This window comes from Bradyrhizobium sp. BWC-3-1, from assembly GCF_032917965.1.
Classification (GTDB): domain Bacteria; phylum Pseudomonadota; class Alphaproteobacteria; order Rhizobiales; family Xanthobacteraceae; genus Bradyrhizobium; species Bradyrhizobium canariense_D.
Map to the genome: position 1 here is coordinate 4,648,863 of NZ_CP136625.1, position 454,663 is coordinate 5,103,525.

Below are 454,663 nucleotides of genomic sequence, written 5' to 3' on the forward strand. Positions count from 1 at the left end.
GCACGGGGCCATGTCGATGGGTTAAATGGAGTCCAGAGCTGGCGGAGGCCGGTCGCGACGAGACAAAGGGACTTTGCTCGATGAGTTTCCACTCGATCTATGCCCACGGATTTGCGCGCGTGGCGGCCTGCGTCACCACCTCTCATGTGGCTGATCCGACGGCCAACGCAGCTGCGGTTCTGGCGGCGGCGAAGGACTGCCACGCGCAGTCGGTGGCAGTTGCCGTGTTTCCCGAACTCTGCCTGTCCGGCTATGCAATCGAAGATCTCGTGAAGCAGGATCCGCTGCTCGATGCGGTCGAGCGCGGGCTTGTGGCCGTCGTCGAGGCATCCTCGTCCCTGATGACCGTCCTGATCGTTGGCGCGCCGCTGCGCTTTGGCAATCGGATCTACAATTGCGCGGTCCTCATCCATCGCGGCAAGATCCTCGGCGTGGTGCCCAAGAGCTACCTGCCGACCTATCGCGAATTCTACGAGGGGCGGCATTTCGCCTCCGGCGCCGGCATCGTCGGAGAGATGGTCGCCTTTGGCGGGCTGCATGCCCCGTTCGGCGTCGACCTCCTGTTCGCAGCCGAGGACGTTCCGGGCCTGACCATCGGTGTCGAGATCTGCGAGGACATGTGGATCCCGGTGACGCCGGCCTCCGAGCTCGCGCTCGCGGGTGCGAGCGTGCTGATCAATCTCTCGGGCAGCCCGATCACGATCGGCCGCGCCCGCTCGCGCGCGCTCTTGTGCCAATCGACTTCAGCCCGCTGCCTCGCGGCTTACGTCTATTCCGCCGCAGGGGCAGGGGAATCGACCACGGATTTGGCCTGGGACGGCCAGACCTCGATCTACGAGAACGGCGTGCTGCTGGCCGAGGGCGAGCGGTTCCGGCAGGACGGCCAGATCACGCTGGCCGACGTCGATCTCGACCTGCTCAGGCAGGAACGCGCGCTGATGGGTACGTTCGATGACAATCGCCGGCAGCGCGAAGCCTTCTTCCGAAAAGTCGGCTTCGCCTTGAAGCCCCCGGCCGCCGATATCGGCTTCCTGCGCAAGGTCGAGCGCTTTCCGTTCGTGCCGAGCGACGAGAGCCTGCTCGAGCAGGACTGCTATGAGGCCTACAACATTCAGGTCGCGGGCCTTGTCCAGCGCATGCGTGCGACCGGTACCAAGCGCGTCGTTATCGGCGTCTCTGGCGGACTCGATTCTACCCACGCCTTGATCGTCGCCGCCAAGGCCGTCGACCTTCTTGGCCTGCCGCGAGAGAACATTCTCGCCTACACCATGCCGGGCTTTGCCACCGGCAGCGACAGCAAGACCAATGCGCTGGGGCTAATGACGGCGCTGCAGACGAGTTGGCAGGAACTCGACATTCGCACCACGGCGACGCAGATGCTGAAGGACATCGGCCATCCCTTCGGCAAGGGCGAGAAGGTCTACGACGTCACATTCGAGAACGTGCAGGCGGGCCTGCGCACGGACTATCTGTTCCGGCTCGCCAACCATCATGGTGGCCTCGTGATCGGCACCGGCGATCTTTCCGAGCTCGCACTGGGCTGGTGCACCTACGGCGTCGGCGATCAGATGGCGCACTATAACGTCAATGCCGGAGTGCCGAAGACGCTGATCCAGCATCTGATCCGCTGGGTGATTGCTTCCAAGCAGTTCAGCGACGACGTCAACCAAACGCTTGGATCGATCCTGTCGGCCGAAATCTCGCCGGAGCTGGTTCCGGCTGAGCCGGGCGAGAAGCCGCAGAGCACGGAAGCTTCGGTCGGCCCCTACGAGCTCCAGGATTTCAACCTGTTCTACACGCTGCGGTTCGGCATGCGGCCGTCCAAGATCGCCTTTATGGCGCTGCAGGCCTGGAAAGACGTTGCCCAGGGCGAGTGGCCGCCGGCATTTCCGACCGACAAGCGCAAGGCCTACGATCTCAAGGAAATACGCCGCTGGCTGGAGGTGTTCTTGCGCCGCTTCTTCGCTTTCAGCCAGTTCAAGCGCTCGGCGATGCCGAACGGACCCAAGGTTTCGGCCGGCGGCTCGTTGTCGCCGCGCGGCGACTGGCGTGCGCCGTCGGATTCGAGCGCTGCGGCGTGGCTTGAAGATCTCGAGCGGAATGTGCCGGTTTGAACGGGAGATGAGCGATGTCGGCCGGCGATGGGCCCGAGCAGGGCGGCAACCCACAGAAGGTCCTCAACGGCCTCTACATCTTTGAGATCGAGATGCGCGACGGCAAGCGCGGCCAGGCCAAAGGCGTCGTCGTGCTCTGCGATGGCCGCATCATGGGCGGCGACAGCTATTTCTACTACACCGGCAGCTACACCTTCCGGAACGGGAAATGGCGCGGCGACATGACCGTCAATCAGCACACCGAGGCCGTCGGCAAGCCGCTCGCGTTCGGCGGCAGGGAAGTGACCTGCGGCTTTTCCGGCGACTATTCCGCCGAAGGCGCCGAAGTCGAAGGCATGGCGCTGGTTGGCAAGACCAGCGTGACATTCACGGCGCGGCTCACGCTGAAGGACCCGATGTGAGACCCGCGTGATCAGCCCTCGTTCCTGATCAGGAACCTTCGCACCCACAGAACGTTCGCGTCTGTCGTTGCGAATTTTCCAGGAGAGGGACCATGCGCAAGCACTTGATGTTATCGACCGCGGCTATCGGACTGATGCTTGCTTCCGGCTTCGCCTACGCCCAGGCGCCCGGTGAGCGAAGGGACGAGCCGAGACGGACCGAGGAGCCGGCGAAAGGTGCCGGGCCGCAACGCGGCGGCGCCCAAGAACGGGTTCAAGAGCGCGCGCAGGGCGCCCAGGAGCGATTGCAGGGTGCGGGCCGCGAGGAGAAGGGCGGCGCTGCCAAGCAGGACGCGAGTGACGACAAGCGCCAGCCGGCCAGTTCTGCCGAGCGCAGCCAGCCGAAGTCGAAGGATCAGGCCCAGGAATCTCGTGAGCCTTCGCGCGATCGCAACCGTGAGGCGGAGAGCCCGAAACCGGGACGCGACGGCAAGAACAGCGCCGAGACGAAGCAGGACAAGTCCGCGCCGCAGAAATCAACGGCCGAGTCCGAGAAGTCCAAGTCCGGCACGTCTGGCCAGCAGAACGAGCGCACGGGAGCTGCGGCCAACCAGAACGAGCGCAACCAGACCCAGCCGCCGCGCAACGCGGCCGAGCAGCAGCAGCCGGCGCAACAGAACAACCGACCGGCCACAGCGACCGACACGAACCGGACGGCCCCGACCAACAATGCGCAGACCGCGCCTGCCACTTCAGGCACGCAGACCAATCAAGCCAATCAGACGCCCCAGACCAACACGCAGGCCAATCAGCAGACCCAGGTGACGTCCGAGAAGCAGGTGCGGATCTCCGAAACGGTGAGCCGCGCACGCCTGGCGGAGCCGGAGCGTAATCTGAACATCTCGATCCGGGTCGGTGAAACCATTCCCTCGCGCGTGCGCCTCCACAGGCTTCCGCCCGAGATCGTCGCGATCGAGCCCGAGTATCGGGACTACGAATATTTTTCGACGGGCGACGACGTCGTCATTGTGGAGCCGCGGACGCATCGCATCGTCAGCCAGGTGCCCCGCGATCCCTCACGAGCCCGCGCCCAGATGAGCGGCGGCACCTCATCGAGCATGGCGGCCGCCGGGGGCAGCAATGTGAACTGCCAGATCATGCGGCGTGACGCCTCGGGTAATGTGGCCCAGGCAGAACCCTCGACCGTGGGCTCGACCGCGCGAACGGACTCCCTGAGCGTGACTGTCCAGATGCCCGGCGGCGGCTCATCCGCGCCGATCGCCCTCGGCGCTCCCGCGGGCAACATCGTGGTCGCGACGCAAGGGCAGGGCGACTGCACGGTGACGATCGAGCCGCAGACACGCTAGCGCCGTGTCGGCATAACGACGCCAAAACGACTTCGCGCCGCACGGCTGATCAAACCGGCGGCGCGAAATCACGTTCAAACTAGAAAGTCCCGAGGTCCGGAGTGCCTAGGAGTCCGGACCTCGTAACCTTGCCCCAGCCTTTGATCCCCCCGCCCCATGTGGTCCCCCAACCCCGTGGTGCGCGATCAGAGGGTGATGCCCTTGGAAGGCCGCCGATCGATGTACCGCGATGTACGCGACATCGGAATAGGATTCCATTCCGGATCACTACGGATTTCATCGCGCTTGAATTTTCGCGGCGCATGCGCCTGCACGCGCGGTTGCCTGAAACCAATGCAAGCGCGCGAGCGCATGTGGCCCTCATCATGCCGGCACCGGCGACCACCATCGTCGTGACCACGCTGCCGGTCTCCGTGATCGCCGACCGGCTCGATCCCGAACTGCAATAATTCCGTCATGGCCGGGCTTGTCCCGGCCATCCACGACCTTTCCGCATCAAGAACGTGGATGCCCGGGACAAGCCCGGGCATGACGGCGCAGATCCGCCGGTGCCCACGCGCCGGGAGCAGGGGAGCCCTGTCCGGCCCAAGTTCCCGTTGCGCGCGTTCCCCCCGTGCGCTATCCGGCCGGAAAGGCCTGAGGCGGCTTCGAAATTTTGCCGCGCCCGGCCAGCCAAACCCGAGGACGGAAACCGCCATGCCAGCCTATCGCTCCCGCACCACCACCCACGGCCGCAACATGGCGGGCGCCCGCGGCCTCTGGCGCGCGACCGGCATGAAGGACGGCGATTTCGGCAAGCCGATCATCGCGGTCGTCAACTCCTTCACCCAGTTCGTGCCCGGCCACGTCCATCTCAAGGACCTCGGCCAGCTCGTCGCCCGCGAGATCGAGCAGGCCGGCGGCGTGGCGAAAGAGTTCAACACCATCGCGGTCGACGACGGCATCGCCATGGGCCATGACGGCATGCTCTACAGCCTGCCGTCGCGCGAGCTGATCGCCGACAGCGTCGAGTACATGGTCAATGCCCATTGCGCCGACGGCATGGTCTGCATCTCCAACTGCGACAAGATCACCCCCGGCATGCTGATGGCGGCGCTGCGGCTCAACATCCCTGCCGTGTTCGTCTCGGGCGGACCGATGGAGGCAGGCAAGGTCACCCTGCAGGGCAAGACCAAGGCGGTCGACCTGATCGATGCCATGGTCGCAGCCGCCGATTCCAAGGTCAGCGACGAGGACGTCAAGGTGATCGAGCGCTCGGCGTGCCCGACCTGCGGCTCGTGCTCGGGCATGTTCACGGCCAATTCGATGAACTGCCTCACGGAAGCCCTTGGCCTTGCGCTCCCCGGCAACGGCACGGTGGTCGCAACCCACGCCGATCGCAAACGCCTGTTCGTCGAGGCCGGCCACACCATCGTCGATATCGTGCGCCGCCACTACGAGCAGGACGACGCTAGCGTGCTGCCGCGCAATGTCGCGAACTTCAAGGCGTTCGAGAACGCGATGACGCTGGACATCGCGATGGGCGGCTCGACCAACACGGTGCTGCATCTGCTCGCGGCCGCCCACGAAGGCGAGGTCGAGTTCACCATGCGCGACATCGACCGGCTATCGCGCCGCGTGCCTGTCCTTTGCAAGGTCGCGCCGTCGGTCGCCGACGTGCATGTCGAGGACGTGCATCGCGCCGGCGGCATCATGGGCATCCTGGGCGAGCTCGACCGCGCCGGCCTGATTGACACGTCGGTCTCGACCGTGCACGCGCCGAACATGGGCGACGCGCTGGAGCGCTGGGACATCAAGCGCTCCAGGAGCGAGTCTGTCCGCACCTTCTTCCGGGCGTCGCCCGGCGGCATCCCGACCCAGGTCGCCTTCAGCCAGGAGCGCCGCTACGACGAGCTCGATACCGACCGCGAGAAGGGCGTGGTCCGCAACCTCGAGCACGCCTTCAGCAAGGACGGCGGCCTCGCCGTGCTCTACGGCAATCTCGCGCAGGACGGCTGCATTGTGAAGACCGCCGGCGTCGACGCCTCGATCCTGATATTCTCCGGCCCCGCCCGCGTATTCGAAAGCCAGGACGCCGCCGTGGAAGGCATTCTGGGCGGCAAGGTCGTTGCCGGCGAGGTCGTGGTGATCATCTATGAAGGCCCGCGCGGCGGTCCCGGCATGCAGGAGATGCTGTATCCGACCAGCTATCTGAAATCGATGGGCCTCGGCAAAGCCTGCGCGCTCGTCACCGACGGACGCTTCTCGGGCGGCTCGTCGGGCCTGTCGATCGGCCATCTGTCGCCGGAAGCGGCCGAAGGCGGCAACATCGGTCTGGTCAGGACCGGCGATCGCATCGCCATCGACATCCCGAACCGCAGCATCACGCTGGAGGTCTCCGACGAGGAGCTCGCCAGGCGCCGCGCCGCGGAAGAGGCGAAGGGCGATGCCGCATGGCAGGCGATCGGCCGCAAGCGCAACGTCTCGACCGCGCTTCAGGCCTACGCCGCGCTCACCACCAGCGCCGCGCGCGGCGCGGTGCGCGAGGTGAAGCGGCGCCCGAAGTAAGTGCGTCACGTGCGGGTGTGATCGCAAGCATCACGCATCGCGCATGGTCAACAAGTTCTGAACGGCGGGCGCGAGCCGGCCGTTTGCATTAAGGATGCCCCGATGAACTTCGGCAGCTCAGAATTTTGCGGCGTATACTGCCATCGATCTTCGCAAATCCGTTTCGGGCAATTGGGGCACCACAATAATGTCTCGCACTCTCGCTGTCGTTTTCTCAACAGTCGTCGCTGCGATTTCAATGACCGGCGCGGCTTCCGCCGGCTGCTACAATTGCTACACGCCGCCGCCGTGCACGACCTGCTACCAGCAGCAATACGTGCAGCCGCAATACCGCACCGTCGACGAGACCGTGATGGTGTCGCCCGGCTCCGTCGTGGCGCACCGCGCACCGGCGCAGTACCGCACCGTGATGGTGCCGCAGACCGTGATGGTGGCGCCGCCGAGCGTCCAGTACGAGCGCATCCCGCCGCAATACGCCACGCGCCAGCGCGTCGAGATGGTCCAGCCGGGCTATTCCTATTACGCCCCGGTGCAGATGAACTGTGCCTCCTGCGGGTACTGAGCCAAGCTAGCTTACGAGGAATTCAAGCGGCGCTCCCAACGGGGGCGCCGCTTTTCTTTGCAGCCAGCAAACGAGGCCCGGAAACGGAGGCGACTCCAAACCGGGCCTCGCAACCGGCGACGCCCTGGGAGATGTCGCCAGTGTCCGGGATCGCCGAGAGGGCATAGGGTAAGGGAACAGGCTGACGCTCGCCTGACAGATCCGATGTCGGGGAAGGGGCGGGCGCCAACTTCGCGTTGCCATGCGCCGTCGACTGCGTTAAGCGACAGCAATTCCGAACTTGGAAGGGTGGCCGAGTGGTTTAAGGCACCGGTCTTGAAATGTTGTTTCGGACGTATCAGGCGGTAACGGATCGTACTAAAGCGTCTCATTTCATTGGCGTTTGCCGGCCGCAGGCTGCATCTACATGCCGCCCAATACTGACCTGTACCACGGTGTTGGGTGCCAAGTTCGGTGCCAACCTGCTTCGATTGCTGTGTCACCGAAAAATCTCAGGTGACCATCTCCGGCCCCGCTTCTCAACCGGTTTCAGATCGCCTGTGCTGTCGACCCGCGCGGTCTCTTCATGGCCACATCTTGCGCAGCGAAACTGAATTTGGGGCGACTGGCTTGGCCAGCTCGTGCGGATGAAGTTGGCGGGCATCGGCCAAGCATGGCAGTTCGGGCAATCACGCAGGACATGATCTGGAGCGAGCACAGTCGTCTCCAACAGGCTGGAACACCTCCGGTGATTGCCAACGGTGTAATTTTCGTATCGTTCCGATAAAAACGGCCCCTGCGTCGGGGAGGCGCAGGGGCGCCCACCGAGGGCGGCCTTTTACTTTACAATGACATTTTCAATTCTCCCGCAACGTATGCACCTGTAGACGTAGACAGCGGGCAGCTTTGAAATCTCCGGCAGCATCGCGAGATAATCTAAGGGCCGCCGACATCTTATGCAGATGAGGGTTGGTGCACCCTCCGTGTCATCGCCGCGCGCCATAGTCTGCCAAAAGTGAGGACCGTAGTCCCATCGGCTGGCGCTTACATCTCCGGGTGACTACCGGCGCACATCGGACGCAAAAGAAAACCCACGGAGCCGGCAGGAGTTTTGACGATGATATTGGCGGTCGGCGGGCACCGATCGCAAGAATCGCTTTTAGCAACGTCTTGCCCGCCAGCGTGAACCGGCCGCCTGATGCGAGTGCCACGGGCACGACAGGCAGTAGCTCGCGCCGCTGCGCTGAGCTTCAGGAACGTAGCGCGTCAATCGCGTGGGCAATCAGGATTGCAACGCTGACCGCGATTACGATTACTAGCAGCCAAGTGATCACGTTCGTCTCCAGCCATGGAGTTGAACGCGATCAACCGCGCACAGTCAAAAACAACCCGCCCGAAAAGTTAATTCGGCGACTGGGGTGAGGTTTCAAGGCAACTGTTGCGTCCGCTGTCGGTCCTATCGGCGGAATGCGAGTAGGAGGAGAACACCAACAACGCACGCCGCGAGCAAAAGTAGCAAAGTACCCACGGCACCCCCGAATCATTAGGGATTTGCACGGGAACTTACATCATGGCGCGCGAGCCCAGCCTCCGAAGGGGCTTGTCGCGGGTTTTTTCCACGAAAGAATGGCCCGGTGAACCGGCGATCACCGGAAAAAGCGGCCTCAGGAAGAACCCGAGGCCTAAAAGGCGATTGCTCAGTCGATGGCACGAAGCTGTGCCCAAGACCGGCAGGCTCTCAAGTGCTCGCTGGATTAGTAGGCTTCTACGCGGTCACGCGGCGATCCATCCGGCTGTGCCCAACCGCGCGACTTCGAAGGCCACACCGGCCGACAGGATGTTGTGGCGGCTCCCACGTTTTCCCTGAAAACGCAAGCAAGGCAGGACTGGCAGCATCGCTGCGGCTCCTATGCCGGCTGCCGCAGCTCGTGAGAGGAAGCTGCGCCGCGACGAAATGCCAGACAAAGTTATGCTATTCTCAGAATCAACCTGAGCCATGAATCACCTCGTGGTTTGGGCCAGGCCCGTCGCGCGTGTCTTCAGCACCGCGGCGGGCCGCTTGTCTTTCAAGCTTGGAAACGGTATTACAGGAACATGAAAGAGGCAACACCTAAAAAAAAACACGGCGGGCCGCGGCCCGGATCGGGGCGCCCGGCAACGGGCAAAGATCCTGTTCTGACGGCCCGCGTGCCACGGGGCCTAATCGATGAGCTGGAGAAATGGGCCGAGGAAAGCGGCATGACCCGATCCGAAGCCCTTCGCATATTCATCGAGAATGGGGTGCTAAAGAAGCCGCGCCGGCCGACCGAGATCGTGAAGGCGAAGAGTGTGAAGTGATTGGTTGAGGCCTAAAACACATCGGGGGGCTTGGAATGATCCTCGATATCCTTACGGTTCTGTTTTTAGTTTCAGGGTTCCTTCTTGTTTTGAGAATGTTCGTCGAATGGCGTCGAGACGTACTTCACGGTCCTTACGTAACTAAAGAACGGGACGCGGATTTTGAAAGGCTCGCCGGTGAGGAACAGGCGAAGGCACTCGCGCAAGCTGAGCAGGACAAAGCTCCATAGCGCCGATAGAAGCCCACGCGAGCATCAGTCGGGCTCAGAAAATGACAAGTCGTTTAACTTAGGTTATCGCCCGGGCGTGAAGTTTGCCACATTTTCCCGAGACAAAACCTTTGCGTACTCGAGGTTTTGCCCATGTCGGAAACTGTTCCTGTAGCGTCCCACGTCCCCCGCGAAGTGAGCCCCGGCCCCGATCGCTTGCTCGAGTCCGTCCTTCTATCTGGTTTGTTTCTCGTGACGGGAACGTGGATTTGGTTCTTGGGTCGTGTCTGCTGGCTTTTTGCAAATTGGATTCTGGAGTGACCGGCAGCGGAGACGTCCTCATCGAAAAGCAGCTTGCTTAAAAATATTTTGGGGAACATTGCGATGGCGAAACCAGCCGTATCCCGTGATGCCTTCCGGAGCTTGTTTGCTTTCTACGCAGCAAAGGCCCATCACGACAAAAAGCACGATGGCGAACATGGTCTCTTGAAGCTGTTCGGATCAACCGAAGATATTCCGGACAGTTTACTTGAGCAGTGGTCGGATTGCGCCGAGCTACTCGGTCCCGAAACCATTGGGGGCGCAATAGCCCCACGAACCCGCCAGATCACCGATGGCAACGCACGTTATGACCATGCCAGCGACTTCCTCCATGTGCTCCTCAGAGACCTGGAGCGAAAGCACTGACGAGATCGCCTCGCGCGCGGACTGGCACTCCTCTTGCTCTGCAATGCCCAATCCGTCAGACCCAAGGTGGGCCTGTTTCATATTGAGGCGAGCCGATGCAACCGATGCCCCGTTTCGACGCGACCGCACCAACCAAGCTCCATGCGCTGATCTCCGACCTGCGATGGCGCGTTCAACTCCTCGATGCTGATATTGAGGAGGAGGAGCGCAAGTCGCGTGTTTTCAACCCCGCCAGCCACTCATACCCGATGCTGGCTCTGACCTTGCGAGAACGTCGCGACAACCTGCAGACGACCGTCGCCACCCTGCAAAAGCAACTGGAGACTATCCTCCCAGCGGCATCGGAGCGCGCCGCCTGATGCCAGGGTCGCGTCGAGGCACCGACCTGCTCGGCGTGGCATTCCTTGCTACGGCTGGCGTTGTCACGACCGCCTGGATCGGTGGCCTGATCTGGGGCGGAGCAGCATTGGTGATCTGGCTGATAGCCTAGAAATAGTGGGCGAGTTGCGCGGCTTTAATGACGCCGCAGACGATCATTCCCCAAAGCGCGAAGTTGATCTGCAGAGCTGCTGCCATGACCATCTGCCTCCCCATCCGCGCTGGGCCGCTCAGAAGGCGCGCTCAGCCAGCCAAAATTTGATGCTGCATCGCATTCTTGTCACGGCCCAAACGTAGACTGATTCGACCGTTGCGGCGGCTCCGGGAAAATACCGACAACAGCGCTTACTCAGGGGCCTTCCGCGGTCAGCCCACAGTTTGTCCCAAAACTTTCATTGGACGTCTCTCGTGACGCCTGCAGCGGTCTTAGTAGCAGGAACTTGGCCGGTATCGCCTCTGTAGCCGATTTGTTACCGTCCCAACGCACGCGATGCCAGTCGCCCCTAGAATTGCTTTCGATGATGCCGCGGCGATGTCTCCAGCGCGCGTGAAGCTTTGGATTAGCCGCCATCCAGCGCACGCCGTCCTCTGTCAGCATCACCAGATCGCCGCGGCTCAAGCAGGAAGATCCCGACACGCTTAGGAGAAACTGGCGACTGAGCGAGAGTCGTCCTTTGGTTTATCTTCCCGGAGGTGCAATCCGGTTCTCGCGGCGGCCAGAATCGAATCTCGATCCATTCTGTCGTGCATTGGTCGGGCGATCGTCGCACTGGCATACAGCGCAACGGCAAGGGCCATGGCCAATAACAAGCACGGGAATAGCAAGAGATATATCATCAGAAGTCCCCCACGTCGTGCGCGGCAGCAGCGCTGAAGCAACTGCCGGGTGGGGTGATCTGAGATTCGAGCCGCTTCGAGGCGGGCCAGTGACGACAACAAGAAAATTACCAGCAACCCGCTACATCGGCTCTCTGGTTACTGGGATCAATTGATCTGCGCGCATTAGGAAGGTGTCGAGGTTAGAGCGAAGCCACTCTTTCCGGTCGCGGCCGTTTATATTCCTGCCAACGTGCACTCATTGTCGCGTCAGCGCCACACTCCCGCATGTTCCGTGGCGGAACACTATCTTGGGAGTCAACGTGCCCGCCAAATTCTGGAAGTCTTCCTGTCAGCCGGGGCTGGAAGTGATCATTCCGTAGCAGTCAATTTTCCCGGAAAATAAAGGCCGCAGGAGACTCAGAAAGATCCTGCGGCCCCTTTTCATCTCAGCGGCGCATCTAGCAAGGAGCGGAGAAAGCGGAGTGACGACAGCTATAACGAACTTGCTTGCTCGAAAGGAAAAGCTCCTCAAGCAACTTGAAGAGGCCGAAGATGCCGATCAGCGAAGCTATATCCAACGTCAACTTGAACAGGTGGATACTGCGCTGGAGTTCCTGGGCGTGCCGGAACAGACGAGCGAATAAGGACGGTCTCTCGTGCCGCTATACGCCGCCAGCGCACACTGCAAAATGGCGATGTCGCATAACGACGAACCGGCCGACGCGTTCGTTGGCTTATTGCTTTAGATCAGATGACGGGTTTTGGTAATTTTCTCGATGTCCGTCAGAGCTTTGGAGATCTTCGCTCGAAGCCGCTCCTGGTGCTCTTTGTTTCTTGGCTCGTTCAGATAAGCTATTTCGACAATAATATTGTTCAGCTTCGTGGAAACCTGGCGATCATCCGAATACTGATTGCGCAGTGCCGTCAATTGCTGGCGCACCTGAAGCAAGTCGAGCGGCTGGGATTTCTTCGCACTCACCTCGAGCGTCTCGGATCAGGAACAAAGCCGCCGCGCCGAATATATTGGCCCGACGGCTTTGCCATGGTGGGTCCGGACCTGGGGAAATGTCCGGCGCGATCACCCTAGCTCCTGGCGCGCACCTCGCAACCGAACTCGCGGGTTAAGCTTGATGCGCGCGCTGCGGGTTAATTCTGGAACTGAGATGACCACGCTATCGCGGCTTTGACGTTCCGGTACTCGATCATTCAAGTGGATGGTGCAGACTTAAAAGTCGCGTGCAAGAGCGGAGCTCCATGCGCAACCGAGTCATAAAGCCGGGCCGCACGGCCATATTGGACCACACTCCGAAGGGATGCCCTCTTTCGGGCCGTCATCATTTTCGGCGGTCGAGTGTAGGATGGAGCGGCCTCCGGGCTTCAAAGCCCCCATCCCCTGCTAGTCCGGAAGCGCAGCGGCGGCCGTGAACATGGTTTCGCCTCGCTAGCTGGCTAAAGACCCGGGGACAGTTCAGGGGTGAGTTCATAAAAAAGACGATGTGACGTGCAGCTACATGCTCATCAACGCAGCTGCGCGGATCGCTTTCAGGCGGGTGACATTGCGTTTGATACAGAGCATACGGAGCACCTAAATGGATTTCACGCTGGACGACAAACTCGCGGAAGGCCAGTTCGCGAGCTTGGAGGAGCAGCTTTCGAACCTGGCGCGCGAAGTGGAAGTCAATCCTTCGGACCCGCCGGCCAGCATGAAGACGTTGGGCGCTCCGCCGACAACAATTCATGGATTGGCGGATTGGCGCTACTTGGCCTGCGTCGGTTCTCTGTTGGCGGCATCCATTGGTGTCGCTGCCTGGTGGTGGTCGTCCTCTGGTCATACGGAGACGATGGCCCCCTCAGACCCAGCACCTCTGACAAAGGCCGCGCCGAAAGACGCCGCACCGGCTAATCTCGCGCCGACTGCGGTCGCCCTGTCGTCCGACTTCGTGCAGCAGCTCCAACCGATGGCGCGCGATCTTGCTGCCTTGAGGCAAGCGGTCGAACAGCTCGAGGTGAGGCAAGAACAATTGGTCCGCGACAATGAAAATGTTGCGAGCCAACTCAAGGCGAGCCAGGCAGAAATGGCACGCAACAACAATATCATCGACCAGATCAAGGCGACCCAGATACAGATGGCGCGCGAAAGCGAGACGGTCACCGAGCGGCTCAACGCAAGCCAGGACCAACTGGCCCGCGTCACCGCCAACGCTTCAGAGCCAAAGGTGATGCCTGAAGAGCCAAAGGCGAGCCCCGAAGAGCCACAAGTGATGCCCGAAATACCAGTGCCGCGTCCGCGGCGGTCGACCAATGTCGCCCAGACGCACAAGCCCACGCCAACTCCAGGCGCGGCCGCAAGCCAAAAACCGCAATCGTCATCGGCATGGCCATGGTCAGTGCGCTAATAGCCGCCAAGCCGCTGTCCGGACGGCTGGCGGCCCCGCCAACTCTGTGACAAATGGCGAGGCCGCCTGCGCTCCAGACCTGACAAGGGGCGAATGGGCGAACTTCTGAAGCAGTTTGATGGCCGCCCGACAAACGCTTCAAAACAAAATGACGCTACCGTCAATTTGACCCCCAGGAATTTCCCCGGGTCTCTTTTGAACAGGCGAGGTCGACATGGAAAAATATCACATCGCCCTAACCGAGGACGAAGCGGCACTCTTGGCGCAAATTGACCTTCGCGATCAACTGCCGCCCGGGACAGACGGCCACGCCGTTTATCAAAGCAACCGCAAGCCGATCGTAGCGCTGCTGCGCTCGCTCACCGAGCGCGGCGCAATTCCGGAGCACAGAATTCGATACTTCACTGATCCGGACTACAAGACGGGCCAAACCAAGGGATCACGCCAAGAACTTTTCGAGCGGCACAATGAGGGAGATGAAGTATACGAGCATCCAAACTTTAAACAGTACCTGCGTTATTTCTTATTTGGACCCGAGTTGTCGGACAGCGCCATTCTCGAATTCGAGAAAGAGATCAGCAAGCCGGAATGGATCAGCGGCAGCGACGGAATCGATCTTGGTAAGAAGGCAATCAAGATTGCTCGCGCCCATCACATCCAAAAGCACAAGGCGGCGGATAATTTCTTCAAGCTCGCGCTAGATATGGGTATCAGCTTTTCGCAGGCCGACACGATTCAGGGGATAGTCCGCCGCTCGTCTTTGAAATGACGGCGTCCATTTGATCCATCTTCAATAAGTCGATCATTGTCAGGCAGTGTCGTGCGTAATCGGGATCGACAAACTGACATCGCGCATACGTTTGCTGATATGCCTTGATCGCCTCTTCGAAATCAAATTCCTTCTCCACCCGTCACTCCTACGTAAAAAATAGCTGATACTTTTTAGGTTTCTTCTCTCCGCCGCTACATGTCGCGATGCCAATCGACATAGCCAGACTGACGGCGCCGTCGATGCGGTTGGTCGCCTTGTCCTTCGCGAACATGCGGTGCCCTGTTCGATTTGATTCATAAATGACTCCGGCCAGACACATTGTTTGTGCCGGGTTCTTCTCGATAACGATCCGCTCCTCGATCACCGCGGCTTCGAGCTTGTTGATGGAGTCCGGCATCCATAGATAGATGTCTTCGGCGCCCGTTTCGCTCTTCCCCTTGGTCTCTGAGATGATCCGCTTCTGAAATCCCTGCGGATGAACGACACACGGCAGCGACAATCCGCGCTCAGCCATTTGTTCGCGAAGGTTCTCGAGGCCGTACTGATCGCAGCCAATCGAGACAGGCTGATATTTCGCGCAAATCGTGCCGAGCGCGTCCGCGACCCAGCCGTAGCCGATACGCCGGCCGGGCACCGCTTCCATGTATTTGTTGTCAACCCAGAGCGGATACGGCGCGCGATCGGCCTTGGCGCGTTCGTGAAGGGTATCCTTCGGGGTCCAAAACCAGGTTCGCGACGCGAACCGCCACTTGTCGACCGTCTTATCGAGCAGCCAAGTCAGCGTGAACGCTGTTAAGTCGTTTGCCCGGGAAAGATCGAGGCCACCAAAACAGGGGTAGCCTCGCTCGGTCAGTGCATCCGCGTCGACCTCGCCGAACACTATCTCCAGCGCGCCGCGCGAAAAGGCCGCTGTCACGCTGTCTGTCCATTCGCAGAAATGAAGGCGCCGGACCATCGCCTCCTTTGATGGCATGCCCTTCGCCTCATTGACTTGCTCGCGGATGAATTGGGGTTGGATGGTGACACCGAGAGTCGGGTTTGCCTTGGGCCAGCACGCCTCATCCTCGAAGGGGTCGTCGCCTTCGTCCAACGCACAGACATAAGCGAACCACGCGTCGTTCTCCGCCTCTCCGTGGGCCACACGTATTGAGTATTCATGCTCGCTAAAGCAGACCGATTTCCGGTCAAAGCCCGAGTTGGTGATCTCGAAGATTAGCGCGTCCTGGTTACCTTTGGTGCCGGCGCGCAGCATCTCAATGACTTCGTTATCGGGATGCTCGTGGATCTCATCCACCAAGGCACAGTAAGGACGGATACCCGATTTGCCACGCTTGTCAGAGCTGATCGGCTTGTAAAATGAGGATCGGGCGGTATCGGTCAATTGCCACACAGGATTCACACCGGACGGTAGCAGCCGCTTATTGAGCTGCGGCGAGCGCTGCCACATCGCGACAGCATCACGGAAGAGGATAGCGGCCTGGTCCTTGTCGGTGGCAGCCGAGTACACCTCCGCGCGCAGCTTGCCCAACGCCGTCAGCATGTAGTGACCGATACCGGCGGCCAGTGGCGACTTGCCGGATCCCTTGCCCGCCTCGATGTAGGCGCGCCGGAATCGCCTGAGGCCGTCCGAACGCTTCCAACCGAAGAGGGAGCCGACGATGAACGCCTGCCAAGGTTGGAGGACGAACGGCACGGCGCGACTGGTCACGGCGCCGTCGTCCCCGGTGTCCTCGATCTCGACCGTAAGGATATCCTTGAAATACGCCACCACGCGCTTGACGGCGGCAGGATCCCACACCAGACCGCGCGCTTCACCCGTCTCCAGATCTTGCAGATGACGTTTACAAGCCGCGCGGACGTGCGGCCCGGCAACGATCTTGCCGGCGCCAACAGCCACCGCATACGCCGTTGCTGGATCAGGACGCGAAGTAGTTTTCCGCGGGGTCGTCGTCTTCAGTGCCATCTGCTTTCACTCGCGCCCGTGCGCTTGGGGTCATTCCGAATTCGGCCAACCAGGCGCGTATGCGCCGATCAGCATCATTCCTCTGGGCCACCGCAGGGTGGACCCGATGCATTTGGTCGCCGGCTGCGGTCGACGTGGCGTAGTATTCAGATCCGAAGGCTTTGAGCTCAGCTCGAGCGGCCAAAAAGTCCGCATAGGCTTCGCAGAGCATCTCAAGCGCTACGCCGTCGATCTCGGTGAGGACGCCCATTCGGTCGAGGAGGCCGGTAACGTACCCCCAGGTTTCCCGCGCTCGGTCAGACATATGTGCAGGCGCGGATGGACGTGAACGCGCCACCTTCGGCTCGCGTTTATTGACCGGTCGCCGACCGGGATTCCCTTTTACAAGCTTTAGGTGTGTCGGCGTCGGCCTTCTCCCTTTCACTAACAAAAATCCTTTCAGTTTCGCGACTCTGTGTCCAAAGCCCCCCGAGCGGTGGCGGGGGCAGTCGTTCCGGAGTTGCCGCCCACCCCCCCAGGGATGGGCACGCGTCCGCTATTCGCTGGGTGTAATGGGTCGATCGGAAAGCCGTCGTCACCGACCGCGCCGCTGTAGCCTTGACGCTCGGCACGTTGCTTGCTGCTGTCGTGATGGGGCTTGCAGAGGCTCTGGAAGGGGCCCGACCAGAACTTGTCGACATCGCCGCGGTGCGGCTCGACGTGGTCGCAGACGGTCGCATCCACCTGCTGTCCCGCGTCGAGGCAATGGCAGCAAAGTGGGTGACGCTGGAGTTGTGCCGCCCGGATGGCGCGCCAACGCGGGGTCCAATATCGCTTGCGCCAGTGCCGCCGGGCTTGGCCTGCAGTTTCACTTACTGTGCTCATGAGCTCACTTCGATCTTTTTCCGCGCTTGTCGGCGCCTGCGATCTATCGCTCATTACGCCGGCCAGCCGGACGTAAAGCCGCTCGGCACCGCACCACTGAAACCAGACGCACCGAAATTTGCGGTGAGGACGTTATTTGCAACACCGCCGGTGCCACCAAAAGTCACGAACGGGACCATTGTGCCGGCTGGGATGGCGATTCCGCCGGTGTTGGTTGCCGGATTGGCGGTGCCACTATTATTCCAGTTCCCGCTCGGCGCGTTTCGAACCCAGAACGATCGATTGTCTAGATCAATCGCCAACCCCCGCCGTTCGCCCAAACCGTCCCCGTTTTGTACGCGACAACACCGGTCGTCGCGGAATTTCCCATATTTGAATAATTCGAAGCCGTGGTACCTACCATGATCTGAGATGTGGCCCAGACCGAAAACACGACGCCCGAGGCGCACACCGACGCCTACATTATTTCCGCCGGCGAGCGTGGTGAACGTAGTTTTTCGAAATAATATTTGCCCGAAGTCTTGCCTGAAGCTCCCAGAACCGGTCGCGCCTTGGTTGGTCGATGTGGTCCCGGAATTGGTGGCGACGTGACCTGCCCCTGCCGATTTCCTCCGGTTGAAGTTAGAGTCCGGCCCTCTGAAGGACGGACAGATGAAGCGAGCCAAGTTTACGGAAGAGCAGATTATTGGCGTGCTGCTTGAGCATGAGGCAGGTGCGAAGACTGCCGATTTGGCGCGGAAGCATGGCGTCTCTGAAGCGACGCTGTACAATTGGAAGGCGAAGTTCGGCGGAATGGACGTCTCCGAGGCCAAGCGGTTGCGGCAACTCGAGGACGAGAACGCCAAGCTGAAGAAGCTGCTGGCCGAGCAGATGCTGGATGCTGCGGCGCTACGCGAGCTTTTGTCAAAAAAATGGTAGGGCCCGTCGCCAAGCGCGAAGCCGTCGCGCACCTGCAGGCCGCCATGGGTCTGTCGGAGCGGCGGGCCTGCAGCATCGTCGGCGCTGACCGCAAGATGGTTCGCTACCGATCGTGCCGACCGCCGGACACCGAACTACGCGGCCACTTGCGCGAGCTTGCCAATGCCCGTCGGCGGTTCGGCTACCGCCGGCTGTTCGTGCTGCTTCGCCAGCAGGGCGAGCCGTCCGGGCGGAACCGGATCTACCGTCTGTATCGAGAGGAAGGCCTCAGCGTGCGCAAGCGCCGGGCCCGCCGCCGCGCCGTCGGCACCCGAGCGCCGATACTGGTCGAGGCTCGGCCGAACGCCCGGTGGTCGCTGGATTTTGTCCACGACCAGTTCGCCAGCGGCCGTCGCTTCCGGGTCCTGAATATCGTCGATGACGTGACCCGGGAATGTCTGGCGGCCATCCCCGACACCTCGATCCCGGGGCGGCGGGTGGCACGCGAACTGACGGCGCTGATCAATCAGCGCGGCAAGCCGGGCATGATCGTCTCCGACAACGGCACCGAGTTCACCTGCAATGCCATGCTGGCCTGGTCGGCGGAGAACAAGATCGACTGGCATTTCATTGCGCCGGGCAAGCCGACGCAGAACGGTTTCTGTGAAAGCTTCAACGGCCGGATGCGGGACGAGCTTCTCAACGAAACCTTGTTCTTCGGCCTCGATCACGCCCGCGCCAAGATTGCGGATTGGGTCGGCGACTACAACGGCCAACGCCCGCATTCCTCGCTCGGCTATCTGACCCCTGCGGCCTATGCCGCCTACCTCACCGCAACGTGCGATCGGCTCCGCAACCCCGACCAGCTCCGCCAATCGCACGTTGCTCACACCGCGCCAAACGGCGTAACATCCGCCGAGACTCTAACCGCTACTGGGTGAAACTTCAGGGGCAGGTCAGACGAGATCACCGCCGGACAACGTGACGCTCGCGACCGTTGTGGGATCCCATGTGACAAAACTCACACCACCGCCACCGCCCGATGCGCGCGCACCAGGCCCCGCACCCAAAAGCGAAAGTGTCATTACATTCCCCGCTCCACTAAGGCAGCCCACGACTGCGACCGCGCTTTATTGCGCCAACGTTAAGTTTCGGAAGTGTGAGGCCGAGCGGAATCGGTTCGCCGCTCGGCCTCCGTAGGCGCCGGTGCGTCCGCGGTCGCCAATGTCATTGCATCTTTGCTCAAGCGAACACACTCCGACGATATTCGAAGGCCTCTTCGCTTGTCACTTCATCCAGCTCGTATGACGCTGTCACCCCGTCGGGTGCTTCCAGCATCACCGTGCGGCCGTCTTCGCAAAGCGTGGCTTCCACGGTCGGCGGGTACGGGCCGCCGCGGTCGAGTGCGCAAAGGTTCAATCGCATGAAGGCGCCAGCGAATGCAAAGTCTTGCGGTTTCATCGCGTCGTCGCATCCTTTCCGTCGCGTCCGGCCTTTACGACGAGCCGCCAAACCCCTTCACCCGACCCAGGGCGAACGCCTTTGGAATCGGCAACCGCGTACCACATCGCGCCCTTGTCGCTGCAAAACTGATGACGGGTGAATTGCTTCCCCCCGTCCCAGGTGCCGGCCCAAGGGACGAGTGGCCGCTCCTGCAGTTCGAGCGTCTTCGTCTTTTGCTCAACCCGACAGAGGCGATCAATTAGAGGGGTCACCGCATCGACAACGTAGTCCCGGATCACGGGAGCGATCCCGGCCATCATCGTCTCGATCTCCCGCAGCTTTTGATCTGAGATACCGCTCTGCTGGATGAACTGCCGTTTCTGGGACTCGGTCGGATTCTTAATCTCACCGACCTGTTCCGCAGTCAGGAGCGCGCCGTCGATCAGATATTTTCGAGTCATCACGTTAATTCCCAAGTTTCCGGACATCGGGCGCGTGACCGTATCGACGCTCATAATCTAGCTCGATCCTGGCCAGATGGCGCGCTCTGGCGTCCATCGGACGAAATTCGCCGACAGGCGCAAGGTCCAGATCGCGCGCTAATTCTCGCCGCAAGTTGCGGATGCGAAATAGATCTTGAATCTCGGGCAAGATTCGAGCGACGCGGCTTTTCTGTTTCGACAGTCTGACTACCGGCAGCATCAACGTTTCTCCAGTTCCGGCGAAGCCGCCGAGATGATCGATTTTGCAATGGTGCTCATGCCGGCAAGCAGCGGCGTCGGCAGCCGCACCGCGTCGACGCCGGCCTCCTTGAGGCAAATTCCGGTTGCGTTGATGGCGGCGATGGCCGCGGTTAGTTGCGTAATGCTCGAAACAACCTGCTCGGCGGCTGCCTTGCGAACTGGAACCAACGCAGCGCGCACAGCTTCCGCATTGGAAGCAGTGCATGTCTTGATCCGTCCGCGCACTTCCGCCGCCGCGCGATCGAGCCTTGCGGCCTCGGCATTGAGAGAATCGAGTCGAGCCTGTGCTGCTCGCCGATCCTCCAGCGAATTAAGTTTCCGCCCCCAGGACTGATGAGTGCCGCTTGCGATGCCCTGGTCGGCCGCGATTTTCGAGCAGAGATCGGCCTGCGCCGTTTCGATGTCGCGCAGCTCACTCTCTGCCGCCGCCATGTCGGGAGGCATAACTGCCCGCGCCGTTGCTTTGATCTGGTCTGGTGTCATGCGGATCAATCTACTCCATAGCGCTCTTTAGGCGCGTGTGCTGTCACGCATCTTCACCAAACAACCGGTTGGCCAGGATGAATCTCGAGGCCGCAGCGCTAACGGCCTCGCGGTCCTCCGTATCCCATTCCGGGAGGTACCCGCGATCCTGCAGAAAATCCGCCGTTGTCCGCGGGACGGTGACCCAGATCCGGATCAAGCCCAATTTTTTGCGGTCCCGTGATTCCTTCGCCTGCCTGGCGTGCTTGCGCTTTTTCTCGTCTACCGGATCGAGTGAAGGGTTGTCGCTTTCACTCATCCACGGCCTCGACGCGTGTCCGCCTTGCTCTTAGGCGGGCGAAGCGCCAGCGGCCCCCAAGGCCGCGGCGGGCGCTTCGATCGCCATAGGGGTGTGGGGGGATTGTGGATAGCCGATCGAATAGGCGTTCGAACCCGATCGAAGGGGCGATAACAGGGGCGATCGAATAGGCGTTCGTACCGATTGAAGACCGATCGAAGGGGCGATCGAAGGTCATGGAGCTGCCCTTTCGATGTGCCGGGTGCGTCGGCTGGGCGGGCCGCTCTCGACGATCTTGATCTTGCCGGCGTTTAACAGGCGCCCCATGGAGGCACGGAACGCCTCGGCCTTGACGCCGCCAGCGTCGGGGTCGTCCGCCATCTCGGCCGGTGCGCTGCCGCGGCCGGTGTTAGGCCTCACGGTGCGGCCCTGAGCGGTGAAGCGGTCGAGCAACCGGAGAAACGTGTCGTCGACCTCACGGTCAGCCGCAGCGCGGTGGGGCGAGGCCTCGCCGGCCATGGCAGTGGTGAACGTCAATCCAGACCAGCGGAGTTTAACCTTCTCCCCGGATCGGCCGTAGTTACTCTTTTTGACCTCCATCGTCCGGGCGTCCGGGTCGTCCTTGTCCGCCTCCGACAGGTGCAGCATTGAGCGAACCGAATTGCGCCAATCCACGGAATTAGCGGTCCCGCTGCCGTCCGCCATGCCGCGAACACTGGGGTGATCGAGCAGCACGATCGCCACGTCGTGATCCCTTGCGAGCTTTCGCAACATCGCCAAAAAGGCGCGAACCTGCCTGCGGGCTACTGCTTCGCCATCGAACACCGCCGCTATAGAATCGATGACGACCAGCCTAGGCTTGCTCGTGGCAATCCAGCTCTCTAGCGCCAAAAACAGTGCGGTCTTGATCACACGTCCGAACCGGTCAACGGTGACCAGCCACGTCTCTTCTAGGTCTGGAAAGTGCAGGTGAAGATCAGGTATTGCATGCGGATCAATGCCGCGATCCTTGCAAATGCGCTCGATGCGCTCCCTGATATTTGCCTCCGGCTCCTCGCAAGACAGAAACAGTGCTGGGCCGCTCTCAATGACGCAGCCAAGCCAGTCACCGAGACCAGCTGCGAGATAGACGAGAAACTGAACGATCGTCTCCGTTTTTCCGGCGCCGCCGTTGCCAGAATACAGAGTTAAATCGCCGCACGGGATGCGGGCGCTAGCTAGCCAGCGCTGTGTTGGCGGCTCCGTACCTTTCCATGCCACCGGAGTGACAGTGATCAGGCAAGGCGGAGCGATTTCGGTATCTGCTGCGGGTGCCGGCATTGGCGCGGTCGCGCAGCGGGCAATATCCATAATCTCGGTTTCCCGCTCGCCGCCAGACGGCCCGGAAAGCCCGTGCATCTCGGCTACTTCATAGATTTTATCGACCGCCACCGCGGGATTGAGCCATCCGTCGCCAACAAATGGACGCAGATTGTCTGCGGCTTTGCGGAGCGCGGATAAGCGACCGTCCTTAGGGGCGATCGCCACATCTCTAGCGACGTTCCTCAGTGCTCGCTGGGCTTCACTAACGGGGCCTGGCGCATTCATTTGCGTACCTGCGATCCGGTGAACTCCGCGAGCACAGCAGCCGCCCGGAAGGCTTGGTCCTCATCGGCAATGGGCCGCGATTCGAAGGCAACGTCACCGCCGCGGGAAACGTGCCGAACGGTGAAATAGATCGAGCCCTCGACCCGATCCCGACCTGCCGAAATGGTGACGCTGCCGCCAAGCCGGCGGACGTCGCTTGCAAAGATGCGAGGCGCGCGGCGGGCGGTCATTGCTGCATCTCGCGGATCACAGCTAAGACCTCATCGGCTTTCGTGTACTTCAGCCAATTCGCTATCTTCGCGATGTCCCCCGGCTTTGATCGAGCTATAATCCAAGCTGCGAATTTGCGCGTTTCAGAGTCTCGCGCTGCCCGCGCGAACTTCCTCTCTGAGAGCCTTGACCCTTTTGCGATGGCGGAAATCTTGGCGACCTGCTTTTCCGGCTCGGTCTCGCGCGCAGCTTCAAGCAATGCAGAGCGGTTATTGTCGAGACCCGACTCCCGCGCAGCTTCCTTTGCATCGTCACTAAGGGACGCAACCTTGACCGCTCGCTCAGCTTCCTTCTCATGAACCCCGAGCTCTCGCGCCGCCGCGGCGACACCGCCTTCTGGGCGATGGCCGCGACCGTCTTCGCGCTTACTTTCATTCGCGACATCTTGTCGGGATTGAGTTCGCTCTGTGATCTTGATCCATTCCGCGACCTGTTCATCACGCTCGAGCTTGGACAGATCGGCGCGGTGCAGGTTCTCGGCGATCTCCCGAAGCCGATGATCTAGCTCATTGCCATTGACCACGATGGCTTCGATCTCCTTCCACCGGAGACGTTTTGCTGCAGCGAGGCGATGTAGCCCGGCAACAAGAGTAAAGCTTGAATTGGTGCCCTCGTAGCAGACCGAGATCGGTTGCAGTTGACCAAGCCGGCTCATACTCTCTGCAAGCGTCGTCACCGCCGCCGGGCCAACATTGCGCAACCGCGGGGCGATCTGGATGGAATCGATGGCGACAAGCACTATCCTGTTCGTCATCTCGCCACCGCATATGCAAGGCGCGCAATGGTCGCCGCCGTGGCAACCGATACTGCGTAAAGGCGCCGCACCCTTTGCTGTTGCAGGGTGAGCGGGGCTTCGATAAATTCGTAGATGTTCAAACTGGTTTGCGAAACATCCCCGTGGCCCTGGCCGGTCGCGGGGGTTCGCATTTCTGGATCAGGCGGAGGCTGCAACGGACACCTCACGCTTGATCATGAAGCGCCTCCGGAATGCCGGCTTTGGCTCCGGCGCCCTGCCTTCAGCTATCGCCTCTGCAAACAGATAGCTCGGGAACGGCCCGGCGGCGCCGTCACCGCTGATCACCTCGTAAAGGCCGTCATCGCGCTGATGGATCTCATGGAGCATTATGCCGGCTCCTTCTTTCGGCGCCTTCTCCATGAATGCGTCATTCATTTAAGCGGCCTCGGCGAGCAGGCGCTCGAATGCGGCGATCGGCACCAAGAAGCGCTTGCCGATCCGGATTACGGGGATGTCACCGCGGCGGGCGGCTTCGTATGCCGTGTTCCGGGAAACGCCGAGCCGCTCGGCTGCTTCCGAAATAGTAATCGTAAGTCGCTGCGTGGACATTTTCCACTCCCTGGTCATAGGTACCAAATTAAGTACCTATTGTTAGAGCCTGTGGCGCCATGCCGTCAAGGGTACCACTTGTGTTACCCCACAGAATTGTGTTAGTTCTGGTCCCAACTGGTGCCGGGATGAACCAAATGGCGCGAAAGCCCACAGATTACGTGCAATTCAAACTACGAATTCGCGAGTCATTGCGACGCAAGATCGAGAAAGCGGCTGAAAAGAAGGCCACCTCTGCGAACGCTGAGGCCGTCGAGCGTATCGAGCATTCCTTCCAGCAAGAGGAGGCGCACGAGGCATGGCGTCGCGACATGGAAAGGCGCGCCGACCAAATAGACGAAGAAATTCGCCGGAAGGCTGAAGAGCAGGCCGAGCGCGAGGCGGACTACAAGGCCGCGGTTCGAGATAGTCGGCTTCTCACATTGATGGTCGGCGACGACGTGAATGCCGATTTGCTGAGGGCTTTCGTCCGCCAAATCCCCCGACAGCACGGATGGGCTGCCACGAGCGCGGCCAGAAAGGCTTTTGCCGAGAAAATCTTTCGTTCCATCATAGATCTCGAAATTCAGAATGAGGATGGGAGCCACCCAATATTGCTGGGCTACTACGATGAGGAGACTGTTGAGCAATTAGCCAAGGATGATGAGAAATGAAGGGCCACATTCAGCAACGCGGGAAGAGCTCTTGGCGTCTTAAGTTCGATGCTGGCCACGATGAGAAAACGGGCAAGCGGAAGACGCAGTTCCACACGTTCCGAGGCACGAAGCGGCAGGCGCAGGTTAAGCTCGCCGAGCTGATCACGTCGGTAGCGCAGGCGAAGTACGTCGAGCCGCACAAGATCACAGTCGCCGAATGGGTGCGCGGTCGCGTCGACCATTGGGAAGCCGCGGGCGACATCAGCGCCAGGACGGCCGAGCGCTACCGCGAACTGGCCGAAAATCAGATCGTGCCGCACATTGGCGCGAAGCCCCTGCAAAAGCTTCGAACGATCGACATTGAGGAATGGCACACAACGTTGCGGAACAGCGGTCGCGCTGACGGGAAGGGGGGTCTTGCACCGAGAACCATTGGCCACGCCCACCGCGTGCTCGGCAAAGCACTACGTGACGCAGCTAAAAATGAGCTGGTCATTAAGAACGTCGTCGCTGGCGAATCGGCACCAAAGGTGGATGATGAGGAAATGGTGATCGTCAGGGACGTCCCGGCTTTCATCGAAACGATGCGCGGCCATCGGCTCTTCGTCCCTGCGATGATTTCGCTGTTTACCGGAATGCGGATCGGCGAGGTGCTGGCACTGCGATGGGGCAGGGTGGATCTCGACCGCAAGGTAATAGAGGTGCGCGAGGCGCTCGAGGAGACCAAGGCGCACGGCGTTCGGTTCAAAGCTCCAAAAACAAGGGCGGGGCGCCGGGATATCACATTGCCCGACGTGCTCACCGAGACGCTGCGCGACTTTCGGAAACAGCAATTGGAGCTGCGGCTTAAGCTGGGCGCAGGCAAGCTTCCTGAGAACGCGCTGTTGTTCGCAGGCGTAGACGGAGCGATGCCCTCCCAGAAGCGCTGCAGCAAGGCTTGGAGCGACTTCAGTCCCGAATGGGGTTCCACAATCTGCGCCACACCCACGCATCCCAACTAATCGACGCCGGCGTGGATATTGTCACGATCTCAAACCGGCTCGGACACGCCAAGCCAGACATCACCTTGCGTGTCTACGCGCACTTGTTTAGGAACGACGACGGCAAGGCGGCGGCGGCAATCAATGCGGCGCTGGCGCGTTAGGTGCCAATCGGGTGCCAATTTCGCGGTTTGTTCTATCCGAGGGTAACGCTAAGCAATTGAAATCATTGATCCGGAAGGGTGGCCGAGTGGTTTAAGGCACCGGTCTTGAAAACCGGCGTGCCCGCAAGGGTACCGTGGGTTCGAATCCCACCCCTTCCGCCAGTATATTGTTCTCCTCTGTTCGCAGTTGTTCGAACTCCACAGCAAAATCAGGGGCTTGCGCCGAAGGTCTGTACTTTGCAGTTCGCCGGTGTTCCTCCTAATCGGGTCGCTAACCGTGGTTTTTGCCCGTGGGTTCGGAGGACGGTTTTTCCCGGAGGAACAATGGCTGGAAGGCTCAAACCGCTCGACGTACAGCGCCAAACCAAGCCCGGCAAATACGCCGATGGCGATGGGCTCTACTTGATCATTACCGGACCAACATCGAAGAGCTGGTCATACAGATATTGGAAAGACGGCAAGGAGCGCTGGCACGGCCTTGGCTCCTTCAAGGAAGTATCGCTAAAGGATGCGCGGCTGGCACGGGATGCGGCGCGGCTGCGGGTGAAAGGCGATCGCAGCAACGTCGGCGTGGACATAGTGCAGGAGAGGCGAAAGGCACGTGAAGAGGCGAAAACCGTCGAGGCCAAGGCTGTGTTGCCGACGTTCGAGGAATGCGCGGAAGCCTACATCCGGATGAATTGGTCGACCTGGAGCGGGAAGCATCGCGATCAGTGGCCGTCCTCCCTCAAGCGTTACGCCTATCCCACCATCGGCAAGCTCACCATCCCGGAGATCAAGCCGAGCCACATCCACGATCTGCTCAAGCCGATCTGGGTGGAGAAGCGCGAGACTGCGAACCGGGTCCGCGGCCGGATTGAAACGATTGTTGCGAAGAACGTTGATATCGACGATCCAGACTTCCGCAATCCGCTGATGATGACCGGCCAATGACGACAGGCTAGGCCGCGATGGTTAACGAATTCCTAAGGGCCGAGCAGCGATCTACCGCTTGAGCGTGACCGTGGGATCGCGTGCCACCATCTGACCTCATCGCGAAAGTGCGCCGGCCTCGCGTCTGAGGGCAGGCGGGCAAGCCTCGAATGGGCCACTTCCAGACTCATTCAAGTCTTCGCACCTGCTTTAGAAGGTCAGAAGGCTTGCCCTATGGGGCGCATTTTTCAAAAACCGGGAGTCGCATTTCGGGCACGGATTCTCAGGGCCTGATGGTCCTATCGTTCAAGGTGGAATTGAACTCAGGCGTTGCTGCCGGAACGAGCTCATAAACGGTCGCTCGTGCATTTATCCTTTCAGTCAAATCAGAAGCGATGGAGATGGAGAAATACCATGAAGACAATTCTGGTGTGTACGGCTGGTCGTGGCTTCTCCCGCGTCGGCCACTGACCTGGCTGCACGTTCCTACACCAACGCGCCACCCCCGATGGTGGCTGCGATCTACGACTGGAGCGGCTTCTACATCGGCGCAAACGGCGGTTGGGGATCGAGCCACAAGTGCTGGGATATCACGAACTTCCCCGGTGCGATTGTCGTGCCTACCTTCCGTGAAGGTTGTCACGATGCGACCGGCCGGGGCTTTTTATTTATGTTTGCCTTGGCGGAACTATAGATCGTGCGGATGTCGCAGTTCGGTCAAAGGCTGCCTTGGCCGTCTTGCATACAAAAGGCGCCATCTCCAATGCAGCTTGTTCCTCATCGGCTAGGACGAGCGCGTCGGGGATCGTATCGCGTCGCATCATCCTGATGCTAGATTTCACAACGGCAGGGAGCGCCTGCTTCCTGCTTCATACCGAACAGGAGGACGACATGCCTGATAGCGTCTACAAGGTCATTGAACTGATTGGTACCAGCAGCGACTCATGGGAGAAGGCGGCCGCCAATGCGGTCGAGTTAGCTGCGAAATCTCTCCGAGATCTTCGCATTGCAGAGGTAGTCAAGCTCGATATGCAATTGGATGCGAAGGGAAAAGTAGAGGCTTATCGCGCCAAGCTCAACGTATCGTTCAAGTTCGAGGATTCCTGAGCCTCAGCACCTCGCCCCGCTTGCGGGGCGAGGTTGGCTCACTGGAGGAAGGCGCGTCGCGCGCCCGCCGATCGGCGTTTGTGATCCATCCTGGAAGCAGGGCCCTAGTCCAACTCGAACCGCTATGCTTTGATGCGCCGGGCGGGAACCGTAACGCGTGGTGACCTCATTTACATAGTCATTCGCAAGTACACCAAGGTTCGTTCGGTTGCAGACGCTGCTCGCCGCGCCAAGAGCGGCATCGGTCAGATCCTACGGCAATCGCTAGGATTCAGATCTTACTACCTGCTGGATGGGGGCGACGGCGTTGGGGTCGCCGTGATGATATTCGAGGACCGCGAAAGCGCAAAAGCAGCAAACGCTAAGATATTGGAGTTTGTTCAGGCAAGTCTGCATGACCTCGATCTTGGAGATCCCGAAATCACGACCGGCGAAGTTTTGGTGAATATCGAACCTGATGCGTCCTTGGGCATAAAGTATTCGTAAACCCCGCCAGTTGCGTGGGGTGCCACCCCTTGCCGCTGCAGTCGATCCGATCGCCGTCGCGTTGGGGCGATCGCGCCCTGGAAACGGATGTCGCCCGTCAGGAATATTCGTTGCGCGTGCTTTTCGAGGAGTAACAACAACATGAAGCAACACACCTTCGAAACATTTCTCACTACAGCGATCGCCGTGATGCCGCCCCGAGATCCTGATGAAGACGAAGAGGACGAGGAGGACGACGAAGAGGAGGATGACGAACCCGCAGTCGTACGCGAGCCGGACGAAAACTAGACTAGCCGGTGTCTGGCAGTCAGCGCTTTAATATCTCCGATGGACCGGGGTGCGAAAGAGGTGTCGCTACTAAAAAGGCTCTGCGCTGCAGGACCTGGTTGCGACGTGGTGAGCTTGAAGGACGATGACGTGGCACCAAGCGGCTATGCGGCCGATAGAGCAAGCGTTGCGTCTTTCAGACGCCGGCCCCTGCGCGCCGCCGACATCCGAAACCCCTCAAGCAGTCATTCGAGCTGCGGGCCAGCCGTAGTCCCGTTGTGCCGCGGCAAGGTAATAACGAACTCCGTAAAGATGCCGGGCTCCGTGTCGACATCGATCCGGCCGCCATGCTGCTTGACTATGATGTCATGTGTCATCGAGAGACCAAGGCCTGTCCCTTCTCCCGCCGGTTTCGTTGTGAAAAAGGGATCGAACATTTTTTCCTTTACGTCGGGCGGGATACCCGTTCCGTTGTCGCGAATGCGGATCTCGATGGCCTCGCCGAGATGTCTGGTGAGGGCGCTGAGGACTGGCTCAAAGGCTACGTCGCCGGTCTCTGCCTTGCGTTTTGTCGCTGCATAGAAGCCGTTGGAGATCAGATTTAGCAGCGCCCTGGTCATCTCCTGCGGGTAAAGATCCAAAGCACCCGCCTCGGGATCAAGGTCACGCTTAATGGTTATGCTGAAGCCGGCCTTTTCCGCTCGGGCGCCGTGATAGGCAAGGCTAAGGCTCTCCTCAACTAGCCTGTTGATCTCGGCGGACCGGCGCTCGCCGGAGCCCTCACGAGAGTGTAGCAGCATGTTCTTGACGATCGAGTCGGCACGGTTGCCATGGTGGACCACCTTGCTGAGATTATCTTTAAGCAACCCGGTCAACTCGTTCGTTTCCTCACGGCCTTTGTCAGTCAGCCTCTCCTGCGTCAAAATCTCTTTTAGCTCGTTAGTCAATTCTACGCAGAGCGCCGAAAAATTGTTGACGAAGTTTAGCGGGTTCTTGATCTCGTGGGCAATGCCCGCGGTGAGCTGACCGAGAGAAGCCAGCTTCTCGGTCTGCACTAAGCGATCCTGTGCAGCGCGGAGGTCTTCAAGGGACCGCGATAGCTGTCCCGTGCGCATGCGCAACTCATTAAGTAGACGAGCACTCTCAATGGCGATCACTGCCTGATCTGCGAAGTTCGTGACAAGCTCAATCTGCTTTTCGCTGAAGGGACGCATGTCTTGGCGATAGATGACGATGACGCCAACTAGATCGGCTTCTTTGAGCATCGGTACGGCAAGCAAGGTCCGAGCCCGCATGTTCGTCACAGTGACAATGCGAAGCGCGGTTTGCTGAACAGCAGGGCCCTCTGCCAACAGGTCGGGAACATGGACGGCTTTCTTGGTGGCAAGAACCCGGCCGAGCGCTGTTGCAGGTGGGGGTGTAAGCGGACCGTTCTTGAATAGGTCAGCAAATGCTGGCGGCGAGTTATACAGTTCCGCCAGCTCGAGTCCGCCGTTGGTGGCGAGCATCATGTTGCCGTACGACGCTTCGCAAATTTGTAAGGCCTTGTCGAGCATGACCCTGAATACCGACCCAAGATCGCCGGATGAGCCGCTGATGACGCGCAAGACGTCCGACATCGCTGTCTGTTGCCTCAGCGCTTCCGACAGGTCGCGCGTGCGCAGCTGAACTTCGTTGAACAGCCGCGCGTTCTGGATCGCGATTACGGCCTGATCGGCGAATGTCTGAATGAAATCCAGCTGCCGTTCCGAGTATCTGAATCCGGCTTCCGGGTGAGTAAAAATGATGGTGCCGATGCCCTTCTTCCGATCGATGAGTGGCACGAAGGTGATGGATCGAAAGCCACCGGTCGCGGCGGCCCTTTGCGTCATGGCCGGCGTGTCGGACCGATCAGTATCCGGAATCTCAATGATCCGCCGCTCTAGAACCGCTCGCGCGGATGGTGAGAGGTTTACATCAAATGGAATCGGATAAATCGTTCGAACACGATCCACATCGAAGCCGGAGATTGAAGCTGCCGACGCGCCCCAGTACAGCTTATTGTCCTGCAGAATTGTAATGGTCGCGGAGCAAGGCTCGAACAGCTTCGCCGCGCTGGTGACTATTGCTTCGAACACCGGCTGCACGCTATCGGGCGAACTGGCGATTACCTTCAATATCTCGGCCGTCGCTGCCTGCTGTTCGCGGGCTTCTTTCAGATCTTCGCTTGTGTCGGAGACCGAATGACGCTTGCCGCGGATGGCTGCTGATGCAATGCGGTTCTTGGTCTTGCTAACCTTACGGCCCGTCGATGGGCTCGCCGTGCGCGTTTTCCCAATGCCGCTCTTGCCGCGCCTTTTCGCCGACCGCGCCATATCTGCCCCCAGGGTAGAAAGGCATACTATCAGAAGACTTCGTTCTGGAAGAGGCCTTTGAGTGAGGATCTTGCTCGCTGTGGCAGGGGGGCGGGTGAGCTAAGGAGATGGCCGGCAGGTTCGCTTCGGGCACAAGCGGCCGTTCGGCATTCCGGCTGCGTACTTCCGGTTGAGCAGCGGGAGCGGACATCACCGGCGCGGTTCGGGAGGTCGGAGATGGGCAACAATGGAAGTGATGGCAGTTCCGAAGCGGTCTTTAAACGGAACGGTGCTCAGAAGATTAACGCTCTGCGAGGAGGTGAACGGCTTGGAACGGGTGCGGGCGTGTCTTATCTGTTCGACCAAGCGACACAATTATGCGCGGATCCAGTATGAAACTTACAACGATCGGAATAGCAATACTCCTCGCTGTCCCAAGTGAAGGTGCCCTTGCAGAAGGCACATTGAACTACAACCTTCCCACTGTTCGCCCTGTCGTTCGAGGCGTCACGATCCTGGGCCCTCGGCGATCAGGCCTTAGAACATTCCCTCGGGGAACTCGCTCACCAGCTTATGTCACTCCAGGTGGTGTGCGGATCTATCGTGACGACTCCGTTCCGGGTGGTCTGCGGACCGACCACGACGATCCTCCTTCCTACAATGATCCATCCAAGTTTGGCGGCGGCTGATCTGTGACAACAGCAGCGTGATCGGCTCGCCGTACAAAGCGCATAGTGACCGACGCTCGACTACATGCCGCAAACGCGAGCAAATCAGGTCCGCCATGCCTAGGTAAGCGGACCTCCTGAATGAGTGATCGAGGGCTGCAACGAAGGCGCCGATCAAGCGAACCGCATTGTCATCTACAACCCGGTCGTCTTGAGCTGCTGCGGGTTTGATGGACACCGGGTTAAGCTAATCCCACCTTGCGCTCGAACTCAACAGGGCTGAGGTAACCGATCGTCGAGTGACGTCGGGTCGTGTTGTAGAACCGCTCGATGTAATCGAACACATCTGCTCTGGCCTCGTTCCTGGTGCGATAGGTTTTGCGCTCGGTGCGTTCGGTTTTCAGCGACGAGAAGAAGCTCTCCATCGCCGCGTTGTCCCAGACGTTGCCGGACCGACTCATGCTGCAGACGATGCCGCTATCAGCCATCAAGCGCTGGAACTGCTCGCTGACGTACTGGCTGCCGCGATCGGAATGATGCATCAGGGCATCCGGCTTGCCGCGCCGCCAGACCGCCATCAACAGGGCGTCCGCAACCAACTGGGCGGTCATGCTGGCGCTCATCGACCAGCCGACCACCCGGCGCGAGAACAGGTCGATCACCGCCGACACATAGAGCCAGCCCTCAGCCGTCCAGATGTAGGTGAAGTCGGCGATCCACTTCTGGTTCGGGCGCTCGGCCTCGAACTGCCGATCCAGAAGATTCGACGCCACGTTCGCAATCTGGCGATGGCCTGCGTCCTTCGGCAGACGCCGGCGTCGTGGCCGCGCCCGCAGGGCCTGCAGGCGCATCAGCCGTTCGACCCGGTGCAGGCCGCATTCGACGCCGTCCGCCAGAAGGTCTCGCCAGACGCGCCGCGCGCCGTAAGTCCGGTCACTGGCAAGGAAGCTGACCTTGACCTGCTGGCCTACGGTCTCGTCGCTTCGGGATCTGGCGCTGGGCGATCGGTTCAGCCAGGCATGAAAGCCCGACCGCGACACGCCCATCGCTTCGCATAGCCATGCCACCGGCCAGATGCCCCGGTGCTTCGCGATGAAGCCGAACTTCATGTCGCTTCCTTCGCGAAGTAGGCAGCGGCCTTTTTTAGGATATCCCGCTCCGCCTTCAGCTTGTTGACCTCGCGCCGCAGCCGCTCGATCTCCAATTGCTCAGGCTTCATTTGCCCGTGGCCGGGGAAGGACTGCGCAGCGTCGAAGCCGAACTCCTTCACCCATTTGCGCAGCACGTTCTCATGAACGCCCAGGTCTCGGCCAGCTTGCGCCACAGATACCCCGCGCTCCCTGACGAGCTTGACCGCCTCGATCTTGAACTCTCGACTGAACTTCCGTCTCTGCATGACCCACCTCTGGCTCGATAAAACACCCAATCTTGGTGTCCATCAAACCGGCAGCAGCTCATCTAGGCATTCCGGCAGAAGATTGCCCGCGATGACGAGTCATGCCAGTCCCCCACGGATTCAGCGAGCTAGTGAGTGGTGTCGCCACTTTGCAGAATGGCCAATAGCTGCCAAAACAGCTTCTCAATTCATCCGCCTTAGCCATCCTCGATCTGCGCGTTTTCGTGTGTCGCGCGAATTTTTTGAACCGTCCATTCTCGCATTGATAGAAGAATTAGAGTCAACTCTAATTAGTCAGTACAACTGCTTGTCTGGCGGAGGGCGCGAAGTACCTTGTTTGACGAGGTCCGGCGGGACCGGCAACCGAAGCAAAGAAGCTTCTGCGGGATTCTCGTCATGATTGAAAGGTCATTGGAACGTCGCGCTCTGCCGCGCGAGATCGTTAATATGCCGGCCTTGATTTCATTCTATGGAAATGTGGGGGTGCATCCGTGCGTGGTGCGCGACATCAATGCCTTTGGCGCTTGCCTTTCCGCACCCTATTACATATTCGCCAGCGAGTTTGATCTGTTGTTCAGCGGTCTTCAGAAGACGGTTGCCTGTCGAGTGGTATGGAGGCGAGCCACCATTTCGGGCGTGGTGTTTGTTGTGCGCCGCCGCGCACCGAAGCCGGTGAGTGCAAGCATCATTCAGCTTAATCCGCCCGATGCACTCCCGCCGGTGAGGCCCGTTGACGACGTGTGCTTCCTCCCGTTTGATATGCAGTGACCTAATGGTCTGGTATCGACTGGGTAAGAGTGTGTTTCGGCATGGAATAAGGACCCCGTTTTCGGGGTGATCGGCATCCAATCGGGACCCCGGGATAAGGGTCCACAGTGGCTTCCATCGAGTCATGGAAGCCGAGGTTGGGATGCTGGTGGTGGAGACGATTGGTAAGATCCGTCGCGCCTACTTTGTTGATGGTCGTCCGATCAAGGCGATCTGCCGAGAACTTGGCGTATCGCGGAAGGTGGTTCGCAAGGTCATTCGTTCTCAAGCGACGGAGTTCCGGTATGAGCGCGAGACGCAGCCGCTCCCGAAGATGGGTCCCTGGAGTGCCGAGCTTGACCGTAAGCGTAGCGCCGCGGCCCTTTAGATTGTCTGTGCGCGATCTTGGGAGCACCGTTAGAAGAGTCATCTTCTGCAAGGGTGCTCACAATGGACGACCATTCGGACGACATAAGACGACCATTGACACAGCGTATCGAAGTGTACGCCGGCGCAGGCCGTAAGCAGTGGCCGGATGATTTGAAGGCCCGGATTGTCGCGGAAAGCCTTGAGCCGGGCGCGGTTGTAACAGATATCGCACGCCGGCATGGCTGCCGGCCACAGCAGGTGCATGACTGGCGGCGCCGGGCGCGTTTAGGTCAACTGGTGCTGCCAGCTGCGGCGGGTGCACTGTCGTTTGTGCCGTTGGTGTCGGAATCGTCGCGTGCCGCGCCCTCCGGATCGCCGGAAGCAGCCGTTGTGACGGTTGAGCTCCAGGGGGCACGAGTTGAGGTGCGAGGGACGCCTGGACTTGCCGTGCTGAGTGATGTGTTTGTTGCGTTGCGCCGGACACGTTCATGCTGACGGCTCCCGCTGGCCTCATGATTTACGTTGCGACCCGACCTGTAGACTTCAGGAAGGGCGCGGATGGTCTGGCGCTGTTGGCGAAGGAGACGCTGGGCCACGATCCGATGAAGGGGGTGGCGGTGGTCTTCCGTGCGAAGCGCGCTGATCGGGTGAAGATCGTGGTCTGGGATGGTAGTGGCCTCGTGCTGTATTGGAAGCGGCTTGAGGGCAGCGCCTTCCAGTGGCCGCCGGTCGTTGACGGCGTCATGCGAATGAACGCGGCGCAGTTGTCCGCGCTTCTGGCCGGCATGGATTGGACACGCATGCATGCGCCTCGAATCCCGCAGCCGAAAGCGCTTGCGTAGGACATAAAATCTTCGCTGCATCGGGGCGCGAAGCATGGCAGACTCGGGCCAATGAGTGATTTGCCTGATGAACTGCCGAGCGATCCAGCCGAGTTGCGCGTCTTTGCCGCGGCTCTGCTGGATCGCTGCGCCAGGCTCGAGCGGTTGCTCAAGCTTGCAAAAGACGCGCAGTTCGGTCGATCGTCGGAAAAGCTTGACGGTGATCAGCTCCAGCTTGTTCTGGAGGATATCGATCAGGCTGTCGCGGCTCTCGAAGCAGCCGAGGACCGCGCCAATCCCAAAACACGCGAGAAGAGAGCTGCCGAGCGCAGGGCCAATCGTGGCAAGCTGCCGGAGCATTTGCCGCGCATCATCGAGACCCTGATGCCCGCTGCAACCTGCTGCCCGTGCTGCGCAGGCGACCTTTTTGAGATCGGTCACGATGAGAGCCAGAGGCTGGACGTCGTACCGGCGCAGTATCGCGTTATCGTCACCCGCCGCCCCAAACTGGCCTGCCGCGCCTGTCACGGCGTCGTCCTCCAGCATGCTGCTCCCGAGCGATTGATCAGGGGAGGACTGCCGACCGAGCGGCTCGTCGCGCATGTGATCGATGCCAAGTATCATTGGCATTTGCCGCTTTACTGCCAGACGCAGATGCTGGCGACGCACGGTATCGCCATCGACCGTTCCACGCTCGCCTTCTGGGTCGGCTACGCCGCCCAGGAATTGAAGCCCTTGTGGCATCGCCTGCGCGAGCTTCTACTCGCCTCTCCGAAGCTCTGTGTCGATGAGACCCCGGCGCCGGTGCTGGATCCCGGGCGCGGCAGGACCAAAACCGGCTACTTCTGGGCGCTGTCGCGCGATGACAGGCCTTGGGCCGGGCCTGATCCGCCCGGCGTGGTCTATGCCTATGCACCAGGCCGCGGCGCCGTTCATGGCTTGCGACTGCTCGAAGGCTATCGCGGCATCATCCACTGCGACGGCTATCAGGCTTACAAGACCATGATGCGAGAGACGCGTGCGGACGCCTTGTCCGGGACGCTCGCATTCTGCTGGTCGCATCTCCGGCGCCAGTTTGTGAAGATCGAGCGCGAGGCTTCGCCGGCGCCGGCGCCGGTTGCCCGCGAGGCCCTCGAGCGCATCGCCCAGCTCTACGCGGTCGAGAAAGCCCGCCGTGGCCGATCTGACGCCGAGCGCCGCGCGGGCCGGCAGGCGCATGCCCGGCCGTTGGCTGCAGCCTTGAAGCAGTGGTTTGAGGCGAAGCTTGGTCACCTCGCGCAGAAGAGTGAGACGGCGAAAGCTTTACGCTATGCACTGCGTCATTGGGACGGCTTGACGCTCTACCTTGATGACGGGCGCATCGAAATGGACACCAACGCAGTGGAGCGTGCGATGCGGCCGATCAAGCTCAATGCCAAGAACGCCCTGTTCGCCGGGTGTGACGAGGGTGCTGAGAATTGGGCATTGCTGGCGTCGCTCATTGAGACCTGTAAGCTCAACGGCGTCAGCGCCGAGTATTGGCTTGCCGACGTTCTCGCAAAGCTCGTCAATGGCTGGCCGGCGGCACGGCTGGACGAACTGCTTCCCTGGGCATCCACCTATACGATGCATGCACAAGATCCGAGGCTTGCGGCATGAGCCTCAGCACGACCGCGGTCCGGATCAAGGTGACTCTCAAGGACGTGAAACCGGAGGTGATGCGATGCCTTGTCGTGCCGCTCACGCTGCGCCTTGATCGGCTGCATCTGACGCTTCAGGCGGCGTTTGGCTGGACGAATAGCCATCTCTTCGAGTTTTTGGCTGGCGAAGGACGTTGGGGTATCCCTGATCCCGATGGAGATTTTGGCCCTCAGCCCATCGATGCTCGCAAGACGCGGCTCTCCAATATCGTTCACGAGACCGGCGCGAAGACGATCCATTATCTCTACGACTTCGGCGACAGCTGGGATCACGTGATCAAGCTCGAAAAGTGGTTCGACAACACGACAACGGAGGGACTTCCCCTCTTGCTCGAGGCCGCCGGCCGTTGTCCTCCGGAAGATGTCGGCGGTGCGTCAGGCTATACCGAATACCTCGACGCCATCCGCGACCCCACCCATCCGGAGCACGAACAAATGCGCCTCTGGGGCCCTGAGCAGTTTGATCCCAACGTCGTCGACCGGAAGGCGCTCGAGGCCGCCGTCAACGCATTGTCGGAAATATGGAAGCCGCGCCGGCGCACCACGCGTTCAAAATAGACGTCAAGCACCAATCAAATGGGCCTCAGAGCGACGCTTACGCTTGACCGGTTGCTGGCAGGGAATGAGAGCAAGGCGGCGCGGGAACGGCTGACGCTGATCCGGCTATTCGAGGAGCTTCGCGGCCTCGGTTATGCCGGCGGCTATGATGCGGTTCGTCGATACGCACGACGGTGGAGCAAGGAACGCGGCACCTCGACAGCGTCGGCTTATGTGCCGCTGAGCTTTGCACCAGGCGAAGCCTACCAGTTCGACTGGAGCCATGAGGTCGTCCTGCTGAGCGGCACCACGGTGATGGTGAAGGCCGCTCATGTCCGGCTCTGTCACAGTCGCATGCTGTTCGTGCGGGCCTATCCGCGCGAGACGCAGGAGATGGTGTTCGACGCCCACGATCGGGCGTTCGCCCTGTTCAAAGGCGCCTGCAGCCGCGGCATCTACGACAACATGAAGACCGCGGTGGAGACGATCTTCGTCGGTAAAGGCCGTCTCTACAATCGCCGCTTCCTGCAGATGTGCAGCCACTATCTGGTCGACCCGGTCGCCTGTACGCCAGCGTCGGGCTGGGAGAAGGGGCAGGTCGAGAACCAGGTCGGGCTGGTCCGGGAACGCTTCTTCACGCCGCGGCTGCGGTTCAAAAACCTCGACGAGTTGAACGCCTGGCTGCTCGACAAATGCATCGCCTACGCCAAGGCTCATCGCCATCCGGAGCTGGCCGATCAGATGATCTGGGAAGTGTTCGAAGCCGAACGCCCCAAACTCGTTCCCTATGCCGGCCGCTTCGACGGCTTCCACGCAGTGACGGCATCGGTCTCGAAGACCTGCCTGGTGCGCTTCGACAACAACAAGTACTCGGTCGCAGCCAGCGCAGTCGGACGACCGGTCGAGGTTCAAGCCTATGCGGATCGCATCGTGATCCGTCAGGATGGACGCATCGTTGCCGAGCACCCGCGATCCTTTGGCCGCGGCGATACTGTCTACGACCCCTGGCATTATGTGCCGGTGCTCGCCCGCAAACCCGGCGCCTTGCGCAACGGTGCTCCCTTCAAAGACTGGGTGCTGCCGGCCGCGATCGAGCGGATCCGGCGCAAGCTTGCCAGCACCGACGATGGCAATCGGCAGATGGTCGACATCCTCAACGCGGTGCTGACTGACGGTCTGCCCGCGGTGGAAGCGGCCTGTGCCGAAGCGCTCGGTCATGGCGTCCATTCCGCAGATGTCGTTCTCAACATCCTGGCCCGTCAACGTGAACCTGCCCCACCGGCCAACATCATGACGCCGGCCGCACTGACGCTCCGTCATGCGCCGATCGCCGATTCTGCCCGCTACGACAACCTCCGGAGGACCATCTGATGGAACGAACCCAAATCTTCGACCTCATGGGCGAACTCAAGCTCTACGGCATGAAGGCTGCCTTCGACGAGATCATGGCAACTGCCGTCAAGCGCCAGCACGAACCTCAGCGCATTGTCGGCGACCTGCTCAACGCCGAGATCAACGAGAAGCAAGCCAGGTCGATCAAATACCAGCTCACCATTGCCAAGCTGCCGCTTGCCAAGGACATCGCCGACTTCCAGTTCGACGGCACGCCGATCAATCAGACTCTCGTCAATGATCTCGCCGGCGGCGGCTTCATCGCTCAACAACGCAACGTCGTGCTGGTTGGCGGCACCGGTACAGGCAAAACACACCTGGCCATTGCCATCGCCAGAAGTTGCATCCGATCCGGTGCCCGCGGCCGCTTCTTCAACGTAGTCGACCTCGTCAATCGCCTCGAGACCGAGACCCGCAACGGACGACAAGGACGGCTCGCCGAGCATCTGACCCGGATGGACTTCATCGTGCTGGATGAACTCGGCTATTTGCCCTTCGCCCAGTCCGGTGGCCAGCTTCTCTTCCACCTCGTCAGCCGGCTCTACGAGCGCACCTCCATCATTGTCACCACCAATCTTGCGTTCGGCGAATGGCCGAGCGTGTTCGGCGATGCCAAAATGACCACCGCGCTACTCGACCGATTGACCCATCACTGCGACATCGTCGAGACCGGCAACGACAGCTGGCGATTCAAAAGCCGCGACGATGTTCAAACAACCCGCGCTCGCGCCGTCTCCGCAACCCCGACCAGCTCCGACGACCCGAGCGCTACCAGCAGAGCACGCCGATCAAAGGGGTCCCTTTTGGATGCCGATAGGGGGTCCCAGTTGAACGCCGATTGACAGATGTGAGAGGGATTGTCGGGCCCGTCGGTGAAACCGGTGTCGATCACATACAGCTTCTTCTCATCGGGCGCGAACGCAATCCCGTTCGGCTCAACGAAATCATCGGCGATCACCTTGATGTCCCCTGATTTAGGATCGACGCGGTAAACGTTGTGCTTTTCCTGCTCGGGCTCGGCCTTGATGCCCTCATAGAAGCCGCCGATGCCGTAGGCCGGATCGGTGAACCAGATCGCACCATCGGACGTGACAACCGCGTCGTTTGGCGAGTTCAACCTTTTGCCATTGTACTTGTCAGCGATGATGGTGATCGAACCATCCAATTCAGTCCTGGTAACGCGTCGGCCAGAATGCTCGCAGGTGATCAAACGGCCCTCGCGATCGATGGTGTTACCGTTCGAGTTCATGGATGGCTGGCGGAACACGCTGACGTGACCGTCGTCTTCCGAGAAGCGCATGATGCGGTTGTTTGGAATATCGCTGAACAGGACATAGCGGCCAGCCGGGAAGTAGACCGGCCCCTCGGCCCATCGAAATCCCGTTGCGACGCGTTCTACCGCCATCGTTCCGGCGAACGCCGGAAAGTCAGCCGGCCCGAACGTGGCCTTGCCCTTCTTCATGGATTCCAGGTGAGCATCCGGGTAGCGGCTTCCCGATAGCGGCCCCAATGGCAACGGCTCGGTCGACCTGGTTGGAGCGCCCGTTTGACCGAATGGCGCTACGCTCGTAGCCGAAGCCATTTTCACGGTTGCTGCCATTGTCGCGGCTGCTGTTGTGGTGAGAAACGCGCGTCTGTTCATCATCACCTCCCTAGTTGCATTGACTATTTTTGCGAGACGCTGATCGGCGATCCGAACTGCTTGCCAAGCAGTGCTGTCGTTCGGACATCGTAAATTGTAGCACGAGAAAGATGGGCCAAGAAGTCGAGCAGTGCGCTGAGCGTGAAGAAGGCAATCCTAGGGGAATGGGGCGCATCTCGCTGTGCGCACCCGCCCCGAGGTCGATCGCGTAGGGATGAGTGAGCCAAACGGGTTCAAAAAAAGCCCCAGCTCCGGGTCGGGGAAACTGGGGTCTAGCCTCTCGCTTGGGCCGGCAAGGGGACCGCCGGCACCGACATGCTAGTTCCTCCAGGGGTTCCAGGGGAGTCACGATCAGGTGTGGTTGATCACAAGCATTACGGTGTGCGTGGCCGAATGAACCCGCGCGAAAGATATGGCTGGTTCCGAAGAAATGCGATGCTTGTCTCTATGCTCCGCAGCGGATCAGTTGAAACATCCTGTTCGACGAGAACATGTCTCACGCCGCTCTGGCGCGCAGCTTCGAGTATGCTGGCAAAGTCGATCGTGCCGCGACCTAGTTCGGTGGTCGAACCATCTTTTGCCATGTCCTTGAGATGAACCAGTGGAAACCGCGATGGATTTGCCCTCAAGACGCGCGCAGAATCGAGATTTCCTTTGGTTGCCCAATAAACATCGAGCTCGAACTTGACCAAGCGCTCGTCCGTGCGCCTCAGCAAAACATCATACGGCTGGATGCCACCGGGCAGGGCAGCAAACTCGAAGTCATGATTATGATAGGCGAGGGTCAAGTTCGACCGCGACGCTAATTGACCAATCGTGTTCAGATTATCGCAGATCCGCTTCCAATCATCGGTGGTCTTCCGTACCGACGGATCCAACCATGGACAAATGACAAACCGGCTGCCGAGCAAATGAGCGATCTCGAACGATGGTTGGGCATTGTCCCGCAGACTGGGGTAGTCGATATGCAGTGATGGGGCAGTGAGACCCAGGCCTAGCAGGAGCTTACGGGTGTGGCTGACGTCTGAGCCGAGAATGCCTGCAAACTCCACCTCGCTGTATCCGAGAATGGCAACTCTCCTCAGGGTCCCCTCAAAATCGACCTTCAGCAGGTCACGAACCGTGTAGAGCTGCAGGCCAATTTTCCGCACCTCTCCACCGAATGTCGAATCGATTGTCATCATCGCCCCAGCCGCGCTGAATCCTAAAACAGTTCGCCTGCTGAGTTCCGCCGGCATACTGGGCTATCTTGGCGCTTGTAGGACGACACCGTAGCGCTCGTATATCCGATTGATCGTACCGTCGGTTCGCAACCGGTCCAGGGCTCCGTCGATAGCTTCACGCAACTGGTCATCCGGGCGCACCATGCCAACAGCAACATTCCAGTTAAGGTTCGCCTCGTTCTCGTCGAGTTCGAGAATGCGTACCGCCTTGTCCGGATGCGTCAAATTGAAATAGCTGGCCGTCGTCGGGGTGACCGCTGCCGCATCAATCTCATGATTGGCAAGAGCCTCTAGGCTGTCGACCTCGAAACCAAACGTCGAGGTGGGCACGTGGCGCCGACCGAGGGTCATGGCCGCCATAGATCCGACCAGGACACCAACTTTCGAGTGCTCATCGAGACTCTTGAAGGAGGTGAGTTTGCTTCCATGAGGAACTGCCAGCGCAACGCCCGTGCGGTAATACGCCTTCGATATCCTCAGATTGGTCTCGCCCTGCGCCTCGCGGTCGGCGATAATGTCGAGCACGATGTCGCAGCCCGCGCTCCGCATCTGGTATTGAGTGATGATCCAGTCTGACCTCAGTGAGACCCCAAGCTCGCGCGCGAACGCGTTGCCCAACTCGATCTGAAATCCGGGAGGGTCACCGGCCTTGTTGGCGAAAGGAAGCGAGTTGGGGTGAGCGCATAGTCCAAGCACACCGGAGCTGCGGATTGCATCGAGAGAACGGGCCTGTGCCACATTGGCTAGTCCCAGCAGGGCGCCGACCAAGAGGGCAAGATAGGTCTTCATGAAACCCCTGTGTGGATCAATGTCGCCTAGCCTTCATGGGGCTTCAGGGCGCGGATGTATTTGGTGATTTCGTCGATTTCCGCATCGCTGAACGTCGCGCCGAAAGCCGGCATCGCGCCTTCCTTGCCGTTCTTGATGCGGTTCCGGATGAAGTCGTCATCTCGCTTGCTATCCATGAGCTGCGGCCCCTTACCGGCAGCGCGACCGCCGTCGGAGTGACACCAGCCACAGGTGGTCGCGAACAACTGCCCGACATCGAGCTGTTGGTTATCCGGAGCGCCCGGAGTAGGTTGCTGCGCGCGAGAGGGCAAGCTGGAAATGGTACTGAGCGCGGCCAGTGTTAAGGTCGACAACGTCAAGATCTTCCAAGCCAATCGCATACCGGCCCGTCCTAACTCTCAGGGTACAAGTTGCGCCGACCTTCGCTTTGACAGAGGGAGCGGTGTCAAGCCGCTCCCTCCCGGCGTCACGAACATCATTTCAGACTGTAGACGATGAGCGCGCCGTCGTCGCGAGGCATGCTCTTGTAGACGCCACCGAAAGTCGGCGCGTAGTCATCCGACGCCATGCCACCGAAGCCGGCGACGACCGCGATGTACTGCTTGCCATTAACGGCATAGCTGATGATGCCGCCCTGATGGCCGGTGCCGTCGCCATGGCTCCACAATTCGGCACCGGAGTCAGCATCGTAGGCATGGACCGTGCCGCGCGAGTCCGGCACGAACACCAGATTGCCTCCAGTCGACAATACGCTTCCGAGCGGCGGCTCGGGGAAGCGCACTTCCCACTTCTTGGCGCCCGTGATGGGATCGCGCGCGTCCAGATGGCCGTAGATCTCACCGCCGGGCGGCGGAGCGATCTTGAAGTCGGCTCCGATGTTGAGTTGGGCCTGAGGAGCAACGATCGGAGTCGTCTTCTGAACTTCGAGCGTCATGCACCATTCCTGGCCGAGCTTGTAATACAGGCCGGTCTTCGGGTTATACGATCCGGAATTCCAGCTCACCCCACCAGATATGTGAGGGCACAATGGTTCGGAAGCCTTCCCGGCGGTGAAGTCGCGGCGGCCGATTAGCTCACCCGTCTTGGGATCAATATCCTTGACGAAATTGCTGTTCTGCGTGATCCGCCATACGTTTTTGACGCTGAGGTTGCGGTCGTAAACAAAGATGTATCCGCTTTTGTTCGGATGAACGATGTACTTCTGGCCATCGCGATCGAGCATCACGAACTCGCCGACCGCGCTATCAAAGTCCCAGGCGTCGTGAGGTAGCTCCTGATGATAGGATTTCAGCTTGCCGGTGTCGATGTCGAGCGCAATGACTGAGGAGGTATAGAGATTGTCTCCGGGACGCGCCCCTTGCGTCTTGTAATCGGCTCCCGACCAGTCGTAGAGCGGAGCCGGGTTTGCAGTGCCCCACAGAATTGTATTTGTCTCGCCGTCGTAGGTGCCAGGCATCCAGCCGCCGCCGCCGCCGGTCCGCCACGAGTCATTGCCCCAGGTCTTTATGGCGTCGTCGGTGCCGGCAACCGTCAGGAATTCCCATTTCTTCTTGCCGGTTGCTGCATCAACACCGAAGATCGGGCCCCGGCCAGGCCATTCGCCGCCTTGCGCGCCGATCACCACCGTGCCCTTGGCGTAAAGTGGCGCTCCGGTGAAACCAACGGTCAGCTTCTGGGAATCGACCAGCTTGGTGTCCCACATGACCTTTCCGGTCTTCATGTCCAGCGCGATGAGGCGGCCGTCCATTGTTCCGACGTAGACCTTTCCGTCGCCGATGGCGGCACCGCGATTATAGGGGGAGTGGGTCTGCCGCGCGATCAAGGCCTCGTCCAACTCGGGGAAGTAAGACCAGATCACCTCACCGGTAGCGCCGTTCAGTGCAAACGTGCGGCTATAGGACCCAGTGTAGTAGAGTACGCCGTCGGCCGCGAGAGGCATCGATTGCAGCCCTCGCGTGGAACGTCCTGGAATATGGATCCAGGCAACGCCCAGGTTGCTTACGTTACTGGGATTGATCTGTGCTAGCGGGCTGTAGTGATACGACTTGTATGAGCCATGATAGGTCAGCCAATCGTTCTGACCGGCGGATTCAATCCGGGCCGTGTCCACGGATTGCGCAAACGCCCCCGACGCCATGGGCGTCACACCAATAACAACAACAACAGGGAAAAAAGAATAACGCCACTGCTTCTTCATGTAGAGTTCCTCCCGCTTTTTTATGTTTGTGGACTGAGTCGGCCGCCTCCGAGGAGTTTCGCCGTTCAATGCGGCGCTTCTTCGCTACCACCTATCAGGTGCGCGCCAACTTCTCTCGCTCTTCTCACAAGAAGCTACGCTGACCGGACTGGCTGTGGTGCACCAACCCATTCGTAGAGTACGCGGGATCACGTCTTGTGCAACGACGGAATACTTACCGGGCACGGCAGTGAATGTCAGCGCCTCTTACCGAAGTCTACCCTGTCTTGCGGCTGGGGAGCCGTCTCGGCGACAAAAAAACCCCCGTTGAACGGGGGAGTACCAGGATCAGCACTTTTACGGGCGCGATCGGATCGCTTAGCAGTCGGGCATTCCTGCTGGGCGCGAGGAAGCATTGGCGTTGGCACTCGTGCCGGAAGAAGCAGCGGAAGAAGAAGTGCCAGAGCTTGACCCGGGTGATGTTGTTGCGCCGACAGTGGTATTTCCGGATGGTCCAGTTGCGGTGGCGCCGCTAACGTCCCGAACCACCCTATTAGCCACGTCCCAGCATTGTTTGAGATCGTGACCACTCGACCCACCCGTCGAAGTTCCTTGTGCGTTTGCGAATGCACCGATAGCCAACAATGCGGCGCTGATCGGTACTCCTAGATAAATCTTCCTCATTGATGAGTCTCCTCTTGTGTGCCGGCAAGTGTGCCGACGCCTCTTAATGCGGGTGCAACATCCAACGTTCCATCCGGATGCAAGCATCAAGCGAGCAAGGAAACTCGGCTGACGAAACTGGATGAGCGACTTCGACGAGCTCGCGGCACGGAGCACATCTAACCTGGACCTGGCGGGCGCTTTGTTGCGACCAGGAGGAGGCTCGCGGAACGTTTTCGGTCCGAGTGCTTCTGTCGATAATCCCCAAACTTCCAAACTTCGGAAGTTAGAGGATATCCACTCCTCCTCACCATCAGTCGCAAGATGCTGCGAGGGCAACGCTTCTTGGCGCTTCAGTGAAGCTGCGTGTAAATTGCTACGGTGATTAGCTACGAAGCTGCCCTAGCGGCCGTCGCTCAGCTACAGAGTGTCGGGATTGAACCCATCCATTTTCTTGGCGGGTGCCGCTCGTCGCGCGCCCTTGTTGCTCCACCGTCGCCTCGTAGCACCGCCCCAGCGTAGTTCACGGCGTCCAGATGTACGACTGGCCCGAGGGCCAGACGCGCCGCGCAGATGTCGGGAAAGCCGTGCCACTCGGCTGAGAGCGGAAGCGAGGGGCCGCCTCAGAGGGCGGCCTTCTCGTTAGCTGGTAGGCGTCAGCATGTCATCGGTGAACGAGCTAAGGACCGCATACCTCCAGCATCGAGAAAAGCAAGGCACCGCCGGGGCAATGGCTGCTCGAGCGCTGATCGAACTACGCCAACTCTGTTGCTCCCTTCACAGATGCGTGCTTCATAAGCCCCGCTGTCGGCGGCGGCGCCGACGCGCTCGGCTCCCGTGCTTTGGATCGAAGGTGCGGACCTCCAGGTACGGGGCCGGATTAGCGCTGCTAGAATGGTTTCCGACTGCGATCGGCTTACAGCATGGACTGTAGACTAGCCGTCTTGGCAGGAAATACCGAGGTTGTCACACGCGAGAGCGAATGACTCTTTTGCCTTTGCATCCTCGAACCAGAAACGAGCTCCGACCTCCGCGCGATCAATCCACCAATCGACATTATTGCCTCTCGCTATGCGAGACGCTTCGCCGCGTAAAAGGTCCAGTTGTCTTCCGGCAGCACGAACGATCAGGCAATTTGCTTTGGGCACAATCCGTTCTCCAAGGGCAATCAGCACTCGTATGAAATGGCGCCAGCCGGGTTGATCCTAGAGCTAAGCACCGTAAACGAAGGCCGCAGCAGGGGGGCCCGCTGCGGCCTCATTGTCAAAAAATGCCGGGTGAAAAGATCTAAGTGAGGTATGGAGCCAGCCCCGGTGGGGCAGCATACCGGGCCATTGGGCAAGGGAAATATGATCTAAATCACAATTCAAATTAGTAATGAAATCCGAACCATCTATGCTGAGGGAGAGCGCCGCCGGGGCTGGCTAGCTGGCGGGCTCTCACCCCGAGCACAAGGCCGCGTATGTCCCCCACGGCCCCGTCCCAAGCAACACGCTACGCAGCCACCGCTAACAAAGTGTAAACCTTGTTCCGTTCATATTCGTCGGTCGCAATGGTGAACTCGCTGCGACTTCCGGCTGGACGCCCGCTAGCTAACGCACCTGGCGGGCTTTCTTCCTTTCTGAAACCAGTCCGATGATCCATCAAGCATTGCGTCGATGAAGAGAAACGACAAACCCAAAAAGCGTTGCGGCTGCAGTCAAAGACGCGAAGATGGGAAGGGCGGGGGAGGACTCTCGGTTAACCGATCCATTGGGCAAAGGCGCGTCCGTTGGTGCGGCTTACTCGGCCTCGCTGCTTGCGGAAACGTTGTAACCGACCGTAGACGGCCTGGCGACTGCGACCCAAGCGCTCGCCGAGCTCGGTCGCAGTCATGCCCTCGTCGTGTAGCGCAAGCAGTCGCGCTTCTTCTTCGCGCGACCACGGGCGGATCTCTTGTCGATTGTTGGACATCGTTCATGCCAGCAAAAGCGCTGCGGAGCGTCATCGTAAGTCAAGATCGTAAACGATAAGTTCAGGAGCGTGGACGTCGCCCGACTCGCGCTCGCAAACCCAGGGACACGTGTAACCTCGACCCAAGATAAGGCAGTCTCGGGTACCCGCGTAACGATCTGTAAGTATTGGGCATGCAAAATAGCGCCTTTCTGCGCGTGATCAGTCTGACCAAGGAGATCGCCGTGCCATCAGATAATGATGACGAGTTGGCTGTGTGACGCGAGAGATCGCTGACAAGGTGATCTATGTTCAGAGCCAAATAATCCTGATCGAGGTCCTTAAGCGAGACGGACACGACGTATCCGACTGTGAGAGAGAGCTGGCTAAAGAGCGGTCGGGCTTGGCAACGCGGATCGCGAGGCAGTTTAGATTGCTTGAAATAGTCTCGACCAATGAAGGACCCGAGACAGCCGCGTCAACACAAGGATAATCATGTCCGATCGCCGGAAGAACGATCGTTCGGAGGTCGACTTAGCAGCCTACATTTTTGGAGATGGCGGCAGCCGACGTTGCCGCGTGTTCAATATCTCGGAGGACGGTGCTGGGATCGAGTTATCGACGAAGCTGCACATGCCTGCCACATTCAAGATGATGTTGGAAAGAGACCGTATTATCAGAGATTGTCGTCTCGTTTGGTCCAGTGATACTCGCATCGGCGTGGTGTTCAAAGCCGATTGAGGCGGCTCTGGTAGGTTGTCGGTGCCAGCCAAGTGCCCCGCGGGACAAGGTCGGGGAGTGTTACCAGGCTGTCTAGCGGGCCGAGCGTTGTTGCTGCGGGTCACCGACGCCACACGCGACGGGGGGCTGTGGAGGAGGGCGCCCGGTGATCCGCTTCCCAGGACCTGCCGTTTTTGACAGATGCGCGCTGTCCCGACGTGTGGGCATGATCGCGGCTCAAGGACGAGGGCCGCGGCTATGCGACGATACTACTTCCCGATTTTACACGACGGCGAGACACTGGCGGACGATGTGGGGGAGCTATTTCGCTCCGCTGAGCTAGCCGTTCAGTACGGCGCCCGCGTCGCTCGGGACATCGCCAGCGATCCCGCATATGACCGTGATGCGGGCACGCTCGTAATCGTGGTTGATGCCACCGGCGCCGAGATGGCGCGGCATAGGGTTGCTAGTTTTGCAACAGCTGTCTAGCGCGTTCGCCACCGCGTCGAAGCCTTGAAAGACAATAGAATTTTCCAATTTTGCGATCAGATCGTCACCGACGTACAGGGCGATCCTGGCTCCCTTCACAGATCGCTAGAAGCGGGAGGCGTCGAGCGTTGCGGTCAGTGACGGCGATACGAGGAGGGCGCGGGATGACCGAAACGATGACCAACACGGTGCCGTCGCGAATTTTGCTCACCTCTTTTGGGCGCCTTCGCACGCCTGGCCCCTCGTCCGCCGCCTTACCCTTGAGCATCATCAGGCTGCCGGTTCGGCCAGATCGCGTCGATAGTCCGGCTTAGCATTTTCGATCGCGCACGGCTTGTGCAACACGGGCCTGCTCTTGAATTGCTCCGGCACCCCACCCGAACCGCTCAGAAAAAAGAATGGGCGTCCCCGAACCGTGATTGGGCCTATCGCGGGATAGCCATCCGGGGTGTCAGAAACGAGAAAGGTGCAGTTGGGCCGTTGCGGCCGGTCCGTTCACGGCCGGGTTAGCTGTTTCAATTCGTTACTATTGGTGTATTGCCGTCCTGGTGCCTGCGCGAGAATACTGGCGCCTATGATGGCAGGGCTGTTGATTACCGGCGGCGTAGGCGTTTTGGCTCTAGGCCTCACGTTCGTAGCGGCGAAATATCTCGACGCTCGGGCGGAGCGTAGGCGGTAGTATCACCGAGCGGAAGCACGAGAGCATCCTGTGCGGCGCAGGTTCTCTACCAGTCGATTGAAGACCTCGCCGGCCCCCAGCTCCATTTGCCGGGCAAGTAATCAGAAGGACCGTCCGCAGAGTTTGCCGCCTCGGCCACATTGGAAGTGGGCGGATGAGGACGGACCGTGCGGACCTGATCTGGGGCCACCTTCGCGGGGTCTTCGTTCCATTTGCGGCTCTGAGCGAAATCGGCTGACATGCTGGGACCTCCGCTGACCGCGCACAGCTAGCAACTCCAATGGGCAAATGCTGTAACCGAGGTGCGACATCCGTGAGGAATTGCGCCGTTTATGCCTATTTGTTTCAGGCTTGTACCACAACGTGAATTGCCGCCCCGAGACCCGCAGAAATACCGGTCGCGCTATGGTGGCAGGCTTTTTGGTTACTGGCGGAATTGCCGTTTTGGCTTTAGCCGTCACATTCGCGTCGGTGTTGTATATCGACGCTCGGGCTGAGCGGCGGAGAGATTAAGGGCAACCACCGCCGTCGCTGCGAAACGCGCGCGAGCTACTGCGCGTCGCGTGTGTGGAAAAACAGGTGTCCGCCAGTCCGCGATTGCGGGCCGCGTGGCGCGCTGGCTCTGCGTCGATTGAAACCCGCAAAGACCGAGCACGCAGCGGCGTCCGATCACCAAGGGACACAGTACCATACAAAAAGAAACAGGCCCGAAACAGAAAGCCCAACCTGTTGGCGACAGTTGCGCCAGCTTCGCGCTGCGATCGATGTTGTTGAGCATCGATTTCTCCCATCGAGCCGCTTACCACCAACGCTATGGTTGAATAAGGTTGACGCTACAATCAAAATGGAACCATGAAAGGCACGGTTCGGAGCCGCTCCTGCCAGGTCCAGGCGACAATGTGGATCACTTACTCACCTTCAGCCTGAGTATTTACGCGAAAGTAGGAAGGAGTACGGTTCACGCTGGCGGGCCCCCTGCACGCGGGTGTGATGCGCATCGTGTGAAGTAGTTCACAAGTGGCAGATATCGCCAAGCATAGTGTGCGCGCTTCAGGTGGAGGGAAGCGCCATGAATGCTAATTGGACGACCTCTCGAATGTTCGCACTGACAGCCGTTGTTCTGGTGGCAGCCGGTGCCACTATGGCGATTGGCACTCCTCTCAAAGTGATTGAGCCGACTTTGGGAAAAGATTGGCAACGCAGCCAAACGTTGCTGCTTGTGACGGCTTGTTAGACTCGGGCGTTCGACCGGAATAAGAACCACTTTCAACGACCGTCATTTGAAGGTTCCCACGCAAAAGAATGCAACCTTTCGTCGGCCGCCTTCGGGGATTGCGCGCTTGTGTAGGGAGCTAAGCGCCATTCAGCGATGCAGAGAATCCCTCGATCGCATTCATCTGCGAGCTTAAGAAGCAGGTCAACGTTAGCCTTGTCGCCAGAAGCGAGGGCTAATCTGCGATATCGGTTGGCACGGGCGTTGCTCATGAATCCCGATCTCAACGCTCCAAAACAAGGACATTGGTCCTATTCCGTCCGCCGCTCGCGCGATTACCACCGGCAAGGCCGCCGGTTCATTCACGCAGAACCTTATTTCGGCGGAGGCAAATCGCCTTGAAGGCACCGGCCCACTTTGGAATGCATAGGATCTTCGCACGCGGCAAGGGTCGTAAGTACGTGGTGCAGACAGCGCACTGAAACGTATGCAAGTCCACGCTTGGGCGTTCTAGCTCGATACTGACCAGCATCATCGAAGATTTGCACCTCGGACAGGCGGGGCGCTGCAATGCGATGGGTGCAAAGGCGGGCGGCAGGTGTTCAGATTGGGTCATGGGTGCTTCCCTCAAGGCGGGAGCCCAACACTCTCAGTCACCGGTAATGCCTCGGTGCGGATGCCGATGATGGAACGAGTATGCGCCGAATGGAGTCTCAATCGCGAGTCAATTCCCGGTGGCCCCTTTGGCGCTGATGAAGCCCTCAAGGGCGGCCCGCTTCATCGTCGCTGTCGACCGCGCGCTGGGCCAGCGCGTCGGCGAGCCAGCCAGGCTTCCGGAGCGCTCGTTCGCTATCGGCCAACGTCCGGTAGCTCCGTTCCATGCTTTCGAGGTGCTGGCGTGCGAATGCATCCTTTACCGTCTCCAGCGCGATCCGACATCGATACGCCAGTTTGAGATATTCTTCTGGGGTCATCATTTGGAACGAGTGTGCACTATGGTACTTTGTGTCGCTCAACGGCGTGGTGATAGTAGTGGAACGTGACTTCAAGAACGAAGTTTTTTCGAGCTTTGATCCTAACCCGGCAAAGCCCTGCGCGAGTGCGGCAGGAAGCCAAGATCGGTGTTGAGGATGCTAAACCCGCAGAACGGTAAAATAGTGCGCATGTTCAAGTGCGAATGCGGTGCACAGACTTGGACTGAGACGAAGGAGTAAGGCCGCGCGGTATCGCCGTCACGCTCGCGGGGCTTGCCTGAATTTCCGGTGTGGCTAACGGCCATTCGATCTCGCAAACTGAGGCGGCTTGCCGCTGCTGAAATCCGGTCTGACCTGAGCCCCTTTGGTTGCCGCATGCGGCGCACACAAACCGCGTCTCGATATCAGACAAGCGAACATCGTCCGGCCAGCGATCGGCGCTGAGAGCAACGCTGTGACCGCAGCGGCGGTAGACCAGGACGCCGCGTAATCCCATCTCGCGCATATCGCCAAAGGCAATCTTCATCTGCCGGCCATCGGCGTGCGTAGGGCGGGCGCCTTGTTCAAGGCCCTGCCTCCACGTCCTCATGTGGCTGTTCTTCCCAGACCACCTCGCCGCATTCGCATTCGAAGATCCGGAGGAAGCCGGGTGGCTTTGAGTTCCAAATGCGCTCTATAACCCGTGTCGGTCGGTCGCACTTGGGACATCGGACGGAATCTTGTCTTGTTGTCATAGGCACGTCTCGCCGCTACCTGGGCAGACTCTGGACGCAGCTTTATGTTCCCAAGGAAGCCCCGCCAAGTAAGGCAAGGTCGCGCGGCACGACCCCGGCTGGATTGCCTGGGGGTCAAAGGCCGGGGCCGCTCCGCCAGCTCGAAGAAAAGAGCCAGCGAGACAGCAAGCCGGGTAGTGATGCTAGGTTCCTACGGCTGTCAGCGGCAGCCGCATTGAACTTCCCCAGTCTCCAAGGCGCGCATCTAGTCGCGGGAGGCATGGGATATCTTTCGCGGACGACCAAGTTTCGGACGAGGAGCCCTGGCCTTGGGCTGCATGCCCTCGATCACGAATCTCACCTGTAAAGCGGTGAAGAGGTTAAAAACCCGGCTTAGCTGCGGGTCAACTTTCCCGCCAAATGTCTTGTAGACATTCGTTCGCAACATCCCGAGTTTGTGCGCAAGCGCCGTCACGTTCTGCGCTTTCACGACGCTGCTGAGTCCTCGAATGGCATCCGCCGGATTCTCGCAAGCGAAAGCCTCACTCAGGCGAGCCGCGGCCCCGTCTGGGCTGTCACTGCCAGACACAGGCACAACGCAGGCCCTTACGTTCATTGCGCTAAACAGCCTGACGATTCGGCTTAGCCGCGGGTCGATTCGGCCTCCAAACGTCCTGTAGAGAGCGTCTCTCCGCAAACCAGCGTCTCGCGCCAATATCTGGACGTTCTGGGCTTTCATGACCACGCTAAGCGCGTTCTTTGCCTTTAATAGGTCATTTTCTGCAAATTGTTCAGTTAGATAGGCCGATATTGCCGCCGGATTATCGCGGACCAAATCGGCTATATTTGCCTCATCCCCTGTCAGCATCACTAGGAGTTTGTCCGTCACTGTGGCCGCCGAGCTACAGCATTTCTAACGGATGCGTCTAGGTTACCGCCATCAGATATTGACCGCTTCCACTTGGGGACATGAAGATGAAAAAGACTTTGCTCGCGCTGGCCGCCATTGCGGCGATGACCGGCTCGGCCTCAGCCGCTGACCTTGGCGCCCGTCCCTACGTGAAGGCGCCGATGCCGGCTCCGGTCGCTAACTGGACTGGCTTCTACATCTTCGGCGGCGGCGGCGGCGGTCTCTCGAATGCCGACCAGAGCGTTGTGGATACGGCCACCGGCACACCGTTGACCATCACCCAGCGCCAGGGTGGTTCGGGCTGGTTCGGCACCGTTGGCCTTGGCTACGACTGGCAGTTCAGCGGCACCTGGGTCGCCGGTGTATTCGCGGACGGTCAGTTCGGCAGCATCCGCGCCACCATCCAGGATCCGATCTTCGGCATCACTGGCAGCCAGAAGCTGGAAGACTCCTGGGCCGCTGGTATCCGCCTCGGCTGGCTGGCCGCTCCGAACGTTCTCACCTACGTCAACGGCGGTTACTCGGGCGCCCACTTCGGCCAGACCAACTTCACTGACCTCGCTGGCGTCCCGGTCGGTGCCCACCTCAACAGCTACAACCGCAACGGCTGGTTCATCGGCGGCGGCGTCGAGAATAGCTTAAACTTCTTCGGCATCTCTTCGCCCGGCTGGTTCATGAAGACCGAGTACCGCTCGGCGTTCTACAATGCTAAGACCCAGGACGAATTGTTCGACGTAAGCAACGCTCCGGTCGGCAACAGCATCCGCGCCAACAGCTGGAACCAGACGGTCTCCACCTCGCTGGTCTACCGCTTTAACTGGACCGGTGCGGGCGTCAGGTACTGATCCGGTCTGACGATCAAACAACAAAGCCCCGGCATCGTCCGGGGCTTTTTCATTATGGCTGTTACTTTCCCTTTGAGGAGCAGGAGATAAGTCGCTGCCACTGCCTAAACGCCCAGTGGTGGGGGCGGACATGCCGCCATCAGAGCGGCATCTTAGGCACCGGGCAAACTATCGATATCTGGTAGGCCCAAACACGCCCGAACTACTGCGCCTCGTGGGGGATCTCTAGGGATGTTGTCGCTCAACAGCGCTGGCAGAGATTCATCTTCCGTTTTAGCTGATTTTCATCCGCTTGCTGTCGGGCGTTTTCTTCTTCCCAAGTCATCGGCTTAGACACCGACGACGGTTTTGGCCCCATCGCGTTGGCACGCTTGCGGGTCCGTTGGTTGGGCGGGGAAGTCTCGGGCAGGGGTTGATATAGCCCGTCTGGCCCCACCGACCCCTCTTGGGCAATGCAAGCATTTCCGAATGCGCAGCAAATCGCGGCCAGCAATAGACCAGAACGGATGTTCATGGGTACTCCAAGCGCCAACTCGCGCGCCGCAAATTACGCCGCCGGGCAAAAAATACCTTGTCCCGGCGGCGTTTGTCCAATCCAGCCCCGAGATTGGGATTAGCAAAAAATCCCGGATACTCATCAGTATGGGCGTGGAGTGTGAAGGTTCAGTTCGTTTGATGAAATTACAAAGCCCGCCGGATCACCCCGGCGGGCCTCTGCCCGAGGAAAGACTCGCTGGCAAGGTTGGTCTGGGATAGGTTGCTCGAACTACGTACATCTCGACGTGACGGCTTTTTCAAAATGCATATTGGAGCAGCAAATGTCGATTATGAGAGCTTTTGCCCTGTTCGTAATTCTTGCATTCGGGGGCGCCATGATCGCCTCCGGCTTCATGACATCGCCAGCATCGGCTAACAAAATGGATGGCAAGGCTGGGGGCTATGGCTCTCGTGGCTCAGCGAATTATGGTCCCCCGAAGAGCGGCACAGTGAAGCCGCCAACCGCGACGAAGAAGCCTCCACAGTGATCTGATCAAAGGCCCGCCGGTTCACGCTGGCGGGCCCTAGCACTCCGGCCAGGAACTCGGTTCAACTCCTGGCGTTAGCCGACATGCCCAAAGATATCAGAATAACGCTCTGGTCATTGGCCGCCGCCTGTGTGGTGGCCTTTAGCGTGGCGGCTCTCGTGTCTCCTCACTAGATGCCCAACAAACCAAAAGAGACGACCCCGGCTGGGGTGCCTGGGGATTAATGCCGGGGCCGCTCCGCCAGCTCGAAGGAGACAGCTAGCAAACCCTCCAATTTTTCCTCTGCGCGTTCGTTCCTCTAACGGGCGTTCGAGATCGCAAATTTGGCCGGCTTGCCGCTGCTGAAATCCGGCCTGACCTCAGCCCCTCGGTTGCCGCATCCAGCGCACAAAGCGCGGCTCGACATCAGACAAGCGAACCTCTCCGGCCAAGGAGTTGCGAGCCCAATGGCAGAAGATCAGGAGCCGCTTCGGCCATCTCGCGCATCTCACCAAAGGTGATCTTCTGAAGCCGTATGCCGGTATTCACGGCCATGTCGCCGAGAGTCAATGGCCGGCCCTTAGCGGCTCAGCAGGCGCGCAAGGTGGGTAAACGAACGCGCTGGTTCACTTGGTTGGCCTGTTCGGGATAGCAAGGACCGGTCTAGCCCCCCAAAAAAAACATGTGCTCGAGCCTTGTTCGCCTATCAGCCTGGCGCGGAGGGAAGGTAATTCGGCTTCAGGTTTCCCGTCCTGGGGCCGCTTCTTGGCAAGCCTGACTGAAAGATGAGTCACACAATGAAATGCGCACCCCTGGAAGAGGGTGCCATCGCCGCGGGATGTCGCGGCTTCGACGCTCGCAGTCTAACGGAAAGCCCCTTTCTCACGAAGGGGCGGTTGAAGTCGCGGCGCCCAAGGGGAGGGCTCCGGGGCGGGCTGGCAGACGCGGCACGGATGCTTCTTACGCGGCCGCCCTTCTGGTCATTGGCGCACAAGCTTGGACCGCATACCGGCCAGCATGGTGTAGGCAAGGCGCCGCCAGATCAGGTTCATCAGGACTAGCATGTCGCATCCCCGTGTTCGATTCCGCCACTTTCGACCCCCTCTGTTTCAGCAAGATTTCGCGGAGCCGGGAAATGGCTTCGTGCGAGGTCGGGGTCGTGTCCCCGGTGCAGCTGGCATGGCGGCGAGTGAATTGACGCCGCCAGGGGAGGTCTGAGCGATCGGTGTCATAATGGCGCCCTGTCGCGGCCGCCCTGCGGGTGCGCGGGAACTCTCATTCTCCAATGGCAATCGGAACGCCGCGGCTGATCGTACAGAAATGGAAAAGCTGCGGGGGCCAGTCACGCTGGCGGGGCTTTCGGTTTTTGATTAGCTGCGCCAGGAGCGGCGCCTTTCAAGGCAGCTCGATGGTCTTGAGCCGCGTACTTCGGCGGGATCCTCCGCCTTGCTGCTTAGGCGCGGATGGTCGGGACACTCTCGTAACTAGCCACAGATCGCTGCCGCAAATAGCGCATTCATAACGCTTGAGTTCGTAGCCTTTGGGGGAAAACAGCTTTGAGCAGTCGAGCTTGGCTACAAACGGTGCATCCGGCTTCGCCGTTCACGATCGCCTCCCGCAAGCAATTTGGCCGCAATGATGGAAATCAAAACTGAGTCTCGGTTCAGCAGCAATAGCGGCTCACGCTGGCGGGGCCTATTTTCGATACGGCCCTCCCGGTAGTCGTCCGGAGGTGTAAACGCCGGCCATTGGAATTACCGTTCTCACCTTTTGGCGGACCAGCAATGGCGCAAGGCGGTGGCACGGACAAGGCACCAACCCTCATCTGCAACAGATGTCAGCGTCCAATGGAGTTTCTCGCGTCGCTGCCGGCAATTGCAAACCTGCCCGCAGCCTATGCCTACAGGTGCATGCCCTGCCTGAGAGTTGAAACTATCATTCTAGGCTGAAGGAAGGGCGCCGCCGGAGGACTACTTGAGCTCGAAAGTCCGAGGCGAGCGTTTCATCTGCCAGGAGACGAACTCGTCTCCGGCATCAAGGCCTTCCCCGCACACCAGCAATGGCTGGTTGTCGCACGTGGCGCTGAGTAGAGCGCGAACCTCGCTTCTTCTCTGAACGTGGTGGGCTCAGCGCGTCGGTAGCCGGTCCACCATGCTGGACAAGACCTTTGGCGGCAACGTGATGCCGGACAGCTTCCAGGTCGTCGTTTCATAATGCAGGCTAACGCTCCCGGCGTCCTGACTTTCTCCGAGCCTCACCGCAAACTCGACCGGCTTCACCAGTGTTATCCGTCCTGCGAGAACAAAGATGTTCGAGACGTCGAGCTCGGCCAACGACGACATCGTCCCAAACGTGATGTTTTCCGCTGCGTTCCGGACGTTGCCGCTGCTCAACAGAACGGACAAGTTTTCTGGTGTCATGAGCTTGACCGCGAGATCGTCGGCAATTGTCGCACCGAATGCGTTGATTGCCATCCGTTCGAACGGGCGCACCGGCCGGCTTTGCCCAATTCGATCAAGGTAAGCTGACACAATCTGATCAACGATTGAATGGCGGACCCGCGGCAGATTCGTCCGGACGATCACCTGAGCGGCGTCTGCGCTTCGCACGGCCGAAACCAGGCCCAAGACCGAAACGAAGGCTGACCCGGCGTAGATGAAGAGGCAGATCAGGAACGCCGCCAGGATGCCAATGAGCCACCTCATCGAGCGGCAATCATGGTGGAAGGGCATTGTTCCAAGATGCGATCGGCAAGGACCTCTAACGCCTCTGCGCGGAGAAGTTTAATCTTCTTGATCGTTGGAGGTTGGCAATGCACAAACTGATCGCCGCAATGAGCGCTGCGTTCGCAGCAGCGTGTGGGAGAGGATCGTAGACAGACATGCTGCTCGGGTCGTCACGTTGGCGTATGGTCGCCGCTGTTGAAACCCCGGGCGGCAAGTTCCAGCTCGAGTTCGGTAATCCGCTCGAAAATGCGAGCAGCGATCGCCTCGGACTCTTCGGCGGTTAATGATCGAATGCCCCTTGAAGATAGCTCGTCCCTGAGAACCTTCGCCACGAGCAAGTGGATCGCCATTGGATTAAATCCTAAAATGACGATCCAATCGCAACCGAAGGGCGAACGCAAGGTGGGTAGCCCACCGGCATTGGATCGATCTCTTTCTTCGTCGAGTGAGCGCTTCAAATGGCTTTAGGAGGAAGCCCACCACCCGTCGGGGAATGGCTCCAACAAAGTCCAATCGACTTGGTTGTCGTTGTCAGGGAGGCTGATAGCTCCTGCATTCCGGCTTAGTGGCGCGTGGCCACGGAGGCGAACAGATAAAGCGCCCCGTTCACGACGTCGAACGCGGCGTGACGGAGGATGTGCCAAGCGTAACGGAGGCACACCGCCGGCGCTTCGTTCAGCTTCTTCGACCAGATCTCGAAGATCTTCCAACTCTGAGAGCTGAGAAGTGAGGTCGCTAAGTCGTTCGGCGTAAAGGATTGCGCGAGAGCCTCGCATAAATGTCCTCCCCAACACAAAAAAGCACTATCAGGATGGCGTCAGAGCAAATAGCGCGAGTAGTAAAAGTAGAAGACTAACATCGGTAAATAGCGGATTTCAACACGTCAGGCTTAATGGCCCTAGGACTGCGTCCACCCTTGCCAACGCGTCAATGATCTTGACCTATTTTGCCGAAAGCATCGCGGCAATAGAGGCGGGCCTGGAGACTTGTCGGGGCCGGTCAGCGGCTAAGCTAAGAAGCCAATCCAATGGCGGCGAGTGAAGGAGGAAAAGTGCTGCGATCTTTCGTCAGGCTGCCCTCGCACTGGTTTGGGGATCGCTGACGTCGGAGGAGATCATCGCTAAGCTTCGCGCCGCCGGCTATTCGCACATCCAGGAACTACCAGCCGGAAAGATAAAGACCTACAAGGCCGTCAAGGAACGCACCGCGCGCTCGCTAATCGTCGACAGCACCGGCCAAATTGCAGAGGTGGCGAGGTAGCTAGACAAGCAGACGAAGCCAGACGTCTTTACTGGACAGCGTGCCGGTTGGCGTCGCAATCTCCATGTCGACGACGCGAAACGAGCCATGACTTTCGTAAACGTAGCGAAGGTGCCAGACCGTGCCGAGTTCGGGCGAAATGGCGAAGTCGTCCAACGCGCGTGTGATGTTGTGAACGGCATCGCGTCGCCCGATCGGTGCGGAGAACATCGTTTCTATCAGCACGGCCAGGCTCATGCCGCCGACCAGCATGGCTCGTGCAGCTTCGTCGCCGTGAGATAGCCGGAGGGCGGTCACGATGACGGCAATAGCGTCGGGGTTCTTCAGAGCCACAGCAGGTTCGCTTCGCCAGCAAAAACATAATGCCGGATGCCGCCCTTTTCATGCAAGCGACATCGAGCCGACGCCAACATATCTCAAGCGACAAACATGCCTACCGCGAGCCGCGCTTGCGGAATGTGGGCGCCGCCTTCAGGGTCTACTCGTGTGGGTCGTTTCCCTTCGGCTCCTGCAAGAATTTTGGCAGGTGTCCCCGCGCTTCACGATCACGCGGGGCAGGGCGTTCGGACGGGTCGCGACCGAGCTTGGACTGCAGCTCGACGAGGTCGGTGAAGACGTCGGCCTGGCGGCGCAGCTCGTCGGCGATCATCGGCGGCTGGCTCGCGATGGTGGAAATCACGGTGACCCGCACGCCGCGGCGCTGAACGGCCTCGACCAGAGAGCGGAAGTCGCCGTCGCCCGAGAACAGCACCATCTGGTCGATGTGCTCGGCGAGCTCCATGGCGTTCACAGCGAGCTCGATGTCCATGTTGCCCTTGACCTTGCGGCGGCCGGAGGCGTCGATGAACTCCTTGGTCGCCTTGGTGACGACGGTATAGCCGTTGTAGTCGAGCCAGTCGATCAGCGGCCGGATCGAGGAGTACTCCTGATCCTCGATGATCGCGGTGTAGTAGAACGCCCTAAGTAGCGTCCCGCGGCTCTGAAACTCCTTCAGCAGGCGCTTGTAATCGATGTCGAAGCCCAGAGTTTTTGCCGTCGCGTAGAGATTGGCTCCATCGATGAAGAGCGCGATCTTGTCGGTAGAGCAAGGTGACATTCAGTTCACGCTTTCCGTGAAGCAGCGCAGATTGAGGCGGAGACTTTGCGGAATCGCGACACGAATATGTCGGTCGCATTCTACATGGATCGCTAGCGAAGGCCTTAGCGTACAGATTGATGCTTTAAGCTCCAACTATTTTCGACCGCGGCTCGAGCTCTGACGATAGCCGAAAGTTGGTCGTCCCATTGTAACGTATGCCGCCTAATTCCAAGTACTTATCTCCACGGTGCTCGCGCCATGCCTGTCGGCGATTTTGCCCTGTTTGAACTTTTCATCCACCGGCGCGGCCGCGGCGAGCGATGGTCTGTTCCAGGTCCATGCGGAAGTTCTGTTAGCCGGGAGCAGGAGAAGCCGGCCCGCAGCGCATGAGCATGACCAATGAAGCGGCGGCGCCGGATCCACCGAAAGCGCGACCGTCAGCGCCTGATGACGCATCGCCGGCTCAGGCGGTAACCTGACGTCAATAGATACCGCCTTACGATCTCGCATCGCGGATTGGTGGCGAGTACCGCGGTACGCATGGGCATTGAGAACCCGTCGGCTACCGGAGCCGGCGGGTTTTTCATGTGCTGGAGCTTGGGAGAGATGGCCCGCCTGTGCTAGCACCGCGGGTGCCGTGTCGATCGTGCGGAACGTCGCGGCGTCGGTCGCAGGAGCAGCCTTATAGCCGTTCCTGCGACCTTCAGTTTTGAGGCTCCGGCGCTCTGATGCGCAATTGGATCAGCCTTCGTTTCCAAACTCGCTGAGGTTGTGACTGGAAATGCACCGACTCTGAGTGCATGATAGGCGGATGCAGGTGCATTGCCCAAAATGCAAAGTGATCGTCGCCATTGGCAGAGACAAGTGGTTCTTCGACGGCGGCGAATGTAGGGAGCTTCGCGGTACCGTCGCGGGCGATGCTAAGGAATATGAAAAGTGCCCGGTCCTCATCGAAGCTGTGTCGACCGTCAGGAAGAATGCCGCCAGCTAGGCCAGCGCTTTAGCGTCCCAGCCTGCCCGTGAGCGCGAGCGAACCTCCCAAAAAACCAGCCAGAAAACCAGCCAGAGCGGATGCTCCCAGCTGCGTGGTCGCCAGCCGAGAGACGGCCCCGTCTTGGGGAGACTCGGGGTAAGGCCGGGGCCGCTCCGCCAGCTCAGGGCACCGAGCCAGCGCGGATTAAGTAGAATGAGCCCGGCCAGTTCCTAACGGGGTGCCAGGAGGTCCTGCCCGGGCGTAAGCAACCGCACATAAGTGCCGCTCTCATGCAGCTCCAGCCATCCCTTCTCGACAGCGCACCTGATGCCAGCGCCGAACTCCGCGCCGGTTGCCTTGAGCGTGTAGAGGAAGGGGTAGTTGATCTTCTCAATGTGGATGCGGCCATCCTGGACCGGCTCGATGCCGGCGGCGAGCTCGAGCAGCTTGCGGGCTGCGGCTTCTGGCTCGGCAAAAGGCCGTTCGGTGACGTGCTTCATCGCTGGAGTCAAAACCTCAAGCCCATGCTTGGCCTGAGTTGCCCGCGACTGTCATGCCAGTTCGGGACGATATGCACAGATCCTGCGGCGCCGCATGCTGAGCAGACCAGGCGCAAGCCGACCTGCGACCACGGCTGATCCTGCGGGAGTGTGTCGAGCCGCACGTCGACCCTGCGATCGCAACGGCCGTTAAGGCACTGGATGCTGCAGGTCACATGGCCGTCAGCCAACCATTCCGCGGGGCTGCGGGGCGGGTAGTGACCGGTCCATTTCGTGTATCGACGGCGAGCGTGCATGCCGCCATCAAAGCGGCATCGTAAGTACCTCGCAAATTATCGATTCCTAGTAGGTCGAGGCGCGCGCGAGCTACTGCGTGTCGTGGGTGTGGGAGAGCCGCTTGTTATTTCTTTAGGAGCAAGCCCATCTCTCGCGCCATCCGCTTCACCGATCCGATATGCCGCCCGAGGACTGCCGCAATTTCCGACGCGGCGCGCCGACGTGCCATCGCGGCAAGCCTCTTTCGTTCGCTCTCGGTCCACTGCTTTGGCTTCGATGATTTCACTTCGCGATCATCCAGCCGGCTCGACGAAAGCGGTATTGGGAAATTTCCGGGTGGCGACTCTTGACGGCTTAGTGCACGGCGGGAGTCTGAGCGGCCACATGGGGCAGCATCAGCACGACATCGACGAGCTCGCGCGCATGGAGCGGCCGTGCCGCGACTGGGCGGAGGAGAGCAGGGTGCCGGGCGAGGCCGGCGCGCTGCTCGAGATGGCGGAAAACTACGGCCGCGAAGCTGCCAAAAGAACCGTGGTCGGGACCGTAGATCGCGTGCGGCTCAGACGGAAAACCCCAGCAGCTTCAAGAAGGTTGACAGGACACCCCTTCCGCCACCTCCAGGTGTCCGGCCCGAAGACATGGGTAACGGAACGTACCTAAGACATGGGTGACAGCCTCGTGCCGAACGGGCTGTCGAGAGGTTGCAGGGTTTTCTGCTCCAGGTCGAAATATCCCAGATCATAGTGCATGAAGCTGACGAGCCAAATGCCCTCGTCGACCTCCTTGATGCCGAGCTTCTGGCCCGCCAGCAGGTTGAGATGTTGATCCGCTTGCGGTGCAGGCAAAGGCGGCCGCACGCGGTTACAAGGACCTCGCGATCGTGGAACGGATAGGTCAGCTCCGGCAGGCCGGCATAGGCGACGTAGAGCTCAGCAGGACATTTCATGTCGAGGGCCTCGTGCGGGCGTTCGGAGTTGAACTCGCGGACAAGGCATCGAAGCGTTCCTGCTGCTGCAAGCTATTGCCGTCGGGCGGCCGGGTGGTTTCCTTTTTTGAGGGTGAGGTGCATGCGCTCATGACGTCCATTCTGTTGCACGTGACCCGGCCTGATGCGTTCGATCGCGCCTCCCGTTCAACTTAGGGACGTTTGCAATGACTCGTATTTTGCTTGTTGCTCTGGCGCTTTCATTTGTCGTGCCAATCGCCAGCGCCGACGCAGGTCCACGCGATACTTGGTCGGATCGGGCGGCGGATGGTTCGCGTTGCAGCGGACCGTGCTGCAGATCGCAAGCCCGGCGGACGCTGATCGACATCGGGCCCGCCGGTTCACCCCGGCGGGCTTTGCACAAGCGGCACGATCGGGTCCATGCATCTCATGGGCGACAAGCCCACCGCTTGCCAAGGTTGTAGAAAAGCATAGTGTATTTGGCCGGGGGGCCATTCATTGTCGTCTTCAGCGCTACGAATGGCGGGCAGATGGCCGCAGTCGCGTTTTTGGCTTATCTGCGTTGATTGGTACCCGGCGCTCGCGGCCCTGGCACTGCCATGGTCGACAACGGCTGTTGAGATCTTCTTGGCTCTCTGGCTGGTTGTCCTGATTCCGACGATCGACCCGGAAGAGCTGAAGAAATCCTTCCTAAGACCCGCAAGTTTCTTGCCGGCGGTCCTCTTCGCTCTCGCGGTGCTTGGACTGTTGTGGACCGATGTCGACCGAACCGGGATGCTGCAGGGGCTGGGGCCCGTCGCTAAGTTCGCGGTTCTCCCTTTGCTGATCTATCATTTCCAACGCTCGCAGCGCGCAGAGTGGACTTTCATTGCATTTCTCGTCTCGTGCTCGGCGCTCATGGTTTTCTCTTGGTTTGTCTACTTTGCGCCCGGCTTGAAGATCGGGACGGCAGAGGCGCCAGGCGTTCCGGTCAGAAATTACATCGACCAAACGCAAGAATTTGCGCTTTGCGTTTTCGCGCTGTTACCAGTCCTCGCAAACTCACTGAGGAAACGCCAAGTGATGGCTGCACTCGGATGCACCGTTTTGTTGGCGGGATTTGCTTCGAATTTGGCAATCGTCGCTGTAGCGCGCACGGCGCTCCTTTATTTTCCACCCCTGCTGCTACTCTTCGCCTGGAAATACCTTGGTCGGAAGACTGCCATTTTGTTTTTATGTGGGGTAGTCGGCTTGGTGGTACTTGGTTTCTCAACGTCGACAAACTTACGTCAGCGCGTTGAGCTGTCGATCAGAGATTACGAAGTCGAGCGCCACACCGATCTTGCGACTTCACAGGGATTGCGGTTCTTTTATTGGCGCACATCCTTCCAAGCGATAGTTCAAGCGCCGGTTTTTGGTCACGGTACGGGATCGACGAAGACGGTCTTTGCAGATGCGGCGAAGGGCAAAGAGGGTGAATGGGCCAACGCGGTTCGCAACCCCCACAACCAGATCTGTCCAATGGGGGCTTGTGGGCGCCATTTTGCTTTTCGCAATGTGGTACGCTCATTTGCTGCCTCTTTGGCCGATCCTTCACGCACTGGATTGGCCTAATGGTTGTAACTCAAAATATCCTAAGCAGTCTGGTCAACTCGCATCTTTTCGATTTTCACGAGGGGTGGCTGTACGTCCTCGGCGTGGGCGTGGCTGGAGGGGCCATCACCGGCTTGTCAACTCGCCATGTACCGATAATTCATCCGCGGCGGTTTAGCCGGCCCCCTCCAACTGCAGGTTATGCTGGTTCTTATTTTACGGATTGGCTTGAGGGAGCCAATCGGCCCATCCAGACCGCGCTTGCGGTGTCAGTCATATTCGTGATCTCGACCTCGAATATCTACTGGCGCTGGGCCAATGACTGGATTGCTGTCGCGTTGGCGCTTGGCGCGGGCTGGTGCGTGATGGCAGCGGTGACGAAGCTATTCGAGAGGCGCGCGTACCGAGCGATGAGAAAGGAATTCGGTCGAGATTGGTCCTGAAACGTAATCGCCGACGAGGCGATCGCTTGCGATTTCTCTTTGAAAGCCTCTTCGAAGTTCGCGCGACGGAGGTTTACGGAAGATGTCCGTGCGCGCTACGGCTTGCGCCCGGTTGGAACGTTTGACGGCGTCATTCGACGGTCGAACGACGGTTAGGCTGACCTCTATAGCGATCATCAGCTTGCACGTTGTGGATAGGTGGGCGACGCGCGACTCTTGACGAGAGGGCACAGGCGGGAGTCTGATCGCCCGCATGGGGCGAGATCAGCACAACACCGACGAACTCCCGGCAATGGAGCGACTGTGCCGCGACCTGGTGGAGGAGAGCAGGGTGCGAGGCGAGGCCGGCGCGCTGCTTAAGATGGCCGAAAACTTCGGCCGTGAGGTTGCGAGACTAACCGTGGATAGGACCGTAGATTGTTCTCGGCGCAGGTGGAAAAGACGAGCGATTCAGCGAGGTTGACCGGGCCCCCTTCCGCCACCTCCTAGTCCAATAGTGCCCTAATCCGTCTTTCTGTGTCGAAGAAGCGCTTGATCTAAAACGGTTGGGTTCGTTGCTTGGGCTTGGTGGCAGCGCGGGCTCCAGCAGCGTGCCCACGTGGTCTGGTGCCGCTCTCGGCGCCGGAGCGGGCGGCCTCTCCATTCCCATGTTCGCAAGCGGCACCAGTTCGGCCCCGAGTGGACTCGCCATGGTGGGCGAGAAAGGTCCCGAGCTGGTCAACCTTCCGCGCGGCGCGCAGGTTTTCAAGCCGGTCAAGCGCGGAGAATGCTGGAGGATCAGAGCGGCCCTGCTGTGGTCATGCAGGACGGTGTGCTGGGAGTAGCTGCCGAACTTGTGGACTGGCCGCTCCGCCGCTACGATTTGCGGCATGGGACAGACCAAAAAGCTGATCGATTGCCACGACTGTGACCACCCGGTTTCACCGAGTGCGTCGGCCTGTCCAAATTGCGGCTCGAAGGTGCCGTTCGGTCCTCCCGTTCTTCACCGCAAAAGGCCCCCGATCTATAACATCGAGGGGCGCAACGACCGCAACATGGTCGTCTTTGCCGTGACGCTGGGAGGCTTAGGCGCAGCTTACGGATTTGCGAAAAGCGCAGGGCCGCTTAGCGCTGCGCTGCTGGTCACATCGTACGGCATGCTGGGTGTGTTGGTGGGCGTCCCGCTTGCGGCGTTGTTCAACGTCACGCGCCGGCTGTGGCGGTAGCGACCTCCGGAATCTGGGAAGTCTACGTACCAGCCCAGCGTCGCTCCCGGCGCTCTGATCCGCAATGAGCATGGGGGCTGGTAAGGAAGCGGTGCCATTTCCACACCCGAGTGAACCATCCGGCCACCTCGAATTCCGGTAGTCTTACGGAATCCTTTTTCGGAACACGGTGTTCTACTGTGAGAACACCGGCGAGATTTAAGTACCAGTTTGTAATTTGACCGGGATGGCCGCAGTGGGGGCTGGAACCACCCTGCGGCCTTTCGCTTTGGCGAAACCCATTTCTAAGTTGAGCCGTACCGTCTCTGGGGCGAAGTCGGCGGAGAATTCGTGAGCATTCAAATCATTATAGCCGCCATGTTGGAGCGCGAGCTAGCGGCGCGCGGCGTGCAATCGTTGGGACCTTCCGATTGCATAGAGATCGTCGAGAACCTGCTTGAGCGCTTGAAAGATCTGGATCGGGAGTTAGCTGCGCGAGGCGCAACGCGGCGGTAGGCTGATGGAGAGACGGCCCCGGGTTGGAGAGGCCGGGGACTGGTTAGACCGAGGCCGCTACGCGGGAGCTTTGGCATTCTCTTGTTCACGATGCAGGTCCGCAGGAGTCGCAGTCGATCGCGGATCGACATTTGCGATTGCGGTCTGGCAGGTGAGCAATCCGGTCATCGGGACGCGTCGCGCCGTGAGCACGATGAGCTTTAGATCGTCTTCCGGTGTCCAATGGTCAGTGCGTATTTGTCCGCTCCAGGCTCAAGATGCTGAGGCCAGTCAATTGCCGTGCAGAACAAGCCGCGTCGCTCGATTTCCCGTGCAAGAGCTTCCGCGCGCAGCCTCGCTGGCAATCCGACAAAACGCGCGCCGGCTAGCCTATCTGCTTGCACCTCTTGGCGAATGAACTCGTGCATCCGCGGAATGAAGTGGTCAGAGAGGCCTTCGAATTCGCTCATGCCAGCCAATCGCGTCAGTCAAAGATACAGGTAACCAGAAAGGTGGCTGGCTGCCAAGCGATGAACCCAATCGCCTCCAGCGAAACAGCTGTGGCCAGGAGGGCTACAGCGCTGAAGGTGAGGGGAATGACGAGATCAAAAAAGTTGTGGGGCTCGTCTGCATCTGCAGTTTGAAATGCGGTTCTATTGGACATTCGGATATTCCTCTATTCGAGGTCATATCGAGTTCGACGCTCTCAGCCAAACGTTCGCTGGGGTTAACCTGACCGCTAAACCTTAACAGCGGGTCCAGTCCCTATGTGTCGCGGCACAAAACCGATCGATGGCCTTGATCAGTGCGTCCTTCAATCCACCACTCTGCTGCGGCTAACCTCAACAAGCGCAGGGATCAAAGCCGGCTGGCTGCAAGCTCGAAATACTGTGAACACGACGCCGCCGCCAAAGCCAAGGCGCTCACGCAACCCCGTTCGGCTTGTGGTGGTCTGCTCCCGACAGTGATTTGTCAGTTGCGGTGGAAATCGAGCGAGAGCGCGATTGTAGTGAAGCCTCGTCTCTGCATTCTATGGTCAGTGCCGCGAGGTCGTGCACCGCACGTAGGAGGAGTGAGGTCCGTTCGAAAAAAGTCGAAGATCAATACAGTTGACAAGAGACCCCTTCCGCCGGTCTATCCGACCGGGTTCTATCCGTCGGGTTTACCCGGACAGGTGATCGGTGAATCAGACATCCAATCCAGCTGCACTCGACAAGCTGAAGCTCCGCATTCAGGCGTTGCGTTCGAAGACCATCGCCAATGGCTGCACCGAGGACGAGGCGCTGTCTGCGGCCGCCAAGGTCGCCGAACTGCTGGATCGCCACGATTTGTCGCTGTCCGACGTCGAACTGCGGGCGTCGCCGTGCGAGCGGAAGGTCTACGAGACTTTTCGCAAGAAGCGAATTCCCCTGGACGACTGCATCGGGGCGATCGCTCGTTTCTGCGATTGTCGGGTCTGGCGCGAGAAGAACACGGCCGGCGAGAGCAGCTATGTGTTCTTCGGCCTCGGCGCGGACATCGAGGTCGCGCATTATCTGGCCGAATTGATCGACGGCGCCGTCCGCGCCGAGCTCGGCCGCTTCAAGACCTCGGTCGACTACAGCAGGTTCCGGCACCAGGAGCGGCATCTGGCCAATGCCTCCTTCGCGCTCGGGATGGTGGCGTCCGTCGCGGACAGGCTGGTGGCGATCAAGGCCAGTCGCGATCAGATCAACGAAAGCACCGGCCGCGGGCTGGTGGTTCTCAAGACGTCGGTGGTCGATGCGGAGTTCGACAAGCTCGACCTGAAGATGCGGACCCAGCGCAGCAGCAGCCGGATGGTGTCGATGACGGCCTATGAAGCCGGCGGCGCCGCCGGCGCGTCGCTGGCCATCAATCCCGGGCTTGCAGGGTCGCAGTCAAGGACCGCTCCCAAAGGGAGCTGAGCGCGTCGGGGGAGGGCGTGCAGCGTCACCGTCATTGCAGTTCAGTCGATGGACTTCTCGAGCTTCTGGGCTGCCCGGAAGTCGTCCATGTGCTGCAGGTTCGGCCCGTACGCGGCCTCCTTGGTCAGCAGGTGGTAGATCCGGGCCACGACGGTTTGCAGATGTTTCATTCGTCCGCGCGGCATCGCCCGGGCCTTGCAAAGGGCTCGGACCGCGTGCGCTCGGAAATAATCAAAAGCGTCTGACATCGCGGACTCAACGTCCCGCGAAACGATTGGTTCTTGGATTGGTCCTCGTTCGCGCGCCCCAAAGCGCCTCCAGGAACGCTGTCGAATGGGAGAACTTAGCTCGTCACGAAGCTATGGGATGGGCGAGGTATGTTCTTCTTTTTTTCGAACCGGCTGGGATGTCTCGGCTCGCTGCTGGTCTCCGGGTTGATCACTCTCGCGCTGCTTGTTCTGTTCGGGATCGTTCGGTTCTAACCGCCCGCGGGTTCAGGAACCTGGCCCTCGCTGACCCGTTGTTGGCACTCTCGTCCAGCCATGGAGGGCGCCCTTGGAAAGTACGATCATCGGAGAATTCGACACGCGCCGCGGCGCCGAGCTTGCGGTTGAGCATGTCGTGCAGGAATGCGGCGTGCCGCGAAGCGACGTCTTCGTCCAGCCCGTCGGTGGCGCTAACACGTCGGGGACACGCCCGGCCGGTCCTGACGCCAAGGCCGCGCCTGCGCCGGAGGGACACCAGAAGCTGGAAGGCCGGATCGAGGTCTCCGTGGATTTTCACGGCGATGCGCCTGAGAAGATCGCGGACGCCTTGAAAGGCGCAGGTGCGAAGACTGTCCGAACCAAGTAGCGGCAATGGGCGACTGTGGCGCCGGAATCCGCGCACGCTGAACGGCCACTCTGGTTCTGAGTCGGGGAACCCCTTGCGCGGTCAGTGCGTTTCAACGCGAACGCAGATTGCGAGGTCTCCCTGCTTCAGAGCTCATCGACCCTGATCCCCGGCGACACCGTCTGGCGGCGGTGCGAGGCGCGGCGTGTGGCGGTTCTGAACGATGCTGCCGCTTATTTCGCGGCCCTGCGGCAGACCCTGCTGCAGGCGCAGGACCTCGTCTATATCGTCGGGTGGGATATCCATAGTGAGACCAGGCTGGTCGGCGAGTCCGGGCGAGCGGATGATGGCTTGCCGGAGCAACTCGGCCCATTCTTGCGCGCGCTGGTCCACCGCCGTCCCACCTTGCACATCAACATTCTCGTCTGGGACTTCGTCTCGTTCTACGCCTCCGAGAGGGAATGGAATTCCGCGGCCAAATTTACCGCCGACACAGATGGCCGCGTCCGGTTTCACCTGGATGCCACGCTTCCCTTTGGGTCGGCCCAACACCAGAAGATCGTCTGTGTCGATGGTTCACTGGCGTTCGTCGGCGGGCTCGATCTGACGATCAGGCGTTGGGACACCAGTGATCATCGCGCCGATCACGCATCGCGCTGTGATCCCCAGGGCAAGCCATACCTGCCGTTTCATGATGTTCAATGCGTGGTCGATGGGGATGCGGCGGCGCAGTTGTTCGACCTCGTGGAGCAACGCTGGCGCGCGGCGGGCCAACAGATTGATGATCGGCGCCCGCTGAAAAGCTTGCGCTGGCCGGCGATTGTGCCGGTCGAGGCTGAACATATTCCGGTGGGTATCGCCAGGACCGAGGTGGTTTGTCCGGCAGGTTCGACGCTCCGGGAGGTCGAACGCTCGCTGATTGCAGCGATGCGGTCCGCGACGAAATTCGTGTACATCGAGAACCAGTTCACCAGCGCCACCAAGATCGCGCGCGAATTGGCGGAGCAGATGCTGCGCGTGCCTTCGCTTCGGGTTCTGATCGTCACCCCAAAACTGCACTCCTCATGGCTGGAATCCCAAGCGATGCAGAACGGCCGGGGCGCTTTCATCGATTGCTTCAGTTCGGCCGGCGTCGCCGATCGCATCCGCTTCGTCTATCCGGTCTCGGGGAACGGGGATACGGAAGCGGCCGTGATGGTGCACAGCAAGCTCATGATCGTCGACGATCGGATCTTGAGGATCGGTTCGGCCAATTTGAACAATCGGTCGATGGGTGCCGATAGCGAATGTGACCTGATCTTCGAAGCCGCATCAGACGAGCATCGGGAGTTCATCGCCTCGGTCCGCCGTTGCCTGATCGCCCATTTCTGCGGTCTCGATGAACAGACCGTCGCGCAAAACGAAGATCGTCTTTTTGCGCTCCTGGACGACGTCGCAAGCGGGACGAAGGCGCTGCGGGACGTTGAATCCTCGGTCCTGACCAGCGCTCTGGCCACGATGGTTCAGCCGGTGGCGGACCCTGAGGCGCCTCTTCATCTGGAGCGGGCGGCATCGCGGATGTGGAGCACGAAGACGATCATCGGGATGGTCTCGATCGCCGTGGCGCTTTTTGGACTGACGATGGCCTGGTCCTACACGTCGTTGAGCGATTTCGCCGACGCGGGCCGGATGTCGACGCTTCTGTCTGCCTATTCGCAGTCCGTCTGGGGTCCGCCATTCGCGATTGCAGCTTTCGTCGTCGGCGGGTTGGTCGTGTTTCCGGTTCTCGTGCTCATTGCGGCGACTGCTGCCGCACTGGGACCATGGCTAGGCTTCGTCACCGCCATGACGGGGGTCGTGCTCAGCGCCTTTATCCTGTTTGCGATCGGACGGGCACTCGGGCGCGAACGCCTCCAGCGTTTGCTCGGACGACGTACCGCGCGCATCCAGGAACGTGTTGTCGGCAAGGGCATTCTGGCTGTCGTCGTCATCCGGATGATCCCGATCGCGCCGTTCTCAGTGGTGAATGTCGTGGCTGGCGCGAGCACGCTGCCTCTGCGTGACTTCCTGGTCGGAACGCTGCTCGGCATGACGCCCGGCATTCTCGCCATGGCAGTTTTGGGGGCTCAGATCGCTGATCTCGCCAGGAACGCGTCCTGGGTCAACATGTTGCTGCTCGCACTGGCGTTCCTGGGCTGGCTCGCGATCTGCGCCGGCGCGCAATTCGTCGCGACGTGGCTCGCCGGGAGGCGCTGATGCGCTTCATGACGTGGAATGTGCATGGCACCTTCAATCTCAATCCGAAGTTCGATCTGGAAGGGATCTGTTCCATCATTCGCAAATGGGCTCCCGATGTCGTCGCGCTTCAGGAGGTGGATTCGCGATCGCGATCGGACGATCCGTTTGCGAAGCTGGCGAGCGTCGTCGGCGATCACGGTGTTCACGCCAAGTCGATCGTCACGGCCGATGGCGACTACGGCCAGACGCTCCTGAGCCGCTTTCCATTCTCCGGCCCGCCCGAGATCGTCGACGTGTCGTATCGTGAGCGGGAGCCGCGCCGAGCGATCGCCGCGGGACTGCTGACACCGGTTGGCGATGTTCGCGTGGTGGCCACGCATCTCGGCCTGAGCATCCACGAGCGCCACGCGCAGGCTCAGGCGCTGGTGAGCCTGGTGAAACCTGGAAGGACCGTCGTCCTCGGGGATTTCAACGACTGGTTCTGGATCAAATCGGTGCGGCGCGTGCTCGCGCAGGTCTGCCCAAACCGTACGCGGCTGCGAACTTTCCCGTCGCATTTGCCCCTGCTGCGGCTTGACCGGATCTATGCGACGTCCGACAGCCCGATCGGGAAGGTTTGGACCGACGAAGGCGCGAGGGCCTATTCAGACCATTTGCCTGTTATTGCAGACATCGGGATCCCTGCGGGGTCAAACGCATCGAAAGTGCGATAAAAAAAGTGCTGTCTGCAGAAGGACTTGGCTACTGTGCATGGGGTTGTTTTCGCACATTATGCAGTCGGCCCGCAGTGCCGCTCAGCGGGACCACGAGGAACTCTTTCCTCACCTCAGCATTATCTGGCCATGACGGAAGACATTTCCTACCGGCGCAAGCCCTTGACTCCCGAGCAGCGGCAGGCGCGCGATGCGACGCGCCGTGTCGAAGCCGAAAAAGCCATGCGCGATCATGAAGCTGCGCAGAAGGCGTTTTATGCCAACAAGGAACGGCTGAGGGCCGAACGGTTGGCGCGTGAACAGACGGAGGCGAAGGGCTGACCGTACGCGGTCGCCCCGTCAAGGATGTTCTTGCCCGCGAGCGCCGGTCTCAGTGCCGGTCAGGGATGCGGGTCACGCTCAACGCCTGCTTCAGCGCCTGAACGGCACTTGCGAAAGGTCTGCGAGGCGATTGCGCCTCGATCGCTTCCGCTGCGACGCGACAATCGTCAGCGACCTTGAGCAACCCGCTTCGCGCGAGGTCCATGGTGGAGAGGGCTGCCTGCTCCAGGCAGACCCGTTCAAGCCGTCGAAACTCCCGCAGTTCTTTGTTCATGCGTCAGCTCTCGATGTCCCCGGCCATGCGGCGCTGAGTCTGCTTAATGAACAGTAAACTCTCTGCCTAGCCGGGTTTGGCTGGCGTAGAGCTGGTGGGTGCCTTGGGTACGCCCAGCGGGCTTGACGGCGTTTGGCTTCCGCCGGAAGCTTCCAACGACCCTGAATTGAACCACGGAGACGTTCGCTTCCAGCCAGTCCGATCCCGATCAGCGCAAACGACAATGGAGCTGACCATGACCACGTTCGACAAGCGCGAGCAGGGCTTTGAGGCCAAATTCGTCCACGACGAGGAGCTCATGTTCAAGGCCACGGCCCGGTCCAACAAGCTGCTCGGGCTCTGGGCCGCAACCCAGCTCGGCCTCAGCGGCGATGCCGCGGCCGGCTACGCGACCGCGTTGGTGACGGACCATCTGGAGAACCACTCGATGGATGAGATCCTCGACAAGGTGGCAGGCGATCTTGCCGCCAAAGGCGTCGCACGCGAACAGGTCGCAGCCAGGCTTCAGGAATGCATGCACCAGGCGTTGTTGCAACTCGAAGCGGACAAGTGAAAGCAAGCCGGCCCTCGACGGCTGGGATCGGGAGGCGGGCGGTGACTTGCGGAATATCTTGCGGAGTATCTTGCAGCAGCCTCGGCAAATGGGCCGGCGCGATCGCACTCGCTGCTGCGATCCTGGTCGGCTGCAGCGGCGCTGAGGTATCGGCCACGCCGCTGACGCCATTTCGCTACGAGGCGCAGGCGCAGCGTCATTGCCCGCACGACCGGGTTGTCTGGCTCGATTTCAGCAAAGGTGTCTATTACGGCAAAGGCCAGAAGCGGTACGGCCAGGGTTTTGACGGCAGCTTCGTCTGCCTGAGCGAAGCCCGTGACAGTCTTTATCGGCGTTCGCTGCTTGGACTGCGGTAAGCGTATTGTTCGGGAAGTGCTGGGTGCTCAGGCGAAGGCCAATGCCACGAGGCTGGAGCACAGCAGGACCAGACCACCGGCGGTCAATGCCAGGAAGCCATCGGATACGAGGTCATGGTTGCGCATGGGACACCTGCCGCTCTCGTCTGCGATGCTCGATCGGATCGATTAAAAATGTCCGAACGCGCCGTCTTGAAAGGGTGATGCTTGCCGTCCGCGCGAGTGCCTCAGGCCCTCGTGCGATAACCTTCAAACGCATGGGCCAGGAAGATCCCCGCGCTTACCAAACCCATCAGTGCCGAAACCGTCTCGATCATCGTCTCATTCCATTCCGCCCTGCACGCGAGAAAACGCGGGCGGCCTTGCACAGTCAAAAGAATTCCAGTGAGCGGCGCGACAATGGGGGTGGAGTGAGGATTTGGCGCAACAGAATGTCCAGGCGTGGCACAGAGCAGGGCACCGGCGCCCCGTAGTTCAACGGGGCGAGCGCATACGCCCTGTTTACCATCCCGGCGTGAACGCCGTGCGCTCCCCATTTCCGCCGTGTTCGGGTTGCGTTATCGTTACCACTTCCGACGCGGTGGTGGGCCGCCTCGGAGCAAAGGACCGGACAGCGCTACCCGTAGCCAAAGCGGGTTAGGTACGCCTCCGGCAAAGTGGTATTTGGGGCGAATGGGGATCCGACGGTCAGATTCGGTTTTGCGGGCCGCGCGCGCTGCTGCGATGGCCGCGACCTGCCTTGCGCTCGCCAATTGCGCCTCCTCCAACAAATTCGCCAGCCGGGTCGATCCGAAATACGGCGTGTCCTCGAGCCCCCGGGTCGTGGCTTTGGGCGATCCGGTCCCGAAGGGCGGCGGCGCCTATCGCGTCGGCAAGCCCTATGTGGTGGGTGGCCGGACCTATGTGCCCGAAGAGGACGTCAACTACCGCGCCGAGGGCATGGCGTCCTGGTACGGCGACGATTTCCATGGCCGCCTGACCGCCAATGGCGAAGTGTTCGACATGGGCTCGCTGACCGCGGCGCATCCGACCCTGCCGATGCCGTCCTATGCGCGGGTGACCAACGTCTCGAACGGCAAGTCGCTGATCGTCCGCGTCAATGACCGCGGGCCCTATCACGGCAACCGGCTCATCGACGTCTCGAACAAGGCCGCCGAACTGCTTGAATTCAAAGGCAATGGGATCGCCAAGGTCCGTGTCGAGTATGTCGGCCGGGCGCCGCTGGAAGGCTCCGACGACCGCCAGCTGATGGCCACCTTGCGCACCGGGACCCCGGCGCCGTCACCGTCGATGGTCCGGGTCGCCTCGGCGAGACCCTTCGTGCCGGAGCTGCCATCGTCGAACCGCGGCGCCATGCGCGGCGAAGTTCCGACGCCGGAGGGACGGCCCTACAATCTCGGCAACACCTCCGCCGACATGGCTTCACTCAGTGCGACCTCGGAAATGTCGGCCTCGAGCCGCAACCGGGGCCGGGCGCTCCAGAACGCGCGCGCCGTGTCCTATGACGGGGACGGCCGCTATGCGACCGAGAGCACTCCGTCCGGCGCCTACGCCTCGGATGGCGCTGCCGAGGCCCGCGGCATCCTGAGCGGCCGCGGCCTCTACTGAGCCGCGCTTTCCTTCAGGAAACTCATCAACGCCGCATTCACCTCGTCGGGCCGCTCCTGCTGGACCCAATGGCCGGCGCCCTCGATGATCAGCTTTCGCTTCAGATTGGGCAGCACGCGCTCGAGTTCGTTGACGCGCTTGGCTCCGATCAGGCCGGTGATGACGGCGTCTTTCGAACCGGCAATGAAGAGCGACGGCTGATGGATTTGCGCGTCCTGCCAGGGCGCCGTCAGCTCCCAATTGCGATCGAGGTTGCGATACCAGTTCAGCCCGCCGCGGAAGCCGGACTTGCGGAAGGTTTCGGTGAAATAGGCAAGGTCAGTCTCGGTGAGCCAGGCCGGCACAGGCTCCTCCGGGTTGCCGTGGCCGAGGAATCCCTTGCCCTCCAGCACGAACATGGCCGCGGAGGGATCGGCAAGGCCGCGCCCGCCGAGCACGATGCGCATGGTGCGCGCGACGTCACGCTGGAATTCGGCTTCGGCAACGCCCGGCGCCTGGAAGTACTGCCAATAGAAATTGGTGATGCCGCCCTGGCGCAGGAGTTCGAGCGGCTTGCCGCGGCCGCGGAACGGCGGTGGCACGCTCAGGCCGGCGACCGCCGTGAAGATGTCGGGCCGGAACAGCGCCGCGTGCCAAGCCACCGGTGCACCCCAGTCGTGGCCGACCACCATGGCCTTGGTCTCGCCAAGCGCCTGCACGAGGCCGACGATATCGCCGACCGTGTCGAAGATCGAATAGGCCGTCGCCTCGGGCGGCGCTGAGCTCTGGCCATAGCCGCGCATGTCGGGGGCGACGACGCGAAACCCGGCCTGCGCCAGCGCCGGGATCTGGTGGCGCCAGGAGTAGGAGAGTTCCGGCCAGCCGTGGCACAGCACCACCAGCGGCCCCTGACCGGCTTCACGGATGAACAGGTCGATCCCGTTGGCCTTGATCACGCGGGTGGATGACATCGCTTTTCCGCCTTGTTTCAGGGGTTTGGTCAGAAAATCTGAGGTGCCACGATAGGGGCGGGACGAGAATCGTGCAATCTCGGGACAAGCGGCCACCCCGTGTTGTTTGCACCGGCTCCAACTGTTAGAACGCCGCTCTCAGGGCTTGGCCATGGAATTTCATCTTTCCTCGTTTAGGCGCACCCGGTTTACCGCCGGAGCGCTGGCGCGCGGGCTGATCGCGACGGCTCTGGTGGCGGCCATTGGCTGGAGCGCGGCGCTCTACGCCGCCAACCAGAGCGTCCAGGGCGCCAAGAAAACAGATGATTCCGGCTTCGACGGCGACGCCCCGACCGCGATCCTGATCGAGGCCTCCAGCGGCAGTGTGCTGTTCGAGAAGAACGCCGACGAGCTCCGCGCGCCCTCGAGCATGATGAAGCTGATGACCGCCGAGGTCGTCTTCAACGCCATCAAGAAGGGCGACATCAAGCTGACCGACGAATACCGGATCAGCGAGAACGCCTGGCGCAAGGGCGGCGCACCCTCCGGCGGCTCGACCATGTTCGCCGCCATCAACAGCAAGGTCACGGTCGACGATCTCCTGCACGGGGCGATCATCCAGAGCGGCAACGACGCCTGCATTGCGCTGGCCGAGGCCATGGCGGGCAGCGAGCGGATTTTCGCCGCCGACTTCATGACCAAGCGAGCTCGCGAGCTTGGCCTCACGAAATCGACCTTCGGCAATTCCAACGGCCTGCCGGACCCCGCCAACAAGATGACGGTGCGCGAGCTCGGCATTCTCGCCCGGCACATCATTCTCGACTTCCCCGAATTCTACAAACTGTTCGGCGAGAAGGAATACACCTGGAACAAGATCCGCCAGCCCAACCGCAATCCGCTGCTCAATTCGATGGAAGGCGCCGACGGTCTGAAGACCGGCTACACCAAGGAAGGCGGCTACGGCATGGTCGGCTCGGCGGTGCAGAACGGCACGCGGCTGATCGTTGTCATTAACGGGCTGGAAGACCCCGACGATCGCGCGACCGAAGCCAAGAAGATGCTTGAATGGGGTTTTCGCAATTTCGAGACCCGCACCCTGATCGCGGCCGATCAGCCGGTCGGCTACGCCAAGGTGTTCGGCGGCGAGAGCCGCTCGGTCAAACTGGTCGCCAAGACGCCCGTGAAGGTGATGGTGCACAAGAACGGCAGCGACAAGCTGATCGCGCGCGTCGTCTATAACGGCCCGGTGCGCGCGCCGGTCGAGGCCGGGCAGAAGGTCGGGCTGGTCAGGGTCTGGCGCAGCGGCAACATCGCAGTGGAGACGCCGGTCTATGCCGCTGACGCGATCGGCACCGGCTCGACCGTGCGCCGCGCGATCGACGGCGCCAGCGAGCTGGTGATCGGCATGTTCCGTGCGGGCGCCGAGAAGCTCTGATCATGAGTGAAAGCGCGGTAAAGTGGCCGTCCGGACGCGGGCGTTTCGTCACCTTTGAAGGCGGCGAGGGGACGGGCAAGTCGACCCAGATCAAGAAGCTCGCCGACCGTCTCAAGGCCGCCAGGATGCGTATCCTCGTCACGCGCGAGCCGGGCGGCTCGCCGGGCGCCGAGATCATGCGCCATCTGGTGCTGTCAGGCATGGGCAAGCTGCTCGGACCCGAAGCCGAGACGCTGCTGTTCGCGGCCGCCCGCGACGATCATGTCCACACCGTGATCCAGCCAGCGCTCAACCAGGGCACGTGGGTGCTGTGCGACCGCTTCGCCGACTCGACGCGGGCCTATCAGGGCAGCCTCGGCCGCGTGCCGGCCGCGCTGATCAACGCGATGGAGCGGGTCACGATCGGCGATCTCAAGCCGGACCTCACCATCATCCTCGACCTGCCGGTCGAGATCGGCCTGCAGCGCGCGGCCGCGCGCCGCGGCAGCGGCACGCCGGACAGATTCGAGGCCGAGAAGCTCGGTTTCCATCAGGGCCTGCGCGAAGCCTATCGCAAGATCGCGGCGGACGATCCCGCGCGCTGCGTGCTGATCGACGCCAATTCCGATCCCGACACGGTTGCCGGACGCATCTGGATCGCGATGCGTGATCGCCTGCTCCCGACGCCGGCAACGGTGGTGTCCATATGAGCCCGCGTCAGACCGAGCGCGAAACTGCCATGTCTCATCCGCGCGAGACGAGCGTTCTGTTCGGCCATCGCGAGGCCGAGACCGCGCTGCTCGCCGCCTATCGCAGCGGGCGCATCCCGCACGCCTGGTTGATTGGCGGGCCGCAAGGCATCGGCAAGGCGACGCTGGCGTATCGGATGGCGCGCTTCGTGCTCGCTCACGGCCAGCCGCTGGCGCCTTCCGTGCAGCGCGCCGAAGACCTCGCCATCAATCCCGATCACGCCGTGGCACGGCAGGTTGCTGCGAGTTCGCACGGTGGCCTGCTGACGCTGGAGCGCACCGCCAACGACCGCGGCGTAATGCGCACCGTGATTACCGTGGACGAAACGCGCGAGACGATCGGTTTCTTCGGCTCGACCGCGACAGCCGAAGGCTGGCGCGTCTGCATCGTCGACACCGTCGACGAGCTCAATCCGAATGCCGCCAACGCGCTGCTGAAAATTCTCGAGGAGCCGCCGCAGCAATCGCTGTTCCTGCTGGTGAGCCACGCGCCGGCGCGCGTGCTCGCCACGATCCAATCGCGCTGCCGCAAGCTGCGTCTCCGCGCGCTCGCAACCGACGACGTGATTGCTGCAACCGCTGCCGATCTCGACCCGAACGATCCGGCGTTGCGCGAGGCGGCGGAGGCGTCCGAGGGCAGCGTCGCGCGGGCGCTGACGCTGCTCGGCGGTGACGCCCTGAAGCTTCAGCAGCGCACGGCCGCGCTGCTGGCGCGACTGCCGCAGGTCGATCCGCGCGAATTGCATACGGTCGGCGAATCGCTCGGCACCAGCGACCGCGTTGCGCTTGCCGCCTTCATCGACGGCATCGATCGCTGGATCGCGGAACGCCTGCACGCCGACGAGGCCAATGCCAACCAGAACCTGCCGCGCCTTGCGCGCCTAGCTGAGGTATGGGAAAAGATCGTCCGCGCCGCGCGCGACACCGAAACCTATAATCTGGAGCGAAAGCCCTTAGTCTTCTCGGTGTTCGGCTGGCTGGCGGACGCAACGCGCTAGAGCATGATCCGGAAAAGTGTGCAGCGGTTTTTCCGATAGGATCGTGCTCAAGACAATAAACTAACGCAGGTTCGTTTCCCAATTTCGAGAAGCCGGTAAAGGAATTCGTCGTGGCAGCGCGAGCTAAGAAAATCGCTAAAGGCAAGAGCAGCAAGAAGAAGGCTGCCACCAAGGCCGTCAAGAAAGGCGCGAAGAAGGCCGTGAACGCGCGCGCGCGCAAAGCTGCCAAGAACGTCAAGAAAGCCACGAAGACCAAAAAGACGGCCGCCAAAAACACCGGGAAGAAGAGCGCCGCGAAGACGGCAAAGAAGGCAGCGAAGAAGCAGATCGTCGCCAAGAAGACGGTGAAGACAGGAACCAAAAAGCCAGCCAAGGCTTCGGCAAAAAACAAAGCCTCGGCGAAAAACAAGGCCCCGGCGAAGAAGATAGCCAAGACGGCGAGGGTGGCTGCGCCCGCAGTGACCGCCGCACCAGCTCCTGTCGCGACGCCGCCGAAGACTGCGAAGCCCGATGTATCGAAACCCAAGGCCCCGCGCGCGCCGAAGTCCATCGCAGCGCCGCACGCCAACACGCCCGTGGCCGTCCCCGCGCGCGACAACGTCTTCTACATCACGACTGCGATCGCCTATCCCAATGGCAGCCCGCATATCGGCCACGCCTATGAGGCGATCGCGACCGATACGTTGGCGCGCTTCGCCCGGCTCGACGGCAAGGATGTGTTCTTCCTGACCGGCACCGACGAGCACGGCCAGAAGATGGTTCAGACCGCGGCCGGCGAAAAAATGTCCGTCTCGGAGCTCGCCGCCCGCAATGCCGGCCGTTTCAAGCAAATGGACGAGCGCCTGAACGTGTCGTTCGACCGGTTCATCCGCACCACCGAGGAGCAGCATCACCGCTCCAGCCAGGAGATCTGGCGGCGCATGGAAGCGAACGGGGATATCTATGCCGATATCTATGCCGGCTGGTATTCCGTGCGCGACGAAGCCTATTACGCGGAGGACGAGACGCGCCTGAACGAGGACGGCGTGAGGCTCGGGCCGCAGGGCACGCCGGTCGAATGGGTCGAGGAGAAGAGCTACTTCTTCCGCCTGTCGGCCTATCAGGACAAGCTGCTCAAGCTGTACGAGACGCAGCCCAATTTCATTGGGCCCGACTCCCGCAAGAACGAGGTGGTGAGCTTCGTCAAGGGTGGCCTGCGCGACCTCTCGATCTCGCGCACGACGTTCGACTGGGGTGTCAAGGTGCCCGGCGACGAAGATCACGTGATGTATGTCTGGGTCGACGCGCTCACCAACTACATCACCGGCGTCGGCTTCCCCGACGAGAGCGACAACAACTGGCGTTATTGGCCTGCCGACGTGCACATCATCGGCAAGGACATCATCCGCTTCCATGCGGTGTACTGGCCGGCTTTCCTGCTGTCGGCCGGGATCCCCCTCCCGAAGCGGGTCTATGCCCATGGCTTCCTGTTCAGCAGGGGCGAGAAGATGTCGAAGTCGGTCGGCAACGTGGTCGATCCCTTTAACCTCGCCGACCAGTACGGCGTCGACCAGATGCGCTATTTCTTTCTGCGCGAGGTGCCGTTCGGCCAGGACGGCAACTACAATCACGAGGCCATCGTCGCGCGCATCAATGCCGATCTCGCCAACGATCTCGGCAATCTCGCGCAGCGCTCGCTGTCGATGATCGCGAAGCAGCTCGGCGGCGTGCTCCCGGAGCCCGGCGAATTCAGCGATAACGACAAGGCGATCCTGTCACACGCTGACGACATGCTCGCGGCGTCCCGCGAAGCGATGGCGACGCAGCAAATCCATCACTGGCTCAATGCCGTGTGGGCCGTGGTCGCGGAAGCCAACCGCTATTTCGCGGGCGAAGCGCCGTGGGCGCTCGCCAAGACCGATCCTGTCAGGCAGAGGACGGTGCTCTACGTCACCGCCGAAGTCGTGCGCCAGATCGCAATCCTGGCCCAGCCGGCGATGCCGACGGCCTCGGGATTGCTGCTGAACAGCCTCGGTATCCCCGAAGCGGAGCGCAACTTCGCCGCGCTTGGTGGCGCAACGCGCATCGCGCCCGGTACGACGCTGCCCGCGCCGACGCCGGCCTTCCCCCGCTATATCGAGCCGGCAGCCTAAAGGCGTTCGCACCATGCTGGTCGACAGCCACTGCCATTTGGATTTTCCGGATTTTGCGGAGGATCTCGACGGGATCGTGTCGCGGGCGCGAGCGGCCGGCATCGGCCGCATGGTCACGATCTCGACGCGGGTGAGGAAACGGAACCAGCTTTTGGCCATCTCCGAGCGCTATGACGACGTCTATTGCTCGGTCGGCACCCATCCGCATAACGCTGATGAAGAAGACGGCATCGCGCCGGACGAGCTGATCGCTTTGACGCAGCATCCCAAGGTCGTCGCGCTCGGCGAAGCCGGGCTCGACTATTTCTACGACAACGGCTCGCCGGAGGCGCAGGCGAGGGGCTTTCGTGCCCACATCGCCGCCGCCCGCGCCACCGGCCTGCCGCTGGTGATCCACACCCGCGAGGCTGACCAGGATTGCGGCCGTATCCTTGAAGAGGAGACGGCAAAGGGATCGTTTCGCGCGGTGTTGCATTGTTACACCGGCGGGCGCGAGCTGGCGCTGAAGGCGGTCTCGCTCGGGCTCTATATCGGCTTCACGGGCATCCTGACCTTCAAGAAGTCCGAGGCCTTGCGCGCGCTTGCGGCCGAACTGCCGTCCGACCGTATTCTGGTTGAAACAGACTCGCCCTACCTTGCGCCGGGCAAGTTCCGGGGCAAGCGCAACGAACCGGCCTATGTGGTCGAGGTCGCAAAAGTGCTCGCCGAAACACGCGGCGTGTCGTTTGACGAGATCTCGCGCCAGACAAGCGAAAACTTCTTTCGCCTGTTCTCCAGGGTGAAACCTTAGAACTGGGAGCCGCATGACGCTGACGCTGACGATCCTGGGCTGCGGCTCCTCCGCCGGCGTGCCGCGTCCGGCACTCGGCTGGGGTGCCTGCGATCCCAACAATCCCAAGAACCGCCGTCGCCGCTGTTCGCTGCTGGTCGAGCAGACATCGGGCGAGGGCACCACGCGTATCGTGATCGACACCTCGCCTGACCTGCGCGAGCAATTGCTCTCGACCAATGTCGACCACATCGATGCCGTGTTCCTGACCCACGAGCACGCCGATCAGACCCACGGCATGGACGACCTGCGTTCGGTCGTGATGCACATGCGCCGGCGGATTCCGACCTATCTCAATCAGACGACTGCGAACGACATCATGTCGCGGTTCTCCTATTGCTTCGTCTCACCGGCGGGCAGCGACTATCCGCCGATCCTGACGGCGCAGTCGATCGAGGCCGGTGACAGCCAGACCATCCAGGGGAAGGGCGGCCCGGTGACGATGACGGCCTTCCTGGTGCAGCACGGCAACATTCCCGCGCTGGGCTATCGCATCGGCGATGCCGCCTACACGCCCGATCTCAACGACATCCCACGCGAGAGCTGGAGCGCGCTGGAAAATCTGGATCTCTGGATCGTCGATGGCCTGCGCTACACCAGCCATGTCAGCCATTTCAGCATCAACGACGCGTTGTCCTGGATCGAGCGCTTCAAGCCGAAGCGCGCCGTCATCACCAACATGACGGCCGACGTCGATTATGAGGTGATCCGGCAGTCGCTTCCGGCGGGAGTGGTGCCCGCGTATGACGGGCTGCGGCTGGATACCCGCTGAACCCGCGGGGGAAATTCCGGCGAGAGCCGGCATACTCCTTGCTTGCGCTAGCCCCATCATGTTGATCTAACGTCTGAAAGACAGGCGCTGGGCAGGGGCGATATTCATGCAGGACCGGCGCGCGACGTGCGATCGCCGGGACCTTCTGAATCGCTTCGTATGAGGATGGGGATCGCGTTGGCAGGGGACGATGTCACGAGCCGGGGGCCGGTGCGACGCGCGCTAGATCTCCTTTATCTCGGTGCGGGCTACGCCGCCGGAGCCTTCATGGTTGCGATCTTTGCAATCATGATGATCATGTCGATCGGGCGCCAGTTTGCGGTCAACATTCCCGCCGGCGATGATTTCGCCTCATGGTGCATGGCCGCGATGGCATTCCTCGGCCTCGCTCACACCTTCAAGCGCGGAGAGATGATCCGGGTCGGCCTGTTGCTGGAGCGTCTGCATGGGCGCTCCAAACAGGTGGCGGAGGTCGTGGCCCTCGGTATTGCCGCCGCTTTCATCCTCTATTTCACCCGGCATGCCGTGCAGATGACCTACGATTCCTGGCGCTTCAACGACGTGGCGCAGGGCGTCGTCGCGCTTCCGCTCTGGATTCCGCAGCTCGGGTTTTCCGGCGGACTCGTGATCCTCTCGATCGCGCTCATTGATGAAATGGTCAGTGTCATCAGCGGCAACCGGCCGAGCTACGAGAAGGGCTCGCCGGACGAGACTCCGGACGAATTCATCGAGCGGATATCGCAGGGCGGCGGAGGTTGACGATGGCCAATCTCGGCATGATCGAACTATCGTTCATTCTGCTCGGCGTCATGATCGTGCTGCTGGGAAGTGGCATCTGGATCGCGGTTTCGCTGGGGCTTGTCGGCTTCGTGGCGATGGCGCTGACCACGAGCCTGCCGCTCGGCTCCGTGCTTGCGACCACGACATGGAGCGCAAGCTCGTCATGGACGCTGGCTGCGCTGCCGTTGTTCATCTGGATGGGCGAGATCCTCTTCCGCACCAAATTATCCGAGGAAATGTTCCGGGGCCTGTCGCCCTGGGTGCAGTGGCTGCCGGGGCGTCTGACCCATGTCAACGTGATCGGCTGCGGCATCTTCGCGGCAGTGTCGGGTTCGTCGGCGGCGACCTGTGCGACCATCGGCAAGATCGCGCTGCCCGAACTGGACAAGCGTGGTTACGATAAGGGCTTGAGTCTAGGCTCGCTCGCGGGCTCCGGCACGCTCGGCCTGCTGATCCCGCCGTCGATCCCGATGGTGGTCTATGCGGTCACGGCGAATGTCTCCGTGCTTCAGGTGTTCCTCGGCGGCTTCCTGCCGGGCGTGCTCGTGATGGTGCTCTATTCGGGCTACATCATCATCTGGTCGCTGCTGAACCCGAAGAAGATTCCGCCGCGCGATCCCCCGATGCCGTTCCGCCAGAAGCTGCGCGAGTCGGCCAGGCTTGCGCCCTGCCTGTTGCTGATCCTGGCAGTCTTCCTCTCCCTCGTGCTCGGCTTCGCGACGGCGACGGAATGCGCCGCCTGGGGCGTTTCGGGCGCGCTGCTGCTGGCGTGGTGGAGCCGCACGCTCACGCGCAAGAACTTCCTCGAGAGCATCATGAGCGCGACGCGCCTGACCTGCATGATCATGCTGATCCTGGCAGGCGCTGCCTATACGACCGCAGCGATGGCCTATACGGGCATTCCGGCGGCGCTCGCCACCTGGGTCCAGGGCCAGCAGCTGACGCCGGGCATGCTCGCGCTGTATCTGAGCATCATGTACATCATCCTGGGATGCCTGATCGACGGCATCTCGATGATCGTTCTGACCGCCGTGATCGTGCTGCCGATGGTCAAGCAGGCCGGTCTCGACCTGGTCTGGTTCGGCGTCTATCTCATCATCCACGTGGAGATGGCGCAGATCACGCCGCCGGTCGGTTTCAATCTGTTCGTGCTCCAGAACATGAGCGGGCGTGATACCTTGACCGTCGCGCGGGCGGCGTTCCCGTTCTTCGTCCTGTTGCTCGCCGCCGTGTTCATCATCACGGAATATCCGCAGATCGTGATGTTCCTGCCCAAGCTTGCTTTCCCAGACTGAGCGTACCGGTTTTGAAATTGACTGTGAGGAGAAGCCCGATGATGTCTCGTTTATTCCGCGCATCCTTGATCGCCAGCGCCGTGCTGGCTGCGACACCCGCTTTGGCTCAGACCAAATGGAATCTGCCGGCGGCATATCCGGCCGACAATCCGCACTCCGAGAATCTCGTCGCGTTCGCCAAGGACGTCGAAGCCGGCACGTCCGGCAAGCTCCAGATCACGGTTCATCCGGGCGCCTCACTGTTCAAGGCGCCCGACATCAAGCGCGCGGTGATGACCGGGCAGGCGCAGATGGGCGAAGTCTTGCTGTCGATCCACGAGAACGAGGATCCGGTATTCGGCGTCGACGTCGTGCCGTTTCTGGCGACCAGCTTCCCGGATGCCATGAAGCTGTACCAGGCGTCGAAGCCGCTGATTACGAAGAAGCTGGAGGCGCAGGGGCTCAAGCTGCTGTTCGTCGTGCCGTGGGCGCCGCAGGGCGTCTATGTCAGCAAGCCGCTTGCGACCATCGAAGACATGAAGGGCCTTAAATGGCGGGCCTACAACGTTGGGACCGCGCGCATCGGCGAACTGGTTGGCGCGCAGTCGGTCACCATTCAAGCCGCCGAGCTGCCGCAGGCACTTGCGACCGGCGTCGTGAACTCCTTCATGTCGTCAGGCGGCACGGGCTACGATGCGAAGGCATGGGAGTCGCTGAAGTACTTCTATGACGTGCAAGCCTGGATCCCGAAGGACTACACCTTCGTCAACAAGGCTGCGTTCGAGGCGCTCGACAAGCCGACCCAGGAGGCCATCCTCAAGGCCGCCGCGACCGCGGAAACCCGCGGCTGGAAGGCCTGGCAGGACAAGAGCACCTGGTACATCGATCAGCTCAAGGCCAAGGGCATGACGGTCGAGCCGCCGAGCCCGGCCCTGAAGGCTGGCTTCCAGAGGATCGGCGAACAGCTCACCGCCGACTGGCTCAAGAAGGCGGGAGCCGACGGCCAGGCCCTGGTTGACGCCTATAAGAAGATGTGAGGTCGAGGGGGCCCGGCGAATCTGACTAGTCGAAACTGCGCAACGACTTCGCGGCGACACCCAACCGCCGCGGAGGTCGAGACAAGCGGCTCTCAGCTCGAGATTGCCTTCGCCGATCCCGCTTCGTTGCGCAGCAGGAATTTCTGGATCTTTCCCGTCGACGTTTTCGGGATGGGCCCGAACACCACGGCCTTCGGCGTCTTGAAGCCGCTCATATGCGAGCGGCAGAAGGCGATGATATCGGCTTCGCTCGCGCTTGCGCCGTCCTTCAGCTCGACGAAGGCGCAGGGCACTTCGCCCCATTTCGGATCGGGCTTTGCGACCACGGCGGCAAACAGCACGGCGGGGTGCTTGTAGAGGATGTCCTCGACCTCGACGGAGGAAATGTTCTCGCCGCCGGAGATGATGATGTCCTTGGAGCGATCCTTGATGATGACGTAACCGTGCGCGTCGAGCACGCCGAGATCGCCGGTGTGAAACCAGCCGCCCTCGAAGGCTTCCTGCGTCGCCTTGTCGTTCTTGAGGTAGCCCTTCATCACGATGTTGCCGCGGAACATGACCTCGCCGATGGTCTCGCCGTCGCGCGGTACTTGCCTCATGGTCTGCGGATCGATGACGGTGACGGCTTCCTCGAGCGGGTAGGGCACGCCCTGCCGCCGCTTCAGGCTGGCGCGCTCGGCTGCGGGCAAATCATCCCAGCCAGGCTGCTGGGCGCAGACGGAAGCGGGGCCGTAGACCTCGGTCAGGCCATAGACGTGCGTCAGCTTGATGCCGATGCTCTCGGCGTCCTCGAGCACCGCGACCGGCGGCGCGGCACCGGCGATCAGGCCGACGACGCGGCGCGCGGCATCGCCCTTCGGTGCATCGGGCGCGTTGATCAGCGTGTTGTAGACGATCGGCGCGCCGCACATATGGGTGACGCCGTGCTGCTTGATCAGCTCGAAGATTTTCGTCGGCTCGACCTTGCGCAGGCAGACGTTGATGCCGGCGGCGGCTGCGATGGTCCAGGGGAAGCACCAGCCGTTGCAGTGGAACATCGGCAGGGTCCAGAGGTACACCGGATGCTGGCCGAGTTGGCCCGCGAGAATATTGCTGACGGCGTTCAGATAGGCGCCGCGATGATGGGTGACGACGCCCTTGGGATTTCCCGTGGTGCCCGAGGTGTAGCTCAGCGCGATTGCGTCCCATTCATCGCCCGGCAGGATCGCCGCGAAGTCAGGATCGCCTTGCGCGAGCGCGGCCTCGTACTCGATCTCGCCGATGCGCCCGCCGCCCTTGAAGGCGGTGTCGTCGACGTCGATCACGAACGGTTTTGGGCCACTCATCTGTGACAGCGCATCGGTGATCACGCCGGCAAATTCGGGGTCGACCAGAATGATCCTGGCGCCGCCATGGTCGAGCTGAAATGCGATCGAAGGTGCATCGAGCCGGATGTTCAGCGCATTGAGCACCGCACCCGTCATGGGGACGGCGAAATGCACCTCGTTCATCGCCGGAATGTTCGGCAGCATCGCCGCGACGGTGTCGCCGACGCCGATGCCCTTGCCGGCAAGATACGAAGCAAAGCGCTTGCAACGCTCATGCGTCTCGCGCCAGGTGAAGCTGCGCCCCTCGTAGACCGTGCTGACGTGATCGGGATAGACCGCGGCGCTGCGTGTGAGAAAGCTCAACGGGCTCAGCGGCACGTAGTTGGCGGGCGTCTTGTCGAGGCCGATATTGTACTGGTTCTGCCGCTCGCTCATCGACACCTCCCTTACGCGCCGGCCTACAGGAATCCGATGGAGATCCACGGAAAGACGGCGACCACGATCAATCCTACCAGCAGCGCCAGCAGATAGCCCCAGATCGGCCTGATGCCTTCGGCCGGATCGACGCGTCCGATGGCGCAGGCGGCATAATAACCGACCCCGAAGGGCGGGGCGAATAGCCCGATACCCATGGCGAGAATGATGACCATGGCATAGTGCACCTCGTGGACGCCGACGGCGCGCGCAATCGGAAACAACAGCGGCCCGAACAGCACGATCGCCGGGATGCCCTCGAGCACGCTGCCGAGGATGGTGAAGGCCAGGATCGAGACGGCGATGAAGGTCGCCGCGCCGCCCGGCAATCCGGTCATGGCGGATGCCAGCGCCCGCGAGAAGCCTGATTGCGTCAGGCCCCAGGCCATGCCGGTCGCCGTGCCGATGATCAGCAGGATCGCGCCCGACAGCGCCGCGGTTTCGACCAGCATCGGAAACAGCCGCCGCCAGTCGAAGCGGCGGTAGACGAGGAGGCCGACCAGGGCGCCATAGACGATGCCGATCGTGGACACTTCGGTGGCGGTGGCGATGCCTTCGACCACGGCGTAGCGGATCACGAAGGGCAGCGCGAGCGCGGGCAGGGCGATGACGAAGGTCTTGCCGATCTCGCCGCCTGTGGCGCGGCGGACATGGCTCATGTCCTCGTGGCGATAGCGCCACCACACCAACATGCACAGCGTTATGGCCAGCACCACGCCGGGCAACAGGCCGCCGGTGAACAGCGCGGCGATCGAGACGCCGGTGACCGATCCGATCGTGATCAGCACGAGACTCGGCGGAATGGTTTCGGTCTGCGCGCCGGTGGCCGCAAGAAGCGCGACGAGATCGCCGGGCTTGGCGCCGCGCTGTTTCATCTCCGGGAACAGCACGGGCGCGACCGCGGCCATGTCCGCGGCCTTGGCACCTGAGATGCCGGAGACCAGGTACATCGCGCCGACAAGCACGTAATGCAGCCCACCGCGGACATGGCCGAGCAGGCTGGCCAGGAACGCCACCATGGCCCGTGCCATGCCGGTCATTTCAATCAGGAGCCCCAAAAATACGAACAGCGGCACCGAGAGCAAAATGAGGTGGCTCATGCCCTCGTCCATCCGCCCGACCAGTACCATGACCGGCGTGCGCGTGGTCAGTGCCAGATAGCCGAAGATCGCGAGCCCGAAGCCGAACGCGATGGGAACGCCGGCAAAGACGCAGAAGCCGGCGACGCCGACGAAGAAGATGACGAGGTTGAGATTGCCGAGCGGCCGCAGATATGGCTGCGCCAGCCAGAACAAGCCGACGACGACGGCAACGGCGACCGCGGCCGTCAGCACCATGCGGTAATCGACTGCGCGCAGCAGCCGCAACAGCGCGAACGCCGCCATCAGGCAGATGCCGGCCGGCAATGCCGCGGCGCGCCACATATTGGAGATCTGCAGCGCCGGCGTGGTGATGAAGCTTTCCTCGTAGGCGTAGTCCCAGGACGGCCAGACGATCAGCGCCAGGAAGGCCAGCGCCGCGCAGGTCGCGACCAGATCGAGCCAGGCCCGCGTGGCCGGCCTGGTGCTGGCGACGACCGCGGTCATGCGCATGTGCTCGGAACGGCGGAACGCCACCGCCGCGCCCAGCATGGCGAGCCACAGGAACAGGATCGAGGCCAGCTCGTCCGACCAGATCAGCGGCCGGTGCAGGCCGTAGCGCGCGACCACGCCGGCAAACAGGATCGCAATCTCGGCGACCACCAAAATGGCCGCCGGAATTTCGACGAGGAGACCGAGTGCGCGCTCCGTCGAGGCCAGCAAGGAAGGCCGGCGAGGGGACCGAACAGCCGCCTCGCCCGCCACTCCGCTCACTTCGACCTCAAGATGAGCCATGACGGCTCCAACGCGTTACGACAGCTTGCCGACGGCTTTTTCCAGCAGGTCCCAGGCCTGGTCGCCATATTTGCCTTTCCACTCGGCATAGAAGCCGGCGGAGCGCAGCTTGTCGCGGAACGGCGCGACCGCGGGCTGATTGAAGGTCAGGCCCTTGCCCGCGAGCTCCTGCTGCAGATTGGCATTGAGCTTGGCGGTATCCTCACGCTCCTTGAGCGCTGCGGCATTGATGTTCTTGGCGACGATGGTGCGCACATCCTCGGGCAGGCTGCTCCACGCCTTGCGATTGGCCAGGAACCAGAAGCCGTCCCACATGTGGTTGGTCAGCGAGCAGTATTTCTGCACCTCGTAGAGCTTGGCGGTCGAGATGATCGCCAGCGGGTTCTCCTGGCCCTCGACGATCCTGGTCTGCAGCGCGGAATAGACCTCGGCGAAATTGATCGAGGCGGGCGCCGCATCGAATGCCTTGAACATTGAGGTCCATAGCGGCGACACCGGCACGCGGATCTTGAAGCCCTTGAGATCGTCCGGATGGGTGATCGGCTTGCTCGACGACGTGGTCTGGCGGAAGCCGTTGTCCCAAATCTTGTCCATGACTTCGAGCCCGGCCTTCTTGATCTCGCCGCGGACAAAGGCGCCGAGATCGCCGTCCATCGCCTTCCAGACCGTGCCGTAGTCCGGGAACGCGAAGCCGATGCCGTTGATGGACGCCGCCGGTACCAGGGTCGACAGGATCAGCCCCGACAGCGTGAAGAACTCGACGCCGCCGGACCGGATCTGGCTCAGCATGTCGGTGTCAGACCCGAGCTGGTTGTTCGGGAAGATCTGGAGGTCGAACTTGCCGCCTGTCTCGGCCTTGATCGCCGCGGCCATCTCCTTGGCGCGCACGTTCAGCGGATGCGTGTCCGGCAGGTTATTGGCGTATTTGTAGGTGAACTCGGCGCTCTGGGCGCGGGCCACATGGGGCGCACTGAGGCCGCCCAGGACCGCGGTCGCGGCGGAGGCCTTGAGAAGCGTGCGGCGGGAAAAGCTCATGGGTCTGCTTCCTCGGAAAGTTTGTTGTTGTTCTGAGATGCAAACCTATACGGACGGAAGGTCAGAAGGTCATCTGCGATCTCGCGAAGCCTCGCTTATTGCAGCCGGACATCCTCACGGCAATATCGGCTTTCGGCGGCATCGGCCCGATTCAAAAACCGAAAAACAACCCCATGCACAGTAGCCGTCGAAAGTCGGGACCACGTCCGACGGCCAGCCTGGAAAAGGACCGGGAACGAAGGTGCGATGAGAGGAATTCTAGCTAAATAACTGATCTGATTTGATATAATGATATTCCATAATATACCTTATGCGAATCGTGGATATGGCTGTGCAGGTCAGGCCAGATCATTCCGCAGCTACCCAGAACCCCTCTTTCGGATCAAACTTGTGCCAACAAATCCCGGGCAAACCGACGCAGCGGTTGTCGCCACGGCAGCATTGGGAGGTTCGTCATGCAGGAGAACGTCGCCCGCGCAGACCGCTCGCGCGCCATTCCATTCGACGCCGCCAAGCTCGACCGCCTGATGGAGGCTGCCGGCCTCGACGTCCTGGTCGCGACCTCCAAGCACAATGTGCAGTACCTGCTGGGTGCCGAGCGCGCGATCTTCTTCGACTACATGGATGCGCTCGGCGTCAGCCGCTATCTGCCGGTGCTGGTCTATCCCAAGGGCGCACCCGACAAGGCGGTTTATGTCGGCCACCGTCTGGAAACCCATCAGCGCGCCGTGGCGCCGCCATGGGTGGCGCAGGTGCGGACCGAGTCCAACGGCTCGGTCGATGCGATTACGCGGGCCGTAAGCCTGATCCGCGATGCCGGCGTGCCCCTGAAGCGGGTCGGGGTCGAGATGGCGTTCCTGCCGATGGATGCGGGCCGGGCGCTCAGTGACGCCCTGCCCGGCGCCGAGCTCAAGGACGCGCTGCTGGTGCTGGAGCGGCTGCGGGCGGTGAAGTCGGCGGACGAGCTTGCGAAGCTCAAGACGGCGTCCGAACTGGTGATCGCCTCGATGCTGGCGGTGATCGCCGGGCACGGGCCGGGCACGACCAAGCAGCAATTGTCGGACGCCTTGCGGCTCGCCGAAGCCAATCGCGGGCTGACCTTCGAATACTGCTTGCTCGCCTGCGGCAACAGCCACAACCGGGCGCCCTCGGCGCAGCGCTGGGAGCAAGGTGACGTGCTGTCGCTCGATTCCGGCGGCAATTATCACGGCTATATCGGCGACCTCGCGCGCATGGCCGTGCTCGGCGATCCCGATGCCGAGCTGAAGGACTGTCTGGCCGAGATCGAGGCGGTCCAGCGCGCCGCCTTCGCGGCGGTCAGGCCGGGCGCCATGGGCGGCGACATCTACGTCGCGGCCGAGCGGCAGCTCGCGAAGATCACCCAGCGCGACTGCACGGAGTTTTTGGCCCACGGCATGGGCCTCGTCAGCCACGAGGCCCCTCGCCTGACGGCCAAAGGTCCGATCCCCTACGACGACACGGATGCGCGGCTGCCGCTCGAAACTGGCATGGTGGTGTCGATCGAGACCACGATGAAGCATCCGAAGCGCGGGTTCATCAAGCTCGAGGACACGGTTGCGGTGACGGCGACGGGTTACGAGATCTTTGGCGAGGGTGGTCGCGGCTGGAATTTGGGTGGCAGTTCGCTGTAGGCTGGGACCGCGCGCACAGCAGACATCTCGCTCTCGGCCCAAGCCCAGCCGGGTCGTCAACCCCTGTCCTACACCGCCATCACCTAGACTTCCGCGGAAGCGGTAGCTCGCGGCATGCGCATGACCTGCTCGAGGGCGTGTGGGTGCTTCAGCACGGCAAGCGTCTCGCGTGCGCTGAGGCTGCTGACGACTTCCTCGAAATCGTCGCTCTGCTCAATCTTGGCCCGGCCGATCGCGAGATCTATGTCGATTTGGCCCGATTTGCGCGGCGGCGTTTCGAGGGACTGCATGTGCGGTCCCAGCAACGCGGGATTCTGTCTAAGTTCGATCAGGGCCCCGTGTGGCTCGATTCGATCCAGGCTGGCAAGCTCTCTCGCCCTCTGCAGCAGCGCCGGCACGCGATTGTCCTCCGGGGTTGCAAACAGGCGCGCCATTCGCGGTGCCGTCGAGGTGACGAGACCGATCGGAATGGCGCAAACCAGGCCGATGATCACCGGTGACATCCAGAGCAGCAGCGGAAGCGACACGGCGTAGGCGCTTGCCGCCATGGCCAGACCGCATAGGGTCGGCACCGTGAACTTGCGATAGACTTCGTCGCGCGTGATCCTGCCATCGCTTCGCCGTTGCACTTGCCAGCCCGCGTCACGGCCCAGCAGGATCTCCGCCACGGCGGTGGATTGAAAGATCATCATGGAGGGGGCGATCAAGGCGGCAAGCAGGCTCTCGGCGACCACCGCCAGCAGCACGCGAAATCCGCCGCCGAATGCCTGTCGTTCCGCACGCTTGGTGAGCAAAACGAGGTAGGCCAGCAATTTGGGCACGATGAGCAGCCCCATTGTCGCGGCAAAGACCCAGGCGGCGAGCACGGGATCCTGTGCGGGCCACGTTGGAAACAACGAGAAGCCCTTGGGAAAGTACTCCGGCTTGACGAAATAGGCCTGCAAGGAGGTCAGGATTCCGAGCAATAGAAACAGCAGCCACAGCGGCGCGGTGAGGTAGGATCCGATCCCGGTCAACAGGTGAAGCCTGGAGACCCAGTGCAGGCCTCGAGCCGGTAGAACGGCAAGATGCTGGAGATTGCCCTGACACCAGCGGCGGTCGCGCGCCGCGAAATCCAGAAGCGACGGGGGCACCTCCTCGAAACTCCCGCCGAGACCTGGAGCCATGAAAATTCCCCATCCCGCTCGTCGCATTAGTGCGGCTTCGACAAAATCGTGGCTGAGGATATGGCCGCCGAAAGGCTTCCTCCCGCGCAATTCGGGCAGGCCCGCCTCTTGCGCAAAAGCCTGCACCCGGATGATGGCGTTATGTCCCCAGTAGTTGCCCTCTGAGGCGTGCCACCAGGTGTTCCCGGCCGCGATCAGCGGGCCGTACAAACGACCCGAGAACTGCTGAAGCCGGCTAATCAGGGTTCGCGCATTGACGACGATCGGAAGCGTTTGAATCAGCGCGGCTTGCGGGTTCGATTCCATCGCGCCCGCCAGCCGCACGATGGTCTCTCCGCTCATCAGACTGTCCGCGTCGAGAATGATCATGTAGTCGTAGGCGCCACCGAACCGCCTCACCCATTCGGCGATGTTGCCGGACTTTCGGGCGGTGTTGTCGGATCGGTGACGATAGTAGAGATGGCCCGAACCGCAGTTGCGCTGCAGTTCCAGAAACGCAAGCTCCTCGGCAATCCAGATGTCCGGATCTGTCGTGTCACTGAGCAGAAACCAGTCGAACAACGGGTCCTGTCCGGTTTCGCCGACCGACTCGTACATGGCGCGGAGTCGCGCCATGAGATGGTGCTGATCCTCGTTATAGGTCGGCAACAGCATCGCCGTTCGGCCGGTGATCGTGGGCAGCGGACCCTGGCTGTCAATTGGCAGCATATCCGGCCGCCCCCGCAGGAGCACAAAAAAACCGGCGACTGAAGACACGAACGAAAACGCGATCCAGGCAAGCAGCACGAGAAACAACCCGAACACCATGCCTTCCAGGACCGTGACGCCACCAACCTTGAGAACATCGTACATCTCAACAGCGCCCGCAGCGGTAATCGCGACCGTTCCGCCAAGAATGAACAGGCGCCGCGCTGCAACGGCAGGGGCGGTCCGCAGTCGCCCCGGATCGGCACGGTTAGTCCGGTCCAATCGGCAAGGCTGCATGGGGAGAGGCGTTTCGTCGGGAAGATACCGAATGCCAAGCTCAAGCGAGAGCGCGGGCGAGGTCGTCAGGGCGCCCATCGGTAAACCCAGACTTCAGAGATCGGCTGTTCGCCCTGCATCAAGATCGCCCTCAACTCGACCGGCGCGTCCTTCACGGCGCACTGGAAACTCAGGCGCCAGCCGCCGGTTTCCGGGTTTGGCTGTGTGACGACGTTCTTGATCTCGGATTTGTCGGCGCTGACGGCACCCCTTACCTTGTTGGGATCGACCGCCTTCAGTCCGTCGCCGACGAGTTCGAGCACGAACAATTTGCTGTCGTCGCCCCGCGCGCCAACGCCTGTGCGGGTGAACCGGGCCAGGGAATTGGGCTTCGGCGCGTCCGGACCCCAGTGCAGACGGTAGGTGTAGTTGTTTTCGCTCTTGGCCTGGAGAGCTGTTTTCGGGCGCCAGAAGGCGGCGATGTTGTCGTGAACTTCCTCCTTGGTCGGGATCTCAAAGAGGACCACACTGCCCTCTCCCCAATCTCCGATCGGTTCGACCCAGAGGCTTGGGCGACGCTCAAAGCGCGATTCGATGTCCTCGTAGGCAAAGAAGTTTCGTTCCCGCTGCATCAGGCCGAAGCCGCGAGGATTGAGATCATTGAATGTGCTGGCTTGCAGATCGCGCGGATTGTTGAGAGGACGCCAGAGTTGCTCGCCCTTTCCGTTGAACACGGCGAGCCCATCGGAGTCGTGCACGGCAGGGCGGAAATCGTCGACATCGTGTCGGTCGTTCGGACCGAAAAAGAACATGCTTGTCATGGGCGCCAGGCCGGCATGCTGCAGCTCGATCCGCGGATAGAGCGACATCTCCACGTCGAAGACCGTCGGAGCGCCCGGCCTGATCGTGAAGCGATAGCTTGCCGTAGCGCTCTTGCTGTCAAGCAGCGCATGGACCACGACAGATGTGGCACCCGGCGCGGGCTTCTCCAGCCAGAACGCCTTGAAGAAGGGAAATTCCTCCCCCTTGCTCTCGCCGGTATCGATCGACAGACCGCGCGCGGACAGGCCATACGTCTCGCCTTTGGCAACGGCACGGAAGTAGCTGGCGCCGAGAAACGCGCAAACCTCGTCGTAATAGTCGGGGCGATTGATCGGGGCGTGAATGCGAAACCCGGCAAACCCGAGATCGGCGTCCGGTACCTGGCCGATATTGTCGCCGAATGCAAAATCGTCGCGCCGGTACCTGATCGGTACGGCTCGTCCGCCGGCGACCTCGTAAATGTCGACCCTGTTCTTATAGAAAAAGCCGCGGTGGAAAAACTGAACCTCGAAGGGCAGCTTCTCGCTGCGCCAAGCCGCGCGCTCCGGCAGAAAGCGGATTGACCGGTACTGGTCGTAGGTGAGATCTTTGAGCGCGTCCGGGACCTTTTCCTCTGGTGGCGCAAAGGGCTTACTCGCCAAATTGCGGGCAAGGTCGCGGACATAAGAGGGACCAAACGGCAAGTCCGCCGCCGATGCCGCAGAGACTGCGCCAGGTAGTAATGTCGCCAATGGCGTCAATGCCGAGGCTTCCAGGAATTGCCGGCGATTCAACTGTGCTACCCGTTCGGTTCCAACCGCAGTGCAACCCCCTCGTCGCGAACGAGTTCCACGAGCGCCGCCGAATCCGGGCGGAGTGTGGCCGACGACCTCGTCGAGCGGGCTTGGGGCGATTTCGCGCTGCTTGGCCTTGGTTGCGCCTGCAGGACAATCTGCAATTTCCGATTGCGCATTCTTGAGCCAGGGCGGCGCGCAACGTTGTAGCCCCGAAGGTAACTGGATGATCGCTCTAGCGCACGAGCAGCAACTCCAGCTGGCTCTGCGCTTTCTTGACCGCCGTCGCATACCAGCTCTGGCTTGGTGCCTCCTTGGCGAAGCACGCCGTGTACGCGGTCATCGCGTTGTCTTCGCGGGTGATGTCGCCGCGCGGGTCTTTCTTGTCGATGGGTTTGGCCATCATCTGCTTCCAGACCTTTTCGCAGGCCGGGATCTCAGCCGTCTTCACCGCGTCGCTTGCGGCGAGAAAGAAGACCTTGTCGCCCTGGATCGCGACGACGTCGATTTCATGCGGCGGTCCCTTCAAATCGCCATTGCCGCGCACGCCCAGTACGGCGACCGCAGCGCTCGCTCCCGCGGGCTTCGTGATCGGCAGCTCGGCATATTTGGCGAAGGCGGAGTCCTGGATCGCCTGATAGTAGAAGCGGTCCGATTTGAACGCCGCGCCGATCTCCTGCGGCATGCCGTCCTCGCGGTGCTCGCGAAGCCAGTGCCTGAGCAAGCCGGTCGTGGTCGCCACCGCTTGCATCTTGTCGCCTTCGGAGGCGAAGCCGAGCCCGTCGAGATGGCCAAAGCCGGAGTCGCCCTTGAAGAGCGTGTCCGCATTCGTCTTGCCGTCGGCCGGCAGTCCCTTGATTGCGACGGGACCCACCAGGCTGCGCAGGACGCCCGTCAACTCGTTGAGCGCCGCATCGTGCTGCTTATAGGTCTCGTCGTTTTCCGCAGCTTTCGAGAACTTTGCGATGTAGCGATCGCGCAGGTCGAGATAATGCTGCTCGGGCGTGGCCGCATCGGCGGGCGTAGCGAAGACGAGCAGGCAGAGCAAGGCAAGCGATCTCATGCGATTTCCGGCAAGACGGGGGGATCTCCAGTCTTTGTGCCGGTGCCGGGCGGGAAGGTTCATCCGCGCCGGACGAACGCCCTACTCCGCCGGCGTCAGCTGCTGCCGGCTCGGGCGCATCGCCGCCGTCGCCCGCACGCGCACGCGGGCGCGGCGCTTGCGCCACCAGATCACGATTCCGGTGACCGAGAGTGCCGCCACCACCAGCCCCATGACCGAGATCAGAATGCGGCCGAACAGCCCGACGATGCGGCCCGAATGCAGCGGGAATTGCGCCTGTACGAAGATGTCGGCGGCGGTGCCGACCCAAGGCAGCCGTTCGCCGATCGGACGACCGTCCTCGCTGTCGTAATAGAGCTGCGCCGGGCCGACGCCGCCGGCGCCGTGATCGTCGCCGGGGTGGAAGAAGGCCGCGGCATAGACGCCGTGGGCCGGGCCGTAATTGACCGAGCCGACCGGGACGGTCCACCCTCGCCCCTTGGCGTCGGCCGCCGCGCGCGCGGCGATGTCGGCGAAGCTCACCTTGGGTTCGATGGGATCATCGAGATCGCGATACGGCCGCTGCTCATAGGGCGTCGGCGTGTAGTTCGACACCATCTTCATCAGCGGCGAGAACACCTCGAAATAGAGGTTCAGCGAGAACGCCGTGAAGGCGATGATGAAGAGCACGCCCCAGGTCCACAGGCTGAAAGCGCGGTGGATGTCGAAATTGATCCGGTAGGCGCTGCCTGACGTCTTGATGGTCCACGCCGCCGCCCAACGCGCCCAGAAGCCGCGTTCGAGCTGGCGCGTGACCTGGGGCGCCCGTGCCGCCCTGGCGCGTCGGCGCGCGGGCAGCGTCAAATACAAGCCGACGAAGCAGTCGATGGTCCAGATGATGGCGATCACGCCGAGCAGGCGCATGCCCCAGCGGTCGCTGCCCCAGAATTCCGGGATGTGCATGGTGTAGTGCAGCTTGTACAGGAACGAGACGAAGTTTTCGCGCGTCACCGGCCACACCGCGCCCCAATAGCGCCGGCCGAGCTCCGCGCCGGTGTTGGGATCGAGGAAGATCTGATTGTAGTCGAGCGCGTAGCGCTTGCCGGTCGCGGGATCGATCCTGGGCATGACGAAGAACCACAGCGAGTGGCCCTCCTCCGGCGTCATGAACAGGTAGACCACGCGCGCGCGGGGATCGCGCTGCTCGATCATCTTGGCGAGATCGATCGAGGGAATGGCCGGGCCTTTGCTGCTGACATCGAACAGATGGCTGTTCAGGACCTCGTCGATCTCGTGATCCCAGGAGATGATCGCCCCGGTGACGCCGGAGAAGAACAGGAAGCCGGCCGTCAGCAGTCCCGCCCAGCGATGCAGCTTGCCGAATATCGCTCTCATCGTCTTCTCTCATCAAGCGGGCCCGGCCGCCATCACGGCCTGTCCTCATTCGAACTCACCACCGATATGTCAGCTTGCCGATGGCCTTGCGTCCCTCCGCGTAGAAGCAGCCCGACAGGCTGTAGCAGGCGGCGACATAGCGGGTGTCGGCGAGGTTGGTGATGTTCAGCGACAGGCGCCAATTGTCCCTTGTGTAGGCGAGCAGCGCGTCCAGCACGGTCGCGGATCCGACCTTGAATGTATTGGCGTCATCGCCCCAGGTCGCGCCGACATAGCGGACGCCGCCGCCGAACTGCAGGCCCGCGAGCGGCCCGGTCTGAAGCGTATAGTCGTTCCACAGCGAGGCGCGGTTGAGCGGCACGGTGACCGGCGCCTTGCCGACATTCACCGGATCCTGCGTGACGATTGCATCGACATAGGCATAGGCCGCGCGCAGGTTCCAGCCGTCGGCGAGCGACATCGTGCCTTCGAGCTCGAGGCCGCGCGATTTCACTTGACCGGTCTGCTCGGCAATGTTGAGCGGAGGCGCAAAGGTGACGACGTTGTCGCGCGTCAGGTCGAAGGCGGCGAAGGTGAACAGCGCGTTCCATCCGAGCGGCTGGTACTTGACGCCCACCTCGTACTGCACGCCGGTCTCGGGATTGAGCAGCTGTCCGCTCGGGCCGGTCGCGAGCACCGGCAGGAACGATTCCGAGTAGCTGAAATAGGGCGCGATGCCGTTGTCGAAATTGTACATCATTGCGGCGCGGCCGGTGAAGGCCGACGCATCCTTCGCGACCGACGTATTGAAGATGCCGCTGTCGACCTGCGTCGTTACAAAATCCTGGCGGCCACCGAGCTGGAACGAGAGCCGGCCGAGCTTGATCTGGTCCTGCGCGTAGAGGCCGACCTGCGACTGCTTGACCCCGGTGTCGTCGCTCATGGCGCCCATGGTCCAGTCGTAGCTGTAGACCGGGCTGAAGACGTTGATCTCGGGCGCGGACGTCGCGACGCCAAAGGCGGTGTCGCGGAATCTGGTGTTGCGATAGTCGATTCCGACCAGCGTGGTGTGGCTGAGGAAGCCGGTGGTGAACTTGCCCTGGAGCTGGTTGTCCACCGCGAAGGAGTTGATGTAGGAGTTGCTGTAGCTACCGAAACGCGCGAGCTGTCCCGCGGCCTCGTCGGTATAGCCGGCGCCGTAGAACACCTTCTCCTCGTTGTGCTGGTAGGCGTAGCGCAAATTCTGCCGGAACGTGATGTTGTCGGTGAAATTGTGCGAGAGCTGGTAGCCGGCGGTCGCGATCTCGGTGTTGAACGCGTTGAAGCTCGGCACGCCCGCGAAGAACGAGACCGGGATGGTGCGGCCGTTGTTTGGCCACACCGTGCCCGAGGCCGGCAAGAACTGGAGGCCCCACCCTGCCCGGTCGCGCTGGTAGTTGGCGAGGATCGTGATGGTGGTGTCATCGTTCGGCTTGAACGTGACGGCGGGCGCGATGAAGACGCGGTTGTCCTTGGTGAAGTCGACCTGGGTTTCGCCGTCGCGCACCACGCCGGTCAGGCGCCACAGCACGGTGCCGTCCTTGTTGGCGGGACCGCCCATGTCGAACTGGCCCTGATAGCGGTTGAAGCTGCCGCCCGAGATCGAGACCTCGCCGAACTGCTGGGCCGTCGGCAGCTTGGTCACGTAGTTGAGGATGCCGCCGGTGCCGCTGCCGCCATACATCGCCGAGGATGGGCCCTTGAGAACCTCGAGACGCTCGGCGCCATAGGGATCGAGGCCGTTGAAGTGCACGTAATTGCTGGAGGGAATCCGCAAACCGTCGACATAGAGGCCCGACATGGTGGTGTCGAAGCCGCGGATCTGGAGGGCGCCGAAGCGCGTGTCCGAGCCGCCGTTGACGTCGCCGCTGACGCCGGCGGTGTAGCGCAACGCCTCGCCGATCGAGACCGCGCCCTGGTTCCTGACCTGGTCGGTCGTGACGACGGAGACGGACTGCGGGGTTTCGATCAGCGGCGTATCCGTCTTGGTCGCGGTGCCGCTGCGCGTCGCAACGAAACCGCGCACCGGACCATTGGAGCGTTCACCGGTGGCATCGTTCGAGGATGCCGACTGGGTTGGCGCAGCTTGCTGCGACGGAGAGCGACGATTGGCGCGCGCGGTGCGTGTCGCCGCTGACTGTCGCGTTGAGGCGACCGCTGCAGGCCGGGCGCGCTGAGCCGGGGCTTCGACGGTGACGGCGGGGATCTGCGTTTGCGCCTCCACGGCACCGAAGGGAACGACGAGAGCAAATGTGCTGGCCGCTCCGAGGAAGAGAGTCTGTATCTGTCGACGACGCGTGTCGGCACGCGAAGCAAGTTGGAAATCGGTCACGTTTGTCGAGGCCCCACGCACTGCCGGCTTCGCCGGTATCGTTTTTGATGCCTCGCCCTAACGCAGGCGATTTCGGAGTGCGATAGGAACTGCGTTAGAATTTCTCCAGACGCGTGCGCAACGCGTGCGACGAATGCACTCAGTCGTGTCTCGAAGTTTGGAATGCTTCCAGACCGACAAGAACCTGCTTGTTCGAAATGTCTTAAACGGCGTCAGCGATGTCGCAGCCGGCGATTGACCCGGCGCGCGAGATAATCTCCGGCGCTCTGCACGAGCTGCACCAGCGCGATCAGCACCACGACGACGGCCAGCATCATCTCCGGCATGAAGCGCTGATAGCCGTAGCGGATGCCGAGATCGCCCAGGCCTCCGCCTCCGACGGCGCCGACCATGGCGGAATAGCCGAGCAGGCTGACAACCGCGAGCGTCAGCGCCAGCAGAAGACCCGGCAGCGCTTCGGGGATCAGCACCTTGAGCACGATCTGCATCGGCGAGGCCCCGAACGAGGACGCCGTCTCGATCAGGCCGCCATCGACCTCGCGGATCGCGGCCTCGACCAGGCGCGCGATGAACGGCGCCGATGCGATCGTCAACGGTACGATCGCGGCCGTCGATCCGATCGAGGTGCCGGCCACCAACCGCGTGAACGGGATAATGGCGACGACCAGGATGATGAAAGGCGTGGATCGCGTCGCGTTGACGACGGCACCGAGCACGCGATTGACGATGGGCGCCGCGAACAGCTCGCCTTTCCGGCTGGTCGCGAGAAAGACGCCGAGCGGCAGGCCGAAGGCGGTGCCGATCAGCGCGGCGAGCCCGACCATGTACAGGCTCTCGCCGGTCGCCTGGATGATCAGGTTGATGAGTTCAGGCGACATAGCCGAGACGCTCCGCGGGGAATTGATATTGTGAAAGCCAGGCCAGCGTGCGCGTCGTCGCGTCCTCGCCGCCGGACATGCCGAGAGGGATACCAAGCGTCAGCGAGCCCACATGCTGGCCGCCGATCTCGTCGATGCGGGCCGACAGCAGCGACACGTCGAGGCCGAGCTCGCGCGCCAGCCGCGCCACCATCGTGTCGCCGGCCCCTGCCCCGCGCACCTGGACGCGGATCACGGCCTGTCCGGCCGGAGGCTGCTCCGAAACGATCCGGCTCGCCAGCGACACCGGCAGGCTGTCTCCGATTACTTCGGCCAGGAAGGATTGCGTGATCGGATGCTTGGGGTAGGTGAAGATGTCGGCGACATGGCCGCTCTCGACGACGCGGCCGGCATCGAGCACCACGACATCCCCCGCAAGTTGGCGCACCACGGACATCTCATGGGTGATCAGTACGATGGTCACGCCTAGCTCGCGGTTGATGTTCGCGAGCAGATCGAGGATCGCCCGCGTGGTCTGCGGATCGAGCGCCGAGGTCGCCTCATCCGACAGCAGCACGCTCGGCCGCGTCGCGAGCGCACGGGCAATGCCGACGCGCTGCTTCTGGCCGCCGGAGAGTTCTGACGGGTAGCGATCGTGCTTGTCTGCGATGCCCACCAGCGCAAGCAGCTCGGCCACGCGCGCGCGGATATCGGCCTTGGCCCAGCCGGCGATCTCCAGCGGCAGCGCGATGTTGGCGGCAGCGGTGCGGGAGGACAGCAGATTGAAGTGCTGGAAGATCATGCCGATCGAGCGCTGCGCCAGCCGCAAGTCGCGGCCCGAGAGCGCCGAGATATCTCTGTTATCGACGACGACGCGGCCCGTGGTCGGCCTCTCCAGGCCGTTGATGAGCCGGACCAGGCTCGATTTGCCGGCGCCGGAGCGGCCGATGATTCCGGTGATCGAACCGCGCGGGATGGCGAAGTCGATGTTTTGCAGGGCATTGACGCCGGGCTTGCCGCGATAGGCCGGATAGGTTTTCGAGATGCCTTCGAAGCGGACCATCGCGTCGGACGCAGTCGCGGCAGGTGAGATCGCGTGAGCTGAGATCGCGTCAAACTTTTCGATCGGCTGTCCGATCGCGAGCGACGGGTGGACGTTCATGGAGGCGGCCTTCATGCACAATAGTTCCCTTGCCCCTGGGCATCCGGGAACGGTCGCATCAAGCGACGGAGAGTGAAACCGCGATGAGGACTCGGCTGGAGCGCGCTGCACCGCAGCACGCACAATCGCCCTTTCGGGTCGCTCTGGCAATATCAGATATTTGCGGGGAGTTGGACGAAGTTTTCCAAATGTCTTCCCGCTGAAGAAAATTCATCTGCCGCCGTATTGCCCTCCCGCCCGACTCAGTGGACCTGCAACCAGGGCCATACGATCAGCAGCAGCCCCGCGAAATAGAGCACCCCGAAGATCAGCCCAAAACCCCAGAACTGACCCTTGCCGATATAGCCGCTCCCGAAATACATCGGCGCCGGCCCGGTCGCGTAAGGCGAGATCACCCCCATCAGGCCGAGCGAATACATGCAGAGCATGGCGAGCGTCGTGACTGGTAGGTCGGGGATGCCGGATCCGACCGCGAGCACCACGGGCAGCACGGCGGCGGCATGCGAGGTGATGCTCGAGAAGAAATAGTGGATCCAGAAGAACAGCGCGACCAGCAGGAGCATTGCGGTCGACGGCGACAGCCCGGCGAGCGGCTTTGCGTATTCGGTCGCGAACCATTTGATGAAGCCGATCTCGTTGAGGCCCGAGGCCAGCGTCAGCAGCGAGGTGAAATAGAAGAACACCTCCCAGGCGCCCTTCTCGGCGACGATGTCGGCAAACTCGATCACGCCCGTCACCAGCATCAGCGAGATCACGATGAACACGACGGTGGTGGCGTTGACGAAATTCGAGCCCAGAAGCGGCACGCGGATGTCCGGGCTCGAGCCCGCGATCCACAGGAACATCGCGAGCAAGATCAGCGCCAGCATGATCCATTCATTGCGCGACATCGGGCCCATCTCCGCGAGCTCCTTCGATGCCCATTCGGAAATTTCCGGGCTGCTCTTCACCTCGGGGCGGCAGACCGCGTAGCTGAGCAGCGGGACCAGCACCATCAGGAGCAGGCCGAGCGGCGCAAAGCCGATGAACCACTGCGCCCAGCTGACGTCGATTCCGGCGGTCTTCTTGGCGATGGCGAGCGCCGCTGCATTGGGCGCCAGCGCGGTGAAGAACAATGAGCTGGTGACGGCGGTCGACGCGAACGCGGTCCACATCACGTAGGTGCCGATCTTGCCGGCGGTCGGTCCTGGCTCGGAGCCGTAGATGCGCGGGATGTTGCTGATGATGGGATAGACGATGCCGCCGCTGCGCGCGGTGTTGGACGGTGTCGCCGGCGCCAGCAAGAAGTCCGACATCGCCACCGCATAGCCGAGACCGAGCGTGTTGGTGCCGAGCTTTTGCACCAGCACGAGCGCAATACGCCGGCCCAGCTGGCTCTTGCGGTACCCGATCGAGAACACGAAGGCGCCGACGATCAGCCACACCGTGCTCTCGGCAAAGCCCGCCAGCATCCAGCGCAGCGATTTGGTCGGATCGGGATCGATATAACCGCCGACGCCGGCAACCGTCAGCCCGATCAGGCCGACCGCGCCGACCGGCATCGATTCCAGGATGAGCCCGGTGATGACGGCCGCGAAGATCGCAAAATAGTGCCACTGATTGGCGTTGAGCCCTGCGGGCACCGGCCACAGATAGATCAGCAGCCATACCGCGAGCGGCGCGATCAGCTTCCAGCGAAACCCTTTCGTCTCGGGTGCCTGCGTGCCAGTGGTCATGGGCCCTCCCCCTCGATCGTCATTGTCGTCTGCCGGCCCGTTGATCGGGCCTATTTTGTCCCAGCGCCGCGTATACGGATAGTCCGCGGCGCAATCAATGCCTGGCCGGCTTCTACCGCCCTCTGAACTTCGGTTTGCGTCGCGTCAGGAACGCCTCGACGCCCTCCTTATGGTCCTCGCTAAGGCTTGCCAGGGCGAACTGGTCGACGTCCATGTGGCTGGCGAGATTATCCAGCGCATGCGCCAGCCGGTTGACCGTGAGTTTCGTCATGGCAACGGAGAGCGGCGGCTGCGCTGCCACCTTGCGCGCAAGCTCCATCGCGGCATCGAACGCATGGCCGGGATCGACCACCTGCTCGACCAGGCCCCACTCATAGGCCTCATCCGCGCTGATGCGCTGATCGGCCAGGACCACCGCCTGCTTGGTGCGCGCCGGGCCGATCAGATGCAGCATGCGCGGAATGCTCTGCCAGCTCATGTTCATGCCGAGGCCGATCTCGGGCACGCGCAGATGGGCATCGCGTCCCATGACGCGGAAGTCGAGCGCGACGGCCAGCGCCACGCCGCCGCCGACGCAAAACCCCTCGATGGCGGCGATCGTGATCTGCTCCATCTCCTGCCAGGCGTGGGTCAGGCGCGGTCCGAGCTTGAGATGCCGCCGCAGCGTGCCGAGGTCCATGTCCTTGCGCGCGCGGCCTTCGGCATCCTTGAGGTCGAAGCCGGCGCTGAACGCAGCCGCGCTGCCTGTCAGCACCACGGCAGAGGTTGCGGCGTCATCCTCAAAACTGCGCGCGGCCGCGGTGAGCTGGCGTAAAGCCTCTGGCGATAGCGCATTGATGCCGTCGCCGCGGTCGAACCGCACCACCGCAATCCGTCCCTCCGGCCCGAGGCCCTTCTCGATCTTGACATAGTCAGGCAACGCAAACTCCCCTGGTCTTGGTCTTCCTGGCGCTCACAGATGCCCGGTGCGCCGATGTTCGGGTTCGCTTCCATGGACCGGAAACCGGATCGTGGTCCCGATGGTGATCCAGTTGGCATTTTCGCCGGTGATGTTGCGGCCGTAGATCAGATCGACGGAGAATATCTCGTTCGGTCGGTAGCGGACACCGGTCTGGAAACGCGGCTGCACGATGCTTGCGACCTCGGCGGCGCCGGCCTGCCCGTACGCCTCGATCGTCCATTGCAGCGTGTCGGTGAATTTCCAATCGAAGCCGATGCCGTAGGTCAGGTAATGGCGATCCACCGTCCGATCCCAGAGCCAGCCGCCGTTGACGTTGATGCGCATGGTCTCCGACAGGCGGAAGGTCGCGGGGATGACGGCAAAGGGGGATAGCGCCTCGCCGGTCGCCGCGTCGAACGATCCTCCGCCATAGGCCGACAATCCCCACCGGCCGATTCCGGTCGGGACGAAATTCGTCTTGGCTTTTGGCGCGATTGTCGTGCTCCAGTCGCCGCCGCTCCGGGCCCGGATGGTCTGCAGGCTCAGCTCGATCGGCCTGAAGGGATCGACGACACAGGAGGGATTGGCGACCGCCGAAAAATCCGTGTTGGAAGCCGCCGACAGCCAACTTTCCACCTTGCAGGAGCCGACATCGGAAATGTCGGCGGCATCGACCGCATAGGCGCCATTCGCGGCGCGCGCATCCTGCGCCGCGAATGCGCCAAGAGCCGCGATTGCGACGGTTATTCCGGTTCTTGCAGCCCAGCCCATGGTGCGATGTTAGCAGAGTCTTCGGCTCGACAACGCCCGGATTCTGGGACTATCTTCGCCCCATGAGCGACCATCATCACCACGATCACGACCATTCCGAGCTGTCGGAGACCGAGCTGCGCGTGCGCGCGCTCGAGACGATCCTGACCGAAAAAGGCTATGTCGAGCCGGCCGCGCTCGACGCCATCATCCAGGCCTATGAGACCCGGATCGGCCCCCATAACGGCGCGCGCGTTGTCGCCAAGGCCTGGAGCGATCCGGCGTTCAAGAAGGCACTGCTGGAGGACGGCTCGAAGGCGATCGGCACGCTCGGCCATGTCAGCCGCGTCGGCGACCACCTCGTCGTGGTCGAGAACACGCCGCAACGTCACAACATGGTCGTGTGCACGCTGTGCTCCTGCTACCCCTGGGAAATGCTGGGGCTGCCGCCGGTCTGGTACAAGGCCGCGCCCTATCGCTCCCGCGCGGTGAAGGACCCGCGCGGCGTGCTCGCCGATTTCGGCGTGCAAGTCGCCAAGGACGTTGAAATCCGGGTATGGGATTCGACCGCCGAAACGCGCTTTCTGGTGCTGCCGATGCGCCCCGCAGGGACCGAAGGCTGGAGCGAGGAGCAGCTCGCCGAGCTGGTCACGCGCGATTCCATGATCGGCACCGGCTTTCCCAAGGCGCCGGGGGCGCCGTCATGAACGGCGTGCACGACATGGGCGGCATGGACGGGTTCGGCAAGGTCGAGCCCGAACCGAACGAGCCGGTGTTCCACGAGGAATGGGAGTCGCGTGTTCTCGCCATGGTGCGCGCGATGGGCGCGGCCGGCGCCTTCAACATCGACACCTCGCGCTTCTATCGCGAGACGATCCCGCCGCATATCTATCTCTCGAGCTCCTATTACAAGAAATGGTTTCTCGGGCTCGAGGAGATGCTGATCGAGAAGGGCTACCTCACTCGGGAGGAAGTCGCCGCCGGCCACGCGATGCAGCCGGCCAAGGCGCTCAAGCACGGCAAGTTCGATCTCGGCCAGGTCGAGCGCATCATGGTGCGCGGCAAGTTCGCCCGCCCTGCCCCGGCGCCGGCGAAATTCAAGATCGGTGACAAGGTCCGCGCGAAGAACATTCACCCGGCGACCCACACCCGCCTGCCGCGCTACGTGCGTGGTCATGTCGGAATCGTCGAGCTGAACCATGGCTGCCACGTGTTTCCGGACTCGGCGGCGATGGAGCTCGGCGAGAATCCGCAATGGCTCTACACTGTCGTGTTCGAGGGCCGCGATCTCTGGGGCGCGGACGGCGATCCGACCTCGAAAGTCTCGATCGATGCGTTCGAGCCGTATCTGGACCCGGCGTGATGAGCAGCACGGCTGCTGCTGCCGCGACGGCAGCGATCCCGAGCATTCCGCGCGACGATGACGGCCCGGTGTTCCGCGCGCCCTGGGAGGCGCACGCCTTCGCGATGGCGCTGACGCTGCACGAGCGCGGCGTGTTCACCTGGCCCGAATGGGCGGCAGCCCTGGCCTCCGAGATCAAGCGCGCGCAGGCGGCCGGCGATCCCGATACGGGCGAGACCTACTATCTCCATTGGCTCGCCACGCTGGAGGGGCTGGTCGCGCGCAAGGGCGTTGCGTCTGCGGAGACGTTGCATCGCTACCGCGACGCCTGGGACCACGCGGCCGATCGCACCCCGCACGGCAAGCCGATCGAGCTGAAGGCGGAGGATTTTGCGCCGTAGTCCCTTTGCGCGTTGCTTGGGTACACTCTAACCCCAACCAACACTGTCATTCCCCGCGAAGGCGGGGAATCCAGTACGCCGCGGCCTGTCGATTATCGCTACCTTCTCGGAGTACTGGATCACCCGCTTTCGCGGGTGATGACACCGAGTCTATGGTATCACCGTCCCGCCACGTACTCCCGCCACCCCTTCGCCCGCAGGCTGCACGCCGGGCATTCTCCGCAGCCGTATCCCCAATCATGCTGCGCGCCGCGTTCGCCGAGGTAGCAGGTGTGCGACTGCTCGCGGATGAGGTCGACCAGCCCGTCGCCGCCGAGGTCATGGGCGAGCTTCCACGTCGCGGCCTTGTCGATCCACATCAGCGGGGTATGCAGCTCGAACTTGCGGGCCATGCCGAGCGACAGCGCGGCCTGCATCGCGCGGATGGCGTCGTCGCGGCAATCGGGATAACCGGAATAGTCGGTCTCGCACATGCCGCCGACGATGTAACTGATGCCGCGCCGATAGGCCAGCGCCGCGGCGAAAGTCAAAAACACCAGATTGCGGCCGGGCACGAACGTGTTCGGCAGGCCGTCGGCGCCCATCGCAATCGCGACGTCGCGCGTCAGCGCCGTCTCGGACACGGCCGCCAGCGTCGGGATCGCTAGCGTGTGGCTCTCCCCGAGCCTGGAAGCCCAATCCGTGCGCAGGCCCTTGATGCCGTCGAACAGCCGGTCGCGGCAGGCAAGCTCGATGGCGTGGCGCTGCCCGTAATCGAACCCAAGCGTCTCCACGTGCGCAAAACGATTCAGCGCCCAGGCAAGGCAGGTGGTGGAATCCTGGCCGCCGGAAAACAGCACCAGCGCGGTTTCGGATGAAGATGCGTCAGTCATGGCCCGCGCTTTAGCACTGCGCACGCGGCTCGCCAATCTGGCGCGCCAACCGGTGGAAATCACCCTGTTCCGCCGCGCTACGCTGGGAACGGGGGCGCTTTTGGCATAAGGCTTGAGAGCCAGGAGAATGCCCGCAATGACCCCTTCCCGCGACATTTCCCGCCTGATCGAGATCATGGCGGCGCTGCGCACGCCGGTGACTGGCTGCCCCTGGGACCTCGAGCAGAATTTTGCGACCATCGCCCCCTATACGATCGAGGAAGCCTATGAGGTGGTCGAGGCCATCAGCCGCGGCGATCTCGACGATCTCTGCGAGGAGCTCGGCGACCTCCTGCTGCAGGTGGTGTTCCATGCTCAGATGGCCGAGGAGCAGAACGCCTTTGCCTTCGGCGATGTCGTCGAGGCCATCACCCGCAAGATGATCCGGCGCCATCCGCACGTCTTCGCCGACAAGGAGGGCGATCTCGCCTCCTCCCACGTCAAGGAAGTCTGGGACCGCATCAAGGCCGAGGAGAAAGCCGAGCGTGCCGCGCGCCGGCCACCCCAGGAAGCGCCGTCCCACAAGTCGCTGCTGTCAGGCGTGAAGGCCGGCCAGCCCGCCCTGACGCGCGCCATGGAGCTGCAGCGCAAGGCCTCCACTGTCGGCTTCGACTGGAACGATCCGCGCGCGGTGCTGGCAAAAATCCGCGAGGAAGCCGACGAGATCGAGGCCGCACTCGATCGCAACGACAGCGAGGGGTTGGCGGAAGAGACCGGCGACCTGATGTTCGCGCTGGTCAACCTCGCCCGCCATGTCGATGCCGATCCGGAAGCCGCGCTGCGGGCGACCAACACGAAGTTCGAGCGGCGGTTTGCCTATATCGAACGGGCGCTGGAGGCGCAGGGGCGGACCCTCGAGCAGGCGTCGCTGGCGGAGATGGACGCGTTGTGGAATGAGGCGAAGAGTGCGAAGCAGTCGTCACCAGAGGAGCGCAAGCAAGCCGGCCGCTAACTCGGCCGGGACGACACTAACTACACGGACAGTCGCGGCACGGCATCGAACCGGTTCACCACGATATCCCGCTTGGTCTCGTCCACCCGCACCGTCATGTCGAAGCGGCCGTCGTGCAGCTCTTTCGCCAGCACTTCGGAATTCCGATGCAGCCAGCTGATGCCGGCGCCGTCGGAGGCATCGATGGAGAGGTCGAGCGTGATGCGCTTGGCGGCCAAGCGCTCCTCGATCGCGGCGAGCAGCGCGTCGACCCCTTCGCCCGACACGGCCGACACCAGCATCGCGGGATGGTCCTCCGGCCTGCGCGCGGCGATATTCAAGAGTTCTTCGCGCTGTTCGGGACCATAACGGTCGATCTTGTTCCAGACCTCAATGATGCGGCCTGAATCATCGGGATTGATGCCGAGCTGGCGCAGCACCGCGTCGACGTCGCTCTGCTGCGCCTCGGCATCGTCGTGCGAGATGTCGCGCACATGCAGGATGACGTCGGCCTCCAGCACCTCCTCCAGCGTGGCGCGGAAGGCGGCGACGAGCTGCGTCGGCAGATTGGAGATGAAACCGACGGTGTCCGACAGCATCGCCTTGCCGCCATGCGGCAGGGTGAGCGCGCGCAGGGTCGGATCCAGCGTGGCGAACAGCATGTCGGCGGCCTGCACGTCGGCGCGGGTCAGGCGGTTGAACAGCGTCGATTTGCCGGCATTGGTGTAGCCGACCAGCGCCACGACGCGGTACGGCACCCGCTGGCGGCCTGCGCGATGCAGGCGGCGTGTGGCCTGCACCTTCTTCAGTTCGCCCTCGAGCTTGGAGATGCGCTCCTGGATCAGGCGGCGGTCGGCTTCGATCTGCGTCTCGCCGGGACCGCCCATGAATCCAAAGCCGCCGCGCTGGCGCTCGAGATGGGTCCATGAGCGCACCAGGCGCGAACGTTGATAGTTGAGATGCGCGAGCTCGACCTGGAGCGAGCCTTCCTTGGTCTTGGCGCGGCGGCCGAAGATTTCCAGGATGAGACCGGTGCGGTCGAGCACCTTTGCCTGCAACTCCTTCTCGAGGTTGCGCTGCTGGATCGGCGCAAGCGCGCAATCCATCACCACGAGTTCGACGTCGAGGCTCTTGGCGAGCGCGGCGATCTCCTCGACCTTACCCTTGCCGATATAGGTCGCAGGGCGGATCTGGCTGATCGGCGCGATGATGGCGTCGGCAACGACGAGATCGATCGCGCGCGCGAGGCCGGCGGCTTCGTCGAGCCGGGCTTCCGCGTCACGCACGACATGAGCTTCCGATTGCGCGTCGGCACTGCCTGCGCGCACCCGCAAATAGGGACCGATGACAAGCACCCGCCCCGTCTGCGTACCCCCTGCCGACCGCGGACGGTCGGCATCCCCGTCGAAATTCCGGGGTTCCAATCAGATCACTCTCAAGCCGGCTGATCCTCGCCGCCTTCGAACAGCTGGATCGGAGCGCCCGGCATGATGGTCGAGATCGCATGCTTGTAGACGAGCTGCGAGTGACCGTCGCGCCGAAGCAGCAAACAGAAATTGTCGAACCAGGTCACGATGCCCTGGAGCTTCACTCCGTTGACCAGAAAGATCGTCAGTGGCGTTTTGGTTTTGCGAACGTGATTAAGGAAGGTGTCCTGCAGGTTTTGTGCGCGGTCTGCCGCCATTGTTTTTTTCTCGCTTTGAGTTTCTTTTTATTGCGCCGGTTGCGGCCCTCTTTTGAAACTCGGGGTCCTCGTCCGGTTGCCGTCCCTCATGAGATCCCCCTCGGGGGGACAGCGGTTCAATTAGAGGACAGGTAGGCTTATTAGGCAAGCCGCTTCACGCGGCAGCCCATGCCGTATTGCCCCGAAAAACTACGGAAATCGATGATTTTCCTCGCCTATTCCAACGACGTCGCAGCGTTAGCCGACGCCGAGCGCCTTCAACTTCCGGTGCAGCGCCGAGCGTTCCATGCCAACAAACTCGGCCGTGCGAGAAATATTTCCTGAAAAACGGCTGATCTGTGCAATCAAATAGTCGCGCTCGAACACTTCGCGCGCTTCGCGCAGCGGCAGGCCCATGATGTGCTCGCCATTGTTGCTGGTCGGCATCGCGGGCACCATGGAGCCGACATCCTGCGGCAGCATGTCGGCAGTGATGATGACTTCCGGCCCGCCAGCGGCGAGAATCATGACTCTCTCAACGTTGTTGCGGAGCTGGCGCACATTGCCCGGCCAGACATGCGACTGCAGTACCGCCATCGCGTCCTGGCCGATCTGCCGCTTGGGCAGGCCGCTGCCCGCGGAGATCTGCTCCATGAAATAGTCGATCAATTCCGGAATGTCTTCACGCCGCTCCGACAATGCGGGCACGCGGATCGGCACCACCGAGAGCCGGTGATAGAGGTCCTCGCGGAAATGACCGGCCGCGATTTCCTCTTCGAGGTTGCGCGCGGTGGAGGAGATGATGCGGACGTCGACCTGCACCTTGCCGTTGCCGCCGACGCGCTGGAACGACTGCTCGACCAGCACGCGCAAGATCTTGTTCTGGGTCTCGCGCGGCATGTCCGCGATCTCGTCGATGAACAGCGTGCCGCCATGAGCCTCTTCGAGTGCGCCGGGCTTGCGCGCGTGCTCGCCGTTGGACTGCTCGATGCCGAACAGCTCGTGCTCCATCCGCTCGGGCGTGATCGCAGCGGCGTTGATGACGACGAAGGGGCCGTCGGCGCGGCCCGAGGCCGTGTGCAACGTGCGGGCGGTCAGTTCCTTGCCGGCGCCCGCGGGGCCGACGATCAGGATGCGGCTGTTGGCCTTGGCCGCACGCTCGATGGTCTGGCGCAGCTGGTTCATGCTGGGCGAGCGGCCGACCAGCGAGCTTGCGCTCGGCGCGAGTTGCTTCAGCTCCTTGACCTCGCGCTTGAGCCGCGAGTTCTCCAGTGCACGGTTCGCGACCAGGATCAGCCGGTCGGTCTTGAACGGCTTCTCGATGAAGTCGTAGGCGCCACGCTTGATCGCGGCGACCGCGGTCTCGATGTTGCCGTGGCCGGAGATCATCACGACCGGCAGATCGGGGTTGTCCTTCTTGACCTGCTCCAAGAGCTGCAAGCCGTCGAGCTTGGAGCCCTGCAGCCAGATGTCGAGGAACACCAGATGCGGCCTGCGGTTGGCGATCTCGGCGAGCGCCGTATCGCTGTCGCGCGCGGTCCGGGTCACGAAGCCCTCGTCTTCGAGGATGCCCGCAACGAGATCCCGAATATCGGCCTCATCATCGACAATCAGAATTTCACTTGCCATGGATCGCCTGTTTTCTCAGCTGCCTGTTGAGGCTTTGATCTTCGTTGAATCATTGGTCTTTTCAGCCGGCTCTTTGGTTTCGACGGCCGCCTCTTTTGTTTCCGGATCCTTGAGGGATTGCGTAGCCGTTTCGCCGCTTTCCGGCTTGGTCGTTGCCGCGGCTGCCGGTTCGGCCCCCTCGCTTTTCGCGGGAGCGCCGGCGATCGCAAAACGCATCCGCATCCAGGCGCCGCGCTGGCCCTCGCGGAAGTCCGAGGCATCCTTCAGCTCGATGCGCCCGCCATGGTCTTCCAGCACGCGACCGACGATCGCGAGCCCAAGGCCGGTGCCTTTGGCGCGTGTCGTCACATAGGGCTCGAGCAGGCGGGAGCGCGCCACCTTGGGCAGGCCGATGCCGTTGTCGACGACGTCGATCAGCACGTCCTCGCCCTCGCGCGAGACCACGACGTCGATCCGGCCTTTGCCGAGCTCCTCCAGGGGGACCTGCTCGATCGCCTCGGTGGCGTTCTTGACGATGTTGGTGACGGCCTGCGAGATCAGCCGCCGGTCGAACTGGGCGCGCAGCGGGTCTTCCTTGAACTCGGCCTCGATATCGATCTCGGGGTGGGCGACCTTCATCAGGAACACCGCCTGCCGCACTGTGTCGGCGACGTCCTCACCCTCCATGACCGGCTTAGGCATCCGCGCAAAGCGCGAGAACTCGTCGACCATGCGGCGGATGTCGTCGACCTGACGCACGATGGTGTCGGTGCACTGTTCGAAGATCTGCTTGTCCTTGCCCTCGGTGATGTCCTTGCCGAATTTGCGGCGAATGCGTTCGGCGGAGAGCTGGATCGGGGTCAGCGGATTCTTGATCTCATGCGCGATGCGGCGCGCGACGTCGCCCCAGGCCGAGGTGCGTTGCGCCGAGACCAGTTCGGTGATGTCGTCGAGCGTGATGATGTAGCTGTCGTGCGGCTGGCTGGTCTTCTCGGCGCTGACGCGGACCGACAGATTGCGTTCCTGCCCGTCGCGCGTGATCGTGATCTGCCCCTGCACCAGGCGCTGGGTCCCTTCCCGCGCCGTCTTCATCATCTCTTCGAGCTCGGGCAGCACGTCGGAGAGCGGATGGCCGAGCGTCTCGGCTTCGGAGTGACCGATCAGCTTTTCGGCGGAACGGTTGAGAATGCCGACGCTGCCTGAGGTATCCACGCCGATGATGCCGGCGCTGGCGGACGACAGCACCGCCTCGATGAAGCGGCGGCGGCTGTCGATGAGCTCGCTGGCGTTGACGAGCTCGTCGCGCTGGCTACGCAACTCCTCCGTCATCTTGTTGAAGGTCTCACCCAGCTGGGCGAGGTCGCCTTCCGACTGGTGCACCGGCACTTTCACATGGAGATCGCCCGTCGAGACCGTCTGGGCCGCGTTCATCAGCCGCCGGATCGGCGAGACCAGCGAGTTGGCGAAGTTGAGGCCGATCAGCACCGAGGCCATCAGGATGGTCAGCGCGATCACAGCGAACATCAGCGCGAACGCGACCTGGATGCCGAGCCGGCGCGACTCGATCTGGGCGTATTCGGCGACGCTGACCTCGGTCTGCTTGAGCTGGTTGACGACATTCGGATCGAGCGGCCGTGCGACGTAGAGGAATGTGTCACTGAAGGCGCGCAAGCGGACCACCGCGGCGACGAAGCTCGCATCGGGCAGCACCGCGATCTCGGGTTCGGATTCGTTGACGTTGCTGAGGAAGTCCGGTGCCGGCGGCGAATAGGCCAGCCGCATGCCGGTGTCGGCGGATTCGAGAATGTTGGTGTTCTTGTCGATGATCATCGCGCCCGGCAAATTGCGCGAGGCGGCGCTGGACGTCAGCAATTCGCGAAACGAGCGGCGATCCTGGTCGTAGAGCGGCCGCGCGTGGGCGATGTCGTTGGCCATGCCGAGAATGTCGCCCCGGATCAGCTGCGCATGGTCCTGCATGTAAGCCCGCGCGATCGTCAGTGAATTCTGGATCACCTCCTTGGTCGGGCCGGAGAACAGGCGGTCGAGGCCGCGCTCGATGGTGACGTTGGCGACGACGGCGACCAGCACCGCCGGCAGCACCGCCACGATCGAGAACAGGCTGACGATCTGGACATGGAGGCGCGCCGCCGCCCTGCCCCGCCGTCGCGCCAGGATCAGCTGCCAGAGCTCGCGGATGATGATGCCGACCAGCAGCAGGATGGTGGCTGCGTTGCTCAGATAGAACGAACGGACAACTTGCGGCGTCAGTTCGATGCTGGTGAGGCCGGTCAGGACCAGGAAGGTGAGCAAGGCCGACAGCAGCGCCAGCGCCACGGCGAACGGCGCCAGCCAGCGTCGCGCCGACCAACGCCGGGGCTCTTCTGCTGGGGCCGTGTCAAAGGATGCGGCCGAGGTGTCTGCGCTGGTCATTCCGGCAATGGGTGCTGAAAACGGGGGGCCGCGGCGGGCGGCTACTGATGTATTCGTACCACATTGTTGCCGAATTGCGACAATTCCGCGGCGTCACCGCCGCGACCGACCCGCGCATCCACAGCGACATGCCGGAGGGCGGGAACGGATTCCAGCCCCGGCGGCTTGACCAGCATGCACAGGTTCTTTCTCGCAGTGATGGTATCGGCCGTGCTGCTGCTGATCGTGGCGGCGGACCTGCTGGTCAATGGTCTCGGGGTGCAGGAGCCCAATGCGAACGTCGCCAGCGCAATACAGGTCTCAGGCCGGTTTGTCAGATAGGTGTGAGGCCGCGTCCCGCGGCTGAAATCACCCTTTGAATGTTCCTGCGGAACATTTCAGTCCGATCGGGACTTCTGCTCACCGCGTCAGCCACGACGGCCAGCGCGATCGGACAGGCTCAGCTCCGCTTGGTAGGGGGAGCTGAGCCACCGGCCGTTGCGTGGGGCTAGCCGCCGCTCCGATACACCTGGATATCGAGATCCCGGATCTTCTTCCGCAGCGTGTTGCGGTTGAGGCCGAGTAGATCGGCGGCGCGGATCTGGTTGCCGCGGGTGGCCGCGAGCGCGGCCGTGAGCAGTGGCACCTCGATCTCCTTCAAGATGCGGTGATAGAGGCCCGGCGGCGGCACGCCGTTCGGGAAGCCCTGGAAGTGCGAGGAGAGATACGCCTCCACGGCGCCACCGAGATTGTCGACGCCATGCTGGACGGCGGCACCCGGGCTGACCGTGGGTGGCGCCAGCTCGCCGTCGATGACGGAGCCCGTGATCACATCCTGGGGATACAGCGCCGCGAGGCGACGGGCGAGGTTCTCGAGCTCGCGCACGTTGCCCGGCCAGCGGTGCTGCTTCATGCGCTCCAGCGCCAGCGTATCGAGCTTTTTCGGCGGCAGGCCGTCCTTCTCCGCCAGCGCGAAGAAATGACGGATGAGATCGGGCAGATCCTCGATGCGCTCGCGCAACGGCGGCAGCCGTAGCGGCACGACGTTGAGGCGGAAGAACAGATCTTCGCGGAACAGGCCTTGCTGGATCAGGACGCGCAGATCCTTGTTGGAGGCCGCCACGATGCGAACGTCGGTCTTGATCGGGGTGCGACCGCCGACCGTGGTGTATTCGCCCTGCTGAAGCACGCGCAGCAGACGGGTTTGCGCCTCCATCGGCATGTCGCCGATCTCGTCCAGGAACAGCGTGCCGCCCTCGGCCTGCTCGAACCGGCCGGAGGCGCGGGTGTTGGCGCCGGTGAAGGCGCCGCGCTCATGGCCGAACAGTTCCGACTCGATCAGGTCGCGCGGGATCGCCGCCATATTGACCGCGACGAACGGGCCATTGCGGCGCTTGCCGTAATCGTGCAACGCGCGCGCCACCAGCTCCTTGCCGGTACCGGACTCGCCCGTGATCATCACGGTGAGGTCGGTCTGCATCAGGCGCGCCAGCACGCGATAGATTTCCTGCATCGCCGGCGAGCGGCCGACCAGCGGGATCGCCTCCATCTCGGCGTCCTCGTTCGGCGTCGAGACCCGCTCCTTCGGCTCGGCCAGCGCGCGGCCGACGATGGCGATCAGCTCCTTCAGATCGAAGGGCTTCGGCAGATATTCATAGGCGCCGCGCTCGGAGGCCCGGATCGCCGTCATGAAGGTGTTTTGCGCGCTCATGACGATAACAGGCAAATTCGGCCGCATCTTCTTGATCCGCGGCAACAGGTCGAACGCGTTCTCGTCGGGCATCACCACGTCGGTGATGACGAGATCGCCCTCCCCCTGGCTGACCCAGCGCCACAGCGTTGCGGCATTGCCGGTCAGCCGCACTTCGTAGCCGGCGCGCGATAGTGCCTGATTGAGAACCGTGCGGATGGCGGTGTCGTCATCAGCAACGAGAATGCTACCTGCGGGCATCGTTAATCCTCATTTCGCCCCCTGTGACGCAGACGACGACTTCCCGGCAGAGCCGTCGTGACTGCTTTGATCGGCATGTTTCACCGATGTGGAATACATCGGCATCAGCACGCGGAAGGTTGTCTTGCGCGGCTGAGATTCGCATTCGATGATGCCCCCGTGATCCCCGATGATCTTTGCGACCAGCGCGAGGCCCAGACCCGAGCCGGTCTGTTTGGTTGTGACGAAGGGATCGAACAGGTTTGGCAGAAGATCGTCCGGCACGCCTGGTCCGTTGTCCTTCACGCAGAATTCGAGCGGCAGGGATACACGGGATTTTTGACCGGGGACTGACAGGCGGACGCCGGGGCGAAACGCGGTGGTGAGCTGGATTTCACCGTCGGGAACGTCGATCAGCGCTTCGGCGGCGTTCTTCACCAGGTTGAGGAACACCTGGATGAGCTGGTCCTGGTTCGCCAGCACCGGGGGCAGCGAGGGATCGTAATCCTCGACGAAGCGGATGTTGCGGGCAAAGCCGGACTGCGCCAGCCGTTTGACGTGATCGAGCACCGAATGGATGTTGACGGGGCCGCGCACCACGGGGCGCTCGTCGCCGAACACCTCCATGCGGTCGACCAGCGTCACGATGCGGTCGGCCTCGTCGCAGATCAGCCGCGTCAGCATGCGGTCTTCCGAGGAGGCCTGCTGCTCCAGGAGCTGCGCCGCGCCGCGGATGCCCGAGAGCGGGTTCTTGATCTCGTGCGCCAGCATCGCGGCGAGCGCGATCACCGAGCGCGCGGCGCTGCGATGGGTGAGCTGGCGGTCCATCTTGTCGGCGATGGAGCGCTCCTGGAGCATCACCACGATATGGCCGGGCCGTTCCGTGACGGGGGCAACGTGCAGATCGACCTGGCGGTCCCCGCCCATGCGCGGCGTGCCCAGATCGACCTTGTACTCGTTGACAGGTGCATTCGACGAACGCACCTGGTCGATCAGCGCCAGCAAGGGGCTGCCAAACGGCACCAGCTCTTTCAGCGACTGCCGCTTCAAGAACTGCGTCGAGATATCGAAGAAGGCTTCGGTTGCGATGTTGGCGGCGACGATTTTGCCGTCCGGCCCGATCATCAGCACGGGATTGGGAAGTGCGTCCAGGATGGCATCGCTGTCGGACGGAAACGGCCGACGATGTTCAGCAACTGAGCTCATGCAGCGGCGCTCCATGCGAAGTCGTCGAAGGCATCTTGCAGTGACCGGTGAACGAGGTGCGGATCCTCCGAGGTGAGGATTTTCTGGCGCCAGGATTTCAGCTTCTCGGCCGGCGCACGGCTCACATCGGCCGCGACGTCGAGCGCCCAGCCCAGATGTTTTCGCGCGTGCCGCAGCCCGATGCGCAGGCCGTAGAGCGCGCAGACGCCTTCATAAAGCGTGCGCACATAATGCAGCTGCGTCTCGAGCGGCGGCGTGGCTTCCACCGCCCCACCCTTGAGGCGGCGGCCGATCTGGCCGGGCAGCCAGGGCTGGCCCTGCGCGCCGCGGCCGATCATCACGGCATCGGCGCCGGAGGCCTTTAACGCCGCGAGGGCCTTCTCGTAAGTGGTGATGTCGCCATTGACGACGAGCGGAATGGAGATGGCCTCGCGTACGGCGCGGATCGCATCCCAATCGGCCTCGCCCTTGTAGAACTGGCAGCGGGTGCGGCCGTGCACGGTGACGAGCTTGATGCCTGATGCCTGTGCGCGCCGCGCCAGTTCCGGTGCGTTGCGGGTGCGGTCGTCCCAGCCGAGCCGCATCTTCAACGTCACTGGCACCTTCACCGCCGCGATCGTCGCTTCGATCAGGCTGACGGCGTGGTCGAGGTCGCGCATCAAGGCGGAACCGGACTGGCCGCCGGTGACGTGACGAGCCGGACAGCCCATGTTGATGTCGATGATATCGGCGCCTTCGGCTTCAGCGATCCGGGCGCCCTCCGCCATCCAATGCGTCTCGCACCCGGCGAGCTGGACCACGTGGGGACCGATCCTCGTGGCTTCGCAGCGCAACCGGGACATATGATGGCCATTGGCGAGTTCGTCGCTGGCCGTCATTTCGGACACCACCAGACCGGCCCCCAACTCCGCGGCAAGCCGGCGGACGGGCGAGTCAGTCACCCCCGACATCGGTGCCAGGAAGACCGGGGTGGCGACATCAATATCGCCTATCTTCAATGGCTTAGAGCCTGATACTACCGAGCCGGTCACAGGGGTCTCGTTGCGTTGGCAGCGCCTCATCGCGCCTGCCATGACCTATCTTGCGCACAATTCTTGTGCAGTCAAGCGTCATGCCTACAGTTTAGACAGTTCTGCAAATCTTTCAAGTGCAGTGCAGCAAAATGCTGTTTCCCACAATCCGGGGAAACCCCCTTTTATTGCGGGCCTGCCGTGCTAGAGGCATGCGGCGATCACCCCACCCCCGACTCTCTTCATCACCAAATGAGTATTTGAGTCCTATGGCGAAATCACAGCGCACCGCAGTCGTCCTCGTCGCTGCCGGACGCGGCCTGCGCGCAGGCGCCGGTGGCCCCAAGCAATATCGCGAGATCGGCGGCGTGCCGGTGATCTATCGCGCCATGGAGGCCTTCAGCCGTCATGCGGACGTGTTCGCAGTTCAGCCAGTCGTGAACCCGGACGACAGCGCCATGTTCACGGCGGCGGTCGCAGGGCTCGGCCACGAGGCGCCGGTCAATGGCGGCGCGACCCGGCAGGCCTCGGTGCTCGCCGGTCTCGAAGCGCTCGCCAGGCACAAGCCCGACATCGTCCTGATCCACGACGCCGCGCGACCCTTCGTTTCGGAAGGCGTGATCACCCGCGCGATCGATGCGGCCAGCCGCACCGGCGCGGCGATCCCCGTCGTTCCCGTCACCGACACCATCAAGATCACCGGCGAGAATGACAATGTCGAGGACACGCCGGACCGGGCGCGGTTGCGAATTGCGCAGACGCCGCAATCCTTTCGTTTCGACGTCATCCTCGAAGCGCATCGTCGCGCGGCCAAGGACAGGCGCAGCGATTTCACCGACGATGCCGCGATTGCCGAATGGGCGGGATTGACGGTTGCAACCTTTGAAGGCGATGTTGCCAATATGAAGCTCACCACTCCCGAGGATTTCGTGCGCGAGGAAGCGCGGCTGGCAAGCCTGCTCGGCGACATCAGGACCGGCACGGGCTACGACGTCCACGCCTTCGGCGAGGGCGACCATCTCATGATATGCGGCGTGCGCGTGCCGCACACCAAAGGCTTCCTGGCCCATTCCGACGGCGATGTCGGCCTGCATGCGCTGGTCGACGCCATCCTGGGCGCGCTCGCTGACGGCGACATCGGATCGCACTTTCCGCCCAGCGACGCGAAGTGGAAAGGCGCCTCCTCCGACCAGTTTTTGCAATACGCCATCGAGCGCGTCACCCAGCGCGGCGGCCGCATCGCCAATCTCGAGGTGACCATGATCTGCGAGCGGCCGAAGATCGGCCCTTTGCGCGAGACCATGCGCGCGCGCATCGCCGAGATTTCCGGCGTCGACATCTCCCGCGTCGCGGTCAAGGCGACCACCAGCGAGCGGCTCGGCTTCACCGGCCGCGAGGAAGGCATCGCGGCCACCGCGAGCGCCACCATCCGTCTGCCCTGGAGTGTCTAGGCCATGGCCGGCAGCGACGCACGCGCCCTCTCCCGCTCGCTGCTCGATTTGTGCCGGATGCGCAAGCTGACGATCGCGACCGCGGAATCCTGCACCGGCGGCCTGGTTGCCGGTGCGCTGACCGACATCCCCGGCTCTTCCGACGTCATCGATCGCGGCTTCGTCACCTATTCCAACGACGCCAAGCGCGCGATGCTCGGCGTCGAGGTAAGCACGCTCACCAATTTCGGCGCCGTCAGCAGGGAGACGGCAACAGCCATGGCGGTCGGCGCGCTGGAGCGTGCCGGCGTCGATCTTGCAGTCGCTATCACCGGCATTGCCGGCCCCGGCGGCGCCACGCCCGGCAAGCCGGTTGGCCTCGTGCATTTCGCCGCCGCCGCGCGCGACGGACGCATCGTCCATCGCGAGCATCGCTTTGGCGCCATCGGCCGCACCGCCGTGCGTCAGCGCTCCGTGGTCGAGGCGCTGCGCATGCTGATGGATCTCGCCCGCGGCCCGCAAGTTACGGCCAAGCCGAAACGTGCCGCCGCAGTAACCCGCCTGCGCCCGCGCGTGACACGATCACCGCGCCGGCACGCGGTGAAGCGCAGGCCGCCGCGCTGACCGCGGGGGTGAGATCCCTCACGCAGCCGCGAGTTAAGCACTCACGTGATCGAGCACGCACTGCTTGATCGCGCTGTGATTGACGATGGCTGCGCCCCACACCAGCCCGTAGAGACTTGACCTTTCCCGCCATGCAGGTGACCTCGACGTCATTGCCGATGTGGAAGGGTCGAAACAGCAGCAGCATGACGCCGGCGGCGATGTTGGAGAGTGGGCCCTGTAATGCCAGACCAACGGCGAGAGATGCGCAACATTGCCCGTGCGATGACGCCGCTGGAGATCGAGCAGGCCGCTGCGTATTATGCCTCGCAGCCGCCGGATGTCGTGAAGGCGGTGGATTGAAATTTTGGCACGCCTGCCTTCCCCATCGTCATTGCGAGCGCAGCGAAGCAATCCAGAGTCTCTCCGCAGAGGGATTCTGGATTGCTTCGTCGCAAGGGCTCTTCGCAATGAAGGAGGAGAGAGCGTGCCCGTCCGCAACCACTACGACGACACCAGCTTCCGCCGTCCGTAGATCGCATCCGCCCGCTTCTCGAAGGCGATGGAAAATCGCGCGAACGCGGCGTCGAACATCGAGCCCATCAGGAGCGCCAGCATGCGGCTCTTGAACTCGTAGGCAAGGAAGAAGCCGACATCGCAAACGCTCTCGCCTTTGGGCTCGAACGTCCAACGGTTTTCCAGATTGCTGAAGGGACCTTGCAGATATTCGACCAGGATCTTCAAATTGGCGCGGTCGAGCGTCACGCGGCTGGTGAAGGATTCCCTGACCAGCTTGAACGACACCGTCATGTCCGCGACCAGCACCTCGGTGCCGTCGGGTTTCGCCATGCGCTGACGGACCTTCAGCGCACTGCACAGCGGCACGAATTCCGGGTAGCGCTCGACATCAGCGACCAGATCAAACATCTCGGACGCGCTGTGATCGACACGACGCTTGCTCGAAAAATTGGGCATGGCGATTCAGCGGGCGCTTGCTGCCCGCGCGGCCTTCAGTTTCGCAAAATCCTCGCCGGCATGATGCGACGAACGGGTGAGCGGGCTCGCAGACACCATCAGGAAACCCTTGGTGTAGGCGACCTTCTCGTAGGACGAAAACTCGTCCGGCGGCACGTAGCGCATCACGGCGTGATGCTTGCGGGTCGGCTGGAGATATTGCCCGATGGTCAGGAAATCGACGTCAGCGGAACGCAGATCGTCCATCACCTGCTGCACCTCGTGGCGCTCCTCGCCGAGGCCGACCATGATGCCGGACTTGGTGAAGATGGTGGGATCGAGCTCCTTGACCCGCTGCAACAGCCGGATCGAATGGAAATAGCGCGCGCCCGGCCGCACCGTGAGATAGCACGACGGCACGGTCTCGAGATTGTGGTTGAACACGTCGGGCTTCGCCGCGACGACGACCTCCAGCGCCCCCTCCTTGCGCAGGAAGTCGGGCGTCAGGATCTCGATCGTGGTCGAGGGGCACGCGGCGCGAATCGCGCGGATGGTCTGGGCGAAATGCTCGGCGCCGCCGTCAGTGAGATCGTCGCGGTCCACGGAGGTGATGACGACATGGGCAAGGCCGAGCTTGGCCACAGCCTCGCCGACGTTCTGCGGCTCGGCCGCGTCAAGTGCATTCGGCATGCCCGTCTTGACGTTGCAGAAGGCACAGGCGCGGGTGCAGGTGTCGCCCATGATCATGAAGGTCGCGTGCTTCTTGTCCCAGCACTCGCCGATATTCGGGCAGCCCGCCTCCTCGCACACCGTATGCAGGCCGTTGGCGCGCACGATGTTGCGCGTGTCGGCATAGCCGCGGGTGTTGGGCGCGCGTACGCGGATCCAGTCCGGCTTCGGCGGCGAAGCGGAATCGGGCCGGTTCACCTTTTCGGGGTGACGTGGGCGCAGCGGGTTCGAGATGGTATCGACGATAACGACCATGGGGTGTCCGGTCTGACCAAGTCCTACCTAGTCGGTCTGGCCGGGCATCGCAACCCGGCTCGCACCGCTTCAGGGAACATGGCAGATATGGGCAATATCCTGCTCTGTTCTCTGGCGATTCTCACCTCGAATGGCTCCAGTCTCGAAGACCTCTACTCCTCGGCTCGGCAAAGCCCTGAAGCGTACCTTTTTCGCGCGCAGCGTCCACGAGGTCGCGCCCGATCTGATCGGTGCGACCATGCTGGTCAACGGCGTTGGCGGGATCATCGTCGAGGTCGAGGCCTATCATCATACCGAGCCGGCGGCGCACTCCTACAATGGCCCGACGCCGCGGAACCAGGTGATGTTCGGCCCGCCCGGCTTTGCCTATGTCTACCGCTCCTACGGCATCCACTGGTGTGTGAACTTCGTCTGCGAGGAAGAAGGCTCGGCCAGCGCCGTGCTGATCCGCGCGCTGGAGCCGACCCACGGAATCGCCGCGATGCGGCGGCGCCGCCATCTCCAGGATTTGCACACGTTGTGCTCGGGCCCGGGCAAGCTGACCGAAGCGCTCGGCATCACCATCGCGCACAATGCCTTGCCGCTCGACCGTCCGCCGATCGCGCTGCATGCGCGGACGGAGGACGTCGAGGTGGCGGCCGGCATCCGGATCGGCATCACCAAGGCGGTCGAGCTGCCCTGGCGCTATGGTGTCAGGGGCTCGAAATTCCTCAGCAAGCCGTTTCCGAAATAAGCTTACGACGCCTGCTTGAGCCGCTCCAGCGCCTCGAGCAGCTTGGCCTTGCGGGCGAGCGCGGCCTCGCGCTTCTCGCGCTCCTCCTCGACGACCTCCTCGGCCGCGTTGGCCACGAATTTCTCGTTGGCCAGTTTGGACTCGGCACGCTTGATGTCGGCGTCGGCCTTCCCGATCTCCTTGTCCAGACGCGTGCGCTCGGCGACGACGTCAATCACGCCCTTCAGCGGCAGCGCGGCCACCTCGCCGCGCACCAGGAGCTGGACCGCGCCGTCGGGCGCACGGTCGGCGAAGGAGATGTCCGACAGCCGCGCCATGCGCTTGATGACGTCGCTCCAGCGCGGCGCGCGCTCCTTCGTCTCGGCCGAGGCGCCTGCGAGCACCAGCGCCGTGAGGGTCGCCGGCGGGATGTTCATCTCGGCGCGCACCGAACGGATCTGCGTGACAAGGTCAATGACCCAGCCGATCTCGGCCTCGGCCGCGGGATCGGTGAAGTCGGCATGGTCGAAGATCGGCAGCACCCAAACCGGCGAGACGAGCGCGTCGGTCGGCCCCGTCGTCGCCGCGAGCATCGCAAGCTGCTCCGGCGTCGGCCCGGCCGGCTTCAGCGGCCACGGTGCCAGCGCGAGCAGACCGTCGCGCTTGGCCGTCACCTCCCACAGCTCCTCGGTGATGAAGGGCATGAAGGGGTGCAGCAGTTTCAGGATCTCGTCGCGCGCCCATGCCACCATGGCGCGGGTCTCGGCCTTGGCAGGGCTGTCGGGGCCGAGTAGCACGGGTTTTGCGAGCTCGAGATACCAGTCGCAATAGACGTTCCACACGAAGCGGTAGATGCTGCCGGCGGCGTCATTGAAGCGATAGGCCTCGATCGCCTCGGTCACCTCGCGCGTGGTGTGCGCACTCTCATGTGCGATCCAGCGGTTCAGCGTCTCTTTGACCTTCGCCGGCTCGAAGCCTTCGGGCACGGCGCAATGGTTCATCTCCGCAAAGCGCGACGCATTCCAGAGCTTGGTCGCGAAATTGCGATAGCCCTCGACACGGCTGGTGGCGAGCTTGATGTCGCGCCCCTGCGCGGCCATCGCGGCCAGCGTGAAGCGCAGCGCGTCCGCACCATATTGGTCGATCAGGCTGAGCGGATCGATGACGTTGCCCTTCGACTTCGACATCTTGGCGCCCTTCTCGTCGCGGACGAGGGCGTGGATGTAGATCGTCGAGAACGGCACCTCCTTCATGAAGTGCAGCCCCATCATCATCATGCGGGCGACCCAGAAGAAGATGATGTCGAAGCCCGTCACCAGTGCGTTGGTCGGGTAGTAGCGCTGCACTTCCGGCGCGTCTGCGGGCCAGCCGAGGATCGAGAATGGCCACAGCGCCGAGGAGAACCAGGTGTCGAGCACGTCCTCGTCGCGCGTGATGAAGCCGTCACGCTTGTTGCGGTCGAGCGCCATCTCGCGGCCCTGCTCGACCGTGATGACTTCCTGCTCGACGTAATAGCCGAGGGCGTGGCTGACGGCCTCCTCCTCGGTCTCGGCGACGAACACCTTGCCATCAGGACCGTACCAGGCCGGGATCTGGTGGCCCCACCAGAGTTGGCGCGAGATGCACCAGGGCTGGATGTTCTCCATCCACTCGAAATAGGTTTTTTCCCAGTTCTTTGGCACGAAGGTGGTTTCGCCCGAACGCACGGCGGCCATCGCGGGCTTCGCCAGCGTCTTGGCGTCGACATACCATTGGTCGGTCAGATAGGGCTCGATCACCGTGCCGGAGCGGTCGCCATGCGGCACCATGTGGGTGTGAGGTTCGATCCGCTCGACGAAACCGAACGATTCCAGTCGCTCGACGATGCGCTTGCGCGCTGCAAAGCGATCGAGCTTGTTGAACTCCTCGGCGAACTGCGAGGCACCTTCCGGCAGGTCGCGCAGATAATCCTCGTTGTCGAGGAGATCGAGGCAACCTTCCTTGTCGATGACGCTGATTCGGGCGAGGCCGTGGCGATTGCCGACCTCGAAATCGTTGAAGTCGTGCGCCGGCGTCACCTTGACCGCGCCCGAGCCCTTCTCCGGATCGGAATAATCGTCGGCGACGATCTGGATCTTGCGGCCGACCAGCGGCAGGATCACGTTCTTGCCGACCAGCTTCTGATAGCGCTCGTCGTCGGGATGCACGGCCACCCCGGTATCGCCGAGCATGGTCTCCGGGCGCGTGGTGGCAACGACGATGAAGCTCGAGGGATCCTCGGGGCTGAAGATCTTGCCCTCGATCGGATAGCGCAGGTACCAGAGGCTACCCTTGACCTCGGTCTGCTGCACTTCGAGATCGGAGATCGCGGTGAGCAGCTTGGTGTCCCAGTTCACCAGCCGCTTGTCCTTGTAGATCAGGCCGTCGCGGTGCAGCTCGACGAACACCTTGACCACGGCCTTGGACAGGCCCTCGTCCATGGTGAAGCGTTCGCGCGACCAGTCGCAGGAGGCGCCGAGCCGCTTGAGTTGGTTGATGATGGTGTCGCCGCTCTCGGCCTTCCACTGCCAGACCCGCTCCAGAAACTTCTCGCGGCCCATCTCGCGACGGCTGGGCTGCTGGCGCTCCATCAGCTGCCGCTCCACCACCATCTGGGTGGCGATGCCGGCATGGTCGGTGCCGGGCTGCCACAGCACGTCGCGACCGCGCATGCGCTCGAACCGGCACAGGATGTCCTGGAGCGTGTTGTTGAGGGCGTGGCCCATGTGCAGCGAGCCCGTCACGTTCGGCGGCGGGATCACGATGGTAAAGGGCACAGCGTCGCGGCGGTCTGGGCGGCCGGCCTTGAAGGCAAGGCTGTCCTCCCACACGACGGACATGCGGGCTTCGATATCGGCGGGCTGGTAATTTTTCTCGATCATGGCGCTGTTAGAAAGCCGCGCACGGGGTCCAAGTCAACGGACAAGTCAACGGAAAGCCAGGCGGCAACAGGGCTTTCCGGTCCGGTCGGGAAACAGAATATGACCCACAAGCAGGGCTTTATGAGGGCTCTGCGGCCCGATCTACCTGCCGCCGCGCGATACCCGCTCGATTTCGGCCTTCACGATGCGTTCGACCAGGCCCGGCAAATTGTCGTCCAGCCAGGATTTCAGCATCGGACGCAGCATCTCCTTGACCAGATCCTCCAGAGTTCGCGCATTGCTGCTGAGCACCGTGTGGGCCAGGGAATTGAAGGCGGATTCGACCGCGGAGACCGTCGATTGCGCCAGCATCGGCTGTTGGGGCGGCAGCGGCGGCGCATCGAAGTCCACGGGCGCATAGGATGCCGGCGTCGGACGCGGCGCCGGCGATTCGGCGAATTCGAGATCGTCGCGCGGCTCGACCTTGCGGAAGCTCGGCGGCGGCGGAGGCGGCGTCGGCTCCATCGCCAGCGCCATATCGTCGGTCAATTCCAGCACGTCGGGCTCAGGTTCGGGCTCCGGCTCGGGAGCACGGATTTCCGGCGCGGGCGTGGCTGCGTCGAGCCCCGCCAGCAGCGCGTCGATATCGTCCTGATTGTTGGATGCATCCACCTCGGGTGCGGCGGCCGGCGGCGCTGCCGGCTTTGCGGCCGGAGCCGGTGCCGGCTTTTCGGCGGCCGGTTTGGGCGGCGCGACCTTGGATGGCGGAATATCGTTGATCGCCTGCGGCTTCGGTGACGCGGCGGGGGCGGCAGCTTTCTCGGGCTTAGCGGCATCCGCCGGCGGCGGCTTGGCCTCATCGTCGGCAATGATGCGCCGGATCGAGGCCAGAATCTCCTCCATCGAGGGTTCTGTGACCTTTGCAGGCTGCGTCATCTCCGACTCCACATCATCAACGCCCTCGCATGCGTTGTTTTACACCAAGCACGACAGGATTGGCCGGTTCCGGATGGGTGGCCCGACATTTTCGTCACGGCAGCCCGACTTGTCCCCAGATGACAGCTCAACGTGCAGCGGTGCGCCCCTGCCCTCGGCACTCATGCTTTACGCACACGGCATCGGATGCAGAGCGAATCGACCCGCATCTTCTTGGCAAGGCTATGTCAGGGATTTTGCTGATTGCAAGCAAAGCACCGGTCGGCTTCGGCTATTTGCGAGGCCGACCGGATGATTACGGGACTCTAGCGTCCGTCTGGCGTGCGTACGCCGGCCCAGCTGTCGCGGACCTGATGGTAGTGCACGCTGGGATCGTAGACAGTGGTGTTGAGGCCGAGGACTTGCGGCGCGAGACGACCGACCGCGTTGAGCACCGAATAGGACGCCACCACGCGGTCATGCTGGGCAGTGACGAGCGCCACGCGCGCGTTGACCAGCGCCTGCTGCGCGTTGAGCACGTCCAGCGTGGTGCGCTGGCCGGCCTTGGCTTCCTCGCGCACACCGTTCAGCGCGATCTCGGAGGCCGTAACCTGCGCCTGCGCAGACTGCACCTGCGCCTTGCCGGCTTCCAACTGGCCCCAGGCCTGCACGACGTTGGCGCGGGTCTGATCGCGTGTGGTTTCAAGATTCAGGCGCTGCTGCGCCAAGTTCTCTTTCGATTGGCGGATCAGCGCATATTCAGCGCCGCCCTGATAGATCGGCACCGAGGCGGTCGCGATGGCGGAAGCGGTCGTCGTTCGGAAGACCGTCAGGGTCTGCTGGTACGACTGGGTGATGCCAGCCTGAACCGTGAGGGTCGGCAGCAGCGCGCCTTCGTTGATCTTGACCTGGAGATAATTGACGTCGATGCCGAACATCGATGCCGTGACGTTGGGGTTCTCCACCAGGCTGAGACCGACGGCGGAGGCGAGCGTCCCGGGCAGGAAACGATCGACCGGCGAGCCCGGCGCAAGGTTCGTCGGCTCGTTGCCGATGATCCGGCGGAAATTGGCACGCGTCGTCGTGAGATTCGATTCGGCCGTCAGGGCCTGGGTCCTGCCTGCCGCGAGCTGCGCTTCGGATTGCGCCACGTCCGTGCGCGTCACCTCGCCGACATTGAACCGATCGCGCGTTTGCTTGAGCGTCTGTTCGAGGACGCGCACATTGCTGCGCTGAACTTCGAGTGTGGCGGAGTCACGAAGATAATCCATGTAGCTGGTCGCAGCCTGCAGCAGGACCGTCTGCTCGAGCACACGCAACGCCTCGCGGGATCCCGAGACCTGGCTTTCCGCCACGCGCGTCCTGTTGGCGGTCTGATTGCCGTTATAGAGCGTCTGGTTGATGGTCAGGCTGGCGCTATTGGGCTGAAGGGGCGGGTCGCTATGGATCGGCACAGCCTTCTGCGTCTGCTGAATATCCTGATATTGATAGCCGGTGCTGAGGTTGATCCCGACCTTGGGGCGATAGCCCGACAGAGCTTGCGGCACGTTCTCGTCAGTCGAGCGCACCTGGGCGCGCTGCGCGTTGAGCTGCGGATTGTTCTGATAAGCGCGCACCAGCGCAGCCTCGATCGTATCCGCCAAGGCAGGCGTCGGCGCGGCAAGCGCCAGCAGCAGGACCGAAACCGCTGCTCCGGTGAAGAGCTTCACCCCATGCATCCAAAAATTCCGTTCATTCTAACGCCCGGCTCGTGCCCGCGAGCTGGGTTACCGTCTACGAGTGGAGTCGTTGCCCCGCCGCAACATAGGACGCGGTCAAGCGCGACGGAACTACCTGAGGGGTGTTCTCGGTGGAAACTCTTCACGTGCAGCATCCCGGCCACACTTCTGATTCAGAACGGGATTTTAACGGGCCAAAGCCGTCAGAAGACGAAGGCGGCGGCCCGTTCCAGCCCCGGAAGGACCGGGGCTGCGGCATCGAACAGCGCCCGATGGCCGAATTCGCCGTGGGTATGGGTCACGATCATGGCTCGCGGCGGCCTGGATTCGGCCGAGACCCCCACCAGGCGCCCCCCCTCCTTGAGCTGCCCGAGCAGCCCTGCCGGGGTTACCTCGGTGGCGCCGTTGAGGACGATCACATCATAGGGACCTGCGGCGGCATCACCCTCGGTGCAGGCCGCGGCCTTGCAGGCCACGTTGGCCAACCCGAGGGCGGCGAAGGCGTCGTTGGCCTTTGCCGCCAGGCCCGAATCGCATTCCGTCGCGATGACTTTGCGCGCGAGCTTGGCGGTCAGCGCAGCGAGATAGCCCGTGGCGCAGCCGACGACCAGCACGTCGTCATCCTCGCCGATCTCGGCGGCCTGGAGCAGCTTGCCGGTCAGCTGCGGCTTGATCAGGAACCGCTTGGCGCCTCCCTCGCTGACGTCGAGATCGAGGTCGAGATACGCCAATGCCTGCCGGCTGGCGGGCACGAAAGCCTCGCGCGGAACCGTGAGCATGGCGTCGAGAACACGACGGTCGGTGACGTCACTGGTGCGCACCTGGCCATCGACCATTTTTAGGCGCGCCGTCGAGAAAACGGACATTTGCGGACCCTGCAAGGCGGACGATGCCGCGGACGAAAGTTGGCGGCATCTTTGGAACAGGCCCTGCGAAAACGCAACATGGCTTTGGCCCGCAAACCGGGCCCTTCCGCAACTCGCAACGTCGAGGGTGAGCCGCCTATTCGATCGTGACCGCGAGGCGGCCGATCAATGCGGCGACTTCGTCCAGCCGTGCCGAATCGTGGGTCTCGACCGCCCGCGCCAGACAGGCGAGGCATTCGTCGTCGCTGAGTTCGGGGATGTCCGCCGGCAGAATGGAGGGGGCCAGCGGGAAACGGTCGACCTGGATGTCTCGCATGGGAATCAGCTCCGTAAAGGACCGGCCTCTGGAAGCTCGATTTCAATTGAGTCGTTTTGGCGTCACCAGGGAGGATGCCGGCTCGCGACGGTACACATCTAATTGAGGATCTGCCGCAACGAGATCGCACGCCAGATCAGAGTCTGGGCCCAAGTTGCTGAAAATGAAGCGGAATTTGGCTCCCCGGGCTGGATTCGAACCAGCGACCATCCGATTAACAGTCGGATGCTCTACCGCTGAGCTACCGAGGAAAAGGGCGAACCTGTCGTTCGCGCGCGGCTGCGTATAACAAAGCCGCTTGCGCTTGCAAAGGACGAATTCGCTATGTGGCACATTGCGGCGAGGAAGGGCACGCGGCCCCTCCTCCGCCTGGCCTCAGGTCAAGTTACTCGGCGACGAACGAAGTGGTCTTGGTGCCGGAATCGTAGCGCAGCCGGAGTGCCGTGAACTTGCAGAGGTTGACGTTCTTCCAGAGCACGGTCTCGTCATAGTTCTGCCAGTCGACGCGGACGTTCCAGACGCATCCTTCGTCGTCATCGTCGAACTCGACATAGGTGCTCGCCTGGTTCTGCAAAACCTTGTCCAGCTCGTTGTCCCATTCGTCCATGCCATCGTCCGGAGCGTTGAAGCCCAGGAATTTGATGGCATAGCCGGTCTCGTTGACGACAGTGACGTTGCGGGCGTCAGCCGCGTACGAAGGCGCGGCGGCAATCGATAGACCGACCGCGATCAGTGCAGACAGAAAATACTTCATATGAAATTCCCCCGATCGAAACGGGCTTTCGGTGCCTGACGTCGATCGGCGCAGGCGCCGCGGCAACCAATGGCGTTGCCTCGAAGGATTCGTCGGAGGCGCAATCGAAAGGTGCAAGACGCGATCGATCCGCCTCCGGCTCTCTGCACGACGCGAGACGCGCAGCGAGCCAATTCTTATCGATTCGAATTCTCCGCAGCAATGAACCGGCATTCATAGATCGCGGGGTTTGTTGTCTCCGGGGCGGGCGCCCGGCACCGCGCGAATATGATTCTTGTCGCAGACACAGCTTCGCGCCCTCGCGGCTTGGCTCGCCCGAGCTTTGCTTTGTTTCGTACACCCTCCTCGTCAGAGGGCGCAGGGAAGACCGGGTGCCGGCTGGCACCCACGGTCCACTGTGCGAAGGTTGCGCTACAAGAGGCTGCACAGCGGCATACAGGTGAAGCCCAACACACGGCCTTCCCTGCGCAGTGGTTTGACGGCTTATGCCGAGCTCTCCCCGGGGAGCGATGCACTATTGCCCCCGTCGCCTTGCGGATGGCTGATGCTGCGTGCCCGGTCGGGCAGCGACATCACCACAAGACTTGACGCACAGACCCCGGGCGTCAGGACGACACGGTTTTGCCGTACGCTAATAGCACCGGTCGTGTGCGCGACGCCTTCGCTCACGGTTGCCCGCCCTGCAAAGCCCTTCGCGCCGATGTGACTAGCGTCCACCGCAGCTCACCCCGCGTTCGTGACGATCGCGATACGCCCCGCTGACAGGGATGAGGTGGCGACTGAATACGCCAAAGTCGAATTTCGGTAAAGTAGAATCTTTTCGCGCGAGCGGATTGACCCGTCGTTTGGGTGTTTTGCCCGTCGGGCAACGCAAGGGCTTGTAGCCCGGATGGAGCGAAGCGTAATCCGGGACCCTGTATCCGTTAAACGAATCCCGGATTGCGCTTCGCTCCATCCGGGCTACGGATCATCTCCTCACGGCCGGCGGCAGACCAGGTCGATCTCGATCAGCGCGTCGTAGGCAAGCCCGGTGACACCGACGCAGGTGCGGGCCGGCAGGCGGTCGGGCGGAAAGAACGCGCGATAAGTCTCGTTCATCGCGGTGTAGTCTTCCTTGAAACGCGTGAGATAGATGCGTGTCATCACGACGTGCTCGAAACCGAGATCGAGGCCCGCCAACACCACCTTCAAATTCTCCATCACCGCCCTCGTCTGCGCCACGATGCCCTCCGGCAGCACGCCCGGGATTTGCGGCGTGTCCGGCATCTGGCCGGTGACAAAGACAAAACCGTCGGTCTCCACCGCGTGGCTGAAGGGCGCGACCGGCTTGGGTCCGCCGCTGATCATGTGGAATTTCACTGGAGTATCCTTCGGTTTAAGGCGCGTCCAGAAACAGGCGCTTGCTGATGATCGCGTGCACGCCCCAATTGCCGTCGACCACCTGCGTGACGCCGAAGTCGACGGCGGCCGACATCAGCGCGATCGCCTCGTCCTCGCTCAACCCCTTCACGTTCATCAGGAAGCGTCGCATCTTGCGAAACGCATCTTTCATGGCGAGATCGAGCGAGGACTTTGCGTAAACCTCGCTCTGGCCCTGAGCGCCGAACTCGGCGAGGTAGTTGGGATGGCTGAATCCGGTCAGGACCCAATCAGATTCGGTTTCGATCAGGGGATAAGAGAGATCGGCGAAGGGTTGGCCGGAGAGGTCGGCCTTCTTGTGCAGGATCACCTCGAAGGTTCCGGTCATCGAGCATTCAATCGCGGTGCCGCTCAATTCGCCGTCGCCTTGCGTGGCATGGGGATCGCCGACCGATAACAATGCGCCGGGAACGGAGACCGGAAGATAGACGGTCGCCCCCTTCCCCAAGCGCCAATTGTCGAGATTGCCGCCGAAATAGGACGGCGGCACGGAGTCGATGAAATCGACCTCGCGCGGCGCCACCGCGATCACGCCGAAATGCGGGCGCAAGGGAATGCGGATGCCGTCGAGCACGGCGTGGCGGCGCTTCACGGTGCCGGGCAAGACCGGAACGCCGGGATAGTCGTAGGTGGCGTGCACCACGCCAAACGGGTCGGTCTGCGGCTCCCAGCGGTAGGAATACAGCGCGCGGGCATGCGGCGCATCGGTATCGTCCAGGATTTCGTAGATCGTCACGACCTCGCGCGGCTTCGGTCCTGAAAGAAATTCGTCGTAATGATAGCCCCACCAGGCCGCGACCGAGGAGCCGAACACGCGCCCTGAATGTTTCGGATGACGACTTGTGCGCGGTACGATGTCGAGGATCCGGACTTCCAGCACGTCGCCGGGCTGGGCGTCCTTCACCGACACGGGCCCCGTGCAGATGTGCACGCCAAAGCCTTCGCCGGCGCCGCGCCCGAATATGCTGGCATCCATCGGACCCGCGCCGCGGCGATCCACGTTCTTCCTCGCCTTGGTCCAACCGAATACACTTTCGGCGGCGGTATCGCCCGCGATCATCAGCTCAGGATCATCGGAGGCATGCTGCGTTAGCGTTTCGATCGTGATCGTATCACCCGAATTGATCTCGAGCTGCGGCTGTAACGCGCGACTGAAATATCCCCAATGAACACGGTGGGCTTCGATCGGAAGATGATGATGCTTGCGTTCGGCCGTTCTCGGCTCGTCGATGTCGGTTCGGGCGAGATTGCCGCGCGCCTCGGCGCTCGCCGGGTGCACGCGAAGCTGCGCCAGCGCATCCTGCGGCCAGCCGCGCTGACCGGCTATCCCCTGCTGGGTCGTCGCCCGCTCCGCTTCCTGCTGGCGAAACTCGCGCGGCGGCAGCCCGAAGCGATGGCGGAAGGCGCGGCTGAAATGCGCGGAATCGCCAAACCCATAGGCGTAGGCGATCTCCGAGATTGAGCGATGCGCCTCGGACGGATTGGACAGATCGGCCCAGGCGCGCTGCAGCCGCCGCTCGCGAACGTAATGAGTAAAGTTGTCGCCGACCGTCTCGAACAGCTTTTGCAGATAGCGCTCGGAAATCCCTTCGGCCTGCGCGACGCGCGCCGGCACCAGTCCGGGATCGTCGAGGCGGCGTTCGATGGTCTGGCAGATCCGGTGCAGGAGTGCCGACTGCGTCGCGCTCGATCCGGCGTCGGACGTCGAAGCCGCCAATTGATGGGCGAGTGTCAGCAGCAGATCGACGAGCGACTGCGTGACCGCATTCCATTCGGCATCGCTCAGCGTGTCGAGCGTGCGCGCGGTCGCGTCCATCAAGCGCGCGAAGACATCGGCAAAGCCGCTGGGCGGAACGACCCTGGGTTCGCCGAGCCGCGGCCTGCCCGAGAGGCGGCCGTGCAGCGCCTCCGAGGTCACCGACAGCACGACGGCGCGCATGTCGCGCTGGAATACGATGCTCCAGTCCCCGCTCCGCGGCAGCAGCACGAGATGGCCCACCGGAACGATGCGATGGCCGGCGGCGCTCTTGAGCACCATGCCGTCCTCGACCGGCATCAGCGCAATCGGCAGGTCTTCGTTGGCCTGCGGACGCGGACCGATGGTCTGGGCGCCGGCCGCCATGCGCGTCAGCGCAACGCCTGCGGCGTGGCGATGTGACGCCGTTGCGTGCCCATCCAGGAAGCAATGGCCTGCCGCCGGCTGCAGGCCGACCGCGGCGAGGACGTCCCGCCAGGCTTCGGGGCGGTCGTCTTGAGCGTAGGACTCGCTCGTGAAAGGACGGAAGCTCATCGGATCGACCCAGATTGCAGTGGATCGAAGCAACCTCTGTGCCAGACGAACGTGGTCATCCGTCGCAGCGAGGGGCCGCAAATGACGGTCTTTTGTCACGTCCTCATCCTGGAAATGAGCTGTTCTTCAAAGTGTTGGAGCGCGATGTCAACGTCGAGCACGATGTGTAGCCTGGATGGAGCGAAGCGTAATCCGGGGGCCTTTTGAGTCCGGCGTGACAAACCCGGATTGCGTTGCGCTCCATCCGGGCTACGGCCCATCAGTCGCACCGAAAGATGTTTTTGCGGATCGTGCCGTGAACTCCCCAATTGGCATCGACCACCTGGGTGACGCCGAAATCGGCGCCGACCGATAGCAGCGAAATCGCCTCGTCCTCGCTCAAACCGTGCACGGTCATCAGGAACCTCCTGAGCTTGCGGAACGCATCGCGCATCGCACGGTCGAGACTCGAGTGGTTGGCAATCTCGGTCTGTGCGTCGGCGCCGAGCGCGGCGAGGTAGTTCGGATAGGTGAAGCCGTAGAACGACCACGCCTGATCGGTCTCCAGCATCGGATGATCGAGACCTTCGAGGCTGGTGCCGGCGAGATCGGCCTTCTTGTGCAGGACGAACTCGAAATCGCCGGTCAGCGAGGTTTCGATCGCGGTGCCGCCAAGCTCGCTGTCGCCTTGCGCGGCGTGGGGATCGCCGACCGAGAAATAGGCGCCGGGGATCGCGACCGGATAGAACATCCGCGCCCCCTTGCCGATGCGCCAGTCGTCGATGTTGCCGCCGGTATAGCTCGGCGGGATCGAGCTGACGAAATCGGCCTCCGACGGCGCGAGCCCCATGGTGCCAAAATGCAGCCGTGCCGGCACCCTGACGCTTGTGAGGATGTTCTCGCGCTTCTTGATGGTGGCGTGATCGACGCGCACGCCGGGATAATCGATGGTCGGATGCACGATGCCGTCGGGGTCGGTCTGGGGCGTCCAGACGTAGTTGTAGACCGCTTTGGCGCAGGGCTCGCCTGACGTGTCGAGCTCGAAGATGGTGACGACCTCGCGCGGCTTCGGCTCCTCGATCAGATCGTGATAGTGAAAGCCCCAATTGGCGGCGATGTTGGAGCCGAAGCAGCGCCCGGCATGACAGGCGCTGCAGCTCGGCCGCGGCCGGATATCGAGGATGCGCACTTCGAGGATGTCGCCGGGTTCGGCGCCTTCGATCGCGACCGGACCGGTGAGGAGATGCACGCCGATCCCCTCGCCTGCTCCGCGGATGAACGGGCCTTCGGTCGGGCCCGAACCGCGCCGCCCGACGGCCTTGTGCTCGCGCGTCCATTGGAACACGCTCTCGGCGCCGGGATCACCCTGGATCATGCGCTCGTAGTCATCATTGGCGTGATGGGTCAGCGTCTCGATGGTGGCGCGATCCCCCGAGCGCAGGGTCAGGGCCGGCGCGACCTTCTTGGAGAAATAGCCCCAGTGGACGGTCTTCGGCGAAACCGGCAGCGTGACATGCTTCATGAGGTGGCCTCTTCTGGAAACGCGGTCTTGAACGGTGTGGGTGCGGCTCTCATCGCACCACCTCCGGAGTTTTGTCGGCTTCCATCACGCTGAGGAAACGCGCGGTCAGCGGATTGCGGGGGTTGGAGAGCACCTCGTGCGCGGGCCCCTCCTCGATGATCGTGCCGCCGCTCAGGAACGCGACGCGGTCGGCGACCTCGTCGGCGAAGCGGATCTGGTGCGTCGAGATGATCATGGTGAGGCCGTCATCGACGGCGAGCCGCCGGATCACCTCCAGCACCTCGCTGACGAGCTCGGGATCGAGCGCCGAGGTCGGCTCGTCCAGGAGCAGCACGCTGGGGTTCGGGGCGAGCGCTCGGGCGATCGCGACGCGCTGCTGCTGGCCGCCGGAGAGATGCCGCGGCAGCGCGTCGGCGCGGTGCGACAGCCCGACCCGCTCGAGCAGCTCGGCGGCGCGGCGATCGGCATCAATGCGGGTCATGCCGTGCACCCAGCGCAAGGGCCCGGCGATGTTCTCCTTGGCCGAGAGATGGGCAAACAAATTGAACTGCTGGAACACCATGCCGACGCCCACGCTTGCCCGCTCATTGGCGATCGCGCGGGGCGGCAGCAGCTTGCCGTCGTCGCCAAAACCGAGGCGGCGGCCGCCGACACGCACCGTGCCTCCGTCCCAGCTTTCGAGATGATTGATGCAGCGGAGCAGCGTGCTCTTGCCGGAGCCGCTGGGCCCGAGCAGCGCGACGACCTCGCCGACGCGTACGGTGAGATCGAGGCCGGCAAGCACCTTTTGCCCGCCGTAGCTCTTGGTGAGGTCCTTGGTCTCGACCGCGATGTTGTTGCGTGAAATCGTCGCCGCGCGCCGGGTGCGTTCCTCGCGGGTCAAGGCCAGCGGTGGCGTGTCGGTGAGCTCAGCCTGTGCAGGCACTTGGACGTCGACGATCGCTGCGGCAAGTTCGAGCTTGGTGGCGAGGTCGACGCGACGCCAGGGCAGGTAATCGGCGAGCCTGCGCTGGCGGCCCTTGGTACGATCGAGATCGAGCAACCATTCGACGAAAAGCTGGATGATGCTGATGGCAAAGGTCAGCACCAGGTATAGCAGGCCCGAGGCGAAGAAGATCGAGAAGAAGTCGAAGGTCGAGGACGCAAGCTGGGTCGAGCGCAGGGTCAGCTCCTGGACCGCGACCACGGAGGCGAGCGACGAATTCTTCAGCGCACTCACGGCCTCGTTGCCGAAGGCCGGGATCATGGTGCGGATCGCCTGGGGCGCGATCACCCGCCACATCAGGATCCGCGGCGTCATGCCGAGCGCCTGGCCGGCCGTCACCTGCCCGCGGTCGACACCGAGCACGCCGGCGCGCAGCATCTCGGCGATGAACGGCGCCTCGTTGCAGGCCAGCGCAAGGCCGGCGGCCAGCACCGCCGGCAGCTTGATCCCGATATGCGGCAACGCGTCGTAGGCGAACACCATTTGCAGGATCAGCGGCGTGCCGCGGAAGATCACGGTGTAGGCCCTGGCGATCGCCGCCAGCAGCCAGAAGCGGGAGAGCTGCATGCCGGCGAGGATCAATCCAAGGATCAATCCGCCGCCGAGCCCGAGGGCAGTCACCTCGAGGGTGAGCTCGATGCCCTCGAGCAGATACGGCATGCTCAGGTAATGGAGGAATAGCGACATCAGTCGGCCGTCAGAATGTCAGGCTCCTTGAAGTTGTTCACGTCGAGCCCATGCTTCTTCAGAAGCTCCATATGCGTGCCGGCCTTCTGCACCTCGATCAGGGCTGCGAGCACGGCGTCGCGGAATTTAGGCTTGTCCTTCGGGACGGCGATGCCGACCGAATACGGGATCGTCACCGCGGTCGCCTTCTCCAGCTTGTCCGGATAGGCCTTCACCGCGCTGTCGACGGTGTTGACGTCGTTGACATAGGTGTCGGCACGACCGGCGAGGATCGCCTGGATGCAGTTGGCGTTGTTGTCGTAGAGCTGGACGGTCGGCTCGGCCTTGCCGGCCTTCTTGCACTCAGGCATCAGCGTCTGGATCAGCGGCACCTCGACATAGCCGGTGTTTTCAGCGGCAGCGGCGCCGCACATCGACATGTTGATGCCGTTGATGCCCTTCGGATTGCCCTTGGCGACCAGCACGCCGTCGAACACTTTCGAATAGGTGATGAAGTCGGCGGCCTTGGCGCGCTCCTTGGTGGCGTAGATGTCGGAAATCACGATGTCGGCTTGTCCCGCGGCCAGCGTCGTCAGGAGCGCCGCGAACGTCACCGGCTTGTAGGTCAACTTGAAGCCGAGGCATTCGCCGATGGCTTCGCCGAGATCGATGTCGAAGCCGATATACTTGCTCGGATCCTTCGGATCGATGGTCTCATAGCCCGGCGTGTGCGGGTTGATGGCGTTGACGAGGGTCTTGCCCTTCCAGTCCGGATATTTGTCCTGGAGCGCGGCGCAGGCCGCAGGCGCCGCAGCCTGCGCGCTCAGGGGCGCGGCTGCCAGCGCGCCGAAAGTGACCGCGGCGCCGAGCGCGGCCTTGTGCCAAGACAGCGATGCACGTGCGTTCCCCCGCGCCTGGGGCAATACGGGTCTCTCCATCTCCAGCTCCTTCGAATTGTCATGGCAATGGCCATGTTCCAGATCGCGGAAGCGAGCCTAGGAGGAGAGCGGACCGGAAAGCTTGTCCGCGGGCGTACAAAAAATTGGATGGAGGGAGCCCGCCATTTGGGCAGGCAGCTGCTCAAAAAGTGTTCGTGAATGCGGGACTCTGTAGCGCGCAATTGCGAATTCGGGGAAACCACATGATCTTGCGTGACGCCGCGATCTGCACGATCAGCGAATCATGCGGTGAGGTCATTTGACAGAGATATGACAATCAAAGGACGCATCTGCGGCCGACATCCGAAGCACATCCCCCGCCGTCCCCAGCCTGTCCGCAGCATACCCACAGGTGTATCCACAGGACGACTATGCCGGATTCGCCTGCCCGCGCGAGCCACTTGCTGCGCACAAACCCACAGGGCCGGTATGTCAGCCGCCGGCCTGATCGAACACGATGCGGCAAGCCTCACTCAAGCTTGGCCTGTTACGGCGCAGGCAGGCCGTGATGGCGCGGACGTTGGGGATTTCGCCGGCGCAGAGCCGGTAGACGTCGGGGGTACAGGCCCGGCGCTGCTCGGGTGTTCCCTGCTGCGCATGGGCGGCGGAGGCAAACAGCGTCAGGAACAGCCCGACCGTCGAGGCCCGGCGCGCCCGGCTTTTCACGCCCGCAAATCGCAAGAACCGCGCCTTCATGACCAGTCTCCCGTCTGCTTTGCCCGACCGGCCTGTATTGGCCGGTGTGCAAAGGGGTAGGAGAAATAAACAGCGAAAGATGTGACATCCTTCACAGTGCGGGCACCCCGGCAGGAACCTAAGTTTCCCAACGCGATTTCATCAATCGCTAACCAATCGGGACCCGATTGGCGGATCGTTAAAATGCGATCGATCGGCTCAACCGGGAAACAAACCGGCTTTGCGATATTGCGCCATCCGCGGTCCGGAGGGTGTGATGAGCGAAGCCGAATTCAACTTGCTGCTGGATGCCGTCCAGGACGCCATGGTCCATGAAGATCTGGCGTTCGTGCCGGGGGAGGATCTCGTGCCGCGCTCGTGGACGTATTACGCGAAGCCCAACGCCTCCGCGAAGCCCAAAGCCGCCAATGACAATGAGGGCGCCTGGCCCTTGGTGCCTTTCCCGGACGGCTGGTACGCGGCCTGCTGAAGCCAATTTCACCGTGAGCCGACGCGCCCGCGCTCCGCGGGCGTTTTGCTATGGCAGCTACGCGGTGAAAATCCAGCGTGATCGCGATCAGGTCTTGACCCGCTCTCCGCCGTCCTGCGGCGCCTGGTCGGGTGCGGCCGGCGGAAAGATGCTGTCATAGATCGCACGGGCCTCGCGGATGAGGCGGGCCCGCTCCAGCTCGGATTTCGGGACAAATCGGACGGTTTCGCTCACGTGCTCTCCAGCGCTCGATCGTTGGGATGCATCACTTCGCAGATGCGAAGACTATGCCAGCGGGCTGAATGGCGGGTTTCCGCCGGGCCCCGGGCAAACCCGGTGTGCGCGGCCAGCACGCATCGCCCGCGCGGGCCGATGGCAGCCGCGATACGATCGAATATTGCTGAAATATCAGGAGGTTGAGATGGAGGCCACGTCGGGACTCGAACCCGAGTAAACGGTTTTGCAGACCGGCGCGTAACCACTCCGCCACGTGGCCCCAACGAGGGCGGAGCAATATAGGGGATCACAGGTTTAGGCAACCCCGACCGGACCAGCTACGCCTTCGCGCCGCCGAGATATTGGCCGAGAATTTCATCGGTCGCGCCGGCGGCCACAATCCACCCCTCCTCCAGCAGGATCGCGCGGTTGCAGGTGCTCTTGATCAACTCGATGTCGTGCGAGGCGAGCACCAGAATGCCGGCGCGTACAACGATCTCGTCGAGCCGCTGCCGCGCCTTCTTGCGGAACTGCTGGTCGCCGACGCCGATCCATTCGTCGAGCAGCACGATCTCGCCCTCGACGGCGGTTGCGACTGCAAAGATCAGGCGCAGCATCATGCCGCTGGAATAGGTGCGCAGCGGCAGGTCGAGCCGGTCGCCCAGTTCGGTGAATGCGGCGATCTCCCCCCGCTTGGCGTCGATCTCGGAGCGCCGTGCGCCGATCACGAGGCCACGCCGCATGATGTTCTCGTAGCCGGTCGCTTCCTCGTCGAATCCGGCCGAGAGATCGAACAGCGGCAGACAGCGGCCCAGCACGTCCACGCTGCCCGACGTCGGATGGTAGATGCCGGCGAGCACCCGCAGCAGCGTGGTCTTGCCGGCGCCATTGGCGCCGATGATGGCGACGCGATCGCCGGCACGGATGTCGAGGTTGACGTCATTCAACGCGGAGACGATGTGCGGGGTCGCCGTGGTCCGCCGCAGTGTCATCGCGTTGACGAACCGGCTGCGCAGCGAGCGGTCGCGGAACGACAGCACCGGAAACCTTACCGAGACGTTGCGAAGCGCGATATGAGCTGCGGGGGTCATATCTCGTGCCTCACAGCCAATACGCCACACGATGGCGGTATTTCGCGTAGCAGCCGAGGCCGATGACGGCCACGACGGTCGCATAGATGACCCCGAGGAGCCATTGCTCCGCATCGGTCGACTGCGACAGTAGCGGCCTGCGCACCAGATCGAGCAGCGTCGCGAACGGATTGGCGCGGATCAGCCAATAAAACGCGGTGCCGCGCGCGCTGTCTTCGGTCCAGATGATCGGCGTCAGGAAGAAGACGAATTGCAGGCCGCTGACGATCGCCGAGCCGATGTCACGAAACCGCGCGCAGAGCATACCGAGCGCGACCGAGCCACCCAGCAGCACAGTGAGCAGGATCGCGAAGCCCGGTACCGCGAGCAGCATGCTCCCATGCAGCGGCCACGGCATCAGGAGATAGAGCAGGACGACGATCACCAGATGATGCGCGAAGATGAGGACGTTGCGCGCCATCATCTGGAGCACGTGCACGATCAGCGGCGCCGGCACCGCCTTGATCAAATGGCCTGATGCCACGAAGATGTGGGAACCTTCCTGGAGCGTCGTCGCGATCAGCGTCCAGACGATCAGGCCGACGGCAAAGTGCGGCAGAAAGCTCGTGATGTCCTGTCTGAACAGTGCCGCATAGACCGTGCCGACGCTGGCAATGGTCGCCGCGAGCGTCAGTGTGATCCAGAGCGGGCCGATCACGGTACGCCGATAGCGCAGCGAAACGTCCATCAGGGCAAGCGTGCCCCAACGATCGAACCGCGCCGCCTGGGCAAGGATCTCCTTGGCTGCAAGCTGAATGCGACGGCCCCTTCGTTTCCGGCGTTCCGATCGTGCGAGAGCATAGCAGATAGCGGCCTATTGGCCGACGGTCTCTATCCGCCCGCCTCTCGCGGGACAATCGGCCGTACGGATGATCCGGACCGGAGTCAGGCTCGCTTGACCCGCCGTACACCGCGCCGGCGGTCCTTCACCGGCGGCTTTGGCGCCAATTCGGGCATCTCGGTCTGGACCTCGCGGTAGCGGGTTAACATCCGTTCAAAGCTGGCATTCAGCGTCTCGGCGATGTCCGGGCGCTTCTCCAGAGCGGAGAGGATCGTCGCCGCAGCCTCGATGGTCGACAGTCCGTCCTTCCGAGGCTCCTTGCGCAGGCGCCCGTACCGCGATGGGGTGGTCGGGTTCAGGATGACGCGCTGGCATTTCAGCATCCACGGGTTGCGCCACCACAGGGCCTTGGCTTGGCTCCAGGTGCCGTCGAGCAGCACCACACCTTCGAGCTTGCCGAGGCGCGCGCGCTGGTTGTCCGCGACCTCGCTCTTGCGGTTGAGAGCCAGGATTTCGCCCTCGGCCTCGAGATCGGTGGCGTGCGCCGAGCCGAGATAGAGCACCGCCCAGTGCGAGGCGTTCTCGATGGGTTGCCCCAGCGCTTTCGACAGGCTCGGCCAGGACAGGCCGACCCGCAGCGTGGCACCGGCGAAATGCTTCGCAAGCAGCCGCGCAGTGCCGAGCGCCCTGTCCTGCTCCTGCGGATGCTGAAGGATCAGGAGCGAGAGCCGGTTCTTGATGGGCGTGACGCTGTCGCAGATGCACAACGGCATCGGCTTCTGGCAGTGCGGGCATTCGGGGATCGGATCGGCCGGCGCGGCGGCGGTGGGGTTCGACATAGTCGCCGCTATACGCTCTGCACGGCGGTTCAACAACCCGCCTATTCCGCCGGCGCGGCCAGCGGGCGCGGTTCGGAGCGGCGGCGCAGGCGGTCGACCAGCAGGTAGATCACGGGCGTGGTGTAGAGCGTCAGGATCTGCGAGACGAACAGCCCGCCGATGATGGTGATGCCGAGCGGACGGCGGAGTTCCGTGCCGGGCCCGGTCGCGACCACCAGCGGAATGCCGGCGAACAGCGCCGCCATCGTCGTCATCAGGATCGGCCGGAAGCGCGCCTGGCAGGCCTCGAAGATCGCCTCCGCCGACGACAGGCCGCGCTGGCGCTCGGCATCGAGCGCGAAATCCACCATCATGATGCCATTCTTCTTGACGATGCCGATCAACAGGATGATGCCAACGAAGGCGATCACGGTCAGTGGCGTGTTGGTGAGCTGCAAGGCCAGCAGCGCGCCAAGTCCCGCCGAGGGTAGCGTCGAGATGATCGTGAGCGGATGGGCGAGGCTCTCGTAGAGCACGCCGAGCACGATATACATCGCCACCAGCGCGCCGAGGATCAGGAGCGGCTGGCGGCCGCTGGTCTTGGCGAAATCGCCAGCATTGCCATCAAAACTGCCGCGAATGCCTTCCGGCATGTGCAGCTCCTCGACCGCGCGCTGGATGTTCTGCGTTGCGGCCTGGATCTGCACATCCGGCAACAGGTTGAACGACACCGTGGTCGATGGGAACGACTGCGAATGATAGACCGCGAGCGCGGCGAGCCCGCGCGTCGCATGCACCACGGCCGACAGCGGCACCTGCGCGTCGCCCGCGCCGGCGACATAGATGCGATCGAGGTTGGAGGGGTCGACCTGGAATTTCGGGTCGATCTCCAGCACGGTCATGTACTGGTTGCGCTGGGTGTAGATGATCCCGATCTGCCGCTGCGAGAACGCGTTGTTGAGCGCGTTGTCGATATCCTGGACGCGGACGCCGAGTGCGGAGGCCTTCTGGCGGTCGATCGACAAGGTCAATTGAAGCCCGCCGGGATCGCGGTCGCTGGAGATGTCGGTGATGCCTTCGACGCTCTCCATGCGCTTGGCCACGATCGGCGCCCACTTTTGCAACAGGCCGAGGTCGGTGCTGGTCAGCGTGTATTGGTAGTCGGAATCGCTCTGCCGTCCGCCGGCGCGCACGTCCTGGGCGGCGAACATGAACAGGCGGATGCCGGGCACCGGGTATAACGCCCGCCTGAGACGGTCGATCACCACCTGGGTCGAGACGTGGTCGCGCTCCTCCGGCGGCTTCAGGCTGATGAACATGGTGCCGCGATTGGAGGTCGCGCCGCCCGGTCCGCCGCCGCTGCCGACGGTGGAGCCGATGCCGGCCACTGCCGGATCCTGCATCACGATGTCGGCGAGCCGCTGCTGCAGGCTCAGCATCGACTGGAACGAGATGTCGGCCGAGGCGCGCGTCGCCCCGATGACGAAGCCGGAATCGTCGGTCGGGAAATAGCCCTTAGGGATCTTGATGTAGAGCGTAATTGTTAGGCCGATGGTGGCGAAGAACACCAGCAGCGTCAGCAGCGGATATTCCAGCACGGTGCGCAAGGTGCGGGTGTAGAACGCGACGATGCGCGACAGCGAGCCCTCGATGATCCGGTCGAACAGGGTCGCCGTGCCAGACGTGGTCTGGCGGATGTAATGGGCGCAGATTATCGGCGTCACCGTCAGCGACACCAGGGTCGAGACCAGGATGGCGAAGGTCAATGTCAGGGAGAACTCGCGCAGCAGCCGGCCGACGACGCCATCCATGAAGATCAGCGGCGTGAAGGCCGCGATCAGCGACAGGCTGATCGACACGACGGTGAAGCCGATCTGCCGGGCGCCGTCCAATGCCGCCTGGAGCGGGCGCATGCCGTGCTCGAGATTGCGGTACATGTTCTCGATCATGACGATGGCGTCGTCGACCACGAAGCCAACGGAGATCGCCAGCGCCATGAGCGAAAGATTGTCGATCGAGAAGCCCGCGACCCACATGCCGGCGCAGGTTCCGGCCAGCGCCAGCGGCACCGAGATTCCGGCTGCGATCGTCGGCGTGAGCCGTCGCAGGAATACGAACACGACGACCATCACGAGAATGGCAGTCGCGAGCAAGGTCCACTGCATGTCGAGCACGCTGGCGCGGATCGTACTGGTGCGGTCGACCAAGGTGGAGATATCGACCCCGGCCGGGATCCACTGCTTCAGCGCGGGGATCAGCGCCTTCACCCGGTCGACGGTATCGATGACGTTGGCATCGCCCTGCTTGGTGATCTGGATCAGCACAGCCGGCTGCTTGTTGAACCAGGCGATGGAACGGGCGTTACGGACGGAGTCCTCGATGTCGGCAACATCGGAGAGCCGGACGAAATTGCCCTTCGCGCTCTTGATGACGATGTCGCGGAACTCTTTCGCCGTCCGCATCTGCTTGTTGAGCGACAGCGTCTCGCTCTGGCGCTCGCCGTTGAAGATGCCGACCGGACCGAGCGGGTTGGCGTTGATAATCGCAGTTCGCACGTCGTCGGTGGCGATGCCGGCATTGGACAGCGCGACAGGATTGAGCTGAATCCTGACCGCCGGCTGGTCGGCACCCGAGATCGTCACATTGCCCACCCCCGGCACCTGCGAGATGCGCTGCGCCAGCACGGTGTCGGCGACGTCGTAGACCGCGCTGGCGGACAGCGTCTTCGAGGTCAGCGCCAGCACGAAGACCGGCGCGCCTGCGGTGTTCGCCTTGCGGAAGCGCGGCAGCGTCGGCAAATCGCTCGGCAGGTCGACCAGCGACGCATTGATTGCCGCCTGCACGTCGCGGGCGGCTTTGTCGACGTTGCGGCCGATGTCGAACTGGAGCTGGATGCTGGTCGTGCCGAGTGACGAAGTCGAGGTGATCTGGCTGATGCCCGCGATCTCGCCGAGCCGCCGCTCCAGCGGCGAGGCAACCGTCGCGGCCATGACGGACGGGTCGGCGCCAGGACGGCTGGCCGAGACGAAGATGGCGGGAAAATCGATGTTCGGAACCGAGGCAACGGGGAGGAACTCGTAAGCCACGATACCCAGCAGGAACAACCCGATCGACAGCAGCGTGGTCGCGACCGGGCGGCGGATGAAGGGCTCCGAGATCGATGCCATCACTGCATCCCCTCGGTCGCGCCCGCGACGGGCGGACCGCCGGATTCGGCCGGCGGCAGCGCCTGCTCGAGGCGGCGGTTGATGCGGTCGAGGGCGAGATAGATCACCGGCGTGGTGTAGAGCGTGAGCAATTGGCTGAGCAGCAGGCCGCCGATAATGGAGATGCCGAGTGGGAAGCGCAGCTCGGCGCCGGTGCCGCTCTCGATCGCCAGCGGCAGCGCACCGAACAGGGCGGCCAGCGTCGTCATCATGATCGGACGGAAGCGCAGCAGACAAGCCTGTACGATCGCCTCGTTCGGCGACATCCCCTGCCCGCGCTCGGCCTCGAGCGCGAAGTCGATCATCATGATCGCGTTCTTCTTGACGATGCCCATCAACAGGATGATGCCGATCAGCCCGATCACCGAGAGATCCTGCCCGCACAGCATCAGCGCCAGGATCGCGCCGACGCCGGCGGACGGCAGCGTCGAGAGGATCGTGATCGGATGGATGTAGCTCTCGTAGAGCACGCCGAGCACGATATAGATCGTGATCACCGCGGCCAGCAGCAGCCAGGGCTGGCCGGCGAGTGCCTTGGCGAATTCGGCGGCGTCGCCGGCATAGACGCCGACGATGCTGTTGGGCATCTCGATCCGGGTCTCGATGGTCTTCACGGCCTCGACGGCATCGCCAAGCGCCGCGCCCGGCGCGAGGTTGAAGCTGAGCGAGATCGACGGGAATTGCGCCTGGTGCGAAATCGCGAGCGGCGCGGTGGTGCGCGTCAGCGTCGCCACGGCGGAGAGCGGCACCTGCGCGTTGGGCGCACCGGCGGTCGCGCTCGCCGCGCCCGGCAGATAAAGCTTCGACAGGATCGAGGGATCGCGCTGGTACATCGGCAGCGCTTCCAGCACCACGCGGTACTGGTTGGCCTGGCCGTAGATGGTCGAGATCTGGCGCTGCGCGAAGGCGTCGTTGAGCGTGTCGGTGATGCCCTGAAGGCTGACGCCGAGCTGGCCGGCGCGGGTGCGGTCGACCGTGAGCTGCGCCCGCAGACCGCCTTCCTGCGCTTCCGAGGAGACGTCGCGGAACAGCGGATCGCGCCGCATTTCGGCAACCAGCTTGCGCGCCCATTCCGACACCAAAGCGGCGTCGGTGCCGGTCAGCGTGTACTGGTATTGCGAACGGCTCGACTGGGTCGAGATCTGCACGTCCTGCACCGGCTGGAAATAGACGGTCATGCCGGGGATGGCGGCCACCCGCCCCTTCAGGCGGGTGATGACGACGCTGACATCGTCGCGCCGCTCGCCGCGAGGTTTCAGCGTCATGACAAGACGGCCGACATTGGTGGTCGGATTGACCGAGCCTGCACCGATCACCGAGACCACGCCGGTCACATCGGGATCGGCCTTGATGGCGTCGGCCGCCTCGGCCTGCCGCTTCTGCATCTCCGCAAACGAGACGTCGGGACCGGCTTCGGTCACCGCCGTGATCGAGGCGGTGTCCTGCAGCGGCAGGAAGCCCTTTGGCGCGACGACATAGAGCGCCAGGGTCGCGATCAGCGTGGCGAAAGTCACGACCAGTGTCGCGCGCTGGCGCTCCAGCACCCAGAGCAGCGTGCGGTGATAGAACCCGACGGTGCGGTCGATGAAGCGGCTGACCGCGGCAAGACCCGGCACTGCCAGCTCTTCATGGGCATGCTTCAGCAGGCGCGAGCACATCATCGGCGTCAGCGTCAGCGACACCACGGCGGAGGTCACGACCGCGATCGTCAGGGTCAGCGCGAATTCGCGGAACATGCGGCCCACAAGGCCCGACATGAACAACAGCGGGATGAACACCGCAATCAGCGATACCGTCAGCGAAATCACGGTGAAGCCGATCTCGCTGGCGCCCTTCAGCGAAGCCTCCATCGCGCTGTCGCCGTTTTCCATGTGGCGGACGATGTTCTCGATCATCACGATGGCGTCGTCCACGACGAAGCCGGTGCCGATGGTGAGCGCCATCAGCGACAGATTGTCGAGGCTGAAGCCGGCAAAATACATGATGCCGAAGCTCGTGATCAGCGACAGCGGCAGCGCCACGCCGGCGATCAGCGTGGCGCGTAGCGAACGCAGGAACAGCAGCACCACCAGCGTCACCAGCACGACGCTGAGGATCAGCGTGAACTGCACGTCGCGCACCGAGGCACGGATGGTGACGGTGCGGTCGGAGACGATGGTGAGGTTCACGCCGGCCGGAATAGCGCGCTGGACCTTTGGGATTTCCGCCCGGATCTGGCTGACGACGTCGATCACATTGGCGCCGGGCTGACGCTGGATGTCGATGATGACGGCGGGCGAGCCCTGGTACCAGCCGCCGGTGCGGTCGTTCTCGAGCCCATCGACGATCTGGGCGACGTCGGCGATCGTGACCGGCGAGCCGTTGCGGTAGGCGATGATGACAGGCTTGTAGGCGTCGGCGGCGGCGATCTGGTCGTTGGCGGCGATGATGTAGGATTGCTGCGCGCCGTCGAGCGAGCCTTTCGGCCCGGAGACGTTGGCACTGGCGATCGCGGTGCGCAGGTCTTCCATGGCTATGCCATAGGCGGCGAGCCGCGCGAGATCCGCCTGGATGCGGACGGCTGGCTTCAGTCCGCCGAGCACAGAGACGCGCCCGACGCCGGAAATCTGGCTCAGCCGCTGCGCCAGAAGCGTATCGGCGATGTCGCTCATCGCCCGCAACGAGATTGTGTCGGAGCGCAGCGCCAACGTCATCACCGGCGCATCGGCCGGGTTCACCTTGGCGTAGGTCGGCGGATAAGGCAGCGTCTTGGGCAGCACGCCGGCCGCCGCGTTGATCGCAGCCTGGACGTCCTGGGTGGCACCGTCGATGTCGCGGTTGAGATCGAACTGCAGCGAGATCTGGCTGACGCCGAACGAGCTCGTCGAGTTCATCGCCGACAGCGACGGGATCTGGCCGAGCTGCCGCTCCAAGGGCGCGGTGATCAGCGAGGCGATCACGTCGGGGCTCGCGCCGGGCAATTGCGTCGTCACCTGCACGGTCGGGAAATCGACCTGCGGCAGCGCGGACACCGGCAGCGCGAAATAGCCGAGCAGCCCGCCAATCAGAAGCGCGATGCCGAGCAATGAGGTCGCGATCGGACGGCGGATGAAGGGTTCGGAGACGCCCATGGGATGCGCCTGCCGCTCAGGCGGCTGTTGTCGGGATCATGGCTGCTTAGCTCCACTTCCCGATGCACCCGGACTTGACGGAGGCCCTGGTGCCGGTCCGGTCTGGCCCTTCTGGTCGCCTTCGCTGCTCTTGCGCTTGGCGCGGAACTCGCCGTCCTTGTCTTGTCCGTCCTTCTGGCCGTCTTTTGCGCCGTCCTTCTTTTGACCATCCGGCCCGCGCGAGCGCTTGCGCGGCGCGAGATCGGCCGACGGGGTCTGATCGTCGCGCCCGATGACCACCTTGGAGCCGTCGGACAGATTGGCAAAGCCCGTCGTGACGACCTTGTCGGTCGCCGACAGGCCACTGGCGATGACGGCGTCATGCTCGTTCTGCTGCGTCACCGTCACCGGCTTGGCCGAGACGATGTTATCCTCGCCGATGACATAGCTGAAGGTGCCGATCGGTCCGCGCTGCACGGCCGAGGTCGGCACCACCAGTGCCTGGGTCAGGGTCTCGACCTTGAGGCGGACATTGACGAACTGGCCCGGCCAGAGCTGGTAATTGGCGTTGGGGAATTCGGCCTTGAGCCTGAGCGTGCCGGTGGTCTGGTCGACCTGGTTGTCGATGCCGGTGAGCTTTCCGGTGTCGATCACTGTGAGGCCATCATTGCCGAACACGTCGACCGCGAGCGCGCCCTTCGACGCGGCGGCATTGACCCGCATGATCTGCTGCTGGGGCAAGCTGAACCACACCGCGATCGGCTGCAATTGCGTGATCACCACGAGGCCGGTGGTGTCGGAGGCGTGGATGATGTTGCCTTGATCGACCTGGCGCAGGCCGGCGCGGCCCGAGATCGGCGCCACGATCTTGGTGTAGCTCAGCGTCGCCGCCGCATTGTCGATCGCGGCCTGATCGGCCTTGACCAGCGCCTCGGTCTGCGCGACCAGCGCGCGCTGGGTGTCGGCCTGCTGCTTGGATCCGGCGTTGGACGCGGCGAGCTGCTCGTAGCGCGTGAGGTCGATACGCTGGTTGGCGAGCTGGGCCTGGTCCTGCGCCTTCTTGGCGACCGCCTGATCGTACGTCGCCTGATAGAGCGCCGGGTCGATCTCGCCGACCACGTCGCCTTTCTTGACGTCCTGTCCCTCGGTGAAATTGACCGCGATCAGCTTGCCGTCGACCTGCGAGCGGACGGTCACGGTGTTGAGCGCGCGGATCGCACCGACGCCGTCGAGATAGACGGGAACGTCCTGGATGCGGGGCGTCGCCGCCAGCACCGGCACCGGCAGATCCGGCCGTTGATTGCGGCCGTTCGCCTGCTGCGGCTGCTGGTGCCAGGTGGTCCAGCCGTAGTAGCCGAGCCCGCCGAGGATCGCCAGCGTGATCAGGGTCATGACGAAGCCGCGCCCGCGCGACTTCTTCGCCGTTCCCTCCTTCACGCCTTGCTTGGTATCCGGCTTAAAGAGCATTGACCGGTTTCTCCATCCTCGGCTCCCAGCCGCCGCCGAGCGCCTGATACAGGCTGACGATAGCAAGAAGGCGGGCAAGTTGCGCCTGCGACAGCGCGTCTTCCGCCTGGAACAGGGTCAGTTGCGTATTGAGCACGGTGACGATGTCGGCCGTGCCCGCGCGCAACTGCTGCTCGGAGAGATCGAATGCGCGGCGGGAGGCGTTGAGGACGTCACGCTGCAATTGCAGCCTGATCGTGGTCTGCTTGATCGAGAACAGCGCGTTGTCGACATCGGCAAAGGACTGGATGATGGTCTTGCGGTAAGTCTGGAGCAATTCGTCCTGCCGCGCCTTGGCAAATTCGAAATTGCCGAGGATCTTGCCACCGTCGAAGATCGGCTGCGTCGCGCTGCCGACGAGCTGGAAGAACGCCGCATGCGGCTGGAACAGCGAGACCAGGGCCGAGCTTTGATAGCCGCCATTGCCGGTGAGCTGGATGGTCGGAAAGAACTGCGCGCGGGCATTGCCGACGTTCGCTGTCGCGGAGGCGAGCTGGGCCTCCTGCCTGCGGATGTCGGGCCGTTGCGTCAGGAGCTCCGACGGCAGTCCCGGCGTCACGCGCGGAATCGCGATCCGGTTCAGCGAGCCGCCGAGCACGCGCACGCTCTCCGGCGGCCGCGACACCAGGACTGCAAGCGCATTGACGTTCTGGTCGAGCGTCTGGCGCAGCGGCGGCACCAGTGCCTTCTGGTTTGCGAGCACGCTCTCCTGCTGGGCGACGTCGAGGTCGGTGCCGGTGCCGGCCTTGCGCCGTTCCCTGACGGCATCGAGGATGCGTTGCGCGCTCGCGATGTTGCGCTGTGAGGTCCTGATGCGATCCTGCGAGGCCAGCACCTGGAAATAGGCGTTAGCGACGCCTGCAAGCGTGGTCAGCGCAACGACGTCGCGATCGAAGCGGTTGGCATTTGCCGTCTCTTCCGCCGTTTGCAGGGCGTCGCGATTTTGGCCCCAGAAATCGAGCTGGTAGCTCGCGCTCAGCGAAGCCTGGTAGTTGACGACCTCACGGCCGCCATTGGTTAGCCCCGAGGCGGAGGAACCGGAGGTGCGCGAATAGGCCTCCTGCCCGGTGCCGGACAGGCTCGGCAGCAGCGCCGCACCCGCCTGCCGCGCCTGAGCGTCGGCCTCGACGATGCGCGAAACGGCGGCGGCGATGTCGAGGTTGACGGTGTGCGCCTCTTCCATCAGCTGTGTCAGCTCCGCGGAGCGGAAGCTGCGCCACCAATCCAGCGACGGCGGCGCATCGGCCTTCCCGGCATATTTGTATTGCGTGGGAACGTCGAGCGCGGGATCAGGAAGATCCTGCGTCAGCACGCAGGCGCCCGAACCGGCGGCGAGGCAAGCGACCGCAAGCCAGCGCGCCGCACGTCGCGTCCGGGACGTCGCGCCTGGTGACCGCCGCACGGCGATCGCCGGAACACGTTGTGTCACATCCACCCCCCGCCGGGCAGATCGAACCGCCGCCGCGCGGCCGGATTAGCCGATTCGCAGCGCGGTCGTCGGGGGGCTTTGGACAACTCGTTCACAAGTGATGCTTTCGGCGAAATTGTGCGCCTCATACTAGCCGGACGCGGAACCGCGGGACAGTCCCGCAGTTGCGATGTGCCCCCCAAAGCGCGACGATCTTAGAGCTGAGAAAATACAAAAGGGTGCTGTCCTGCAGGTGTTTCTTGAATTTCAGGGCCGTTCCTGAGTGCGTTCGAGCTTACCAAGATTTCATGTGATACTGCCGCCACACCGACGCCAACCCCCTCCAATCCGCCTGCACCGCTCGCGATGCGGCTTCAGTCCGGCCGCGAAACCGGGCCTGGCCACTTTCGCGAGGTTGTCCATTATCGGAAAACGAATAAGCGTTCGTCGTGCCGATATCTTGACCGCCTCCCGCGTACTATCCGCACTCTTCGACGGCGACGGCTGACATCCAATGGAGGGTGCGCTGGCGACGACCCTTATCTTCCATGTTTTGGCAGAAGCCGGCCACATCCTCCTACCGATATCCCGCGGCGTAGCACAGCAGCAGCGGCGATCTCTCCTTCCAAATTTTCACTGCTTACGGGGATTTTCGCGGGTTTCGCCGCAGCGCAAAAGCCTTCCCCTTTGGCATTTCAAGCACTAGGTTCTGGCCAACCTAATCAACCCCTTGCCAGTGATTTCCCCTGACATGACCATCAAAAACGACGTTGTCGAAGCCATCGGCAACACCCCGCTGATCAAGCTCAAGCGCGCTTCCGAACTGACCGGCTGCACCATCCTGGGCAAGGCCGAATTCATGAATCCCGGCCAGTCGGTGAAGGATCGCGCCGGCAAATGGATGATCCTCGAGGCCGAGAAGCGCGGCCAGCTCAAGCCCGGCGGTCTCGTCGTGGAATCGACCGCCGGCAATACCGGCATCGGTCTTGCGGTCGTGGCCAGCGCCCGCAGCTACCGCACGCTGATCGTGATCCCGGAGACGCAGAGCCAGGAGAAGAAGGATTTTCTGAAGCTGTGCGGCGCCGAGCTGCTGGAATCGCCGGCCCTGCCCTATTCCAATCCGAACAATTACCAGCATGTCGGCCGCCGTCTTGCCGACGAGCTGCGCAAGACGGAGCCGAACGGCGTGCTGTTCGCCGACCAGTGGAACAACCTCGACAATGCGAAGGCGCATTACGAGTCCACAGGTCCCGAGATCTGGGAGCAGACCGGCGGCAAGATCGACGGCTTCGTCTGCTCCGTCGGCAGCGGCGGCACGCTGGCCGGCACCAGCCGCTTCCTGAAAGAGAAGAGCAAGGACGTCAGGATCGCCTGCGCCGACCCGCACGGCGCCGGCATGTATGAATATTTCAGAACGGGCGATGCCAAGGCGACGCCGGGCGGCTCGATCACCGAGGGCATCGGCCTCAACCGGGCGACCGCAATCGTCGAGAGCGCAAAGGTCGATGACGCCTATCTCATTCCCGATGCGGAAGCAGTCACGGTGATCTACGAACTGCTCCAGCACGAAGGCCTGTGCCTCGGCGGCTCGACCGGCATCAACGTTGCCGGCGCGATGCGTCTCGCAAAACAGCTCGGGCCCGGCAAGACGATCGTCACCGTGCTTTGCGATTCCGGCAGCCGTTACCAGTCGAAGCTGTTCAATGCGGACTTCATGCGCGCCAAGAGCCTTCCTGTGCCTGAATGGCTGGAGAAGCGCAGCAACATCAAGCTGCCGTTCGTCTAGAACGTTCCGGAAGCCGGCCGTCTAGCTCCAGTTCGAGCGAGACGATCCCTGCGACACCCGCGCGAGGCGCTCGTTCGATAGCGAAGGCTTGTTCGCGCGTGTGCGCGGCGGGAGGGGAGCGCCGTAGGAGCCCTCGCTGTCGCCGCTCGGCCAGAACATGAGCGCGAGCATCAGCGCGAGGTTGACGAGCGCGCCGACCGCCGTTGCCTGGTGCTCCTCCCCGATCGCCCAGGCCGGAAACCGGCCCGCGACGACATGGTCGACGATCATGAGCGCGAACCAGGCAGGCACCACGCAGACCGGATCCCAGCCGATGTCGCGGATGCGCATCGATTGCAGCGTGAGGGTCGCAACTCCGAAGAACACGATCGCGGCGATCATCGCCCAGCTCTTGGTGAGGTCTTCGGGTCGGATCGCGCCGGGCGAGGTGTTGTTCAGCACGGCCATTGCGATTGCAAAGCAGATCGCCGTCATCACGATCGCAAGCGCGACCGTCGCGAGGAAGAAATGCAATCGCCCGAGCCGGGCGTTCAAGCCGAAGACGAAACCGAGCATTGGCGCACCCTTTTGGCGCCACATGCCCAGAGATAGCTTTCGGAGCCATGAACCGGCACGGTCGCGCAGCGCCGCATGGTTTCCGGAGGACTAAGGTGGCCGGCGCAATTCGAGGCTACGCCCCAACCGGCAGGGTCAGGCCCTCGCTGCCTTCGACAGCCGCGGCACAATAGTCGCGCCAGAACTGGCGATAGCCCGCTTCGACCTCGCGCGTGTAGATTTCGACATTGCCGGCGGGAGACGCTGCGATCCGGGCCGGCAAGTCGCTGCGCAACCTCGCCAGATACGCCGGCTGCGCCGCATATTTGCAGGCGATCGCGGCATAGCCCTCGTCGTCCTCGGCGACCCAGTCGTCGAGACCGACCGCAGCCACGATCGAACCACCGGCACGCGACGAGGCGCCGTTGCCGAGCTTGGCCACGACCGGAACGCCGGCATAGAGCGATTCCCAGGTGCTGACGCCGCCGTTTTGCGGGAATGTATCGAGCGATATATCGACGTTCGCAAACGCCCGCAGGTGCTCGGGGCGCGGCGACGAGCCCAGGCAGGTGACATTCTCCTCGGCAACGCCCTGTGCCACGAACCGCGCGACCAAATTGTCGCGCAACATGGGATCGTCAAGCAGAGTATGCTTGATGATGATCTTCGAACCCGTCACCTCGCGCATCACTTTCGACCACACCCCGATGGCCTCGTCTGAGATCTTGTAGATGCGGTTGAACACGCCGAAGGTGACATGGCCGTTGCGGAGCATGGGCGGCTCCGATGCAGGTAGATCCAAAATGGGATCGATCGTGATCAGGCACGGCAGGTCGTAGACCTTTTCAGCCAGCAGATGGCGTGCCGATTGCGGAATGAAGACGGGATCCGCGAGCACGTAGTCCATGGTCTGAAGGCCCGTGCCCGTGGCGTGACCAAACCCGGAGACTTGGATCGGGGCCGGCTTGCGGGCGAAGACATGGAGCCTGTTGCCGGTCGTGTGCCCGGATACGTCGATCAGGATATCGACCTTGTCGGCCTGGATGCGATCGGCCAACTCGTCATCCGACATCTGCCAGGCGTCGACCCAGACATCCGCCGAGGACCTAAATGCGGCGGTCATCTCATCTCTTACCGGCGAGCACGAATAGCAGACGATCTCAAACCTGGCGTGATCATGATGGCGCAGCACCGGCAACAGAGCGAACGCCGCCGAGTGATGCCAAAACTCGGCAGCAACATAGCCGACCGCGATCCGCCTGTCGGGATCAAGCTGCCGGGGGGCAAGAGTCCTTCGCGGCAACTTCGAGCCGATCGCGTCCCACCACTGCTTTCGTGCGGCCTGCTGAACCGCGAAATCGGCCTCGGAGAGATAGTCGAGGAAGAAGATCTTCCGGCCGATCAAGGATGCATCCGGCACAATGGCCAGCGCCGCATCGAGAAGCTCGATCGCCGATGCGATCTCTCCCTGATTTGCAAAACAAGCGCTCAGCAGCGCCATCGCGATCGCTGAGCGTGGATATTCCTCCAGCAACATGGTGCAGGCTAAAATCGCTTGCGCCGTGTTTCCCATGGCGAGCGCGACTTGTGCCTTCCCCTGCAAGGCCACCTCGAGCTTGGGCGCAAGCGCAAGGGCCGCGTCGAAATCCGCCGCCGCCTGTTCCAACCTCGACGTCTCAAGATTGAGCCGTCCACGGTTCGCCAGGATTTTCGCCGAGCCTGGCCTGATCGCGAGCGCCGCCTCCAGCGCGCCTTTGGCCTCGTCGAAGTTTTTGAGCTCGATATTGACCAAACCTTTGCCGACGAGCGCCTCGACGTTTCGCGGCTGAAACAACAGTGCGCGCTCGAAGCTCTGTTTGGCGCGATCAAGCTGGCGCAGCGCGACCTCTGCCAGGCCGCGATTGCAAAGCGCATCGGCATGATCGGGCTTCAGCCCGATCGCGCGATCGTACAGTTCGATAGCCTGCTCGACGCGGTTTAGATGCAACAAGGTATTGCCGAGATTGGCCAAGGCCATCGGGAAGCTGGGCTTCAACGCGATGGCTCTCTCCAGGGACGTACGCGCGTCCTCATATTCCCCAAGTGCGAAATGCGTGGCTCCCAAATCGGAAAAAGCCTGTGCCGAGCGTGGGTCGACCGTCACGACATATTTGAGGGCCTGTTTCGCTGCCTCGAAGTGTCGGCTCGCGAACGCGCCCAAGCCAAGCAGGTGCAAGGCGCCGAAATGCTCCGGAAGTTCATTCAGGATCTGGCGGCAGAGCGCCTCGGTCTCCGCATACCGGCCCTGGCCATAGGCCGCATTCGCGGTCGAAATGATCGCGTCCGCCTGCTTCTTCAATTTCTTCTGCAATCGCGCGTTCTGGAACGCGCGCGCGCCGGCGCCGCTGCTCTGCAAGGATTCTCTCCGGAGGATGCCCGAGACGATTCTAGCTGATTCGCGGCCAGAGCCGCCGGTTTAGGCGGCCCGGCAATCCCCCGGAAGATGCCGGTGCCCAACCCGGGCCTCGCCTACGCAACGTCAGCGTTATCCGCGGCGGCGGCACAATAGTCGCGCCAGAACTTTCGGTAACCCGCCTCGAGCTCCCGCGTGTAGGTCTCGACATTGCCGGCGGGCGAAGCCGCGATCCGGGCCGGCAATTCCGTGCGCAATTTCGCCAGATAATCGGGCTGTGACGCAAACCTGCGAGCAATCTCGACATAGCCATTGTCATCTTCGGCCACCCAGTCGCCGAGGCCGACGGCAGTCACGATAGAGGCGCCGGCACGCGAGGAGGCCCCGATGCCGAGCTTGGCCACGACGGGAACGCCCTTGTAGAGAGATTCCCAGGTGCTGATGCCGCCATTTTGCGGGAACGTGTCGAGGGACATATCGACCTGGGCGAAAGCCGCCAGATGGTCGTCGCGCGAGGTGGTGCCGAGGCAGGTGATGTTCTCCTCGACAACGCCCTGCGCGAGGAAACGCGCGACCAGACTATCGCGCAGCAGGGGATCATCGAGCAGACCATGCTTGAGGACCATCTTCGATCCCGGCAACTCCCGCATGATGCGCGACCACACACGGATCGCATCATCCGATATTTTGTAGATGCGGTTGAACACGCCAAAGGTGACGTAGCCGTTGCGGAGCATCGGCAGCTCCGAAGGCGCCAGATCCGAGACAGGCTCCATGGTGATCAGACACGGCAGATCGTAGATTTTCTCGGCAAACAGATGCCGAACCGACGGCGGAATGAAAATGGGATCCGCGAGCACGTAGTCCATAATCGGCATGCCTGTGCCCGTCGCGTGTCCGAAGCCAGTGGCCTGGATCGGGGCCGGCTTACGCGCAAAACACTGCAGCCTGTTACCGGTCGTGTGGCCCGAAACGTCGATCAGGATGTCGACATTGTCGGCCTGGATACGATCGGCGAGTTCGTCGTCCGAAAGCCCCCAGGCATCGACCCAGACGTCGGCCAATGATTTGAACATGGCGGTGTACTCGTCCGCGCCCGGCCATGAGTAGTAGCAGATGATTTCAAATTTAGTGTGATCATGATGGCGCAGCACTGGCAGCAGCGTGAGCCCCGCGGAGTGCTGCCGGAATTCGGCAGCGACATAGCCGACCACGATCCGCTTTTCCGGGTCCAGCGGCCGCTTCGGCAACTCCCTTCGCGGCTGCTTGGAGCCGATCTGGTCCCACCAGGATTTTCGCACCGCCTGCTGGACCACGAAATCGGCCTCGGCGCGGTAGTCCTCCAGGAAGATCTTTCCTCTGATCGCATCCCCATAGTCCGGCCGGACTGCCAGCGCGCGATCGAGATACTCGATCGCTGCGTCCATGTCCCCCTGGTTCGAATAAGAGAAGCCCATCAGCGCCAGCCCCACCTCGGAGCGCGGATTTTGCTCGATCAGGGCCGTTGCGGCTGCCATCGCCTGCGCGGTCTTTCCCATGACGAGGCAGGCCTGGGCCTTGCCGCGTAGCGCCAGCTCGAGCTTGGGCGAGATCGCAAGCGCCGCCTCGAAATCCGCAAGCGCGGGCTCCAGGCGCTGCAACTCGTAACTGAGCCGCCCGCGTTGGGCCACGATCCTCGGCGAGCCGGGCTTGATCGCCAGCGCCATGGCAAATTTGGCGGCCGCCTCGTCGTGGTGCCGCAGCTCCATGCTGACCATGCCGCTGCCGACGATAGCCTCGGCGTGACGGGGCTGAAACAGCAGGGCGCGGTCGAAGCTTTCCTTGGCGCGCATGATCTGTCCAAGCACAATCTCGACCATACCGCGATTGCAGAACGCGTCGGCATAATCCGGCTTGATCTTGATGGCGCGCTCATGCAGCTCGAGCGCCTGTTCGTACTGCCCCAGATGCATCAGCGTGTTGCCGAGGTTGGTCAGCGCGACCGCAAAATTCGGCTTTAGCGCGATGGCCCTCTCCTGGCACCGCCGCGCCTCCTCGTAATTGCCGAGATCGAAATGCACGGTCGCGAGGTTGTTATGGGCATCGTGCAGGCGCGGATCGAGCACAATCACGCGCTTGAGCAGCTGTTGCGCCTCCTCCAGGCGCCGGCCGTCATGCGCGCACATGCCGAGCAGGTGCAGAGCGTCGACATGATCGGGCAGCGCTTTAAGGATCTCCCGGCAGAGTGCTTCAGTCTCAGCATATCGGCCCTGGCCATAGGCGGTAGCCGCGGCGGAGAGGACGGCGTCCGCCTGCTTCATCAATTTCTTCTGCAATCGCGCGTTCTGGAATGCGCGCGCGCCGCCGCTGCTCTGCAAGGTGTCTCTCCGGAAGATGGCCCGGGGCAGAGTCTAACTGATTCGCAAGCCCGACCTGCCGGTCAGCTGGCACGGTGACACCCCCGGGATTTCCCGGGGCTCAGCGGCCCGGCGCTGCCGGTCCCCTACGCAACCTCGCTGCCTTCGACAGCCGCGGGACAATAGTCGCGCCAGAACTGGCGATAGCCCGCTTCGACCTCGCGCGTGTAGATTTCGACATTGCCGGCGGGGGACGCTGCGATCCGGGCCGGCAAGTCGCTGCGCAACCTCGCCAGATACGCCGGCTGCGCCGCATATTTGCAGGCGATCGCGGCATAGCCCTCGTCGTCCTCGGCGACCCAGTCGTCGAGACCGACCGCAGCCACGATCGAACCACCGGCACGCGACGAGGCGCCGTTGCCAAGCTTGGCCACGACCGGAACGCCCGCATAGAGCGATTCCCAGGTGCTGACGCCGCCGTTTTGCGGGAATGTATCGAGCGATATATCGACGTTCGCAAACGCCCTCAGGTGCTCGGGGCGCGGCGACGAGCCCAGGCAGGTGACATTCTCCTCGGCAACGCCCTGTGCCACGAACCGCGCGACCAAATTGTCGCGCAGTATGGGATCGTCAAGCAGAGTATGCTTGATGATGATCTTCGAACCCGTCACCTCGCGCATCACTTTCGACCACACCTCGATGGCCTCGTCTGAGATCTTGTAGATGCGGTTGAACACGCCGAAGGTGACATGGCCGTTGCGGAGCATGGGCGGCTCCGATGCAGGTAGATCCAAAATGGGATCGATCGTGATCAGGCACGGCAGGTCGTAGACCTTTTCAGCCAGCAGATGGCGCGCCGATTGCGGAATGAAGACCGGATCCGCGAGCACGTAGTCCATGGTCTGAAGGCCCGTGCCCGTGGCGTGACCAAACCCGGAGACTTGGATCGGGGCCGGCTTGCGGGCGAAGACATGGAGCCTGTTGCCGGTCGTGTGCCCGGATACGTCGATCAGGATATCGACCTTGTCGGCCTGGATGCGATCGGCCAACTCGTCATCCGACATCTGCCAGGCGTCGACCCAGACATCCGCCGAGGACCTAAATGCGGCGGTCATCTCATCTCTTACCGGCGAGCACGAATAGCAGACGATCTCGAACCTGGCGTGATCATGATGGCGCAGCACCGGCAACAGAGCGAACGCTGCCGAGTGGTTCCTGAATTCGGAAGCGACATATCCGATCAAAATCCGCTTGTCCGGATCAAGCGTGCGGGGCGCCAACGCCCTTTGCGCCAATTTGGCGCCGATCGCGTCCCACCATTGTTTTCGCGCAGCCTGCTGAACCGAAAAATCGGCCTCCGGGAGATAGTCCAGGAAGAATATCTTGCGCCCGATCAAGTCCGCATAATCAGGCGCCATTGCCAGCCCGGCGTCGAGATGTTCGAGCGCCGTCGCGATGTCTCTCTGGCTCGCATAGCAGGAAGCAAGGAGCGCAATTCCGATGTCGGACCGCGGATTTTCCTCCAGCAAGGTCTCGACGGCCGCAATCGCCTCGGCCGTGTTGCCCTTGACAAGGTTGACTTGCGCCTTTCCCTGCAAGGCCACTTCGAGCCTCGGCGAAAGCGCCAGCGCCGCATCAAAGTCCGCGAGCGCCTGCTCCAGCCGCAACAGATCGAGATTGAGCCGTCCGCGCTGCGCCAGAATCTTCGGCGAATCCGGCTTGATCGCGAGCCCTGCCGCGATCGCCGCGGCCGCCTCTTCGTAGTGCCGGAGCTCGATGCATACCATGCCCCTGCCTGCGATCGCTTCCGCGTGACGCGGTTGAAACGCGAGGGCGCGATCGAAACTCTCCTTGGCGCGCTGGGACTGGCCTTCGATCAGCTCCGCCATGCCCCGATTGCAAAATGCATCGGCATAGTCCGGCTTCAGCCTGATAGCGCGATCGTGCAGCTCGATAGCCTGCTCGGCGAGGCCCATGTGCAGCAGCGTATTGCCGAGATTGGTCAAGGCGATCGGAGAATTCGGCTTCAGCGCAACGGCCTTCTCCTGGCATGCGCGAGCCTCCTGAAACTTCTGGAGGGTGAAATACACCGCCCCGAGATTACCATGGGCATCGGGCGAACGCGGATCGAGCACGGTCGCGCGCTCGAGCAGTTGTTGCGCCTCATCGAGCCGCCCGCCATCATACGCGCGCAGACCGAGCAAGTGCGCGGCGTCGAAATGATCCGGAACCTCCGTCAAAATCCGGCGGCAGAGTGTCTCGACCTCCGCGTATCTGCCCTGGCCGAGTGCCTGAACCGCGGCGGACATGAGTGCGTCCGCCTGCTTCTTCAATTTCTTTTGCAATCGCGCGTTCTGGAATGCGCGCGCGCCGGCGCTGCTCTGCAAAGTCTCTCTCCGGAGGATGGCCCGAAAAGAGCTTGGCCGATTCGCATGGTGCCAAGCTGGCGGGCCGGTTAGACCCGCGACGCCACCGGATTGCAGGTGCTCAGCGCAGGATCTGGCTCAGGAACAGTTTTGTTCGGGCGTGCTGTGGGGCCGCGAAGAACTCGTTGGGCGTGTTGGCTTCGATGATCTGGCCCGCGTCCATGAACACCACGCGGTTGGCGACCTCGCGGGCAAAGCCCATCTCGTGGGTGACCACCAGCATGGTCATGCCCTCCTCGGCAAGGTCGACCATGGTGTCCAGCACCTCCTTGACCATTTCGGGGTCGAGCGCCGAGGTCGGCTCGTCGAACAGCATCACCTTCGGGTTCATCGTCAGCGCGCGGGCGATCGCGACGCGCTGCTGCTGACCGCCGGACATCTGTCCCGGAAACTTGTTGGCCTGGTGCGGGATCTTGACCCGCTCCAGAAACTTCATCGCCGCAGCCTCGGCGTCCTTCTTGGGGATGTTGCGCACCCAGATCGGCGCCAGCGTGCAATTGTCCAGCACGGACAGGTGCGGAAACAGGTTGAAGCTCTGGAACACCATGCCGACTTCGCGCCGCACCGCATCGACGTGCTTGAGGTTCGGCCCGAGCTCGATGCCGTCAACGACGATCTCGCCTTCCTGAAACTCCTCGAGCGCGTTGATACAGCGGATCAGCGTCGACTTGCCCGAGCCGGAGGGGCCGCAGATCACGATGCGCTCGCCCTTCTCGACCGTAAGGTCGATGTCGCGCAGCACGTGAAACTCGCCGTACCATTTGTTCAGGCCGGAAATCTTGACGATGGGGTCGGACATGGTGACCTCGATCAGTTGCGGCGGTGAGCGTTGAGGCGGTGCTCAACGAAGAGCGAGTAGCGTGACATTCCAAAGCAGAAGATGAAGTAGATGATCCCGGCGAAGGCGAACCCTGTGAAAGCGGTCGATGGCGACGACCATTTCGGATCCGAGAACGACGCCCGCAGCGAGCCGAGGAGATCGAACAGCGCCACGATCGAGACCAGCGAAGTGTCCTTGAACAGCGAGATGAAGCTGTTGACGAGGTTCGGAATGACGTGGCGTAGCGCCTGCGGCAGCACGATCAGCGAGGTCGTCTTCCACCAGGACAGCCCCAATGCCGCGGCCGCCTCGCCCTGCCCGCGCGGGATCGCAGCCAGCCCGCCGCGGACGTTCTCGGCCTGATAGGCGCCCGTGAACAGAGAGATTCCAATCAGCGCACGCACGAGACCATCGACCGTGAAATTGCCCGGCAGAAACAGCGGCAGCATGTAGGTGGCAAAGAACAGCACGGTGATCAGCGGCACGCCGCGCCAGAACTCGATGAAGGCGATCGAGAAGATCCGGATCAACGGAATGGTCGAGCGGCGGCCAAGCGCCAGCGCAATGCCGATCGGCAGCGAGGTGACGATGCCGGTGACGGAGACCACCAGCGTCACCAGAAGTCCGCCCCACAGGTTCGTCTGCACGATCGGCAGTCCGCCGTGATCAAGCCCCATCAGCTTGATCACGATTGCGATGGCGGCGAAGGTGACGATGCTGGATGTGAGGGCCCGCCCCCCGGTGCGGAGGCCGCCGCCGAGAACGAAGGCGATCAGTGAGACGATCGCGGCAGTGATGGCGAAATCGGCCCAGACCGACTGGCCTGTCCCCTGCAACTGGTCACGCAGCCAGGTCAGCGGAAAGATCAGCCAGTAGATCGCGGTACCCACGAGCACGATGACATTGCCGACGACCCACAACAGCGGTGCGGCAGAGGAGGTCTTGCCGAGACCGAGCAGAGCCTGCCCAGCGCCGATGATGCTGTCGTCGAACAATTGCAGCAGGTCAGCGGTCCAGCTCAGGCCAAATCCCTTGATGCCGCCGCCATGCAGCAGAAAGAATGCGACCACCGGAAACGCAAGGAAGAACAGGCCAGCGTTCAATCCTTTCGACGGCAGTCGCGGAATGAGCAACGGCACCAACAGGACTACTGACAACACGAGCGTGAGGTTGACCCGCCAGCGTTCGGCTTCGGGGTAGAAGCCGTAGATCAGTTGCGGCAGCTTGGCCTGGATGTAGGGCCAGCAGGCGCCGACCGTAAAGCCGGCGTTCTCGGCGAGGCAGGCCGTGCGATCCTTGCCGGTCCAGACTGCATCGACCATCAGGAATTTGACGGAAGGAATGATGGTGAACCAGAGCAGCAAGGCGCCGACGATCGTGAGCAGGATGTTGGTCGGCGAGTTGAACAGGCGCGTCCGCACCAGGCCGACGAAGCCCGTGGTCTTCACCGGCGCGGGACGCTCATCCAGAAGATCCCGGCGAACGAAACTGGACGAGGTGATATCGCTCATGCGCCGAGACTCCGGCTGACGCGCCAACCGTAGACGCTCATGACGGCGCTGGTGATCAGCGAGATCAGGAGATACACGCCCATCGTCATGGCGATGATCTCGATGGCCTGCCCGGTCTGGCTCAGCGACGTGCCGGCGAACACGGAGACGAGGTCGGGATAGCCGATCGCGACGGCCAGCGACGAATTCTTGGTGAGATTGAGGTACTGGTTGGTCAGCGGCGGAACGATGACACGCATCGCCTGCGGCACGACGACCAGGCGGAGCGTCGTGCCGCGGCTCAGGCCCAGCGACGATCCCGCCTCCATCTGTCCGCTGTGGACGGAGAGGATGCCCGCGCGCACGATCTCGGCAATGAAGGCGGCCGTATAGGTCGACAAGGCCAACGTGAGCGCCACGAACTCCGGGATGATCCGCGAGCCACCGGCGAAATTGAAACCCTTGAGCTGCGGCAGCTCGAAGCTGAAGGGCAGACCCGCTACCAGCATGGTGACGAGCGGCAGTCCGAACAGCAGGCCCAGCACATAGGGCCAGATCCGGATCACCTGACCCCGCTGGAACAGCGCCCGGCGCGCACGGATGCGCAACGCCACCGAAGCCACAATGCCGAGCGCCAGCACCACAAGAAAGGCCTCGAAGCCGCTCTCGCCGATCGGGCGGGGAATGACGAGACCGCGATTGCTGACGAAAGCTATGCCGAGCAGCGAAATGCTCTGTCGTGGATTGGGCAAGGCCGCGAGCACCGCCAGGTACCAGAACAGGATCTGGAATAGCAGCGGCAAATTGCGGATGATCTCGACATAGATTTCGCCAATGCGCGCGAGCAGCCAGTTGGGCGACAGCCGGCACAGCGCGACGATGAAGCCGATCAAGGTGGCGAACACAATGCCCACCACCGAGACCACGAGCGTGTTGAGGAGCCCGACCAGGAATACGCGCAGGAACGTGTCCGAGCCGGTATACGAGATCAGCGTCTGATTGACGTCGAAACCGGCGTTGTTCGCGAGGAAGCCGAAGCCGGCGGCAATATGCTGGTTCTCGAGGTTGGCGCGGGCGTTGGAGACGATTTCATAGGCAATCCAGCCCAGGATCGCAGCGAAGGCAAACTGGACGGCGATGCCGTTCCAGCCTGTCTTGCCCCCCAGCACGCGCCTGATCTTCAGCGCGATCTGGGGCGGGGGTTTGCGAGCCTCGATGCTCATCGCCGCGAGCGCGGGTCAGGCGGGATCAGCGGATCGGCGGGGCGTATTGGAGACCGCCCTTGTTCCAGAGATTGTTGAGACCCCGATTGATACCGAGCGGCGAGCCTGCGCCGACATTGCGATCGAACACTTCGCCGTAATTGCCGACGGCCTTCACGATGCGCACCACCCAATCCTTGCTTATGCCGAGCTGTTCACCGAAATTGCCATCGGTACCCAGAACGCGCTTCAGTTCAGGATTTTCCCCTTTCGCCTTTTCGTCGACGTTTTTCGCGGTCACGCCGAGCTCTTCGGCGGTGATCATGGCAAACAGCGTCCATTTCACGATGTCGAACCATTGGTCGTCGCCGTGGCGCACCATCGGACCGAGCGGCTCCTTCGAGATGATTTCCGGGAGCACCATGTGATCGCCGGGATTGGCAAGCTTCAGGCGGTTGGCGTACAGGCCCGACTGGTCGGTGGTGAAGACGTCGCAGCGCCCGGCCTCGTAGGCCTTGACCGTTTCGTCGTTGGTGCCGAACGCGATCACCTCGTACTTCATGTTGTTGGCCTTGAAGTAGTCGGCGAGATTCTGCTCGGTCGTGGTGCCGGTCTGGACGCAGACCGACGCGCTGTTGAGCTCGAGCGCCGAGTTCACCTTGAGCGACTTCTTCACCATGAAGCCCTGCCCGTCATAATAGGTCACGCCGGTGAAGTTGGCGCCGAGCGAGGTGTCGCGCGAAATGGTCCAGGTGGTGTTGCGCGACAGCACGTCGACTTCGCCGGATTGCAGCGCCGTGAAACGGTCCTTGGCGGAGAGCGGCACGTATTTGACCTTGGTCGGATCGTTGAAGATCGCCCCGGCGATCGCGCGGCAGACGTCGACATCAAGCCCGGTCCAGTTGCCCTTGTCGTCCGGCGAGGAGAAGCCGGGCAGACCCTGACTGACACCGCAGGACAGCATGCCCCGGTCCTTGACGGTCTTGAGCGTTTGCGCATCGGCGGCTTGGGCAGACAGGCCGGCGGCGAGGGCGAGAGAGAGAGCCAGGGTTACGCGTTTCATGGGCTTTGGGCCTTTCAAAGTCGTCTCAAGGTCAGGAACGTTGTCTTTGCGATCGCCTCTGCCAGGGCTAGCCGTCTCAAGACCAGCCCTGCAAGAGTCATGCTGGAAATCCTTGCCGATCACCCGCCGATCCCGGGAAGCCCTGCCTTAATCCCCGCCGACAGGCGCCCGCCGTTACGGCTGTGGCGCTTGGTCCGGTCAGGCGATGGATCGAAGGTCGCGGCAGGCCCCTCAACATGCGGCGACTGAATAGCACCTGCGATAACAGAACGACTGGCCTGCCGGGTCAAGGGGTTGACGGGACTCTTCTGTGTTCTGTTATTAACGACAGCGGCCTTTCGGCCAGCCCGCGGGCGCAGCGTGCCTGGTGGAAACGCGCTTTTGAAAGCAGACGCATGGATTCTTCACCCCCCTCCGAACAGCACGCCGAGACCCGGCTGGTCACCTCCGGCCGCGACACCAAGGCGCAGAAGGGGTTTGTCAATCCTCCGGTGTTCCACGGCTCGACCGTGCTCTATCCGACCGCCGAGGACCTGCACGCCCATCGCGGCGAGTTCACCTATGGCCGCCATGGTTCCCCCACCACCAAGGCGTTCCAGGAGACGCTGATGACGCTAGAGGGGCCGCAATGCGCCGGCGTCGGCATCGTGCCGTCGGGTCTGTCGGCGATCTCGACCACCCTGCTCTCGGTGCTGAAGGCCGGCGACCACATCCTGGTCTGCGATAACGTCTATCGGCCCTCGCGCAATTTCTGCAACGGCATGCTCACCCGCTACGGCGTCGAGACCACCTATTTCGATCCGATGATCGGCGCCGGCATCGACAAGCTGTTCAGGCCCAACACAAGCGCTGTGCTGGTCGAGGCGCCAGGCTCGCAGTCGTTCGAGATGCCAGACATCCGCGCCATCGCCGAGGTCGCGCATGCCCGCGGCGCGATCGTCATCGACGACAACACCTGGGCGACGCCGCTCTATCACCGCTCGCTCGAACAGGGCGTCGACATCAGCATGCAGGCCGCCACCAAATATATCGGCGGTCATTCCGACATCATGTTCGGCACCATCTCGGCCAATGCCAGGGCATGGCCGCAGATCGCCGAAGGCATCCGCCTGCTCGGCGTCTGTGCCGGTCCCGATGACGTCTTCCTGGCACTGCGCGGCCTGCGTACGCTGTCGGTGCGGCTGGCGCAGCATCATCGCTCCGGGCTCGACATGGCGCGCTGGCTTGCGAGCCGTCCCGAGGTCGCGCGCGTGCTGCATCCGGGGCTCGAGACCGATCCGGGTCATGCGATCTGGAAGCGCGACTTCACCGGCGCTTCGGGCCTGTTCAGCATCGTCTTGAAGCCGGCGCCGCAGAAGGCGGTCGACACCATGCTCGATACGCTCAAACTGTTCGGCATGGGCTTTTCCTGGGGCGGCTTCGAGAGCTTGGCGATTCCCTTCGATTGCGACGCCTATCGCACCGCCACGACATGGTCGCCGGGCGGCCCGACGCTGCGTCTGCATATCGGGCTCGAAAGCGTCGACGACCTCAAGGCCGACCTCGATCGCGGCTTCGCTGCCCTCAAGGCAGCAATGTGAGCCTGCTCACAAGGCATCACGCCGTGGGAACGTGCAGAAGCCGCAAACGTTAACGCCGACGCGCCAACAAATGGTTTGAACCTCAAGCATTTGGCGCTAGCCTCACCAATCGACTCCAATCCGGACACGGAGCATGGGAACGTTGGTACTGCTCGATCTGATGGGCGGCGTGGCGCTGTTGCTGTGGGGCCTGCACATGGTCCACAGCGGGATTCTGCGCGCCTTTGGCCCGGACTTGCGACGGCTCCTCGGCAAGGCGCTTGGTAACCGCTTCAACGCGTTCGCCGCCGGTCTCGGCCTTACTGCCCTGCTCCAGAGCAGCACCGCGACCGCGCTGCTCACGAGTTCGTTCGCAGCCGAGGGCTTGCTCAGCCTGGTCACCGCGCTCGCCATCATGCTCGGCGCCAATGTCGGCACGACGTTGATCGTGCAGGTGCTGTCGTTCAACATCGCCGCCGTCGCGCCGGTCCTGTTCGTGCTCGGACTGGTCGCCTTCCGCGTGGGTCCACGCTCACGGATCAAGGACGTTGGCCGTGTCTTGATCGGCCTCGGGCTGATGCTGCTGTCGCTGCACATCCTGCTCGACACGCTGGCGCCGGCCGAGAACGCGCCGGGCGTCCGCATCGTGATGTCCTCCATCACGGGCGATCCCGTTCTGTGCATCGTGATCGCGGCGCTCGTCACCTGGGCGGTGCATTCGAGCGTCGCCAGCGTGCTGCTGATCATGTCGCTCGCCTATTCGCAGTTCATCTCGCCTTACGCGGCGCTCGCACTGGTGCTTGGCGCCAATCTCGGCAGCGCCATCAATCCCGTATTCGAAGGCGCCAAGCGTGACGATCCCGCCAGTTATCGCCTGCCGGTGGGCAATCTCGTCAACCGCGTGATCGGGATCGCCTTGGTCCTGCCCTTCCTGGGCCCGATCGCCGAGCACATGCACGCCTGGCAGCCCGATCTCGCCAGGATGACGGCGGCGTTTCATATCGCCTTCAACGTCGGCACGGCCATCATCTTCATCGGCCTGCTCGATACCGTGTCGCGCCTGTTGACCCGGCTCCTGCCCGATCGTGTTCAGGAGGCCGATCCGGCCCGGCCGCGCTATCTCGACGAAACCGCGCTGGAGTCGCCGTCGCTGGCGCTGGCCGATGCCGGCCGCGAAACCCTGCGCATGGGCGATCTCGTCGAGATCATGCTGCGCAAGGTGATGGCGGCGATGATGAGCGGCGACCGTGCGCTGGTCGACCAGGTCTCGAAGATGGACAACATCGTCGACGGCCTCGACGAAGCCATCAAGCTCTACGTGACTAAACTCATGCGCGGCAGCCTCGACGAGAGCGAGGGCCGGCGCGCGATGGAGATCATCTCCTTCGCCATCAATCTGGAACATATCGGCGATATCATCGACAAGAGCCTGAGCGAGCTCGCGACCAAGAAGATCAAGCGTCGCTTCCAGTTCTCGCCCGAGGGCGCCGAGGAGCTCGCCGCCTTCCACAAGCGCACGATGGATTCGCTGCGCATCGCCTTCGGCGTCTTCATGTCGGGCGACGCCAACGAGGCGCGCAAGCTGCTGGTGGAGAAGACTGCGCTGCGCAATACCGAGCTTGCCGCCGTCGAGCGCCACCTCGACCGCCTGCGCGAGGGCCGCCCCGAGACAATCGAAACCACGTCGCTGCATCTCGACGTGCTGCGGGACCTGCGCCGCATCCACTCGCATATCTGCTCGGTCGCCTATCCCGTGCTCGACGCGGCCGGGGAGCCCCATCGCAGGCACGAAGCGGAGACCGCCGCCCTGCCCGCGCCGGGCGCGGCGTCCGCGTTGCCGCGCTAGCCTGGATCAGCGCTCCAGCGTCTTTGACGCGCGGCCGCGGTTCTTCACAATCAACATGATGTTACGGATATAGATGATGGTCGCGAGCGCCTGGCCGAGGATGATGACAGGCTCGCGCTTGACGACGCCATAGACCAGCGTCATCAGCCCGCCGCCCATCGAGCAGAACCAGAACGCCATCGGCACCACGCTGTTGCCGGCGCGCTCGCTCGCGATCCACTGCACCAGGAAGCGTGCCGTGAAGAACAGCTGCGCGACGAGGCCGAACGCGAGCCAGAAGTCGAACTTGGCCACGAAGACATCGTAGAAATAATTGCTCAGCGCCTGACCGTATTGGATGATCATGCCGTCACCTCAGTCACATCCGGCGTCGGCTTCTTGCGGCGGATCAGCCACCAGACGCCCACGAGATCCATGATCCCGATCCACAGCCGGTCGAAGAAACCGTAGTTTGACACGCCGGAGCGGCGCGGACGGTCGATCACGTCGACATAGGCGATCTCGTAACCCTCGCGGCGCACCAGCGCCGGCAGGAAGCGGTGCAGCCCGTCGAAATAGGGCATCATCAGGAACACCTCGCGCCGGAACGCCTTCAGGCCGCAGCCGGTGTCGCGCGTACCGTCCTTCAGGATCGCGTTGCGGACGCCGTTGGCGACACGTGACTGGAATTTCTTGAAGCCGGTATCCTTGCGGCCGACGCGTTGTCCAGCCGCAAGTCCGACCTTGCTTCCGTTCTCGACAGCCGAAATCAGGTCCGGCAGGAAGGCCGGATTGTTCTGGCCGTCGCCGTCGAGCGTCGCCACGATCGCGCCGCGTGCCGCACGCACCCCGCTGCGCACGGCCGCGGATTGGCCGCCTGATCTGGCATGGCGCAGCTGGCGCAGATTGTCCCGCTGCTTCATGACCGCGCCAAGCCGTTCGCCGGTCGCGTCCGTCGAACCGTCATTGACGTAGATGATCTCATAGGCCCAGCGGCCGTCGAGCGCCGCGCCGATCTCCTCGATCAGCGGCACGATGTTGTCGGCTTCGTTGCGCACGGGAACGACGATGGAAACCGAGGGCTGGAAAACCGAAGGCTGGGACGACAAATCGAAGCTCGTGGTTGGAATTGGCTTGGCTCGGGAACCGGCGGTCCCGGCAGGCAGCCGCTTTTATGGGGCGGATGCCCCGTGGGCAACCCTTTTGAGGCGGCCTGAGACTGCCCCCGCAAGAGGCACAATGGTCCCGTCGGCACGGATGGCAAAGCCGAGCCTGCGGGCCGCGAACCAGTAGCGCACCGCCATCGCGCCGACCATGCCGACCAGGGCGCCGGCCACCACGTCACTCGGGTGGTGCGCAAGCAGCACCAGTCGCGTCAGCAGGATCACGATCGCGTAAGTGAACATGAACACGCGCAGGCGCGGCCACAGCGCCGAGACCGCAAACGCCAGGGCGAACGCCGTCACTGCATGCCCCGACGGCAAGCTGGCATAGGCCCCGGTCCCCTCGAACGGGATGAAGTTGAAGGGATTGGCCTTGCCGCCGACAAACGGACGTCCGCGGCCGATGAGATATTTCAGGATCTCGGCGACGAATATCGGCACGGCAACAGACAGAAACACGAACTGCAGCCGCGTGCCGAGGCCGAGCAGCAATGCGCGGCTTGTGCCGTGCAATCCCGCCGCAACCAGCACCAGCACCACCAGCACACCCCCGAGCACCGAGAGCACATACTCGTCCTTGCCGAAATCGGTGAGGATGCGGATCGGCCACAGGCCTGGCGTGCCACGCGGCGGCATCAGCTGGATCTCGGTCAGGTCGAACACGACCATCAGCGCGATGACCAGGGCTGCACCTGCAGCACTCAGCCAAAGCGAATGCCGCGCCAGCTTTCGCGCGGCCTCGGCGCGGCGCGAATGCGAGGGCGTGCGCACGAGCTGTGCCAGGGCGCGCCCCGAGAGCGTGAGCAATTGTGCGGGATAGCTCGCGCGCGGCGAGATGTCGGTTGGTGCCGACATCCTACTCGGTGCCTTCCGAGCGGAAGATCGAGATCGAGATCGCGCGCCCTTGCGAGAAATTGTAGCCGTCGATGCGGGTGCCAACCTTGTAGCGCAGCCCGATCGCCTCGGCGCGCTGCACGAAGCCGCGCTCCGAACGCTGCTCGATCAGCGCGAAACGGCAGCTCCCCTGCCGCAGGAAATCCGCCGCACCCGAACCGTCGGTGAGCAGCGTCTGCGTACCCGTCAGAAAGACCAGGCTCGGCTCGTGATAGCCGGCCGCGGCCGCCTTCGGGCCCACGCAGGTGACGTTGCGAAGGGCGCGTGCGATCTCGATGCTCGGAAACAGCGGCGTCAGCGACGGCAGCACGATGCCGTAGACCGTTAGCGCGAGCATCAGGGCTGCGACCAGCGCGTTGAGCAGCGAGCGCTCGGCGTGATTGTTGTCGTGAAGCCACCAGGCGAACAGGCCAAAGATCAGCGAGGCCGCGATGAACGGCCATGCCACGAAAGCAGGCTGCCGCGTCAGCATCACCGCGCCGACGACCGCGATGATCGAGCCGCCCACGGGGATTGCGAACCACCATGCCGAGCCGCGCATCAGCCAGGACCACGACAGCACCCGCCGCTCGAGCGCGCCCGCGGTGAGGATCGCGATCGCAGGATACAGCGGCAGCACGTAATGGGGCAGCTTGGTCAGCACCACCTCGAACACGATCCAGGACGGGACCAGCCAGGCCAGCAGGAATTGCGCGCCGGGCTCGCGCCGCGCGCGCCAGACCGCGGGCGCGGCCATCGCCGCGAGCGGCGCGCCGGGCCAGAACGTGATCCAGAACAGCACCAGATACAGTCCGGGCGGCGCGCCGTGGGATTCCTGCGCGCCCAACTTGCTCAACATGTCGCCGCCGACGGAATCGGCGAAGAAGGCATCGCCCGCGCGCCAGAAGATCGCGACGAACCAGGGCAGCACCAGCACCAGCATCCACATCAGGCCCCAGAGCGGGCGCAGCTTCCACAGCCAGGAGGCATCGCGGTCCTGGATCGCGAGCGCGATGATGGTCAGGCCTGCGAACATCAGGATCAGCGGGCCCTTGATCAGGATGCCGACAGCGAGAGCCGTCCAGAAGATCGCGGGCCAGCTCCAGGGCGGATGGGTCTCGTCCTCGGCGCGCTGCCACGACAGATACGCCCGTGCCATCGCGCCCATCGCGGCGACCACGCAGAACAGCAGCATGGCGTCGGTCTTCGCAAGCCGCGCCTCGACGCCGAGCAGCACGGAGGCGCACATCAGAAGTGCTGCAAGCACCGCGGCGCGCCGCGTGACGAAGCCGAGCGCCGTCCAATAGGTCATGAGCACGGCGCCTATCGCGCCGATCAGCGAGGGAAGCCGATAGACCCAGATGCGCAATTCGGCCCGCGGCAGACCGAGCGCCGATGCCGTCTCGACCGCGGCCGATTGCAGCCAGTAGATGCCGACGGGCTTCTTGTAGCGGACGTCTTCCTGGAAGCGGATGTCGACATAATCGCCGCTCTCGACCATCTGCTTGGTGGCCTGCGCAAAGCGCGCCTCGTCGCGATCAACCGGCGGAATCGTAAAGAAGCCCGGCAGGAATAGCAGCAGCGCGCACAGCAGCAGGAAGGCGACCGCGCGGACGTGGCTGGCCGTGGCGATGTCGAACATGGACACGAGCCGGCTGCCCGGATTCACCGGGGATTTCGGCTCGCGGGGAGCTCCAAAACGGGGTGTTGGGTAGGTCTCGGCCATCGGTTCCGCTTACGCTGAAACCGCCATCGCCACAACCGCTTGAGGCAGGGTCATTGAATTCGAATGACAACTGTGTCCGCGGCGCCCGTGGCGTCGATGACGGTCAGCCGCGCAAAGCCGGGACCGGGCGGATCGATCAGCCGCTGACGACGTCCGTCGATCTCACCCTGCGCCGTTCCGTTAACCATGACGGTCATGGGCAGGACACCGCCGGCGACTTTGACCGGCATGGCTGCGCCCCCCTCGCCACCTGAGCGATCGACGTCGATCCGCGAGCCGTTCAGCGGAAACTGGATGTGCAGGGCCTGCTCGCCCCCGGTCCGCACCAGATCCCCGACCGGGCGGAACCGCCTCAAGGGCAATGGCAGCTTGGCGTTGCTGGCCACGAGAGTTCCTTTCGGCGGCTTCGGCAACGGCAGGAGCGTCTTGCCGGTGCGGGCGAAGGCGTCGAACAGGATCGGCGCGGCGGCAACCCGACCGGTCAGGCCCGGAACCGGCGCGCCGTCGGGCCGGCCAACCCAGACCCCGATGGTCATGCGCCCGTCGAAGCCCATCGACCAGGCATCGCGGTAGCCGTAGGAGGTGCCGGTCTTGAAAGCGATGCGGTTATGAGCCGCGTTCGCCGGCGGCGGGGTACCGAGCAGCACATTGCCCACTTGCCAGGCCGCGACCTGATCGAGCAGCCGCAGCGGCTCGCGCTCGTCCCCGTCGCTCATGATCTCGCGCAGCGGCTTGGTGGTGCCGAGCCGGGCGAAGCCCGCATAGAGCTGGGCGAGGTCCTGCAGCGTCACGCCGACGCCGCCAAGGCCCATGGCAAGTCCCGGCGCCTCGTCTTTGGGCAGAACCAGATTGCCACCGGCCTGACGCAGCCGCGAGGCCAGCCGGCTCGCGCCGACGCGGTCGAGCAGCACGATCGCGGGCACGTTTAACGACAGCTGCAGCGCCTTCTTCACCGGCACCGTGCCCTGAAACGTCATGTCGAAATTTTCCGGCGCGTAGGAGCCGAAGCGCACGGGCCGATCGTCGATCAGACTGTCCGGATGAACAAAACCGTCCTCGAAGGCCAGCCCGTAGATGAAGGGTTTCAGCGTCGAGCCCGGCGAGCGGATGGCGCGGGTCATGTCGACCTGCCCTGCCCGGCGCTCGTCGAAATAATCGGCCGAGCCGACGCGCGCGAGCACGTCGCCGCTCTCATTGTCGACGACGATGATGCCGACCGAGATGTTCGGCCCCAACGCAATGGCACGATCGCGCGCTAGCGGCTCCAGCACCTTCTGGAGGGTGGCATCGAGCGTCAGCTTGATGACTGGCGCGTCTTTGACCGTCGCAAGCGCCGCATCGGAGGCGTGCGGCGCCAGGATCGGCATCGGCTTGCGCAGTTTCGGCACAGGAACGGCTTTCGCCTGCTTCGCATCGTCGAGGCTGATCTGTTGCTCCTCGACCATGCGGTCGAGCACGCGGTCACGTGCTTTGCGCGCCGCATCGGGATAGCGATCGAGCCTGCGGGTCTCCGGCGATTGAGGCAGCGCGACCAGCAACGCGGCTTCAGCCAGCGACAACCGCTTCGGCTCCTTGCCGAGATAGGCGATCGAGGCAGCGCGAATGCCCTCGAGATTGCCGCCGTAAGGCGCGAGCGCCAGATAGAGGTCGAGGATCTGCTCCTTGCTCAAGCTGCGCTCGATCTCGATCGCACGCACGATCTGCCGCAGCTTTGCATGGAGCGAGCGCTGCCGCCGAGGCTCCATCAGCCGCGCGAGCTGCATCGAGATGGTCGAGCCGCCCGAGACGATGTGGCCGCGCGTCGCAAGCTGAAACGCAGCGCGCCCCAGCGCCACCGGGTCGATGCCGTCATGTGCGTAAAAGCGCTGGTCCTCGTAGGCGAGCAGCAGCTTCAGATAGGTCGGATCGACGTTCGTTTTTGTCTCGACCGGCAGTCGCCAGCGTCCATCCGCCATCGCATAGGCGCGCAGCAGCTTGCCATTCCGATCGACGATGGTGGTGGAAACCTGGCGGGCGTCGTCGAAAGGCAGCGGACCGAGGGAGTAAACCCACGCGACGACGCCGACGATGGTGAGGATGAGCGAGAATGCCAGCGCGGAGAGGACACGCGGGCCCCTGCCCCTTGCTCCGTCATGGCCGGGCTTGTCCCGGCCATCCACGTTCTTGCCTCTCGCACCAAAGTCCGTGGATGCCCGGGACAAGCCCGGGCATGACGGCGGAGCATGTGGCTCCTTGTCGCTCATCCCATCACCACTCACTTCGCCGCCCGCACCTCGACCGTGCCGGTCCCGGTACGGCCGTAGCGCGAGGGATTGTACATGTCCTCGACATAGGCCTGCGGCAGCACGTATTTGCCGGGTGAGACCACACGCACGACGTAGGCCACCGTGAAGACCGCCTTGGAATCCGAGGCCCGATCGACGGCAGCCGTGAAACGATCGTCGCGGAACTCGGTATCTTCGGGCTCTTCGCCATCCTCGATCCAGCCCAGCGTGCCGCTGTCGCCCGACGACACCAGTTTTGGATTGTCGATTTCCAGGCCGGCCGGCAGATAGTCGGACACCATGATGTGGCCGTATTCGGGCTTGGCCTCGGTGATCTTCAGCACCACGGCGAAGCGGTCGTTCTGCTTGACCTTGCTGATATCGGCGGGCTTGCCGTCGAGCGTGAAGAAACTGCGCTCGATCTTGAAGCCGTTCGATGCCGCGGGCTCAGGCGTCACCGGCGACCCCGACACCGAGACCACCGCCTGCACCGGCGCGTCTCCGGTGTTGGTGATCTTCAGCGGCTTGCCTTCCAGAGTGGCGGCCTTGTAGCTGCGGTACAGCGCGGTCTTGACCGGCTGGCCGTCCACCTCCATCGACAGGTTCTCCTTGGCGAGCGCGCGCGCCGCCAGCACCAGCCACGCATTTTCCTGCGTGGAGGTGTAGGGCGTCAGCCCGCGCGCAGTCTCGACCCGCGACACCGCCTGCGTCAGCGTTGCCTTCGGCGCGTTGCCTTCACTGGCAAGCGACACCAGCGCTGCGGCATCGCGGAGCTGCGAGCCGTAGTCGGTGCGGCCGAACTCCAGCACCGGCTTTGGGGCGAGACTGTCGAGGGCTGCGCCATAGACCCGCTCCGCGCGGTTGCGGTCACCGACCAGCGCGAGCGCCGCGGCGAGCTGCGATTTCGCGATGGGAGTGGCGAGGTTGCTCAGCTTGGTGTCGGCGAGATAGCGGAGGTCGCCGATCGGCGCCGCGCCGTTGCGCGCCAGCACATAGAGGCCGTAGGCGAGATCGCGGCCGCCGTCCTTCTCCGGCTCGTTGCCGTTGACGACCGAGTTGCGGATGCGGTCGAGCGCGGTCTTGAACAGCACATCCGGCACCACAAAGCCCTTTTCGCGGGCGCGAGTCAGGAAGTCCGTCACATACGCGTCCAGCCAGGAATCGTCACCGCCTGCCGACCACAGCCCGAACGAGCCGTTCGAGCCCTGGCGGGCCAGCAGCCGCTCGATGGCGTCGCGGATGCGCTGGTCGACCTCGGTGTCCATGGCCAGGTGCGCACCGGCCGCGAGCTCGTTGACATAGAGCAACGGCATGGCGCGGCTGGTGATCTGCTCCGAGCAGCCATAGGGATAGCGGTCAAGTGCTTTGAGGATCGTCGCCGCATCGAGCGCAGTGGACAGGCTGGCCGAGACCGAGACGCTAGCGGTGCCCGGCACGAGATCGGCGAACATATCCGAGGTCAACGTCAGGCTCTCACCCTTCGCCAGCGTCCGGATCGAGCGCCGCGCCAGCACTTGCGTCGCCGCCTTGACGTCGAGCGCATAATGGCGCGCCAGCGCCAGGCCATTCGGCCCCTTGATGTCGACGTCGAGTGTCGCCTGCCCCGCCGCCGTCGCGTCGATGGCGAGCGTGAACGAATTCCGCTGCTTGGCGGCAAGCTTGACCGTGGTCGCGGGATTGCCGGTCATTCTCACTGGCCCGCCGGTCTTCACGTTGATGACGTAATCGCCGGCCTGCCCCTCGACATTGTCGATCTCGAGATTGACCGTGCCGTGGTCGCCGTTGAGCAGGAAGCGCGGCAAGGTCGTGGTCAGCACGACAGGGTCGCGGATCACCACGTCCGTGTTGGCGCGACCGAGCTTGGTCGCGGTCCACGCCACCGCCATCACGCGCGCGGTGCCGGCGAACTCCGGAACGTCGAAGCTCACTTCGGCCGTGCCGTCGGCGGCAACGGTGACGATGCCCGAATAGAGCGCGAGCGGCTTTTGCGCGGGCGGCGAGCCCTGGAGCTCGGCGGCACCGGCGTCGCCGCCGGACTTGATCTGCCCGCGCGTGCCCGACATGCCGTCGATGAGTTGCCCATAGAGATCGCGGATCTCCGCGCTCAGGCGGCGCTGGCCGAGATAATAGTCGTCTGGCGCCGGCGGCTTGTAATTAGTGAGGTTGAGGATGCCGACGTCGACCGCGGCGATCACGATCTTGGCGTCCTCGCCCGGATTGAGCCCGTCGAGCTTGACGGGGATCTTCAGCAGCCCATTCGGCCGGATCAGAGCCGGCGGCGTCAGCTTCACCTGCAATGTACGGGTCTGCTTGTCGATACCGAACCATTTGAGTCCGATCGCCCGGCCCGGCATGCGTTGCGCGGCCGCATCGAGCGGACGGCGCAGCGTTGCCACAACATAGGCGCCGGTGCCCCAGTCCTTGCCGACCGGGAGCTTCACCTGGGCGGTGCCTTCCTTGACGTCGATGGTCTGCGTCGTCAGCAGGCGATCGCCGAGCACGTTGACCGTCAGTTTGCCGGCGCTGCGGACGTTGACCGACACGGTCATCGTGTCGCCCGAGGCGTATTGCGGCTTGTCGATCGAGGTCTCCAGGAGGTCCGGCGTGTCGGCGCTGCCGTCGGAATACCAGCCGACGTCGAACTGTACCGAGGTCACGGGCCCGTCGGCGTCGTTCGACTTCACGTCCAACCGGTAGCGGCCGGGCTGTGGGGTCAGCGAAATCCGCGACGGCTTGTCCGCGGCAACTGTCACGTCGCCGTCGGAGACGCGCGAGGTCGATTTGACCGGCTCGTACTCCCAGTAATTGCTCTGGCGATACCATTGGTAGCGCGACTCCATCTTCAGGAGCTCGTAGCGCAGGCCGTCGCGGCGAAGCCTCTCACCCTCGGGCGAGACGAACACAACATCGAACTCGGCCTTGTCGCCCTCGGCGACGTTCTTGTCGCCGAATAGCGGCTTGATGCCGATCATCGCGGCAGCAGGCGCGACCGGCAGCACGATCTTGCGCTCGACGGCGCGGCCGCCGGTCTCGACCATGCGGACGAAGATCTGCGCCTCCTGCGGCCGCGTCGAGGCCGGCTGCTTGTCGAGCGTGACCGGGAAGGTCGCAACGCCGTTGGCGTCGGCTTCCGGCAGGTTCTCCAGCGGCGTGCGCTCGTTCGAGGTGGTCTCCTCGTCGGCGACGCCGAACTGGTAGCCGGCGAAGCCCGGCCGCTCGGACGCGGGCGCGACCAGCATGTCGCCTTCGAGCGCTAGCCCCGAGGCCGGCGCGCCATAGAGGAAATGACCGTCCGCCTTAAGCTCCACTGGAGCGTTAGCTTTGATCAGCTTGTCCTTGGCAGACAAGTCGAATTCGATCCGATCGGGGACGTAGTCCTCGACCATGAAAGTGGTCTCGCCGACCGAAGAGCCCTTCGGATCGGTGAAGGCGCGCACCCGCCAGGTCCCGGTCGGGACGGCCGAGTTGAGCGGCACCGACAAGGTGCGCCCGCCCGCGCCCTGGTCGGACAGCACGGCGCGGCGGAATTCGACGCCATCAGGACGCTCGATCACCAGGGTCATCGGCCCGCCGGTGACGGCGTTGCCCTGCCCGTCGCGCAACAGCGCGGTGAGATAGACGGTCTCGCTGGAGCGGTAGACGCCGCGCTCGGCATAGACGAAAGCGTCGGCGCCCGCAGGCACGGCCCTGCCCGAAACGCCGCGGTCCGACAGGTCGAAGGCGGAGGACTTGAGGCTGAGGAAGGCATAGTCAGCCTTCTCGCCGGTCACGGTGAGCATCGCCGGCGACAGGCCGCCCTCGCCGCGCGCAAGCCCCGCCTCGAACAGCACATGGCCGCTCTCATCGGTCTTGCGGGTGGCCAGGATCTCGTTGTTGCGCGCGACCAGCCGCACCTCGGCTTTGCCGACCGGATCGGTCGAGGCCAGCGAATTCACGAAGACATGGACGCCGTCATTGCCGGAATAGGCCGTGACGCCGAGATCGGAGACGATGAACCATTGGGTGGCGAGCTGATAGTCGTCGTCCGAGCCCGGCCCCTTGGCCGCGGCCGTCATCACATAGACGCCGGGCTGGAGTTCACCAAGCGCCTGGTCGACCGGGAATGCCGTGGTGACGTCCTGGTTGAGCGTCATCGCGGTGGCAAGCTCGCCGGTCCAGACTTTCACGCCGCGCTCGCCGCCGAGATCGCTGAGCTGGTATTTCGACAGGGTCTTCTGGAAATCGCTGTCGACCACCGTGTTGATCAAATTGCGGTCGCCGATCCGGAACACGTTGATGTTGACGGCTGGCGTGTTGACGCTGACGACGGGAATGCCGCGCTGGCCCGTCCTCGGCAGCACATAGGCGCGGCCGGTGAAGCGCACGAAGGGCTTGCGGTCGCGCACATAGACGTTGAACTCGGCCGATTTCGGAAGGCCTTCCTTCACGGTGGACGGCAGGCCGGCGCGCAAATTGATGTTGTAGCGCTCGCCATGCTTCAGCCCGTCGACGCAGAGCTGCTTGGCCTCGGCCGACAGGGCCGGCTTGTCCTGGCCGGCCAGCGCGAGGTACGGCGCGAAATCGGTGCGTTTTGCCAACTCCTCCGAGAACTGGAAGCAGGCGCGCGGACTGGCGGAGTCCGAGTCCACGGTGTAGTCGAGCAGCCGAAAACCGTGCTCGTCGCGCATCTTCTCATATTGGCCGCGGACGTCGGCGACCTCGCGCATGTCGAGCGACAGCCGCAGAGCATCCAGCGCCGGCCGCCACAGCTTGCGTTCGGAAAGAGACTTGCCGAGCACCGCGAGCGCGTCGGCCTCCTCGCCCGCATTCCCGGCGCGCTGGTAGGCGATGTAGGCGGCGGTCGAGGCGCGCTCCAGCAGGAACGTCTGCTCGCTCGAGCTCTTCGGCGATATCTGGAAGATGACCTTTGCCAGCCGCAACCAGTTGCCGGCGTCCTCCGGCGTGGTCGCCGCGATCTGGCCGAGCACCGACAGGCCGGTGCGATAGTCGTTGCGCCGGAAGGCAGCATCGGCGTCGGTGCGCAAGCTCGCGCCGGTCTTGGCGACCGGCCCCGCCTCGCCCTTGATCTGCGCCTCCAGCTTGATCGCGGAATCGGCGAGGTCGTCCCGCTTGAAGGCTTTGTCGGCGGCCTGCGCGACGCTAAGGCCGAACGCCAGCATGGCGCAGAGTGTGACGGCGCGAACAAGACCGATCATGGATGGACTCCCGGAAATCACGGACGAACGCCGCTTGTCGCATGAAATGCGCGGAAAGGTGACGGACTCAAGGCGATGGAACCAAAGGTGCAAACCGTCGCATTCGCCATGACAAGGCACGCCCAGAGGAGACCGATCAAGCTACCGCCGCGCACGCCGTCCTGATGGCGCAGCAATATCCGACCAGTCGTCCGGCGGCCGTGTCCCGGAAGCTGATCAGCATTCCCGGCGATGTGATCCATCGTCCAGTCTGCTGCCGCTCAACCCGGCACCCTGACACCCCACCGTTCCGCTTTGTCGCGGCTTCGACGAAAACGGTTCGGTTCAGGCTTGGCGAAAGACGATATTTTTCATAATGGCATGGTAGATGAACAGCGGCCCCCAACCAGGGCGGCTCAAGACGGTCCCGTAGCTCAACTGGATAGAGCATCAGATTTCTACTCTGAGGGTTGCAGGTTCGATTCCTGCCGGGATCGCCAATTTCGGTCTCATCCGTTCATCGTGAGCCCGATCTACGGCGCGCACCTGCAGAATCCGTCCTTCACGAACGCGTGGGCCGCCTCGCTCCGGCCTTTGATCCGGGCAAACGAGCCCTATCTATTCGCCGAGCGACGTGCGCCCGATAAGGACTTCGATGCCACTATCCGACTTGACGAGAATGGCGATCGCGTCGGCGGTGGCGGTTGTAGCAATATCGTTTTTGGCAGTTGACGCGGGAGTCGTGAACTCCGGTGTGGTCACAAAGCCGATCGCGACGGCCCGGGCCACCATCGCGGACGCGGCAGCGAGTCAGCACCAACTCGCCTTCGCCGTTCAAGCGTGGGCGCGTCGCGGCCACCAGAAGCCGGCCGTGGAAGAATGCCTGGCGATCGATTGAAACAGCGCAGTTTGTCGCCCCTCTCGTCTGGCGGATGTATGCGCAACGTAACAATCATGTTTGTTATAGGCCGTTATTCCCCCGGATGAAGATCGTCCAAATCCAGCCGAACAGTGCGCTCAAGGCGGCGACCGATGCGGCGATTGCCGCGGTCCGAGTCCACCAGATCTGCCGCTCGTGCCGTTCGATATCCGCCTCGGATTTTTGATTATCTTTCCAGTTCAGCCATTCCTGGGCGAACCCGATCGTCATGACGGGCGTGGTTCCGATCGCGATCGCTCCTGCGGATGCCGCGTCGGTCTGGGCAAGGCGCGCTCGGACGTTGGCTGCACCCGTCTTTTCAAGCACCGCAAGCCATTGCCGGGACTGTTCGTCTGAAACATGCCACGTGCATTCCCTGTAAGGAAACGCTTTCGGTCGCTCTGTCATGGCCTTGCACCGCACTCACCCTTCAGTGTCGCCTTGATGTCGCGCCCACCACCCGGCAATCGCCGCTGCTAGATCCTTCCACAACTCAGTCGGCAAATCCGGCACCGCCACCCGGACGCTGTACCGATCCGTCGTCGCGTCGTGAAACCACTCGGTCGCCGCGAAATCGAAACCAAAACTGCCGGCGTGGCGAATGGGGAAGCCTTTGCCGCTCAGGTCGCGGCTCATGTCCTCGGCGGCCTGCCGCGCGGTCGCCTCATCGAGGGCGCGCCTGCCGCGAAGCGTGACATAGAGGCCGTGGGTGAAATGCAGCTCGGCCGAGAGCGAAGCGAGCTCGGCGGCGAAATATCGCGCCGCGTGGCGACCGTTGCGCAGAATCGCAGCGACGCGCCTTTTCGTCAGGGCCCAATAGGCCACAGAGCCCACGAATGGCGGGAAGTGCGCCGGCAACGCCGCGCCACCGAGAAGCCGGACGGCATTGCGGGTTTCCGCCGCCAGGCTTTCGGACAGCAGCTGGCCCGCCTTGAGGTCCTTCCGGCTCCAATGCACGAACACGGCAGAGCCGAGCCGGCCGTATTCCACCCCGAGCGAATCCAGCTTGTTATGGCTTCGCACCAACACGACTGCAATGTCCCATCGCGCGGCCCATCTCAGGACGCGCCGGATGCGCCCCGATCTGCCAGCGAAACATGTCGTGTCGAAAATCAAGAGATCGAGCCCCGAACCGTCGCAACGCAGAGCCGCTTCGAACGCCCCGGCAGGGGCGCATGAATCGAGCAGGAGAAAGCGTGGCAAGGCTGCCGCAGCGAACGCTTCGCCCAGCGGGAGGCTGGCGGTGACAAGCCGCAAATGGGGAACGAGGCTCTCGATCAGCTCCAGTGTCTCGCCGTAAGTGCCCGGCAGCACCACGACGTCTGCTTTGCCGATGATCCGTGCGGACGCGAGCAGCAGCGCGGAGATCGCGGCCATGCCGGAGGCGGTATAGATCGCCTCGCCCCTGCAGCCCCGCTCGAGTTCATAGAACGAGGGACCACTCACCTTGAGGTCCGCGCGCTGATAGTCGTAGCTGAACACGAACGGACCGCTGCTGGGAGACGCCGCATGCGACCAGGCCGTCTCCGTCGCTCTCCAGTCCTGCAGCGCATGTTCCGCGCGTAGTGCGGCGGCGAGCTGAAACTTGGAGACCACAACCTCGTCGACCGATTGCGGCCGAGCCAAATGCAGCGGGCTCCTCAGGCAATCGTTCAGCAGCCCGATTTCCCTGTGCTTTCGATCGAGATAGGCCTCGGAGGTCTCCATGCGGATCTTGATAAGCGTCTTGATGCGGATCTTGGCAATTGCGACTGCCATTCAACGTTCGGCGAGCGCATTGGCTCCAACAGCCGGGCCCGCCTATCCTTGCAACGAAGACCGGTCCTCGCCGTTGACACGGCACAAGGAGAACATCATGAGCGAGATCAGAGAGCACATGAAGATCGTCGGCAAGGACGGCGCACATGTCGGCACCGTCGACCGCGTCGAGGGCAACCGTATCAAGCTGACGCGGAAGGACAACCCGGGAGGTCACAAGGACCATCATCATTACATCGACACGAAATATGTCGGTGCCGTCGAAGCCGATGTCGTCAAGCTTTCGGTCAATGCCGAGGCGGTGCCGAAGTCGGAAGCTGCCTGACACAGTGCAGCCCGTCGGGGACTTTTTGTTTGTTCACGGTCCTGCTCCGCTTCGTTCCCCGAAACGAATCGCGATCGGAAAATCGTCGTCCGAACGAGTCTTAACGGAGCGTTTCGGCGGCTCGCGTCAGGCGTCGAGTGTCACGAGCATAGGCGCCGATGGCGGCGTTCTCGCGCGAAAAAATTGAAGGGGGCGCGGAACGAACTTGCGATCGGCGTGTTCGAAATCCAGTGGTGCCGATTTGCCAGCCCCGATCGGCTCTCGAGAACCCCGTGCCCGAGCACGGGGTTTTTCTGTGAATACCAGTTCTCTCGTAACAGAGAGAGCTCAGTCCGTCCGCTCTTCGCGCCGGTCGCGGGCGAGTTGATGCCAGGCCAGGGCCAGCTCGATGAGACGTTGCCGGTCAGGACCTTCGGCCGCCACGGCGCGCTTCATCGCCGTCTCGGCTTCATGCTGTGGATCGTACTTGGTACACATGAAGCCAATTCTAGCCGGACGATCTGGACAAGCGCGTGGCAATTTCGTCCGTATGATTGCGGGGTAATGCCGTCCTCGCGGATTTGCGACGCAATCCAATTCACGCATCTGTCGAACGACCCGCCCCGATTGGGGGCTTGATGCGTACCGATCTGTGAAGTGCGTCACAGCCGGCGCACGGCGCCTCCGCTAAACAGTCCTCAGCGCTCCCAGAGAGCGAGAAGGCTTGGGAGATATTCCCGTCATGACGCAAGAAGCCGCAGCCGAAATTCCCGTCCCGACGCGAGGCGAAAGATCCGACCCGCTCGGCATCGCTTATCTTGCGACCATCGGCATCGTGATGCTGGCCTGGATCGCAGGCCTGGTGTGGGCCGCGATCGCGTTCTTCAGCTGGCTAGTGTCCTGACGCGCGGAGCGATCCCCTTGAATCAATTCCCGGCCAGCTGAGGGCCAGCGCCAAAACGAAAAGAGGCGGCTTTTCGCCGCCTCTTCGCTTCAGCCCTCGCCTGGCGTGCTCAGTAACAAGCCCGTGGATCAGCCTGCACGTACTGGCCGCTCGGATAGCGGTAGTAGCAGTTGCCTTGGGCCAGATAGTAGCCCGGGCGCGAAGCAGCCGTCGCGCCGGCGATCGCGCCGGTGGCACCGCCGATCACAGCGCCTGCGGCCGCACCCGAGGCGTTGCCCGAGATCAGGCCGCCCAGCACGCCGCCGACGATAGCGCCGCCAAGCGCGCTCGCGCCGGGATCGGCCGGTGGCGGCGGCGGCGGCGGTTCGTAGGCGACGGGCGGAGCATAGGCCACGGGGACGTCGTCGTAATAATCCTCCGAGATATAGGCCGGAGGCCCGTCCATCCGCTGCGGATAATAATACCGCGCGCCGCCCACATCCCACCACCAGCCAGAGCGGCCGTTGTGGACTTCGTGGCGCCAGCGTCCGCCATCCCAGGCGAGATGGCCGCGATAGGTGTGTCCGCCCCAGTCGCGCGCCGGTGCGGGACCCCTGGCGTAATTGCGTCCGGGCGGCGGACCGCCGGCATTGCGAGGGCCAGGACCTGGACTCGCGAGAGCAGGATTTGGACCCGGACCAGCATGACCAAGACCGCCGGCGTAGGGCTGGACGCCGGCCTGTGGCGCCGGCCGGGCAGCCTGCTGCGGCGGCGGCTCCTTTCGCATGTTCTGCGGCGGCGCGCCGGCGCCTGGCCCGGCCGATGGCTGGGCGGCGTCTCTCGGCGGTCTGGCGTCCTGAGCCTGCGCCGGGACGGCGAGCAATGACATCGCCGAAACCAAGGGAATGATGATCTTGATGCGACTGGACACACTCATGCGTGCTTGCCCCCTACTCTTTCGATTGCCGTCAACCGCCGTGATGCCTGGCGCGATAGACGATTCGGCTCGCGCTGAGCTGATGCCGGCTGACATGACTGACCTGCTTTGGTCGGCTAAGTCCCGTTACAAATGATTAAGATCACGACATTTTTCGTCCGCGCGGGTCGCTCTGGCATGCCTCTAGTGGGCCGGCTCGATCACATTGCAGTTGCTTCGCCCGGACATCAGGCAGTCCTGCATCTTGCTCGCGGAGGTGAGATCGCGGGCGAGCCACCAGCCGACGCCGAGGATCAGGATCGCGATGATCAAGCCAGCGATGGCGCCGCGGCGGTTGTCACCGGATTGAGGTTTTGGAGTGGATTTCGGCTTCGCGCCCGGTTCGGGCTTAGCTTCGGAGTTGGCTTCGGAACTGGCTTCGGGCTTGGACATGGCTGACCGATCACGGGGGCGAGCGGGCTTTATCACCTCTGCGGCGTGGCGTCACATCCCGTCCAGCTTCTCCCGGTTAGCCTCGGGTCGGCCGGATCGCTTCCTTGCGGGAGGTTTCGGCCGCCGGGATCGCCTGCTGGACGCGCGGAGCGCAGGTCGTAAGCACAAACGCGGTCTGGGTGCATTCCCAATCCGTGCCCAGGACGGCACTTTCGATTGGTTGCGGACGGGCGAGCAGCAGCGCGGCAGTGGCCAAGGCTGCCACCACAACGGCGATTGCGAGCGCCTTCAGGCTCAGTCGTGAGATCGTCATACCCGTGCTCCGCGTCTCATACCCGGGCGGACGCTAGGCACCGCCCTGGTGCCCCCTTATGAGGGACATCACAATTCGGCAGTTTTTCGGGGCTACGAGAGATCGTCGGGGGCGGCGATTTTCGTCTACCTGATCGGCTGCGATTATAGGTGGCATCACGGCGCGCGCCGATGTACACGCATCTGCGTCGCGCGGCGCCCGCTATGCCCAGCCGACGTACCAACAGGCAGTGATGTAGGATCGAAAGCGAGGATGACAAGGTTCGCCGATGAGTGGATTTAGGGAACCAGGCTTCTCCGACCGGCAAAAGGCGGCACAGGAAGCACGCAAGAACCTTTTGAACAAATTCAAGTCGCAGCCGGGGCCGGATGATCCCGCGGTTGTGGCGAAGCGTGCGGAGCGCGAGGCCCTTGCGGCCAAGCGCGCCGAGGCAAAGGCTGCGCGCGACACGGAAAAGGCCGAGCAGAAGCGCCTTCAAGAAGAAGCTGCCGCGCTCGAGGCCGCGCGGATCGCCCGCGAGGCCGAAGAAGCCGTCGCGAAGGCGGCCGAAGCCGAGGCCGAGCAAAAAGCCAAGCGGGACGCCCGCTACGCCGCCCGCAAGGCGAAGCGCAAGTAACGTTTGCAAGTCTAACGCGCGCAAGTCACGTTCAATTGAATTTGGACTGAAACAAATGCTCCGGGGGCGGTCTACGTGACCGCCCCCGGATTTTTGGCGCGCGTCAGCCTGTCGCAAGCGCCTCTCGACGTTGGAAGATCAGTGCTTCTTCATCATCCCGTCGTCTTTCTTCATCCCGTCCTTCGACATCGTGTCCTTCTTCATGCCGTCGTCCTTGGACATGGTGTCCTTCTTCATGCCGTCCTTGGACATCGTGTCCTTTTTCATCATGCCGTCATCCTTGCCCATCTTGTCCTGGGCAAAGGCGGCCGGCGACAGCGCGAGGCCGAGCGAGAGAACGGCCGCCGAAACGCCGAGCGCGATGCGGGTACGAATGGTCATGACTGGTCTTCCCTTCGAGATGGATGTTGGTCAGCGACGGACGCCGCTATCTGATCTCGACGGATTGCCACGGGGCGTTGTTACGCGGCCGCTGATAAATTTCCGCGAGCCCGCCGCCATCCTTGGTTCTGCGGATGTAGGAGATCAGGAGTGTGCAATGCAGCATCACCGACGCTTGCCGCGGCATTCGGTCTCGAACTATCAGACTAGAGAACATTGTCTGAAAGACCGGCTAGGATGGGCCTCAGCGCGGTCTCCAAGACCGGCCCAAAATCACGGCAAAGCAAACAAGAACCTTCCAAGAACCGTCCAAGGGAATCACGCCATGTTCACGCGCCGCCACCTGATCGCGACCGCCGTCGCCGCACCCGCCATTCTCCGTTTCAGCACCGGCACCGCGCATGCCGCGACCACGCTGAAGATCTCGCATCAATTCCCGGGCGGCACCGTCGACAAGGGCGATTTCCGCGACCGGCTCTGTCGCGTGTTCGCCGCCGAAGTCAGCAAGCGCAGCAACGGCGACATCGCCGCCGAGATCTATCCGAACTCCTCGCTGATCAAGACCAACGCGCAGTTCTCCGCGATGCGCAAGGGCGCGCTCGACATCAGCCTCTATCCGATGCCCTATGCCGGCGGCGAATTGCCGGAAACCAATATCGGCCTGATGCCGGGCCTCGTCACCACCTACGACCAGGGCATGCGCTGGAAGAAGGAGCCGGTCGGCAAGGCCTTGACCGACTTCCTCGCCGACAAGGGCATCATCCTGCTCAGCTGGGTGTGGCAGGCCGGCGGCGTCGCCAGCCGCTCCAAGCCGATCGTGGCCCCCGAAGATGCCAAGGGTCTCAAGGTGCGCGGCGGCTCGCGCGAGATGGACATGGTGCTGCAGACTGCCGGCGCATCCGTGCTGTCGGTGCCCTCGAACGAAATCTACGCAGCGATGCAGACGGGGGCGTGTGATGCCGGCATCACCTCCTCGACCAGCCTGATCTCGTTCCGGCTTGAGGAGGTCGCGAAATCGCTGACCTCGGGCGCAGGCGCGTCCTATTGGTTCATGCTCGAGCCGCTGATGATGTCGAAGGCGATCTTCGACAAGCTGCCGAAGAACCAGCAGGACGTCCTGCTCGCGGTCGGCACCGAGCTCGAAGCCTTCGGCCGCAAGGGCGCGCAGGACGACGACGTCGAGGTCGCCAAGGTCTACGAGAAGGCCGGCGCCAAGGTCTCGGCGCTTGATGCCGCGACCGTCGGCAAGTGGCGTGACATCGCCCGCGACACCGCATGGAAGGACTACGGCGCCAAGACCGCGACATCTGCCAACCTGCTCAAGCTCGCGACCGACGTCGCCGCATGAGCCACGGTCCGCTTCCGGATCGTGACAGCCAGGTAAACGCTGCCGCAAGGACCGGCCTTGCGGCAGCGATCGATCGCGGTCTCGCCATCCTCAACAACATCATCGTCGTGTTCGCCGCGATTGCGCTGATCGCCGCCTGCGCCATCCTGAGCTACAGCGTGCTCAGCCGCGCCTTGTTCAAGGCTGCCAATTACTGGCAGGACGAGGCCGCGGTGTTCCTGCTGGTCGGAGCGACCTTCATGACGGCCGCCTACGTGCAGCAGAACCGCGGTCACATCGGCATCGAGGCCTTCGTCGGCCTGCTCTCACCACTGGCGAACCGGATCAGGCTCTGGCTGGTCGATGCCGTGACGCTTCTGTTCTGCGCTTTCTTCGCCTGGAAGTCCTGGACACTGGCGCATGAAGCCTATGTCGATGGCCAGGTCTCGAACTCGATGTGGTCGCCGCCGCTGGCCATCCCCTATTCGCTAATGGCGTTCGGCATGAGTCTGCTCTGCGTCCAGATCCTCGTGCAGCTTGCGCTGCCTTTCGCTGGAGCCAGGCGTTCATGAGCGTTTTCGGTATCGGCCTCGCCTACGGGATCGCGACGCTCGTCGTGATGTTTTCGGGCATGCCGATCGCGTTCGCGCTCGGCGCGGTCGCAGTCGTGTTCATGGGCATCTACATGCCCGCCGCCTCTCTCGACACGGTGACGCAGAATGTCTACGAGGAAATGGCCTCGATCACGCTGCTGTCGATCCCGCTCTTCATCCTGAAGGGCGCCGCGATCGGCAAGTCGCGCGCCGGCCAGGATCTCTACTCGGCCCTGCACGCCTGGCTGCACCGCGTCCCCGGCGGGCTCGGCGTCGCCAATGTGTTCGCCTGCGCGCTGTTTGCGGCGATGGCGGGCTCCTCGCCCGCGACCTGCTCGGCAATCGGCTCGGCCGGCATCCCCGAGATGCGCAAGCGCGGCTATTCCGGCGGCTTTGCCGCGGGGATCATCGCCGCCGGCGGCACGCTCGGCATTCTGTTGCCGCCGTCGATCACCATGATCCTGTTTGCGGTCGCCGCCGAAAAATCGCTAGGACGGCTGTTCCTCGCCGGTATCGGGCCCGGCCTGCTGCTGGTCTCGCTGTTCGGCGTTTACGCCGTGATTCGCTTCCGCCAGGAATACGCCGCGGCCGAAGCGATCTACAAGAACGGCGGCCCGGAAGCTGCGATCCTCGCCCGCGACGAGTACACGCTCGCGGAACGCTTCAGCGTACTGCCGCGCGTGATCCCGTTCGTGCTGCTGCTCACCGGCGTCATGATCGCCCTCTATGGCGGTTACGCCACGCCATCAGAGACTGCCGGCCTCGGCGGCCTCTTGGCGCTGGCATTGATCGCGGCGATCTACAGCGTGTGGCGGCCGAGCGACCTTGCCCCGATCCTGAAATCGACGATCCGGGAATCGACCATGCTGATGATGATCATCGGCATGTCGCTGCTCTATTCCTACGTGATGAGCTATCTGCACATCTCGCAATCGGCCGCCGAATCCGTCGTCGCGATGCATTTGCCCCGCTGGGGCCTCTTGTTCGCGATCCTCGTCATGGTCGTCGTGCTCGGTTTCTTCCTGCCGCCGGTCTCGATTATTCTCATGACCGCGCCAATCATCCTGCCGCCGCTCCGCGCCGCCAATTTCGACATCATCTGGTTCGGCGTCGTCATGACCATCGTGATGGAGATGGGACTGATCCATCCACCCGTCGGCCTCAACATCTTCGTCATCCGCAACGTCGCGCCGGATATTCCCCTGCGCGAGGTGATCTGGGGCACGCTGCCGTTCGTGCTTTTGATGATGCTCGCGGTGCTGCTGCTCTGCTTCGTGCCGGGCATCTCGACCGCACTGCCGGACCTGGTGATGGGGCCGGACGGGAGCAGGTAGCTGCGTCCACCATCATTGCTTCGCTGCGCTCGCAATAACGGAGAACTAGGAGCTGGCGCGCTTCCTCTTCGCGTTCAGTGCGGAGGCCACGCGGCTCACCGGCGGCTTGCCCAGCACGCCGCTCATCTCGTTGGTTGCCGCCAGCAACCGGTCCATATCGACACCCGTCCTAATCCCCATGCCACCGAGCATATAGACGACGTCCTCGGTCGCGACGTTGCCGGTCGCGCCCGGCGCGTAGGGGCAGCCGCCGAGGCCGCCGGCGGCGGCGTCGATGACGCGGACGCCTTCCTCCAGCCCCGCATAGAGATTGGCGAGCGCCTGGCCGTAGGTGTCGTGAAAATGCATCGCGAGATTGGCGGGAGGGATGTTGGCGCTGACCGCCCGCAGCATCTCTTTGGCTTTGGCAGGCGTACCGACACCGATCGTGTCGCCGAGCGAGATCTCGTAGCAGCCGAGCTCCCACAGCGTGGTGGCGAGATCGGCGACCGCTTTCGGCTGGATCTCACCGTCGAACGGACAGCCCAGCACGCAGGAGATATAGCCGCGGACCTTGACACCATCGTCCCTGGCGCGCGCCAGCACCGGCTTAAACCGTTCGATGGACTCCGCGACCGTGCAATTGATGTTGGCCCGCGAAAAGCCCTCGGAGGCCGCGGCGAACACCGAGACGATCTTTGCGCCGGCCGCGCACGCGGCGTCATAGCCCTTCTCGTTCGGCACTAGCACGTGGAATTCGGCACTGGTCAAATGGCTAACGCCGCGCAGCACGGCGTCCGAGCTCGCCATCTGCGGGATCGCCTTGGGCGAGACGAAGGCGCCGACCTCGACTGTATTGAGGCCGGCCGCGACCAGCGCCTCGATGAAGGCGATCCGGGCCTCGACACTGACCGCCGTTTTCTCGTTCTGGAGGCCGTCACGCGGCCCCATTTCGATGATGCGGACCTTATCGCTCATCTCATTCTCCGGAAGGCTCGACCACGGCGAGCTCGACGCCCTCCTGGACGATGTCGCCGACCTTGCATTTGATGGATTTCAGCACGCCGGCATAGGGCGCACGCAGCGTCTGCTCCATCTTCATCACTTCCAGGGTGAGGATCGGCGCGCCCTTCTCGAGCTTGGCGCCCTCCTCCGCCAGCACGGCGACGACGGTGCCCGGCAAGGGCGCTGCGATCTTGTCCGCGCCGGCCTGCTCCTCCATCTCGCCGCCGAACGGATCGACCCAATGCAGGTCGAATCGCCCGTTGCGCGTGCGCAAATACAGCTCATGGCCGTCGATCACGGCCGCGACGAACGATTTGACGCCGTCAAGCGTCACGTCGAAGCCGCCGTCCCGGGGCGCGATCGCAAATGCCAGCTCGCGTTCGCCGATCACCAGCGTCGCTGGTCCGCTGCCATAGTTCAGCGTGATCTTCTGCTCGGACCCATGACCAACACCATGACCCGCGCGAAACGCAAAATTGCGCTGGCGGCGGCCGACCGGCATCCAGCCAAAGGTCTGCCAGGGCGAATTCGCGTCCGCCTGTGCAGCCTGCCGCTCGTGGTTGATCACAGCGGCCACCGCGGCGCAGAGCTCGAGCTCGCCCGGCGCCGCCGGGGCCTGCGTCAGAACCGTCAGTTCGCGCTCGATGAAGCCGGTGTCGATCGCGTTCGCCCTCACCTTCGGATGCGTCATCAGCGCCGACAGGAACGGGATGTTGGTCACGATGCCGCGGACGTCGGACTCTTCCAGCCCGCGGTTCAGCCGCTCGATCGCGACATCCCGCGTCGGCGCCCAGGCGATCATTTTTGCCAGCATCGCATCGTAGTACGGCGAAACCGTATCGCCTTCCCGATAGCCGGAGTCGATGCGCAGCCCCCCCGCTTCAGCGGGCAGACGCCAGGTTGATATCTTGCCCACCGACGGCATGAAGTTCTTGGTCGGGTTCTCCGCGTAGACCCGCGCCTCCACGGCGTGGCCGTGAAGCTTGATCTCGTCTTGCTTCAGCGGCAACGCCTCGCCGAAAGCGACGCGCAACTGCCACTCGACCAAGTCGATCCCCGTGATCAGCTCGGTCACGGGATGCTCGACCTGGAGACGAGTGTTCATCTCGATGAAGAACACGTCCTTGCCGTCGGACACGAACTCGATGGTGCCGGCGCCGACATAGTTGACGGCGCCCGCGGCCTTTCGCGCGGCGGCACAGACCGTCTCGCGCTGGGCGGGATTGAGCGTCGGCGACGGCGCCTCCTCGATCACCTTCTGGTGGCGGCGCTGCAGGGTGCATTCGCGTTCGAACAGCGAGAGCAGATTGCCGTGGCTGTCGCCGATCACCTGCACCTCGATATGCCTCGGGTTATCGACATATTTTTCGATCAGCATGCGGTCGTCGCCGAACGCGGCCTTGGCCTCGCGCTTCGCGCTGACGATCGCAGGCGCAAGTTCATCCGCGGAGCGAACGATGCGCATACCACGGCCGCCGCCGCCAGCGGACGCCTTCACCAGAATCGGGAAACCGACCTTCTCGGCCGCCTTCGCCAACGTCGCATCGTCCTGCGCCTCGCCGTGATAGCCTGGCACCAGCGGGACGCCGGCCTTCTCCATAAGCGCCTTGGAGCCGGACTTCGAGCCCATGGCAGTCATCATTGGCGCTGTCGGGCCGACGAAGACCAGTCCGGCGTCGAAACACGCCTGGGCGAATTCGGCATTCTCCGACAGGAAGCCATAGCCGGGATGGATCGCCTCCGCGCCGGTCTTGCGCGCGGCCTCGATCAGCCGCTCGACATTAAGATAGCTGTCGCGGGCACGTGCGGGCCCGAGCAGCACGGCCTCGTCGGCGAGCGCGACATGCATCGCGTCGCGGTCCGCCTCGGAATAGACCGCGACCGTGCGCAGGCCCATGGCGCGCGCGGTGCGGATCACGCGGCAGGCGATCTCGCCGCGGTTGGCGATCAGGAGGGTGCGAAAACGGCGGTAGAGCTTTGAGCGGTCCATCGCATCACATCCTGAACAGGCCGAATTTCGTCGGTTCGATCGGCGCATTCGACGCCGCCGAGAGGCCGAGACCGAGCACCAGCCTTGTGTCGGCCGGGTCGATCACGCCGTCGTCCCACAGCCGCGCGGTCGCGTAATACGGGTGCCCCTGGCTCTCATATTGCGCGCGGATCGGTTCGCGGAATTTATCTTCGTCTTCTTTCGACCAGCTGTCGCCCTTGGCCTCGATATTGTCGCGGCGGACCTGGCTCAGCACCATCGAGGCCTGCTCGCCGCCCATCACCGAGATGCGCGCGTTAGGCCACATCCACAGGAAGCGCGGGGAGTAGGCGCGGCCGCACATGCCGTAATTGCCGGCGCCGTAGGACCCGCCGATCACCACGGTGAATTTCGGCACCGACGCGGTCGCGACCGCCGTCACCAGCTTGGCGCCGTCACGCGCAATGCCGCCGGCTTCGTATTTCTTGCCGACCATGAAGCCGGTGATGTTCTGCAGGAACACCAGCGGAATGCCGCGCTGGCAGCACAGCTCGATGAAATGCGCCCCCTTCAGCGAGCTCTCGCTGAACAGGATGCCGTTGTTGGCAATGATGCCGACCGGAAAACCCCAGATGTGGGCGAAGCCGCACACCAGCGTCGTGCCGTAGAGCTTCTTGAACTCGTCGAACTCGGAACCATCGACGACGCGCGCAATGATGTCGCGCACGTCGAACGGCTTGCGCCCGTCGACGGGCACCACGCCGTAGATCTCCTCCGCCGCGAACAAGGGATCACGCGGCGGATGCATGTTGAGGTTTGGTCGTACCGACGGCTTCAGCGTGCCGACGATGCGGCGGGCGATGCCGATCGCGTGTGCGTCGTTCTGGGCATAATGATCGGTCACACCCGATTGCCGCGAATGCACGTCGGCGCCACCAAGCTCCTCCGCGGTCACCACTTCGCCTGTCGCGGCCTTCACCAGCGGCGGCCCGCCGAGGAAGATCGTGCCCTGGTTGCGCACGATGATGCTCTCGTCCGACATCGCGGGGACATAGGCGCCGCCGGCTGTGCAGGAACCCATCACGATGGCAATCTGCGGGATTCCTTGCGAGGACATCTGCGCCTGGTTGTAGAAGATGCGGCCGAAATGCCGCTCGTCGGGAAATATCTCGTCCTGCAGCGGCAGGAAGGCGCCGCCGGAATCGACCATATAGACGCAGGGAAGATTGTTCTGCCGCGCCACGTCCTGCGCGCGCAGATGCTTCTTCACGGTCATGGGATAATAGGTGCCGCCTTTGATGGTGGCGTCGTTGGCGACGATCACGCATTCGCGGCCCGCGATGCGCCCGACCCCGGTGACGACGCTCGCCGAATGCACGTCGCCGCCGTAAAGGCCATAGGCCGCGAGCGGCGACAGCTCCATGAACGCGGTGCCGGGATCGACCAGCAGGTCGACGCGCTCGCGCGCCAGCATCTTGCCACGCGAGGTGTGGCGGTTGCGCGAGACCTCGCCGCCGCCGCCCGCAACCTGGCTCAGCTTTTCGCGCAGATCCGCGACGAGGGTGCGCATGGCCTCGGAATTGCGCGCAAAGTCCGAAGAAGACGTATCGATGCTGGAATGGAGCGGCATGTTGGTTCCAATTGCGTGAAGGTTTTAAGCCGTCTCAGCCATCAATTCGCGACCGATCAGCATGCGCCGGACCTCCGAGGTGCCGGCGCCGATCTCGTAGAGCTTTGCATCGCGCCACAGGCGTCCGACCGGAAATTCGGAGGTGTAGCCGACCCCGCCAAGCGCCTGGATCGCCTCACCCGCCATCCACGTCGCTTTCTCGGCGGAATAGAGGATCGCAGCGGCGGCGTCCTTGCGCAAGCTGCGCGCGTGATCGGCGCGGTCGCAGGCACGCCCCACCGCATAGACATAGGCGCGCGTGGCCTGCCAGGTCGCGTACATGTCGGCGAGCTTGCCCTGCATGAGCTGGAAGTCGCCGATCGGCTGCCCGAACTGCTTGCGCTCGTGCATATAGGGCACCACCGCGTCCATGCAGGCCGCCATGATCCCGAGTGGTCCACCCGAGAGGACCGTACGCTCATAGTCGAGGCCGGACATCAGCACCTTGACGCCCTCGCCGACCTTGCCAAGCACGTTCTCCTCCGGCACCTCGCATTCGTCGAAGAACAGCGGATACGTGTTGGAGCCGCGCATGCCGAGCTTGTCGAGATGCTGGCCGTGGCTGAAGCCCTTCGTCCCCTTCTCGACCAGGAAGGCGGTCATGCCGCGCGGGCCCGCTTCCGGATCGGTCTTGGCATAGACCACCAGCACGTCGGCATCGCCGCCATTGGTGATCCACATCTTCGAGCCGTTGAGCACGTAGCGGTCGCCGCGTTTGTCGGCGCGCAGTTTCATCGAGACGACGTCTGAGCCGGCGCCGGGCTCGGACATCGCGAGCGCGCCGACATACTCGCCGGAGATCAACTTTGGCAGATAGCGCTCGCGCTGCGCATCATTGCCGTTGCGGCGGATCTGGTTGACGCAGAGATTTGAGTGGGCGCCATAGGAGAGGCCGACCGCGGCCGAGCCGCGCGAAATCTCCTCCATCGCGACGATATGGGCGAGATAGCCCATGTTGGAGCCGCCATATTGCTCCGGCGCGGTCATGCCGAGCAGGCCGAGGTCGCCAAGGCGCTTCCAGAGGTCCGCCGGGAATAGATTGGCCTTCTCGATATCGGCGGCACGCGGGGCGATCTCCGCCTCCACGAAGGCGCGCAGCGTGTCGCGCAGCATGCTGATGTCTTCGCCCAGATCGAAATCGATGCTCGGGATATTCAAGGCGATTCCTCCCTATTTTGGGGACCGAACCTAGCGGCATCGGGGCCCTTCTGCGGTCGAAAAGGTTGCATTTTCCGCCAAACTTGGCGAGGATTTTCCCAGAGGATTTTCCGATGCCTTTTCAAGTCGCAACCGCGATCCCGCGCCGTGCCGTGACCCCTGCCGCCTTCGTCCGCGGCGTCGTTGCCGCTTACGAACGCTACGGCCGCGATCCGACCGAGGCGCTGAGCCGGGGTCAGGTAACGCCGGACCTTGTCAATTCTCCGGATGGGCGGGTCACGGCCGGCCAGTTCGAGGCGCTGGCGGGCCATGCCATGCGCGAACTCGATGACGAGGCGCTCGGCTGGTTCTCGCGGCGGCTGCCCTTTGGCACCTACGGCATGCTGTGCCGCGCCTCGATCACCGCCCCGACGCTGGAGGTCGCGCTCAAGCGCTGGTGCCGGCACCATCGTCTGCTCACCGAGGACGTGCTGCTCGATCTCGCCGTCGGCGAGGAGACCGCGGTCGTGTCCATCCGCGAACTGGCCGACCTCGGACCTCTACGCGAATTCTGCCTGGTCACCCTGCTCCGCTATGTTCTCGGCTTCTCCTGCTGGGCCGTGGATTCGCAAATCGCGCTCCGCGCCGCGGAATTTCCGTACCCCGAGCCCGGCCACGTCTCGGTCTATCCGACCATCTTTTGCCGAAACATCCGCTTCGGTGCGGACCGCGCTTCCATCACCTTCGACAAGCATTACCTGTCGCTGCCGCTCACCCGGAGCGCGGCGGACCTCGACAACATGCTCAAGGGCGCGCTGCGGCTGACCGTACTGCCCTATCGGCGCGACCGGCTGCTGGTCGAGCGCGTTCGCCGCGTACTCCGCAATGCGCGCGGACGCAGTCTCGGCGCCGAGGATGTCGCAAGCGAGCTGGCACTCTCCACCCGCACCATGCATCGGCGCCTGCGCGATGAAGCGACCTCACTGCGGGATCTCAAGGAAGAGGCAAAATTCGAGCTCGCCAAGCAGGAGTTGATGCGCGGGCGCAGCCCGATCAAGCGGATCGCGGAGATCGCCGGCTTCCGCAACGAGAAGAGCTTTTCTCGCGCCTTCCGCACCTGGGCCGGCGCCTCCCCGCGCGAGTTTCGCGGCAGGTATCGCTGAAGCGCGGGTTGTCATGCTGTTGCGGCCTCCGAGATCCAACTTGGAGGCCGCAACATTTCCAAACGGTCTCGCTCAGTTCGAGTTGGTCTGCCCGCCCGGGCGCAGCTTGGTGCGCGAGTGCGTCTGCTTCGGCTGGAAGGCCAGCGCGTCGGCCGACGTCTTCGCGCCGCCGCTCTGTGAGCACGAGCCGCCGATGCCGCCGGCCGCGGCCCGGCAGGCCTCCATCGTCGGATAGCCGCAGCCATGCGCGGCCTGGGCACCATTGGTGATGCAGTAGTCTTCTGCCTGGGCAGCCGGCGCGGTCATCATGAGAAACGCAGATGCAAACAGCGTCGCAGCGGATGCGACGAACGTCTTCGAGATCGAGGTCATGTTGTCTTTTCCTGCTTCAGGGTCCCACAAAAGAGGCCTCGGCATGCGACGCAGGCTGAGGTTCACACCTCGCATGTAGGCCAGCACCAGGAACCGGCAATCACGCTTCGGCGCATTGCAGAACTTCGCAAATCACATGTCACAGTTAGGTGAGTTACTTATGTTTATATCCGCCTTATCCGAACCTGTATCCCGGTAAGGGAGTCACTCCCGCGCCTTCGGATGTTTGGACGTCGTTACGCGAGCTACGTTTTGGGACCCGTCGCCGCCGAACTATCCTGCCGCCGCGATCTCCTGCAATGGCAGCGGCACGTCCTTCGCCACGCCCAGCACCGGAAAGCTGCGGACGTTCTTCACGTTCGGCATCGCGGCGAAATGCAGGAGCTGCTGGCGCATGCTCTCGACGCTCGGCGCCACGCATTTGAGAAGATAGTCGGTGTCTCCCGAAATCCGCCAGCACTGCTGGATGCGCGGGATCGCGGCGATCGAGCTCTCGAATGCCGCCAGCACCGGCTGGGCTTGGCTGCCGAGCTGGATCGAGACGAACGACACCACCTCGTAGCCGAGCAGCCGCTCGTCGATAACGGCGCGCACCGCCCGGATCACGCCGCGGCTGAACAGCGATTTCAGCCGCCTCACGCAGTTGGGCCCGGACACCCCGACGCGCAGCGCCAGCTCGTTATTGCGAACCCGCCCGTCCTGCTGCAACTCGGAGAGTATTTTCAGATCGACGCCGTCGAGCTGGTCACGCCCCGCCATAGCCCACCTCGTCATGGTCGCATCATGCGAGACAGCGAAGCACGGGGCGGAATGGCTGCCAAGGGCAGGACGATGGGAAGAACCGGCGTGGTTGGCCGAGCTTGTCCCGGCCAACCGCGGGCTTTTTACGTGGACGCTAAAACGTGGATGCCCGGGACAAGCCCGGGCATGACGAGAGTTTCGTTGCCCGCCCTCAATGCGTCCACGGCTCGCCGCGGCGGAACGAGAAATTGTCCGCATAGGCGACCGGACGGCGCACCGATTCCTTTGGCTCGATCACCTGGTAGGCGATGCCCTTGCGCTCGCAATAGGCGACCGCCTCTTCCTTGCTGTGGAAGTGCAGCGTGATCTGCTGCTTCATGTCGCCGGACGAGGTCCAGCCCATCAGCGGCTCGACCGCGCGCGGCTGCTCGGGCTCGTAGTCGAGCTGCCATTCCTTGGTCTTCGACCGGCCGGATTGCATCGCGTTCTTGGCGGGCTTGAAAATGCGTGCGGTCATGGACGGTCCGGGCCTCTTGTTCGTCTTTTCGTTCGATTTCGACGCGTCACGGTAGCAGTTGGTGGAAACCGCGGGCATAGTATAGAGACACCTTTAGGGAACTGATCGGTGATTCCGGCCCCCCGGGATGGCTCGCCGATGGGTATAATCATTATGCTGCATCGTGACAATTGCGTACCCGCCTTCCGCGCCGGGGTCTCGCCCGGTGGCCCTGCTTCGTTGACATCTACCTGTCCGTCCCCTCCGAAAGCTCCCGTCGCATGTCCTTCCTGAACATCAACGCCACGCTCCCCGAGAAGGGCCGTGACCTCAGGCTCGACCTGTTTCGCGGCATTGCGAACTGGGCGATCTTCCTCGACCATATCCCCGACAACGTGGTGAACTGGATCACCACCCGCAACTACGGCTTTTCCGACGCCGCGGATTTGTTCGTCTTCATCTCCGGCTACACCGCCTCCTTCGTCTATGCGCGGATGATGCTCGAGCGCGGCTTCCTGGTCGGTGCTACGAGGCTGACCAAGCGGGTCTGGCAGCTCTACGTCGCCCACATCATCCTGTTCGTGATCTACATCGCCTCGATCAGCTATCTGGCGCTGCGCTTCGGCGATTCCGAGATGATCAACGAGTTCAACGTCGCCGGCCTGGTGGACAACGCCACCGAGACGCTGCGCCAGGGCCTGTTCCTGCGCTTCAAGCCGCTCAATCTCGACGTGCTGCCGCTCTACATCGTGCTGATGGGGCTGTTTCCGCCCGTGCTCTGGTTCATGCTGCGCAAGCCGGACCTGACGATGGCATTGTCCATCGTGCTGTGGCTGACCGCGCGCCATTTCGGCCTGAACCTGAACGCCTATCCGGCCGGACAGTGGTACTTCAACCCGTATTGCTGGCAGGTGCTGTTCGTGTTCGGCGCCTGGTGCGCCATGGGCGGCGCGCGGCGCTCGATGACGCTGATCAACGCACCGGTCACGCTGTGGCTCTGTCTTGGTTACATGCTGTTTGCGCTGGTCATGACCATGGCCGGCCGCTTCCCGACCCTCGGCGGCATGTTCCCGGAATGGCTGTTCTCGGCGTTCAACCCGAACGACAAGACCAACCTCGCGCCCTACCGCTTTATCCACTTCGTCGTGATCGTGATCCTGGTGATCCGCTTCGTTCCCAAGGACTGGCCGGGCCTGGAATGGAAAGGGTTCGACCCCATCATCGTGTGCGGCCAGCAGTCGCTCGCCGTGTTCTGCGTCGGCGTGTTCCTGTCCTTCGTCGGTCATTTCGAGCTGTCGATGAGCTCGGGCTCGCTGTTCGCGCAGATCTTCGTCAGCGTCGCCGGGATCGCGATCATGACGACGGTGGCCTATTACATCTCCTGGTCGAAGAAGCAGGACAAGCCGCTGAAGCCGCCGCCGCCCAAGACTGCGGCCGCAAAGGCGGCTTGAACGGGCAGCTCCGATCCCGCCGGACGACAGCGCCGCCGCTTCAGGCCGCCGCTTCGCTGTCGTACTCGGTAAACTTCTTGTAGATCCAGTCACGGCCGTCGTGGCGGCGCCAGACCTTGCCGTAAACGAGCTGCCCGTTGATCGAGCGGCGCGGCACGAACACGGTCCAGAGGTGCCAGATCTCGGTCCAGCTCGCCTGCGGACCGACGGTTCGGACGTTGCGATCGAGAGACATGATACAGAACTCACAGGATACGAGCGCTGCGACGAACTGTGATGTCGTGTGAGCACGAATTTCAGGCAGACCGTCGCAAGCCGAACCGATCTGATAACAGTCGCGAAGGCGCCCGCAACAACCGCTCGCTCTTAACCTAACCGATCAACCTTACCTCCTGTGAGCGCGTGGCGAGACCGGTTGAAAGCGGCCGCCGATTTTCCTAGACTGTGTGCGATTTGAGAATGAGCGCGTCGTTTTGAGGACGCGCGTTGATTTCCAGGCTGACGCGAATTTTTGAAAACGATTGATGGGCGGGGGCCACCACGATGAATTTGCAATGTGCATGTCTGCGCTTGGCGCTGCATTCGACGCCGCCTGCTCTGCCCGCGAAGACGCCGGAGCAGGAGCCGCGGAAGGTCGCCAACGACAATCAGCTGGCCTGGCCATTCCTGCCGTTTCCGTTCGGCTGGTACGCGACGAACTGATGGTTGGAAAAGCGTAACGCCGCGCAAGCGGAATATCATCGCTTGGCGGCGTCCGCTAGGCATTGGGCGCTGAAATCCCCAACACCAATATGTCTAGGACGACGCCTAAAGGTTCGACAAAGTTTTACGCATTCCGCGCCGCCCGACCCGCCCCAATGCCTTGAAATGTCGCGCGGAAAGTCGCGTTGCGCAGGGAATGAGCGCCGAGGGTTAGGAAGGCTTTGGCGGCTGCGGGCATCGGCATCGAACGCGCGCCATGCACGGCTGGAGCTGCGCTCGCCTGGCGCCTCGCCGATTGGCTATTGTTCTGAGGCGCGGGTCTGGCCCACCTCGGACTGGTCGGGGCAGCTGGATTCGAACCAACGACCTGCAGTACCCAAAACATATCAGCTAGTCCCTCACCCACCATCCAGCACCCTCAGCGGCCTTGACGGCCGCCGAGAAATCGCCCGCTCCTTCACCTCGTGCCATCCATCACCTGCTGTGATTGGCACCGCGGTGCTTCCCCCGTGCTTCCCGGAGGACAAATGAGCGGTCAAACCATTACTAAAACGCTGGTCGACAGCCTGGAGAAGCGGACGGGCGAATACACCATCTGGGACGCCAAGCTTCCCGGATTCGGGGTGCGCGTCCGACCGACCGGGGCCAAGTCATTCATCATCGTTTACCGGGCCGGAACCGGCCGGACCGCGCCCGTTCGTCGGCTCACTCTGGCGGCCGTGGGCAAGATCGCCCCGGAGGTAGCTCGAACCGAAGCCAAGATCCTGCTAGGAACCGTCGCAAACGGCGCCGACCCGGCCGCGGAGAAGCGCGCGAATCGCCCCAAGCGTGAGCGGCTGACATTCGATGAGCTCGCTCAGCTCTACCTGGATCAATACGCGAAGGTCCGGAAATCGTCCTGGAAGAACGATGAGGGTTACCTGAAAAAGGCCCGGACGAAATGGAAGCGGCGAATCGCTGCCGAAATCACCGACGATGACGTCGCCGAACTCCTCGAGGAGATTGGGGGGACGGCGCCGGTCGGCGCCAACCGAACGCAGTCGGTCCTGCACACCTTGTTTTCCTGGGCCAAGGAGCCGGGCCGGAAACATGTGCCAGCCAATCCTGTGGCGGACATGCGCCGGCGCTATCAGGAAAGCCCGCGGGAACGCGTGCTTTCGGACGACGAGATCAAGGCTCTCTGGTGGGGCTTGGATGACCCGGCCCTTCCTGCCGGGCGGCCGATCGCGCTCGCCCTGCGATTCATTCTGGCAACCATGGTGCGGCCGGGCCAGTCCGCCGGCCTTCTCGTGCCCGAGCTTGTCGGCTTCACCTCGGACGACCCGCAGTATCACATTCCAAAGAATCGGGTGAAGAAGCGGCGCGAAGTGATTGTCCCTATGAACGGTTTGGCCATATCAGTCGTGCGCGAAGCCATCGTTTCCGAAGGCCAAGGGGCGGTCTTTTCTTCCTGGACGGCGACGCCCAATTCAGATGGATCGCAATCGGCGGACGGAAGCCCGGTTGATCGTCCGCCTCGCCAACTATCCCCGATCACCCGAGATGCTCTGTCGGCCGCGCTCAACGGCCGGCCAGCAAAGGGAAAGCGGCCAGCGCGGAAGGGCATTCGAGAGCACCTCGGGATGGCGCATTTCACACCGCATGACCTCCGGCGTACGGCAGCAACGATCGCGCGCCGCGGCGGGGCCAAACGTGAGGATGTCAAAGCGCTCCTTGATCACCTCGAGGGCGATGTGACGGCGACGTACGACAAATACGACATGCTGCCGGAAAAGCGGACGGTCGTCGCAATTCTTGAGGCGGAGCTCCGCAAGATTGTCGGCACCAGGCCCGTTTCGCGTGCGCCGCTCCTGGTCGTCAGCGAGAATGTCGTATCGATTGTCGAGGGAGAGCGCAGAATTGTGGGTTCTGTGAATCGCTAAAATCGACAAACCCACAAATGCAAAGGGAGATGGCTCCTGATGGTGTTTGATAGCATCTGATCCAGTCAGTGGGCGCTAGTGGCTCCTTGTTGGGCCGCCAGCTCTCTCAAACGGAGAGGAAGATGCAGCAATTTCTCGACACGAAGGAAGCCGCCAAGCACGTTCGACTGTCGACTGCCACGCTCGAGCGCTTGCGCGTGCGGGGTGGCGGTCCCCATTACATCACGCCTATTCCAACCCGCGTGCTCTACGACGTGACCGATCTTGATGCTTGGATGTGGAGCCGCCGACGTAAATCCACCTCGGAAACTGAAGCGGCCTAAAGCCGTCGGCGCGCATGCGCGCGCCCCCCCCTTCGCCGGCCAAGCATTCCCGAACGCCAGACAATGAGGGCCAAACAGCCACGTCCCCGCGGGCGCCAAAAGAATGGCCCCGCCGACTGCCAGGTCGAACGGGGCCAGAACTGAAAACGTGAGAGATGAATAACACAACGATCGTTGACAATCAACGAACCGCGCTTGGCCTCGCCGAGTTGGGGTTCGACGTCTTCCCGTTACTTCCAAATCAAAAAACGCCGGCGCTAGATAAGAATTGGAAGGACGTAGCCACTCGCGATGCAGTTAAAGTGAGGAAGCTGTGGGGCGGCGGCTATCGCGCCTGCAACATCGGCATTCGCACGGGTCTACCGCTCCAGAATGGCGTTCTGGTCGTCATCGATATTGACATCAAGGACGGCAAACCGGGGTTGCAGTCGATTGCGGAGCTCGAGGACCAGCTCGGCAAGCTGCCCCCGACCACGACTTTCAGCACCGCGTCTGGAGGCGAGCACCGCTACTTTGTAGCGCCGTGGCCGCTTGGGAACAGCAATTCCAAGCTTGGGCCCGGCGTCGATGTAAAATGCGTTGGCGGCTATGTGGTTGGCTGTGGAAGCACCATTGACGGAAAAAAATATGACCTCACAAACCAGGAAGGTATCGCCGAGCTGCCCGCGACTTGGGCCGCAGCGTGCGGCCGTCCCCGCGAGCGATCTACTCTCGATCGGGAAAGCCCCTTGGTGGAGCTCGATCAACCGACCAACATCGAACGCGCGATATCGTACCTCGCCGGCGGCGCGCCGGCGCATGGCACATACGTTGTGGCCTGCTCCGTCCGCGATTTCGGCATCAGCCAGGAAAAATGCCTTGAGTTGATCGTCGAGCATTGGCCGGGCGCCGAAGGTAAGAGCTACGAGCACATCGAAACCCGCGTGGCCAACGCCTACACGTACGCCCAGGATCCTCCCGGCATCGCATGCGCAGAAGTGGAGTTCGAGGCTGTTGAAGTGGACGCGCGATCTCACCCGCTCGGCGAGTGGGATGAACCGGCAGACCTCTGGAAGGAAGAGAAGCCGCCAAAAGACATGCTCGAGGGCATCGTTCCGCCCTTTCTGAACGCGTTCGGAAGGGACCGGGCTAGATCGCTCGGTGTGAACCAAGACGCTATCACCGCAGCCGCCGTAGCGGTCGTGGGTTCGCTGATCCCGGCGACCAACCGGCTGCAGATGTATCAAAACCGGAGCTCCTGGTCGGTGCTCTGCGTCTTGTGGACTGCGCTTGTCGGCGACCCAGGCTCAACTAAATCGGCCGCGGTGAAGGCTGCGCTCGCTTTTGCCAACCCGGTCAACAAACGCTGGTCGGTGGCATTCGCCAAGGAATTGTCCGAGTTCGATCGCGCGGAACTCGCGTTCTCCGCACAAAAGCCGGGGAAGAAAAAGACCGAAGAACTCGCGCCGGACGATCCGCATCCGGCGGACGTGATCGTAAAGCCAACGCCGCCTAAGTCGCGATCGAAGATCTCAAATGACAGCACAACGGAGGCGATCGTCACTCGCCTTGCCGAGACGCCGGAAGTTGCGCCATTGATTCAGTATTCCGACGAACTGTCGGGATGGTTGGGCGGCATGGACGCCTATCGGTCGAAGGGCTCCAAAGACAGGGCGCTTTGGCTCGAGGCGAAAGAAGGCGCCCCCTACCGTGTGGATCGGCAAGGTCGCGGCTCTGTCGAGGCGCCAAATCTCGCGGTGTCGATCATTGGAGGAATTCAAGACGACCTCATCGCCAGGCTTGCACCCGATCTCGCAACCGACGGCCTGCTTCAACGCTTCGCCTTGATCGCCATTCGGCAGCTCGGACTCGGCGAGGACAACGCCGAGGTTCCGACCATCGAGGCGGCTATCCCCCACGTGGCATTGGCGCTTTCTGGCCTCGAGGAGGCTACCTATCGCTTCGACGCGCGAGCCGCGGAGGAACTGTGGGCCATCAAGGCGTTCAAATCCCGTGAGATGGCTCGGCCCGATATTCCCTCGGGTCTGAAGACCTGGTTGGCTAAGACGGACGCCGAATTCGGCCGCTACGCGTTGGCTTTCCATTTGATCGAGTGGGCCATCATCGCGGAAGCGTTGGAAACACCACCGGATGAGTTCATCTCAGCCGACACCGCCAGGCGAGCTCGACGCTACGTGGAAGAGTTTCTCTACGCCCACGCCCTGTTCATCCACATGACCGTGCTCGACGGCGCCGGCCACGATCACGAAGCCCGGTGGATCGCCGGCTACATTCTCACCCGCGATTTGGAGCGAATAACCGCCAGAGAGGTCGCAAGAGCGCGGCCGCGCAGCCTGGGACGAAACCGGAAGCAGTTGCTCGCGGTGCTGGGCCGCCTCGAGGCCGATGGGTGGGTTCGAATGACCAGTTCCGACCCTGCCAGCTGGCGGGTTAATCCGGCAGTTCACGATGGGCGCTTCGAGGACATTCGGCGGGCCGAAACTGAACGCCGGGATGCCGTCCGCGGCGAGATCGCAGAGGCCGCGAGCGTTCGGCGAGCCGCTACGGGAGCTTCGCTATGAAAATGCGAGGCCGTCAGCGGTGTCAGCGGGTGTCAACGCTGTCAGCGCCATTGGCTGGCGGTTTGCGGCCTGACACGCTGGACTGCGCCAGCCTAGATGCGCTGACAACCGCTGACAGCGCTGACAGCAAGGTGGCCTTGAAGCCCTCGCCAGCAGCGGAGGTGTCAGCGGTGTCACTTGCGCGCGCGGATACACCAAGGCTTTTTCCCCCCTCCTACCTCTACTTTCCCCTGAGTCCATTTAGGCGGAATCCGCTGACACCGCTGACACCCCTCCGCGCTGGCCGCTCCACCCCAGTGGAGGTGCCCGCCCCGACTTTCGCCCCAATCCAAGTCGTGGGCATGCGCCCGCAATACGGGAGGCACCAATGAACCGCTTCACTCCTGGCCGCTCCTTCAAGTCTCGAGGCCGGCCTTACACGATCCTCGGCACCAAGGATCATTGGACCCGCGACGACCGCTACGTCGAGATGATCAGCTATCAGTCGGTTTGTGCCGAACCCGGTTGTGGTCGCACCTTCAGGGCTCTCACGACCAAGAGCAGGATCCGAAAAGGCCAGCTCAACAAGCGCTGCGAACTCCACCACGCGCCCGGCATACCTATTCCTGTCAAGAAGGTCAGGAAGATGCGCTCGAAGGCACGGCTGAAGAAGCCTACGGCGGCGGCGCTGCTGAGGGCGCGCAGAGAGCGCGCGCTCCAACAGGCCATTGTGGCCGTGCAAGGCGTCCAGCGCCCCTCCTACCTCGACTGAGCGGCTCTTGCAGGACTTGCAAGGGCCTTCCAGCTGCGACAATCTGGCGTTGAACCCAGAACGGAGGTCTTACCGATGCCCCGCGGTCAATTCTACACGGTCTTCACCTTGGGATTCGCGAGTGCGATCGCGCTGCTGGGGGTCATCGCGGGCCTGGCTCTGCTCTTCTGGCATGAGCCGTATTGGTGGGTCGCTCGGGCTTTCGACGGTCAGGTGAATTGGCTCTCGCCACTTTACCTCTCGCTTATCGTCGCCGGTGCTCCTCTCTTCGTGGCCTATTGGATGGTTCGCATCCAGCAAACGATCGTTCGCTGGTCCGGCGATCGGCTGATCGCAAGGCTGAACCAACAATACACTGCGATCGAACAAACGCAGGGGCGCGAATACGCCGACGAGTTCATGAGACTGCAGGCGCAAACGATGATCGAACAGAGCGAGGGGACGCCGTTCAATCTCTTCGGACGCGAGAAGATGCTCCACGCCGCGGCAGTCGCTGGCGTCCGGCCGCCAACGTAATTGCGGTGGCCGACAGTATTGTTCTTCCGCTGCGCAGGCCAGGTACCGCGCGGCGGAGCCAACCGCGAGCTCCCGAGCGAAAAGTAATCCCCTCACCTGTCATTTTTGCGACGTACCCCGGACAGCCGAAGACAGATCGCGAATACGGCATTCAGGCTTAAAAGTTGAGAGCCCAAAATCGCCAAAACGCGCAAAATCGATAGAGCGCCCCGCCACCGCACCGATTCGGAGTGACGCACCTTCGCTTGCCTAGTTTAGCGAAACCGGCCGACCAGACAAAACACAAGAAGCGCAATGGAAAGTACGGCAACAAAGCCACTTTCGCGCGAAGTCGATAAAACCAACAAACCACCCACCGTTGACCGATCGCAAGTTCGGTGATCCCAACAGCATGCAGGGGGCTCATGGGAGCAAAGCATGCGCAACGAACAGGACGTCTTCGAAGTCACAGCGATATTCACGCGTAATCCCGACGGCCAATCCTCGCCGCCGCGTGACCCCGGCACTGCCGACCACTGTGAACGCCCAGCGCCGCCGGATGCGACGGCTGCGGCAGTGGACAAGGTACCGTACGAGCCCTCCCCTGAGATCAAACAAGCGATGCTCGCGGCGGCCCGCGGCCAGGAACTGGTAGACCGCCTTGCCGCCCTTCAGAACGACGCCGTCGAAAAGTACACTGGTATCTCTCGAAGTGAGCTTGGGTTGCGCGTATGGAACGCGCCGATGGCGGCGGTCGCAAGTCGCCTGGGCCTCAAAAAGCACGTGCTGATGCGCATCTGCAAACTCTATGAAGTGCCTACGCCGCCGAGGGGCTATTTCAACATGAGTTTTGCCAACCGGCCGATCCGATGGACGCGCTTTGTCGGGCCGGGCTGAACGGGTTGACCGCCGGCCCTTCTGTCTACGAGGAGCACGAGGTCATCTCCGGCTGAAGGCCTACCAAACTCGACCGGCTCCTCAACGTTGGCATCATTGCGCCTGCTCCGTGCGGCGATGACGGACGGCAACTGTACCGGTAGGATGATCCTGCTCATCCGATGGTTGGACTCGACCCGCACTCTGCAACGTGGTTGCATACGGCATTCGATAAAACCTTTTGGGGGGATTAAAATGAAACAGCTCATTTTGGCTGCCGCACTGGCACTGGCCACAACCGCCGCACAAGCGCAGTATCTCAGCGGCACCGGTTCAAATCCGAGTACACATACCTCGTCTGGATATACCCGCAGCACCGGGACTTACGTGGCGCCGTACGTCGCAACCAATCCGAATGGCACGCAACGCGACAACTTCGGCACTAGCGGCAACTATAATCCGTCCACTGGTCAGACCGGTCATCGGACGCCGCGCTATTGAATTGCAACATCGGAGGCGTTCGACGAATTGTCGCCGGTCGGCGACAACGAAGTCGGACGTCTTTCTTTATAAGGCGAAAGGTAATGGCTAAGTCGCGCCCAATATCTTCAGTCCTCTTGCTGCTTGCGCTCGCCCTGTTTCCAAGCATGGTCCATTCTGCCGAAGTAAAAGTCGGCGTTGGTAAATCTGGCCAAGCAACGATCTGGATCACTGGGGAGATTGTACCTGGTGACGCCGACAAGTTTTCGCAGTCAATTCGGCAAGCCAATGATGCCGGAAAATTTGTCGGCAACGTTAGACTGGATTCTCCCGGCGGCAATTTGCTCGAGGGGATAAAGATCGCTGACGCCATAAGGTTCGGCAAAACATCCACCAACGTGGGCAAGACAGCTGTCTGCGCCTCGGCTTGCTTTCTGATGTTCGCTGCCGGTTCAACCAAGAACGCAGGGTATGGCGCTCAAATTGGCGTACACGGAGCGTCAGGAGAAAATGGAGAGGAAACGGTGGCATCTGGTGCCGCGACGGTCTCTATGGCCAAAATCGCCAAAGAGTTAGGCGTCCCATCCGCAATCATTGGCCGCATGGTCGTTACGTCTCCACAAGACATGGTTTGGCTGAGCCCGCAGGAGCTTCAATCGATGGGCGTCACCATGATGGGCCGCCCCTCTCAACTCACTCCGCCGGTCGCCAGTCTGCAACAGGCCCCACCGAACTCACCTTTGTCCTTATCACCCTCAGGAGCGGCGCTCTCCGCCGCACGAACAACGCCCAATGCCAGTCCTACTTGGGGAGAAATTGTCAACCGGGCGATGGAAAAATCAGCAAGCCAGAACAACGGGAAGCCGCTTTTTAGCCGCTCCTGCCAGCCCGAACTGAGGGTGTGTAACATCGGCCTAAGCTACCTGGATAATCAGGGGAAGGTCGCCTTCTTAAAAACAGTCGAGGACATGAATGGCAAGGTCATCGCACGTGAGGCATGCACCTTGAATGATTTCCAGGATGTCCGAACCTGCATCAACTGGGACGACGGCACTTCGCATCGTGACATGAAGGACAGCAAGGGAGTTTGGTCGAAGGTCGCGGACCAATAGATGTCCTCTTCCCGGCACGTTCTTTGCCAATTGAACCTCCCAGAGCATGGAGGCGTGCATCGATGGGACAGCGACAGCGTATCTTACGACGCCCGAAGCCCAGTTTGACACATATCGCCCGCGAGCTAGTGAAATTGCTGGAGGAGATCGAGGAGCTCGATGAGCTGAGAGAAAGGGTCCGGCTCGCAGAGGCCAGTCGGCTCTTGCATTAGGGCTCTCGCCGCTTCCGGAAAAGGATCACCCGGCCGCTCGGCGGGCGCGGTCGTGGCTCGGTCCGCGGCGGCCGGGGCGGATCAATCTCGAACGGCGTCCACTCGACTTCTTCAAGTCCGTAGGAGATCCACCACCAGCGCTCTGTTAGTGAAGCCCCGCTCCAGGGAAATTCATCAACCGGCGATTCTTCGTCGTCCGGATCGCCGGTGTCGAGTGGCACCGGCTTGGCTGGGCTCTCCCACATGATGCCGCCGGCGGGGAGCTCAACATATTCGCACCCAGGCGCGTCTGTGCATTCATCCATCACGAAGGCGAGGTCGTCCTCATCGTCGGCGACGAAGATACCGACCAAATCGCGGGTGGCGGTGACACGAACGAGGTAAGCAGGCACGGATCTAACCGGCTTCGAACGAGACGTTCCCGGCACCGGATGAGGCGATCCTTATCAAGTCGTTAGTTTGCCGGTGAGCCATATTCGTAAAGGTTATGCGGGCGCCGCTCGCCTTGGAGCAGTAAGCGATCTTCATCAGATCCTCTGTCGACCGGTGATGAGCGTCCAGCCTAAAGCCGCCGCCTGCGCTGGCAATCCTCATCAACTCTTCGACGCTGCGAAGTTCAAACATTCTATCCTCCCAACCCGTGGTGCTTCTCGCCTCCGCCTTGTGCGTCGGGGCGCGGCATCCACCACCTGTGAATAGCTGGGACAAGCGCGAAATAGCAAGCTGACGCTCGCTGCGCGTGTCATCGTTTAGCGTTCTCCGAATCAGGGAGAAATCGTTGGATCTCTGGTACAGGTATTAGCCGAATTGAAGGCCCAACGGAGTGCCGAGAACCCCGCGCTCCGTAAAACGTTTAATTTCAATATGTTAGCTCCGTCTTGGAAATAGAACAATTTTGTAATATCTATGGCGTATGACATCAGGCAGTGGCCGGCGAGCGTTAAGAAGGAAATCGCCGACCTCCCGGTCGCGGCGGAAGCTGCGGTGTTGGTGATGTTGCGGGAAATGAGAAGCAGCGGACCGATGCCCGAAGAATACAAGGTCAAGCCGCTGCGATCGCACTTGCACGGGATCAAGCAAGTCAACATGAAGATCAATCGCGAACAAATCCGCGTTCTGTTCATGACGACCGGACCGCAGATAGTTCTGTTGCATGTATTTAAGAAAACGTCCCCGCAGATCGAAACGCGCGGTTACGACAAGGCGTTGGATCGAAAAGCACAAGTCGATGAAATGATGAGAAGCGGTTATGAGCCACCTGCCTTCCATTGATATCGGTGTAGCAGAACGTCTAAAGACCGATCCAGAATTCCGCCGTGAATATTTCCTGGCGGAATCGTCGGCGATGATCGCCCGCCAGCTTATTATGCTTCGGAAACGTCGAGGCTTGAGCCAGCATCAAGTTGCAGATGAACTGAACACGCAGCAGCCAGCAATCTCGCGCGTCGAGAGCGCTGATTATCGAAACTGGTCATTCAACACCTTACGCAAACTGGCCGACGCCTTAGGTGCCCGACTTCGCGTTTCTATTGAGCCCTTCGAGGACGTTGTTGGTGATTATGCTGAAACCAGACAAGCACCAGCGCATCTTGCATCCGTCACCGATCTTCAAAAACTGTTCGGCGTGCACAAATCGGAACCTCCCGTTGGCCGGTCGTTGCTCGAGCAGACTGAAACGGGATTGGGCATGATCCCGCCACAACACACGACCCAGACTGTATCGAGCGTTTTGGAGAATGAAAAAACCTCTCGCTCTCGGCCGCAGGGTTCTCGATCTCAAGGTAACATCACAGGTGCAGCTTGGAATTCATTGGACACGACGTCTCTCGTATAGTTTATCTGACGAATATCGTGCGGGCGGAAGGCTCGACCTATCTTCCAGAGCTCGCGCAGCTCGTGATCCAGCGCTATTCATTTCTCAAGTTTCCGAATGCGGATGATTTGCAAAAAGACACTCAAGCTTTTGCTGTCGGCAAATTTGACGGCGTGCAGATCAACGAGTTGAATGTGTACGGTGACGGCATTATCGTGTCCGGTCGTTGCAGCACACAAAGGCTTGAAGCATTCATCAAAGACCTCTTTGACGTAGTGCGAGCCGTTGGCTATTCGGAGTCAGACATCTTCGAGCCAGAGATGTACTTTGAAAGCAGCATAGTGGTCCGGGCCCGCACGGATCTAGCAATCAGCTTTGGACCGCCCCCGCGTACTACTTCGCTCATTCAAGATGCTCTGGCAAAGCAGACCGGCGCCAACTATCTCCCGTTCTCAACTCATTTCGAAACTGATTTGCATGGGCCAAAGACGCGCCGCAGACCAGTGCGCTTCACCCTAGAGCGAAGAACAGGCACCCCCTTCGACAAGCACGTCTTCTATTCCCAAGCGCCCATTCGGACAGAAGAGCACTTGGCGCTGCTAGAGCAGATAGAGACGCTCGGAGGTTAAGCCTTCGATCGAAGAAGGATCACATTGCTCTCGTCCCCTTCCACCAATCGCATCAGGTGTTCGGCCCATAGGTCCAGCGCCTCGCTCTTTTCCTTGAAATAGGCGTTGGCATAGGTGCGCACCAGCAGATGGTTCCGCCTCGGCGTGAGTGCCTACTCCGGCGGCCTCTCGGGCTCCTTATCGATCACGAGGGCCGAGACCCGACGCCAAGCCGTCGCCGGCAAAGGAATGCCCCTAGCGCGCTCTGAGGGCGCTGGAGGTCCCATCAGCTTTCCCCGATCCCGGCACCGCCAGGGACCTCCCAGCGCCCTACCCCTCGACCTGCCCGGACAGGCCCGCCTCAATGGCGTGGCTAAGCATCGATCTATAAGCGTTTCACTCGCGCGCTCGGATATCATGGTACGCTCATTGAAGATCGGTGCGGCGGCCGCTGTTCTTCTCGCAAGCGCATTCGCACCTACTCTCGCTGCTTGTGGCGACAATGGCGGTCCCGGATATCGCAACCAGTCTGGAAGGTGCGTCGGCTGGGAAGCGCTCGGGCGTCAGTGCGGCAATCCACCCTCCACGCACTGCAAACCCGAGAACGTCGCTACGGGACCGGATGACGCGGCAGGTGGGGCAACCATACGGTCACTCATGGATCGCTCGCATGCGGCCAAAACTCCCGCCAATTATCATTGGTCGCGCGGCCATACGGCAGAGGAATTTAGGTGCGACTTCCAGTGAACGTAAACTAATATCCAAGATGAGTCGCTAGAGGGTGGACGTTTGCAGCAAGCTGAAATGACTGGTCAGTTGTTTGATTGGACCATCGAAAGAACCGAGAAGGACTATCGAGTTGTTATAGTGGAGCCGTCGTTCATCGAGCCCGCTAATCACGGCGGCTTATTCGACTCGGTTATCACGGCTTTGCTTACCTCGGAAGATGCTCCGATTAGCGACCTTAGGCCCAACGTGCCTCTGTTCGACCGCTTCGACTTAGTTACCTTCCCGGAAGCTTTTTTGCCAATCGATGATTTCATCCGAGCGATCGACGTGCTCTCCCGCCTAGATCGGATCGGATGCATACACGTCGGTTTAAGACCCGACCAAAACGATGGACACTTGTTCGACAAGGCTTCGATCTTGGCCCTTTTGGCCCAACTTCGCTTGATTCCGGCCGTCGAGCTAGAAGATCTTAACTGCGTCGTGTCGTGGATCGAGCGGCAACATGATGGGAAACGCTTCAATTTAGCGTGCCTCTTCACAATCGATGTTGGATCAAAGCTTAGAATATGCCTCCGATATAGACAATGGTTGGTCGTTTCCCGCCAACGAGATCTCTCGAGGGCGAAGCGTGCGCGGTTACATTGCGCAACTCAGTCCTCGCGATATGGACCTGCCGCGCGCAAGGGTGCTGCGCATGACCGTTCATCGATTGCCTCGCCATTCTCCTCCGTGGAGCGGATCTGTCGGTCTGCGCGACATCAAGCTCCACTACGTTGATGTTCGGCCACCTGCAAATACTTCAAGTTCATAGAGATCGGCCATGACAAGCGTAAGCCAAACGCTACCATCGTTCCAAAGCCAACTACGTGCCAATGTGTTTGGCTGGGTTTCGCTTCGGCACTTCTTGCCAGCTAACAACCTCCGCGATTTGGTTCATTTGTTAGTGGACGAAGTAAGCGAAGGACAGATCTCATTCGATAGATTATTTGAAGAACGCGAGATATTGAACAAACCGGGCCTTGATGGCTGGATCGTCCGACCTCAAAAAACTGAAGGAAAACTCGCCGGCTACCTTCAACGTGCTATTCAAGATATCGTTTGGCAAGCGGATGGAGATGGGTTCCCACCAGAGGATGGCGCGAGCCCTGAGCAGCTGCTGAAAGCACGATCTCTCGAGCGAGCCCTTCAGTTGGGCACTCGCGATTTTGGATTCGACCAACGTGAATTCAGAGAGCCCTTCAAGGACCAAGCTTGTGAGGCGCTGCTCGATCTACTCCGTGGCGGCTCAGCTTGCCTCACTGGCAAGGCCGAATGGTCGGAGTATCCATCCACCGCTATCAATCGAGTCAGCAACTTGTACCCGCCACTTGCCGTGCTTCTCTTGAAGCACATTGGTGACCTCTGTGCCGATGCGGATGCTTGGAGAACTGCTGAAGACCTGTATCGGAAATGCCGGGACAGACTGGGAAATGAAGCTAGGGAGGGCTGGCAAGAGCTGTCTGAGCAATTAGTTGATGTTATTGACCAATCGATCGCGGCGGCGGTGCGTGTTAACACCGGTCCGGAAGAAGCCTTTGCGCTTCTGCGAGACAATCTTGGGAGTAGCTCACTTGAGGTACGCCCGTTGCTTAAGCTCAATGCCCCCTTCGATGCACTTTCCGCGGCGCTGAGCGTTGACTCATTGGCTTTGAAGTTCGCGGAAAATCGGACCGCGCTACTAAAACCGCCACTCAGCCACGAATCGCATCAGCTCAATTGGTCGATCTTTGCGGCGGCAGGGTCTCGCAATCGCCATCGCGCCTGGAGACGATGCTGGGCGGTCTTGCGTCGCCAGATCGCTTTGGGACTCTCAACTGAGTCCAGGGATACTATGGGCGCGTTCGCACAGGTACTTCTTCTGATGGCCGAGGAGACCGAGCCTCACCGAGGCTATCCTGCTGACTTCCAGCTAGCTGTGCACCTTTTGATTCAAGCCGCCGACCGCTCTCATGTTGATGACATTAACTGGTCGGAGAGAATGGTCGCAAGGTTTGTGGACGAGGCAGCGGTTGAGCTGGTCATTTCGCTTTGCGGAAGACATCAAGGAATGTCAATTGAGCGACATCGGTCGGCCATATCTTTGCTTACACGCTGGGCGGAGAAGATCCCGCAAGATCGACGGCAAGTGGCGCGCATTATTGTCGAATTCCTTTCAGCGCAAGCGATCAACGGGAGCACATCGTTCTCTTCGAACAGGAACCTCGCACTAGCTGGGCTTGATGCGTTGTGCCGCTTAGCAAAAAGTAGGCCGGAGTTTTGCCGGGATAACGTCGCCTCGATTCATTCAGCTGTCGTGGCGCGCCTTCGATTGCAGGCTCACTGGAATCTGCACGCGAATGCCTTTGATCTGGTCAATCTCACGGTTGACATGTACTCCAGAGACCAAGCACGTGAGCTGGTCGACGAAACGCTGAGCTTACTTGCCGCCCTAAAGCCCGAGACCCAGTTGTGGCCCGTGGTGAGGCCCGCTTTGCAGTTCCTGCTCTCTGATGAGGTAGTAACTTTGGCGAATGCAGATGCGGAACTTGGTCGTCGGATAGTCAATTGCATTGTCACATTCGGCGCCGGCGATCGTTCGAATGCAGCCGGTCTCATCCAAAATCTTGAACGATTCGATCGTTCATTGTTGGACGAAAATGTTGTAACTGAGCTCCGTAAGGCTCTTGTAGAGAGGCTTGTGCCTTCGGTGGCGCGGCTCAATACTAGCTCGAATGCAGCTGATATCAGAGCTCTGTTGGCAATCCCGTCGCTGTCGGGGAAAGTAGGCGCGACGGCGGCCCTGGAAGCCTTGGAGTCCGTTCTCAGTTCAGTAAAGACAAATCGACCCTCAATGGGTGTAGCGGATGCATATGCGCCAGTGCTCGCCTTGGCGGGTCGTCGCGCGGAGTTTGTTGCGTTGCTCGGCGAGGAATACGTGGAGAAGCACTGGAATGTGCTAGTCGAGCTGATCTTCGATATGTGGTCAATTGCAGTGAACACGCCGAAGCTTCTTGCACCATTCTCAATTCCGGAGCCAACAAATCCTAATGCAGTTACCGTCCATAATTGGACATACGCTTCGCTTCGCTTTGCGAAGGACTTAGATCAAGAGGATCGGATGCTTCAGTTTCTAAAGGGCATCGACTCCCCTGCCTCATTGCGCGATCCGATCGACCTCGCCATTGCGACAGGCGCTCTTTCGGCGCATTTCAAGGACCAGCAGGATCGCAATCTTAGCGATGAAGGAAACGATGCCTTCTACGCCGGTTTGGGACGTCGCTTGGTTCGCGTCCTGAGTGAGGAGGAGGATGTTGCAAAGCGGATCTGCAGTGAGTTGCTGCAACAGTGTCTAATAAGAGGGCCGCGAGGGCTTGACGCTGGTGTTTTAGCGGAAGCGCTTCGACTCAAGATCGAAAATGATGCGAGCAGACCATTAGTGCAGGATTATCTGCAGCGCCTCAATTCGGATCCGTCTATGCGGCTCGCTTTGTGGCCGCTTGTTGCAGGCCTGAACTAGGTCGGTTCGCCCGGGAGCCAAACCTTGCCCCCTTCTTCTAAAGTACGGCTAACAGCGCCGCGAAGGGCATTGGGGATCACCGGCTGAGATAGACGTAGCTAGGAACAAAGCTCCGATTCCCTGATTGCCCCACAATGAGGTGGCTCATTGGCATCGTGGCGGCGTTCCTGATCTGCCTCTTCATCTACGCCGGGTCAGCCTTCGTTTCGGTCTTGAGCCTGGTTTCGGCCGTGCGAAGCGCAGACGCCGCTCAGGTGATCGACCGGACGAATCTGCCGCGGCTCCGCCATTCAATCGTCGATCAGATTGTGTCAGCCTACCTTGATCGAAACGGACAAAGGCGGCCGGTGCGCCCGTTCGAACGGATGGCAATCAACGCATTCGGTGCGACAATTGCCGACGATCTCGCGGTCAAGCTCATGACACCGGAAAACTTATCCGTCCTTTTGAACAGCGGCACCGTTCGCAACGCAGCAGAAAACATCACGTTTGGGACGATGTCGTCGTTGGCCGAGCTCGACGTTTCGAACATCTTTGTTCTCGCGGGACGGATAACGCCAGTGAAGCCGGTCGAGTTTGCGGTGAGGCTCGGAGAAAGTCAGGACGCCGGGAGCGTTAGCCTGCATTATGAAGGGGCGACCTGGAAGCTATCCGGCATCACGTTGTCGCCAAAGGTCTTGTCCAGCATAGTGGACCGGCTACCGACGCGCTGAACCCACCACGTTCAGAGAAGAAGCGAGGTTCGCGCTCTACTCAACGCCACGTCCGGCAACCAGCCATTGCTGGTGTGCGGGGAATGCCTCGATGCCGGAGACGAGTTCGTCTTCTGGCAGATGAAACACTCGTCTCGGGCTTTCGAGCTTCAGCCAAGTAGTCCTCCGGCGGTGCCTTCCTTCAGCCCAGAACGATAGTTTCAACTCTCAGGCAGGGCATGCACCTGTAGGTATAGGCGGCGGGTAGGTTTGCAATTGCGGGCAGCAACGCGAGAAACTCCATTGGCCGCTGACATCTGCTGCAGATGAGGGTTGGCGCCTTTTCCTTGTCACCGCCGCGCGCCATTGCCGGACCGCCCAAAGGTGAGGACGGTAAATCCATCGATCGGCGTTTACACCTCCGGGCAACTACCGCCCTGCCGAATCGAAACAGGCCCCCGCCAGCGTGAGCCGCTATTGCTCCTGAACCGAGACTCAGTTCTGATTTCGATCATTGCGGCCAAATTGCTTGCGGGAGGCGATCGTGAATGGCGAAGCCGGATGCACCGTTTGTAGCCAAGCTCGACTCCTCAAAGCTGTTTCCCCGTGACTGAAGGCTACGAACTGAAGCGTTATGAGTGCGCCAGCTGCCGCAGCGATCTGTGGCTAGTTACGAGAGTGTCCCGATTATCCGCGGCTAAGCCGCAAAGCGGAAGATCCCGCCGAGGTACGCGGCCTAAGACCATCGAAGCGGCCTTGAAGGGCGCCTCTCGTGCCGCAGGTAATCCAAAGCCGAAAGCCCCGCTAGCGTGAACCGGGGCTCCTTCTTGCCTGGGGTGAAGGCCTTCTGCCGGCTGTGAACAGATCATATCGGTGAGAGCTGAACCCGCCGCCATCGCAATCTTGCACGAAGCCATTTCCCCGCCCCAGCGAAATCTCGCTGAAACAGAGGGGGTCGAAGGTGCCGGCATCGAACACGGGGGATGCCACATGCTAGTCCTGATGAACCTGATCTGGCGGCGCCTCGCCTACACGATGCTGGCCGGTATGCGGACCAAACTCGTCCGCCAATGACGAGAAGGGCGGCCGCGTAAGAAAGCATCCGTGCCGCGTCAAGGACGGTCCGCCAGCACGCCCCGGACCCCTCCTGACCTGCCCCTGCCGATTTCCTCCAGTTGAAGTTAGAGTCCGGCCTTCTGAAGGACGGACAAATGAAGCGAGCCAGGTTTACGGAAGAGCAGATTATAGGCGTGCTGCGCGAGCATGAGGCCGGTGCGAAGACGGCCGATTTGGCACGCAAGCACGGCGTCTCGGAAGCGACGCTTTACAACTGGAAGTCCAAATTCGGCGGTATGGACGTCTCGGATGCCAAGCGGCTACGGCAGCTTGAGGACGAGAACGCCAAGCTGAAGAAGCTATTGGCCGAGCAGATGCTGGATGCGGCGGCGCTGCGTGAGCTTCTTTCAAAAAAATGGTAGGGCCCGCCGCCAAGCGCGAAGCTGTCGCGCATCTGCAGGCCGAATTGGGACTGTCAGAACGGCGGGCCTGCATCATCGTCAGCGCCGACCGCAAGATGATCCGTTATCGGTCGAGCCGGCCGCCCGATGCCGAACTGCGGGTCCAACTGCGCGAACTGGCCAACGCCCGCCGGCGCTTCGGCTATCGGCGGTTATTCGTGCTGCTGCGTCAGCATGGCGAGCCGTCCGGGCTGAACCGTATCTACCGGCTTTATCGGGAGGAAGGCCTCAGCGTGCGTAAGCGCCGGGCTCGCCGCCGCGCGGTCGGCACCCGGGCGCCGATCCTGCTCGAGGCCCGGCCGAATGCCCGTTGGTCGCTGGATTTTGTCCATGACCAGTTTGCCAATGGGCGCCGGTTCCGGATCCTCAACATCGTCGATGACGTGACCCGGGAATGCCTGGCGGCGATCCCCGATACTTCGATCCCGGGACGGCGGGTGGCGCGCGAGCTGACGGCGTTGATTGGTCGCCGCGGCAAGCCTGGCATGATCGTCTCGGACAACGGCACCGAGTTCACCTGCAACGCCATTCTGACTTGGTCAGAGGACAACCAGATTGCCTGGCACTTTATCGCGCCAGGCAAACCGATGCAGAACGGCTTCTGTGAAAGCTTCAACGGCCGGATGCGAGACGAGCTTCTCAACGAAACCCTGTTCTTCGGCCTTGATCACGCCCGAACCAGGATTGCGGCGTGGGCCGATGACTACAATAGCCACCGCCCGCATTCGTCGCTGGGCTATCTAACACCCGCGGCCTATTCCGCCAACCTCACCGCAACGTGCGACCGGCTGCGCAACCCCGACCAGCTCCGCCGATCGCACGTTGTTCACCCCGCGCCAAACGGCGTAACATCCGCCGAGACTCTAATCGCCAATGGATGAAAGTTCAGCGGCAGGTCACTCCCCTTGTCTGATATCGAGCTGCGCTTGGTTTGCGGCGGATGCGGCAACCGGAGTTCTGACGTCAGATCGGATTTCAGCAGCGGCAGGCCGCCTCAATGCGACGTCGAATGCCCGTTTAGCTACCCCGGGCGAGCCATGCCAGCTTAGTTTTGTGTGCAATTTCCAAAAGACTCTCGACGGGTCCAACACATTTAGGCGGAGCATGGCGATGCGACAAGAAGAAGGATATCTCGCTTTATCATCAGCTTGGCAGACTAAACCCTCCAGTGGAATAAGGAGAGTTGCTAAATCGCCGCCAGCGTGAATCGGCCGGTCATGGCTTTTCCACCCCGGGCGCGCAGCAGCTCGCGCTTTACCAGGTTAAACGGATCGGCAATTTGGTAGTCCCCATGTGACTAGCCGTGCTCGGTGACTGATCCTATATCTTGCGACGACTTCCACCGCGGGTTCGATTGTTAATGCGTTACAGCCCTTTGTTATGCTTGCTCCTGACTGCCTGCTCTTCAATTTGGGCCGATACGTCGGGGCCAGTGCCAGAGTTACAGCCGGTGCAAGCACCCAACCAAGAAACGATAGAAAAGGGCGTTCAGATTGCCGCCAAAGCAGCAAAGCTAGCTATGCCGGTTGAGGTCTCAGCCCTACGGAAGGCTGACCACGGGCCAGGAGTTTACTTTGTCTGCCTGCGAGAGGCGAACCCGTTGCCCGACAAGCCACGCCCAACGTATTCCGTATTCTTCGATGAGGGTTACAAGGACTTGAGATTGTCCGTCATTCTGGAAAACTGCGAGCAACAGCAGTATTCGAGAGCCAACTGAGGCACCAGTGGTTTGCTTAGTCTGGCTTCGCGGTTTGCGCGGTCCTACTGCCGAGATCTGGCGGGACAACCTCGATGTCTACCGGAAGCGATCGGGGGCACAGGTGCTCGGCTTCCGCGAACTTACCGAGGCCGAGGCACACGAGCCTCTTGATCGGTTGGCCAGGAAGTACCCCGTCGACCAGCCCGTCGATTGACGCAATTGCCGCGTTGATCTGAGTGGCCGGGAGTTCAACACGAGCAGATGCACTCGCCGGACGGTTTTAGGGATTGCTCCCATTGGACATGCCGCCCGATCCTGGCCATTGATCATTCTGTCATCGGACAGCGCCAATGAAAACCGCCGACCTTAAATGAGCCAGCCGAACGAAAAGTGGATAATGAGACGTTGGACGCGCACCCTGCTCATAATACTCGGCTTGATCGCCGGATGGCTCACGCTGAGTATCATTACCTTCGATGACGTTCCGGAGCTCCTTACCAAGCTCGGGTAAGGAGGGATCGAGAGAAAAGCCGCCGACCTTGTGAGCCGGCGGGAGTTTTGACTGATGTTGGCGATCGGCGGGCACCGATCACACGATTAGGCTAGCAGAGTCGCCAGCCAGCGTGAACCGACGCCTGTCCACACCCACGACACGCAGTGGCTCGCCCGCCGTTGAACCCACTAGGCATCGATAATTTGCGAACGACTTACGATGCCGCTTTGATGGCGGCATGCGTGCTCGTCGATACACGAAATGGGTCGGCCATTATCCGCCCCGCTCTCCTGCGGAATGGTTGGCTGACGGGCATGTGACCTGCAGCATCCAATGCCTAAACGGGCGCTGCGATCGCAGGGTCGACGTGCGGCTCGACGCACTCCCGCAGGGTCAGCCGTGGTCGCGCGTCGGCTTGCGCCTGGTCTGCTCCGCGTGCGGCGCCGCAGGATCTGTGCATATCGTCCCGAACTGGCATCACAGTCGCGGGCAACTCAGGCCAAGCATGGGCGCCTGAGGTTTTGATTCCAGCGATGAAGCACGTCACCGAACGCCCTTTTGCCGATCCACAAGCCGCAGCCCGCAAGCTGATCGAGCTCGCCGAGCATCGAGCCGGTCCAGGATGGGCGCATCCACATTGAGAAGATCAACTATCCCTTCCTCTACACGCTCAAGGGAAGCGGCCCGGAGTTCGGCGCCGGCATCAGGCGCGCTGTCGAGAAGGGCTGGCTGGAGCTGCACGAGAGCGGTACCTACGTGCGGCTGCTGAAAGCCGTAGGAACCTAGCATCACTTCCCGGCTTGCTGTCTCGCTAGCTCTCTTCTTCGAGCTGGCGGAGCGGCCCCGGCCTTGACCCCCCAGGCAATCCAGCCGGGGCCGTCTCTAAGCCGCGCGGCCTTGCCTTGCTCGGCCGGGCTTCCTTGGGAACATAAAGCTGCGTCCAGAGTCTGCCCACGTAGTGGCGAGACGTGCCTATGACATCAAGACAAGATTCCGTCCGATGTCCCAAGTGCGACCGACCGACACGGGTTATAGAGCGCATTTGGAACTCAAAGCCACCCGGCTTCCTCCGGATCTTCGAATGCGAATGCGGCGAGTTGGTCTGGGAAGAACAGCCACATGAGGACGTGGAGGCAGGGCGTTGAACCCGGCCTACGCGCGCCGCTGGTCGGTAGATGAAGATTACCTTTGGTGAGATAACCAGCCAGCGTGACACGAACAGGCCGCGCGGTTTCCGCCTCCTGAGCATCCGCTGTTCACTGACCTGGGTTAATCGATTTCAGAATTTTTTGGGGGGGCAACCTACTTTAATGGCTTCCCCTTCGGGCGGCTGCATCGTCGCCACATGTCTGATTCGGATTCTGCGCGCATCGAGCGAGTCTTCTACGAATTCCGGGCGATCCGCGAGCGAACCGAAAAAATGCCGGTTCTGCTCCGGTCGGGCGGCCGCACTTCCGTCGGCTGGCCAAAAAAAGCGAATGGTGGCGCAGGCTCGGCTCACTTTGTCCGACCAGCCCTAAGTAAACGATTTCTGTATTTGGCCTCCAAATTGTGCCGCGACTTTCCGCGACAGCTTTATCGATCTGTAAGAAAAGCTGGCTTAAAACCCGTCCCCATGGAAAAGCGAACCGCTCGCCGTCGACGTGTATTCAAGTCGGCACTCATCGAGTTTCCCGGAGGCGCCTTCAGTTGCGTCATCCGAAACTTCTCCGATCTGGGCGCCAATCTGGACGTGCCCAGCGCATCTGGCATTCCGCACGAGTTCACACTGATCATTCCGAGCGCGCAGTCCCAGCTTTCCTGTCGAGCGGTGTGGCGGTCGGAAGGACGCATCGGCGTTGCGTTTTCCTGATCATCGCCCTGGTGCTGGCACTTGGCCCGCGCGGGCTAGGAGGCACGCTCAGGGACGCCCATGATCCCGGCTTCGCGGTGCCTAGAGATCGTCTTGCCGGCCGGAACCGCAGATGTCGTCGCGGACCGGTTGACTTATCGCAAGCGCTAAATCACGGTCCTGCTCGCCGGCACGGGGCGGGGCTAAGTAATGACCGACCAGAAGAACTACAATGAGCGCTATTTCCTGCGTTTGCTCCAACATGGCCCGTTTGAGCGGCGGCCGCGTGGAGGCTGGCGCTTCGGTGTCAAGGTAATCAGCGATGGGGTCGTTGAGCGGCTCCTCGCCGGTGGCCACGCCGAGATTGCCGGCTCGCAATTGAGGCTGAAGCCGCTCGCAAGCTTACCTCTAAGAGCGCATCGAGCCGAGCGACCACCTCGCCGTGATACTGCTGGCGGACTACCTGACGCGCGAGCGTGACGCGGCCACGCACGATCGACTGGGATTTGGCCCGATTCTTCCGCAAGACATATGAGGCCCGTGTGATCTGACACGCGAATATTGCCGCCAAGCCTGAGACGCCCCGGGTGGTGGCTTGCGGCACATGATAGAACCGATCAGCGAGAACCTGCCACGCCGCCGTTCACCGACGCGCTTCCGGTGCGAGCTTTGTCATGCAAGGCGATTTAGGACGCCGCCCGCACCGCGGCGAGTGCGCGCCGAGGTGGAAAAGGCCGTCGCCGATACTACAGCTGCGACCAAACCTACCGCCGCGAACGACAACGCGGAAAACGCGCAATGGCCGCTCATTCCATTTCCTGGCGGGTTGGTACGCGACGTGTTGAAACACCGTCCAGCTCGGGGCCTAGGGCCTTGCGTCACGTTTAACGCGATCCCTTACCCCGCCGGGGCCTTTTGTGCAAGCGACGTCGGCTGAAGGACGGCGGCAGGGACCGACGGATCGAAATTGTGCGAGGAAATTTGGCGAGAATGGGAACACTATTCGGAGCCGCGAGGTTCTTCTTCCTCTTAGCGGGCTAATGGAACGAGGAGCTTCTTCCATGGCTACCCAGATCGTTATGGACCACACAGGCGACTGCAGACATTACTTTGAACAAACTGATCCGAAGGGCCTCGCCGAGGCTGAACGGCGATTTAAGCAGCTCGCTGATCAGGGGTTTACTGCCGCGACGCGAAAGGCGGGCAGTGAACTGAAGGTCACACGGTCGTTTGATCCCACTGCAGATGAGACACTATTCTATCCGCGTCTCGTCGGCGGCTAAGCTATCGCGATGCGACAATGTTTCCGTTCAGACGCAGCGACGCTAACAGAACGCGCTTCCGTGCCCTCCGTGAGCTTTATCGGAGCTCCACTGAGCAAAATGGACCGGAAGCGCGTTCGCGGCGTCTGCTGCGGGATTGGTTATCTCCAGAGCAGCGCGCGCAATTCGATGCCAACAATTATTTCGAAGTCACCGGTTCTCACACCGGCAGACGATATCGAGTTCAATATGGTACCCTGAGCAATGTTGTAGAGCTCGACGCATCAGGGCAGCCGGCGATCGGCTGGTGTTTCGTTCCGGAAAGTCCACTGGCGGCTGGCGATGTGATGCTCGCCCAGAAGATCGCGCTCGAAACCGACGAAGCCGCAGTGCTCGCGCTTGCCCACCGGTTTACTCTGAGATTGCCATCTCTGCCCCGAGTAGTGCGGCGTGCTTACTAGGTCGCCCATGGGCGGGGCCGCAGACCTGGGGGACGGCGGCCCCTCGCCGCGAAGGCGCCGATACGCGAAACGAGGACGACTTCGCGACTGCATCCAGCATCTGCGCAGGGCCGGATCAGCGCAAGAACGTCCGTGCGTTAGTGTTACTTGGGCCGCGGCCTAACTACGTTTTGGCCGCTTCGTGGACCGGCCTCGTGAGACGATTTCGTCAACAATACGCAGCGTCCGAGCGAATTCAGACTGAAGATGTCGAGCGTGCGCCGCATCTTTTGGCTCTGAGAGAAAAGCAATCTTCACGAGAAAGCGGTTCAATCGCGATGTGACGAGAAGATTGTCAGAGTGCTGCGAGCGCAAGTTTGTGATCTGTCGTCGCATCTCAATGAGATCGGACCGGTCACCGTCGGGCTTATTTGCCAAATGAAGCTCATAGCGTTGCAACGGATAAACGAAGCCGCCGCGTCGAGTATCTTGGCGCGACGGCCTCGGCATGGTGGACCCGGACGGCGCAATGTCCGGTGCAGGGAGGCTAGCGCTCAGGAGCCCCGGTGCAATCGAAACCGCGGATTAAGCTTGATGTCCTCGCTGGAAGTTAATTCGGGAACCGATAAGCCGCGACGGAAGGTCTGAAGGTACTGAGCCAGTGAATGCCCAATGAAGGAACGTCTGGGTCTTCGTCGGAATTCGTGACTGAACAAGAGCTGCGAAACTTCGATGCGCTGCTATATCTTCACGCTCGACGACTGCGGTAGCACGCTGAACGCGCACGAAATCGACTGCAATAACGCCGAAGAGGCTCTACAGCTGGGCTCTGCCGCGGTGGCGAACGACCCAGTCGAGGTTTGGTGCGGTCCTCGGCGTCTCGCCCGGTTTGAGCCGGAGCGGAGGCAGGAGCGGCGGCTATCGAATTTGGGCGCGCGTTTGATCGTCGCCGAACGCTATCTTCGCGAAGGCGAGCAACTCATCAGTCAGCAAGAGAGGGTCATCGCCCACCTCAAGCGCGAAGGACGCGATCTCGCTCTCGCGTTTTCCATCCTCGATGCCCTGATTGAGACCCAGAAGGCTCATTTGCAAGAGCGGAATTTGCTCGCAGCCGAAGTGGCAAAGCGGTCTGAATAGAGGGGCTCGCGCAGCCACAGATCACGATGGGGCCGGGCCAATGCCTCGGGTTCTCGACCGCTAGCGGTTCCGTTCACGATCCGCGAGGTAGCGCCGAACGTGATCCTATTGGAGACCGCGCCGATAGAGGCAGTGTCGCAGGTGGCGATCGCGTGCGTCCTACTGTTCAGGATTTCCGATATCGAAGGCGCCGAGACGATATTCTTCGCCAACTGACTGCTCATCCGCCGTTTTCGTGACCAAAGTAAACGCCGCGTCCGGATAGCGTGCCCACACATCGAGGTCGTCAGGCGTGACGGTGAGATATCCGAAAAAGCACCTGTATCGACCCGGCTCCGTCACCCGGCCGATTTTGTCCCAATTGATCTTGTTAACGCGCATCCCTAGCTCCAGTCGTTCTCAGGGAGCGAACCGGGCGGAGGTTTAAGTTCTTCGAGGCCAGCTTCGATCACAGCCAGTTCGTCTTGGATCGCCCTTACTGCGTTTTCGGGGTTGATGCCTGATACAGCTTGCAGTTCAGCGAGCACCTTGCACCGATGCGCCAGCAACTCCGTCAGCGCGCGACGGTCCCGCACCTTGACGTAGCTAGCGACGATCAATTCCATGGCCTGTGACACGTTGGTCGTTTCCCACCGGGTTTGCGGATTATCGGGGGCGGCTAAGTTCTGTCAGGCCGGCTTCGGTCAAACGATATTCGACACCTTTGCCGGTTGAGCGTCGCTCCATCCATCCGTTTCGTAGAAGGGCGAGCTTTGTTCCGGGGTGGTCGGTAAGCTTCGAAGAAGACACCCAATCGCGGTCACGAAGAGGATCGAGCATTTGCCGGTGATGCTGATTGAGAAGGGGCCTGCGCCTTTCCTCCTGACCGATGTCTTGACCTATCGCTTCAAGCGGGTGTTCGGCTTCCATGGCCGTTTGTTGCCATCGCATGGTTTACGATCAGTTACAAATCAGGAACAACCGGCAATCTTTCCTAAATGGTTCATAGATATTCTCCTGCGGCATGGATCACGAGGACGCATCTGCTTGGTTCGTTCCGGCTCTCAGGCGAAGCTACGCTCGTCTGGCAGCGTGGATGACGCGCGGTAATCGCGCGCCAGAGACCAGCCGCTTGCCGGCGCCGCCGCGCTCGGAGCAGCCAACTCGGTTTCCCGACCCACCGCGGCTCCCGGCGCCGCCGCGGACTTAGGCGTTGGGGGCGTCGCACAAGACGAACAATCGCGCATCGAGGCGTCCATGGTTGCCGGACGAAGAGGCGGAATTGCTCTCGCACTTTGGCGCGGTGCCACAGCTGAGGAGGTCGGCGGACGCCTTCCTGTGCATACGGCGCCAGCGTGACCGGCGGGCGAGCAAGGCGGTCATCAGCCGCATAATCATTGCCGATTTGAGCCGGAGTGGGATTTCAGTGCCCAGTCTGAGACAAGAGCGCTGCCGGGGGGACTGGCATTTCGAGCCCGGCAGCGCTCTCCTCCCTTTTGTTCTGGTTCGCCTGCGGAAGGCCCGAGCCGGCGGGGGCACGCGCCAAAAGTCGAAACGATTTCAGATGCAGGCGGGTTATTCCGCCGCCCGCAGAACCGCCGCCGACCGTCTGGCGGCTACCTCCGCGCGCTCTTCATCAAGCAGCTCGTTGGCATGACCGAGGGCGTCGTCAAGCTCCGCCTTCACGTGGTCAGCGGTTCAGAGCAATCCGCCCAATATCGATGAAGCTAATGAGGAGGCCGCGCGTAATGAGCAATTTTCCAGGCTGGAGGAGATCCCGTTCTGCGGCTCACATTCAGCGAGGACCCAACACACGCACCGCCTGCGCTCCACCTGATTAACCGGCCAACTGGGACCAAAATCCCCTCGTCTTGTTAACTCGCGACTGCGGTCCCTCACGCCGCCGGCCCCTCCTCGCGGCCTGAGCTTGGCTGGCCTCCATCGTTCGGCTGCTCTTCAACTCTATGCCGCGCGACCTCAGCACCGGAGCCGTCAACGACGAGCACGATCGTGCCCGCATCATGGTCGCAATCGGGATCGCTGGCGATGTCTCGAGCGACGCGGGCGCCGTACTGGATAGCTAGCTCAGCGGAGCGAAATAGCTCTCCCACATCGTCCGCCTGTGTCTCGCCGTTGTGTAAGATCGGAAAATAGTAATGTCGCATGTCCGCGGCCCTCGTCCTTTAGCCGCGATCATGTCCACATCTCAGGACGGCCCGCACCTGTCGAAAAAGACAGGGTCAACGGCAGCGGCGCTAGCAAGCGGCCTCGCGCTGGTTGCCACCCTCACCTCAGCACCGCCTCGCATTCACCTCCATCGCTTCCTCCGGCATGATTGAGCACGGAATCGACGGCGTTTATCCGAAGAGGATGATAACCTGGAGGAGATCGCTTCGCTCTTCACTAGGGCGACAGGCCGGCCTATATCGTGCAATATGACCGAATCCCGCACTGATGGAGCGCTCTCGGTCGGAACTACCAAGGCAGGTAAAGCGCCACGAACAGGATGAGGCTGGTGAGAAGCAGCGTCCAAGCGAACCGGCTGACGAGCGACAGAACTCCTGGGTTCGTCCACGCCATGGCCGCGGGCTGCCCGTATTCGGCCTCGAGCTCAGCCGAAGCGCGCCGCAAGTCCTCGGCCACCTTTAGCAGTCCGACGCGCGCGGGATCCGATGTAGCGAATTCGGCTTCGCTGACGCAAAGTTTCTCCAACCAGCGAAATTCCCTCAGATCTCTTTTCACTCGGCGGCGCCGCTCACGCGCATCCCAGCTCCTCACAGCTGGCCGCGAAGCCACGCGCCGATCCGGCCAGTGCCGAGCGCGACGGCAACGCCCCATCCAAAGCCAAGAGCGATGCCGGCACATAACGCAAGTCGGGCGATCACCCACGCCTCGGCGACACTGACCGGCTGCGCGGGAGGCACGCGGCCGCAACTATCAGGCTGGCGCATTGTCGCGCTCCTCCGGACCGATCGGTGCCGCCCGGCGCCGCTCCGCCACCTGCAGGGCTACTGCTGGCGCGCGCAGCGTCATTGCCGACAACAGTAGAAAGCCGAGCCCGCCGGAGAAATAAACCGGCGTGAGGGCCGAGACGCAGGCTAGCCAAACCGGCAGGGCCGCCGCCGCGAGCAACGGCTGAAACTCCGTCGTCTCGATCATCCGTATCGTCCAGGCGAAGAAGGCCGAATAGATGATCACACCGAGCACACCCCAATTCAGCCAGGCGTCCGCAAAGAACACTGCGTTAGAGGTCGTTCCGGCCGAAACGCCCCATTGCAGCGCCGCCACCTCCTTCTCGAGGTGGAGCCGCTCACGGCCCATTAGCATCGCCACGGGACGGATCGAGCGGCCCATGACATAGCCGCCGCCAAGACGCTCCCGCTGATAACGAAACCAGTCGAGAGCCGTCGCATAGGGAATCCACACGACGCGGTTCGTCAGCAGCGCCACCACGTTGCGCTCGCCGAATGCGTTGTATTGCGCTGGTGTGTCCGCCGGCAGCTCCACCTGACGCACAGCGACCTTCTGTCCCTCCGCCTTCGCCATCCAGGCGCCGACCACGCCGCTGGCGAGGACGGACATCAGCGCGATGCTTGCGACGAAACCGGCAAACGTGGCCGCAGCCGAGCGCCAACGCTTCTGCATTATAAACAGAGCGATCAACGGCAAGGCGATCGCAATGAAGGCCGACTTCGCCAGCGTCGTGGCCAGGGCCATGGCCAGAAGGGCGAGCGCCCAGAATCGCCAGCGCAAGCGCGCATAGAAAGCATAGGTTAGCGCGAAAGGCATCAGGCCCTGCGTCAGGATCGCATGGCTGTAGTTGAGCAGCTGGCCCGGCCCCACACGTTCGCGCAGGAAATTGTTGCGATCGCCGAACAGCTGGTCCGACGGCGCTCCCTTGAAAGCCTCGATGACTGGAATGTGCTCCGCCGTGATGCAAGCCAGCGCCATCACCAGGATGAATCCAGCTAAGATGGCCAGACACAGCCACTCAAGCGCCTTCGGCGGCCACTCCGCGCGCAACATCAACCCCGCCCATTCGACAGGGATCAGCAGATAGGCAATGACATAGCTCACCACTGAGAGCGTCAGCGCGCCAATGAAGGTGACGACGAGATCGGGAGACGCCCAAAGCAGGCCGAGAACATTCTGGCCGGTGTAAAAAACGGCGAAATTCGCCAATGGCAAAACAAAGAGCCAGTGGCCCTTGGCGAACTTAAGCACTTCTACGACCTAAAATTGTTTCTCGCGCTGCGCGACAATATACTCCGGTACAAGTCACTCGTTTGATCTGCAACAGAAGGACCACGGCCGAAATAATTTCGCAGCAAGAATCGATATTAGGCGCAAGTTGTGATGATAAAGAGCTGCAATCCAAACGCGGTCTAGAGCAATTTTTCGTAACTCGCGCAATTTTTGACATTTCGAAACAGCCATCAATGTGCTTTTCGAAACAGACTGTGTATTAGAGGAAGTAGTTTGGAGTCGGGCGCTAAAATCGAGTGGCATCAGCGTCACCCTGATGCACACTATCCGTTTTTAGTTAGACGGATGTCTTGGTCGTGGTTCTCGGCCGAGCTTGTTCGGATTCAGCCAACGGAATTGGGGTACCGGGTAAAGGGAGATGCAGCTTATTTGGCGCTGCATGATTTTGTTCGCTCTGATGGCGAGACGACTATAAATGGGGGGAGCCGTTCGACGCTTACCGACGTCCGAGATAAATTGACATTCGTGCCGCTCGGATCTTCCGTGGAAGGTTGGAATAGTTTCAAAGGTCGGGTGTCGTCGATCTTTGCAGTTCATTTCACCCCTCCCTCTTCAGATCACCATGCAAGCGATATCTCGAGTATTCCTCCATCTCTGTATTTCGAGAATAACAATCTTAAAGCTACCCTCGAAAAGCTCCAAAGCATTTTAGATGGCTCTGGCATAGACGATCCTGCATATGCGGAGACGCTCGGACTACTGCTTTTGTGGGAACTACCGCTCGCCGCTAATCCAAAGTACGCGCAACCGAGCCCAGCTAGCGGAGGTCTAACTGCACTTCAATTGAAACGCATCAAAGAATTCGTTCATGCTCACATTTCGAAAGGAATCGCGATATCCGAGCTAGCGAGTCTGGTAGGGTTGAGCCCGTTCCACTTTATTCGGGCGTTTAAACGTTCAGTTGGGCTTTCGCCTTATCAGTATGTGCTATCCGAGCGGATCGGCCTTGCAAAAGAGATGTTGTCGAGACGCGATCTATCGATTGCCGACGTGGCCCTCGCGGTTGGATTTAGCGATGCGTCCCAGCTGAACCGCGTGTTCGTAAAGTTGACGGGAGTCACGCCAAGTGCCTTTCGCCGCGAGAATAGATAAAGGCGCGCTCAAACATCGTCGCGCGGTGGTTGGATATTTGCGCAGCTTCAGTTCAGAAACTTCACAGCGAGACGGCGCTCATCACGCCATACAACCGAGCAATCAATATTCAAGCCAGCACTTGGAACGCGCAGCCCAAATGCCGCGGGCACGATAGGCGCGCTATCGATTTGGACGATCGCAGAGCAATCCGTGAGGTATCGGACCTTGCACCGCACAGGATTGCCGTCGACCAATATCTGCGCAGCATAGACGTTACGTCGCCGCTCATTCGCCACGTCTCGCAGTCTCCCCGCTCTAGCGCGCGAGAGATATTGATCGGCGATTCCAGTCTCAAATGAGGCTGGACTATGGTTTCATTGGCCTCGAGCCTCTATCTCCATCGCAGCCAGAGCCTCCAGACGTCGCTCTCGCCTAAGGCCGACAACTCTTCACCCTCGAAGGCCTAATTGGCGAACCCGAGGGCCCTCGTGAGTTCAGTTTTTACGGCGCTGGCGAAACGAGCGATCACCAATGTGTTTCGAAACTTCGCAGCGCCTGTTCTCCAAGCAGTCTCGCTTCGCTATCTTTTCGGCGCGGAGCCGTCCTTTAGGGAAGCATTGTAGTCGGCCTGCGAACTGTTGATCTTTGATTGATCGTTGGGTGTCGTGTTACCGGTTGTCGCTCCTGCCGTGCTGGTTGTCTCTCCGGGCGCATGAGAAGCCGCGCCAGGCTTGTCTTGATTGGCCACATAGCCAGATTCACCGGAGTTGCGGGTTTTGATGCCTTTGTCGGCTTCAGTTTGCACGTTTTGGTTCACACCAGCCTGAGACGTCGCGCCCGTTTGCTGCGCGGCAGCGGGTATCGAAATGAGTGGCAACGCGGCAACAAATGCCAAGGAAAGCTTTCGCATGGCTGTTCTCCATCTAGACCCTGCCACCGCATCAACGTGCGCATCTCCGAACATTTCCGCGAAACTGCTGAAAACTTGTCACTGTGGCGTTGGCACGTTTCAAACAGGGGACATGTCGCGTTAGCGTACGGTGCTCATAGGCTGTGACTGCCCTCATTTTTCACCATGTCCGGGGGCTCCAGGTAGGCAGTCAGTAGGCTCTGCTTAGCGCCATTTCAGGTGCACGGGTCCCAAGCATACCGCGCGCCTTGGTTACGCCGACAATTCTTTGCGAACCGCGGCGGCCGAATTGCCTACCTTGTCCTCTGCAGCTCGTCTCTGGAGACACCAAGCGCCTTGGTCCAATACTTGACCTAGAGGTCTTCGTGCATGTTGATCTTGCTACGGTCGCGCTGGTCCCGCTTGGTGAGATTGTCGCTCATCTTCCTCCTCCATCGCCTGGACAAGCCGCTCATCGTCAAGAACGGTCAGCAGGTCAATGATCGTCTTCTCCAGTCCCTCGGGCCAGGCTCGACATAGCGAGCCAGGATGGCTTGGGCTTCTTTTACCGCCTGGGTTACGCGATCCGGCATACCGGTACTCCACTCACACGTGGAGAAAACGCCGTCAGGAACGCTGCGTTCCCTTTCTGAGCCCCTTGAAGGAGCTTGCTCGAAGCAGGCCTTCAGAGGTGATGTCCCGGTATTCGATCTCGGCGTAAAACTTCGGCTCGACCCAGGTCGCCTTCGGCTTCTTGATGCGCTTCGTGAGCTTTTGCTTCGGGCTGACGACGGTATCGAGAGCCTTGCGGATCTCTGCCGATTTCGTCCGGCTCCAGCCCGTCCCGACCTTCCCCATGTACCGCAGCTCTTTCCCTTCCTGCTTGCCGAGGTAGAGCGCGGCGACGCCGGACGGGTCCTTGACGAAACCAACGACGGGGAATTTCTCGCGCTGGATGGTCTTGATCTTCTGCCAGGCTTCAACCCGCTCCGACCGGTACGGCGCATCAACCCGCTTGGAGACGATGCCCTCGTAGTTCAGCTTGCTGGCCGCCTCGAACAGCGCCTGCCCGTCACCTTCATGGTGCTCACTGTAGAAAACGGGGGCTTCAAGCCCGTTCTCGTCTATCAGCTGCTTCAGCAGCTCCTTGCGGGCAAGCTGAGCCATTCTGCGAAGGTCCTTGCCGTCCAACCATAGAAGATCGAAGGCGAAGTAAACCAGCCGGTCCTGGTCGCCTCTGCCGAGGTCCGCCTGGAGTTCGGAGAAGTTGGTTCGCCCCTCATGGATGACGACCACCTCCCCGTCGACGATCGCCTGCCCCGGAATGTCGAAGGCACCAGCAATGACCGAGAACCTGTTGACCCAGTTGTGCCCGTTACGAGTGAAGGCTTTCCGGTCGTCGCCGTCGATGTGAAGCTGGACGCGGTAGCCGTCGTATTTGACCTCGTGAATCCACTGAGCCCCCGAAGGAGCTTTCATCTTCAAGGTCGCAAGCTGAGGGCTGATGAAGCCCGACATGGCAGCCTGCGGCTTCTTGGCCGGTGCCCGGGTACGCTTTGCCACTAACGCAACTCACAAAAAGTCCGCCGCCGGTGTTGGGGAGCCGACGACGGGGCATACCTTATTCGTGACTCTCCAACCGCGCAGCCGAAGCGGCGTTCCCGGGCGTTCTCTCATACAACCGCAATCGCGATTCCAGGTTGTATTTTCAACGTCAACGAGAACGGCAGCCGAACAGGAAGCGAACGCGGTGGTGAATCCTTCTCGGTACCAACGCCGCTGCGGCGCGCCCGCCGGCAGGAGATCAGTACCGACAACGCAGGTCGGCTTGGCGGGAGTTTGCTTGCACCAATGATTGGCTGCGGAGATGATGCGGAATGTCAAAAGTCATGGAGTTGATTGTCGCAGGTCATGTGAGGGGCAAGGATCGACGCGCTCTCGCAGAATTGCTCGCGCATCGGCGCAAGATGCTGGGCGAGCTGCAGGCCGTCTCGGGTATCGATCCCGCGAACGCCATTCAAGCCGTTCAGGACGAACTTGCTATCATCGAAGCGGGCTTGGAGGAGCTTAAGCCGTCGCCTGGCTCGTTGCGGAGAACGAGGGAGCTAGGCAGCCGGTTTCGAACACGATCGCGGTAGTGCAACCATGACGAATTCGCCCACTCTGCCAAGCGGCTCAGTTCGGCTTGTATTCACAGGTTACCAAACACAAGAAACCAAGCAGCAAGAAAAAAGCCCGACCGCAATGCGGCCGGGCCAGTTGACTGGAACGGAAGAGCTGAACGATTTAGTACCGTCCGATAGAGGGGCCGCCGAACTTGTAGTTCACGCGAACCGTGACGAGATCGACGTCCTGACGAATGCGATCCGCACCGAATGCTAGGCCCGCGGGACCCGTGAATGCGAGGGTACGATCCTGCATAAACAGATGGTCGTATTCGACACCAGCCGACCAGCCGGGGGCAAAGCCGTATTCCAGGCCCACCCCGACGGTACCGCCCCAACGGGTGTCATCGCCGGTGGTAGCAAGCACAGCGCCAGTCGCAGTCGAATAGATCCGGTTGCGATTATCGGTCACGGCCGCACCGCCCTTGACGTAGAACAGGACATTGTTGGTGGCCCACCCGAGCTGACCCGTGAACAGACCAAAGGCATTGATTCGTGAATCGTTGCGGAAGCCCGGTCCGAACAGGGTGCTCAGGTTGCTGCCTCGCAAGTCGGCCCAGTCGCCCTGCGCTTCGAGGCCGAACACCCAGGTCCCAGTCTGCCAGCGATAACCGACCTGACCACCCGCAACTCCGCCAGTCGCATCGTGCGAGCCTTCGGGGCCCACCAGGAAGGGCGCAACCGAATCCCAGCTGTTGCGGCTTGAGCCCCAACCGCCGTTGGCGCCGATGTAGAAGCCGCTCCAGTCATAAATAGCGGCGACCATCGGAGGCGCCTTGGTGTAGGGACGCGCTGCCAGGTCCGCCGCGCTGGCGGGAGCCGATAGGCCGAGGGCCAGTGCCCCGGCCGCCGCAGTGACTAGAAGTTTTCTCATAGAGTTCTCCCCAAGGAAAAATTGAAAGGACGACGCATGCCCCCACCTGCCGCCAAAACCTTAGCCTCTCCGTCTGTCTTTGCTGTAGCGAGCCTGCAACACCCGGTGAGAGATCGACCGAATACCTGATGCAGGGTAGGTACTTAGGTTCCACGAAGGAAACCTTTGATGGCTTCCCTTCCGCGGCGAATCTTGGATCAGGAAATTCGACCAGCAGAACGGGATCGAACCTGAAGCTCGTGCGAGGTCCCGTCGGGACCGAGGTGTTGCTTCACCCAGGAAGGCCCAGTCCGGCGGCCGGACCAACTGAGCTCATGGGTACCTTCGTTTGGCGCAGGACGCGCAACGGCCAACGCGTTGAGCACTAGGCAGCTCGCCGCTTTTTGCGAGGCGCCGCGGCCTTGGTCTTCAACTTGCCAGTCCCGGCATTGGACACACGAGCGACGCCTCCGAGTGCGGCTGCAAGAACCTCGCGCTGAGCGTCTAGCCAATGCATCTCGGCTTTACCCTGCTCGCAGCCGTTCTCCACCCAAAGCTGGTAGGCGCGCTCGCGAATGTTTTGTTCCAGATCAGACATGGTGCTCCTCCGATTTCGGAGCGGCATCCTGCCGCCAGACGGTTAACAAGATTTCAAGCCGACGTATGGAACTCGCGATACTCGCTATCCCAGATAGGATACGTCCTTCGCCCTCGACGCTAGTTCGCCTTCAACCTTATCGATCTCGGCCTGATTGCGTTCGATGAACGCTGCGAGCTCATCGCGAGACATCTCGGAAAGCGCCTTTTGTTGCGACGACGAGTCCTTGCGAGTGGGCGCAATATGCCCTGCCCGGTCAAGGACCTTGATTGAAAGGTCCGCCCGCACACGAGCACTAACACTGGCATCCTGCAGCAGTGACTTCGCCACCCTATAAGCCAGTGGTGCGCCAACCACAGCAAGGTCGAGCTGGATCGATTCCGAAATCGCCGCCGCGACTGCTGGCAGGCGCATCGTCTTGTAAACGGACTTCGGATGATAGCCGGCGAGCTCTGCGGCCTCCTCGGGTCGCTTACCTTCGTTCACGATAAGGCGCACCAAAGTGCGTTGCTGTTCGCTGAGGTCGTAAGCTGCGATCGACGGCATGTAAGCTCCTTAGTTCTCGCGCGACGCGTTCGCTGCTGCGATGAGGCGGCGCAAGTCAATATTGTACTGCGCCACGTTCGGGTTCTTTACTGGTCGCTCCAGGAGGTACGAGGCTACGTTCGGATCGAACCACGCCAAGTGCACGATTTCATCCGCATTCTGCTTGCTAGACGGGAGCATCTCGAGCAGCAGTTTGAATCGCTTTATCAAGCCGCCGCCGGCGAGATCACCTTTGAAGTGGCGTACCGCCAGCTGCGCCCATCCGGGGATGTTGAGCTTCTCGGCAGTATCCGACCCAGCGGTCGCCCTCTTCTCCGCCTCCTTGAAGTACGACAGGATCTTGTGCGCCTGCCGGAGATTGTTCATCTCTTCTGGCGAGAACGTCTTTGCGAGCAGCGCTTCATTATCTTTGAACTCTCGCGCCAACCTGGCAAATTGAACTTCGAGCGTCTCGCCCACCTGCCGAGTGCCCTGGACTTTGTCGGCGAGGACCTCGGATACAGCAGCCTTCCAACCGCGCACCGCTTGGGGATCGTTCTTGATTAGCGCGTTGATCTCGTCAAGCTTGGCGCCGGCGTCGTATTTGCCGCCGAGGAGCTTCTGCGCGACGTCGCGAGGATCCTCGCGAAACAAGGTACCGACAGCGGAGCGATCAATTTCAGCTTCTGTCACGTCGCGGGCCGCGCGAGCAGCATCAAGATCCGATCGCGCCTGCGCGGACATCTGTTCCCCACGACGTGCGGCGGCGGCGATCTCGTCGAACTCGCCCCGTACCGCCGGAAATTGCGCCAACAAGTCTGCATTGTTTCGCCCCCAAGCGTTCGCGCGGATCGAGTTGACCGTGCCGTCATTGTTGAGGGCCGATTTGGCGAAGTCCGCGCGAAGATAATCGCGAAGCGCCGCGTATCCGGCCGGAGCCGCCGGTGACCCATCGAGCGTGCGGGTCAGGCTGGCTGCTTTCTCCGGCGCCGCCAAAAACCGATCTGCCGTAGCGCTCGGAGGCGTTGAGCCCCTGTTGAGCTCGCCGTCAGCGTTCTGGCCGCCCCGGTCGAGTTCGCGGGTGAATCGGGCTGTTTCGTCATTGCGCTCGGGTCGGAAGCGGTCTGCAAACTGACGATAGTTTGCATTTGCTTCCGAATAGCCGGGCGCTTCTTCGATCGTGCGGTTGACGGAGCGCCGCAGTGCTTGCAGGTTGTCGGCCAAATCGAAATTGCCAGATGACTGCGCGCGCTCGATGGCGGGAGCGATGAACTTGCGAAGATCGGCCAGATCGCCGCCGGGCGCGGTGCCGGGTCCTCCGACGTTGACCATCTGCCCGCTTTCCGGCGGATGCTCAATTATCTGTGGACGAAGGGCATTCAGCCGCCGCATGAAGTCCTCTGGCAGCACGCCTGGGGCCAGCCCGCTCGCCTGACGGCGGACGCGATCGATGGCGCCGAATATCTCGTCTGCGGGGAGTTCCTCGTGGCGCCCGGCCGCCGTATCAAACAGCCGGTTCTTCTCGGCTCGAGCCGGGATGTAGGTACGATCGACGAGGGCCTCATCTAAGCGCCGCGAGGCGTTTGCTTTGACTTCGCTGTTTGCCAGCGCACTGAGCGGTTCTCCTTGGTCTGCCCGGATTTGATCAACAGCTCGCGTCGCATCTTCCCGTTGGAGGATGTCGTTCTCCGCGGCGCTAATGCGCTCGTCCCGCGCTGCGGCGGCGCGGCGCATCACGGCCCCGAGGTCAGCCTCCGGATCTCGCGTGGATTCAACACGCTCGGCAGCGGCGGCCTTTACGTTCTGGTCTCGCTTGACGAAGTCAGGTGAAGTCTTGAGGCGCGCGCCCTGCTCCGCGGCGATAAGACCGGGATCAAGTGAAAGGAGGCCGGAAGTCGGCATGGCCGAGGCTTGCAACGGCTCGACTCCTGCCTCAGTCGGCTTCGACAAGGCTGCCGCGTTCTCGCGGATGTCCTGCGCCAGCGCACGGGGCGGGCCAGACGCGGTGCCTTGGATTTTGGCGGCTGCCCGGTCGACGTCAGCGCTGCTGTAAGGCGCCCTGGTGTTCGGATTGAGCGGGATCGGCGCAGAAGCAGAGCCAAAGGACTTCGTCGCGATGTTTCGGATCAGGCTCGCAAGTCCCTCCGCAGTGCCTTGGAGGCTGTTCGCGCCGACGGCTCCAACGACGGGCGCAAGCGCGTTAGCAATCGCCTTTGGCCATGTGTCCCCGACGACAGCGTGCTCGGGGACGTAGTTATCTGCGGCGTTCACCGCGACGCCGGAGCCCATGCCGCCGATTGTATCCCCAACCAGTGTCCGCGTCGGCGCGTCCGTGTACGGCCTGGCCATGTGATCGAGCACACGCCCGACGGGCGTCTCCGACCGCGTTGTCGCAGCGGCGACGCTCGGCGCTCGAGCCGCCAGCATGGCGCCGGTGCCGACGGCTTGAGTGCCGAAACGGCTGACGTCGTAAGCGAGCTTCTCGCTCGACGACATCGTGGCGGGATCAATGCCCGGGAGGACCGAGGTGGCCTTCTCAACCAGCTTTGACGCCGGGATCGCGGGCGGAATGTTCGTGCCCGCAAGCTTGTTGATGCCGCCGGTGATGAGGTTTTGCGCGCCGGCCGCCAGATCGAAGGGGCCGGTGACGATGTCGGTGATCCCCTTGCCGACGCCCTGGGCGCCAACCGTGAAGTCGCGCACGGCGCCGCCGACGCTGCTCGGAAGGAGCGACGCGGGGCGGTCGATCGGCTTGGGCTGTTGCGGCACGTCCGCAGGCGCCACGTAGATGCGGCCGCTCGGCGTCGTCACCGGAACGGCCGTCTGCGGCGCCGCGGGCGCTTGGTCCAACGTAAAGCCGGGCGGCAGCGCGGGCACCGCCGCTTGAGGTGGCGCCGCGGGCTGGGGCGGCCCGTCGAGCTGAAAGCCCGGAGGAAGCGGCGGAATGAGGTCGTCAAATGAGATCTTGGGAGAGACGTTCTGCGCTTGAGGCTGAACCGGCGGGATCGAGCTTAGTGCACGTTGGATGTCCGCCGGCGTGAAGTCATCTGGAAACTCGTGACGCTGACCTTCGAAGTCGATGATCTGCGGCATCGTCAATGCGCCTTGATGATCATGTTACAGACCAACGTAGGCTGAACGTTCTTATGCGCTTGCCCGCCGGCGTTAGTTGTCGAGCCTGAAACGCTAAGAGAGCCGGAAGTGGAACCTGCGACTCCGATGGTTTGCTGATGGCCGAAGTTACCGCCACCGCCGATACCGCCGCCGCCGCTGTCACCAACGACGGCGCTGGCGCTGCCCGAAACTGCCAGGGAACCGCTAGTCGTTCCGCTAATATTTAGTGGAGCCATCTGGGCTGCGCTCAGCGTGACGCTTTCTGCTCCTCCGGCGGCGCCCAGAACCGCGGACGAGCCCAAATAGCTTGACGTGAGCCTGTTCGCGCCGCCGTCGGCGCCGGCCATGACGCGCCCGCGCCCGTCCGGCTTCTTGGGGTTGCCGGAGCCGTCCTGGCCATGTGGGAAGCCGGCGTCGATCAGAGATTGCCGGAGTGTCGGGAAAGCGGTGCTCGTCAGCAACACTCCACCGTCAGCCCAATCCCAACCAGAGGGCAGCGTCGGCAACGACCATGGCAACGGACCGAGGCCGGCAGGGATGATGTGATCCGCGTCAGCGCCAAGCTTGGAGAAGCTGACGGCTGCGTCGGCCAGTTTCTGCGTAATTACGCTGCCGTCGGCCAGCTTGTTCGTGGCCACCGAGCCCGTTGCGAGCTTCGCATTCGCCACAACGCCGTCAGCCAGCTTATCGCCCGCAACCGCACCTGCGGCCAGCTTCACTGACGTAATGGACCCGTCCGGAATGGCAGCGGCCGCGGTGAAGTCGGCGATCTCATCCCACTTCTCGGGTTCTAACGACGCTCCAGACGTGTGGGTGGTGTTCGCGATGTAAAAGATGGAGTTTCGAAAGACGGTGCTGATGTTCGCGTCGTAGCTAACGCCGCTCGCCCACTGCGCCGGGGCCCTGAAACCCAACGACACGCTGCTGTCGAACTGCGCTTTGCCGACGCTTCCCCGTTTCAAAGCACCATCGTCGTCCTGGATCTTGGCCAGGTTCTGTTGGGTGTCGTCCATCGCCAGTTTTACGGCGTTGAACTCTGCATCCAGGTCGGTCCCGGATTGCTGCTTAGATGGATTTTCAGCGCTGAACAGCGCAAAGGAATTCTGTCGGTTGTAGGGGGTTGAGGACATCTGCCGCCGGCGGGGTGAGAGGAAGAGCGCGGGATTGCGCGGTGGGTGCCGTCGGCGAAGCGGCGTAGACGTCCGTGGATGTAACTTTAGAGTACGAAAGTGAGCAGAAGGTTACGGCGCAGGATCGTCACTCAGAGACCCTCTGCGTTAAAAATCCAAATGGCCCGTTTGACGCACACCCGTCCGGCCAGATGACGCGCCCCACCCTGACAGGTGCGCCCGTGATGCGCTGCAACGAGACCCCGCGCTGCTGCAATTGCTTCTCGCGAATATCGCTATCCACTCGATGACGTCGGTATGCATTCACCTTTTGCCACACAGGAAAAGCGTGTTCAGGAACACGCCTCAAAAGATCGCATTGTCTTTCTGCTTAATAATTGTAGTGAGGCCGACCATGCATCTTCTTTGTAGAATAGTCGCAATTGCAACAGTACCGGCGTGGATATGGGCGCATGTAGACTCTGCTGCAGCACAAGACTTCAATGATAGATGGTCCATCATTCCAAAGGCGCACGCCGAGCCCGCTCCTGAGGCTCCGGAGCAGACCACTCAGAGCCCCCAGACACAACCTCCTATCGGGCACGAGCTGGCGCCCAGTTCGGGAGATCGTTCCGGTATTCAATCTTTCAACCGGGTGTTTTCCGGGAAGGCTTCCTTCTACTCGTATTCGAAACGGAAGACAGCGAGCGGCGCAACGTTCGATCGGAATTCGTTAACTGCAGCTCATCGCAATCTGCCGTTTGGCACGCATGTTCGCGTCACTAACCTGGAGAGCAGTAAATCGGTGGTCGTTCGTATCACCGATCGCGGACCATGGGTTCGCGGTCGCGTCATCGACCTTTCGCTTGGCGCCGCTCGCAGCTTAGGAATCACCGATCGTGGCGTCGCCCAAGTTCGGGCAGAGGTGCTTTAGCCAACGCCCTGCGGAGAACCGCAGCCGTCCACACCGGTCGACCAGCAGACCCGCTGGACCGCCTGGCCAGCGTGTCTTGCTGAGTGCAAGCCTCCGTGGACAAACATTTTCTTGCTGATAGGTCCCGGCTGGCAGTTCATCGAGGTCCTTGAAGGGACTTCTGACTGCCGATAACGTCCGATCGTATTTTTTCTGGGGGGATTTCAGTGCGCTTCATTCTTTTCCTGCCCTTTGCAGCCGCCGTTTCAGTGACACCCGCCTTTGCCGCTCCGCCAGCGAGCTGCGCCTCCAAGTTCATAGGCGAATGGCGGCATTCCGGGGGAAACAAGGGGACACTCACCGCTGACGGAAGAGCCATCTGTACTGAGCACGCGGCCTGTCAGGCAGAGGGTACTTGGACCTGCGCTGGCAATAACATGAGCTACAACACGAGCATGGGGTCGTGGGTCTACACTCTACAGCCTAATGGCTCCATCACGGCGAATGGGGGAATCGCGAGAGCCGTGCGCATTGGTAGAGCACCTGCCGCGCCAGCCAATCCGGCTCCGACTGCACCCAGTGTAGCCGCTGGCGTGAACGGCCAAAACGCAAAGTCGGCCAAACCGGCTAAAGATTGCAGCGGCGTAAGCGGCAAGATCGACGGCGTAGAGCTCAAACCTATGAAGTGCGACGAGCCTCTCCCAAAAAGCGCTGCTGTGGCTCACGGCCCCGGCACTCAGCCGGTCAAGCCTGGGCAAGTTGCATCGGGCACCGTGGCGGGATCGAAGCGCGCATTGGATGCGATCGCGGATATCTCCCCCGACTTCAAGAAAGCGCTCGAGAACGCATCAGTGAGTTTGGAGCATGCGAAGATAGACCCTTCACGGGTCAAACAGCCGGTAATTCAAACTCCTGAGAAGCGGCCATCCCGGATGGAAGCGAATTCGCCCGCAGAGACGCCTTCGTCTGCGGCAGCCGATGCCAAGCAAGAGCAGCCGCAAGAGATTACCGACCTCGACCCGGAAGACTACGCCAAGAAATGCAGAGATGAATCCTTCGAAAGTGGTCTTACCAGCCTCAAGCAGGATATTGCCGCGGCGACCAAAGGTGTGACGCTGGAACGCGATCCAAAAAACACGAAGACAGTTCGTGGACTCAAGTTCTACTTGGAAAAATACAAGCTGGTGAAGAAGGTTCTCAAGAGGTGCGCCGTAGAGGTCCTCAATAAGCAAGTGATCGATCCGTTAGAGCGCAGCGGCATTTTGGCTGACATCGCCGACGACCCTCAATGAATGAAGCCCTGAATTCTCCGGAATCTCAAAATTAGCGAGAGCGCCTTGCGGCCTTCGGACACCAAGCCGGTGACCTGCCCCTGAAGTTTCACCCAGTAGCGGTTAGAGTCTCGGCGGATGTTACGCCGTTTGGCGCGGTGTGAGCAACGTGCGATTGGCGGAGCTGGTCGGGGTTGCGGAGCCGATCGCACGTTGCGGTGAGGTAGGCGGCATAGGCCGCAGGGGTCAGATAGCCGAGCGAGGAATGCGGGCGTTGGCCGTTGTAGTCGCCGACCCAATCCGCAATCTTGGCGCGGGCGTGATCGAGGCCGAAGAACAAGGTTTCGTTGAGAAGCTCGTCCCGCATCCGGCCGTTGAAGCTTTCACAGAAACCGTTCTGCGTCGGCTTGCCCGGCGCAATGAAATGCCAGTCGATCTTGTTCTCCGCCGACCAGGCCAGCATGGCATTGCAGGTGAACTCGGTGCCGTTGTCGGAGACGATCATGCCCGGCTTGCCGCGCTGATTGATCAGCGCCGTCAGTTCGCGTGCCACCCGCCGCCCCGGGATCGAGGTGTCGGGGATGGCCGCCAGACATTCCCGGGTCACGTCATCGACGATATTCAGGACCCGGAAGCGACGGCCGCTGGCGAACTGGTCGTGGACAAAATCCAGCGACCACCGGGCGTTCGGCCGAGCCTCGACCAGTATCGGCGCTCGGGTGCCGACGGCGCGGCGGCGGGCCCGGCGCTTGCGCACGCTGAGGCCTTCCTCTCGATACAGACGGTAGATCCGGTTCCGCCCGGACGGCTCGCCCTGCTGGCGAAGCAGCACGAACAGCCGGCGGTAGCCGAACCGCCGACGGGCATTGGCAAGCTCGCGCAAGTGGCCGCGTAGTTCGGTGTCCGGCGGTCGGCACGATCGGTAGCGAACCATCTTGCGGTCAGCGCCGACGATGCTGCAGGCCCGCCGCTCCGACAGACCCATGGCGGCCTGCAGGTGCGCGACGGCTTCGCGCTTGGCGACGGGCCCTACCATTTTTTTGACAAAAGCTCGCGTAGCGCCGCAGCATCCAGCATCTGCTCGGCCAGCAGCTTCTTCAGCTTGGCGTTCTCGTCCTCGAGTTGCCGCAACCGCTTGGCCTCGGAGACGTCCATTCCGCCGAACTTCGCCTTCCAATTGTACAGCGTCGCTTCAGAGACGCCATGCTTCCGCGCCAAATCGGCAGTCTTCGCACCTGCCTCATGCTCAAGCAGCACGCCAATAATCTGCTCTTCCGTAAACTTGGCTCGCTTCATCTGTCCGTCCTTCAGAGGGCCGGACTCTAACTTCAACCGGAGGAAATCGGCAGGGGCAGGTCACCATCGCTTCACACAGGGCCGCGGATTTTGCACTCCTCCAACTGGCAGGGCATGAAGGTAAGTCGCTGACTCCAATCAATAGTTTCTGCGCGAAAACTGGTTCGAGACCGGGCGATTCTTGTCGATTGATGCGCGGTCGAAAAACCCGACAAAAGCGATCAAATCGATAGATGCGCAAATCCGAATAAGCTCTTAGCCGTCTGGTTTTACGTATTAGACTTTTCCAGACAAAATATTCGTTGTCGATTTTTCAGCTGAGCGCATCCTGATTGCGGGTCGAAAGCCCAACACACTAGCCGATAGCCAATCCGGTAAGCGGCAAATCACAATTCTTGTCCAGGGGCCGCGCGCGTATGTCCAAGGCGCACGCCCAAAGGTGCGCGGGGCCGCCTAGTGTCGGTCATTTCGCCCCTGGACTCGCATCTTGCTCGAAAGGCAAAACACTATGCGCAGCTCAATCGCCCTCCGCACCTCGACGAATTCGAATGACCTCGGCGCCATGCTCGCCCGCCGTGGGACCGACCTAATCCTGGCCATTGAGGGTGGGAACGCCCTGATCCGGTGCCACGTGAGCTCGGCGACCGCCGCGGCGATGCTGGCGCCTCTCAAGGGAAAGGCGGCCGGCCAATTCCGCCCGCTACCCGGCAACCTGGTCGAAATCGATGCCGCCGTGACTTTGGGTGCCGCGATGAAAATGTTGGAGGCAAAGGCCGCGGCGGAAAGCCAACAGCACTTGAACTGAAGAGCCGCCCCGGGGCGGTGTACAAGCCGCCCGAAAGGCTTAGAATCCGCGCTCGTGCTTCCCCGGTGCTTCCCCGGGGTAGCGCGGGCGCAATGACGTCGAACAGGGAGTCAAAATGTATAGGCAGTTTCAAAGGGTTGATTGGTCGGGGCAGCTGGATTCGAACCAACGACCTGCAGTACCCAAAACTTATCAGACTGTTTTCCGGTTGGTGCCCCTTGGTGGCTCTGGTTTCCGTTCACATTTTAATCGATTGATATCATTATATAAAAACGAGCACCCATTTCCTTTGCTTTCCCCTCGTTTCCGCTCAATACATGATACGGTGGCTACTCGGTGGCGACTCTGGGGGAAGCAATGCCAATCCTTAAGCTTGGACGACGTGCCGTTACCGGCCTGCCTTCCGTTACGAAAACAACGATTTTCTATGACTCCGACCTGACGGGGTTTGGCGTCAAAGCCACAGCCAATGGCGCCCTCTCTTGGATAGTCGAATATCGGCCAGGCGAAGGCGGTAGGCGCGTCAGCAAGCGGCGCATGGTGATTGGTACCCCTGCCACGCTGTCGCCTGAGAAGGCCCGGGAAGCCGCTGAAACGCTACTTGCCAAGGTGAAGCTGGGCGCCGACCCAGCCGCTGAGCGCGGCACCGCCAGGAAGGCCGAAACGGTTGATGAATTGCTCGACGCGTTCACCACGAAGCACCTTGAGCCGAAGCGGAAGGCTGGGACCATTCGGTTGAACGGTGGGTATATCAAAAACCACATTCGCCCTGCCCTCGGCAGGAAGAAAGCCACGGCTGTCACACACTCCGACGTTAGCCGCCTTCACAACAGGATAGGCGAGACGCACAAAGTCGCCGCGAACCGCGTTGTGGCATTAATCGGTACCATCTGGGCGTTCGGGCTGAGGGAGAAGATTTTACCGAAGGGCGCTGAGAATCCCGCCGTTGGCATTGAGCATTTTGACGAGAAGCAACGGCAGCGCTACCTGACCGGGGAAGAACTACAGCGCCTTGGTGACGCTCTCCGCGAGGCCGAAACGGTTGGCATTCCGTGGGAGCCGGACCCGACGAAGAAGACCAAGCACGCTCCCAAGCCTGAGAACCGCCTTACCAAGGTCGATCAGCATGCCGCCGCAGCGTTGCGGTTGCTGCTGTTCACCGGCGCGCGCCTGCGCGAAATTCTTGATCTGCGCTGGAAGGAATACGACGCAGGCCGCGGCCTCCTATTCCTGCCGGATTCCAAAACCGGCCAGAAGACGGTTGTCCTGTCCGCGCCCGCTATCGCGATTTTGGACGCCCTACCCCGGATCGGGGTCTATGTGATCGCAGGTGAGTCGGCCGGCACGAAAGACGAAACCCCACGCTTCGATTTAAACCGACCATGGCGTGCAGTCCGCAAGCGCGCTGGGATTGATGACGTCAGGATCCATGACCTACGCCATAGCTTCGCCAGCGTCGGAGCGGGCTCCGATCTTGGCCTTCCTATTATCGGGCGCCTGTTGGGGCATAGTCAGGCCAGCACCACGGCGCGCTACGCGCATATTGCGGTCGATCCTGCCAAGCGGGCTGCGGATCTGATTGCAGGCAAAATCGCCGCCGCGCTGAGCGGGAAATAGAACGCCTCAGTTCGCGACAACGAGCGCTCGCTAGAGGAACGAACGCGCAGACGGAAAATTGGAGGTTTTGCTAGCTCCTCTCCTGAGCTGGCGGAGCGGCCCCGGCCCACCTTCCAGCCCCCATGAAGCCGGGGCCGACTCTAAGCCGACCACTGAGGTCGGACTTACTTCTAGGTGTTCCGCTTATAAATACACGCTTTTGGAACAAACGAAGATTTATTAAAATCACAATCTGTTCTCGCCCGGAGAACTGCGGCTGCCTCTTTGCCGAATAGGCGAGTGTCCATCTGAAGCAGACCACCCATGCCTATTTCTAAGCAGGAAAAAGTGGCAATGGTCAGCACGTCTGCCTAGGCAAGGCCCCAGTCCTAGCCAGCCCCGGGCTGGGGCCGCTTCTCTGCCGCTCAGGATTCGACGTGGGCGCCAGCACAGACCACCGGTCGAGGAAGCCCGCTGTCATCAACCTGTGGCATAATCATTGCAGAGTTGAACAGGAGTGGGATTTCAGTGCCCAGTCTGAGACAAGAGCGCCGCCGGGGGGACTTGGCATTTCGAGCCCGGCAGCGCTCTCCCTTACTGTTCTGGCTCGCCTGCGGAAGGCCCGCCCCCGGCTTTGCGGCTGGGAAGCCGCTCCACTAGTTCTCCACATCCGCAATACCGCAGTCGGGCAAATCAGGCCAAGCATGGGCGACGGTCTAAGGCCGCCCATCGGGCGACCTTCCACGCTTAGCGGTAGTTATTAGGCATACACGACGCCGGCCGTCGGAGCTGGCAATTGCGTTGCTGCACAGTGAGGTCGAAAGCAACACTGTAATGGTCGGCGGTGTTACGGCGGCGAACCTGCCGCAGGATCTTAAAAATTCGCGTCGATCGTCTTCTTCTGGAGAGGACATCGCGCCACCTATGATTTTGGAAATAATCAAGTGTTAGTCGATGGGGGGGGTGAGCGGTTCGATCACGAAATCTAACCAAAAATCCGGTCTCAGTCGGCGGACTCTTACGCGCTGCTAGAACGAATGAAAGAAGACTCCTGCTCAGTCTGCCGCCTGATTTGGTATGCCAGTCGAGCGCGGCTGGCTGGAGCTGCATGAGAGCGGCACCTACGTGAGGCTGCTTACGCCCGGCCAGGATCTGCTGGCACTACGTTAGGAACCTAGCACCGTTGCCCCGGCTTGGAAGTCTTGCTGGCTCGCTCGACCGGAAGCCAGCGGAGCGACCCCGGCCCATCCTTCCAGCCCCCATGAGCCGGGGCCGCCTCTAAGCCGCTACCGGGACACCGCTGCGACAAGGCGAGGACAGCAGCCATGCTTCTTTGCACTTACAGCATAAGTGATCTGACCGAGTTCGAATCCGATCTCGCCCCAATCATCTTGGATCGGGATGAGGCGCAAGAGTTTGCGTCCGTGCTAGCGCAAGAGATCCTCGCGGAAATGCCCGAGCTAATTTGTAAGGGGATGTGCATCGTCGTTTACGACGAGGATGGCAATGCCATTGCGCATGCTCCGCTGGGCGCATGGCAATAGCGAGTTCGATTAACGGCGCGAACCGGCGATCGATCACCCTTCGGCGAGATGCGCGAGATGGGCTTACGCGGCGTGCTGGTCTATTGCCACTGCGGCCATCACGTTGCTCTGAAGGCCGACCGATGGCCTGACAGTATGAGGCTATCGGACCTTGAGCCGCGCTTCGTCTGCCAGGGCTGCGGTAGTCGCGGCGCTGATGTCCGGCCTGACTTTGCCCCTCCCAAGATGGGCACCAACGCATTTAGGCCCGCCAGCGTGAACCGGCCGTCTGATGCGAGCGGGCCACACGCACAGCAACCAATAGCTCGCGTCGCTGCGCTGAGCTTCAGGAACGTATCGCGTCGATAGCGTGGGCAATCAGGATTGCAACGCTGAGCGCGATTACGATTACTAGCAGCCAAGTGATCACGTTCGTCTCCAGCTATGGAGTGAACGCGCTCAACCGCGCACAGTCAAAAACAACCCGCCAAAAAGCTTAATTCGGCGCTGCGCTGAGGATTCATGGCAACCCTTGCGTCCGCAGTCGGCCCTATCGGCGGAAGGCCAGCACGAGAAGGACACCAACAACGCACGCCGCGAGTAACAGTAGCAAAGTACCCACGGCCCCCCCGAATCATTAGGATTTGCATGGAAACTTACATCATGCGGGAGCGAGCCCAACGATGTTCGCCCGGATCGGGTCATGCGGGCACTGAACCGCCACTACGTCCCAGCGTTAAACCCCCGGGGCAAGGAGCCGCATTGGGGGCGGCGCAAGCTGAAGAGGGATCAATGAAAGGGCCGTCCACCGACGCCGCTTGGCGCGAGAACATGCAGAACGCATGGGCGGCCCTGCGGATGGTCCGCGAGGCCGTCGAGACGCTCGGGCCGCCCGGCATCCTGATCTCAGAGGAGGAGGTTCTTGCTCAGTCCGGCCCCGAGCCGATCCATGAGGCGACTGCAATCGTTGATGCGCTGACAACGTTGTTCGGGAGGCAGGATGGGTGAGCCCTGCCCCAACTGCGCAGGAACTTTTTGGGTCTGTGAGAACCACACTGACAGACCATGGGAAGGCCCACACGCCTGCGGCTGTGGCGGCGCTGGAGAGCCCTGTCCCATCTGCAATGCGGCCACGGCCGACGAATTGCCGGTGCTGCCAAAAGGGTTCGAAACGTATTCCTCCGGGGTGGGCCGCCTTGTTGAGTTGCAGGTATCCGACGAGGATCTAGCTTTAAGGCTAGCCTTAAGGTCGGTAGATGCGGGTAGAGGTCCTGGGCGGGGTTGAGCGTCGTCGTCGCTGGTCTCGCGACGATAAGATGCGGATCATCGAAGAGACGCTGGCGCCCGGCGCGGTTGTGACGGAGATCGCGCGGCGGCACGGCATTTCGACGAGTTTGGTGTTCACGTGGCGGCGGCGGGCGCGCCTGGCGAGTGTCGTTTCGGCGGGACCGAAGCTTGTCCCTGTTCAGCTCACCCCGGGTGCGACCGAAAGCGTTCCATCGATTGAAGCCCCAGCGGTGATTTCGCCCCGGAGGCGCCGGGGCCTGATCGAGATCGAACTCGGTGGCGGCAAGCGTGTCAGCGTTGACGAGAACGTCGATGCTGACGCGTTGGGGCGGGTCCTTGATGTTCTGAGCCGGCGATGATCCCGATACCGGGTGGCGTCAGAGTCTGGATCGCAACCGGCCACACCGACATGCGTCGCGGCATGCAGGGTCTGGCTTTGCAGGTTCAGGAGAGCCTGAAGCGGGATCCCCACGCCGGAGATCTCTATATCTTCCGAGGCCGGCGTGGCGATTTGGCAAAGATCCTCTGGCATGACGGGATCGGGCTGTCGCTCTATGCGAAACGCTTGGATCGCGGAAAGTTCATCTGGCCTTCGGCGTCAGGTGACGCGGTGTCGATCTCGGCGGCGCAGATGGCGTACATGCTCGAAGGGATCGATTGGCGCAATCCACAACTGACGTGGCGGCCGACAAGGGCGGGATGAGCGAAGAAAAATGTGGAAACCCGCGTATTTTGGGGTGCCGCAAATCACTAAAACTATGATTCACTTCGTCTCATGGATGCTGATCGCGCCGCTCTTGCCGAAGAAAACGCCGCGCTGAAAGCGGAGCTGGCGGTAGCGCGGGCAAAGGCGTCGGAGGACGCCGCGCTGATTGTGCAGCAGACCTTGCGGATAGCGAAGCTCGAGCGCCAGGTTTACGGCCAGAAATCGGAGCGCTCGGCGCGGTTGATCGACCAGCTGGCGCTTACCTTCGAAGAATTGGAAGCTAACGCGACGGAAGACGAATTGGCGGCGGAGCAGGCAGTCGCCAAAACGACTACGGTTGACGGATTTACGCGCAAGCGCGCTGAGCGCAACACGTTCCCAGACCACCTTCCGCGCGAGCGGGTGGTGATCGATCCGCCGACGGCGTGCGAATGCTGCGGCGGCAATCGCTTGCGCAAGCTCGGCGAAGATGTGACCCGAACGCTGGAATCGGTGCCGCGTCAGTGGAAGGTAATCGAGACGGTGCGCGAGAAGTTCTCTTGCCGCGACTGCGAGAAGATCAGCCAGGCACCGGCGCCATTCCATGTGATCCCGCGAGGGTGGGCGGGGCCGAGCCTGCTGGCCATGCTGCTCTATGAGAAGTTCGGCCAGCATCAGCCTCTGAACCGGCAAACCGAGCGTTACGCGTTGGAAGGCGTGCCGATCAGTCTGTCGACCGCAGCCGACGCCGTCGGAGCGTGCTGCACGGTATTGGAGCCGCTGTTGCGTCTGTTGGAAGCCCACGTCATGGCATCCGAACGCCTCCACGGCGACGACACCACCGTGCCCGTGCTGGCCTTGGGCAAGTGCGATGTCGCTCGATGCTGGGTCTTTGTAAAGGACGACCGCCCCTTCGGCGGCTCAGATCCGCCGGCGGCAATGTTCTATTACTCGCGCGATCGAAGGGGCGAGCATCCGCAGGCGCATCTGGCCAACTATAGCGGTATCCTGCAGGCCGACGCCTTCGGCGGATACACCAAACTCTACGAGCCCCCGCGAAGTCCTGGGCCTATCAGGGAGGCGGCCTGTTGGGTGCATGCCCGGCGCCCGTTCTTCGCCATGGCGGATCTTGAGGAAAACGCGCGACGTAAGGCTGCTGGCAAGAAGGAGATCGCCCTCTCGCCGATTGCGATCGAGATCGTGCGTCGCATCGACGCCCTCTTCGCAATCGAGCGCACGATCAATGGCCAAGGCGCCGACCACCGAGAGGCTGTCCGCCAGGCGCAGAGCGCTCCGTTGGTTGCCGATCTGGAAGCCTATATGCGTGAGCAGTGCGCCAAGCTCTCCCGCGGTCACGATCTGGCCAAGGCCATGAACTACATGTTCAAGCGCTGGGGCTCCTTCACACGCTTCCTCGACGATGGCCGCGTCTGTCTCTCGAACAACGCCGCCGAAAGAGCGCTGCGCGGCATCGCATTGGGCAGAAAGTCTTGGTTATTCTGCGGGTCCGACCGCGGAGGGCGTCGTGCCGCCGCCATGTATAGCCTCATCGTCTCTGCGAAGATGAACGACGTCGATCCTCAGGTCTGGCTTGCCGATGTACTCGCTCGCATCGCCATCCACCCCGCCCACAGGCTCGATGAGCTGCTGCCCTGGAACTGGAAGATTGCGCAACAGCAAGGCCTCGCGGCGCAGGCGGCTTGATGGGGCCCGTCAACAAAGTCAGCCACGTGTTTACCCTCGGCCATGTCGCCGAGATGCTTGGAGAAGACGAGGAATGGCTGTTCGAGGTCGCCGAAGAAATGGACCCCGAGGATGGCCAGCTATGGGTCGTGGGCGTCGGTGAAGATGGGGTGATGGCGTTCACCGATGAGGGGATCGAGAACCTCAAAGAGCTGATCGCAATCCACAAAGAGGACCCTAGCATCATCGAAAAACGCCGCCAAGTGCTCGCTGCGACGATGAAGCCGAAAACCGAGGAGTCCGACGAGTTCTAACGGTTAACTGGAAAGATCAGCGCGCTGCGGCCTACCGCGTAGGGTTACTTCGAAACCAGCCTCACCAGCACCGAGATCATGCGGCCGTTCCTCCGGAAGAAGCCGCGGAAGCGCTGAATTCCAGGTATCTTGAAAGGCCAGCCAGCGTGAACCCGGCGCAGAAGAGGCCGCCTCAGCGGGCGGCCTCTAAGCTTATTTAGGTCCGTTTTTTGGACAATTCGCTGCGGAGCAATACTTAACGTCCATCGCGCGTTCTTTTCCGCTTTTCCCGCAGGTGTTTACTGGGCATCTGACACCTTTGCCCGAGTTACCGCCCATCTTCCCTTGGGCATTCGCTTCGCTTGCGTTGAACAAAAGCGGCAATAACCCTACGGCCGCAATGGCTACGATCTTGAGCATTCCCACCTCCTTCGCTTGATAGAACCAAGGATACCACCACGGCGAGCGGATGGCTGCAACGAAGGAAGCGGGCCTAACGAAGACCAGTCTTACTGGAGAAGAGACACGTCCTGCCCTGAGGCTGTCCAGGAAGGACTAGACAGGTCTCCGCCGTTCGCTTTCAGCCCTGTTCGCCGCTCTTAGACGCTCTTCGATATAGACGGGGATGTCGCCGATCTCGGCCCGCAACTCTGCTTCGGAGATACCCTGCCCATTAGCAGCGTCTATCAGCCGCCGCGTGAGTTCTGTTACATCCTGCGAAGCACCGGCAGTCCGATACTGTTCGGCAGCGTGAACACTGTTTTCCGTCCAGAAATCTACGAATTCCCGAGCCTTGCTCACCGTGTTCCCCCTGCCGACCGCACGACAGCGCTAGCTGCAGCCGGCCACCAGCACAAGCCTACCTCATTGGGCGCTGGTGCGGAAAGTAAAGGCGAGCCCAAGCTTTTCGGCTGGAGCGGGTTAAAATGCGGAAACCAGGGGCTATTCAGCCGCCTGCAGCACCACCGCCGACCGTCTTGCGGCTACCTCCGCGCGTTGATCATCCGATAGCGCCTCCGCATGCGCAGAACAAAAACCCGCCTCGGGGCGCTTCCGCCTTTTCGTCCCAAGCCTTGCATATTTTTCCCAAGTTGCGGCCTTTTACGCGCGCAACCTATTGATCTCGCGCGCTGGTTGAGGTTCAGTGCGCCCCGATTGGTTTTGGCCGGGGGCTTTTCACATGCGTAATTTAGGCGTCGTGGCGCTTTGCGTCGCGCTGGGCGGCTGCGGCCTTGCCGCGCGCCAAGAGCGTGAGCAGCAATAAGCTGCAGCAGCCGCGGCCATGCAGCAGGGCTTTGAAAACTGCAAGGTGCAATTCCCCGAAGGCACCAAAAACATGATCGACAAAAACAAGTGCAATGCCACCGCCGCGCTGGCGATCAGGCCTTTCACGACCTACACCGACCTGTTCGATAAATACTGGGCGACACGAGCGGTCATAGCCGAACGCGTGCAGGCGGGAAAGATGACGGTGGCCGAAGCTAACCAAGAGGCGACCCAAGCTCAGTCAGACATCGCAGCCGAGGAGCAGCGCCGCAATCTCGCAAATCGATCGGTTGGAGCTCAAGAATCGGCAGCCGCCGCTGCTTGGATGGCATCGCCCTCGGTAGTTGTAGTGAGGCGATAAGCGAAATGATTGACCCTGCGATCGTCAGCCCGCCCCTAGGCAAGTTTACTGAGAGGGGAATGGCTGAGTGGCCGCAGCACGGTGGCGTGCGTCGGGTGATGCTCTCTGACACGGATTACGAAGATCAGTATATGCTCATCCGCTCACTGCACAATATCGATGCCCACAACCATTTCACGAAGCACGGCTTTCAATATCGAGGCAGGCTGGCCTTTAACGTGCCGTTTGATCGTTCGCCGCCGTGGGTGATTAACTTAAGTCTTCTCTTGGGGAGATGGATCAGCCGAGAATAGAGCCCCACGCAGACTTTGCGAGCGACCGCTGGCAGAAGCCTACGGCCATGTTCACGTGATGCGGTAGAACCTGAACAATTCATTCAACGACGAGCATTTTTCGTGCGGTCCCTTCGCAGATTACTCCGGCTACCAATCGAACTTCGCGTCGCCCTCGCCGCAACACTGGCGATCTTCGTCCTCAATATGGTCTGGGCGTACACGCAAGCGAAATGGAAGATTGATCCCGGCACAGCGACGCTATGCGGCGCAATTATCGGGCTGGCGATCATTGGGCAACAAGCCCGTCGCGGATTCAGCAATCTCATTAGATCTCAGCGTAATCAATCAGAGATTGACCGTGAGGCTCGGCTTCACCAAGTCGAACTCGACCAGATCAGTCAGTTAGAAGAGACTGGGAAGAGGCTAAGCTCCCTTGCGAATGCCTTGTGGGCCGAGGTGTACGCTCTCCATTATCAGATAAATGAGCAGTGGCGTTCTAATAAGATGTTCGCTGTTGTTTCTAAGGAGATGGCCAAGAAAGGCATTCCTCCCACCGCAAAGTCCATGTCATTCGCGACATTCGACGCTCCAGTTTATAAAGCGAACATCAGCAATCTCGGTCTCCTGCCACCGGGTATCGCGGCGGATGTCGTCCTCGTGATGACCAGAGCCAGAGGTGGCGAAAACCGAAACATGGAGATGGACAGACCCATCTCACATGACCTCGCAGAGACCTTGCACCGCGGTTTTGCCGAAACACTTGAGGAATGGCGGGACGATCTGTTCCACGTGTCAAAGCGCCTCGGCAGCGTCATTGAACCCACAAACCAAGACCCGGGGCCCCTTATTGATGCGCAGAAGGCCAGAGCGGCAGCCAAAAAAGCTAAAGGAAAAGTCTAGCCATGTCGCACATGCGAACGCGCTGCGGGATCGGGGCTGCCATGTTCGGCCTTTTCCTAATTGCCCACTTATCCGGTAAATTGGAGCCTCACTCCGTCACGGCAGCGCTGTCGCTTGCCGCAGCCTTATGTGGCTTTTGGTGGTGGGAGCTGGGCAAGCGGTCATGATAAGGGCTTTTCTGCTATCCGTTTTGATCTGCTTCGCTGGAGGTCACGCCCATGCTGCCGGACGGGCTATATTCGGAGCCGGCCTCCTTTCATGCGGCGAGTGGCAGAAATTCAAAACTACAAACGACCGGGCTAGCCTCTTCCAGCTGCAGGCATGGGTGGATGGTTTCCTAGCAGGGCAGAATCTCATGTCCGAGGCCCCTGACATACTCGTCAACAAACCGAATTCCGCAGCCTTTTATGCTTGGATCGATAATTACTGCGCTGCGAATCCGTTAGACTCAATAGCGCAAGCGGCGATCAAGCTCAGGATTGACTTGAAACGAGAGCACGCTGAGCGTGTCGGAGTCTCCTCAACCAGATTCTCATTCACTGAACTTGAATGGCCGGCCCTGCGCCGGCTCCCGCGGGGTTAAACGATGTCAGAAACGGCTCCCTTTAAGTTCGACGAGGTCGGTGTCTGGTCCGAACTGAAGCTTGAGATCGTGGAGAAATATGGCGCGGCCTACACCAAGGCATTCGCCCGCCATCCTGGTCTGAAAAAATACTACGTCGATTCCTTTAGCGGCGCGGGCGTCCACATCTCCAAGTCGACCAAAAAAATGATCGATGGCAGCCCCGTGCGCGCGCTACGAATTGCTCCGCCGTTCGATGGATTCCACTTCATCGACCTCAACCAACAAAAAACTGCTCATCTCAAGACACTTTGTGGTGCGCGTAATGACGTGCATATTGAGACCGGAGATGCCTCAAAATACCTCATCGAGCAGCTATTGCCCACTATTAACTACACGAAATTCAATCGAGCCCTTTGCCTTTTCGACCCTTACGGGCTGCATCTCCATTGGCGAGCAATGGAGCTAGCAGGAAAATCCGACGCGGTGGACATGTTCCTGAATTTTCCCGTCATGGACATGAATAGGAATGCGATTTGGCGTGATCCCTCCGCAGTGCCTCAGGACGGCGTCGATCGCATGAACAGGTTCTGGGGCGATGATTCATGGCGCGAAGCCGCATACTCCGAGCATCCACAAACCGATCTCTTCGGGGCGTCGCACATGATTAAACAAGGCAACGACGCGATCGTCCAGGCTTTCCGCGATAGACTGAAGAATGTTGCGGGATTCAAATATGTTCCCGAGCCGCTACCAATGAGGAATAGCATCAACGCCGTGGTCTACTATCTCTTCTTTGCGTCTCAGAAGCCGGTCGCTGACAAGATCGTAAAAGACCTGTTCACGAAATACCAATAGCCACCGGCATCTCGTCGTAGGTGCGGCCGTTCAGCGTGCGCCCAGCGGCTTTCTTGTTCTTGCCGCCCCACTGTTTGAAGAAAAATGCTGTGCCGTAGCGGCGACAGGCGGACTCTATTTCGCGAACCCACTCAGCATCCATCAGCCGAGCCTTCGGACCACTCTCGCCGCCAACAATTGCCCAGTCAATTTTCTTGAGGTTCGCCTCGGCGACAGACCCGAGCAGTGGCTCAAACGAGATGAAGCGCACCGCGGCGCGTACCGCCCGCAGTTCATCGATTCTGTCGAGATAATCCGCGCTCTCCACGCTAGTGCCGAGCCAAACGTTGCGCAACAACGGCAGACTTGAGGCGACGCTGGCCATACGATCCGGCCGTTTGGTGAGGATCTGGTATGTATGCTGAGGTGTCGCCGCCATCGTCGACCACACCTCGGCAATGAAATTCGCGGGCACATCTTCGTGGAAAAGGTCGGACATTGAATTCACGAAGATCTGGCGTGGCTTACTCCAACCCTTTGGCGTATCAAGCGCCTTCCGATCTAGGTAAAGCTTGCCGGTCCACTTGGCTCGGCCACCGCTTTTCCGGGTCAGCCCTTTGTACTTCGCAACACCCATGGCATCGAGGCGCGCGGCCATCCGCATGGCGTAGCAGTTGGTGCAGCCAGGCGAGAGAATGGTGCACCCAGCCACTGGATTCCACGTTGCATCAGTCCATTCGATGGAAGTTTCCGCCATGGAATTCCCCTTCAGAGTCGAAACAATCACAAGAAAGTGGTGATATTTCGTTAACTACCCTCGCTCGCTTCCGCCTGCCCCTAGACCCTATGCCGCGCGATCTCGGCACCGGAGGCGTCAACCACGATCACGACCGTGCCCGCGTCACGGTCGCAATCTGGATCGCTGGCGATATCGCGCGCGACTCTGGCGCCGTATTGGACTGCAAGCTCAGCGGAGCGAAATAGCTCCCCCACATCGTCCGCCTGTGTCTCGCCGTTGTGGAAAATCGGGAAGTAGTAACGTCGCATAGCCGCGGCCCTCGTTCAGAAGCCGCGATCATGCTCACATCTCGGGACGGCCCGAACCTGTCAAAAACGACAGGGTTCGTGCGAAGCGGATTATGGGGCGCCCTCACCTCAAAGCCCCCGTCGCGTGTGGCGTCGTTGACCCGCAGCAACAACGCTCGACGCGTCCCGCTAGACAGCGTGGTAACACTCCCCGACCTTTGTTCCGCGTGGCACTTGGCTGGCACCGACAACCTAGCAGAGCCGACTCAATCCTTTTCGAACACAACGCCGATGCGAGTATCACTGGACCAAACGAGACGACAATCTCGGATGACACGGTCTCTTTCCAACATCATCTTGAATGTGGCACGCATGTGCAGCTTCGTCGGTAGCTCAATCCCAGCCCCGTCCTCCGAGACGTTGAAAACGCGGCAACGTTGGCTGCCGCCATCTCCAAAAATGTAGGCGACCAAGTCGACGTCCGAACGATCGATCTTCCGGCGATCCGACATGATTACTTATCCTTGAGTTGACGTGGCTGTCTCGGGTCCTTCATTGGTCGAAGCTATTTCAAGCAGTCTAAACTGCCTCGCGATCCGTGTTGCCAAGCGCGACCGCTCTTTGGCTAGCTCTCTCTCATAGTCGTGTACGTCGTGTCCGTCTCGCTTAAGGACCTCGATCAGGATATTTTGGCTCTGAACATAGGTCACCCTGTCAGCGATCTCTCGCGTCAAAACAGCCAGCTCGTCATCATTATCTGATGTCACGGCGATCTCCTTGGTCGGACTGATCACGCGCAGAAAGGCACTATTTTTTGCATGCCCAATACTTACAGATCGTTACGCGGGCACCCTGGACTGCCCTGTAGGCACGTAGCCAGTTCAGCCCTGGCGGAGCAAGCTGGGTGCAAGCGCAACCTCGCGACGTTCACGCTCCAAAACCTAGAAGTCATTATTTACCACCTTGCTGTACGATCATCCGTTGCAGCGCTATGGGTGCATGAGATCGATGTCCAATGATCGACAAGATATCCGTCCGTGGTCGCCCGACGAAGAAGCGCAACTACTTGCGCTACTCGACGAGGGCATGACTGCAACCGAGCTGGGCGAGCGGTTGGGTCGCAGTCGCCAGGCCGTCTACGCTCGGTTACAACGTTTCCGCAAGCAGCGGGGCCGAGTAAGCCGCACCAGCAGACGCGCCTTCGCGCAATGGATCGGTTAGCCGGCGGTGTCCCTCCCCGGCACAACAGCTGCCGCGGCGTTGCATCATTCACCGCGGCAACAACCTTTCTCGGCAGTGCCGCGTCGTGTTGCGCGCGCGCCAGCTGGACGATCGCAGCCGTCCAGGCGACGTACCGTTAAAGGGTGTTGACTTGCGCTGACCCTGAGGGAATGGACGGGAGAGCGGAGAATTGCCTAAACTGACGCGATGCACCGCGAAATCAAAGAGATGCTGATCGGTTCAGGCATCATAATCCTACTCGGCATCGGCATCGGCATCATCGCATGGCCGCCGCTCGGCCTATTCGTTGATCGCTACTTTTTCTCGTACCTGAGACCTGGCGCTGCAGTGGGCCATCTCTTGAAGCAAATCGGCACCCAACCTGAGACAGTTTCAGATTCCCCTCGCCGCGGCGTCCAAGGTTAGCAATCAATGCCCGAAAATCCATTGAGTAGCGAAAACGTCGCCGAAAGGCTCAAGCTCGTGCGGAAAGCCGTTGCCGGGACGCAGACGGCGTTTTGTAAGCGGATCGGAATTGAAGTGCAGCGCTGGAACAATTTCGAACGGGGCATGCCTTTGTCGAAGAGCGTCGGCATTTTGCTGGTGAAAAAGATTCCCGGCCTTACCCTGGATTGGTTATTTCTAGTGAAAGCGGATGGGTTGCCACTCCAACTTCGCGACGAGTTGGAGTCCGCCAAGCCGCAGCGAACAGCCTGATCATACCCGTCACTCCTGTCGGTGAAGGCGCGTTTAAGTTTCGTCACGTGTAGTAGGTGAGTGCGCGGCTTGCGAACTGCGCGGTATGTTGTTAGAGCGCGCCTTCAACATCGAAGGAGCGTCGCTTTGCCTAAAAAGAAACAAGTAGTTCGCCGCGAGTGGACGAAGGACGACATCAAGGAACTTAAAGCGCACTCAAAGGCGCGAACGCCTGTCGCCAAAATATCCAAGGCAACCAAGCGCACCGTTGGTGCGCTCCGTCAGAAGGCGCTCAATCTCGGAATAGGCCTCGGGCATCAGCGGTAAATTGACGCTGGCCTCGGTCATACTGATCCGTTGAGCGAGCCGCCAAAAAATCGATATCGTTTCACGCTCGCATCTGCGCCGATCACGTGCAGACCGCTGCATCCGTTAAGGCCGGCGGAGAGTTTCGCGGCCTTGGGGTTGAGGGCTCGCCATTCCAGCCCCGGCGGGCCCTTCCTCAGTCAGCAACACTGACGTTTCTGTTTTCCCCAAGTGTGACATCGACGACATTGCGGACTGGACCCGTCGCGGTAGGCTTATCTTGCCGGGGCTGGCTCGATATTTCACGTTTTCATTTTACCCGGCAGGCCGCAGTGGGTCGCCGCTGCGGCCTTTTCGTTGGGGCGGCGGACGCCTCTAGCGGGCGGTACTCTAGCAGTCCGTCCGCCCTCGGCACGATCCCATAGGAACCGAACCACGCGGACGTATTGCGTCGCTATGAGCGATCGGGTTCTGTATGAAAGCGGCAATGGCGACGTGTGGTATTTGTCGCGGCAAACACCTTCGAGCACGCCAGTCGTGCAGCATCGGCCGAATGCCGCTCAGGAGGACGGACCTCGAACATTGAAATCGGCAAATTCCTACTGGACAGCGCTAACGGTCCTGAGCAGCAAGCGCTGCTCAACCTGATCGGGACCTTGATACCAGACTAGCGAGCATGCAATGCGGTATCCTTGGATAGTGGCACCCCTTTTTGCAGTCGGAGTCATCGCCTGGGCAATGCTAGCTGAGCGTCCCCCAGAGACCCCCCTGCGGATCGAGGCGTCCACGACGGTGGCCGCCGACCCCGACCTTCGTTTGGTCTCAGAGCGCAGCCCCTTCATGCGGACAGAGCGGTGATAACGAACACAATGGTCAAGGCGCCGTTACTGGGCGTCTCACTGAGCACTCGATAGGCAACGTTGGAATGGCGGGAACAACATTGCGAAGTTGTTGAATTCAGAAAGGCGCAACCGGAAGTGTTTTGGTCGAACGTCCGAGGGTTAAGCGGGATGGGATTTTGAGTCTGGGAGTTGGGCTTGCGGTGGGAGACGGAGCACTGGTTTCGCGCCACTGGTGGTCGTAATCATCTTAGCCGCTGTGGTCGGCTTGATAGGCAACCGGCTCGGTACCGCAACTGCCCGACGGCAATCGACTTATGGCGCCAACACCCCCTCAACATTTGATTTGCAGACGCGCGTAAAACTGGAACGGCGCGGTCGCTAAGAAACGATTGGTTCTGAAGCTGCGGACACCCCTACCCGTTGCACCGTGCTCTAACCCGCATGGATCTCCGCGGCGCCAATTGCGATCCGCGAATCTGTACACGGATAGAGACACGAGAACGATGTTGCTCAGCTCACTCGCCTCCCACACAGGCACACTTCATGGTTCTACCGGCAGCCTTCTCCAGCGCTGCAGCTATCACAACGCTGGCGTGGCTGTACGTTATCGCCAAGACGGTGATTGCAGTCGGGGGCGGGCTGCTGTTCTAAAATAGTTCGACGAGTTGCAGAAACTCGCAGGCGGCACAAACAATCATTCCCCACAGCGCGAAGTTTATCTGCAGAGCTGATACCATGCTTCCCTCCCCGTCGGCCGAGCTTGGTGCTACGGTTGATGGTGCACTTGCATTTTCACCATTTCCCGAATCTACACCGATTCGAACGTCTCAACTGCCCGCAAGAATACTGGGACGGACTCTCGATGAAACACGGCACAACTTCGGGCTATGCGTCCCCCCTCTTCCGCATCAGGGCAAGACGTTGCGCAGGCGCAACAGCCTCCCATGTTCCGCTTCGGAACACATGTTTTGGACTCAACCCGCAAACCAGGTTCTGCAATCATCGCCAACAGCCGGGGCTGGAAGTGTCCATTCCGTAAGCACTCAATTCTCCCGGGAAAATAAAGGCCGCAGGAGATGAGCTGATCCTGCGGCCTTTTTCATCTCAGCGGCGGATGTGGCAATCTCAGAAGCGGAGGGCGGAGAGTGTTGCTTGCTTGAAAGGAAAGCTCGCCGAGCAACTTGGAGCTACCGAAAGACGCCGATCAGCGACGGGATATCGATCAGCTTGGCCGATGTTTCGCTGGAGTTCTCCCAGGCGACCTTGAAGCGGCGCGCTTGGCTTCATCGAGCGAGCCAGCTTCCCGGAACGGCGGACGGGAAGCGTCACGATGAACTCCAGTGCGCTAGCGCACGACCTCCTTATTCGCCCCGTACAGAAGAGCTGGCGAATGCATTTTACGAAATGAACCGCGCGAGCAGCGAGCGAACGCTCCCCTGGACTTTAGCTGTGGACATCCTGAACAGGTCGATACGGCGCTACAGTTCCTGGGCGTAGTCGTGAACAAGTCGGGCGGCCGTCTATTCCAGACAGGGCGGTTGCACCGATTTCCGTTCGATGTTGACCTTGAAAAGTAGCAACACACCGATCACCTTCCCAAAGCTCCACGTCGTGCTCGCCACAAATCGCTCGGCTCGACGTCTCGCCGCCTGCTCGTCAATGCAGTCAAGCTTTGCTGCGCAGATCACTTGCCGGGTGCGGTGCACCACAAACACTTTGTACCGCATGATGGCAGTCCCATCCAAAAGAGGGACCCGTCATGTTAGTCGAATGTCCCTCCAAAGCAGCGCCAAACTGAGTGCCGGCGCGTGGAACCTTTGTACGTGTGGCATTCGGCTATACCGCCGTTAACTCATCGATCGCGGCCGCCGCGTCACCTAACCTGCCAGTGTAGCGTGCTTCACTGGCGTAATCTGACCGTCTGCCGAAGCGTGCGGCTCGAGCTTAAGATCGAACAGCCCCCCAGCGTCATCAGCAACACACCTAGCCAGGTGACCGTCCAGATGCGCGGCTCGTTGCGCACCTCTTCATTGCGCGCGCGCAGCGGCATAGCTGGAGGTGAGTCGGCTCGCGCGGCCGCGGCAAGTTTCTCCACGTCAACTTGGGCCGGCCCGGAGTGCTCGGGCGTGAGCTGGCTGGTGGGAAGATCCGCCGCGGGTGCCGCCGGCATCAGGGCCGGCGTGCCCGCATCGAAAATAGAATTTGCATCGGCCACCTTGAGTTCGCGTGCCGGCGGCGTCGGCTGAGTCCCCTCGGCCGGCGATGAGCTTGGCAAGTCCGCGCGCGCATCGATCACGGGGCTCGCCCTTTGCTGCTCGGCCTCGTTCTTGACGGAGCTGGCGGCGCGGTTGGCCACACGACCATGAGCCGGTTTTCGCAGCGTTGCGATGCCCTCGGCCAAAAACCAGCATTTGCGATGACCGTCCCGCCTATACACCCAATGCTGGCCGGCGGCGGGCGAGCTGCCGGGTCGCGGCAAACATTCCGCCTGCGCCGAAGAGGTTGCAGCGGGCTCGCGCGGAGCAATATTGAACAAGGCGGTAAAAGAGTCGGAGCACGCTGGTGTCGCCGAAAGACCTCCGACAAGGACTAAACCGGCGAAGTAAAATCGCAAATGACGGGACATCGAAAACTCCCGGTGTGGTGCCCCTACTCGGCACGAGCCTTCGCGGCGACATGGGCCCCCATGCGGCTTAAATCTGGCAACGTGATGGATTAATTGTGCTCCTGGCCACCCGAGCTAACAGGCCATCCAACACTCTTCGTTGCAAAACGCGGCAGCGCGTTCGATTAAATCGAGCCCCATGCGTTACGTTGGGCGTCGGTCCCGCTCGCGATCCGTGACGCGGCCGCCCGGTTGATCACTCGCAGCGGTGTTTGCGCTCACCTTCGCAATGGCAATGGCAATGTGAAAGAGCAACTGGTCGAGCGGTAGGTTGTGGATGATACGATGCCGGTGTGCGGGCCGGAGTGAGGATTCGCCTCGCACCAAATTAAATGCTCCGTCACGATATTACCGCCGTCGCGCCTTTCTCCCGTTCTACCTCCTCATTTAAATGTGGATTGTACGACGGCTATTTAACTCACGGCTTGTCTGCTCCTTCATTCCCGACTTGTCTGCCTGGGCCCTCCCCCAAGAATTGGATCGAGCGATGAACACCGAGCATTTCAATTCGCTTTCCCTTGACGAGCTTTGGAGACTTCACCAACAGGTCGCCGCCACCCTCAATCAGAAAATTTTGATGCAAAAAGCACGGTTGGAGGAGCGGCTCCGCAAAATTGGACTGGCCGAGAAAGCTGTACGGTTCGATCGTAAGCGCCGTCCATACCCGCCCGTTCGCCCCAAATATAGCAACCCAAAGAACCCGGCGGAGACATGGTCCGGCCGCGGCAGACTGCCTCGATGGCTGCGGCCGCAGCTTCGAGGTGGCCGGAAGCTGGACGATTTTCTAATCGACCACGCTTCGGTTCAAAAGCGGCAGACAAATTGAGCGCCGCGATCACATTGGGAAGAAGGCCCACTGCAATGATTACGACGGACATCCAAGATCAGGCTATAGCCGCGAAGATGACCGGATAATTGACTTCGAGAGGCGGCCAGACTGCACGTCAATAGCAAGCAAAGCAGATTGCACCGCATTGGTGGTGCCGGACACATGATCCATCAGTCCGCGACCGTCGAGGTGATGGCAGCCGTCGACGAGGCCGCAATTATGCACGGCGATCAGCCAAAGAATGCCGCTCCCGGGCGATCCATAGCAGACTAAGCAAAGCCGCGCGGCGACGGAGCTTACGGGCCACCTACCGATTATTGGCGGCCCGGCTTTTTTGCGGGTGGTCCGTTCTTGTTGCCAGGCATGCCCTTGATGTTCGATGCGGCCGGCAGCCACTCTTCTGCAACTGGCCGCCCGTCCCCGCCAGGCACCTTCGGAGACGCGATCGTGTTCAATCTCTCTACTCCATGACGAGAAACGTGGACGCGATCCGTCGCCTGTTCGGCGCGCTCAACAGCAGCGTTGGCGACTTGCCCAGCACGCCGGGCATCTTCCCGGACTGCCCCGCCCCCTCGTCCGCAATGTGCCTGCGGCGGTGGCCCACAAAGGGAAGCGGGATCGGGTCAGCGAGGATCTGGACGCACGTGGAGGGGCACGACTTTATCCATGTCGCTGTGACCGGAGCGCCGGCTTTGCAGCTTCACCACCTGCTCGAGTTCGAGAGCCTCTATGGCGAGCTCATCTGCCAAACGTTCGAAAAGTGCGCGCTTTTGCGGGTCGCTCGATCGCCTGCTCATAAGGGCCAAATCCGCGGCATCGGCACGGAGTTTGTCCAGTTTTTCCCTTAGGTCCGCCATGGTATCGGCCCCGTCCTAGACCCACCTCGCCATGCGTCACGGGATGCAGGTCAGCGGCGGACCACGCTATGGGTTCTTCGTTAATTGATTGTTAGGCCGGCATTCGTGAAGGCCGAGATGTGTGAACGAGCGCCCGCTGGCCTTGCCGAACGCGTCTGCGGCTATCCGATCAATGCTTCAGTGCGCACACGTGGTCACGAGCAGCATGGTCCGGCTGCATTGCCAATCGGCCCCCAACATTGGTTCATGGACTCCACGAGGAGTACCGACGGCCATAGTAGTACCAGCCGCCACCAGAACAGCGGCCGTCAGCGCGAGCATTCGATACCTTGCCAAGTTCCACTTCATTGCGCTTCCCTCCAGTGGAAGCACGCACGCTAGGCTCAGGAATACCTCCCGCTTGTGAACTACTTCACAAGGCCTTTCCTAACAGTCATCACAGTCGCGTGCAGCAAGCACGCTGCGTCAACCGGCGGCCCTCGAGGCGCTAGGCCGCCGAGGCGCAGTCATACGTGATGCTGCAGTCCCCAGAAGGCGATCAGCAGAAGGGCTGCGGCCTCAATTTCCAGCAATAGGAGAATGGCTTCCAGCATGACGAATCAAGCCCCGCCCGAGGGAATCATACACATGGGTGAAACTTGGTCATCGTGGACTGGCCTGCCCCGGCCCGATCTGATCAAAGAAAAACCCGCCGGCCTAGGTCCGCCGGGCTCTCAATTCCCATTCCTATCCCAGTGCTCGTCACCAGTCCGCGATAGGACCTGTTCTAGCGCTGGGCGATTGACGGTGTGTTACTTGCGCATCGCGCACCACCGGGCAAACCTGAGCCGCTGGAGCGCCTATACGGCACGGATCAGGCGCATTCCATTCAGGTGGTGCCCGGGAAGCTCCTGCCTCCTCAGGCCACCTGCCCTTCGTTGAGGATGGGACGGACCAGTCTGCTGGGTTTTTCAGGTACGCCACGGCGAGGCATCCAGCGCCAACTCGCGCTATGTGTTCGCCGCCAACGAGACACCACGTCGCAGTCAACGTCTTCGATAGATCACGCCTTCGGACTGTCCCATACTCCAGGCGATTCCGACCATGATTTGGATCAAACAGAGCGAGAGCTTCAATTGGTTGAACTCTCTTATGAGCAAGAGCAGCTGTAGCGATGGAGCTCGAGCTGGCATTGGCAGATTTTAACTCGTAGCAAGTCGCCGTAGAAATTCATGCCGACTCCCAGGCAGTCAACTGAAATCTGTCCCATTCCAACTACTTGCCGTGGAGAGTCTAGAGGAGTGGATATCCTCTGGCTTTCTATGATTGAACTTCAAAAGCCTTCGGCGGCGAGCTTCCCCAATCTGCCCGTTGAGCGGTCGACCAATTCGGGCTCCTGATCAACATGGAGACTGCGGAGCGCTCGACATCACCGTGCCACCCTCGTCGCTCACCATGGGATCTCCTCATGAGCGATGTAGGGACAGAAACGACAGCCACAGCCGTCGGACGGAACACTTACCATGCTTCAAGAGGTATTTAGGTGCGACGAATTGCGAGGCTGTTCACATATACAGGCCAGACAGCATGCTATTGTCGGTGCGATAAGACCGAACTGCTTTGAATGGATATTCGAATGCGATGAAGTAGCCGAACCAAGGTTTGGCTCTGACATACTGAAACTTTCGTACACACCAGGGTCCGGCCATGGAAATCAAGACTTGGCTGAGAAGGCTAGGGCTGGGACAGCATGAGTCCCTATTCATCGCGAGCGCCATCGATTGCGATGTGTTGCCGCAATTGACAGAAGGCGACTTCGAAAAGATCGGCATCCCACTTGGCGACCGCAAGCGCCTGATGAATGCGATCAGTGCGCTTCCCTCCAGCCCTCCCTCGGCTGATGCGAATACTGCAGTTGCGCAGTACGCGGAACGCCGCCACCTCACGGTGATGATCTGTGACTTAGTCGGTTCGACCGCTTTGACGGCACGGCTTGATCCGGAAGATATGGGCGCCGTCATAGATGCCTATCACGCTGCTTGTGCTCGCATCACGCGCTCCTATGACGGCTTTCTCGCCGACTTTCGCGGAGACGGCATCCTTGCGTATTTCGGCTATCCCATTGCGCACGAGGACGATCCCGAACGAACGGTGCGAGCTGCACTGGATATCATTGCTGCCGTCGCACGGCTCGAAACCCGCGCAGGAGAACCTCTCGCCGTGCGTATCGGCATCGCCACCGGCATGGTGGTAGTCGGCGACCTGGGTGGCGAGGGTAAGCTTCGGGAGCATTCCGTCGTTGGGGGCGCTCCTAATATCGCGGCTCGCGTGCAAGCCTTGGTAGAGCCGAATACAGTGGTCGTCGCTGATTCGACGCGCCGTCTCCTTGGCGATATCTTTAATCTTCGCGATCTTGGGGCCCACCAGCTCAAGGGCATCAGCGCGCCCGTCTGCGCGTGGGCCGTTCAGGGCCTCTCCGCTTCCGAGAGCCGCTTTGAAGCGGTGCGTCCGGCAGAGCGCGCCCATCTCATCGGCCGCGATTCCGAGTTGGAGTTCCTGTTGGAACGTCAGCGTTTGGCTCGCACCGGCGAAGGCCAGATTGTTCTCATCTCCGGCGAGCCGGGTATCGGGAAATCGCGCCTAGCAGCCGCTCTGGCTGAGCGTGCAGCTAAGCATCAACCACAGATGCAATTTCGTTATCAGTGCTCGCCTTATCACGCCAACAGCGCACTTCATCCCGTGGTCGAGCAGTTGGAAAGGAGCGCCGGTTTTAAGGCGGACGATACGGCCGAGATGCGGCTTGACAAGCTGGAGGCGCTGCTCGCGCTGAGAGCGCCGCAAGTTCAGACGGTGGTACCCCTTTTTGCCGCGCTACTATCGATTCCGTGCGAGGACCGTTATCCGAAACTGCAGCTAAGCCCCGCCCAGCAGCGTCGCCGAACGCTTGCCGCACTCCTCGATCAATTCGAGAGCCGTTCGCGCAAACAGCCGATCTTCTTGCTCCTCGAAGACGTTCAGTGGGCCGACGACACCACCCTCGAATTGCTCGACCTAGTCGTAGAGCGAGCCCGACAGTTGCCTATTCTTGCGCTGGTTACCTTTCGGCCAGAGTTCGAGCCTCCCTGGACTGGTCTTGCAAATGTCGGAAGCCTGATCCTCGGACGGCTCAACCCAGATGATGTCAAAGGTGTGGCCACGCAGGTGGCTAACGGTCGCGCGCTTCCGATCGACGTGATGAAGGAGATCGTCACAAAGACTGACGGAAACCCGCTCTTTGTGGAGGAACTCACAAAGGCTGTCATCGAAGCAGGCATCCTGGTTGAATATCAGGATCGCTATCAGCTCAGGGGGCCGTTACCGCCTTTCGCCATCCCGGAAACCCTCCATGACTCCCTGATGGCGCGGCTCGACCGCCTGCACTCGGTGAAGGAGATCGCCCAGATCGGTGCCACCATTGGTCGCGAATTTTCCTATTCCTTGATGCTGGCTGTGGTAGCTCGAGAGGACACATGGTTGCAGCATTCCCTCGCCGAACTCGAGGAGGCCGGACTTATTTTCCGCCAAGGTGAGCTGCCGGATGCAATGTACAGCTTCAAGCACGCATTGGTCAGGGATGCGGCTTACCAAAGCCTGCTGAAGAGACGGCGACGGCAACTTCATGCTCAGATAGCGCGCGCCCTAGAGAACGGATTCAAGGATGCCGTCGTGAACGACCCTGAAATCCTTGCGCACCATTTCACCGAAGCCGGCATGCTCGAGCAAGCGACGGACTATTGGCTCAAGGCCGGAAAACGCGCGCTCGGCCGCTCTTCCAATGCCGAGGCCGTAAAACATCTCACGCGAGGAATGGAGCTAACCCAGCAACTGCCGAGCTCGCCACAACGCGACCGCAAAGAATTAGATTTCTATCTGGCCCTTGGGCCTGCAGTTGCCGCGACTGAGGGTGATGCCGCGCCTGAAACGTCGCGGGTCTTCTCACGGGCTCGCGCGCTGCTTGGCGAAAGCGCCAGCCTAGAAGAACGGATGACGATCCTGTGGGGCAACTACCTAGCCCACTTCATGCGCGCGGAGTATGGCTCAGCGCTGGAGGACGCCCGGCACTGCCTCGCGTTGGCCACAGAGTATGAGCATCCCGGCGTGTCCGTCCTAGCCACACGGTTCATTGGGCAGTCGTTGCATTTCACGGGTGCCTTCGCCGATGCACGCCAACACCTCGATCGCGCCCTCGCACTATGCGCAACCAATCCAGCCACGATCTCGACCTATCGCCGCTTCGGAGTCGATGACGCGGTGAATAGCCTGGCGTGGCTCTCGACGACGCTATTGGTCCTTGGCTATCCTAAACAGTCTACAACAATCGTCGAGCGCACAGAGACTCTTGCCCGAACGAGAGAACAAAGCTTTACGACAGCCCTGGCTCTGGGGAACATAGCCGTTTTAGGCACAATCGGCGGCGACGCAAAACGCGCCTTGGCTCACGCCGACGAGGCGATATCGCTCAGCATCGAGCATGAATTTGCGGCAATCGAACGAAGAGCACGTTTTTTCCGTGGAGCACTGTTAGCCCAAGCAGGAGACCTTCAAGTCGGGATTGAACTGATGCGCAGCGCCTTGGCGGCAACTTACCGCAACTCTGAGCGATGCCGCCGCACTGTGTACTTGGGCCATCTCGCCTTCGCCCATGCCCGGCTCGAAGAACCTGAAGTCGGACTCCGTCTGCTGGACGAAGGCGTTCAGCTGGCCGAAGCAACAGGTGAGAGGTTCTTTGAGGCCGAGCTGTACCGTCTTCGGGGCAGCATCAACCTAATACTCGGGAGGCGTGACCAGGCAGAGGTCGAACTGAAGCGAGCAGTGGCCATTGCGCGGCAACAGCAAGCCCGCTGGTGGGAGTTGCGTGCCTCGATCTGCCTCGCGCGGCATTGGTGTAACGAAGGCAGATATTTCGAAGCTACGTCCCTCGCAAAACCAATATACTCTTGGTTTACCGAAGGTCGGGATATGCCCGATCTGGAAGATGCCAGGAATCTCGTGGACGAATTAAGCTCAATTTCAGCACCGAAAGAGAAGCCAGATCACGGCAAATGCTAGCCAACGCCGCCCAACATCATGGCCGGCGCAAATTGATTAGCGCCCGATCAACGCCTGCCCTTCGACTGCTTTCGAGACTTCCGACCCGTTCGTTCAAGCTTGCTAAGGGCGCTCTCGACATCCTTGATCGCCTTTTTGAGCTGATCCTCACGCTTCCCGAGAATGGTTTTGAGTTCTCTCCGCTGCTTGGCGGTCAATGTAGTAAAATCGATCACTTTCGTAAATGCGATGAAGGCCATTGCTAACCTCACGATAATGGTGGTCGTCAGGCGGTGATCACTACTTGCAAGGCAACAAACTACAATATTCTCCAATACGACCTTTAGTCAAACGGCATTTCCACAATACTCAATTGGCTTTCTGTCCACGGAGCATCCGTCGAGCGTAGAATAGATCGTCGCGTCGCACCTCGCGAGCATAAAGTCGCTATGTCACCTCCCCTTTTTCTTCTTGAGCTGCGTCGTTCGAGGCGGGCGCTTCGTTGGGGCAGGTCGGGCGGACTTTGCAGCCGGAGATTTGTGCTGTGGCGTTGATCGTAGCAACAAGCCACGCAGCGTGGCAAACTGGTGCTGATCCAGCTGATTGGCGAAGCTGTCGAAATTAGCAGCGTCACTGCCAAGCTGGCTCAGCCAAACAAACGCATTGTCCAAGGTCCGCAGCTCAGGCGTCTGATATGACAGCAGATCGCGGTAATAATTGGCGGAGTCGTCGCAAAACAGATCACGCACGATTCCGTTTACCAGCCGCCGCACTCCATACTTTATACCCGTGATGGCCGCTCCTGATATGCCGTGGCTCAGAAACGCTCCGAACGTGAAGTTGTGTATTCCTCTAAGGAACGGAGCGGCGCCGCGGTGCCGCTCCGTGAATTCAAAGGTGTCACCCAAATAGGGATAGCGTGCGAGTGACTCGCTTTCCTCGCCCGATGGAGGCGTGAAGCGGTCGCGCCAAAGGGCAATTTGTTCAACAAATAGGGCGAGCTCGGGACGCGCTGAGAGATCCGGTTCGACACCGCTCGCAAAGATCATGAAGTCGAATTCGAATTTGCCATTCCTGCTTCGAACCCTTGCAGTACCGCAAGCTTCGTCGATGGAAGTCCATCCGCAGTCGGGGTGCCAGGCGAAATTCTCAAACTCGCGGCATCGCCAATAAGCGTCTTGTGTGGGGGGGACCGGAAGCTCGTCAAGAATGTGGCGCATGAACCGCCAGCGGTCCAGGTCCGTCAGCTCACCGAAGTGACCCAACATACCGGCAAAATTCATCCAAGTGAGTGGGTTGACCCGCGGCATCTCCGAACGGCGGAAGCAAAGGTCTACTCGCGCCGCGCCCGCCTCAAGTGCGAGAGCTGCGTTGTCAAAGGCCGATGCCCCGCCACCAAGGACGCCGATGCGTTTTCCCGTAAGCTTGCGAAAATCGATATCATCGGCCGAATGTGCATAAAGATCTGCCGACAAATCAGCGACCAGAGACTTAGGAGCGGCCCACCTGCCACTTCCCTCAAAGCCTGTCGCAAGAATGATCTTTCTTGCATATACCCGCGCAATCCCTTCGGAACGACGAAGATGGGCAAGGAAGATACCATCCGCCGGTTCAATCAAGATTAGTTCGACCTCGTTCTCAACCGGGAGATCCAGAACGTCTCGGTACCAGTCCAGATAAGAACGCCATACCTCCTGAGGGAGGGTATCTATGCGTCCCCATGCTCGCCGCCCAAATTTTTCCTCATACCAGGCCCGTACCGTTAGAGTCGGGACGCCGAAATCAATTCCAGTCACCTCCTTCGGCGTGCGCAACCGTTCCATCCGAGCGAAACTGCGCCAAGGTCCCTCGAAACCGCGTGGGCGGCGATCGATGATCCTGAAGTTTGTTATGCGCTCGAGCCTCAAACCGAACGCGATTCCCAGTCCGCTCTGTCCAGCGCCGACAATCAGCACGTCCAGAACCCGTGCTCCGTCTATAAACCGCGGGACTGTCCACTCCCGGGCCGGATAGTCCAAATAAGTCAGCTCGCGTCGAACACGCTTCGTGAGTTGGGACACGCTCATGGGACGTTCCTGCCGATGCGCTCTTGTAGACGTGATGTTTGCATGTTTGCAGTTCGGCTTAGTTCTGTCCCTTTATAACAGGTCCGAGTGCAGAAAAATCGACCGCCCGACTGCCATTGGGTTTTGCACGCACCGATTTTGGCCCGCTACACAGAGGACTACTTCTTCTGCGGTCACTCAATGCTGGTCCACGTGACATCGAGCCATCATTTGCCTCCGATTGTGAGACACGCAACATCGACATTCACCGCGCGTATCCGTGACGATCCGATCGTTAACGGACCGAAAGACTCAGGTTAGCTCGCCAGCAGGTAGCCCCCGAGCGGCGAGCTTAGTTGCGGTCCTGACGAGGTCCCTGCCCGCCAATCGACATAGTGCCGAATTGCACGGGTCCATTCATAGCTCGTCACCGTAGCTTTTTGCGCGAGCTCCGCCCGGATCGTCAAAATTTGCAATGAGTTCAACGTTTTGGCTAGCGTTGAGCTCCGGGAACGGACATCATCGGCGCCGGTCAGGATGTCCAAGATGGGCCCAGAAGCCGAAGTGCATGGAAATGAGACCGCCTCCGATCACGGCTTGAGTGGAGACGTGGAATATTCCTGCATGGTTCGAGCAGAATTCATCTGGTAAGCGCGACATCCTTGAAAGAGGCGACTAGCGCCCTGTCCAGCTTTCCCCTCATGCCGCAGAGAATCTCGTACGCTGCCGCGCGCGGCATTGTCAGCTTGTAGGGCCGGTGTTCGATCAGCGCCGCAAAGATATCCGAAATGGTGAGAATGCGAACGATGTCGGTGATGTTCTCGGCGCAGAGGCCGTCAGGATAGCCGCTGCCATCGAGATATTCGTGATGGTGCCGCACCGCATCGAGGACTTCGGGTGAGATGTCCACGTGCCCCTTCAGCACATCGTAACCCGCCGCCGGGTGGGTTTCGACCAACGCTCGCTCGTCGTCGTCGAGGCGTCCTGGCTTGTCCAGGATCGCCAAGGGCACCCTCGCCTTTCCTATGTCGTGGAACATGGCAGCAGTGGAGAGCCGTTCAAGGTCACTTTTACGGAAACCGAGACTGAGGCCGAAATCGACCGCGACGCCGGTCACGAGCAGGCAGTGCTGGAACGTTCCCTCGTGATGGCGCCGCACCGTGGCCAGCCATTCGGTTAACCCATGCTCGGAAATCCGGTTGGTGATCTTGCGGCCGGCCTCTTTGGGACCGGCGACGTCGAGCCGCTCCCCGAGGGTGATTGAGGTGAACATCGCCGCAATGGCGGTTGCTGCGGCCTCTACCGCATTGTCAGACTGCGAGATGCCGCTCGTCGACCCAGTCTCTTCGCCGGCTGGATCGACCAAAGCGGCCAGGAGCTTGGCCGCCTCGATTCTGCCAGGCAACACCAACGTTGCGCCCAGCGCATAGGCTTGCGAGATGCAAACGTGGGAGGTTTGCTCGACAAGGAAGATGCGCTTCTTTGCTATGGCGAACCGCGCAGCTCTTTTTTTCAGCGCGGCAATGTTTTCGACCGCCCGCAGATCGGCACGAACGACGACCGCAGCAGCAGCGTGCGGAAGCTTTGCTTCTACATCGAGCCGCTCGCCGGGAACGGTGAACTGCCCTCCAAAAAGCGAGCAGAGTCCGAAGAGCTTCTCGGAAGTGTCGGCCAATACGTGCACGAGCATGACTGGTGCCTTCGTTCGTCGGGTGCCGGGCTGAATGGCCTTCGGTGGTCCAAGGTCATTGGCTCACTTCGACGAGACTGCTCGGCTCAAGTTGGTTTGTGCGCGCCTCTGTCGGTCGCTGTCGTTTGGGTCTTCTTGCCATTTGCCTGGATAAAGTGGACGCCAGCTGTGGTTCCGTCGATCCAGACCAGCTCGCAGCGTCGATAGGCCAGTCCCGTCGACGACAGCAGCATGAAGAACTCCTTGGCCGAGAGAACATCGAGCGACCCTTCGACTTCGATCTTGGCGCCGGTGTTCGAGATATCGAGCAACACGCAGCTTCGCCGCCAAGTGCCGTCGGAGCCCATCAGGTTCACGGGCTGTCTCTTGTCCATGCGCACCCGAGACGCCTTGCGACCGTCGAATTTCATGGGTTTCCTGCCGATCGTGCAGTGCGACCGCGGGCGCGCGCGGAGATTTCTCCCCAACGAACGGACCATTGGCTGGTCGAGAGATGAAGCGTTTCAAACAGCTCCTGAGCGCGTGCGCGCTCGCCTAGTGAAAGCCCCGCGCCGCGAGTGTCGAGGACGGCCAGCGTGGTCTGCCAATTCAAGCGCGATGCCCGGCACGCCATAACCGGGCCTTCGTAACCGGACTCTGCCATAACCTGCTCGATGGCCTCAATCGGTGCTCCCGACAGCACCGACAACGCCGTGAACAGGTTGGCTGTCTCACGCCGGATCGCGAACCGATTGACAGTCGAGTCGCTCAGTTTTCCGCTCCGATTGAGCGATACAATCTCCGGCCTCGCAGCGGCGTACTCAGTGTCGCAAGGTCCCTTCGCTGTCGCTAATACTTGCGAGCAAGCGTTTGCGTTGGAAGCCTTAGGCGCCGGCCGTGGCGATGCCGACAGCAGCTCCCGAACCACCATGTCCGGGGTGTCTGGCCTCAGCGTCAGCGCTTTCGTGATCTCGTCGTCCTCCACAGCCCTACGGACCAAGTTGGCATAGGCCGTGCCCGAGAATTCAGCGCCCGGATTGCCGATGACGGCGAGACAAGTCTCGCTGCTGCCGCGCTGCAATATTGCCTCCGTCACTGGGCTCTCGATCCTGCGCCGGCCAGCAATGGCGAGACGGTGGTCCTCGCTGCCGGATGTCGCGATCGCCACGAGATCAGCCGGCGACAGGGCGGGAGATTTCATAAGGATCGGGACTGCGATCGCCGGATCGCCGCACGAGGCGAGACGCCTCAGGGTCTTCATCGGAGCAGTCCCCAGCTCGGCGAGCGTTGTGCTGAGCTCTGAGAGGGTCCCCGGCGCAATCCGCCGGGCTAAGCGAATTAGAACGTCGTCAAGCAGGCCGATCTGCGGCTCTTGCAATCGGTTATTACCGTCGACGAGCAGCTCGGTGGTGCGCCAGAGCATGCGCGCACACCGTTCGGACGAGCTCCTCGCGATGGTGGCATCCAACTCAGTAATGAGATCGGCCGCAGAAATTGCCCTCATTGGCTGGCCCAAATTCATTTTAATATCGTCACGTCAAATCAAAACGTATTACGCGCTGAAGTTGTTAAGATTCCTTATATGCCAACCGTGAGTGCGAGAGGCTGTTATAATTCCACTGAACGGCGCTCCGTGGCGTATTAAAGTACCTGCTATCTGGCGCTGCGGCCTGCGCTTGGACGACTGCCCAACCTGTAACGCATTCCTTGGGCTGATAGCTGCCACAACTTGCGTGATTGCGGTCCAGCGTTGGACAGCCGCTAAAGTTCGGCATTGGCCTTCAGGACGAAGACGAACTTATGCGGGCGAGCGGTAGCGTCGTTCAACGACATTGCAGCTGACATCGGCCAAAGCAGACGCGCTCGTCGCGTCGCGAACGTCCGCCTTCGGCGACTGCCTCGAGTTTGTCCACTTCGAGCACTTCTTTGGCTTGCTTCGACATTCGAGCAAGCTGCCACGGTCGTTGCCGACGTTTATGACCGCCGGCGCATCATGGAAGAATGTGCCGCGGACCTCCGCGAACTGATCAGGAAGGTACGCCGCAAGCTGAACTCCTGAAGGTCGGGGGACATCCCGAACGCGTCATAAAGCCGCAACGGCCGAACTTTGCCAGCGAGCCCGCATTGTCAGCAAGGGCACCCCCCAGTTTCTTTCTAATTTGTGCTTCGGCCAATTTTTTGAGATCAGCTTTTTCTCGCATTCTTTTGAAGGGTCATCCTGCGTGTCCCGCCCATCCAAAGTTCGCATATTGCTGCATTGTCGAAACTGTGCGAGCAGCAATTAGAAAGGCTGCGCATCGATCCAGAGATCGAAAAGCAATATGGCGAAATCCGTCTGCTGAGGGAGAGACTAAGATTAGCCCTCAACCGGAAGAAGCTTGTCCCGCCGCTCTGACACGAGCGTCGCGATCTGTCACTGGCAAACGCGCCTGATGCATCGATGAGCGCTCCTTGTGAGGGAGTGGACTGGGCCCCCTACAGTAGGGCCGAAGTTCGAATGCAGCGGAAAATGTGGGCAATCTCACAAAAGTGCACAGAAAGCCGGGCTGGGATCCGATATGCTCTTTCGTTTCACCGCCCAGTGCGGGTGCGGCAGCTTTTTTGCCAAGCGTTTTTTCTGGCTTTGTGTTGGAGGCATTGATGAAGAACTCTCGCGGTCTCCTTTTTGCCCAACGGTTGAACGAACTCAATTCTCGGCTCTCAGAATTGGAAGAACTTCGAGCGCGGATTATAGAAGCGGAGCGACGCACCTGCGGTGCACCGTCACTACAATCGATGCCAAAAAATCCGAAGTCTCGCGAAAATCGAGACCTTTCCTGACACTCGTAACCGGCGCGCGCCGCTTCTATGCGACGGACTTCCTGAAGGGCGCGACCGCCGCCCTGATGGAGTGGACGGCTTCACCTATGAAAATGCTGGAACTCGAGAGGACTGCGACGTTGCGGCCATTCCGTTCAAGTATTGCGGGACGCTCCATGATTTCAGCCGATCGGTCGAACGAGAACACCGTTGTCCCTACACAGTTGCCGATCGCGGGCAGTTGGCACCTCCCCGAGTGGATTTTCGGAGTGAGCTTTTTCCTCAGCATCATGCTGGCGATGGCGGGATGGCTCTACATGCTAGGCGCGCTTACCTTGAAAGTTGCCTTTTGGTTGGCTTCCTAGCTTACGCTTGGCTAGAATTTACTGGCGCTCCATAGGACCTAGCATCGTCGCCCGGCTTGCTGTGGCGCTAGCTCGCCCAAGCTGGCGGAGCGGCCCCGGCCTTGACCCCCCAGGCAATGCAGCCGGGGTCGTCTCTAAGCCGCTACTGGGACACCCCCTGCGGCAAGGCGGAGGACAGCAGCGATGCTCCTTTGCACTTACAGCATAAGCAATCTGACCGAGTTCGAATCCGATCTCGCCCACATCATCTGGATCGGGAGGAGGCGCAAGAGTTTGCGTCCGTGCTAGCGCAAGAGATCCTCGCGGAAATGCCCGAGCTAATTTGTAAGGGGATGTGCATCGTCGTTTACGACGAGGATGGCAATGCCATTGCGCATGCTCCGCTGGGCGCGTTGCAATAGCGACTCCGATCGAACCATCCTCTTGATTTGGTAACGACGGCGTGAACCCGCGATCGTCATCTTCGGCGAGATACGCGAGATGAGCCTACGTGGCGTCTTGATCTACTGCCATCGGGTCACTGAGCCCCGATCGCTGGCCGACGATGTCCGTTATCTGATGTCGAGCCTCGTTTCGTGTGCTCCGGATGCGGCAACCGAGGTGCTGAGGTCAGACCGGATTCAGCAGCGGCAAGCCGGCTCAATTTGCGGCGTTGAAGGCTGGTTATCCACGCACCGGCTCTGAAGTGCAGACCCGCCTCAATGGCCGCAATGTTCTCGTCGGCCTAATCGCCTGACCCTTGAAAATCCCTCCTCGCATCCAGGTAGATGATAAGGCGCCGACGCAGCTTTGGATCTCCTTCGATCGAGATGGAGCCGTCAGCAGCAACTGGGAGATGGCCCGCGCAGCCGTGTATTGCGCTGCGGGCCGGCTTCTCTCGCTCCCGACTAACACAACGTTTCCGCATGGACCTGAAACAGACCATCGCCAGCCGGGCCGCGCCGATGAATCCAAAGATCAAAGAGCGCAAAATCGCACGGTCATGGCGCGAGCACCCTGCGAATGGACACCTAAAATTAGACAGGAGACTTTACAGATCCGACAAACCAACTTTCGGCTAAAGTCAGGGTTCTGAGTCCTGCCGAAAATAGTTGAAGCTTAAAGCATCTGTCTGTACTCTAAGATCTTCTCTAGCGACCTATCTAGAATGCGACCGACATATCCGTGTCGCCGTCCGCCAATCTTTTCAGCTCAATCTGCGCTGTTTCACGGAAAGCGTGAACTGAATGTCACCTTCCTCTACCGACAAGATCGCGCTCTTCATCGATGGAGCCAATCTCTACGCGACGGCGAAAACTCTGGGCTTCGACATCGATTACAAGCGCCTGCTGAAGGAGTTTCAGAGCCGCGGGACGCTGCTTCGGGCGTTCTACTACACCGCGATCATCGAGGATCAGGAATACTCCTCGATCCGGCCGCTGATCGACTGGCTCGACTACAACGGCTACACCGTGGTCACCAAGGCGACCAAGGAGTTCATCGACGCCTCCGGCCGCCGCAAGGTCAAGGGCAACATGGACATCGAGCTTGCCGTGAATGCCATGGAGCTCGCCGAGCACATCGACCAGATGGTGCTGTTCTCGGGCGACGGCGATTTCCGCTCCCTGGTCGAGGCCGTTCAGCGCCGCGGCGTGCGGGTCACCGTGATTTCCACGATCGCGAGCCAGCCGCCGATGATCGCCGACGAGCTGCGCCGCCAGGCCGACGTCTTCACCGACCTAGTCGAGCTGCAGTCCAAGCTCGGCCGCGACCCGTCCGAGCGCCCCGCCCCGCGCGACCGTGAAGCGCGTGGACACATGCCAAAATTCTTGCAGGAACCGAAGGGAAACGACCCACACGAGTAGGCCGTGAAGGCGGCGCCACATTCCGCAAGTGCGGATGGCCCGTTGGCATTTGTCGCTTTGAGATATCTTGGCTACGGCTCCAATCGCTTGCATGAAAGGGGCCGCGTCCGGCATCATGGCTTTACTGGGCGAAGTGAACCTGCTGTGGCTCTGAAGAACCCCGACGCTATTGCCGTCATCGTGACCGCCCTCCGGCTTTCTCACGGCGACGAAGCTGCACGAGCCATGCTGGTCGGCGGCATGAGCCTGGCCGTGCTAATAGAGACGATGTTCTCCGCACCGATCGGGCGACGCGATGCCGTTCACAACATCACCGGCGCGTTGGACGACTTCGCCATCTCGCCGGAACTCGGCCCGGTCTGGCACCTTCGCTACGTTTACGAAAGTCATGGCTCGTTTCGCGTCGTCGATATGGAGATTGCGACGCCAACCGGCACGCTGTCCAGTAAAGACGTCTGGCTTCGTCTGCCCGTCTAGCTATCTCGCCACCTCTGCGATGGGTGCTCCATATTCGGAACCAGCAATAACACACGCGTCTTTAATGACGCGTGTCGAATCATGAGCCTGTTTTTCAGGTTGGATTGCTGGGAGGCGAATTTGCAGGGACTTCGCCAGATCCAATTTGCTCGACGATTGGGCGAACTCGCTTCCCAGCTATCCGAACTCGAACATCTCCGATCTCAAATAAGAAGCAGAGCGGCGCGCCAAGTTTGGGAAGCATCGATTGTCCCGCTCGTAGTGAGACTGCTGCCAAAGCGTCGGCCGACGTGAACCCAGTGAACCCGCGACCCTCAATAATCTTGGAGTTGCAGCGAACGAACGGGAATGGAACGACTTGCCGATTGCAAAGTTTTCCCGGTGCCCGTTGCCAAGGGTGGCCGCCTTCCCCAAGGGCAGCCTAAAGACAGCCCCAGCTTCACCGCCCTGAAGCTGGGGTCCCTTTTGTTGCCGTCGGCGTATCTTGTGCGCGGGTCGGCGACCGCGCGGCTGTGTAAGGCAGCAACTCTGAGGCAGCAAGACCGACGTATTGAAATGCAATATAAACCGGTGGTAGTTTTCCACTTTTGCCCGAGCTATTTACTCCGAAGCCGTCCTGATAGTGCTTTTTGTGCTGGGGGAGGACATTTATGCGAAGCTCTCGCGCAATCCGTTTTGCCCGACGACTTAGCGAACTCACTTATCAGCTCTCTGAACTGGAATATCTTCGAGGTCTAGTCGAAGAAGCTGAGCGAAGCGCCCGCGGCGGGCCTCCATTACGCTTGACACATCCTCCGTCGCGCCGCGTTCGACGCCGTGAACGGGGCGCTTTGTCTGTTCGCCTCGGTCGCCACGCGACACTAAACGGGAATGCAGGAGATATCAGCCCCCCTGACAACGACAACCAAGTCGATTGGACTTTGCTGGAACCATTCCCCGACGGATGGTCGGCTTCCTCCTAAGCCATTTGAAGCGCTCAGCCGCCCAAATTCTAATCCTCCGGCGGCGCCTTCCCTCGGCCCAGAACAATAGTTTCAACTCTCAAGCAGGGCATGCATCTGTAGGCGTAAGCGGCGGGCAGGTTCGCAATTGCCGGCAGCATTGCGAGAAAATCCATTGGCCGCTGACATCTGTTGCAGATGAGAGTTGGTGCCTTGTCCGTGTCACCGCGCGGCATTGCGGGGCCGCCCAAAGACGAGGACGGTAATTCCATTGATCGGCGTTTACATCTCCGGGCGACTACCGCCCTGCCGACTCGAAAACAGGCCCCGTCAGCATGAGCCGCTATTGCTCCGGAACCGAGACTCTGTTCTCACTCCGATCATTGGAGCTAAAGGGGGCGATCGTGAACGGCGAAGCCGGATGCACCGTTTGTAGCCAAGCTCGACTACTCAAAGCTGTTTTCCCCGTGACCGAAGGCTACGAACTGAAGCAGTATGAATGCGCCAGCTGCGGCAGCGATCTGTGGCTAGTTACGAGAGTGTCCCGATCATCCGTGCCTAAGCAGCAAAGCGGAAGATCCCGACGAGGTAAGCGGCTCAAGACCATCGAAGCGGCCTTGAAAGGCGCCGCCCGTGCCGCAGCTAATCAAATACCGAAAGCCCCGCCAGCGTGACTGGCCCCCGCACTTCTCCATTTCTGTACGATCAGCCGCGGCGTTCCGAGTGCCATCGGAGAACGAGATTCCCGCCCACCCGCAGGGCGGCCGCGACAGCGCACCATTATGATACCGATCGCTCAGTCTGGCGGTGTCAATTAACTCGCCGCAATGCCGAGCTGCACCGGGGACACGACCCCGACCTCGCGCGAAGCCATTTCCCGGCCCCGCGAAATCTTGCTGAAACAGAGGGGGGCGAAAGTGGCGGAATCGAACACGGGGATGCCACATGCTAATCCTGATGAACCTGATCTGGCGGCGCCTCGCCTACACGATGCTGACCGGTATGCGGTCCAAGCTTGTGCGCCAATGATGAGAAGGGCGGCCGCGTAAGAAGGCATCCGTGCCGCGTCAAGGACGGTCCGCCAGCCCGTCCCGGAGCCCTCCCCTTGAGCGCCAGGATTTAAGGAACCGGCGGGCTCCGTACCAAGGGTATCCGTTAGACTGGCAGCATCGAAGCCGCGACATTCGGCGCGATGCCAACCCATTCCACAGGTGCGCATTTGAGTGTGTGACTCAGCTTTCGGTCAGGTTTGCCAAAAAACGGGCCCAGGACGGGAAAGACCTGAACCGAATACCTTCCCTAGCCGCGCCAGGCCGATGACGCTCGCCGCCACGACACTTGGATACCGGCATGCGGCTTCAGAAGGCACCTTCGGCGAGATGGGCCTACGCGAATGTCCTGGTCCAGTGCCATTGCGGCCATCACGTTGCACTGGGGGCCGATCGTTGAGCCGGACCACGTTCGTTCTCTGTCGAGCCGCGGTTGTGTGCGCCGGATGCGGCAAGCGGGGGCTGGGGTCAGACCGATTTCAGCAGCCGCAAGCCGCAGCCTCAGGCGCTCGCTAGCCAACCCGTATTTCAAGGCAAGGCGCCGCCAGCCTGCGTAATGCGCGATTAGAACTCGCGGCCCGACACGTCCTAGTCCGGTAAGATGCGCCGGGCCTAACCATTCCCTGCTTTCCCCGTAAGGTTTGGCTGAGCCAGCATAGAGCGATTCTACAAGCGACTTATAGGTCTACGTCTCTGTGCAGCGCGCCTCTCGCTTCGGAGCAAAAATCCCATGTCTCGGGCCACACGTTTGACGGACGCGATATACCCTCCAAGCTCGGTTGCGATTTCACCCGCGGTCGAGCCAACGTTGACCATTTTGATCAGCATCTGTACCTCGCCCTTGGTCCACTGCTTAGGTTTGTGATTTCGCACGCGCCAAGCTCCGGTTCGCGGGGAGATCAGCAGAATCGTTCCACTCCTGGAACGAAATGCCCACTGCATGGATTTCGGTTCCACCGAATTTGTATTTGCAAACGAGACGAAGCTGGGGCAGAATTTTCTGCACCGGGGCTGGCTTCATATTTCACTTGGTTCTTTTAAACCCGGCTGCATTGACCACGCGGGGCCGCAGCGATTTAACCTCCCGCTGCGGCCCTCGCCGTATGGCGGCCAGCTTGACCGGCGGTGGGTCGTCCGAAGAGGCCGCTCGAAGCGCCTGCTTAGCTTTGCTTCCCGTGCATGCAGGCGATCACGAACTCCCGCTTTGCGCGACCTTGTCCCTTTCCTCTTCCGCCCGCGCTCGAAAAACCACGTTCGGTGGCGAGCTGCTGGCATTTTTCCAATTTTTGCGGGTTGCGAGGCGCGCCCTGCTGAGCCTGTACAGCGCCTCCGACCAAAGCCAGAGCAATGGAAGCAAATAAGATCGGCCTAATCATTCTGCGCACTCCCTACCTGCAGTTGATCAAATCGCTACAAGAAAATAGTGGCCTGCCTTCGGCATGCCTCTCAATCAAGGCGAGCACAATACCATAACTCACCTCTTGGATGGTAGCATGGGAATGCTGGCGTGAGCCGGCGGGCTTTGGGGTATATTTTTAAAAGCGAACTGAACCTCCACACCGCGCGCCTATACTGATGGGTATCCGGGATTTTTGCTAATCCGGTCCCGGGGCTGGACGGATATCAAGCCGCCGGGACAAGGTATTGTTTGCCCGGCGGCTTCATTTTCGCTTGTCGGCTCAGGGGAGCACCTGCCGGCGTGAACCGGCTGAGCTTCAGGCGACTTTTCCCCACCTACGATAAGCGGTAGCTCGCCCGCGTTCCGAGCTACTAGGGATCGATAATTTGCGGGATACCTAAGATGCCGCTTTGCTGACGGCATGCGGATTCCGATCGATGTCGCCCAGGATTCCGAGATGATCTCGCCCACCATTCCGATTTGAAGTCGCCCACCCGTTCCGAAATGATGTCGCCCACCATTCCGGGATGATGTCGCCCGGGTGACGAGGCCTCTTCTGGCTCCCATAGGGTCAACTCTTTCGGCTTTGCGAAGGGGACCCTGGATGCCGACGGAGAGGCTTGCGATGCGCCGTGTGCGCGATGTGATCAGAATGAAGGCGGCCGGGCTGCCGAGCCGCGAGATTGCGCGACGGGTGGGCGCGGCGCCCTCGACGGTGCGCCTGGCGCTCCGGCGGTTCGAGGCCGCGGGCTTGAGCTGGCCGTTGCCAGACGACGTCACCGACACGGTTCTGGAACTTCGCCTGTTCGCGAAGACCGGCAATGGCAACCGTCAGGGTCACCGCCGCATCGCCGAGCCCGACTGGGCGACCGTGCACCGCGAGCTCAAACGCAAGCACGTGACGCTGTCGATCCTGTGGGAGGAATATATCGCCACCGAGCCCGGCGGATACCGGTACTCGCGCTTCTGTGAGCTCTACCGCGCCTGGGAGGGCCGCCTGTCGGTGACGATGCGCCAGGCCCATGCGGCGGGCGACAAGTTGTTCGTCGACTATGCCGGCGATGGCGTGCCGGTGGTGGTCGACCGCCTGACCGGTGAGCGCAGAACGGCGCAGATCTTCGTCGCCGTGCTCGGCGCATCGAGCTTCACCTACGCACAGGCGACGTGGACGCAGGGGCTCGCCGACTGGATCAGCGCCCATGTTGGCGCCTTCGCGGCGATCGGCGGCATACCGGCGCTGGTGGTGCCCGACAACACCAAGGTCGCGGTCATTAAGGCGAGCCTGTACGACCCGCAGATCAATCGTACCTACGCGGAGATGGCGGCGCATTACGGCACCGCCATCTTGCCGGCGCGGCCGCGCAAGCCGCGCGACAAGGCCAAGGTCGAGCAGGCCGTCCTCATCGTCGAGCGCTGGCTGCTCGGCCGCCTGCGCCATCGCACCTTCTACAGCCTGGCCGAGGTCAATGCGGCGATCGGCGAACTGCTCACGAGGCTGAATGAGGAACGGCCGATCCGGCGGCTCGGCGTGACACGCCGCCGGTTGCTCGAGGAGGTCGACCGGCCGGCGCTCAAGCCATTGCCGGCGTCCCCCTATGTCCTCGCCGAGTGGCGGATCCGCCGCGTCAGTCTCGATTACCACGTCGAGGTGGAGAAGCATTACTACAGCGTTCCGCATCGCTTCGCCCGCGCCGAGGTCGAGGTGCGGTTCACGGCCCGTACCGTCGAGATCTTCCACAAGGGCGAGCGGATCGCCGCGCATCAGCGCATGAGCGGCAATCACAAACACACCACCGTGCCGGAGCACATGGCCTCCAGCCATCGGCGCTACGCCGGCTGGACCATCGCGCGTATCCGCCAGGACGCCGCCGCGATCGGGCCGGCGACCAGCGCGTTGTGCGACCTCATTCTCGACGAGCGCTCGCACCCCGAGCAAGGCTTCCGCGCCTGCCTCGGCATCCTCAGGCTCGCCGCCTCCTATGGGCGCGAACGGCTGGACGCCGCGGCTGCGCGGGCAATCGACATCGGCGCGCGCACCTATGGCTCGGTCAAGTCGATCCTCGCCAACAATCTCGATCGGCGTTCTGCTCACCAGCGTTCCGCGGACGATGCGCCGATCCTGCATGCCAACATCCGCGGACCGCGCTACTACAATTAGGAAATCATCCCTTGCTCACCCATCCGACCCTCGACCGCCTCAACGCCCTCGGCCTCCACGGCATGGCCAAGGCCTTCGCCGACATCGAAGCCACCGGTGAGGCCGCAAGCCTCGGTCACACCGAATGGCTTGCGCTGCTGCTCGAACGTGAAGCCTCGCTGCGGCACGACAAACGGCTCGCCACTCGCCTGCGCTACGCCAAGCTGCGCCAGCAGGCGTGCGTCGAGGACATCGACTACCGCACCCCGCGCGGTCTCGACCGCCCGCTGTTCGCTAAGCTTGTCGAGGGCCGCTGGATCGACGACCACGTCAATCTCCTGATCTGCGGCCCGGCCGGCGTTGGCAAGAGTTGGCTCGCCTCGGCGCTCGGCCACAAGGCCTGTCGCGACAATCGCTCCGTGCTCTATCAGCGCGTCCCGCGACTGTTCGACGATCTGGCGCTCGCCCGCGGCGACGGCCGCCATCCACGCCTGTTGCGCGGCCTTGGCCGTGTCGATCTGCTGATCCTCGATGATTGGGGACTCGAGCCGCTCGACGCCGGTGCCCGTCACGACCTCCTGGAAATCCTCGAAGATCGCTACGGTCATCGCTCCACCATCGTCACCAGCCAGCTCCCCGTGGACCAGTGGCATCTGCTCATTGGAGATCCCACCTATGCCGACGCCGTGCTCGATCGCCTCGTCCACAATGCCCATCGGCTCGACCTCACCGGTGAGAGCCTGCGCCGAACCCGGCAATCCGCCCGAAAGACCTGAGCCCGTGGCGCTGTGGACATGCCGCTGCGCTTGGACAACGCAATCGCGTTGCCCACATGCCCACAGCAACCGCAGAAGAAGAAAAACAGGTTGAAGTCGCGATTCCAGATTGACCACGCGGCTTGACCGATGCCAGAGAACCAGCCGGCCAGAACGCCTCGCCGCTGGGCGAGATCAAATCGGAAAGGTGGGCGACATCGTCTCGGAATCCACGGGCGACTTCATATCGGTACGCCTGGGCGACTTCGTCGGAATCCGCAGACGGCATGCGCGCTCGTCGATATACGAAATGGGCCGGTCACTATCCGCCCCGCAGCCCCGCGGAATGGCTGGCTGACGGCCACGTGACCTGCAGCATCCAATGCCTGAACGGCTGTTGCGATCGCCGGGTGGACGTGCGGCTCGACACACTCCCGCAGGATCAGCCGTGGTCGCAGGTCGGCTTGCGCCTGGTCTGCTCAGCATGCGGCGCCGCAGGATCTGTGCATATCGTCCCGAACTGGCATGACAGTCGCGGGCAAGTCAGGCCAAGCATGGACGCTTGAGGTTTTGATTCCCGCGATGAAGCACGTCACCGAACGCCCTTTTGCCGATCCACAAGCCGCAGCCCGCAAGCTGATCGAGCTCGCCGCCAGTATCGAGCCGGTCCAGGATCGCCGCATCCACATCGAGAAGATCAACTACCCGTTCCTCTACACGCTCAAGGCAACCGGCGCAGAGTTCGGCACCGGCATCAGATGCGCTGTCGAGAAGGGCTGGTTGGAGCTGCACGAGAGCGGTACCTACGTGCGGCTGCTGACAGCCGTAGGAACCTAGCATCACTGCCCGGCTTGCTGTCTCGCTAGCTCTCTTCTTCGAGCTGGCGGAGCGGCCCCGGCCTTTGACCCCCCAGGCAATCCAGCCGGGGCCGTCTCTAAGCCGCGCGGCCCTGCCTTACTCGGCCGGGCTTCCTTGGGAACATAAAGCTGCGTCCAGAGTCTGCCCACGTAGTGGCGAGACGTCCTATGACATCAAGACGAGATTCCGTCCGATGTCCCAAGTGCGACCGACCGACACGGGTTATAGAGCGCATTTGGAACCCAAAGCCACCCGGCTTCCTCCGGATCTTCGAATGCGAATGTGGCGAGTTGGTCTGGGAAGAACAGCCCCATGAGGACGTGGAGGTAGGGCATTGAACAAGGCCGGGGCGTCTCTAAGCCGCCCACTGAGGCGGTCTTACTCCTTAGTCTCCGTCCAACTCTGCGCACCACACTGGCACTTGAACATGCGCACGATTTTCCCGGTTCGAGGGTTCAGCAATTTCAACACGGAGCCCGGCTTCCTGCCGCACTCGTCGCAGGGTTGAACCGGATTTGGGTCGAAGCTCGAAAAGATTTCGTTCTTAAAATCGCGATCCACTGGTACTGCCTCGCCCTGAGGGGACTTAGCTAAGTACCAAAGTGCACACTTGTTCCCTTGCAGGGAAAACCCGGGCGGAATTCATCCGGTTGCGTGGCCCATAGCGCGCTGGTCGTAATGCGTATTCCTGCGCTACCCGGCGCGCCGCCTCTGAAATGCCTCGTCCAGTTCCGCAAGGGTGACGACCTGCTCGGCGCTTCTCGCTAGCTGCTCATAGTTCTCCGCAACTTGGCGGAGCGTCTCTCGGGTCTGCGGGAATTCGCAGTTGTCGGCCTTCGTGCGAAATTCTTCGGCGCGCATCCGCCAGTACTTCGGGGAGTGCATTCGTTCCACGCCCATGGCCGATTCCTCGATTGGACCGTTGAAACCTAATCCAGGTTAAGTCTGCTGGTTCCCGGACGCACGCGAAAACTGTTCTGGCTCGAATCTTTCGATCTTTGTTGCGCCTGCCCAGAGCTCAACAGCATGCCCATTGACAAGCTGCTTCGCACTTTTCCGGGCTGTCGCCTCATCGGGGACTACCAAGTCGACCCGAAGCTGTATGTGCCCGTCAGCCCCGATTACGTAAGCTCGATATTCGCCCATGGTCACGCAGTTGAATGCTTCATCGAGGCCGGTTTAGCGCCGATCTAAAATGGCGGTACTATCAAATGAGACGCCCCGTAGTTTTTACTGAGGACACACGCTGTCCCAACGCAGCGGCCCTTCACTTTTTGAAACCTTGCTGCTGCTGCTGCCAAGTTTGCCCGATGCCCTTAAAGGGCGACCCGGATTGGCCCCGGCTCCTCCGCCCCATTGCCCCTGGGAGCTGGGGCTATATCCACGGCGCTTAGCGATGATCTGGCCGCCGTACTTTGTAGCCATTGGTCGCGGCGGGCTGATTGCCAATGGAGGACAGTATTGTGCCCAAACAAAATTGCCTGATTGTTCGTGCTGCGGGAAGACAACTGGACCTGTTACGCGGCGAAGCGTCTCGCATCGCGAGAGGCAATAATGTCGATTGGTGGATTGATCGCGCGGAGGTCGGAGCTCGTTTCTGCTTCGAGGATGCAAAGGCAAAAGAGTCATTCGCTCTCGCGTGTGACAACCTCGGTATTTCCTGCCAAGACGGCTAATCCACAGTCCATGCTGTAAGCCGATCGCAGTCGGAAACCATTCTAGCAGCGCTAATCCGGCGTGGAGGTCCGCACCTTCGATCCAAAGCACGGGAGCCGAGCGCGTCGGCGCCGCCGCCGACAGCGGGGCTTATGAAGCACGCATCTGTGAAGGGAGCAACAGAGTTGGCGTAGTTCGATCAGCGCTCGAGCAGCCATTGCCCCGGCGGTGCCTTGCTTTTCTCGATGCTGGAGGTATGCGGTCCTTAGCTCGTTCACCGATGACATGCTGACGCCTACCAGCTAACGAGAAGGCCGCCCTCTGAGGCGGCCCCTCGCTTCCGCTCTCAGCCTAGTGGCACGGCTTTCCCGACATCTGCGCGGCGCGTCTGGCCCTCGGGCCAGTCGTACATCTGGACGCCGTGAACTACGCTGGGGCGGTGCTACGAGGCGACGGTGGAGCAACAAGGGCGCGCGACGAGCGGCACCCGCCAAGAAAATGGATGGGTTCAATCCCGACACTCTGTAGCTGAGCGACGGCCGCTAGGGCAGCTTCGTAGCTAATCACCGTAGCAATTTACACGCAGCTTCACTGAAGCGCCAAGAAGCGTTGCCTTCGCAGCATCTTGCGACTGATGGTGAGGAGGAGTGGATATCCTCTGATTGCTGCATCCACAACGTCCGTCGCTGTTGCCAACAACGTTGTCGCTATTCAAAGTTGGAGAGTCCGTCACTTAGGCCGGCTTTGCGAAGTCCGTCGAGGAAATGATCCCGGTCGATGGGGGCTCTATACCTGTTGGCGCGCATCCGAGCGAGGTCGAGCGTGTTAAGGGGCGGAGCTTCACCATTTTCGCTCAGTTCCAGGCATCTCTCTCGAATGAATGCGCGCGCCTCGAAACTCGCTTCTGTCAGTCGATCGGTTTGCGCGTAGCAAGCCGCGAGGAGCGCGTGTGACCAGCGGTCACTCGATCGTGCTTCCTTGAGAACTTTGATCGCGTGTTCGTATTCGCGAGCAGAAAAAAGCGCCAGCGCGTGGTACCAATGGTATATATTAGGTGGAAATGGATTTAGCTGTTTGGCCAATTTAATCCATGCAAGCGCGTCCTGCCAGCGCCCCCAGTAGACCAGGATATTTGCAAAAGCCGCGGCGACATCGGCGTCGTTCGGATTGAGCGCCAGAGCGCGTTTGAAATGAGTTTCGGCCTCTTGATCGCGGTTTTGCAGGAAAAGAAGTTGTGCGAAGACGCCGTGCGACCAGGCGTCGTTCTCGTCAAGGTCGAGGGCGAGCTCGATCTCGCGACGAGCCTCATCCAGTGGAGGGGCGGCGGGGGATTCCAGAAACGCAGCGCAGACGACCGTCCAGGCTATATTGGCGTGAGCGCGAGCATAGGCTGGATCGAGCTCCACAGCCTTTCTGAAGTAGCCTTCCGCCTCATCCATGCTCCTGACGGTCAATTGACGCCATTTCCCGTTCCCCAACAGGACGAGATCGTAGGCCGTGATGTTTGAGGTCTGCTTGCCTCTCGCGATCTCGCGGCCCGCGTCCTCAAGCCGGCCGGGTAGCGCCGAAACGATCTTGCCTACGATTTCGTCCTGGATGGCAAATATGTCTTCGATCTCGCGGTCGTGGCGCTCCGTCCAGAGGGTGAAGCCGCTCGCGGCATCCAGAAGCTTGACGGTCACCCGCACCCGTTTCCCGATCCGGCGTGCGCTCCCTTCCACCACATATCGTACGCCGAGCTGGCGGCCGACCTCTCTGATGTCGGACGAGCTGGCCCGGTAAACGAAGCTGGAATGGCGGGCCACGACGAAGAGCGACCGGAAACGCGACAATTCCGCAATGACGTCTTCCGTGATCCCGTCGGAAAAGTAGTCCTGCGCTGGATCGCCGCTCAAGTTGGAAAACGGCAGCACGGCGATCGAGGGTTTGTCGGAGGTTGCGGATGGGAGCCATGTTTGCCGGCTGCCGTCGGGCAAGGTGGCGGCTGGCGGGCCGACATAGCGGTAACCGCGGCGCGGCAGCGTCTCGATCCAGCTACTGCCGCCTTCGACGGCCGCAAACGCTCGCCGCAGAGCCGCAACCTGTACGGTCAGGTTGCTTTCCTCGATCGCGAGTCCAGGCCAGGCCGCCTCCATCAAAGCGTCCTTGGCAACCGGCTTGCCCGCCTTTTCCAGAAGCAGCCGAAGTAGCGCGACCGCTCGCCCTCCGAGAACAACCGGCTCGGCTCCGCGAAACAGCGTGTCGGCTTCTGCCTCGAGACGAAATGGACCAAACTCGTAGATCGTCACCATCGCCTAGAGACACCATTTTCGGCGAAATTTGCAACTTTTTCCGACCGGATTCAGGACACGACTTGGCGCTCCGTGAGATGACGGCACGGGCATTGGTGGCGCGGAGCAAATCGGATGGAACAGCGGCAGCCATACGACGACCTGATGGGCAAATCGCACTCCGAACCTCGGCTCACCCCACAGCTACGGCTCAAGGGCAATGTGATCCTTGAAGGGAACGCCGGCTACGACGAGGCGCGCACGGTCTGGAATGGCGCCATCGACAAGCGGCCGGCCATGATCGCCTATTGTGCCGGTGCCGAGGACGTCGCCCGAGCCGTCGCGTTCGCAAGATCTCATCACATCTGCATCGCGGTCCGCAGTGGCGGCCACAACGTCGCCGGCCTGTCGGTCTGTGACGGCGGCATGGTCATCGACCTGTCTCACATGAAGCGGATCGAGGTCGATCCGGTCCGCCGGATCGCCCGCGCCGAGGCCGGCCTCAATCTGGGCGAGTTCGACAGGGCGACACAGGAGCACGGCCTGGCGACCACCATGGGCGTCAACAGCGATACCGGTATCGCCGGGCTGACGCTTGGCGGTGGCTTTGGCAAGCTCGGGCGCAAATACGGGCTGACCTGCGACAACCTGATTGCCGCCGAAGTGGTTACAGCCGAGGGAAAAATCCTAAGGGCCAGTGCGACCGAACATCCCGACCTCTTCTGGGGCCTTCGGGGTGGCGGCGGCAATTTTGGCATCGTGACCGCGTTCGAATATCGGCTTCATGCCATCGGCACCTCGCTGCTCGTCGCGTCAGTACTGCATCGATATGACGCAGCGCGCGAGGCTATGCGCTTCTATGATGACTTCGCCCGAAGCGCTGCCGACGAGGTAAACGTCGATGCAGCCCTTGTAACGCTGCCGTCGGGCGACCGATTTTTCAACATCTCCGGCAGCTATGTCGGTTCGCATTTTGACGGTGAGCGAGCCCTTTCACCGATCGTCAAGTTCGGCTCGCCCGTCGAGACTCGCCTCGCAACTGTCCCTTATCTTGAGATTCAGTCGGGAGGCGATGCCCTGTTTCCACGCGGACGGCGCTATTACTGGAAGGCGCAGTTCCTGCGCGAGATCAGTGCGGGCGCGATCGACGCGCTGCTCGACGCCTATGCGAGAGCGCCCAACACCTCGTCGTTACTGGTTTTCCAACACGTCGGCGGCGCAATAGCGCGGATTCCAACGCCCGACTCGCCTTACGCAAACCGCGATGCAGCGTTCGACTGCTTTCCGGTCGCGATCTGGGATGATCCGACCGAAGACGACGCGAACATGCGTTGGGCGCGCGAGCTGTGGAGCGCCGTCAGGCCCTATTCGACCGGCGGCGTCTACGCCAACAATCTCGGCGACGAAGGCGAGGATCGTGTGCGCGATGCCTATGGCGAGAACTATGCGCGGTTAGCCGCGCTCAAAACCAGGTACGATCCGACCAATCTCTTCCGTCTTAACCAGAATATCCGACCGGCGACATAGTTCACGGCTGACACCATGCTTCCGGCAGAGATCGGCGACCGGAACCCCCGCTTCGTGCTCCTTCAAAATCCCGATGATCTGTTCTTCCGTAAACCGCTTGCGCTTCATGCTCTGGTCCTCGGCTTGGGCCAGAACGAACTTCAAACTGGATTAAGCTCAAGAGGCAAGGTCACGCGGACCATTCTTGTGGTCGGACATGCAGGCAACATATCGTGATATTGGCGCAAATAAAGGCCGCGCTGGCTCCGTAAGAACAACGGGAACAACGATGCTACCATACTCGCGGCTAATCCCGTCTCAGGTTCGGTAGCTCAATCTCTTCAGCAGCTGCGCGCTCAACTCCAACACAACCTCGACAGGTTCGCAGTCACAGCCGAGCAGTGATCGCGGTTCGCGATCCAGAGGGCACGCGCTGAATTTCGACCGCCCAAGTGCTGCGGCCAAGGCAATTTTCAGGTCGCGCAACTCGTGCGGACCGTGCTCGCGATTGCCCAGCAATTTAGACCCATATTCTGATTTGCCATGTGCGTGAAATGGGAAAGCCGCGGTCGCTGAGAAACGATTGGTGTTGAAGCTGCGGACACCCCTACCCGCCCCTTACACGCCCGTGACACACATTCGTTCATGCCTTCCCGCTGTGCGGCGTTTGGCGACGGTGTCGTTGCCGACGGCTATCCATCGAAACTTCATCTTTCTGGTAAGCTTCTCCTCTCTGACATCGCTGCTGGCAGGTGGTACACCCGTGTCCTGATAAGCAGACCGGCCATCAGGGACACTTCATTTGAGTTTGCCTACTGCAATCACATGAAGTGGCGTGTCTTCAGCGGCCCCACGATCACGTCTGCTCACCAGGCAAGAGATGATCTAAAACTGACAGATCGCACAGATGCGATGGCTCTTGTAGGTCTGGAGACGACGGATCAGGTGCGATCGTGTACCAAATCAGTTTGACGCTGCCGCCTTGACTCCTCCCTCATTGCTAAGCCCCGCCGCCTGCCGCCGCCTGCCGCCGCTCGCCGCGATCTTCACATCAACGAGCAGGCGATCGATGATTGCGGCGCTGATGACCAGAACACGATCATGGTCCGCTTGGCCAAGCCGCAAGCGGCCATGTTGCTCGAGGGCCGGCAGTGTCGCGCACAGGTCGTCGAGGATGCGCCCCTTCTCCGCCCGTTTGGCCAACCGGTAACGTTCCATCACCGCCTACAACAACTCGCGTCGCGCGCCCATGCTGATCTTTCCTGCCATAGAAGGCCACCGAAGCAATTTGGTGACACTGCTGCGGTCATCGGCGAGAAGTTGTCCAGTAACATTCTGGATGAGGCAATCTCCCCTCTTCGGCGTCCGCGCCGGCCCGGACATTATCATGAGACGCTGCGCGACCTCGGAAAGGACCGTGAGCCCAGCGAAGACATCAACCAGCCCGAGCGATCCAATGCCTGCCCGGCAAACTATCGTATCAGCCGCGCTCGCGCCGTTTCCGCAACCCTGACCAGCTCCGACGGCGCGAGCGCTACCCTCGTGCCGTCGGAAAGTTCAAAGCAGAGCTAAACTGAAAGTACGAACGCAAGCAGCTCGCCTTGCAGATTCAAGTGCAACTAAGCTTCTGCAGAAGCGAAATTCCGACACTGATGATCGCAGAAAGCAAGACGCCTAGTCGCGCGGTTATGTCTATTCCTGCTCGATCTCGGCCGGCGCGTGCTCGATCTGCCGCACCGGCTCCCCGGCTCCGGGCCAAGATGCGCGGTGACTTAGCTGGATGGTTGTCCGCGGTCGAGGCCCTCTCCCACCACGGGACCTTGGGGTGCACCGTCGTCAATTGGATGTCTGCGGCAGGCGCGGCGCCGACGTGCGGCCGGACTTCAATTGGATCAAGCCCGCGGCCTCCTCGATGCGTTACCGATGAAGTTCTGCGCGCGGTGCGGGAATGGCCGCTGGGTCTGCGAGAACCACCCGGACCGCCGATCGGCCTAACGAGAGCGCGGAGTTTGCGATTGGGTGACCCGGTCCCAGTCAGAAGGCCGTGCGGGATCTATGCCGCAGGGCCTTGGGTGCAACTGTCCAGGCCCAGCCGGATTCCGTCGCAGCAGATCTAGCGTCCCTGCGTTGCCTCGAACGAAGCCCGTCATTCGCGACGGGCTCAAGGTCAGGGAGGAAAGGCGCCCCAAGGGCGCACGTTAAACTTATGATCGCGCCAGTACGGTGTGTCGCAACTCACACTGTGGATAACAAAAGTGCCCGCGGGTCGCGCCATTCGATGGAGCCGCATCAGCCTTGATGCGGCTGCTGACGCTGCCGGTCCGCGCACGATCAATGCACCACGCCGAGGTGAGCAGCCGTCGCGGATGCAGGGCGTTATCACACCATGGAGCTCTCAAACCCATGACCCCGTGAGATCATGTAGGCTCTGCCGTGAGCCATCAAGGCCGTTCGCCGCCGCCCTGGCAATGGCCGGCCGGCACTGTGCGACGTCCGCGGCTTTCACTGCCGCTGCGCTCCCAGCCAGTTGGCCGCCCCTTGTCTGCATCCTGATGGCAGCGAAGGGCTCAGTCCAGCGCACCTCAGCGCGTTGGAGCTTGCCGCGGCGTTCTTAGCCGACGGCCGCAGAGGTCGACATGCTCGGAACCGAGAGTGTAGCCCGAGATAGCTCCAAAAGACACACGCCAGACGGTGTTCGGATAGCTGCCGGCGCACACCAAATGTGTCGTATCGGATGCATAGTTGACGCAGCGCTGTAGACACTGCCTCGCCAGCGCAGCTTGGCGATCGGGGCAGATCAGGCCGGTTCTTTCGTCTTCGGCCCTCCCAGCGTCGTCCTCAAAAAAGCAATTCCGCGACTGCGCATTTCGAGTCAACACGTTCATGCATTGAGCGGTTGCGTCGCCGACCTGCGCCTTGGTCGGTTTCACCAATGGGCACTCTGGGGGAATCTGAGCTGGGACCACGTAGGTACGCGCTGGCCGGCGGGCGAGCACGGCGGCTCTGTGCTTCCTCACCGCGGACCCACGTGACGGTCCTCGAGAATCTTCGGCGCAGGCGATAGGAAGGCATCTGGTCCACAGCGGACCGCTGCTCACGCACCGATTGGCGTCTGGCGCGCAGCCGGTGGGGCAACAGGTTTGCGCAGACGCGGGCGATATCACCGCATATGCCAAAACCAGGATTGTCACCATGAGATGGCGCATGTTGCCCCCACCAGACAGCAGCTAAGCGGCGCTCGACTGGTCCTTTTCAATCGCGCTCATTCTTCTTGTCATCTCCATCCTGGCCGCCAAAGCCCGAGGAGCCCTTGTTACCGCCGCCACCGCCAAATCGGGAGCCTTCCTCTCCCGAATGCGCGACCTTGGATCCCTTTGCGCCACCCGAGTTCTCGCCGCCAGCCCCGCCAGAGCCCCCACCACCGCCGCCGGTTGATGAATGCTCCTTGGTCGAGTGATCCTCGGTCGCGCTGTGTGGATCATTGTCGAAGACTGAATGACTGCTGCCGCCTCCGCCGCTATATCCTGCTCCGTCTTGGGCGCCGGAACGTGCGATGGCTGTTGACGTTAACGACGTCGACAGCAGTAGCGTCATCGCTGGCGGGGTTACGGCAGCAAACCTGCCACACGTCTTCAAGAACTCCCGGCGGTCTTCGTCTTCTTTTGTGGTCATCTGGTGCCTCGGGCTACCGCAACTGTTTAACTTAAATCAGATTAAATAAATTAAATATCTTTTAATTAGTTCAATCACGAAAAGTTACGTTCAAGTGCGCCTACCATTGGTCGTACTGCCCAGCCCGCGCGCATCAGTCTGCCTTTGGACGCGATCCGCCGACCGCCGGGTACGCTGCTTTGGAAGCTTGAAACTTCGCTCAATTTGACCAAGGCGCGGCAGACCACGCCTTACAGTTGGGTGCATCCGACCCCCGGGGGCGCTGAGGGGACGCCCATGGCCAAACTTGCCGTTGAATTGAGGAGGCTTTGGCTACGTTCTCGTTTTCTGGCTTCAGAGGATGTGAATCGTGGGCTAATGAAGCGGCTCGTCACTGGTGGCGCTTCCTCGCGCCTGCCTGTTCGATGACATGGCTGGCATCCGGCTCTTCGATTCCCGCTCTATGTCCGGCGACCTGTTGCAGGCGCACGGATCACCGGCACCACACTGGCAGCCGAGCTCTGCGCTCCAAGCTCGGTCCGGGTGGTTCTCGCAGACAAAGCCGGTGCCGAAGCAGATGGGATAGTTGGGATTGGTCATGGCATGAAAAAGCGCGCGGGCCCTGCTCCAAAGATCGCAAGCAGACCGCGCGCCTCGGTTACGCCGCCAATTCTTTGCGAACCGCGGCGGCCGAATTGCCTACCTTGTCGACGGCCTTCTGCAGCTTGTCCCTGGAGACACCAAGCTGCTTGTCCAGTACTTGACCTCGGACTCTTCGTGCAAGTTGATCTTGCTACGGTCGCGCTGGAGATTGTCGCTCATCTTCCTCCTCCATCGCCTGTACAAGCCGTTCATCGTCAAGGACGGTCATCAGGTCATTGATCGTCTTTTCGCTATCCCTCGGCCCAGGCTCGACATAGCGAGCCAGGATGGCTTGGGCTTCTTTTACCGCTCGGGTTACGCGATCCGGCATGCCGGTACTCCACTCACTGGCGAGGAAAACGCCCGTAAGAAGGCTGTGTTCCCAAAAGGAAGGCCTCCGGGAGAGGCGGAGGCCTAGTCTGGGGAGGTTGCATATGCTTGAAAAAACTTGACCTGCTGCGCCCCGTTCCTACCGCTGCGCATGAAGCCGGCGCCTCCGCGCTGATTGCTTAATCTGCGTTATAGGTGCGCTTGAGCAAGAGCCCTGCTCGGTCCCGGTAGTGAGCTTGTCCCGCCGGCAAGCAATGGCGAGAGGCTTCAACAGCGCCTGTCTGCTTGGATCGTTTCAAGGCCACCGCGTCTTCATCGCCCAGGCGGAGGTATCAGTAGCCCGCATGCAGTGGCGTCGAATGTACGTGAGCTATTTTTTGGATAACCCTTTGAACGAACTAGCGCGAAGCAGGCCTTCAGAGGTGATGTCCCTGTATTCAACGTCCGCAAAAAACTTCGGCTCGACCCAGGTGGCCTTCGGTTTCTTGATGCGCTTAGTGAGCTTTTGCTTCGGGCTGACGACGGTATCGAGCGCTTTGCGGATCTCCGCCGATTTCGTCCGGCTCCAGCCCGTCCCGACTTTCCCCATGTACCGCAGCTCTTTACCTTCCTGCTTGCCGAGGTAGAGCGCGGCGACGCCGGACGGGTCCTTGACGAAGCCAACGACGGGGAATTTCTCGCGCTGGACGGTCTTGATCTTCTGCCAGGTCTCAACCCGCTCCGACCGGTACGGCGCATCAACCCGCTTGGAGACGATGCCCTCGTAGTTCAGCTTGCTGGCCGCCTCGAACAGCGCCTGCCCGTCACCTTCATGGTGCTCACTATAGAAGATCGGTGCTTCCAGCCCGTGCTCGTCTATCAGCTGCTTCAGCAGCTCCTTGCGGGCAAGCTGAGCCATTTTGCGAAGGTCTTTGCCGTCCAACCATAGAAGATCGAAGGCGAAGTAAACCAGCCGGTCCTGGTCGCCCCTGCCGAGGTCCGCCTGAAGTTCTGAGAAGTTCGTTCGCCCCTCATGGATGACAACCACCTCCCCGTCGACGATGGCTTGCCCTTCGATGTCGAAGGCGCCGGCAATGACCGAGAACCTGTTGACCCAGTTGTGCCCGTTACGGGTGAAGGCCTTCCGGTCGTCGGCGTCGATGTGAAGCTGGATGCGGTAGCCGTCGTATTTGACCTCGTGAATCCACTGAGCCCCCGAAGGCGCTTTCATCTTCAGGGTCGCAAGCTGGGGACTGATAAAGCCCGGCTTGGCAGCTTGCGGCTTCTTAGCCGGTGTCCGGGTACGCTTTGCCACTAACGCAACTCACAAAAAGCCCGCCGCCGGTTTTGGGGAGCCGACGACGGGGCAGTCTACCTACCTTTTTTGCGACTCTCCAACCGCGGAGCCCAAGCGGCGTTCCCGGGCGTTCTCTCATACAACCGCAATCGCGATTCCAGGTTGTATTTTCAACGTCAACGAGAACGGCAGCCGAACAGGAAGCGAACGCGGTGTGCTAATTCCTTCTCAGTACCGCCGCCGCTGCGGCGCGCGCCCCGCCGGCGGGACAACAGTACCGACAACGCAGGTCGGCTTGGCGGGAGTTTGCTTGCACCAATGATTGGCTGCGGAGATGATGCGGAATGTCAAAAGCCATGGAGTTGATTGTCGCAGGTTATGTGAGGGGCAAGGATCGACGCGCTCTCGCAGAATTGCTCGCGCATCGGCGCAAGATGCTGGGCGAGCTGCAGGCCGTCTCGGGTATCGATCCGGCGAACGCCATTCAAGCCGTTCAGGACGAACTTGCTATCATCGAAGCGGGATTGGAGGAGCTCAAGCCGCCGGCTGGCTCACTGCCCGAGAACGAGTGGAACGAGGCAGCCGGCTCCGAGCACGAGATAATGCAACGATGACGAAAGCTACCGGCTAACGAGTTGGGGCTATGCCGTTAAAAATGTATGGGCCGATTGCGTCGAGCACCAATTTTGCCGCGCTTGATGTCAGATGAACTGCATCGCTTGCAACCACCTCGCCATTTGGCGTGCGCACGAGGCACTCCTGGCGCTGATTGCAAAGCACGTTCCTCTCGGACACATACTCCACGCCCGCCGATTTGCTGAAACGAGCCATCAGGTCGTCCTCCGCCGGACCGGACACGCCGGATCCCAGTCGGTCCGGCAATTCGTGCGCGAAACGATAGTGGTTGACGATGGCGAGCGGGAGGGTGCGCTTCCAGACCGGCGGCGGCCCAATAATGATCACCCGGGAGACGCCGGCTTTGCGCAAGCTAGCGATGGTGCCGCCGAGCTTGTCCAGGTCGTTATCAAATCCCCACATCGCGTGCAGCACCACGATATCGGGGTGAGATACCTTGATGAGGCCAAAAGCCACCTCGTTGCTTTGCTTGCAGGACGCATTGGGTCCGGCCTCAAGAATCGGCGCGCAACCGGGCGCACTGAAACGCGCTACGCGGAACGAAGCCGATCTGGCCGCATCGGCTATAGTCGGAAAGAGCGCTGCAGCATTTGAATCCCCCCACAACAGAAGCAAAGGTCCGTCACCTTGCTCGATGCAGCTCATGTCAAAGCTGCTGCCCGGCGCCTCGAGGAAGCAGTGGTCTTTGAATGCAGGATTGTCGTCAGTGCTGACTGCCGCGATCGCCTGCAGTTCATCTGGAAATCGCGAGACGAAGCCGGCAAAGAGGATCGTTGCGACTCCGATCACCCCGACTAACGCTAGAGTCATCGACAATGCCGGCACGACATTGCGCGCATGACGAACCGGCCATTCGATGAAGCGATATGTCAGAATCGAGAGCAAGATCGCGGCGACAATCGTGGCCCATATTTCGAGGAAGTTCGGCACCCCATGCCGAACGATGCCGAGGTAGGCCAGGAGCGGCCAATGCCAGAGATAGAGCGGATAGCTGATGACGCCAAGCAGCACGGCGGGGCTGCTCGACAACAGCAGTCGGTTGACAGCGGCATTCGGCGTCGCGATCACGACCGCGGCGCCGAGCACGGGGAGCAACGCCAGCGCACCCGGAAAGAGCATCGATTTATCAAACAGCAGCGCAGAGACCAAGATTGCGCCAACGCCGGCCGCGCTCAGGAGATTGCTACTGTCTTTCCTCACGAGATTGGCCTCAGCCACGAGACCTCCGATCAACAGCTCCCAGGCGCGCGGAACGGGCGCATAGAAGGCCCAATCCGGATTGGTCCACGCCAAAACTAATCCGGCTGCCAGCGAGACTCCGATCAATCCGACGATGATCTGCCGACGATGTGGCGAATGCACCATCAGACCGAGAGCCAACGGCCAAAAGATATAGAATTGCTCTTCGACGCCGAGCGACCACAGATGAAGAAGCGGATTTTCGGCAGCCAGCGGCGCAAAGTACCGGGCCTGCCCGAGCTGGAACAAATTCGAAACGAAGAGCACGCTGGCGGCAATGTTCTCTCCGAGCAGACGTAACTCTGAGGGGAGCAGGATGACCCATCCGAGCGCATAAGTGGCCAACAGGACGGTAATCAGCGCCGGAAAAATGCGTTTGATCCGCCGCCCGTAGAATGTCGAGAGCGAGAAGCCGCTGGGTGCCAGCAATATCCGGGTGATCAGAAAGCCCGAAATGACGAAGAAGATGTCGACGCCAACGAAGCCGCCGGGCAACATCCAGGGATGCGCGTGATAGCCGATCACTAGCAGGATCGAAACAGCGCGAAGCCCGTCAATATCTGGCCGATAATTTTCAGACGGTTTCATGGACGTTGCAGGTGCGGCATCCGTTCTTCAAGGCCTGTGGATTTGTGACCGCCTACAAGCTGCACGCTCTTGGAGATCGCAAATTGCGGTTCGATTTAGCCTGAGCACCCACCAACGTCTACGCCCAGCCATGAATCGAAATCGCAGGATGCCTTGAAGACCGCTTCGCGTGGAATTGTGACAAACGTTGAGGGGCTCGAGAAGGCCGAACACAGATCCCGCCCCTGGCCGGAGAGACCCGCTACCATCGACGCCCGCCGAGCACCCTGCCCTTGTTGTGATGCGTGTCGGTCTTCTTCAGCGCGTCTCGCTGGTCGCAGAGCGTATCGATCTTGCCTAGCATTCGCGAGAGCAAGGTCTCAGCCGATGCAGTCGATATGCCCGCCCGCTGGAGTTGGAGGATCTCCTTTCGCTGGCGCCCTACCTGGGTGCGCATGCGCTCGATCTCCTTCCTGATGTAGTTCAGGTCGGCCATGTCCGCCTCTCGTTTGGAATGGACACATTAGAACGAAAAGCGAACGAATACTCAAGCCGGATTCTTCAGGAACTCGACTTTTTGGGAAGAGTTGTGCGCCCATGAAGCCGGCGAAAACCTTTAAACAGCAGGCTCGCGTAGCCGAGAAGGCCGCTGAGGAGACGGCCGACGAATTCGTGTCTCGGCAAATGAAGGCTCTGGCCGCGGGGTTTAGAGCGCAGGCGAAAGTATTGAGAAGAAAAAGAAGAAGGGCAGATGACCAAGGAATCTCTTCAGAACCAAGCCGACCGGGCCGAAGCCCTCGCCGCCCAGACGTCGGACGATGAGGTTCGCGAGACCCTTCTCAAGGCGGCGCGGGAATACCGAGAGCAGCTCAACAGCGAAAACAACCACCGGGCCGATCGCCTGGGCGACACCGACTAGGTCGCAAAGGAGGATCAGCATTGAGCGACAGGACCGGCAATCAACCTGCACCCTTGGTCCTTATCGGCGTGGCGATCATCCCGATCATTGCAGTATTGGCGTGGTTCGCTTTTTAGCGTTTTCAACCTTTCCCGCGAACGCGCGTCATACAGTCAGTTCCTCCCTAAGCTTCGCCCCCACCAGAAAGCCCCGCTTCCCCCAAGGCGGGGCGTTCGCTTTTCGCGCTGAATCAACGCACCGCATTTTTAAGCGGCCTTTTGGCTTGACCACTTTTTTCCGATACAGCAGCCTAAATGTGGGCAGGGTTTTGAAGAGGCAAACCCTGGTGGAATTGGAGCGCTTTGCGTGTTCTTGGAGACCTCTACATGCCTTGATGTAGGACCGTGTGCGCGGCCTCTTGTACTTTTCGGCTCTGGGCCGATGTGACCGCCCCCAGAGGGGTAGGTCAGGCTTCCGGCGCGGTCACCCTCGCCGACCGCCGCTGAACTCGCAGACGCGACGGCGCAGATATTGCAACTATTTTTGCACTTTTCTGGAAACCTACGGCGTAGCGCGCCGCACTGTACGGCCGGAAGTTAAGGCGGGCCGGCCTAGGGATCGAGATGGCCCCTCCCCCCGCTCCCCTCAAAGCCTTTCAGGGCAGAGGTAGGCACGCTTTCTTTCAACACGGCACGCGTAGACAGCCTCGGCACCGAAGGTGGGTGCGATCCTCCAGCACCACAGCCCATCTGTGGCCCGCCAGCTCGGCGCGGTCGCTTTCGAGAATCTCGTCTCTGCGTTCTTCACGTCGTACTTTCAATCGACGCAGAGTCGCGTCTACTTCGCCGAACTGGTCAGCCAATGACAATCTCTGTAAGCCATTCCACGAAGGTCCTTATGACCGGGCCCTCGCAGCGTCCAATCATCATCGCCCTCGCGGTCGTAGGCGTCGCCGGCATGGCTCGGCCTAACGGGCCGGGTTCGACCGCAGGAAAACCGAGCGAGGGCTCCCGTCGGCATTGGCCTCGGTCGCCGCCACGAGCCGGTCAACCTCGTCCAGCGCCTCCGCTGGGAGCCGGCCGAGCACCGCCTCGCCCTCGCCGGCCCGCTTGCGCAAGCCCCCCGCCTCGGCAGGCTCCGCAGCAACACGGCAGCGTGCCCAGCTGACGTGAGGCACTCGGGGTTTTTACAGTATCAAGGCCCCTGCAGGAGCACACGACCACCGCAGTATGCTTCGTCATCGGTACGACGGTTTCGTTTGATCATATGGACCATCTCGGCCTTTAACGTGAATGCTGACCTCGTGCTAATCAGCCAAGATTGGGCATCCGAAGATTTCCTACTCACGCAGTGGCCGGTACCGTGCCGTTTGCACGGCCAGTCTTACCGCAGCGGCGTCGGCGGCATTATAATCAGAGGCGGTGCTCTGGAGGGCCCCAACAAGGTGGAGCCTTCGTATAGGGCCATGCCTTCGAGTTTCGCGGCACCAGCCGGGGCCTTAGTGTTAAGGACGAAGGCGCCCCCGGGCATGATCAATACGGTTTCCCACCTCGCGGCGAGACCCTCGAAGGCCAGCCTGATATGGGCGATGCCGCCGCCCGGATCGGGCGACACGCTGCCGTTCAGCTGAATGGTCTGGTCCATGTTCCAGAAACCGGTGAGCTTGGTCGCGGATTTCTGGCGCGGGCGGACCTTGTAGTGGACGCCGCCCCACTTCACGGTGGTGTCGCTTTCTACGCGCCAGACGACGATCTTGAATTCGCGGTCGCCGCGGCAGCCGCTATTGATGATCTCCTCGTCCAATTCCAATTTGCAGCGGAAATTGACCTTGGTAAGCGGCGGAATGGTCCGGCGCGAGGGCGTAACTGTGAGCGTCATTCCATAGGGCAGGTTTTCCGGCTCCAGATAGGCGACTTCCGGATACAGGCCGGCATTGTTAACGCTGAAATCGAATTCCGTCGGCTCGTACGGGCTGCCATGCACCGGCACGAATTGATCGACATTTTTCTGCGCCCAGTTGTTCGCCAGCCAGACATCGTCCGAGGCAAGTGCGGCGCCGTCGCTATCCCTGGGGATTTTGTAATCTTGGATATCCACCAGGATGCAGTTATGGCCGCCGAAGCCGGCGGGAACGTCCCAGCGCGCAACGACGTCGAGCGGCGTGTCGCCGCCGGACACAGACGGTACCGTGACGGTGCCGATGCTTTGGAAATTCCTACTCTTGTCGCCGCCGCCGGGCGGGATGCAGATCTGGAAGTTGAACTTCACGTCCTCTGCGTCCACCTGGCCGCGATTGCGGATACGGGCGACCATCCAGTGCAGCTCGGTGCCGCTGTCCGGGACATGAACCTGGTCCCCCTGGTCGATCGGTTGGCCCGGCGGATATTTGCGGTGATCCTCGGGCTTGTCGCTCGAAATGCCCTGGGGTCCATTATCGCCCGCCCAGTCGACCCATAGGTCAGGGTTCATGTAATAGGGGTCGGGACTGGTGAAATAGAGGTCGATGAAGGCGGTGTTCTGGCGGGTGACCTTGATGCGGAATACCTCGATCCCATCGATCTGCTTACGGTCAACCACCTCGACTACGATGCCTTTGGCAGGAAACGCGGGAGCCTTGGCGAGATCGAAGCTGTCCCCAGCATTTTGCAAGATGTTGTCGGGGTTCAGCAGCTGACCCTCGCGGCGATATTTACCCTCGAACGTGTAGCGCGTGTCATCCCAAGGCTGCAGCGTGTTGGTGATGATGATGCCGGGGTCGGTGGGTAGCTTCTGGCTGAACGTCGCGCCTTTTTGACGGGCCTCGATCAGGTCGACGACGGCGCCGTCACCGCCGAGATCGAGCTGGATCATCTGGACCACCTTGACGCCGGGATCCGTGCCGAATTTGGCCGGTGCGGCCGCCAGCAGACCGTCATCCCAATGCTCGACAGGGACTAGCAACACTTCCGTCGCTTCTGTCGCCCCGGGCGCCGCGGGCGGGATGCTGACGATCTGGTCGATCCAACCCGCTTCCCATTTGTGGTAGGCAATATGATGGGCGAGTTGGGAATTGTCGTCCATCACAGACCATGGACCGAGATAGGCGAGGTCCTGACGGAAGTTCGCATCGAAATAGAGATCTCGAAAGCCAATCGCATGGCCCAGCTCATGACACATGACTGAATAATCGGGCGGTGAATCGAAGAAAAGGAAGTTCCACATGACCTGGTATTGGATTCGATCGTCGTCCTTGAAGTGGCCGGTCTGGAACCAATCGACTGCGCGCAAGGCGTTCGGCCGGACTGGAGCGGAGGTCGTCCACATTTCGGATGGCCTGACCGCGTCGGGATTGGCGGGCTCAATTACTGCGACGCCGATCTGACCGATTGCGATCATATTGAACTGCGCGAAATAAGCGTTGACCGCGTCGATTTCGCTTTGCGCTCGCTTGTTAGGTGGGGCGGGGGCCACGCTTTGCCGAGAGACGGCGGCTGTGAAGGCATCGTTGATCAGTTGCTGCAGGTCGCGCGGAGCGTCCCGGTTGGAAAAGGTGGTGTCGCTGTTTGGCACCGCGGTCGCTGTGTCGAACAAGTCACCGAGCTGAGCAGAGTCCGTCAGAGTGACCGCTGCGCCGGGGCCACCATCGTCGATCGAGACCGTCAGTGCGACCAGCAGCGTTTTCTTGGTGAGATCGCTGGTGACGATCGGATCGTCTGCCAGATAACGCTGGGTGTAATCGAGTCCGGCATCTTCCTGAGCCAGCGTCGCTGCCCAATCGATATAACTGCGCAAGAGTGCGTCCGCGTTGGCCGATCCATCGAGCGTAAAATGGCCGAATAGCGCACCCTGGAAGCCGAGCGGATCGGCGGCGGGTATTCCACTGACTGCGGTGATTTCCAGGCGCTTCCCGGTCAGCACGGCATGGTCGAAGGAAATCACCAGATATCCGAACGAGCCGTCCGGCTGCTTCACCCGGCGCAGCTTCGGAGGCCCAAACAGCCTTGGCGTTACGCCAGCCGCCGTCTCAGCCGCGGCCATTGCCGCATCCAAATAGGCGCCTAGATCGGCAAATGCAGCGGGGATATCCGCTTCCGAATTAATATCAACCGTTTTGGCAGCAAATTTCAGGTTGAGCGTTGTCGTGGTGTCCGTGCCGGTTATGGGATTGCGCCGCGTGATCTGGACGTTCGCGGTCTCTGTGCCCGCGAAATGAACCTGCGCTGGGAAAAGGTTGTGCTTCCGCGCGAGAAGCAGCGCGGGAAAATGAAGGGCGAGATCCTTCGACGTTCCTCGGCCGGCCGTTGGCTGGACATGCAATTTCAACGATTCCCGCCCATCGAAGGTCAGTGAGTATGGGAAGGTGACAGCGGTCTTCGTGAGTTCGACTCGCGCCGGATCGTAGGGCGGGAAATAATAGTCTTTGACCAACCTGGGCAGACTCAACGGTCCCCCGGACGGGCCGGTATCGACGCCGTACATCGAATATTGGATGTCGTGCAGCTTGCCGAAGCTGTTCTCCAGATAGTAGTCCCTGACATGCGGAAACGCCGTCCGCGCGAGATAGTCGGCGAATTTCGGCAGATCGGGATTATTGAAACTTTGGCCTGCTTCGACGATCGGCAGGATCAGCACCTTGACCGTCCCAGTCGGCGAGGCATGTCCGCCGATCAGCGATAGGGTTTGTAGGCCCTGGAATCGAACGCTATCTAGTACCGGGAAAAACGGGACATGGCCCAGCCCGACGATCTCATCGATCAGGCGGTCTATATGGATGGCATCCCATCTCCGAGTGGATCTATCGTGGAGCAGGACCATCGCGCTGGCGGGATCGGCCAACATGATTCCGCCAGCGCGGCCGAGCTGGCGGTGATCGAGTATCCGCATATCGGTTGAAGAGACGATTGCGAAATTACGCCCGCGAGCGTCAGCGGCAACATAGGCGGACGCCGCGTGCGCGATTCTGGCGGCAGACCACATAAGGTCGGCGACGCAGGGGTTGGGCGGTCCCTCACCCGGATGGCTACCGAGACGTCCGCCTTTACCGACAACGGCGCCGCCATCTGAGGTCGGTATGCCGCCTTCCGCCGAACGGCACGGCGCTCCCTTCTGACTGGGAGAAGGTCCTGAATGCGCGGCGGGCGATGCGGATGAGTCCGCCTTGCGGCACCCGCAACAGTGTGTGCAGCCGCAGCCGGCCGGATGATCCGATGGATTTGACCGGGGAACTCCAGCCTGAGTGCCGGTCGGGGCGGGCGGACACGGGTCTTCGCGCGTATCCCTCACCTGGAACGTTCCATATTTCCGATCGACCACGCCAAGATGCGAGCCAGTCGGATCTGTGTTCAGCTCAACGCGCGCATGGGACAGCGGCCTCTCAGATGAGATGGCGCGGCGATAGAGATCCACCTCCACAAGCTTGCCATCCAGCCGGTCGGATAGGGAGATCGCCGCGAAAACCGATGTTCCGGTACAGGCGAGGCTACCTATGGTGCCATCCAGGGCGGTGACGTGGTGGGCGCGGCCCTCGACGATGCGGTGCAGGTCGCTCTTCATGCCGCCGCTGGTGGCGACGATGACGCCATAGCGTGATTCGGCTAAGGCCGTGACCCTTCCTCCGAACGCGATCGTCGCACATCTTTCGGCTTCTATCGTGCCGCCCTCGCGGTGGAGGCGATATTCGTGCACCTCCGATCCCGAAGCATGCAACAGCGACGTCGCACTGCCGCGCAAAAGCAGCAGATCATTCTCGCCGATACGAGTGGGCAGTCCCGTGACCGTTGGACTGCCGGCAGGAGGCTGTTCCCGATGAGGAGGGCTTACGGCCAAACGCTTGGGTCGGGGCGGCTTGACCATGGCTTCCTCCTAGATCAAAGCGATTTTGATCTTTTGCATTTGCGCTTTATTTTTATCATCCATCCCGCGGCACGCGTTTTCGGAATTTGCTCGAACGGTTTTGCTGACTGAATCTTGTCGCGAACGTGGCCGCAGGCGGCTACGCCTCAATTACCACCAACTCGGTCACGGCTAGTCCTTACTACCCGTACTTATCACCGGACGGGAGTTGGCACATATGAAACGGCTCACATCCTACTCGGATAGTTCGTCGCAGTTGACAGACGAGAGTTCTGGCGATGCCATCGCTGAAGCGCGGCAATCGGCCAAAAAGCTCGAAAACTTCTCGCCGGCGAACATCCTGCTGATACAGCGCGCCGACCCGGGGGCCATACACAACCTCCCGTCCCCACGTCGATCAAGCGTTCGCTCAAATGCGGCGAAACGCGCTGCATTTGGATCGCAGAGCATTTGCTGGTCATGGGGTCAAAATGCCAGCTTCGTTTAGCCCCTTTGCAATGGCCTTCAGACTCGTTTTGCCATCCGCCTGTAGCTCCTTAATGATCGGTGCCAAGTCGCTAGCCCTGGCGTTGGGTCGCGCCTTGAGAGTCTCTGTAGCCATTGCACGGGCCTGCTTGCTTGGCTCTACACCACGATCGGCAACCAGCTTAGTCCCTCGCCTCTTCGCAGCCGCCAGTGCATCCATTGTACGTTTGCTGGTCATGCGGCGCTCTTCCTCAGCACCCATGGCCATGATCCCCGCGTCAGCCTATTAGCGTTCGGTATATCCGCCGCTACGAAGTCGACGCCAGCCTTCTCAAGCCAAGCAGAAAGTAGGCATCGCGGGACAGCCGGTCCAGATTTGGCAATGACCAGCTTGGCACCATAGATCCGGCACGCCTGATAGGCTCGTCCAATTTGGAGCGGTCGGTGCGCTGATCTGGCGCTGGGCGATCGGTCTAGCGAGGCATGGAAGCCCGACCGCCATGCGCCCATTGCTTCGCACAGCCATACCACCGGCCATGTTCCGTGCTTCGCGATGAAGCCGAACTTCATGTCGCTTCCTTCGCGAAGTCGGCAGCGGCATTTTAGGATGTCCCGCTTTGCCTTCAGCTTGTTCACCTCGCGCCGCAACCCGCTCGATTTCTTGCTGCTCAGGTTCGTGTCTGATTTTATTTCTGCCGAAGTTCGGCAGAAATTACCTTTTCGGAATCGCGCGCCAGGTTGTCGTTTGCAGGCTTATTCACGTGAGTGACCCGTGGTGGGTTCCGTTTTTGCCGCTTTAACGGTCTTGGTGTGGCTTGTGGCTGCACACGTTTAAGGAAATCGGCCCCATGGCCAACGCGATCAAGCGCTTACCCGAGAAAACAGGCGCCGAGGAAATCAGGGGCCCTATCCGGTCAGGCCGCCTCATCGTCCTCCTCATATTCATACTCAGCGCCCATCCAGGCCGGCCAGCCAGCGCCGAGGCTTGTTGCCATCCTGGCCGCGAAATCGCGCGGGCTTTCATTCGGCATGGTGGTCGGTGCCGGATTGGCGAGCCGCTCAGGCTCAGGCTTAACAGGCAACGGAGGCTCGTCATCCGGGCGGGTGGTTGGCGCTGCGAATGCGGCGTCGTCGCCAGTTAGTATAACGGTACGGCCTAATAGCTCCGCGAAATCATCGATTGGCTCAAGGCCGGTCGCTCGGCCAAGCCGCGTGAATAACCGTTGGCCATTCTCCTGCTTTTCTTGGACGTTATGCTCAAGCGGGATGATGTAGTCCCACACCGCGCCGTCGCCGTCCGTGAATTCTAGGCGCAACTCGGTCGCGCATTCAGTTTTCACAACGTCCACAGATGTGATGCGAGCAGTGGTAGCGGTTGTTCGGATCGCACGCTTGGCGGGCTTGGCTGTGGTTGATGTGGTAGGGCCGGCCTTGGTCTTGGTCTTGGCGCGCTCAACCTTCTTGAATCCCCTCGGCGGGTCCTCATCGTAACGCTCCTCGCGCAACCAGGTGGCCAGGTGCTTGCGCGGCGCATCTGGCTTGCCTTGCGCGTCCCATGAGGCTTGCCACGCCCCAGCGGCCTTTATCACGGCAGTGCGGTCTACCTCGGCCGGGAGCGCAGCCCATGCCGCACGCGCCTCCTTCTTGCCCTTGGCGTAGTCATAGGCACGCCAGACAGCTTCAAAGGTCGGCCTGGTATCGCCAAGGGCATTGGTGCGCTCTTCCACCGCCGTCCCGCCCGCAGCGGTGGCCTCAAGGCCACCCGCAAGCGGCGGCGCCGTAGGCGGGCGCGTGTCAATCTCTCTTTCTGTAGACCCGTCCGTAGCCGGGTCCAGTAAGAGAGTCTTTGTCCCGGTGGACTGGGACGCTAGGTCGCTTACTGTCCCGGTAGAATGGGACGCCGCTGTCCCGGTAGAATGGGACGCTGAGGGAATCTGTGTAGCGTCCCGGTGATCTGGGACACTAACCGGCAGGGTACCTTGCGCCGCTAACTCTAAGACATTGAGCACGGGCACGTAGCGGCTGCCGCCGCGACCCTTGCCTGTATGGGTACGGACGAGCCAACCACATTCGATGAGAAGGATAATTGCGCGCTGAACCGCACTACGGGAGAGATGCCGGGCGCCATCCGGTGCGCGGCTTCGCATTGTCGCGACGATATGGCGAACAGAGGCTAGCGCGTCACCGCGCTTGTGCATGTACCAGCCGATCATGAAACGATAGACCGTTCGGGCTGGGTCGGTAAGCCGTAGATCATAGTCGACAAGCTGAGCCATGCGAAACTGCGCCACAGGCCCGGTCGTGTTCTCGATTTTGTAAGTCCAGTAGGCGCGCGAGAGAGACTCGCCGCCCCGGCTGGAGGGCTCAGACGTCGGTGCTAGCATCGGCCGGAAGCTCCATGAGGGCCGCTAGGGCCAAATCGGAAATTGCGCGGTTGAATTGTTCACCGAACGCGGCAGTGCGCTCGCTGAAGGCGTTGGGTGCGACCGTCCAACAGCGGCCCTTGCCGCTCTGACGGAGACCGAGATTGTAGAGACGTAGGTGATCGTTAAGCTGCAGGTCGAAACGCGCAAGCGTCGTCGAGCCTAGAGGGCTCGGTCTGATGTCGAGTATTTGCAAGTGGAGTCCCCTGTTGGGGTTGCCCTATTGGGCGATGCTCTCGGCTAAAGGCCGATCGAGCTAGGCGGCTAGGGTGACGAGCGTTCGCGCTGCTCCTCTGGGAACAGTTCAATCATTGCTTCCATGGTCTGTATGGCGCCTTCTAGTTGCTCAACACCGAAGCGGCCGCCAGCTTGGTCATCGCGCGCACCTTCGAGGTGACGAACAGCCCGTTCTCGTAATTGCAGAAAGCGCAATGCGCCGCCGATTCCCAAATCCGTCACGGTGTCGGATTTCAAATTCGACTCGGCAATCTGCATGAGCCGCTGTGCCTTCCGCTCGGGGACACCGGCTCGCTTTAGGAAAGGCAACCATTCACCGTGCTTGCAGTCGCCCTTTGCTGCCACAAGCAGGCGGCCAGCCTCCATAGCCTTCTCAATGGATTGTGTGTGCGCCGCATCGCTACCGGCAATCAGTTCCCGCACCGTCTCGGCGCGGTCTGCTAGGGCAATGCTGTCGAATGCAGGCCTACCGCTCACGCCGCCACCGCCTTGCCGGTATTGTCGCTCGTGCCCCAGGTCGAGGTTCGCCGCCGCGACAGCATCCAGGCGTCTACGTCGGCGCGGTCGTATTTGACCTGACGGCCAATTTTGAAGAATGCCGGCCCGGTGCCATCGCATCGGCGCTTGGCGAGCGTCGACCGCGACAGGCCGGTGGCGGCTGTCATTTCGTCCAAGGTGAGAAGATTCAAAAGAGCCTCCGATAAGGAGGTTACGTTTAACGCCCCGGCCACGGCCAGTCGGCGCCTATAGAATAGTGCGCTTGGTCTCGCAAAATACTAAGCGGTCCCTGTCGAATTCAGTGTGCGCCGCTGAATTCCGATGGATACCCACTATTGTTGATCTAGGGGCTGCACAGTAAGGCGGGATGGAAATTATTTATCCCGATGACTGCTATTGGATGTCCGGTGGCTACCCGGTGGCTACTCGGCTAATTTCAGGCTTTCGGACTTCCGGCTAAGTACCTGATTTTGTTGGTCGGGGCAGCTGGATTCGAACCAACGACCTGCAGTACCCAAAACTGCCGCGCTACCAGGCTGCGCTATACCCCGAATGTCCGGCGAGCCCCGTCGATACACGCTTCCCAAAGCGCCAGCAAGCCTTCCAAAGGCGCGAGCAAGCTTCCCAAAAGACCGCCAGGACGGGGCAATAAGCCCTCCCGCCTACTTGCTGCCGAACAGCGGGTGGCCCACGCGGTCGCCGGCGCGGATGCCATATTTCTGCGCCGTGCCTGCCACCACCTCCAGAACAGCCCGCGCGGGCCCCCTGGATGAGATGATCTTTGTCGACATCGGCTCGGTATTTTCGGCGATGCGCAGAATTCGGCCGTCGGCGCGAATGAAGATCATGTCGAGCGAGACGTAGGTGTTCTTCATCCACATCGACACCTCCTGCTCGGGATTAAAGTCGAACAGCATGCCTTTGCCGTCCGCCAGTTCCTTACGGTACATCAGGCCAGTCTGCTTCTCTTCCTCCGTCGTCGCGACCTCGACCGAGAACACCTGCACGCCGTTCCTGGTGACGATCTCGAGGGGCTGGAAGCTGGCGGCGCGCACGGGTGCGCTCGCGACGGCACAGCCGGCGATGACAAGGATGGCGGCAAGCCAGCCCTTCGCAAGGGCGAAGACGGCCTTTCGATCGAAATTCATGGATGGCTCTCGAGGCGTGGGACTGGACCAGTCCTTACGTGGCGGTCACCGGAAAAGCCAGAGGCGCGCCGGCCAGCCAGCGCGCCTCTGCTCACGATCGCGGGAATGGAATTAGTGGGACGAAACCGGCGATCCCGTCTCGGGATGGATCTCGGCCGCCATCATGCCCTTGGAGCCGGGCCCGAACCGGACCAGGACATACTGGCCGGGCCGCAACTCGGTCATGCCGAAGCGGCGCAGCGTCTCCATGTGCACGAAGATGTCGGGGGTGCCCTCGCCGCAGGTCAGGAAACCGAAACCGCGCAGCCGGTTGAACCATTTGACCTGAGCCCGCTCCAGCCCGCTGGTCGCCGTCACCGTGACATGGGTGCGCGGCGGCAGCATCTGCGCCGGATGGATCGCAGTCGACTCGTCCATCGAGACCACGCGGAACGCCTGGTAGCCCTTGGCGCGCTGGATGCACTCGACGACGATGCGGGCGCCCTCGTAGGCGGTCTGGAAGCCGTCGCGCCTAAGCACGGTGACGTGCAGGAGCACGTCGGGCCAGCCATTGTCGGGAACGATGAAGCCGTAGCCTTTTGAGGCGTCGAACCATTTGATGACGCCGTGAACCTCGACGAGGTTGGCGCTGCTCTCACCAAGTCCGGTGAACGGACTGAGTGCACTGTCGCGACCGCCACCGCCGTGTTCGCCCACCGCGGGAACTCCGACCTTCTTGGACTCAAATCCGTCCGACGACCCCATAACCCCGGACCCCACACATGCCATGCAACCCGCCTGAATGGCGGCGCCGAATCACGCGTCTTTAGAGAATCTTCTCAACTCGACGCGACGCGAATCTTTCGACTCAAAAGATAACACTCCCGGTTGCGACGCATAGACAAAAAAGAGATTCGGCGGAACCTATGAACAGCTTGCACAGCCGCGAATCAAATTGCTGCCTCAATTACCCACAAAGGGCCCCAGCGTTTCGCCGATGTCGTGGCGGATCACGAGGTCGGCGATGTCGTCCTGCTCCGTCGGCTCGCGATTGACGATCACCAGGCGTGCACCCGATTCCTTCGCCATCATCGGAAAGCCCGCGGCCGGCCATACCACCAGCGAGGAACCGATCGCGATGAAGAGATCGCAGGCTTGCGACAGCGCCGTCGCGCGCTGCATCTCGTCCTCGGGCATTGTCTGGCCGAAGGAGATCGTGGCGGTCTTCACCGGCTCGTCGCACACGGTACAGTTCGGCGCGGCGCCCTCCTCGTCGAAGCGGCGCTTCACCCAATCAAGCGGATAGGCCTGCCCGCATCCAATGCAGCGCGCATACGTGGTGTTGCCGTGAAGTTCGATCACGTGATCGCTTGCGACGCCGGAGGCCTGATGCAGATTGTCGATGTTCTGGGTGATGATCGCGGGAACCTTGCCGGCGCGGTAGAGTGAGGCGAGCGCGCGATGGCCGCGGCCGGGCTTGGCCGCCGCAAAGACCTCCTCCATGGCGAAGCGCCGGCGCCAGGATTCGTCGCGCGCCTCCGGGCTGGCGACGAACTCGTCGAACGGGATCGGGCGGTTGCGCGTCCAAATTCCGCCCGGCGAGCGAAAGTCGGGGATGCCGCATTCGGTCGAGATGCCGGCGCCGGTGAACGGCACGATCCGTTTGGCTTCGGCGATCATGTCGCCAAGACGCTCGACGCCGCTGCGAAGATCCGATGCAATCAACGCCGCCTCCCGTTTTGCTTTTGTTTTACTGATTTGTTTTTGCGCTAGCTGCAACATGCGCAAGCGACAAGATTATTGACGCTGTTCTCCACCGCCACGCAAGACATGGTCGGCAATTTTTTCCGACCCTCGCTTATCACAATCCTGCAATGCCTCCTCCCCATTGACGCCCCAATCAGAAGCGCCAATGCATGTGTTGACGCGACTCAACGTGATTGCGGCGGCAGTGCTTGGGTTCAGTAGGACACATACTCACGTGCAGAGGGGATTTAACATGACCGAGGACGAACAACGCAAAATCCGCGAACGCGAAGAGATCGCCGCCCGTGTCGCCGCCTTCCGTGCCACCCAGGAAAAATTCAAGCGCGAACGTGAAGAGTATTTCGTGTCGACGCTCGACAACGCGCGCAAGGCGGAACGACCCTCGCTCTGGCCGTAACGACACCGGATCACCGAGCATGAAAAAAGCCCGGAGCATTGCTCCGGGCTTTTCGTTTGTTCAGCCGTTACCAGTGACGGTAATAATGGTGGCGGCGGTAGTATGGTCCATCACCGTAATAAGCGTAGGGACCAGGGCCGTAGGCATAAGCGGGGCCGCCATAGTAGCCATACCGCGGGCCGTAGCCATAGCCGTAAGGATGCGACGCGGCGACGGCGCCCGCGGTGATGGCGCCGGCGGCAAGACCGAACGCGAGGCCCGGACCGATGCCGCGGCCGCGCGCCTCGGCAGGCGAAGGCGCCGCGACCGCGGTCACGCCAACGGCCGCGACGGTAGCCAGAACTGCCAGTGTCTTCCTCATCATGAATCTCCTCCTTCGTATCTCGCACAGACAACGCCGGCGCGTTGCTATGGTTGCGCGCAAGCCTGTGGAACCGAGTTCGGAATAAATCCGGCCACGCATGGAACGGGCACGCGTTCCGCGAATTGTTTGCTCAAGTGCGGAAGCCTCCGCCGTCCGGTTGAGGCAACAGCACGAAGACCCCGTCAGCATCACCGATGCTGGCGGGGTTTTCAGTTCCACGCACAGCATTCGCAATGCGCCACAATTGCTGCCAGCGGGGAGCCGAGGAGGATAAAGTGCCGATATCCACGTTGCTGGCCCGTATCCGCAGGCTCGTTCCCAGATCCGGAGATCAGCATTACGACGAGATCGTCCGCAGTTTCGGTGTCGGCACGCTGCGCCCGCCGCCGACCCCGATGAGCGACGGCGAACTGGCGCGGGCGATTGCCGAGTTCCTTAAGGAACAGCCGTCGAGCGAGTCCGTAGGCGCCCTCGGCCGGCGGCTCGACCCCACCACCCCACTTTGAGGCGCCGGTCCGCCTTGTCCGGGAACATGCGCTTCGCGCGCACGTTGGCGTAGCCTTCAAGGAGAAAGGAGGCCGACATGCCCGTTTGGCTCGAAATCCTGCTCAACCTGTCCGGCTATGCCGGCTTCGTGGCGCTCGCCTCACACGGCACCGCGTGCCCGAGCAATTCCGCCGACCATCAGACCTCCACCGACGACCGTTAATTCGTGTGCGGTGGCTGGCCCGCCGTGCGCATCAGCCTGTCGGCTTTGACCGCGACACGCGTGTCCTCGAGCTGTGGCCGCAGCGAGACGCTGATCACCACGAAAGCCAGACAAAAGAGCGTGCCGACGATGGCGACGCGCCGGTAGGTGTGGCGGTCGCCCTGATAAAAGGACGGTTCTGAAAAAGGTGTCATGAATTCGTTCTTGGCAAAATTGCTGGTTGGCCAAAGTCGCTTGTTGGCCAAAGTCGGATCGCGTCTTCGCCAGACACCTATCGCAAGTGGCGGCAAGTGCAACGCGATTGCGCTTTTAACCTAACCGAATAGGGTTATCGGCTTCGCGGCAAGCTTCCGTTAGGAGTTCGCCAAGCCTCTTCAGAACAAGCGTCTTCAGAACTCGGCGAGCCGCTTCAGGCTCGCGCGAAAACCGAGGCTGCGATGGCCTGCGACCAGCACGGTGCCGAACACCTCGGCCGTGTCGTCGCTGAACGTCCCGGAGAAGCCGCTCGTTGCCTCCACTCCGCCGAACAGTGGCCGGGCGAAGCCATCCGCAAACGGCGTATGCTGGTGGTGACAAGCTCACCCTTCCAGGTCCCGTGCTCCGAAGGGCCGTTGTCCGAATTGCCGTTCCGGATCGTGTAGGCGCCGCGCGACCAGAAATACGGCCCGCCGCCGAGCAGAACGCCGTCACGCAGGATCAGCACGCCGCTGTCGCGGCCCTTCACGCCGTCGAGCATGTGGATGTGGATGGAATAAAGCCCGTTCTTCATGTTGCGTCCGCCGGGGCAACGATAGCGCCGGAGACGGAGAGCGTCGAGACGGTGAAGCGAAGGTGTGGTGATCCGTCGTCGGGCTTTGTTCCAGCTTCGCCTGCCTTTCGTTCTCGGAGAACGAATCGGAATCGCAGAAATCGGCACGAAGCAAGCCTTAATATATCGTTCGCACGCAAACGACCGCAGTCGCCAACGATCGCGCGCTCACATCGCGTCTTCGGACTTCGACCGCGGTGGCACCGGCGGCACCGAGGGCCTGTCGTTGCGCAAGCGCGGGTGCCGGTCGTACCAAAACACTTTTGCGATCTCGGCGAACATCTCGAGCAACAGCACGCATCCATGTCGCGTCTCCCTCGCCTCACTCGTAGCGAGGACAGGCGAACGGGACTGTGCGAAGCATCACGCCGGCTTGGTCAGGAAAGGCGTGTCCCGGATCGACACAGAAGCCACGACTTGTTCTGCATCCGACTCCATTTCGTTCGCAAGGAACGAATCGGAGTCGAGAAATCCAGCGCAAAACGATCCCTAACGATCGGTGAAGGCGCGCGCGATTGCCTGTTGTCATCGAGATAGTGCGATGCTCATCACGCCGCTCGCTTCGCCGTATCCTTCGATAGAGCCTTCTCCGAAAAGCATTCGAGGATCTGGATGCGGAGTTCTTCCGCGGCCGGACCATCAAGCTTCCTGAGCTGATTCCAGAGCCTGATCACTTCGCGTTGTTTCTCGACAGTCATGGGCACCTCCAAAGAATGTCGCTGCCAAAAGAGATGCCTCACTAGAACAAAATGGGAACAACAAGTCCAGCCCCTCCCGTGAAATTCGCCGGGCACATCGCCTTGAGCCTTCCGCGCGCCGACGGTTGCTTTTTAGGTTTTCAACCTTAAGTTCGAGCCACGGCGCGGCGGCTAGGCGCTGAAATCCCTTCCCCGCCAGCCAAGAAGGCCCCGTGCGAAAGCGCGGGGTTTTTCTTTTGGGGAACGCGCCACCGCCCTCCCCGTTAGTCATTCCGGAGCTAGGGATCGTGACCAGAAAATACTACGCCGTCGAAGTGGTGCGTCAGATCGAAGAGACCGTGGAGATCATGGTCGAAGCGCCGGATCAGACCGCCGCACATGATGCAGCGCTCGCGCACCTGAAGGCGCGCGGCTCCGAATATCAGTGGCTCAATCCCAAATGCGATCTCATCGTCTGGCGCGAGCGCCAGGTCGATACGCCGGCGATCATCGACGTGTCCGTATCGCCGGACTAGCGGCCGGAACGAGTTTTCCCGCCCCGCGTTGTCAGGTCGAATTCGGTGGTGCTGGCGGCATGTCGCAACGCGGCCGACCAGCTTGAAGAGCCCCGGTCCCCAAGACCGGGGTTTTTCTTTGAGGCGGCCGCACGGAGGCGACTCGATTCGAACGAGGGCCCGAACAGCAAAGCAGCCACCCGGGTGTTATGCCGGGTGGCTGCTTTGAGAACTGTCGACGCTCGCCCCTGTCCGCCTGTTAAACCAGCAAAGTCAGACCGACAAATTGTCGGTCATGCCGGGTGGGACTTCGCCTTGCTTGGTCCGCTCGGCGAGAAGCTCCTTTTCGGCCTCATACCAGAAGGTGTCCATCGTGCCTGCGGGCTCGCCAGCCTCCTTCCAGAGGTGATAGGCCCGATTTCGAATCTCTTCTTCGCTGAGACCAGTCATGTGATTTCTCCCTTTCGGAAGCAAAGCCTGACGACGCCCTAGAGTTCCTTAAGAGAGTTCCTTATTGGTTCAGCACAAGCAAGCAATCATTGCAGCGCTCCGCGAAAAGAAGCCTCCGCAACGAAAACGCGAGCCCTTAGACGGAGTCTTTGGCCACCTTCAGCGGCGAGGCCTTCACCGACTTGCTCGCCGGCTTCGCGGCGAACTGCATCGGCTCCTTGGTGAAGGGATTGACGCCCATGCGGGCTTCGGTCGCCGGCTTGTTCACCACCGACATCTTCACGAAGCCGGGAATGACGAACTCGCCGGACTCGTTGAGCTCCTTGTAGCCGACCGTCGCCATGTACTCGATGACCGACTTCACGTCGTTCTTCGACAGCTGCGTGCCCTCGGCAATTGCATCGATCAACTGAGCCTTCGTCATCTTCGCCATGTCTGAATTTCCTTCTGTGCGCGCGAGCAGGCTTTGCTCAGGACGCGGTCCGACCGCGCAACGCGCTTCTGTTTCATGCCAACTTTCATGAAGTGACGGGGCTTAGAACCCATCGACGCCCAAAACGCAAGCAGGGGTTCTGCGGAGGGCCGGACGCCCCGGCAAAGATGCCGCAGCTTCCGCCGTTTTCGCGTTGAACCATTTTCTCCCCGAGGCGTCTAACTCTTTGAAGTCCCCAAGCTTCACCCCCCATCAGAGAGCCCCGCTTCCCCAGGCGGGGCTTTCGTCTTTGCCTGGACCCGGCCCCGCACTGCCGATCAGGCTGACCCCCGAGGTCTGCGCCCGGCCACCCCGGTGACCGTCACAAGGCAGGTTCTCTTTTCCGGCCATCTCCTGCATAATGCGGCATGGCAAAAACAAAAGTGACCTTCAAAACCGTCCGCATTGCAGACAACGACTGGAAAATCCTGGCGGATTACCCGGACAGCGAACAGCGCGAAATCAAGGGCTTCACCAGCAAGGCAGACGCCGACGACTGGATCAATGGCGACCGCAAGATCGCGTGGCTCCGCTCCCAGGGATACGCCAAGTAAACCGCGCATGAGTCACGCGCGTATCGCGTGACGCCCGTATGGGTATGAGGCGCGCTTCGTCCCTCCCGCTCCATAGGTTCTTTCCGTGCCGGCGCCTTGCCGAGCAAGCGGCAACGCCCGCGCGTCCTATCGGCTGGACGGGAGCGCCTGGTCGATAAACCTTTGGCTGGGCATGCGCCGTTGAGACTTCGGTAACCTAACGCCTCCAAGCTCCTCTTAGTATCGTTGTGTTGGAGTACCCCACAGTGCTGAATTTTAACGAGCTGCGTGAACTCGCGGCCGATGTTCGCGTGTTCGTCGACATTGCCGAAGACAAGGCCGAAGCGCTTCGCGCCGTCATCACAGCCTATGACGTGGTGCTCGCGATCTTCCCGTCGGGAGAGGGCATGGGTCTCCACGTCATCAAGGGCGGCGAGATCCTGGACAGGATTGCAAACTCACGAACCAATACGAGCTACAGCCACACGGCCATTGCGGTTCCCGACCTGGAGCACGCGGAAGTGCTCAAGCACCTGACGGGCCCGGCCGATCAGCGGCTTGCGGCTTAGAGCGTTTTCAAGTTCGCGGGACGAAAACGCGTCACAACAATCTGGAGCAGTTCTGATTCAAGCAGAACCGACAACGCCTCGTTGCAGACGAGAATTTTTGCACTCCAGAACGCCTTGTTTTAGGAACACGGTTTCTGCGCTCCCGTTGGCCCACACAACCAACCAGGAGTTTGAGATGAAGAAGCTCGTCATTGCGACCGCCGCCCTCGGCATCATGTGCGGCTCTGCCTTGGCCCAGACCCAGACCGGCCCCGCCGCGCAGTCCGACAACATGCAGAAGCCCGGCATGACCAACACGGACAAGGGCACGATGAGCAGCGGCACGACCGGCGTGAGCCATGACGGCATGAGCAAGGGCGGAATGGTGAGGCCCGACGCTTCCGGCCAGGGCGGCTCCGGCCCGGGCAGCGACCAGGGCGGTACCAAGACCCGCAGCAACAAGAAGTAAGCCGGTTTCCTGTACGGCTCGCTTCCCGGCCGCGTCGCTTCCACAAGCGGCGCGGCCATTTCATGAGAAGGGTCTTTGGAACCTGTCGAATGCACTCCTCACAATCGTGCGCGCACCGGAACGGTCAGGTCTTGCCGCGAGTTGCCCCATCTCCAGCAAGGAGATCGTCATGAGCGTTGAAGGTAAAGTGAAGGAAGGCGCCGGATTCATCAAAGAAGAGATGAACGAACACGGCAAGTCCCCCGAGAGCCAGAAGAAGGCCCAGGAAGGTCGCGACTTGCGCAACGAAGGCCGGATCGAAGACGGCAAGCCGCCGAAGACGACGAAGCCGGGCACCGGTCACTAGATCGCGTTCGAAACCCCGTTTGGTGAAAGCCGCCCCTGGTCATGTCAGGGGCGGTTTTTCACGTTCATGACCAGCCGATACGTGCCCATGCGATCTTCCGAAGCTGTGATCCTCCGAAGGTGCAGTCCTACAAAAATAGCCGGAGGCTCGAAGCATGCAGGGCGATGGCTGGTAGAACGCTCCGGCTGTTGTATGGTCGAACGTTTCTTGTGAGGGGCTGATGAAGATTGCCATTGTTGTCGCCGGCTTGATCGTTGTTGTTGCCGCCGTTCTCGTGGCGGTACAGCCCGGCTTTCTAAAGCCTGCGTCTATGGCACTCGTGAAGAAGTCCGACATCCTCGGCTTTTCGCCAGGGATGACATTCGACGAAACCAACAAGCTCGTCACGCAACGTCGCTACCGCTGCCGTCAGATTCGCGATTCCTACGTCCTGGAGTGCGCAGTCGACGGCGCCAAGGTCACGATCTTTGCCGACGACGTTGACCCTGGGAATCCTGATCCCAAACATCCCATCTGGCGCGTCATTGCGGAGTTGAACAATCCGGGTCCCCAAGACGCTGCCGTCAAATCGATCTCCGACCAGTTCAACGCCCAGCCAACCAGGGACGCCGGGGACGGATGGATATGGACTGTCGGCCGTGGGCTCAAGCTGAGCTACGACGGCGCCGCCTTGAAGCTGGTGGACGAGGCTGAGGAAATCAGGCGTGGCAAGCAGGAAGCAAAGCGCTAGGGAGCGCGACGCCGGGTGCCCTTCAGTGACGAAACCGGTTGACGGCCAACAGCGGCAGCCATGATCCCAGCACCATGCAGATCGCAATGGCTGCGACTAGGACGTATTTCAGGGGATGTTGCGAGGACGCGAGCGAACCTTCGAGGTGAAGGTATGGCAGCATCGCCTCCACGGCCATCCCGATCAGGGCAACCGCAACCAGCCCGCCAACCGCCGAAGCGAACAGGTTGACGATCCATCCGATCGCGCCGCGCTCGTTCGACCAAGCCTCGTAGATCGCGACAGCCAGCATCACGAGCACAAAGACCAGCATGAAGCTCATCGAGCCGCCGACGCTCGCCTTCGACCCGAAGATTTCCACCAGCAGCATGGCCGCCACCGCGAGCAGTGTGATCGCCTTCACGACTTTCCTCTTTGGTGTCTCAGCACATAGGCCGCGAAGCCAATTCCGATGCCGAGCAGGCTTTGCAGCATGGCGGTTGGTCGCGCCGGGCTTCGCCGGGGTTCAACAAATTGCACTCGGAGAACTGCAGGACCGCCGCGCAGTGACGACCGAAGGCCGGGGACCGATCTATGCAGCTTGCCTATTGGAAAGCCGCTCGAACGCCGTGATGGCCCGGTTGGCCAGCATGAGGCGTCTGTGCTCGCCCTTGCGGACCATCTCTTCGACGGCGGCCGAGAGAAAGCGGCTGGTGAACGGCGCGTCGCTGACTTGTCCGGTGCGCTCCAGATAATCCCAGGCGATCTGCACGGAATGTTCGATGAGATGGGACAGGTTCTCGCTCATGCAGAACCTACGCTTGGCGGGAGCGCTTGTTCCGCGCTGGCCAGTAGGTCGGTTCTTCATGGCAGATCTCGAGACGTTCAATTTCCGCACGTTTTCGACTGACGAACAAATGAGGAACGACAAGCGCGCGCCGACGTTAGGTGGAAAAGGAGAGATCGCGATGGCTGACAAGACAGCTGACAACACCGGGGACAACACACAAAAGGATCCGAAGGATTGGGTTTCCGGCGACGACCCGATGACCGGCGCCCAGGAATCCTACCTCAAGACCCTCGCCGAGCAGGCGCACAAGCCCCTCCCCAAGAAGGATCTGACCAAGGCAGAGGCGTCAGAGCTGATCGACACGATGCGGCAAAAGGCCGGGCTCGAGAAGTAGACAGCGGGCATGTACGCCCCGCCCCTGCGAGACGGAAGAACATGACTCACCGATGATCAGAAGTGACGCGGGAAGGTTGCAGGCGTTCGGCCAACGCTGCATTCACAAACGTTGAGCGCGCTGCATTTCGTCGGGCACAGACAGCGTCGATTGAGCGCACGATCCCGCAATGTCGATTCCACAACTTCAATGCCGGGATCGGGGCCTGTCGCTTTGCGAGCCGGGCACTCATCCTGCTTTGCCTTGCTTCACGTCATGTACGATGTCACCGATGGTGCTTCCCACGACAATCGCGGCAACAACAGGCCAACCGGCGGCTACCATAAGGATGGCCCCGTAGCGCATGTCTTCGCCGGGCCGTTTGTAACTGTCTCGGCCCGAGAACAGGAGCACCGCGATCAGGCAGCCAACTGCGTATCGTCTAAACCATTTCACGACGAGAGACCTTCGTTTACGGGCATTCGTCGCCTCGAACTCCGTCGTGGTTCATGATGCCGGCCGTCCGGCCGCTCGCCGGCAGGCGAAATTTCAGACGATCACGCAAGGCGCGTCAGGCGCCTTGCATGACCTGCTGCCGCTCATTTTCTTGAGCGCGCTGAGCATCGGCTCCGCGCCGAGCTCAGTTCTGTCACTTCGGCAGATCGCGGATTGCCAGCTTGATGACTGTAAGGACAACGAAAGCGGGCGCCCCGTAAACGATGGCGTTCACGGCCCAAGTGATGGCGACGCCCAAGAAAACGGAACTGCCGACAGCTCCCCAGAAAAGGTAAGCTGCGGATATACCCGGCATCTCCCATGCCATCACAGGGGTGGAGTAGTCGGTTAGCTGCTCCATGACGAGCAGCACCGTCGAGACGAGGGCCCCGATTGCCAGTGCGACGGTGAGAACGGATTTCATTGTCTTCAAAGGCCCAACAGCGCCATCACGATCGGAATCATAAAAAAGGCTGCCAGGCCGAGGAGGCCTCCTACGGCAATCTTCACCCAACGCCGTTGAATTTTCGGCTCGAGCCATGTCGCCAGTTTGACCCAGAGCGCATACGCCCATCCGGCAACAATCGAGCGGATAAGTGCAAACAGAAGCTCGCCTAGAATATTGGCCATAGCGGTTAGTCGCGTCAGTTCCGCGGGGAGTTCATCTGCCAACGGCTAAACAACCCCGTGTCCCCCGTGAGTGAGGTGGCCCAGTTCTGCGATTTGCGTCACGTTCTGAGGACCCGGTTAGCGCTGTGGGGCTTCGTGAAGGGCTCGTTTTCTAGCGCTTGAGCAATGCCATCGCCATTCACGGCGCGCTCGGCGCGGCATCGTGACTGCTGACATCAGGGTGGCAGCAGCGGTGTGCGACGAGCCCCGCGATGCCGCTCAAATCTGCGGTCAACCAAAGGACATGCCATGAAGTTCGCCTCCACTCGCCTGATCGCTACTGACATCAAAATCATGGTTTCGTTCTACGAAATGGTGACCGGATGTTCCGCCGAATGGCTCGCGCCGGTGTTCGCCAAGATCGTGACGCCGGGCGCCAACCTCGCAATCGGCGCAGCCGAGACGGTCACGCTCTGGAAAGAAAACAGTGCCGAGCCCGGCGCGAACCGCACCGCCGGGATCGAGTTTCAGGTTGAAGACATCGATGCGGATTATCAGCGCCTGAAAGACAAGGTTACGCTGGTGCACGAGTTGAAAACGATGCCATGGGGCAACAGGACGTTCCAGTTTCGCGACCCCGAAGGCACCGCGGTATCGCGCTTCATGCCGCCGATCGAGCAGGCCGGACACCGCCTCGCGGCGCAATAGGTCGCGAAAGCAGACCGCCCCGCACACACAGCCAATGGCGCATGTGCGGCACTGGATTTTCGGTGAGAGTGCATTGAAATTTCGCCGGCTGATTTACTTCATCAGCCGGCTTCACCCTCATGCACATGTGCACCCGCCCCCTGCCCCTCCCCGGATTTTCCTGCTATCTCCTACTCCCTTCGGCTCGGCCGAACCAAAAACCCTCCATCCACCCAGGGAGCAACAACCATGCGATACCTCCACACCATGCTGCGCGTGCGCAATCTCGATGTCGCGCTGAAGTTTTACCAGGATGCGCTGGGGCTGAAGGAGGTTCGGCGGATCGAGAACGACAAGGGGCGTTTCACGCTGGTGTTCCTGTGCTCGTCGGACGATCTCGAGGCGCTGAAGAAGCAGCCGCAGACGCGCGGCGCGCCGCTGGTCGAGCTCACCTGGAATTGGGACGAGGAAAAATACGGCGAGGATCGCTTCTTCGGCCATCTCGCCTATGAAGTCGACGACATCTACGCGACCTGCGAGAAGCTGATGAAGGCCGGCGTCACCATCAACCGTCCGCCGCGCGACGGCAACATGGCCTTCGTCCGCTCGCCGGATTTGCACTCGATCGAGCTGTTGCAGAAGGGCGATCCGAAGCCGCCGCAGGAGCCGTGGTCGTCGATGCCCAACATCGGCCATTGGTAGGCCTTTTTGCCGGAACCAGCCCCTCTCCTAAGCGTTCTCTCTTCGATAATGCAATTGGAGGAGGACGCGATGGGACGCGGAATTTTGTTGTGGATGCTGGGCGTGCCGATCCCGGTGATCATCTTGCTGTGGCTGTTCTTCGGCCGCTGATCGCCTGACCAGGCTTTGCCTTGCAATGAAAGCTCCGCCTCGGGCGGAGCTTTTTGCATGCGGACCTTTTGCATGCGGACCTTTTGCATGAGAGGATCGGCGCAATCGCCCGTCGCTCGCCGCAGTGAATTCCGCTATTACCCGCGCCGAAAGAAGCGCCGCGGGAGGATGATGTGCCGGACCAAAAACTGACGATCTGGGGCCGCGCCAATTCGGTCAACGTGCAAAAGGTGCTGTGGTGCCTCACCGAGCTCGGCTTGGCTTACGAGCGCATCGACGCCGGCATGGCGTTCGGCAAGACCCGCGACGCCGACTATCTCGCGATGAATCCCAATGCGCGGATCCCGACGCTGGTTGAGGGCGACTTCACGCTGTGGGAATCCAATTCGATCATGCGCTATCTCTGCCTCGCGCATGGGCGCGGCACGCCGATCTATCCCGAGGCGCCGAGGCTGCGCGCCAGCGTCGACCGCTGGCTCGACTGGACGCTGTCGATGGTGCAGCCGGTCGACCGCCCGGTGTTCTGGGGCATCGTGCGCACGCCGCCCGCCGAGCGCGAGATGATCCAGGTGCAAAAGGATGCCGATGCCGCCGCCGAGGTCTGGGCCATCGCGGACCGCCTGCTCTCCACGCGTCCGTTCATGGACGGCGATGCGTTCACGCTCGCCGACATCGCGGTTGGCGCCTATGCGCGGCGCTGGCTCGGCGTCGAGGGCATCACCCGGCCCGCGCAGCCGCATCTGACGCGCTGGCTCGCCGAACTCGGCAAACGGCCCGGTTTTGCGCAATTTGTGGCACCGCCGATGTCGTGAGCGGTGGCGCGGCTTAAAGTCCGTTACGAGCACGATGAATCGGCATTTTGCCGCGCGGCGCCGGGAGATGGCGGCTACTGTGCATGGGGTTGTTTTCGCGTTTTTTTGTTTTAGGGCCAGCCGCGCTCGAACAGCAGCACGCAGAAAATCAGCACGAGCGTGACCGCCGCGGTGCCCAGCCGCGCAGTCCAGCTCAGGCCGCGGCCGACCCACCACAGCAGCGCGCAATACATCACGAACGGGACGATGATCTCGGGCCGCATGATGTCCGGCGGTATGGGGGCTCAGCGCCTGACCGTGGTCTCGACGCTGATCGAGCCGCCGATCTTGACGCAGGTGCCGGTGCTCTCGACCAGATGGAAGCCGCGGCCATAGGCGGCGCAGGAGCCCGCTTTCGCGCTCCCGCCGGCACCGTTCAGCGGCAAGGCCTTGCCGGCCTGTGGGCGCTCCGGAGGCGGCAGACGCAAGGCTTCCGCCGCGGCCGCGGACGTCGTCAGCAACGAGATCAGGATGAGGAGCGGCGCACGCATGCAGGCCGTACTAGCCCGGACCGGCGTCGCGCGCCATCGGGGTCGCTTTGCCCGGGGATCAGATGAACTTGATGCCGGCCGATTTGCCGCGGCGCCACACCACCTGGCAGCTCCGCCCGGTCCGCGCATCGCGCGCGAACGCCATCCGGATCACGCCCGGGAGCTGGCTCGCATCCTCGTCCAGCGTGATCTTGGCGCCCGTGGCGGAGATGTCCTGGACCAGGCATTGCCGCGCTGCGAATCCGCCGTCGAGCGTGATCCAGGCATGCTGCGACAGCGACTTGCGGGCTGCGCGCTTCTTGGGCGGTGGCATCGGCTTAAATTCTCCCAGTCCAGCGCTAGCTCAGGGAACCTAAGAAACCGTTGAATTCGGCCGACCGATCCTTGGGTGGGATGCTATCCACCGGTGCCAAAAGACCGTTCCCGAACGGCTTGCCCAGGGCGCCAAAGGCCATTATAGGTTCGCCCGCTGCAGCCGCCGGGCATGACTCGGGCGGCCAGCGGCCGTGCCGCGAAAAGCGGCGGGGCCCTGGGTTTGCTCCCTTCGTCTATCGGTTAGGACGCCACCCTTTCACGGTGGAGAGAGCGGTTCGATTCCGCTAGGGAGCGCCATCATCCGGCGTTAGATGACAGGGCGAATCTGCCGCCCCGCATGAACCTCCCTGCCCCTCGCCTCCGACCAATGTCCAGACTGAACCGGATGCAGGCCGATGGCGCAGCACAAATCTCCCTCGGACGACCAGGCCGGGATTGCCTCGCCGGCGCTGCCGCCATGGATCCACCGCACGGCAGCCTACGTGCCGGAGCGGCGCGCCAGAATGCTGGAGCACATGGCGCGCGCCAGGTCGCTGCCTCGGGCAACGCCTGCGTTGGAGCCGTCGCATACGGCCGGCACGAACATTCTCGGGGACGCCTGCGGCTACGCCGTCCTGTTCGGCATCATCGCGCTGCTGTTTCAGTCGCGCGTTCCTCTCTACCTCGGCGCTTTTCTCTTCTTCACCGATGGCGAGCGCATCGAACTCGCTCTTGCAAAGATCGGCATCCGTCTCGAGCTTGGTACGATCGGGCCCGACATCATCAAGGGCTTCGTATCCCTGTTCGGATGGTTCGCGCTGCTGGCATCGCTGAAAGCGTCCGTCCCCGCCTGGCTCGCGACATGGATGCTTCCAGACACATCGTGGTCCTTGCTCGCCGGAATCGCTCTTTTGTTCGCCATCGTCGAAGCATTCGCAACGCGCGCGATGCAGCATGCATTGCCGTGGTTCGGATTTGAGAGGCGACCGAGCGGCCTGGCCTGCGCGACGATCAAGCTCGCTATGGCCCTTGGCGTGCTGGCTCTGCTGGTGCTGCTCGGATGACGCGATCGTGAGGTCACGGGCCTGACAATCGCGGCGCTATGCCGCCCGCCCCGATCTGCGCATTTACCGGAAATTTACCCCTGCTCGTGAGCGCCGGTATCATTTGCTTAGAATTTGATTGCTACCGTGGAATTACGGAAAACCTCCGAAACACGATTGGCGCCCATGTCCGTCGCAGAGTTCCTCAGACAGCGTGCCGTGCATGTCACCGTGAGTGGCAGCTACTCGCTGCCGCGTTGGTACGATTGCGAGGGCAAGCTCCGTACCTTCGCCTGCCGCACCAGCCGCGTTTCACCGTTCCGCATGATGGTCGACGTTCCCGTAGTCGGAAAGGTCGGCGAGCGCGTGACCTCCTACTTCCAGGATTTTGGCGAATTCCAATGCACCATCAGCGCGACGCTGAAATCGGGCTTCCTGATGGAGCTCGACATGACGCGGGCCCGGCGCGCCTGGATGTCGGAAAAGCTGACCTGGCTCGAGAAGAAGCAAAAGGACGCCAGCGTCCAGGAGCTGCGGAATGACGCGCGCTTCGTTCCGCAGGTCGCGCACACCTTCCTGACGCTCGCCGACGGCAGCACCCATGCCTGCTTCATCATCGACGTCTCCACGGCCGGTGTCGCGATATCCTGCGAATACGATCCGCCAGTGGGAACCCCGCTTGCGGTCGGCGCTTGCGTCGGGCGCGTGATCCGCAAATTCGAAAACGGCTTTGCTGTCAAATTCGCCGAAAATCAGTCGCGGGACGACGTCGTCCGGCTGATCGTCCGCACGGCCATGCTGCAATCGGCCTGATCCTCCGGCCGCGCTGCCCTATCGCAGCCCTATTTCGAGATAAGCTTTTGAAGGTCCGCGCCTCGTTCCGGACGTCATTTGCAGACTTGCGATCGGGGGACCGAATGGCAGTCGAGAAAATTACAGTCGATAAGGTCAGAGTCGACAAGATCACCTGGGACAGGGTCGGCCGGGTCACCGAGCCCGGACGCTACATGTACACGTTCGGCTGGCTCACCATCACCGCCGACGATCTCGATATCTGGAAGCAATACCCGCAGGCCGCGTTCACGCTGATGGCGCAGCATTCCGAGCCGGACGCGTCCACCGGCGAGGAGTTCCATCTCGGCGCCTTCGACGTCGCGCCCGACGCGCCGCCGCCGCTCACCACGCATTGAGACAGTCAAAGCGGGCTACGATCGGCAGCCAGCCGCCGCGGCAGGGCGCGTGGCGGGAACGCGTGGCACGCCCGTTGCTTTATCATTGCCATGACTCACATCCCCGCCTTCGATCAGGCCTTTCTGCTGTTGCTCATCGTGCTCTGCCTTGGTACGTGCCTTATCCGCGCCTTCTGGGAGGTGGAGCAACTCCGGGGCCGCCGCACCGCGTCCCCATCCCGCGCGATCAAGCGTGACTAGACCGGCTCGGCCGGCCGTGCGTAGCCCGGACGGGGCAATCCCGGCTCTGGACTTGCCGCGGCGACACGTGCATCGTCAATCGAAGAAACCTGCACATTGCCTTGATCTGACTTACCAATCGCGATCCGATGACGGGCGCGCGACCGTTGTCATGGGATGACGAGGTGGTTCTGTCATGCAATTGATTGCGCTCGTTATTCTGCACCTCGGCGACTGTCCTGATGAACGCAGGCTGTCACGCTTGTTAAGAGGCGCGACAGCAAGCGCATGACACAAGGTCGCATCAGGGAATGTAGATAAGCGGATCAAGGGAACCTATTTTCGGCGCCGATGTACCTGATTGAAGCGTTACCCACCGTCATCGGAACGGCCGCCATTGCCCCGGCGCTGCTGATGCTGTGGCTCGTCATTGCCGCCGAGGAACGCCCCGGACCGCCGGCCCAGGTCTGGACCGCTTTCCTGCTCGGCGCGGCCAGCATTTCGCTGCTGGGCCTGGCCCGCGCCCCTTTCGCCAAGATGGTTGCGGCCCCGGACAACCCGTGGGCGGCACTGGCCATGCATTCGATCTTCGGCGTCGCGCTGCCGGAGGAAGCGGTCAAGGTGATCGCGATCGTGCTGGTCGCCTCGACCAAGCGGCGGACCTTCGCCAATCCGATGGACACCGTGGTCTATGGCGCCGCGGTTGGCCTGGGCTTCGCCGCCTACGAGAACCTCGCCTATCTCGTCCAGCACGCCGAGATGTGGCGCTCGCTGGCCGCCTTGCGCAGCGTGCTGACCGTGCCGTTCCACGGCGCGCTCGGCATCATCGCCGGCGCCTATCTGACCATCGCGCGCGCCGGCACGGCGCTGGGTGCCAACCGCCATCATCGCGACTGGGCTCGTCTCTCCAGCCGGCTGCTGATCTTCGCAGGTCCGCTCGCCCTGCATTCGGCCTTCGACTTCCCCCTGCTCACGCTTCAGCGCATGCCGGATCTCGATCCGGCGCTGCGGATGTGGTTGGGCGGCGCGAGCCTGCTGATCGGCTTCAGCTCGATCGCCTTCGCTGTCCGCCTGGTACGGCGCGTCGCGCGCCATCACGCGCCCCGAACCGACGTCGCGCGCGAGCGCCTCAGCCAGCTCCGCCGGATGTGGGCGCTGCTGCTTGCCGGTGGCGGCGTCGGCTTTCTCGGGCTCGCCTTCGTGCTGACCTCGATCCATCACTGGCTCATCAATCCCGAGCGCAATCTGACGCTGGCCCTGATCCCGATCGGCCTGGTCTCGATCCTGCTCGGCCTCGCACTTCTGATCGTCACGACCGCGATCTATGTTCTCGGCCGCAACCGCATCCGCACCAGCGGCGAAGGTTTTTCGTCGGCGCACGGCGGCGGCTGAGCCGCGGGATGGCAAGCGCGGTGTGCACGTACTAGACTAGATTGAGGACACACCTCTCGATCCGGAGCCTGCCCATGACATCGCCTGAGGATTTTTCCCGGCTGCAATCCGCCATGAGCGGGACGGTCAAGGCACATTGGAAGGCCTTTCTGTTCGAAGGCATCCTGCTTGCGGTGCTTGGCGTCGCCGCGCTGATCCTGCCGCCGCTCGCAAGCCTTGCGATTGCGATCTTCCTCGGCTGGATGTTCCTGATCAGCGGCATCGGCGGATTGATCGCCACCTATTGGGCGCGCAGCACGCCGGGCTTCTGGTGGTCGCTGATCTCGGCCGCGCTGGCCGTGCTTGCAGGCATGCTGCTGCTGGCGCGGCCGATCCAGGCCGTGCTGACGCTGACCATCGTGCTCGGCGCCTATTTCCTCGCCGAGGGCGTCGCCACCATCATGTACGCGCTGGAGCATCGCCGCGAGCCGGGCGGCCGCTGGTCGTGGCTCCTGATCTCGGGCCTCGTCGACATCGCGATCTCGTTCATGGTGATCACGGGACTGCCGAGCTCGGCGGAATGGGCGATCGGTATCCTCGTCGGCATCAACCTGCTGTTCGGCGGCGCCACCCTGATCGGCATGGCGCTGGCGGCACGCAAAAGCAACAGTTGAGGCGCCGCGTGGCCGTCACGTCTATTGGGGGGTGACAAGCCGCCGATCGCACGCTATATGACGGGCGATGATCACCCTCGTCACCAGCTATTTTTGGTACTTTAGCTACGACAGCTCGCTGGCGGCAGGAGGATCGCGCTCAATCTGAAACATTGCAGCAAACGTCCGAACAAGCCGCCAGACCTGGCGGCTTTTTTATTGGCCGGCAGGGTCTCAAAATGACAGGAGCCCGCCGTGCTGAGCACGACCGACGATCTTCGTATCCGCGAACTGAAAGAGCTGAGCACGCCCGAAGAGGTGATGCGGGAAGTCCCGCGCACGCTCACCGCGACGCGCGTGGTGATGGCCGCACGCAACGCCATCCATGCGATTCTCAATGGCCAGGACGACCGGCTTCTGGTCGTGGTCGGCCCCTGCTCGGTGCATGATCCCAGGGCCGCGCTCGAATACGCCGAGCGCCTCGCGAGCTTGCGCGAAGAGCTTGCCGACCAACTCGAGATCGTGATGCGGGTCTATTTCGAGAAGCCGCGCACCACGGTCGGCTGGAAGGGCCTGATCAACGATCCTGATCTGGACGGCAGCTTCGACATCAACAAGGGCCTGCGGCTGGCGCGCAACGTGCTCTCGGCGGTAAATAATCTCGGCCTGCCCGCCGGCACCGAATTCCTCGACATGACGACGCCGCAATACATTGCGGACCTCGTGTCCTGGGCCGCGATCGGCGCGCGCACGACCGAAAGCCAGATCCATCGCGAGCTGGCTTCGGGGCTGTCCTGCCCGGTCGGCTTCAAGAACGGCACCGACGGCAATGTGCGGATTGCGGCGGACGCGGTGAAGTCGGCCTCGAATCCGCATCATTTCATGGCGGTGACCAAGCTCGGCCGCTCGGCGATCGCCTCAACCGCGGGCAACGAGGATTGTCACATCATCCTGCGCGGCGGCAGCACGCCGAACTACGATGCGGCAAGCGTCGCGGCGGCCTGCAACGATCTGGCGAAAGCAAGCGTCGCACCGCTCGTGATGGTCGATGCGAGCCACGCTAATTCGAGCAAGAAGCCGGAAAACCAGCCGCTCGTAACGGCCGACATCGCCCGGCAGATTTCCGGCGGCGAGAACCGCATCATGGGGGTGATGGTCGAGAGCAATCTCGTCGCCGGACGCCAGGACGTGGTGCCGGGCAAGCCGCTCACCTATGGCCAGAGCATCACGGACGGCTGCATCGACTGGGCGACCACGGCAACCGTGCTCAAGCAGCTCGCTGACGCGGTCGAGATCCGGCGCAACATCAAGCGCGCAGGGCTGCACGAGCGCTCCGCCTGACCAAACGATTGCGGGCGGGGTGAGGCTGTCGCACCCTGCCCGCTTTCCCGGCGCCTAGCAGCCGCGGCAGATGCTCTTGATCTTCTTGTCGAGCGCCTGATTTTCCTTGCTGAGGGGATCGTTCGGGTCGCTCAGGTTCTTCTCACTTGGCACGTCGCCAGCGCGCGGCTGCCGATGACCGACGGGCGCAGGCGGCAAAGAACCCGCCGATTGTCCCGAGGTCGTCGATCCCTTGCTTCCCGTTTGCGCGAAGCCGGCGCTGCCGAACACCGTCAGAAGCGACAGTGCTAGGATGATGCTTCTCATTTTGCTTCTCCATTCCTCGAGCCAGCATCTCCATCACGACCAATCAGGTCTCGGGCGGATAGAGGTGAACGTCGCCGCAATAATCCACGATACGATAGCGCGTTTCCGATGCCGCATCACCCGCATCAGGTGCGGTATTTTGCATCGGCAACACGTAATTCGGTCCCACCGGCGACTTGCCGGCGCCGCCGGGAATGTCGATGACATAGTCGGGCTGACACAGTCCTGACAGCCGTCCGCGCAGCTGCCGCATCAAACTCTGCCCCTCGGCGAGTGTCGTTCGCAGATGCGCAGTGCCCGGCGCGAGATCACCGTGATGCAGATAATAGGGCTTGATCCGGCATTCGACGAAAGCTCGCATCAAATCCGACAGAGCGGTCGCGTTGTCATTGACCCCGCGCAAAAGCACGGACTGGCTTACCATGGGAATTCCGGCATCGATCAGCCGCGCGCAGGCGGCACGCGCCGGTCCCGTCAGTTCGCGCGCATGGTTGGCATGCAGCGCCACCCAGGTGGTGGCGCCTTCGGCCTTGAGCGCAGCCACCATCTCGTCGCTGATGCGCGCGGGATCGGCCGCCGGCACGCGGGTGTGAAGGCGGATGATCTTGACGTGATCGATTCCGGCCAGATCGGCCATGATCTCGCCCATCCGCCGCGGCGACAACATCAGGGGATCCCCCCCGGTCAGGATCACCTCCCAGATCTCGCTGTGCGCGCGGATGTAGTCGATCGCCGCGCGATAGGCGGCGTCCGAGAGCGCGTTCTCCTTGCCGGGTCCGACCATCTCGCGGCGGAAGCAGAAGCGGCAATAGACCGCGCAGACGTGAACGAGCTTGAACAGCACACGGTCGGGATAGCGATGCACGATCCCGGGAACCGGCGAGTGCGCATGATCGCCGATCGGATCTGCGTTCTCGCCCGGCTGCATTTCCAACTCTGCGGCAGTCGGAACGAATTGGCGCGCAATGGGATCGTCGGGATCGGACCTGTCGATCAGATCGACCAGCGCCGGCGTGATCGCAACCGCATAGCGTGCGGCAATGCGATCGAGCACCGGCAGCGCTGTGGCTGACACCAGCTGCTCGGCCACAAGTTCGGCCGGCTCGCGCAATGTGCGCGCAAGATTGCTCTTCATCATGTCTCGCTCAACGTTTCATCTGCAGGCGGCGTCCACACCACCTGATCAATTCGCGACGCGCCGCTCGCCAGCATCACCAGCCTGTCGTATCCGAGCGCGACGCCGCTTGCCTCCGGCATCGCCGCGACCGCGACCAGAAAGTCCTCGTCCAGCGGATAGGCTTCGCCGTAGCGGCGTTGCTTCTCCGCCATGGATTGCGTGAAGCGCTTGCGCTGCTCCTCGGCGTCGGTCAGTTCGCCAAAACCGTTGGCGAGCTCGACACCGCAGGCATAGACCTCGAACCGCTCGGCGACTCGGGGATCGCCCGCCTTCGCGCGCGCCAGTGCCGCCTCTGGAGATGGGTATTCGAACAGGATGGTCAAACGGCCCTGCCCCAGATGCGGCTCGACATGCTCGACCAGAACCTTGCTGAAGATGTCGGACCAGGTGTCGTCCTCGGCCACGCGGACCTTGCCGGCAGCTGACCGCGCGAGCGCGGCGCGGTCGCCCTCGCCGCCGGAAATGGTCGCAAGCAGGTCGATTCCCGCAAGCTGCTCGAAGGCGCCGGCCACCGTTACAAGTTCCGGCTCGGCGAAGGGATCGGCGGTCCGGCCGCGGAAGGCGAACGTGCCGATACCGGTCGCCTGGGCCGCGCGGGCGATGAGGACGACGCAATCGGCCATGATGGCGTCATAGGGGGCGCCTGCCCGGTACCATTCCAGCATGGTGAATTCGGGCAAATGCAGGTCGCCGCGCTCACGGTCCCGGAACACCCGGGCGAACTCGAAAATCCGGGTCTCCCCGGCCGCCAGCAGCTTCTTGCAGGCGAATTCCGGCGAGGTCCGCAAATATCGGCTCACACGGCTGCCGTCGGGCCGCATGATCTCGGTCCGGGGGGCGTGCAGGTGGGTCTCGTTGCCCGGGGAGACCTGGAGAACGGAGGTTTCGACCTCGACGAAGCCCTGCTCGACGAAAAATCCCCGTAGAGCCCCAGTGATGGCTCCCCTGGCCTGCAAGAAGGGCCGGCGGTCGAGATGCCGCGAGGGGGACCAGAACGGCGACATCGGCTTGTCCCCAGCCATTAACCGGCTGTCCCGCAAGCCAGCAAAATGCTGGCATCCAACGGCAAAACCAGTATGTTGCGGCCCGAAACGGGTGCCGCGGTCTGATTTGGGGCCCCAGGTCCCCCATCAATTTGACCACGTCCTGGCCCGAGCCGGGCCAAGCAAGCAGGAAATACAGCTTTGAGAGTCATCGCCAGTTCTATTCGCAAGGGCAACGTGATCGAGCAAGACGGCAAGCTATATGTCGTCGTGACCGCCGAGAACATCCATCCCGGCAAGGGCACCCCGGTCAGCCAGATCGAAATGCGCCGAATCTCGGACGGGGTAAAGATCTCCGAGCGCTACAAGACCACCGATCAGGTCGAGAAGGCCACAATCGAAGAGCGCAACTACACCTTCCTGTATGAAGATGGTGACGGCTATCACTTCATGAACCCGGAGACCTATGACCAGGTCCAGGTGTCCAAGGATGTGATCGGCGATGCGGCGGCCTATCTTCAGGAGAGCATGACGGTCAAGCTATCGCTGCACGGTTCCAACCCGGTATCGATCGCCCTGCCGCAGCGCGTGACGCTGGAAGTGATCGAGACCGAGCCCGTGACCAAGGGGCAGACCGCCTCCTCGTCCTACAAGCCCGCCGTGCTCTCGAATGGCGTTCGCACCACGGTGCCGCCGCACATCGCCGTCGGCACCCGAATCGTCGTGATGACCGAAGACGGCTCCTACTCCGAGCGTGCCAAGGACTGACGGGACCAAAGCGAGCGCAACAGGTGCCGCCGGGGGGCGAGACAGTGGTTGGGAAAAGTTTCCGCTTCGTCTCGCAACTTCTGGCGTCGCTTTCGCTCCTCATTGCCTCTCCACTTGCTGCGGATGAGTTCCGCAGCCCCTCACTCACGGCGCTGCGCGTCGATTGGCGCGCGGCGCTTGACCAGCTCCGCACCGAAATCAACGTCCATCCCCGGGCCGCGGAAGACTTCATCTTCGCACCCCGTCGTTCGGTGCCGCGCTACGATCCGCGCGCGATGCCGGCGCTGGTGCAGCTCAACGCGATCTCCTCGCAATTCTTCACCGGCATCGCCCGCAGCTCCGTGCCCGTGCTGCTGCCGTTCGACGCTGCCGCGTATCTCGAAGCTCGGCGCAATGGCGCGCCGGCGACCGTCGCGCTGTCGCGCTACCAGGCTGACTTCAATTCCGTCGACCTGTTCGATGCAGGTCCCGCCGGCTACAGCGCGACCTTTTCGTTCGAGCCTGGTACCGGAGACGGCATGCCGAGCCGGGTCTTCGCAAGGCCGGTCGAGGTGCAGATCACGGGCTCGGCGCTGGTCTATGACATTGCCGATCCCTCGGGCGGCAAGGGCGAGCCGGTCAAACCGCTCGCGGCGCTCTACCCGGACCTGCGCAAGTTCATCCGGGAAGGCTATATGCGCTACGCTTTCACCCGTTTCGGCGTCGCCTATGTGGTGTCGATCCAATGCCTCGACAGCGTTGCCAAGCCGCGGCGGCTTGCCTGCAAGGAGGCCTATCCGATCGCCGAGCGCTTCCTGAAGGCGCTGCGCGTGGCGGGCGGCCAGCGCATGCGGCCGCTCACGGACATCGCTTCCAACATTCTCGATCGTCCCACGGTACGCTCCCCGGACTTCACCTACAGGCCGAGCGGCGACATCATCCCGAACACCGGCTATCGCAAGCAGGGCGGCCATCCCGACGTGATGGCCTACGCACAAATCCGGTTTCCTCTCGAGAAGGCGCCCGCGTTCGTGCACTCGCAATCCTATGCCAAGCGCGACAAGATCGAGAGCACGACCGCCTATCCCTGGCGCGACAATTTCTGCGAATCCCGGAGTTTCGAGGTCTGGCAATGCGGCGGCGGCTATGGCCATCAGGGCGAGGACATCCGCGCGGCCGAGTGCCCACCGCCTGGTGAAGGCCGCCAAGCCTGTGATCCCAAGCAGCGCGCCGTCGTCGCCGTGCGGGATGCGAGGGTTATACGCGCTTCCAAGGACCAGGCTGTGACGCTGCAAATCAACAGCCGGAGCGAGCACATTCGCTTCCGCTACATGCATATGAACCCGCAGGCGCTGAACGCGGATGGCCTGCTCAATGGCCGCATCGTATCGGAGGGCGAGAAGATCGGCGTGGTCTCGAACTATCTCGACCATCCCGCCGGCACCTCGATGCACCTGCATTTCGACGTGCAAGTGTTCACCCGCGACGGCTGGATCTGGGTCAGTCCTTACGTCACGCTGGTCTCCGCCTATGAGCGCCTGATCCACGCCCGCGGCCGCGAGGTCGGCCCGGAGATCGCCGGCACGCCACAGCCTGTGGCGCATGCGCTGCCGGAGGACGTGCTCAAGCCGGACCTGCGCGAGGGATCGGGCGGCGACGAGAACTGACGGCTTGCTCCTTCCATTGCCAGGCAGTGCAAAAGCGTGTTGTCGCACACACCGCCCGATGGAAGGCCGAAGGAACTGGGTTGATGAGTGTCGGACTGATTGGTCTTCTCGACGATATCGCAGCGATCGCAAAGGTGGCGGCAGCCTCGCTCGACGATGTCGCGGGCCAAACGGCCAAGGCGGGAGCAAAGGCGGCTGGCGTGGTCATCGATGACGCAGCCGTCACGCCGAACTACGTGATCGGCTTTGCCTCGAAACGCGAACTGCCGATCGTAGGCAAGATTGCGGTTGGGTCGCTGCGCAATAAATTGCTGATCCTGCTGCCCATTGCCCTGTTGCTTGGTTATTTCCTTCCCGCCGCGGTCACGCCGCTGCTCATGCTGGGCGGCGCCTTTCTGTGCTATGAGGGCACCGAGAAGGTGCTCGAAGCCGCGATGCCGCATGATGCGCGCCACCACGAAGCCCAGCCCCAGCCAATTGCATTGAACGCGCGGTCGGTCGAGGACAAGAAAGTCGCAAGCGCCATCAAAACGGATTTCATCCTGTCGGCGGAGATCATGGCGATCACGCTGGCGGCCGTCCCGGCGGGCAGCATCTGGACCCAGGCGCTCGTGCTCGCACTCGTCGCCATTTTCATCACTGTTGGAGTCTACGGCGTGGTCGCCTTGATCGTGAAGGCGGACGATGTCGGCCTGGCCCTTGCGCGGTATGACGGCGCCTCGCTTGTTGGCGGCGCAATCCGATTGCTTGGACGTGCGCTGGTCCGCGGCATGCCTGTCTTCCTGGCGGTGCTGAGCACCATCGGCACCGCCGCGATGATCTGGGTCGGTGGCGGCATCATCCTGCACGGCATCGAACAATACGGCCCACCGGTAGTCGGCCATACGGTTCATGCCGCGACCGAGGCTGCCGCGCACCGCCTTCCCTCCATTGCCGGCACCGTCGGATGGGCGGTCGAGGCAGCCATTTCAGGCGTTATTGGGCTCCTTGTCGGCGCAGTTGCGATACCGGCCGTCACATACGGTCTTTCACCGCTATGGAAACGTCTGAAGCGATCGCAGCCGACCTGAACAAAAGCGGCTGCAGATTGCGGGTGCCGGCTACTCCAGCAACGTCGTGAGTTGCGCGCCCTCGTCCGCCACGAACACGGCAATCAATTCCGCCGGCTCCGTGGTGCTGGCATTGGCCGAGACCAGATGCGTCGAGCCGGGCGGCTCGAAGAAGGACTGGCCGACGCCGAACGTCTCGACCGGGCCGCCGCCGAGCTGGGAGCGGATCTCGCCCTTGGTTATGTAGGCGGTGACGGATCCTGCGTGACGATGCGGCCGCGAGAACCCGCCAGGGCCGTAGAACACGCGCACGATGGTGACGCGCTTGCCCGGCACGTTCGGCAGCGCGTAGGAGTCGATCGGCTCGACCTTGTCCAGCGGCGAGCTTTCGGCGGCGGTGGCGCAGAGCGGCGCGAGTGCGCCGGAAATGGTGTCCATCGTCACCGGCAACGCCTTGCCGATCGCAAGCGCGCACGCAAGCCCGCCGACGACGGCGATCGCCATCGAACGCGATGGCGCCAATGTGGTGGGCAAACTTACTACCGTCATCACGATCTCCCTTCGTTGCAATCAGGATGCCGCCGCATTCGCTGCGACCGGTCGCTTCGCCGGTGTCCAGCGAAACGCCGCACCGAAACGATTCCAGACGTTGATCGAGGCAACCGCAGAGGTCAGGTACGTCAGTTCGGTCTCGGAGAATTCACGGCTCGCCTCGGCATACACGCCCTCGCCGACTCCGTCGGGCAGGCAGGTCAGCGCCTCGGTCCAGGCCAGCGCGGCACGTTCGCGCGCGGAAAAGATCGGCGCCTCGCGCCAGACCACGACCAAATTGAGCTTGTCGACGGGCACGCCGATCCGCTCCGAAAGCAGGATGTGATGCTGCACGCAGAAGGCGCAGCCGTTGATCTGCGATGCCCGGAGCTTGACCAGTTCGAGAAGCTGCTTGTCGAGACCGGCCTTGGCCGCCACCTGGCCGAGCGCCAGCACCAGCTCATACGCATCCGGCGCGATCTTCTTGAAATCCTCGTATTCGCTGCGGGCGTGTGACATTGCCGTTCACCTCGTGGTATTGTAAGACCGCTTACATCTTATAAGAGCACTTACATGTTGCGCAAGTCGCCCAGTATCACGAGATCGAAATCCCGGCGCAAGACTGCCAAGCCTGACGCCGTGCGCGTGCCAGCCCCAGGGGAAGGCAAGCGCGGCGAGCAAGGCTATCTCGGCTATCTCTTGCGCCAGGCCCACGCCGCAGTCCGTCTGACGATGGAGCGGTCGCTCGCCGATCTCGGTGTCACCTCACCGCAATTCGCGGTGCTGACCATGCTCAACGCCTATCCGGGCCTCTCGGGCGCCGACGTTGCCCGCCTCACCTTTCTGACGCCCCAGACCGTCGGCGTCATCATCCGCAATCTCGAGCGTGACGGCGCGATTGTGATGACGCCGCATCCCGTCCACGGCCGCATCCAGCAATGGACGCTGACGCCGCGCGGCACGGCGCTTTTGAAAGCGTGCCGGGAAAGGGTGATTGCGTTGGAGAAGCGGCTGGCCGCCGGGCTCGATGTCAAGGCCGAGGCAAGCATTCGCCGCTGGCTCGCAGGCATCGCGGCCGATTTGCAGGAGGACTAGGCGAAGCGCGCTTGCCGCTGGCGGGACCTAGTCGCCGCCTCCGCCGTCGCCACCGTCCGAATCCGGGAAGTCACTGACGGCGCCGTGGCCTTGAATACCGCGCCCAAAGTTCTCCGCGAGGATCATCAGGACGACGACGAACAACCCGGCGCCGAACGGCCAGGGATTGGCGCGGATGATGTCGAACAGCTCCTGCATTCACGCATTGTGCGCAGACGGAAGCGAATCGACCGTAAAGTGACAGGCTCAAAATTGGGGATATCCGACCCGTTGCAGGCGCGCCCTACCCGCCCTTCAACACTTTCTTAACCTCGCCATCGGGCCAGGTCTCGCCCGCTGCGATCACCCGCACGCGGCTTTGATCGGGGTCGTTCACCAGCTCATGCGAACTCACCCGCTCGCCGCTTCGCTCCAGGTGCAGATCGGTTTCGGGCTTCCAGCTCAGTGTGGTGGCGAGATCGCCAGGGAAAATCTGCCATTGTGATCCGTCGTCGAGCTCGACGACGTGGCTCTCTGCATGCGCGCGTATCTTCATTCGACCCCGAATTCTCGACGGAAGGCGGGCCCCGACCATCGGCCGGGGCCCCGCTCCGTTAGTCGTTGTCGTGATGAATCACGGTCTTTTCGCGGTTACCGAATTCATCTTCCTTCTTGATGACGGTGGTGCGGTCGGCAGGCTCGCGCTCCTTGATCACGGTGGTGCGATCACGATCGCGGTCACGCTCTCGATATTCCGGGGACTGTCCGACGGTCACGCCGGCGCCGACCGGACCAACATGAACACCGACTTCGTCGGCGAATGCGGGGGCTGCGATAGCGGTGACCATGGCGGCCGCAAACAGATATTTCCTCATCTCGTCCTCCTCGATTGCATGCGGAGGGAATGCGTGAGTGCGACAATTTGTTCCGGAAGGAACAGGACGGACGTCCCGTTCCCGACCCTCCAGGAACCGACTCACAGGAGCCGCATTTCCCGCTACAATAAGTCGATGAAACACGCTGATTCCTCGATCCATCATACCCGCCGCGCCTTCACGATCGGCGCCGCCACCCTGCTCGCTTTCCCGACGCATGTCTTCGCCGCACCTCCAGGCTTCGACGAATGGCGTGAGGGTTTTCGCGCTCGTGCCATGGCCAAGGGCATCTCGGCTGCGACATGGCAGCGTGCGATGGCGCGGGTCGAGCCCGACATGAGCGTGTTCAAGCAGATGCGGAACCAGCCCGAATTTCATGAGCAGGTCTGGCAATACATCAACCGTCGCGTCTCCGACTGGCGCATCATCAACGGCAAGATCGCGCTCAAGAACAACGAGGCGCTGCTCGCGCGCATCGAGCGCGATTTCGGCGTCGAGCGCGGCACGCTGCTGGCGCTGTGGGGCGTCGAGTCCGCCTATGGCGATCCGCTGGTGCAGCAGAACCACATGACGCCGGTGTTTCCCTCGCTCGCCGCCCTCGCCTGGAACGAACCGCGACGCAAGGCCTATTGGGAAACCGAGCTGATCAACGCGCTACGCATCGTCGACAAGGGCTGGAGCACGCCGGAGCAGATGCAGGGATCCTGGGCCGGCGCGATGGGGCATTCGCAATGGATGCCGGAAGTCTGGCTCAATGTCGGCATCGACTATGATGGCGACGGCAAGGTGTCGCCGTTCGGCAAGCCCGACGACGCGCTGGGCTCGACGGCAAAATATCTCGTCAATCGCGGCAAGTGGCACCGCGGCGAGCATTGGGGCTACGAGGTGCGCACGCCCGGTGAGATGAGCGGCAGCCGGACCTATGCGGCTTGGCAGGCGGCCGGCGTCACCCGCGCCGACGGCCAGCCGTTTCCGCAAGCCTCCGCATCCGCGCAGATGTGGACGCCGGTTGCGGGCGGGCCGACGTTTCTGCTGGGACCGAATTTCAACGCGGTGAAGAGCTACAATCCCTCGATGAACTATGCCCTGGCGATCTGCCATCTCGGCGACCGCTGCCTCGGCGCCCCGCCTTTCATCCAGCCGTTCCCCGGCTCCGAGCGCGCGCTGACACTCGCCGAGGTGCAGGAGATGCAGACGCGCCTGACCAAGGCGGGCTTCGACACCGGCGGCACCGACGGCCGCGTCGGCAACGACACGATGAAGGCAATCAAGGATTTTCAGCAGAGGGCCGGTATCGTGCCTGCGGACGGCTATGGCGGGCTGAAGGTGCTGGCGAAGCTACGCCAGGGGTCTTAGGCCGGCTCAATGCCGGTATTGCGGCTCCTCCGCATCGAGCTGCCGCCGGATCGCCGCAAGATGCAGCCGTGCAGATTCGGAATCGCCCTCGCGCATCTGCCTGTAGGTCTCGGCTGCAATCGCGGGATCGACCGGCAGCACCTGTCGCCCGGTCGACATCGCCAGCACCTGCACCTCGGCGGCGCGTTCGAGATAGTAGAGATCGTCCCAGGCCTCCGCGATGGTCGGTGCCAGCACCATCACGCCGTGATGCTTCATGAAGATGATATCGGCATCCCCAACGGCGGATGCGATGCGCGCACCTTCGCGGTTGTCGAGCGCAAGGCCATTGTAGTCGCGGTCCACGGCCGTGCGACCATAGAACTTCAGCGCGGTCTGGCCGGCCCAGATCAGCGGATCGCCTTCGGTCATCGACAGCGCCGTGGCGTAGGGCATGTGGGTGTGGAAGGCGACCTTGGCGCGCGGCAGGCGCTTGTGCATCTCGGCATGGATGTAGAACGCGGTCGCCTCGGGTACGCCCTCGCCGTCGAGCACGCTGCCGTGGAAATCGCAGATCAGCAGCTTTGACGCGGTCAGCTCGCGGAAGGCGTAGCCGTAAGGGTTGACCAGGAAGAGATCGTCATGGCCCGGCACCACGGCCGAGAAGTGGTTGCAGATGCCCTCCTCAAAGCCGTTGCGCGCAGCCATCCGAAAGCAGGCGGCAAGATCCTCGCGCGCGCTGCGGATCGCGTCGGTGACGAGGTCCGGACGGTTCGAGCGGAACGTTGCTGGCGTGGAGGACGAAGAGTGAAGGCTGTGCGCCATGGCGGAAGGACACCTCTGTCGTTCGGAAGACGCCCGCGTTGTACAGGTCCGACGCCTGCGCGTCAGCCCCCGCGGGCGCCACCCTGCCCTTCGCAGCCCGCGCGACGGCCTATTGCCGCCGCGGCACGCCGCCGGCATTCATGCCGCCGTCGATGACGAGCTCGCTGCCGGTGACGTAGCACGAGGCATCGGAGGCCAGATACAGCACGCCGGAGGCAATCTCAGAAGCATGGCCGGCGCGGCCGAGCGGCGTGACGAGGCGCGCACGCTCCTCGGGATCGATCGGTGCATTGCCCTGGTTGCCGGTCGCGCCGGTCGGGATCTTGCCCCAGATCGGGGTGTCGATGATGCCGGGATGGACGGAGTTGACGCGGATGCCGTCGCCGGCGGCCGCGCACTCCATCGCGATCGACTTCGCGAACAGCCGCACGCCGCCCTTGGTCGCCGAATAGGCCGACAGCCCAGGCGCGCCGCGCAGGCCCGCGAGCGAGGACATCATGACGATCGAGCCGCCGCCGGTCTTGCGCATCAAGGGCAGGCAATGCTTGACCGAGAGGAAGACGCCGTCGAGGTTGATCGCGTTCTGCTTGCGCCAGTCGCTAAGCGTCATGTCGACGATCGAGGGCACGGCGATGCCGATGCCGGCGTTGGAGACGAGAATATCAAGCCGGCCAAAGCGCTTCGCGATCTCGGCTGTGATCTCGATCCAGCGCTCTTCACTGGTGACGTCCTGCTCCAGGAAAATCGCCTTGCCGTCGGCCTTGGTGATGCGATTGGCGAGCTCGGGGCCGCGCAGCTCGTCGATGTCGGTGGCAATGACGGTGGCGCCCTCGCGCGCGAATAGCTCGACGACGGCTTCGCCGATGCCGGAGGCGCCGCCCGTCACCAGCGCCACTTTACCCTCAACCTGCCCTGCCATGTTCACTCCCAGTTTTGCTGTTAGCTTTTTTGTTGTTTGCCGGGCCTATCTAATCATGGATGGTCCCTGATCGGGTAGCGCGACGTCGATGACGCGGAATTGCACACGCTCGGCGCCCTGATAGCGATCGACCGACAATGATCCCGCGACATGCAATTGCTGGCCGCGATTGGCAACGAGCGCGTTGCCGAGCTTCTGTCCGATCGAACGGAACGCGATGCCGTTGACGATGGCGCCGTCGCCCGACTTGAAGCGTAGCCTCAAATGTGCCTGTCCCACCTCGTCGGCATAGACGAGCTGGTGCGCCGGCAGCGCCAACACGGCTTCCGGATTGCCGCTGCCGAAGGGACCCGCGCGGTTGAGCGTCGCTGCAAGCTCGGTCGTCACCGCGCGCGCGGAGACCGCGCCGTCGATGTAGAGCTCGTTGACGTGGCGCGCCTCGGCAACGTCGCGCCCCAACGCATTCTCGAGGTAGGCGCGAAACTCGGCGAGTTTTTCCTTCCGTAGCGTGACCCCCGCAGCCATCGCGTGGCCGCCCCCCTTCAGCAGAATGCCATCGGCGACCGCCTGCCGCACGGCCTTGCCGATATCGACGCCGGCAATCGAACGGCCGGAGCCGGTGCCGATGCCGCCGGGCTCCAGCGCGATCGCAAAGGCGGGCCGCGAGAACTTCTCCTTCAACCGGGACGCAACGAGACCGACCACGCCGGGATGCCAGCCTTCGGAGGCCGTGACGATCACGCCGATCTTGTCCTCGAGCCCGATCGAGGCGAGCGCCTCGGCTTCGGCCTGCGCTTCGGCCGCCTGCTCGATGACCCGGCGCTCGCTGTTGAGGCGGTCGAGTTCGGCGGCGATCCGCGCGGCCTCGACGCTGTCACCCTCCAAAAGCAGGCGCACGCCGAGATCGGCGCGGCCGATGCGACCGCCGGCATTGATGCGCGGCCCCAGCATGAAGCCGAGATGCCAGGCCTCCGGCGGGCCGTTGAGCCGCGCCACGTCCATCAGCGCTGTGTGGCCGACATGGTCGCGCCGCCGCATCGCGATCAGGCCCTTGGCGACGAACGCGCGGTTGAGACCGATCAGCGGCGCGACATCAGCAACCGTGCCGAGCGCGACGTGATGCAGCATGCCGAGCAGATCCGGCTCGGGCATCTCCGCATTCCAGAAGCCGCGCTGGCGTAATTCACGATTGACCGCGACCAGCGTCACCAGCACGAGGCCGACGGCGGCGAGATGGCCGAGGCCGGAGAGATCGTCGAGCCGGTTCGGATTGACCAGCGCGTCGACCTCCGGCAGCTCCGTGCCGGCCTGATGATGGTCGATCACGACGACGGACATGCCGATACGTTTTGCTTCGGCGAGCGGCTCGATGCTGGTGGTGCCGCAATCGACGGTGACGAGCAGCGTGGCGCCCTTTTCGGCCAGCGCGCGCACGGCTTCCGTGTTGGGCCCGTAGCCCTCGAAGATGCGGTCGGGAATGTGGATCAGCGGATCGAGCCCGCAATGCCGCAGATGCCAGGTCAGCAGCGCCGCCGAGGTCGCGCCGTCGACATCGTAGTCGCCGAAGATCGCGACCTTCTCGCCGTTCGCTGCGGCATCCGCGATCCGCTTCGCGGCGGCCTCCATCTCCGTCACCGTGAACGGGTCCGGCAGAAGCTTGCGGATGGTGGGATCGAGGAAATCTGCGACGGCGTCGCTGTCGACGCCGCGGCCTGCCAGCACCCGCGCCAGGAGCTCGGGCAGTTGGTGGCGCTGCACGATGGCAAGCGCTTTCGCCGCCCCGCGGGCATCCAGCCGGTCGCGCCAAAGCTTGTCGGTGAGCGAGCGCGCCACTCCCAGGAACGCCTGGGGCGCTTCGACGGGCAAGGCGGTAGCGGGCGGCGTCATGAACAGCTGTCGGTTTGAGGAACCTGGGAGCCGGAGGGATTGCATCGTCCGGCCGACGGACGATTGGCCCGCAATCCCTCGGGATTTGCAACGTCTGCGCGGCACAAAGCGGTGGATTGCCGCTTTGCTACCCGGACTGACTATCATTTGAGCATTCCGCAAAACAGCAAATTAAGCAGGCGTTAGGCGGAATCTTCGAAAAAGAATCGTATTCGATCTGTCAGTGATTGTTCCGGGTTCGTTGCAGATCAGACCTCATTGCCAAGGGAAGCCCCCGATGTCTGCTGCGCTGGGTCTCAAAGCCAAGCCGATCGCAAATGAACCCGCTAATGATGATTCCGACATCTCCGCGCTGATCAACCGCCTCACGGCGGAGGTCAACCAGATCGCGGTCGACAAGACCAAGGCGATCCAGCAGATCACCAACCAGATGAAGATGCTGGCGCTGAACGCGTTGATCGAAAGCTCGCGCGCCGGCGCGCAGGGCGCGGGCTTCGCGGTGGTGGCGCAGGAGGTCCGCGGCGTCGGCCAGCAGGTCGAGACTATCGCCCGCGAACTCGAAAGCCAGCTGACCAAGCGCACCGGCGACCTCGTCGCCTCGATCGACCGCATGAGCCAGCGCTCGCGCGGCGAGCGCATGGTCGACCTCTCGCTCAACGCCATCGAGCTGATCGACCGCAACCTCTATGAACGGACCTGCGACGTGCGCTGGTGGGCGACCGATTCCGCGCTGGTCGATTGCGCGGCCTCGCCCGACGCCGCGGCCGTGTCCCATGCCTCGCAGCGTCTCGGTGTGATCCTAGGAGCCTACACCGTCTATCTCGACCTCTGGCTCTGCGATCTCGACGGCAACGTCATCGCCAACGGCCGCGCCGACCGCTTTCGCGCTGTCGGCCAGAACGTCGCCCACACCAAATGGTTTCGCGAGGCCAAGACCCTGCGCTCCGGCGACGACTATGTCGCCGGCGACGTCGAGAACCAGCCGCTGCTCGGCAATGCCCAGGTCGCGACCTATTGCGCCAGCGTCCGCGCCGGCGGCCAGGCCAACGGCGCGCCGATCGGGGTGCTCGCCATCCATTTCGACTGGGAGGCGCAGGCCCGCGCCATCGTGCAAGGCGTGCGCGTTGGCGACAGCGACAAGGCGCGCGTGCTGCTGGTCGACTCCAATCTTCGCGTGATCGCCGCTTCCGACGGACAAGGCATTCTCAGCGAACGCATCTCGCTGTCGCTCAACGGCCAGCGTTCCGGCTTCTACCAGGACGGCTCGGGCACGCTGGTCGCGTTCCATGCGACGCCCGGCTACGAGACCTATCGCGGCCTGGGCTGGTACGGCGTGATCGTCTGCGGGGCCTGAAGCTGGAGGCGGCTCGCCTATCCAACTCAAAACCGTGAAAACAACCCCATACACGGTAGCCATCCGGTTGTTTTCATGACAGTTTTTTCGCCGTTTGACGCCTGCAAAACACTGGCATGCATGCCATCATGGCGTCGTTCGCGGTCCAGGCTCAAAGCGCGAGGCTCTGGCGATCTCGTCTTCGGCGGCCTGCACCGCCGCGATTCCGAGCGTTTGCGACGGACGCTCTCCGAACATTGCCAGGTAGTATTGCGAGAACCGGCCGAGTTCGTAAAAGCCCTGCTGCATGGCGACCGCTGTCACGGTGGTCGAGCCGGGTGCGCTCTGGTGCAGGATCGAATGAACAGCGCAAAGACGCTTGTGCCTGAGGAAGCTGACCGGGCCGAGACCGAATACCTCCTGAAACGCGCGGTGAAGGGTGCGCCGCGATACGCCGAGCGCCGCGCAGATTTCCGACACGTGCACCGGACGGGTGCCGGCGTCGTCGAGAAACTCCTCGACCTTGCGGATCAGCCGTCGCGCGGAAGGGAGCCAGCCATTGCCGTCGGGTGGCAGCGACGACGCGACGTTGGTAGCCATGCATTCGGCGATCGATCGTTTCCAGAAATCGGCTGTTGATGGCGTCAGTCCGTATTTGTTGTCGCGCAGGTGCGACATGATCCGGACCAGGCGGCGCGAGGCGATTGCGCCGCTCTCGATGTCCGCGCGGAAATGACCGCGGCTGCGCCAGGTGTCAGGATCACTCAGCCGTGCTTTTCCGGCGAACAGCGTCGCGACCTCGTTGAGGTCGAACCGCATGGCGGCGTAAGCGGAGCCGCCGTGAAAAACCCCGTCATGTTCGAGCAGCGGCGGAATGACGAGCACATCGTTGAGCTGCATGTCGAACGACCAGTGGGCGACGCGCTCTTCAGCCGCGAGCAGCATGCCGATGATCAGTCTGTCGTCGCTGGAAACCCGCTGCGTGCGCATGCCGACGTTGAATGCACCGATGCTGAGCGAGAAGTCGCCGATGCCGACATGGGACAACGTTCCGCGCAACCGACCGCGGCCGAGTTGCATCACATCGACATGCGAGCCATGGACGGCCTGCTGAAGTCCTTCGAAACCGTCCAGCTTGCGCGAATCAACCAGGAGGACTTGCCCCATGGCTGTACCCTGTTACTGAAGCGCGACAATTCTGCGGCAGGCGAGGCCTCACCAACTCCCCCGCAGACTGGCACAAACTGCACATCACAGCCGTCCAGTCTTCGGGTACCGTTTGCAACCTTAGCGATATTGAGCGGACGCGCTTTGCGGAAGGCAGAGCGCACGCGGCATGGATTTGCCGCGTGCTCGAAGACGTGCGTGCAAAGGAAGGAGATCTGGACGCAATGCAGCGCCCTCCTCTCCCCGGAGCGCCAAAAAAGTGGGGACTAGACAATGCGTCTAATGGGCCGGGCAAAGAGCCATCGTCGAAGTCTGCCAAAGTTGGCGCAGTAGCATCAGGTGGAATGCGCGTATCGGAGCTTCCACCATGTTGCGAGCGGATCTGGATCACTGCGAGTGGGTGCCGGATGATTTGAAGACCGGCGAGATGGTCTTCATTCCCGGCGGAACCTTTCGCATGGGATCCGACCATCATTATCCCGAGGAAGCGCCGAGCCATCGAGTCGCTGTCGACGGCTTCTGCATTGACCGCACGCCCGTGACCAACCGGCAGTTCAAGCAGTTCGTCACCGCAACCGGCCATGTCACCGAGGCGCAGATCGTTCCCGATCCGAAGGACTATCCGGGCGCGCTGGCAGAGATGCTCTACGCGGGATCGCGGGTGTTCTCACCGCTGCCGCGCATCACCGATCTCACCGACTGGAGCCAGTGGTGGACATTCCTGCGCGGCGCCAACTGGCGTCATCCCTATGGTCCTGGCAGCAACATCGAGGATCTCGACGATCATCCCGTCGTCCACGTCTCCTTTAGCGATGCGGCAGCCTATGCCCACTGGGCCGGCAAGGGCCTGCCGACGGAGGCGGAATGGGAATTTGCGGCGCGTGGCGGCCTCGAGGCGGAGGAATACGCCTGGGGCGATGCGCTGATGCCGGGCGGCAAACACATGGCCAATATCTGGCAGGGCAACTTCCCCGTCCAGAATCTCGGCGAGGATGGGTACGAGCGTACCTCGCCGGTCATGGCCTTCCCGCCGAACGGCTACGGCCTCTACGACATGATCGGCAATGTCTGGGAGTGGACCTCCGACTGGTGGTCGTCAAACACGCCGCCGACGCCGCAAAACCCTGCTGCATCCCCAAAAATCCCCGCGGCGGCGGTGAGCACACAAGCTACGACCCTCGCCTCCCCGACATCCAGATTCCGCTCAAGGTCCTCAAGGGCGGCTCGCACCTCTGCGCGCCGAACTATTGCCGCCGATACCGCCCGGCCGCGCGGCACGCCGAGCCCGTCGATACCTCGACCAGCCATGTCGGGTTCCGCTGCGTAGTGCGATTGCCGTCTGTAACCGAACGCCGACACGAAGGACGTGCTGCAATCTAGCGCGCGCCGCTGGTGGTGGCTGGCGCCAGCGGTGCGCTCCGCGCGTCGGGCTATTTCGATATGCAACTTATCTATCGGCGATCGATAAACATCTTCATCATTTTTGGACAAGGCGGGCCGGTTACAGGCAAGAGCCTGCCCCATTTCCCCGGTAAGAGTCGCCTCATCGCATCGCGACGCGCGCGCCGTCGACCCTGAAACGCTCGCGCCCGCAACGTGCCGAGGAGATAGGCCATGAAGATCGTCGTGATCGGCGGGACCGGATTGATCGGATCCAAGCTGGTGGCGAAGCTCAAGCAGCAAGGCCACGACGCGGTCGCGGCTTCGCCGAAGTCGGGCGTGAACGCGGTGACCGGGGAAGGTCTCGCAGCAGTGCTGGCGGGCACCGATGTCGTCGTCGACGTTGCCAACGCGCCGTCCTGGGAGCCCGCGGCCGTGCTGGAATTCTTCGAGCGTTCGAGCAAAAACCTCGCTGCGACTGAGGCCGCAGCGGCCGTGAAGCATCATGTGGCGCTCTCGATCGTCGGAACCGAGCGCTCGCCCGATAACTCCTATTTTCGCGCCAAGCTGGCGCAGGAGACTATCATCAAGTCTTCGCCGGTCCCCTACTCGATCGTCCGCGCCACCCAGTTCTTCGAATTCCTCAGCGCCATTGCCGAGATGGGTGCGGCCGAGGGTGGGATCGTTGTTCCCTCGGCATTGTTTCAGCCCATCGCGGCCGAGGACGTGGCCGATCGCCTCGCAGAAGTCGCGATTAGCCCGCCGCTTAACGGCACGATCGATATCGCAGGACCTGAGAAGGCGCCCTTTAATGAATTCATCGCACGCCGCCTGAAGGCGTCCGGCGACCCCCGACCGGTGGTGGGAGACCCAAAGGCGCCGTACTACGGCGCTCCCATCGACGACACATCGCTGAACCCTCTTGGCGAGGCGCGGCTTGGCACGACGCCGCTCGCAACATGGCTCGCGAGACTTTGAGGAGACCCCCATGCGCAGATTGCTGATCGCAACCGCTGTTTATGCCGCATCATTCCTGACAGCCCATGCCGCCGAGACGGCGACGCCCACGGCCAAGGTGACGGTCGTGTTCGACCAGGCGCTGCCCAATGTCCCGGGCAAGAGCATGAAGGGCGTGCTGGTCGAGTATGGTCCCGGAGGCTCCTCGCCGGCCCACATCCACGCGCCCTCGGCTTTCATCTACGCCACCGTCCTGGAAGGAGCGATCCGCAGTCAGGTCAATGACGGCCCGGTCAAGGTCTTTCACAAGGGCGAGAACTTCTCCGAAAAGCCCGGCGACCGCCATGCCGTCAGCGCCAATGCCAGCGAGACCGAACCCGCAAAATTGCTGGCCGTCTTCGTGGTGGATACGGCCGACAAGGAGCTGACTATGCCGATCCCGAAATAGCGCACAATCGGCGAGCGGCATTGCCACCTCGAGGCGTTGATTTCATCCGGGGCTGCCTACGAATGCCACCGGCGTGCCTTTCGAGACACGCCCGGCGACGCGCTCGGCATCCCAATTGGTCAGACGCACGCAGCCGTGAGATTCCGCCTTGGAAATCTTCTCCGGCGAGGGCGTGCCGTGAATGCCGTAGCCCTCGGCAGACAGGTTGATCCAGACCGTGCCGACCGGATTGTTCGGGCCGGGCTTGATGGTGAAGGGCTTGCGGGAATGGACGCCCTTGAAGCGATAAGCGGGATTGTAGCGATAGTACGGATTTCGGCTGACTTCCGTGACCTTGAGCGTGCCTGAGGGCGACGGCTTCTCCTCGCTGCCGACCGTCGCGGGATAAAATCCGATCAGCGCATTCGTTTTGTCGAACAGTTTTACGGTCTGCCTGACCTTGTCGACCTCGATCCTCTCGGCCTTGGTGGGGATGCCCTCGCCTGCGCCTGATGTGTCCACCACGACGATGGTGTCGCCGGCGCGATCGAAATGGCGCCCGGAGTTGAGCGCGGCCAGGAGCTGCTCGCTCATGTGAAATTTCTCGGCCAGGGCCTCGCGCGCACTGGTGAAGCCGAGCTTTGTAAGCTCCTTCATGTCCTCCATCTTCGACGGCAGCTTTTTCAGGAAAGGACCCGCCACGTCCTGCTCGGTGATGGCATAGGTCATCGTCACCGGCCGGTCGTCCGCCCGTAACGCGGTCCAGACATCGTCCGTCACGGCGTCCGAAACCGGCAGCTGCCGTGCTTCGGCATAGGCCCGCAACGCCTTTTTGGCGTTCTCGCCGAATCTGCCGTCGATCGCGCCGGGCGAGAAGTGCGCGCGGTCCAGCAGGACCTGCAACCGGACCCCGGCCGCGGTCGGCTTATCGTTCGACAGGGTTTTCTTCGACGGCTCGGCGACGTTGATGGCAGCGGCGTTGATCTCCGCGGCGAACGCCGGCGGCGCAGCCAGAGCGAAGACCAGAAAGATGCAAATCTGCCCCGCTTTTCCGAGCGACATCGCCGGGTCCTTTCACGTTTCCGACGGTTCAGTGATCAACTCCCGAGCCGCGGCGCTAGCGAGCTTGCGGTATTGGTGTTCGTACTGCCTCGCCATTCGGCTCGCAGAGAAGCGCTCCTCGAAGCGGGCGCGCACCTTCCTTCGATCCAGTTTTCCCAGTTCGCCGATCGCCTTGACGGCCTGCTCCTCGTTCTCGACGATGAAGCCGGTCAATCCATGCTCGACGACTTCGGGGACGGAGCCGGAGCGATAGGCGATCACGGGCGTTCCGCATGCCATCGCTTCGATCATGACCAGCCCAAACGGCTCCGGCCAATCGATCGGAAACAGCAGAGCAGCGGCTTCGGCAAGGAAGGGCTGTTTCTTTGCGTCATCGACTTCACCAACAAGCCGGATATCCTTGCCGTCGACGTTCGGCTCGATGTGGTTCCTGAAGTAGGCCGTCTCGGCGCGCGGGACCTTCGCGGCGATATGGAGGGGCATCTGGACTGCGCGCGCGATACGGATCGCGTCCTGCGGACCCTTGTCTGCGGTGAGCCGCCCGAGAAACGCCAAATAGGACCCCTGTTCGTAGGACGGCCGAAACAGATCGGGCGGCAGCCCGTGCTGGATGGTTCCGATCCATTTCGCATCCGGAAGCGGCAGCCGCTGATGATCGGAAATCGACACGAAACATGCTTCAGGGAAGTGCCTGACGACGTCGGGTAGTCCGGGCAAGTCGAGGCGGCCGTGCATGGTCGTGAGGAACGGCACGCCGAGACGACTGAGCAACGGCAGGGACAGCCAGTCGACATGCGCGTGGATTACGTCGAATTCTTTCGCACGCCTTGCGATTGCCTCCATCAGCATCGCGCTTGCGGCGGTCGGGTCCGCCCCCTTTTGTCCGAGCCGCAGCGCGCGGGGCCAGACAGGATGAAGCGCACCATTCGTCCTGGAATCGCCGCTCGCAAACAGCGTGACTTCGTGGCCGAGCTCGACCAGCCCATCCACCAGCCAGGCCACCACCCGCTCGGTGCCCCCGTAGAGCTTCGGAGGGACGCTTTCGGCCAGGGGAGCAAGCTGAGCGATGCGCATGGCAGGCTACCCGTCAAGCCCCCGCACGCACGATCAGCACGATCGCGGCGGACAGAAGGTTCGAAATCGCGAGCAGCGTCCAATTCGGCCTGGCACTTGCGGCCGCGACCCGGCAGACGAGCCCTTCCACGAGCCTTAACATTCGTCCTCGGGAAGCCGATCGAGGTAGGCAATCCCGAATCCCGTGAGTTCTTCGGCATCGCTCCCGCGCGCTTCCCATCTCCCTTGCAGATGACGCTCGAGCAGGCAGCGACGGCAATCTGCGGCATCGACGTGGCGATGCCGGGCGCGGTAAACGGACCAAGCAATATCCACCGCCGTTCGCAGCGGGTCGTCGTCTACCATGTTCCAACTCCGAGATGGAGACGTTCATGGGACAGCAACTCCTTACGACGGCGGAAGTTTCCACTTTTTCCCGGAGGGCCCGAAGCTGCGCACGGCGACCGCGGGCACAAGCAGGCGCCCTCGGAGAAATCAGGCGACGCGACGAGCCGCCATCTCTCCGGCTAGCAGCAGCGCGGCGCGGCTGGCCCCGATTGATGCAATGCCCTGCCCGGCAATGTCGTACGCGGTGCCGTGCGCGGGCGTGCAGATCGGGAACGGAAAGCCGCCAAGCAAAGTCACGCCACGATCAAAACCCATCAGCTTCATCGCGATCTGGCCCTGGTCGTGATACATCGTCAGCACCGCATCGAAGGCGCCGCCCTTGGCGCGCAGGAATACGGTGTCAGCGGGAAACGGCCCTTCCGCGGCAATACCATCGCGCCGGCCGGCGGCGACCACGGGCGCAATGATGTCGATCTCCTCGCGGCCGAAATTGCCGCCGTCACCGGCGTGCGGATTGAGCCCGGCCACCGCGATGCGCGGCCGCGCAAAGCCGGCGTTGCGCATGCAGGCATCGGTCAGCTTCAGCGCGCGATGGATGCGTTCGCCGGACAGTCGCGCGGCGACGTCCTTGAGCGGGATGTGGGACGTCACGCGGGCGTTCCACAGCCGGTCCAGCACATTGAACTCGCTTGCGGGGGTTTTGAGTCCGACCACTTCGGCGGAGAATGCGATCTCGTCGTCATACTCTGCGCGGGCCAGCCGCATCGCCTGCTTGTTGAACGGCGTAAAGCAGACGGCATCGACCCGGCCGTCGCGGCCGAGCTCGAGCGCATGCTTGTAGTTGGCAAGCGCGAACCTGCCGCCGGCAAGGCTCGCGATCCCCTGCTGGATGTCGCCGGGATCGGGATGGCCGAGATCGACGAACAGAGTCTCGCCCTCCGCCGCGCGCAGATCGGCTCCCTGCTCCACTGTTGTCAGCTCCGGCTCGACGCCGGCAACGCGCGCGCCCGCGTCGAAGATGCGGCGGTCGCCGATCACGACAATCTGGCTGCTGGCGCGGATATCGTCCTGCACCACGAGCTTTGCGGTCAATTCCGGGCTGATGCCGGCGGGATCTCCCATTGCCAATGCAATGAGCGGCTTTGCGGTCATATGATCACTTTCTCCCGAGCGGTCTCTTGAGCTCTCTCTTGAGCTCTCTCTTGCGTTCTCTCTTGGGCTGTCGTCTCGTCGGTGGACGGCGCAGGCTTGCGCAGCAGGCGCGCAAGCTGCAGCACGAGCGGAAGCAGCAAAAGTGCGATGCCGGCCACGATCAGGCATGTCACCAGCTTGTTGGCGAAGAAGATCCCGAGCGATCCCTTGGACATCAGCATCGACTGCCGGAACGCGTCCTCGGCCTTATCCCCGATGACGATCGCGAGCACGAGCGGCGCCAGCGGATAGAACAGCTTCTTGAAGAGATAGCCGACGATGCCGAAGCCGAGCATCATGAGAACATCGAGATAGGAGTTCGATACCGAATAGGCGCCGACGACGCAGATGATCACGATCAGCGGCGCGATGATCACGAAGGGAATCCGCATCAGGGCCGCGAAGACCGGGACGGTCAGCAGCACCAGCACAACGGCGACGATGTTGCCGACATACATCGAGGCGATCAGGCCCCAGACAAAGTCCTTCTGGTCGACGAACAGCATCGGCCCGGGATTGAGGCCCCAGATCATCAGCCCGCCCATCATGACGGCCGCAGTGGCCGAGCCGGGAATGCCGAGCGAGAGCATGGGCAGAAGCGCGCTGGTGCCGGCCGCATGATCGGCCGTCTCCGGCGAGATGATGCCTTCAACCTCTCCGGTGCCGAAATATCGGCCACGGCGCGAGAAGCGCCGGGCGATGCCGTAGCTCATGAACGACGCCGCAGTCGGGCCACCCGGCGTGATCCCCATCCAGCATCCGATGGCCGCGCTGCGCAGCAGCGCAACACTATGCCGCGGCAGGCGGCCGATCGCGCGAAACACCTCGCGCCACTCTATCTTCGACGAGACCGCGCGGGCATGAAACTCCTCTTCGACGGCCACGAGCAGCTCGCCGATGCCGAACAGGCCCATCACCGCGACGACGAAGTTGACGCCCTTGACCAGCTCGTCGACGCCCATGGTGAGGCGCACGCTGCCGGAGACGGTGTCGATGCCGATGGCGGCGATGGCAAAGCCGATCGCCAGCGCGACGACAGTCTTGATCGGAGCAGCCCCGCCCATGCCGACGAAGCTGGCGAAGGCAAGAAAATAGACCGCAAAATATTCCGCCGGCCCGAAGGCGAGTGCGACTTGCGCCACCCATGATGCGAGGAAGGTGATCAGGATGACGCCGATCAGCGCGCCGAATGCCGCCGAGCCGAAGGCGGTGGCGAGCGCCGTCGTCGGCCGTCCATCGCGCGCCATCGGGTAGCCGTCGAAGGTGGTGGCGACAGACGACGGCTCGCCCGGGATGTTGAACAGGATCGAGGTCACGGATCCCCCGAACAACGCGCCCCAATACATGCTGGAGAGCAGGATGATGGCAGAGACCGGCTGCATGCCGAAGGTCAGCGGCAGCAGCAGCGACACCCCGTTCGGAGCACCCAGCCCAGGCAGCACGCCGACGAGAATGCCGAGCAGCACGCCGATCACCATCAGCGCCAGATGCGGCAGCGTGATCGCGATGCTGAAGCCGTGAAGGAGTTCTCTGAGATTGTCCATCGGCCTCTCCCTCAGAAGCCGAACGCCGCGGCGAGCGCGCCGTGCGGCAAGCTCACCTGGAACATGCGCTCGAACAGGACGTAGAGCGCAAGCGCTGTCGCCGCCGCCATGCCAAGCGCGCGCGGCACGGATTGTTGTCGGGGGATCGCCAGCACCGCGAAGATGTACAGGGCCGAGGCGACGTACATCCCGGCCAACGGGATCGCAGCCACGAAAATCGCGGCCGGCACGAACAGGCCGGCAAGCCGGCGCAGCTCGATCGATGTGATGGCAATTGGGACGCTGGCGAGCGTCGCGGCCGGCATGACACCTCGAAACAGGTTGTAGAGGCTCCCGAGCACGATGATGATCCCGGTCAGGAACGGAAACGTCCCGGCGTCCACGCCCGCGCTCGACCAGCCGATGCCGTTATCGAGGCTGGAAATGACGACCGCCACACCGAAGCTTCCGGTGAGAACGGCTGTCGCAAGTTCGAGAGCGCGGCGCGATATCATCGAGGGCTCCGGTCAGGCCACGTACAGTGTCCGATTATGGCGCACGTGTTTTCCCAGCGTTCGCTGTCGTTCCGGCGGAGGGGTTTGAGGCGTGCGCCGCCTCACTTGACCAACCAACCCTGCTCGCTCGCAACCAGCCTGACGCGCTCGAGATCCTCCTTGATGAACTTGTCGAACTCGGCACCGGTCAGGAACGTGTCGACCTGGGAGGTTTTCTCGATGTAGTCCTTCCAGTCCGGCGTCGCCTGCACCTTCTTCATCAGGTCAACATAGAACGCGGCCTGGTCCGGCGTGACCTTGCCGGGGAGCCACACTGTGCGCGGCTGCTCATACTGCTTGATGTCGAGGCCCTGCTCGACGCAGGTCGGAACATCGCCCCAGCCTTCGGTCGCGGTGACCTTGGCGCCCTGCGGCAGCCGCTTCGGGCTGAAGACGCAAAGCGGGCGCTGGGTGGCGCCACGCCATTGCCCGAGACTCTCGCTGGGATTGTTGACGTGAGAGTCCAGGTGTCCGCCGGCGAGTTGCACGGCCGTCTCGGCGCCGCTCTTGAAGGGAATATAGGTCAGCTTGATGTGGCCGGCCTTCTCGATCATGCGGGTCAGCACCTCGTCGGTATCCTTTGACTGCGCGCCGCCCATCTTGAACTCGCCTGATGCGGCCGCCTTCAGATAATCGCCCGCCGTCTTGTAGGGCGCGTCCTGCTTGACCCAGAGCAGGAACTCGTCCTGCGCCATCGCCGCGATCGGGGTGAGATCGGTGTAGTTGAAAGCGACTTTGGAGACGAGCGGCTGCTGCCAGGCATTCGACGTGCCGAAGATCACCTTGTAGGGATCGCCGGCGGACGCCTTGCCGTAGACATAGCCTTCCGCGCCGCTGCCGCCGCCCTTGTTGACGACGACGATCGGCTGCTCCACCAGCTTGTGCTTGGTGATGATGTTCTGCACGGCGCGCGCGAGATTGTCCGTGCCGCCGCCGGGCCCGGCGGTCGCCACGAACTCGATCGGCTTTTGCGGCTGCCAGGCCGAGAGCGCCGGCGTCGTGCCGGCGAGCACAATTACGGCTGCGGAGAGCAGAAGTTTTGATGTCTGACCCATGATGTCCTCCAGCTTATTTTTGTCTCTTGTTCTTGTTGTTTTCGACGTCCGGTCAGGCGACCCGTTCCTCGCCTCTTCCCGATGCCAACACGATTGCGCCTTCTTGTTCGAGCGCGTCGATCTGCTTCCGGTCGAACCCATGCTCGGCCAGCACCTCGCTTGTATGCTCACCGTAGACCGGCGCGCCCGTGCGCACTTTGCCTGGGGTCTCCGAAAACTTGACCGGCAAGCCGATCGTCTTCACGGGCCCGAGCGTGGAATGCTCGACCTCGACAACCATCTCGCGCGCCAGCGTCTGCGGATCGCTGAGCGCCTCCAGCATGTCGTGCACGGGGCCGCACGGCACGCCCTTCTCGTCCAGTGCCGCCAGCCAGTGCGCGCGCGTGCGGGTGCGGAAGCGCTCGCTCAGAACAGCTTCGAGCTCCTTCAAATTGGCCATGCGGTCGGCGCCGGTGACGAAGCGTGGATCGGCTGCGAGCTCGCTTGCGCCGAGCGCCTCCAGCATCAACAGCCAATGCTTCTTGTTGGCGCCGCCGACCACCAACCAGCCGTCCGAGGCCTCGAACGCCTGATATGGCGCGTTGAGCGGATGCGCCGAACCCATGGCCCGCGGCGCGGTGCCCGCGGCCAGCGCGATGGTCGACTGCCAGTAGGTCTGCACCAGCGCGGCCTCATAGAGCGAGGTCTCGACCCACTGCCCTTCGCCGGTCTTGAGACGGTGCGTGTAGGCCGCGAGGATGCCCATGCTCGCCAGCAGGCCGGCGGTGATGTCGGACAGCGGCGGGCCGCATTTCACGGGCGGACCATCGGGACGTTCGCCGGTAAAGCTCATGATTCCGCTCATGGCCTGGGCGACCAGATCGAAGCCGCGGCGATGCTTGTAGGGTCCGGTGCGGCCGAAGCCAGACAGCGAGCAATAGATCAGCGTTGGATGCTGCTTGTGCAGGTCGTCATAGCCGAAGCCGAGGCGCTCCATGGCGCCCGGCGCAAAATTCTCGACCAGCACGTCGGCGGCCGCGATCAGCCGCCGCAACACCTGCTTGCCGCCATCGGTCTTCAGATCCAGCACGATGCCGCGCTTGTTGCGGTTCATCATCAGGAAGGAGGCCGCCTCGTCGCCGATCTTCGGCGGCACCGAATGGCGGGTGTCGTCACCGTTCGGCGATTTCTCGATCTTGATGACGTCGGCGCCCATATCGGCCAGCATCAAGGTGCAGGTCGGCCCTGCCATGACATGGGTGAGATCGATGACCTTGAGGCCGGCAAGCGGCCCCGAACGGCCGGAGGTTGATTGCGAGCGATCGCTTTGCATCGGGGCGTCCTATTGGCCGCGCCATTGCGGCGCGCGCTTGGTGAGGAAAGCATCGAGCCCTTCGCGAAAATCCTGGCTCGTGTAGCACATCAGGATGAGGTCTTCGCCCTCGTCGGGCGTCAGGCGCCTTTGCAGGCGCGCCACGGCCTGCTTGGTCGCATTCAGCGTCAGCGGCGCGTGGCTGGCGAGCAATTTGGCAACCTCGTCCGCGCGCCTTTCGAGCGCGGCGATATCCTCGACGACCTCGCCGAGCAGCCCGACACTGGCAGCCTCGGTCGCGTCGACGAGCCGCGCCGTGAAGATCAGATCCTTGACGCGGGCGGCGCCGATCAGCGCGGTGAGACGACTGACATTGGACATCGACAGGCAGTTGCCGAGCGTGCGGGCAATGGGAAAGCCGATTTTCGCGCTTTGGGTGCCGATGCGGAGGTCACATGCCGCGGCAATGCCCGCGCCGCCGCCGGTGCAGAACCCGTTGATCGCCGCGATCGTCGGCACGCGGCACTGTTCGAGCGTGGTCAGCACCCGATCGATGCGGTTCTCGTAGTCGATCGCGTCCTGCGGCGACTTGAAATCGCGGAACTGATTGATGTCGGTGCCCGCGGCAAACGCCTTGTCGCCGGCCCCGCGCAGCACCAGTACCTTGATCCTTGATCGTCGTTGATCTCCTCGCAGATCGCGGCGAGCCGCTCATACATCGCGAAAGTGAAGGCGTTGCGCGCCTGCGGGCGGTTGAAGGTGATCCGCCCGATCCCGTCCTGGCGCTCGAAAACGAGGTCTTCCGCCTTCACCTGCTGGTCCATTTCCTCGATGTCCTTCTGCTTTTCTACATTTTTGAATGCAAGATGATCGATTTACAAGCCGGAACTTGCATTAATGCGTATATAGCTCCATTTTTGCATTCAAATGGACTTCAGACCCATGCTTCATGAGGAAGTCGTCGGCCGCATCCGGGCCATCCTGCTCGACGGCGAGATCCCGCCGGGCGCGCGGATTCCCGAGCGCGAACTGTGCGAGCGGCTACAGATATCGCGCACGCCGCTCCGCGAGGCGCTCAAGGTGCTCGCCGCCGAAGGTCTCGTGCAACTCCTGCCGCATCGCGGCTCGCGTGCGGCAAAACTGACCGACAAGGATATGCGCGACCTGTTCGAGGTCTGCCAGGGCCTCGAGGCGCTCGCCGGCGAACTCGCCTGCGAACGCATCACCGATGCCGAGATCGACGCGATCGCTGCCGCGCACGCGGACATGGTGCGGCATTATCGCGAACGCGATCTGATCCAGTACTATCGCGGCAACCGCGCCATTCACGAAGCCATCGTCGTTGCGGCCGGAAACCCGGTGCTCGCGGGGCTGTATACGTCCGTGACCGCGCGCATCCGCCGCGCGCGCTATGTCACGCCGATGACGCCCGAACGCTGGGCGGTCGCCGTGAAGGAGCACGATGCCATCCTGAACGCACTGCAGAGGCGCGACGGCGTCGGCCTCGCCCATATCCTGCGAGCGCATTTGCGCCACAAGCGCGAAGAGGTTTTGCAGGCGGGCTTTGCCGAAACGGAAGGGAGCGAGCTCGCGCCGAGAATTGCGTGAGCCATAGGTCGCGGCGTACAAAGAATCTTGCGGTCACGCCGTATCGGGCGGCCAGCAGACACAATCACGACACAATCATTGATTGCTTTTGGCCGTACTGGCACGGATCGTGCTGACGAGGCTCGTCGGCAACGGACGTCTTTTGTCGCGCGCCGGAATTGCGCATCCAACTTCGACAAACCGAGATCATCGCCAAATCAATTCCACTTGCTCGCCTGCCTGAACCGGCGCAGCATTCGACCATCGGCGCGGGCCGAATGTAACGCGCAAGCAATTGCGCAAAACAAAAGACAAAAGCGGAGGAAACGCATGACAATCGATGTCTCACGTCGGTCCTTGTTGACCCTCGGGGCTGGCCTTGGTGCCAGCGCAATGCTCGGCGGCAGCGCCTTGGCGCGCGCTCCCAAGCTCGGCACCCAGACGCCCTACTGGCACCGCTTCGTTCTCGGCGACGCCGAAGTCACCGTCGTGTCCGACGGACCGCTTCCCCTGGGCGATCCCTCGGGCACCTTCACCGGTGTTTCCAAGGAAGAGGTGAAGAAGATGCTCGTCGACAATTTCCTGTCGCCGGACAATGTCGTGCTCGAGCAGAACTCGCCGATCGTCAACACCGGCGACAAGCTCATCCTGTTCGATACCGGCATGGGCTCATCCAAGATGTTCGGCGCCACCACCGGTCGGCAGCAGAAGAGCATGACCGAGGCCGGCATCAAGCCCGGCGACATCGACGCCGTGGTTTGCTCGCATGCCCATATCGACCACATCGGCGGCATTGTGGACGACGGCGGCAAGCCGCTGTTTCCCAACGCGCAGATCTACATCTCGCAGACCGATTTCGACTTCTGGACCGACGAAGGCAAGCTCGGTAGCGCGGCCAAGGATTTCGTCGTTCACGCCCGCAAGAACCTGCTGCCGGTCCGCGACCGCATCGTGTTCTTCAAGGACGGCCAGGAATTTCTGCCTGGCGTGCAGGCAATCGCAGCGCCCGGTCATACCGTCGGCCACACCATCTTCATGGTCTCGTCGGCCGGCAAGTCCTTCGCCTTCCTTGGTGACCTGTCGCATCATCCCGTCCTGCTGCTCGAGCGGCCGCGGATGGAATTCTCCTACGACACCGACCCGAAGCAGGCGGCCGAGTCACGCGTAAAACTGCTGACCATGCTTGCTGCGAACAAGACGCCCGTGATGTCCTATCACTTCGCCTGGCCGGGCTATGGCCATGTCGCCAAGGCGGGTGAAGGATTCCACTATTATCCCGAACCGATGCAGATGACTTTGTAATCGCCGGATCTGGTCCGGGCGACGCACGCGCCGCCCGGACCATCCGAACGATCACCGCCGTCCGACTGGCCGGTAAAGAACTTCAAATTCGTGATGCCTCCGGCGGCGTTGGCGAACATTACTTCCTAGTTGCAAGTTAAGTTCATTTCGCTCAATTGCGTTTGGGAGCGTCAATGTCCCGCGAGAACGATGGTTTTGTCTTCCATCGCGACCTGCTCCAATGGGTCCCGGATGTTATCTATCGGGCCGTCAACTTCTTTGTCACATGGGACAAACTGCCGACCCTGCTCGGAGCCGCCAATCTCTCGGCGTTCCGCGACCGGCTGCGGGAGCGCAATCTGCACCATACCGGCTACGGCACGACATCGCCTCGCTGGAACACGGGCAATGACCGGTGGCGTTCCGCCGACGGCTCGTTCAACAGCCTCGACCATCCGCGCATGGGGATGGCTGGCGCCCGGTTCGGACGTAACTTCGCGCTGTCCGAATGCGTACCGGACAGCCTGGACGATTTGCTCGAACCCAGTCCGCGCGTGATCTCGGAGGAATTGCTGGCGCGCCACGAATTTATTCCGGCGACCAGCCTCAATCTGCTGGCCGCCGCCTGGATCCAGTTCGAAACGCATAATTGGTTCAGCCATGGGGCCCCTAAGTCGGGAAACGAGTTCAAAATTCCGCTGACGCCAAACGACGAATGGCCTGCGGATGAGCGGATCGACGACTGCATGAAGATCCGTCGGACCGTTTGCGACGAGACGCCACGTGAACCATGGCTCGGCGCGACCCCCACGTTCCGCAACCTCAACTCGCACTGGTGGGACGCCGGACAAATCTACGGCAGCGACCGCGCAAGGCAGATGCAGATCCGTTCCGGGGCAGATGGGAAGATCGCGGTCGGCGATGATGGGATGCTTCCAGCCGATCCGGTGCATCCCGGCGCCGATCTCACCGGCTTCAACGACAATTGGTGGGTGGGGCTCAGCCTGCTGCACAACCTCTTCGCACGCGAGCACAATGTCATCTGCGACGGCTTGAAGGCGCGGTATCCGACCTGGAAGGACGAGGCGCTATTCCAGCATGCGCGCCTGATCAACGCGGCCCTGATCGCCAAGATCCACACCGTCGAATGGACGCCAGGCATCCTCGGCCATCCCGCACTGGACTTCAGCATGCACGCCAACTGGTCGGGGATCCCGTGCCGGGTGCTGCGCGCGGTGCTCGGCAAGAACAGCGAAGCCGCCTTTGGTATCGTCGGCTCTCCGACGGATCAGCACAGCGCGCCTTACGCGATGACGGAGGAATTCACCGCCGTGTACCGCCTGCACCCGTTGATCCCGGAAAACCTTGATGTACGGCGGCTCGATACCACAGAGGTTACCCCTAGCAATCTCGTCCATATGCAGGGCCCCGCCTCCCGCAAGTTCATGCAGACTCACGGCTTCGCCAACCTGCTGTACTCGTTCGGCACCGCTCATCCCGGCGCCATTCGCCTCCACAATTTTCCCAACTTCCTGCGCCGGTTCACGAAAGACGGCCAGCCGCTGCTCGACGTGGCCGCGATCGATATCATGCGTGATCGCGAGCGCGGCGTGCCGCGCTACAACCGGTTCCGCGAACTGGTCGGCAAGAAGCGGGTCAACACATTCGAGGAAATCACCAGCATCCCCGGCGCGGCCAGGAAGATGCGCTCGATCTACAAGGGCGACGTCGATCGCGTTGATCTGATGGTCGGATTATTGGCCGAAGACCTGCCGGACGGTTTTGGCTTCAGCGATACCGCCTTCCGCATTTTCATCCTGATGGCATCGCGGCGCCTCAAGAGCGACCGGTTCTTCACCGATGACTACCGGGCGGAAGTCTACACCAATTTCGGTCTGGACTGGATCCACAACACGGAATGAAATCGGTGCTGCTGCGGCATATGCCGCAACTCGGACCGGCGCTCGAGGGCGTCAACAACGCCTTCGCCCCGTGGAACGTCCTGCGAGGCTGAGCCTTGGCCCATATGTTCAGCATTCCGGGCCTCGTCCGCCTCGGATGAGCGTCAGCCGCCCTAGCACCCGAGCTTGTCGGCGATCCCACCAAAATCCTTGGCGACGATGTCCCAATTGCCGGTGGCCTGGAAATCGACCTTCTGAAGCGGACCGTATTCGGTCGGCCGCGCCACGAAGGCCGTCTTCAGCCCGTTCTTCTGCGCGGCGGCGAGATCGCCGTTGTGGGCCGCGACCATCATCACCTGCTCCGGCTTGAGGCCGAGCAGGCGCGCGGCGCCGAGATAGGTTTCGGGATCGGGCTTGTAGTGCTCGAACAGCTCGGCCGACATGATGAGGTCCCAGGGAAGCCCTGCGAACTTCGCCATGTTGGTGAGCAGCGCGACATTGCCGTTCGACAGCGGCGAGATCACGAATTTCGTCTTCAGTCGGGTCAGGCCGGCGACGCTGTCGGGCCACGGGTGCAAGCGGTGCCACCCCTTGGTGAGGTGATCGAGATCGGCCTCGGTCAGGCTCGGAATCGAAAATTGCGCGACCAGTTTTTCGAGCGAGCGGCGATGCAGATCATCGAGCATGACGTAGCCGCGCTCGGGATGTTTGCGCACGTCATCCATCGAAGCCATGTACATGCCGCGCCAGCCGTCGACCAAGGCGGTCCAGTCGGCGCTGATGCCGCGGCCCTTCGCCCACCAGATGAAGTCGGTGATCAGGCTGGTGCGCCAGTCGACGACGGTGCCGAACACGTCGAAGACCAGGGCTTTGACGGCGGAGAGGTCGGACATGTGCGCTTCCTCTTTTTGTTGTTCGTCATTCGGGGACTCTCGTCAGAGCGGCCCCAGAATCCAGAGGTTATTGGCACGAGATTCCGGCCTCGACGCTGTCAGCGCCGTCCTGAATGACGGCAGTCGTCAGTCGAGGTGGAATTTCGCCAGCTCGCGGTGCTCGGCCTTGATGTAGCGCACGGTGCCGGTGACGGAGCGCATCACCACCGTCTCGGTCTCGATCACGCCGTCCTTGCGGAATTTGACGCCCGACAGCAGCGAGCCCGTGGTGACGCCGGTGGCTGCGAACAGGCAGTCGCCGCGCGCCATGTCCTCGATGCCGTAGATCATCTTGGGATCGCTGACGCCCATCTTGGCGGCGCGCTCGCGCTTCTCGTCGGAGTCGAGGATGAGACGGCACTGCATCTGGCCGCCAATGCAGCGCAGCGCCACGGCCGCGAGCACGCCTTCCGGCGCGCCGCCGGTGCCGAGATACATGTCGACGCCGGTATTGTCGGGGTCGGCGCAGTGGATCACGCCGGCGACGTCGCCGTCAGTGATCAGGCGCACGGCGGCGCCAGTCGATCGCACGCTCTCGATGATGCTGGCATGGCGTGGCCGGTCGAGCACGAGAACGGTGATGCCGTCGGGCTTGACGCCCTTGGCCTTGGCGAGCCGGCGGACGTTTTCGGCCGGTGTCGCATCGAGCTCGACGACGCCCTTGTCGTAACCGGGACCGATCGCGAGCTTCTGCATATAGACGTCGGGGGCGTGCAGCAGCGTGCCGCCGTCGGCCATCGCCATGGTGGCAATCGAGCCCGGCATGTTCTTGGCGCACAGCGTGGTGCCTTCAAGCGGATCGACGGCGATGTCGACCTGCGGGCCGGCGTTCATGCCGACCTTCTCGCCGATGAAGAGCATCGGCGCCTCGTCGCGCTCGCCCTCGCCGATGACGATGGTGCCCTCGATCGGCAGCTTGTTGAGCTCGCGCCGCATCGCGTCCACCGCGGCCTGGTCGGCCGCCTTCTCGTTGCCGTGCCCGCGCAGACGCGCCGAAGACACCGCCGCCCGCTCCGTCACACGCACGATCTCCAGCGTGAGAATGCGCTCGAGCAATGCTTGCGGCGGGACTGAAATATGGGTCGACATCGGCTCACTCCTTCGAAACAGTTTTGGACGGACATCTCCGCCGCATCAACTCGTAACACCCACAGTTCGTTCGAACCGTGTCAGTTCTTCTCGATCCTGATGACCTGCGGCCGTCCGCTGATCACCTTGTCCTTCTGCACGGCCGCGAGCGCACGGCGCACGGCGTCCTCATGCGTGGCATAGGTGATGAGAATGACAGGCACCGGGACCGCCTTGCCGTCTGCCGGCGCAGCGCCGCCATTGGGATGGCGCTGCACGATCGACTCGATTGAAATCTTCTGCTCCGCGAGCCGGGTCGCGATCGCAGCCGCGGTGCCCGGGAAATCGCGTGCCAGAAGGCGGATGTAGTAGCCGCCCTCGTGGCGCTCCATCGGCGCCTTCTTGGTGTCGCGCAGCTGCGAAATCGGCCGGCCGAACGGATTGGCGCGAATGCCGCGCGCAACGTCGGCGATGTCGGCGACGACGGCGGATGCGGTCGCGGCGCCACCGGCACCGGGGCCGACCAGCGTGATCGGCGGGATGCCCTCGCCATCGATCGTGACCGCGTTGGTGACACCCATCACCTGCGCTATCGAGGAGGATTTCGGAACCATGGTCGGATGCACGCGCTGCTCGATGCCCGTGGCGGTGCGAACCGCGACGCCGAGCAGCTTGAGCCGGTAACCGAGATCGTCAGCGGCACGGAGATCTTCCGGCGCGATGGAGGAGATACCTTCGACATACACCGCGCTTTGAGCAACTTTCGTGCCGAAAGCGAGGCTGGCGAGAATGGCGAGCTTTTGCGCGGTATCGTGGCCGTCGACGTCGAATGACGGATCGGCCTCGGCATAGCCGAGCCGTTGCGCGTCCTTCAGGCATTCGGCGAAGGACAGGCCCTCCTGCTCCATCCGGGTCAGGATGTAATTGCAGGTGCCGTTGAGGATGCCGTAGACCCGGTTGATGCCGGTTCCGGCAAGACCTTCGCGTAACGTCTTGATGACAGGGATCGCAGCGCCGACGGCTGCCTCGAAATTCAGCGCGCCGCCGTGCTTTTCGGCGGCCTTTGCCAGCTTGAGGCCGTGCTTTGCCAGCAACGCCTTGTTGGCGGTGACGACGGACTTGCCGGCGGCGAGCGCGGCCTCGACCGCCGCCAGCGCGGGATCGCCCGCGCCGCCCATCAGCTCGACGAAGCAGTCGATGCCCGGATGCGTGGCGAGGGCAAGCGGATCCTTGACCCATTCGATGCCGCGCAGATCGACGCCGCGCTTCTTCGCCTTCGAGCGTGCGGTGACGGCGACGACACGGATGCCACGGCCGCTGCGGCCGGCAAGCACCCGCGCCTGCGTTTCGATCAGACGGACAACTTCGGCGCCCACGGTGCCGAGCCCCGCTATGCCCACTTTCAGGGGTGCAACCATGATGCCTTGGAAAACCTGCGGAAGAGAACTTAACGCCGAGTGGCGAGCGGAACGACGTTGTGCAACGTTTCGATGCCGCTTTCAAGGAAGCGGCGCACGCCACGCGCGGCCTGCCTGATCCGTTGCTCGTTTTCCACCATGGCGATGCGGACATATCCTTCGCCATGCTCGCCGAAGCCGACGCCGGGCGAGACCGCGACACCGGATTTCTCCACCATCAGGGTCGCGAACTGCATGCTGCCGACGCTGCGGAAGGCTTCCGGCAGCGGCACCCAGGCGAACATCGATGCTTCCGGCGGCGGGATCTCCCAGCCGGCACGGCCGAACGATTCCACCAGCGCGTCGCGCCGCTTGCGGTAGGTGTCGCGCATCTCCTTGATGCAATCGTCCGGTCCGTTCAGCGCGGCGGTCGCTGCGACCTGGATCGGCGTGAACGCACCGTAGTCGAGATAGGATTTGACGCGGCCGAGTGCCGCAATCACGCGCTCGTTGCCGACCGCGAAGCCCATACGCCAGCCAGCCATCGAATAGGTCTTCGACATCGAGGTGAACTCGACGGCAACGTCCATCGCGCCCGGCACCTGGAGCACCGAGGGCGGCGGGTTGCTTTCGTCGAAATAAACCTCGGCATAAGCGAGATCCGACAGGATCAGGATCTCGTGCTTCTTCGCGAACGCGACCAGGTCCTTGTAGAAGTCGAGGCTCGCGACGTAGGCGGTCGGGTTCGAAGGATAGCAGACCACGAGCGCCAGCGGCTTCGGGATCGAATGCACGATCGCCCGCTCGACAGCCTCGAAGAATTGCGGCGTGGGCTCCGAGGGCACCGAACGGATCACGCCGCCCGCCATCAAGAAGCCGAAGGCGTGAATCGGGTAGCTCGGATTGGGACAAAGGATGACGTCGCCGGGCGCGGTGATCGCCTGCGCCACGTTGGCAAAGCCCTCCTTGGAGCCGAGCGTCGCCACCACCTGGGTGTCGGGGTTGAGCTTCACGCCGAAGCGGCGGGCGTAGTAGCCGGCCTGGGCCCGGCGCAGCCCGGGGATGCCGCGGGAGGCCGAGTAGCGGTCGGTGCGCGGCTTGCCCAGCGTCTCCTTCAGCTTCTCCAGCACGTGCGCTGGCGCCGGCAGGTCCGGATTGCCCATGCCGAGGTCGATGATGTCGGCGCCGGCGTTCCGCGCAGCTGCCTTGGCCCGGTTGACCTGTTCGAACACGTAAGGCGGAAGGCGGCGGATGCGGTAAAATTCTTCCATGGCTCTCTCAGCTCCGGGCAACCGGTCAGGACAGAATCGACAGGCCATGAAGACCAGGCGGAAGGCGCCCGCATCTCTCGCGAAAATTACTCAAGATCAAATACTTAGAGCAATCATCGACGATGTTGACTGAAGTCGTTCGCCCCGACTCTCGGCTGAACTAAGGTCTTTTAGCACGGCGAGGCGGAGGCGCCAGCGATTACCTTGCGGCGCCCTATTTCGCGTCCTTGGTGGCAACCGCCTGACGGTCGCGCGCGGCAGCAAGTTCGGCCTCGATCTTGGCGCGTTGGTCCGGCGGCATGACGGCCTGATCGCGATCCGGCGGCAGATCGTGCACCGGCAGATAGCTACCGGCCTCTCTGGGATGCGCTTGAGCATCGGAAGGCGTCATATCCGCGAGCTGGCTCGAGCAGCCGCCCAGGGCGAGCGTCGCCATCAGCAGCGCGCCACAGATCCGCCGCCACTTTTGCAGGTCCCTCAACGCCAACACTAGGGAAATCCCCACTTCGTCCCAAAGCACGGCCCCGGGCAACCTTACCCAAGTCCGCGCCCAAGCTCAAACCATTGCTGCCCAAATGGTGCGAGCGAGAAAATAGCCCCAGTCCATCAAGCCGAGCGGTGCGGCTCGATTGTGACGGAACCAAGAAAATTTGTCGCACTGCAACACATCTTCGAGAGTGTTTAACGCCAAACATGCGAGCTTCGCGGTGACGAATACGGAATGAATCGTTACTGTTCTCCTCATGAGTATGGCCACCACCGATACGCCCAAACCCGAGACGAAGTTCGATGCGGAAGCCTTCGCGATGAATGTCGCGCGGGCGATGGAAAGCGGCGGCAAGGCGCTTGCCGCGTACCTGAAGCCGCGCGAGAGCGGCGAGGTGCAGGATCGTCCGCCGGCGGAGCTTACCGAGGTCATCAAGACCTTCACCGCCGTCGCCGAATACTGGCTGTCGGATACGTCGCGGGCCTCCGCACTCCAGACCAAGCTCGCCAAGGACTATCTTGACCTCTGGGGCTCGGCGGCGCGCCGCATGGCCGGTCAGGACGCACCGCCCGCGATCGCACCCTCGCCGCGCGACAAGCGCTTTGCCGATCCGGAATGGAAGTCGAACCAGTTCTTCGACTTCATGATGCAGCTCTATCTGCTCACGACCAAATTTGCGCAGGAGCTTGTGCGCGAAGCCGAGGGCCTCGATCCGCAGACCCGCCGCAAGGCCGAGTTCTACGTCCAGCAAGTCACCAACGCGATATCGCCCTCCAACTTCGTGCTGACCAATCCGGAAGTGCTGCGCGCGACGGTGGCCAGCAGCGGCGAAAATCTCGCGCGCGGCCTGAAGATGCTGGCCGAGGACATCGCCGCCGGCAAGGGCACGCTGAAGATCCGTCAGTCCGATCCGGACAATCTCCTCGTCGGCGTGAACATGGCGACGACGCCGGGCAAGGTGATCTACCAGAACGAGATGATGCAGCTGATCCAGTATGCGCCGGCGACGGAGAAGGTGCTGCGCACGCCGCTCCTGATCATCCCGCCCTGGATCAACAAATTCTACATCCTCGATCTCAAGCCGGAGAAATCCTACATCAAATGGTGCGTCGATCAGGGCATCACCGTGTTCGTGATCTCATGGGTCAATCCCGACAAACGCCTCGGCGCCAAGAGCTGGGAAGACTACATGAAGGAAGGCCCGCTCACGGCGATGGACGTGATCGAGAAGGTCACCGGCGAGATGAAGGTGCACACCGCCGGCTATTGCGTCGGCGGCACCATGCTCGCGACCACGCTGGCCTGGCTCGCCGAGAAGCGCCGCCAGCGCGTGGCGTCCGCGACGTTCTTCGCGGCACAGGTCGACTTCACCCATGCCGGTGATTTGCTCGTGTTCGTCGACGAGGAGCAGATCGCATCCCTCGAGCAGGACATGAAGGCGGCGGGCGTGCTCGAAGGCTCGAAGATGGCGATGGCCTTCAACATGCTGCGCTCCAACGATTTGATCTGGTCCTATGTCGTCAGCAATTACCTCAAAGGCCAGCAGCCGAGCGCGTTCGACCTGCTGCACTGGAATTCGGACGCGACCCGCATGACCGCGTCGAACCATTCGTACTACCTGCGCAATTGCTACCTTGAGAACCGGCTCTCCACCGGCACGTTGGTGCTGGACAACACCTTGCTCGATCTCTCCAAGGTCATGGTGCCGATCTACAATCTCGCAACCCGCGAGGACCATATCGCGCCGGCTGAATCGGTGCTGTACGGCTCCCAGTTCTTCGGCGGCCCGGTGAAATACGTGCTGTCCGGCTCGGGCCACATCGCCGGCGTGGTCAATCCGCCCGCCTCGAACAAATACCAGTACTGGACCAACGACAACGTGAAGTCCGCCAACGTCGCCGAGTGGATGAAGGGCGCGGTCGAGCACAAGGGCTCCTGGTGGCCGGACTGGCGGCAATGGCTGGGCGCACTCGATCCCGAGGAAGTCCCGGCCCGCACGGTCGGCAGCGAGGCGTTTCCCCCGATCGAGGACGCACCCGGCAGCTATGTCAGGGTTCGCGCATAGCAGAATCTTTCGCGCTTTCGTATAAGCTCCATGCCTGCAGCAGAAATTGATGAGGGGACCGGGTTATGACGCGTGAATTGTTCTGGCTGACACTGACGGTGGTCCTGACTGGAATCCTCTGGATTCCCTACACCATCAACCGCTGCCAGATTCGCGGGCTTGGTGGTGCGATGGCCAATCCCTCGCGCACCGACAAGCCGCAGTCGGAATGGGCGAACCGCCTGATGTTCGCGCATGACAACGCCGTCGAGAACCTCGTGCTGTTCGCGCCGCTGGTGCTGATCCTGAATGCGATCGACTACTCCTCGAAGTGGACGGTGCTTGCCTGCGCCGTCTATTTCTGGTCGCGCGTTGCGCATCTGATCGTCTATGCGATGGGTATTCCCGTCTTCCGCACCCTCGCCTTCACCGTCGGTTTTCTCGCCCAAGCCGTGCTGGCGCTCGCGATCTTCAAGGTGCTCTGATCGGCCCCGGTTGGGTTGGCGCCTGCAACGAACGGGTGAAATCTCGAAGGCCTATCGCGGCTGCCGGTGTTGCCGAATGACGACAGTGCGGAAAAAAGCAGCAATGCCCTCTTGGGCTGACACGATGGATCGCACATCCAGAGGTATATTTGCCCATCGCAATTGATTGATTCGGGGCAGACATGAATTGGAAGATTGCATCCGCCGTCGGCGCGTTGTCGCTCGTTGCCGTCGCGACCCAGGCTAACGCCGCAGATCTCGCCGCCCGTCCCTACACCAAGGCGCCGCCGATGATCGCCGCGATCTATGATTGGAGCGGCTTCTACATCGGCGCCAACGGCGGATATGGCTCGTCACGCAATTGCTGGGACCAGACGGTTGGTTTCGCGGCCGGCGTTGCGGAAGGCTGCCATGACGCGACGGGCGCCGTCGCCGGCGGCCAGATCGGTTATCGCTGGCAGAGCAGCGCCTTCGTATTCGGCCTCGAAGCGCAGGGCGACTGGGCGGACCTCTCCGGCCGGAACGCCAGCACCGTGCTCGGCGTCGCGAACCGCACCCGTGTCGATGCTTTCGGCCTGTTCACCGGCCAGATCGGCTACGCCTGGAACAGCGCACTGCTTTACGCGAAGGGCGGCGCCGCCGTCACCCGCAATCGCTACCGCGGCATCGGAACCGGCGGTCTGGCCGGAGCCGAGTTCGACGGTGCCGACGACACCCGCTGGGGCGGCACGGTCGGCGTCGGCATCGAATACGGCTTTGCGCCGAACTGGTCGGTCGGCCTCGAATACGACCATCTGTTCATGGGCCGGCGCGACGTTACCCTCACGGCAAACGGCGTGCTGGCACCCGTCGGCACGTTCTCACGTACCGACCGCATTGGCCAGGACGTCGACTTGATCACGGCCCGCATCAACTACAGGTTCGGCGGCCCGATCATCGCGAAGTACTGAGAAGCGCCCCTCGCGGCCGTCATGCCCGGGACAAGCCCGGTCATGACGAGCAGCGAATGTTGCTCCTACGCCTCCGGCAATCCCAGCATTAGTCGCATGTTCTGCACGGCCGCGCCGGACGCGCCTTTGCCGAGATTGTCGAGCCGCGCGACCAGCACCGCCTGATGGTACTTGTCGCTGGCGAAGACGTAGAGCTCGAGCGTGTTGGTCTCGTTGAGCCCTTCCGGCTCGAGCTTGCCACCCTTGGTCGTCTCGTTCTGCAGCGGCATCACCGAGACGTATTTCGAGCCGGCGTAACGCTTTGCCAGCGCGGCCTGGAGATCGGCGCCGCTGGGCTTGCCGGGCAGCGTGTCGAGCTGGAGCGGCACCGACACCAGCATGCCCTGCCGGTAGTTGCCGACCGACGGGATGAAGATCGGCCGCCGCGTCAGGTTCGAATAGAGCTGCATCTCCGGCAGATGCTTGTGCTCGAAGCCGAGGCCGTAGAGTTCGAAGGACGGCGCGCTGCCGTCCTCGAAACTCGCGATCATCGACTTGCCGCCGCCGGAATAGCCGCTCACCGCATTGATGGTGACGGGATAGTCGCGCGGCAGCAGGCCGGCATCGACGATCGGTCGCAGCAGCGCGATCGCGCCGGTCGGATAGCAGCCGGGATTGGACACCTTCTTCGCAGCCTTGATCTTGCCAGCCTGATCCGGCGTCAGTTCCGGAAAGCCATAGGCCCAGTCGGGCGCGACCCGGTACGCGGTCGAGGCATCCAGCACCTTCGGGCCCGACGGCCCCATGCTGTCGATGAGCGCAACCGTTTCCCTGGCAGCATCGTCGGGCAGACAGAGGATGACCAGATCAATCTTCTCCATCAGCGCCTTCTTGGCCGCGGGATCCTTGCGCTTGTCGTCGGCAATCGTCTTCACGACCACGTCGCTCTGCAGCTTCAGCCGCTCGTTGATGCCAAGCCCGGTGGTGCCGGAGCCGCCGTCGACGAAGACGGTGGCCGGCTTTGTCGCAGCGCCAGTGGTCGGTGCTTTCGTCGTTTCAGTGAGGCTCATGGCGCGCTCCTTTCGAGCATGTTGGTTTCGGATGCGAAGGCCTCCGGCCTTACGTCCTGCATCAGTTGCGCGATCTCCCTGGCGTCGGCATGGGCTTGCGCGCCAAGCGCATTGGCGATCGCCATATAATCGGCGTCGGACTTGTGCTGGTTGAGCTTGAAGCTGGCTTCGACCTCCTCAACCGTCATGACCAGACCCACGATCGCCTTCTTCATCGCCTCGAGCCGCCCGGCCGTCATCTTGCCCGACGTCCACGGCTTCTTCGGCAACAGCCAGTTTTCGAACTTGTTACTGAGCGTATCGATTTGCACGGCCAGTTCACCATCCGACAACAACCGCACCGGCCCGGTCAGATGGACCGACTGGTACAGCCAGGTCGGCACCTGATCCGGCGAGACGTACCAGTCCGGCGACACGTAGGCATCGGGGCCGTTGACCGCGAGGAGCCAGGAGGTCGTCCCGTCCGCAAGCTTTAGCAGCGGATTGTGACGGGCGACATGAAACGCGGCCTGCGGCGTGCCGTCCGCGGCATAGGTCAAATAGAACGGCAGCGGCGAGGCGATCGGCTTGTGGCCGTCGAAGGCGCACATGGTGCCGAAGCCGCGCGTGTCGGCGAATTTCAGGCTCGCGGCGCGGTCCTGCTTGAAAAAGGGTGGCGTATACATCGTAGTCTCCTGCTGGCCTCCTTGGTGGCCGCCGGATCAGATCGCACTGACAGGAGAGAGAATGCCGCGGATCGGATCCAGCGGCAAAGACGATGATCTCAAACGCGATCGACCGCCCAAACCGCTAAAGAGCGGCGGCGGCGACGGGCGAACAGGATGGTCGCGGCGTTGATCATGGCGCGGTGCTATAAGGCCAGCTGCGGTCGCCGTCAAGGTTCCGACGTCACACCACGCCCCAGATCCATTCCATGATCTTGGCGATCACATCTCCGAACAGCAGCAGCGCCGCCGACCAGATCAGTGCCGAGACGAAATTGGCGGCCTGGAAGCTCCAATAGGGCATCTCGAAAATGCCGGCTGCAAGCGGCACGGAGGCACGCAAGGGGCCGAAGAAGCGGCCGATGAAGATGCTCGGCACGCCCCAGCTGCGCACGAAGGCCTCGCCTCTGGGCAGGAGTTCCGGATAACGCGAGAGCGGCCACATCTGCGCGACCTGCTCCTTGTAGCGATAGCCGAACCAGTAAGAGACCCAGTCGCCCAGCGCCGCCCCGATGCCACCGGCGATCCAGACCGGATAGAAGCTGATGCCACTCGCGCCGATCAGCGCGCCGATAGCGACCAACGCGCCCCAGGCCGGGATCAGCAGCGAGATGAAGGCGAGCGACTCCCCGAATGCGAGCACGAACACGATGGGAGCTGCCCACGTCTGGTGAGCGCGCACGAAATCGGCGAGTCCGTGCGCAAACTGCTCCATTCAAAAATAGCCTTTCCGTCCTGCCCGAAGGTGCTGCTCGATGAAAAGGACTGGTAAGCCAATGACTTGTGTGACATCAAGTCACAAAGCCAAGTCCAGCCGGACCGGACCGTCACATTGCCGGGAATTGATGGGGATGCCGCGTAAAATCGCCGGGATTGGTTCCCAACCACACCGCCCGGCCCGCCCCGCGATAACCTTTCCAGGCGAGAAGTGGCATAGTCGGCCCAACCGATTCGCCGCTCATGCGGCCCTCAAAACGCATAAAGATATATGTCCAAGCAGTTGAAGCCCAAAGCAAAAGACGATTTTTTCGGCGGCGATGAGCCCAAGCCCCGCGCCGCCAAGGCCGCCCCGCGCGCGGGCGGTGCCGAGGCCGACTACACCGCAGCCGACATCGAGGTCCTCGAAGGTCTGGAACCGGTGCGCCGCCGGCCCGGCATGTATATCGGCGGCACCGACGAGAAGGCGCTGCATCACCTCTTCGCCGAAGTCATCGACAACTCGATGGACGAGGCGCTCGCGGGGCATGCGACCTTCATCGGAGTCGAATTGAGCGCGGACGGCTTTTTGACCGTCACGGACAACGGCCGCGGCATCCCGGTCGATCCGCATCCAAAATTCCCGAAGAAGTCGGCGCTCGAAGTCATCATGTGTACGCTGCACTCGGGCGGCAAGTTCGACTCCAAGGTCTACGAGACCTCGGGCGGCCTGCACGGCGTCGGCATCTCCGTGGTGAACGCCCTCTCCTCGCTGCTCGAGGTCGAGGTCGCGCGCAGCCAGAAACTCTATCGCATGACGTTCGAGCGCGGCCACCCAAAGGGCAAGCTCGAGGATCTCGGCAAGATCAACAACCGCCGCGGAACCCGCGTGCGCTTCAAGCCGGACACCGACATCTTCGGTGCCAAGGCAGCGTTCAAGCCGCAGCGCCTGTTCAAGATGACGCGTTCGAAGGCGTATCTGTTCGGCGGCGTCGAGATCCGCTGGAATTGCGCGCCCGAACTGCTTAAGGGCGTCGACGACGTGCCGGCGGAAGCGACGTTCCACTTCCCCGGTGGCCTCAAGGACTATCTGGCCGCCGCGATCCACGCCGACACGCTGGTGCATCCCGACATCTTCTCCGGCAAGTCGGGCCGCAACGGCGCGCATGGCGCCTGCGAATGGGCGGTGGCCTGGACCGCGGATGCCGACGGCTTCCTGTCTTCCTACACCAACACTGTGCCGACGCCCGACGGCGGCACGCACGAATCCGGGCTGCGCAGCGCGCTGCTGCGCGGCCTCAAGGACCACGCCGAACGCGTCGGCCAGGGCAAGCGCGCGTCGTCCATTACGTCAGAAGACGTGATGGTGGGTGCAGCCGTGATGCTCTCGGTGTTCGTGCGCGAGCCTGAATTCCAGGGCCAGACCAAGGACCGTCTCGCCACCGCCGAAGCGCAGCGCATCGTCGAACAGGCGATGAAGGATCCGTTCGACCATTGGCTGTCGGGCAATCCGAACCAGGCCAACAGGCTGCTCGACTTCGTGGTCGACCGCGCCGAGGAGCGGCTGCGCCGCCGCCAGGAGAAGGAGACCGCGCGCAAGACCGCCGGCAAGAAGCTGCGCCTCCCCGGCAAGCTCGCCGATTGCAGCGATGCAGGGTTGGAAGGCTCAGAACTCTTCATCGTCGAGGGTGACTCGGCCGGCGGCAGCGCCAAGCAGGCGCGCGACCGCAAGACCCAGGCCGTGCTGCCGCTGCGCGGCAAGATCCTCAACGTCGCGTCCGCCGGCAAGGACAAGCTGACGGCGAATACGCAGCTCGCCGACCTCGTGCAGGCGATCGGCTGCGGGATGCTCGCGCAGTATCGGGAAGAGGATCTGCGCTATCAGCGCATCATCATCATGACCGACGCCGATGTCGACGGTGCCCACATCGCTTCACTGCTGATCACCTTCTTCTACCGGCAGATGCCGCGGCTGATCGACGAAGGCCATCTCTTCCTCGCCGTGCCGCCGCTCTACAAGCTGACCAACGGCACGAAGTCGGTCTACGCCCGCGATGACGCGCACAAGGCAGCGCTGATCAAGAGCGAGTTCAACGCCAACGCCAAGGTCGAGGTCAATCGCTTCAAAGGCCTCGGCGAAATGATGCCGGCGCAGCTCAAGGAAACCACCATGGATCCGGCAAAGCGGACCATGTTGAAAGTGGTTCTGCTCGCCGACGACCGCGACACCACGGCGGATTCGGTGGAGCGCCTGATGGGCACCAAGGCCGAAGCGCGCTTCGCGTTCATCTCGGACAAGGCCGAATTCGCCAACGACGACCTGCTGGACGTCTGATCCGCAGGCGCTGCCCGGTCGTATCCATCCAGAGCCCCGGCATGATGCCCGGGGCTCTTTTGTTTTTGGGAGATGACAACCGCTCTTTCCCGCCAATCCTGCCAACGTTCGCCTCGATTTCGTTGATTCCCGGCCTCATCGCGCCGCGACTCGGCCAACGACTCACCGAGCCATGACTGATGCAGGACTGCCTCCATTTCGGACAAAGCCGAATTCGCTAACGAGAAGCTACCAAAACGCAAATCGCAAAATTCGACGTACTGCATTGATAATGCGTACTTATTTCACATTTCCACGACGGCACCCAGAATCCCTGCCGTGCGGCGTTTCCCGGCGACTGTGCCTGCTCTGCAACAGCATTTCGGAGAGAAGCAGGTATAGTCCGGGACATCAGATCACACGGACTTCAGTGCGCTCGCGCCTGCCAGACAGACCAAAGCTTGGGGATTTTTAAGATGAAGAAGATTTTGCTCGCACTGACCGCGGTTGCCGCGATGACCGGTTCGGCCTCGGCCGCTGACCTTGGCGCCCGTCCCTACGCGAAGGCGCCGATGGCGGCTCCCGTCGCCAACTGGACCGGCTTCTACATCTTCGGCGGTGGCGGTGGCGGTCTCTCGAACGCCGACCAGCACGTGCAGACGACGGTTGGCGCAGTTCCCCTGACGATCGATCAGCGCCAGGGTGGCTCGGGCTGGTTCGGCACCGTCGGTCTCGGCTACGACTGGCAGTTCAGTGGCACCTGGGTCGCCGGCGTGTTCGCTGACGGTCAGTTCGGCAGCATCCGTGCTACCATTCAAGATCCCCTGCTCGGCATCACCGGCAACCAGAAGCTAGAAGACTCCTGGGCCGCTGGTGTGCGCCTCGGCTGGCTGGTCGCTCCGAACGTTCTCTCCTACGTCAACGGCGGTTACTCCGGCGCCCACTTCGGCAGCACCAACTTCATGACCTTGGCTGGCGCTCCGGCCGGCGTTCACCTCAACGGCTACAACCGCAATGGCTGGTTCATCGGCGGCGGCGTTGAGAACAACCTGAACATCTTCGGCATCCAGTCGCCCGGCTGGTTCATGAAGACCGAGTACCGTTCGGCCTTCTACAATGCAAAGACCCAGGACATCCTGTTCGATGCCGGTAACCTCCCGGTCGGTCAGAGCATTCGCGCCAACAGCTGGAACCAGACGATCTCGACTTCGCTGGTTTACCGCTTCAACTGGACCGGTCCGGTCGTCGCGAAGTACTGATCCGAACGCAAGTTCAGACGTCAAAGCCCCGGCATCGTCCGGGGCTTTTTCGTTGTACGGTGCTTCAGCGGACCTTGCGTATGGACATGCATCCGCCCTGCGGCCTGCATCAGCGGCCATTGTATCCCGACCACGGCTACGGCTAGTCTCCCGGCAAGTTTTCGGGCCGCGGCAATCGTCATGTCGCGTCACGACAGAAGCAAACCGCCGGGGAGGAATGCATGCGCAGATTTCTGCTTGTAGCAGGCCTGTTTGCCCTTGCCGTCGGGCTGCTCTGGATCGGACAGGGTACGGGCACCGTCGCGTGGCCGCGATCGAGCTTCATGGTCAACCAGCTGCAATGGGCCGGCTATGGCGCAGCCATGGCCGGCTTCGGGCTGGTGCTGATCTGGCAGAGCAACCAATAGAAGAAACCAGGGAATAGCAGCATGACATCCAGTCGGTTCGATCTGCGCGGCAAGGTCGCGATTGTCACGGGAGGCAATGGCGGCATCGGGCTCGGCATGGCCCGTGGCCTCGCCGACGCCGGCGCCAACATCGCCGTGGTCGGGCGCAACGAAACCAAATCCGCCGCCGCCATCGCCGACCTCAGCCAACGCGGCGTGAAGGCGATCTCTGTTGCCACCGACGTCACCGACAAGGCGGCCATCGCCGCGATGATCGATCGCGTCGTCGGGGATCTCGGCCGGATCGACATCCTCATCAACAATGCCGGCATGAGCATCCGCAAGCCGCCGCACGAGCTCGAGCTCGACGAGTGGAACACGGTGATCAACACCAATCTCACCAGCGCCTTCCTGTGCTCGAAGCTGGCCTATCCGGCGCTGAAGGCGTCCGGCAACGGCAAGGTGATCAACATCGGCTCGATGATGTCGATCTTCGGCGCGAGCTTCGCAACGGCCTATGCGGCGAGCAAGGGCGGCATCGTTCAGTACACGCGCGCCTGCGCCAATGCGTGGGCGCCCGACAACATCCAGGTCAATGCCATCCTGCCGGGCTGGATCGACACCGACCTGACCCGCGGTGCGCGGCAGCAGGTATCGGGATTGCACGAGCGGGTGCTGGCACGCACGCCTGCGGGGCGGTGGGGCGACATCGACGACTTCGCCGGCATCACCGTGTTCCTCGCCTCATCCGCCTCCAACTTCGTCACCGGCACCGCGATCCCCGTCGATGGCGGGTTCTCGGTGATGGCGTAGGCCGCACCAATAAATCTGCACACAAAAAAGAAGCCCCGGACAATGCCGGGGCTTTTGAATTTGGGCAGTGATCGTCTTTTATGGCTGCTTGGTCGTTCGTTGACCCACTTAGTAGCGGGCGATGACCGGCGCGTCGAACTTGTAGCTGGCGCGCACGACGGCCCACTGCAGGTCGCGCGGCTTGGCATCGAAGCTGTAATTGCCGGAGGTGCCGCCGAGTTGATAGGTCTGGCTGGCGAAGGCTGCGTAGTTGTATTCGAGGCCGACGATCCAGTTGCGGGTGATGCCGTATTCCCAGCCGGCACCGACGGTCCAGCCGTTGGCCCAATGGGTCTGACCGCCGGAACCGGTGGCCGGACCGACCGTATCGGTGACCGACAGACGGTTGTTCACGCCGGCATAGCCGCCCTTGATGTAGAACAGGTTGTTCTGCACGGCGAAGCCCGCGCGACCGACGACGGTGGCAAGCACATTGGTGCGCCAGGAGAACACGTCGTCACCCGCGCCGAACGCGGTGTTCAAGAACGAGCCCTTGTTGTCGAGGCCCGAGATCGTGCCTTCCATACCGAACACGTAGTTGTTGGCCTGCCAATTGTAGCCGATCTGGGCGCCGCCCAGGATGCCGGAGTTGCGCTGACGGTAGCCCTGCCCCGGGGTCAGATCGCCAAACGGTGCGCCGGTCCCGTTGTTGATGAACTGCTCGTTGGTCCATGCACCGCCGATGTGGCCGCCGACATAGAAGCCGCTCCAGTTGAACATCGACTCCATATAGGCCGGCGCCTTTGTGTAGGGCCGAGCACCGAGATCGGCGGCGGAAGCGGCGCCGGTCGAAATCAGAGCGGTCGTGCAGGCGAAGGCGGCAATCAACTTGTTACGCATGGTACACCCCGTGTCCTTTGATGGGTGCACGCTCACACGCAGGTCTTACTCAAATTTGAATCAAGACAGTTAAGACGTCGGATTGGCAAGCAGCGCGCCTTCAATCCGTTTGCGCTGTTGCACGCAGGCAACGCGCCGAGCGCGATTTAACGCCGCGTTATCCCTACCGAGCCCTTGCGCTACCGTGCCGGCGCAGCCTTCGACTGCACGTGCTCGGGCCGGACGCCAAGCGCGAGCAGGCGCGCCGGAATGCCCTGGAGCCACGGCAGCGCGGTGATGAGGCGCAGGACCAGCGGCACTTTCAGCGGCCGGTCGCCGCCCTGCAAGGCGCCGCTGATGATGTTGTTCTGCACGATCATCTGCATCCGCTGCGTCATCTTCACCGGGAATTCGCGGCGACGGCGCACGGCATCGAGTTCGTCCTCCGACGGGCAGCCGCGCTGCAGCTCGTCCGCCAGCAGGTTTGCGGTCGCGACCGCATCCTGGACGGCGAGATTGACGCCGACACCGCCGACCGGCGACATCGCATGTGCGGCGTCGCCGATCAGAAGCAGGCCCGGCCGCGTCCAGCGCGGCAGGCGGTTGATCGCGACGGTGAGCAGCTTGACATCGTCGAAGTTCTTCACCTCGGCTATGCCGCTCTTCAGGACCGGCGCCATGCGAACGACGTCGTCGAGCAGCGCCTGCAATCCCCTCGCCTTCACCGCGTCGTATTGTCCCTTGGCGATGACATAGGCGCACTGCCAATAGTCGCCGCGGTCGAAGGTGATCATCATCTTGCCGGGCTCGACGCGCGCGAACAGGATCTCGGTCTCGTTCGCCTTGCGTTCGACGCGGAACCACAGCACGTCCATGGGCGCGCCGATCTCCTCGACCTCGAGGCCGGAATGCTGGCGCACGGTCGAATGCCGGCCGTCACATGCGATGGTGAGATCAGCTTCGATGTCCACGATACCGTCAGGCGTATTCGCCCGCACGCCGGCGATGGTCTCGCCGCGGCGGATCAGATCGACGGCCTCCGTGTTCATCATCACCTGCAGCGAGGCGAAGCGCTGGCCGGCCTCGCGCAGGAAATTCAGGAAATCCCATTGCGGCATGAAGGCGATGAAGGGGTACTTGGTGCGGAGCCGGCTGAGATCGGCGATGCGAACGGGGGTACTGCCGAACAGGCCGTCCAGCTTTTGCAAGCGCTGATGCGGCAGCTTCAGGAATCCGTCGATCAGGCCGAGCTCGTCCATCACCTGGAGCGTCGAAGGATGCACGGTGTCGCCGCGGAAGTCGCGGAAGAAATCCGCATGCTTCTCCAGCACCACGACATCGATGCCGGCGCGCCCGAGGAGATAGCCGAGCATCATGCCCGCCGGTCCGCCGCCGACGATGCAACACCGCACCTTCAGCGGGGAGCCCTGGGGACGCTGCAACGTATCGGGTTTCACGGTCGGGTCCTCCTTCACGAGCCAAGCATTCTTTGCAGTGCAGCAAGCAAGATTCATTTGCTGCGGTTGTGAATGGCCGTTAGCCTTGCCTCCAATTCCGACTCATTCGGGAAATTGCAGTGCAGACAATCCTCATACTGCTCGGCGTCTGGATCCTGATCAACGTGCTTTTCGTCTTGATCATGATCGCACCGCGCAGGCCGCCGCTTGCGCCGGTGCGCATCGAACAGAACGGTTATCCGCACGAGGAGTAGGTCAAGCTCCTGCCGCGCCAAGTCATCATCTCGATCGCGATGGGCGCTTTCTTCCCGCTGACCCCGTCCTTGATCGAGGCCCTCAAACGCTTCATCCGGAAGCGCCGCGAATAGCTAAGCGGCCTGCTCGACACCTCAGTTGTTGCTGCGGTTCGCGCTGCGGAAGCTCTTGATCTCCGACACGCTGCCGTCGCGATAGGTCAGCTCCACCGAGATGAACTGCGTTGCCGGCGCGAGCTTCATGGAGAGCGGCATGCCGGCGCTGATCGCACTGGGATCGCGCATGTCGCAGCGCGGCATCTTCAACACCTGGTTCGGAACGGCGGTATCGATGCCGATGCGCACCTCGCGGATGGCGCAGCGGTAGGACACTAGATGCCGTAATGGGCCCTGCTCCGAGGAAGGGGTCATGATGGTGGCTGTCCCCCGATAGATGATGAGACGGGGTCACGACTTGAGTCGGCCCCAAGCATCTAGAGACGGAGGACAGCCGTGGAGAACTATGCCGGAATCGACGTGTCATTGGAACTGTCGAGCGTGTGCGTTGTGGATGCCCAGGGTAAGATCCTGAGAGAGGCGAAGGTCGCAAGCGAACCCGACGCCTTAGTTGAGTTTTTTGAGACGCTCGGCTTTGCAGTGGAGCGGATCGGGCTGGAGGCTGGGCCGCTATCCCAATGGCTGCATGCGGGGCTGAGAAAAGCAGGATTCGAAACGGTTCTGCTGGAAACACGGCACGTAAAGGCCGCATTATCGGCGATGACGGTAAAGACTGATCGCAAGGATGCCCGCGGGATAGCCCAGTTGATCCGGATGGGCTGGTTCCAGCCGGTGCACGCAAAGTCGGTCGGTGCGCAGGAGATCCGGGCACTCCTGATCGCGCGCAAACAGCTTCTCGGGCGACTTATCGATGTGGAATTAAGTATCCGAGGGATTTTGCGTGGCTTCGGGCTGAAGGTTGGCCCGGTGACGCGGAGGAATTTCGAAGCGCGGATCCGAGAGTTGGTTACTGGTCAGGCGACATTAGAGCGCATTGCCGGTGCGATGCTTTCGGCGCGATCTGCCTTGAAGGCAGAGTACGGAAGGCTGCACAAGGCTGTGCTGGCAACTGTGCGTGACGATGCGGTCTGTCGCCGGCTTATGACCGTGCCGGGGGTTGGTCCCTTGGTGGCCATCACCTACAAATCGGCGATTGATGACCCTCATCGCATCGCGAAATCGAAGGCGGCAGGTGCGCTGTTCGGGCTCACGCCAAAGAAGTACCAATCGGGAGAAAAGGACGTCACGGGCGGAATCACGCTGGCCGGTGACGAGATGGTGCGCACGGTATTGTATGAAGCCGCCAACGTTTTGCTATCGCGCATCACGCGGTTCTCAAAACTTAAGCGCTGGGGGATGGACGTCGCCAAGCGGCGAGGCTCGAAGCGCGCAAAAGTTGCCTTGGCACGTAAGCTTGCAGTGATCCTGCATCGGATCTGGGTCGACGGCACAACTTACCGATGGGCTGAAACGGGCCCGATCGCAGCATAGAGCACGAGGAGAAGAGCCGGAATGCAACCGGGCTGAACAGAAGCCCAGTGCCCGAAGTCCCGTCGCCGGGACGGTGGATGCGGTGAAGCCGTTACACGCCCAGTGGCCGTCGTCCGACGAACCACGCGTATCTAGATAGGCTCACCGCTCCCTCTGACAGCATGATGTGGCGGCCAGGCGTTGACCACGGACAGAAGCATGAGCTCGGCGGCGCGACGTTCACCGGGAGGCTTGACATCATCGGGCCCATTACAGAAGGTGCGTGTAGTAGACCAGCAGCCCGTTGAACTCGCGGAATGACAGCCAGCTCGTCGCGGTCATGTCCAGGATCTTGCGCTGGTCACGGATCAGCGCGGCTTCGGGATCGAACCTGATCGGGAACGGCCCCTGCATGTCACCGGATTGGTCGACATAGCGAACCTCGATGGTGCCGGCCTGCGCGTCCGGCGGCAATTCGATCGACGGGTTCGGCATCCTCTTGCGCGTGCGCGGGTCGAGCGTATCGATGAAGCCGGTTTCGCGGAAGTCGCCGTTGCCGGCCATGCGCCAGGAAACGCCGAGGGTCGGATCGGCAAAGGAGAACACCACGCTCCAGCCGCCATTGTGACGCGAGAAGCTCGCGATCGGCGCGTTGGTGGTCTCCTCCTTCGGCACGCGCGGCACCGACACCGGTGGCAGCGCCGCGAGCTTCTGCGCCGGCGGATCGGCCGGGCGCGCGGCGGCATCCTTGGCGATGCCGCTGAGGAAGACGTCATCGACCATCTGATCGAAATAGACCGGCACCTGCCTGTGCTTGACAGTGTCGGCCATCTCGCTCACGAGACGGCGCGTACGCTGCGCCACTTGCACCAGGTTCTCGCCGGGCTGGAGCAGTTCCTTGGCGAAGGTGCGCGTGAATACCGAATTGGGATTGGCGTCGTCATTGGAGAGGCGGTCGAGCGCGGTCTGGCGCGGGCCCGCCGAGAAGACCGAGAACACGCCTTCGGGCAGCTGCACCATCGGGGCAAGCCCGCCGCCACCGGAGACGGCGCGGGTACCCTTGCGCTCGAACGGGTTGTTGCGGCAGGCGTCGAACACCAGGATCGAGGTCCGCGCCTTCTTGTTCTGGAGGCGCTCGACGATGCGATCGGCCAGGATGGAGGCGTCACGCACCAGTTCTTCCTGCCCTTCCGTCGCCGCGGGCACGTCCGTCGGCAGCAGATAGTTCTGGCCTGCGATCTCGAAGCCGTGGCCGGCATAGAAGAAGAACGCGGTGTCGCCGGGCTCGATCGTCCGATCGAACGCGAGCAGCGTCTCCGAAAATTGCTGCCGGCTCTGGTTTTCGGCGAGCATCACGGAGAATCCGAGCTGCTTCAGCGTATCGCCCATGGTGCGGGCGTCGTTGACCGCCTTGAGCAGCTTCGGAACGTTCCTGTAGTCGTTGTTGCCGACGACGAGCGCAACGCGCTTCTCGGCACAGGCGGGAAGCGCGAAACCGCTGAGGCCGGCCGCAAGGCCAAGCGCTGCCAGTACTCTGAGAAGCCGACGCGTCATCGAAAATCCCTCAAGAACGGCCCCACGCCGGTTCCCTCGAACAGCGGTTCATGGGAACCGCGCCTTTGATGTGATAGTCGGCCCAGCCACATCGCTGGTTCAACCGCCCTGAGGACTCAGGTCTGTTGTCCAGCCTATGGTAGATGCCACCGGAATTTGCTTTTTCTCGGTCAATTCTTGTGGGCAATTCCGCTGGAAGCGAGGGGCCGCCGTGTATCGCTGGTGCACCGACGAGGTCGAGCCGCACGACCGCTTCGACTTTTGGCGCGAGGTGCGCGCCAAGGGCCTGTTCGGCGTCACCGTCGAACTCGAGCCCGAACGCCGCGCGAACTTCTTCGGCGAATTCTCGCTGCGCCGGCTTGGCGGAGCCGGCCTCGTCGAGCTGAAGGCCTCCCATTACACGGTCGAGCGCAGCGTGACCGACATCGCTCACGCGCCGGGCGACAGCCTCTGCGTCTATCAGCAGCTCGGCAGCGGCGCGTGGTTCGGCGGCATGCGCGGCAGCGACTTCACGATCGCCAATGGCAGCTTCGCCACCAGCCATACCGACCAGACCTATCGCGCCACGCCGCTGGGCACGGGCGGCTTCCACCTGCGGATCCTGAAGATTCCCGTGAGCGGCCTCTCCATGCAGGACAAGCGCATGCGCGAGCTTGCGCCCCGGACGTTCGACGATCCCGGCTTGAAGCCCCTGCTCGACGCCTGCTTCGCCGATCTCGGTACGGTTGCCGCGGGTGATGACGGCGCCGCCGATGCCGCTTCGCTCGTCGAGGCTTTAGCCCATCTGGCGCTGATCGAGCGCGGCATGCTGCGGGCCGGCAGCCGCCTCGGGCAGGCCGCGCTGCGGACCGCCCGGCTCTCGCAGGCGCGGCGCCTGATCGCGCGGCACCTGCAAGACCCAAATCTGGCGCCGGCCATGGTGGCCGACCTGCTCGGTGTCTCCGTGCGTCACCTGCACATGCTGTTCGAAAGCGCGGCAAGGAGTTTTTCGCAAACCGTGACGGACGAACGCCTGAACCAGAGCCGCCGCTTGATGCGCGAAGCCCCGGACCGGTTGATTGCCGACATCGCGACCTCCTGCGGCTTCGAGAGCGTCGCGACCTATTACCGGGTCTTCAACGCCGCCTACGGGATCGCGCCCGGCGACTTCCGCGCGCAGGGGCCGGAGGGGCGCTAGCCGACGTTTGGGCGGAAAACCGCAGCCGCTCCCACTATTTGGGCGAAAACCTCAGGTTTTTTAGGGCCTTCCCGCGCCCGCTCCATTGACTTTGGCCGATTCCCCCCTATGTTCCGTGGCGACGCGGCTCAGATCGAAGAGCGATTCCTGAGTTTGGCGCTTTGTTCGCGTGAGTCAGCACCCCCAGCTTCTTTGAGAGCGCGCCGTTTTGGGGTGGAACGCGACAGCCTTATTACCCTCGATTCCGAACGGCGGTTTCGACCAGAGGCTCAATGTCTTTTACCCATCTCGGACTATCCGAAAAAGTCCTCGCTGCAGTGGCGGCCACCGGTTACACCACCCCCACCCCCATTCAGGAACAGGCGATCCCTCACGTCCTCGCTCGCAAGGACGTGCTCGGCATCGCCCAGACCGGCACCGGCAAGACCGCGGCCTTCGTGCTGCCGATGCTCACCATTCTCGAAAAGGGCCGCGCCCGGGCGCGCATGCCGCGCACCCTGATCCTTGAGCCAACCCGCGAACTCGCGGCGCAGGTGAAGGAAAACTTCGACCGCTACGGCGCGGGCCAGAAACTCAACGTCGCCCTCCTGATCGGCGGCGTTTCCTTCGGCGACCAGGATGCCAAGCTAACGCGCGGCGTCGACGTGCTGATCGCCACTCCCGGCCGCCTGCTCGACCACACGGAGCGCGGCGGCCTGCTGCTCACCGGCGTCGAGCTGCTCGTCATCGACGAAGCCGACCGCATGCTGGACATGGGCTTCATTCCCGACATCGAGCGCGTCTGCAAGCTCGTCCCGTTCACGCGGCAGACCCTGTTCTTCACCGCGACCATGCCGCCGGAGATCCGGCGCATCACCGAAACCTTCCTGCACAATCCGCAGAAGATCGAGGTATCGAAGCCCGCCACCACCGCTGTCACCGTTACGCAGTGTCAGGTCCCGGCCGGGCGCGAGGCGCACGAGAAGCGCGAGCTGCTTCGCCGATTGCTGCGCGAGGCGAAGGATCTCCAGAACGCGATCATCTTCTGCAATCGCAAGCGCGAGGTCGCCGTCGTTCACAAATCGCTGCAAAAGCACGGCTTCAGCGTCGGCGCGCTGCACGGCGACATGGACCAGTCGGCCCGCACGGCGGCACTCGAGCAGTTCCGCAAGGGCGAGCTGCCCCTCCTGGTCGCATCCGACGTCGCCGCCCGCGGCCTCGACATCCCCGAGGTCAGCCACGTCTTCAATTTCGACGTTCCCCACCATCCCGACGATTATGTCCACCGCGTCGGCCGCACCGGTCGCGCAGGGCGGTCCGGCATGGCGATCTCGCTCGTCACGCCGCTCGACCAGAAGTCGATGGTGGCGATCGAGAAGCTGATCGGCCAGAGCATTCCACGCGCGGAGGGCGATTTCGAAGTCCGCACCGATGCTTCCGACGCGAGCGAGCGTCCGCGCGAGCAGCGCGGCCGTGAACGTTCACGCGGCGGACGCGGCAAGCCGCAGCGCGGCCGCGATCGTGAGCGCAGCCACGAGCCGCGCGAACCGCGTGGCGAGGCACAGCCTTCGGCCGAAGCACGGTCCGCTCCCGAGACAGGGCCCGCTTCCGAAGCAAGGCCCGCGCGCGAGGCAAGGCCTCCGCGTGAAGCCAGACCTTCGCGTGAAGCCAGGCCGCCGCGCGAAGCCAAGCCATCATCCGAGCCGCGTGACGGTGCGCGCCAGCAGCAGGCCAATCCGTCGCATGTGCCGTCGATCGGCCGTCCCGAGCCGCGCCGCCAACGCGAAGCCGACAGCGAGCCGGGTGACCACTCGCATCTGCCGGCCTTTCTGCTGCGTCCAGTTCGCTCCCCCGCCGGCGCCTGAAGCACGATGCGCGCCCGGCTTTGGTTGAAACCAAGCCGGCGCGCACTTTTTCGGATGCATTCGTGGACGTATATTTACGGGGCGTTCACGATCGTCCGTTAGCCTACGAACATAATTTAAGTATTGCTGCGGTCGTCGGCGCGCCGGTCGCTGTGGGGTATGTTCCGTGGTCAAGGTGCTCGACGAACACGAACGCACGATGGCGTTCGCCCAGGTAGCGCTCGGTCAGATCCGATCGCTACGGCAGACGGCAATTCCCCGCAATTACGAGATCTGGTACGTCTACGCCACCGGCTACAACGCCCCGCTCAACAAGATCATCAACGAGACGCTGGCGCGAAGCGGCAAGCTGACCGAAGCCGATCTCGATCAGATCTACGAGACCTACCTCTCCCACATCAAGACCACCGAGCGCATCGACAAGGTCGGCGCGCGCGTCATCGGCGAGATCGACGACGTCATAAAGGTTCTCGGCGACGCGCTCGCGATGACCGGCTCCTACGATGCGAGCCTGTCAGACGCGACCAAAAAGCTGTCATCGGCCGAAAGCCGCGAGCAGATCAAGTCGATCATCGAGACGCTGCTGCATTCGACCAGCGAGATGCGCGAGACCAACAAGGCGCTGGAAGACCGGCTGACGCTCTCGAGGAGCGAGATCAGCAACCTCCAGCAGAGCCTGGAGGCGATCCGCGCCGAGAGCCTGACCGATCCGCTGACGGGGCTCGGCAACCGCAAATATTTCGATCGCATGATCGACATGGCCGTGCAAGGCGCGCTCGCCTCCGGCGAGCCGCTGTCGCTGCTGCTGGTCGACATCGATCATTTCAAGTCGTTCAACGATTCCTACGGCCATCTCACCGGCGACCAGGTGCTGCGGCTGGTCGGCCTGTCGCTGAAGCAGACCATCAAGGGCCAGGACATCACCGCCCGCTATGGCGGCGAGGAATTCGCGGTCGTGCTGCCCAACACCGCGCTGCGCCAGGCCCTCACGGTGGCCGATCACATCCGCCGCGCGGTGATGGCGAAGGAACTAAAGAAGAAGTCCACCGGCGAAATCCTTGGCCGGGTCACCATCTCCGTCGGCGTCTCCATGCTCAAGCAGGGTGACGACACCGATGCGCTGATCGAACGCGCGGATGCCTGCCTCTACGCCGCCAAACGCAACGGCCGCAACCGCGTGATCTGCGAGGCCGATCCGGAATTCACGGTCGAGACCCATAACCGGGTGGCGTGACGCCGAAGCCGCGCACCGCCAGCGCTTGACATTCTGACCCGACGAACGACATCTCCCTCGCCGTCTTGAGGCGTCCGACTGCGAAGATCCGGAGGACTTGTCGTCTTGCCCAATCCGCATGATTTTCACTCACCGCAACCGTCCTACACCAGGGACGAGCTGCTGAGATCGAGCGAGGGCGGCTATTTCGGGCCGGGCAATGCGCAATTGCCAGCGCCGCCGATGCTGATGATGGATCGCATCACGGAGATCAGCCTGGATGGCGGCGAGTTCGGCAAGGGCCATATCGTCGGCGAACTCGACATCGCGCCGGGCCATTGGTTCTTCGATTGCCACTATCACGGCGATGCCACGATGCCAGCGTCTCTGGGTTTGGATGCCATGTGGCAGATGGTCGGCTACTGGCTGGGATGGTCGGGCTCGCCGGGCAAGGGCCGCGCCATCGGCGTCGGCGAAGTCGCGTGCACGGGCGAGGTCACACCGAACGCGCAACGCGTGCGCTACGAGGTCTCCATGAGGATGGTCCGGCGCGGCAAGCTGGTGCTCGGAATTGCCGACGGTCGCGTGCTGGCCGACGGCGTCTGCGTCTTCACCGCCAGGGACATGCGGGTTGGTCTGACCAAGGCCGTGGAGTGAAGTCCCATCGGGTGGGCAAAGGCGCTCAGCGCCATGCCCATCATCTCCCACACCAGCACCTCAGCGGAGGGCACGCTTCGCTTTGCCCGCCCTGCGCACTGTTTTCTTCTTGGTCGGCCGCTTCGTTGCAACGGGCTTCTTCGCAACCTTCTTCGCCGCCTTCTTCACCTTGGGCGGCTTCTTCACCTTGGCGCGCTGGGCAGCAGCAAGCGCGGCCCTCGCCCATTGCGCGAGTTCCGCGGAATCGTCGAACAGGCGGGCCGGCAGCTCCCAATAGGAGTTCACCACCACGGTCTTGGCGCGGGTCGAGTATTGGAACGGCTTCGAGCCTTCCGCCTCAAAATCCGGGATGGTCATCTCGTCAGCGCGAAAAAATAGGCCGGCGCGCAAGGCCAGCGCGAAGTTGACGCCGTCGGCGGAGATGCCGTAGCCGGAGAACATTTTCCGGATGGCGACGGGGCCGAAATCGGCGAACAGGTCGATCAGAAATTCGCGGTCCATGGCTGAACTATTTCCGCACGGTCGTCCTGGCGAAAGCCAGGACCCATTCCACGGGAGGGAGTTTAGCGAAGACTGCCAGTCGTGCCAGCGTCGGTATTGGCACCGACGATCACCGCGAGATCACGCGGTATGGATCCTGGCCTTCGCCAGGACGACAGCGGAGCGATTTGCGAGAAACGGACTACCCGTCGATCTGCGCCGGGCGCAGCTCGACGGACTCGCCGCAGCCGCAGGCGGAAATCTGGTTGGGGTTGTTGAAGACGAACTGGGCCTGCATCTTGTCGGCCTTGTAGTCCATCTCGGTGCCGAGCAGGAACAGCACGGCCTTCGGATCGACCAGGATCTTGACGCCCTTGTCCTCGACGACCTCGTCGGTCGGGCGGACATCATGGGCGTATTCGACGGTGTAGGACTGTCCGGCACAGCCGCCGTTCTTGACGCCGACGCGCAGGCCAACGATCTCGGAATCGGCCCGCTGGGTCAGCTCGCTGATGCGCTGGGCGGCAGCGTCCGTCAGCCGCATGACCTGCGGGCGGGGCCGCCTCGGCTTTGGAGTGGATGCTGGTGTCGAGCCCGACGATATCTGTGTCATGTCAATGATGTGGTCCGTTGCCGAGCGAATTCAATGCCAAGGATCTAACAAGGATCTAAAGCCGAGGTTACGCGTCACCACATGTTGAGCACGAGGCGGGCCTCGTCGCTCATGCGTTCCGGCGTCCAGGCCGGCTCCCAGACCACCTTGACGTCGACCACGCCGACGCCGGGGACGCTGGCGACCGCGTTCTCGACCATGGTCGGCAGCTCGCCGGCGGCCGGGCAATTCGGTGTCGTCAGCGTCATTTGCACATCGACGGAACGATCGTCCTTGATCTCGACCTTGTAGATCAGGCCGAGCTCGTAGATATCAGCCGGGATTTCCGGGTCGAACACGGTCTTGAGCCCGGCGATGATCTCGGTGGTGAGACGCTCGGTCTCGTCAGGCGGCAGCGCCGACTGGGTTTCCATCGGATTGGCTTTGATTTCGGCCGTGTCACTCATGCGAACAAATCCCGCGCCTTCAACAGCGCCTGTGCCAGATGATCGACTTCTTCCCGCGTATTATACATGCCGAACGACGCCCGGCACGTGGCTGTGACGTTGAACCGCTCTAAAAGCGGCATCACGCAATGGGTGCCGGCGCGCACCGCGATGCCCTGGCGGTCGATCACGGTGGCGACGTCGTGGGCGTGCGCGCCCTTGAGTTCGAAGGAGATCACCGGGCCCTTGCCCCGCGCCGTGCCGATCAGCCGCAGCGAGTTGATCTCGCGCAGCTTATCCTGGGCGTAGGTGACGAGATCGTGCTCGTGCGCGGCGATGCGCTCCTTGCCGATCGAATTGACGTAGTCGATCGCGGCGCCGAGCCCGACGGCCTCGACGATCGCCGGCGTGCCGGCCTCGAATTTGTGCGGGGGATCGCCGTAGGTGACGATGTCGCGCGAGACCTCGCGGATCATTTCGCCGCCGCCGTTATAGGGGCGCATCGCGACCAGGTGGTCGTACTTGGCCCAGAGCACGCCGATGCCGGTCGGCCCGTAGACCTTGTGGCCGGTGAAGACATAGAAGTCGCAGCCGAGGTCCTGGACGTCGACTGGGATATGCACCGCGCCCTGGCTGCCGTCGACCAGCACGGGAATGCCGCGGGCGTGGGCGATCTTCACAACGTCCTTGACCGGGACGATGGTGCCAAGCGCGTTCGACATCTGCGTGATCGCGACCAGCTTGGTCTTCGACGTCAGCAGCTTTTCGAATTCGTCGATGAGGAAATTACCCTCGTCGTCGACCGGCGCCCATTTGATCACGGCACCATGGCGTTCCCTGAGGAAATGCCAGGGCACGATGTTGGAGTGGTGCTCCATGATCGAAATGACGATCTCGTCGCCTGCTTTGATGTTCGGCTCGCCCCAGGACGAGGCGACGAGGTTGATCGCCTCGGTCGCGTTGCGGGTGAAGATCACTTCCTCGGTCCGCGGCGCGTTGATGAACTGCGCCACCTTGGTGCGGCCGCCCTCATAGGCTTCGGTCGCGGCGTTGGCGAGATAATGCAGGCCGCGGTGCACGTTGGCATATTCGGAGGTGTAGGCCTGCGTCATGCGATCGAGCACGGCGCTCGGCTTCTGCGCAGATGCGGCGTTGTCGAGATAGACCAGCGGCTTGCCGTAGATCTGCATGGCCAGCGCCGGAAAATCCTGGCGCACGCGCGCAACGTCGTAAGAGCCGTTCTTGACTGCCGGATGCGTGCTCATTGGCGCCGCTCCAGCCAGCGCTCGGCAATGCCGATCACGTGCTCGCGCAGATCATCGTCGGCGATCTGCTCGATCGCCTCGCCGACGAAGGCCTGGATCAGCAGCGCCTGGGCCTGCTTCTCCGGCAGGCCGCGCGCCTTCAGATAGAACAGCAGACTGTCGTCCAGCGCACCGGCGGTGGCGCCGTGACCGCAGGAGACGTCGTCCGCAAAGATCTCGAGCTCGGGCTTGTTGTCGGCTTCCGCCTCATCCGAGAGCAGCAGCGCGCGGATCATCATCTTGCCGTCGGTCTTCTGCGCATCGGGACGAACGATGATGCGGCCCTGGAACACCGAATGGGCGCGATCGTCGATCACGGCGCGGAAAACTTCTCGGCTGACGCAGTTCGGCACGGCATGGTCGACCACCAGCGTGGTGTCGCCATGTTCGGTCTTCTGCAACAGGTTCACGCCGTTGACGGAGAGCTCGCTGCCCTCGCCTGCCAGCGTGATGAAGCCCTGCAGGCGGCTGACTGCCGCGCCGGTCGTCATGTTAAAGAAGTTCAGCTTTGTATTCGCGCCGACCGTGACGAACTGCGAGGTGATGTTCACAGCATCCGGCGAATCGTCCATCAGACGGATATGCGCGATGTCGGCATTATCGCCAACCGAGAGGATGACGGCATCGTTGACCTGGTAAGCCTTGGCCCCGGCCGCGACAAAGCTCTCGATGATGGTGGCACGAGCGCCCTTCCCGACCGCAACCTGCGAGCGGGTGAAAGCCGACGCGGAAGATGCAACCGCGACGTGAATGATCTGGATCGGCGCGGACAGCTGCGTGCCGTCGGCGATATCAAGCACGACACCGTCGGTCGCCATCGCCGCGTTCAGCGCGATCACCGCATCGATGGCCGCGGTCCTTAACAGACCGGAATCCTTCTCCAGCGTCTCCCGCAATGTCTTAAAGCCCGCCTCGGAGGCGAGCGCCTTGACGTCGGAGAGATCGGGAGCGAACACACCGTCGACCAGCACCAGCTTGCGGGCGCCGGCGATCGCATGTGCTTTCACCGCGTCCGCGGCGCGCTTCAACGCAGTCGCATCGGGCGCAGCCGCGAGCGGCAGTACCTCGCCGACCAGCGCGCGCAGATCGGTGTACTTCCACTCCTCGATCCGGCGGTGCGGCAGGCCGAGACGCTCATAGGTCTCGAACGCCTCGCGGCGTACCGCGATCACGGAAGGCGAACCCGGCAGCCGGCTTTCGGCGCTGGCGAAGAGATCGCTCACCGCGCGGCCGTTTCCGGTCTTTGCCACAGCAACGTTCATCTCAAAATTCCTTACGCGGCGTCCTCGAACTGGGCGTAGCCGGACGCTTCCAGCTCCAGCGCCAGTTCCTTGCCACCGCTCTTCACGACACGGCCTTTTGACATCACGTGCACGACGTCAGGCACGATATAGTTCAGCAGCCGCTGATAATGGGTGATGACGACCATCGCGCGCTTGGGCGAATGCAGCGCGTTGACGCCGTCGGCTGCAATGCGCAGCGCGTCGATGTCGAGGCCGGAATCCATCTCGTCGAGGATGCACAGGCTCGGCTCGAACAGCGCCATCTGCAGCACCTCATTGCGCTTCTTCTCGCCGCCGGAGAAGCCGACATTGACACCGCGCTTGAGCATGTCCTGCGGGATGTTCAGCGACTTCGAGACTTCGCGGACTTTCTTCAAAAAGTCGGGCGTCGAATATTCGCCCTCGCCGCGCGCCTTGCGCTGCGCGTTCAGCGCGGTGCGCAGGAAATTCATGGTGGAGACGCCGGGGATCTCGACCGGATACTGGAACGCCAGGAACACGCCCTTGGCGGCCCGTTCGTTGGGCGCCATCGCGAGCAGGTCTTCGCCCTTGAACAGGATCTCGCCGTCGGTGACCTCGTAACCAGGCTTGCCGGCGATGACGTGGGACAGCGTCGATTTGCCGGAGCCGTTCGGCCCCATGATCGCGTGGATCTCGCCCTCGTTCACGGTCAGCGTCAACCCATGGAGGATCTCACGCTCCTCGACACGAACCTTGAGGTCTTTCACTTCAAGCAAAGCCATCTTGGTGTCCAGTTTATTCAAATGATGCATAGGGCGCGCGACGCGCGCCGCGAGGGCCGGCGCTAGCCGACCGATCCTTCAAGCGAGATCGAGATCAGCTTCTGCGCTTCCACCGCGAATTCCATCGGCAGTTGCTGCAGCACGTCCTTGACGAAGCCGTTGACGACGAGGCCGACCGCCTCCTCCTGCGTGAGGCCGCGCTGGATGCAGTAGAACAGCACGTCCTCGGAGATCTTGGACGTGGTGGCCTCGTGCTCGAACGTCGCCGACGAGTTCTTGGCTTCGATGTAGGGCACGGTGTGCGCGCCGCATTTGTCGCCGATCAACAGCGAATCGCAGGCGGTGAAGTTGCGCGCGCCGGTCGCCTTGCGATGCGCCGTCACGAGGCCGCGATAGGTGTTCTGCGATCTGCCGGCGGCGATGCCCTTGGAGATGATACGGCTCGACGTGTTCTTGCCGAGATGGATCATCTTGGTGCCGCTGTCGACCTGCTGATAGCCATTCGAGATCGCGATCGAATAGAATTCACCACGCGAATTGTCGCCCCGCAGGATGCAGCTCGGATACTTCCAGGTGATCGCCGAACCTGTCTCGACCTGGGTCCAGGAGATCTTGGAATTGTTGCCGCGGCAGTCACCACGCTTGGTGACGAAATTGTAGATGCCGCCTTTGCCTTCCGAATTGCCGGGATACCAGTTCTGCACCGTCGAATATTTGATCTCGGCGTCGTCGTGCGTGACGAGTTCGACCACGGCCGCGTGCAGCTGGTTCTCGTCGCGCTGCGGCGCGGTGCAGCCCTCGAGATAAGAGACGTAGGAGCCCTTGTCGGCAATGATCAGCGTGCGCTCGAACTGGCCAGTGTTGCGCTCGTTGATGCGGAAGTAGGTGGACAGTTCCATCGGGCAGCGCACGCCCGGCGGCACGTAAACGAACGAGCCGTCCGAGAACACCGCCGAGTTCAGCGTTGCGTAGAAATTGTCCGACGTCGGCACCACCGATCCCAGATATTTCTGCACCAGCTCGGGATGCTCGCGGATCGCCTCCGAGATCGGCATGAAGATCACGCCGGCCTTCTTCAGCTCGGCCTTGAAGGTGGTCGCAACCGAGACCGAATCGAACACCGCGTCGACCGCGATCTTGCGCCTGTTGGGGTCTTCCTCGCCGGGCTTCGGCTCGACGCCTTCGAGCATGGCGACTTCCCGCAAGGGAATGCCGAGCTTCTCGTAGGTCTTCAGAATCTCGGGATCGATCTCGTCGAGCGAGGTGATCGTCTTCTTCGGCTTGGGAGCCGAATAATAATAGAGGTCCTGAAAGTCGATCTTGGGATAGTCGACGCGGGCCCAGGTCGGCTCGGTCATGGTCAGCCAGCGCCGATAGGCCTCGAGCCGCCACTGGAGCATCCAGGCGGGTTCGTTCTTCTTCTCGGAGATGAACTTGACGGTTTCTTCCGACAGCCCCTTTGGGGCCTTGTCGGACTCGATCAGGGTCTCAAACCCATAACGATACTGATCGACGTCGATGCGCTTCACGCGCTCGACCGTCTCTTGCACGGCTGGCATTCTATCCTCCGCTCGCGGTTTCAAGGACCGCGGTGGATCATCAAATTCGGACGACTATTACGATGTTTCTTGGCGGGACGCACGCGCTTAGAACCGTTCAAGCCGTGTTTCATCGCTTATCCCTTAAGTAGGGTATTACCGAGCTTTCGCCAAGCCTCTAACGCCCTGTTGATGTCATCCGGCTCCGTGGACCAGCCCAGACTGAGACGCACCGCTCCTTGGGCGACGGTGGGATCATACCCCATCGCCGACAGCACGTGGGACGGCTGTACCTTGCCCGAGGAACAGGCAGAGCCCGAGGACACCGCGACACCTTCGAGGTCGAAACCGATCACCGCGGTCTCGGCTTTCAAGCCGGGAGCCGTGAAAAGAACGGTATTTGGCAACCGCCTGGCGTCATCTGAGAAGACCGTTGCGCCGGCCATGGAGCGAATGCCATTTTCCAAGCGATCTCTGAGGGTTGCCATCCGTTCCGCATCCTCCGGCAAAGCCTGAAGGGCAGCCCGCACGGATGCCCCGAAGCCGGCAATGCCGGCGACATTCTCGGTTCCGGCGCGCCGGTTCAGCTCCTGCCCGCCGCCCCGCAGCACCGGCTCAAGTCCGGCCACGCCCTCGGCCACGACCAGCGCGCCGACCCCCTTGGGGCCGCCGATCTTGTGCGCAGAAAAGGTCGCAAGGTCCGCACCGATCACCTTGATATCGAAGGGGATTTTCCCAAGCGCCTGGATTGCGTCGACGTGCAGGAGGCCGCCGGCCCCGTGAACGATTCCCGCGGTCTCGGCGATAGGCTGCAGCGCGCCCGTCTCGTTGTTGGCCGCCATGATAGAGACCAGCGCCGGCGGGCCCTCTCTGAGCAGCGCCTTCAAATGATCGAGGTCGATCACGCCGGAGCGTGTGACCCTGATCTGACCGATCTCATCTGCCGGGAACCGGCCGCCTGCCAGTACCGAAGCATGCTCGACGGCCGAGACCAGAAGCCGCTCGACAGGCCCCCCAGACGGCCCCCGAAGCCCCGGTGAAAGCGCCAGCGCGTTGGCTTCGGTTCCCGTGGAGGTGAAGACGACGTTCCGCGGCAGCGCGCCTACTGCGGTCGCAAGGATGGCCCGCGCCCCCTCGACAAGCCGTCGCGCCTCGCGCCCCTCGGCGTGAACAGAGGACGGATTGCCGATCAGCTCGTAGGCTGCGAGCATTGCGCCTCGCGCCTCGGAGCGAAGCGGCGTGGTCGCGTTCCAGTCGAGATAAACACGGCTCGGCATGACGTATTATGTTACCATTCGGACCAGGCTGCTTCGCCCGCACTGGTACCCGACATGGACCCCCGGGCAGCGCTTGGCAATCTCGATTCCCAATCGCCTTCGCGCGATGACGGCCATGACACGCTAACGTCTTGAGCCGATTGCGGGATGTTCAAGATGCTTGCTTTTTGACCCTCGCCTCATGTTAGAACGCGCGCGTCAGTTCGCCGCGCGCCGCTCGCGCATCATCCGAGGGCGCCGCTCCACCCTTCCATTCGCGGCTTGATCGGCCCAGCAGCCGATGAAATCCGCACAATCGGTTGATTGTTGAAGAGCGTCTTCAAGGGATCAATCAAGAGATCATCATGCCTGAAGTTATTTTCACCGGCCCCGCCGGCCGTCTCGAAGGCCGCTACCATCCGGCCAAGCAGAAGAACGCGCCGATCGCGATGGTCCTGCACCCGCATCCGCAGTTCCACGGCACGATGAATCACCAGATCATCTACCAGTGCTACTATGCGTTCGCGCATCGTGGCTTCTCGGTGCTGCGATTCAATTTCCGCGGCGTCGGCCGCAGCCAGGGCTCGTTCGACCACGGCACCGGCGAATTGTCGGACGCGGCCGCGGCGCTCGACTGGGCGCAGACCATCAATCCCGAAGCGCGCGCCTGCTGGGTTGCCGGCTTCTCCTTCGGCGCCTGGATCGGCATGCAGCTGCTGATGCGCCGCCCCGAGGTCGAGGGCTTCATCTCGATCGCGCCGCCCGCCAACCTCTACGACTTCTCGTTCCTCGCACCCTGCCCGTCCTCGGGGCTGATCGTGCATGGCGAGAAGGACGCGGTGGTGCCGCCCAAGGACGTCAACACGCTGGTCGAGAAGCTGAAGACCCAGAAGGGCATCGTGATCGACCAGCAGGTCATCCCGGGCGCCAACCACTTCTTCGACGCCAAGCTCGAGCCGCTGATGGAAACCATCACCGCCTATCTCGACATGCGCCTCGCCAACGTGCGCTGAGCTTTCCGTGGGTGCGTTCATCGCATTGCTGCGTGCCGTGAATGTCGGCGGCACCGGCAAATTGCCGATGAGCGAACTCAAGGCCATGTGCGAGGAGCTCGGCTACGCCGCCGTGCGCACCTATATTGCAAGCGGCAACGTCGTCTTCACAAGCCGCAAGTCGCAATCTGCGATCAAGACCGCACTCGAAAAGCGGTTGCACGCCTATGCCGGCGCGCCGGTCGGCGTGCTCGTGCGCAGCGCCACCGAGATGGCGCAGGTCTTGGCCGATAATCCGTTTCCAAAGGCCGCCCCCAACCGTACCGTCGCGATCTTCCTCGACAAGGCGCCGCCGGCGGATGCGCTCGCCGGCATTCGCGGCCAGAACAAGGAGGAGATCCGCCTCGGCCGCCGCGAGATCTACGTGCATTACGGCGACGGCATGGGCACGTCGAAGCTGGTCATCCCCGCCGCCAAGACCGGCACCGCGCGCAACATGAAAACGATCGCGACGCTCGCGAAAATGGCCGCAGAGCTCTAGGCCAGCTTGAGCGCCGCGATCCCCGTCAGCACCAGCAGGATCCCCGCGATCTTCATTGCGCTCAGCGCCTCGCCGAACAGCACCACACCCATGACGACGGTGCCGGCGGCGCCGATGCCGGTCCAGACCGAATAGGCGACGCCGACCTCGAGCACCTTCAAAGCACGCCCGAGCAGGACAACGAAGGCTACGAGCAGCACGAGCGAAACGACGCTCCAGCCAGCGCGCGTGTAGCCTTCCGCATATTTCATCGAGATCGCCCAGCCAACATCGAGTGCGCCTGCGATCACCAGCATCAGCCAGGCCATGGATTGCGACATCGGCGTGGGCTCAGGCCGCAAGCTTGAGCAGATGCGCGTCGTGGCGCACGAGGAAGGCGCGCAGCAATTGCGGATAGTCCGCGCCCACCGCAGTACGGACGCTCGGACGCTTCGCCAGTTCGGCGCGCCATGCGCGGACCTTCGGCACATCGCGGAAAATGCCGTGGTCGGTCAGCTCGTCGAACAGATCGAAGTAGCGGAAGACGGGGGCGAATACGGCGTCGACGAGACTGAACGCTTCGCCAGCAAAATAAGGACCGGCACCGAGCGCCGCTTCGACCCGGGCGAACTTCACCATCAGCGCCTGGCGCTTGCTCTCGAACGTCGCCGCATCGGTCGTGGTCTCTAGGCCCCAGAGATCGGCGAGCACTGCTGAACCGAACTCCATCCACGCCCGGTGCTCGGCACGCTCCAAGGCATCCGCCGGATGCAGTCTCACGCCGCCTTGCGTCTCCTCGATGTACTCGCAGATCACGTTGCTCTCGAACAGCGCGACCTCGCCCTTCTCGCTCGTCACGACCAGCACCGGCACCTTGCCGAGCGGCGACAGTTTGAGAAACCAGTCGGGCTTATTGGCGAGATCGATGTCGACCCGCTCGAACGGCACGCCCTTCTCGTTGAGCGCGATCACCGCGCGCTGCACATAGGGGCAAAGCTTGTGGCTGATCAGTTTCAGTGAAGCGGTCATGGCGAGAATCCCGACGGTTAGATGCAACTGCATCAAAGATAGATGCATGTGCATCTACCTGTCAAGATCAATGCATCTGCATCATCCCGCCTATCATCTCAAGGCCGCGCGATCACCCCGCCCGTCATCGGCATCGGCACGCCCGTGGTCCCGGGATACGACAGCGGCAGGCCCTTCAGGCCGCGCGCGGCGAGGAAGCCGAAGGCCTGCGCCTCGATGGCGTCGGAGGCCCAGCCGACTGCCTCCGCGGCCTCGACAGTGGCGGACCCAACGCGCTCCCGCAGCATCTGGAGCATGGTCCGGTTGCGGGCGCCGCCGCCGCAGACGATCCAGCTCCGCGGCCTGCGTGGCAGCAGCGGGATGATGCGGGCGATGGCCGCCGCGGTGAAGGCGGTCAGGGTCGCGGCGCCGTCGGCCGGCAGGACATCGCCGAGCTTTAGTGCGGCAAAATCGTTGCGGTCGAGCGATTTCGGCGGCGGGCTTACGAAGAACGGCAGCTCCAGCGCCCGCGCGATCCAGGCTTCGTCCGCCTTGCCGAGGGCTGCGAGCTTTCCGTCCGCGTCGAACGCCTGGTTCATGGTGCGGTACATGAAATCGTCGAGCAGCGCGTTGCCGGGTCCGGTGTCGCAGGCAATCAGCGTGTCGTTGCCGTCGATATAGGTGATGTTGGAGACGCCGCCGATATTGACCACGATGATCGGCCCTTCGCGCTCCAGCGAATGGGCGAGCGCGCGGTGATAAACCGGCACAAATGGCGCGCCCTGCCCGCCGGCCTCGACGTCGGCGGCGCGAAAATCATGCATCACGGGGATATGGATCGCCCTGGCCAGCGCCGGCGCGTCGCCGATCTGCACCGTCAGCCGCTTCTCGGGGCGGTGCAGCACGGTCTGGCCGTGGAAGCCGACGATGTCGATGTCTTCCGGCTTCATCCGGTTCTGGGCGACGAAGGCGGCCACCGCCTCGGCATGCGCGAGCGTCACTGCGCGTTCGGCCTCGGCCAGAACTCCCGGCCTAGCATCGCGTTGCGCCAGGTGCACGGCCTCGCTCAGCGCCTGACGCAGCAGGTTGCGCTCCGCCGGGCTATACGGCCGGTAGCCGGACGGCCCGAATGCCTTCACCTGCTTTCCGTCGGTTTCGATCAGCGCAACATCCACCCCGTCCAGCGAGGTGCCGCTCATCAAACCGAGTGCCGTCAACATCATGGATCAGCGTCCTCAAGAGACCCTTCCGGCATGCCGATCTTGTGCCAGAGGGACACATCTTATAATGCCACAGGCCAAAGTAGCGGGCAGCAACCGAGTTCCCACGGATGACCCTTAAATTGCTCCCAAAACAGTAAACCAAGAATTGTCAGGCGCGCCGACAAATGACTGCATTCAAATCGGATTTCCTCAATACGCTGCAGGAACGTGGATTCATCCACCAATGCTCCGATTTCGAGGGGCTGGACGCCCTCGCCGCCAAGGGCGAGGCGACGGCTTATGTCGGTTACGATTGCACCGCCCGCTCGCTGCACATCGGCAACTACCTGACCATGATGATGCTGCACTGGCTGCAGCAGTCCGGCAACAAGCCGATCACGCTGATGGGCGGCGGCACAACCATGGTCGGCGATCCCTCCGGAAAGGACGAGACGCGCGCGATCCGCACCGTCGCCGAGATCGAGGCCAACAAGGAATCGATCCGCGGCGTGTTCGCAAAGGTGCTGCGCTATGGCGGGGGCAAGAGCGACGCCATCATGCTCGACAATGCCGAGTGGCTGACAAAGCTCAACTACATCGAGATGCTGCGCGACGTCGGGCGGCATTTCTCGGTCAACCGCATGCTGACGATGGACTCCGTGCGCCTGCGCCTCGAGCGCGAGCAGGAGATGAGCTTCATCGAGTTCAACTACATGATCTGCCAGGCCTACGACTTCGTCGAGCTCGCCAGGCGGACCGGCTGCAACTTGCAGATGGGCGGCTCCGACCAGTGGGGCAACATCATCATGGGCGTCGATCTCGGCCGCCGCATGGGCACGCATCAGCTGTTCGCCCTGACGACGCCGCTGCTGACGACGGCGTCGGGGGCCAAGATGGGCAAGACCGCTCAGGGCGCGGTCTGGCTCAACGCCGACCAGTTCTCGCCGTATGATTTCTGGCAGTACTGGCGCAACACCGAAGACGCCGACGTCGGCAAGTTCCTCAAGCTGTTCACGACGCTGCCAATGACCGAGATCAGGAAGCTCGAGGCGCTCGGAGGCTCCGAGATCAACGAGGCCAAGAAGGTGCTCGCCACCGAGGCGACCGCGCTCCTGCATGGCCGCGACGCAGCGAACGAGGCGGCCGAGACCGCGCGCCGCACCTTCGAGGAAGGCGCGCTGGCCGAGAGCCTGCCGACCGTGGAAATTCCGCGCGGCGAGTTCGACGCCGGCCTCGGCGTGCTCAACGCCTTCGTCAAGGCGGGCCTCGTTGCCTCCAACGGCGAAGCACGGCGCCAGATCAAGGGCGGCGGCCTGCGCGTCAATGACGAGCCCGTCACCAACGAGAAGATGGCGTTGTCGGCGGCCGACCTGACGCCGGAAGGCGTGGTCAAGCTGTCGTTCGGCAAGAAGAAGCACATCCTCCTGAGGCCTGCATAGGCGTATGAGCTTTTCGCTGCTTGTCAGGGCGCGCTGAAGCGCGCTCCCTGATCGGCAATGGACCAGAACACGCTAGAGGAACAGTCCAAGCAAGCGACCAGGGAACGCGTCACGGCGACGCCGCAGGGCGTCGTGCGCACCGCGCTGGTGGTGCTCGCGCTCTGCTTCACACTCGCCGTGCTCGGCCGCGGCCTCAGCGAAAGCTTCACCGTCTTCCTGAAGCCGATCTCGGAAAACTTTGGCTGGGATCGCGCCCAAGTGGTCTCGATCTATTCGCTGACGTGGCTCGTCAGCGGACTGACGGCGCCGTTGGTCGGGCGCCTGTTCGATCATTCCGGACCGCGCATCGTCTATGCACTGGGCCTTTTGCTGCTCGGCTCGGCCTTCCTGATCGCAAGCCACGCGCAGTCACTCTGGCAGTTCCAGCTCTCGATCGGACTCTGCGTCGGCATTGGCGTCGCCTTCATCGGCAATGTGCCGAACTCGATCCTGCTGGGCCGCTGGTTCGGCCCAAAACTCCCGACCGCGATGGCGGTGGTCTACTCGGCCATGGGTGGCGGCGTGCTGGCGCTGCTGCCGGCCTCGCAGCTTTTGATCGATCATCTGGGGTGGCGCGAAACCTACCAGCTGTTCGGCTTCGCCGCGCTCGGCCTGCTGGTGCCGCTCATGCTGCTGCCATGGCGGCTGTTCGCCTCGGGCTCGCCGCAGATCGCGAAGAAGACCGATCCGGATTTCGTCGATCACGGCTGGACCCTTCCGAGCGCGATGCGCCATCACGCCTTCTGGGCGCTGTTCTCGACATTCTTCTTCACCGCGGTCGGCATGTATGCGATCGCCGCCCAGATCGTGGCCTATTTGATCGATGCCGGCTTTCCACCGCTGCAGGCCGCCACGGCCTGGGGCTTCTCCGGCATCGTGCTGGTGTTTGGCATGCTAGGCGTGTCCGCGCTCGACGGCCTGATCGGTCGCCGGCCGTCGGTGCTGCTCAGCTACGCGATCTCGATCCTCGGCATCTTCCTGCTGTGGCTGTTGCAATACTCCGCCAATTTCCTCCTGCTCACCGGATTCGTGGTCTGCTTCGGCAGCATGATGGGCTCACGTGGACCGCTGATCACGGCGACCGCGATGAAGATCTTTGGGGGCAAGCGCGTCGGCACCATCTACGGCACCATCTCGATCGGCAGCGGGCTCGGCTCGGCTTTCGGCTCCTGGAGCGGCGGCCTGATCCATGACGCGACCCATGGCTACAACGCGCTGCTCGCCTTCGCACTCGCGAGCGTGGTGCTCGGGATGATCCCGTTCCTGGTCGTGCCCGCCTTGCGGCGGTAGGTCTCCTGAAGGTAACTTGAGCGCATTCGCGTCACCGGGAAATTACGGATGGGCACGACGCGAACAGCTACGAAGATGTGGATCGCACGCGGCTGAAAGTCCTTCCTGCGGTGTTTTGTCCGACATGACAAAAATGTCAGCGCAAATTGCCCTTGGGCGGCTTGCAGGGCGGAACTGAATGCGGTCCTAGTCGCAGCATTGGATGGAGGGCACAAACCAATGAACTTTCCCTATCTCGTTCGCTTTCAACCGGTTCTCTTGAGCCTGTTTCGCTTCATCACCGGCCTGCTGCTGTTCCAGTACGGTGTCGCCAAGCTGTTCAAGTTTCCGGTGCTTCCCTACTTCGCAAACATCCCGCCGATCATCTACGCAGCCGGTACGCTTGAGCTCGTGCTTGGCGCGTTGCTGATGATCGGCCTGTTTACCCGCCTCGCGGCATTCATCCTCTCGGGTGAGATGGCCTTCGCCTATTTCATGGGGCACATGTTCAAGGGCGAAACGCCGGTGTTCCTGCCGCTGCTCAATGGTGGCACCGCGGCGATCCTGTTCTGCTTCGCCTGCCTCTACCTCTCGGCAGCCGGCGGCGGCTCGGTCAGCGCCGATGCGGCGATGGGCAAGGACTAGCGGCGCGTTCGCGCGGCGCTGAGGCGTCAGCGATTGATTCGCGAATGAAGAGATGGCATCCGTATGTTCACGGGTGCCATCTCAGCGCGAGCCCAGCACGTTCCAGACCAGGACGAGGACCGCGACCAGCAGCATCGACATGATGAGGCGGTGAACGAATCGGTTCATTGCCGCTCCCAACGGATTAGGTCGCGACTAAAGACCCACACGATTTTTCTCCGAGTTGACGCGCCATGCGCCCGAGAAGCGCATGACGACCTGCATGTTTGCGCACGCGGCTGCGCACGCAGCTTGCGCAGCAGCCGTCGCACGCGTCCATTCATGATTGGTAAGAATTTCATGCTACCGACGCGAGCAACAATAACCATTCCGTCGAGGCCGTGATGAAGCTGCTGAGTCACCTCAAGATCCGCACCAAGCTCGCCAGCATGGTCTGTCTTTCGGCACTCACGGTCACGGCCATCATCGGGGTGTCGTCCGTGCTCAGCAAGAGCCGCATGCTGGAGGATCGCGTTCAGCAGATGCGGACCGCGGTCGACATGCTCCACAACCTCGCCCAATCACTCGAAGAGGAGGTCGGCGCCGGCAAGCTGACGCAGGCCGAAGCGAAAATCCAGTTCCATCTGCGCGGCCGCCGCATGAGCTTCAATGGCGGCCAAGGCTATCCGGTGGTCTATAACGCCGATACCTCGATCCTGATCAATGGCGCGAACCAGCAGCTCGAAGGCAAGATCACGGGCGCCAAGGACTCCAACGGTGTCCTCATCGCAGATGCGATCGTAACGGCCGGCAACCAGGCTGCTCAGGGCGGCGTAACCTCATATCTCTACCCCCGCCCCGGCCAGACGGAGCCCGTCCGCAAGACCGTTTTCGCGCGCAAATTCGCGCCCTGGAACGCGACGATCAGCTACGGCCTCTATGTCGACGACATCGACGCCGACGTGCGAGCCTTGACGCTGGAGCTGGGGGCGATTGGCATCGGCTTGATGCTGCTGATGGCGACACTGTCCTGGCTGATCGCCCGCGACGTGCTCGGCGCGCTCGATCGCCAGAAGAACCGCATGCAGGCCATTTCCGAAGGCGCCATCGACACGGCGGTCGAGGAGACCGGTCGCGGCGACGAGATCGGCCGCATGGCCGAGACCCTCGAAGTGCTCAGGCAGACCGCGCTGACGGCCCGCAAGCTGGAGGCGGAGCAGGTCGCCACCAAGACCCGCAGCGAACAGGAGAAGCGCGACGCGCTGATCTCGCTTGCCGACCGGTTCGATGCCTCCGTCGGCCAGCTCGTCGGCCTGATGGCCTCGGGCTCCGGCGAGCTGGAGGTCACCGCCAAGTCGATGTCGTCGACCGCGGAAGGCACCAACCGCCGCGCCGCCGTCGTCGGCTCGGCCGCCACCGAAGCCAGCCAGCGCGTCCAGACGGTCGCGGCCGCGGCCGAGGAGCTCTCCTCCTCCATCACCGAGATCAGCCGTCAGGTCGCGCAGTCCGCCGTGGTCACCGGCCGCGCCGTGGACAGCGCCCGCCGCACCGACACCATCGTGCGCGCCCTCTCGGACGGCGCCCAGCAGATCGAGCACGTCGCCGAGCTGATTTCCAGCATCGCGGCGCAGACCAATCTGCTCGCGCTCAATGCCACCATCGAGGCCGCACGCGCCGGTGAAGCCGGCCGCGGCTTTGCTGTCGTCGCTTCGGAGGTGAAGTCGCTGGCGAGCCAGACTGCAGAAGCCACCCGCGAGATCGGCGACAAGATCGCCCAGATCCAGGGCGCGACCAAGGAAGCGGTGGACGCCATCGGCGGCATCACCGCCACCATCGAGGAGGTCAGCCGGATCGCGACCTCGATCGGCGCCGCGATCGAGGAGCAAGGCGCCGCCACGGCCGAGATCGCCCGCAGCGTCTCCCAGACGGCCGAGGCAACCCAGGAAGTCACCACCAATATCGGGGGCGTCAGTACGGCAGCGAACGAGACCGGCAATGCCGCAGGCATGGTGCTCGCAGCAGCCTCAAACCTCTCCAAGCAGGCCGAGCAGCTCTCTGGCGAAGTCGGGACTTTCCTGGCGGGCGTGCGCGCGGCGTAAGGCGGCGCGGAAACCAAGGTGTAGCCTCGCCACTAACGTCGCGCGAGGGTGCAGCCGCTCGATAGCTGGCGCGTCGATCCGGTCGAGCCATCGTTCGACTGCGACGGGAATTCCTCGAACGGCGAGTTCTGTTTGCCGGTGTTGAATTCGAAGATCTTGCGGAACAGACCGGGGGCCATCGCCGAAATCGGGTTGACGCGCATTACGGGCGCTGCCGGCGTGCCGACGACCTCGTAGGTCACGCCGATCAATCCTTCATTGTTGCCGCCGCCGAGGAAGATGCCGAACAACGGGATCTGGCCGAAGATGTTGTTGACGCCGTACATCGGGACGAAGGTGCCGCTCATACAAACCTGGTTGCCGGGAAAGTCGATTGAGCCCTCGATGGTGGCGCCGATCATCGGCCCCTTGACCACGCCGTCGCGGATCGTGAGCGCGCCGTTCTGCCGCGTGAACTCCGCGCGCATCGCCGTGAAGGCTACGCCGTTCTGGGCGCCGTTGGGAGCGCCCGCCGCGACGCGATCGAGTTGCTCCATTCCCTTGACCGAGAAGTCGCGCACGTTGATCAGGCCTTCCCGTGTCGTAGGCTCCGACGTCGGCGGCTCCATGGCCACCACCATCTGGCCGCCGAAGACCTTGTTGGTGGTGTCTGTGAAGCGCAGGAAGTTGCCGGCATCGCTGGTCTGGAGATAGATCACCTCGCGGTTGCCCTGGGCGCGGCCGCCGCGCAGGTCGGCGGCCACGGGCGTGTCTTTTCCGATCCTGCCGCTCAGCGTGAAGGCTTTGACCGCACCATTGCGCCGCGACATCTTGGCGTCGACGCTGCGCATCGCCTCGCCGTTGAAACCCATGACGGCGCCGAGCTTCACGTCGATGTCGAAATCGAGGTTCTTCGTCTTGCTCTTGGCATCGTCCTTGGAATTGCCTGAGATCGCCGACTTCAGGAAGCCGCGGCCGTCGAATACGTCGCCGCGCATCGTACCCTTGAGCACGCCGTCCTGGCTGCGCTCCACTTTGAGTGAGGCCTTGTCGCCGTCGGATGGCGCGTAGGTCGGGAAGTTCGCGTTCATGAGCTCGCCGTTGGCATCGACCTCGAGCGACCCCTTGATCGAGGCGCCGCCGCCTTCGATGACGATGTCCTCCAGACGCGTCGATTGCGCCGTCGGCACCACCTTGAAGCTGGCCTTGCCCGCTCTTCCCGGCAGCTTGACCCAGCCGGGCAGGATGTTGTCGAGCTTGACCGAGGTCAGGTCGGCCTCGATGCCGAGCTTCGTCGTCTGGTCGGGTCCCCCGGCGATCTTGCCCGACAGTTTGATCGGCACCGATCCGCTGACGGCGGGACCCAGATCGAATCCGAGGCGCGCGCGGCTCGCATCGTCCAGCGTGGTCTGCAGTTTGACGTCCGCATCGCCCTCGGCCGGCTTGCGGTAATCGAGCGAGGCCGCCTGCCCGTTGATCTTGACGTCGCCCTTGACCTGATAGCCCTGGTTGCTCGCGACGATCTTGAGGTTGTTGGCCTCCAGCTTTTGGTTCATCACCAGCTTGTCGGCACCAAAACCGTTGAGATCGGCCGTAACGCTGTAGGTGGTGTCGGCTTTGGTCAGCTCGCCCTTGACCGGCAGCCCAAGCTGGACGTTCGCCGAGAACGTCCCCTTGCTAGTATTGGGATCGATGACGGTCGACGACAGATCGCTCAAGCGATCGTTGGAAAGCATTTCGGCGGCCGCAGGCACCGGACCTTCGACACGAAACCTCGTCCGCGACGGCGACGGCTTGGGCGCCATATCGGGCACCTCGAAAACAAAGTCGGAAATCGTGACCTTGCGCCCCGCCGGCGTATCGGCAATGCCCTGCCCGATATTCACCGTCGCGGTGCGGCCGGTCACGCGCGCCTTCAAATCGGCATCGTGCACCACGGGCAGGCCATCGACGGGGCGAACCGTGACACCGCTCGCCACGATATTGACCGACAAGCCGTCGTCGGGAATGGGTGGGCCCTTGCGCGGAAGATTCTTCGTCGGTGAATTAACGCCGATCTCGATGCGCTGGAGCGTTCCACGCTCGATCCGCTCGATCACCCATTCGCGCAACTCGGGAACGACAAGGGTCGGCCACATCCGCTTGAGCGCGGAGGCCGACATCGGCGTTCCCGCGAAACCCAATGTCAGCCGCGGCTCGCCCGAATAGTCGATGGCACCGGTGCCGGCGACGCCGATCTCTCCGTTGGAGATATCGGCCTGGGTCAACAGCAGCCTCTTGTGGTCGGTATCGAAGCGGAAGCCGATCGCAATACGGTTGAAGACCAGCGGCGGCTCGTTGTCGATGCCGCCGAGCAGGATCGAACCGCCACTGAAACCGAGCTGCCAGTCATTGACGGTGCCGTTGGGCGGCTCGACATGAGCCAGAAGCGTCAGGCGGTTCGCGCCCGAGAGGACCTTGAACGGAGCGACCAGCACCCGCCGGTTGGCGTCCCACTCGACATTGATCTCGGCCGAGTCGATTGCCATCGGATAATCGGGCGTATCGGTGTCGATGATGTTGCCCGCACCGACCGTGATCTTGCCGCGAAAGAAAGTCGGCACGCCGTCGCGGCCGAGCTCGCCCTTGAGCTCGCCGGTCAGCGGCAGGTCGGCGGTGTAGGTGAGGTCCTTCACCCGCAGCGCCAGCAGGATGTTGGCGGTCGAGACCTTGTCGGCGCGGATATCGACCGAGCGCACGCCGTTCTCGGTGGGACCGATCGTGGCACGCAACGACCACGGACGCGCGCCCTCTTCACCGAGGCTGAGCGCGACGCCGCCACGGCTCGGTCGGCGCAGGCTGAGCGTGATGTTCTCAAACGTCCATTTGCTGCCGCGCTGCTGGTCGTCGACGATCAGATTGCCGTTCTTCAGGCCGATCTCGTTGAGATTCTGGCCGTCGAGGCCGGTCATGCTCAGACTGTCGAGCCAGTCGAGGCCCTGAAGAATGCCAGTCGGGGACGTGGCCTGGGGCGCGGCTTGCGGTGCGTCGGAGGTCGCAGGCTCGGTGGCGAATGGCGGCGGTGGCACACCGTTGCGCGGGAAAGTCGGCGGCAGTCCCGCGTCCCTTTTGGAGGCGACGCCGGTTGCGAGCGGCTTTGCGGTGTCGCCGGCCGATACCGTGACGGTGCCGTCAGGCGCGATCCGGATTGCGAGCTCGGCATCGACGAGGTTGAGGCTTTCGGCGCGCAGATGCCCCATCAGCAGGCCCGCACCCGACAGCTTCACCTCGGCCTTCGGCGCGGTGGCGACAATGACGTGATCGTGGTCGCGCACGACGATATCACGGATGCGCACGGCGATGCGGATCCGCCCGGCCCGCTCGATCTGCGTGCCGCCGACCTCCACGGTGTTGCCGTGACCGATATTGTCCTCGATCGCGGCCGCGAGCCACGGCGTCGCAATGTCGAGATTGATGGGACCGGCGCCGAGCCGCCACCACAGCGCGCCGAAACAGCCGACGAAGATGACGACCAGGACACCGACGACCACGGCCACGCGCTTCAGCCAGCGACCGCCGCCCAACCAGCGGCGCAACGGCCCAAACCCGTCAGCGAAGCGATGGAAGCCCGAATTGGAACGCGACAACAGCCGGCGCGCCCGATGGCCCGCCGCCGCTTCCTGATCCGGATCCCAGTCGGCGTCGTCCCATTGCTGCTGCTCTGGTTGGCTGCCGCGCCGATCCAAATCCCGATTGTAATCCTGGGGCGACGTATTCCTTGCCATTGCCTCTCGATACAGGCGCCCGTCGTGGGATTGAGCGCCGCCGGGGCCGCAGCCGTCGACGGGAAGCGAAGCTTCCCGCGCCGGCATTGCCGCCATACCTCGAATATTCCTTCTGTTCGTCATGTCGCCCCGGGAGCGCGTTCAACGAGCAGTGGGGTGGTGCGTGGAATTCCTTGTAACCAGACTCCGGCGTCGTCAGACTCGCCCCGCCGAGGGCACGATTCCGGCATAGCGGAAAAGGGCTGCAATACCGCTTTGGTTGACCCGCCGAAAGCGACGAAAGGAAGGCGTATGTCCAAGAAATCCCGAAAGAAATCGTCCAAAACGCCCTCCGTCACTCCGACGGCTAAAAAGACGCCCGTGAAAGCGCGGGCTGCGACTCAAACCAAGCTCGCGAAATCACAGCGGACACCGGCGAGCAAATCAACTGGGACCATAGCAAAGACAACATCGCATAAGGCCGCATCGAAACGGTTAAATTCTTCCAAATCGGCATCCGCGCCTGAAACGGCGGCGAAGGCCGGCTTGGCTGAGGGGCAGAAGGCTCCCGCCTTCCGCCTGCCCCGCGACGGCGGCGGCGTCGTCGCGCTGTCGGATTATGCCGGCCAGAAGCTGGTCCTGTTCTTCTATCCCCGCGCCGACACGCCAGGCTGCACCAGGGAGGCCATCGATTTCACCCGGCTCACCGGCGCCTTCGCCAAGGCTGGCACCGCCGTGCTCGGCATTTCCGCCGATCCGGTCAAGGCTCAGGACAAGTTCCGCGACAAGCACGGTCTCGGCGTGCCCCTCGTCTCGGATGAGACGCACGAGATGCTGGAGGCCTACGGCGCCTGGGGCGAAAAGTCCATGTATGGCAAGAGCTTCCTGGGAATTCTTCGCACCACGATGCTGCTTGGCGCCGACGGCAAGATCGCCCGGATCTGGCGCAATGTCCGGGTCGACGGCCACGCCGACGAGGTGCTGGAAGCCGCAAGGAGCCTTTAACCAATCATTTAAATTCAAGGGGTTCCGTTTCCGGAAAATTAACCATGACCGGCCCAGATTGCCGCGGCAATTAGGCCGCACGGACTCATCCGATCGGCGCGGGAGTGCCGATGTCGAAAAGTTCTGCCCAACTCTCGCAGTACCCCCAACATCACCCGCACGACCATGGACGGGCCTTTCATCGCCGTGCCGCCGCAGTGGCAACCGCGCTTCCCCTTCCGGACACCGACGACGCCTACACCATCGTGCATCACGGCAAGCAGGTTCGCCTGGGACCTGTGGTGTTCTGGATCGTGGTCGGCACTGTCGTGTTGCTCGGGCTCTGGTCGGCCGCAACCGCGACCTATTTCGCCTTCCGCGACGACGTCCTCACCCGGCTGATCGCCCGGCAGGCCGAGATGCAATACGCCTATGAGGACCGCATTGCCGAGCTCCGCGCCAAGGTCGACCGCACCACCAGCCGGCAGCTGCTCGACCAGGAGCAGTTTGACCAGAAGCTCGACCAGATCATGAAGCGCCAGACGGCGCTGGAGTCCCGTGCCACAGCGCTCGGGTCCATGCCGGACGTGACCGGATCAATTCCCCGCTCCACCCCGCAGCGTGGCGATGCCAGCCAGACGACGCAGGGCACGCCAAAGCCCTCGCCGATCAGCGACACCGTGATCTTCGTGGCGCCGCCGGATCGGGAAGCGCGGCTCGAGTCGCGCGCGCCGACCCTCGCAGCTCCGCCCGTCAATCAATTCGCCAAGAACCAGGGGTTCGACAACGTCGTCGTTCGGCTCACGACCTCGCTGGACCAGGTCGAGCGTCGCCAGATGGCGGCGCTCAACGCCGTCGAGGAAGGCATGGATTCGCGCATGCGCCGGATGCGCGGCGTCGTCAGCGATCTCGGCCTGAACCTCGCAAATCTCGAAGCCGCCGTGCCGCGCACCGCGATGGGCGGGCCGTTCGTGCCTGTTAAAATCACCGCCAGTTCGGGGCCGTTCGAGAAGCAGCTCTATCGCATCAACAACACCCGAGCCGAGATGGACCGGCTCAATCGCACGCTCGCGCTCGTGCCCTATCGCAAGCCCGTCATCGGCGAGGTCGAGTTCACCTCCGGCTTCGGCGTGCGCAGCGATCCGTTCCTCGGCCGGCCTGCGATGCATACCGGGCTCGACTTCCGCGCCGCGAGCGGCGATCCCGTTCGCGTCACCGCCAACGGCAAGGTCGTCTCGGCCGGCTGGTCCGGCGGCTACGGCCGCATGATCGAGGTCGATCACGGCAATGGCCTTGCGACGCGCTATGGCCATCTCTCCGAGATCAATGTCCGGGTCGGCGAGATCGTGAGAATCGGCCAGGTCGTTGGTCTCGTCGGGTCGACCGGCCGTTCCACCGGGCCGCATCTGCACTATGAAACCCGGATCGACGGCGAAGCGGTCGATCCGCAGAAGTTCTTGCGCGCCGGCGTGCGACTCAGCGCGGGCTAGGCTCGTTGAGAGCGCGCTCGTCTCGTCCCAGGTTTACATGGCGGAACTTCGGAGTTCCCTTCGCGTTAGGTCGCAGGTCCTCAATGGCGCGATCTTCTGATGCAACAGATCCATACGAAAGCTCGTCCGGCCAAGGGCAAAGCGGACCAGCCACGTAACAACGCGGCTCAACTCTTCAGCGATATTGCTAACCGAACATCTCAAGCGGCCGGGCGAGCGCTGACATTCATGATTGCAGCCGGCATCATCCTGGTTTGGGCGGTCACCGGTCCCATCTTCCATTACTCCGACACATGGCAGTTGGTGATCAACACCGGCACCACCATCGTGACATTCCTGATGGTCTTCCTGATTCAGAATTCCCAGAATCGCGATAGCGCGGCCATTCAGGTGAAGCTCGACGAACTGATCCGGGTGAGCGCGGTGCAAAATTCCTTCGTGGGAATTGAGCATTTGACCGACGACGAGCTCGACGAGATCCGCACCAAATGTGAGCTTCGCGCCAAGGCCGAAAAGGTCGGAGACGAGACAGTCAAGAATACCGGCAAGAAGGCGAAACGCGCCGCCGATCTCGTCACCGAATAAGCGGACGGATGCCGGGAACGACGAGGTGCGCAGCTTCGTTCGCAATCGCAACGCTTCGGCAGGCTCGCCCCGTCTTCATCACACCAGGCAACTGGCCCGCCGCGGAGCCAGCCCTGACTATTGGCCGCGCTCGTGGCCGACCTCACCGGTGATGACGTCGCCGAACAACTCCCAAGCCTGGCCGTTGAAGCGCATCAGCTGCATCTGCTCGATCGGAAAATAATCGTCGGCCGAAGTGTTGACCATGATCCCGGGCAGCATCAGGTCGGTGTGAAAATCCTTCAGGCTGGTGGCCTGCTTCATCACGTTGTCACGGGTGAGATTGTCGCCGCACTGCCTCAGCACCTGCGCCATCGCCTCCGCCTGGACGTAGCCATAAAGGTTGTTGGCGTTGGTCTTGTCCCCTTCGGGATAGTACTTATCCATGAAGGTGCGCCACGCGACGACCGCCGGATCCTTGTCCCAGGTCGGGTCGGTCGGATCCTTCAAATATGCTGTCGAGATGATATCCTTGGCATAGTCGAGCCCGGCGGGCTTGAGCACCGAGGCGATCGAGGTAGCCGTATTGGCGAGGAAGAATTTTGGCTTCCAGCCGAGCTCGCCGACCTTCCGGATCGCCTGTGCCGAGCCTTTCGGCGCGGCCCATGAGAAGAAGATGTCGGCGCCGGAATCGTGAAGCGCAACGATCTGCGAGTCGATCGAGGGATCGCTGACCTCATAGGATTTGTCGGCGATGATCATGCCAGCCTTGTCGCCGAGCCCGTCCTTCAGGCCCTTGAACTGGTCCTTGCCGGCGTCGTCGTTTTGCCAAAGAACGGCGATCTTGCTGTTCGGAAAGTTGTCGCGAATATATTTCGCGTAGATGCGCCCCTCGCTCTGGTAGTTCGGCTGGAAGCCCATGGTCCAAGGGAAATTCTTGGGGTCCCCGAACTTGGTGCCACCGGAGGCGACGAAAAGCTGCGGCACCTTCTTGGCATTCATGTATTTCATGATCGCGGAGTTCGAGGGCGTTCCGAGCGGCTGGAAGATCAGCAACACCTCGTCGCTCTCGACCAGCTTGCGCGCCTGCTCAATCGCCTTTGGCGGCGAATAGGCGTCGTCATAGCTGATGAAATTGATCTTGCGACCGTTGATGCCGCCCTGGTCGTTGATCATCTTGAAGAACGCGGCCTCGGTCTTGCCGATCACGCCATAGGACGACGCCGGCCCGCTATAGGGCATGATATTGCCAAGCTTGATTTCGGTGTCGGTGGCGCCGGGGTCGTATTTTTTCTGCGCCAGGGCCGGTGTCGTGACGAGCGCGCCGGCAGCTAGAATGGCGAGGGCAGCAAGGCTATTGCGACGATCCGGCATCGTTCTCTCCCTGTGTTTTATAGTCTTGTTTTGCCGAGAGTGTCGCAAGGTGGCTCTCTGCTGGCAAGCGCCACGATTTTCCGTGAGATGAAACGAGCGTTCCAGAACTATGTGCCGCGCCGCAGCAGGTTCAGAACGCGCCCATCGATCACCAGTAATGCGCTGCCGATCACGATCGCTCCCGCGATCTCGCGCATGGAGATCGGCTCGCCCAGCACCAGCCATCCCAGAAGAATGGCGGTGACGGGAATGAGAAGCGTCACTAGCATCACATTGGTCGCGCCCGAGCGCCGCAGGATCTGGAAGAAGACGATATAGGCGAGCGCCGTCGACAACCCGGCAAGGCCAAGCACCGCCAGCCAAATCGTCACGCCCGGCATCGGGAAACGCCACGGCTGCTCCATTGCGCCAGCGACGATCGCCATCATCACCGTGGAAGCCATCAGTTGAAACGCGGCCGTCCCCAGCGGGGCTGCGTCCTTCAACAACCGCCGCGCCGCCAGCGCGGCAAAGCCATAGCTCAAGGCGCCACCGAGACAGAGCAGGATGCCCAGCCCCTGCCCCGCCCGTGTCTCGACACCCCATCCGTGCAGGATGATCACGCCGGCGAGGCCCAGTGCCACGCCGGCGACGCGGCGGAGCCGTAAGGCCTCTTCGCCCGCCGCGGCCATCACGATCACCGTGAACAGCGGCGTGGTGGCATTCAGGACCGACGCCAGCCCGCTTGGAATGAAAGTCTGGCCGATCACGATCAGCGAGAACGGGATGACGTTGTTGAGGAGCCCCATCGCGACGAACGGTTTCCAGCCGGCGATGCCCTTGGGAAAGGCGATGCCCTGAAAACGGAGCAGCGGCAGCAGAAGGGCTGAACCAAGTGCAACGCGCATAAACACCAGCGTGAGCGGCGGCAATTCCCGCAGCGCCGCGCCGTTGAAGAAGAACGAGCCGCCCCAGAGCGCCGAGAGCACAGCGAGCAGCGACCAGTCGCGCGCGTCGATACGGTTGTCGATCGGGGACATGGCGTCTCACAGCGATGGTCCGACCTGCTAGGACTGCGCGACCAAAATTGCCACCCGATTTCCGGGTAAAGGGCGAGATTCAGGATCGATCGCGACTTCGCGCGTCAACCGCGATATCCGCAACCACCGCCCCAACGACCAGAACACCGCCAACAAGGGCGTGGACGGCAGGTACCTCGCGAAAGGTAATCCAGATCCAGAACGGCATCAGCGGCGTTTCCAGCGTCGCAATCAGGGAAGCCTGGCTCGACGGCAGGAGGCGCGAGCCGAGCATGTAGAATGTCAGCCCCAGCGCCACCTGAAAGCAGCCGAACATCGCGAGGATCGCGAGGTTGGCGCTGTCGATATGGACGAGGTCGTGCGCAAACGGAAGGCTGACGAGGCTTCCCAGGAAATTCGACAACGCCGCCGCTGCCACCATCGATGTCTCCTGGTAGCGTCGGATCACAACCGTCATCGCCGAGATGGCGAGTACCATGAGGCAGCTCAGCGCCACGCCTCCAACATCAGCCCCGGCTTCGATGCCTCCGACCGTGATGGCGACGCCGCCAAAGGCAACGAGGCTCGCGATCAGGGTACGCCATGTTACGGCTTCGCCAAGCCACAGCCACGCCAGCGCCGCGGCCACGAAAGGCTGCGTGGAGATCAGCACAGCCACATTCATCACCTTGGTCATCTGGAGCGCGGGGATGAAGGAAACCATGCCGAGCGTGGACAATGAGGCGACGAGCAAGCCGCCGCGTCCCGGCGCCACCAATTGCCGCAGCGCGCCGCGTCCCTGCATCACGACGAGAAACACCGAGATCAGACTGCCGCCGAACACGCCGCGCCAGAACAGAATGGTCCAGGGATCGAACGGCAACAGACGTGTGAAGAACGGCGCCGTGCTCCAGGCAATCGCAGCTGATATGACGAGGGCAATGCCGAGACCGCGTTCCGAACGAGGCTGCCCCATGTCGATGCGGCCGCTAGGACGGTTTCTTCGGCCGCGACACCAGTTCGATCATCTTGCCTTCGTCGTCGTCAGGCATCGCGGCCTTCGCTTGCGCGTAGGCTTCCACCGCGGCGCGCGCGACCAGCGGCTTGTCGGCCAGCAGGCTCTCGGCGAGCTTCACCGCGTAGGCGGCATCCTTGTGCCGCAGCGCTGCCGTGAATGTCGCGCCGGAGAAATCGCGGGAGACCATGCGCTTGGAATGACGCTGCACCTGCGGGCTCGCGGCCACGCCCGCCTGAATCGACTCCAGCACGAGGTTCATGTCGAGCCCGGCCTGCTCGGCAATGGCAAGCCCCTCGGCGAGGCCGGCGATCTGGATCGCGCCCATCAGATTGTTGATCAGCTTGTAGACCGTGCCGGAGCCGACCGCGCCGAAATGGCGGATGGTCGAGCCGATCGGCGTCAGATAAGGCCGCGCGCGTTCGAGATCGGCGGCATCGGCACCAACGAGCAACGTCAGCTTTCCGCTCGCGGCCGCATCCGGCAATCCCGTCACGGGGCAATCGATATAGATCAGCCCGCGAGCGTTCATCTCGCGGCCCATCTCGCGCGCATGGTCATAGGAGACGGTGGAGCATTCGATCGCAATGGTGCCGGCCTTCGCGGTCTTGGCTGCGCCCTCGGGCCCGAGCCAGACCGCACGCGAGGCCTCATCATCGGCGACCATGGTCACGACGGCGTCGGCGTCGATCGCCGCGTCCTCAGGCGAGGTCGCCCAGAGCGCGCCGCGCGCGATCAGGTCTTCCGCTTTTGTTTTACTGCGATTCCACAGCGTCACCGTGAAGCCAGCATCGAGATAGCGGCCGGCCATGCCATGGCCCATCCGCCCAAGCCCGATGAAGGCGATCCGGGGCATCAGTCGACGTCCTCGATGTCGGCGCCGGGAGTGCCGAAGGCGCGCTGCGCCAGGGTCGCGGCCATGAAGTCGTCGAGATCGCCACCGAGCACGCCTGATGTGTCGGAGGTCTGCACACCCGTGCGCAGGTCCTTCACCATCTGGTAGGGCTGGAGCACGTAAGAGCGGATCTGGTGGCCCCAGCCGATGTCGGTTTTGGCGGCCTGGTCGGCGGCGGCCTTCTCTTCGCGCCGCTTCAGCTCGATCTGGTAAAGCCGCGCGCGCAGCATGTCCCAGGCCTGCGCCTTGTTCTTGTGCTGCGAGCGGCCGGCCTGGCAGACCACGGCGACACCGGTCGGGATATGCGTCAGCCGCACCGCGGACTCGGTCTTGTTGACGTGCTGGCCGCCGGCACCACCGGAGCGCATGGTGTCGACGCGGACGTCGGATTCCTTGATGTCGATCTTGATGGTGTCGTCGATCACCGGAAACACAGCAACGGACGAGAACGAGGTGTGCCGCCGCGCGTTGGAATCGAACGGCGAGATCCGCACCAGGCGGTGCACGCCCGCCTCGGTCTTCAGCCAGCCATAGGCATTGTGGCCGGAGACCTGGATGGTCGCGGACTTGATGCCGGCCTCTTCGCCCTCGGACTCTTCCAGCACCTCGACCTTGAAGCCGTGGGTTTCGGCCCAGCGCGAGTACATGCGAAGCAGCATCTGGGCCCAGTCCTGGCTTTCGGTGCCACCGGCGCCGGCATGCACTTCGAGATAGGAATCGAAACTATCCGCCTCGCCCGACAGCAACGCCTCGAGCTCGCGCCGGGCGACTTCCTTCTTGAGGGTCTTGAGCGCGGCTTCGGCTTCCTTGACAACGCCCTCATCGCCCTCGGCTTCGCCGAGCTCGATCATGCCGATGTCGTCTTCGAGCTCCTGCTCGACCTTGCCGATGCCGGAGAGCGCATCCTCAAGCGAGGTGCGCTCCTGCATCAATTTCTGGGCTTTCTGGGGATCGTTCCAGAGATTGGGATCTTCTGCGAGCTTGTTCAGCTCAGCGAGGCGCGCCGTCGATTTCTCGACGTCAAAGATGCCTCCTCAGCAGCCCGACAGACTGCTTGATCTCTTCTACCAACCGTTCGATTTCGGCGCGCATGTGGTTCTCTGGTCTCGCGGAATTTTTCCGCGTCTAATGACAACGGGATGTAGCGGCGGCGGCTGCAAAGCGCAACCGCCGCGGCGACGAACGTCTGTCTTGTCCTAAGCCTTAGTACAGCCCGCCGGTGCCCGGCCGCATGAAGAAACCGGAATCCGGCTGCTGCTGCTGCGACGCCGGCACGCCGCCTCGCCCATCGGCATCGGCAACGCCGATGACGGAGTAGTTATCCGGCGGCGCCGTGCCCGGCTTGAAGGCTTCGAGAATGGTTCCGCCGGTCTCGCCCGGACCGGCGCGCATGCCGGACTTGGCGACGACCCGCACCAGCTTGATGCCGGCCGGCACCTTGAACGGGACCGCGGGCTTGTCGGCGAGCGCGAGCTGGAGGAAGTCGCGTGCGATGGGAGCTGCGAGATGGCCGCCGGTCGCGGCGTTGCCCTTGCCGAGCGGACGCGGTTTGTCATAGCCCATATAGATGGCAACGGCGACGTCGGGCGAGAAGCCGACGAACCAGGCGTCCTTGGCCTCGTTGGTGGTGCCGGTCTTGCCGGCGATCGGCTTGCCGACCTGCTTGACCACGGTCGCGGTACCGGCCTGGACCACGCCTTCCATCAGCTCGGTGATCTGATAGGCGGTCATGGAATCCAGCACCTGCTCGCGGCGGTCGATCAGCTGCGGCTCGTTCTGGTTCTTCCAGCCGCCGGGCGCGTCACAGCCACGGCATTCGCGCTGGTCGTGCTTGAAGATGGTGTGGCCGTAGCGATCCTGGATGCGGTCGATCAGGGTCGGCTTCACCCGGCGGCCGCCATTGGCGAGCATCGAATAGGCCGTGACCATGCGCATCGCCGTGGTCTCGCCGGCGCCGAGCGCGTAGGACAGATAGTTCGGCAGTTCGTCATAGACACCGAAGCGGCGGGCATATTCGCCGATCAAGGGCATGCCGATGTCCTGGGCGAGGCGCACCGTCACCGTGTTGAGCGACTGCCGCAATGCGTTGCGCAGCGTCACCGGCCCCTGGAATTTGCCCGAGGAGAAGTTTTCAGGCCGCCACACGCCCGCGCCCTGGCCTTGATCGATTTCGATCGGGGCGTCGAGCACGACAGTCGAAGGCGTATAGCCGTTGTCGAGCGCAGCCGAATAGACGATCGGCTTGAACGACGAACCGGGCTGCCGATAGGCCTGCGTGGCGCGGTTGAACTGGCTCTGGTCGAACGAGAAGCCGCCGACCATCGCCAGCACGCGACCGGTCCAGGGGTCCATCACCACCATCGCGCCGGACACTTCCGGGATCTGGCGCAGCCGGTACTGCCCTTCGACAGGCTGGGCGTCCTTGTACAGCGGATCGGCGTAGATCACGTCGCCGGGCTGGAGCACCTGCGACACCGCACTCGCCGCCCTGCCCTTCGCAGCCCCCGAGGCCGCTCTTGCCCATTTGATACCGTCGAGCGTGATGAGGCCGGTCTCGCGCTGCTTGCTCACGGCGCCGCCGAGTTCGCGGCTCGGCTGGAAGCCGATGCGCGCCGACTGGTCGCTGGTCTCCAGCACCACCGCCATGCGCCACGGCGAGATATCGGACAGAGACTTGATTTCGGCGAGCTTCACGCCCCAGTCGCCCGAAATGTCGAGCTTGCTGATTGCGCCGCGATAGCCCTGCTGCTCGTCATAGTTGACGAGACCGGCGACCATGGTCTTGCGCGCCATGACCTGAATCTTGGGATCGAGCGTGGTGCGGACCGAAAGGCCGCCCTCATACAGCTTCTTCTCGCCATAGCGCTCGAAGATGTCGCGGCGCACTTCCTCGGCGAAATATTCGCCGGCGAAGGTGTGGGCGCCGTTGGAACGGCTGGTAACGGCCAGCGGCTCCTTGCGCGCCTTGTCGGCGTCGGCCTGCTTGACCCAGCCGTTCTCAACCAGACGATCGATCACGTAGTTGCGGCGCTCGATGGCGCGGTCGCGGTTGCGGACAGGATGCAGCGTCGCGGGCATCTTCGGCAGCGCCGCGAGATAGGACGCTTCCGCGACGGTCAGCTCATTCACCGACTTGTCGAAATAAACCAGCGACGCAGCCGCGATTCCGTAGGCACCTAAGCCCAGATAGATTTCATTCAGATACAGCTCGAGGATCTTGTCCTTCGAGTAGGTCTTCTCGATCCGCATCGCCAGCAAGGCTTCCTTGATCTTGCGCGCGAAGGAGACCTCGTTGGTCAGAAGGAAGTTCTTGGCGACCTGCTGGGTGATCGTGGAAGCGCCCTGCGGACGGCGGTTGGAGCCGTAGTTCTGGATGTAGACCACGCCGGCGCGCGCCATGCCGGTGTAGTCGATGCCACCATGCTCGTAGAAATTCTTGTCCTCGGCCGCGAGGAAGGCGTTGATCACGAGTTTCGGCACCGCCTGGATCGGCAGGTACAGCCGCCGCTCCTTGGCGTATTCGCCGAGCAGCGAGCCGTCGGTCGCGTGCACGCGGGTCATCACCGGCGGCTCGTAATCCTGAAGCTGAGAGTAGTCAGGCAAGTCCTTGGAGAAATGCCAGATCAGGCCTGCGACGGCACCCACCCCGACAAGGAACAACACCGTTCCCGCGGCGAACAGGAAGCCCATGAACCGCACCAGCAAGCGCATTATCTGTTTATCCGTTCAAACTCTGGATCAGCCCAAGATCAGCCCTGGCACCAGAAACAGGCACCAAACCATCGCGAATTCACCGGCTTTACTCAATACTATTAGTGCCGGACTCAAGGCGCTTGCCGAGCGGGATTCTCGCCGATTCCGGAACCCCCTGCGGCGTTTTTATAAAGCGCCCGCTGTGGCCAAACTAGGGCTTTTGCGGCGGGACGGAAAATCACTCTCAATTCAACGATCCCCGGGTCGTCAACTGGACGATCGCCCGGTCGTCAATTCGACGATCCGGCCGTGGCCATCCGTTTGGCCAAAAACCCGTCGATCGCCTGCGCCATCGAGCCCACGGCACGCGACCGCCATCCCTCGGAGACCAGATGCTCGAGGTCGCCCTTGTTGGAGACATAGCCGATCTCGACCAGGACCGACGGCACGTCGGGCGCCTTCAGCACCCGGAAGCCGGCTGACTTCAGGGGATGCTTGTGCATCCGCACCGTCGACTTCATTTCGCCCATCAACAGGCGGGCAAAACGGCTTGAAAAGGTACGGGTTTCCCGCTGGGTGAGATCGATCAGGATGTCGGCGACATCGGTCGGCTCCTCCGCGAGGTTGAAGCCGGCGATGGCGTCCGCCCGGTTTTCCGCATCCGCCAGCCGCTGCGCCTCGGCGTCGGAGGCCTTGTCGGACAACGTGTAGATGGTCGCGCCCTGCGCATCGCCCTCGGCGCGCGGCAGCGCGTCGGCATGGATCGAGACGAACAACGCCGCCTTGAGCCTGCGGGCGACTTTGACCCGGTCGTTGAGCGGGATGAAGGTGTCGTCGTCTCGGGTCATCACCACGCGATATTTGCCGGTCTTTTCCAGCCGTTCGCGCAGCGCCAGGCCAAAGGCCAGCACCAGATTCTTCTCGCTCTCGCCGCTCGACTGCGTGCCGTTGTCGATGCCGCCATGGCCGGGATCGATGACGACGACCGCGCGGCCATCGGCCTTCTGCCCGGCTTCAGGGTGGGCAGATGCGGGAACCGTCGCGGGCGGCGGATCGGCAATAGCCGGCCGCAGCTCAGGACGGTTTTCCGGAGCTAGCGACGGCACGAAGGCGGTGCGCTCGACCTCCTCCATTTCGAGCACCAGCCGCGCCGGCTGGCCGTTGGCAGCCTCCACCACGTAGGAATTGGCGATCTTGGCCGGGCCCGTCAGGTCGAACACGATTCGGGAGCCGCCGGGCATCACAAGCCCATAGCGGAAGGCCTTGACCAGTCCGCGTCCGCCGGACCCGGTCCCGGCGGGAAGTTGAAAATTGACCTGGGGAACGTCAACCACCACCCGATACGGGTCGGCCAGAGTGACTGCGCGGAAGCTAACGGTCTGATCGATGTCGAGGACAAAGCGAGTCTGCCTGCCGTCCCCGGCCAGTCGGGCGGCCGAGGCCGTTGGGAAATTCGCTGATGCAACAGGGAGTTGAGGCTGACTTTCCGCGGCCTTCAGGCGCGAGGAATCAGCACACGGCAATGCCGCCGCGCAGAGCAGCACGCATCCCAGCAGGATCCTTTGATTTGCGCGGCTCGCCACCGATTCCGTGCCTCCGAGCAGCCTCTTTAACGCAATAGAACCACAGGGTTAAACGATCCTTAATGACAGACACGCGAAACTCGCTGACTGTGACCGCCGTGCGACGCTCCTTGCACGGATGGCCCAATCCACGTATGTACGGAATGCTGACGGCCGATATTTCCGGTTGTGTCGCATTCAGCCTCCCGGTGCAGCGCCGGAACTCTCAAGGTTTGGGAATTCCAGCGTTTTTCCGTTCCCCTCTAAGTCCAGCGCGGTGCGCGGCAGCAAGGTGGAGCGGGGCAAGCCCCGGCGGCGGAACGGTCCTCGGTTACCAACACGTTTCCGGGACGGTTCTGACAGCGGCGCAACCCGTTACCCGGTCCCTTAATCCCAAGGGAGCGGTTCGTAATACCCCAAGGCGAGCGCGCTCGCGCCATGCCTGGCCAACAGCAACTGATTGAGGGGCGGCCCCGCCGCCCAATGTTTCATACGGGCCGACGCTTGATGCGCCAGACTGTGCCGACCAATTCTGAAGGACCATTCGCGACGCTGCGGAGTGACAATTCCGCGCGCCGCTTCGGTCCTCCGGCTTTCGGTTCGGCAAGGCGCGAGAGACGGTGTTTCGGCCTTCCCCTCACCCCCGAATCAGGTGGACCGTCGCGTCACCCGGCAGCGCTGATGGCGCCCACGGTGAATCGCGCCCGCCGCCGCCAAGAGTTAAGACATGCCCAACAAGATGTTGATCGATGCCACCCACCCGGAAGAGACCCGGGTCGTCGTGGTCCGCGGCAATCGCGTCGAAGAGTTTGATTTCGAGACCGCGCAACGCAAGCAACTGCGCGGGAATATCTACCTCGCCAAGGTCACAAGGGTCGAACCCTCGCTCCAGGCGGCTTTCGTCGAATATGGCGGCAACCGCCACGGCTTCCTCGCCTTCAGCGAAATCCATCCCGACTACTACCAGATTCCGGTTGCCGACCGGCAGGCGCTGATCGAAGCCGAGGAGCAGGCCCATCGCGAGGCCGAGGAAGAGAGCGAGAACCGCTCCCAGGGCCGCCGCCGCTCCCGCCACCGCAATTCCCGCCGCCGTAGCCATGGCGAGCGCGTCCGCAGCGAGGTCGTCGAAGGCGATCCCGCGGCCCGGCAGGTCCAGGGCGAGGCCCTGCCTGAGGGCGCTTCGCACGAGGGCGAGCACCTGCACGCCGACGCAGAGCATCACGGCGAGCACGAAGGCCACGATCATCACGGCCACGAAGCACATGACCACGAAGGGCATGACCACGACGACCATCATCATGCCCATGGTGACGATCATCACGCGCACGATCATCACGACCACGATCATCATGGCGAGCACGATCATCACGACCATGATCATGCCGACGAGACACCGGCGCCTGTCGCGGCGATCGGCGCCGAGCCCGCGGTCGCCACCGAGGCCGTTGCCGAGCCGGAGGAGTTTGCCTCCGACGCGCACGCTCACGATCTTGCCGAGGCCGTGACATCGGCTACTGAGCCTGCCGACGCCGTGTACGCCGCAGGTGAGAGTGCGCAGGCTCCGCATCACGACTCCGAAGCGACGGCCGAGGATGACGACGAAGACGAGGACGACGAGGAAGCCGAAGAGGACGTCGTTGAATCCGTCGGCGGCGACGATGTGCTGGAGGAAGTGCCGGAGCGCACCTTCCGTCCCCGCCGCCAGTACAAGATCCAGGAAGTCATCAAGCGTCGCCAGGTGATGCTGGTGCAGGTCGTCAAGGAAGAGCGCGGCAACAAGGGCGCGGCGCTGACGACCTACCTCTCACTCGCCGGCCGTTATGCCGTTTTGATGCCGAACACCGCGCGCGGCGGCGGCATCAGCCGCAAGATCACGAGCGCGCAGGACCGTTCGCGCCTGAAGGAAGTGGTGCAGGATCTCGACGTGCCCGAGGGCATGGGGATCATTCTGCGCACGGCGGGTGCCGCCCGCACCAAGCCCGAGATCAAGCGCGATTTCGAGTACCTGATCCGCATGTGGGAGACGGTGCGCGACATGACGCTGAAGTCGCAGGCCCCGACCCTCGTCTACGAGGAAGGCTCGCTGATCAAGCGCTCGCTGCGCGACCTCTACAACAAGGAGATCGACGAGATCCAGGTGGCGGGCGATGCCGGCTACCGCGAAGCGCGCGACTTCATGAAGATGCTGATGCCCGCCAATGTGAGCGCGGTGAGACAGTATCGCGACGGCCAGCCGCTGTTCTCGCGGATGGGCGTCGAAAGCCAGCTGGATGCGATGTTCTCGCCGACCGTACAGTTGCGCTCCGGCGGCTACATCGTGATCAACCAGACCGAAGCGCTGGTCTCGATCGACGTCAACTCCGGCCGTTCGACGCGCGAGCATCATATCGAAGATACCGCGCTCAAGACCAATCTCGAGGCCTCCGAGGAGGTTGCGCGTCAGCTTCGGTTGCGCGACCTCGCCGGCCTGATCGTCATCGACTTCATCGACATGGACGAGAAGCGCAACAACCGCGCGGTCGAACGCAAGCTGTCCGATTGCCTCCGGCAGGACCGCGCGCGGATCCAGGTCGGACGCATCTCGCATTTCGGCCTGCTCGAGATGTCACGCCAGCGCATCCGCGCTAGCGTGCTGGAATCCTCGACCGATCCCTGCACGCATTGCGGTGGCACCGGCCATGTCCGCTCGGTGTCCTCGGTTGCGCTCCAATTGCTGCGCGGCCTCGAAGAGATCCTGATGAAGGGCGCAACCCACAACCTCGTGGTCCGCACCCGCACCGACGTCGCGCTCTATGTGCTGAACCACAAGCGCGGCCATCTGCGCGACCTTGAGAACGGCTTCAAGGTCACGCTGTCGGTCATCGCCGACCCGAGCGTCAGCGGACCGCAGGCCTATGTCATCGACCGCGGCGAGCAGGTGCATACGCTGGAAGCCGCCAAGGCTCTGCTGGCGGCGCAGGCGGCCGCAAGCCCGCCGCCCCTGGTCGAAGAGGCCTATGACGACGAGGAGTTCGATCCGGAGACCGAATCCGAGGTCGAGACCGAGGAGACTGAAGGTCTCGCCGAGGAGCAGACCGCAGGCGACGCCGTTACCGAGCAGGACGGCCAGCGCCGCAAGCGTCGCCGTCGCCGCCGCGGTCGCGGTGGCCCGCGCGACGAGGAGACGCGCGAGGATGGCGCTCCCGTTATTGCCGAGACGGCCATGGCAGCCGGCGAAGGCGAAGAGGATGCCGAGGCCGAGCCGGACGGCGAGGAAGGCGAGGAACAGGCAGCCCGTGGCGAGCAGCAGGGCAGCGCCGACCGCCGTCGCCGGCGTGGTCGCCGTGGCGGACGCCGCCGTCGCGGTCCTGGCGAGGAAGGTCTCGCCGGCTCCATCAGCGACGAGCTCGCTGCCAATGCACCGTCGGAAGCGACCGACGCAGTCGCCGATTTCGACGGTTTTGGCAGCGAGGCTGCGCCCTCGATCGCGCAGGCCGAGCACACCTCTGAACCCCAGGTCAACCAGCCTGAGCCGCGCGCCGAGGCAAAGATCGAGGCAGCGGCCCAGCCTGAGCCGCCTCCTGCTGCCGCGGACGAAGAGCACGCCGACGACAAGGCCGCACGACGCCGCTCGACGGTTCGGGAAAAGGTGAGCTTCCTGTCGAGCAGCCAGAGTGAACCGACACCGATTGCACAGGCGGCCGAGCCGGTTGCCCCGCCCGCCCCCGCTCCGGAGCCCGCGCCCGCAGCGACAAGCGAAACCTCGGCCGCACCTCGTCGTGCCGGCTGGTGGTCGCGCCGCTTCGGCGGCGGCGAATAAACAAGCCCCAATCAAAAACGCCCGGCTTCGGCCGGGCGTTTTTCGTTCCGCGCTCTCTTTGCCGACGTCAGAGCGACGGTGGATCGCCTTCGAACGGTGCCACGTCGCGCGATGCAATCCGGCGGAGCTGATCGTAGAGGTCAGGCGCCTCGCTGGTGCAAAGGCAGACGCCTTGCGCAGAAGGCGCTTCGCCGGCGTTGAGGTAGGCGTGGCCCATGGTGCTGTCGAGATAAATGCCGTCGCCCTCGCCCAGGATCTCCGGCGCGTAGAACTCGGTGTGGACGGCAACGCGTCCGCTCGTCACCACGAAATATTCCTCGCCGGCGTGGCGCAGCAGCGGACCGAACTCCTCCAGCGAGCGCGCCCGGACTTCGGCCAGGATCGGTACCATGCGTTTGCCGATCAGATCGGTGCATTGATAAGTGTAGGTGTAGAATCCGGTCGTGATCACCTGCCCCTGCCCGGCGCGGCTGATGCTCCGTCGCGCCGTGACCGGCCTGCTCTGCTCGGGACGCGGGGGCACCGGATTGAACAGCTCGGCGATCTCCATTTTCAAGCCGGAGGTGAGCTGGAGCAGCTTGTCGTAGGTCAGCGACATCAAACCGTTCTCGACCTTGGACAGGGTCGACAGCGCCATGCCGGTCCGCTCCGCCACCTGCTTGAGCGTCAGCCCCCGCGCCTGGCGGGCAGCCTTGAGGCATTGGCCCAGCTGGGAGTTCACGCCCTCCGGCGTCGTCATGATCTCGCTCATGCAGCGAGGCTATCACGGCGGCGGAAAAATTGTTGACCGATCCACCTAATCTTTTCGGCTGAAGCCGGCCCAGGTTCCGCATCTGGGCGGCATTTGGGCAGGAAAACTAGCATTTGTGCATAAAGCGCCCGGTTCTGACAAATATTGGTGCGCGGGCTTCACTTTCCGATATGCTAAACCGTTTTCAAATTTTGAAAGGGATTGGCATTGTCCGAACTTTGCGATTCCAGCGCCGTTGAGCTGCGCCGCCGCCTGTCCGCCAGGGACATCTCGCCCGTCGAGCTGCTGGAATCGTGCCTGTCGCGGATCGCCGCCGTCAATCCTGCCGTCAACGCCCTCGTGACACTGGACGTATCGGGCGCTCGCGCCGCAGCCAAGGAAGCCGAGGTCGCCATCCTGCGCGGCGAGGATCATGCCGCCCTCCAAGGGCTCCCCGTTCTCATCAAGGACACCCAGGACACCGCTCGGCTGCGCACCACCTATGGCAGCCCATTGCTGAGGGACAACGTCCCGCTCGCCGACCAAGCCTCGGTCGCGCGACTGCGCGCGGCTGGCGCCATCATCTTCGGCAAGACCAACACACCGGAATGGGCGGCCGGCGGCAACACCCGCAACCCGGTGTTCGGGGCGACCGGCAACCCGTTCGATCCGATGCGCTCGGCGGCTGGCTCCTCCGGCGGCTCGGCGGTGGCGCTCGCCTGCGGCATGGCTCCGCTCGCCTCGGGGTCGGACACCGGCGGCTCATTGCGCAATCCGGCGGGCTTCGCCGGCATTGTCGGCATGCGTCCGTCCTACGGCCTTGTCGCCAGCGAGAAGCGCGTGTTCGGCTGGTCCAATTTGTCGACGGACGGGCCGATGGCGCGCAATGTCGCCGACACCGCGCTGATGCTGTCGGTGATGGCGAGCGACGATGCCCGGGATCCGCTCGCCTATACGTTGCCCGGCGAGTCCGTGCGCGCGCGTGCCGAACGCTGGGCCGCGCCGCGCCCCGCAGAACTCGGCAGGCTGCGCCTCGCCTTCACCGAAGACTTCGGCTTCGCCCCGACCGAGCAGGCGATCCGGCGCGTGTTCCGTCAGCGCGTGAGCAAGCTTGCCCCCCTCTTCGCCGAGTCCCGCGAGGCGACGCCGGATTGCTCCGGCGCCGACGACGCCTTCGCCGTGCTGCGTGCAGGCATGTTCCTGGCGACACATGGCAAGAACTACAAGGAGCGGCCCGAGATGCTCGGGCCCAATGTCCGCGCCAATGTCGAGGAAGGCCTCGGCTACACGCTCGAAGACCATGCGCGCGCCGCAACGACGCAAACGCGGATCTATCGCGCCTGGCAAAGCTTCTTCGAAAGCTGCGACGTGCTGATCAGCCCGACCATCACGCTCAGTCCGCGGCCGTGGTCGGAGCCGCATCCCGCGGAGATCGACGGGGTACCAACGAAATCTTACTTCCATTGGCTGGCGCTCGCTTATGCCGTCACGCTTCCCGGCCATCCCGCCATCAGCATTCCTCTCGGCCTCGATGAAGCCGGGCTGCCTTTCGGCCTGCAGATCGTCGGTCGGCGTGGCGGCGACGCCGCCGTGCTCGCGGTGGCCGCAAGCCTCGAAGCAGCGTTCGCAAGCGATGCGCAATTGTGCCGGCCTGCGCCCGATCTGGCCCGGCTTGCCGTGGCGCCGCCGTTGTCGGCTGCACCCGGCTTCCTGACTTGGGAATGAAGAACTTGGGAATGACCTGAACTCGGGAACGACCGAAACCAGCCCTGGCAGCGCAATGGAGACGAGGATGACGGAATTGCCGAGGAAGACCAGCGTCATCGCATTCGTCCTGCTCTACGTCGCCTACTGCATCTCTTATGTCGACCGCGCCGCGATCTCGCTGGCACTGGCCCAGATCGGCAAGGACTTCAACCTCCAGGCCGCAGATCTCGGCATCGTCATCAGCGCGTTCTTCCTCGGTTACGCCGCGATGCAGGTGCCGGGGGGATGGCTCTCCGACCGTTTTGGATCGAAATATGTGGTGATCATAACCATCGTGATGTGGTCGCTGTTCACGGCGTTCACCAGTCTTGCCTGGTCACTCACCTCGCTGATCGCGATCCGCTTCATGTTCGGCATCGCCGAGGGCGGCTTCCCGCCGGCGAGCATCCGCGCCGTCGCGGAGGTGTTCAAGAAGGACAGCCGGCCGAAGATGTCGGCGCTGCTGCTGTCGTCCAACTATGCCGGCAGCATGATCGCGCCGCTCATCATGGCGCCGTTGATCCTCTGGCTCGGCTGGCGCCATGCCTTCAACGCGATCGGCATCGCGGGCATTGTCTTCGCAGTCGCCTATTTCGTCTTCGTCCCGTATCTGGGCCGCCCGGGCGCGAACGATCCGACCCCGTCGGGGACGAAGGCCGAGAACCGTGCACCGATGCGCGAGCTCATGAAGAATCCGCTGCTGTGGCAGCTGATGGTGGTGTGGTTCGGCCTCAGCTGCGTCAACAAGGGCCTGGATTCCTGGATGCCGCTCTATCTGCTCCAGCAGCGCGGCCTCGACCTCAAGACTGTCGGCATCGTGGCGCCGATCCCGTTCGTGATGGCGACGATCGCGACCGCGATCGGCGGCTGGGTGATGACGACGTTCTTCGCCGAGCGCGAAAAATATCTGCTGATCGGCGCCTCCGCATTGACCGGCATCTTCCTCTACGCCATGTACAAGGCGGAGACGATCGCGATGCTGATCACCTACCAGTCGGTGGTCTATTTCTTCAAATCCTTCGTGCTGGCCTCGGTGGTTGCGCTTCCGACCAAGCTGCTCCGCGACGACCAGATCGGATCCGGCATCGGCATGGTCAATCTCGGCGGCCAGAGCGCGGGTTTCGTCGCACCCGTGGCCATCGGTTTCATCGTGACCGGAACCGGATCGTTCGATGCCGCCTTCGGCTTCCTCGTGGCGATGACGGCGTTGTCCGCCGTGGTCGCCGCGACCATCAACACGGCCGAGCCGAAGCTCACGCCGCAGACAGCCTGACAGGAGAATTTCTTCCGATGCAAAGCGCGATCGTCCTCGGCGGCGGCATGATCGGCGTCAGCGCGGCGCTGCACCTGCAGCAGCGTGGCTGGTCCGTCACGCTGATCGACCGCAGAGAGCCGGGCCGAGAGACCAGCTACGGCAATGCCGGCATGATCCAGGCGGAAGCGGTGCGCCCCTACCCGATGCCGCGCGACCTCGCCACGCTCCTGAAGATCGCGACCGGCCGCACCAACGACGTGCGTTACAGCCTGTCTTCGCTTCATCTCCATATCGAGCCCCTGCTTCGCTATTGGTGGCATTCGGCGCCGAAGCGGCATCGTGAGGCGATCGACGCCTGGGCGCGGCTGATCGCCTACGCGACGGCGGAGCACGACATCCTCATTCGCGAAGCCCACGCCGACAATCTGATCCGCCGCGCGGGATACCGGCACCTGCATCGCGACGCAGCTTCGTTCGATCTCGCCGTCAAGGCGGCGGAAGAAGACCAGCGCGAATTCGGCGTGAGGTTTCGTGCGCTCTCGGGCGCCGAGCTCGCCAAGGCCGAACCTGTCCTGCGCGACGACCTGCCCGGCGCGATCCATTGGCTCGACACCTGGACCGTGTCCGATCCCGGCGCGCTGGTCACGGCCTATGCCGATCTGTTCGAGCGCCTCGGCGGCACCATCGTGCTCGGTGATGCCCAAAGCCTGCAGCAGACCGCCACCGGCTGGTCGGTCAAGACAGACCATGGGCGCGTCGACGCCGCCCACGCCGTCGTGACGCTCGGGCCGTGGTCGCCCGATCTCCTGCTCAAATTCGGCTATCGCATCCCGCTGGTGCGCAAGCGCGGCTACCACATGCATTACAGCGGCGGCGCCTCGCTCGATCTGCCGCTGGTCGACAAGGCCGGTGGCTACGCCATGGGTCCGATGGCGAAGGGTATCCGCATCACCACCGGCGCGGAGCTGACCGGCCTGGACGCGCTGGCAACGCCCGTGCAGCTCGCCAGCGCGGAAGCTTCCGCGCGCGAGCTGATCGACCTCGGCAAGCGGGTCGAGCCCGACCCATGGTTCGGCACCCGCCCCTGCACGCCCGACATGCTGCCGGTGCTCGGCCCTGCCTCACGCCATGCCGGCCTCTGGATGAACTTCGGCCACGGCCACCAGGGCTTTACGCTTGGACCCGCGACCGGCCGCCTGCTCGCGGAGATGATGAGCGGCGAAACGCCCGCGATCGATCCCACGCCGTACCGGCCGGAGCGGTTCTAAGCCCTCGCAGCGAAAGAAAAAGGGCTGATCGAGGATCTCGACCAGCCCTATTATTTCAACATCTGACGGCGCTCGGCACCGCCACATGCAGATCAATCCGTCGTGACCGCCGTTTCCATGTCGGTCGGATCGATCTGCCGGGCGAGGTTGGCGTTGAGCTTGTCGCGATCGAGTTCGCCCTCCCACCAGGCGACGATCACGCAGGCAACGCCGTTGCCGCACAGATTGGTCAGCGCGCGACACTCGCTCATGAACTTGTCGATGCCGAGCACGATCGCCATGCCCGGCACGAGGCGCGGATCGACCACGGCGAGCGTCGCCGCCAGCGTGATGAAGCCCGCGCCCGTGATGCCGGAGGCGCCCTTCGAGGTCAGCATCGCCACCACCAGGATGGTGAGCTGCTGGCCGAAGGTGAGATCGAAGCCCAGCGCCTGCGCGATGAACAGCGTCGCCAGCGTCATGTAGATGTTGGTGCCGTCAAGATTGAACGAATAGCCCGTGGGCACCACGAGGCCGACCACCGACTTGGAGCAGCCGAGGCGCTCGAGCTTTTCCATCAAGGACGGCAACGCGCTTTCCGAGGACGAGGTGCCGAGCACAATCAGCAGCTCGTCCTTGATGTAGGCGAGGAACTTGAAGATGGAGAAGCCGGCGAAGCGCGCGATGATTCCGAGAACGACGAATACGAACAGCGCCGCGGTCAGGTAGAACGTCGCGATCAGGCCGACCAGGTTGAGGATCGCCCCGGTGCCGAACTTGCCGATGGTGTAGGCCATCGCGCCGAAGGCACCGATCGGGGCTGCGCGCATCACGATGGAGATGACGCCGAACACCGCATGCGCGGCGTCGTCGATGAACGAGCGGATGGTGTGGCCGCGTTCACCGAGCCCCATGATGGCGAAGCCGAACAGCACCGAAAACAGCAGCACCTGCAGGATCTCGCCTTGCGCGAAGGCGCCGACGACGGTGTCCGGAATTATGTGCAGCACGAAGTCGACCGACTTCTGGCCTTCGGCCTGCTTGGCGTAGTTGGCGACGGCCTGCGCATTGGCGGCGGCACCGCCGAAGCCCGCACCCGGCTTCACCAGATTGCCGATGACTAGGCCGATCACCAGTGCGAAGGTCGAGACGATCTCGAAATAGACCAGCGCCTTGACGCCGATGCGGCCGACCTTCTTGGCGTCCTGGATATGGGCGATGCCCGAGACAACGGTGCAGAAGATGATCGGCGCGATCACCATCTTGATCAGCTTGATGAAGCCGTCGCCGAGTGCCTTGATCCACTCATTGGTGGCGACCGACGGCCAGAGCCAGCCGACGATGGCGCCGAGCACGATCGCGATCAGCACCTGGATATAAAGTACCTTGTACCACGGCTTGGCGGCGGGCGGCGCGACCGGCGCCCCCACCATCGTTGTCGTCGTCATTGTTTCACTCCCCCTCAAAACGCCAAGCCAGCCAAGATCAACTTGGCCGGCCCTGTCAATCGGAACTGCTCGATATTGCGCGCTTTACCCGCGATCGACCACCCGGCGTATCGCCGGCATCAACGTCGCGCCCAGCGCGTTCTTGACCAGCGACGCCGCAACGAACGGCATCAGGCCGACCTGCCACGCCTTTGCGGCGCCCAGGCCGAGACCGAAGGCCAGCCAGCCAAAGCCCGCGGCCAGAATGAGGATGTGGCCGGCCGCCATGGCCGCAAACAGCAGCGTTACGCTGCGATCCCAGCCGCGCTCGGCGAGCCAGCCGGTGACGAAGGCGGCGCCAATGAAGCCGAACAGATAGCCCGCGGTCGGGCCCACCAGCGGTGCAATTCCACCAACGGGGCCGGCGAACACCGGCAGGCCCATTGCACCCTCGGCGAGGTAGGCGATCATGGTTGCGCTGCCAAGCCGCCAGCCGTAGGCGGCGCCGATCATCAACACGACCAGCGTCTGCAATGTCATGGGCACGTAAGGCAGCGGCAGGTTCACCTTGGCTGACAGCGCCATTAAGGCGGTGCCGAGCGCAATCAGCACGACAGCGCGCAAGGCGCCGACGGTTTCACCCGGCCGGATCGGCCACATCAATGCGGCGAGAGGAGAATGCGTGGCGGTAGAGGGGAGGGAACGGTCAGACAAGTTGCACTCCAGAAGGCGGGCGAAAACTGGCGGCTATTTAAGCCAGTGAGCGATCCGGTCAACTGCTTCCCGCATCTCCGCAGCCGAACGCGCATAAGAGAGCCGTATGAATGAACGACCATGGATGGGATCGAAGTCGAGGCCCGGCGTGACCGCGACATGGGCCTGTTCGAGCATCTGCTTGGCGAACTCGAAACTGTCGGAGGTGAAATCCGAGACGTCCGCATAGAGATAGAACGCGCCGTCGGCCGGCAGAAATCTGGTCAGGCCGGCCTTGGGCAATCCCTCGATCAGGATGCGCCGGTTTTCCTGATAGCCGTGCTTGATCTCCTCCATCTCGGCCGCGCCGTCGAAGGCCGCTTCGGCCGCGATCTGCGACAGCGACGGCACCGAGATCGACAGGTTCTGCTGCAGCCGCTCGATCGGCCGCACCAGAATCTCGGGCACGACCATCCAGCCGACGCGCCAGCCCGTCATGCAGAAATACTTCGAGAACGAGTTGATCACGAGCGCGTGGTCCGACAGCGCCGCAGCCGTCACGGCGGGAAACGCGTAGTCGAGCCCGTGATAGATCTCGTCCGAGATGAAACGGATGCCGGCGTCTTCCGCCGCAGCGATCAGGCCGGCGAGCGCCTCGCGGGACATCATCGTCCCGGTCGGATTGGCGGGACTGCCGACCAGCACGCCCTTCAGCGGCGCCTTGCGATGGGCGGCCAGCAGCGCCTCGCCCGTCAGCGCATGGCGGGTCTCGTTCGTGGTCTCGATCAGCACCGGCTCGCAGCCGAGCGCGGTAAGGATATGACGGTACGGCGGATAACCCGGCACCGTCACGGCAACGCGGTCGCCCGGCTCAAACATCGCCAGGAAAGCCAGAATGAACCCGCCGGAGGAGCCGGTGGTCACTACGACCCGCTCGGGGCTGACGTCACAGCCATAGGCATCGCGATAATGCCGCGCGATGCGCTCGCGCAAGGAGGGGATGCCGAGCGCTGAGGTATAGTCGATCCGCCCGGCCTCGAGCGCCACATGGGCGGCTGCAATCGCGGTCTTAGGCGCGCCGGCGGCGGGCTGGCCAACCTCCATGTGGATGACATGGCCCCCGGCCGCCTCGATTCGGGCCGCCGCGGCCATCACGTCCATCACCATGAACGGGGGAACATCGCTGCGGCGGGAGGCCGCGAGCCACTGCCCCAACCGGTTCCTCAAGGTCGCATCGTGCATCGATTTCTGCTATTCGCTGGCGGGGCCGATCCGTCCGACCCGGGAAAAACGGGGTGCTTGCGCCCCAGACTGGCCGCATTGTACGGCTCATAAGGGGAACGGCTCAAAAGGGCATATCGCGTATCCGGTCCGCCGCCAATCGCCAAAACCAATCACGAAACTGCTCGACCAAGACTGCTCGACCAAGAATGCTTGACCAGCCTGCTGATAAGACCGTTTGACCCAGACCGCTTGATGTTGTTCCAGATCACATTGCGCAAGAAGGCCACCGCCCTCATCTCCCTCCTCGCGGCGGCTGCGATCGCGCTGACGCCGTTCTCGGCCGCGCATGCGCAGGCCAAGGGGCCGCCGGTCCTGCGCGACACCGAAACCGAGCAGCTGCTGCGCGAATACACCCGCCCGATCCTGCGCGTCGCCGGCCTGGAGAAGCAGAACATCCAGATGGTGATCGTCAACGAGGGCTCGTTCAACGCGTTCGTCGCCGATGGCCGCCGCATCTTCGTCAATTACGGCGCGATCCTCCAGTCGGAAACGCCAAACCAGATCATCGGCGTGCTCGCGCACGAGACCGGGCATCTGGCCGGCGGCCATTTGTCCAAGCTGCGCGAGCAGCTCGCCAACGCCCAGACGCAGATGATCATCGCCATGCTGCTCGGCGCCGGCGCGATGGCCGTGGGCAGCACCCGCGGCAGCGGCAGCGCCGGTAACAATGGCCTTGCCAATGCAGGAGCCGCCGCCCTCGCCGGCCCGCAGGAGATGATCCGCCGGACGCTGCTGTCCTATCAGCGCCAGCAGGAGGAGAACGCCGACCGCGCCGGCGTGAAATTCCTGACAGCGACCCAGCAGTCGCCCAGGGGCATGTACGAAACCTTCAAGCGCTTCACCAGCGAGAGCCTGTTCGCGGCGCGCGGCGCCGATCCCTATCTCCAGTCGCACCCGATGCCCGCCGAGCGCGTCGCTTCACTGCAGGAGTTCGCCAGCGCCAGCCCTTATTGGGACAAAAAGGACGATCCCGCGCTCCAGCTGCGCCACGACATGGTGCGCGCCAAGATCTCCGCCTTCATGGAGCGGCCGGAAACGGTGTACCGCCGCTATCCCCTGACCAACGACAGCATGCCGGCGCGCTATGCCCGCGCCATCAGCACCTATCTGCACGGGGATTTGCGCAGCGCGCTCACCCAGATCGACGCGCTGATCCAGGTCCAGCCCAACAACGCGTATTTTTACGAGGTGCGCGGCCAGGCGCTGCTGGAGGGCGGCAAGCCGGCGGAGGCGATCCCGGCCCTGCGCAAGGCTGTCGCACTTTCGAACAACGCGCCCCTCATCGAGATGTTACTTGGGCAGGCTCTGGTTGGGTCCGATAATAAGGCCTACACCGATGACGCCGTTCGGATTCTCCGGGCCGCGGTCGCACGGGAACCGGAGGCCGTGCTCGGCTACATGCAGCTCGCGATGGCGTATGGCCGGAAAGGCGACTATGCCGAGGCGGATCTGGCGTCGGCGCAGGCCGCCTATCTGCGCGGCGACAACAAGACCGCCCGCGAGCTTGCGACGCGCGCGAAAACCCGTTTCGCCGTCGGCACGCCCGGATGGGTCAAGGCCGACGACATCGTGGCGTCGAAACCGCCGCGCAACTGACAAGACCAAGACGATCTTACAAGACGACGCCTTACGCCACGACGCCTTACGAAACGACGTCACGACACCGAGCTTAAGTCCGCCGGGACGTTTTCCGAAACCTGCTTTGGATAAGAGGATTTGCCTATGCCTTCGCTGCGCCTGCTTGCTCCCGCGCTGTTTGCGCTCGCCATGTTCGGCGCAGCCGCGCCCGCGTCGGCCGACAGCTTCTCCGATGCCCAGCGCACGGACATCGAGGCGATCATCAAGAACTATCTCGTCACCCATCCCGAGGTGCTCGAGGAAGCGATGACCGAGCTCACCAAGCGCCAGGCCGCGGCGGAGACGCAGAAACACGAGGCCAGCGTCGCTCAGAATTCCGATGCGATCTTCAACTCTCCGCGCCAGGTCGTGCTCGGCAACAAGGACGGCGACGTCACCTTCGTCGAGTTCTTCGACTACAATTGCGGCTACTGCAAGCGCGCGATGGACGACATGCTCACCCTCATGAAGGCCGATCCGAAGCTGAAGGTGGTGCTGAAGGAGTTTCCGGTACTGAGCCAGGGCTCGGTCGAAGCGGCCCAGGTCGCCGTCGCGGTGCGCATGCAGGATCCCTCCGGCAAGAAGTACCTCGACTTCCACCAGAAGCTGCTCGGCGGTCGTGGCGCGGCCGACAAGGCGCGCGCACTTCAGGCGGCCAAGGAAGCTGGCCTCGACACCGCTCGAATCGAGAAGGACATCGGCAGCGCCGAGGTGCGCAGCACCATTGAGGAGAACTTCAAGCTCGCCGAAGCAATGGGCATGAACGGCACGCCGAGCTACGTGATCGGCAAGCAGATCGTTGTCGGCGCCGTCGGTGTCGATAGCCTGAAGGAAAAGATCGCTGTGGCCCGCTGCGGCAAGGCGACCTGTTAAAAAGGCGACCTGCTAACAAGGCGACTTGCTGATCAGCGATCTGCTCTACAACTTCACGCATGCAAAAGGCCGGCTGAAAAGCCGGCCTTTTCATTGCGCCGAAATTTGGCGCGCGCATTCATCTGGCATTCAACAAACAAAAGCCTCGGAACCACCGAAGTTCCGGAACAACTCAAATCTCCTTTCGTTGTCGGCGCGGGCAATGACGCAAATGAACCCGTGAGGAGAATTCCATGTCTAACCGCTTTATGATCTCGGTTGCCACACTCGCGCTCGTCGCGGGCACCGGTCTGGCGAACGCACAGGGCACCATGAACCGCGACAGCGGTGGCGGCGCCGGTGGTGCGCAGACGCAGCATTCGCAGCCCTCCGGCGGCGCCGCCGAACGCGGCGGCTCGATGGGTAAGGAATCCGCCCATGAGAAGGGCACCGTCGGCCAGGCCGGCGGCTCCAGCAGCATGAAGTCCGGCACGTCCGCCGAGGACAAATCCTCCGGCGCAACAAAGGACGAGCACTCCGGCCGCGAGATGAACAAGAACGCGGCTGAGGACAAGTCCGGCGCCACCAAGGGCCAGCACACCGACGAACGCGCGCAGGGTCAGCAGGACAAGTCCAAGAGCATGAGTCAGGACACGAGCAAGTCCGGCGCCAAGGACCAGAAGGACATGAAGGCTGAGGGCGCCAAGAGCGGCACCAGCAGCACCAACAATGCCGAGAACCAGAAGGGTACCGAGACGCGCACCAACCAGAACGCTCAGGGCCAGACCGGCACCAGCACCAACCAGAACGCGCAGGGTCAGACCGGCACCAGCTCCAACCAGAACGCGCAGGGTCAGAGCAGCACCAACACGACGGTCGGTCAGGCCGGCGCGGGCGCCAAGCTCTCGACCGAGCAACGCACGCAGATCACCTCGGTGATCCGCGAGGAGCACGTGCGTCCGGTGACCAACGTGAACTTCTCGATCTCGGTCGGCACCCGCATTCCGCGCGAGGGTATTGAGCTGCACACCCTGCCGTCCCGCGTCGTGACGATCTATCCGGAATGGCGGACCTATCGCTACGTCCTGGTCAAGGATGAGATCGTGATCGTGAATCCGGACACCTATGAGATCGTGGCTGTCCTGAACACGTAAGACGATACCCGGCAACCATCGGGGGCGGGCAGCAACGCCCGCCCCTTTGCCGTTCGGCCGGCAGCCATGCTTCGGACTGGTTAACAAGCAATTTCCGTAGCTTCCACACAGATTTTTGCACCCCGGATGAGGTATCTGAAGCCACCTCGGAGGTCCTTCAAGGCTTCCCCTCACGCGCTTTGTTACCTATAACCCCCGCCACGCTGAAGCAGCTCTTGCGGGATTGGAATGGCCGAACCAGCAACCGACACGATCCTTGTCCTGAACGGGCCGAACCTCAACATGTTGGGGACGCGCGAGCCCGAGAAGTACGGGCATGCGTCGCTGGCCGACGTCGAGGCGCTGTGCCGGGAGACGGCGGCGACGTTCGGCCTCAAGGCCGACTGCCGGCAGTCCAACCGCGAAGGCGAGCTGATCGACTTCATCCACGAGGCACACGCCCGCAAGATGAAGGGCATCATCATCAATGCCGGCGGCTATTCGCACACGTCGATCGCGCTGCACGACGCGCTGCTCGCGGTGCAGATCCCGACGGTCGAAGTGCACGTCACCAACATTCACGCCCGCGAGAATTTCCGACATCACTCCTACACCGCGCGCGCGGCCTTCGCCTCCCTCTGCGGTTTCGGCATCGAGGGCTACCGCCTCGCCATCCAGGGCCTTGCCGCCAAGCTCGGCATCAAGCCCAAAGCCTGACGCTCCCCTTCACACAGAACATTCGGATCAAACAACATGGCGCGCCAGCCAGACGACAAAGCAGCCGCAAAGTTTTCCAGCGAGGATTCTGCCCTCGTCCGCGAGCTCGCCTTGCTGCTCGATGAGACCAGCCTCACCGAAATCGAGATCGAGCGTGCCGGCCTGCGCCTGCGCGTCGCCCGCAATATCAGCGTCGCCGCGACCATGCCGATGCAGATGGCAGCTGCCCCCGCCGCGCTCCCGGCGGCCGCAGCTGCCGCCGCGCCTGCCGCTGCCGACCTGTCGAAGCATCCCGGCGCCGTGACCTCGCCGATGGTCGGCACCGCCTATTGGGCGCCGGAGCCCGGCGCCAAGCCGTTCATCGAGGTCGGCAGCAAGGTCTCGGTCGGCCAGACGCTGCTGATCATCGAAGCCATGAAGACCATGAACCAGATCCCCTCGCCGCGCGCCGGCACGGTGACGCAGATCGTGATCGAGGACGGCCAGCCGGTCGAGTACGGCGAGCCGCTCGTGATCATTGAGTGACGTTCGAGGGCGGTCTCATCGCCCTCGCCGCTTTCCGCGCGTCAGTCCAATAAGGACACCATGTTCGACAAGATCCTCATAGCCAATCGCGGCGAGATCGCCCTTCGCATCCTCAGGGCCTGCAAGGAGCTCGGGATCGCGACCGTCGCCGTGCATTCAACCGCCGACGCCGACGCCATGCATGTGCGCCTGTCGGACGAGAGCGTGTGCATCGGGCCGCCGGCCTCCAAGGACAGCTATCTCAACGTGCCCGCGCTGCTCGCGGCCTGCGAGATCACCGGGGCCGATGCCGTGCATCCCGGCTACGGCTTCCTGTCGGAGAACGCGCGCTTCGCCGAAATCCTCGCTGAGCATAATCTGCATTTCATCGGCCCGAAGGCCGAGCACATCCGCCTGATGGGCGACAAAATCGAGGCCAAGAGGACCGCCAAGAAGCTCGGCATTCCCGTGGTGCCCGGCTCCGACGGAGGGGTCGGCCACAACGACGACGCGATGGCGATCGCCAGGAAGATCGGCTTCCCCGTGCTGGTCAAAGCCGCGGCGGGCGGCGGCGGCCGCGGCATGAAGGTGGCCGAGAGCGAGGCCGATCTTCAGGTCGCGCTGTCGACGGCCGCCAACGAGGCCAAATCCGCCTTCGGCGATGCTTCCGTCTACCTCGAGAAATATCTGCAGAAGCCGCGTCACATCGAGATCCAGATCCTCGGCGACGGCCGCGGCGGCGCGATTCATCTTGGCGAACGCGACTGCTCGCTGCAGCGACGCCACCAGAAGGTCTGGGAGGAAGGCCCCTCGCCCGTGCTGACCGCGGCTGCGCGCGCCAAGATCGGCGAGACCTGCGCCAAGGCGATGCGCGAGATGAAATATCTCGGCGTCGGCACGATCGAGTTCCTGTTCGAGGACGGCGAGTTCTACTTCATCGAGATGAACACCCGCATCCAGGTCGAGCATCCCGTCACCGAGAGCATCACCGACATCGACCTCGTGCTGGAGCAGATCCGCATCGCCGCCGGCGGCGACCTGCCGGCGAGGCAGGACGAGGTCCAGGTCATCGGCCACGCGATCGAGTGCCGCATCAACGCCGAGAATCCGCAGACCTTTCGTCCTTCGCCCGGCCGCATCACGCAATATCACCCGCCCGGGGGGCTCGGCGTGCGGATCGATTCCGCAGTCTATCAGGGCTATACGATCCCGCCTTATTACGACTCGCTGGTCGGCAAGCTGATCGTGCACGGCAAGACCCGCGGCGAGTGCCTGATGCGGCTGCGCCGGGCGCTGGACGAGATGGTGGTCGAGGGCATCGAGACGACCCTGCCGCTGTTCCGCGCTCTGGTGCGCGAAGACGACATCATCAACGGCGACTATCACATCCACTGGCTGGAACAATATCTCGCCAACAAGGCGGAACCCGCCCCGAAGTAGCCGTCCTTTCCCGTGGAACCCTTTGGCCCTAATCGCGTTTGGCACGATGGGGACAGTTCCGAGGGGGCGTTTTGAAGTCCGGCAAGCCTGATCGAGCGAGACCGTCGTGATCGCTGACGCGCAGCGGCGGCGTAGATTCTGGCAGATCCTGCTGTTCGCGGCCGGTCTCCTGGTGCTGACCGTGATCAGCGCCGGCTCCGTCTACCTCGTCAACAAGGCGAGAGACGACAGCAAATGGGTGATTCACACCATCGAGGCGGAGAACCAGATCAACGCCCTCCTGCTGGAAATCCGCCGCGCCGAGAGCACCGCCCGGGGTTACCTTCTGACACAAGGCGAGGATTTCAAGGTCGACCATGACAAGGCCGTGGCGGCCATCGTCCCGGCTCTCGACAGGCTCACGCGCCTGATCGGCGACAATCCGGAGCAACGCCAAAGCATCGAGAAGCTGAGCGCGGCGATCGAGACTAGGCTCGGCCAGTTCGTGCAGGAGATGGACTTCATCCGGCGCGGCGAGCCGGAGAAGGCCGCAGCGCTGGTCCGCGAGATCGCCTCCACGGACACCACGGCCGCGATCGCCAATGTCGCGACCGGGATGATTCAGGAGGAGGAACGGCTATTCCGGCTGCGAACGGTCAATTCGGACCGCAGCCAGACCCTGGCCGCGTCGATGACCGGCATCGGCTCCGGCCTCGTCGTGCTGCTGGCCCTGATCTCGATCTGGCTGGTGCGGCGCTCGGCCCTTGCCCGCGACGATGCCGAGGCGCGCCTGCGCGATGCCAATGTCAATCTGGAGGGCGTGGTCGACGAACGCACGGCCGATCTGCGCGAAGCCAACAACGAGATCCAGCGCTTTGCCTATATCGTCAGCCACGATCTGCGCTCGCCACTCGTTAACATCATGGGCTTCACCAGTGAGCTCGAAGAGCTCGGCGGCGACATTTTCCGCCGTATCGGCAGCCTCACCCATGTCCCGGCCGACGGGCCGCCGTTGCCGGACGGCGAGATCGCACTCGAAGGTCCGGACAAGCAGCTGTCAGACGATTTTTCCGAAGCGCTGGGCTTCATCAAGTCGTCGATCGCCAAGATGGACCGCCTGATCTCGGCGATCCTCAATCTCACCCGCGAGGGCCGGCGCGAGTTCCAGCCGGAAAAGATCGACACGCGCGAGCTGATCGAAGCCATCGTGTCGACGCTGGCGCATCAGGCCGCCGAAGCGCAGGCCGAGATCCACATCGCCCCGCTGCCGGATCTCGTCAGCGACCGCCTGGCGCTGGAGCAGATCTTCTCCAATCTGATCGACAACGCCATCAAATATCTCAAGCCCGGCGTCCCCGGCGAGATCAGAATCCGCGGGCGCACCAAGCTCGGCTACGCTATCTTCGAGATCAGCGATAACGGCCGCGGCATCGACGCCAAGGACCACCAGCGGATCTTCGACCTGTTTCGCCGCGCCGGAACCCAGGACAAGCCCGGTCAGGGCATCGGTCTTGCGCATGTGCGTGCACTTGTGCGTCGCCTCGGCGGCACCATGTCGGTATCATCGGAACTGAATACGGGCAGCACGTTCACCATCACGCTGCCCATCACCTGGAACGCCAGCAACCGGAACGCGGATCAATGACTCAACCCGTCACCATCATCATGATCGAGGACGACGAGGGCCACGCGCGGCTGATCGAGCGGAACATCCGGAGGTCCGGCGTCAACAACGAGATCATCTCCTTTGCCAACGGCACTGAGGCGATGAAGCACCTGTTCGGGCCCGACGGCAGCGGGCTCGTGCAAAAAGGCAATGCGCTCCTGATCCTGCTCGATCTCAACCTCCCCGACATGACCGGGATCGACATTTTAAAGCAGATCAAGGAGAACAAATACCTGAAGGCCTCGCCCGTGGTGGTGCTGACCACCACCGACGATTCCCAGGAAATCAAACGCTGCTACGAGCTCGGCTGCAACGTCTACATCACCAAGCCCGTGAACTACGAGAATTTCGCCAATGCCATCCGGCAGCTCGGCTTGTTCTTCTCGGTCATCCAGGTCCCGCCCGCCGCCCCATGAATCAACGTACGCCCACACTGCTCTACATCGACGATGACGGGGCGCTGGCGCGCTTGGTCGATCGCGGCCTGACACGGCGCGGCTACAAGGTCGTTCACGCCGCAAGCGGCGAGGAAGGCCTCGAGCACATCCGCCGCGCGGCCACGACCGGCGGTATCGACGTGGTGGCGCTCGACCAATACATGCCCGGCCTCGACGGACTGGAAACGCTGGAGCAGATCATGGCGATCCCGGGCGCGCCGCCGGTGGTCTTCGTCACGGCCTCGCAGGATTCCAGCATCGCGGTGACGGCGCTGAAGGCGGGCGCGGCCGATTATCTCGTCAAGGACGTCAAGGGCGACTTCATTCCCCTGCTTCACGTCGCGGCCGATGGCGCGCTGCGCCAAGCCGAATTGCAGAAGGCGCGCGAGGAAGCCGAAGCCGAGATCCATGCCTCGCGCGACCGCTACGCTGCTCTTGCAGCCGAACGCGAGCTGCTATTGCGCGAGGTCAACCACCGCGTCGGCAACTCGCTGCAGATCATCGCCTCCCTCCTGCACCTGCAGGCCAGCTCCGCCGCGCAGGACGAGGTCAAGGCTGCGTTGACCAATGCGATGGGCCGCGTGGCCGCAGTCGCGCAAGTGCACCGCCGCCTCTACACCTCGCAAGACCTGAAGAGCGTGGTCCTGAACCAGTATCTGGACTCGCTGCTCGAGGATCTGCGCCGCTCGGCCGAGGGCAACCGGATGTCGCGCCTGACGCTGAAGGCCGAACCGATCGAGATCGATCCGGACCGTGCAGTCGCCGTCGGCATCATCGTCAACGAGCTGGTGATGAACGCGGTAAAATACGCCTACCCTGACGGCGCCGGCCCGATCCATGTGGAGCTGACCTCGCAGGGCGACGATCTCCTGCTGTCGATCAGCGACGATGGCGTCGGCGACAACGTCAAGGCCGATCCGCGCTCCACCGGCATGGGCCAGCGTATCGTCGCAGCTATGGCCAGCAAGCTCGACGCTTCGGTCGAGCGCGACCCCAACCATTCAGGAACCCGCGTCATGTTGATGTTCCGCCGTGTCCCGGCTGCCGCCGGCAAGCCGGCTGCTGCCGCAGCGAACTGATCCGCACCGCCCATCGCACCCGCCTTGCGATCCTGCTATTATGGCGCGCCATGACTTCGCGCGACTCTGCCCCGTCTGAAATCACGCCAGCCGTGCTGCTGCGCGCCTATGCCTGCGGCATCTTTCCGATGGCTGAAAGCGCCGATGATCCGACCCTGTTCTGGGTCGAGCCGGAGTTGCGCGGGGTCATCCCGCTCGACGGATTTCGCGTGGCCTCGCGGCTCGCGCGCACCGTGCGTTCGGATTCATTCCGCGTCACCGTTAATACCGCCTTCAAGGCCACGATCGCCGGCTGCGCCGCACCCCAAGCCGGGCGCGAGGACACCTGGATCAACAAGCGCATCCGCGACCTCTATGGCGGGCTGTACGAGCTCGGCCATTGCCACAGCGTCGAGGCCTGGCAGGGCGAGGACCTCGTCGGCGGCCTTTACGGCGTCAGCCTGGGCCGGGCTTTTTTCGGCGAAAGCATGTTCCACACCGCACGCGATGCCTCCAAGGTCGCATTGGTGCATCTGGTCGCGCGGCTCATCCATGGCGGCTTCGAGCTGCTCGACACCCAATATGTCACCGAACACCTGAAGAGTTTTGGCGCGGCCGAGATTTCGCGGCGGCGCTACACCGCGCTGCTCGACAAGGCGCTCGCGGGCGAGCCTGGCGATTTCCTGAGGCTCTCGGCCGGCGAAGCGATCCCGGGCGCGCGCGCGCTCGAGATCATCGCCGCGCGGCAATAACCGGATTATCGACCAAACCCCGCGGGATTTGGCCTAGCGGCCAAACCCGGGGAAACCGAACAGACCCGGCCGCTGCTCGGGCGGCGGAGGAGGTGGCGGCGGTGCCGGCTGCTGCTGCTGGATCGGCGGTAACGGCTGCGGCGGACGCTGCTGCACCTGCTTGGGCGCGGCCTTCTTCTGCGCGGGCGGCGGCGGTGCCGGCTTGGTGCCGGGATCCGGTGCCGCGGTCGCAATCGTTTGCTGCGGCTCTTTGCAGTCGGTGAGCCAGATATCGTAGATCGGGTGCTCGACGCCGTGCAGGCCCGGACTTGCCGCGTACATCCAGCCCGAGAAGATGCGCTTCACCTCACCCTGCAAGGTGATCTCGTCGACCTCGACGAAGGCGTCGGTGTTGGCGGCCTCGGTCGCCGGCCGCGTGTAGCAGGCGTCGGTTTTGACGCGCAGCGCCCCGAATTGCACGGTCTCGCCGATCTCCTCGTCGAAGTTGATGATGCGCCCGGTGATCTTGTCGAGGCCGGAGAAGGTCGCTTTCTTGTTCACGATCTTCTGGGCCGGCGGCTCGGTGACGACTTCGTCGCCCGGCTGAAGGCTCGCCGGCGTCTGCGGGACAGCGCCGCCCGGTCCGCCCTTCTGCTGTGGCTGGCGCTGACCGGGCGCACCCGGGGCGCCTTGCGGATTGGGCGGAGCGACCGCGACGGGCGGCGGCTGGTTTGGCGGAGCGGCGCTAGAACCGGGCGGCGGCGCCAGAGGTTGGGTCTCGACCGGCCCCGGCATCACATTGCCCTGCCGGCCCGGCGGTGGCGCCATCGGACGTGACGGCAGCACACGGCCCTGCGGCGGCAGCTCCGGCACCTCTTCGTCGTCATCGGGGATCTGCGGCTGCGGCTGGGGCTGGCCACGCGGAATGGTGCCGGGCGGCCGCAGCGGCGGCGGATCGGAGAAGATCGTGCCGATCTGCGCCTGCGCCGGCGTCGCAGCCGTCAGTGCGGTGGCGGCCAGAAGCGCCGCAAGACCTGTCAGGGTAAATGTTCGAAACATATCTCGCGCGGCTTCAACAGCGAATCGGGCTTGCTGGAGGACATTCTACAGGGGCTACCGCCGCTCGCAGGCCATCCGGTTAACACGGCGAATACGGCGGGGGAAGGGCGGCATCCCTGCCCTTCCCGGCCCGGTCTGGCCAGATCGGCCCCCGGATGGAATAGTCGAGCACGCTTCCGGCGGCCGAGGCGGCCCGCCCCCGAAAAGAACTCCAACGATAACTGGAAACCCAGAGGTCGCTCCCCATGCCCGTTGTGCTCGATCCCGATGCCGCCGCCGTCTACAAGGCCTTCCAGGAGGCCGGCCGGCCCGCCTACGAGACCCTGACCGCGCCGGAAGCGCGGGCCTATTACGCGCAGGCGCGCTTTGCGACCAATCCCGAGCCACCTGACCTCGCGCGCGTCACGCCGCTGTCGATCCCGGCACCGCACGGCGCCATTCCCGCGCGCCTCTATGTTCCGAAAGAGCCGCGCCGGTATGATGGCTTGTCCCCGGCGCTGGTGTTCTTCCACGGCGGCGGCTGGGTGATCGGCGATCTCGACTCCCATGACGTCGTCTGCCGCCAGCTCGCCGACGCCGGCGCGCTGATCGTGATCTCGGTGTGACCTGCCCCTGCCGATTTCCTCCGGTTGAAGTTAGAGTCCGGCCCTCTGAAGGACGGACAGATGAAGCGAGCCAAGTTTACGGAAGAGCAGATTATTGGCGTGCTGCTTGAGCATGAGGCAGGTGCGAAGACTGCCGATTTGGCGCGGAAGCATGGCGTCTCTGAAGCGACGCTGTACAATTGGAAGGCGAAGTTCGGCGGAATGGACGTCTCCGAGGCCAAGCGGTTGCGGCAACTCGAGGACGAGAACGCCAAGCTGAAGAAGCTGCTGGCCGAGCAGATGCTGGATGCTGCGGCGCTACGCGAGCTTTTGTCAAAAAAATGGTAGGGCCCGTCGCCAAGCGCGAAGCCGTCGCGCACCTGCAGGCCGCCATGGGTCTGTCGGAGCGGCGGGCCTGCAGCATCGTCGGCGCTGACCGCAAGATGGTTCGCTACCGATCGTGCCGACCGCCGGACACCGAACTACGCGGCCACTTGCGCGAGCTTGCCAATGCCCGTCGGCGGTTCGGCTACCGCCGGCTGTTCGTGCTGCTTCGCCAGCAGGGCGAGCCGTCCGGGCGGAACCGGATCTACCGTCTGTATCGAGAGGAAGGCCTCAGCGTGCGCAAGCGCCGGGCCCGCCGCCGCGCCGTCGGCACCCGAGCGCCGATACTGGTCGAGGCTCGGCCGAACGCCCGGTGGTCGCTGGATTTTGTCCACGACCAGTTCGCCAGCGGCCGTCGCTTCCGGGTCCTGAATATCGTCGATGACGTGACCCGGGAATGTCTGGCGGCCATCCCCGACACCTCGATCCCGGGGCGGCGGGTGGCACGCGAACTGACGGCGCTGATCAATCAGCGCGGCAAGCCGGGCATGATCGTCTCCGACAACGGCACCGAGTTCACCTGCAATGCCATGCTGGCCTGGTCGGCGGAGAACAAGATCGACTGGCATTTCATTGCGCCGGGCAAGCCGACGCAGAACGGTTTCTGTGAAAGCTTCAACGGCCGGATGCGGGACGAGCTTCTCAACGAAACCTTGTTCTTCGGCCTCGATCACGCCCGCGCCAAGATTGCGGATTGGGTCGGCGACTACAACGGCCAACGCCCGCATTCCTCGCTCGGCTATCTGACCCCTGCGGCCTATGCCGCCTACCTCACCGCAACGTGCGATCGGCTCCGCAACCCCGACCAGCTCCGCCAATCGCACGTTGCTCACACCGCGCCAAACGGCGTAACATCCGCCGAGACTCTAACCGCTACTGGGTGAAACTTCAGGGGCAGGTCAGGTGGACTACCGCCTCGCGCCCGAGCACAAATTTCCCGCCGCCATCGATGACGCGATCGCCGCGACCAAATGGGTCGCCGCCAACGCGCGCGAACTCGGCATCGACGCCTCCCGGCTTTCGATCGGCGGCGACAGCGCCGGCGGCAATCTCGCCGCAGTCGTCGCGCTCGCCGCGCGCGACGGCGACGGTCCGGCCATCGCGGGCCAGTTGCTGATCTACCCGGCAACCGATTTCGCCATGACGCACGGCTCTCACCGCGAACCCGAGACGAGCGTGCTGCTGACGCATTCGGTGATCCGCTGGTTCCGCGACCATTATCTCAACGGCGCCGCCGATATCCACGACTGGCGCGCCTCGCCGGCACGGGCGACAAACCTGGCCGGCCTGCCGCCGGCCTATGTGCTGACCGCCGGTGCCGATCCCCTGCGCGACGAAGGCGACGAATATGCCGAGCGGCTGAGGCAGGCCGGCGTGGCCGTGGCCTACAAGCACTATCCCGGCCAGTTCCACGGCTTTCTCACGATGGGGAAATTGCTGCGAGAGGCCAATGTCGCCGTAAGCGAGATCGGCGCGTGGCTGAAAGGATTGGCCTGAAACGCCATTCCCGATGCCGCCTGTTCTTCAAAGCATATTCGCCCTCCCCCTGCGCGGTCTGACATGGCTTGGCGGCCAGGGCACCCGCGCGGTGGCCGCCGTCGTGTTCATCGCGCTCGCGGTGCCGCCGCTCGGGGCGTTGCTGCGCCCCTACGTCACCGAGGCGATCTTCGTTCTGCTCTGCATCTCCTTCATGCGGGTCGACCTTGCCGCGCTCACCGGCCATCTGCGCCGGCCGGCGCTGGTCGCGACCGCGACCGTCTGGACCATGATCGGCGTGCCTGTGATCATCGGGCTGATCGTCCATGTCACCGGGCTCACGGCGCGCGCGCCCGACCTTGCCCTGGCGTTGATGCTGCAGAGCATGGCCTCGCCGATGATGGCCGCACCGGCGCTGGCCGCGCTGATGGGCCTCGACGCCACGCTGGTGCTGGTCACGCTGGTGAGCGCGACGGCGCTGGTACCGTTCACGGCATCGCTGTTCGCAAGCCTGTTCCTCGACGGCATGCTCAGCATCTCGCCGCCTGCGCTGGGCTTGAAGCTGCTCGGCATCCTCGCCGCATCGCTGCTGGCGGCCACCGTGATCCGACAGATCTTCGGCGCGGCCGCGATCCAGCGCCACAGGCAGCCGATCGACGGCTTCAACATCGTCATCCTGCTGGTCTTCGCGACCGCAATCATGGGCGACGTCGCGAGCGATCTCGTCGCCCGGCCGGTCTCCACCATCGGCTTCGCGGCTCTCGCCTTCGCGATCTATTTCACGCTGCTCGCCGTGACCACGCTGCTGTTCCGCCGCATCGGCTATGAGCGCGCGCTGGCGCTCGGGCTGATGGTGTCACAGCGCAATCTGGGCCTGATGCTCGCCGCGACCGCCGGCGCGCTGCCGCCCACCACCTGGCTCTATTTCGCGATGACGCAGTTTCCCATTCACCTGGCGCCCTACATGCTGATGCCGATCGCGCGGCGCTTGACGGCGCGCGCGCAGGCCTCGGGCGCTGCGGCGACCGGCGGCAAGGCCGCATCGGGCTGAACCAATCCGCAAGCCTTGCCAACACGCAAGTCATGTCCGCTCTGCCATCGCGAGGCCGCTGGTGACCCAGCGAATGTCGTCACGCAGCGCGCCAATGTCCCTTGTGAATATCAAACTTCACGGCGCCTTCGTCACGCATCTTCAACAGGAGCGATTGGCAGTCGTCCTGATTCTTGATGTTCACGCGCTTCATGACTTCGAAGGTCTTCAGAGGTTTTTCGCGAAGGGCAATCAGAATCTTTTCTCGATCGGTCATTGGGGTTCCTTGCATCGGATCGGCGACGGTACGTGTTGTACACATCGTCTACAACGGGTGCATTCGCTTGACGAGGTCCGTTCCGGGTCCAAAGGGCGAAATGCCGCGCAATATGCAAGTCTGCTCAAATATCCAAGTGTGCTCACCCGCTCAAGCGGGCTCTCCAACTCGATCAATTCTCCCTACCCGGCCCTTGCCGCGCGCCGCAGCGCTTGCGGCGGCTGGCCGAAGGCGCGAATGAAGGCGCGCCGCATGCGCTCGGGATCGCGGAAACCGGTCGTCTCCGCGACGAGTTCGATCGCCTCGCGCGAGGACTGCACGCGCTCGCGCGCGACCTCGATGCGCAAGCGCTCGATGGCCTTCGAAGGCGTCGTGCCGGTCTCGGCGGCAAAGGCGCGGGCAAAATGCCGCGCGCTCATGCCGGCGCGGTCGGCGAGATCTTCGACAGTCAAGCGAGCGTCGAGGTTCTCGCGCGCCCAGGACAGCAGCGCGCCGAAGCGGCCGTTCGGCGTCTTCAATTCCAGAAGTGACGAGAATTGCGACTGGCCGCCGCTGCGGCGATGATACAGCACGAGCTGCCGCGCCGTGTCCTGCGCGATCTGCTCACCGTGATCCTCCGTCACCATCGCGAGCGCAAGGTCGATGCCGGCCGTGATGCCGGCCGACGTCCACACATTGCCGTCGCGGGTGAAAATCTGGTCCGGCTCGAACTTCACCTTGGGATAGCGCGCGACGAAATCCCGCGTGCGTCCCCAATGCGTGGTGGCGCGGCGGCCGTCGAGCAGGCCTGCTTCGGCGAGCACATAGGCGCCCGAGCAGACGCTCGCGACCCGCATGCCGCGCCGCGCCAGCCGCTGCACGAAGGCGCGCGTGACCTCGCAGCGCGCGGCATCCGTCACGCCCGCGCCTCCCGCCACGACCAGCGTCGTGATCGCATTGGCCGACTTGAAGTCGCGCGCCATCATCTCCACGCCCGACGAGCTGCGCACCGGCCCCGCGCTCACCGCCAGCACGCGGATCCCGGTCGTCGTCTTGCCCGTGCAGCGCGCCGCGATCTCGAACACGGAGATCGGGCCGGCCGCATCGAGCAACTGGAAGTCCGGGAAGATCAGGATGCCGATCATGGTCATGTCCGAAAGCGAGGGAAATATGCCATTCTGGACGGAAAGGCATCATGAGAGGCTGCTTCCGTCAAGCTCATAATTGGAGGCTCTCATGTCGTCCCCGCTCCAGATCGGTCTCTTGGTGTTTCCGCGCGTCACCCAGCTCGATTTCACGGGCCCCTTGCAGGTGTTCTCCTCCGTGCCCGGCGCAAAACTGCATTTGATCTGGAAACGGGTCGAGCCGGTGCCGAGCGATTCCGTGCTGACGCTGACGCCGACCACGACATTCGCCGACTGCCCGCAGCTCGACGTGATCTGCGTGCCCGGCGGCGGCGGCACCAACGATCTGCTCAATGACGAGGAGGTGCTCGGTTTCCTGCGCCGGCAGGCCGAGGGTGCCAAATACGTCACCTCGGTCTGCACGGGATCGCTGGCTCTCGGCGCCGCCGGCCTCTTGAAGGGCTATCGCGCCGCCACGCATTGGAGCGCGATGGAGATGCTCGCTCAGTTCGGCGCGACGCCGACCAAGACGCGCGTCTGCGTCGACCGCAACCGCATCACCGGCGGCGGCGTCACCGCGGGAATCGATTTCGCGCTGACCCTGGTGTCGATCATGGTCGATCGCACCACCGCGGAGGCGATCCAGCTTCAGCTCGAATACAATCCGGCCCCGCCGTTCAATGCAGGCTCGCCGGATACCGCGCCGGCGGAGGTGCTGGCATTACTAAAAGAGCGCGGCGCGCAGGGTCAGGCGCGCCGGCTAGAGGCGGTGAAGCGTGCGGCCGAGCGGATGACCTAGTCTCCACTCTCGTGTCCCGGACGCGATGCATCGCGTAGCGGTGCCGCGCAGCGTCCGGGGCACGCGAAATCCAGTCGTCCCTCTATCAAAGAAAAAGGCCGCCCGGTTTCCCGAGCGGCCTTTCCTGTCTTACGGCGGCTGCACATTTCATCGGGCGATTTCGGAGCTTCCAGACCGGGGGCCTATCTCCCGATCGAGTCCTGGTCGGCGGCCGCTGCATTTCGGGACAGTCGCGAACTGTTGCCCGAACCGAACGCGATGGTCTCCCATCTCCGTAAGATGCGACCATTGAGCCGCATCGCCCGCGTGGCTGCAATGCCCGCGCAGCACTCATCCCCGCTGTTCCCGTTGTCCACAGCAAAGCGAGGCGGATGCGGGTGCATCCACCCCCACGACAAGGGTTGAGACGGGAATCGGAAGGCTAGCTCGGCGTCCAGGGCTGATAGTCGCCGGTCGCCTTCGGCCGCTTGCCGCTGGCGAGCGTCGAGCCCGCGGGACGGTAGGCGTTGGCCGTGCCGGTGAGATTGGGCTGGTGCGGCTTTTCCCATTCGCGCGGCTGGTAGTTGTCCTGCGTCGGCGGCACGTCGACGGTGTGATGCATCCAGCCGTGCCAGGACGGCGGGATACGGCTGGCCTCGGCGTAGCCGTTATAGACCACCCAGCGGCGCTCGAAGCCGAGCACCGGGTCGATCGCCCCGCCGCGGGTGCGATAATAGAGGTTGCCCTGCTCGTCCTGGCCGACCAGCTCGCCGTAGCGCTTGGTCCAGAGTTGGGTGCCAAACGTCTGGCCATTCCACCAGGTGAAAAACTTGAGGAAGAACTGTTTCATGCGGCAAGGGCCCTGCTTCGTCGGGTCCTGATGCCATCCGGACGGCGAAATGTCCAGTTCGGCGCGGGCGGCAATGCCCCGCTGCTGATGCGGTCCCCGGCACGGAACGCTGCCGCAAATCGGACGCGATCCGTTCATGCCGGATACAGCGTCGCCATGAGAACTTTTCGTCGCACGCAAACCCCCGTGATCCCAGGAACTCCGGCCCTTTCATGGGGTTTGCTTCCGGGAAAAGGAGTTTTGATCATGAAAAGTCTGAAAGTCTTGAGCACGGCTGCGGCAGTGGCATTGGTTATCCCGTTGGCGACGCCGAGCTTTGCCCAAAGTCGGGCCGCAGCGGTCGGCGGCGGCGGAGCACACTTTGGTGGCGGCGGCGGCGGAGCACACTTCGGTGGCGGCGGCGGCGGAGCACGCTTCGGTGGCGGCGGCGGCGGCGGGGCACATTTCGGTGGCGGCGGCGCCCGCATGGGCAGCGGCAACTTCGGCGGCAACTTCGGCGGCGCGCGGATCGGCGGCGGCGGCGGCAATTTCGCGGCCGGCGCAGCAGTACGTCCGGGCGGTGGCAGCTTCGCAGCGGGTACGGTGAGCCGACAGGCCTTCTCGCCGTCCTACAGCGGTACACGCAGCGTCGCGACTGCGGGCAACTGGCAGGGCGGTGGCGGCAATTGGAGTGGTCGTCACTGGCATCATCGTCACGGCGGCGGCTTTTGGCCCGGGTTCGCGGCCGGCGCTGCGATCGGCGGCCTCGGCTCGTACGCCTATTACGGCGGCGGGTATTACGACGACCCCTACTATTACGGCGACAGCTACTATGATGAACCGACAGTGGCCGTGGTCCCCGATGGCGGCGGCGACTCCGCGGCCTACTGCGCGCAGCGCTACAAGTCCTACGATCCGGCGTCCGGCACCTATCTGGGCTATGACGGCCAGCGTCATCCCTGCCCGTAACACGACCTGAAACACTTGAAGAAGAAGGCGTCGCAGCGATGCGGCGCCTTTTTCATTCAGGCGCCTCACCTGTTTCGCTCGCCTCGTATTCGTCATCGGCAAGTGTCGCGTACAATCGATGCGAGCGGACCTTTATTCACCGCACCGTGCATATCTACCCTTATCCAATCCCAAATTGACCCGACGCGCGATTCACCTGTATCAACTTGGCTGTGGGGACTTCGATGACTGGGAAGTGTCATGCCGCGCATTCTCGTGGTTGATGACGATCCGATGGTCGGCGCGACCATCGAGGTCCTCCTCCAACGTCAGGGCTTCGACGTCACGTTGACTGACGGCGGAGAAACGGGTTTGGCTGCGCTCGAAACACAGAATTTCGACGTGATGCTGGTTGACATCTTCATGCCGCATATGCGCGGCTTCGAGTCCATTCGCATCTTTCACGAGCGCGCGCCGGCGGTTCCGCTAATCGCGATGTCCGGCTACGCCTTCGCATCATCCGCCTCGCCCTCTCCCGACTTCCTCCGGATGGCGCTGGAGCTTGGCGCGACCCGCTGCCTGCGCAAGCCGTTCACGCCGGACACGCTGCTGACCACGATCCGGGAATGCATCGCCGTGCCGGGCGATGGCTCGCAGCCGAAGGACAAGAAAGAAGTCCCTTGATCCCAACGCAGCGCGTCATTCTCGGTGCTGGACTTGCCATCCTCCTGATCATCACCGCGGCCTCGATCGGCCTCGACGTCAAGTCACGGTCCGATGCGGCCTGGGTCAATCACACCGTCGAGGTGCTGAAGAAGATCTCCGACCTGCGCGTGCTGATGCGCAGTGCCGAGAGCGCCGCACGTGGCTACGAGATCTATCGCAACCCGAGCTTCAGCGAAGAATTCCAGGCGGTGCACGCCCGGATCGCACCGGCACTCGCCGATCTCAAGCGCAGCGTGCGCGACACTCCCGAACATGTCGCGCTGCTCGAGGGCACCGAGCCGCTGGCGCTGCGCCGGATCGAGATCGCCGCCGAAGTGATGCGCCTGCGCGCCGGAAACGATCAGGCCG

Annotated in this window: 422 protein-coding genes, 7 tRNA genes and 22 pseudogenes (1 of these 451 running past the window's edge); 210 read left to right on the forward strand and 241 right to left on the reverse strand. The window is 62.4% G+C overall.

What is annotated here, in order from left to right:
* The first annotated feature begins 80 nt into the window (after nt 1-80).
* The 5 genes from RX329_RS22590 (at nt 81) to RX329_RS22610 (ending at nt 6,970) form a co-directional block, all read left to right on the forward strand.
* On the forward strand, nt 81-2,114 hold the full coding sequence (locus RX329_RS22590) for an NAD(+) synthase (protein ID WP_317244264.1): 2,034 nt from the start codon (nt 81-83) through the stop codon (nt 2,112-2,114).
* 14 nt (nt 2,115-2,128) lie between these two features.
* Entirely contained in the window at nt 2,129-2,515 is a 387-nt protein-coding gene (locus RX329_RS22595) for a GrlR family regulatory protein (protein ID WP_317244265.1), read from the forward strand.
* A gap of 92 nt (nt 2,516-2,607) precedes the next feature.
* Nucleotides 2,608-3,861, forward strand: coding sequence for a DUF1236 domain-containing protein (locus RX329_RS22600; protein ID WP_204511244.1), 1,254 nt, complete (start codon nt 2,608-2,610; stop codon nt 3,859-3,861).
* 696 nt (nt 3,862-4,557) lie between these two features.
* A complete protein-coding gene (ilvD, locus tag RX329_RS22605; RefSeq protein WP_247296702.1) occupies nt 4,558-6,408 on the forward strand; it encodes a dihydroxy-acid dehydratase in 1,851 nt (616 codons plus the stop codon).
* A 238-nt stretch (nt 6,409-6,646) separates the two neighbouring features.
* Nucleotides 6,647-6,970, forward strand: coding sequence for a hypothetical protein (locus tag RX329_RS22610; RefSeq protein ID WP_085385228.1), 324 nt, complete (start codon nt 6,647-6,649; stop codon nt 6,968-6,970).
* A 1,752-nt stretch (nt 6,971-8,722) separates the two neighbouring features.
* On the opposite strand, the gene RX329_RS41975 is transcribed toward RX329_RS22610, so the two are convergent.
* A complete protein-coding gene (locus RX329_RS41975; RefSeq protein WP_410706038.1) occupies nt 8,723-8,947 on the reverse strand; it encodes a twin-arginine translocation signal domain-containing protein in 225 nt (74 codons plus the stop codon).
* A 96-nt stretch (nt 8,948-9,043) separates the two neighbouring features.
* Between RX329_RS41975 and RX329_RS22615 the strand changes: the two genes are divergently transcribed.
* The 6 genes from RX329_RS22615 (at nt 9,044) to RX329_RS22640 (ending at nt 12,023) form a co-directional block, all read left to right on the forward strand.
* Entirely contained in the window at nt 9,044-9,286 is a 243-nt protein-coding gene (locus RX329_RS22615; RefSeq protein WP_317244266.1) for a ribbon-helix-helix protein, CopG family, read from the forward strand.
* Nucleotides 9,287-9,321: 35 nt separating this feature from the next.
* Nucleotides 9,322-9,516, forward strand: coding sequence for a hypothetical protein (locus RX329_RS22620; protein ID WP_317244267.1), 195 nt, complete (start codon nt 9,322-9,324; stop codon nt 9,514-9,516).
* Between the two features lie 363 nt (nt 9,517-9,879).
* Nucleotides 9,880-10,182: a hypothetical protein gene (locus tag RX329_RS22625; RefSeq protein WP_317244268.1), complete on the forward strand. Its 303-nt coding sequence runs from the start codon at nt 9,880-9,882 to the stop codon at nt 10,180-10,182.
* Nucleotides 10,183-10,286: 104 nt separating this feature from the next.
* Entirely contained in the window at nt 10,287-10,541 is a 255-nt protein-coding gene (locus tag RX329_RS22630; RefSeq protein WP_317244269.1) for a hypothetical protein, read from the forward strand.
* Nucleotides 10,541-10,672, forward strand: a complete 132-nt coding sequence (locus RX329_RS22635) for a hypothetical protein (protein WP_317244270.1) — start codon at nt 10,541-10,543, stop codon at nt 10,670-10,672. Before RX329_RS22630 ends, RX329_RS22635 begins: the two co-directional genes overlap by 1 nt.
* 1,189 nt (nt 10,673-11,861) lie before the next feature.
* Nucleotides 11,862-12,023 (forward strand): hypothetical protein, encoded by a 162-nt coding sequence (locus RX329_RS22640; RefSeq protein WP_317244271.1) that lies wholly within the window; start codon nt 11,862-11,864, stop codon nt 12,021-12,023.
* A 98-nt stretch (nt 12,024-12,121) separates the two neighbouring features.
* Here RX329_RS22640 and RX329_RS22645 read toward each other — a convergent pair whose 3' ends face one another.
* Nucleotides 12,122-12,358 carry a hypothetical protein gene (locus tag RX329_RS22645; protein WP_317244272.1) on the reverse strand — a complete coding sequence of 79 codons (237 nt, stop codon included), beginning with the start codon at nt 12,356-12,358 and terminating at the stop codon, nt 12,122-12,124.
* A gap of 610 nt (nt 12,359-12,968) precedes the next feature.
* Here RX329_RS22645 and RX329_RS22650 point away from each other — a divergent pair.
* Together RX329_RS22650 and RX329_RS22655 are read left to right on the forward strand one after the other, a co-directional pair.
* A complete protein-coding gene (locus RX329_RS22650) occupies nt 12,969-13,775 on the forward strand; it encodes a hypothetical protein (RefSeq protein ID WP_317244273.1) in 807 nt (268 codons plus the stop codon).
* 214 nt (nt 13,776-13,989) lie between these two features.
* Nucleotides 13,990-14,544: a hypothetical protein gene (locus RX329_RS22655; protein ID WP_317244274.1), complete on the forward strand. Its 555-nt coding sequence runs from the start codon at nt 13,990-13,992 to the stop codon at nt 14,542-14,544.
* 148 nt (nt 14,545-14,692) lie between these two features.
* On the opposite strand, the gene RX329_RS22660 is transcribed toward RX329_RS22655, so the two are convergent.
* Together RX329_RS22660 and RX329_RS41980 are read right to left on the reverse strand one after the other, a co-directional pair.
* Nucleotides 14,693-16,510 carry a terminase large subunit gene (locus RX329_RS22660; protein ID WP_317244275.1) on the reverse strand — a complete coding sequence of 606 codons (1,818 nt, stop codon included), beginning with the start codon at nt 16,508-16,510 and terminating at the stop codon, nt 14,693-14,695.
* Nucleotides 16,464-16,814 carry a phage terminase small subunit P27 family gene (locus RX329_RS41980; protein ID WP_410706040.1) on the reverse strand — a complete coding sequence of 117 codons (351 nt, stop codon included), beginning with the start codon at nt 16,812-16,814 and terminating at the stop codon, nt 16,464-16,466. The genes RX329_RS22660 and RX329_RS41980 overlap by 47 nt, the downstream gene beginning before the upstream one ends.
* 1,211 nt (nt 16,815-18,025) lie before the next feature.
* On the opposite strand from RX329_RS41980, the pseudogene RX329_RS22665 reads away from it, so the two are divergent.
* Both RX329_RS22665 and RX329_RS22670 read left to right on the forward strand, forming a co-directional pair.
* Nucleotides 18,026-18,178 (forward strand): annotated as a pseudogene (locus RX329_RS22665) (transposase); the annotation flags it as partial.
* The gene (locus RX329_RS22670; RefSeq protein WP_317244276.1) at nt 18,145-19,212 is read left to right on the forward strand and encodes an IS3 family transposase; all 1,068 of its coding nucleotides are present in this window, start codon (nt 18,145-18,147) and stop codon (nt 19,210-19,212) included. The pseudogene RX329_RS22665 and the gene RX329_RS22670, both read left to right, overlap by 34 nt.
* A gap of 301 nt (nt 19,213-19,513) precedes the next feature.
* Here RX329_RS22670 and RX329_RS22675 read toward each other — a convergent pair whose 3' ends face one another.
* From RX329_RS22675 to RX329_RS22715, 9 genes are all read right to left on the reverse strand, one after another.
* Complete coding sequence (locus RX329_RS22675) at nt 19,514-19,732, reverse strand: hypothetical protein (protein WP_317244277.1); 219 nt, start codon at nt 19,730-19,732, stop codon at nt 19,514-19,516.
* A complete protein-coding gene (locus tag RX329_RS22680; RefSeq protein ID WP_317244278.1) occupies nt 19,729-20,229 on the reverse strand; it encodes a hypothetical protein in 501 nt (166 codons plus the stop codon). The genes RX329_RS22675 and RX329_RS22680 overlap by 4 nt, the downstream gene beginning before the upstream one ends.
* A 186-nt stretch (nt 20,230-20,415) precedes the next feature.
* Complete coding sequence (locus RX329_RS22685) at nt 20,416-20,949, reverse strand: hypothetical protein (protein WP_317244279.1); 534 nt, start codon at nt 20,947-20,949, stop codon at nt 20,416-20,418.
* A gap of 34 nt (nt 20,950-20,983) precedes the next feature.
* Nucleotides 20,984-21,238, reverse strand: a complete 255-nt coding sequence (locus tag RX329_RS22690) for a hypothetical protein (RefSeq protein WP_317244280.1) — start codon at nt 21,236-21,238, stop codon at nt 20,984-20,986.
* A 213-nt stretch (nt 21,239-21,451) separates the two neighbouring features.
* On the reverse strand, nt 21,452-22,744 hold the full coding sequence (locus RX329_RS22695) for an AAA family ATPase (RefSeq protein ID WP_317244281.1): 1,293 nt from the start codon (nt 22,742-22,744) through the stop codon (nt 21,452-21,454).
* 56 nt (nt 22,745-22,800) lie between these two features.
* Nucleotides 22,801-23,034: a hypothetical protein gene (locus RX329_RS22700; RefSeq protein WP_317244282.1), complete on the reverse strand. Its 234-nt coding sequence runs from the start codon at nt 23,032-23,034 to the stop codon at nt 22,801-22,803.
* On the reverse strand, nt 23,031-23,813 hold the full coding sequence (locus RX329_RS22705; protein WP_317244283.1) for a ParB/RepB/Spo0J family partition protein: 783 nt from the start codon (nt 23,811-23,813) through the stop codon (nt 23,031-23,033). The genes RX329_RS22700 and RX329_RS22705 overlap by 4 nt, the downstream gene beginning before the upstream one ends.
* A gap of 195 nt (nt 23,814-24,008) precedes the next feature.
* On the reverse strand, nt 24,009-24,245 hold the full coding sequence (locus RX329_RS22710) for a hypothetical protein (protein WP_317244284.1): 237 nt from the start codon (nt 24,243-24,245) through the stop codon (nt 24,009-24,011).
* Entirely contained in the window at nt 24,246-24,419 is a 174-nt protein-coding gene (locus RX329_RS22715) for a helix-turn-helix domain-containing protein (RefSeq protein WP_317244285.1), read from the reverse strand.
* 137 nt (nt 24,420-24,556) lie between these two features.
* Here RX329_RS22715 and RX329_RS22720 point away from each other — a divergent pair, with 137 nt between their 5' ends.
* From RX329_RS22720 to RX329_RS22755, 9 genes and pseudogenes are all read left to right on the forward strand, one after another.
* Nucleotides 24,557-25,072 carry an Arc family DNA-binding protein gene (locus RX329_RS22720; protein WP_317244286.1) on the forward strand — a complete coding sequence of 172 codons (516 nt, stop codon included), beginning with the start codon at nt 24,557-24,559 and terminating at the stop codon, nt 25,070-25,072.
* The gene (locus tag RX329_RS22725) at nt 25,069-26,055 is read left to right on the forward strand and encodes a site-specific integrase (protein WP_410706041.1); all 987 of its coding nucleotides are present in this window, start codon (nt 25,069-25,071) and stop codon (nt 26,053-26,055) included. Before RX329_RS22720 ends, RX329_RS22725 begins: the two co-directional genes overlap by 4 nt.
* Nucleotides 26,013-26,198 (forward strand): tyrosine-type recombinase/integrase, encoded by a 186-nt coding sequence (locus RX329_RS41985; protein ID WP_410706042.1) that lies wholly within the window; start codon nt 26,013-26,015, stop codon nt 26,196-26,198. Before RX329_RS22725 ends, RX329_RS41985 begins: the two co-directional genes overlap by 43 nt.
* Nucleotides 26,199-26,270: 72 nt before the next feature.
* A tRNA-Ser gene (locus tag RX329_RS22730) sits at nt 26,271-26,360 on the forward strand.
* Between the two features lie 75 nt (nt 26,361-26,435).
* Nucleotides 26,436-27,131 (forward strand): Arm DNA-binding domain-containing protein, encoded by a 696-nt coding sequence (locus tag RX329_RS22735; protein ID WP_317244287.1) that lies wholly within the window; start codon nt 26,436-26,438, stop codon nt 27,129-27,131.
* 418 nt (nt 27,132-27,549) lie between these two features.
* Nucleotides 27,550-27,765: pseudogene (locus tag RX329_RS22740) on the forward strand (hypothetical protein); the annotation flags it as partial.
* A gap of 236 nt (nt 27,766-28,001) precedes the next feature.
* Nucleotides 28,002-28,217 carry a dodecin family protein gene (locus RX329_RS22745; RefSeq protein WP_247339559.1) on the forward strand — a complete coding sequence of 72 codons (216 nt, stop codon included), beginning with the start codon at nt 28,002-28,004 and terminating at the stop codon, nt 28,215-28,217.
* A gap of 132 nt (nt 28,218-28,349) precedes the next feature.
* Nucleotides 28,350-28,703 (forward strand): hypothetical protein, encoded by a 354-nt coding sequence (locus RX329_RS22750; protein ID WP_317244288.1) that lies wholly within the window; start codon nt 28,350-28,352, stop codon nt 28,701-28,703.
* A gap of 141 nt (nt 28,704-28,844) precedes the next feature.
* On the forward strand, nt 28,845-28,991 hold the full coding sequence (locus RX329_RS22755) for a hypothetical protein (protein ID WP_317244289.1): 147 nt from the start codon (nt 28,845-28,847) through the stop codon (nt 28,989-28,991).
* A 224-nt stretch (nt 28,992-29,215) separates the two neighbouring features.
* Here RX329_RS22755 and RX329_RS22760 read toward each other — a convergent pair whose 3' ends face one another.
* Both RX329_RS22760 and RX329_RS22765 read right to left on the reverse strand, forming a co-directional pair.
* Nucleotides 29,216-31,324: a GAF domain-containing protein gene (locus RX329_RS22760; protein ID WP_317244290.1), complete on the reverse strand. Its 2,109-nt coding sequence runs from the start codon at nt 31,322-31,324 to the stop codon at nt 29,216-29,218.
* An 889-nt stretch (nt 31,325-32,213) separates the two neighbouring features.
* A protein-coding gene (locus RX329_RS22765) for an IS3 family transposase (RefSeq protein WP_088940822.1) occupies nt 32,214-33,367 on the reverse strand; the annotation gives its coding sequence in 2 pieces (ribosomal slippage) (nt 32,214-33,118 and nt 33,118-33,367; 1,155 coding nt in all).
* Between the two features lie 396 nt (nt 33,368-33,763).
* On the opposite strand from RX329_RS22765, the gene RX329_RS22770 reads away from it, so the two are divergent.
* From RX329_RS22770 to istB (RX329_RS22805), 8 genes and pseudogenes are all read left to right on the forward strand, one after another.
* Nucleotides 33,764-34,135 (forward strand): PilZ domain-containing protein, encoded by a 372-nt coding sequence (locus RX329_RS22770; protein WP_317244291.1) that lies wholly within the window; start codon nt 33,764-33,766, stop codon nt 34,133-34,135.
* 142 nt (nt 34,136-34,277) lie between these two features.
* Nucleotides 34,278-34,475: pseudogene (locus tag RX329_RS22775) on the forward strand (IS21 family transposase); the annotation flags it as partial.
* Between the two features lie 89 nt (nt 34,476-34,564).
* Nucleotides 34,565-34,978, forward strand: a complete 414-nt coding sequence (tnpA, locus tag RX329_RS22780) for an IS66-like element accessory protein TnpA (protein WP_094183533.1) — start codon at nt 34,565-34,567, stop codon at nt 34,976-34,978.
* A complete protein-coding gene (tnpB, locus tag RX329_RS22785) occupies nt 34,972-35,325 on the forward strand; it encodes an IS66 family insertion sequence element accessory protein TnpB (RefSeq protein ID WP_085394292.1) in 354 nt (117 codons plus the stop codon). Before tnpA (RX329_RS22780) ends, tnpB (RX329_RS22785) begins: the two co-directional genes overlap by 7 nt.
* Nucleotides 35,326-35,376: 51 nt before the next feature.
* Nucleotides 35,377-36,942, forward strand: coding sequence for an IS66 family transposase (gene tnpC / locus RX329_RS22790; RefSeq protein ID WP_317244292.1), 1,566 nt, complete (start codon nt 35,377-35,379; stop codon nt 36,940-36,942).
* Between the two features lie 29 nt (nt 36,943-36,971).
* Complete coding sequence (locus tag RX329_RS22795) at nt 36,972-37,541, forward strand: plasmid pRiA4b ORF-3 family protein (protein WP_317244293.1); 570 nt, start codon at nt 36,972-36,974, stop codon at nt 37,539-37,541.
* Between the two features lie 18 nt (nt 37,542-37,559).
* A pseudogene (gene istA, locus RX329_RS22800) lies at nt 37,560-38,882 on the forward strand (IS21 family transposase); the annotation flags it as partial.
* A gap of 8 nt (nt 38,883-38,890) precedes the next feature.
* The gene (gene istB / locus RX329_RS22805; protein WP_317244294.1) at nt 38,891-39,754 is read left to right on the forward strand and encodes an IS21-like element helper ATPase IstB; all 864 of its coding nucleotides are present in this window, start codon (nt 38,891-38,893) and stop codon (nt 39,752-39,754) included.
* Between the two features lie 2 nt (nt 39,755-39,756).
* Here the strand turns inward: istB (RX329_RS22805) and RX329_RS22810 are convergent.
* The 6 genes and pseudogenes from RX329_RS22810 to RX329_RS41990 form a co-directional block, all read right to left on the reverse strand.
* Nucleotides 39,757-40,374 (reverse strand): annotated as a pseudogene (locus RX329_RS22810) (SMP-30/gluconolactonase/LRE family protein); the annotation flags it as partial.
* A gap of 554 nt (nt 40,375-40,928) precedes the next feature.
* Nucleotides 40,929-41,792 (reverse strand): sugar phosphate isomerase/epimerase family protein, encoded by an 864-nt coding sequence (locus RX329_RS22815; RefSeq protein WP_247409582.1) that lies wholly within the window; start codon nt 41,790-41,792, stop codon nt 40,929-40,931.
* A gap of 6 nt (nt 41,793-41,798) precedes the next feature.
* The gene (locus RX329_RS22820; RefSeq protein ID WP_085385783.1) at nt 41,799-42,566 is read right to left on the reverse strand and encodes a substrate-binding periplasmic protein; all 768 of its coding nucleotides are present in this window, start codon (nt 42,564-42,566) and stop codon (nt 41,799-41,801) included.
* A 26-nt stretch (nt 42,567-42,592) separates the two neighbouring features.
* A complete protein-coding gene (locus RX329_RS22825) occupies nt 42,593-42,925 on the reverse strand; it encodes a c-type cytochrome (protein ID WP_094183748.1) in 333 nt (110 codons plus the stop codon).
* 116 nt (nt 42,926-43,041) lie between these two features.
* Nucleotides 43,042-44,763, reverse strand: coding sequence for a pyrroloquinoline quinone-dependent dehydrogenase (locus tag RX329_RS22830; protein WP_085385785.1), 1,722 nt, complete (start codon nt 44,761-44,763; stop codon nt 43,042-43,044).
* A gap of 2,382 nt (nt 44,764-47,145) precedes the next feature.
* Nucleotides 47,146-47,358 (reverse strand): helix-turn-helix domain-containing protein, encoded by a 213-nt coding sequence (locus RX329_RS41990; RefSeq protein WP_410706043.1) that lies wholly within the window; start codon nt 47,356-47,358, stop codon nt 47,146-47,148.
* Between the two features lie 474 nt (nt 47,359-47,832).
* Between RX329_RS41990 and RX329_RS22835 the strand changes: the two genes are divergently transcribed.
* Both RX329_RS22835 and RX329_RS41995 read left to right on the forward strand, forming a co-directional pair.
* Nucleotides 47,833-48,078, forward strand: coding sequence for a PilZ domain-containing protein (locus RX329_RS22835; protein WP_317244295.1), 246 nt, complete (start codon nt 47,833-47,835; stop codon nt 48,076-48,078).
* Nucleotides 48,079-48,315: 237 nt separating this feature from the next.
* Nucleotides 48,316-48,546 carry a DUF6894 family protein gene (locus RX329_RS41995; protein WP_410706044.1) on the forward strand — a complete coding sequence of 77 codons (231 nt, stop codon included), beginning with the start codon at nt 48,316-48,318 and terminating at the stop codon, nt 48,544-48,546.
* Nucleotides 48,547-51,199: 2,653 nt separating this feature from the next.
* Here RX329_RS41995 and RX329_RS22840 read toward each other — a convergent pair.
* The 3 genes from RX329_RS22840 to RX329_RS22850 all read right to left on the reverse strand — a co-directional run bounded on the left by RX329_RS22840 (nt 51,200) and on the right by RX329_RS22850 (nt 53,014).
* Nucleotides 51,200-51,487: a hypothetical protein gene (locus RX329_RS22840; protein WP_317244296.1), complete on the reverse strand. Its 288-nt coding sequence runs from the start codon at nt 51,485-51,487 to the stop codon at nt 51,200-51,202.
* A 118-nt stretch (nt 51,488-51,605) separates the two neighbouring features.
* Complete coding sequence (locus RX329_RS22845) at nt 51,606-51,938, reverse strand: hypothetical protein (protein ID WP_317244297.1); 333 nt, start codon at nt 51,936-51,938, stop codon at nt 51,606-51,608.
* A gap of 452 nt (nt 51,939-52,390) precedes the next feature.
* Entirely contained in the window at nt 52,391-53,014 is a 624-nt protein-coding gene (locus tag RX329_RS22850) for a transcriptional regulator (RefSeq protein WP_317244298.1), read from the reverse strand.
* Between the two features lie 86 nt (nt 53,015-53,100).
* Here RX329_RS22850 and RX329_RS22855 point away from each other — a divergent pair, with 86 nt between their 5' ends.
* Nucleotides 53,101-53,880 carry a porin family protein gene (locus RX329_RS22855; protein ID WP_317244299.1) on the forward strand — a complete coding sequence of 260 codons (780 nt, stop codon included), beginning with the start codon at nt 53,101-53,103 and terminating at the stop codon, nt 53,878-53,880.
* Nucleotides 53,881-54,121: 241 nt separating this feature from the next.
* On the opposite strand, the gene RX329_RS22860 is transcribed toward RX329_RS22855, so the two are convergent.
* The 5 genes from RX329_RS22860 to RX329_RS22880 form a co-directional block, all read right to left on the reverse strand.
* On the reverse strand, nt 54,122-54,394 hold the full coding sequence (locus RX329_RS22860; protein ID WP_317244300.1) for a hypothetical protein: 273 nt from the start codon (nt 54,392-54,394) through the stop codon (nt 54,122-54,124).
* Nucleotides 54,395-57,010: 2,616 nt separating this feature from the next.
* Nucleotides 57,011-57,589 (reverse strand): DUF2939 domain-containing protein, encoded by a 579-nt coding sequence (locus RX329_RS22865; protein WP_085384865.1) that lies wholly within the window; start codon nt 57,587-57,589, stop codon nt 57,011-57,013.
* Between the two features lie 191 nt (nt 57,590-57,780).
* Nucleotides 57,781-57,960 (reverse strand): hypothetical protein, encoded by a 180-nt coding sequence (locus RX329_RS22870; RefSeq protein ID WP_247403251.1) that lies wholly within the window; start codon nt 57,958-57,960, stop codon nt 57,781-57,783.
* Between the two features lie 910 nt (nt 57,961-58,870).
* A complete protein-coding gene (locus RX329_RS22875) occupies nt 58,871-59,203 on the reverse strand; it encodes a hypothetical protein (protein ID WP_317244301.1) in 333 nt (110 codons plus the stop codon).
* A gap of 145 nt (nt 59,204-59,348) precedes the next feature.
* Nucleotides 59,349-59,966 carry an NYN domain-containing protein gene (locus tag RX329_RS22880; RefSeq protein ID WP_317244302.1) on the reverse strand — a complete coding sequence of 206 codons (618 nt, stop codon included), beginning with the start codon at nt 59,964-59,966 and terminating at the stop codon, nt 59,349-59,351.
* A 793-nt stretch (nt 59,967-60,759) separates the two neighbouring features.
* Here RX329_RS22880 and RX329_RS22885 point away from each other — a divergent pair.
* Entirely contained in the window at nt 60,760-60,939 is a 180-nt protein-coding gene (locus RX329_RS22885; RefSeq protein ID WP_085384870.1) for a hypothetical protein, read from the forward strand.
* A gap of 212 nt (nt 60,940-61,151) precedes the next feature.
* Here the strand turns inward: RX329_RS22885 and RX329_RS22890 are convergent, their stop codons facing one another.
* A complete protein-coding gene (locus tag RX329_RS22890) occupies nt 61,152-61,421 on the reverse strand; it encodes a hypothetical protein (protein WP_317244303.1) in 270 nt (89 codons plus the stop codon).
* Between the two features lie 660 nt (nt 61,422-62,081).
* Between RX329_RS22890 and RX329_RS22895 the strand changes: the two genes are divergently transcribed.
* The gene (locus tag RX329_RS22895; RefSeq protein ID WP_317244304.1) at nt 62,082-62,357 is read left to right on the forward strand and encodes a hypothetical protein; all 276 of its coding nucleotides are present in this window, start codon (nt 62,082-62,084) and stop codon (nt 62,355-62,357) included.
* On the opposite strand, the pseudogene RX329_RS22900 reads toward RX329_RS22895, so the two are convergent.
* Nucleotides 62,354-62,826 (reverse strand): annotated as a pseudogene (locus RX329_RS22900) (integrase core domain-containing protein); the annotation flags it as partial. The gene RX329_RS22895 and the pseudogene RX329_RS22900 overlap by 4 nt on opposite strands.
* Nucleotides 62,827-63,270: 444 nt before the next feature.
* On the opposite strand from RX329_RS22900, the gene RX329_RS22905 reads away from it, so the two are divergent.
* From RX329_RS22905 to RX329_RS22920, 4 genes are all read left to right on the forward strand, one after another.
* The gene (locus RX329_RS22905) at nt 63,271-64,236 is read left to right on the forward strand and encodes an O-antigen ligase family protein (RefSeq protein ID WP_317244305.1); all 966 of its coding nucleotides are present in this window, start codon (nt 63,271-63,273) and stop codon (nt 64,234-64,236) included.
* The gene (locus RX329_RS22910) at nt 64,236-64,658 is read left to right on the forward strand and encodes a hypothetical protein (RefSeq protein WP_317244306.1); all 423 of its coding nucleotides are present in this window, start codon (nt 64,236-64,238) and stop codon (nt 64,656-64,658) included. The genes RX329_RS22905 and RX329_RS22910 overlap by 1 nt, the downstream gene beginning before the upstream one ends.
* An 869-nt stretch (nt 64,659-65,527) precedes the next feature.
* The gene (locus RX329_RS22915) at nt 65,528-65,863 is read left to right on the forward strand and encodes a hypothetical protein (RefSeq protein ID WP_317244307.1); all 336 of its coding nucleotides are present in this window, start codon (nt 65,528-65,530) and stop codon (nt 65,861-65,863) included.
* A gap of 330 nt (nt 65,864-66,193) precedes the next feature.
* Nucleotides 66,194-66,358, forward strand: coding sequence for a hypothetical protein (locus RX329_RS22920; RefSeq protein WP_018457873.1), 165 nt, complete (start codon nt 66,194-66,196; stop codon nt 66,356-66,358).
* 200 nt (nt 66,359-66,558) lie between these two features.
* On the opposite strand, the gene RX329_RS22925 is transcribed toward RX329_RS22920, so the two are convergent.
* Both RX329_RS22925 and RX329_RS22930 read right to left on the reverse strand, forming a co-directional pair.
* Nucleotides 66,559-66,807 (reverse strand): hypothetical protein, encoded by a 249-nt coding sequence (locus tag RX329_RS22925; protein WP_317244310.1) that lies wholly within the window; start codon nt 66,805-66,807, stop codon nt 66,559-66,561.
* 14 nt (nt 66,808-66,821) lie between these two features.
* Nucleotides 66,822-67,001, reverse strand: a complete 180-nt coding sequence (locus RX329_RS22930) for a hypothetical protein (RefSeq protein ID WP_317244311.1) — start codon at nt 66,999-67,001, stop codon at nt 66,822-66,824.
* A 517-nt stretch (nt 67,002-67,518) separates the two neighbouring features.
* Between RX329_RS22930 and RX329_RS22935 the strand changes: the two genes are divergently transcribed.
* The gene (locus tag RX329_RS22935; protein ID WP_317244312.1) at nt 67,519-68,262 is read left to right on the forward strand and encodes a DUF2786 domain-containing protein; all 744 of its coding nucleotides are present in this window, start codon (nt 67,519-67,521) and stop codon (nt 68,260-68,262) included.
* 41 nt (nt 68,263-68,303) lie between these two features.
* Here the strand turns inward: RX329_RS22935 and RX329_RS22940 are convergent, their stop codons facing one another.
* Nucleotides 68,304-68,510: a hypothetical protein gene (locus RX329_RS22940; protein ID WP_007591053.1), complete on the reverse strand. Its 207-nt coding sequence runs from the start codon at nt 68,508-68,510 to the stop codon at nt 68,304-68,306.
* 307 nt (nt 68,511-68,817) lie between these two features.
* Here RX329_RS22940 and RX329_RS22945 point away from each other — a divergent pair, with 307 nt between their 5' ends.
* The 4 genes from RX329_RS22945 to RX329_RS22960 all read left to right on the forward strand — a co-directional run bounded on the left by RX329_RS22945 (nt 68,818) and on the right by RX329_RS22960 (nt 72,344).
* Complete coding sequence (locus RX329_RS22945) at nt 68,818-69,114, forward strand: hypothetical protein (protein WP_018457868.1); 297 nt, start codon at nt 68,818-68,820, stop codon at nt 69,112-69,114.
* Nucleotides 69,115-69,300: 186 nt separating this feature from the next.
* Nucleotides 69,301-71,328 (forward strand): VTT domain-containing protein, encoded by a 2,028-nt coding sequence (locus RX329_RS22950; RefSeq protein WP_317244313.1) that lies wholly within the window; start codon nt 69,301-69,303, stop codon nt 71,326-71,328.
* Nucleotides 71,328-72,023 carry an endonuclease/exonuclease/phosphatase family protein gene (locus RX329_RS22955; RefSeq protein ID WP_317244314.1) on the forward strand — a complete coding sequence of 232 codons (696 nt, stop codon included), beginning with the start codon at nt 71,328-71,330 and terminating at the stop codon, nt 72,021-72,023. Before RX329_RS22950 ends, RX329_RS22955 begins: the two co-directional genes overlap by 1 nt.
* A gap of 129 nt (nt 72,024-72,152) precedes the next feature.
* The gene (locus RX329_RS22960; protein WP_018457865.1) at nt 72,153-72,344 is read left to right on the forward strand and encodes a hypothetical protein; all 192 of its coding nucleotides are present in this window, start codon (nt 72,153-72,155) and stop codon (nt 72,342-72,344) included.
* Between the two features lie 49 nt (nt 72,345-72,393).
* On the opposite strand, the gene RX329_RS22965 is transcribed toward RX329_RS22960, so the two are convergent.
* A complete protein-coding gene (locus tag RX329_RS22965; protein WP_247390683.1) occupies nt 72,394-72,618 on the reverse strand; it encodes a hypothetical protein in 225 nt (74 codons plus the stop codon).
* Nucleotides 72,619-72,853: 235 nt separating this feature from the next.
* Here RX329_RS22965 and RX329_RS22970 point away from each other — a divergent pair, with 235 nt between their 5' ends.
* The 3 genes from RX329_RS22970 to RX329_RS22980 all read left to right on the forward strand — a co-directional run bounded on the left by RX329_RS22970 (nt 72,854) and on the right by RX329_RS22980 (nt 75,135).
* On the forward strand, nt 72,854-73,171 hold the full coding sequence (locus tag RX329_RS22970) for a DUF1476 domain-containing protein (protein ID WP_317244315.1): 318 nt from the start codon (nt 72,854-72,856) through the stop codon (nt 73,169-73,171).
* A gap of 41 nt (nt 73,172-73,212) precedes the next feature.
* Nucleotides 73,213-73,527 carry a hypothetical protein gene (locus tag RX329_RS22975; RefSeq protein WP_018457862.1) on the forward strand — a complete coding sequence of 105 codons (315 nt, stop codon included), beginning with the start codon at nt 73,213-73,215 and terminating at the stop codon, nt 73,525-73,527.
* 672 nt (nt 73,528-74,199) lie between these two features.
* A complete protein-coding gene (locus RX329_RS22980) occupies nt 74,200-75,135 on the forward strand; it encodes a septal ring lytic transglycosylase RlpA family protein (protein WP_247296742.1) in 936 nt (311 codons plus the stop codon).
* Here the strand turns inward: RX329_RS22980 and RX329_RS22985 are convergent.
* Nucleotides 75,129-76,085: an alpha/beta hydrolase gene (locus RX329_RS22985; protein WP_317244316.1), complete on the reverse strand. Its 957-nt coding sequence runs from the start codon at nt 76,083-76,085 to the stop codon at nt 75,129-75,131. The two genes, RX329_RS22980 and RX329_RS22985, sit on opposite strands and share 7 nt — an antisense overlap.
* A 151-nt stretch (nt 76,086-76,236) precedes the next feature.
* Between RX329_RS22985 and RX329_RS22990 the strand changes: the two genes are divergently transcribed.
* The 9 genes from RX329_RS22990 to RX329_RS23030 all read left to right on the forward strand — a co-directional run bounded on the left by RX329_RS22990 (nt 76,237) and on the right by RX329_RS23030 (nt 86,049).
* Entirely contained in the window at nt 76,237-77,499 is a 1,263-nt protein-coding gene (locus RX329_RS22990; RefSeq protein WP_317244317.1) for a D-alanyl-D-alanine carboxypeptidase family protein, read from the forward strand.
* 2 nt (nt 77,500-77,501) lie between these two features.
* A complete protein-coding gene (gene tmk, locus RX329_RS22995) occupies nt 77,502-78,188 on the forward strand; it encodes a dTMP kinase (RefSeq protein ID WP_018457857.1) in 687 nt (228 codons plus the stop codon).
* A complete protein-coding gene (locus RX329_RS23000; protein ID WP_317244318.1) occupies nt 78,185-79,225 on the forward strand; it encodes a DNA polymerase III subunit delta' in 1,041 nt (346 codons plus the stop codon). Before tmk ends, RX329_RS23000 begins: the two co-directional genes overlap by 4 nt.
* 110 nt (nt 79,226-79,335) lie before the next feature.
* Nucleotides 79,336-81,357 carry a methionine--tRNA ligase gene (gene metG / locus RX329_RS23005; protein WP_317244320.1) on the forward strand — a complete coding sequence of 674 codons (2,022 nt, stop codon included), beginning with the start codon at nt 79,336-79,338 and terminating at the stop codon, nt 81,355-81,357.
* Between the two features lie 13 nt (nt 81,358-81,370).
* Nucleotides 81,371-82,147 carry a TatD family hydrolase gene (locus RX329_RS23010; RefSeq protein WP_317244321.1) on the forward strand — a complete coding sequence of 259 codons (777 nt, stop codon included), beginning with the start codon at nt 81,371-81,373 and terminating at the stop codon, nt 82,145-82,147.
* 13 nt (nt 82,148-82,160) lie between these two features.
* Nucleotides 82,161-82,958 (forward strand): MBL fold metallo-hydrolase, encoded by a 798-nt coding sequence (locus RX329_RS23015; RefSeq protein WP_317244322.1) that lies wholly within the window; start codon nt 82,161-82,163, stop codon nt 82,956-82,958.
* Nucleotides 82,959-83,123: 165 nt separating this feature from the next.
* Nucleotides 83,124-83,717, forward strand: coding sequence for a TRAP transporter small permease (locus RX329_RS23020; RefSeq protein ID WP_018457852.1), 594 nt, complete (start codon nt 83,124-83,126; stop codon nt 83,715-83,717).
* Between the two features lie 2 nt (nt 83,718-83,719).
* Nucleotides 83,720-85,033 (forward strand): TRAP transporter large permease, encoded by a 1,314-nt coding sequence (locus RX329_RS23025; RefSeq protein WP_007591091.1) that lies wholly within the window; start codon nt 83,720-83,722, stop codon nt 85,031-85,033.
* Nucleotides 85,034-85,071: 38 nt separating this feature from the next.
* On the forward strand, nt 85,072-86,049 hold the full coding sequence (locus RX329_RS23030) for a TRAP transporter substrate-binding protein (protein ID WP_018457850.1): 978 nt from the start codon (nt 85,072-85,074) through the stop codon (nt 86,047-86,049).
* Nucleotides 86,050-86,141: 92 nt separating this feature from the next.
* Here the strand turns inward: RX329_RS23030 and RX329_RS23035 are convergent, their stop codons facing one another.
* The 3 genes from RX329_RS23035 to RX329_RS23045 are packed head-to-tail and all read right to left on the reverse strand — an operon-like array spanning nt 86,142 to nt 90,739.
* Nucleotides 86,142-87,791 (reverse strand): acyl-CoA synthetase, encoded by a 1,650-nt coding sequence (locus RX329_RS23035; protein WP_317244323.1) that lies wholly within the window; start codon nt 87,789-87,791, stop codon nt 86,142-86,144.
* Between the two features lie 23 nt (nt 87,792-87,814).
* Entirely contained in the window at nt 87,815-89,704 is a 1,890-nt protein-coding gene (locus RX329_RS23040) for a TRAP transporter large permease subunit (RefSeq protein ID WP_247296759.1), read from the reverse strand.
* Between the two features lie 15 nt (nt 89,705-89,719).
* A complete protein-coding gene (locus RX329_RS23045) occupies nt 89,720-90,739 on the reverse strand; it encodes a TRAP transporter substrate-binding protein (RefSeq protein ID WP_018457847.1) in 1,020 nt (339 codons plus the stop codon).
* A 455-nt stretch (nt 90,740-91,194) separates the two neighbouring features.
* Here RX329_RS23045 and RX329_RS23050 point away from each other — a divergent pair, with 455 nt between their 5' ends.
* On the forward strand, nt 91,195-92,391 hold the full coding sequence (locus tag RX329_RS23050; RefSeq protein ID WP_018457846.1) for a M24 family metallopeptidase: 1,197 nt from the start codon (nt 91,195-91,197) through the stop codon (nt 92,389-92,391).
* Nucleotides 92,392-92,474: 83 nt separating this feature from the next.
* On the opposite strand, the gene mdoH is transcribed toward RX329_RS23050, so the two are convergent.
* From mdoH to RX329_RS23100, 10 genes are all read right to left on the reverse strand, one after another.
* Nucleotides 92,475-94,619 carry a glucans biosynthesis glucosyltransferase MdoH gene (gene mdoH / locus RX329_RS23055; protein WP_085349808.1) on the reverse strand — a complete coding sequence of 715 codons (2,145 nt, stop codon included), beginning with the start codon at nt 94,617-94,619 and terminating at the stop codon, nt 92,475-92,477.
* Nucleotides 94,607-96,115 (reverse strand): glucan biosynthesis protein G, encoded by a 1,509-nt coding sequence (locus RX329_RS23060; protein WP_085349809.1) that lies wholly within the window; start codon nt 96,113-96,115, stop codon nt 94,607-94,609. The genes mdoH and RX329_RS23060 overlap by 13 nt, the downstream gene beginning before the upstream one ends.
* Nucleotides 96,116-96,350: 235 nt before the next feature.
* Nucleotides 96,351-97,178: a hypothetical protein gene (locus RX329_RS23065; RefSeq protein WP_085349810.1), complete on the reverse strand. Its 828-nt coding sequence runs from the start codon at nt 97,176-97,178 to the stop codon at nt 96,351-96,353.
* Nucleotides 97,179-97,259: 81 nt separating this feature from the next.
* The gene (gene fsrB, locus RX329_RS23070; protein ID WP_085385238.1) at nt 97,260-98,552 is read right to left on the reverse strand and encodes a siderophore utilization protein FsrB; all 1,293 of its coding nucleotides are present in this window, start codon (nt 98,550-98,552) and stop codon (nt 97,260-97,262) included.
* Nucleotides 98,553-98,607: 55 nt separating this feature from the next.
* Complete coding sequence (locus RX329_RS23075; protein ID WP_085385287.1) at nt 98,608-100,596, reverse strand: TonB-dependent siderophore receptor; 1,989 nt, start codon at nt 100,594-100,596, stop codon at nt 98,608-98,610.
* 518 nt (nt 100,597-101,114) lie between these two features.
* On the reverse strand, nt 101,115-101,780 hold the full coding sequence (locus tag RX329_RS23080; RefSeq protein WP_018457839.1) for a methionine ABC transporter permease: 666 nt from the start codon (nt 101,778-101,780) through the stop codon (nt 101,115-101,117).
* Nucleotides 101,770-102,936, reverse strand: coding sequence for a methionine ABC transporter ATP-binding protein (locus tag RX329_RS23085; RefSeq protein ID WP_198957646.1), 1,167 nt, complete (start codon nt 102,934-102,936; stop codon nt 101,770-101,772). Before RX329_RS23085 ends, RX329_RS23080 begins: the two co-directional genes overlap by 11 nt.
* Nucleotides 102,937-103,163: 227 nt before the next feature.
* On the reverse strand, nt 103,164-104,636 hold the full coding sequence (locus tag RX329_RS23090; RefSeq protein WP_085349813.1) for a DASS family sodium-coupled anion symporter: 1,473 nt from the start codon (nt 104,634-104,636) through the stop codon (nt 103,164-103,166).
* Between the two features lie 112 nt (nt 104,637-104,748).
* Nucleotides 104,749-105,555, reverse strand: a complete 807-nt coding sequence (locus tag RX329_RS23095) for an enoyl-CoA hydratase/isomerase family protein (protein WP_085349814.1) — start codon at nt 105,553-105,555, stop codon at nt 104,749-104,751.
* Nucleotides 105,556-105,588: 33 nt separating this feature from the next.
* The gene (locus tag RX329_RS23100) at nt 105,589-106,347 is read right to left on the reverse strand and encodes a hypothetical protein (protein WP_085349815.1); all 759 of its coding nucleotides are present in this window, start codon (nt 106,345-106,347) and stop codon (nt 105,589-105,591) included.
* A 62-nt stretch (nt 106,348-106,409) separates the two neighbouring features.
* Here RX329_RS23100 and nthA point away from each other — a divergent pair, with 62 nt between their 5' ends.
* From nthA to RX329_RS23115, 3 genes are read left to right on the forward strand one after another with little or no spacing between them, the layout of a single operon-like run.
* The gene (gene nthA / locus RX329_RS23105; RefSeq protein WP_085349816.1) at nt 106,410-107,033 is read left to right on the forward strand and encodes a nitrile hydratase subunit alpha; all 624 of its coding nucleotides are present in this window, start codon (nt 106,410-106,412) and stop codon (nt 107,031-107,033) included.
* The gene (nthB, locus tag RX329_RS23110) at nt 107,030-107,689 is read left to right on the forward strand and encodes a nitrile hydratase subunit beta (protein ID WP_018457833.1); all 660 of its coding nucleotides are present in this window, start codon (nt 107,030-107,032) and stop codon (nt 107,687-107,689) included. The genes nthA and nthB overlap by 4 nt, the downstream gene beginning before the upstream one ends.
* The gene (locus RX329_RS23115) at nt 107,689-108,069 is read left to right on the forward strand and encodes a nitrile hydratase accessory protein (protein WP_018457832.1); all 381 of its coding nucleotides are present in this window, start codon (nt 107,689-107,691) and stop codon (nt 108,067-108,069) included. The genes nthB and RX329_RS23115 overlap by 1 nt, the downstream gene beginning before the upstream one ends.
* A gap of 158 nt (nt 108,070-108,227) precedes the next feature.
* Here the strand turns inward: RX329_RS23115 and queC are convergent, their stop codons facing one another.
* On the reverse strand, nt 108,228-108,941 hold the full coding sequence (gene queC, locus RX329_RS23120) for a 7-cyano-7-deazaguanine synthase QueC (RefSeq protein WP_018457831.1): 714 nt from the start codon (nt 108,939-108,941) through the stop codon (nt 108,228-108,230).
* A 136-nt stretch (nt 108,942-109,077) separates the two neighbouring features.
* Between queC and mazG the strand changes: the two genes are divergently transcribed.
* Nucleotides 109,078-109,932, forward strand: coding sequence for a nucleoside triphosphate pyrophosphohydrolase (gene mazG, locus RX329_RS23125; RefSeq protein ID WP_317244325.1), 855 nt, complete (start codon nt 109,078-109,080; stop codon nt 109,930-109,932).
* A gap of 20 nt (nt 109,933-109,952) precedes the next feature.
* Here the strand turns inward: mazG and hflX are convergent, their stop codons facing one another.
* From hflX to RX329_RS23145, 4 genes are all read right to left on the reverse strand, one after another.
* A complete protein-coding gene (hflX, locus tag RX329_RS23130) occupies nt 109,953-111,335 on the reverse strand; it encodes a GTPase HflX (protein ID WP_026233449.1) in 1,383 nt (460 codons plus the stop codon).
* Between the two features lie 11 nt (nt 111,336-111,346).
* Entirely contained in the window at nt 111,347-111,595 is a 249-nt protein-coding gene (gene hfq / locus RX329_RS23135) for an RNA chaperone Hfq (RefSeq protein WP_007591126.1), read from the reverse strand.
* Nucleotides 111,596-111,832: 237 nt separating this feature from the next.
* On the reverse strand, nt 111,833-113,203 hold the full coding sequence (locus tag RX329_RS23140; RefSeq protein WP_007591127.1) for a sigma-54-dependent transcriptional regulator: 1,371 nt from the start codon (nt 113,201-113,203) through the stop codon (nt 111,833-111,835).
* 15 nt (nt 113,204-113,218) lie between these two features.
* A complete protein-coding gene (locus RX329_RS23145) occupies nt 113,219-115,612 on the reverse strand; it encodes a sensor histidine kinase (RefSeq protein ID WP_018457828.1) in 2,394 nt (797 codons plus the stop codon).
* Between the two features lie 174 nt (nt 115,613-115,786).
* Here RX329_RS23145 and RX329_RS23150 point away from each other — a divergent pair, with 174 nt between their 5' ends.
* The gene (locus tag RX329_RS23150) at nt 115,787-115,933 is read left to right on the forward strand and encodes a hypothetical protein (protein WP_162847234.1); all 147 of its coding nucleotides are present in this window, start codon (nt 115,787-115,789) and stop codon (nt 115,931-115,933) included.
* Between the two features lie 166 nt (nt 115,934-116,099).
* Here the strand turns inward: RX329_RS23150 and ntrC are convergent, their stop codons facing one another.
* The 3 genes from ntrC to dusB are packed head-to-tail and all read right to left on the reverse strand — an operon-like array spanning nt 116,100 to nt 119,725.
* Nucleotides 116,100-117,542, reverse strand: a complete 1,443-nt coding sequence (gene ntrC, locus RX329_RS23155) for a nitrogen regulation protein NR(I) (RefSeq protein WP_007610301.1) — start codon at nt 117,540-117,542, stop codon at nt 116,100-116,102.
* A 9-nt stretch (nt 117,543-117,551) separates the two neighbouring features.
* Nucleotides 117,552-118,727: a two-component system sensor histidine kinase NtrB gene (locus RX329_RS23160; RefSeq protein ID WP_026233448.1), complete on the reverse strand. Its 1,176-nt coding sequence runs from the start codon at nt 118,725-118,727 to the stop codon at nt 117,552-117,554.
* Nucleotides 118,724-119,725, reverse strand: coding sequence for a tRNA dihydrouridine synthase DusB (dusB, locus tag RX329_RS23165; protein ID WP_317244326.1), 1,002 nt, complete (start codon nt 119,723-119,725; stop codon nt 118,724-118,726). The genes RX329_RS23160 and dusB overlap by 4 nt, the downstream gene beginning before the upstream one ends.
* 281 nt (nt 119,726-120,006) lie before the next feature.
* On the opposite strand from dusB, the gene RX329_RS23170 reads away from it, so the two are divergent.
* Nucleotides 120,007-121,188: a bifunctional 2-C-methyl-D-erythritol 4-phosphate cytidylyltransferase/2-C-methyl-D-erythritol 2,4-cyclodiphosphate synthase gene (locus RX329_RS23170; RefSeq protein ID WP_018457823.1), complete on the forward strand. Its 1,182-nt coding sequence runs from the start codon at nt 120,007-120,009 to the stop codon at nt 121,186-121,188.
* A 3-nt stretch (nt 121,189-121,191) separates the two neighbouring features.
* A complete protein-coding gene (locus tag RX329_RS23175) occupies nt 121,192-121,791 on the forward strand; it encodes a CinA family protein (RefSeq protein ID WP_018457822.1) in 600 nt (199 codons plus the stop codon).
* A 153-nt stretch (nt 121,792-121,944) separates the two neighbouring features.
* Here the strand turns inward: RX329_RS23175 and RX329_RS42000 are convergent.
* Nucleotides 121,945-122,038, reverse strand: a pseudogene (locus RX329_RS42000) (small-conductance mechanosensitive channel); the annotation flags it as partial.
* On the opposite strand from RX329_RS42000, the pseudogene RX329_RS23185 reads away from it, so the two are divergent.
* A pseudogene (locus RX329_RS23185) lies at nt 122,020-122,133 on the forward strand (cytochrome c4); the annotation flags it as partial. The pseudogenes RX329_RS42000 and RX329_RS23185 overlap by 19 nt on opposite strands.
* Nucleotides 122,134-122,274: 141 nt before the next feature.
* Here the strand turns inward: RX329_RS23185 and RX329_RS23190 are convergent.
* Complete coding sequence (locus tag RX329_RS23190) at nt 122,275-122,745, reverse strand: type II toxin-antitoxin system RatA family toxin (protein ID WP_018457820.1); 471 nt, start codon at nt 122,743-122,745, stop codon at nt 122,275-122,277.
* Nucleotides 122,746-122,751: 6 nt separating this feature from the next.
* Nucleotides 122,752-123,708 carry a lipoyl synthase gene (gene lipA, locus RX329_RS23195; RefSeq protein ID WP_007591147.1) on the reverse strand — a complete coding sequence of 319 codons (957 nt, stop codon included), beginning with the start codon at nt 123,706-123,708 and terminating at the stop codon, nt 122,752-122,754.
* A gap of 130 nt (nt 123,709-123,838) precedes the next feature.
* Between lipA and RX329_RS23200 the strand changes: the two genes are divergently transcribed.
* Entirely contained in the window at nt 123,839-124,441 is a 603-nt protein-coding gene (locus RX329_RS23200; RefSeq protein ID WP_085349818.1) for a DNA-3-methyladenine glycosylase, read from the forward strand.
* 2 nt (nt 124,442-124,443) lie between these two features.
* Here the strand turns inward: RX329_RS23200 and RX329_RS23205 are convergent, their stop codons facing one another.
* The 13 genes from RX329_RS23205 to RX329_RS23265 form a co-directional block, all read right to left on the reverse strand.
* Entirely contained in the window at nt 124,444-127,320 is a 2,877-nt protein-coding gene (locus RX329_RS23205; RefSeq protein WP_317244327.1) for a valine--tRNA ligase, read from the reverse strand.
* Nucleotides 127,321-127,461: 141 nt separating this feature from the next.
* Nucleotides 127,462-128,235, reverse strand: coding sequence for a PopZ family protein (locus RX329_RS23210; protein WP_085385239.1), 774 nt, complete (start codon nt 128,233-128,235; stop codon nt 127,462-127,464).
* 305 nt (nt 128,236-128,540) lie between these two features.
* Nucleotides 128,541-129,932, reverse strand: coding sequence for a TolC family outer membrane protein (locus RX329_RS23215; protein WP_018457815.1), 1,392 nt, complete (start codon nt 129,930-129,932; stop codon nt 128,541-128,543).
* Nucleotides 129,933-130,135: 203 nt separating this feature from the next.
* Entirely contained in the window at nt 130,136-130,798 is a 663-nt protein-coding gene (locus tag RX329_RS23220) for a protein-L-isoaspartate O-methyltransferase family protein (RefSeq protein WP_018457814.1), read from the reverse strand.
* 136 nt (nt 130,799-130,934) lie between these two features.
* Entirely contained in the window at nt 130,935-131,114 is a 180-nt protein-coding gene (locus RX329_RS23225) for a hypothetical protein (protein ID WP_026233446.1), read from the reverse strand.
* A gap of 176 nt (nt 131,115-131,290) precedes the next feature.
* Nucleotides 131,291-131,365: transfer RNA gene (locus RX329_RS23230), tRNA-Asn, on the reverse strand.
* A 134-nt stretch (nt 131,366-131,499) separates the two neighbouring features.
* Nucleotides 131,500-131,868 carry a hypothetical protein gene (locus RX329_RS23235; protein WP_085349822.1) on the reverse strand — a complete coding sequence of 123 codons (369 nt, stop codon included), beginning with the start codon at nt 131,866-131,868 and terminating at the stop codon, nt 131,500-131,502.
* A gap of 975 nt (nt 131,869-132,843) precedes the next feature.
* A complete protein-coding gene (locus RX329_RS23240; RefSeq protein WP_026233445.1) occupies nt 132,844-133,227 on the reverse strand; it encodes a RidA family protein in 384 nt (127 codons plus the stop codon).
* A gap of 16 nt (nt 133,228-133,243) precedes the next feature.
* Nucleotides 133,244-135,577 (reverse strand): acetamidase/formamidase family protein, encoded by a 2,334-nt coding sequence (locus RX329_RS23245; RefSeq protein ID WP_018457810.1) that lies wholly within the window; start codon nt 135,575-135,577, stop codon nt 133,244-133,246.
* A gap of 259 nt (nt 135,578-135,836) precedes the next feature.
* On the reverse strand, nt 135,837-137,078 hold the full coding sequence (locus tag RX329_RS23250; RefSeq protein WP_018457809.1) for an acetamidase/formamidase family protein: 1,242 nt from the start codon (nt 137,076-137,078) through the stop codon (nt 135,837-135,839).
* 49 nt (nt 137,079-137,127) lie between these two features.
* Entirely contained in the window at nt 137,128-138,750 is a 1,623-nt protein-coding gene (locus RX329_RS23255) for an amino acid ABC transporter permease/ATP-binding protein (RefSeq protein ID WP_018457808.1), read from the reverse strand.
* Nucleotides 138,750-139,667: an ABC transporter substrate-binding protein gene (locus RX329_RS23260; RefSeq protein WP_026233444.1), complete on the reverse strand. Its 918-nt coding sequence runs from the start codon at nt 139,665-139,667 to the stop codon at nt 138,750-138,752. Before RX329_RS23260 ends, RX329_RS23255 begins: the two co-directional genes overlap by 1 nt.
* Nucleotides 139,668-140,099: 432 nt before the next feature.
* A complete protein-coding gene (locus RX329_RS23265) occupies nt 140,100-140,363 on the reverse strand; it encodes a hypothetical protein (RefSeq protein WP_018457806.1) in 264 nt (87 codons plus the stop codon).
* A gap of 256 nt (nt 140,364-140,619) precedes the next feature.
* On the opposite strand from RX329_RS23265, the gene RX329_RS23270 reads away from it, so the two are divergent.
* Complete coding sequence (locus RX329_RS23270; RefSeq protein ID WP_018457805.1) at nt 140,620-140,832, forward strand: hypothetical protein; 213 nt, start codon at nt 140,620-140,622, stop codon at nt 140,830-140,832.
* 87 nt (nt 140,833-140,919) lie between these two features.
* On the opposite strand, the gene RX329_RS23275 is transcribed toward RX329_RS23270, so the two are convergent.
* The 9 genes from RX329_RS23275 to RX329_RS23315 form a co-directional block, all read right to left on the reverse strand.
* Complete coding sequence (locus RX329_RS23275; protein WP_018457804.1) at nt 140,920-141,066, reverse strand: hypothetical protein; 147 nt, start codon at nt 141,064-141,066, stop codon at nt 140,920-140,922.
* 188 nt (nt 141,067-141,254) lie between these two features.
* Nucleotides 141,255-141,328: transfer RNA gene (locus RX329_RS23280), tRNA-Cys, on the reverse strand.
* Nucleotides 141,329-141,386: 58 nt separating this feature from the next.
* Complete coding sequence (locus RX329_RS23285; protein ID WP_018457803.1) at nt 141,387-142,139, reverse strand: ABC transporter ATP-binding protein; 753 nt, start codon at nt 142,137-142,139, stop codon at nt 141,387-141,389.
* A gap of 10 nt (nt 142,140-142,149) precedes the next feature.
* Nucleotides 142,150-142,866 carry an ABC transporter permease gene (locus tag RX329_RS23290; protein WP_085385242.1) on the reverse strand — a complete coding sequence of 239 codons (717 nt, stop codon included), beginning with the start codon at nt 142,864-142,866 and terminating at the stop codon, nt 142,150-142,152.
* 197 nt (nt 142,867-143,063) lie between these two features.
* Nucleotides 143,064-143,798, reverse strand: coding sequence for a tRNA-uridine aminocarboxypropyltransferase (locus RX329_RS23295; RefSeq protein ID WP_018457801.1), 735 nt, complete (start codon nt 143,796-143,798; stop codon nt 143,064-143,066).
* Nucleotides 143,799-143,839: 41 nt separating this feature from the next.
* Nucleotides 143,840-146,944: an efflux RND transporter permease subunit gene (locus RX329_RS23300; protein WP_317244329.1), complete on the reverse strand. Its 3,105-nt coding sequence runs from the start codon at nt 146,942-146,944 to the stop codon at nt 143,840-143,842.
* Entirely contained in the window at nt 146,944-150,093 is a 3,150-nt protein-coding gene (locus RX329_RS23305; RefSeq protein WP_018457799.1) for an efflux RND transporter permease subunit, read from the reverse strand. Before RX329_RS23305 ends, RX329_RS23300 begins: the two co-directional genes overlap by 1 nt.
* Nucleotides 150,094-150,129: 36 nt before the next feature.
* A complete protein-coding gene (locus RX329_RS23310) occupies nt 150,130-151,539 on the reverse strand; it encodes an efflux RND transporter periplasmic adaptor subunit (protein WP_247338011.1) in 1,410 nt (469 codons plus the stop codon).
* On the reverse strand, nt 151,529-153,013 hold the full coding sequence (locus tag RX329_RS23315; protein ID WP_026233443.1) for an efflux transporter outer membrane subunit: 1,485 nt from the start codon (nt 153,011-153,013) through the stop codon (nt 151,529-151,531). Before RX329_RS23315 ends, RX329_RS23310 begins: the two co-directional genes overlap by 11 nt.
* Nucleotides 153,014-153,737: 724 nt before the next feature.
* Here RX329_RS23315 and RX329_RS23320 point away from each other — a divergent pair.
* Nucleotides 153,738-154,772, forward strand: coding sequence for a cysteine synthase A (locus RX329_RS23320; RefSeq protein WP_085385244.1), 1,035 nt, complete (start codon nt 153,738-153,740; stop codon nt 154,770-154,772).
* Nucleotides 154,773-154,793: 21 nt separating this feature from the next.
* Here RX329_RS23320 and RX329_RS23325 read toward each other — a convergent pair whose 3' ends face one another.
* The 8 genes from RX329_RS23325 to RX329_RS23360 form a co-directional block, all read right to left on the reverse strand.
* Nucleotides 154,794-155,327: a DUF805 domain-containing protein gene (locus RX329_RS23325; protein WP_018457795.1), complete on the reverse strand. Its 534-nt coding sequence runs from the start codon at nt 155,325-155,327 to the stop codon at nt 154,794-154,796.
* Between the two features lie 115 nt (nt 155,328-155,442).
* Complete coding sequence (locus RX329_RS23330; RefSeq protein WP_085385245.1) at nt 155,443-157,701, reverse strand: tetratricopeptide repeat protein; 2,259 nt, start codon at nt 157,699-157,701, stop codon at nt 155,443-155,445.
* A gap of 113 nt (nt 157,702-157,814) precedes the next feature.
* The gene (locus tag RX329_RS23335; RefSeq protein ID WP_162496619.1) at nt 157,815-160,055 is read right to left on the reverse strand and encodes a tetratricopeptide repeat protein; all 2,241 of its coding nucleotides are present in this window, start codon (nt 160,053-160,055) and stop codon (nt 157,815-157,817) included.
* A gap of 125 nt (nt 160,056-160,180) precedes the next feature.
* Nucleotides 160,181-162,421 (reverse strand): tetratricopeptide repeat protein, encoded by a 2,241-nt coding sequence (locus RX329_RS23340; protein ID WP_085385246.1) that lies wholly within the window; start codon nt 162,419-162,421, stop codon nt 160,181-160,183.
* 100 nt (nt 162,422-162,521) lie between these two features.
* Complete coding sequence (locus tag RX329_RS23345) at nt 162,522-163,259, reverse strand: amino acid ABC transporter ATP-binding protein (RefSeq protein WP_018457791.1); 738 nt, start codon at nt 163,257-163,259, stop codon at nt 162,522-162,524.
* An 11-nt stretch (nt 163,260-163,270) separates the two neighbouring features.
* A complete protein-coding gene (locus RX329_RS23350; protein ID WP_018457790.1) occupies nt 163,271-164,791 on the reverse strand; it encodes an amino acid ABC transporter permease in 1,521 nt (506 codons plus the stop codon).
* Nucleotides 164,788-165,993: an amino acid ABC transporter permease gene (locus tag RX329_RS23355; protein ID WP_085385247.1), complete on the reverse strand. Its 1,206-nt coding sequence runs from the start codon at nt 165,991-165,993 to the stop codon at nt 164,788-164,790. The genes RX329_RS23350 and RX329_RS23355 overlap by 4 nt, the downstream gene beginning before the upstream one ends.
* Before the next feature lie 25 nt (nt 165,994-166,018).
* Complete coding sequence (locus tag RX329_RS23360) at nt 166,019-167,035, reverse strand: amino acid ABC transporter substrate-binding protein (RefSeq protein WP_085385248.1); 1,017 nt, start codon at nt 167,033-167,035, stop codon at nt 166,019-166,021.
* 395 nt (nt 167,036-167,430) lie between these two features.
* Here RX329_RS23360 and metC point away from each other — a divergent pair, with 395 nt between their 5' ends.
* Both metC and RX329_RS23370 read left to right on the forward strand, forming a co-directional pair.
* Nucleotides 167,431-168,615, forward strand: a complete 1,185-nt coding sequence (gene metC / locus RX329_RS23365; protein ID WP_018457787.1) for a cystathionine beta-lyase — start codon at nt 167,431-167,433, stop codon at nt 168,613-168,615.
* 133 nt (nt 168,616-168,748) lie between these two features.
* Complete coding sequence (locus RX329_RS23370; RefSeq protein ID WP_018457786.1) at nt 168,749-170,440, forward strand: Na/Pi cotransporter family protein; 1,692 nt, start codon at nt 168,749-168,751, stop codon at nt 170,438-170,440.
* 6 nt (nt 170,441-170,446) lie between these two features.
* Here RX329_RS23370 and RX329_RS23375 read toward each other — a convergent pair whose 3' ends face one another.
* From RX329_RS23375 to RX329_RS23400, 6 genes are all read right to left on the reverse strand, one after another.
* The gene (locus tag RX329_RS23375) at nt 170,447-170,785 is read right to left on the reverse strand and encodes a lipid-A-disaccharide synthase N-terminal domain-containing protein (RefSeq protein WP_007591223.1); all 339 of its coding nucleotides are present in this window, start codon (nt 170,783-170,785) and stop codon (nt 170,447-170,449) included.
* Nucleotides 170,782-171,528 carry a glycosyltransferase family 2 protein gene (locus RX329_RS23380; RefSeq protein ID WP_018457785.1) on the reverse strand — a complete coding sequence of 249 codons (747 nt, stop codon included), beginning with the start codon at nt 171,526-171,528 and terminating at the stop codon, nt 170,782-170,784. The genes RX329_RS23375 and RX329_RS23380 overlap by 4 nt, the downstream gene beginning before the upstream one ends.
* A 63-nt stretch (nt 171,529-171,591) precedes the next feature.
* Nucleotides 171,592-172,437 (reverse strand): phosphatase PAP2 family protein, encoded by an 846-nt coding sequence (locus tag RX329_RS23385; RefSeq protein WP_085385250.1) that lies wholly within the window; start codon nt 172,435-172,437, stop codon nt 171,592-171,594.
* A 1-nt stretch (nt 172,438) separates the two neighbouring features.
* Nucleotides 172,439-174,181, reverse strand: a complete 1,743-nt coding sequence (locus tag RX329_RS23390; protein WP_026233442.1) for an ArnT family glycosyltransferase — start codon at nt 174,179-174,181, stop codon at nt 172,439-172,441.
* A gap of 50 nt (nt 174,182-174,231) precedes the next feature.
* On the reverse strand, nt 174,232-176,340 hold the full coding sequence (gene pbpC / locus RX329_RS23395) for a penicillin-binding protein 1C (protein ID WP_085385251.1): 2,109 nt from the start codon (nt 176,338-176,340) through the stop codon (nt 174,232-174,234).
* Between the two features lie 95 nt (nt 176,341-176,435).
* The gene (locus tag RX329_RS23400) at nt 176,436-181,640 is read right to left on the reverse strand and encodes an alpha-2-macroglobulin family protein (RefSeq protein ID WP_085385252.1); all 5,205 of its coding nucleotides are present in this window, start codon (nt 181,638-181,640) and stop codon (nt 176,436-176,438) included.
* A 402-nt stretch (nt 181,641-182,042) separates the two neighbouring features.
* Here RX329_RS23400 and RX329_RS23405 point away from each other — a divergent pair.
* Nucleotides 182,043-182,119, forward strand: a tRNA-Arg gene (locus RX329_RS23405).
* A gap of 118 nt (nt 182,120-182,237) precedes the next feature.
* Here RX329_RS23405 and RX329_RS23410 read toward each other — a convergent pair.
* The 3 genes from RX329_RS23410 to RX329_RS23420 form a co-directional block, all read right to left on the reverse strand.
* Nucleotides 182,238-182,411, reverse strand: coding sequence for a hypothetical protein (locus tag RX329_RS23410; protein WP_198957645.1), 174 nt, complete (start codon nt 182,409-182,411; stop codon nt 182,238-182,240).
* Nucleotides 182,412-182,580: 169 nt separating this feature from the next.
* Nucleotides 182,581-182,946, reverse strand: a complete 366-nt coding sequence (locus tag RX329_RS23415; protein ID WP_085385289.1) for a hypothetical protein — start codon at nt 182,944-182,946, stop codon at nt 182,581-182,583.
* Nucleotides 182,947-182,961: 15 nt separating this feature from the next.
* Nucleotides 182,962-184,245 (reverse strand): hypothetical protein, encoded by a 1,284-nt coding sequence (locus RX329_RS23420; protein ID WP_085349861.1) that lies wholly within the window; start codon nt 184,243-184,245, stop codon nt 182,962-182,964.
* 148 nt (nt 184,246-184,393) lie between these two features.
* Here RX329_RS23420 and RX329_RS23425 point away from each other — a divergent pair, with 148 nt between their 5' ends.
* Nucleotides 184,394-184,621 (forward strand): DUF2171 domain-containing protein, encoded by a 228-nt coding sequence (locus RX329_RS23425; protein WP_085385253.1) that lies wholly within the window; start codon nt 184,394-184,396, stop codon nt 184,619-184,621.
* A gap of 721 nt (nt 184,622-185,342) precedes the next feature.
* Nucleotides 185,343-185,504, forward strand: a complete 162-nt coding sequence (locus tag RX329_RS23430; protein WP_085349841.1) for a hypothetical protein — start codon at nt 185,343-185,345, stop codon at nt 185,502-185,504.
* Nucleotides 185,505-185,613: 109 nt separating this feature from the next.
* Here the strand turns inward: RX329_RS23430 and RX329_RS23435 are convergent, their stop codons facing one another.
* From RX329_RS23435 to RX329_RS23445, 3 genes are all read right to left on the reverse strand, one after another.
* Complete coding sequence (locus RX329_RS23435; protein ID WP_317244334.1) at nt 185,614-186,420, reverse strand: hypothetical protein; 807 nt, start codon at nt 186,418-186,420, stop codon at nt 185,614-185,616.
* Nucleotides 186,421-186,603: 183 nt separating this feature from the next.
* Complete coding sequence (locus tag RX329_RS23440) at nt 186,604-186,852, reverse strand: hypothetical protein (protein WP_085385255.1); 249 nt, start codon at nt 186,850-186,852, stop codon at nt 186,604-186,606.
* Nucleotides 186,853-186,928: 76 nt separating this feature from the next.
* On the reverse strand, nt 186,929-187,165 hold the full coding sequence (locus RX329_RS23445; RefSeq protein ID WP_085385256.1) for a hypothetical protein: 237 nt from the start codon (nt 187,163-187,165) through the stop codon (nt 186,929-186,931).
* Nucleotides 187,166-187,433: 268 nt separating this feature from the next.
* Between RX329_RS23445 and RX329_RS23450 the strand changes: the two genes are divergently transcribed.
* Entirely contained in the window at nt 187,434-187,781 is a 348-nt protein-coding gene (locus RX329_RS23450; protein ID WP_018457771.1) for a DUF6481 family protein, read from the forward strand.
* A 138-nt stretch (nt 187,782-187,919) separates the two neighbouring features.
* Here the strand turns inward: RX329_RS23450 and RX329_RS23455 are convergent, their stop codons facing one another.
* Nucleotides 187,920-188,162, reverse strand: coding sequence for a pentapeptide MXKDX repeat protein (locus RX329_RS23455; RefSeq protein WP_007591301.1), 243 nt, complete (start codon nt 188,160-188,162; stop codon nt 187,920-187,922).
* Nucleotides 188,163-188,487: 325 nt separating this feature from the next.
* Between RX329_RS23455 and dctP the strand changes: the two genes are divergently transcribed.
* The 3 genes from dctP to RX329_RS23470 are packed head-to-tail and all read left to right on the forward strand — an operon-like array spanning nt 188,488 to nt 191,416.
* Entirely contained in the window at nt 188,488-189,510 is a 1,023-nt protein-coding gene (gene dctP, locus RX329_RS23460; RefSeq protein WP_085349845.1) for a TRAP transporter substrate-binding protein DctP, read from the forward strand.
* Nucleotides 189,507-190,061 (forward strand): TRAP transporter small permease, encoded by a 555-nt coding sequence (locus RX329_RS23465; protein WP_085349846.1) that lies wholly within the window; start codon nt 189,507-189,509, stop codon nt 190,059-190,061. Before dctP ends, RX329_RS23465 begins: the two co-directional genes overlap by 4 nt.
* Nucleotides 190,058-191,416 (forward strand): TRAP transporter large permease, encoded by a 1,359-nt coding sequence (locus RX329_RS23470; protein ID WP_007591317.1) that lies wholly within the window; start codon nt 190,058-190,060, stop codon nt 191,414-191,416. Before RX329_RS23465 ends, RX329_RS23470 begins: the two co-directional genes overlap by 4 nt.
* 45 nt (nt 191,417-191,461) lie before the next feature.
* Here the strand turns inward: RX329_RS23470 and RX329_RS23475 are convergent, their stop codons facing one another.
* The 4 genes from RX329_RS23475 to RX329_RS23490 are packed head-to-tail and all read right to left on the reverse strand — an operon-like array spanning nt 191,462 to nt 197,196.
* Entirely contained in the window at nt 191,462-192,373 is a 912-nt protein-coding gene (locus RX329_RS23475) for a hydroxymethylglutaryl-CoA lyase (RefSeq protein ID WP_018457768.1), read from the reverse strand.
* Nucleotide 192,374: 1 nt separating this feature from the next.
* Complete coding sequence (locus RX329_RS23480) at nt 192,375-194,390, reverse strand: acetyl/propionyl/methylcrotonyl-CoA carboxylase subunit alpha (protein WP_085385257.1); 2,016 nt, start codon at nt 194,388-194,390, stop codon at nt 192,375-192,377.
* Between the two features lie 4 nt (nt 194,391-194,394).
* Nucleotides 194,395-195,999, reverse strand: coding sequence for a carboxyl transferase domain-containing protein (locus RX329_RS23485; RefSeq protein WP_027517803.1), 1,605 nt, complete (start codon nt 195,997-195,999; stop codon nt 194,395-194,397).
* 24 nt (nt 196,000-196,023) lie between these two features.
* Nucleotides 196,024-197,196 (reverse strand): isovaleryl-CoA dehydrogenase, encoded by a 1,173-nt coding sequence (locus RX329_RS23490; RefSeq protein WP_018457765.1) that lies wholly within the window; start codon nt 197,194-197,196, stop codon nt 196,024-196,026.
* 113 nt (nt 197,197-197,309) lie between these two features.
* Here RX329_RS23490 and RX329_RS23495 point away from each other — a divergent pair, with 113 nt between their 5' ends.
* Nucleotides 197,310-198,338: an AraC family transcriptional regulator gene (locus RX329_RS23495; RefSeq protein ID WP_018457764.1), complete on the forward strand. Its 1,029-nt coding sequence runs from the start codon at nt 197,310-197,312 to the stop codon at nt 198,336-198,338.
* Nucleotides 198,339-198,410: 72 nt separating this feature from the next.
* On the opposite strand, the gene RX329_RS23500 is transcribed toward RX329_RS23495, so the two are convergent.
* The 3 genes from RX329_RS23500 to RX329_RS23510 form a co-directional block, all read right to left on the reverse strand.
* On the reverse strand, nt 198,411-198,710 hold the full coding sequence (locus RX329_RS23500; RefSeq protein WP_018457763.1) for a DUF3551 domain-containing protein: 300 nt from the start codon (nt 198,708-198,710) through the stop codon (nt 198,411-198,413).
* Between the two features lie 273 nt (nt 198,711-198,983).
* The gene (locus RX329_RS23505) at nt 198,984-199,469 is read right to left on the reverse strand and encodes an Lrp/AsnC family transcriptional regulator (protein ID WP_007591345.1); all 486 of its coding nucleotides are present in this window, start codon (nt 199,467-199,469) and stop codon (nt 198,984-198,986) included.
* 193 nt (nt 199,470-199,662) lie between these two features.
* Nucleotides 199,663-199,968 (reverse strand): ETC complex I subunit, encoded by a 306-nt coding sequence (locus RX329_RS23510; protein ID WP_007591346.1) that lies wholly within the window; start codon nt 199,966-199,968, stop codon nt 199,663-199,665.
* Nucleotides 199,969-200,228: 260 nt separating this feature from the next.
* Here RX329_RS23510 and RX329_RS23515 point away from each other — a divergent pair, with 260 nt between their 5' ends.
* Nucleotides 200,229-201,398, forward strand: coding sequence for an OpgC domain-containing protein (locus RX329_RS23515; RefSeq protein WP_018457761.1), 1,170 nt, complete (start codon nt 200,229-200,231; stop codon nt 201,396-201,398).
* Between the two features lie 40 nt (nt 201,399-201,438).
* Here RX329_RS23515 and RX329_RS23520 read toward each other — a convergent pair whose 3' ends face one another.
* Nucleotides 201,439-201,633: a hypothetical protein gene (locus tag RX329_RS23520; protein WP_018457760.1), complete on the reverse strand. Its 195-nt coding sequence runs from the start codon at nt 201,631-201,633 to the stop codon at nt 201,439-201,441.
* Between the two features lie 335 nt (nt 201,634-201,968).
* Between RX329_RS23520 and RX329_RS23525 the strand changes: the two genes are divergently transcribed.
* From RX329_RS23525 to RX329_RS23565, 9 genes are all read left to right on the forward strand, one after another.
* On the forward strand, nt 201,969-202,100 hold the full coding sequence (locus RX329_RS23525; protein WP_256374433.1) for a hypothetical protein: 132 nt from the start codon (nt 201,969-201,971) through the stop codon (nt 202,098-202,100).
* Between the two features lie 527 nt (nt 202,101-202,627).
* Nucleotides 202,628-204,022, forward strand: a complete 1,395-nt coding sequence (locus RX329_RS23530) for an integrase family protein (RefSeq protein WP_317244335.1) — start codon at nt 202,628-202,630, stop codon at nt 204,020-204,022.
* Between the two features lie 122 nt (nt 204,023-204,144).
* Nucleotides 204,145-204,345, forward strand: a complete 201-nt coding sequence (locus RX329_RS23535) for a helix-turn-helix domain-containing protein (protein WP_317244336.1) — start codon at nt 204,145-204,147, stop codon at nt 204,343-204,345.
* Between the two features lie 155 nt (nt 204,346-204,500).
* Nucleotides 204,501-206,906, forward strand: a complete 2,406-nt coding sequence (locus RX329_RS23540; RefSeq protein ID WP_317244337.1) for a DUF3987 domain-containing protein — start codon at nt 204,501-204,503, stop codon at nt 206,904-206,906.
* Between the two features lie 367 nt (nt 206,907-207,273).
* Nucleotides 207,274-207,657, forward strand: a complete 384-nt coding sequence (locus tag RX329_RS23545) for a hypothetical protein (RefSeq protein ID WP_317244338.1) — start codon at nt 207,274-207,276, stop codon at nt 207,655-207,657.
* Between the two features lie 75 nt (nt 207,658-207,732).
* On the forward strand, nt 207,733-208,173 hold the full coding sequence (locus RX329_RS23550; protein ID WP_317244339.1) for a hypothetical protein: 441 nt from the start codon (nt 207,733-207,735) through the stop codon (nt 208,171-208,173).
* 417 nt (nt 208,174-208,590) lie between these two features.
* Complete coding sequence (locus RX329_RS23555; RefSeq protein ID WP_317244340.1) at nt 208,591-209,049, forward strand: hypothetical protein; 459 nt, start codon at nt 208,591-208,593, stop codon at nt 209,047-209,049.
* Nucleotides 209,050-209,283: 234 nt separating this feature from the next.
* On the forward strand, nt 209,284-209,529 hold the full coding sequence (locus tag RX329_RS23560) for a hypothetical protein (protein WP_247452942.1): 246 nt from the start codon (nt 209,284-209,286) through the stop codon (nt 209,527-209,529).
* A gap of 83 nt (nt 209,530-209,612) precedes the next feature.
* Nucleotides 209,613-210,620 (forward strand): hypothetical protein, encoded by a 1,008-nt coding sequence (locus tag RX329_RS23565; protein ID WP_317244341.1) that lies wholly within the window; start codon nt 209,613-209,615, stop codon nt 210,618-210,620.
* A 208-nt stretch (nt 210,621-210,828) separates the two neighbouring features.
* Here RX329_RS23565 and RX329_RS23570 read toward each other — a convergent pair whose 3' ends face one another.
* The gene (locus tag RX329_RS23570) at nt 210,829-211,224 is read right to left on the reverse strand and encodes a hypothetical protein (protein WP_317244342.1); all 396 of its coding nucleotides are present in this window, start codon (nt 211,222-211,224) and stop codon (nt 210,829-210,831) included.
* Between the two features lie 4 nt (nt 211,225-211,228).
* Nucleotides 211,229-211,456 (reverse strand): hypothetical protein, encoded by a 228-nt coding sequence (locus RX329_RS23575; RefSeq protein WP_317244343.1) that lies wholly within the window; start codon nt 211,454-211,456, stop codon nt 211,229-211,231.
* Between the two features lie 282 nt (nt 211,457-211,738).
* On the opposite strand from RX329_RS23575, the gene RX329_RS23580 reads away from it, so the two are divergent.
* The 3 genes from RX329_RS23580 to RX329_RS23590 are packed head-to-tail and all read left to right on the forward strand — an operon-like array spanning nt 211,739 to nt 213,274.
* The gene (locus RX329_RS23580) at nt 211,739-212,104 is read left to right on the forward strand and encodes a type II toxin-antitoxin system RelE/ParE family toxin (protein ID WP_317244344.1); all 366 of its coding nucleotides are present in this window, start codon (nt 211,739-211,741) and stop codon (nt 212,102-212,104) included.
* Nucleotides 212,082-212,666 carry a helix-turn-helix transcriptional regulator gene (locus RX329_RS23585; protein ID WP_317244345.1) on the forward strand — a complete coding sequence of 195 codons (585 nt, stop codon included), beginning with the start codon at nt 212,082-212,084 and terminating at the stop codon, nt 212,664-212,666. Before RX329_RS23580 ends, RX329_RS23585 begins: the two co-directional genes overlap by 23 nt.
* On the forward strand, nt 212,633-213,274 hold the full coding sequence (locus RX329_RS23590; protein WP_317244346.1) for a hypothetical protein: 642 nt from the start codon (nt 212,633-212,635) through the stop codon (nt 213,272-213,274). Before RX329_RS23585 ends, RX329_RS23590 begins: the two co-directional genes overlap by 34 nt.
* Here RX329_RS23590 and RX329_RS23595 read toward each other — a convergent pair.
* Nucleotides 213,271-213,396, reverse strand: a complete 126-nt coding sequence (locus tag RX329_RS23595) for a hypothetical protein (RefSeq protein WP_317244347.1) — start codon at nt 213,394-213,396, stop codon at nt 213,271-213,273. The two genes, RX329_RS23590 and RX329_RS23595, sit on opposite strands and share 4 nt — an antisense overlap.
* A 1,406-nt stretch (nt 213,397-214,802) precedes the next feature.
* Between RX329_RS23595 and RX329_RS23600 the strand changes: the two genes are divergently transcribed.
* The 4 genes from RX329_RS23600 to RX329_RS42005 all read left to right on the forward strand — a co-directional run bounded on the left by RX329_RS23600 (nt 214,803) and on the right by RX329_RS42005 (nt 223,770).
* The gene (locus RX329_RS23600) at nt 214,803-217,517 is read left to right on the forward strand and encodes a hypothetical protein (protein WP_317244348.1); all 2,715 of its coding nucleotides are present in this window, start codon (nt 214,803-214,805) and stop codon (nt 217,515-217,517) included.
* 134 nt (nt 217,518-217,651) lie between these two features.
* Nucleotides 217,652-218,230, forward strand: coding sequence for a DUF2939 domain-containing protein (locus RX329_RS23605; RefSeq protein ID WP_317244349.1), 579 nt, complete (start codon nt 217,652-217,654; stop codon nt 218,228-218,230).
* Between the two features lie 1,190 nt (nt 218,231-219,420).
* Nucleotides 219,421-220,607 (forward strand): IS3 family transposase gene (locus RX329_RS23610; protein ID WP_094183250.1). Its coding sequence is split into 2 segments (ribosomal slippage): nt 219,421-219,673 and nt 219,673-220,607, totalling 1,188 coding nucleotides; the frame shifts between segments, so codons are not numbered across the junction.
* Nucleotides 220,608-223,263: 2,656 nt separating this feature from the next.
* Entirely contained in the window at nt 223,264-223,770 is a 507-nt protein-coding gene (locus RX329_RS42005; RefSeq protein WP_410706048.1) for a hypothetical protein, read from the forward strand.
* Between the two features lie 81 nt (nt 223,771-223,851).
* On the opposite strand, the gene RX329_RS23625 is transcribed toward RX329_RS42005, so the two are convergent.
* Nucleotides 223,852-224,106 (reverse strand): hypothetical protein, encoded by a 255-nt coding sequence (locus RX329_RS23625; RefSeq protein ID WP_317244350.1) that lies wholly within the window; start codon nt 224,104-224,106, stop codon nt 223,852-223,854.
* A gap of 704 nt (nt 224,107-224,810) precedes the next feature.
* Here RX329_RS23625 and RX329_RS23630 point away from each other — a divergent pair.
* From RX329_RS23630 to RX329_RS23640, 3 genes are all read left to right on the forward strand, one after another.
* Nucleotides 224,811-225,032, forward strand: a complete 222-nt coding sequence (locus RX329_RS23630; RefSeq protein WP_317244351.1) for a hypothetical protein — start codon at nt 224,811-224,813, stop codon at nt 225,030-225,032.
* 17 nt (nt 225,033-225,049) lie between these two features.
* Nucleotides 225,050-225,472 carry a hypothetical protein gene (locus RX329_RS23635; protein ID WP_317244352.1) on the forward strand — a complete coding sequence of 141 codons (423 nt, stop codon included), beginning with the start codon at nt 225,050-225,052 and terminating at the stop codon, nt 225,470-225,472.
* A 711-nt stretch (nt 225,473-226,183) separates the two neighbouring features.
* Nucleotides 226,184-226,588 carry a hypothetical protein gene (locus RX329_RS23640; protein WP_317244353.1) on the forward strand — a complete coding sequence of 135 codons (405 nt, stop codon included), beginning with the start codon at nt 226,184-226,186 and terminating at the stop codon, nt 226,586-226,588.
* A gap of 159 nt (nt 226,589-226,747) precedes the next feature.
* Here RX329_RS23640 and RX329_RS23645 read toward each other — a convergent pair whose 3' ends face one another.
* On the reverse strand, nt 226,748-226,969 hold the full coding sequence (locus tag RX329_RS23645; RefSeq protein ID WP_317244354.1) for a hypothetical protein: 222 nt from the start codon (nt 226,967-226,969) through the stop codon (nt 226,748-226,750).
* Between the two features lie 2 nt (nt 226,970-226,971).
* A complete protein-coding gene (locus RX329_RS23650) occupies nt 226,972-227,193 on the reverse strand; it encodes a hypothetical protein (RefSeq protein WP_317244356.1) in 222 nt (73 codons plus the stop codon).
* A gap of 214 nt (nt 227,194-227,407) precedes the next feature.
* Here RX329_RS23650 and RX329_RS23655 point away from each other — a divergent pair, with 214 nt between their 5' ends.
* On the forward strand, nt 227,408-227,677 hold the full coding sequence (locus tag RX329_RS23655; protein WP_317244357.1) for a hypothetical protein: 270 nt from the start codon (nt 227,408-227,410) through the stop codon (nt 227,675-227,677).
* 785 nt (nt 227,678-228,462) lie between these two features.
* Here the strand turns inward: RX329_RS23655 and RX329_RS23660 are convergent.
* The 4 genes from RX329_RS23660 to RX329_RS23675 form a co-directional block, all read right to left on the reverse strand.
* Nucleotides 228,463-228,732, reverse strand: a complete 270-nt coding sequence (locus RX329_RS23660) for a DUF6894 family protein (protein ID WP_317244359.1) — start codon at nt 228,730-228,732, stop codon at nt 228,463-228,465.
* A gap of 310 nt (nt 228,733-229,042) precedes the next feature.
* A complete protein-coding gene (locus tag RX329_RS23665; RefSeq protein WP_317244360.1) occupies nt 229,043-229,279 on the reverse strand; it encodes a hypothetical protein in 237 nt (78 codons plus the stop codon).
* Nucleotides 229,280-229,341: 62 nt separating this feature from the next.
* Nucleotides 229,342-229,518: a hypothetical protein gene (locus tag RX329_RS23670; protein ID WP_317244361.1), complete on the reverse strand. Its 177-nt coding sequence runs from the start codon at nt 229,516-229,518 to the stop codon at nt 229,342-229,344.
* On the reverse strand, nt 229,505-230,791 hold the full coding sequence (locus tag RX329_RS23675; protein WP_317244362.1) for a hypothetical protein: 1,287 nt from the start codon (nt 230,789-230,791) through the stop codon (nt 229,505-229,507). The genes RX329_RS23670 and RX329_RS23675 overlap by 14 nt, the downstream gene beginning before the upstream one ends.
* 255 nt (nt 230,792-231,046) lie before the next feature.
* Between RX329_RS23675 and RX329_RS23680 the strand changes: the two genes are divergently transcribed.
* Complete coding sequence (locus RX329_RS23680) at nt 231,047-231,925, forward strand: AraC family transcriptional regulator (RefSeq protein WP_317244363.1); 879 nt, start codon at nt 231,047-231,049, stop codon at nt 231,923-231,925.
* Nucleotides 231,926-232,487: 562 nt separating this feature from the next.
* Here the strand turns inward: RX329_RS23680 and RX329_RS23685 are convergent.
* The 7 genes from RX329_RS23685 to RX329_RS23715 all read right to left on the reverse strand — a co-directional run bounded on the left by RX329_RS23685 (nt 232,488) and on the right by RX329_RS23715 (nt 241,181).
* Nucleotides 232,488-232,817 (reverse strand): hypothetical protein, encoded by a 330-nt coding sequence (locus RX329_RS23685; protein ID WP_317244364.1) that lies wholly within the window; start codon nt 232,815-232,817, stop codon nt 232,488-232,490.
* Nucleotides 232,818-233,423: 606 nt separating this feature from the next.
* On the reverse strand, nt 233,424-234,314 hold the full coding sequence (gene ligD, locus RX329_RS23690) for a non-homologous end-joining DNA ligase (RefSeq protein WP_317244365.1): 891 nt from the start codon (nt 234,312-234,314) through the stop codon (nt 233,424-233,426).
* A gap of 768 nt (nt 234,315-235,082) precedes the next feature.
* On the reverse strand, nt 235,083-235,835 hold the full coding sequence (locus RX329_RS23695) for an outer membrane protein (protein ID WP_204511217.1): 753 nt from the start codon (nt 235,833-235,835) through the stop codon (nt 235,083-235,085).
* A gap of 364 nt (nt 235,836-236,199) precedes the next feature.
* On the reverse strand, nt 236,200-236,412 hold the full coding sequence (locus RX329_RS23700) for a DUF2934 domain-containing protein (protein ID WP_317244367.1): 213 nt from the start codon (nt 236,410-236,412) through the stop codon (nt 236,200-236,202).
* An 84-nt stretch (nt 236,413-236,496) separates the two neighbouring features.
* Nucleotides 236,497-236,958, reverse strand: coding sequence for a hypothetical protein (locus RX329_RS23705; protein WP_317244368.1), 462 nt, complete (start codon nt 236,956-236,958; stop codon nt 236,497-236,499).
* 9 nt (nt 236,959-236,967) lie between these two features.
* Nucleotides 236,968-240,030 carry a hypothetical protein gene (locus RX329_RS23710; RefSeq protein ID WP_317244369.1) on the reverse strand — a complete coding sequence of 1,021 codons (3,063 nt, stop codon included), beginning with the start codon at nt 240,028-240,030 and terminating at the stop codon, nt 236,968-236,970.
* Between the two features lie 2 nt (nt 240,031-240,032).
* Nucleotides 240,033-241,181 (reverse strand): hypothetical protein, encoded by a 1,149-nt coding sequence (locus tag RX329_RS23715; RefSeq protein ID WP_317244370.1) that lies wholly within the window; start codon nt 241,179-241,181, stop codon nt 240,033-240,035.
* Nucleotides 241,182-241,575: 394 nt separating this feature from the next.
* Between RX329_RS23715 and RX329_RS23720 the strand changes: the two genes are divergently transcribed.
* Together RX329_RS23720 and RX329_RS23725 are read left to right on the forward strand one after the other, a co-directional pair.
* Nucleotides 241,576-242,094 carry a septal ring lytic transglycosylase RlpA family protein gene (locus RX329_RS23720; RefSeq protein WP_317244371.1) on the forward strand — a complete coding sequence of 173 codons (519 nt, stop codon included), beginning with the start codon at nt 241,576-241,578 and terminating at the stop codon, nt 242,092-242,094.
* A 416-nt stretch (nt 242,095-242,510) separates the two neighbouring features.
* Nucleotides 242,511-243,365, forward strand: a complete 855-nt coding sequence (locus tag RX329_RS23725; RefSeq protein ID WP_317244372.1) for a hypothetical protein — start codon at nt 242,511-242,513, stop codon at nt 243,363-243,365.
* Nucleotides 243,366-243,453: 88 nt separating this feature from the next.
* On the opposite strand, the gene RX329_RS23730 is transcribed toward RX329_RS23725, so the two are convergent.
* Together RX329_RS23730 and RX329_RS23735 are read right to left on the reverse strand one after the other, a co-directional pair.
* The gene (locus RX329_RS23730) at nt 243,454-244,521 is read right to left on the reverse strand and encodes an IS3 family transposase (protein ID WP_317244276.1); all 1,068 of its coding nucleotides are present in this window, start codon (nt 244,519-244,521) and stop codon (nt 243,454-243,456) included.
* Nucleotides 244,488-244,640 (reverse strand): annotated as a pseudogene (locus tag RX329_RS23735) (transposase); the annotation flags it as partial. The gene RX329_RS23730 and the pseudogene RX329_RS23735, both read right to left, overlap by 34 nt.
* Before the next feature lie 508 nt (nt 244,641-245,148).
* Between RX329_RS23735 and RX329_RS23740 the strand changes: the two are divergent.
* Entirely contained in the window at nt 245,149-245,445 is a 297-nt protein-coding gene (locus RX329_RS23740; RefSeq protein WP_317244373.1) for a hypothetical protein, read from the forward strand.
* Nucleotides 245,446-245,591: 146 nt separating this feature from the next.
* Here the strand turns inward: RX329_RS23740 and RX329_RS23745 are convergent.
* Nucleotides 245,592-245,663: transfer RNA gene (locus tag RX329_RS23745), tRNA-OTHER, on the reverse strand.
* A 139-nt stretch (nt 245,664-245,802) separates the two neighbouring features.
* Here RX329_RS23745 and RX329_RS23750 point away from each other — a divergent pair.
* The 7 genes from RX329_RS23750 to RX329_RS23780 all read left to right on the forward strand — a co-directional run bounded on the left by RX329_RS23750 (nt 245,803) and on the right by RX329_RS23780 (nt 252,533).
* Nucleotides 245,803-247,062, forward strand: a complete 1,260-nt coding sequence (locus tag RX329_RS23750; protein ID WP_317244374.1) for a tyrosine-type recombinase/integrase — start codon at nt 245,803-245,805, stop codon at nt 247,060-247,062.
* 1,304 nt (nt 247,063-248,366) lie between these two features.
* Nucleotides 248,367-248,585: a DUF6894 family protein gene (locus tag RX329_RS23755; protein WP_085384609.1), complete on the forward strand. Its 219-nt coding sequence runs from the start codon at nt 248,367-248,369 to the stop codon at nt 248,583-248,585.
* Nucleotides 248,586-249,356: 771 nt separating this feature from the next.
* Nucleotides 249,357-249,572 carry a hypothetical protein gene (locus tag RX329_RS23760; protein WP_317244375.1) on the forward strand — a complete coding sequence of 72 codons (216 nt, stop codon included), beginning with the start codon at nt 249,357-249,359 and terminating at the stop codon, nt 249,570-249,572.
* Between the two features lie 248 nt (nt 249,573-249,820).
* Nucleotides 249,821-250,210 carry an IS66-like element accessory protein TnpA gene (gene tnpA, locus RX329_RS23765; RefSeq protein ID WP_007591026.1) on the forward strand — a complete coding sequence of 130 codons (390 nt, stop codon included), beginning with the start codon at nt 249,821-249,823 and terminating at the stop codon, nt 250,208-250,210.
* The gene (gene tnpB / locus RX329_RS23770) at nt 250,207-250,554 is read left to right on the forward strand and encodes an IS66 family insertion sequence element accessory protein TnpB (protein WP_007591027.1); all 348 of its coding nucleotides are present in this window, start codon (nt 250,207-250,209) and stop codon (nt 250,552-250,554) included. The genes tnpA (RX329_RS23765) and tnpB (RX329_RS23770) overlap by 4 nt, the downstream gene beginning before the upstream one ends.
* Before the next feature lie 72 nt (nt 250,555-250,626).
* A complete protein-coding gene (gene tnpC, locus RX329_RS23775) occupies nt 250,627-252,240 on the forward strand; it encodes an IS66 family transposase (protein ID WP_317244376.1) in 1,614 nt (537 codons plus the stop codon).
* Nucleotides 252,240-252,533 (forward strand): hypothetical protein, encoded by a 294-nt coding sequence (locus RX329_RS23780; RefSeq protein WP_317244377.1) that lies wholly within the window; start codon nt 252,240-252,242, stop codon nt 252,531-252,533. The genes tnpC (RX329_RS23775) and RX329_RS23780 overlap by 1 nt, the downstream gene beginning before the upstream one ends.
* A 192-nt stretch (nt 252,534-252,725) precedes the next feature.
* Here RX329_RS23780 and RX329_RS23785 read toward each other — a convergent pair whose 3' ends face one another.
* Both RX329_RS23785 and RX329_RS23790 read right to left on the reverse strand, forming a co-directional pair.
* On the reverse strand, nt 252,726-252,932 hold the full coding sequence (locus RX329_RS23785; protein ID WP_143273922.1) for a hypothetical protein: 207 nt from the start codon (nt 252,930-252,932) through the stop codon (nt 252,726-252,728).
* Between the two features lie 135 nt (nt 252,933-253,067).
* Nucleotides 253,068-253,313 (reverse strand): hypothetical protein, encoded by a 246-nt coding sequence (locus tag RX329_RS23790; RefSeq protein WP_317244378.1) that lies wholly within the window; start codon nt 253,311-253,313, stop codon nt 253,068-253,070.
* Between the two features lie 481 nt (nt 253,314-253,794).
* Between RX329_RS23790 and RX329_RS23795 the strand changes: the two genes are divergently transcribed.
* From RX329_RS23795 to RX329_RS23810, 4 genes are all read left to right on the forward strand, one after another.
* Nucleotides 253,795-254,139: a hypothetical protein gene (locus RX329_RS23795; RefSeq protein ID WP_317244379.1), complete on the forward strand. Its 345-nt coding sequence runs from the start codon at nt 253,795-253,797 to the stop codon at nt 254,137-254,139.
* 59 nt (nt 254,140-254,198) lie between these two features.
* A complete protein-coding gene (locus RX329_RS23800) occupies nt 254,199-254,432 on the forward strand; it encodes a hypothetical protein (protein ID WP_317244380.1) in 234 nt (77 codons plus the stop codon).
* 102 nt (nt 254,433-254,534) lie between these two features.
* Nucleotides 254,535-255,314 (forward strand): hypothetical protein, encoded by a 780-nt coding sequence (locus RX329_RS23805; protein WP_317244381.1) that lies wholly within the window; start codon nt 254,535-254,537, stop codon nt 255,312-255,314.
* Nucleotides 255,315-255,900: 586 nt separating this feature from the next.
* Complete coding sequence (locus RX329_RS23810) at nt 255,901-256,734, forward strand: three-Cys-motif partner protein TcmP (protein ID WP_317244382.1); 834 nt, start codon at nt 255,901-255,903, stop codon at nt 256,732-256,734.
* On the opposite strand, the gene RX329_RS23815 is transcribed toward RX329_RS23810, so the two are convergent.
* From RX329_RS23815 to RX329_RS23825, 3 genes are all read right to left on the reverse strand, one after another.
* Complete coding sequence (locus tag RX329_RS23815) at nt 256,718-257,470, reverse strand: DUF5131 family protein (RefSeq protein WP_317244383.1); 753 nt, start codon at nt 257,468-257,470, stop codon at nt 256,718-256,720. The two genes, RX329_RS23810 and RX329_RS23815, sit on opposite strands and share 17 nt — an antisense overlap.
* 80 nt (nt 257,471-257,550) lie before the next feature.
* Nucleotides 257,551-257,760, reverse strand: coding sequence for a DUF6894 family protein (locus RX329_RS23820; protein ID WP_317244384.1), 210 nt, complete (start codon nt 257,758-257,760; stop codon nt 257,551-257,553).
* A gap of 245 nt (nt 257,761-258,005) precedes the next feature.
* On the reverse strand, nt 258,006-258,251 hold the full coding sequence (locus tag RX329_RS23825; protein ID WP_317244385.1) for a PilZ domain-containing protein: 246 nt from the start codon (nt 258,249-258,251) through the stop codon (nt 258,006-258,008).
* 574 nt (nt 258,252-258,825) lie between these two features.
* Between RX329_RS23825 and RX329_RS42010 the strand changes: the two genes are divergently transcribed.
* The 3 genes from RX329_RS42010 to RX329_RS23835 all read left to right on the forward strand — a co-directional run bounded on the left by RX329_RS42010 (nt 258,826) and on the right by RX329_RS23835 (nt 259,677).
* The gene (locus RX329_RS42010; protein WP_410706508.1) at nt 258,826-258,960 is read left to right on the forward strand and encodes a hypothetical protein; all 135 of its coding nucleotides are present in this window, start codon (nt 258,826-258,828) and stop codon (nt 258,958-258,960) included.
* Between the two features lie 207 nt (nt 258,961-259,167).
* Entirely contained in the window at nt 259,168-259,386 is a 219-nt protein-coding gene (locus tag RX329_RS23830) for a hypothetical protein (protein ID WP_317244386.1), read from the forward strand.
* A gap of 6 nt (nt 259,387-259,392) precedes the next feature.
* Entirely contained in the window at nt 259,393-259,677 is a 285-nt protein-coding gene (locus tag RX329_RS23835) for a helix-turn-helix transcriptional regulator (RefSeq protein WP_317244387.1), read from the forward strand.
* A gap of 195 nt (nt 259,678-259,872) precedes the next feature.
* On the opposite strand, the gene RX329_RS23840 is transcribed toward RX329_RS23835, so the two are convergent.
* From RX329_RS23840 to RX329_RS23850, 3 genes are all read right to left on the reverse strand, one after another.
* Nucleotides 259,873-260,004: a hypothetical protein gene (locus tag RX329_RS23840; RefSeq protein ID WP_317244388.1), complete on the reverse strand. Its 132-nt coding sequence runs from the start codon at nt 260,002-260,004 to the stop codon at nt 259,873-259,875.
* 2,320 nt (nt 260,005-262,324) lie between these two features.
* Nucleotides 262,325-262,531 (reverse strand): hypothetical protein, encoded by a 207-nt coding sequence (locus RX329_RS23845; protein WP_317244389.1) that lies wholly within the window; start codon nt 262,529-262,531, stop codon nt 262,325-262,327.
* 173 nt (nt 262,532-262,704) lie between these two features.
* Complete coding sequence (locus RX329_RS23850; RefSeq protein WP_317244390.1) at nt 262,705-263,430, reverse strand: hypothetical protein; 726 nt, start codon at nt 263,428-263,430, stop codon at nt 262,705-262,707.
* A gap of 526 nt (nt 263,431-263,956) precedes the next feature.
* Here RX329_RS23850 and RX329_RS23855 point away from each other — a divergent pair.
* Together RX329_RS23855 and RX329_RS42015 are read left to right on the forward strand one after the other, a co-directional pair.
* Nucleotides 263,957-264,295 carry an H-NS histone family protein gene (locus tag RX329_RS23855; protein ID WP_317244391.1) on the forward strand — a complete coding sequence of 113 codons (339 nt, stop codon included), beginning with the start codon at nt 263,957-263,959 and terminating at the stop codon, nt 264,293-264,295.
* A gap of 470 nt (nt 264,296-264,765) precedes the next feature.
* Nucleotides 264,766-264,870 (forward strand): annotated as a pseudogene (locus RX329_RS42015) (SOS response-associated peptidase); the annotation flags it as partial.
* Between the two features lie 51 nt (nt 264,871-264,921).
* Here RX329_RS42015 and RX329_RS23860 read toward each other — a convergent pair.
* Entirely contained in the window at nt 264,922-265,155 is a 234-nt protein-coding gene (locus RX329_RS23860) for a hypothetical protein (protein ID WP_317244392.1), read from the reverse strand.
* A gap of 1,686 nt (nt 265,156-266,841) precedes the next feature.
* On the opposite strand from RX329_RS23860, the gene RX329_RS23865 reads away from it, so the two are divergent.
* A complete protein-coding gene (locus RX329_RS23865) occupies nt 266,842-270,222 on the forward strand; it encodes an AAA family ATPase (protein ID WP_247523545.1) in 3,381 nt (1,126 codons plus the stop codon).
* A gap of 47 nt (nt 270,223-270,269) precedes the next feature.
* On the opposite strand, the gene RX329_RS23870 is transcribed toward RX329_RS23865, so the two are convergent.
* The 5 genes from RX329_RS23870 to RX329_RS23890 form a co-directional block, all read right to left on the reverse strand.
* On the reverse strand, nt 270,270-270,461 hold the full coding sequence (locus RX329_RS23870; RefSeq protein ID WP_009859246.1) for a hypothetical protein: 192 nt from the start codon (nt 270,459-270,461) through the stop codon (nt 270,270-270,272).
* Between the two features lie 192 nt (nt 270,462-270,653).
* Nucleotides 270,654-272,267, reverse strand: coding sequence for an NAD(P)/FAD-dependent oxidoreductase (locus tag RX329_RS23875; protein ID WP_317244393.1), 1,614 nt, complete (start codon nt 272,265-272,267; stop codon nt 270,654-270,656).
* Between the two features lie 619 nt (nt 272,268-272,886).
* Nucleotides 272,887-273,936: an HD-GYP domain-containing protein gene (locus RX329_RS23880; protein WP_317244394.1), complete on the reverse strand. Its 1,050-nt coding sequence runs from the start codon at nt 273,934-273,936 to the stop codon at nt 272,887-272,889.
* A gap of 86 nt (nt 273,937-274,022) precedes the next feature.
* Nucleotides 274,023-274,346, reverse strand: coding sequence for a PilZ domain-containing protein (locus RX329_RS23885; RefSeq protein ID WP_317244395.1), 324 nt, complete (start codon nt 274,344-274,346; stop codon nt 274,023-274,025).
* Nucleotides 274,343-275,419: a DUF2336 domain-containing protein gene (locus RX329_RS23890; RefSeq protein WP_317246440.1), complete on the reverse strand. Its 1,077-nt coding sequence runs from the start codon at nt 275,417-275,419 to the stop codon at nt 274,343-274,345. Before RX329_RS23890 ends, RX329_RS23885 begins: the two co-directional genes overlap by 4 nt.
* A gap of 1,054 nt (nt 275,420-276,473) precedes the next feature.
* Between RX329_RS23890 and RX329_RS23895 the strand changes: the two genes are divergently transcribed.
* The 4 genes from RX329_RS23895 (at nt 276,474) to RX329_RS23905 (ending at nt 279,400) form a co-directional block, all read left to right on the forward strand.
* Nucleotides 276,474-277,079, forward strand: coding sequence for a hypothetical protein (locus RX329_RS23895; RefSeq protein ID WP_317244396.1), 606 nt, complete (start codon nt 276,474-276,476; stop codon nt 277,077-277,079).
* 116 nt (nt 277,080-277,195) lie between these two features.
* Nucleotides 277,196-277,480, forward strand: coding sequence for a DUF6894 family protein (locus RX329_RS42020; RefSeq protein ID WP_410706510.1), 285 nt, complete (start codon nt 277,196-277,198; stop codon nt 277,478-277,480).
* 825 nt (nt 277,481-278,305) lie between these two features.
* Nucleotides 278,306-278,923, forward strand: coding sequence for an NYN domain-containing protein (locus RX329_RS23900; RefSeq protein WP_317244397.1), 618 nt, complete (start codon nt 278,306-278,308; stop codon nt 278,921-278,923).
* Nucleotides 278,924-279,067: 144 nt separating this feature from the next.
* Nucleotides 279,068-279,400 carry a hypothetical protein gene (locus RX329_RS23905; RefSeq protein ID WP_317244398.1) on the forward strand — a complete coding sequence of 111 codons (333 nt, stop codon included), beginning with the start codon at nt 279,068-279,070 and terminating at the stop codon, nt 279,398-279,400.
* Nucleotides 279,401-282,550: 3,150 nt separating this feature from the next.
* Here RX329_RS23905 and RX329_RS23910 read toward each other — a convergent pair.
* Nucleotides 282,551-282,766: a hypothetical protein gene (locus RX329_RS23910; RefSeq protein ID WP_085353431.1), complete on the reverse strand. Its 216-nt coding sequence runs from the start codon at nt 282,764-282,766 to the stop codon at nt 282,551-282,553.
* A 648-nt stretch (nt 282,767-283,414) separates the two neighbouring features.
* On the opposite strand from RX329_RS23910, the gene istA (RX329_RS23915) reads away from it, so the two are divergent.
* The 3 genes from istA (RX329_RS23915) to RX329_RS23925 all read left to right on the forward strand — a co-directional run bounded on the left by istA (RX329_RS23915) (nt 283,415) and on the right by RX329_RS23925 (nt 286,518).
* Nucleotides 283,415-284,947 (forward strand): IS21 family transposase, encoded by a 1,533-nt coding sequence (gene istA, locus RX329_RS23915; RefSeq protein WP_083843304.1) that lies wholly within the window; start codon nt 283,415-283,417, stop codon nt 284,945-284,947.
* An 11-nt stretch (nt 284,948-284,958) separates the two neighbouring features.
* Entirely contained in the window at nt 284,959-285,702 is a 744-nt protein-coding gene (gene istB, locus RX329_RS23920; protein ID WP_007605871.1) for an IS21-like element helper ATPase IstB, read from the forward strand.
* A 561-nt stretch (nt 285,703-286,263) separates the two neighbouring features.
* Nucleotides 286,264-286,518, forward strand: coding sequence for a hypothetical protein (locus RX329_RS23925; RefSeq protein WP_317244400.1), 255 nt, complete (start codon nt 286,264-286,266; stop codon nt 286,516-286,518).
* Nucleotides 286,519-287,232: 714 nt separating this feature from the next.
* Here RX329_RS23925 and RX329_RS23930 read toward each other — a convergent pair.
* Nucleotides 287,233-287,439: a hypothetical protein gene (locus tag RX329_RS23930; protein WP_085383109.1), complete on the reverse strand. Its 207-nt coding sequence runs from the start codon at nt 287,437-287,439 to the stop codon at nt 287,233-287,235.
* 1,463 nt (nt 287,440-288,902) lie between these two features.
* On the reverse strand, nt 288,903-290,486 hold the full coding sequence (locus RX329_RS23935) for a winged helix-turn-helix domain-containing tetratricopeptide repeat protein (protein WP_317244401.1): 1,584 nt from the start codon (nt 290,484-290,486) through the stop codon (nt 288,903-288,905).
* Between the two features lie 114 nt (nt 290,487-290,600).
* On the opposite strand from RX329_RS23935, the gene RX329_RS23940 reads away from it, so the two are divergent.
* Entirely contained in the window at nt 290,601-291,992 is a 1,392-nt protein-coding gene (locus RX329_RS23940) for an FAD-binding oxidoreductase (protein ID WP_317244402.1), read from the forward strand.
* A gap of 6 nt (nt 291,993-291,998) precedes the next feature.
* Here the strand turns inward: RX329_RS23940 and RX329_RS23945 are convergent.
* The 6 genes and pseudogenes from RX329_RS23945 to ligD (RX329_RS23970) form a co-directional block, all read right to left on the reverse strand.
* Nucleotides 291,999-292,100, reverse strand: a pseudogene (locus tag RX329_RS23945) (transposase); the annotation flags it as partial.
* A gap of 834 nt (nt 292,101-292,934) precedes the next feature.
* On the reverse strand, nt 292,935-293,189 hold the full coding sequence (locus tag RX329_RS23950) for a hypothetical protein (RefSeq protein WP_317244403.1): 255 nt from the start codon (nt 293,187-293,189) through the stop codon (nt 292,935-292,937).
* A gap of 2,142 nt (nt 293,190-295,331) precedes the next feature.
* Nucleotides 295,332-295,643 (reverse strand): annotated as a pseudogene (locus tag RX329_RS42025) (hypothetical protein); the annotation flags it as partial.
* Between the two features lie 637 nt (nt 295,644-296,280).
* Nucleotides 296,281-296,477, reverse strand: a pseudogene (locus tag RX329_RS23960) (DUF3606 domain-containing protein).
* On the reverse strand, nt 296,416-296,595 hold the full coding sequence (locus tag RX329_RS23965) for a hypothetical protein (RefSeq protein WP_317246497.1): 180 nt from the start codon (nt 296,593-296,595) through the stop codon (nt 296,416-296,418). The pseudogene RX329_RS23960 and the gene RX329_RS23965 overlap by 62 nt, the downstream one beginning before the upstream one ends.
* Before the next feature lie 369 nt (nt 296,596-296,964).
* On the reverse strand, nt 296,965-297,888 hold the full coding sequence (gene ligD, locus RX329_RS23970; RefSeq protein ID WP_317244404.1) for a non-homologous end-joining DNA ligase: 924 nt from the start codon (nt 297,886-297,888) through the stop codon (nt 296,965-296,967).
* Between the two features lie 326 nt (nt 297,889-298,214).
* On the opposite strand from ligD (RX329_RS23970), the gene RX329_RS23975 reads away from it, so the two are divergent.
* Nucleotides 298,215-298,484 (forward strand): hypothetical protein, encoded by a 270-nt coding sequence (locus tag RX329_RS23975; protein ID WP_317244405.1) that lies wholly within the window; start codon nt 298,215-298,217, stop codon nt 298,482-298,484.
* Between the two features lie 13 nt (nt 298,485-298,497).
* On the opposite strand, the gene RX329_RS23980 is transcribed toward RX329_RS23975, so the two are convergent.
* On the reverse strand, nt 298,498-300,333 hold the full coding sequence (locus RX329_RS23980) for an acyltransferase family protein (protein ID WP_317244406.1): 1,836 nt from the start codon (nt 300,331-300,333) through the stop codon (nt 298,498-298,500).
* 241 nt (nt 300,334-300,574) lie between these two features.
* Nucleotides 300,575-300,808 carry a hypothetical protein gene (locus RX329_RS23985; RefSeq protein WP_275174549.1) on the reverse strand — a complete coding sequence of 78 codons (234 nt, stop codon included), beginning with the start codon at nt 300,806-300,808 and terminating at the stop codon, nt 300,575-300,577.
* A 255-nt stretch (nt 300,809-301,063) separates the two neighbouring features.
* Here RX329_RS23985 and RX329_RS23990 point away from each other — a divergent pair, with 255 nt between their 5' ends.
* Complete coding sequence (locus RX329_RS23990) at nt 301,064-301,231, forward strand: hypothetical protein (protein ID WP_317244407.1); 168 nt, start codon at nt 301,064-301,066, stop codon at nt 301,229-301,231.
* Between the two features lie 1,362 nt (nt 301,232-302,593).
* On the opposite strand, the gene RX329_RS23995 is transcribed toward RX329_RS23990, so the two are convergent.
* From RX329_RS23995 to RX329_RS24045, 11 genes and pseudogenes are all read right to left on the reverse strand, one after another.
* The gene (locus tag RX329_RS23995) at nt 302,594-307,042 is read right to left on the reverse strand and encodes a hypothetical protein (RefSeq protein WP_317244408.1); all 4,449 of its coding nucleotides are present in this window, start codon (nt 307,040-307,042) and stop codon (nt 302,594-302,596) included.
* Nucleotides 307,043-307,499: 457 nt separating this feature from the next.
* Nucleotides 307,500-307,769: a hypothetical protein gene (locus tag RX329_RS24000; protein ID WP_317244409.1), complete on the reverse strand. Its 270-nt coding sequence runs from the start codon at nt 307,767-307,769 to the stop codon at nt 307,500-307,502.
* A 122-nt stretch (nt 307,770-307,891) separates the two neighbouring features.
* Nucleotides 307,892-308,183, reverse strand: a pseudogene (locus tag RX329_RS24005) (IS3 family transposase); the annotation flags it as partial.
* A gap of 238 nt (nt 308,184-308,421) precedes the next feature.
* Complete coding sequence (locus RX329_RS24010) at nt 308,422-309,234, reverse strand: hypothetical protein (RefSeq protein WP_317244410.1); 813 nt, start codon at nt 309,232-309,234, stop codon at nt 308,422-308,424.
* A 637-nt stretch (nt 309,235-309,871) separates the two neighbouring features.
* The gene (locus RX329_RS24015; RefSeq protein ID WP_317244411.1) at nt 309,872-310,126 is read right to left on the reverse strand and encodes a hypothetical protein; all 255 of its coding nucleotides are present in this window, start codon (nt 310,124-310,126) and stop codon (nt 309,872-309,874) included.
* Between the two features lie 68 nt (nt 310,127-310,194).
* Nucleotides 310,195-310,644: a DUF3102 domain-containing protein gene (locus RX329_RS24020; protein ID WP_317244412.1), complete on the reverse strand. Its 450-nt coding sequence runs from the start codon at nt 310,642-310,644 to the stop codon at nt 310,195-310,197.
* Nucleotides 310,641-310,856: a helix-turn-helix transcriptional regulator gene (locus RX329_RS24025; protein WP_317244413.1), complete on the reverse strand. Its 216-nt coding sequence runs from the start codon at nt 310,854-310,856 to the stop codon at nt 310,641-310,643. The genes RX329_RS24020 and RX329_RS24025 overlap by 4 nt, the downstream gene beginning before the upstream one ends.
* Before the next feature lie 283 nt (nt 310,857-311,139).
* Nucleotides 311,140-311,216 (reverse strand) — tRNA-Pro (locus RX329_RS24030).
* 111 nt (nt 311,217-311,327) lie between these two features.
* A complete protein-coding gene (locus RX329_RS24035; protein WP_018457758.1) occupies nt 311,328-311,813 on the reverse strand; it encodes a DUF192 domain-containing protein in 486 nt (161 codons plus the stop codon).
* 111 nt (nt 311,814-311,924) lie between these two features.
* The gene (locus tag RX329_RS24040; RefSeq protein ID WP_018457757.1) at nt 311,925-312,557 is read right to left on the reverse strand and encodes a cold-shock protein; all 633 of its coding nucleotides are present in this window, start codon (nt 312,555-312,557) and stop codon (nt 311,925-311,927) included.
* A 198-nt stretch (nt 312,558-312,755) separates the two neighbouring features.
* Nucleotides 312,756-313,517: an SIR2 family NAD-dependent protein deacylase gene (locus RX329_RS24045; protein ID WP_085385269.1), complete on the reverse strand. Its 762-nt coding sequence runs from the start codon at nt 313,515-313,517 to the stop codon at nt 312,756-312,758.
* Between the two features lie 274 nt (nt 313,518-313,791).
* Between RX329_RS24045 and RX329_RS24050 the strand changes: the two genes are divergently transcribed.
* Nucleotides 313,792-313,956 carry a hypothetical protein gene (locus tag RX329_RS24050; protein WP_018457755.1) on the forward strand — a complete coding sequence of 55 codons (165 nt, stop codon included), beginning with the start codon at nt 313,792-313,794 and terminating at the stop codon, nt 313,954-313,956.
* A 67-nt stretch (nt 313,957-314,023) separates the two neighbouring features.
* On the opposite strand, the gene RX329_RS24055 is transcribed toward RX329_RS24050, so the two are convergent.
* Complete coding sequence (locus RX329_RS24055; protein WP_026233439.1) at nt 314,024-314,317, reverse strand: hypothetical protein; 294 nt, start codon at nt 314,315-314,317, stop codon at nt 314,024-314,026.
* A gap of 278 nt (nt 314,318-314,595) precedes the next feature.
* On the opposite strand from RX329_RS24055, the gene RX329_RS24060 reads away from it, so the two are divergent.
* Together RX329_RS24060 and RX329_RS24065 are read left to right on the forward strand one after the other, a co-directional pair.
* The gene (locus tag RX329_RS24060) at nt 314,596-314,826 is read left to right on the forward strand and encodes a hypothetical protein (RefSeq protein ID WP_026233438.1); all 231 of its coding nucleotides are present in this window, start codon (nt 314,596-314,598) and stop codon (nt 314,824-314,826) included.
* A 77-nt stretch (nt 314,827-314,903) separates the two neighbouring features.
* Nucleotides 314,904-315,029, forward strand: coding sequence for a hypothetical protein (locus RX329_RS24065; protein ID WP_085353452.1), 126 nt, complete (start codon nt 314,904-314,906; stop codon nt 315,027-315,029).
* Here the strand turns inward: RX329_RS24065 and RX329_RS24070 are convergent.
* The 4 genes from RX329_RS24070 to RX329_RS24085 form a co-directional block, all read right to left on the reverse strand.
* Nucleotides 315,026-315,223 carry a hypothetical protein gene (locus RX329_RS24070; RefSeq protein WP_085353591.1) on the reverse strand — a complete coding sequence of 66 codons (198 nt, stop codon included), beginning with the start codon at nt 315,221-315,223 and terminating at the stop codon, nt 315,026-315,028. The genes RX329_RS24065 and RX329_RS24070 overlap by 4 nt on opposite strands.
* Nucleotides 315,224-315,438: 215 nt before the next feature.
* Nucleotides 315,439-315,798, reverse strand: coding sequence for a hypothetical protein (locus RX329_RS24075; RefSeq protein ID WP_240543215.1), 360 nt, complete (start codon nt 315,796-315,798; stop codon nt 315,439-315,441).
* A gap of 207 nt (nt 315,799-316,005) precedes the next feature.
* Nucleotides 316,006-316,128, reverse strand: a complete 123-nt coding sequence (locus RX329_RS24080; RefSeq protein ID WP_256468045.1) for a hypothetical protein — start codon at nt 316,126-316,128, stop codon at nt 316,006-316,008.
* 257 nt (nt 316,129-316,385) lie between these two features.
* The gene (locus RX329_RS24085; protein ID WP_018454370.1) at nt 316,386-316,535 is read right to left on the reverse strand and encodes a hypothetical protein; all 150 of its coding nucleotides are present in this window, start codon (nt 316,533-316,535) and stop codon (nt 316,386-316,388) included.
* Between the two features lie 287 nt (nt 316,536-316,822).
* Between RX329_RS24085 and RX329_RS24090 the strand changes: the two genes are divergently transcribed.
* On the forward strand, nt 316,823-317,050 hold the full coding sequence (locus RX329_RS24090) for a hypothetical protein (protein WP_018454371.1): 228 nt from the start codon (nt 316,823-316,825) through the stop codon (nt 317,048-317,050).
* Nucleotides 317,051-317,302: 252 nt separating this feature from the next.
* On the opposite strand, the gene RX329_RS24095 is transcribed toward RX329_RS24090, so the two are convergent.
* Together RX329_RS24095 and RX329_RS24100 are read right to left on the reverse strand one after the other, a co-directional pair.
* The gene (locus RX329_RS24095; protein WP_018454372.1) at nt 317,303-317,479 is read right to left on the reverse strand and encodes a DUF2934 domain-containing protein; all 177 of its coding nucleotides are present in this window, start codon (nt 317,477-317,479) and stop codon (nt 317,303-317,305) included.
* A gap of 136 nt (nt 317,480-317,615) precedes the next feature.
* A complete protein-coding gene (locus tag RX329_RS24100) occupies nt 317,616-317,912 on the reverse strand; it encodes an HU family DNA-binding protein (RefSeq protein WP_317244414.1) in 297 nt (98 codons plus the stop codon).
* Between the two features lie 422 nt (nt 317,913-318,334).
* Here RX329_RS24100 and RX329_RS24105 point away from each other — a divergent pair, with 422 nt between their 5' ends.
* The 5 genes from RX329_RS24105 (at nt 318,335) to RX329_RS24125 (ending at nt 320,577) form a co-directional block, all read left to right on the forward strand.
* A complete protein-coding gene (locus tag RX329_RS24105; protein WP_231170940.1) occupies nt 318,335-318,505 on the forward strand; it encodes a hypothetical protein in 171 nt (56 codons plus the stop codon).
* Nucleotides 318,506-318,750: 245 nt separating this feature from the next.
* Nucleotides 318,751-319,053: a hypothetical protein gene (locus tag RX329_RS24110; protein ID WP_085353453.1), complete on the forward strand. Its 303-nt coding sequence runs from the start codon at nt 318,751-318,753 to the stop codon at nt 319,051-319,053.
* 175 nt (nt 319,054-319,228) lie between these two features.
* Nucleotides 319,229-319,501, forward strand: coding sequence for a hypothetical protein (locus RX329_RS24115; RefSeq protein ID WP_085353454.1), 273 nt, complete (start codon nt 319,229-319,231; stop codon nt 319,499-319,501).
* Nucleotides 319,502-319,670: 169 nt separating this feature from the next.
* The gene (locus RX329_RS24120) at nt 319,671-319,847 is read left to right on the forward strand and encodes a hypothetical protein (protein WP_007610124.1); all 177 of its coding nucleotides are present in this window, start codon (nt 319,671-319,673) and stop codon (nt 319,845-319,847) included.
* A gap of 220 nt (nt 319,848-320,067) precedes the next feature.
* Nucleotides 320,068-320,577 (forward strand): hypothetical protein, encoded by a 510-nt coding sequence (locus RX329_RS24125; RefSeq protein WP_085353455.1) that lies wholly within the window; start codon nt 320,068-320,070, stop codon nt 320,575-320,577.
* A 22-nt stretch (nt 320,578-320,599) separates the two neighbouring features.
* Here RX329_RS24125 and RX329_RS24130 read toward each other — a convergent pair whose 3' ends face one another.
* Nucleotides 320,600-320,980 (reverse strand): hypothetical protein, encoded by a 381-nt coding sequence (locus tag RX329_RS24130; RefSeq protein WP_018454376.1) that lies wholly within the window; start codon nt 320,978-320,980, stop codon nt 320,600-320,602.
* A gap of 168 nt (nt 320,981-321,148) precedes the next feature.
* Nucleotides 321,149-321,364, reverse strand: coding sequence for a hypothetical protein (locus RX329_RS24135; protein WP_018454377.1), 216 nt, complete (start codon nt 321,362-321,364; stop codon nt 321,149-321,151).
* A gap of 160 nt (nt 321,365-321,524) precedes the next feature.
* Here RX329_RS24135 and RX329_RS24140 point away from each other — a divergent pair, with 160 nt between their 5' ends.
* Nucleotides 321,525-321,740 (forward strand): DUF3072 domain-containing protein, encoded by a 216-nt coding sequence (locus RX329_RS24140; protein ID WP_026232720.1) that lies wholly within the window; start codon nt 321,525-321,527, stop codon nt 321,738-321,740.
* A 628-nt stretch (nt 321,741-322,368) separates the two neighbouring features.
* Here RX329_RS24140 and RX329_RS24145 read toward each other — a convergent pair.
* Together RX329_RS24145 and RX329_RS24150 are read right to left on the reverse strand one after the other, a co-directional pair.
* A complete protein-coding gene (locus RX329_RS24145) occupies nt 322,369-322,638 on the reverse strand; it encodes a hypothetical protein (protein WP_018454380.1) in 270 nt (89 codons plus the stop codon).
* A 5-nt stretch (nt 322,639-322,643) separates the two neighbouring features.
* Nucleotides 322,644-322,844: a hypothetical protein gene (locus tag RX329_RS24150; RefSeq protein WP_018454381.1), complete on the reverse strand. Its 201-nt coding sequence runs from the start codon at nt 322,842-322,844 to the stop codon at nt 322,644-322,646.
* 288 nt (nt 322,845-323,132) lie between these two features.
* On the opposite strand from RX329_RS24150, the gene RX329_RS24155 reads away from it, so the two are divergent.
* The 3 genes from RX329_RS24155 to RX329_RS24165 all read left to right on the forward strand — a co-directional run bounded on the left by RX329_RS24155 (nt 323,133) and on the right by RX329_RS24165 (nt 325,174).
* A complete protein-coding gene (locus RX329_RS24155; protein WP_085353456.1) occupies nt 323,133-323,531 on the forward strand; it encodes a VOC family protein in 399 nt (132 codons plus the stop codon).
* A 228-nt stretch (nt 323,532-323,759) separates the two neighbouring features.
* Nucleotides 323,760-324,212 carry a VOC family protein gene (locus RX329_RS24160; RefSeq protein WP_085358759.1) on the forward strand — a complete coding sequence of 151 codons (453 nt, stop codon included), beginning with the start codon at nt 323,760-323,762 and terminating at the stop codon, nt 324,210-324,212.
* Nucleotides 324,213-324,535: 323 nt separating this feature from the next.
* Nucleotides 324,536-325,174 (forward strand): glutathione S-transferase family protein, encoded by a 639-nt coding sequence (locus tag RX329_RS24165; protein WP_085353458.1) that lies wholly within the window; start codon nt 324,536-324,538, stop codon nt 325,172-325,174.
* A gap of 110 nt (nt 325,175-325,284) precedes the next feature.
* On the opposite strand, the gene RX329_RS24170 is transcribed toward RX329_RS24165, so the two are convergent.
* From RX329_RS24170 to RX329_RS24180, 3 genes are read right to left on the reverse strand one after another with little or no spacing between them, the layout of a single operon-like run.
* Nucleotides 325,285-325,437, reverse strand: coding sequence for a hypothetical protein (locus RX329_RS24170; RefSeq protein ID WP_162496334.1), 153 nt, complete (start codon nt 325,435-325,437; stop codon nt 325,285-325,287).
* 21 nt (nt 325,438-325,458) lie between these two features.
* Complete coding sequence (locus RX329_RS24175) at nt 325,459-325,704, reverse strand: hypothetical protein (RefSeq protein ID WP_085353459.1); 246 nt, start codon at nt 325,702-325,704, stop codon at nt 325,459-325,461.
* 58 nt (nt 325,705-325,762) lie between these two features.
* Nucleotides 325,763-326,017, reverse strand: coding sequence for a PilZ domain-containing protein (locus RX329_RS24180; protein WP_007591415.1), 255 nt, complete (start codon nt 326,015-326,017; stop codon nt 325,763-325,765).
* A gap of 224 nt (nt 326,018-326,241) precedes the next feature.
* Here RX329_RS24180 and RX329_RS24185 point away from each other — a divergent pair.
* The 7 genes from RX329_RS24185 to RX329_RS24215 all read left to right on the forward strand — a co-directional run bounded on the left by RX329_RS24185 (nt 326,242) and on the right by RX329_RS24215 (nt 331,815).
* Nucleotides 326,242-326,316 (forward strand) — tRNA-Glu (locus RX329_RS24185).
* 98 nt (nt 326,317-326,414) lie between these two features.
* Complete coding sequence (locus RX329_RS24190; RefSeq protein WP_085353460.1) at nt 326,415-327,062, forward strand: hypothetical protein; 648 nt, start codon at nt 326,415-326,417, stop codon at nt 327,060-327,062.
* A gap of 165 nt (nt 327,063-327,227) precedes the next feature.
* Entirely contained in the window at nt 327,228-327,854 is a 627-nt protein-coding gene (locus RX329_RS24195; RefSeq protein ID WP_317244415.1) for a PilZ domain-containing protein, read from the forward strand.
* A 104-nt stretch (nt 327,855-327,958) separates the two neighbouring features.
* Nucleotides 327,959-328,231 (forward strand): hypothetical protein, encoded by a 273-nt coding sequence (locus tag RX329_RS24200; RefSeq protein WP_018454389.1) that lies wholly within the window; start codon nt 327,959-327,961, stop codon nt 328,229-328,231.
* A 570-nt stretch (nt 328,232-328,801) separates the two neighbouring features.
* A complete protein-coding gene (locus RX329_RS24205; RefSeq protein WP_317244416.1) occupies nt 328,802-329,842 on the forward strand; it encodes a PrsW family glutamic-type intramembrane protease in 1,041 nt (346 codons plus the stop codon).
* A gap of 74 nt (nt 329,843-329,916) precedes the next feature.
* Nucleotides 329,917-330,495, forward strand: a complete 579-nt coding sequence (locus RX329_RS24210) for an HdeD family acid-resistance protein (RefSeq protein WP_026232724.1) — start codon at nt 329,917-329,919, stop codon at nt 330,493-330,495.
* 234 nt (nt 330,496-330,729) lie between these two features.
* A complete protein-coding gene (locus RX329_RS24215) occupies nt 330,730-331,815 on the forward strand; it encodes a 3-deoxy-7-phosphoheptulonate synthase (RefSeq protein WP_085353462.1) in 1,086 nt (361 codons plus the stop codon).
* Nucleotides 331,816-331,869: 54 nt separating this feature from the next.
* On the opposite strand, the gene RX329_RS24220 is transcribed toward RX329_RS24215, so the two are convergent.
* From RX329_RS24220 to epmA, 3 genes are read right to left on the reverse strand one after another with little or no spacing between them, the layout of a single operon-like run.
* Nucleotides 331,870-332,121 (reverse strand): hypothetical protein, encoded by a 252-nt coding sequence (locus RX329_RS24220; protein ID WP_018454394.1) that lies wholly within the window; start codon nt 332,119-332,121, stop codon nt 331,870-331,872.
* A gap of 43 nt (nt 332,122-332,164) precedes the next feature.
* Nucleotides 332,165-333,259: a lysine-2,3-aminomutase-like protein gene (locus tag RX329_RS24225; protein WP_085353463.1), complete on the reverse strand. Its 1,095-nt coding sequence runs from the start codon at nt 333,257-333,259 to the stop codon at nt 332,165-332,167.
* A complete protein-coding gene (epmA, locus tag RX329_RS24230; protein WP_085353464.1) occupies nt 333,256-334,320 on the reverse strand; it encodes an EF-P lysine aminoacylase EpmA in 1,065 nt (354 codons plus the stop codon). Before epmA ends, RX329_RS24225 begins: the two co-directional genes overlap by 4 nt.
* A 162-nt stretch (nt 334,321-334,482) precedes the next feature.
* Between epmA and efp the strand changes: the two genes are divergently transcribed.
* The 3 genes from efp to RX329_RS24245 all read left to right on the forward strand — a co-directional run bounded on the left by efp (nt 334,483) and on the right by RX329_RS24245 (nt 337,765).
* Nucleotides 334,483-335,049 carry an elongation factor P gene (gene efp, locus RX329_RS24235; protein ID WP_026232726.1) on the forward strand — a complete coding sequence of 189 codons (567 nt, stop codon included), beginning with the start codon at nt 334,483-334,485 and terminating at the stop codon, nt 335,047-335,049.
* A 23-nt stretch (nt 335,050-335,072) separates the two neighbouring features.
* A complete protein-coding gene (locus RX329_RS24240; protein WP_085353465.1) occupies nt 335,073-336,695 on the forward strand; it encodes a peptidoglycan DD-metalloendopeptidase family protein in 1,623 nt (540 codons plus the stop codon).
* A gap of 83 nt (nt 336,696-336,778) precedes the next feature.
* Nucleotides 336,779-337,765 (forward strand): DUF808 domain-containing protein, encoded by a 987-nt coding sequence (locus tag RX329_RS24245; RefSeq protein WP_018454399.1) that lies wholly within the window; start codon nt 336,779-336,781, stop codon nt 337,763-337,765.
* 30 nt (nt 337,766-337,795) lie between these two features.
* Here RX329_RS24245 and RX329_RS24250 read toward each other — a convergent pair whose 3' ends face one another.
* Both RX329_RS24250 and RX329_RS24255 read right to left on the reverse strand, forming a co-directional pair.
* Nucleotides 337,796-338,293, reverse strand: coding sequence for a cupin domain-containing protein (locus tag RX329_RS24250; protein ID WP_085353466.1), 498 nt, complete (start codon nt 338,291-338,293; stop codon nt 337,796-337,798).
* A 21-nt stretch (nt 338,294-338,314) separates the two neighbouring features.
* Nucleotides 338,315-338,794: a carboxymuconolactone decarboxylase family protein gene (locus RX329_RS24255; protein ID WP_018454401.1), complete on the reverse strand. Its 480-nt coding sequence runs from the start codon at nt 338,792-338,794 to the stop codon at nt 338,315-338,317.
* A 54-nt stretch (nt 338,795-338,848) separates the two neighbouring features.
* Here RX329_RS24255 and RX329_RS24260 point away from each other — a divergent pair, with 54 nt between their 5' ends.
* Nucleotides 338,849-339,370, forward strand: a complete 522-nt coding sequence (locus RX329_RS24260) for a MarR family winged helix-turn-helix transcriptional regulator (protein ID WP_018454402.1) — start codon at nt 338,849-338,851, stop codon at nt 339,368-339,370.
* A gap of 27 nt (nt 339,371-339,397) precedes the next feature.
* Here the strand turns inward: RX329_RS24260 and RX329_RS24265 are convergent, their stop codons facing one another.
* From RX329_RS24265 to RX329_RS24275, 3 genes are all read right to left on the reverse strand, one after another.
* Nucleotides 339,398-339,568, reverse strand: coding sequence for a hypothetical protein (locus RX329_RS24265; protein WP_018454403.1), 171 nt, complete (start codon nt 339,566-339,568; stop codon nt 339,398-339,400).
* An 85-nt stretch (nt 339,569-339,653) separates the two neighbouring features.
* Nucleotides 339,654-339,905, reverse strand: a complete 252-nt coding sequence (locus RX329_RS24270) for a hypothetical protein (protein ID WP_317244417.1) — start codon at nt 339,903-339,905, stop codon at nt 339,654-339,656.
* A 58-nt stretch (nt 339,906-339,963) separates the two neighbouring features.
* Complete coding sequence (locus tag RX329_RS24275) at nt 339,964-340,224, reverse strand: hypothetical protein (protein WP_007591459.1); 261 nt, start codon at nt 340,222-340,224, stop codon at nt 339,964-339,966.
* Nucleotides 340,225-340,359: 135 nt separating this feature from the next.
* Between RX329_RS24275 and RX329_RS24280 the strand changes: the two genes are divergently transcribed.
* Nucleotides 340,360-341,580 (forward strand): lytic murein transglycosylase, encoded by a 1,221-nt coding sequence (locus tag RX329_RS24280; protein WP_018454406.1) that lies wholly within the window; start codon nt 340,360-340,362, stop codon nt 341,578-341,580.
* A 6-nt stretch (nt 341,581-341,586) separates the two neighbouring features.
* Here the strand turns inward: RX329_RS24280 and RX329_RS24285 are convergent, their stop codons facing one another.
* The 3 genes from RX329_RS24285 to recJ all read right to left on the reverse strand — a co-directional run bounded on the left by RX329_RS24285 (nt 341,587) and on the right by recJ (nt 345,190).
* Nucleotides 341,587-342,384 carry an aldolase gene (locus RX329_RS24285; RefSeq protein WP_085385270.1) on the reverse strand — a complete coding sequence of 266 codons (798 nt, stop codon included), beginning with the start codon at nt 342,382-342,384 and terminating at the stop codon, nt 341,587-341,589.
* 109 nt (nt 342,385-342,493) lie between these two features.
* The gene (locus RX329_RS24290) at nt 342,494-343,303 is read right to left on the reverse strand and encodes an SDR family NAD(P)-dependent oxidoreductase (RefSeq protein ID WP_026232728.1); all 810 of its coding nucleotides are present in this window, start codon (nt 343,301-343,303) and stop codon (nt 342,494-342,496) included.
* A 45-nt stretch (nt 343,304-343,348) separates the two neighbouring features.
* Nucleotides 343,349-345,190, reverse strand: coding sequence for a single-stranded-DNA-specific exonuclease RecJ (gene recJ / locus RX329_RS24295; protein ID WP_018454409.1), 1,842 nt, complete (start codon nt 345,188-345,190; stop codon nt 343,349-343,351).
* A 277-nt stretch (nt 345,191-345,467) separates the two neighbouring features.
* Between recJ and RX329_RS24300 the strand changes: the two genes are divergently transcribed.
* Nucleotides 345,468-346,544: a methyl-accepting chemotaxis protein gene (locus RX329_RS24300; RefSeq protein WP_085385271.1), complete on the forward strand. Its 1,077-nt coding sequence runs from the start codon at nt 345,468-345,470 to the stop codon at nt 346,542-346,544.
* A gap of 126 nt (nt 346,545-346,670) precedes the next feature.
* Here the strand turns inward: RX329_RS24300 and RX329_RS24305 are convergent, their stop codons facing one another.
* A complete protein-coding gene (locus RX329_RS24305) occupies nt 346,671-347,690 on the reverse strand; it encodes a helix-turn-helix domain-containing protein (RefSeq protein WP_085385272.1) in 1,020 nt (339 codons plus the stop codon).
* A gap of 367 nt (nt 347,691-348,057) precedes the next feature.
* Here RX329_RS24305 and RX329_RS24310 point away from each other — a divergent pair.
* From RX329_RS24310 to RX329_RS24320, 3 genes and pseudogenes are all read left to right on the forward strand, one after another.
* Nucleotides 348,058-349,070: pseudogene (locus RX329_RS24310) on the forward strand (formylglycine-generating enzyme family protein).
* Nucleotides 349,071-349,304: 234 nt separating this feature from the next.
* Nucleotides 349,305-350,048, forward strand: a complete 744-nt coding sequence (locus RX329_RS24315; protein ID WP_085353473.1) for an SDR family oxidoreductase — start codon at nt 349,305-349,307, stop codon at nt 350,046-350,048.
* 10 nt (nt 350,049-350,058) lie between these two features.
* Nucleotides 350,059-350,475: a cupin domain-containing protein gene (locus RX329_RS24320; protein ID WP_085353474.1), complete on the forward strand. Its 417-nt coding sequence runs from the start codon at nt 350,059-350,061 to the stop codon at nt 350,473-350,475.
* Nucleotides 350,476-350,517: 42 nt separating this feature from the next.
* On the opposite strand, the gene RX329_RS24325 is transcribed toward RX329_RS24320, so the two are convergent.
* The 9 genes and pseudogenes from RX329_RS24325 to RX329_RS24365 all read right to left on the reverse strand — a co-directional run bounded on the left by RX329_RS24325 (nt 350,518) and on the right by RX329_RS24365 (nt 359,304).
* Nucleotides 350,518-351,516, reverse strand: a complete 999-nt coding sequence (locus tag RX329_RS24325; protein WP_085353475.1) for a L,D-transpeptidase family protein — start codon at nt 351,514-351,516, stop codon at nt 350,518-350,520.
* 12 nt (nt 351,517-351,528) lie between these two features.
* Nucleotides 351,529-352,590 carry a glycosyltransferase family 4 protein gene (locus RX329_RS24330; protein WP_085353476.1) on the reverse strand — a complete coding sequence of 354 codons (1,062 nt, stop codon included), beginning with the start codon at nt 352,588-352,590 and terminating at the stop codon, nt 351,529-351,531.
* A gap of 135 nt (nt 352,591-352,725) precedes the next feature.
* Nucleotides 352,726-352,935 carry a hypothetical protein gene (locus RX329_RS24335; protein ID WP_083926364.1) on the reverse strand — a complete coding sequence of 70 codons (210 nt, stop codon included), beginning with the start codon at nt 352,933-352,935 and terminating at the stop codon, nt 352,726-352,728.
* Nucleotides 352,936-353,064: 129 nt separating this feature from the next.
* Nucleotides 353,065-354,069 (reverse strand): 4-hydroxythreonine-4-phosphate dehydrogenase PdxA, encoded by a 1,005-nt coding sequence (locus tag RX329_RS24340; protein ID WP_085385275.1) that lies wholly within the window; start codon nt 354,067-354,069, stop codon nt 353,065-353,067.
* Nucleotides 354,066-355,652 (reverse strand): tripartite tricarboxylate transporter permease, encoded by a 1,587-nt coding sequence (locus RX329_RS24345; RefSeq protein ID WP_317244419.1) that lies wholly within the window; start codon nt 355,650-355,652, stop codon nt 354,066-354,068. Before RX329_RS24345 ends, RX329_RS24340 begins: the two co-directional genes overlap by 4 nt.
* Before the next feature lie 11 nt (nt 355,653-355,663).
* Nucleotides 355,664-356,089: a tripartite tricarboxylate transporter TctB family protein gene (locus RX329_RS24350; RefSeq protein WP_244561595.1), complete on the reverse strand. Its 426-nt coding sequence runs from the start codon at nt 356,087-356,089 to the stop codon at nt 355,664-355,666.
* A gap of 158 nt (nt 356,090-356,247) precedes the next feature.
* On the reverse strand, nt 356,248-357,240 hold the full coding sequence (locus RX329_RS24355; RefSeq protein WP_026232729.1) for a Bug family tripartite tricarboxylate transporter substrate binding protein: 993 nt from the start codon (nt 357,238-357,240) through the stop codon (nt 356,248-356,250).
* Between the two features lie 52 nt (nt 357,241-357,292).
* Complete coding sequence (locus RX329_RS24360; protein WP_085353480.1) at nt 357,293-358,552, reverse strand: CaiB/BaiF CoA transferase family protein; 1,260 nt, start codon at nt 358,550-358,552, stop codon at nt 357,293-357,295.
* A gap of 9 nt (nt 358,553-358,561) precedes the next feature.
* Nucleotides 358,562-359,304, reverse strand: a pseudogene (locus RX329_RS24365) (enoyl-CoA hydratase/isomerase family protein).
* On the opposite strand from RX329_RS24365, the gene RX329_RS24370 reads away from it, so the two are divergent.
* The 4 genes from RX329_RS24370 (at nt 359,203) to RX329_RS24385 (ending at nt 363,321) form a co-directional block, all read left to right on the forward strand.
* Nucleotides 359,203-359,484: a hypothetical protein gene (locus tag RX329_RS24370; protein ID WP_317246498.1), complete on the forward strand. Its 282-nt coding sequence runs from the start codon at nt 359,203-359,205 to the stop codon at nt 359,482-359,484. The pseudogene RX329_RS24365 and the gene RX329_RS24370 overlap by 102 nt on opposite strands.
* A complete protein-coding gene (locus RX329_RS24375; protein ID WP_018454423.1) occupies nt 359,474-360,139 on the forward strand; it encodes a GntR family transcriptional regulator in 666 nt (221 codons plus the stop codon). The genes RX329_RS24370 and RX329_RS24375 overlap by 11 nt, the downstream gene beginning before the upstream one ends.
* Before the next feature lie 309 nt (nt 360,140-360,448).
* On the forward strand, nt 360,449-361,420 hold the full coding sequence (locus tag RX329_RS24380) for an MBL fold metallo-hydrolase (RefSeq protein ID WP_085353482.1): 972 nt from the start codon (nt 360,449-360,451) through the stop codon (nt 361,418-361,420).
* 173 nt (nt 361,421-361,593) lie between these two features.
* Nucleotides 361,594-363,321, forward strand: coding sequence for a peroxidase family protein (locus RX329_RS24385; RefSeq protein WP_317244420.1), 1,728 nt, complete (start codon nt 361,594-361,596; stop codon nt 363,319-363,321).
* Between the two features lie 152 nt (nt 363,322-363,473).
* On the opposite strand, the gene RX329_RS24390 is transcribed toward RX329_RS24385, so the two are convergent.
* The 5 genes from RX329_RS24390 to RX329_RS24410 form a co-directional block, all read right to left on the reverse strand.
* Complete coding sequence (locus RX329_RS24390; protein ID WP_085353484.1) at nt 363,474-364,193, reverse strand: haloacid dehalogenase type II; 720 nt, start codon at nt 364,191-364,193, stop codon at nt 363,474-363,476.
* 126 nt (nt 364,194-364,319) lie between these two features.
* A complete protein-coding gene (gene glpX, locus RX329_RS24395; RefSeq protein WP_018454427.1) occupies nt 364,320-365,321 on the reverse strand; it encodes a class II fructose-bisphosphatase in 1,002 nt (333 codons plus the stop codon).
* 80 nt (nt 365,322-365,401) lie between these two features.
* Complete coding sequence (locus tag RX329_RS24400; RefSeq protein ID WP_085353485.1) at nt 365,402-366,718, reverse strand: homoserine dehydrogenase; 1,317 nt, start codon at nt 366,716-366,718, stop codon at nt 365,402-365,404.
* Between the two features lie 29 nt (nt 366,719-366,747).
* On the reverse strand, nt 366,748-367,968 hold the full coding sequence (locus tag RX329_RS24405) for an LL-diaminopimelate aminotransferase (protein WP_018454429.1): 1,221 nt from the start codon (nt 367,966-367,968) through the stop codon (nt 366,748-366,750).
* 214 nt (nt 367,969-368,182) lie between these two features.
* Entirely contained in the window at nt 368,183-368,458 is a 276-nt protein-coding gene (locus RX329_RS24410) for a hypothetical protein (protein WP_085353486.1), read from the reverse strand.
* A gap of 253 nt (nt 368,459-368,711) precedes the next feature.
* Between RX329_RS24410 and RX329_RS24415 the strand changes: the two genes are divergently transcribed.
* The 3 genes from RX329_RS24415 (at nt 368,712) to RX329_RS24425 (ending at nt 371,934) form a co-directional block, all read left to right on the forward strand.
* A complete protein-coding gene (locus tag RX329_RS24415) occupies nt 368,712-370,520 on the forward strand; it encodes a PHA/PHB synthase family protein (RefSeq protein WP_085385278.1) in 1,809 nt (602 codons plus the stop codon).
* 65 nt (nt 370,521-370,585) lie between these two features.
* Nucleotides 370,586-370,984, forward strand: coding sequence for an MAPEG family protein (locus RX329_RS24420; protein WP_018454432.1), 399 nt, complete (start codon nt 370,586-370,588; stop codon nt 370,982-370,984).
* 182 nt (nt 370,985-371,166) lie between these two features.
* Nucleotides 371,167-371,934: an outer membrane protein gene (locus tag RX329_RS24425; RefSeq protein ID WP_018454433.1), complete on the forward strand. Its 768-nt coding sequence runs from the start codon at nt 371,167-371,169 to the stop codon at nt 371,932-371,934.
* A gap of 65 nt (nt 371,935-371,999) precedes the next feature.
* Here the strand turns inward: RX329_RS24425 and argC are convergent, their stop codons facing one another.
* The 3 genes from argC to RX329_RS24440 all read right to left on the reverse strand — a co-directional run bounded on the left by argC (nt 372,000) and on the right by RX329_RS24440 (nt 374,402).
* The gene (argC, locus tag RX329_RS24430; RefSeq protein ID WP_085358768.1) at nt 372,000-372,983 is read right to left on the reverse strand and encodes an N-acetyl-gamma-glutamyl-phosphate reductase; all 984 of its coding nucleotides are present in this window, start codon (nt 372,981-372,983) and stop codon (nt 372,000-372,002) included.
* On the reverse strand, nt 372,980-373,648 hold the full coding sequence (locus RX329_RS24435) for an FMN-binding negative transcriptional regulator (protein ID WP_085353489.1): 669 nt from the start codon (nt 373,646-373,648) through the stop codon (nt 372,980-372,982). The genes argC and RX329_RS24435 overlap by 4 nt, the downstream gene beginning before the upstream one ends.
* Before the next feature lie 223 nt (nt 373,649-373,871).
* On the reverse strand, nt 373,872-374,402 hold the full coding sequence (locus RX329_RS24440; protein ID WP_018454436.1) for a DedA family protein: 531 nt from the start codon (nt 374,400-374,402) through the stop codon (nt 373,872-373,874).
* A gap of 273 nt (nt 374,403-374,675) precedes the next feature.
* Between RX329_RS24440 and parE the strand changes: the two genes are divergently transcribed.
* From parE to RX329_RS24460, 4 genes are all read left to right on the forward strand, one after another.
* Entirely contained in the window at nt 374,676-376,718 is a 2,043-nt protein-coding gene (gene parE / locus RX329_RS24445; RefSeq protein ID WP_018454437.1) for a DNA topoisomerase IV subunit B, read from the forward strand.
* Between the two features lie 455 nt (nt 376,719-377,173).
* Nucleotides 377,174-377,956 (forward strand): outer membrane protein, encoded by a 783-nt coding sequence (locus tag RX329_RS24450; protein ID WP_085353490.1) that lies wholly within the window; start codon nt 377,174-377,176, stop codon nt 377,954-377,956.
* Between the two features lie 221 nt (nt 377,957-378,177).
* Nucleotides 378,178-378,363 (forward strand): hypothetical protein, encoded by a 186-nt coding sequence (locus tag RX329_RS24455; protein WP_007591540.1) that lies wholly within the window; start codon nt 378,178-378,180, stop codon nt 378,361-378,363.
* Between the two features lie 21 nt (nt 378,364-378,384).
* On the forward strand, nt 378,385-379,155 hold the full coding sequence (locus RX329_RS24460; protein ID WP_085353491.1) for an SDR family NAD(P)-dependent oxidoreductase: 771 nt from the start codon (nt 378,385-378,387) through the stop codon (nt 379,153-379,155).
* 108 nt (nt 379,156-379,263) lie between these two features.
* Here the strand turns inward: RX329_RS24460 and RX329_RS24465 are convergent, their stop codons facing one another.
* Together RX329_RS24465 and RX329_RS24470 are read right to left on the reverse strand one after the other, a co-directional pair.
* Nucleotides 379,264-380,034: an outer membrane protein gene (locus RX329_RS24465; RefSeq protein ID WP_085353492.1), complete on the reverse strand. Its 771-nt coding sequence runs from the start codon at nt 380,032-380,034 to the stop codon at nt 379,264-379,266.
* Between the two features lie 179 nt (nt 380,035-380,213).
* Complete coding sequence (locus RX329_RS24470) at nt 380,214-381,470, reverse strand: FAD-dependent oxidoreductase (RefSeq protein ID WP_085358781.1); 1,257 nt, start codon at nt 381,468-381,470, stop codon at nt 380,214-380,216.
* Between the two features lie 119 nt (nt 381,471-381,589).
* On the opposite strand from RX329_RS24470, the gene RX329_RS24475 reads away from it, so the two are divergent.
* Nucleotides 381,590-381,724 (forward strand): hypothetical protein, encoded by a 135-nt coding sequence (locus RX329_RS24475; protein ID WP_256465053.1) that lies wholly within the window; start codon nt 381,590-381,592, stop codon nt 381,722-381,724.
* A gap of 135 nt (nt 381,725-381,859) precedes the next feature.
* Here RX329_RS24475 and RX329_RS24480 read toward each other — a convergent pair.
* Nucleotides 381,860-382,102: pseudogene (locus RX329_RS24480) on the reverse strand (caspase family protein); the annotation flags it as partial.
* Nucleotides 382,103-382,216: 114 nt separating this feature from the next.
* Here RX329_RS24480 and RX329_RS24485 point away from each other — a divergent pair.
* Entirely contained in the window at nt 382,217-383,251 is a 1,035-nt protein-coding gene (locus RX329_RS24485) for an IS110 family transposase (RefSeq protein ID WP_247287488.1), read from the forward strand.
* A gap of 252 nt (nt 383,252-383,503) precedes the next feature.
* Here the strand turns inward: RX329_RS24485 and RX329_RS24490 are convergent.
* Nucleotides 383,504-384,784: pseudogene (locus RX329_RS24490) on the reverse strand (caspase domain-containing protein); the annotation flags it as partial.
* Nucleotides 384,785-384,995: 211 nt separating this feature from the next.
* On the opposite strand from RX329_RS24490, the gene RX329_RS24495 reads away from it, so the two are divergent.
* The 4 genes from RX329_RS24495 to fabA all read left to right on the forward strand — a co-directional run bounded on the left by RX329_RS24495 (nt 384,996) and on the right by fabA (nt 389,675).
* Nucleotides 384,996-385,961: a helix-turn-helix transcriptional regulator gene (locus RX329_RS24495; RefSeq protein WP_085353493.1), complete on the forward strand. Its 966-nt coding sequence runs from the start codon at nt 384,996-384,998 to the stop codon at nt 385,959-385,961.
* A 272-nt stretch (nt 385,962-386,233) separates the two neighbouring features.
* Nucleotides 386,234-387,805 carry a DEAD/DEAH box helicase gene (locus RX329_RS24500; RefSeq protein WP_085353494.1) on the forward strand — a complete coding sequence of 524 codons (1,572 nt, stop codon included), beginning with the start codon at nt 386,234-386,236 and terminating at the stop codon, nt 387,803-387,805.
* A gap of 166 nt (nt 387,806-387,971) precedes the next feature.
* Nucleotides 387,972-389,039 carry a GGDEF domain-containing protein gene (locus RX329_RS24505; RefSeq protein WP_085353495.1) on the forward strand — a complete coding sequence of 356 codons (1,068 nt, stop codon included), beginning with the start codon at nt 387,972-387,974 and terminating at the stop codon, nt 389,037-389,039.
* A gap of 105 nt (nt 389,040-389,144) precedes the next feature.
* A complete protein-coding gene (gene fabA, locus RX329_RS24510; protein ID WP_085353496.1) occupies nt 389,145-389,675 on the forward strand; it encodes a bifunctional 3-hydroxydecanoyl-ACP dehydratase/trans-2-decenoyl-ACP isomerase in 531 nt (176 codons plus the stop codon).
* Nucleotides 389,676-389,735: 60 nt separating this feature from the next.
* Here the strand turns inward: fabA and RX329_RS24515 are convergent, their stop codons facing one another.
* From RX329_RS24515 to RX329_RS24550, 8 genes are all read right to left on the reverse strand, one after another.
* Nucleotides 389,736-390,176 (reverse strand): TfoX/Sxy family protein, encoded by a 441-nt coding sequence (locus tag RX329_RS24515; protein ID WP_018454449.1) that lies wholly within the window; start codon nt 390,174-390,176, stop codon nt 389,736-389,738.
* Nucleotides 390,177-390,357: 181 nt separating this feature from the next.
* Nucleotides 390,358-390,768: a HesB/IscA family protein gene (locus tag RX329_RS24520; protein WP_007609828.1), complete on the reverse strand. Its 411-nt coding sequence runs from the start codon at nt 390,766-390,768 to the stop codon at nt 390,358-390,360.
* Nucleotides 390,769-390,842: 74 nt separating this feature from the next.
* Entirely contained in the window at nt 390,843-391,214 is a 372-nt protein-coding gene (locus RX329_RS24525) for an SUF system Fe-S cluster assembly protein (protein WP_085353497.1), read from the reverse strand.
* Nucleotides 391,211-392,458 (reverse strand): cysteine desulfurase, encoded by a 1,248-nt coding sequence (locus RX329_RS24530; protein WP_018454451.1) that lies wholly within the window; start codon nt 392,456-392,458, stop codon nt 391,211-391,213. Before RX329_RS24530 ends, RX329_RS24525 begins: the two co-directional genes overlap by 4 nt.
* Nucleotides 392,455-393,759, reverse strand: coding sequence for a Fe-S cluster assembly protein SufD (gene sufD, locus RX329_RS24535; protein WP_085358772.1), 1,305 nt, complete (start codon nt 393,757-393,759; stop codon nt 392,455-392,457). The genes RX329_RS24530 and sufD overlap by 4 nt, the downstream gene beginning before the upstream one ends.
* A gap of 11 nt (nt 393,760-393,770) precedes the next feature.
* Entirely contained in the window at nt 393,771-394,523 is a 753-nt protein-coding gene (gene sufC, locus RX329_RS24540) for a Fe-S cluster assembly ATPase SufC (RefSeq protein ID WP_007609807.1), read from the reverse strand.
* Between the two features lie 62 nt (nt 394,524-394,585).
* Nucleotides 394,586-396,082, reverse strand: a complete 1,497-nt coding sequence (gene sufB, locus RX329_RS24545) for a Fe-S cluster assembly protein SufB (protein ID WP_007609805.1) — start codon at nt 396,080-396,082, stop codon at nt 394,586-394,588.
* Nucleotides 396,083-396,198: 116 nt separating this feature from the next.
* On the reverse strand, nt 396,199-397,338 hold the full coding sequence (locus tag RX329_RS24550) for a cysteine desulfurase family protein (RefSeq protein WP_085358774.1): 1,140 nt from the start codon (nt 397,336-397,338) through the stop codon (nt 396,199-396,201).
* Nucleotides 397,339-397,682: 344 nt separating this feature from the next.
* Between RX329_RS24550 and RX329_RS24555 the strand changes: the two genes are divergently transcribed.
* Complete coding sequence (locus RX329_RS24555; RefSeq protein WP_007591562.1) at nt 397,683-398,330, forward strand: alpha/beta hydrolase; 648 nt, start codon at nt 397,683-397,685, stop codon at nt 398,328-398,330.
* 7 nt (nt 398,331-398,337) lie between these two features.
* The gene (locus RX329_RS24560; protein WP_085358775.1) at nt 398,338-398,850 is read left to right on the forward strand and encodes a DUF1697 domain-containing protein; all 513 of its coding nucleotides are present in this window, start codon (nt 398,338-398,340) and stop codon (nt 398,848-398,850) included.
* On the opposite strand, the gene RX329_RS24565 is transcribed toward RX329_RS24560, so the two are convergent.
* The 3 genes from RX329_RS24565 to RX329_RS24575 all read right to left on the reverse strand — a co-directional run bounded on the left by RX329_RS24565 (nt 398,847) and on the right by RX329_RS24575 (nt 401,060).
* Nucleotides 398,847-399,170: a DMT family transporter gene (locus tag RX329_RS24565; protein WP_039799056.1), complete on the reverse strand. Its 324-nt coding sequence runs from the start codon at nt 399,168-399,170 to the stop codon at nt 398,847-398,849. The two genes, RX329_RS24560 and RX329_RS24565, sit on opposite strands and share 4 nt — an antisense overlap.
* 10 nt (nt 399,171-399,180) lie before the next feature.
* Nucleotides 399,181-399,858 (reverse strand): glutathione S-transferase family protein, encoded by a 678-nt coding sequence (locus tag RX329_RS24570; RefSeq protein WP_018454457.1) that lies wholly within the window; start codon nt 399,856-399,858, stop codon nt 399,181-399,183.
* Between the two features lie 98 nt (nt 399,859-399,956).
* The gene (locus tag RX329_RS24575; RefSeq protein WP_018454458.1) at nt 399,957-401,060 is read right to left on the reverse strand and encodes an anhydro-N-acetylmuramic acid kinase; all 1,104 of its coding nucleotides are present in this window, start codon (nt 401,058-401,060) and stop codon (nt 399,957-399,959) included.
* A 164-nt stretch (nt 401,061-401,224) separates the two neighbouring features.
* Between RX329_RS24575 and tyrS the strand changes: the two genes are divergently transcribed.
* From tyrS to RX329_RS24595, 4 genes are all read left to right on the forward strand, one after another.
* Entirely contained in the window at nt 401,225-402,478 is a 1,254-nt protein-coding gene (tyrS, locus tag RX329_RS24580) for a tyrosine--tRNA ligase (protein ID WP_085358777.1), read from the forward strand.
* A 57-nt stretch (nt 402,479-402,535) separates the two neighbouring features.
* Complete coding sequence (locus RX329_RS24585; protein ID WP_085353503.1) at nt 402,536-403,807, forward strand: MFS transporter; 1,272 nt, start codon at nt 402,536-402,538, stop codon at nt 403,805-403,807.
* A 219-nt stretch (nt 403,808-404,026) separates the two neighbouring features.
* Nucleotides 404,027-404,431, forward strand: a complete 405-nt coding sequence (locus RX329_RS24590; protein ID WP_018454461.1) for a DoxX family protein — start codon at nt 404,027-404,029, stop codon at nt 404,429-404,431.
* Nucleotides 404,432-404,814: 383 nt separating this feature from the next.
* Nucleotides 404,815-406,509, forward strand: a complete 1,695-nt coding sequence (locus RX329_RS24595; RefSeq protein WP_018454462.1) for a methyl-accepting chemotaxis protein — start codon at nt 404,815-404,817, stop codon at nt 406,507-406,509.
* A gap of 32 nt (nt 406,510-406,541) precedes the next feature.
* Here RX329_RS24595 and RX329_RS24600 read toward each other — a convergent pair whose 3' ends face one another.
* Complete coding sequence (locus tag RX329_RS24600) at nt 406,542-410,339, reverse strand: DUF3971 domain-containing protein (protein ID WP_085385291.1); 3,798 nt, start codon at nt 410,337-410,339, stop codon at nt 406,542-406,544.
* 204 nt (nt 410,340-410,543) lie between these two features.
* Here RX329_RS24600 and RX329_RS24605 point away from each other — a divergent pair, with 204 nt between their 5' ends.
* The 3 genes from RX329_RS24605 (at nt 410,544) to RX329_RS24615 (ending at nt 413,290) form a co-directional block, all read left to right on the forward strand.
* Nucleotides 410,544-411,236 carry a peroxiredoxin gene (locus RX329_RS24605; RefSeq protein WP_317244424.1) on the forward strand — a complete coding sequence of 231 codons (693 nt, stop codon included), beginning with the start codon at nt 410,544-410,546 and terminating at the stop codon, nt 411,234-411,236.
* 110 nt (nt 411,237-411,346) lie between these two features.
* Entirely contained in the window at nt 411,347-412,705 is a 1,359-nt protein-coding gene (locus tag RX329_RS24610) for a M23 family metallopeptidase (protein ID WP_198957644.1), read from the forward strand.
* 99 nt (nt 412,706-412,804) lie between these two features.
* Complete coding sequence (locus RX329_RS24615) at nt 412,805-413,290, forward strand: low affinity iron permease family protein (protein WP_026232740.1); 486 nt, start codon at nt 412,805-412,807, stop codon at nt 413,288-413,290.
* Between the two features lie 117 nt (nt 413,291-413,407).
* On the opposite strand, the gene RX329_RS24620 is transcribed toward RX329_RS24615, so the two are convergent.
* The 7 genes from RX329_RS24620 to RX329_RS24650 all read right to left on the reverse strand — a co-directional run bounded on the left by RX329_RS24620 (nt 413,408) and on the right by RX329_RS24650 (nt 422,827).
* Nucleotides 413,408-414,643 carry an ABC transporter substrate-binding protein gene (locus RX329_RS24620; RefSeq protein WP_085353508.1) on the reverse strand — a complete coding sequence of 412 codons (1,236 nt, stop codon included), beginning with the start codon at nt 414,641-414,643 and terminating at the stop codon, nt 413,408-413,410.
* Nucleotides 414,644-414,750: 107 nt separating this feature from the next.
* Nucleotides 414,751-415,662: a DMT family transporter gene (locus RX329_RS24625; RefSeq protein WP_085353509.1), complete on the reverse strand. Its 912-nt coding sequence runs from the start codon at nt 415,660-415,662 to the stop codon at nt 414,751-414,753.
* 79 nt (nt 415,663-415,741) lie between these two features.
* Nucleotides 415,742-416,617: a DMT family transporter gene (locus RX329_RS24630; protein ID WP_085353510.1), complete on the reverse strand. Its 876-nt coding sequence runs from the start codon at nt 416,615-416,617 to the stop codon at nt 415,742-415,744.
* A 13-nt stretch (nt 416,618-416,630) separates the two neighbouring features.
* Entirely contained in the window at nt 416,631-417,512 is an 882-nt protein-coding gene (locus tag RX329_RS24635; protein WP_085353511.1) for an NAD(P)-dependent oxidoreductase, read from the reverse strand.
* A protein-coding gene (gene prfB, locus RX329_RS24640; RefSeq protein ID WP_143273426.1) for a peptide chain release factor 2 occupies nt 417,512-418,643 on the reverse strand; the annotation gives its coding sequence in 2 pieces (ribosomal slippage) (nt 417,512-418,573 and nt 418,575-418,643; 1,131 coding nt in all). The genes RX329_RS24635 and prfB overlap by 1 nt, the downstream gene beginning before the upstream one ends.
* A 111-nt stretch (nt 418,644-418,754) precedes the next feature.
* Complete coding sequence (locus RX329_RS24645) at nt 418,755-421,262, reverse strand: penicillin-binding protein 1A (RefSeq protein WP_085353514.1); 2,508 nt, start codon at nt 421,260-421,262, stop codon at nt 418,755-418,757.
* A gap of 272 nt (nt 421,263-421,534) precedes the next feature.
* Nucleotides 421,535-422,827, reverse strand: coding sequence for an N-acetylmuramoyl-L-alanine amidase (locus RX329_RS24650; protein WP_085385282.1), 1,293 nt, complete (start codon nt 422,825-422,827; stop codon nt 421,535-421,537).
* A 706-nt stretch (nt 422,828-423,533) separates the two neighbouring features.
* Here RX329_RS24650 and RX329_RS24655 point away from each other — a divergent pair.
* Nucleotides 423,534-426,605 (forward strand): ribonuclease E/G, encoded by a 3,072-nt coding sequence (locus tag RX329_RS24655; RefSeq protein WP_085385283.1) that lies wholly within the window; start codon nt 423,534-423,536, stop codon nt 426,603-426,605.
* A gap of 67 nt (nt 426,606-426,672) precedes the next feature.
* Here RX329_RS24655 and RX329_RS24660 read toward each other — a convergent pair whose 3' ends face one another.
* Nucleotides 426,673-427,356, reverse strand: coding sequence for a helix-turn-helix domain-containing protein (locus RX329_RS24660; RefSeq protein ID WP_085353517.1), 684 nt, complete (start codon nt 427,354-427,356; stop codon nt 426,673-426,675).
* Nucleotides 427,357-427,563: 207 nt separating this feature from the next.
* On the opposite strand from RX329_RS24660, the gene RX329_RS24665 reads away from it, so the two are divergent.
* The 3 genes from RX329_RS24665 to RX329_RS24675 all read left to right on the forward strand — a co-directional run bounded on the left by RX329_RS24665 (nt 427,564) and on the right by RX329_RS24675 (nt 431,604).
* On the forward strand, nt 427,564-429,060 hold the full coding sequence (locus RX329_RS24665) for an amidase (RefSeq protein WP_317244425.1): 1,497 nt from the start codon (nt 427,564-427,566) through the stop codon (nt 429,058-429,060).
* A gap of 67 nt (nt 429,061-429,127) precedes the next feature.
* Nucleotides 429,128-430,354: an MFS transporter gene (locus tag RX329_RS24670; RefSeq protein ID WP_085353518.1), complete on the forward strand. Its 1,227-nt coding sequence runs from the start codon at nt 429,128-429,130 to the stop codon at nt 430,352-430,354.
* A gap of 17 nt (nt 430,355-430,371) precedes the next feature.
* On the forward strand, nt 430,372-431,604 hold the full coding sequence (locus RX329_RS24675) for an NAD(P)/FAD-dependent oxidoreductase (protein ID WP_085353519.1): 1,233 nt from the start codon (nt 430,372-430,374) through the stop codon (nt 431,602-431,604).
* A 92-nt stretch (nt 431,605-431,696) separates the two neighbouring features.
* Here the strand turns inward: RX329_RS24675 and RX329_RS24680 are convergent, their stop codons facing one another.
* From RX329_RS24680 to RX329_RS24690, 3 genes are all read right to left on the reverse strand, one after another.
* Complete coding sequence (locus RX329_RS24680; protein ID WP_018454476.1) at nt 431,697-433,031, reverse strand: dicarboxylate/amino acid:cation symporter; 1,335 nt, start codon at nt 433,029-433,031, stop codon at nt 431,697-431,699.
* 84 nt (nt 433,032-433,115) lie between these two features.
* Nucleotides 433,116-433,670: a biotin transporter BioY gene (locus RX329_RS24685; protein ID WP_018454477.1), complete on the reverse strand. Its 555-nt coding sequence runs from the start codon at nt 433,668-433,670 to the stop codon at nt 433,116-433,118.
* Nucleotides 433,671-433,757: 87 nt separating this feature from the next.
* A complete protein-coding gene (locus RX329_RS24690) occupies nt 433,758-434,945 on the reverse strand; it encodes a pyridoxal phosphate-dependent aminotransferase (protein WP_018454478.1) in 1,188 nt (395 codons plus the stop codon).
* A 234-nt stretch (nt 434,946-435,179) separates the two neighbouring features.
* Here RX329_RS24690 and RX329_RS24695 point away from each other — a divergent pair, with 234 nt between their 5' ends.
* The 10 genes from RX329_RS24695 (at nt 435,180) to aat (ending at nt 445,142) form a co-directional block, all read left to right on the forward strand.
* Nucleotides 435,180-436,583: a M48 family metalloprotease gene (locus RX329_RS24695; protein ID WP_085357769.1), complete on the forward strand. Its 1,404-nt coding sequence runs from the start codon at nt 435,180-435,182 to the stop codon at nt 436,581-436,583.
* A 126-nt stretch (nt 436,584-436,709) separates the two neighbouring features.
* Entirely contained in the window at nt 436,710-437,477 is a 768-nt protein-coding gene (locus RX329_RS24700; protein ID WP_018454480.1) for a DsbA family protein, read from the forward strand.
* 233 nt (nt 437,478-437,710) lie between these two features.
* Nucleotides 437,711-438,610 (forward strand): DUF1236 domain-containing protein, encoded by a 900-nt coding sequence (locus RX329_RS24705; protein WP_085353522.1) that lies wholly within the window; start codon nt 437,711-437,713, stop codon nt 438,608-438,610.
* Nucleotides 438,611-438,838: 228 nt separating this feature from the next.
* Complete coding sequence (aroQ, locus tag RX329_RS24710) at nt 438,839-439,306, forward strand: type II 3-dehydroquinate dehydratase (protein ID WP_007591609.1); 468 nt, start codon at nt 438,839-438,841, stop codon at nt 439,304-439,306.
* A 36-nt stretch (nt 439,307-439,342) separates the two neighbouring features.
* On the forward strand, nt 439,343-439,831 hold the full coding sequence (gene accB, locus RX329_RS24715; protein ID WP_007591611.1) for an acetyl-CoA carboxylase biotin carboxyl carrier protein: 489 nt from the start codon (nt 439,343-439,345) through the stop codon (nt 439,829-439,831).
* Nucleotides 439,832-439,891: 60 nt separating this feature from the next.
* A complete protein-coding gene (gene accC / locus RX329_RS24720) occupies nt 439,892-441,250 on the forward strand; it encodes an acetyl-CoA carboxylase biotin carboxylase subunit (protein WP_085353525.1) in 1,359 nt (452 codons plus the stop codon).
* Nucleotides 441,251-441,356: 106 nt separating this feature from the next.
* A complete protein-coding gene (locus tag RX329_RS24725) occupies nt 441,357-442,874 on the forward strand; it encodes a sensor histidine kinase (RefSeq protein ID WP_085353526.1) in 1,518 nt (505 codons plus the stop codon).
* Nucleotides 442,871-443,311 (forward strand): response regulator, encoded by a 441-nt coding sequence (locus RX329_RS24730; RefSeq protein ID WP_018454485.1) that lies wholly within the window; start codon nt 442,871-442,873, stop codon nt 443,309-443,311. Before RX329_RS24725 ends, RX329_RS24730 begins: the two co-directional genes overlap by 4 nt.
* Nucleotides 443,308-444,411, forward strand: a complete 1,104-nt coding sequence (locus RX329_RS24735) for a sensor histidine kinase (RefSeq protein WP_018454486.1) — start codon at nt 443,308-443,310, stop codon at nt 444,409-444,411. The genes RX329_RS24730 and RX329_RS24735 overlap by 4 nt, the downstream gene beginning before the upstream one ends.
* 50 nt (nt 444,412-444,461) lie before the next feature.
* Nucleotides 444,462-445,142 carry a leucyl/phenylalanyl-tRNA--protein transferase gene (gene aat, locus RX329_RS24740; protein ID WP_026232743.1) on the forward strand — a complete coding sequence of 227 codons (681 nt, stop codon included), beginning with the start codon at nt 444,462-444,464 and terminating at the stop codon, nt 445,140-445,142.
* 33 nt (nt 445,143-445,175) lie between these two features.
* Here the strand turns inward: aat and RX329_RS24745 are convergent.
* A pseudogene (locus tag RX329_RS24745) lies at nt 445,176-446,224 on the reverse strand (DUF2155 domain-containing protein).
* A gap of 201 nt (nt 446,225-446,425) precedes the next feature.
* Here RX329_RS24745 and RX329_RS24750 point away from each other — a divergent pair.
* The 5 genes and pseudogenes from RX329_RS24750 to RX329_RS24770 all read left to right on the forward strand — a co-directional run.
* Nucleotides 446,426-446,782 (forward strand): annotated as a pseudogene (locus RX329_RS24750) (alpha/beta hydrolase fold domain-containing protein); the annotation flags it as partial.
* A gap of 63 nt (nt 446,783-446,845) precedes the next feature.
* Nucleotides 446,846-446,998 (forward strand): annotated as a pseudogene (locus RX329_RS24755) (transposase); the annotation flags it as partial.
* Nucleotides 446,965-448,032, forward strand: coding sequence for an IS3 family transposase (locus tag RX329_RS24760; RefSeq protein ID WP_317244276.1), 1,068 nt, complete (start codon nt 446,965-446,967; stop codon nt 448,030-448,032). The pseudogene RX329_RS24755 and the gene RX329_RS24760, both read left to right, overlap by 34 nt.
* A gap of 19 nt (nt 448,033-448,051) precedes the next feature.
* Nucleotides 448,052-448,645, forward strand: a pseudogene (locus RX329_RS24765) (alpha/beta hydrolase); the annotation flags it as partial.
* Between the two features lie 13 nt (nt 448,646-448,658).
* Complete coding sequence (locus RX329_RS24770) at nt 448,659-449,675, forward strand: Na+-dependent transporter (RefSeq protein ID WP_085353529.1); 1,017 nt, start codon at nt 448,659-448,661, stop codon at nt 449,673-449,675.
* 79 nt (nt 449,676-449,754) lie between these two features.
* Here RX329_RS24770 and RX329_RS24775 read toward each other — a convergent pair whose 3' ends face one another.
* Both RX329_RS24775 and RX329_RS24780 read right to left on the reverse strand, forming a co-directional pair.
* Entirely contained in the window at nt 449,755-449,931 is a 177-nt protein-coding gene (locus tag RX329_RS24775) for a hypothetical protein (protein ID WP_018454491.1), read from the reverse strand.
* Between the two features lie 182 nt (nt 449,932-450,113).
* Complete coding sequence (locus tag RX329_RS24780) at nt 450,114-451,055, reverse strand: GlxA family transcriptional regulator (protein WP_085353593.1); 942 nt, start codon at nt 451,053-451,055, stop codon at nt 450,114-450,116.
* A gap of 91 nt (nt 451,056-451,146) precedes the next feature.
* Between RX329_RS24780 and RX329_RS24785 the strand changes: the two genes are divergently transcribed.
* Complete coding sequence (locus RX329_RS24785; protein WP_085353530.1) at nt 451,147-451,833, forward strand: DJ-1/PfpI family protein; 687 nt, start codon at nt 451,147-451,149, stop codon at nt 451,831-451,833.
* Nucleotides 451,834-452,254: 421 nt separating this feature from the next.
* On the opposite strand, the gene RX329_RS24790 is transcribed toward RX329_RS24785, so the two are convergent.
* Nucleotides 452,255-452,662, reverse strand: a complete 408-nt coding sequence (locus RX329_RS24790) for an NADH:ubiquinone oxidoreductase subunit NDUFA12 (protein ID WP_026232746.1) — start codon at nt 452,660-452,662, stop codon at nt 452,255-452,257.
* A 246-nt stretch (nt 452,663-452,908) separates the two neighbouring features.
* Between RX329_RS24790 and RX329_RS24795 the strand changes: the two genes are divergently transcribed.
* From RX329_RS24795 to RX329_RS24805, 3 genes are all read left to right on the forward strand, one after another.
* Entirely contained in the window at nt 452,909-453,610 is a 702-nt protein-coding gene (locus RX329_RS24795) for a BA14K family protein (RefSeq protein ID WP_085353531.1), read from the forward strand.
* A 240-nt stretch (nt 453,611-453,850) separates the two neighbouring features.
* Nucleotides 453,851-454,273, forward strand: a complete 423-nt coding sequence (locus RX329_RS24800) for a response regulator (protein WP_085353532.1) — start codon at nt 453,851-453,853, stop codon at nt 454,271-454,273.
* Nucleotides 454,270-454,663 carry the beginning of a CHASE3 domain-containing protein gene (locus tag RX329_RS24805; protein ID WP_085353533.1) on the forward strand. The gene runs 1,859 nt beyond the window's last position, so the window shows 394 of its 2,253 coding nt (coding positions 1-394); the start codon lies at nt 454,270-454,272; the stop codon falls past the right edge of the window. The genes RX329_RS24800 and RX329_RS24805 overlap by 4 nt, the downstream gene beginning before the upstream one ends.

What these genes read in the sequence shown, in the direction of transcription:
- RX329_RS24615 (WP_026232740.1), top strand. Translation starts at nt 412,805, where the DNA reads ATGCAACAGATCCATACGAAAGCTCGTCCGGCCAAGGGCAAAGCGGAC.
- RX329_RS22620 (WP_317244267.1), top strand. Translation starts at nt 9,322, where the DNA reads ATGATCCTCGATATCCTTACGGTTCTGTTTTTAGTTTCAGGGTTCCTT.
- RX329_RS23300 (WP_317244329.1), bottom strand. Translation starts at nt 146,944, where the DNA reads ATGGCATCGATCTCGGAGCCCTTCATCCGCCGCCCGGTCGCGACCACG.
- RX329_RS23030 (WP_018457850.1), top strand. Translation starts at nt 85,072, where the DNA reads ATGATGTCTCGTTTATTCCGCGCATCCTTGATCGCCAGCGCCGTGCTG.
- RX329_RS24590 (WP_018454461.1), top strand. Translation starts at nt 404,027, where the DNA reads ATGAACTTTCCCTATCTCGTTCGCTTTCAACCGGTTCTCTTGAGCCTG.
- RX329_RS23540 (WP_317244337.1), top strand. Translation starts at nt 204,501, where the DNA reads ATGAATAACACAACGATCGTTGACAATCAACGAACCGCGCTTGGCCTC.
- RX329_RS24555 (WP_007591562.1), top strand. Translation starts at nt 397,683, where the DNA reads ATGCCTGAAGTTATTTTCACCGGCCCCGCCGGCCGTCTCGAAGGCCGC.
- RX329_RS23290 (WP_085385242.1), bottom strand. Translation starts at nt 142,866, where the DNA reads ATGGACGTTTCGCTGCGCTATCGGCGTACCGTGATCGGCCCGCTCTGG.
- RX329_RS24780 (WP_085353593.1), bottom strand. Translation starts at nt 451,055, where the DNA reads ATGATCGGCATCCTGATCTTCCCGGACTTCCAGTTGCTCGATGCGGCC.
- RX329_RS23425 (WP_085385253.1), top strand. Translation starts at nt 184,394, where the DNA reads ATGAGCGAGATCAGAGAGCACATGAAGATCGTCGGCAAGGACGGCGCA.
- RX329_RS23445 (WP_085385256.1), bottom strand. Translation starts at nt 187,165, where the DNA reads ATGACGATCTCACGACTGAGCCTGAAGGCGCTCGCAATCGCCGTTGTG.
- dctP (WP_085349845.1), top strand. Translation starts at nt 188,488, where the DNA reads ATGTTCACGCGCCGCCACCTGATCGCGACCGCCGTCGCCGCACCCGCC.
- RX329_RS23710 (WP_317244369.1), bottom strand. Translation starts at nt 240,030, where the DNA reads ATGCCGCAGATCATCGACTTCGAAGGTCAGCGTCACGAGTTTCCAGAT.
- RX329_RS23535 (WP_317244336.1), top strand. Translation starts at nt 204,145, where the DNA reads ATGCAGCAATTTCTCGACACGAAGGAAGCCGCCAAGCACGTTCGACTG.
- RX329_RS23035 (WP_317244323.1), bottom strand. Translation starts at nt 87,791, where the DNA reads ATGAGCGAGCGGCAGAACCAGTACAATATCGGCCTCGACAAGACGCCC.
- ilvD (WP_247296702.1), top strand. Translation starts at nt 4,558, where the DNA reads ATGCCAGCCTATCGCTCCCGCACCACCACCCACGGCCGCAACATGGCG.
- RX329_RS22625 (WP_317244268.1), top strand. Translation starts at nt 9,880, where the DNA reads ATGGCGAAACCAGCCGTATCCCGTGATGCCTTCCGGAGCTTGTTTGCT.
- RX329_RS23555 (WP_317244340.1), top strand. Translation starts at nt 208,591, where the DNA reads ATGCGCAACGAACAGGACGTCTTCGAAGTCACAGCGATATTCACGCGT.
- RX329_RS22880 (WP_317244302.1), bottom strand. Translation starts at nt 59,966, where the DNA reads ATGTCACCTTGCTCTACCGACAAGATCGCGCTCTTCATCGATGGAGCC.
- RX329_RS22635 (WP_317244270.1), top strand. Translation starts at nt 10,541, where the DNA reads ATGCCAGGGTCGCGTCGAGGCACCGACCTGCTCGGCGTGGCATTCCTT.
- RX329_RS24275 (WP_007591459.1), bottom strand. Translation starts at nt 340,224, where the DNA reads ATGAGGAAATATCTGTTTGCGGCCGCCATGGTCACCGCTATCGCAGCC.
- RX329_RS23520 (WP_018457760.1), bottom strand. Translation starts at nt 201,633, where the DNA reads ATGTCTCTCGATCGCAACGTCCGAACCGTCGGTCCGCAGGCGAGCTGG.
- RX329_RS42020 (WP_410706510.1), top strand. Translation starts at nt 277,196, where the DNA reads ATGCAGCCGGGGTCGTCTCTAAGCCGCTACTGGGACACCCCCTGCGGC.
- RX329_RS22830 (WP_085385785.1), bottom strand. Translation starts at nt 44,763, where the DNA reads ATGAAGAAGCAGTGGCGTTATTCTTTTTTCCCTGTTGTTGTTGTTATT.
- RX329_RS24100 (WP_317244414.1), bottom strand. Translation starts at nt 317,912, where the DNA reads ATGGCGAAGATGACGAAGGCTCAGTTGATCGATGCAATTGCCGAGGGC.
- RX329_RS23410 (WP_198957645.1), bottom strand. Translation starts at nt 182,411, where the DNA reads ATGGTGGCCCGGGCCGTCGCGATCGGCTTTGTGACCACACCGGAGTTC.
- RX329_RS23965 (WP_317246497.1), bottom strand. Translation starts at nt 296,595, where the DNA reads ATGCCGGATCGCGTAACCCGAGCGGTAAAAGAAGCCCAAGCCATCCTG.
- RX329_RS22815 (WP_247409582.1), bottom strand. Translation starts at nt 41,792, where the DNA reads ATGCCGGCGGAACTCAGCAGGCGAACTGTTTTAGGATTCAGCGCGGCT.
- RX329_RS24400 (WP_085353485.1), bottom strand. Translation starts at nt 366,718, where the DNA reads ATGGTTGCACCCCTGAAAGTGGGCATAGCGGGGCTCGGCACCGTGGGC.
- RX329_RS23090 (WP_085349813.1), bottom strand. Translation starts at nt 104,636, where the DNA reads ATGACCACTGGCACGCAGGCACCCGAGACGAAAGGGTTTCGCTGGAAG.
- RX329_RS23990 (WP_317244407.1), top strand. Translation starts at nt 301,064, where the DNA reads ATGACCAAGGAATCTCTTCAGAACCAAGCCGACCGGGCCGAAGCCCTC.
- RX329_RS24340 (WP_085385275.1), bottom strand. Translation starts at nt 354,069, where the DNA reads ATGACCGCAAAGCCGCTCATTGCATTGGCAATGGGAGATCCCGCCGGC.
- RX329_RS23430 (WP_085349841.1), top strand. Translation starts at nt 185,343, where the DNA reads ATGACGCAAGAAGCCGCAGCCGAAATTCCCGTCCCGACGCGAGGCGAA.
- RX329_RS23500 (WP_018457763.1), bottom strand. Translation starts at nt 198,710, where the DNA reads ATGACCTCGATCTCGAAGACGTTCGTCGCATCCGCTGCGACGCTGTTT.
- RX329_RS22940 (WP_007591053.1), bottom strand. Translation starts at nt 68,510, where the DNA reads ATGTCAGACGCTTTTGATTATTTCCGAGCGCACGCGGTCCGAGCCCTT.
- RX329_RS23370 (WP_018457786.1), top strand. Translation starts at nt 168,749, where the DNA reads ATGGGAACGTTGGTACTGCTCGATCTGATGGGCGGCGTGGCGCTGTTG.
- RX329_RS23645 (WP_317244354.1), bottom strand. Translation starts at nt 226,969, where the DNA reads ATGCGCGTTAACAAGATCAATTGGGACAAAATCGGCCGGGTGACGGAG.
- RX329_RS22930 (WP_317244311.1), bottom strand. Translation starts at nt 67,001, where the DNA reads ATGTCCAATAGAACCGCATTTCAAACTGCAGATGCAGACGAGCCCCAC.
- RX329_RS24260 (WP_018454402.1), top strand. Translation starts at nt 338,849, where the DNA reads ATGTTGCGCAAGTCGCCCAGTATCACGAGATCGAAATCCCGGCGCAAG.
- RX329_RS22725 (WP_410706041.1), top strand. Translation starts at nt 25,069, where the DNA reads ATGAAGGGCCACATTCAGCAACGCGGGAAGAGCTCTTGGCGTCTTAAG.
- RX329_RS23465 (WP_085349846.1), top strand. Translation starts at nt 189,507, where the DNA reads ATGAGCCACGGTCCGCTTCCGGATCGTGACAGCCAGGTAAACGCTGCC.
- RX329_RS42005 (WP_410706048.1), top strand. Translation starts at nt 223,264, where the DNA reads ATGTCTGATTCGGATTCTGCGCGCATCGAGCGAGTCTTCTACGAATTC.
- argC (WP_085358768.1), bottom strand. Translation starts at nt 372,983, where the DNA reads ATGAGCCTCACTGAAACGACGAAAGCACCGACCACTGGCGCTGCGACA.
- RX329_RS22855 (WP_317244299.1), top strand. Translation starts at nt 53,101, where the DNA reads ATGAAAAAGACTTTGCTCGCGCTGGCCGCCATTGCGGCGATGACCGGC.
- RX329_RS23910 (WP_085353431.1), bottom strand. Translation starts at nt 282,766, where the DNA reads ATGATTAGGCCGATCTTATTTGCTTCCATTGCTCTGGCTTTGGTCGGA.
- RX329_RS23220 (WP_018457814.1), bottom strand. Translation starts at nt 130,798, where the DNA reads ATGTCCGTTTTCTCGACGGCGCGCCTAAAAATGGTCGATGGCCAGGTG.
- RX329_RS24355 (WP_026232729.1), bottom strand. Translation starts at nt 357,240, where the DNA reads ATGGGTCAGACATCAAAACTTCTGCTCTCCGCAGCCGTAATTGTGCTC.
- RX329_RS23740 (WP_317244373.1), top strand. Translation starts at nt 245,149, where the DNA reads ATGCGCAGCTCAATCGCCCTCCGCACCTCGACGAATTCGAATGACCTC.
- RX329_RS22655 (WP_317244274.1), top strand. Translation starts at nt 13,990, where the DNA reads ATGGAAAAATATCACATCGCCCTAACCGAGGACGAAGCGGCACTCTTG.
- RX329_RS23140 (WP_007591127.1), bottom strand. Translation starts at nt 113,203, where the DNA reads ATGGCAAGTGAAATTCTGATTGTCGATGATGAGGCCGATATTCGGGAT.
- RX329_RS22980 (WP_247296742.1), top strand. Translation starts at nt 74,200, where the DNA reads ATGGGGATCCGACGGTCAGATTCGGTTTTGCGGGCCGCGCGCGCTGCT.
- RX329_RS24290 (WP_026232728.1), bottom strand. Translation starts at nt 343,303, where the DNA reads ATGGCAGGGCAGGTTGAGGGTAAAGTGGCGCTGGTGACGGGCGGCGCC.
- RX329_RS23495 (WP_018457764.1), top strand. Translation starts at nt 197,310, where the DNA reads ATGCCTTTTCAAGTCGCAACCGCGATCCCGCGCCGTGCCGTGACCCCT.
- accC (WP_085353525.1), top strand. Translation starts at nt 439,892, where the DNA reads ATGTTCGACAAGATCCTCATAGCCAATCGCGGCGAGATCGCCCTTCGC.
- RX329_RS24525 (WP_085353497.1), bottom strand. Translation starts at nt 391,214, where the DNA reads ATGAGTGACACGGCCGAAATCAAAGCCAATCCGATGGAAACCCAGTCG.
- RX329_RS22745 (WP_247339559.1), top strand. Translation starts at nt 28,002, where the DNA reads ATGCCTGATAGCGTCTACAAGGTCATTGAACTGATTGGTACCAGCAGC.
- RX329_RS22915 (WP_317244307.1), top strand. Translation starts at nt 65,528, where the DNA reads ATGGGACAGACCAAAAAGCTGATCGATTGCCACGACTGTGACCACCCG.
- RX329_RS24465 (WP_085353492.1), bottom strand. Translation starts at nt 380,034, where the DNA reads ATGCGTAACAAGTTGATTGCCGCCTTCGCCTGCACGACCGCTCTGATT.
- tnpB (WP_085394292.1), top strand. Translation starts at nt 34,972, where the DNA reads ATGCTGACGGCTCCCGCTGGCCTCATGATTTACGTTGCGACCCGACCT.
- sufC (WP_007609807.1), bottom strand. Translation starts at nt 394,523, where the DNA reads ATGGCTTTGCTTGAAGTGAAAGACCTCAAGGTTCGTGTCGAGGAGCGT.
- RX329_RS23830 (WP_317244386.1), top strand. Translation starts at nt 259,168, where the DNA reads ATGCACCGCGAAATCAAAGAGATGCTGATCGGTTCAGGCATCATAATC.
- RX329_RS22990 (WP_317244317.1), top strand. Translation starts at nt 76,237, where the DNA reads ATGGAATTTCATCTTTCCTCGTTTAGGCGCACCCGGTTTACCGCCGGA.
- RX329_RS23895 (WP_317244396.1), top strand. Translation starts at nt 276,474, where the DNA reads ATGCTCTTTCGTTTCACCGCCCAGTGCGGGTGCGGCAGCTTTTTTGCC.
- tnpA (WP_007591026.1), top strand. Translation starts at nt 249,821, where the DNA reads ATGCGGGTAGAGGTCCTGGGCGGGGTTGAGCGTCGTCGTCGCTGGTCT.
- RX329_RS23285 (WP_018457803.1), bottom strand. Translation starts at nt 142,139, where the DNA reads ATGACCCCCGCAGCTCATATCGCGCTTCGCAACGTCTCGGTAAGGTTT.
- RX329_RS23845 (WP_317244389.1), bottom strand. Translation starts at nt 262,531, where the DNA reads ATGCGGTACAAAGTGTTTGTGGTGCACCGCACCCGGCAAGTGATCTGC.
- RX329_RS23890 (WP_317246440.1), bottom strand. Translation starts at nt 275,419, where the DNA reads ATGAGGGCAATTTCTGCGGCCGATCTCATTACTGAGTTGGATGCCACC.
- RX329_RS24140 (WP_026232720.1), top strand. Translation starts at nt 321,525, where the DNA reads ATGGCTGACAAGACAGCTGACAACACCGGGGACAACACACAAAAGGAT.
- RX329_RS23840 (WP_317244388.1), bottom strand. Translation starts at nt 260,004, where the DNA reads ATGACCGAGGCCAGCGTCAATTTACCGCTGATGCCCGAGGCCTATTCC.
- RX329_RS24070 (WP_085353591.1), bottom strand. Translation starts at nt 315,223, where the DNA reads ATGACACCTTTTTCAGAACCGTCCTTTTATCAGGGCGACCGCCACACC.
- RX329_RS24680 (WP_018454476.1), bottom strand. Translation starts at nt 433,031, where the DNA reads ATGACGACGACAACGATGGTGGGGGCGCCGGTCGCGCCGCCCGCCGCC.
- RX329_RS41980 (WP_410706040.1), bottom strand. Translation starts at nt 16,814, where the DNA reads ATGTCTGACCGAGCGCGGGAAACCTGGGGGTACGTTACCGGCCTCCTC.
- RX329_RS23440 (WP_085385255.1), bottom strand. Translation starts at nt 186,852, where the DNA reads ATGTCCAAGCCCGAAGCCAGTTCCGAAGCCAACTCCGAAGCTAAGCCC.
- istB (WP_317244294.1), top strand. Translation starts at nt 38,891, where the DNA reads ATGGAACGAACCCAAATCTTCGACCTCATGGGCGAACTCAAGCTCTAC.
- RX329_RS22890 (WP_317244303.1), bottom strand. Translation starts at nt 61,421, where the DNA reads ATGAAGCACGTCACCGAACGGCCTTTTGCCGAGCCAGAAGCCGCAGCC.
- RX329_RS24125 (WP_085353455.1), top strand. Translation starts at nt 320,068, where the DNA reads ATGAAGATTGCCATTGTTGTCGCCGGCTTGATCGTTGTTGTTGCCGCC.
- RX329_RS23585 (WP_317244345.1), top strand. Translation starts at nt 212,082, where the DNA reads ATGAGCCACCTGCCTTCCATTGATATCGGTGTAGCAGAACGTCTAAAG.
- RX329_RS23010 (WP_317244321.1), top strand. Translation starts at nt 81,371, where the DNA reads ATGCTGGTCGACAGCCACTGCCATTTGGATTTTCCGGATTTTGCGGAG.
- RX329_RS23100 (WP_085349815.1), bottom strand. Translation starts at nt 106,347, where the DNA reads ATGGGCTGGGCTGCAAGAACCGGAATAACCGTCGCAATCGCGGCTCTT.
- RX329_RS23980 (WP_317244406.1), bottom strand. Translation starts at nt 300,333, where the DNA reads ATGAAACCGTCTGAAAATTATCGGCCAGATATTGACGGGCTTCGCGCT.
- RX329_RS23935 (WP_317244401.1), bottom strand. Translation starts at nt 290,486, where the DNA reads ATGGTGACGATCTACGAGTTTGGTCCATTTCGTCTCGAGGCAGAAGCC.
- RX329_RS23695 (WP_204511217.1), bottom strand. Translation starts at nt 235,835, where the DNA reads ATGAGAAAACTTCTAGTCACTGCGGCGGCCGGGGCACTGGCCCTCGGC.
- nthA (WP_085349816.1), top strand. Translation starts at nt 106,410, where the DNA reads ATGAGCGACCATCATCACCACGATCACGACCATTCCGAGCTGTCGGAG.
- RX329_RS24455 (WP_007591540.1), top strand. Translation starts at nt 378,178, where the DNA reads ATGCGCAGATTTCTGCTTGTAGCAGGCCTGTTTGCCCTTGCCGTCGGG.
- RX329_RS24670 (WP_085353518.1), top strand. Translation starts at nt 429,128, where the DNA reads ATGACGGAATTGCCGAGGAAGACCAGCGTCATCGCATTCGTCCTGCTC.
- RX329_RS23885 (WP_317244395.1), bottom strand. Translation starts at nt 274,346, where the DNA reads ATGAAATTCGACGGTCGCAAGGCGTCTCGGGTGCGCATGGACAAGAGA.
- aat (WP_026232743.1), top strand. Translation starts at nt 444,462, where the DNA reads ATGACTTCGCGCGACTCTGCCCCGTCTGAAATCACGCCAGCCGTGCTG.
- RX329_RS23015 (WP_317244322.1), top strand. Translation starts at nt 82,161, where the DNA reads ATGACGCTGACGCTGACGATCCTGGGCTGCGGCTCCTCCGCCGGCGTG.
- RX329_RS23455 (WP_007591301.1), bottom strand. Translation starts at nt 188,162, where the DNA reads ATGACCATTCGTACCCGCATCGCGCTCGGCGTTTCGGCGGCCGTTCTC.
- RX329_RS24385 (WP_317244420.1), top strand. Translation starts at nt 361,594, where the DNA reads ATGTCCCGCGAGAACGATGGTTTTGTCTTCCATCGCGACCTGCTCCAA.
- RX329_RS24245 (WP_018454399.1), top strand. Translation starts at nt 336,779, where the DNA reads ATGAGTGTCGGACTGATTGGTCTTCTCGACGATATCGCAGCGATCGCA.
- RX329_RS24775 (WP_018454491.1), bottom strand. Translation starts at nt 449,931, where the DNA reads ATGACCGATCGAGAAAAGATTCTGATTGCCCTTCGCGAAAAACCTCTG.
- RX329_RS42010 (WP_410706508.1), top strand. Translation starts at nt 258,826, where the DNA reads ATGACTGCAACCGAGCTGGGCGAGCGGTTGGGTCGCAGTCGCCAGGCC.
- RX329_RS23420 (WP_085349861.1), bottom strand. Translation starts at nt 184,245, where the DNA reads ATGGAGACCTCCGAGGCCTATCTCGATCGAAAGCACAGGGAAATCGGG.
- RX329_RS24520 (WP_007609828.1), bottom strand. Translation starts at nt 390,768, where the DNA reads ATGACACAGATATCGTCGGGCTCGACACCAGCATCCACTCCAAAGCCG.
- sufB (WP_007609805.1), bottom strand. Translation starts at nt 396,082, where the DNA reads ATGCCAGCCGTGCAAGAGACGGTCGAGCGCGTGAAGCGCATCGACGTC.
- RX329_RS22650 (WP_317244273.1), top strand. Translation starts at nt 12,969, where the DNA reads ATGGATTTCACGCTGGACGACAAACTCGCGGAAGGCCAGTTCGCGAGC.
- nthB (WP_018457833.1), top strand. Translation starts at nt 107,030, where the DNA reads ATGAACGGCGTGCACGACATGGGCGGCATGGACGGGTTCGGCAAGGTC.
- RX329_RS24800 (WP_085353532.1), top strand. Translation starts at nt 453,851, where the DNA reads ATGCCGCGCATTCTCGTGGTTGATGACGATCCGATGGTCGGCGCGACC.
- RX329_RS24730 (WP_018454485.1), top strand. Translation starts at nt 442,871, where the DNA reads ATGACTCAACCCGTCACCATCATCATGATCGAGGACGACGAGGGCCAC.
- RX329_RS41995 (WP_410706044.1), top strand. Translation starts at nt 48,316, where the DNA reads ATGCGACGATACTACTTCCCGATTTTACACGACGGCGAGACACTGGCG.
- RX329_RS23000 (WP_317244318.1), top strand. Translation starts at nt 78,185, where the DNA reads ATGAGCCCGCGTCAGACCGAGCGCGAAACTGCCATGTCTCATCCGCGC.
- RX329_RS23255 (WP_018457808.1), bottom strand. Translation starts at nt 138,750, where the DNA reads ATGTCGCTATTCCTCCATTACCTGAGCATGCCGTATCTGCTCGAGGGC.
- RX329_RS24050 (WP_018457755.1), top strand. Translation starts at nt 313,792, where the DNA reads ATGACCGAGGACGAACAACGCAAAATCCGCGAACGCGAAGAGATCGCC.
- RX329_RS23235 (WP_085349822.1), bottom strand. Translation starts at nt 131,868, where the DNA reads ATGAAGTATTTTCTGTCTGCACTGATCGCGGTCGGTCTATCGATTGCC.
- RX329_RS22600 (WP_204511244.1), top strand. Translation starts at nt 2,608, where the DNA reads ATGCGCAAGCACTTGATGTTATCGACCGCGGCTATCGGACTGATGCTT.
- RX329_RS23725 (WP_317244372.1), top strand. Translation starts at nt 242,511, where the DNA reads ATGAGCTACAACACGAGCATGGGGTCGTGGGTCTACACTCTACAGCCT.
- RX329_RS22820 (WP_085385783.1), bottom strand. Translation starts at nt 42,566, where the DNA reads ATGAAGACCTATCTTGCCCTCTTGGTCGGCGCCCTGCTGGGACTAGCC.
- RX329_RS24685 (WP_018454477.1), bottom strand. Translation starts at nt 433,670, where the DNA reads ATGTGGCCGATCCGGCCGGGTGAAACCGTCGGCGCCTTGCGCGCTGTC.
- RX329_RS24610 (WP_198957644.1), top strand. Translation starts at nt 411,347, where the DNA reads ATGTCGAAAAGTTCTGCCCAACTCTCGCAGTACCCCCAACATCACCCG.
- glpX (WP_018454427.1), bottom strand. Translation starts at nt 365,321, where the DNA reads ATGTCGACCCATATTTCAGTCCCGCCGCAAGCATTGCTCGAGCGCATT.
- RX329_RS23400 (WP_085385252.1), bottom strand. Translation starts at nt 181,640, where the DNA reads ATGATCGGTCTTGTTCGCGCCGTCACACTCTGCGCCATGCTGGCGTTC.
- hfq (WP_007591126.1), bottom strand. Translation starts at nt 111,595, where the DNA reads ATGGCGGCAGACCGCGCACAAAACCTGCAGGACACCTTCCTTAATCAC.
- metC (WP_018457787.1), top strand. Translation starts at nt 167,431, where the DNA reads ATGGATTCTTCACCCCCCTCCGAACAGCACGCCGAGACCCGGCTGGTC.
- RX329_RS22845 (WP_317244297.1), bottom strand. Translation starts at nt 51,938, where the DNA reads ATGAAGATTGCCTTTGGCGATATGCGCGAGATGGGATTACGCGGCGTC.
- RX329_RS41975 (WP_410706038.1), bottom strand. Translation starts at nt 8,947, where the DNA reads ATGGCTCAGGTTGATTCTGAGAATAGCATAACTTTGTCTGGCATTTCG.
- RX329_RS22760 (WP_317244290.1), bottom strand. Translation starts at nt 31,324, where the DNA reads ATGGCGCGGTCGGCGAAAAGGCGCGGCAAGAGCGGCATTGGGAAAACG.
- RX329_RS24155 (WP_085353456.1), top strand. Translation starts at nt 323,133, where the DNA reads ATGAAGTTCGCCTCCACTCGCCTGATCGCTACTGACATCAAAATCATG.
- epmA (WP_085353464.1), bottom strand. Translation starts at nt 334,320, where the DNA reads ATGGCTGGGGACAAGCCGATGTCGCCGTTCTGGTCCCCCTCGCGGCAT.
- RX329_RS24225 (WP_085353463.1), bottom strand. Translation starts at nt 333,259, where the DNA reads ATGATGAAGAGCAATCTTGCGCGCACATTGCGCGAGCCGGCCGAACTT.
- RX329_RS23670 (WP_317244361.1), bottom strand. Translation starts at nt 229,518, where the DNA reads ATGCGCCAGCCTGATAGTTGCGGCCGCGTGCCTCCCGCGCAGCCGGTC.
- RX329_RS23815 (WP_317244383.1), bottom strand. Translation starts at nt 257,470, where the DNA reads ATGGCGGAAACTTCCATCGAATGGACTGATGCAACGTGGAATCCAGTG.
- RX329_RS23080 (WP_018457839.1), bottom strand. Translation starts at nt 101,780, where the DNA reads ATGTCGCCTGAACTCATCAACCTGATCATCCAGGCGACCGGCGAGAGC.
- RX329_RS23985 (WP_275174549.1), bottom strand. Translation starts at nt 300,808, where the DNA reads ATGGCCGACCTGAACTACATCAGGAAGGAGATCGAGCGCATGCGCACC.
- RX329_RS23860 (WP_317244392.1), bottom strand. Translation starts at nt 265,155, where the DNA reads ATGGCGGACCTAAGGGAAAAACTGGACAAACTCCGTGCCGATGCCGCG.
- RX329_RS22715 (WP_317244285.1), bottom strand. Translation starts at nt 24,419, where the DNA reads ATGTCCACGCAGCGACTTACGATTACTATTTCGGAAGCAGCCGAGCGG.
- RX329_RS24790 (WP_026232746.1), bottom strand. Translation starts at nt 452,662, where the DNA reads ATGAAACAGTTCTTCCTCAAGTTTTTCACCTGGTGGAATGGCCAGACG.
- RX329_RS24415 (WP_085385278.1), top strand. Translation starts at nt 368,712, where the DNA reads ATGAGTATGGCCACCACCGATACGCCCAAACCCGAGACGAAGTTCGAT.
- RX329_RS24420 (WP_018454432.1), top strand. Translation starts at nt 370,586, where the DNA reads ATGACGCGTGAATTGTTCTGGCTGACACTGACGGTGGTCCTGACTGGA.
- RX329_RS24075 (WP_240543215.1), bottom strand. Translation starts at nt 315,798, where the DNA reads ATGAAGAACGGGCTTTATTCCATCCACATCCACATGCTCGACGGCGTG.
- RX329_RS23175 (WP_018457822.1), top strand. Translation starts at nt 121,192, where the DNA reads ATGGCCGGCAGCGACGCACGCGCCCTCTCCCGCTCGCTGCTCGATTTG.
- RX329_RS23040 (WP_247296759.1), bottom strand. Translation starts at nt 89,704, where the DNA reads ATGGCTCATCTTGAGGTCGAAGTGAGCGGAGTGGCGGGCGAGGCGGCT.
- aroQ (WP_007591609.1), top strand. Translation starts at nt 438,839, where the DNA reads ATGGCCGAACCAGCAACCGACACGATCCTTGTCCTGAACGGGCCGAAC.
- RX329_RS23640 (WP_317244353.1), top strand. Translation starts at nt 226,184, where the DNA reads ATGCGCTGCTATATCTTCACGCTCGACGACTGCGGTAGCACGCTGAAC.
- RX329_RS24695 (WP_085357769.1), top strand. Translation starts at nt 435,180, where the DNA reads ATGTTGTTCCAGATCACATTGCGCAAGAAGGCCACCGCCCTCATCTCC.
- parE (WP_018454437.1), top strand. Translation starts at nt 374,676, where the DNA reads ATGTCCAAGCAGTTGAAGCCCAAAGCAAAAGACGATTTTTTCGGCGGC.
- RX329_RS24635 (WP_085353511.1), bottom strand. Translation starts at nt 417,512, where the DNA reads ATGCCCCGGATCGCCTTCATCGGGCTTGGGCGGATGGGCCATGGCATG.
- RX329_RS24460 (WP_085353491.1), top strand. Translation starts at nt 378,385, where the DNA reads ATGACATCCAGTCGGTTCGATCTGCGCGGCAAGGTCGCGATTGTCACG.
- tnpC (WP_317244376.1), top strand. Translation starts at nt 250,627, where the DNA reads ATGGATGCTGATCGCGCCGCTCTTGCCGAAGAAAACGCCGCGCTGAAA.
- RX329_RS23800 (WP_317244380.1), top strand. Translation starts at nt 254,199, where the DNA reads ATGGCTGAGTGGCCGCAGCACGGTGGCGTGCGTCGGGTGATGCTCTCT.
- RX329_RS23995 (WP_317244408.1), bottom strand. Translation starts at nt 307,042, where the DNA reads ATGGTCAAGCCGCCCCGACCCAAGCGTTTGGCCGTAAGCCCTCCTCAT.
- RX329_RS24570 (WP_018454457.1), bottom strand. Translation starts at nt 399,858, where the DNA reads ATGACCGCTTCACTGAAACTGATCAGCCACAAGCTTTGCCCCTATGTG.
- RX329_RS24160 (WP_085358759.1), top strand. Translation starts at nt 323,760, where the DNA reads ATGCGATACCTCCACACCATGCTGCGCGTGCGCAATCTCGATGTCGCG.
- RX329_RS24040 (WP_018457757.1), bottom strand. Translation starts at nt 312,557, where the DNA reads ATGGGGTCGTCGGACGGATTTGAGTCCAAGAAGGTCGGAGTTCCCGCG.
- RX329_RS23390 (WP_026233442.1), bottom strand. Translation starts at nt 174,181, where the DNA reads ATGGCCGAGACCTACCCAACACCCCGTTTTGGAGCTCCCCGCGAGCCG.
- RX329_RS23865 (WP_247523545.1), top strand. Translation starts at nt 266,842, where the DNA reads ATGGAAATCAAGACTTGGCTGAGAAGGCTAGGGCTGGGACAGCATGAG.
- RX329_RS23480 (WP_085385257.1), bottom strand. Translation starts at nt 194,390, where the DNA reads ATGGACCGCTCAAAGCTCTACCGCCGTTTTCGCACCCTCCTGATCGCC.
- RX329_RS23930 (WP_085383109.1), bottom strand. Translation starts at nt 287,439, where the DNA reads ATGGGCGTGGAACGAATGCACTCCCCGAAGTACTGGCGGATGCGCGCC.
- RX329_RS23795 (WP_317244379.1), top strand. Translation starts at nt 253,795, where the DNA reads ATGCAGCAGGGCTTTGAAAACTGCAAGGTGCAATTCCCCGAAGGCACC.
- RX329_RS23685 (WP_317244364.1), bottom strand. Translation starts at nt 232,817, where the DNA reads ATGCGAAAGCTTTCCTTGGCATTTGTTGCCGCGTTGCCACTCATTTCG.
- RX329_RS24675 (WP_085353519.1), top strand. Translation starts at nt 430,372, where the DNA reads ATGCAAAGCGCGATCGTCCTCGGCGGCGGCATGATCGGCGTCAGCGCG.
- RX329_RS23350 (WP_018457790.1), bottom strand. Translation starts at nt 164,791, where the DNA reads ATGAGCGATATCACCTCGTCCAGTTTCGTTCGCCGGGATCTTCTGGAT.
- RX329_RS23310 (WP_247338011.1), bottom strand. Translation starts at nt 151,539, where the DNA reads ATGCTCTTTAAGCCGGATACCAAGCAAGGCGTGAAGGAGGGAACGGCG.
- tnpB (WP_007591027.1), top strand. Translation starts at nt 250,207, where the DNA reads ATGATCCCGATACCGGGTGGCGTCAGAGTCTGGATCGCAACCGGCCAC.
- RX329_RS41990 (WP_410706043.1), bottom strand. Translation starts at nt 47,358, where the DNA reads ATGTCCAACAATCGACAAGAGATCCGCCCGTGGTCGCGCGAAGAAGAA.
- RX329_RS22710 (WP_317244284.1), bottom strand. Translation starts at nt 24,245, where the DNA reads ATGAATGACGCATTCATGGAGAAGGCGCCGAAAGAAGGAGCCGGCATA.
- RX329_RS24625 (WP_085353509.1), bottom strand. Translation starts at nt 415,662, where the DNA reads ATGTCCCCGATCGACAACCGTATCGACGCGCGCGACTGGTCGCTGCTC.
- RX329_RS23975 (WP_317244405.1), top strand. Translation starts at nt 298,215, where the DNA reads ATGTCAAAAGCCATGGAGTTGATTGTCGCAGGTTATGTGAGGGGCAAG.
- RX329_RS23355 (WP_085385247.1), bottom strand. Translation starts at nt 165,993, where the DNA reads ATGAGCATCGAGGCTCGCAAACCCCCGCCCCAGATCGCGCTGAAGATC.
- RX329_RS23565 (WP_317244341.1), top strand. Translation starts at nt 209,613, where the DNA reads ATGGCTAAGTCGCGCCCAATATCTTCAGTCCTCTTGCTGCTTGCGCTC.
- RX329_RS24135 (WP_018454377.1), bottom strand. Translation starts at nt 321,364, where the DNA reads ATGAGCGAGAACCTGTCCCATCTCATCGAACATTCCGTGCAGATCGCC.
- RX329_RS22970 (WP_317244315.1), top strand. Translation starts at nt 72,854, where the DNA reads ATGACCACGTTCGACAAGCGCGAGCAGGGCTTTGAGGCCAAATTCGTC.
- RX329_RS23050 (WP_018457846.1), top strand. Translation starts at nt 91,195, where the DNA reads ATGCAGGAGAACGTCGCCCGCGCAGACCGCTCGCGCGCCATTCCATTC.
- RX329_RS22755 (WP_317244289.1), top strand. Translation starts at nt 28,845, where the DNA reads ATGAAGCAACACACCTTCGAAACATTTCTCACTACAGCGATCGCCGTG.
- RX329_RS22960 (WP_018457865.1), top strand. Translation starts at nt 72,153, where the DNA reads ATGACGGAAGACATTTCCTACCGGCGCAAGCCCTTGACTCCCGAGCAG.
- RX329_RS24450 (WP_085353490.1), top strand. Translation starts at nt 377,174, where the DNA reads ATGAAGAAGATTTTGCTCGCACTGACCGCGGTTGCCGCGATGACCGGT.
- RX329_RS23270 (WP_018457805.1), top strand. Translation starts at nt 140,620, where the DNA reads ATGAGCGAAGCCGAATTCAACTTGCTGCTGGATGCCGTCCAGGACGCC.
- RX329_RS24785 (WP_085353530.1), top strand. Translation starts at nt 451,147, where the DNA reads ATGTCGTCCCCGCTCCAGATCGGTCTCTTGGTGTTTCCGCGCGTCACC.
- RX329_RS24145 (WP_018454380.1), bottom strand. Translation starts at nt 322,638, where the DNA reads ATGAAATCCGTTCTCACCGTCGCACTGGCAATCGGGGCCCTCGTCTCG.
- RX329_RS23530 (WP_317244335.1), top strand. Translation starts at nt 202,628, where the DNA reads ATGAGCGGTCAAACCATTACTAAAACGCTGGTCGACAGCCTGGAGAAG.
- RX329_RS22660 (WP_317244275.1), bottom strand. Translation starts at nt 16,510, where the DNA reads ATGGCACTGAAGACGACGACCCCGCGGAAAACTACTTCGCGTCCTGAT.
- RX329_RS23750 (WP_317244374.1), top strand. Translation starts at nt 245,803, where the DNA reads ATGCCAATCCTTAAGCTTGGACGACGTGCCGTTACCGGCCTGCCTTCC.
- RX329_RS23470 (WP_007591317.1), top strand. Translation starts at nt 190,058, where the DNA reads ATGAGCGTTTTCGGTATCGGCCTCGCCTACGGGATCGCGACGCTCGTC.
- RX329_RS23020 (WP_018457852.1), top strand. Translation starts at nt 83,124, where the DNA reads ATGGGGATCGCGTTGGCAGGGGACGATGTCACGAGCCGGGGGCCGGTG.
- RX329_RS23650 (WP_317244356.1), bottom strand. Translation starts at nt 227,193, where the DNA reads ATGGAATTGATCGTCGCTAGCTACGTCAAGGTGCGGGACCGTCGCGCG.
- RX329_RS23900 (WP_317244397.1), top strand. Translation starts at nt 278,306, where the DNA reads ATGTCACCTTCCTCTACCGACAAGATCGCGCTCTTCATCGATGGAGCC.
- RX329_RS24325 (WP_085353475.1), bottom strand. Translation starts at nt 351,516, where the DNA reads ATGTCGCTCGGAAAAGCGGGGCAGATTTGCATCTTTCTGGTCTTCGCT.
- RX329_RS24000 (WP_317244409.1), bottom strand. Translation starts at nt 307,769, where the DNA reads ATGGGTGCTGAGGAAGAGCGCCGCATGACCAGCAAACGTACAATGGAT.
- RX329_RS24630 (WP_085353510.1), bottom strand. Translation starts at nt 416,617, where the DNA reads ATGGGGCAGCCTCGTTCGGAACGCGGTCTCGGCATTGCCCTCGTCATA.
- RX329_RS23505 (WP_007591345.1), bottom strand. Translation starts at nt 199,469, where the DNA reads ATGGCGGGGCGTGACCAGCTCGACGGCGTCGATCTGAAAATACTCTCC.
- RX329_RS24500 (WP_085353494.1), top strand. Translation starts at nt 386,234, where the DNA reads ATGTCTTTTACCCATCTCGGACTATCCGAAAAAGTCCTCGCTGCAGTG.
- RX329_RS22610 (WP_085385228.1), top strand. Translation starts at nt 6,647, where the DNA reads ATGACCGGCGCGGCTTCCGCCGGCTGCTACAATTGCTACACGCCGCCG.
- RX329_RS24605 (WP_317244424.1), top strand. Translation starts at nt 410,544, where the DNA reads ATGTCCAAGAAATCCCGAAAGAAATCGTCCAAAACGCCCTCCGTCACT.
- RX329_RS24645 (WP_085353514.1), bottom strand. Translation starts at nt 421,262, where the DNA reads ATGCGCTTGCTGGTGCGGTTCATGGGCTTCCTGTTCGCCGCGGGAACG.
- RX329_RS22770 (WP_317244291.1), top strand. Translation starts at nt 33,764, where the DNA reads ATGATTGAAAGGTCATTGGAACGTCGCGCTCTGCCGCGCGAGATCGTT.
- RX329_RS23605 (WP_317244349.1), top strand. Translation starts at nt 217,652, where the DNA reads ATGAGGTGGCTCATTGGCATCGTGGCGGCGTTCCTGATCTGCCTCTTC.
- RX329_RS23360 (WP_085385248.1), bottom strand. Translation starts at nt 167,035, where the DNA reads ATGAAACGCGTAACCCTGGCTCTCTCTCTCGCCCTCGCCGCCGGCCTG.
- RX329_RS24085 (WP_018454370.1), bottom strand. Translation starts at nt 316,535, where the DNA reads ATGACTGTCGAGAAACAACGCGAAGTGATCAGGCTCTGGAATCAGCTC.
- RX329_RS24515 (WP_018454449.1), bottom strand. Translation starts at nt 390,176, where the DNA reads ATGGACCGCGAATTTCTGATCGACCTGTTCGCCGATTTCGGCCCCGTC.
- RX329_RS24255 (WP_018454401.1), bottom strand. Translation starts at nt 338,794, where the DNA reads ATGTCACACGCCCGCAGCGAATACGAGGATTTCAAGAAGATCGCGCCG.
- RX329_RS23855 (WP_317244391.1), top strand. Translation starts at nt 263,957, where the DNA reads ATGAACACCGAGCATTTCAATTCGCTTTCCCTTGACGAGCTTTGGAGA.
- RX329_RS23435 (WP_317244334.1), bottom strand. Translation starts at nt 186,420, where the DNA reads ATGAGTGTGTCCAGTCGCATCAAGATCATCATTCCCTTGGTTTCGGCG.
- RX329_RS23560 (WP_247452942.1), top strand. Translation starts at nt 209,284, where the DNA reads ATGAAACAGCTCATTTTGGCTGCCGCACTGGCACTGGCCACAACCGCC.
- RX329_RS23780 (WP_317244377.1), top strand. Translation starts at nt 252,240, where the DNA reads ATGGGGCCCGTCAACAAAGTCAGCCACGTGTTTACCCTCGGCCATGTC.
- RX329_RS24345 (WP_317244419.1), bottom strand. Translation starts at nt 355,652, where the DNA reads ATGGACAATCTCAGAGAACTCCTTCACGGCTTCAGCATCGCGATCACG.
- RX329_RS23265 (WP_018457806.1), bottom strand. Translation starts at nt 140,363, where the DNA reads ATGAAGGCGCGGTTCTTGCGATTTGCGGGCGTGAAAAGCCGGGCGCGC.
- RX329_RS24175 (WP_085353459.1), bottom strand. Translation starts at nt 325,704, where the DNA reads ATGCGTGCGCCGCTCCTCATCCTGATCTCGTTGCTGACGACGTCCGCG.
- RX329_RS23190 (WP_018457820.1), bottom strand. Translation starts at nt 122,745, where the DNA reads ATGCCCAATTTTTCGAGCAAGCGTCGTGTCGATCACAGCGCGTCCGAG.
- RX329_RS23485 (WP_027517803.1), bottom strand. Translation starts at nt 195,999, where the DNA reads ATGCCGCTCCATTCCAGCATCGATACGTCTTCTTCGGACTTTGCGCGC.
- RX329_RS23820 (WP_317244384.1), bottom strand. Translation starts at nt 257,760, where the DNA reads ATGCGACGTTACTACTTCCCGATTTTCCACAACGGCGAGACACAGGCG.
- RX329_RS22700 (WP_317244282.1), bottom strand. Translation starts at nt 23,034, where the DNA reads ATGACCGCCCGCCGCGCGCCTCGCATCTTTGCAAGCGACGTCCGCCGG.
- RX329_RS23755 (WP_085384609.1), top strand. Translation starts at nt 248,367, where the DNA reads ATGCTTCTTTGCACTTACAGCATAAGTGATCTGACCGAGTTCGAATCC.
- RX329_RS23825 (WP_317244385.1), bottom strand. Translation starts at nt 258,251, where the DNA reads ATGTCGGATCGCCGGAAGATCGATCGTTCGGACGTCGACTTGGTCGCC.
- RX329_RS22865 (WP_085384865.1), bottom strand. Translation starts at nt 57,589, where the DNA reads ATGAGGTGGCTCATTGGCATCCTGGCGGCGTTCCTGATCTGCCTCTTC.
- RX329_RS23210 (WP_085385239.1), bottom strand. Translation starts at nt 128,235, where the DNA reads ATGACGCAGCCTGCAAAGGTCACAGAACCCTCGATGGAGGAGATTCTG.
- RX329_RS24405 (WP_018454429.1), bottom strand. Translation starts at nt 367,968, where the DNA reads ATGGAAGAATTTTACCGCATCCGCCGCCTTCCGCCTTACGTGTTCGAA.
- RX329_RS24655 (WP_085385283.1), top strand. Translation starts at nt 423,534, where the DNA reads ATGCCCAACAAGATGTTGATCGATGCCACCCACCCGGAAGAGACCCGG.
- RX329_RS24690 (WP_018454478.1), bottom strand. Translation starts at nt 434,945, where the DNA reads ATGCACGATGCGACCTTGAGGAACCGGTTGGGGCAGTGGCTCGCGGCC.
- RX329_RS23810 (WP_317244382.1), top strand. Translation starts at nt 255,901, where the DNA reads ATGTCAGAAACGGCTCCCTTTAAGTTCGACGAGGTCGGTGTCTGGTCC.
- RX329_RS23295 (WP_018457801.1), bottom strand. Translation starts at nt 143,798, where the DNA reads ATGTCGAACCCCACCGCCGCCGCGCCGGCCGATCCGATCCCCGAATGC.
- RX329_RS22750 (WP_317244288.1), top strand. Translation starts at nt 28,350, where the DNA reads ATGCGCCGGGCGGGAACCGTAACGCGTGGTGACCTCATTTACATAGTC.
- RX329_RS24380 (WP_085353482.1), top strand. Translation starts at nt 360,449, where the DNA reads ATGACAATCGATGTCTCACGTCGGTCCTTGTTGACCCTCGGGGCTGGC.
- queC (WP_018457831.1), bottom strand. Translation starts at nt 108,941, where the DNA reads ATGACTGACGCATCTTCATCCGAAACCGCGCTGGTGCTGTTTTCCGGC.
- RX329_RS24575 (WP_018454458.1), bottom strand. Translation starts at nt 401,060, where the DNA reads ATGATGTTGACGGCACTCGGTTTGATGAGCGGCACCTCGCTGGACGGG.
- RX329_RS24530 (WP_018454451.1), bottom strand. Translation starts at nt 392,458, where the DNA reads ATGAGCACGCATCCGGCAGTCAAGAACGGCTCTTACGACGTTGCGCGC.
- RX329_RS24150 (WP_018454381.1), bottom strand. Translation starts at nt 322,844, where the DNA reads ATGGCCAATATTCTAGGCGAGCTTCTGTTTGCACTTATCCGCTCGATT.
- RX329_RS24320 (WP_085353474.1), top strand. Translation starts at nt 350,059, where the DNA reads ATGCGCAGATTGCTGATCGCAACCGCTGTTTATGCCGCATCATTCCTG.
- RX329_RS23850 (WP_317244390.1), bottom strand. Translation starts at nt 263,430, where the DNA reads ATGTCCCGTCATTTGCGATTTTACTTCGCCGGTTTAGTCCTTGTCGGA.
- RX329_RS22595 (WP_317244265.1), top strand. Translation starts at nt 2,129, where the DNA reads ATGTCGGCCGGCGATGGGCCCGAGCAGGGCGGCAACCCACAGAAGGTC.
- RX329_RS23785 (WP_143273922.1), bottom strand. Translation starts at nt 252,932, where the DNA reads ATGCTCAAGATCGTAGCCATTGCGGCCGTAGGGTTATTGCCGCTTTTG.
- RX329_RS22965 (WP_247390683.1), bottom strand. Translation starts at nt 72,618, where the DNA reads ATGAACAAAGAACTGCGGGAGTTTCGACGGCTTGAACGGGTCTGCCTG.
- RX329_RS24195 (WP_317244415.1), top strand. Translation starts at nt 327,228, where the DNA reads ATGTCCGTCGCAGAGTTCCTCAGACAGCGTGCCGTGCATGTCACCGTG.
- fsrB (WP_085385238.1), bottom strand. Translation starts at nt 98,552, where the DNA reads ATGAGAGCGATATTCGGCAAGCTGCATCGCTGGGCGGGACTGCTGACG.
- RX329_RS24375 (WP_018454423.1), top strand. Translation starts at nt 359,474, where the DNA reads ATGCTTCATGAGGAAGTCGTCGGCCGCATCCGGGCCATCCTGCTCGAC.
- RX329_RS23940 (WP_317244402.1), top strand. Translation starts at nt 290,601, where the DNA reads ATGGAACAGCGGCAGCCATACGACGACCTGATGGGCAAATCGCACTCC.
- RX329_RS23705 (WP_317244368.1), bottom strand. Translation starts at nt 236,958, where the DNA reads ATGCCGTCGATCGCAGCTTACGACCTCAGCGAACAGCAACGCACTTTG.
- RX329_RS22925 (WP_317244310.1), bottom strand. Translation starts at nt 66,807, where the DNA reads ATGAGCGAATTCGAAGGCCTCTCTGACCACTTCATTCCGCGGATGCAC.
- RX329_RS22615 (WP_317244266.1), top strand. Translation starts at nt 9,044, where the DNA reads ATGAAAGAGGCAACACCTAAAAAAAAACACGGCGGGCCGCGGCCCGGA.
- RX329_RS23515 (WP_018457761.1), top strand. Translation starts at nt 200,229, where the DNA reads ATGTCCTTCCTGAACATCAACGCCACGCTCCCCGAGAAGGGCCGTGAC.
- RX329_RS23450 (WP_018457771.1), top strand. Translation starts at nt 187,434, where the DNA reads ATGAGTGGATTTAGGGAACCAGGCTTCTCCGACCGGCAAAAGGCGGCA.
- RX329_RS24600 (WP_085385291.1), bottom strand. Translation starts at nt 410,339, where the DNA reads ATGCCGGCGCGGGAAGCTTCGCTTCCCGTCGACGGCTGCGGCCCCGGC.
- RX329_RS23385 (WP_085385250.1), bottom strand. Translation starts at nt 172,437, where the DNA reads ATGTCGGCACCAACCGACATCTCGCCGCGCGCGAGCTATCCCGCACAA.
- RX329_RS23630 (WP_317244351.1), top strand. Translation starts at nt 224,811, where the DNA reads ATGGCTACCCAGATCGTTATGGACCACACAGGCGACTGCAGACATTAC.
- RX329_RS41985 (WP_410706042.1), top strand. Translation starts at nt 26,013, where the DNA reads ATGGGGTTCCACAATCTGCGCCACACCCACGCATCCCAACTAATCGAC.
- RX329_RS23375 (WP_007591223.1), bottom strand. Translation starts at nt 170,785, where the DNA reads ATGATCATCCAATACGGTCAGGCGCTGAGCAATTATTTCTACGATGTC.
- RX329_RS23510 (WP_007591346.1), bottom strand. Translation starts at nt 199,968, where the DNA reads ATGACCGCACGCATTTTCAAGCCCGCCAAGAACGCGATGCAATCCGGC.
- RX329_RS24660 (WP_085353517.1), bottom strand. Translation starts at nt 427,356, where the DNA reads ATGAGCGAGATCATGACGACGCCGGAGGGCGTGAACTCCCAGCTGGGC.
- RX329_RS22895 (WP_317244304.1), top strand. Translation starts at nt 62,082, where the DNA reads ATGGGGCAGCATCAGCACGACATCGACGAGCTCGCGCGCATGGAGCGG.
- RX329_RS23345 (WP_018457791.1), bottom strand. Translation starts at nt 163,259, where the DNA reads ATGTCCGACCCCATCGTCAAGATTTCCGGCCTGAACAAATGGTACGGC.
- RX329_RS22835 (WP_317244295.1), top strand. Translation starts at nt 47,833, where the DNA reads ATGTCCGATCGCCGGAAGAACGATCGTTCGGAGGTCGACTTAGCAGCC.
- RX329_RS24330 (WP_085353476.1), bottom strand. Translation starts at nt 352,590, where the DNA reads ATGCGCATCGCTCAGCTTGCTCCCCTGGCCGAAAGCGTCCCTCCGAAG.
- RX329_RS22675 (WP_317244277.1), bottom strand. Translation starts at nt 19,732, where the DNA reads ATGAAACCGCAAGACTTTGCATTCGCTGGCGCCTTCATGCGATTGAAC.
- RX329_RS22870 (WP_247403251.1), bottom strand. Translation starts at nt 57,960, where the DNA reads ATGGCGATCCACTTGCTCGTGGCGAAGGTTCTCAGGGACGAGCTATCT.
- RX329_RS23715 (WP_317244370.1), bottom strand. Translation starts at nt 241,181, where the DNA reads ATGTCCTCAACCCCCTACAACCGACAGAATTCCTTTGCGCTGTTCAGC.
- RX329_RS24190 (WP_085353460.1), top strand. Translation starts at nt 326,415, where the DNA reads ATGGCGCAGCACAAATCTCCCTCGGACGACCAGGCCGGGATTGCCTCG.
- RX329_RS23305 (WP_018457799.1), bottom strand. Translation starts at nt 150,093, where the DNA reads ATGGGCGTCTCCGAACCCTTCATCCGCCGTCCGATCGCGACCTCATTG.
- RX329_RS23950 (WP_317244403.1), bottom strand. Translation starts at nt 293,189, where the DNA reads ATGGAACGTTACCGGTTGGCCAAACGGGCGGAGAAGGGGCGCATCCTC.
- RX329_RS24055 (WP_026233439.1), bottom strand. Translation starts at nt 314,317, where the DNA reads ATGAGGAAGACACTGGCAGTTCTGGCTACCGTCGCGGCCGTTGGCGTG.
- RX329_RS23160 (WP_026233448.1), bottom strand. Translation starts at nt 118,727, where the DNA reads ATGAGCTCAGTTGCTGAACATCGTCGGCCGTTTCCGTCCGACAGCGAT.
- mdoH (WP_085349808.1), bottom strand. Translation starts at nt 94,619, where the DNA reads ATGGGCGCCCTGACGACCTCGCCCGCGCTCTCGCTTGAGCTTGGCATT.
- RX329_RS24065 (WP_085353452.1), top strand. Translation starts at nt 314,904, where the DNA reads ATGCCCGTTTGGCTCGAAATCCTGCTCAACCTGTCCGGCTATGCCGGC.
- RX329_RS23025 (WP_007591091.1), top strand. Translation starts at nt 83,720, where the DNA reads ATGGCCAATCTCGGCATGATCGAACTATCGTTCATTCTGCTCGGCGTC.
- RX329_RS22955 (WP_317244314.1), top strand. Translation starts at nt 71,328, where the DNA reads ATGCGCTTCATGACGTGGAATGTGCATGGCACCTTCAATCTCAATCCG.
- RX329_RS24795 (WP_085353531.1), top strand. Translation starts at nt 452,909, where the DNA reads ATGAAAAGTCTGAAAGTCTTGAGCACGGCTGCGGCAGTGGCATTGGTT.
- RX329_RS24270 (WP_317244417.1), bottom strand. Translation starts at nt 339,905, where the DNA reads ATGAAGATACGCGCGCATGCAGAGAGCCACGTCGTCGAGCTCGACGAC.
- RX329_RS23660 (WP_317244359.1), bottom strand. Translation starts at nt 228,732, where the DNA reads ATGCGACATTACTATTTTCCGATCTTACACAACGGCGAGACACAGGCG.
- RX329_RS23880 (WP_317244394.1), bottom strand. Translation starts at nt 273,936, where the DNA reads ATGCTCGTGCACGTATTGGCCGACACTTCCGAGAAGCTCTTCGGACTC.
- RX329_RS23875 (WP_317244393.1), bottom strand. Translation starts at nt 272,267, where the DNA reads ATGAGCGTGTCCCAACTCACGAAGCGTGTTCGACGCGAGCTGACTTAT.
- accB (WP_007591611.1), top strand. Translation starts at nt 439,343, where the DNA reads ATGGCGCGCCAGCCAGACGACAAAGCAGCCGCAAAGTTTTCCAGCGAG.
- RX329_RS24585 (WP_085353503.1), top strand. Translation starts at nt 402,536, where the DNA reads ATGGACCAGAACACGCTAGAGGAACAGTCCAAGCAAGCGACCAGGGAA.
- recJ (WP_018454409.1), bottom strand. Translation starts at nt 345,190, where the DNA reads ATGACGCCGCCCGCTACCGCCTTGCCCGTCGAAGCGCCCCAGGCGTTC.
- RX329_RS22910 (WP_317244306.1), top strand. Translation starts at nt 64,236, where the DNA reads ATGGTTGTAACTCAAAATATCCTAAGCAGTCTGGTCAACTCGCATCTT.
- istA (WP_083843304.1), top strand. Translation starts at nt 283,415, where the DNA reads ATGCGCCGTGTGCGCGATGTGATCAGAATGAAGGCGGCCGGGCTGCCG.
- sufD (WP_085358772.1), bottom strand. Translation starts at nt 393,759, where the DNA reads ATGAACGTTGCTGTGGCAAAGACCGGAAACGGCCGCGCGGTGAGCGAT.
- ntrC (WP_007610301.1), bottom strand. Translation starts at nt 117,542, where the DNA reads ATGCCCGCAGGTAGCATTCTCGTTGCTGATGACGACACCGCCATCCGC.
- RX329_RS24265 (WP_018454403.1), bottom strand. Translation starts at nt 339,568, where the DNA reads ATGCAGGAGCTGTTCGACATCATCCGCGCCAATCCCTGGCCGTTCGGC.
- RX329_RS24700 (WP_018454480.1), top strand. Translation starts at nt 436,710, where the DNA reads ATGCCTTCGCTGCGCCTGCTTGCTCCCGCGCTGTTTGCGCTCGCCATG.
- RX329_RS24770 (WP_085353529.1), top strand. Translation starts at nt 448,659, where the DNA reads ATGCCGCCTGTTCTTCAAAGCATATTCGCCCTCCCCCTGCGCGGTCTG.
- RX329_RS22630 (WP_317244269.1), top strand. Translation starts at nt 10,287, where the DNA reads ATGCCCCGTTTCGACGCGACCGCACCAACCAAGCTCCATGCGCTGATC.
- RX329_RS24170 (WP_162496334.1), bottom strand. Translation starts at nt 325,437, where the DNA reads ATGCGGCCCGAGATCATCGTCCCGTTCGTGATGTATTGCGCGCTGCTG.
- RX329_RS23245 (WP_018457810.1), bottom strand. Translation starts at nt 135,577, where the DNA reads ATGAGCTTCCGTCCTTTCACGAGCGAGTCCTACGCTCAAGACGACCGC.
- RX329_RS24595 (WP_018454462.1), top strand. Translation starts at nt 404,815, where the DNA reads ATGAAGCTGCTGAGTCACCTCAAGATCCGCACCAAGCTCGCCAGCATG.
- RX329_RS24620 (WP_085353508.1), bottom strand. Translation starts at nt 414,643, where the DNA reads ATGCCGGATCGTCGCAATAGCCTTGCTGCCCTCGCCATTCTAGCTGCC.
- RX329_RS23925 (WP_317244400.1), top strand. Translation starts at nt 286,264, where the DNA reads ATGAAGCACGTCACCGAACGCCCTTTTGCCGATCCACAAGCCGCAGCC.
- RX329_RS22720 (WP_317244286.1), top strand. Translation starts at nt 24,557, where the DNA reads ATGGCGCGAAAGCCCACAGATTACGTGCAATTCAAACTACGAATTCGC.
- RX329_RS23545 (WP_317244338.1), top strand. Translation starts at nt 207,274, where the DNA reads ATGAACCGCTTCACTCCTGGCCGCTCCTTCAAGTCTCGAGGCCGGCCT.
- RX329_RS23320 (WP_085385244.1), top strand. Translation starts at nt 153,738, where the DNA reads ATGACCATCAAAAACGACGTTGTCGAAGCCATCGGCAACACCCCGCTG.
- RX329_RS23150 (WP_162847234.1), top strand. Translation starts at nt 115,787, where the DNA reads ATGCACAGGTTCTTTCTCGCAGTGATGGTATCGGCCGTGCTGCTGCTG.
- RX329_RS24425 (WP_018454433.1), top strand. Translation starts at nt 371,167, where the DNA reads ATGAATTGGAAGATTGCATCCGCCGTCGGCGCGTTGTCGCTCGTTGCC.
- RX329_RS24035 (WP_018457758.1), bottom strand. Translation starts at nt 311,813, where the DNA reads ATGAATTTCGATCGAAAGGCCGTCTTCGCCCTTGCGAAGGGCTGGCTT.
- RX329_RS24205 (WP_317244416.1), top strand. Translation starts at nt 328,802, where the DNA reads ATGTACCTGATTGAAGCGTTACCCACCGTCATCGGAACGGCCGCCATT.
- RX329_RS24250 (WP_085353466.1), bottom strand. Translation starts at nt 338,293, where the DNA reads ATGACGGTAGTAAGTTTGCCCACCACATTGGCGCCATCGCGTTCGATG.
- RX329_RS23065 (WP_085349810.1), bottom strand. Translation starts at nt 97,178, where the DNA reads ATGAGATCGCTTGCCTTGCTCTGCCTGCTCGTCTTCGCTACGCCCGCC.
- tmk (WP_018457857.1), top strand. Translation starts at nt 77,502, where the DNA reads ATGAGTGAAAGCGCGGTAAAGTGGCCGTCCGGACGCGGGCGTTTCGTC.
- tnpC (WP_317244292.1), top strand. Translation starts at nt 35,377, where the DNA reads ATGAGTGATTTGCCTGATGAACTGCCGAGCGATCCAGCCGAGTTGCGC.
- RX329_RS24180 (WP_007591415.1), bottom strand. Translation starts at nt 326,017, where the DNA reads ATGCCACCGCCCAAGAAGCGCGCAGCCCGCAAGTCGCTGTCGCAGCAT.
- RX329_RS23550 (WP_317244339.1), top strand. Translation starts at nt 207,733, where the DNA reads ATGCCCCGCGGTCAATTCTACACGGTCTTCACCTTGGGATTCGCGAGT.
- RX329_RS23085 (WP_198957646.1), bottom strand. Translation starts at nt 102,936, where the DNA reads ATGAAGGCCGCCTCCATGAACGTCCACCCGTCGCTCGCGATCGGACAG.
- RX329_RS23250 (WP_018457809.1), bottom strand. Translation starts at nt 137,078, where the DNA reads ATGAAGCATGTCACGCTGCCGGTTTCGCCGAAGACCGTCCACTGGGGC.
- RX329_RS23835 (WP_317244387.1), top strand. Translation starts at nt 259,393, where the DNA reads ATGCCCGAAAATCCATTGAGTAGCGAAAACGTCGCCGAAAGGCTCAAG.
- tnpA (WP_094183533.1), top strand. Translation starts at nt 34,565, where the DNA reads ATGGACGACCATTCGGACGACATAAGACGACCATTGACACAGCGTATC.
- RX329_RS24305 (WP_085385272.1), bottom strand. Translation starts at nt 347,690, where the DNA reads ATGGGGCAAGTCCTCCTGGTTGATTCGCGCAAGCTGGACGGTTTCGAA.
- RX329_RS24440 (WP_018454436.1), bottom strand. Translation starts at nt 374,402, where the DNA reads ATGGAGCAGTTTGCGCACGGACTCGCCGATTTCGTGCGCGCTCACCAG.
- RX329_RS24360 (WP_085353480.1), bottom strand. Translation starts at nt 358,552, where the DNA reads ATGCAAAGCGATCGCTCGCAATCAACCTCCGGCCGTTCGGGGCCGCTT.
- RX329_RS23760 (WP_317244375.1), top strand. Translation starts at nt 249,357, where the DNA reads ATGAAAGGGCCGTCCACCGACGCCGCTTGGCGCGAGAACATGCAGAAC.
- RX329_RS24115 (WP_085353454.1), top strand. Translation starts at nt 319,229, where the DNA reads ATGAAGAAGCTCGTCATTGCGACCGCCGCCCTCGGCATCATGTGCGGC.
- RX329_RS24210 (WP_026232724.1), top strand. Translation starts at nt 329,917, where the DNA reads ATGACATCGCCTGAGGATTTTTCCCGGCTGCAATCCGCCATGAGCGGG.
- RX329_RS24705 (WP_085353522.1), top strand. Translation starts at nt 437,711, where the DNA reads ATGTCTAACCGCTTTATGATCTCGGTTGCCACACTCGCGCTCGTCGCG.
- RX329_RS24300 (WP_085385271.1), top strand. Translation starts at nt 345,468, where the DNA reads ATGTCTGCTGCGCTGGGTCTCAAAGCCAAGCCGATCGCAAATGAACCC.
- RX329_RS22680 (WP_317244278.1), bottom strand. Translation starts at nt 20,229, where the DNA reads ATGAGCGTCGATACGGTCACGCGCCCGATGTCCGGAAACTTGGGAATT.
- RX329_RS23205 (WP_317244327.1), bottom strand. Translation starts at nt 127,320, where the DNA reads ATGATCGAGAAAAATTACCAGCCCGCCGATATCGAAGCCCGCATGTCC.
- RX329_RS24435 (WP_085353489.1), bottom strand. Translation starts at nt 373,648, where the DNA reads ATGTATACGCCACCCTTTTTCAAGCAGGACCGCGCCGCGAGCCTGAAA.
- RX329_RS23115 (WP_018457832.1), top strand. Translation starts at nt 107,689, where the DNA reads ATGAGCAGCACGGCTGCTGCTGCCGCGACGGCAGCGATCCCGAGCATT.
- RX329_RS23260 (WP_026233444.1), bottom strand. Translation starts at nt 139,667, where the DNA reads ATGGAGAGACCCGTATTGCCCCAGGCGCGGGGGAACGCACGTGCATCG.
- lipA (WP_007591147.1), bottom strand. Translation starts at nt 123,708, where the DNA reads ATGGTCGTTATCGTCGATACCATCTCGAACCCGCTGCGCCCACGTCAC.
- RX329_RS23215 (WP_018457815.1), bottom strand. Translation starts at nt 129,932, where the DNA reads ATGCATGGGGTGAAGCTCTTCACCGGAGCAGCGGTTTCGGTCCTGCTG.
- RX329_RS24565 (WP_039799056.1), bottom strand. Translation starts at nt 399,170, where the DNA reads ATGTCGCAATCCATGGCCTGGCTGATGCTGGTGATCGCAGGCGCACTC.
- RX329_RS24335 (WP_083926364.1), bottom strand. Translation starts at nt 352,935, where the DNA reads ATGGTAGACGACGACCCGCTGCGAACGGCGGTGGATATTGCTTGGTCC.
- tyrS (WP_085358777.1), top strand. Translation starts at nt 401,225, where the DNA reads ATGACTGCATTCAAATCGGATTTCCTCAATACGCTGCAGGAACGTGGA.
- RX329_RS24280 (WP_018454406.1), top strand. Translation starts at nt 340,360, where the DNA reads ATGAAACACGCTGATTCCTCGATCCATCATACCCGCCGCGCCTTCACG.
- RX329_RS23720 (WP_317244371.1), top strand. Translation starts at nt 241,576, where the DNA reads ATGCATCTTCTTTGTAGAATAGTCGCAATTGCAACAGTACCGGCGTGG.
- RX329_RS22885 (WP_085384870.1), top strand. Translation starts at nt 60,760, where the DNA reads ATGCAGGTGCATTGCCCAAAATGCAAAGTGATCGTCGCCATTGGCAGA.
- RX329_RS23870 (WP_009859246.1), bottom strand. Translation starts at nt 270,461, where the DNA reads ATGGCCTTCATCGCATTTACGAAAGTGATCGATTTTACTACATTGACC.
- RX329_RS24095 (WP_018454372.1), bottom strand. Translation starts at nt 317,479, where the DNA reads ATGACTGGTCTCAGCGAAGAAGAGATTCGAAATCGGGCCTATCACCTC.
- ligD (WP_317244365.1), bottom strand. Translation starts at nt 234,314, where the DNA reads ATGTCGGGCTTCATCAGCCCTCAGCTTGCGACCTTGAAGATGAAAGCT.
- RX329_RS22985 (WP_317244316.1), bottom strand. Translation starts at nt 76,085, where the DNA reads ATGTCATCCACCCGCGTGATCAAGGCCAACGGGATCGACCTGTTCATC.
- RX329_RS23045 (WP_018457847.1), bottom strand. Translation starts at nt 90,739, where the DNA reads ATGAGCTTTTCCCGCCGCACGCTTCTCAAGGCCTCCGCCGCGACCGCG.
- RX329_RS24220 (WP_018454394.1), bottom strand. Translation starts at nt 332,121, where the DNA reads ATGAGAAGCATCATCCTAGCACTGTCGCTTCTGACGGTGTTCGGCAGC.
- RX329_RS23700 (WP_317244367.1), bottom strand. Translation starts at nt 236,412, where the DNA reads ATGTCTGATCTGGAACAAAACATTCGCGAGCGCGCCTACCAGCTTTGG.
- RX329_RS24390 (WP_085353484.1), bottom strand. Translation starts at nt 364,193, where the DNA reads ATGTCCGACCTCTCCGCCGTCAAAGCCCTGGTCTTCGACGTGTTCGGC.
- RX329_RS23580 (WP_317244344.1), top strand. Translation starts at nt 211,739, where the DNA reads ATGGCGTATGACATCAGGCAGTGGCCGGCGAGCGTTAAGAAGGAAATC.
- RX329_RS23200 (WP_085349818.1), top strand. Translation starts at nt 123,839, where the DNA reads ATGGCTCCAGTCTCGAAGACCTCTACTCCTCGGCTCGGCAAAGCCCTG.
- RX329_RS23145 (WP_018457828.1), bottom strand. Translation starts at nt 115,612, where the DNA reads ATGACCAGCGCAGACACCTCGGCCGCATCCTTTGACACGGCCCCAGCA.
- RX329_RS23170 (WP_018457823.1), top strand. Translation starts at nt 120,007, where the DNA reads ATGGCGAAATCACAGCGCACCGCAGTCGTCCTCGTCGCTGCCGGACGC.
- RX329_RS23600 (WP_317244348.1), top strand. Translation starts at nt 214,803, where the DNA reads ATGACAAGCGTAAGCCAAACGCTACCATCGTTCCAAAGCCAACTACGT.
- RX329_RS24285 (WP_085385270.1), bottom strand. Translation starts at nt 342,384, where the DNA reads ATGGCGCACAGCCTTCACTCTTCGTCCTCCACGCCAGCAACGTTCCGC.
- RX329_RS24315 (WP_085353473.1), top strand. Translation starts at nt 349,305, where the DNA reads ATGAAGATCGTCGTGATCGGCGGGACCGGATTGATCGGATCCAAGCTG.
- RX329_RS24120 (WP_007610124.1), top strand. Translation starts at nt 319,671, where the DNA reads ATGAGCGTTGAAGGTAAAGTGAAGGAAGGCGCCGGATTCATCAAAGAA.
- RX329_RS23635 (WP_317244352.1), top strand. Translation starts at nt 225,050, where the DNA reads ATGTTTCCGTTCAGACGCAGCGACGCTAACAGAACGCGCTTCCGTGCC.
- RX329_RS24735 (WP_018454486.1), top strand. Translation starts at nt 443,308, where the DNA reads ATGAATCAACGTACGCCCACACTGCTCTACATCGACGATGACGGGGCG.
- RX329_RS22860 (WP_317244300.1), bottom strand. Translation starts at nt 54,394, where the DNA reads ATGAACATCCGTTCTGGTCTATTGCTGGCCGCGATTTGCTGCGCATTC.
- RX329_RS24200 (WP_018454389.1), top strand. Translation starts at nt 327,959, where the DNA reads ATGGCAGTCGAGAAAATTACAGTCGATAAGGTCAGAGTCGACAAGATC.
- RX329_RS23415 (WP_085385289.1), bottom strand. Translation starts at nt 182,946, where the DNA reads ATGACAGAGCGACCGAAAGCGTTTCCTTACAGGGAATGCACGTGGCAT.
- RX329_RS23225 (WP_026233446.1), bottom strand. Translation starts at nt 131,114, where the DNA reads ATGCGAGACATCCAGGTCGACCGTTTCCCGCTGGCCCCCTCCATTCTG.
- RX329_RS22690 (WP_317244280.1), bottom strand. Translation starts at nt 21,238, where the DNA reads ATGAGTGAAAGCGACAACCCTTCACTCGATCCGGTAGACGAGAAAAAG.
- RX329_RS22590 (WP_317244264.1), top strand. Translation starts at nt 81, where the DNA reads ATGAGTTTCCACTCGATCTATGCCCACGGATTTGCGCGCGTGGCGGCC.
- RX329_RS23475 (WP_018457768.1), bottom strand. Translation starts at nt 192,373, where the DNA reads ATGAGCGATAAGGTCCGCATCATCGAAATGGGGCCGCGTGACGGCCTC.
- RX329_RS23325 (WP_018457795.1), bottom strand. Translation starts at nt 155,327, where the DNA reads ATGCTCGGTTTCGTCTTCGGCTTGAACGCCCGGCTCGGGCGATTGCAT.
- RX329_RS23575 (WP_317244343.1), bottom strand. Translation starts at nt 211,456, where the DNA reads ATGTTTGAACTTCGCAGCGTCGAAGAGTTGATGAGGATTGCCAGCGCA.
- mazG (WP_317244325.1), top strand. Translation starts at nt 109,078, where the DNA reads ATGACCCCTTCCCGCGACATTTCCCGCCTGATCGAGATCATGGCGGCG.
- RX329_RS24550 (WP_085358774.1), bottom strand. Translation starts at nt 397,338, where the DNA reads ATGCCGAGCCGTGTTTATCTCGACTGGAACGCGACCACGCCGCTTCGC.